This window comes from Xanthomarina gelatinilytica, from assembly GCF_000348685.1.
Taxonomy (GTDB): Bacteria; Bacteroidota; Bacteroidia; order Flavobacteriales; family Flavobacteriaceae; genus Xanthomarina; species Xanthomarina gelatinilytica.
The window spans coordinates 346,028-807,400 of record NZ_ANLA01000004.1 but is presented as its reverse complement, the minus strand read 5'-3'; the positions used below and the strand labels follow the sequence as shown (position 1 = coordinate 807,400).

The 461,373-nt window shown below is 35.2% G+C and carries 411 protein-coding genes, 7 tRNA genes, 2 pseudogenes and 1 riboswitch (2 of these 421 only partly in view); of the genes and pseudogenes, 215 read left to right on the top strand and 205 right to left on the bottom strand.

Annotated features, from left to right (window positions below):
• From D778_RS04270 to D778_RS04260, 3 genes are all read right to left on the bottom strand, one after another.
• Positions 1-108: the 5' end (the start) of a homocysteine S-methyltransferase family protein gene (locus D778_RS04270; RefSeq protein WP_040491459.1), read on the bottom strand. Its footprint begins 882 nt before the window's first position; 108 of the gene's 990 nt are visible here — the first part of the coding sequence; the start codon lies at positions 106-108; its stop codon lies beyond the left edge, outside the window.
• Positions 109-174: 66 nt separating this feature from the next.
• The gene (locus tag D778_RS04265; RefSeq protein ID WP_007648002.1) at positions 175-1,257 is read right to left on the bottom strand and encodes a homoserine dehydrogenase family protein; all 1,083 of its coding nucleotides are present in this window, start codon (positions 1,255-1,257) and stop codon (positions 175-177) included.
• Complete coding sequence (locus D778_RS04260; RefSeq protein WP_007648000.1) at positions 1,244-2,419, bottom strand: trans-sulfuration enzyme family protein; 1,176 nt, start codon at positions 2,417-2,419, stop codon at positions 1,244-1,246. The genes D778_RS04265 and D778_RS04260 overlap by 14 nt, the downstream gene beginning before the upstream one ends.
• A gap of 140 nt (positions 2,420-2,559) precedes the next feature.
• Positions 2,560-2,683, bottom strand: a riboswitch (SAM riboswitch).
• Between the two features lie 255 nt (positions 2,684-2,938).
• Here D778_RS04260 and metK point away from each other — a divergent pair.
• Positions 2,939-4,228, top strand: coding sequence for a methionine adenosyltransferase (gene metK / locus D778_RS04255; RefSeq protein WP_007647998.1), 1,290 nt, complete (start codon positions 2,939-2,941; stop codon positions 4,226-4,228).
• A gap of 601 nt (positions 4,229-4,829) precedes the next feature.
• On the opposite strand, the gene D778_RS04250 is transcribed toward metK, so the two are convergent.
• Positions 4,830-4,911 (bottom strand) — tRNA-Tyr (locus tag D778_RS04250).
• Positions 4,912-5,022: 111 nt separating this feature from the next.
• Complete coding sequence (locus D778_RS04245; protein ID WP_007647997.1) at positions 5,023-6,579, bottom strand: M20/M25/M40 family metallo-hydrolase; 1,557 nt, start codon at positions 6,577-6,579, stop codon at positions 5,023-5,025.
• A gap of 165 nt (positions 6,580-6,744) precedes the next feature.
• Between D778_RS04245 and D778_RS04240 the strand changes: the two genes are divergently transcribed.
• Together D778_RS04240 and D778_RS04235 are read left to right on the top strand one after the other, a co-directional pair.
• Positions 6,745-7,524 carry a hypothetical protein gene (locus tag D778_RS04240; RefSeq protein ID WP_007647995.1) on the top strand — a complete coding sequence of 260 codons (780 nt, stop codon included), beginning with the start codon at positions 6,745-6,747 and terminating at the stop codon, positions 7,522-7,524.
• Positions 7,525-7,526: 2 nt separating this feature from the next.
• Positions 7,527-8,141 (top strand): deoxynucleoside kinase, encoded by a 615-nt coding sequence (locus tag D778_RS04235; protein ID WP_007647993.1) that lies wholly within the window; start codon positions 7,527-7,529, stop codon positions 8,139-8,141.
• 74 nt (positions 8,142-8,215) lie between these two features.
• On the opposite strand, the gene D778_RS04230 is transcribed toward D778_RS04235, so the two are convergent.
• From D778_RS04230 to D778_RS04215, 4 genes are all read right to left on the bottom strand, one after another.
• Positions 8,216-10,675: a sodium-translocating pyrophosphatase gene (locus D778_RS04230; RefSeq protein ID WP_040491363.1), complete on the bottom strand. Its 2,460-nt coding sequence runs from the start codon at positions 10,673-10,675 to the stop codon at positions 8,216-8,218.
• A gap of 117 nt (positions 10,676-10,792) precedes the next feature.
• Positions 10,793-11,320 (bottom strand): inorganic diphosphatase, encoded by a 528-nt coding sequence (locus tag D778_RS04225; protein WP_007647988.1) that lies wholly within the window; start codon positions 11,318-11,320, stop codon positions 10,793-10,795.
• A 381-nt stretch (positions 11,321-11,701) separates the two neighbouring features.
• Positions 11,702-14,203, bottom strand: a complete 2,502-nt coding sequence (locus D778_RS04220; RefSeq protein WP_040491361.1) for a DUF5686 and carboxypeptidase-like regulatory domain-containing protein — start codon at positions 14,201-14,203, stop codon at positions 11,702-11,704.
• A gap of 65 nt (positions 14,204-14,268) precedes the next feature.
• Positions 14,269-15,246 (bottom strand): pyruvate dehydrogenase complex E1 component subunit beta, encoded by a 978-nt coding sequence (locus D778_RS04215; protein WP_007647979.1) that lies wholly within the window; start codon positions 15,244-15,246, stop codon positions 14,269-14,271.
• 273 nt (positions 15,247-15,519) lie between these two features.
• Between D778_RS04215 and D778_RS04210 the strand changes: the two genes are divergently transcribed.
• The 11 genes from D778_RS04210 to lspA all read left to right on the top strand — a co-directional run bounded on the left by D778_RS04210 (position 15,520) and on the right by lspA (position 27,356).
• Positions 15,520-16,266 carry an electron transfer flavoprotein subunit beta/FixA family protein gene (locus tag D778_RS04210; protein WP_007647977.1) on the top strand — a complete coding sequence of 249 codons (747 nt, stop codon included), beginning with the start codon at positions 15,520-15,522 and terminating at the stop codon, positions 16,264-16,266.
• Between the two features lie 76 nt (positions 16,267-16,342).
• Entirely contained in the window at positions 16,343-17,302 is a 960-nt protein-coding gene (locus tag D778_RS04205) for an electron transfer flavoprotein subunit alpha/FixB family protein (RefSeq protein ID WP_007647975.1), read from the top strand.
• A gap of 163 nt (positions 17,303-17,465) precedes the next feature.
• Positions 17,466-18,080 carry a bifunctional nuclease family protein gene (locus D778_RS04200; protein ID WP_007647970.1) on the top strand — a complete coding sequence of 205 codons (615 nt, stop codon included), beginning with the start codon at positions 17,466-17,468 and terminating at the stop codon, positions 18,078-18,080.
• Positions 18,081-18,097: 17 nt separating this feature from the next.
• Positions 18,098-19,810: a NupC/NupG family nucleoside CNT transporter gene (locus D778_RS04195; RefSeq protein ID WP_007647969.1), complete on the top strand. Its 1,713-nt coding sequence runs from the start codon at positions 18,098-18,100 to the stop codon at positions 19,808-19,810.
• Positions 19,811-19,978: 168 nt separating this feature from the next.
• Positions 19,979-20,803: a thymidylate synthase gene (locus D778_RS04190; RefSeq protein WP_007647968.1), complete on the top strand. Its 825-nt coding sequence runs from the start codon at positions 19,979-19,981 to the stop codon at positions 20,801-20,803.
• Positions 20,804-20,818: 15 nt separating this feature from the next.
• Positions 20,819-21,631, top strand: a complete 813-nt coding sequence (locus D778_RS14125; protein ID WP_007647967.1) for an energy transducer TonB — start codon at positions 20,819-20,821, stop codon at positions 21,629-21,631.
• Positions 21,632-21,674: 43 nt separating this feature from the next.
• On the top strand, positions 21,675-22,577 hold the full coding sequence (locus D778_RS04180) for a dihydrofolate reductase (protein ID WP_007647966.1): 903 nt from the start codon (positions 21,675-21,677) through the stop codon (positions 22,575-22,577).
• Positions 22,578-22,602: 25 nt separating this feature from the next.
• Positions 22,603-23,886 (top strand): chloride channel protein, encoded by a 1,284-nt coding sequence (locus tag D778_RS04175; RefSeq protein WP_040491359.1) that lies wholly within the window; start codon positions 22,603-22,605, stop codon positions 23,884-23,886.
• A gap of 114 nt (positions 23,887-24,000) precedes the next feature.
• Positions 24,001-25,557: an NAD(P)/FAD-dependent oxidoreductase gene (locus D778_RS04170; protein WP_007647964.1), complete on the top strand. Its 1,557-nt coding sequence runs from the start codon at positions 24,001-24,003 to the stop codon at positions 25,555-25,557.
• A 408-nt stretch (positions 25,558-25,965) separates the two neighbouring features.
• Entirely contained in the window at positions 25,966-26,859 is an 894-nt protein-coding gene (gene fabD / locus D778_RS04165; protein ID WP_007647962.1) for an ACP S-malonyltransferase, read from the top strand.
• The gene (gene lspA, locus D778_RS04160) at positions 26,859-27,356 is read left to right on the top strand and encodes a signal peptidase II (protein WP_007647961.1); all 498 of its coding nucleotides are present in this window, start codon (positions 26,859-26,861) and stop codon (positions 27,354-27,356) included. The genes fabD and lspA overlap by 1 nt, the downstream gene beginning before the upstream one ends.
• 33 nt (positions 27,357-27,389) lie before the next feature.
• Here the strand turns inward: lspA and D778_RS04155 are convergent, their stop codons facing one another.
• The 3 genes from D778_RS04155 to D778_RS04145 form a co-directional block, all read right to left on the bottom strand.
• Positions 27,390-27,581, bottom strand: a complete 192-nt coding sequence (locus tag D778_RS04155; RefSeq protein ID WP_040491455.1) for a hypothetical protein — start codon at positions 27,579-27,581, stop codon at positions 27,390-27,392.
• Positions 27,582-27,748: 167 nt separating this feature from the next.
• On the bottom strand, positions 27,749-28,774 hold the full coding sequence (gene galE / locus D778_RS04150; protein ID WP_007647959.1) for a UDP-glucose 4-epimerase GalE: 1,026 nt from the start codon (positions 28,772-28,774) through the stop codon (positions 27,749-27,751).
• Complete coding sequence (locus D778_RS04145; protein WP_040491357.1) at positions 28,767-29,900, bottom strand: DegT/DnrJ/EryC1/StrS family aminotransferase; 1,134 nt, start codon at positions 29,898-29,900, stop codon at positions 28,767-28,769. Before D778_RS04145 ends, galE begins: the two co-directional genes overlap by 8 nt.
• A gap of 82 nt (positions 29,901-29,982) precedes the next feature.
• Between D778_RS04145 and D778_RS04140 the strand changes: the two genes are divergently transcribed.
• The 3 genes from D778_RS04140 (at position 29,983) to D778_RS04130 (ending at position 32,750) form a co-directional block, all read left to right on the top strand.
• Positions 29,983-31,221 carry a 3-deoxy-D-manno-octulosonic acid transferase gene (locus D778_RS04140; RefSeq protein WP_007647957.1) on the top strand — a complete coding sequence of 413 codons (1,239 nt, stop codon included), beginning with the start codon at positions 29,983-29,985 and terminating at the stop codon, positions 31,219-31,221.
• A 118-nt stretch (positions 31,222-31,339) separates the two neighbouring features.
• Positions 31,340-31,690 (top strand): hypothetical protein, encoded by a 351-nt coding sequence (locus tag D778_RS04135; RefSeq protein WP_007647956.1) that lies wholly within the window; start codon positions 31,340-31,342, stop codon positions 31,688-31,690.
• A 226-nt stretch (positions 31,691-31,916) separates the two neighbouring features.
• Complete coding sequence (locus D778_RS04130; protein WP_155949868.1) at positions 31,917-32,750, top strand: universal stress protein; 834 nt, start codon at positions 31,917-31,919, stop codon at positions 32,748-32,750.
• Between the two features lie 3 nt (positions 32,751-32,753).
• Here the strand turns inward: D778_RS04130 and D778_RS04125 are convergent, their stop codons facing one another.
• The 11 genes from D778_RS04125 to D778_RS14345 form a co-directional block, all read right to left on the bottom strand.
• A complete protein-coding gene (locus D778_RS04125) occupies positions 32,754-33,095 on the bottom strand; it encodes a hypothetical protein (RefSeq protein ID WP_051052626.1) in 342 nt (113 codons plus the stop codon).
• 265 nt (positions 33,096-33,360) lie between these two features.
• Positions 33,361-33,810 (bottom strand): Hsp20/alpha crystallin family protein, encoded by a 450-nt coding sequence (locus D778_RS04120; protein ID WP_007647952.1) that lies wholly within the window; start codon positions 33,808-33,810, stop codon positions 33,361-33,363.
• A 115-nt stretch (positions 33,811-33,925) separates the two neighbouring features.
• Complete coding sequence (locus tag D778_RS04115) at positions 33,926-34,345, bottom strand: hypothetical protein (RefSeq protein ID WP_007647951.1); 420 nt, start codon at positions 34,343-34,345, stop codon at positions 33,926-33,928.
• Positions 34,346-34,384: 39 nt separating this feature from the next.
• Positions 34,385-35,758 (bottom strand): MBL fold metallo-hydrolase RNA specificity domain-containing protein, encoded by a 1,374-nt coding sequence (locus D778_RS04110; protein ID WP_007647950.1) that lies wholly within the window; start codon positions 35,756-35,758, stop codon positions 34,385-34,387.
• Positions 35,759-35,761: 3 nt separating this feature from the next.
• Complete coding sequence (locus D778_RS04105) at positions 35,762-36,598, bottom strand: ATP cone domain-containing protein (RefSeq protein WP_007647949.1); 837 nt, start codon at positions 36,596-36,598, stop codon at positions 35,762-35,764.
• 49 nt (positions 36,599-36,647) lie between these two features.
• Positions 36,648-37,499 (bottom strand): universal stress protein, encoded by an 852-nt coding sequence (locus tag D778_RS04100; RefSeq protein WP_007647941.1) that lies wholly within the window; start codon positions 37,497-37,499, stop codon positions 36,648-36,650.
• Positions 37,500-37,522: 23 nt separating this feature from the next.
• Entirely contained in the window at positions 37,523-38,371 is an 849-nt protein-coding gene (locus D778_RS04095; protein WP_007647940.1) for a universal stress protein, read from the bottom strand.
• A gap of 578 nt (positions 38,372-38,949) precedes the next feature.
• Positions 38,950-39,330 (bottom strand): hypothetical protein, encoded by a 381-nt coding sequence (locus D778_RS04090; protein WP_238307559.1) that lies wholly within the window; start codon positions 39,328-39,330, stop codon positions 38,950-38,952.
• Between the two features lie 17 nt (positions 39,331-39,347).
• Positions 39,348-40,190 (bottom strand): universal stress protein, encoded by an 843-nt coding sequence (locus D778_RS04085; RefSeq protein WP_007647938.1) that lies wholly within the window; start codon positions 40,188-40,190, stop codon positions 39,348-39,350.
• An 84-nt stretch (positions 40,191-40,274) separates the two neighbouring features.
• Positions 40,275-41,330 (bottom strand): response regulator, encoded by a 1,056-nt coding sequence (locus D778_RS04080; protein WP_007647937.1) that lies wholly within the window; start codon positions 41,328-41,330, stop codon positions 40,275-40,277.
• A 79-nt stretch (positions 41,331-41,409) separates the two neighbouring features.
• Positions 41,410-43,839, bottom strand: coding sequence for a PAS domain S-box protein (locus D778_RS14345; RefSeq protein ID WP_007647936.1), 2,430 nt, complete (start codon positions 43,837-43,839; stop codon positions 41,410-41,412).
• A 171-nt stretch (positions 43,840-44,010) separates the two neighbouring features.
• Between D778_RS14345 and D778_RS04065 the strand changes: the two genes are divergently transcribed.
• The 10 genes from D778_RS04065 to D778_RS04015 all read left to right on the top strand — a co-directional run bounded on the left by D778_RS04065 (position 44,011) and on the right by D778_RS04015 (position 51,813).
• The gene (locus D778_RS04065; RefSeq protein ID WP_007647935.1) at positions 44,011-44,427 is read left to right on the top strand and encodes a hypothetical protein; all 417 of its coding nucleotides are present in this window, start codon (positions 44,011-44,013) and stop codon (positions 44,425-44,427) included.
• Complete coding sequence (locus tag D778_RS04060) at positions 44,427-45,326, top strand: mechanosensitive ion channel family protein (RefSeq protein ID WP_007647934.1); 900 nt, start codon at positions 44,427-44,429, stop codon at positions 45,324-45,326. The genes D778_RS04065 and D778_RS04060 overlap by 1 nt, the downstream gene beginning before the upstream one ends.
• 21 nt (positions 45,327-45,347) lie before the next feature.
• The gene (locus tag D778_RS04055; RefSeq protein WP_040491354.1) at positions 45,348-46,565 is read left to right on the top strand and encodes a metallophosphoesterase; all 1,218 of its coding nucleotides are present in this window, start codon (positions 45,348-45,350) and stop codon (positions 46,563-46,565) included.
• Between the two features lie 77 nt (positions 46,566-46,642).
• A complete protein-coding gene (locus tag D778_RS04045) occupies positions 46,643-47,161 on the top strand; it encodes a hypothetical protein (protein WP_007647932.1) in 519 nt (172 codons plus the stop codon).
• A 63-nt stretch (positions 47,162-47,224) separates the two neighbouring features.
• A complete protein-coding gene (locus D778_RS04040) occupies positions 47,225-48,520 on the top strand; it encodes an MgtC/SapB family protein (protein ID WP_007647930.1) in 1,296 nt (431 codons plus the stop codon).
• A gap of 146 nt (positions 48,521-48,666) precedes the next feature.
• A complete protein-coding gene (locus tag D778_RS04035) occupies positions 48,667-49,122 on the top strand; it encodes a pyridoxamine 5'-phosphate oxidase family protein (RefSeq protein ID WP_007647929.1) in 456 nt (151 codons plus the stop codon).
• Between the two features lie 12 nt (positions 49,123-49,134).
• Positions 49,135-49,500: an arsenate reductase family protein gene (locus D778_RS04030; RefSeq protein WP_007647928.1), complete on the top strand. Its 366-nt coding sequence runs from the start codon at positions 49,135-49,137 to the stop codon at positions 49,498-49,500.
• 13 nt (positions 49,501-49,513) lie between these two features.
• A complete protein-coding gene (locus tag D778_RS04025) occupies positions 49,514-50,398 on the top strand; it encodes a DnaJ C-terminal domain-containing protein (RefSeq protein WP_007647927.1) in 885 nt (294 codons plus the stop codon).
• A 2-nt stretch (positions 50,399-50,400) separates the two neighbouring features.
• Positions 50,401-50,697: a chaperone modulator CbpM gene (locus D778_RS04020; RefSeq protein ID WP_051052632.1), complete on the top strand. Its 297-nt coding sequence runs from the start codon at positions 50,401-50,403 to the stop codon at positions 50,695-50,697.
• A gap of 12 nt (positions 50,698-50,709) precedes the next feature.
• A complete protein-coding gene (locus tag D778_RS04015; RefSeq protein WP_007647925.1) occupies positions 50,710-51,813 on the top strand; it encodes a DUF6920 family protein in 1,104 nt (367 codons plus the stop codon).
• 48 nt (positions 51,814-51,861) lie between these two features.
• Here D778_RS04015 and D778_RS04010 read toward each other — a convergent pair whose 3' ends face one another.
• The 3 genes from D778_RS04010 to D778_RS04000 form a co-directional block, all read right to left on the bottom strand.
• A complete protein-coding gene (locus D778_RS04010; protein WP_007647924.1) occupies positions 51,862-52,842 on the bottom strand; it encodes an MlaD family protein in 981 nt (326 codons plus the stop codon).
• A 65-nt stretch (positions 52,843-52,907) separates the two neighbouring features.
• Positions 52,908-53,684, bottom strand: a complete 777-nt coding sequence (locus tag D778_RS04005) for an ABC transporter ATP-binding protein (RefSeq protein WP_202898519.1) — start codon at positions 53,682-53,684, stop codon at positions 52,908-52,910.
• A gap of 3 nt (positions 53,685-53,687) precedes the next feature.
• Positions 53,688-54,461, bottom strand: coding sequence for an MlaE family ABC transporter permease (locus D778_RS04000; RefSeq protein ID WP_007647921.1), 774 nt, complete (start codon positions 54,459-54,461; stop codon positions 53,688-53,690).
• Between the two features lie 115 nt (positions 54,462-54,576).
• Here D778_RS04000 and D778_RS03995 point away from each other — a divergent pair, with 115 nt between their 5' ends.
• The 3 genes from D778_RS03995 to D778_RS03985 all read left to right on the top strand — a co-directional run bounded on the left by D778_RS03995 (position 54,577) and on the right by D778_RS03985 (position 57,117).
• On the top strand, positions 54,577-55,350 hold the full coding sequence (locus D778_RS03995; RefSeq protein ID WP_007647919.1) for a patatin-like phospholipase family protein: 774 nt from the start codon (positions 54,577-54,579) through the stop codon (positions 55,348-55,350).
• A gap of 117 nt (positions 55,351-55,467) precedes the next feature.
• The gene (locus tag D778_RS03990; protein ID WP_007647917.1) at positions 55,468-56,226 is read left to right on the top strand and encodes an NYN domain-containing protein; all 759 of its coding nucleotides are present in this window, start codon (positions 55,468-55,470) and stop codon (positions 56,224-56,226) included.
• 6 nt (positions 56,227-56,232) lie between these two features.
• Entirely contained in the window at positions 56,233-57,117 is an 885-nt protein-coding gene (locus tag D778_RS03985) for a ChaN family lipoprotein (protein ID WP_040491347.1), read from the top strand.
• A 45-nt stretch (positions 57,118-57,162) separates the two neighbouring features.
• Here D778_RS03985 and D778_RS03980 read toward each other — a convergent pair.
• The 3 genes from D778_RS03980 to mutS all read right to left on the bottom strand — a co-directional run bounded on the left by D778_RS03980 (position 57,163) and on the right by mutS (position 60,072).
• Positions 57,163-57,246 (bottom strand) — tRNA-Leu (locus D778_RS03980).
• Positions 57,247-57,270: 24 nt separating this feature from the next.
• A tRNA-Gly gene (locus D778_RS03975) sits at positions 57,271-57,342 on the bottom strand.
• Positions 57,343-57,459: 117 nt separating this feature from the next.
• Positions 57,460-60,072 (bottom strand): DNA mismatch repair protein MutS, encoded by a 2,613-nt coding sequence (gene mutS / locus D778_RS03970; protein WP_007647914.1) that lies wholly within the window; start codon positions 60,070-60,072, stop codon positions 57,460-57,462.
• Positions 60,073-60,232: 160 nt separating this feature from the next.
• On the opposite strand from mutS, the gene D778_RS03965 reads away from it, so the two are divergent.
• Entirely contained in the window at positions 60,233-60,766 is a 534-nt protein-coding gene (locus tag D778_RS03965; RefSeq protein WP_007647912.1) for an RNA methyltransferase, read from the top strand.
• 47 nt (positions 60,767-60,813) lie between these two features.
• A complete protein-coding gene (locus D778_RS03960) occupies positions 60,814-61,431 on the top strand; it encodes a class I SAM-dependent methyltransferase (RefSeq protein ID WP_155949883.1) in 618 nt (205 codons plus the stop codon).
• 5 nt (positions 61,432-61,436) lie between these two features.
• On the opposite strand, the gene D778_RS03955 is transcribed toward D778_RS03960, so the two are convergent.
• A complete protein-coding gene (locus D778_RS03955; protein WP_007647908.1) occupies positions 61,437-61,916 on the bottom strand; it encodes a GyrI-like domain-containing protein in 480 nt (159 codons plus the stop codon).
• A complete protein-coding gene (gene folK, locus D778_RS03950; protein WP_007647906.1) occupies positions 61,906-63,048 on the bottom strand; it encodes a 2-amino-4-hydroxy-6-hydroxymethyldihydropteridine diphosphokinase in 1,143 nt (380 codons plus the stop codon). Before folK ends, D778_RS03955 begins: the two co-directional genes overlap by 11 nt.
• Before the next feature lie 304 nt (positions 63,049-63,352).
• Here folK and D778_RS03945 point away from each other — a divergent pair, with 304 nt between their 5' ends.
• The 4 genes from D778_RS03945 to D778_RS03930 all read left to right on the top strand — a co-directional run bounded on the left by D778_RS03945 (position 63,353) and on the right by D778_RS03930 (position 67,913).
• A complete protein-coding gene (locus tag D778_RS03945) occupies positions 63,353-66,052 on the top strand; it encodes an AsmA-like C-terminal region-containing protein (protein WP_007647905.1) in 2,700 nt (899 codons plus the stop codon).
• 134 nt (positions 66,053-66,186) lie between these two features.
• On the top strand, positions 66,187-67,050 hold the full coding sequence (locus D778_RS03940) for a sigma-70 family RNA polymerase sigma factor (protein ID WP_007647903.1): 864 nt from the start codon (positions 66,187-66,189) through the stop codon (positions 67,048-67,050).
• A 211-nt stretch (positions 67,051-67,261) separates the two neighbouring features.
• Positions 67,262-67,456: a 30S ribosomal protein S21 gene (gene rpsU, locus D778_RS03935; protein WP_007647901.1), complete on the top strand. Its 195-nt coding sequence runs from the start codon at positions 67,262-67,264 to the stop codon at positions 67,454-67,456.
• 10 nt (positions 67,457-67,466) lie between these two features.
• The gene (locus D778_RS03930; protein WP_007647899.1) at positions 67,467-67,913 is read left to right on the top strand and encodes a GNAT family N-acetyltransferase; all 447 of its coding nucleotides are present in this window, start codon (positions 67,467-67,469) and stop codon (positions 67,911-67,913) included.
• 2 nt (positions 67,914-67,915) lie between these two features.
• Here D778_RS03930 and D778_RS03925 read toward each other — a convergent pair whose 3' ends face one another.
• On the bottom strand, positions 67,916-68,710 hold the full coding sequence (locus tag D778_RS03925; RefSeq protein WP_007647897.1) for a DUF2797 domain-containing protein: 795 nt from the start codon (positions 68,708-68,710) through the stop codon (positions 67,916-67,918).
• Positions 68,711-68,873: 163 nt separating this feature from the next.
• On the opposite strand from D778_RS03925, the gene D778_RS03920 reads away from it, so the two are divergent.
• Positions 68,874-70,388: a GH3 auxin-responsive promoter family protein gene (locus tag D778_RS03920; RefSeq protein WP_007647895.1), complete on the top strand. Its 1,515-nt coding sequence runs from the start codon at positions 68,874-68,876 to the stop codon at positions 70,386-70,388.
• A 327-nt stretch (positions 70,389-70,715) separates the two neighbouring features.
• On the opposite strand, the gene D778_RS03915 is transcribed toward D778_RS03920, so the two are convergent.
• The gene (locus D778_RS03915) at positions 70,716-71,588 is read right to left on the bottom strand and encodes a MerR family transcriptional regulator (protein WP_007647893.1); all 873 of its coding nucleotides are present in this window, start codon (positions 71,586-71,588) and stop codon (positions 70,716-70,718) included.
• A 151-nt stretch (positions 71,589-71,739) separates the two neighbouring features.
• Between D778_RS03915 and D778_RS03910 the strand changes: the two genes are divergently transcribed.
• From D778_RS03910 to D778_RS03890, 5 genes are all read left to right on the top strand, one after another.
• The gene (locus tag D778_RS03910; RefSeq protein ID WP_040491344.1) at positions 71,740-73,164 is read left to right on the top strand and encodes a fasciclin domain-containing protein; all 1,425 of its coding nucleotides are present in this window, start codon (positions 71,740-71,742) and stop codon (positions 73,162-73,164) included.
• A gap of 112 nt (positions 73,165-73,276) precedes the next feature.
• Complete coding sequence (locus tag D778_RS03905; protein WP_007647889.1) at positions 73,277-74,740, top strand: phytoene desaturase family protein; 1,464 nt, start codon at positions 73,277-73,279, stop codon at positions 74,738-74,740.
• 91 nt (positions 74,741-74,831) lie between these two features.
• A complete protein-coding gene (locus D778_RS03900; protein ID WP_007647887.1) occupies positions 74,832-75,668 on the top strand; it encodes a phytoene/squalene synthase family protein in 837 nt (278 codons plus the stop codon).
• Between the two features lie 23 nt (positions 75,669-75,691).
• On the top strand, positions 75,692-76,147 hold the full coding sequence (locus tag D778_RS03895) for a sterol desaturase family protein (RefSeq protein ID WP_007647885.1): 456 nt from the start codon (positions 75,692-75,694) through the stop codon (positions 76,145-76,147).
• A gap of 3 nt (positions 76,148-76,150) precedes the next feature.
• Entirely contained in the window at positions 76,151-76,843 is a 693-nt protein-coding gene (locus D778_RS03890; RefSeq protein WP_007647882.1) for a lycopene cyclase domain-containing protein, read from the top strand.
• Between the two features lie 32 nt (positions 76,844-76,875).
• Here D778_RS03890 and D778_RS03885 read toward each other — a convergent pair whose 3' ends face one another.
• The 9 genes from D778_RS03885 to D778_RS03845 form a co-directional block, all read right to left on the bottom strand.
• The gene (locus tag D778_RS03885) at positions 76,876-77,445 is read right to left on the bottom strand and encodes a hypothetical protein (RefSeq protein ID WP_007647881.1); all 570 of its coding nucleotides are present in this window, start codon (positions 77,443-77,445) and stop codon (positions 76,876-76,878) included.
• Positions 77,446-77,456: 11 nt separating this feature from the next.
• Positions 77,457-77,891 (bottom strand): hypothetical protein, encoded by a 435-nt coding sequence (locus D778_RS03880; RefSeq protein WP_007647870.1) that lies wholly within the window; start codon positions 77,889-77,891, stop codon positions 77,457-77,459.
• Positions 77,892-77,901: 10 nt separating this feature from the next.
• Positions 77,902-79,638, bottom strand: a complete 1,737-nt coding sequence (locus D778_RS03875; protein WP_007647868.1) for a hypothetical protein — start codon at positions 79,636-79,638, stop codon at positions 77,902-77,904.
• A gap of 104 nt (positions 79,639-79,742) precedes the next feature.
• The gene (clpX, locus tag D778_RS03870) at positions 79,743-80,975 is read right to left on the bottom strand and encodes an ATP-dependent Clp protease ATP-binding subunit ClpX (RefSeq protein WP_007647866.1); all 1,233 of its coding nucleotides are present in this window, start codon (positions 80,973-80,975) and stop codon (positions 79,743-79,745) included.
• Between the two features lie 180 nt (positions 80,976-81,155).
• Positions 81,156-81,830 carry an ATP-dependent Clp endopeptidase proteolytic subunit ClpP gene (clpP, locus tag D778_RS03865; protein WP_007647864.1) on the bottom strand — a complete coding sequence of 225 codons (675 nt, stop codon included), beginning with the start codon at positions 81,828-81,830 and terminating at the stop codon, positions 81,156-81,158.
• A gap of 141 nt (positions 81,831-81,971) precedes the next feature.
• On the bottom strand, positions 81,972-83,300 hold the full coding sequence (gene tig, locus D778_RS03860; protein ID WP_007647862.1) for a trigger factor: 1,329 nt from the start codon (positions 83,298-83,300) through the stop codon (positions 81,972-81,974).
• A gap of 81 nt (positions 83,301-83,381) precedes the next feature.
• A complete protein-coding gene (locus D778_RS03855; RefSeq protein WP_007647860.1) occupies positions 83,382-83,729 on the bottom strand; it encodes a phage holin family protein in 348 nt (115 codons plus the stop codon).
• Positions 83,730-83,770: 41 nt separating this feature from the next.
• Complete coding sequence (locus D778_RS03850; protein WP_007647858.1) at positions 83,771-84,550, bottom strand: alpha/beta fold hydrolase; 780 nt, start codon at positions 84,548-84,550, stop codon at positions 83,771-83,773.
• Between the two features lie 40 nt (positions 84,551-84,590).
• Positions 84,591-85,304: a pyridoxine 5'-phosphate synthase gene (locus D778_RS03845; RefSeq protein WP_007647856.1), complete on the bottom strand. Its 714-nt coding sequence runs from the start codon at positions 85,302-85,304 to the stop codon at positions 84,591-84,593.
• Positions 85,305-85,393: 89 nt separating this feature from the next.
• Between D778_RS03845 and D778_RS03840 the strand changes: the two genes are divergently transcribed.
• From D778_RS03840 to murI, 8 genes are all read left to right on the top strand, one after another.
• Entirely contained in the window at positions 85,394-86,053 is a 660-nt protein-coding gene (locus D778_RS03840) for a CBS domain-containing protein (protein WP_007647854.1), read from the top strand.
• A gap of 88 nt (positions 86,054-86,141) precedes the next feature.
• Positions 86,142-87,026, top strand: a complete 885-nt coding sequence (locus D778_RS03835; protein WP_007647851.1) for an NAD kinase — start codon at positions 86,142-86,144, stop codon at positions 87,024-87,026.
• A gap of 100 nt (positions 87,027-87,126) precedes the next feature.
• Positions 87,127-87,816: a type IX secretion system protein PorG gene (porG, locus tag D778_RS03830; RefSeq protein WP_007647850.1), complete on the top strand. Its 690-nt coding sequence runs from the start codon at positions 87,127-87,129 to the stop codon at positions 87,814-87,816.
• Positions 87,817-88,557: an isoprenyl transferase gene (locus D778_RS03825; protein WP_040491336.1), complete on the top strand. Its 741-nt coding sequence runs from the start codon at positions 87,817-87,819 to the stop codon at positions 88,555-88,557.
• A complete protein-coding gene (locus D778_RS03820; protein ID WP_081602612.1) occupies positions 88,490-91,171 on the top strand; it encodes a BamA/OMP85 family outer membrane protein in 2,682 nt (893 codons plus the stop codon). Before D778_RS03825 ends, D778_RS03820 begins: the two co-directional genes overlap by 68 nt.
• 172 nt (positions 91,172-91,343) lie before the next feature.
• Positions 91,344-92,360 (top strand): OmpH/Skp family outer membrane protein, encoded by a 1,017-nt coding sequence (locus D778_RS03815; protein ID WP_007647845.1) that lies wholly within the window; start codon positions 91,344-91,346, stop codon positions 92,358-92,360.
• Positions 92,361-92,389: 29 nt separating this feature from the next.
• Positions 92,390-92,899 (top strand): OmpH/Skp family outer membrane protein, encoded by a 510-nt coding sequence (locus D778_RS03810; RefSeq protein WP_007647844.1) that lies wholly within the window; start codon positions 92,390-92,392, stop codon positions 92,897-92,899.
• A 63-nt stretch (positions 92,900-92,962) separates the two neighbouring features.
• Positions 92,963-93,742 (top strand): glutamate racemase, encoded by a 780-nt coding sequence (gene murI / locus D778_RS03805; protein WP_040491446.1) that lies wholly within the window; start codon positions 92,963-92,965, stop codon positions 93,740-93,742.
• Here murI and D778_RS03800 read toward each other — a convergent pair.
• Both D778_RS03800 and D778_RS03795 read right to left on the bottom strand, forming a co-directional pair.
• Positions 93,739-94,257, bottom strand: a complete 519-nt coding sequence (locus D778_RS03800; RefSeq protein ID WP_007647842.1) for a gamma carbonic anhydrase family protein — start codon at positions 94,255-94,257, stop codon at positions 93,739-93,741. The genes murI and D778_RS03800 overlap by 4 nt on opposite strands.
• A 111-nt stretch (positions 94,258-94,368) precedes the next feature.
• Positions 94,369-95,379 carry a PorP/SprF family type IX secretion system membrane protein gene (locus D778_RS03795; protein ID WP_051052625.1) on the bottom strand — a complete coding sequence of 337 codons (1,011 nt, stop codon included), beginning with the start codon at positions 95,377-95,379 and terminating at the stop codon, positions 94,369-94,371.
• 249 nt (positions 95,380-95,628) lie between these two features.
• Here D778_RS03795 and D778_RS03790 point away from each other — a divergent pair, with 249 nt between their 5' ends.
• The 5 genes from D778_RS03790 (at position 95,629) to D778_RS03770 (ending at position 100,224) form a co-directional block, all read left to right on the top strand.
• Positions 95,629-96,531 carry a NifU family protein gene (locus D778_RS03790; protein ID WP_007647840.1) on the top strand — a complete coding sequence of 301 codons (903 nt, stop codon included), beginning with the start codon at positions 95,629-95,631 and terminating at the stop codon, positions 96,529-96,531.
• Between the two features lie 51 nt (positions 96,532-96,582).
• A complete protein-coding gene (locus tag D778_RS03785; RefSeq protein ID WP_007647839.1) occupies positions 96,583-96,783 on the top strand; it encodes a dodecin family protein in 201 nt (66 codons plus the stop codon).
• Positions 96,784-96,927: 144 nt separating this feature from the next.
• On the top strand, positions 96,928-98,967 hold the full coding sequence (locus D778_RS03780; protein WP_007647837.1) for a thioredoxin domain-containing protein: 2,040 nt from the start codon (positions 96,928-96,930) through the stop codon (positions 98,965-98,967).
• Position 98,968: 1 nt separating this feature from the next.
• Complete coding sequence (locus tag D778_RS03775) at positions 98,969-99,322, top strand: DUF1304 domain-containing protein (RefSeq protein ID WP_007647836.1); 354 nt, start codon at positions 98,969-98,971, stop codon at positions 99,320-99,322.
• 89 nt (positions 99,323-99,411) lie between these two features.
• The gene (locus tag D778_RS03770) at positions 99,412-100,224 is read left to right on the top strand and encodes a mechanosensitive ion channel family protein (protein ID WP_007647835.1); all 813 of its coding nucleotides are present in this window, start codon (positions 99,412-99,414) and stop codon (positions 100,222-100,224) included.
• 34 nt (positions 100,225-100,258) lie between these two features.
• Here the strand turns inward: D778_RS03770 and tsaB are convergent, their stop codons facing one another.
• The 32 genes from tsaB to D778_RS03610 all read right to left on the bottom strand — a co-directional run bounded on the left by tsaB (position 100,259) and on the right by D778_RS03610 (position 140,650).
• Entirely contained in the window at positions 100,259-100,933 is a 675-nt protein-coding gene (tsaB, locus tag D778_RS03765) for a tRNA (adenosine(37)-N6)-threonylcarbamoyltransferase complex dimerization subunit type 1 TsaB (RefSeq protein WP_007647834.1), read from the bottom strand.
• 5 nt (positions 100,934-100,938) lie between these two features.
• Positions 100,939-102,315: a TolC family protein gene (locus tag D778_RS03760; protein ID WP_007647833.1), complete on the bottom strand. Its 1,377-nt coding sequence runs from the start codon at positions 102,313-102,315 to the stop codon at positions 100,939-100,941.
• Positions 102,308-103,423, bottom strand: a complete 1,116-nt coding sequence (locus D778_RS03755; protein ID WP_007647831.1) for an efflux RND transporter periplasmic adaptor subunit — start codon at positions 103,421-103,423, stop codon at positions 102,308-102,310. Before D778_RS03755 ends, D778_RS03760 begins: the two co-directional genes overlap by 8 nt.
• A gap of 48 nt (positions 103,424-103,471) precedes the next feature.
• A complete protein-coding gene (locus tag D778_RS03750) occupies positions 103,472-104,716 on the bottom strand; it encodes an ABC transporter permease (protein WP_202898518.1) in 1,245 nt (414 codons plus the stop codon).
• Position 104,717: 1 nt separating this feature from the next.
• Positions 104,718-105,947 (bottom strand): ABC transporter permease, encoded by a 1,230-nt coding sequence (locus tag D778_RS03745; protein WP_040491332.1) that lies wholly within the window; start codon positions 105,945-105,947, stop codon positions 104,718-104,720.
• Positions 105,940-106,641 (bottom strand): ABC transporter ATP-binding protein, encoded by a 702-nt coding sequence (locus D778_RS03740; protein WP_007647827.1) that lies wholly within the window; start codon positions 106,639-106,641, stop codon positions 105,940-105,942. Before D778_RS03740 ends, D778_RS03745 begins: the two co-directional genes overlap by 8 nt.
• Positions 106,642-106,722: 81 nt before the next feature.
• Positions 106,723-106,950 (bottom strand): hypothetical protein, encoded by a 228-nt coding sequence (locus D778_RS03735; RefSeq protein WP_007647825.1) that lies wholly within the window; start codon positions 106,948-106,950, stop codon positions 106,723-106,725.
• Positions 106,951-106,956: 6 nt separating this feature from the next.
• Positions 106,957-107,502 (bottom strand): DUF420 domain-containing protein, encoded by a 546-nt coding sequence (locus D778_RS03730; protein ID WP_007647823.1) that lies wholly within the window; start codon positions 107,500-107,502, stop codon positions 106,957-106,959.
• Positions 107,495-108,238, bottom strand: a complete 744-nt coding sequence (locus tag D778_RS03725; protein WP_007647822.1) for an SCO family protein — start codon at positions 108,236-108,238, stop codon at positions 107,495-107,497. The genes D778_RS03730 and D778_RS03725 overlap by 8 nt, the downstream gene beginning before the upstream one ends.
• Positions 108,228-108,950, bottom strand: a complete 723-nt coding sequence (locus D778_RS03720; protein ID WP_007647820.1) for a hypothetical protein — start codon at positions 108,948-108,950, stop codon at positions 108,228-108,230. The genes D778_RS03725 and D778_RS03720 overlap by 11 nt, the downstream gene beginning before the upstream one ends.
• A gap of 145 nt (positions 108,951-109,095) precedes the next feature.
• Positions 109,096-109,476 (bottom strand): cytochrome C oxidase subunit IV family protein, encoded by a 381-nt coding sequence (locus D778_RS03715; protein ID WP_040491330.1) that lies wholly within the window; start codon positions 109,474-109,476, stop codon positions 109,096-109,098.
• Positions 109,477-109,500: 24 nt separating this feature from the next.
• Positions 109,501-110,481 carry a cytochrome c oxidase subunit 3 gene (locus D778_RS03710; protein ID WP_007647810.1) on the bottom strand — a complete coding sequence of 327 codons (981 nt, stop codon included), beginning with the start codon at positions 110,479-110,481 and terminating at the stop codon, positions 109,501-109,503.
• A gap of 145 nt (positions 110,482-110,626) precedes the next feature.
• The gene (locus D778_RS03705; protein WP_007647807.1) at positions 110,627-111,205 is read right to left on the bottom strand and encodes a cytochrome c oxidase subunit 3; all 579 of its coding nucleotides are present in this window, start codon (positions 111,203-111,205) and stop codon (positions 110,627-110,629) included.
• A gap of 3 nt (positions 111,206-111,208) precedes the next feature.
• On the bottom strand, positions 111,209-112,102 hold the full coding sequence (gene cyoE / locus D778_RS03700) for a heme o synthase (protein WP_007647805.1): 894 nt from the start codon (positions 112,100-112,102) through the stop codon (positions 111,209-111,211).
• A 63-nt stretch (positions 112,103-112,165) separates the two neighbouring features.
• Positions 112,166-114,280 (bottom strand): hypothetical protein, encoded by a 2,115-nt coding sequence (locus D778_RS03695; protein ID WP_040491442.1) that lies wholly within the window; start codon positions 114,278-114,280, stop codon positions 112,166-112,168.
• A gap of 114 nt (positions 114,281-114,394) precedes the next feature.
• Positions 114,395-115,177, bottom strand: a complete 783-nt coding sequence (locus D778_RS03690; RefSeq protein ID WP_051052624.1) for an energy transducer TonB — start codon at positions 115,175-115,177, stop codon at positions 114,395-114,397.
• 114 nt (positions 115,178-115,291) lie between these two features.
• Positions 115,292-116,011, bottom strand: a complete 720-nt coding sequence (locus tag D778_RS03685) for an energy transducer TonB (RefSeq protein WP_007647797.1) — start codon at positions 116,009-116,011, stop codon at positions 115,292-115,294.
• A gap of 57 nt (positions 116,012-116,068) precedes the next feature.
• Positions 116,069-116,389, bottom strand: coding sequence for a VanZ family protein (locus D778_RS03680; protein WP_007647796.1), 321 nt, complete (start codon positions 116,387-116,389; stop codon positions 116,069-116,071).
• A 55-nt stretch (positions 116,390-116,444) separates the two neighbouring features.
• Positions 116,445-116,825 carry a glycine cleavage system protein GcvH gene (gcvH, locus tag D778_RS03675; RefSeq protein ID WP_007647795.1) on the bottom strand — a complete coding sequence of 127 codons (381 nt, stop codon included), beginning with the start codon at positions 116,823-116,825 and terminating at the stop codon, positions 116,445-116,447.
• 62 nt (positions 116,826-116,887) lie between these two features.
• Positions 116,888-124,090 carry a T9SS outer membrane translocon Sov/SprA gene (sov, locus tag D778_RS03670; protein WP_007647794.1) on the bottom strand — a complete coding sequence of 2,401 codons (7,203 nt, stop codon included), beginning with the start codon at positions 124,088-124,090 and terminating at the stop codon, positions 116,888-116,890.
• 5 nt (positions 124,091-124,095) lie between these two features.
• Positions 124,096-124,677, bottom strand: a complete 582-nt coding sequence (gene ruvA, locus D778_RS03665; protein WP_007647793.1) for a Holliday junction branch migration protein RuvA — start codon at positions 124,675-124,677, stop codon at positions 124,096-124,098.
• A 57-nt stretch (positions 124,678-124,734) separates the two neighbouring features.
• Complete coding sequence (locus tag D778_RS03660) at positions 124,735-127,038, bottom strand: NADP-dependent malic enzyme (RefSeq protein WP_007647792.1); 2,304 nt, start codon at positions 127,036-127,038, stop codon at positions 124,735-124,737.
• A 72-nt stretch (positions 127,039-127,110) separates the two neighbouring features.
• A complete protein-coding gene (queG, locus tag D778_RS03655) occupies positions 127,111-128,034 on the bottom strand; it encodes a tRNA epoxyqueuosine(34) reductase QueG (RefSeq protein ID WP_007647791.1) in 924 nt (307 codons plus the stop codon).
• A 37-nt stretch (positions 128,035-128,071) separates the two neighbouring features.
• Complete coding sequence (ruvB, locus tag D778_RS03650) at positions 128,072-129,094, bottom strand: Holliday junction branch migration DNA helicase RuvB (RefSeq protein WP_007647789.1); 1,023 nt, start codon at positions 129,092-129,094, stop codon at positions 128,072-128,074.
• A gap of 72 nt (positions 129,095-129,166) precedes the next feature.
• Positions 129,167-130,960 (bottom strand): cytochrome c oxidase subunit I, encoded by a 1,794-nt coding sequence (locus D778_RS03645; RefSeq protein ID WP_040491328.1) that lies wholly within the window; start codon positions 130,958-130,960, stop codon positions 129,167-129,169.
• 35 nt (positions 130,961-130,995) lie between these two features.
• On the bottom strand, positions 130,996-132,063 hold the full coding sequence (locus D778_RS03640) for a cytochrome c oxidase subunit II (protein WP_007647786.1): 1,068 nt from the start codon (positions 132,061-132,063) through the stop codon (positions 130,996-130,998).
• A 26-nt stretch (positions 132,064-132,089) separates the two neighbouring features.
• Complete coding sequence (locus D778_RS03635; protein ID WP_007647785.1) at positions 132,090-133,469, bottom strand: hypothetical protein; 1,380 nt, start codon at positions 133,467-133,469, stop codon at positions 132,090-132,092.
• Between the two features lie 24 nt (positions 133,470-133,493).
• Complete coding sequence (locus D778_RS03630; protein ID WP_040491326.1) at positions 133,494-134,051, bottom strand: c-type cytochrome; 558 nt, start codon at positions 134,049-134,051, stop codon at positions 133,494-133,496.
• A gap of 9 nt (positions 134,052-134,060) precedes the next feature.
• Complete coding sequence (locus tag D778_RS03625) at positions 134,061-134,594, bottom strand: DUF3341 domain-containing protein (RefSeq protein ID WP_007647780.1); 534 nt, start codon at positions 134,592-134,594, stop codon at positions 134,061-134,063.
• 3 nt (positions 134,595-134,597) lie between these two features.
• Positions 134,598-136,055 (bottom strand): NrfD/PsrC family molybdoenzyme membrane anchor subunit, encoded by a 1,458-nt coding sequence (gene nrfD, locus D778_RS03620; RefSeq protein ID WP_007647778.1) that lies wholly within the window; start codon positions 136,053-136,055, stop codon positions 134,598-134,600.
• Between the two features lie 35 nt (positions 136,056-136,090).
• Complete coding sequence (locus D778_RS03615) at positions 136,091-139,285, bottom strand: TAT-variant-translocated molybdopterin oxidoreductase (protein ID WP_007647776.1); 3,195 nt, start codon at positions 139,283-139,285, stop codon at positions 136,091-136,093.
• Positions 139,286-139,357: 72 nt separating this feature from the next.
• Positions 139,358-140,650 carry a cytochrome c3 family protein gene (locus D778_RS03610; RefSeq protein ID WP_007647774.1) on the bottom strand — a complete coding sequence of 431 codons (1,293 nt, stop codon included), beginning with the start codon at positions 140,648-140,650 and terminating at the stop codon, positions 139,358-139,360.
• Between the two features lie 213 nt (positions 140,651-140,863).
• Between D778_RS03610 and D778_RS03605 the strand changes: the two genes are divergently transcribed.
• Positions 140,864-141,262: an SPOR domain-containing protein gene (locus tag D778_RS03605; protein ID WP_040491325.1), complete on the top strand. Its 399-nt coding sequence runs from the start codon at positions 140,864-140,866 to the stop codon at positions 141,260-141,262.
• Positions 141,263-141,513: 251 nt separating this feature from the next.
• On the opposite strand, the gene infB is transcribed toward D778_RS03605, so the two are convergent.
• Genes infB through rimP form a run of 3 tightly spaced genes read right to left on the bottom strand, consistent with a single transcriptional unit; the run spans position 141,514 to position 146,028 of the window.
• Entirely contained in the window at positions 141,514-144,291 is a 2,778-nt protein-coding gene (gene infB / locus D778_RS03600; RefSeq protein ID WP_007647771.1) for a translation initiation factor IF-2, read from the bottom strand.
• A 30-nt stretch (positions 144,292-144,321) separates the two neighbouring features.
• Positions 144,322-145,554, bottom strand: coding sequence for a transcription termination factor NusA (gene nusA, locus D778_RS03595; protein WP_007647769.1), 1,233 nt, complete (start codon positions 145,552-145,554; stop codon positions 144,322-144,324).
• A 12-nt stretch (positions 145,555-145,566) separates the two neighbouring features.
• Positions 145,567-146,028 carry a ribosome assembly cofactor RimP gene (gene rimP / locus D778_RS03590; RefSeq protein ID WP_007647767.1) on the bottom strand — a complete coding sequence of 154 codons (462 nt, stop codon included), beginning with the start codon at positions 146,026-146,028 and terminating at the stop codon, positions 145,567-145,569.
• Positions 146,029-146,188: 160 nt separating this feature from the next.
• Between rimP and D778_RS03585 the strand changes: the two genes are divergently transcribed.
• A complete protein-coding gene (locus tag D778_RS03585; RefSeq protein ID WP_007647765.1) occupies positions 146,189-147,013 on the top strand; it encodes a universal stress protein in 825 nt (274 codons plus the stop codon).
• Between the two features lie 311 nt (positions 147,014-147,324).
• Here the strand turns inward: D778_RS03585 and D778_RS03580 are convergent.
• Positions 147,325-147,397, bottom strand: a tRNA-Gln gene (locus D778_RS03580).
• A gap of 151 nt (positions 147,398-147,548) precedes the next feature.
• Here D778_RS03580 and D778_RS03575 point away from each other — a divergent pair.
• Complete coding sequence (locus D778_RS03575; RefSeq protein ID WP_007647763.1) at positions 147,549-150,863, top strand: glycosyltransferase family 117 protein; 3,315 nt, start codon at positions 147,549-147,551, stop codon at positions 150,861-150,863.
• Positions 150,864-150,866: 3 nt separating this feature from the next.
• Complete coding sequence (locus tag D778_RS03570; protein ID WP_007647755.1) at positions 150,867-151,610, top strand: polysaccharide deacetylase family protein; 744 nt, start codon at positions 150,867-150,869, stop codon at positions 151,608-151,610.
• Between the two features lie 2 nt (positions 151,611-151,612).
• On the opposite strand, the gene D778_RS03565 is transcribed toward D778_RS03570, so the two are convergent.
• From D778_RS03565 to D778_RS03555, 3 genes are all read right to left on the bottom strand, one after another.
• Positions 151,613-151,909: a thioredoxin family protein gene (locus D778_RS03565; RefSeq protein WP_007647753.1), complete on the bottom strand. Its 297-nt coding sequence runs from the start codon at positions 151,907-151,909 to the stop codon at positions 151,613-151,615.
• Between the two features lie 124 nt (positions 151,910-152,033).
• Positions 152,034-153,260: a metallophosphoesterase gene (locus D778_RS03560; RefSeq protein WP_007647751.1), complete on the bottom strand. Its 1,227-nt coding sequence runs from the start codon at positions 153,258-153,260 to the stop codon at positions 152,034-152,036.
• A 194-nt stretch (positions 153,261-153,454) separates the two neighbouring features.
• On the bottom strand, positions 153,455-154,864 hold the full coding sequence (locus tag D778_RS03555; protein ID WP_007647749.1) for an aldehyde dehydrogenase family protein: 1,410 nt from the start codon (positions 154,862-154,864) through the stop codon (positions 153,455-153,457).
• Between the two features lie 306 nt (positions 154,865-155,170).
• On the opposite strand from D778_RS03555, the gene polA reads away from it, so the two are divergent.
• Positions 155,171-158,026: a DNA polymerase I gene (gene polA, locus D778_RS03550; protein WP_007647743.1), complete on the top strand. Its 2,856-nt coding sequence runs from the start codon at positions 155,171-155,173 to the stop codon at positions 158,024-158,026.
• A 492-nt stretch (positions 158,027-158,518) separates the two neighbouring features.
• On the opposite strand, the gene D778_RS03545 is transcribed toward polA, so the two are convergent.
• Entirely contained in the window at positions 158,519-159,079 is a 561-nt protein-coding gene (locus D778_RS03545; RefSeq protein WP_007647741.1) for a type 1 glutamine amidotransferase domain-containing protein, read from the bottom strand.
• A 381-nt stretch (positions 159,080-159,460) separates the two neighbouring features.
• On the opposite strand from D778_RS03545, the gene rplM reads away from it, so the two are divergent.
• From rplM to asnS, 8 genes are all read left to right on the top strand, one after another.
• Complete coding sequence (gene rplM, locus D778_RS03540) at positions 159,461-159,916, top strand: 50S ribosomal protein L13 (RefSeq protein ID WP_007647739.1); 456 nt, start codon at positions 159,461-159,463, stop codon at positions 159,914-159,916.
• Positions 159,916-160,302: a 30S ribosomal protein S9 gene (gene rpsI / locus D778_RS03535; RefSeq protein WP_007647737.1), complete on the top strand. Its 387-nt coding sequence runs from the start codon at positions 159,916-159,918 to the stop codon at positions 160,300-160,302. The genes rplM and rpsI overlap by 1 nt, the downstream gene beginning before the upstream one ends.
• Positions 160,303-160,490: 188 nt before the next feature.
• Positions 160,491-161,267: a 30S ribosomal protein S2 gene (gene rpsB / locus D778_RS03530; RefSeq protein ID WP_007647735.1), complete on the top strand. Its 777-nt coding sequence runs from the start codon at positions 160,491-160,493 to the stop codon at positions 161,265-161,267.
• Between the two features lie 94 nt (positions 161,268-161,361).
• Positions 161,362-162,330, top strand: a complete 969-nt coding sequence (gene tsf / locus D778_RS03525; RefSeq protein ID WP_155949866.1) for a translation elongation factor Ts — start codon at positions 161,362-161,364, stop codon at positions 162,328-162,330.
• A 176-nt stretch (positions 162,331-162,506) separates the two neighbouring features.
• On the top strand, positions 162,507-163,214 hold the full coding sequence (gene pyrH, locus D778_RS03520) for a UMP kinase (protein ID WP_007647731.1): 708 nt from the start codon (positions 162,507-162,509) through the stop codon (positions 163,212-163,214).
• Between the two features lie 59 nt (positions 163,215-163,273).
• Positions 163,274-163,828, top strand: a complete 555-nt coding sequence (gene frr / locus D778_RS03515; protein WP_007647729.1) for a ribosome recycling factor — start codon at positions 163,274-163,276, stop codon at positions 163,826-163,828.
• A gap of 244 nt (positions 163,829-164,072) precedes the next feature.
• Positions 164,073-166,499 carry an efflux RND transporter permease subunit gene (locus D778_RS03510; protein WP_007647727.1) on the top strand — a complete coding sequence of 809 codons (2,427 nt, stop codon included), beginning with the start codon at positions 164,073-164,075 and terminating at the stop codon, positions 166,497-166,499.
• A gap of 45 nt (positions 166,500-166,544) precedes the next feature.
• On the top strand, positions 166,545-167,978 hold the full coding sequence (gene asnS / locus D778_RS03505) for an asparagine--tRNA ligase (protein ID WP_007647725.1): 1,434 nt from the start codon (positions 166,545-166,547) through the stop codon (positions 167,976-167,978).
• 224 nt (positions 167,979-168,202) lie between these two features.
• Here asnS and D778_RS03500 read toward each other — a convergent pair.
• The 3 genes and pseudogenes from D778_RS03500 to D778_RS03490 form a co-directional block, all read right to left on the bottom strand.
• Positions 168,203-168,955, bottom strand: a pseudogene (locus D778_RS03500) (cysteine peptidase family C39 domain-containing protein); the annotation flags it as partial.
• Positions 168,956-168,984: 29 nt separating this feature from the next.
• The gene (locus D778_RS03495) at positions 168,985-171,369 is read right to left on the bottom strand and encodes a hypothetical protein (protein ID WP_040491323.1); all 2,385 of its coding nucleotides are present in this window, start codon (positions 171,367-171,369) and stop codon (positions 168,985-168,987) included.
• A gap of 513 nt (positions 171,370-171,882) precedes the next feature.
• Positions 171,883-172,776 carry a hypothetical protein gene (locus D778_RS03490; RefSeq protein WP_007647719.1) on the bottom strand — a complete coding sequence of 298 codons (894 nt, stop codon included), beginning with the start codon at positions 172,774-172,776 and terminating at the stop codon, positions 171,883-171,885.
• Between the two features lie 154 nt (positions 172,777-172,930).
• On the opposite strand from D778_RS03490, the gene rpoN reads away from it, so the two are divergent.
• Positions 172,931-174,388: an RNA polymerase factor sigma-54 gene (rpoN, locus tag D778_RS03485; RefSeq protein ID WP_007647717.1), complete on the top strand. Its 1,458-nt coding sequence runs from the start codon at positions 172,931-172,933 to the stop codon at positions 174,386-174,388.
• Positions 174,389-174,415: 27 nt separating this feature from the next.
• Entirely contained in the window at positions 174,416-175,021 is a 606-nt protein-coding gene (locus tag D778_RS03480) for a hypothetical protein (RefSeq protein WP_040491322.1), read from the top strand.
• 100 nt (positions 175,022-175,121) lie between these two features.
• Here D778_RS03480 and D778_RS03475 read toward each other — a convergent pair whose 3' ends face one another.
• The 10 genes from D778_RS03475 to D778_RS03430 form a co-directional block, all read right to left on the bottom strand.
• Positions 175,122-175,826: a porin family protein gene (locus D778_RS03475; protein WP_007647714.1), complete on the bottom strand. Its 705-nt coding sequence runs from the start codon at positions 175,824-175,826 to the stop codon at positions 175,122-175,124.
• Between the two features lie 92 nt (positions 175,827-175,918).
• Positions 175,919-176,404: an ExbD/TolR family protein gene (locus D778_RS03470; RefSeq protein ID WP_007647712.1), complete on the bottom strand. Its 486-nt coding sequence runs from the start codon at positions 176,402-176,404 to the stop codon at positions 175,919-175,921.
• A 13-nt stretch (positions 176,405-176,417) separates the two neighbouring features.
• On the bottom strand, positions 176,418-177,056 hold the full coding sequence (locus D778_RS03465; protein ID WP_007647710.1) for an ExbD/TolR family protein: 639 nt from the start codon (positions 177,054-177,056) through the stop codon (positions 176,418-176,420).
• Between the two features lie 2 nt (positions 177,057-177,058).
• Positions 177,059-177,478: a hypothetical protein gene (locus tag D778_RS03460; RefSeq protein WP_007647708.1), complete on the bottom strand. Its 420-nt coding sequence runs from the start codon at positions 177,476-177,478 to the stop codon at positions 177,059-177,061.
• Positions 177,479-177,503: 25 nt separating this feature from the next.
• The gene (locus D778_RS03455; RefSeq protein WP_040491321.1) at positions 177,504-178,289 is read right to left on the bottom strand and encodes a MotA/TolQ/ExbB proton channel family protein; all 786 of its coding nucleotides are present in this window, start codon (positions 178,287-178,289) and stop codon (positions 177,504-177,506) included.
• 75 nt (positions 178,290-178,364) lie between these two features.
• Positions 178,365-178,452: transfer RNA gene (locus D778_RS03450), tRNA-Ser, on the bottom strand.
• A gap of 74 nt (positions 178,453-178,526) precedes the next feature.
• The gene (locus tag D778_RS03445; protein WP_007647705.1) at positions 178,527-179,558 is read right to left on the bottom strand and encodes an asparaginase; all 1,032 of its coding nucleotides are present in this window, start codon (positions 179,556-179,558) and stop codon (positions 178,527-178,529) included.
• 1 nt (position 179,559) lies between these two features.
• On the bottom strand, positions 179,560-180,327 hold the full coding sequence (locus D778_RS03440) for a TatD family hydrolase (RefSeq protein WP_007647704.1): 768 nt from the start codon (positions 180,325-180,327) through the stop codon (positions 179,560-179,562).
• Positions 180,328-180,556: 229 nt separating this feature from the next.
• Positions 180,557-181,288: a tetratricopeptide repeat protein gene (locus D778_RS03435; RefSeq protein WP_007647703.1), complete on the bottom strand. Its 732-nt coding sequence runs from the start codon at positions 181,286-181,288 to the stop codon at positions 180,557-180,559.
• 2 nt (positions 181,289-181,290) lie between these two features.
• Positions 181,291-181,872 carry an RNA polymerase sigma factor gene (locus D778_RS03430; protein WP_007647702.1) on the bottom strand — a complete coding sequence of 194 codons (582 nt, stop codon included), beginning with the start codon at positions 181,870-181,872 and terminating at the stop codon, positions 181,291-181,293.
• Positions 181,873-182,011: 139 nt separating this feature from the next.
• On the opposite strand from D778_RS03430, the gene D778_RS03425 reads away from it, so the two are divergent.
• From D778_RS03425 to D778_RS03395, 7 genes are all read left to right on the top strand, one after another.
• Positions 182,012-182,488 (top strand): hypothetical protein, encoded by a 477-nt coding sequence (locus tag D778_RS03425; protein ID WP_155949865.1) that lies wholly within the window; start codon positions 182,012-182,014, stop codon positions 182,486-182,488.
• A gap of 203 nt (positions 182,489-182,691) precedes the next feature.
• Positions 182,692-183,282 (top strand): hypothetical protein, encoded by a 591-nt coding sequence (locus D778_RS03420; protein ID WP_007647700.1) that lies wholly within the window; start codon positions 182,692-182,694, stop codon positions 183,280-183,282.
• 184 nt (positions 183,283-183,466) lie between these two features.
• Positions 183,467-184,501, top strand: coding sequence for a hypothetical protein (locus tag D778_RS03415; RefSeq protein WP_007647699.1), 1,035 nt, complete (start codon positions 183,467-183,469; stop codon positions 184,499-184,501).
• Positions 184,502-184,576: 75 nt separating this feature from the next.
• Positions 184,577-186,532, top strand: a complete 1,956-nt coding sequence (locus tag D778_RS03410; protein WP_040491320.1) for a PKD domain-containing protein — start codon at positions 184,577-184,579, stop codon at positions 186,530-186,532.
• 24 nt (positions 186,533-186,556) lie between these two features.
• Positions 186,557-189,127: a CHAT domain-containing protein gene (locus tag D778_RS03405; protein ID WP_007647695.1), complete on the top strand. Its 2,571-nt coding sequence runs from the start codon at positions 186,557-186,559 to the stop codon at positions 189,125-189,127.
• A 2-nt stretch (positions 189,128-189,129) separates the two neighbouring features.
• Complete coding sequence (locus tag D778_RS03400; protein ID WP_007647694.1) at positions 189,130-189,585, top strand: retropepsin-like aspartic protease; 456 nt, start codon at positions 189,130-189,132, stop codon at positions 189,583-189,585.
• A 64-nt stretch (positions 189,586-189,649) separates the two neighbouring features.
• A complete protein-coding gene (locus tag D778_RS03395; protein WP_007647693.1) occupies positions 189,650-190,276 on the top strand; it encodes a response regulator in 627 nt (208 codons plus the stop codon).
• A 537-nt stretch (positions 190,277-190,813) separates the two neighbouring features.
• Here D778_RS03395 and odhB read toward each other — a convergent pair.
• The 3 genes from odhB to D778_RS03380 all read right to left on the bottom strand — a co-directional run bounded on the left by odhB (position 190,814) and on the right by D778_RS03380 (position 195,922).
• Positions 190,814-192,061: a 2-oxoglutarate dehydrogenase complex dihydrolipoyllysine-residue succinyltransferase gene (gene odhB / locus D778_RS03390; RefSeq protein ID WP_007647692.1), complete on the bottom strand. Its 1,248-nt coding sequence runs from the start codon at positions 192,059-192,061 to the stop codon at positions 190,814-190,816.
• A 138-nt stretch (positions 192,062-192,199) separates the two neighbouring features.
• A complete protein-coding gene (locus D778_RS03385) occupies positions 192,200-193,162 on the bottom strand; it encodes a M23 family metallopeptidase (RefSeq protein ID WP_007647691.1) in 963 nt (320 codons plus the stop codon).
• The gene (locus D778_RS03380) at positions 193,163-195,922 is read right to left on the bottom strand and encodes a 2-oxoglutarate dehydrogenase E1 component (RefSeq protein ID WP_007647690.1); all 2,760 of its coding nucleotides are present in this window, start codon (positions 195,920-195,922) and stop codon (positions 193,163-193,165) included.
• Between the two features lie 114 nt (positions 195,923-196,036).
• Here D778_RS03380 and D778_RS03375 point away from each other — a divergent pair, with 114 nt between their 5' ends.
• The gene (locus D778_RS03375) at positions 196,037-196,579 is read left to right on the top strand and encodes a hypothetical protein (protein ID WP_007647689.1); all 543 of its coding nucleotides are present in this window, start codon (positions 196,037-196,039) and stop codon (positions 196,577-196,579) included.
• Here the strand turns inward: D778_RS03375 and D778_RS03370 are convergent.
• The gene (locus D778_RS03370; RefSeq protein ID WP_007647681.1) at positions 196,576-196,932 is read right to left on the bottom strand and encodes a hypothetical protein; all 357 of its coding nucleotides are present in this window, start codon (positions 196,930-196,932) and stop codon (positions 196,576-196,578) included. The two genes, D778_RS03375 and D778_RS03370, sit on opposite strands and share 4 nt — an antisense overlap.
• Before the next feature lie 21 nt (positions 196,933-196,953).
• Positions 196,954-197,928: a polyprenyl synthetase family protein gene (locus D778_RS03365; protein ID WP_007647675.1), complete on the bottom strand. Its 975-nt coding sequence runs from the start codon at positions 197,926-197,928 to the stop codon at positions 196,954-196,956.
• Between the two features lie 122 nt (positions 197,929-198,050).
• Between D778_RS03365 and D778_RS03360 the strand changes: the two genes are divergently transcribed.
• From D778_RS03360 to D778_RS03330, 7 genes are all read left to right on the top strand, one after another.
• Entirely contained in the window at positions 198,051-198,659 is a 609-nt protein-coding gene (locus D778_RS03360) for a TetR/AcrR family transcriptional regulator (RefSeq protein WP_040491315.1), read from the top strand.
• 19 nt (positions 198,660-198,678) lie between these two features.
• Entirely contained in the window at positions 198,679-200,022 is a 1,344-nt protein-coding gene (locus tag D778_RS03355; RefSeq protein ID WP_040491313.1) for a TolC family protein, read from the top strand.
• Between the two features lie 21 nt (positions 200,023-200,043).
• Positions 200,044-201,249, top strand: a complete 1,206-nt coding sequence (locus D778_RS03350) for an efflux RND transporter periplasmic adaptor subunit (protein WP_007647671.1) — start codon at positions 200,044-200,046, stop codon at positions 201,247-201,249.
• Between the two features lie 13 nt (positions 201,250-201,262).
• Positions 201,263-204,742, top strand: coding sequence for an efflux RND transporter permease subunit (locus tag D778_RS03345; protein WP_007647670.1), 3,480 nt, complete (start codon positions 201,263-201,265; stop codon positions 204,740-204,742).
• A gap of 157 nt (positions 204,743-204,899) precedes the next feature.
• Complete coding sequence (aspS, locus tag D778_RS03340) at positions 204,900-206,654, top strand: aspartate--tRNA ligase (protein WP_007647669.1); 1,755 nt, start codon at positions 204,900-204,902, stop codon at positions 206,652-206,654.
• 176 nt (positions 206,655-206,830) lie between these two features.
• Positions 206,831-208,633: a chloride channel protein gene (locus D778_RS03335; RefSeq protein WP_007647668.1), complete on the top strand. Its 1,803-nt coding sequence runs from the start codon at positions 206,831-206,833 to the stop codon at positions 208,631-208,633.
• Between the two features lie 6 nt (positions 208,634-208,639).
• The gene (locus D778_RS03330; RefSeq protein WP_007647667.1) at positions 208,640-208,876 is read left to right on the top strand and encodes a hypothetical protein; all 237 of its coding nucleotides are present in this window, start codon (positions 208,640-208,642) and stop codon (positions 208,874-208,876) included.
• On the opposite strand, the gene D778_RS03325 is transcribed toward D778_RS03330, so the two are convergent.
• Entirely contained in the window at positions 208,873-209,322 is a 450-nt protein-coding gene (locus tag D778_RS03325) for a nucleoside deaminase (RefSeq protein WP_007647666.1), read from the bottom strand. The genes D778_RS03330 and D778_RS03325 overlap by 4 nt on opposite strands.
• Positions 209,323-209,390: 68 nt before the next feature.
• Positions 209,391-212,048 (bottom strand): T9SS-dependent M36 family metallopeptidase, encoded by a 2,658-nt coding sequence (locus D778_RS03320; RefSeq protein WP_007647665.1) that lies wholly within the window; start codon positions 212,046-212,048, stop codon positions 209,391-209,393.
• Between the two features lie 135 nt (positions 212,049-212,183).
• Between D778_RS03320 and dxs the strand changes: the two genes are divergently transcribed.
• Positions 212,184-213,953: a 1-deoxy-D-xylulose-5-phosphate synthase gene (gene dxs, locus D778_RS03315; protein WP_007647663.1), complete on the top strand. Its 1,770-nt coding sequence runs from the start codon at positions 212,184-212,186 to the stop codon at positions 213,951-213,953.
• 69 nt (positions 213,954-214,022) lie between these two features.
• On the opposite strand, the gene D778_RS14115 is transcribed toward dxs, so the two are convergent.
• The 3 genes from D778_RS14115 to dgt form a co-directional block, all read right to left on the bottom strand.
• Entirely contained in the window at positions 214,023-217,232 is a 3,210-nt protein-coding gene (locus tag D778_RS14115; protein WP_007647660.1) for a T9SS type A sorting domain-containing protein, read from the bottom strand.
• A gap of 152 nt (positions 217,233-217,384) precedes the next feature.
• Complete coding sequence (locus D778_RS14840) at positions 217,385-217,516, bottom strand: hypothetical protein (RefSeq protein WP_007647658.1); 132 nt, start codon at positions 217,514-217,516, stop codon at positions 217,385-217,387.
• Between the two features lie 97 nt (positions 217,517-217,613).
• Positions 217,614-218,957 (bottom strand): dGTP triphosphohydrolase, encoded by a 1,344-nt coding sequence (gene dgt, locus D778_RS03305; RefSeq protein WP_007647657.1) that lies wholly within the window; start codon positions 218,955-218,957, stop codon positions 217,614-217,616.
• A gap of 233 nt (positions 218,958-219,190) precedes the next feature.
• Between dgt and D778_RS03300 the strand changes: the two genes are divergently transcribed.
• Entirely contained in the window at positions 219,191-222,004 is a 2,814-nt protein-coding gene (locus tag D778_RS03300; protein ID WP_040491311.1) for a TonB-dependent receptor, read from the top strand.
• Positions 222,005-222,054: 50 nt separating this feature from the next.
• On the top strand, positions 222,055-223,239 hold the full coding sequence (locus D778_RS03295) for a hypothetical protein (protein WP_007647654.1): 1,185 nt from the start codon (positions 222,055-222,057) through the stop codon (positions 223,237-223,239).
• Positions 223,240-223,310: 71 nt separating this feature from the next.
• Here the strand turns inward: D778_RS03295 and D778_RS03290 are convergent, their stop codons facing one another.
• Positions 223,311-223,667, bottom strand: a complete 357-nt coding sequence (locus tag D778_RS03290; RefSeq protein ID WP_007647653.1) for a toxin-antitoxin system YwqK family antitoxin — start codon at positions 223,665-223,667, stop codon at positions 223,311-223,313.
• A 384-nt stretch (positions 223,668-224,051) separates the two neighbouring features.
• Here D778_RS03290 and D778_RS03285 point away from each other — a divergent pair, with 384 nt between their 5' ends.
• Both D778_RS03285 and D778_RS03280 read left to right on the top strand, forming a co-directional pair.
• Positions 224,052-225,254 (top strand): porin, encoded by a 1,203-nt coding sequence (locus D778_RS03285; protein ID WP_007647652.1) that lies wholly within the window; start codon positions 224,052-224,054, stop codon positions 225,252-225,254.
• 72 nt (positions 225,255-225,326) lie between these two features.
• The gene (locus tag D778_RS03280; RefSeq protein WP_007647651.1) at positions 225,327-227,630 is read left to right on the top strand and encodes an inorganic phosphate transporter; all 2,304 of its coding nucleotides are present in this window, start codon (positions 225,327-225,329) and stop codon (positions 227,628-227,630) included.
• An 81-nt stretch (positions 227,631-227,711) separates the two neighbouring features.
• Here the strand turns inward: D778_RS03280 and D778_RS03275 are convergent, their stop codons facing one another.
• Positions 227,712-230,177: a ribonucleoside-diphosphate reductase subunit alpha gene (locus D778_RS03275; protein WP_007647650.1), complete on the bottom strand. Its 2,466-nt coding sequence runs from the start codon at positions 230,175-230,177 to the stop codon at positions 227,712-227,714.
• 186 nt (positions 230,178-230,363) lie between these two features.
• The gene (locus D778_RS03270) at positions 230,364-231,344 is read right to left on the bottom strand and encodes a ribonucleotide-diphosphate reductase subunit beta (RefSeq protein WP_007647649.1); all 981 of its coding nucleotides are present in this window, start codon (positions 231,342-231,344) and stop codon (positions 230,364-230,366) included.
• 577 nt (positions 231,345-231,921) lie between these two features.
• On the opposite strand from D778_RS03270, the gene D778_RS03265 reads away from it, so the two are divergent.
• Both D778_RS03265 and D778_RS03260 read left to right on the top strand, forming a co-directional pair.
• Complete coding sequence (locus D778_RS03265; protein ID WP_007647648.1) at positions 231,922-232,656, top strand: LytR/AlgR family response regulator transcription factor; 735 nt, start codon at positions 231,922-231,924, stop codon at positions 232,654-232,656.
• A gap of 3 nt (positions 232,657-232,659) precedes the next feature.
• Positions 232,660-234,648 (top strand): tetratricopeptide repeat-containing sensor histidine kinase, encoded by a 1,989-nt coding sequence (locus tag D778_RS03260; protein ID WP_007647647.1) that lies wholly within the window; start codon positions 232,660-232,662, stop codon positions 234,646-234,648.
• A 5-nt stretch (positions 234,649-234,653) separates the two neighbouring features.
• Here D778_RS03260 and D778_RS03255 read toward each other — a convergent pair whose 3' ends face one another.
• The gene (locus tag D778_RS03255) at positions 234,654-235,223 is read right to left on the bottom strand and encodes a DUF3109 family protein (protein ID WP_007647646.1); all 570 of its coding nucleotides are present in this window, start codon (positions 235,221-235,223) and stop codon (positions 234,654-234,656) included.
• A gap of 119 nt (positions 235,224-235,342) precedes the next feature.
• Between D778_RS03255 and D778_RS03250 the strand changes: the two genes are divergently transcribed.
• The gene (locus tag D778_RS03250; RefSeq protein WP_040491308.1) at positions 235,343-235,546 is read left to right on the top strand and encodes a hypothetical protein; all 204 of its coding nucleotides are present in this window, start codon (positions 235,343-235,345) and stop codon (positions 235,544-235,546) included.
• On the top strand, positions 235,546-236,154 hold the full coding sequence (locus D778_RS03245; protein WP_007647643.1) for an FAD-dependent oxidoreductase: 609 nt from the start codon (positions 235,546-235,548) through the stop codon (positions 236,152-236,154). Before D778_RS03250 ends, D778_RS03245 begins: the two co-directional genes overlap by 1 nt.
• Here the strand turns inward: D778_RS03245 and D778_RS03240 are convergent.
• From D778_RS03240 to D778_RS03225, 4 genes are all read right to left on the bottom strand, one after another.
• Positions 236,151-237,743, bottom strand: a complete 1,593-nt coding sequence (locus D778_RS03240) for a S41 family peptidase (protein ID WP_007647641.1) — start codon at positions 237,741-237,743, stop codon at positions 236,151-236,153. The genes D778_RS03245 and D778_RS03240 overlap by 4 nt on opposite strands.
• A 74-nt stretch (positions 237,744-237,817) precedes the next feature.
• Complete coding sequence (locus D778_RS03235; protein WP_007647639.1) at positions 237,818-238,249, bottom strand: deoxycytidylate deaminase; 432 nt, start codon at positions 238,247-238,249, stop codon at positions 237,818-237,820.
• 120 nt (positions 238,250-238,369) lie between these two features.
• Complete coding sequence (locus tag D778_RS03230) at positions 238,370-238,960, bottom strand: HupE/UreJ family protein (RefSeq protein WP_040491433.1); 591 nt, start codon at positions 238,958-238,960, stop codon at positions 238,370-238,372.
• A 486-nt stretch (positions 238,961-239,446) separates the two neighbouring features.
• Positions 239,447-239,528, bottom strand: a tRNA-Leu gene (locus D778_RS03225).
• A gap of 145 nt (positions 239,529-239,673) precedes the next feature.
• On the opposite strand from D778_RS03225, the gene D778_RS03220 reads away from it, so the two are divergent.
• The 3 genes from D778_RS03220 (at position 239,674) to pth (ending at position 242,050) form a co-directional block, all read left to right on the top strand.
• A complete protein-coding gene (locus D778_RS03220) occupies positions 239,674-240,615 on the top strand; it encodes a ribose-phosphate pyrophosphokinase (RefSeq protein ID WP_007647637.1) in 942 nt (313 codons plus the stop codon).
• 75 nt (positions 240,616-240,690) lie between these two features.
• On the top strand, positions 240,691-241,338 hold the full coding sequence (locus tag D778_RS03215) for a 50S ribosomal protein L25/general stress protein Ctc (RefSeq protein ID WP_007647636.1): 648 nt from the start codon (positions 240,691-240,693) through the stop codon (positions 241,336-241,338).
• Between the two features lie 76 nt (positions 241,339-241,414).
• The gene (pth, locus tag D778_RS03210; RefSeq protein WP_040491306.1) at positions 241,415-242,050 is read left to right on the top strand and encodes an aminoacyl-tRNA hydrolase; all 636 of its coding nucleotides are present in this window, start codon (positions 241,415-241,417) and stop codon (positions 242,048-242,050) included.
• Positions 242,051-242,098: 48 nt separating this feature from the next.
• On the opposite strand, the gene D778_RS14110 is transcribed toward pth, so the two are convergent.
• The gene (locus tag D778_RS14110; protein ID WP_007647634.1) at positions 242,099-244,861 is read right to left on the bottom strand and encodes a T9SS type A sorting domain-containing protein; all 2,763 of its coding nucleotides are present in this window, start codon (positions 244,859-244,861) and stop codon (positions 242,099-242,101) included.
• 251 nt (positions 244,862-245,112) lie between these two features.
• On the opposite strand from D778_RS14110, the gene D778_RS14105 reads away from it, so the two are divergent.
• The 13 genes from D778_RS14105 (at position 245,113) to D778_RS03140 (ending at position 258,961) form a co-directional block, all read left to right on the top strand.
• Entirely contained in the window at positions 245,113-247,263 is a 2,151-nt protein-coding gene (locus D778_RS14105; RefSeq protein ID WP_007647633.1) for a GEVED domain-containing protein, read from the top strand.
• A gap of 81 nt (positions 247,264-247,344) precedes the next feature.
• Positions 247,345-248,283 (top strand): bifunctional riboflavin kinase/FAD synthetase, encoded by a 939-nt coding sequence (locus D778_RS03195; RefSeq protein ID WP_007647632.1) that lies wholly within the window; start codon positions 247,345-247,347, stop codon positions 248,281-248,283.
• Positions 248,273-249,592, top strand: coding sequence for an HTTM domain-containing protein (locus D778_RS03190; RefSeq protein WP_007647631.1), 1,320 nt, complete (start codon positions 248,273-248,275; stop codon positions 249,590-249,592). Before D778_RS03195 ends, D778_RS03190 begins: the two co-directional genes overlap by 11 nt.
• A gap of 203 nt (positions 249,593-249,795) precedes the next feature.
• The gene (gene serS / locus D778_RS03185) at positions 249,796-251,067 is read left to right on the top strand and encodes a serine--tRNA ligase (protein ID WP_007647630.1); all 1,272 of its coding nucleotides are present in this window, start codon (positions 249,796-249,798) and stop codon (positions 251,065-251,067) included.
• Positions 251,068-251,554: 487 nt separating this feature from the next.
• Positions 251,555-253,330, top strand: a complete 1,776-nt coding sequence (locus D778_RS03180) for a tetratricopeptide repeat protein (RefSeq protein ID WP_007647629.1) — start codon at positions 251,555-251,557, stop codon at positions 253,328-253,330.
• A gap of 58 nt (positions 253,331-253,388) precedes the next feature.
• Positions 253,389-253,901, top strand: coding sequence for a GNAT family N-acetyltransferase (locus D778_RS03175; protein WP_007647628.1), 513 nt, complete (start codon positions 253,389-253,391; stop codon positions 253,899-253,901).
• Positions 253,902-254,003: 102 nt separating this feature from the next.
• A complete protein-coding gene (locus D778_RS03170; protein WP_007647626.1) occupies positions 254,004-254,330 on the top strand; it encodes a DUF4286 family protein in 327 nt (108 codons plus the stop codon).
• A gap of 13 nt (positions 254,331-254,343) precedes the next feature.
• Positions 254,344-255,135, top strand: coding sequence for a 16S rRNA (adenine(1518)-N(6)/adenine(1519)-N(6))-dimethyltransferase RsmA (gene rsmA / locus D778_RS03165; protein WP_007647616.1), 792 nt, complete (start codon positions 254,344-254,346; stop codon positions 255,133-255,135).
• 41 nt (positions 255,136-255,176) lie between these two features.
• The gene (mgtE, locus tag D778_RS03160) at positions 255,177-256,550 is read left to right on the top strand and encodes a magnesium transporter (RefSeq protein ID WP_007647614.1); all 1,374 of its coding nucleotides are present in this window, start codon (positions 255,177-255,179) and stop codon (positions 256,548-256,550) included.
• A gap of 2 nt (positions 256,551-256,552) precedes the next feature.
• Positions 256,553-257,509: a 2-hydroxyacid dehydrogenase gene (locus D778_RS03155; protein ID WP_040491300.1), complete on the top strand. Its 957-nt coding sequence runs from the start codon at positions 256,553-256,555 to the stop codon at positions 257,507-257,509.
• Positions 257,510-257,536: 27 nt separating this feature from the next.
• The gene (locus tag D778_RS03150) at positions 257,537-257,992 is read left to right on the top strand and encodes a DUF1801 domain-containing protein (RefSeq protein ID WP_007647610.1); all 456 of its coding nucleotides are present in this window, start codon (positions 257,537-257,539) and stop codon (positions 257,990-257,992) included.
• Positions 257,993-258,109: 117 nt separating this feature from the next.
• On the top strand, positions 258,110-258,496 hold the full coding sequence (locus D778_RS03145; RefSeq protein ID WP_007647609.1) for a VOC family protein: 387 nt from the start codon (positions 258,110-258,112) through the stop codon (positions 258,494-258,496).
• Positions 258,497-258,598: 102 nt separating this feature from the next.
• Complete coding sequence (locus D778_RS03140; RefSeq protein WP_007647607.1) at positions 258,599-258,961, top strand: immunoglobulin domain-containing family protein; 363 nt, start codon at positions 258,599-258,601, stop codon at positions 258,959-258,961.
• Positions 258,962-258,965: 4 nt separating this feature from the next.
• Here the strand turns inward: D778_RS03140 and D778_RS03135 are convergent, their stop codons facing one another.
• From D778_RS03135 to D778_RS03120, 4 genes are read right to left on the bottom strand one after another with little or no spacing between them, the layout of a single operon-like run.
• Positions 258,966-259,997, bottom strand: coding sequence for a carboxypeptidase-like regulatory domain-containing protein (locus D778_RS03135; protein ID WP_007647605.1), 1,032 nt, complete (start codon positions 259,995-259,997; stop codon positions 258,966-258,968).
• A 27-nt stretch (positions 259,998-260,024) separates the two neighbouring features.
• Positions 260,025-261,854 (bottom strand): GNAT family N-acyltransferase, encoded by a 1,830-nt coding sequence (locus D778_RS03130; protein ID WP_007647603.1) that lies wholly within the window; start codon positions 261,852-261,854, stop codon positions 260,025-260,027.
• 23 nt (positions 261,855-261,877) lie between these two features.
• The gene (locus D778_RS03125; RefSeq protein ID WP_007647601.1) at positions 261,878-263,128 is read right to left on the bottom strand and encodes an aspartate kinase; all 1,251 of its coding nucleotides are present in this window, start codon (positions 263,126-263,128) and stop codon (positions 261,878-261,880) included.
• Entirely contained in the window at positions 263,128-263,607 is a 480-nt protein-coding gene (locus tag D778_RS03120; RefSeq protein ID WP_007647595.1) for a GNAT family N-acetyltransferase, read from the bottom strand. Before D778_RS03120 ends, D778_RS03125 begins: the two co-directional genes overlap by 1 nt.
• A gap of 122 nt (positions 263,608-263,729) precedes the next feature.
• Here D778_RS03120 and fbp point away from each other — a divergent pair, with 122 nt between their 5' ends.
• The gene (gene fbp, locus D778_RS03115) at positions 263,730-264,737 is read left to right on the top strand and encodes a class 1 fructose-bisphosphatase (protein ID WP_007647586.1); all 1,008 of its coding nucleotides are present in this window, start codon (positions 263,730-263,732) and stop codon (positions 264,735-264,737) included.
• 78 nt (positions 264,738-264,815) lie between these two features.
• Here the strand turns inward: fbp and D778_RS03110 are convergent, their stop codons facing one another.
• Positions 264,816-265,247 carry a tellurite resistance TerB family protein gene (locus D778_RS03110; RefSeq protein ID WP_007647585.1) on the bottom strand — a complete coding sequence of 144 codons (432 nt, stop codon included), beginning with the start codon at positions 265,245-265,247 and terminating at the stop codon, positions 264,816-264,818.
• 181 nt (positions 265,248-265,428) lie between these two features.
• On the opposite strand from D778_RS03110, the gene mfd reads away from it, so the two are divergent.
• Positions 265,429-268,809 (top strand): transcription-repair coupling factor, encoded by a 3,381-nt coding sequence (gene mfd, locus D778_RS03105; RefSeq protein WP_007647583.1) that lies wholly within the window; start codon positions 265,429-265,431, stop codon positions 268,807-268,809.
• 66 nt (positions 268,810-268,875) lie between these two features.
• On the opposite strand, the gene D778_RS03100 is transcribed toward mfd, so the two are convergent.
• Entirely contained in the window at positions 268,876-269,241 is a 366-nt protein-coding gene (locus tag D778_RS03100) for a YraN family protein (RefSeq protein WP_007647582.1), read from the bottom strand.
• 171 nt (positions 269,242-269,412) lie between these two features.
• Between D778_RS03100 and D778_RS03095 the strand changes: the two genes are divergently transcribed.
• Positions 269,413-269,709 carry a TFIIB-type zinc ribbon-containing protein gene (locus D778_RS03095; protein WP_007647581.1) on the top strand — a complete coding sequence of 99 codons (297 nt, stop codon included), beginning with the start codon at positions 269,413-269,415 and terminating at the stop codon, positions 269,707-269,709.
• Positions 269,710-270,101: 392 nt separating this feature from the next.
• Here D778_RS03095 and D778_RS03085 read toward each other — a convergent pair whose 3' ends face one another.
• Positions 270,102-271,118: a S66 peptidase family protein gene (locus tag D778_RS03085; protein ID WP_007647575.1), complete on the bottom strand. Its 1,017-nt coding sequence runs from the start codon at positions 271,116-271,118 to the stop codon at positions 270,102-270,104.
• A gap of 117 nt (positions 271,119-271,235) precedes the next feature.
• Between D778_RS03085 and metG the strand changes: the two genes are divergently transcribed.
• The 8 genes from metG to D778_RS03045 all read left to right on the top strand — a co-directional run bounded on the left by metG (position 271,236) and on the right by D778_RS03045 (position 280,786).
• Positions 271,236-273,392, top strand: a complete 2,157-nt coding sequence (gene metG / locus D778_RS03080) for a methionine--tRNA ligase (protein ID WP_007647573.1) — start codon at positions 271,236-271,238, stop codon at positions 273,390-273,392.
• Between the two features lie 44 nt (positions 273,393-273,436).
• On the top strand, positions 273,437-274,801 hold the full coding sequence (locus D778_RS03075) for a hypothetical protein (RefSeq protein ID WP_007647572.1): 1,365 nt from the start codon (positions 273,437-273,439) through the stop codon (positions 274,799-274,801).
• An 18-nt stretch (positions 274,802-274,819) separates the two neighbouring features.
• On the top strand, positions 274,820-275,452 hold the full coding sequence (locus tag D778_RS03070; protein WP_007647570.1) for a class I SAM-dependent methyltransferase: 633 nt from the start codon (positions 274,820-274,822) through the stop codon (positions 275,450-275,452).
• A 158-nt stretch (positions 275,453-275,610) separates the two neighbouring features.
• Complete coding sequence (locus D778_RS03065; RefSeq protein WP_007647568.1) at positions 275,611-276,081, top strand: lipocalin family protein; 471 nt, start codon at positions 275,611-275,613, stop codon at positions 276,079-276,081.
• Between the two features lie 4 nt (positions 276,082-276,085).
• Positions 276,086-276,790, top strand: a complete 705-nt coding sequence (locus D778_RS03060; protein ID WP_007647566.1) for a YiaD family glycine zipper/OmpA-like lipoprotein — start codon at positions 276,086-276,088, stop codon at positions 276,788-276,790.
• 11 nt (positions 276,791-276,801) lie between these two features.
• Positions 276,802-277,602, top strand: a complete 801-nt coding sequence (locus D778_RS03055; protein ID WP_007647564.1) for a copper resistance protein NlpE N-terminal domain-containing protein — start codon at positions 276,802-276,804, stop codon at positions 277,600-277,602.
• 86 nt (positions 277,603-277,688) lie between these two features.
• Positions 277,689-279,806 carry a Tex family protein gene (locus D778_RS03050; RefSeq protein WP_007647562.1) on the top strand — a complete coding sequence of 706 codons (2,118 nt, stop codon included), beginning with the start codon at positions 277,689-277,691 and terminating at the stop codon, positions 279,804-279,806.
• A gap of 104 nt (positions 279,807-279,910) precedes the next feature.
• A complete protein-coding gene (locus tag D778_RS03045) occupies positions 279,911-280,786 on the top strand; it encodes a DMT family transporter (protein ID WP_007647556.1) in 876 nt (291 codons plus the stop codon).
• A gap of 36 nt (positions 280,787-280,822) precedes the next feature.
• Here the strand turns inward: D778_RS03045 and D778_RS03040 are convergent, their stop codons facing one another.
• On the bottom strand, positions 280,823-281,155 hold the full coding sequence (locus D778_RS03040; protein WP_040491294.1) for a single-stranded DNA-binding protein: 333 nt from the start codon (positions 281,153-281,155) through the stop codon (positions 280,823-280,825).
• A 197-nt stretch (positions 281,156-281,352) separates the two neighbouring features.
• Between D778_RS03040 and D778_RS03035 the strand changes: the two genes are divergently transcribed.
• From D778_RS03035 to D778_RS02975, 13 genes are all read left to right on the top strand, one after another.
• Positions 281,353-281,997 carry a spermidine synthase gene (locus D778_RS03035; protein ID WP_007647552.1) on the top strand — a complete coding sequence of 215 codons (645 nt, stop codon included), beginning with the start codon at positions 281,353-281,355 and terminating at the stop codon, positions 281,995-281,997.
• Positions 281,998-282,049: 52 nt separating this feature from the next.
• Entirely contained in the window at positions 282,050-282,442 is a 393-nt protein-coding gene (locus D778_RS03030; RefSeq protein ID WP_007647550.1) for a DUF302 domain-containing protein, read from the top strand.
• A 135-nt stretch (positions 282,443-282,577) separates the two neighbouring features.
• Positions 282,578-283,309, top strand: a complete 732-nt coding sequence (locus tag D778_RS14100; protein WP_007647549.1) for a hypothetical protein — start codon at positions 282,578-282,580, stop codon at positions 283,307-283,309.
• A gap of 7 nt (positions 283,310-283,316) precedes the next feature.
• A complete protein-coding gene (locus tag D778_RS03020) occupies positions 283,317-283,664 on the top strand; it encodes a hypothetical protein (protein ID WP_007647548.1) in 348 nt (115 codons plus the stop codon).
• Positions 283,665-283,805: 141 nt separating this feature from the next.
• Positions 283,806-284,249: a c-type cytochrome gene (locus D778_RS03015; protein ID WP_007647547.1), complete on the top strand. Its 444-nt coding sequence runs from the start codon at positions 283,806-283,808 to the stop codon at positions 284,247-284,249.
• A 14-nt stretch (positions 284,250-284,263) separates the two neighbouring features.
• Complete coding sequence (locus D778_RS03010) at positions 284,264-285,607, top strand: cbb3-type cytochrome c oxidase subunit I (protein ID WP_007647543.1); 1,344 nt, start codon at positions 284,264-284,266, stop codon at positions 285,605-285,607.
• A gap of 123 nt (positions 285,608-285,730) precedes the next feature.
• Positions 285,731-286,573, top strand: a complete 843-nt coding sequence (locus D778_RS03005) for a CbbQ/NirQ/NorQ/GpvN family protein (RefSeq protein ID WP_007647536.1) — start codon at positions 285,731-285,733, stop codon at positions 286,571-286,573.
• Between the two features lie 10 nt (positions 286,574-286,583).
• A complete protein-coding gene (locus D778_RS03000) occupies positions 286,584-288,353 on the top strand; it encodes a nitric oxide reductase activation protein NorD (RefSeq protein WP_007647534.1) in 1,770 nt (589 codons plus the stop codon).
• 2 nt (positions 288,354-288,355) lie between these two features.
• Positions 288,356-289,330, top strand: a complete 975-nt coding sequence (locus D778_RS02995) for a DUF438 domain-containing protein (RefSeq protein ID WP_040491292.1) — start codon at positions 288,356-288,358, stop codon at positions 289,328-289,330.
• Between the two features lie 10 nt (positions 289,331-289,340).
• Positions 289,341-289,919 carry a cytochrome c oxidase subunit 3 gene (locus D778_RS02990; RefSeq protein WP_007647530.1) on the top strand — a complete coding sequence of 193 codons (579 nt, stop codon included), beginning with the start codon at positions 289,341-289,343 and terminating at the stop codon, positions 289,917-289,919.
• Position 289,920: 1 nt separating this feature from the next.
• The gene (locus D778_RS02985) at positions 289,921-290,157 is read left to right on the top strand and encodes a cytochrome C oxidase subunit IV family protein (protein WP_040491290.1); all 237 of its coding nucleotides are present in this window, start codon (positions 289,921-289,923) and stop codon (positions 290,155-290,157) included.
• A gap of 1 nt (position 290,158) precedes the next feature.
• On the top strand, positions 290,159-290,590 hold the full coding sequence (locus tag D778_RS02980; RefSeq protein WP_007647521.1) for a c-type cytochrome: 432 nt from the start codon (positions 290,159-290,161) through the stop codon (positions 290,588-290,590).
• Positions 290,580-291,905 carry a cbb3-type cytochrome c oxidase subunit I gene (locus tag D778_RS02975; protein WP_007647519.1) on the top strand — a complete coding sequence of 442 codons (1,326 nt, stop codon included), beginning with the start codon at positions 290,580-290,582 and terminating at the stop codon, positions 291,903-291,905. Before D778_RS02980 ends, D778_RS02975 begins: the two co-directional genes overlap by 11 nt.
• Here the strand turns inward: D778_RS02975 and D778_RS02970 are convergent.
• A complete protein-coding gene (locus D778_RS02970; protein WP_238307553.1) occupies positions 291,882-292,376 on the bottom strand; it encodes an RrF2 family transcriptional regulator in 495 nt (164 codons plus the stop codon). The two genes, D778_RS02975 and D778_RS02970, sit on opposite strands and share 24 nt — an antisense overlap.
• Before the next feature lie 127 nt (positions 292,377-292,503).
• Here D778_RS02970 and nadA point away from each other — a divergent pair, with 127 nt between their 5' ends.
• Positions 292,504-293,430 (top strand): quinolinate synthase NadA, encoded by a 927-nt coding sequence (nadA, locus tag D778_RS02965; protein WP_155949862.1) that lies wholly within the window; start codon positions 292,504-292,506, stop codon positions 293,428-293,430.
• 4 nt (positions 293,431-293,434) lie between these two features.
• Positions 293,435-294,982, top strand: coding sequence for an L-aspartate oxidase (gene nadB, locus D778_RS02960; RefSeq protein WP_007647516.1), 1,548 nt, complete (start codon positions 293,435-293,437; stop codon positions 294,980-294,982).
• On the opposite strand, the gene D778_RS02955 is transcribed toward nadB, so the two are convergent.
• Positions 294,983-295,450 carry a CBS domain-containing protein gene (locus tag D778_RS02955; protein ID WP_007647515.1) on the bottom strand — a complete coding sequence of 156 codons (468 nt, stop codon included), beginning with the start codon at positions 295,448-295,450 and terminating at the stop codon, positions 294,983-294,985. It abuts the gene before it with no gap.
• 113 nt (positions 295,451-295,563) lie between these two features.
• Here D778_RS02955 and D778_RS02950 point away from each other — a divergent pair, with 113 nt between their 5' ends.
• Positions 295,564-297,861, top strand: coding sequence for a M28 family peptidase (locus D778_RS02950; protein ID WP_007647514.1), 2,298 nt, complete (start codon positions 295,564-295,566; stop codon positions 297,859-297,861).
• An 82-nt stretch (positions 297,862-297,943) separates the two neighbouring features.
• The gene (locus D778_RS02945) at positions 297,944-298,642 is read left to right on the top strand and encodes a tetratricopeptide repeat protein (RefSeq protein WP_007647512.1); all 699 of its coding nucleotides are present in this window, start codon (positions 297,944-297,946) and stop codon (positions 298,640-298,642) included.
• A gap of 64 nt (positions 298,643-298,706) precedes the next feature.
• On the opposite strand, the gene D778_RS02940 is transcribed toward D778_RS02945, so the two are convergent.
• Positions 298,707-300,803, bottom strand: coding sequence for a M13 family metallopeptidase (locus tag D778_RS02940; protein ID WP_007647506.1), 2,097 nt, complete (start codon positions 300,801-300,803; stop codon positions 298,707-298,709).
• Between the two features lie 109 nt (positions 300,804-300,912).
• Positions 300,913-301,422, bottom strand: coding sequence for a hypothetical protein (locus D778_RS02935; protein ID WP_007647503.1), 510 nt, complete (start codon positions 301,420-301,422; stop codon positions 300,913-300,915).
• A 155-nt stretch (positions 301,423-301,577) separates the two neighbouring features.
• On the opposite strand from D778_RS02935, the gene D778_RS02930 reads away from it, so the two are divergent.
• Both D778_RS02930 and D778_RS02925 read left to right on the top strand, forming a co-directional pair.
• A complete protein-coding gene (locus D778_RS02930; RefSeq protein ID WP_007647502.1) occupies positions 301,578-302,537 on the top strand; it encodes an NAD-dependent epimerase/dehydratase family protein in 960 nt (319 codons plus the stop codon).
• Positions 302,538-302,633: 96 nt separating this feature from the next.
• Positions 302,634-303,236, top strand: a complete 603-nt coding sequence (locus D778_RS02925; RefSeq protein WP_007647501.1) for a hypothetical protein — start codon at positions 302,634-302,636, stop codon at positions 303,234-303,236.
• 33 nt (positions 303,237-303,269) lie between these two features.
• Here D778_RS02925 and D778_RS02920 read toward each other — a convergent pair whose 3' ends face one another.
• Positions 303,270-304,520, bottom strand: a complete 1,251-nt coding sequence (locus D778_RS02920; protein WP_007647500.1) for an NAD(P)/FAD-dependent oxidoreductase — start codon at positions 304,518-304,520, stop codon at positions 303,270-303,272.
• 108 nt (positions 304,521-304,628) lie between these two features.
• Between D778_RS02920 and flxA the strand changes: the two genes are divergently transcribed.
• From flxA to flxY, 33 genes are all read left to right on the top strand, one after another.
• Positions 304,629-306,155 (top strand): flexirubin biosynthesis tyrosine ammonia-lyase FlxA, encoded by a 1,527-nt coding sequence (gene flxA, locus D778_RS02915; protein WP_007647499.1) that lies wholly within the window; start codon positions 304,629-304,631, stop codon positions 306,153-306,155.
• Between the two features lie 18 nt (positions 306,156-306,173).
• Positions 306,174-307,301 (top strand): WG repeat-containing protein, encoded by a 1,128-nt coding sequence (locus D778_RS02910; RefSeq protein WP_040491286.1) that lies wholly within the window; start codon positions 306,174-306,176, stop codon positions 307,299-307,301.
• Positions 307,302-307,345: 44 nt separating this feature from the next.
• Positions 307,346-308,077, top strand: a complete 732-nt coding sequence (gene flxB / locus D778_RS02905) for a flexirubin biosynthesis SDR family reductase FlxB (RefSeq protein WP_007647497.1) — start codon at positions 307,346-307,348, stop codon at positions 308,075-308,077.
• A 13-nt stretch (positions 308,078-308,090) separates the two neighbouring features.
• Entirely contained in the window at positions 308,091-309,305 is a 1,215-nt protein-coding gene (locus D778_RS02900; protein ID WP_040491284.1) for a beta-ketoacyl-[acyl-carrier-protein] synthase family protein, read from the top strand.
• Positions 309,306-309,315: 10 nt separating this feature from the next.
• On the top strand, positions 309,316-309,558 hold the full coding sequence (locus D778_RS02895) for an acyl carrier protein (RefSeq protein WP_007647495.1): 243 nt from the start codon (positions 309,316-309,318) through the stop codon (positions 309,556-309,558).
• A gap of 22 nt (positions 309,559-309,580) precedes the next feature.
• On the top strand, positions 309,581-310,462 hold the full coding sequence (locus D778_RS02890) for an LpxL/LpxP family acyltransferase (protein ID WP_007647494.1): 882 nt from the start codon (positions 309,581-309,583) through the stop codon (positions 310,460-310,462).
• A 13-nt stretch (positions 310,463-310,475) separates the two neighbouring features.
• On the top strand, positions 310,476-311,396 hold the full coding sequence (locus D778_RS02885) for a hypothetical protein (RefSeq protein WP_007647493.1): 921 nt from the start codon (positions 310,476-310,478) through the stop codon (positions 311,394-311,396).
• 12 nt (positions 311,397-311,408) lie between these two features.
• Positions 311,409-312,542 carry a dialkylresorcinol biosynthesis protein DarB gene (darB, locus tag D778_RS02880; protein WP_040491282.1) on the top strand — a complete coding sequence of 378 codons (1,134 nt, stop codon included), beginning with the start codon at positions 311,409-311,411 and terminating at the stop codon, positions 312,540-312,542.
• 1 nt (position 312,543) lies between these two features.
• On the top strand, positions 312,544-312,978 hold the full coding sequence (locus D778_RS02875; RefSeq protein WP_007647491.1) for a hotdog family protein: 435 nt from the start codon (positions 312,544-312,546) through the stop codon (positions 312,976-312,978).
• Positions 312,975-313,439 carry a hotdog family protein gene (locus D778_RS02870; protein ID WP_007647490.1) on the top strand — a complete coding sequence of 155 codons (465 nt, stop codon included), beginning with the start codon at positions 312,975-312,977 and terminating at the stop codon, positions 313,437-313,439. Before D778_RS02875 ends, D778_RS02870 begins: the two co-directional genes overlap by 4 nt.
• Complete coding sequence (DarG, locus tag D778_RS02865; protein ID WP_007647489.1) at positions 313,439-313,849, top strand: flexirubin biosynthesis protein DarG; 411 nt, start codon at positions 313,439-313,441, stop codon at positions 313,847-313,849. Before D778_RS02870 ends, DarG begins: the two co-directional genes overlap by 1 nt.
• Positions 313,839-314,837 carry a BtrH-related acyltransferase DarH gene (darH, locus tag D778_RS02860; protein WP_007647488.1) on the top strand — a complete coding sequence of 333 codons (999 nt, stop codon included), beginning with the start codon at positions 313,839-313,841 and terminating at the stop codon, positions 314,835-314,837. Before DarG ends, darH begins: the two co-directional genes overlap by 11 nt.
• 1 nt (position 314,838) lies before the next feature.
• Positions 314,839-315,582 (top strand): ABC transporter ATP-binding protein, encoded by a 744-nt coding sequence (locus tag D778_RS02855; RefSeq protein WP_007647487.1) that lies wholly within the window; start codon positions 314,839-314,841, stop codon positions 315,580-315,582.
• A complete protein-coding gene (locus D778_RS02850) occupies positions 315,575-316,843 on the top strand; it encodes an ABC transporter permease (RefSeq protein ID WP_007647486.1) in 1,269 nt (422 codons plus the stop codon). Before D778_RS02855 ends, D778_RS02850 begins: the two co-directional genes overlap by 8 nt.
• A complete protein-coding gene (locus D778_RS02845) occupies positions 316,821-317,273 on the top strand; it encodes an acyl-CoA thioesterase (protein WP_007647485.1) in 453 nt (150 codons plus the stop codon). Before D778_RS02850 ends, D778_RS02845 begins: the two co-directional genes overlap by 23 nt.
• Positions 317,266-318,429, top strand: coding sequence for a beta-ketoacyl synthase N-terminal-like domain-containing protein (locus tag D778_RS02840; RefSeq protein ID WP_007647484.1), 1,164 nt, complete (start codon positions 317,266-317,268; stop codon positions 318,427-318,429). The genes D778_RS02845 and D778_RS02840 overlap by 8 nt, the downstream gene beginning before the upstream one ends.
• The gene (locus tag D778_RS02835; protein ID WP_007647483.1) at positions 318,422-319,483 is read left to right on the top strand and encodes a methyltransferase; all 1,062 of its coding nucleotides are present in this window, start codon (positions 318,422-318,424) and stop codon (positions 319,481-319,483) included. Before D778_RS02840 ends, D778_RS02835 begins: the two co-directional genes overlap by 8 nt.
• 6 nt (positions 319,484-319,489) lie before the next feature.
• The gene (locus tag D778_RS02830; protein ID WP_007647482.1) at positions 319,490-320,107 is read left to right on the top strand and encodes a hypothetical protein; all 618 of its coding nucleotides are present in this window, start codon (positions 319,490-319,492) and stop codon (positions 320,105-320,107) included.
• A gap of 1 nt (position 320,108) precedes the next feature.
• Positions 320,109-320,366 (top strand): phosphopantetheine-binding protein, encoded by a 258-nt coding sequence (locus D778_RS02825; protein ID WP_007647481.1) that lies wholly within the window; start codon positions 320,109-320,111, stop codon positions 320,364-320,366.
• Between the two features lie 136 nt (positions 320,367-320,502).
• The gene (locus D778_RS02820; RefSeq protein WP_040491281.1) at positions 320,503-321,705 is read left to right on the top strand and encodes a beta-ketoacyl-[acyl-carrier-protein] synthase family protein; all 1,203 of its coding nucleotides are present in this window, start codon (positions 320,503-320,505) and stop codon (positions 321,703-321,705) included.
• A 12-nt stretch (positions 321,706-321,717) separates the two neighbouring features.
• Entirely contained in the window at positions 321,718-322,782 is a 1,065-nt protein-coding gene (locus D778_RS02815; RefSeq protein ID WP_007647479.1) for a beta-ketoacyl synthase N-terminal-like domain-containing protein, read from the top strand.
• Positions 322,776-323,552 carry a polysaccharide deacetylase family protein gene (locus D778_RS02810; RefSeq protein ID WP_040491280.1) on the top strand — a complete coding sequence of 259 codons (777 nt, stop codon included), beginning with the start codon at positions 322,776-322,778 and terminating at the stop codon, positions 323,550-323,552. The genes D778_RS02815 and D778_RS02810 overlap by 7 nt, the downstream gene beginning before the upstream one ends.
• The gene (gene lolA2 / locus D778_RS02805) at positions 323,545-324,162 is read left to right on the top strand and encodes a flexirubin biosynthesis/transport protein LolA2 (protein ID WP_007647468.1); all 618 of its coding nucleotides are present in this window, start codon (positions 323,545-323,547) and stop codon (positions 324,160-324,162) included. The genes D778_RS02810 and lolA2 overlap by 8 nt, the downstream gene beginning before the upstream one ends.
• The gene (gene lolB2, locus D778_RS02800; protein WP_007647467.1) at positions 324,143-324,754 is read left to right on the top strand and encodes a flexirubin biosynthesis protein LolB2; all 612 of its coding nucleotides are present in this window, start codon (positions 324,143-324,145) and stop codon (positions 324,752-324,754) included. Before lolA2 ends, lolB2 begins: the two co-directional genes overlap by 20 nt.
• 86 nt (positions 324,755-324,840) lie before the next feature.
• On the top strand, positions 324,841-325,464 hold the full coding sequence (locus D778_RS14095) for a porin family protein (protein WP_007647466.1): 624 nt from the start codon (positions 324,841-324,843) through the stop codon (positions 325,462-325,464).
• Entirely contained in the window at positions 325,464-325,829 is a 366-nt protein-coding gene (locus tag D778_RS02790) for an ApeI family dehydratase (RefSeq protein ID WP_007647465.1), read from the top strand. The genes D778_RS14095 and D778_RS02790 overlap by 1 nt, the downstream gene beginning before the upstream one ends.
• Before the next feature lie 12 nt (positions 325,830-325,841).
• The gene (locus D778_RS02785) at positions 325,842-326,345 is read left to right on the top strand and encodes a hypothetical protein (RefSeq protein ID WP_007647464.1); all 504 of its coding nucleotides are present in this window, start codon (positions 325,842-325,844) and stop codon (positions 326,343-326,345) included.
• 11 nt (positions 326,346-326,356) lie between these two features.
• Complete coding sequence (locus D778_RS02780) at positions 326,357-327,013, top strand: hypothetical protein (protein WP_155949861.1); 657 nt, start codon at positions 326,357-326,359, stop codon at positions 327,011-327,013.
• An 80-nt stretch (positions 327,014-327,093) separates the two neighbouring features.
• Entirely contained in the window at positions 327,094-328,290 is a 1,197-nt protein-coding gene (locus D778_RS02775) for a DUF2062 domain-containing protein (protein WP_007647462.1), read from the top strand.
• Positions 328,283-331,975, top strand: a complete 3,693-nt coding sequence (locus D778_RS02770) for an MMPL family transporter (RefSeq protein WP_040491279.1) — start codon at positions 328,283-328,285, stop codon at positions 331,973-331,975. The genes D778_RS02775 and D778_RS02770 overlap by 8 nt, the downstream gene beginning before the upstream one ends.
• Complete coding sequence (locus D778_RS02765; protein WP_007647460.1) at positions 331,972-333,516, top strand: phytoene desaturase family protein; 1,545 nt, start codon at positions 331,972-331,974, stop codon at positions 333,514-333,516. Before D778_RS02770 ends, D778_RS02765 begins: the two co-directional genes overlap by 4 nt.
• Positions 333,513-335,183 carry a C45 family autoproteolytic acyltransferase/hydolase gene (locus tag D778_RS02760; RefSeq protein WP_007647459.1) on the top strand — a complete coding sequence of 557 codons (1,671 nt, stop codon included), beginning with the start codon at positions 333,513-333,515 and terminating at the stop codon, positions 335,181-335,183. Before D778_RS02765 ends, D778_RS02760 begins: the two co-directional genes overlap by 4 nt.
• Entirely contained in the window at positions 335,180-336,478 is a 1,299-nt protein-coding gene (flxY, locus tag D778_RS02755) for a flexirubin biosynthesis putative acyl-CoA ligase FlxY (protein ID WP_007647458.1), read from the top strand. Before D778_RS02760 ends, flxY begins: the two co-directional genes overlap by 4 nt.
• A 16-nt stretch (positions 336,479-336,494) precedes the next feature.
• Here the strand turns inward: flxY and D778_RS02750 are convergent, their stop codons facing one another.
• Positions 336,495-338,303 carry a hypothetical protein gene (locus D778_RS02750; protein ID WP_040491276.1) on the bottom strand — a complete coding sequence of 603 codons (1,809 nt, stop codon included), beginning with the start codon at positions 338,301-338,303 and terminating at the stop codon, positions 336,495-336,497.
• Between the two features lie 236 nt (positions 338,304-338,539).
• On the opposite strand from D778_RS02750, the gene D778_RS02745 reads away from it, so the two are divergent.
• The 3 genes from D778_RS02745 to D778_RS02735 all read left to right on the top strand — a co-directional run bounded on the left by D778_RS02745 (position 338,540) and on the right by D778_RS02735 (position 343,517).
• The gene (locus D778_RS02745; protein WP_202898517.1) at positions 338,540-339,571 is read left to right on the top strand and encodes an NADH:flavin oxidoreductase; all 1,032 of its coding nucleotides are present in this window, start codon (positions 338,540-338,542) and stop codon (positions 339,569-339,571) included.
• Positions 339,572-339,920: 349 nt separating this feature from the next.
• On the top strand, positions 339,921-342,344 hold the full coding sequence (locus tag D778_RS02740; protein ID WP_007647454.1) for a TonB-dependent receptor: 2,424 nt from the start codon (positions 339,921-339,923) through the stop codon (positions 342,342-342,344).
• Positions 342,345-342,401: 57 nt separating this feature from the next.
• A complete protein-coding gene (locus tag D778_RS02735) occupies positions 342,402-343,517 on the top strand; it encodes a PepSY-associated TM helix domain-containing protein (protein ID WP_007647452.1) in 1,116 nt (371 codons plus the stop codon).
• A 159-nt stretch (positions 343,518-343,676) separates the two neighbouring features.
• Here D778_RS02735 and D778_RS02730 read toward each other — a convergent pair whose 3' ends face one another.
• The 4 genes from D778_RS02730 to D778_RS02715 form a co-directional block, all read right to left on the bottom strand.
• Positions 343,677-343,949: a GIY-YIG nuclease family protein gene (locus D778_RS02730; protein ID WP_081602615.1), complete on the bottom strand. Its 273-nt coding sequence runs from the start codon at positions 343,947-343,949 to the stop codon at positions 343,677-343,679.
• A 72-nt stretch (positions 343,950-344,021) separates the two neighbouring features.
• Positions 344,022-344,095 (bottom strand) — tRNA-Asn (locus D778_RS02725).
• Positions 344,096-344,165: 70 nt separating this feature from the next.
• Positions 344,166-345,512 (bottom strand): RIP metalloprotease RseP, encoded by a 1,347-nt coding sequence (gene rseP, locus D778_RS02720; RefSeq protein ID WP_007647448.1) that lies wholly within the window; start codon positions 345,510-345,512, stop codon positions 344,166-344,168.
• A gap of 79 nt (positions 345,513-345,591) precedes the next feature.
• Positions 345,592-347,529: a M1 family metallopeptidase gene (locus D778_RS02715; protein WP_007647446.1), complete on the bottom strand. Its 1,938-nt coding sequence runs from the start codon at positions 347,527-347,529 to the stop codon at positions 345,592-345,594.
• 95 nt (positions 347,530-347,624) lie between these two features.
• On the opposite strand from D778_RS02715, the gene D778_RS02710 reads away from it, so the two are divergent.
• From D778_RS02710 to feoB, 3 genes are all read left to right on the top strand, one after another.
• A complete protein-coding gene (locus D778_RS02710) occupies positions 347,625-348,296 on the top strand; it encodes an SCO family protein (protein ID WP_007647445.1) in 672 nt (223 codons plus the stop codon).
• A gap of 72 nt (positions 348,297-348,368) precedes the next feature.
• Positions 348,369-348,602 carry a FeoA family protein gene (locus tag D778_RS02705; protein ID WP_040491273.1) on the top strand — a complete coding sequence of 78 codons (234 nt, stop codon included), beginning with the start codon at positions 348,369-348,371 and terminating at the stop codon, positions 348,600-348,602.
• Entirely contained in the window at positions 348,595-350,694 is a 2,100-nt protein-coding gene (feoB, locus tag D778_RS02700; protein WP_007647442.1) for a ferrous iron transport protein B, read from the top strand. Before D778_RS02705 ends, feoB begins: the two co-directional genes overlap by 8 nt.
• Before the next feature lie 164 nt (positions 350,695-350,858).
• On the opposite strand, the gene D778_RS02695 is transcribed toward feoB, so the two are convergent.
• A complete protein-coding gene (locus D778_RS02695; RefSeq protein WP_007647438.1) occupies positions 350,859-351,278 on the bottom strand; it encodes a hypothetical protein in 420 nt (139 codons plus the stop codon).
• Between the two features lie 114 nt (positions 351,279-351,392).
• On the opposite strand from D778_RS02695, the gene D778_RS02690 reads away from it, so the two are divergent.
• The 5 genes from D778_RS02690 to D778_RS02670 all read left to right on the top strand — a co-directional run bounded on the left by D778_RS02690 (position 351,393) and on the right by D778_RS02670 (position 356,255).
• Complete coding sequence (locus D778_RS02690; RefSeq protein ID WP_007647436.1) at positions 351,393-352,049, top strand: metal-dependent transcriptional regulator; 657 nt, start codon at positions 351,393-351,395, stop codon at positions 352,047-352,049.
• Between the two features lie 13 nt (positions 352,050-352,062).
• Positions 352,063-352,959 (top strand): metal ABC transporter solute-binding protein, Zn/Mn family, encoded by an 897-nt coding sequence (locus D778_RS02685; RefSeq protein ID WP_007647434.1) that lies wholly within the window; start codon positions 352,063-352,065, stop codon positions 352,957-352,959.
• A 107-nt stretch (positions 352,960-353,066) separates the two neighbouring features.
• A complete protein-coding gene (locus D778_RS02680) occupies positions 353,067-353,840 on the top strand; it encodes a metal ABC transporter ATP-binding protein (protein WP_007647432.1) in 774 nt (257 codons plus the stop codon).
• Between the two features lie 134 nt (positions 353,841-353,974).
• Positions 353,975-355,102, top strand: a complete 1,128-nt coding sequence (locus D778_RS02675) for a metal ABC transporter permease (RefSeq protein WP_040491270.1) — start codon at positions 353,975-353,977, stop codon at positions 355,100-355,102.
• Positions 355,095-356,255 (top strand): metal ABC transporter permease, encoded by a 1,161-nt coding sequence (locus tag D778_RS02670; RefSeq protein WP_007647430.1) that lies wholly within the window; start codon positions 355,095-355,097, stop codon positions 356,253-356,255. The genes D778_RS02675 and D778_RS02670 overlap by 8 nt, the downstream gene beginning before the upstream one ends.
• A 49-nt stretch (positions 356,256-356,304) precedes the next feature.
• Here D778_RS02670 and D778_RS02665 read toward each other — a convergent pair whose 3' ends face one another.
• Complete coding sequence (locus D778_RS02665) at positions 356,305-356,727, bottom strand: hypothetical protein (protein WP_007647429.1); 423 nt, start codon at positions 356,725-356,727, stop codon at positions 356,305-356,307.
• A gap of 80 nt (positions 356,728-356,807) precedes the next feature.
• Positions 356,808-357,545, bottom strand: coding sequence for a TerB family tellurite resistance protein (locus tag D778_RS02660; RefSeq protein ID WP_007647428.1), 738 nt, complete (start codon positions 357,543-357,545; stop codon positions 356,808-356,810).
• Positions 357,546-357,755: 210 nt separating this feature from the next.
• Between D778_RS02660 and D778_RS02655 the strand changes: the two genes are divergently transcribed.
• From D778_RS02655 to D778_RS02640, 4 genes are all read left to right on the top strand, one after another.
• Positions 357,756-358,166, top strand: coding sequence for a BrxA/BrxB family bacilliredoxin (locus tag D778_RS02655; RefSeq protein ID WP_007647427.1), 411 nt, complete (start codon positions 357,756-357,758; stop codon positions 358,164-358,166).
• Positions 358,167-358,250: 84 nt separating this feature from the next.
• Positions 358,251-358,988 carry a lysophospholipid acyltransferase family protein gene (locus D778_RS02650; RefSeq protein ID WP_007647426.1) on the top strand — a complete coding sequence of 246 codons (738 nt, stop codon included), beginning with the start codon at positions 358,251-358,253 and terminating at the stop codon, positions 358,986-358,988.
• An 11-nt stretch (positions 358,989-358,999) separates the two neighbouring features.
• Entirely contained in the window at positions 359,000-359,983 is a 984-nt protein-coding gene (locus D778_RS02645; protein ID WP_007647425.1) for an acyl-ACP desaturase, read from the top strand.
• Between the two features lie 81 nt (positions 359,984-360,064).
• Positions 360,065-360,721, top strand: coding sequence for an HD domain-containing protein (locus tag D778_RS02640; protein ID WP_007647424.1), 657 nt, complete (start codon positions 360,065-360,067; stop codon positions 360,719-360,721).
• 9 nt (positions 360,722-360,730) lie between these two features.
• On the opposite strand, the gene D778_RS02635 is transcribed toward D778_RS02640, so the two are convergent.
• The 6 genes from D778_RS02635 to D778_RS02610 all read right to left on the bottom strand — a co-directional run bounded on the left by D778_RS02635 (position 360,731) and on the right by D778_RS02610 (position 367,032).
• Positions 360,731-361,513: an enoyl-CoA hydratase/isomerase family protein gene (locus D778_RS02635; RefSeq protein ID WP_040491268.1), complete on the bottom strand. Its 783-nt coding sequence runs from the start codon at positions 361,511-361,513 to the stop codon at positions 360,731-360,733.
• A gap of 58 nt (positions 361,514-361,571) precedes the next feature.
• Positions 361,572-363,023: a sensor histidine kinase gene (locus D778_RS02630; RefSeq protein ID WP_007647422.1), complete on the bottom strand. Its 1,452-nt coding sequence runs from the start codon at positions 363,021-363,023 to the stop codon at positions 361,572-361,574.
• A gap of 94 nt (positions 363,024-363,117) precedes the next feature.
• Positions 363,118-363,666: a CopD family protein gene (locus D778_RS02625; RefSeq protein WP_007647421.1), complete on the bottom strand. Its 549-nt coding sequence runs from the start codon at positions 363,664-363,666 to the stop codon at positions 363,118-363,120.
• Positions 363,667-363,679: 13 nt separating this feature from the next.
• On the bottom strand, positions 363,680-365,041 hold the full coding sequence (locus tag D778_RS02620; protein WP_007647420.1) for an MATE family efflux transporter: 1,362 nt from the start codon (positions 365,039-365,041) through the stop codon (positions 363,680-363,682).
• Positions 365,041-366,078, bottom strand: a complete 1,038-nt coding sequence (gene hemH, locus D778_RS02615; RefSeq protein ID WP_007647419.1) for a ferrochelatase — start codon at positions 366,076-366,078, stop codon at positions 365,041-365,043. The genes D778_RS02620 and hemH overlap by 1 nt, the downstream gene beginning before the upstream one ends.
• A gap of 45 nt (positions 366,079-366,123) precedes the next feature.
• The gene (locus tag D778_RS02610) at positions 366,124-367,032 is read right to left on the bottom strand and encodes a helix-turn-helix transcriptional regulator (protein WP_007647418.1); all 909 of its coding nucleotides are present in this window, start codon (positions 367,030-367,032) and stop codon (positions 366,124-366,126) included.
• Between the two features lie 188 nt (positions 367,033-367,220).
• Here D778_RS02610 and hemA point away from each other — a divergent pair, with 188 nt between their 5' ends.
• The 11 genes from hemA (at position 367,221) to D778_RS02555 (ending at position 378,937) form a co-directional block, all read left to right on the top strand.
• Complete coding sequence (gene hemA, locus D778_RS02605; protein WP_007647417.1) at positions 367,221-368,483, top strand: glutamyl-tRNA reductase; 1,263 nt, start codon at positions 367,221-367,223, stop codon at positions 368,481-368,483.
• Positions 368,476-370,053: a hydroxymethylbilane synthase gene (gene hemC, locus D778_RS02600; protein WP_007647416.1), complete on the top strand. Its 1,578-nt coding sequence runs from the start codon at positions 368,476-368,478 to the stop codon at positions 370,051-370,053. The genes hemA and hemC overlap by 8 nt, the downstream gene beginning before the upstream one ends.
• Before the next feature lie 104 nt (positions 370,054-370,157).
• Entirely contained in the window at positions 370,158-371,183 is a 1,026-nt protein-coding gene (hemE, locus tag D778_RS02595; protein ID WP_007647415.1) for a uroporphyrinogen decarboxylase, read from the top strand.
• A 5-nt stretch (positions 371,184-371,188) separates the two neighbouring features.
• Positions 371,189-371,728, top strand: coding sequence for a GNAT family N-acetyltransferase (locus D778_RS02590; RefSeq protein WP_007647414.1), 540 nt, complete (start codon positions 371,189-371,191; stop codon positions 371,726-371,728).
• Positions 371,718-372,620, top strand: coding sequence for an oxygen-dependent coproporphyrinogen oxidase (gene hemF, locus D778_RS02585; RefSeq protein ID WP_007647413.1), 903 nt, complete (start codon positions 371,718-371,720; stop codon positions 372,618-372,620). The genes D778_RS02590 and hemF overlap by 11 nt, the downstream gene beginning before the upstream one ends.
• A gap of 72 nt (positions 372,621-372,692) precedes the next feature.
• Positions 372,693-373,685: a porphobilinogen synthase gene (gene hemB, locus D778_RS02580; protein ID WP_007647412.1), complete on the top strand. Its 993-nt coding sequence runs from the start codon at positions 372,693-372,695 to the stop codon at positions 373,683-373,685.
• Positions 373,686-373,788: 103 nt separating this feature from the next.
• A complete protein-coding gene (locus tag D778_RS02575) occupies positions 373,789-374,874 on the top strand; it encodes a CNNM domain-containing protein (protein WP_007647411.1) in 1,086 nt (361 codons plus the stop codon).
• Positions 374,874-375,368, top strand: coding sequence for a methylated-DNA--[protein]-cysteine S-methyltransferase (locus D778_RS02570; RefSeq protein ID WP_007647409.1), 495 nt, complete (start codon positions 374,874-374,876; stop codon positions 375,366-375,368). Before D778_RS02575 ends, D778_RS02570 begins: the two co-directional genes overlap by 1 nt.
• A gap of 72 nt (positions 375,369-375,440) precedes the next feature.
• Positions 375,441-377,852, top strand: coding sequence for a penicillin acylase family protein (locus D778_RS02565; RefSeq protein WP_007647407.1), 2,412 nt, complete (start codon positions 375,441-375,443; stop codon positions 377,850-377,852).
• A gap of 2 nt (positions 377,853-377,854) precedes the next feature.
• Positions 377,855-378,211: a hypothetical protein gene (locus D778_RS02560; protein WP_007647406.1), complete on the top strand. Its 357-nt coding sequence runs from the start codon at positions 377,855-377,857 to the stop codon at positions 378,209-378,211.
• A 12-nt stretch (positions 378,212-378,223) separates the two neighbouring features.
• Positions 378,224-378,937: a 3'-5' exonuclease gene (locus D778_RS02555; RefSeq protein ID WP_007647404.1), complete on the top strand. Its 714-nt coding sequence runs from the start codon at positions 378,224-378,226 to the stop codon at positions 378,935-378,937.
• A gap of 90 nt (positions 378,938-379,027) precedes the next feature.
• On the opposite strand, the gene D778_RS02550 is transcribed toward D778_RS02555, so the two are convergent.
• Positions 379,028-381,334: a M43 family zinc metalloprotease gene (locus tag D778_RS02550; protein WP_007647402.1), complete on the bottom strand. Its 2,307-nt coding sequence runs from the start codon at positions 381,332-381,334 to the stop codon at positions 379,028-379,030.
• Positions 381,335-381,501: 167 nt separating this feature from the next.
• Between D778_RS02550 and D778_RS14865 the strand changes: the two genes are divergently transcribed.
• The gene (locus tag D778_RS14865; protein ID WP_007647401.1) at positions 381,502-383,193 is read left to right on the top strand and encodes an ABC transporter ATP-binding protein; all 1,692 of its coding nucleotides are present in this window, start codon (positions 381,502-381,504) and stop codon (positions 383,191-383,193) included.
• 695 nt (positions 383,194-383,888) lie between these two features.
• On the opposite strand, the gene D778_RS02540 is transcribed toward D778_RS14865, so the two are convergent.
• The 6 genes from D778_RS02540 to D778_RS02515 all read right to left on the bottom strand — a co-directional run bounded on the left by D778_RS02540 (position 383,889) and on the right by D778_RS02515 (position 389,755).
• Positions 383,889-384,542 carry a 3-oxoacid CoA-transferase subunit B gene (locus tag D778_RS02540; RefSeq protein WP_007647399.1) on the bottom strand — a complete coding sequence of 218 codons (654 nt, stop codon included), beginning with the start codon at positions 384,540-384,542 and terminating at the stop codon, positions 383,889-383,891.
• 19 nt (positions 384,543-384,561) lie between these two features.
• On the bottom strand, positions 384,562-384,930 hold the full coding sequence (locus tag D778_RS02535; RefSeq protein WP_007647398.1) for a four helix bundle protein: 369 nt from the start codon (positions 384,928-384,930) through the stop codon (positions 384,562-384,564).
• A 27-nt stretch (positions 384,931-384,957) separates the two neighbouring features.
• On the bottom strand, positions 384,958-385,659 hold the full coding sequence (locus tag D778_RS02530; protein WP_040491410.1) for a CoA transferase subunit A: 702 nt from the start codon (positions 385,657-385,659) through the stop codon (positions 384,958-384,960).
• 95 nt (positions 385,660-385,754) lie between these two features.
• Positions 385,755-388,097 carry a penicillin-binding protein 1A gene (locus tag D778_RS02525; RefSeq protein ID WP_007647396.1) on the bottom strand — a complete coding sequence of 781 codons (2,343 nt, stop codon included), beginning with the start codon at positions 388,095-388,097 and terminating at the stop codon, positions 385,755-385,757.
• A gap of 4 nt (positions 388,098-388,101) precedes the next feature.
• A complete protein-coding gene (locus tag D778_RS02520; protein ID WP_007647395.1) occupies positions 388,102-388,587 on the bottom strand; it encodes a gliding motility lipoprotein GldH in 486 nt (161 codons plus the stop codon).
• A complete protein-coding gene (locus D778_RS02515; RefSeq protein WP_007647394.1) occupies positions 388,577-389,755 on the bottom strand; it encodes a PSP1 domain-containing protein in 1,179 nt (392 codons plus the stop codon). Before D778_RS02515 ends, D778_RS02520 begins: the two co-directional genes overlap by 11 nt.
• A 274-nt stretch (positions 389,756-390,029) precedes the next feature.
• On the opposite strand from D778_RS02515, the gene D778_RS14090 reads away from it, so the two are divergent.
• Positions 390,030-391,445, top strand: a complete 1,416-nt coding sequence (locus D778_RS14090) for a peptidoglycan DD-metalloendopeptidase family protein (RefSeq protein WP_007647393.1) — start codon at positions 390,030-390,032, stop codon at positions 391,443-391,445.
• A gap of 1 nt (position 391,446) precedes the next feature.
• On the opposite strand, the gene D778_RS02505 is transcribed toward D778_RS14090, so the two are convergent.
• Genes D778_RS02505 through trhO form a run of 4 tightly spaced genes read right to left on the bottom strand, consistent with a single transcriptional unit; the run spans position 391,447 to position 395,029 of the window.
• Positions 391,447-392,451: a radical SAM protein gene (locus D778_RS02505; RefSeq protein WP_007647392.1), complete on the bottom strand. Its 1,005-nt coding sequence runs from the start codon at positions 392,449-392,451 to the stop codon at positions 391,447-391,449.
• A 20-nt stretch (positions 392,452-392,471) separates the two neighbouring features.
• Positions 392,472-392,702, bottom strand: a complete 231-nt coding sequence (locus tag D778_RS02500) for a ferredoxin (RefSeq protein WP_007647391.1) — start codon at positions 392,700-392,702, stop codon at positions 392,472-392,474.
• Complete coding sequence (locus tag D778_RS02495; RefSeq protein WP_007647390.1) at positions 392,696-393,946, bottom strand: peptidase U32 family protein; 1,251 nt, start codon at positions 393,944-393,946, stop codon at positions 392,696-392,698. Before D778_RS02495 ends, D778_RS02500 begins: the two co-directional genes overlap by 7 nt.
• 3 nt (positions 393,947-393,949) lie before the next feature.
• Positions 393,950-395,029, bottom strand: a complete 1,080-nt coding sequence (gene trhO / locus D778_RS02490) for an oxygen-dependent tRNA uridine(34) hydroxylase TrhO (protein WP_007647389.1) — start codon at positions 395,027-395,029, stop codon at positions 393,950-393,952.
• A gap of 483 nt (positions 395,030-395,512) precedes the next feature.
• Here trhO and recA point away from each other — a divergent pair, with 483 nt between their 5' ends.
• From recA to D778_RS14085, 4 genes are all read left to right on the top strand, one after another.
• Positions 395,513-396,520 (top strand): recombinase RecA, encoded by a 1,008-nt coding sequence (recA, locus tag D778_RS02485; protein WP_007647388.1) that lies wholly within the window; start codon positions 395,513-395,515, stop codon positions 396,518-396,520.
• Positions 396,521-396,617: 97 nt separating this feature from the next.
• Entirely contained in the window at positions 396,618-397,016 is a 399-nt protein-coding gene (locus D778_RS02480) for a hypothetical protein (RefSeq protein WP_040491261.1), read from the top strand.
• A 28-nt stretch (positions 397,017-397,044) separates the two neighbouring features.
• Positions 397,045-397,587: an RNA polymerase sigma factor gene (locus D778_RS02475; RefSeq protein ID WP_007647386.1), complete on the top strand. Its 543-nt coding sequence runs from the start codon at positions 397,045-397,047 to the stop codon at positions 397,585-397,587.
• Positions 397,587-399,221: an outer membrane beta-barrel protein gene (locus D778_RS14085; protein ID WP_007647385.1), complete on the top strand. Its 1,635-nt coding sequence runs from the start codon at positions 397,587-397,589 to the stop codon at positions 399,219-399,221. Before D778_RS02475 ends, D778_RS14085 begins: the two co-directional genes overlap by 1 nt.
• Positions 399,222-399,310: 89 nt before the next feature.
• Here the strand turns inward: D778_RS14085 and D778_RS02465 are convergent, their stop codons facing one another.
• A complete protein-coding gene (locus D778_RS02465; protein WP_007647382.1) occupies positions 399,311-400,048 on the bottom strand; it encodes a lysophospholipid acyltransferase family protein in 738 nt (245 codons plus the stop codon).
• 114 nt (positions 400,049-400,162) lie between these two features.
• Between D778_RS02465 and trpS the strand changes: the two genes are divergently transcribed.
• The gene (gene trpS, locus D778_RS02460) at positions 400,163-401,131 is read left to right on the top strand and encodes a tryptophan--tRNA ligase (protein WP_007647380.1); all 969 of its coding nucleotides are present in this window, start codon (positions 400,163-400,165) and stop codon (positions 401,129-401,131) included.
• A 142-nt stretch (positions 401,132-401,273) separates the two neighbouring features.
• Positions 401,274-402,836, top strand: coding sequence for a hypothetical protein (locus D778_RS14080; protein ID WP_007647378.1), 1,563 nt, complete (start codon positions 401,274-401,276; stop codon positions 402,834-402,836).
• Between the two features lie 32 nt (positions 402,837-402,868).
• Here the strand turns inward: D778_RS14080 and dprA are convergent, their stop codons facing one another.
• Positions 402,869-403,972 carry a DNA-processing protein DprA gene (dprA, locus tag D778_RS02450; RefSeq protein ID WP_007647376.1) on the bottom strand — a complete coding sequence of 368 codons (1,104 nt, stop codon included), beginning with the start codon at positions 403,970-403,972 and terminating at the stop codon, positions 402,869-402,871.
• Between the two features lie 104 nt (positions 403,973-404,076).
• Between dprA and D778_RS02445 the strand changes: the two genes are divergently transcribed.
• On the top strand, positions 404,077-405,015 hold the full coding sequence (locus D778_RS02445; protein WP_007647374.1) for an HU domain-containing protein: 939 nt from the start codon (positions 404,077-404,079) through the stop codon (positions 405,013-405,015).
• 250 nt (positions 405,016-405,265) lie between these two features.
• On the opposite strand, the gene D778_RS14890 is transcribed toward D778_RS02445, so the two are convergent.
• A complete protein-coding gene (locus D778_RS14890) occupies positions 405,266-405,361 on the bottom strand; it encodes a GIY-YIG nuclease family protein (protein WP_339610767.1) in 96 nt (31 codons plus the stop codon).
• A gap of 125 nt (positions 405,362-405,486) precedes the next feature.
• On the opposite strand from D778_RS14890, the gene D778_RS02440 reads away from it, so the two are divergent.
• Entirely contained in the window at positions 405,487-405,996 is a 510-nt protein-coding gene (locus D778_RS02440; RefSeq protein WP_007647372.1) for an acyl-CoA thioesterase, read from the top strand.
• Between the two features lie 92 nt (positions 405,997-406,088).
• On the opposite strand, the gene D778_RS02435 is transcribed toward D778_RS02440, so the two are convergent.
• The 22 genes from D778_RS02435 to D778_RS02330 form a co-directional block, all read right to left on the bottom strand.
• The gene (locus D778_RS02435; RefSeq protein ID WP_155949859.1) at positions 406,089-406,589 is read right to left on the bottom strand and encodes a hypothetical protein; all 501 of its coding nucleotides are present in this window, start codon (positions 406,587-406,589) and stop codon (positions 406,089-406,091) included.
• An 18-nt stretch (positions 406,590-406,607) separates the two neighbouring features.
• Positions 406,608-407,930 carry a C10 family peptidase gene (locus D778_RS02430; protein ID WP_007647368.1) on the bottom strand — a complete coding sequence of 441 codons (1,323 nt, stop codon included), beginning with the start codon at positions 407,928-407,930 and terminating at the stop codon, positions 406,608-406,610.
• Positions 407,931-408,533: 603 nt separating this feature from the next.
• Positions 408,534-409,763, bottom strand: a complete 1,230-nt coding sequence (locus tag D778_RS02425; RefSeq protein ID WP_007647366.1) for a murein hydrolase activator EnvC family protein — start codon at positions 409,761-409,763, stop codon at positions 408,534-408,536.
• Positions 409,763-410,542, bottom strand: coding sequence for a lipoprotein insertase outer membrane protein LolB1 (lolB1, locus tag D778_RS02420; RefSeq protein ID WP_007647364.1), 780 nt, complete (start codon positions 410,540-410,542; stop codon positions 409,763-409,765). The genes D778_RS02425 and lolB1 overlap by 1 nt, the downstream gene beginning before the upstream one ends.
• Positions 410,542-411,903 (bottom strand): tetratricopeptide repeat protein, encoded by a 1,362-nt coding sequence (locus D778_RS02415; protein WP_007647362.1) that lies wholly within the window; start codon positions 411,901-411,903, stop codon positions 410,542-410,544. The genes lolB1 and D778_RS02415 overlap by 1 nt, the downstream gene beginning before the upstream one ends.
• Before the next feature lie 65 nt (positions 411,904-411,968).
• Positions 411,969-412,988 (bottom strand): sugar phosphate nucleotidyltransferase, encoded by a 1,020-nt coding sequence (locus D778_RS02410; RefSeq protein ID WP_040491258.1) that lies wholly within the window; start codon positions 412,986-412,988, stop codon positions 411,969-411,971.
• A 108-nt stretch (positions 412,989-413,096) separates the two neighbouring features.
• Positions 413,097-413,531, bottom strand: coding sequence for a dUTP diphosphatase (dut, locus tag D778_RS02405; RefSeq protein ID WP_007647358.1), 435 nt, complete (start codon positions 413,529-413,531; stop codon positions 413,097-413,099).
• Positions 413,532-413,614: 83 nt separating this feature from the next.
• Positions 413,615-415,078 carry an oligosaccharide flippase family protein gene (locus D778_RS02400; protein ID WP_007647356.1) on the bottom strand — a complete coding sequence of 488 codons (1,464 nt, stop codon included), beginning with the start codon at positions 415,076-415,078 and terminating at the stop codon, positions 413,615-413,617.
• Between the two features lie 59 nt (positions 415,079-415,137).
• Complete coding sequence (locus D778_RS02395; RefSeq protein ID WP_007647355.1) at positions 415,138-415,644, bottom strand: hypothetical protein; 507 nt, start codon at positions 415,642-415,644, stop codon at positions 415,138-415,140.
• Between the two features lie 147 nt (positions 415,645-415,791).
• Positions 415,792-416,652, bottom strand: coding sequence for an ATP synthase F1 subunit gamma (gene atpG, locus D778_RS02390; protein WP_007647353.1), 861 nt, complete (start codon positions 416,650-416,652; stop codon positions 415,792-415,794).
• A gap of 29 nt (positions 416,653-416,681) precedes the next feature.
• On the bottom strand, positions 416,682-417,026 hold the full coding sequence (locus D778_RS02385) for a four helix bundle protein (protein WP_007647352.1): 345 nt from the start codon (positions 417,024-417,026) through the stop codon (positions 416,682-416,684).
• Between the two features lie 30 nt (positions 417,027-417,056).
• Complete coding sequence (gene atpA / locus D778_RS02380; protein WP_007647351.1) at positions 417,057-418,637, bottom strand: F0F1 ATP synthase subunit alpha; 1,581 nt, start codon at positions 418,635-418,637, stop codon at positions 417,057-417,059.
• 57 nt (positions 418,638-418,694) lie between these two features.
• Positions 418,695-419,231 carry an ATP synthase F1 subunit delta gene (atpH, locus tag D778_RS02375; RefSeq protein WP_007647350.1) on the bottom strand — a complete coding sequence of 179 codons (537 nt, stop codon included), beginning with the start codon at positions 419,229-419,231 and terminating at the stop codon, positions 418,695-418,697.
• Between the two features lie 6 nt (positions 419,232-419,237).
• Complete coding sequence (locus tag D778_RS02370) at positions 419,238-419,732, bottom strand: F0F1 ATP synthase subunit B (protein ID WP_007647349.1); 495 nt, start codon at positions 419,730-419,732, stop codon at positions 419,238-419,240.
• A 174-nt stretch (positions 419,733-419,906) separates the two neighbouring features.
• Entirely contained in the window at positions 419,907-420,113 is a 207-nt protein-coding gene (atpE, locus tag D778_RS02365) for an ATP synthase F0 subunit C (protein ID WP_007647348.1), read from the bottom strand.
• A gap of 20 nt (positions 420,114-420,133) precedes the next feature.
• Positions 420,134-421,219, bottom strand: a complete 1,086-nt coding sequence (gene atpB, locus D778_RS02360; RefSeq protein WP_007647347.1) for a F0F1 ATP synthase subunit A — start codon at positions 421,217-421,219, stop codon at positions 420,134-420,136.
• A gap of 112 nt (positions 421,220-421,331) precedes the next feature.
• Positions 421,332-421,733, bottom strand: a complete 402-nt coding sequence (locus tag D778_RS02355; RefSeq protein ID WP_007647345.1) for a hypothetical protein — start codon at positions 421,731-421,733, stop codon at positions 421,332-421,334.
• Complete coding sequence (locus tag D778_RS14275; RefSeq protein WP_040491254.1) at positions 421,734-421,976, bottom strand: AtpZ/AtpI family protein; 243 nt, start codon at positions 421,974-421,976, stop codon at positions 421,734-421,736. It abuts the gene before it with no gap.
• The gene (locus D778_RS02345) at positions 421,933-422,358 is read right to left on the bottom strand and encodes a bactofilin family protein (protein ID WP_007647336.1); all 426 of its coding nucleotides are present in this window, start codon (positions 422,356-422,358) and stop codon (positions 421,933-421,935) included. The genes D778_RS14275 and D778_RS02345 overlap by 44 nt, the downstream gene beginning before the upstream one ends.
• Positions 422,359-422,376: 18 nt before the next feature.
• Complete coding sequence (gene porW, locus D778_RS02340) at positions 422,377-424,956, bottom strand: type IX secretion system periplasmic lipoprotein PorW/SprE (RefSeq protein ID WP_040491252.1); 2,580 nt, start codon at positions 424,954-424,956, stop codon at positions 422,377-422,379.
• A gap of 156 nt (positions 424,957-425,112) precedes the next feature.
• Entirely contained in the window at positions 425,113-425,835 is a 723-nt protein-coding gene (locus D778_RS02335; protein WP_007647332.1) for an ABC transporter ATP-binding protein, read from the bottom strand.
• Between the two features lie 12 nt (positions 425,836-425,847).
• Entirely contained in the window at positions 425,848-427,368 is a 1,521-nt protein-coding gene (locus tag D778_RS02330) for a DUF5687 family protein (protein ID WP_007647330.1), read from the bottom strand.
• Between the two features lie 64 nt (positions 427,369-427,432).
• Between D778_RS02330 and D778_RS02325 the strand changes: the two genes are divergently transcribed.
• Positions 427,433-428,488 carry a ferredoxin--NADP reductase gene (locus tag D778_RS02325; protein WP_007647328.1) on the top strand — a complete coding sequence of 352 codons (1,056 nt, stop codon included), beginning with the start codon at positions 427,433-427,435 and terminating at the stop codon, positions 428,486-428,488.
• A 348-nt stretch (positions 428,489-428,836) separates the two neighbouring features.
• On the opposite strand, the gene D778_RS02315 is transcribed toward D778_RS02325, so the two are convergent.
• Together D778_RS02315 and D778_RS02310 are read right to left on the bottom strand one after the other, a co-directional pair.
• Positions 428,837-429,853, bottom strand: a complete 1,017-nt coding sequence (locus D778_RS02315; protein ID WP_155949876.1) for a glycosyltransferase family 9 protein — start codon at positions 429,851-429,853, stop codon at positions 428,837-428,839.
• A 94-nt stretch (positions 429,854-429,947) separates the two neighbouring features.
• Positions 429,948-430,556 carry a DUF4254 domain-containing protein gene (locus tag D778_RS02310; RefSeq protein WP_007647324.1) on the bottom strand — a complete coding sequence of 203 codons (609 nt, stop codon included), beginning with the start codon at positions 430,554-430,556 and terminating at the stop codon, positions 429,948-429,950.
• 161 nt (positions 430,557-430,717) lie between these two features.
• On the opposite strand from D778_RS02310, the gene upp reads away from it, so the two are divergent.
• Entirely contained in the window at positions 430,718-431,377 is a 660-nt protein-coding gene (gene upp / locus D778_RS02305) for a uracil phosphoribosyltransferase (RefSeq protein WP_007647323.1), read from the top strand.
• On the opposite strand, the gene D778_RS02300 is transcribed toward upp, so the two are convergent.
• Complete coding sequence (locus tag D778_RS02300; protein WP_007647322.1) at positions 431,366-432,292, bottom strand: DUF6427 family protein; 927 nt, start codon at positions 432,290-432,292, stop codon at positions 431,366-431,368. The genes upp and D778_RS02300 overlap by 12 nt on opposite strands.
• A 165-nt stretch (positions 432,293-432,457) precedes the next feature.
• Between D778_RS02300 and D778_RS02295 the strand changes: the two genes are divergently transcribed.
• Positions 432,458-432,685, top strand: a complete 228-nt coding sequence (locus D778_RS02295) for a DUF6341 family protein (protein WP_007647321.1) — start codon at positions 432,458-432,460, stop codon at positions 432,683-432,685.
• Here D778_RS02295 and purD read toward each other — a convergent pair.
• The gene (gene purD / locus D778_RS02290; RefSeq protein ID WP_007647320.1) at positions 432,680-433,951 is read right to left on the bottom strand and encodes a phosphoribosylamine--glycine ligase; all 1,272 of its coding nucleotides are present in this window, start codon (positions 433,949-433,951) and stop codon (positions 432,680-432,682) included. The genes D778_RS02295 and purD overlap by 6 nt on opposite strands.
• A gap of 90 nt (positions 433,952-434,041) precedes the next feature.
• On the opposite strand from purD, the gene D778_RS02285 reads away from it, so the two are divergent.
• From D778_RS02285 to D778_RS02275, 3 genes are read left to right on the top strand one after another with little or no spacing between them, the layout of a single operon-like run.
• Positions 434,042-435,361, top strand: a complete 1,320-nt coding sequence (locus tag D778_RS02285) for a phenylacetate--CoA ligase family protein (RefSeq protein WP_007647319.1) — start codon at positions 434,042-434,044, stop codon at positions 435,359-435,361.
• Complete coding sequence (gene wecB, locus D778_RS02280) at positions 435,358-436,455, top strand: non-hydrolyzing UDP-N-acetylglucosamine 2-epimerase (RefSeq protein WP_007647318.1); 1,098 nt, start codon at positions 435,358-435,360, stop codon at positions 436,453-436,455. The genes D778_RS02285 and wecB overlap by 4 nt, the downstream gene beginning before the upstream one ends.
• Positions 436,452-437,627: a glycosyltransferase family 4 protein gene (locus D778_RS02275; protein ID WP_007647316.1), complete on the top strand. Its 1,176-nt coding sequence runs from the start codon at positions 436,452-436,454 to the stop codon at positions 437,625-437,627. The genes wecB and D778_RS02275 overlap by 4 nt, the downstream gene beginning before the upstream one ends.
• On the opposite strand, the gene D778_RS02270 is transcribed toward D778_RS02275, so the two are convergent.
• The 22 genes and pseudogenes from D778_RS02270 to rfbD all read right to left on the bottom strand — a co-directional run.
• Positions 437,602-438,960 (bottom strand): undecaprenyl-phosphate glucose phosphotransferase, encoded by a 1,359-nt coding sequence (locus D778_RS02270; RefSeq protein WP_007647314.1) that lies wholly within the window; start codon positions 438,958-438,960, stop codon positions 437,602-437,604. The two genes, D778_RS02275 and D778_RS02270, sit on opposite strands and share 26 nt — an antisense overlap.
• Entirely contained in the window at positions 438,960-439,946 is a 987-nt protein-coding gene (locus D778_RS02265) for a UDP-glucuronic acid decarboxylase family protein (protein ID WP_007647313.1), read from the bottom strand. Before D778_RS02265 ends, D778_RS02270 begins: the two co-directional genes overlap by 1 nt.
• A gap of 12 nt (positions 439,947-439,958) precedes the next feature.
• Positions 439,959-441,356, bottom strand: coding sequence for a UDP-glucose 6-dehydrogenase (locus tag D778_RS02260; protein ID WP_007647312.1), 1,398 nt, complete (start codon positions 441,354-441,356; stop codon positions 439,959-439,961).
• 381 nt (positions 441,357-441,737) lie between these two features.
• Positions 441,738-442,724 (bottom strand): O-antigen ligase family protein, encoded by a 987-nt coding sequence (locus tag D778_RS02255; RefSeq protein ID WP_162138287.1) that lies wholly within the window; start codon positions 442,722-442,724, stop codon positions 441,738-441,740.
• Positions 442,725-443,068: 344 nt separating this feature from the next.
• Complete coding sequence (asnB, locus tag D778_RS02250) at positions 443,069-444,913, bottom strand: asparagine synthase (glutamine-hydrolyzing) (RefSeq protein ID WP_007647310.1); 1,845 nt, start codon at positions 444,911-444,913, stop codon at positions 443,069-443,071.
• 9 nt (positions 444,914-444,922) lie between these two features.
• Positions 444,923-445,078, bottom strand: a pseudogene (locus D778_RS14885) (DapH/DapD/GlmU-related protein); the annotation flags it as partial.
• 343 nt (positions 445,079-445,421) lie between these two features.
• Positions 445,422-446,465: a glycosyltransferase family 4 protein gene (locus D778_RS02240; protein ID WP_007647306.1), complete on the bottom strand. Its 1,044-nt coding sequence runs from the start codon at positions 446,463-446,465 to the stop codon at positions 445,422-445,424.
• Positions 446,462-447,724, bottom strand: a complete 1,263-nt coding sequence (locus D778_RS02235) for an O-antigen ligase family protein (protein ID WP_007647304.1) — start codon at positions 447,722-447,724, stop codon at positions 446,462-446,464. The genes D778_RS02240 and D778_RS02235 overlap by 4 nt, the downstream gene beginning before the upstream one ends.
• Positions 447,712-448,623, bottom strand: a complete 912-nt coding sequence (locus tag D778_RS02230; protein WP_040491235.1) for a sulfotransferase family protein — start codon at positions 448,621-448,623, stop codon at positions 447,712-447,714. The genes D778_RS02235 and D778_RS02230 overlap by 13 nt, the downstream gene beginning before the upstream one ends.
• Positions 448,620-449,921, bottom strand: coding sequence for a flippase (locus tag D778_RS02225; protein ID WP_007647296.1), 1,302 nt, complete (start codon positions 449,919-449,921; stop codon positions 448,620-448,622). The genes D778_RS02230 and D778_RS02225 overlap by 4 nt, the downstream gene beginning before the upstream one ends.
• A gap of 22 nt (positions 449,922-449,943) precedes the next feature.
• Positions 449,944-450,471: a hypothetical protein gene (locus D778_RS02220; RefSeq protein WP_007647295.1), complete on the bottom strand. Its 528-nt coding sequence runs from the start codon at positions 450,469-450,471 to the stop codon at positions 449,944-449,946.
• Between the two features lie 25 nt (positions 450,472-450,496).
• The gene (locus D778_RS02215) at positions 450,497-451,750 is read right to left on the bottom strand and encodes a sulfate adenylyltransferase subunit 1 (RefSeq protein ID WP_007647294.1); all 1,254 of its coding nucleotides are present in this window, start codon (positions 451,748-451,750) and stop codon (positions 450,497-450,499) included.
• 89 nt (positions 451,751-451,839) lie between these two features.
• A complete protein-coding gene (locus D778_RS02210) occupies positions 451,840-452,193 on the bottom strand; it encodes a four helix bundle protein (RefSeq protein WP_007647293.1) in 354 nt (117 codons plus the stop codon).
• A 319-nt stretch (positions 452,194-452,512) separates the two neighbouring features.
• Positions 452,513-453,418 carry a sulfate adenylyltransferase subunit CysD gene (cysD, locus tag D778_RS02205; RefSeq protein ID WP_007647291.1) on the bottom strand — a complete coding sequence of 302 codons (906 nt, stop codon included), beginning with the start codon at positions 453,416-453,418 and terminating at the stop codon, positions 452,513-452,515.
• Positions 453,411-454,013 carry an adenylyl-sulfate kinase gene (gene cysC / locus D778_RS02200; RefSeq protein ID WP_007647289.1) on the bottom strand — a complete coding sequence of 201 codons (603 nt, stop codon included), beginning with the start codon at positions 454,011-454,013 and terminating at the stop codon, positions 453,411-453,413. The genes cysD and cysC overlap by 8 nt, the downstream gene beginning before the upstream one ends.
• Positions 454,014-454,018: 5 nt before the next feature.
• Positions 454,019-454,444: a DUF2061 domain-containing protein gene (locus tag D778_RS02195; RefSeq protein ID WP_007647287.1), complete on the bottom strand. Its 426-nt coding sequence runs from the start codon at positions 454,442-454,444 to the stop codon at positions 454,019-454,021.
• A complete protein-coding gene (cysQ, locus tag D778_RS02190; protein WP_007647285.1) occupies positions 454,438-455,247 on the bottom strand; it encodes a 3'(2'),5'-bisphosphate nucleotidase CysQ in 810 nt (269 codons plus the stop codon). Before cysQ ends, D778_RS02195 begins: the two co-directional genes overlap by 7 nt.
• 1 nt (position 455,248) lies before the next feature.
• A complete protein-coding gene (locus tag D778_RS02185) occupies positions 455,249-456,436 on the bottom strand; it encodes a glycosyltransferase family 4 protein (RefSeq protein ID WP_007647284.1) in 1,188 nt (395 codons plus the stop codon).
• On the bottom strand, positions 456,420-457,730 hold the full coding sequence (locus tag D778_RS02180; protein WP_007647283.1) for a nucleotide sugar dehydrogenase: 1,311 nt from the start codon (positions 457,728-457,730) through the stop codon (positions 456,420-456,422). Before D778_RS02180 ends, D778_RS02185 begins: the two co-directional genes overlap by 17 nt.
• Positions 457,730-458,587 (bottom strand): sulfotransferase, encoded by an 858-nt coding sequence (locus D778_RS02175; RefSeq protein ID WP_007647282.1) that lies wholly within the window; start codon positions 458,585-458,587, stop codon positions 457,730-457,732. The genes D778_RS02180 and D778_RS02175 overlap by 1 nt, the downstream gene beginning before the upstream one ends.
• Positions 458,588-459,547: 960 nt before the next feature.
• Complete coding sequence (locus D778_RS02170; protein WP_007647280.1) at positions 459,548-460,231, bottom strand: hypothetical protein; 684 nt, start codon at positions 460,229-460,231, stop codon at positions 459,548-459,550.
• Between the two features lie 360 nt (positions 460,232-460,591).
• Positions 460,592-461,373: the 3' portion of a dTDP-4-dehydrorhamnose reductase gene (gene rfbD / locus D778_RS02165; RefSeq protein WP_007647278.1), read on the bottom strand. 67 nt of this gene lie beyond the right edge of the window; only the last 782 of its 849 coding nucleotides appear in the window; the start codon falls outside the window, past its right edge; the stop codon is at positions 460,592-460,594.

Genomic DNA, 461,373 nt, shown 5'->3' with positions numbered 1-461,373 from the left:
CTCGCCTCTAAAATCTTCTTCTGTAAATTTATAACGTTGCAGCATGGTTCCCATGGCTCCATCCAAAACCAAAATACGTTTTTGAATTTCTTGTTTTATATCACTCATAATGCTCATGTTGTTATTGAAACAATTTTATGTTTAATCATAAAATCGATCGAATTCACCTATTTGTTAATTTAAACTTGAGGATAATTTTACAATGTCTGAAAACAGGCCTCTAGCTGTCACATGTTTTCCTGCTCCTGCTCCTTGTATCACTAAGGGAAAATCTTGATAAGATTCTGAATATATTTCAAATACCGAATCGGCTCCTTTTAATTGTCCGATAGCTGAATGCTTTTCTTCTGAAACCAACTTGACTTCCAGTGATTTTTTAGTAACATCCAATTCCCCAACATAACGCAACACCTGATTTTCCATGAGGTTTTGCTTTCGCTCCTGAAAAGGGACATCCAATTCTTTTTGTCTGCTATAAAACTGATGTAGCGTAGTTTTCCCATTCAGATTTTTGGGCACCAAAGATTCTATTTGAACATCGTGCAACTCGGTTTTAATATGGAGTTCCCTAGCTAAAATCAATAGTTTTCTGGCCACATCGGTTCCTGACAAATCTTCCCTTGCATCCGGTTCTGTTAAGCCTAATTGTTTAGCCTGTATTAGGATATCAGAAAAAAGGACGTTTTCAGAAGAAAACCGATTGAATATAAAACTTAAAGATCCAGAAAAAACACCTCTAATTTTTTTAATCTGTTCACCAGAATCGTACAAGCGTTTTATGGTTTCAATCACAGGCAATCCTGCACCTACATTGGTTTCGTACAAAAAAGACTTGTTGTGCTTTTTTAAAGTAAGTCTTAATTGTTCATAAAATTCAAAACTTAAGGTATTGGCTACCTTATTTGCTGAAATGATATGAAATCCGTTTTCAATTAAAGACACATAATTCTGAACAAAATCTTTACTGGCTGTGGCATCTATAGCTATTAAATTTTGAAAATGGTGTGATTTGACAAAGTCAACGATATCTTTAATCTTATAAGGAATTGAAGCCTTTTCAAAATTGGAATGCCAAGCATTTTCAATACCAAATTCATTATAGAATGCCAAAGTAGAGTTTGTTACAATAGGAATCTGGATATTTAATTGCTGTTGTGATAACAATTGGGCTTTGGCTGCTTGTATTTGGTTGATTAAGGTGCTGCCAACATTACCTATACCGAAAATAACCACATTTAGGGTTTTAGTGTTTGACATAACCTGTTTTTTTTGTTTTGTTAACAGTCGTAAAAGCTTGACTCAAATCATTTATTAAATCTTCTGAATCCTCAATTCCACAAGACAAACGGATCAATGAGTCTTTAATTCCAGACTGTAACCGCTTTTCACGTGGTATGGATGCGTGGGTCATTTGTGGAGGATGACAAAGCAAACTTTTAACACCTCCAAGGCTTTCTGCCAATTTAAAATATGTAGTATTTGTTACAAATTTGTTGGCTGCCTCTTGGGTGTCTTCTTTTAAAGTAAAGGATACAATACCTCCAAACAAACCATTTTGTTGACGCTTAGCCACATCATGGTTTTTATGTGATACCAAACCAGGGAAATAAACGTTTTCTACAGCTTCATGATTTGCCAAAAATACTGCCACAGCAAAGGCATTGTCGCATTGTTTTCTATAACGAAGCTCCAAGGTTTCTATTCCACGAATGGTTAAAAAACAATCCCAAGGCCCTAAAATACCCCCAGAAGCATTTTGAATAAATTTTAATTTTTCTGATAATTCCTTTGTCTTTGTTACAACTAAACCTGCAACCAAATCGGAATGACCACCAATATATTTCGTGGCACTATGGATAATAATATCTGCCCCTAAGACAATAGGTTTTTGGGCAATAGGACTGGCAAAAGTGTTATCAACAACCAAAAGCGCATTGACACTTTTTGCGATTTTGGTTATTTCCTGAATATCCGACACTTTAAGGGTTGGATTGGTTGGAGATTCAATCCAAACCAATTTGGTCTTACTGCTGATAACATTGGCAACATTTTCGGCATCTGTAGTATCTACATAATGCACTTTAATACCTAATTTTTCGTACACATGGGTAAATAAACGGTATGCGCCACCGTAAATATTATCTACTGCAATAATCTCATCGCCAGCAGACAACAATTTTAAAACAGCATCTATGGCTGCCAAACCCGTTGCAAAAGCAAAGGCAGAATGACCTCCTTCCAATTGCGCCACAACGTCTTCCAAAACTTTACGGGTTGGGTTGTTGCTTCGGGCGTAATCGAAACCTTTGTTTAGTCCGGGAGCTTCCTGAACAAATGTGGATGTTTGGTACACTGGTACTGAAATAGCGCCTGTTAACGGATCGCTAGGAATGGAATGGATAATGTTTGTTGCACTCATTTTTCTAATTTTTTTGAGTTAATAATAAATGATTAAACCAATCCCGATAACCATCGGGACAAATAAGCTTCTTAAGAAGCGTACCTAATAGAAAAATGTTAAAAAGAAATTGACGAGATTTCAGATGTGAAATTTCGTTTTAGTTATCTATCCAATGTGTCGATACATGAATCGTACATTAAGTAGAATGTAGCACCTTCTTTGCAAAACAAAGGGTTGCTAAGGCTTCATAGGGTCTAATCCCTCCACCTTTCTTGATAACATTTCAGTAAGTATTTGAACTTTGTGAGTACAAATATTGCATTAGAAAAATTGAAATTCCAAATTATTTGTTATAAAAATTTGAAAATAATTTGCTATCCATTTAATTTTTCTACATTTGCATTTCATATATCAAGAGGAAAAATTTGTCTGATTGCAACCTCATTAAAAAAATGCTAAAGCAGTAACATTCTACTCCTCTAGCAACTATTGCAATCACATTTTTTCGTAATTATAAATTATAAAAAACCTATTTATATGTCTTATTTATTTACTTCTGAAAGTGTTTCTGAAGGACATCCAGATAAAGTAGCAGACCAAATTAGCGATGCTTTAATCGATAACTTTTTAGCTTTCGACAAAGACTCGAAGGTTGCTTGCGAAACCCTTGTTACTACAGGTCAGGTAGTGCTAGCTGGAGAAGTAAAATCCAACACCTATTTGGATGTGCAAAAAATTGCCAGGGATACCATAAACAAAATTGGTTATACCAAAAGTGCTTACATGTTTGATGGCAATTCCTGTGGTGTGTTTTCTGCCATACACGAGCAATCCGAAGACATTAATCGTGGTGTAGATAGAGCCAGCAAAGAAGAGCAAGGTGCAGGAGACCAAGGTATGATGTTTGGCTATGCCACAAGTGAAACCGAAAATTACATGCCTCTAGCATTGGATTTAGCACACAGAATCCTTATTGAACTGGCTGATTTACGAAGGGAAAACAAAGACATTACCTACTTACGTCCAGATTCTAAAAGTCAGGTAACTATTGAGTACAGCGACGATAATGTGCCTCAACGAATTGATGCCATAGTAATTTCAACACAGCACGACGATTTTGTTAAACCAAAATCCAATTCTAAAAAAGACAATCTTGCTGCCGATGAAGCCATGCTGGCAAAAATTAGAAAAGACATAGTAGACATTCTTATACCTCGGGTGGTTGCCAAGTTACCTGAAAACATACAGGCTCTATTTACAGATAATATAAAATACCATATTAATCCAACAGGGAAATTCGTTATTGGTGGACCTCATGGTGATACAGGCTTAACAGGACGCAAGATTATTGTAGACACCTATGGAGGCAAAGGGGCTCATGGTGGAGGAGCTTTCTCAGGAAAAGATCCAAGTAAAGTAGATAGAAGTGCTGCTTACGCTACCAGACATATTGCTAAAAACTTAGTAGCAGCAGGTGTTTGCGAAGAAGTATTGGTACAGGTAAGTTACGCCATTGGTGTTGCTGAACCTACTTCTATTTATATAAACACTTTTGGAACTTGTGAGTTTAATTTAACAGATAGCGAGATTGCAGAAAAAGTAACTGAAATTTTTGACATGCGCCCAGCGGCCATTGAAGAGCGTTTAAAATTACGTCAGCCAATGTATAGCGAAACGGCAGCATATGGCCATATGGGAAGAAAAAATGAAACTATTACTAAAACTTTTGAGCAGATAAACGGAAGAAAGAAAAAAGTAGAAGTAGAATTATTTACTTGGGAAAAACTGGATTATGTAGATCAGGTAAAAGCTGCTTTTGGGTTATAAAACCTTTTCCAGATTCTAAAACATTAAAAGCTCCATAACATGATTATGGAGCTTTTTTTGATTTGATATTTTATAAAAAAAATGAACCTCTTTAATCTTACTTAACACCCTTTATATCCTTTATAAAATGTATGCAATAACCTGTATAGTTGTTTTAGTACAGGTCAAGGACAATTAATTATGCTTTTCCAATAGCTTCCCAATAGCTTTCCCATACCTTTCCTATACCTTTCCTATGGAAGTCAGCGTTTTTTCCTACAAAAACTCAGTGTCTTTATTAAACTTTTATAATTGAGTGTAACATTCATGGTAAATCAGTTGGGCATTTTAGGTTCTGTCATTATATATGCTTCAAGTATGGATACTCCATAGATACTCCATGGATAGTGTATGGAAGGCAGCGTTTTTTCTACAAATTAGAAAACTTAAAAAAACATACATATTGAGAAATCCTGTTTTACTTAATGCCATTTTATAAATATGCTTGTGAGTAAAAGAAGGATTAACTCCGTTGATCCTGCAAAGCGACGCTTTGAAAATACAAAAAAACACAAAACAAAAAAGCAAGCTTTATGTTTTGCTTGCTTTTAGTATTTATTCGTGGGGAGAGCAGGATTCGAACCTGCGAAGACATAGTCAGCAGATTTACAGTCTGCCCTCGTTGGCCGCTTGAGTATCTCCCCAAAACCGTCGGCAAATATATTATAATTTTTATAATTATAATAAAAAAATAAAATACAATAACACAAGTAGTGACAAGTCGCGACTTGTCACAAAAAACAATCCGTTAATTATTAATCCAAACCTCCTCTACGTTCTGGCGAACGTGGTTCTGGCCAAGTACGTTGCTCTCCTGTTCTAGAATCTACTGGTAAAACAATTTTTTCTGTTGAAGTTCTGTTTGGATCTTCGCAAGCCATATACACCAAAATGGCAGTTAAAATGGCATTGCTCCTTACATCGTCGAAAACAATTTTATCATACGTATCCCTATTGGTATGCCAGGTATAATTCCAATAAGACCAACTTAAAGAACTTAAATTAAAAGCTGGTGCTCCTGCTGCTAAAAACGAAGCATTATCAGAGCCTCCTCCACTTGGAGAACCCGGGAAATGAGTTTCAATATGTTTTGTAATATCTTTTGGCACTGCTTCTAACCATCTGGACAAATATTCATAGGAATGTAAAAACCCAGCCCCAGAAAGGTTCACAACACGACCAGTTCCATTATCCTGATTAAACATGGCTTGTGTGTTCTTTACTATCTCTGGATGGTCTTCCACAAAAGCCCTGGAACCATTTAAACCTTGTTCTTCGCTTCCCCAATGTCCAACCAAAATAGTTCGTTTTGGATTTGGATATACTTTTTTAAGGATACGCATGGCCTCCATCATGACTAAAGTGCCTGTTCCATTATCTGTGGCTCCAGTGCCTCCATCCCAAGAATCAAAATGTGCAGAAAGTACCACATACTCATCTGGTTTCTCAGTCCCTTTAATTTCTGCAAGCGTATTATAAGTTGGAGCAACACCCAAGTCTTTAGATTCTGCCACTATTTTAACAATAGGTTTATTACCATATTCTGCAAGTCTATAAAGCATGGTATAATCTTCCAACTCTATGTCAATCGTTGGAATTGTTTTGGTTCTGGCACTAAATATCTTATTGGATCCAAATCCTTTGGACCAATAAGAAGTAATGATGCCTGCTGCTCCTGCTTCTTCCAGTGCCTGATGAATTTCCCTTCTGCCATAGCCAGTACGTTCCATATTGGCTCTCCAAGCATTTTCTAAAGAATCCCTTTCTTGCTTCATCTTTTCAAAAGACGCTTGGGTAGCAAACTCTTCCCAATTGTAATCTGGCCTACCTGTAATTTGATACATGGATGCCAATACAAATTTTCCTTTAATGGTTTTCATCCATCGCTGAAAATCCAATGAATCTTTTACAGTGGGAATGGTAACCACCTCAGCTGTAACACCTTTTGGTCCCGTACTTGGGTTCCAAGCCAATTGCATACCATCTAGGGTCTGTACCCTTGGCTGCAACATATCTATATGTGTGATGCCTCTTTCCCATGCTTTCCATTCTCCCCATTGTTCATTTCTAGCAGAAATACCCCATCTGGAATAGGTATCCACAGCCCAATCATGAGCTTGCTGCATTTGTGGTGTCCCTACCAATCTTGGACCAATGACATCCAGTAACTCGTGCGCTAAAATTTCTAATTGCGAATTGTTTGTAGCTTCATCAAGAATGTTTTTTACAACAGGATCTTGTTCTTGTGCTTGAAGATTAATACCAATTGCAAAAAATGCAATTGCAAAAAATAGTTTTATAGTCTTTATCATATCTATTAAGGTTGATTGTTTTGACAATACAAATTACAATTTTTTCCACACTTTGTCTTTTCATTCCAAAAAGAATTTATAAAATGAGGATCATGTTGTTCAAATAACACCCTGAATAAATTTTTAGCATTAAACTAAATGGAATTTTGTACATTTCAGTTCGCAATGAAAACAGTCTTTTATATTTTACTTTTTATTTCTTTTCCCATTTTCGGACAAGAGTCAATTGAAACCACGTTCGTTTCCAAGATCCCTTTTGAAGCAGATACATTAATTGGTATTGATAACTTTGGAACGATTTATTTTACAAAAAAGAACACACTTTACAAAATAGAAGACAAGAACCATTACTCCTACAGCAATGTACAGTTTGGCAAAATTACTTCAGCAAATAGTTTCAATCCATTAAAAATTCCTGTTTTTTACGAAGATTTTAATGCTGCTTATATATTGGACAATAGGTTTGCCGAAATTTTAAAAATAGATTTCAACACAATGGAGTATTACAAGAACGTTTCACTACTTTCTACTGCAAACGATAATGCGCTTTGGGTTTTTAATGAAGACATCCAACAATTGGAATTATTTGATTACAAAACAAACAAAACCAGGGCCACGACCTTACCCATAGAGTCTAAAGCTTTAGACCTAAAAAGCAATTACAATTATGCTTGGCTTTTAACCGAGAAATATCTTTACAAATACAATTATTTTGGGAGCTTGGTTTATAAGGTAAAAAATGATGGTTTTACGGCTTTGGTTGAAAGTAATGATGCCATTTTTTTAGTGAAAGAACTGCAGCTTTATTATTTCAATGAAAAAGAAACAAGTTTCCAATTAATCAAAACACCGGAATTGTTAACAAAACAGTTTTTAGTAACCAACGAAACGGTGTATATTTACGACTCTAAAAATTTACACAAATTCCAACTAAACAATAAATAATTATGCATGTTGCAATAGCCGGAAACATTGGTGCTGGTAAAACCACACTTACTAAATTACTTGCTAAACATTACAAATGGGAATCTCAACTAGAAGATGTGGTAGACAATCCCTATCTGGATGATTTTTACAACCAGATGGAACGTTGGAGTTTTAACCTACAAGTCTATTTCTTGAACAGCAGGTTTCGTCAAGTGGCACAGATTCGTGAAAGTGGCAAGGATATTATACAGGATAGGACCATTTATGAAGATGCCCATATTTTTGCCCCAAACTTACACGCTATGGGTTTGATGACCAATCGTGATTTTGAAAATTACCGTTCCTTGTTTGATTTAATGGAGTCTTTTGTCCAAGGTCCAGATTTATTGATTTACTTACGTAGTTCAATTTCGAATTTAGTCTCACAAATACATAAAAGAGGTCGTGATTACGAAAATTCCATAAGCATTGATTATTTAAGCAGGCTTAACGAACGCTACGAAGCTTGGATACATGGCTATGACAAAGGGAATTTACTGATTATAGATGTGGACAACCTGGATTTTGTTGCCAATCCTGAAGATTTAGGAAGCATTATCAATAAAATTGATGCAGAAATAAATGGCTTGTTTTAATCTGAAGCTTTATTTACTACTATAAAAAAACCACGCAAGATGCGTGGTTTTTTTATTATCTAATAAGTAAATTTTTATTTTCTAACCTCTACAGAAAACTCTTCCTCAAGTTCTGCCCTATTAGATTTTACTTTTATGGAGGATGCTCCCTTTTTCAATCTTTCAACTTTAGCGTTAACTTCATTAAAAGTACCAGATATAACATATTCTTCAACTTTGTTCTCTCCATTTTGGAATTCTGTTACACTTACCACAGCTGTTGCAAGATCGTCACTTTCAACTTCAAATTCCACATATACTTTTTTAGTATCTTCTTTCATAATACTACTTTCTATCTCAGTCATAGACACCTCTTCAGTAATGGCGTGACCTCCTAAAATAGGCGCAATTACCAATCCTATTAAACACGTTAATTTAATTAGAATGTTCATAGATGGTCCAGAAGTATCTTTAAAAGGATCTCCAACCGTATCTCCAGTTACTGCAGCTTTATGAGCTTCAGAGCCCTTATAGGTCATTTCACCATTGATCATGACACCGGCTTCAAACGATTTTTTAGCGTTGTCCCAGGCACCACCAGCATTGTTTTGGAAAATAGCCCAAAGCACTCCAGAAACAGTTACACCAGCCATATAACCACCTAGCATTTCGGCAATAGCCATATTGTTCATTCCAAAAATCATTGGTACAAAAGCTATAATTATAGGAAATCCAATGGTCAATAATCCAGGTAACATCATTTCTTTTAATGATGCTTGAGTAGATATTTCCACACATTTATCGTATTGTGGCTTTCCTGTACCTTCCATAATACCTGGTATATCTCTAAACTGACGTCTTACCTCATGTACCATTTGCATGGCTGCTTTTCCAACGGCATTCATAGCCAAAGCTGAAAAAACCACAGGAACCATACCTCCAACAAACAACATGGCTAAAACAGGTGCTTTAAAGATGTTAATACCATCAATACCTGTAAAGGTTACATAAGCAGCAAATAAAGCTAAGGAGGTTAAAGCTGCTGAAGCAATAGCAAACCCTTTTCCTGTAGCTGCAGTTGTATTACCAACAGAGTCTAAAATATCTGTACGTTCTCTTACAATTGGGTCTTGCTCACTCATTTCGGCAATTCCACCTGCATTATCGGAAATAGGTCCGAAAGCATCAATGGCCAATTGCATGGCAGTTGTTGCCATCATGGCAGAAGCAGCCAAAGCCACACCATAAAATCCAGCAAAAGCATAAGAGGCCCAAATTGCAAGAGCAAACAATAATACAGAAGAAAATGTAGAAATCATACCTGTTGCCAAACCTGCAATAATATTGGTTCCTGCTCCAGTACTGGATTGTTGTACAATTTTTAAGATAGGTTTTTTACCCAAACCTGTATAATATTCAGTAATGGAAGAAATTAAAGCCCCTACAACCAATCCAACTAAAGTGGCGTAAAACACTCTCATGGATGAAATTTCTTGAAGTCCTTCTCCAAAGAAATTCATTTTCATAGTTTCTGGCAACATCCAAGTAACTAAAGCAAAACATGAAATAGCGACCAATCCTATAGATGTCCAGTTACCAACATTCAAGGCTCCCATAACTTGAGCTTCTTTGGCGTCGTTAGATTTAATTTTTACCAACATAGTACCAATTACAGAAATAATAATTCCTGCTCCTGCTATTGCCATAGGCAATAAAATAGGACCAATACCACCAAAGGCATCGTCTATCATTCCTCCCATATCCTTTATCACATAGTTTCCAAGAACCATGGCAGCTAGCACTGTTGCAACGTAAGATCCAAATAAATCGGCTCCCATTCCGGCAACATCCCCAACATTATCTCCAACGTTATCTGCAATGGTTGCAGGATTTCTAGGGTCGTCTTCAGGAATTCCAGCTTCAACTTTCCCTACCAAATCGGCACCAACATCGGCAGCTTTGGTATATATACCACCACCAACTCGAGCAAATAAAGCAATGGATTCAGCTCCTAAAGAGAAACCTGCCAATGTTTCAAGAACAATGGTCATATCCATGGTATTTGTCCAAGCACTATCCATAAACACCCAGAAAAAGATGATAAAGAATAAGGTTAATCCTAGAACTGCCAAGCCAGCAACCCCTAGTCCCATAACCGTTCCACCACCAAACGATATTTTTAGTGCGTTTGGCAAACTGGTTCTGGCAGCTTGGGTCGTTCTTACGTTGGTTTTAGTTGCTATTTTCATACCAATGTTCCCTGCAAAAGCCGAGAAGAAAGCTCCGAAAATAAAAGCGATTACTATAAGCCAGTGCGTTGTTGGCACAATAAAAGAAACAGCTGCCAAAGCCACACTTACTATAACTACAAAAATCGCCAGAAGTCTATATTCGGCATTTAAGAATGCCAAAGCACCTTCATATATATGATCTGAAATTTCTTTCATTTTGCCGTCTCCAGCATCTTGTTTCATCACCCAAGATTTCTTTACAATCATATAGATTAATCCTAAAAGTGCCATTGCAATTGGCATATAAATCATCATTGATCCCATATTATTTTATTATTTGATTAGTTTTTAGCAGCAGCAAATGTAACAAAATACCCTAACATTAAAAAACCCTTATACAGCTAAAGTGATAAGGGTTTGCATTTTTAAAAATTGTTGTTATTAAATGGTAAAATCGCCATTGGTTTTATGCTCGCTCGTTTCGTAGCGTTTCACGCATTTGTTCAGGATATCGTAAGCTTCTTCGGCATTTCCCCATCCACCAACGTCCACTTTCTTTTTTTCAAGGTCTTTATATACTTGGAAGAAATGTTCAATTTCTTTTATTTGATGTGGGTTCATATCAGACAAATCGTTTAAGTTGTTCCAAATTGGATCGGAAACTGGCACACAAATCACCTTTTCATCCGGTCCTTTTTCATCTGCCATGTGAAATACACCTATGGGTTTTACCTCAACCACACACATTGGAAAAGTTGGCTCACCTCCTAACACCAAAACATCCAAAGGGTCTCCGTCTAAAGCCAATGTTTCCGGAACAAACCCGTAATCGGCTGGATACATCATGGATGAAAACAACATTCTGTCGAAACGGATTTTCTTTAAATCGAAATCATATTCATATTTGTTTCTACTTCCTTTTGGTATTTCAATTAAAACATCAAACGTTAATTTTCCTTTGCTTGTCATAAAAACTTGTTTTAGTTCCCTGGTACTGGGATTTTTTATATTCTTTTATTCTTTAATTAAAGATTGTTTTTTATAAATCGTCACCTCAAATTTAGAGGGCTGCAAAGATAGGTAAGTCTTTGGTTTTGGGCAACTAAAATAGATTTGACTTTTTTGTGTGTTCAATTTATCGTTTTTGTTTGGAAATGACACTCATGTAGAGGCCTGTTTTATGAGTGTAACTGGTAGAAACAAAATAGTCGTTTTTCATAAATTGAATCTAATGGTTGTTTTAACAAGCACTTTTTACCATGGTGGCATGGAATCGCATAAACAAACCACCAAATTGTTAAACGAACATATAGTTCCTGTAATTATAAAATTGAAAAAACAAACCTTGTATTAAAACTGAAACCCGAAGCTTCCGGTAATTCCAAAATCTCTAGCTCCAGGGTTGTTGAAATAATTGCCCCTAAAGTTAAAATCTATTCTAAAAATCCTAAAGATATTACCAATACCAACACTGTATTCGTAATAAATTTCGTCTGTAGGAGCAATTAAAGGAATATTTGATGGCGCACTTATATCTATATTTTTCTGGTCTAAATCTCCCCAAACGGCACGAAACCCAATAATCTCTCGCCAATTTAGCTTTCTCAACAACGGAATCCTGGAAAACAATCGTCCATTGAAGTTGTGTTCTAAATGCATGGCTGCATAAGTATCTGTAACAAACTCGTAGTAGTTTAATTGAGAAAACGATTTGTAAATGGAAAAGTACGATTGGTTTCCGGGCACCACACTTAATAAGCCCAAAGGAACGGTTCCAAAGGTTTTACCTGCTTCCAAAGTAGACCTTAACCTTCCAATGCCTCCCAATTGCCAAGGTTGAATATAAGACAACTGTATTTTGGTATAGTTAAAATCGCTTTTGAAAATATGCTTATCCCCTAAGCTAAATTGCGCAAAAATAGAAGCATAGGTGTCGTTTGCGTTTAAACGTTCAACACCATGACCTGTCATTTTTCTCCCAGGAAAATAAGACACAGCAAACGTGCTTTCAAATTGTTTCAAATCGGATGAAATACCTGTTGGTGACTCTGGGTCCACATAATCCAGACTAAAGGCATCTGAGGCCGAAGACAGGATTCTATAGTCTCCACCCAATCTAAATAGCACATTTTTTATGGGCTCCATTTCAATGGCCAAAGCCGTTAATTTAATGTTGGAAAGTTTATCGTTTGGAGCTGTTGTAAACAAGGCATTTGATGCCAAACTCCTACCCAATACATCTGTTGAGGTGGTTAAGCTAGCTCCTATTTGTTCAATGTCACGTCTATGTCCTGCAGAAATTATGAGTCGGTTTTTTTGATTGAGCAACCATTTTGCCGAGAAACCATATTTAAATTTATCATCTTTAAGTCCATAAGCCACAAAACCCTGTAAACGCCATAAATCGTTTGGCCCAAAATAGGTTCTTCCTCCAGCCCTTAAACGCAAGCCTTCCACATCATTATAACCAAAACTGGAAAAAATAGGGCCATAATCCATATTCCACCTATCTATTTCTATATAACCCGAAGCCAAAATACTACCCAAATTATAGAGTCGTTTAAATTTTCCAACGGTTTTCAAGGTATCCAACATCTTGTAGACCCCTTTTTCATCCTTGCTTAAAGGTTCCATTCGGTTTTGGTCCCAAAAAGCATCTTCTCGATTATAGGCGTCTTTATTATAGTCAAAAACCTCATCTTTATAGAATTTTTCGTCTTTTACTTCATTAAACACATAATTATCGTAAAGTGTTGTGCGTTTTCCGTAAATACCCCTTGACTTTTCTTTTTTATTAAATGTAAAATCGGACATAAAGTAATCGCGTTTCACCAAAAACACCGAATCGTTTAAAACTTCAAACTCCTGCTCGATATAAATTTCCTTTACCCAGTTTATGTTAGCACTTTTTGAGGCTTGCATGTTAATGTTTTTAATGGCAAAAGTTGTATCTGCCACCCAAAAATCGCCTTTAAAAGTCAACTCGTTTTTACGTCTTGGATAATAAATTATATTATAACACCACTTGTTATCTATATAAGCACTATCTGCCAACACATAATTGTAAGTGTTGATTCCTGTAGTAGAAATTGGACTTACAAAGCTTTTATCGAAAAACTTTAGGTAATTATCATACACATCATATTCTGAATACAGGTCTTTAATAAAGTCTATAATGGATTGGTTGTTGCTAAAACCGGAATTTTTATTCCCTTTTAGTTCTACCTTTTCTTTTTTAAGAATATTATCTCCATAGACTTTAGCCACTTCTTCATTAACAAAAATGGGCAAATAGGTTTTTCCTGTAACGTTTGAAGTGTCCACATGTTTAAATATAAATTCCATTCCTTTAAACAGGTTGCTTTGTATTAAGGCACTGTCAATGGTATTGAGGTCAAACTCTACTTTTTCGTATCTATCGTAAGCGTATTGGTTAAATTGTCTGAGACCATTCTTTCGTTTATGTTCCCAAATTTTTTGCATAATGGCAATAGCTGGATTTTCTTCTGCTTTTTTAGACTGTTTTCCTGCTACAATAACCACTTCGTTTAAAGCTGAAGCTGCTTCCAAAATGACAAATTTTAAATTGTAATTTACTTTTTTATCAAGAGGATACTCTATGGTTTCGTAACCTACAAAAGACACAATTAAAGTGTTCCAGGTTTCTGAAGATTCCAAATAAAAAGTACCGTTTTCGTCTGTAATGGTGCCTTCGGAAGAGTTTTTAAAAATAATATTGGCATAAGCTACTGGCTCATTGTTTTCGTCAAAAACATGACCACTCACTTTTGTTTGGGCAAACAAAAAGTTGATGCTAGAGAATAAAAATATAGCGAGTAACTTAAATTTCATATTAACAAAAAAACTTCATCAACAATATTGCCAATGAAGTCAATCTAAACTAAAATAGTAAAATTTTATTTATATAGTACTTTTTTAACAGCTTTTACCACATCGTTGCTATTAGGCAACCATTCTTCCAATAACACTGGAGAATAAGGTGCAGGTGTGTCTGCCGTATTTATTTTAATGATTGGTGCATCCAGATAATCGAAGGCTTCCGATTGAATGATATAGGTAATCTCGGTAGACACGTTTCCAAATGGCCAAGCTTCTTCCAAAACCACCAAACGGTTTGTTTTTTTAACTGATGCAATTATTACTTCTTTGTCCAATGGACGAACCGTTCTTAAATCGATTATCTCACAGGAAATGCCTTCTTTTTCCAATTCATCTGCTGCTTTATAGGCTTCCTTGATAATTTTTCCAAAGGAGACAATGGTAACATCTGTACCTTCGCGTTTTACATCGGCAACTCCCAATGGAATGGTATACTCACCTTCAGGTACTTCGCCTTTATCTCCATACATTTGTTCACTTTCCATAAAAATAACAGGATCGTCATCGCGTATGGCCGATTTTAAAAGCCCTTTGGCATCATATGGATTGGATGGCACGACCACTTTTAAACCTGGCGTATTAGCAAACCAACTTTCAAAAGCTTGAGAATGCGTTGCAGCTAATTGTCCAGCAGAAGCTGTTGGTCCACGAAACACGATAGGACATTTAAATTGCCCACCAGACATTTGTCTAATTTTTGCTGCATTGTTTATAATTTGATCAATCCCAACCAACGAGAAGTTAAAAGTCATATATTCTACAATGGGTCTGCAACCTGTCATGGTAGAACCAATGGCTATACCAGCAAAACCAAGCTCAGCAATTGGCGTATCTATAACACGTTTTGGACCAAATTCATCAAGCATGCCTTTACTAGCTTTGTAGGCTCCATTATATTCCGCTACTTCCTCACCCATTAAGTAAATGCTTTCATCTCTACGCATTTCTTCGCTCATGGCTTCGGCAATGGCTTCCCTAAATTGAATTGTTTTCATTTCTATTACTTTATTACGAAAGGCAAAAGTAAGAATTATTGATAAGAAAATAATATATTTTTAAAAGGTATAATTTATGAAATTATAAATCTTTAAGAAATTACACGAAAGTTTAACTTAATAAAAAGAACACTAAACTTTTGGCTCAAGAATAAATTGCTCTATTAATCTGAAATTTTCAATAAATTTACTATGCATGCATAGTAAATATTCTGAATAAAATAATTAACTTCGTAACCTCAAAAGAATTACACATATTTAAATAAAAACAATATGAAAATATTAGTATGTATTAGTCATGTACCTGATACGACTTCAAAAATTAATTTTACAGAAGGAGACACAAAATTTGATACCACAGGCGTACAGTTTGTAATCAATCCCAATGATGAATTTGGTTTAACTCGTGCCATGTGGTTCAAGGAAAAACAAGGAGCCAGTGTAGATGTTGTGAATGTTGGTGGTCCAGAAACAGAACCAACCTTACGTAAAGCTTTGGCCATAGGAGCAGATGCAGCCATTAGAGTGAATACTGCTGCAACTGATGGTTTTGCCGTGGCACAACAACTAGCTAAGGTGGTTCAAGATGGTGGTTACGATTTAGTGATTGCAGGACGTGAATCCATTGATTATAATGGAGGTATGGTTCCAGGCATGCTGGCTGGTTTAATAAAAGCAAATTTTGTAACAAACTGCATTAGTCTGGAGGTAGAAGGAACAAATGTCAAAGCTGTTAGGGAAATTGATGGTGGAAAAGAAACTGTCTCTACCTCTTTACCTTTAGTTATAGGTGGCCAAAAAGGCTTGGTAGAAGAAAGCGACTTGCGTATTCCAAATATGAGAGGGATCATGATGGCCAGACAAAAACCTTTAAAAGTGGTTGAACCTGTTGATGCCAATACAGAAACGGCATCTGTAAAATTTGAAAAGCCTGCTCCAAAAGGCGCTATCAAATTAATAGACCCAGATAATGTGGAAGAATTAGTGAACTTACTTCATAACGAAGCTAAGGTAATATAAATCTCAATTTTCAAAATCCCAATTCCAACAAGTCTTTTTGGAGTATAGTTTTTGGAATTCAAAATTTAAAAAAATTATGTCAGTTTTAGTATATACAGAATCCGATAAAGGAACCTTTAAAAAAACAGCTTTAGAAGTTGCTTCTTATGCAAAAACCGTTGCAGACCAAATGGGAACAACCGTTACCGCCATTACTTTTAATGCCGAAGACACTTCTGTTTTAGGAAACTATGGAGTAGACAAGGTTTTAAAAGTTAACAATTCGCAATTAGAGACTTTCAATGCCAAGGCTTATGCCAGTGCCATTGCTCAAGCAGCAAAAAAAGAAGGCACCAAGGTCATTATAGTAAGTTCCAGTGCAGATAGTAAGTATTTAGCACCTCTTTTAGCCATTGATTTAGATGCTGGTTACGCTTCCAACGTGGTTGAGGCGCCTTCAAGTACGTCGCCATTCACAGTAAAACGCACAGCATTTACCAACAAAGCATTTAATATGACAGCTATAAACACAGATGTAAAAATAGTTGGCGTATCCAAGAATGCCTTTGGGGTAAAAGAAAATTCAGGAAGTGCCTCTGCAGAAGATTTTTCACCATCCGTTCCAGATTTAGGAATTAAAGTAGAATCTGTTGATAAAGTTACAGGACAAGTAACCATAGCAGATGCAGAAATTGTTGTGTCTGGTGGTCGTGGTCTTAAAGGACCTGAAAACTGGGGAATGGTTGAAGAACTAGCAGACGTATTAGGAGCCGCAACTGCTTGCTCAAAACCCGTAAGTGATTTAGGCTGGAGACCTCATAGCGAACACGTTGGGCAAACCGGGAAACCTGTAGCTGCCAACTTGTATATTGCCATTGGTATTTCTGGAGCCATTCAACATCTTGCCGGTATTAATGCCAGTAAAGTAAAAGTGGTTATCAATACAGATCCTGAAGCACCTTTCTTTAAAGCTGCAGATTACGGAATTGTTGGTGATGCTTTTGAAGTGGTGCCAAAATTAATCGAAAAATTAAAAGCTTTTAAAGCACAGCAATAAATATTTTTTTTAACTTGTATTGTTAAAAAGAACTGTTTAAATAATGTATTTACTATCCATAACAGCTCAGATTTTGGGAATGTAGTTTAACAAAATCATCAAATATGCTTTTAAGCAGTTGGTAAAGTCCTAATTTAAACAGTTCTTTGTGTTTTAAAAATATATGAGTTTAGTACGTCTTAATATCAAAGGAATATCTTACAGTCAAACCCAAAATGGCGCTTATGCGCTCATTCTAAACGAAGTAGATGGCGACCGTAAATTACCTATAGTTATTGGAGCCTTCGAAGCGCAATCCATTGCTATTGCTCTAGAAAAAGAAATAAGACCTCCTAGACCCTTAACGCACGACCTATTTAAAAATTTTGCAGACCGTTTTGATATTGTCGTCAAGCAGGTTATTATCCATAAATTGGTAGATGGTGTATTTTATTCCAGTCTTATTTGCGAAAGGGATAAAATAGAAGAAATTATAGATGCCAGAACCAGTGATGCCATTGCCTTGGCTCTTCGTTTTAATGCACCTATTTTTACCTACAAAAACATTTTGGACAAAGCTGGGATTTATTTAAAGGTGAACCCAAAAAACGACGATGAATCTCAAGACGACAGTGTTTTGGTTGACGATTTTATTGCTGAAGAGCTGGAGTCCAGTTCTGCTAAAGATGTTTACAAAAACAAAACCCTGGACGAACTGCACACCCTTTTAGATGAAGCTGTAGCAAACGAAGACTACGAAAAAGCTGCTAAAATTCGTGATGAAATTTCAAAGCGATAACTAATTCTTCCCAACAAATGAAACAAATATTACTAGCAATTACAGCTATTTTTTTCGGAATTACATCAACCTTATTCGCTCAGGAAATTGAAAAAAAATGGCAACTTGAAAACATTCAAGATCAAGCTGGTAATCAATTGGAAGTTAAAAAAAACACTGATGGCTTAGAACTGCAACAAGGTTTCTTTAGATTCTCGGTAAGTGCAGACTCCCTTAAAGCTTCTGGAGATTATATCTACCAAAACAACCTATTGGTTTTTTATTACAACAAACCCTTCGATTCCGTAAAAAGGTACAGGATTAACGAACTTACAGACTCCACTTTGGTGTTTAAGGAAAACCATAAGACCTTTTATTTCTCCAGTGCCAAAACATCCTTTAACGAAGCTGTTGCAGTAAACACAGAAGACAGCATTAAACCAAGTGAAGGTTTTTCCTTTAACAGTCTCTGGAGAGGCCTTTTAGGAATGATTTCTTTGATATTCATTGCCTTTTTGTTCAGTTCCAACCGAAAAGCCATTAACTGGAAAACAGTAGGTATTGGTTTGGCTTTTCAACTTTTAATTGCCATTGGTGTACTAAAAGTTCCGTTTATACAAAGTGCGTTTGAGTCCATTGATGGGGTTTTTATCAGCATTTTGGATTTTACAAGGGCTGGCAGTAAATTCCTGTTTGAAGGTTTGGTAGTGGATATGGACACCTTTGGATTTATATTTGCATTCCAAGTGTTGCCAACCATTATTTTCTTTTCGGCACTGACCTCGGTTTTATTCTATCTAGGCATTATTCAAAAAGTAGTGAAGTTAATGGCCATGTTGTTAACCAAGCTCTTAAAAATTTCTGGAGCTGAAAGTTTAAGTGTGGCTGGAAACATCTTTTTAGGCCAAACAGAAGCACCACTTTTAATAAAAGCCTATTTGGAAAAAATGACCAAAAGTGAAATGCTCTTGGTGATGATTGGAGGCATGGCAACCGTTGCGGGAGCTGTACTTGCTGCATACATTGGGTTTCTAGGTGGAGACGATCCTGCTTTAAGATTGGTATATGCAAAACATTTGTTAGCGGCATCTGTGATGGCTGCTCCTGGAGCTATCGTGATTTCTAAAATTCTATATCCTCAAACCGAAGAAATTAATACCGAAGTTGAAGTATCTTCAGAAAAAATAGGCTCAAACATCTTAGATGCCATAGCAAATGGAACTACAGAAGGCTTAAGGTTGGCTGTAAATGTTGGAGCCATGTTATTGGTGTTTGTAGCATTTATTGCCATGATAAATGGTATTTTAGGGTGGATAGGGGATTTTTCTACCATCAACACCTGGATGGCAGCAAACACACCTTATCCAGCTCTTTCGTTAGAGGCTATTTTAGGAACCATATTTGCTCCTTTAATGTGGTTGATTGGAGTGGCAAGCGAAGATATTATGATGATGGGACAATTATTGGGCATTAAATTGGCTGCCAGTGAATTTGTTGGTTATATCCAATTGGCCGATTTAAAAAATGTTGCCAATGCAGTGCATTTAAACTATAACAAATCCATTATTATGGCAACTTACATGTTGTGTGGTTTTGCCAATTTTGCCTCTATAGGCATCCAAATTGGTGGCATAGGCTCCTTGGCACCTGGACAACGAAAAGTCTTGTCAGAGTTTGGTATGAAAGCACTTATAGGTGGAACCATAGCCTCATTAATTTCTGCAACAATAGCTGGAATGATCATTGGTTAGTATCAAATGGCCGCAGATAAATCAATCCTATTGCACGTAAAACATTAGTTAATAACTTTTAATATATAATCGAGCTTCAATTCTTTTGATTAGAGGCTTTTTTCTATTTTTATTTTTTGAAAATTTCAGTATAATTAAAAAAGATTCCTGCTTTCAAAGGAAGTGAACATGAAACAATATTTAGACCTAGTAAAACACGTTTTGGAAAACGGAAATGAAAAGGGAGACCGAACAGGAACTGGAACAAAAAGTGTGTTTGGTTACCAAATGCGCTTCGATTTAAGCGAAGGCTTCCCAATGGTTACCACCAAAAAACTTCATTTAAAATCCATTGTTCATGAATTGCTTTGGTTTTTAAAAGGAGACACAAACATTCAATATCTTACAGAAAATGGCGTGCGTATTTGGAACGAATGGGCAGACGAGCATGGCGATTTAGGCCCTGTTTATGGCCATCAATGGAGAAACTGGAACAACGATGAGATCGATCAAATTAAGGACATAGTAAATACTTTAAAAACAAATCCAAATAGCAGACGCATGCTGGTTTCTGCTTGGAACCCATCGGTTTTACCAGACACCTCCAAAACCTTTAGTGAAAATGTTGCCAATGGAAAAGCAGCGCTTCCTCCTTGCCATGCGTTTTTTCAGTATTATGTAGCAGATGGCAAATTATCTTGCCAACTATATCAACGCAGTGCAGACATTTTTTTGGGAGTGCCATTCAACATTGCATCTTACGCCTTATTAACCATGATGATGGCTCAGGTTTGTGGTTACCAAGCTGGCGAGTTTATTCACACCTTTGGAGATGCCCATATTTACAACAATCATTTGGAGCAATTGGAATTGCAATTATCGAGGGACCCTAAACCTCTGCCTAAAATGAAAATCAACCCAGAGGTAAAAGATATTTTCGATTTTAAATTTGAAGATTTCACTTTGGAAAATTATCAACATCATCCACATATTAAAGGAGTTGTTGCTATTTAATTTAAAACCCATTTAATGAAATTCAACCTGTCTTTATTGCTCTTTGCAATCAGCCTAATTACGTTTTCCCAAGAAACAAAACCATCGGAAGACATCATTAATTCAGAAGAAGTATCCTTTGCTTTGGTAGAACGGGTTCCCATTTACAAAGGCTGTAATGAAGATATGGACAACAAAGGGTTAAAAGAATGTTTTAATGATAAGATTAACTCTCATATTGCAGAAAACTTCAATATAAAAGTGGCAGAGAAGTTAAATTTACCAGATGAAACCATGGTGAAAATTTCTGTTTTTTTTAAAATATCAACCACAGGAAAAATAGTAGACATTAAAGCTAGAGCTCCATACCCTGAACTTGAGGCTGAAGCGATTCGCACCATAAATTTAGTACCTGAATTAAAACCTGGATTTATAGACGGAAAACCTGTTAAGGTACCATATTATCTGCCAATTACATTTAAAGTAGACAACCCCAAACCATCTAAAAACGATAAATTTCCTGTGTTTAGAAGCTGTGATGAAACACTAAGCTACGAGGCTTTAAAAGAATGTACCACAAATAAAATTAAAGATTACATAAAGGTAAGTATCAATTATGAGTTGGCAGACAAGCTTTTTCCTTTAGATAAATCAACACAATTTTTAGTGAGTTTTACCATAAACAAAAAAGGAAAAGCTGAACAAATTACTGCAAAAGCACATAAAAAAGAAATGGCAGCCGAAGCCATAAATGTTTTAAAACGCATGCCAAAATTTAAATCCCCAGGTTATAAAAACGGAAAACCAGTTGACACCAAAATGCAAATTTTAATGACCATCTTCTTCTAAAAATCATTAGAAAAGCACTAACTTTACTTTAAACTTAAGCAAGATGTTCGGAAAGAAAAAAGAAACGCCACAAATAGACAAAGAGCAATTGGAATTAATTGAAACAGCTCAAAAACGCATCAAGCAAAAAAAACGTTTGTATGCACACTTTGTTGTGTTTTTAATTGGTGCTGTGTTTTTAATTGTTGCCAATCTGGTTCTCAACATTGGCAAAGATGTTACTTTCTTAGGAATAGATTGGTTTGTTTTTGCCATTTTAGCGTGGTTGTTTTTATTTGTTTATCATCTTTTCAATGTGTTTGTAACCTCTAAAATGCTAAGTAAAAAATGGGAAGAAAAGCAACTTAACAAGCTGGTTGAAAAACAAAAAGAGCGTATCGCACAATTACAACAACAGGTCGAGAAAGACTATCCACTTTCCACTGAAAAAAAAAAGACGATAACCAGCTCCAAGAACTCTGAAATTACACTTATTGTTGCTGCTGGTGAAAATGATGCCATTGGGAAAGACAATCAGCTTATTTGGCATTTAAGCGACGACTTAAAACGCTTTAAGGAACTTACAAACGGACATCATATTATCATGGGAAGAAAGACTTTTGAAAGTTTCCCAAAGCCCTTACCCAACAGAACCCACATTGTTATTTCAAGACAGGACAATTATCAAGTCCCTTCTGGTGTGATACTTGTTAACAATCTGGAGGATGCCTTTGATGCTGCCAAAGCAGACAAACAACCTTTTGTTATTGGTGGAGGCGAAATCTATAAGCAAGCCATGCCCTATGCAGATAAAATTGAGCTTACCAGAGTTCATGAAGATTTTGAAGCAGATACATTTTTTCCTAAAATTGATACCACTATTTGGAAAGAATCCCAAAACAGGTATCATGCCAAGGATGAAAAACACCAACATGCTTTTTCGTTTATAACCTATATTAGACAATAATTTTTATTTTTTTAATACTTAAAAAGTGAAACTAAAACGTAAAAGGAAATTAGTCACTTTTCTAAATATCTTAGACCAACCCATACAATTTAATCCTTTTGTTTTTAGCAGAAAGTTTATACTATGGGCTTTACTTGGTTTATTTGGTGGAGTGATAGCCAGCATCTATTGGATTGTTTTAGAGTTTTTAACCCATAAATTAGCTTTTTTCCAGGGTTGGCAAGTTATTCCAACCATGGCAGTATGTGGTTTGTTGGCCGGTTTAATTATCCATTTTATTGGAGATCCTGGAGAAATTCAATTAATTGTTAATAACATTCGTTTTAACAAAGGCAAATTAGACCCCAAAAACAACCCTTCCATGGTGCTGTCTTCTTTACTTTGTATCGCTTCTGGTGGAAGTTTGGGTCCAGAAGCCCCTTTGGTTCAGGTAACAGGTTCTACTGGGACTTGGCTTGGAAAACTCTTTAGGTTTAAAGGCGAAGATTTACGCTCCATGAGTATTGCTGGAATGGCCTCTGGTTTTACAGCCTTATTTGGCGCTCCATTAGGTGGAAGCTTGTTTTCTTTGGAAATACTTCATCATGAGCATGCCGTAGAATACTATAAGGCCATTATTCCTGCCTTTGTTGCCAGTTGTTTTAGCTATGTGGTTTTTGCTTTTATCATTCATATAGGCATTGGACCCATTTGGGATTTACCATCTTATGAAATGCTAACCAAATTCGATTTTTTATATGCTGTACTCTTTGCTATTGCAGCTACCATTGTAGGTTGGGGTTTTATATATTGCACAAAAACCTTTAAAGTTCTATTTAAAAAACTACAAACACCTATTTACATTAAAACTTGCCTTGGAGGCATTGCTTTGGGCTTTATAGTTTTTTATTTTCCAATAACACGCTATTTTGGCCATCATGAAATTAGTCAGCTTCTTATAAGCGACTTTTCGCTTTCATTTTTAATAACCATTTTAATCTTTAAAATTCTGGCCATAGCCATTACTGTAACCTCAGGCTGGAGAGGTGGATTTATTATTCCTTTGTTTTTCTGTGGAGCTACCTTAGGGCTCATCATTCACCATTTTATTCCATCCATAAGCCTATCTTTAACTGTTGTAAGTTGTATGGCAGCTATAAATGCTTGTGTGACCCGAACACCTATGAGCACCACTATTTTATTGGCAACCTTAACTGGATTTTCGTATTTTATACCTATTTTATTTGCCAGTTTAACAGGGTATTTTTTTGCTCCTAAAATTCCCTTTATTACATCACAAATGAAAATTGAAAAAAAAGAATTGAAGTAAATTTTAGACTTCTGTTTCATTTATTAATAATCTATTGATGGTTTCAGCTTAACAACTTTGAAACTTAACAAAAACAACTTACACACATCTTTTATTTTTACCTAATTTTACCACATGATAAAAGAGCTTCAGCTACGCGTTAATTTAAAAGAAGAAGAAACACCAAACATTCTTTTAATAAAATCTGCCGAAAACTTAGGGATGTCCAGAGACAAAATCTCAGGTATTAAAGTGCTTCGTAAATCTATTGATGCCAGAAAACCTAAAATTATTTTAAACTATAAAGTAGCTGTTTATATTGACGAACCCGTTCCAAAAACTTCAGAATACACTTTCGATTATAAAGATGTTTCCAAAGCCAAACCCATCCACATTGTTGGTTTTGGTCCTGCTGGAATGTATGCTGCTTTACGTTGTATAGAACTAGGATTTAAACCTATTGTCTTGGAACGTGGTAAAAACGTACAAGATAGACGAAGGGATTTAAGAGCCATAAACCAAGACCATTTTGTAAACGAAGACTCCAATTATTGCTTTGGCGAAGGTGGTGCTGGCACTTATAGCGATGGCAAGTTATACACACGCAGTCTAAAACGTGGCGATGTGAGACGCATTTTTGAAAACTTGGTATTTCATGGAGCCACAGACCAAATTTTGGTAGATGCGCATCCACATATTGGCACCAATAAACTTCCAAAAGTGGTACAAAATATTAGGGAAACCATCATAAAATATGGAGGTGAAGTGCATTTTGAAACCCGTGTTATCGATTTCAAAATCAAAAACAACAAAATACATGCCATTCAATTATGGAATAATGCTGAATTACCAGCAACAAGAGTTATTCTAGCAACAGGACATTCGGCAAGAGATATTTTTTATCTGTTGCATAATAAAAAAATAGCCATAGAAGCAAAATCCTTTGCCATGGGAGTTCGTGTGGAACATCCACAACACATTATCGATTCCATTCAATATCATTGCTCAGGAAAAAGAAATGAATTACTTCCAGCAGCATCATACAGCCTGGTGCAACAAGTAAATAACAGAGGTGTATATTCGTTTTGTATGTGCCCTGGAGGGTTTATTGTACCTGCTGCAACTGCCAATGGTGAAGTGGTTGTAAACGGGATGTCTCCTTCAAGACGCAACAACCAATTCGCAAATTCTGGTATCGTGGTGGAATTAAATGCAGCAAAGGATTTTCCTAAATATGAACATTTTGGAGTCTTGAAAGCTTTGCAATACCAAAAAGACCTTGAGCGATTGGCTTTTACAGCTGGAGGCAGAACACAAACTGCTCCAGCTCAAAGATTAACAGATTTTGTAGAGGGTAGGTTATCTGTAGATTTAAATCCTACATCTTATCAACCTGGTTTAAAATCGGCTCCTTTACATGCTCTTTTACCAAAACTTATTGGTGGCAACTTGCGTCAAGGTTTTAAAGCCTTTGGCGAAAAAATGAAAGGATATTACACAGCTGAAGCAAATGTAGTTGGTGTTGAAAGTAGGACTTCATCCCCTGTGAGTATTCCAAGAAACGAGAACCTAGAACACCCACAGATAAAAGGCTTGTTTCCTTGTGGTGAAGGTGGAGGCTATGCTGGAGGCATTGTGTCTGCTGCCATGGATGGGGAACGTTGTGCAGAAGCAGCTGCTGTAGGATTGTAAAAATTAGAACATAGGTCGCTTCGCTTTTGGAATTAAAAATGAAGACTTTTTTAGCTGGTTTAACTTTGAGACTTTTCAACTAATAAATTTCACTTCAAATATCTGATCTAGATTGATACTTCCTATAATTAGGAGAAATAAAACACGAATCTTATAGTTGATTTTTTTATTACATAAAGTTTCGGTGAGGATACATCTGATTTCAAATAAAAACAGTTCCTATTTTCCGAAGTTGTGAAACAATTAAATAAGGATATCATAAGTTGTCAACACTAGCCAGAGATTGACTTTTGCTAAAACGGAAAGATCCCAACAAACATCCATATCCATTTAAAGTATGCATTAAATGCTATCAACCGAAAACTAATTTAAAATTTCCTATTTTTGCAACATTAAAAATAAAAATACATGAACGCATACATATTTCCTGGTCAAGGAGCACAATTTTCTGGAATGGGCTTGGACCTATACGAAGGCTCTTCTTTAGCACAAGACTTATTTGAACAAGCCAACCATATTTTGGGCTTTTCAATCACAGATATTATGTTTCAAGGATCTGCCGAAGATTTAAAAGAAACCAAGGTTACGCAACCTGCCATTTTTTTACATTCTGTTATTTTGGCTAAAATTCTAGGTGAGGATTTTAAACCGGATATGGTAGCAGGACACTCACTTGGGGAATTTTCGGCGTTGGTTGCCAATGGAACCCTAACCTTTGAAGACGGTTTGAAATTAGTTTCCAAACGTGCCATGGCCATGCAAAAAGCTTGCGAATTAAAACCTAGTACCATGGCAGCTGTATTAGGTCTAGATGATGATATTGTTGAAAAAGTTTGTGCCACAACCGAAGGTATTGTAGTGGCTGCAAATTATAATTGTCCAGGGCAATTGGTAATTTCAGGGGAAGTTATGGCCATTAACAAAGCTTGTGAAAGTTTAAAGGCAGAAGGAGCCAGACGTGCTTTGGTGCTTCCTGTTGGAGGTGCATTCCATTCACCTTTAATGGAACCTGCTCGGGAAGAGTTGGCAGATGCCATAGAAAACACGTTTTTCAACAAACCGCTTTGTCCAATTTACCAAAATGTAACTGCTTCGGCTGTATTGGACGCTGCAGCCATAAAAAGCAATTTAATTTCCCAATTGACAGCTCCTGTAAAATGGACACAGTCTGTACAGCAAATGATTGCAGATGGTGCCACCTTGTTTACTGAAGTTGGCCCTGGAAATGTATTGCAAGGTTTGGTAAAGAAAATAAATAGAGATGCACAAACAGCTTCGGCTACCTTTACAAAAGAAGCTTAATGAAACTATCCCGAAACACCTTTATCATACTTCTTATTGTTATCAACATTGCTTTAGACCAAATAACTAAAATTTTGGTAAGACTGTATGTAACACCTGGAAGTGAAACACCAATTATTGGCAATCTCTTTACCTTACACAATGTAGAAAACACAGGTGCTTTTTTAGGTATGGGAAGTGATTTAAACCCAACATTAAGACTTATTTTTCTCTTAATATTGCCTATTCTTGTTTTAGGTTATGTAACCATTCATATTATTAAAAACAAAACTTTGGACCGATTGTCCCTAATAGGGTTTTGCTGTATTGTTGGTGGAGGTATTGCCAATGTTTACGACAGAATTGTCTATGGGTCTGTTACCGATTTTTTCCACATCGATTTAGGAGGTGTTTTTAGAACCGGTATTTTTAATTTGGCAGACATGTCTGTTATGTTGGGGCTTGGGCTCTTGCTATATGCTGGTTTCAAAAATAAGAAAGAAACAGAAAATGCATAAAAAAAAGCCTCTTAATAGAGGCTTTTTTGTTTGTTATCTTGCCAGATTACATGCTTCGCAATCTTTAACTTCACCATAATAGGTTTCGCGATATTTGTGAATGGTTTTAATTGGGATGCTTAAAAAAGCTTTTTTAACATACGTTACTTTTGTTAGCAGTTCTCCCATTTTAGGTGTGTACCTTTTTTCTTCTTTTGTTTGTCTTTTAATTGTAATCAGTTTCATGTTTTCCTTTATCATTTAAGTTACAAAGGAACGAATTTGATTACAGAATTCCAAAAAACAAATACTAAATCATTGTTAATCAATATATTATTTTGAATCCTTTAACAGATAGCGCATATCGTTGACATATTGACAAGATATCATGTCTATAGGTGAAGATTCTTGAATTAGGATGGTTTAGAGATTTTTTGTTCCCATTTCCATGCCGAACGCATGGCATCGTCCAAGGTTAACTTGGCTTTCCAGCCTAATTCCAGATTGGCTTTTTTAGTATCTGCAAAAACCGAAACCACGTCTCCTGCCCTTCTTTCAGCAATTCTATAATTTAATTTTTTACCAGAAACACGTTCAAAGGAATGGATGACTTCCAATACGGAACTTCCTGTTCCAGTACCTAAATTAAACACCTCAAAATTGTTTTTATGGTTTTTATCCAATAATCTGGATAATGCAATTACATGAGCTTGGGCCAAATCAACCACATGAATGTAATCGCGAATACAGGTGCCATCTGGAGTTGGATAATCGTCTCCAAAGACTGCCAATTGGTTTCTTTTTCCTATAGCCGTTTGGGTAATAAATGGCACTAAATTTTGTGGCACACCTAAAGGGAGTTCGCCAATTAGTGCAGATTCATGAGCTCCAATAGGATTGAAATATCTTAAAGAAATGGCATTGAAATTAGTTGATACTTTACAAACATCTTGAATAATCTCCTCACCAATTTGTTTGGTGTTTCCGTAAGGGGAAATTGCGGGCTTTATTAATGCGTCTTCGTTAATGGGCAATTGATCCGGTTCTCCATAAACCGTGCAGGAAGAACTAAAAATAAAATTTTGCGACTCTAAAGGTGCATATCCTTGAAGTAAATAAATAAGCGAATTAATGTTATTTTCATAATACATTAAAGGTTCTTGCACACTTTCTCCTACAGCTTTACTAGCTGCAAAGTGTATTATACCCTGAATGTTTTTATGTTTGTTAAAGAAGCTTTGTACCAGGCTTTTGTCTTTTAAATCAATATTCTCAAAATCAGGCTTGATACCTGTAATGGCTTTAATACCGTCCAATACAGCTAATGATGAGTTTGATAAATTATCAATAATCACCACCTCGAACCCTTTTTTTTGAAGTTCAACAACTGTATGGGAGCCTATAAAACCTAGACCTCCTGTAACTAAAATTTTAGCCATTTATAAATTCAATAATTTTTTCTGAAATGTATGTTATTTGCTCATCATCCAATTCTGTGTGCATAGGTAATGAAATAACGTCTTTTACCAATTGGTTGGTAACCTCAAAATCGGCTTCATTATAACGGTCATCTTTGTATGCTTTTTGTTTGTGAAGTGGAATGGGATAATAAACTCCACAAGGAATATTGTTTTCATTTAAAAAAGCAACAAGTCCATCCCTATCAACATCTTTCAATTTAAGTGTATATTGATGAAACACATGATTGTCTGATGAACCATATTCATATGGTGTTGTTATTTTATCTATATGTTTAAAGGCTTCATTGTATTTTTTAGCTGCTTCCCTTCTAGCGTTATTGTAGCTATCCAACTTTCTCAATTTAATATCCAAAACAGCAGCTTGTATAGAATCCAATCTGGAGTTTACGCCAACCACATCATGATGGTAACGTTCGTACATACCATGGTTAACAATGCCACGAATGGTGTGTGCCAAGTCATCATTATTAGTAAAAATGGCTCCTCCATCTCCATAACATCCTAAGTTTTTAGAAGGGAAAAAAGAAGTGGAAGCAACATGGCCTATAGTTCCTGCTTTAGCTTTTTTACCGTTGCTAAATGTATAAGTGGCTCCAATGGCTTGTGCATTGTCTTCAATAACGTATAAATTGTGCTCTTTAGCAATATCCATAATGGCCTCCATATTGGCACATTGCCCAAATAAATGTACAGGAACAATAGCCTTTGTTTTTGGGGTTATGGCTTTTTTAATGGCATCCACATCAATATTGAAATCGTCTGGGTTGACATCTACCAAAACTGGTGTTAATTGGAGCAAAGCTATAACTTCTACGGTTGCTGCAAAGGTGAAATCGGCTGTTATAACCTCATCACCAGGTTTCAATCCCAAGCCCATCATGGCAATCTGCAAGGCATCTGTGCCATTGGCACAAGGAATAACATGCTTGACCCCTAAATAATTTTCAAGATTTTTTTGAAACTCATGAACCTTAGGTCCATTAATAAAAGATGTGTTTTCCAGAATTTCCTGAATGGCAGGATTAACAGCATCTTTGATACCTATATACTGACCTTTAAGGTCAACCATTTGAATTTTTTTCATACTGTACGAAATTACAAAATTAGTAAACGTTAACCAATGAAATTTTGTCAAAGAAGTGTATTTTAGCATTAAAGATTTAAAATTGCAGCTTATTTATAATTTTGGTATTTATGTTACGCAACTGGTGTTGAAAGGTATTTCAATTTTTAACCACAAAATAAAACTTGGAATAACAGGTAGAACACACACATTCAAGATCTTAGAAAACAAGATTTCCCAAACAGACAAGACCCTTTGGTTTCATTGTGCCTCTTTAGGCGAATACGAACAAGGACTTCCTGTCTTTAGGGAATTACGCAAAGACTATCCCAAACATAAAATAGTTTTAAGTTTCTTTTCCCCTTCTGGTTACGAAATAAGAAAAAACACCAACATTGCCGATGTGGTGATCTATCTTCCTTTTGACACCAAATCCAATGCAAAAAGATTTCTGGATTTGGTACATCCAGAGTTGACCATTTTTGTGAAATATGATATATGGCCAAACCTGTTAAACGAATTAAATTACAGAGGCTTAAAAGCCATTTTGATTTCTGCTTTGTTTCGGGACAATCAAATATATTTTAAGTTTTATGGTGGCTTTATGAAAAAGGCTTTATTTGCTTTTCAGCATATCTTTACACAAGATGAGACTTCAAAAAAACTCTTGCAACGCATAGGCTACAACGATGTTTCTGTTTCTGGAGACACCAGGTTTGATAGGGTTTACAACCAGCTTGAACAGCATAATTCCTTGGATTTTATTGCGCATTTTAAAGGGGATAACCTTTGTGTTGTTGCTGGAAGCACGTGGCCTGAGGACGAGGTTTTTTTAATAGATTACATCAATTCATTGGAAAATAGCGCTAAAGTGAAATTTATTATCGCTCCACACAATATTAAAAAAACTCAGATCCTTAAATTAAAGCAAGCTTTTAACAAAAAAACGGTTCTCTACTCTGAAAAAAACAACCACACAATTGCTACCTATCAAGTTCTTATTTTAGACACCATTGGATTACTTTCCAAGGTTTACAGCTATGCCAATATAGCTTATGTTGGTGGTGCAGCAGGAAAAACCGGCTTGCACAACACCCTGGAACCAGCTGTTTTTGGTATTCCTATTATTATTGGAGAGCACTACAACCATTTTCCAGAGGCCATAGAGATGCTAAAAAATCAAGGGATGTTCTCCGTAAAAAACGCCAAAGAGCTACATCAAATATTGGACAACCTTATAAACAACAGCACATTACGAAAAACTTCTGGAGAAAAAAACCTAAGCTACATAAAAAATAATCGAGGAGCTGTCATCCAAATCATGTCTTTTTTACGTACATAAAGAGATTAATTTACGGACTTGTAACTATTATGTTAAAAAATGTTAACAAAACTTGCAAAAGTTACACAATTAGTTATTAAATTCGTGGTATTAATTTTTAACACTAAAACTTTAACTAATGAAAAAATTATTATTAAGTACTGTATTGTTATTATGCCTAAGTTTAACTTTCACTTCTTGTAGAGATACAAAAAATGAAAATGCTCAAGACGCTGTAGAAAATGCTGCTGAAGACGCAATGGATGCTGCTGAAGAAGTTGCTGACGATGCTGAAGAAGCTGCAGAAGATGCAATGGATGCAACTGAAGAAGCAATGGACGAAGCTGGTGAAGCTATCGACAATGCTGCTGATGCTGCTGGCGAAGCAATTGACGACGCTGCTGCTGCTACAGAAAAAGCTGCCAATGATGCTGCCGATGCAACTAAAAAAGCTGCAAACGACGCTGCTAATGCAGTTAAAGGAAACTAATAACAGTTTACTTCAAGAAAATTATAAGACCCTCAAATACTTGAGGGTCTTTTTTTTTGCCTAAATTGACCAAAATCATAGCTGTTGCACTATTTTTTTGATAATTTTAGGTTTCCTTTTTATTGAAGTTGTAGTTGGAACTTAAAATCAATTAAGTTTTTAATGATACCTTTTCTAATAAAGATTGGAATTTCAGAAAGCTAAAAACAAGTTATACCAAAAACACATGAAACACATTTTATTACTAACAGATTTTTCTGAAAGTGCAAAAAATGCCACTAACTATGCCTTGCAATTGTTTCAAGACCAAGCAAGTTGTTTTTACATGTTACATATTCCTCAAAAATCGGTTTATACCACAAGCGATTTAATGGCAGCTGGCACCAGTAGCATTTACAATTCTTTGGTAAAAAAAGCCAAAACCAAACTAGACAAATATGTTAAAACCCTTGAATCCAACTCAAGCAATAAAAAGATAAGCTTTGAAACCATTGTGGATTATGATGTGTTAACAGATTCTGTAAACCAAATAATAAGCTCTAAAAAAATAGATTTAATTGTTATGGGAACCAATGGTGTCACTGGAGCCAAAGAAGTGGTTTTTGGCAGCAATACCATTAATGTAATTAGAAAAGTAGATTGTGCAACTTTAGTGATCCCAAAAGGATTTCAATATAAAAAACCCCATACATTGTTTCTTCCATTAGATCAAACAGATTCTTTAAACAGCAAGGCTTTTTTAAAGCTTTTGTCCTATGTTAAAACATTTAAAACCTCATTGGATGTGGTACGAGTGATTCCGCAAGATGAAGGAACTCCTGAAGCACAAGACCAGGAACATCTTAAAACCAACCTGAAGGATACAACATTTGAATACCAATTGGTTAAAAACAAAAACATTCATGAAGTTGTGGCTCAATATTTAAACAAAAACAAAGCAGACCTTATGGCATTGCTTGTACAAAAGGAAACTGCATTTGAACGTTTTTTAACAGCTTCGGATACCAAAAAAATAAGCGATGACTTAAAAGTGCCTTTATTTATTTTTCACAGTCATTGAAAACTAATCCAATAAACGCTGTTGCTTTTCTTCTTTCATGATGGTCTTGATATGCTCAAAAAAACTTGTTTTAAACGTATGGTAAGTCTGTTTAAATTCTGATAGTTTAAGGGCTAGTTCTTTGTGTTCTTTTTTGTATGCTGTTTCTTCTTCTAACTGGTTAATGCCATCTATTAATATTTGCAATGAATTTCTGTGTGCTTTAACAACCTCTATCAACTGGTTTGTGTCTTCTTGAAACTTATTTAACCTTTCAACCAATTGCTTGCTGTCCTCAAAATAATTGGGATTTATCAATTGTAATGTGTAAGATTTGATAAGGTCGTCAAAAAAAAAGTTGTTCATCTTTTACAAAATTCAACTCGGAATACCAATTCAAAGTAGCTTGGTGCATTTCTGAAGCACTTAGCCATTCTAGATATTTTGTTTCAAATGTAAACATGCTGTTTGTATTTAAAAAAGCTGCCTGATTGGTTAATATAACTTTTAAGGCTTGATCAATATATTCAATTACTAACTAACCAACCATATGGAATTTGACCAAAGCCTGTCTAAACCAGACAAATTATACTTATTGTTTCAGGCAGCCTACTATTAACTTAGGGGAATGCTATTTAACTTCTATTCGTTTTCTATTGGATGGCTTTTCTGCTTCTTTTTTAGATAACTGAAGTTTTAATATGCCATCTTTATAAGTTGCTTGAGCCTCTTTTTCTGTATTGATACTGGCAGGCAATTTCAAAGAACGTTTAAAGGTGTTGTAACTAAATTCTTTTCGGGAATAGTTGTCATCTTCCTGTTCTTTTTCCTTGCTTTTCTCTCCACTTACATGAAGGATGTCGTTGTCAATTGAAACTTCAAAATCTTCTTTGGAAAAACCAGGTGCAGCAAATTCTATTTGAAAATCCGTTGGGTTCTCTTTTACGTTCATAGCTGGCATTAGGCTATCTTCAGAAAAAAAGTCGTCGTTAAAAAAATCATCAGATCCTAAAAAGGATTTTAAGTCTGTATTACTCCAAGGGAATAACCTGTTTCGATTGTTAAATTTAATAAGTGACATGATATTAAGTTTTAAGTTAAACTTTTTATTTGTTACTAATTTAACCAGCAAAAACCTTTTTTAAAATGATAATTATCAGTTGGTTATGTTAAAAATTCTTAAAATTGCAAACCTGTTATGCTGTTTTAATCACGCTTTTAAAATACTGAAACAGATCCTGCTTAAATTTTGAAGTTTGATTGCTAAACTGATGGATATACTGCTCCAATTCATTATGGGCATTTATAAAATAATTGTCGCATGCAAGCTCATCGCATTCTATTTTATTTGCAATTTGATTGGCGTGAAAATTGGCATCAATTATTAACTTCCCAGATTTGTGAATGCGTTTGTCCAATTCTTTTTTAAAGTGTTCCAACCTTTCAAAAAGATCCATGGTATTTGGGTTAAAAATTTGAGCCTGAGTTAAAAATTGCAAAAACTGAAGTTCTTCTTTTACAATTTGAAGACTTTCTATGTGATTGAGCATGGTATATTGTAGCTCTTCAATAGATTTTTCCCTATTAAAACCCTTATAATCTTGCAGTGTATTCATGGTTTAAAATATTACAAAGTATTGTTTAAATATAAACATTTAAAGCACCAAAGTGTCTACACTTTTTAATTTTGGTATGGTAGCATTCCAGTTGTAAGTGTCTTTAATCTTAACCCTAAACGCATCCAATGCTGTTGGTTCCCCATGAATTAAATATACTTTTTCTGGAATGTTTTTTATTTCGCTCATCCAATTTAATAAATCTTTTTGATCTGCATGAGCCGACAAACTCTCAATGTGCTTTACCGAAGCTTTAACTGGATAATATTTCCCAAAGAACTTAATTTCTTGCGCGCCTTCCAAAAGTTGTCTTCCCCTTGTTCCTTCTGCTTGGTATCCTACCAGTAAAACAGTAGTGGAGCTTACATCTATTAATTGTTGCAGGTAGGTTAAAACCCTTCCTCCGGTTACCATACCACTTCCTGCAATAACTATTTTGGAGCGTTTATCGTCTACGGTTTCCCAAGTTTCTTTATAAGATTCCACAATGTTTACATGATGACACATGGCTCTATATTCTTCGTCTGAAAGTTTGTGCCAGTTTGGAAATTGTTTAAAAACCTCCAACACGTTATTTCCCATGGGACTATCTATAAATATTGGAATGTTGGGAATTCGGTTTTTTTGATACAGTTTCCATAAAATATACATTAGGGTTTGCAACCTTTCCACTGCAAAACTAGGGATAATTAAATTTCCTTTTGCGTGTATGGTGTTTATTATCAGCCCTGTAAGCAAACCTTCCACATCTTCTTCTGGATGACATTTATTCCCGTAGGTGCTTTCAATAAATAAATAATCTGCCCACTCTGGTCTTTTAGGATTGTCCAATAAGTAGTCGTTGGTTCTGCCAATATCTCCAGAAAACACAAACCGCTTCTCAAACATGTCCAACTCTATAAAGGTAGCACCAATAATATGGCCATTGTATTGAAATCTGTAAGATATGTTTTCAGTAAGTTTTATCCATTTATTTTCTTTCTCAGCTTGAAACTTTCGTATGGTTTTTTCTGCTTCGTCAGTAGTGTAAAAAGGCAATGCTGGCTCATGTTTGGTATACTGTTCCTTGTTGGCTTTTTCAGCTTCTTCCTCATGAATTTTGGCACTATCCCTTAAAATTATTTCAGCAATGGCAAGGGTTGGCGCTGTTCCCACAATCTTGCCCTGAAAACCTTGTTTTACAAGTCTTGGCAAATAGCCAACATGGTCCAAATGGCCATGGGTTAACAAAACCACATCTATTTCCTCTACATCCACAGAGAGGTCGTCCCAATTTAATTCCCTTAATTCTTTAAGACCTTGAAACATGCCACAATCCACTAACATATTTTTTTGGGTGGTTTCTATTAAAAACTTAGATCCAGTTACCACGCCAGAAGCTCCCAAAAAATGTATTTTTACTTTTTGTTCCATAATTTAACTGTTACAAAGTTGTTTAATCTCATTTAGTATTCTTTCTTTTCTGGTTTCTGAAACTCCCAAATGATCCAAATAAAAAGCGTCTCCTATTAAATCCCTACACAAGACCACGTCTCTGCTTAACAAAAATTGTTTTTCCCTATTGGTCAATAAAGTTGAAACCGTTATTGGATATAGGCCCAATCTATCAATTTTATCTTTTAGGCCATCTTCTTTTGGGTGGTCCCAACTCAATAATTTTAAACCCACACAATTTCCATAATGTAAGGCATCTTGGGTAAAACGTGTATTGGTAACCACATAACCTGCAACTAATTGGGTTTTATGTGGTTTGGAATCCCAATGCTGTTTTACATCTTTAAATCTGGCAGCAATGTATAGTGGTACTTTTACGTTACAGTTTCGTCCTTCTTCACTATGGAATTTACATTCCACTATGGTTGTTTCCCCATTTTTATTTGCCACTACATCTATTTCATGTGAAACACATGTTCCTTGCAAGATTTTACCAACATCGGTTTTATAACCGGAATAAGTAAATATGGCAGCTATGAAATTCTCGAAAGGGAAGCCTGTTGGACCAAGTTCGTATATGGCTTTTTTCAATTTGTATTTGGATGCAAAGTAGCTTTTTTTCTTCTTAAGCAAGGCAAAAGCCCTATTGTAAATTTCTTTGGTTGAAATACCTTGGTACAGCTCGTCCCTAACCTTATCCAATATTTGGTTAATAAGGTCTGCATCTGCTCCAGATCGTTTTAAGGAAGCCCTGAGTTTTTCTAGGGAAAATTTCACTTTTTCACCTGAGGATTTCGTGATTTCTATGTTAGGGTTCATGGCTGCATCTTTAATTTATGGTATTATTAAAACGAATGGGTTAATCCATTCAATTATTGGCCATCTTGGATGGGATTACAAGAAATGGAATGTTTAAATGAAAGCCTATTTGGTTGATGGTGGATTTAAAAAACAAGTTTTCAAAAAACGAATGTTTGTTGTTAATCATAACCAAAAGATCAATTCTGGTTTTGTTTTGAAAATCGGAAATTGCTTTGGTTATTTCTTGGTTTTTAACACTGTGAAATCTAGACGTAATATTTTTAAACAAGCTTCCCAATTTGGCCATGTTTCTCTTTTGCTCTTCGGTTAAATCTTTACCATAGGACACATTCAGCACATGTACTGTGGATTGATAGCTTTTGGACAACTCGACTATAGGCTGAATTTGTTTGTTTTGATAATCAATTTCGTAATCAGTAGGAAATAAAATGTCTAGGGATGGCTCAAATTTAAAACCATCAGGCACTGCCAATACAGGACATTTTACCTGCTTGAACACATGAACCGTATTGGAGCCAAATAAAATTTCCTTTGCGCCTGTGGCACCTTTGGTTCCCATAACTACATAGTCTATTTTGTTTTCTTTAACCTGTTCTGAAATTTCAAGCGTTAAGGTGTTAAAAACTGCTTTAGACTCGAAGTGATGCTTTGGGTTGTTAAAGGTTTCCTGGATCCTGGTTTCAAAATCCCTTAAGCTTTTTAAGGCCTGCTCCCTTATAACATCTGCCAAATCAAACTGAGACGTACTTACCATAACATACTCTACATGATACACAATTGGTGTGTAAGTATGTAATAGATGAAATGTACATATTTCGTCTTTAAATAAGTGCAGTGCATAGGAAATGGCATTCCATGAATTTTCTGAAAAATCTGTTGGTAACAATATGTTTTTCATGATACGGAGTTTTAATAAATGAATTAAATACGTTTGATGTTTTGCATTGCCAAAAACGGAATTTCCAGTTCTAAGGTAAGCCTGGAAACCCTATTTTGAAATAAGATATCCTCTAAAAAAGATTGCCTGGTGTTTACCATGACAAGCATATCTATGTTATTGGTTTCAATGTATTTTAATATGGATTTTGTGATGTCTTTTTGCTTAATGGTAATAAAGTTGATTGGGTTTTTACACAGTTCGTTTTTAACAAACTCCCTATTGTCTTCTTGTCTCATGGACAGTTTATCAGACATTGAAATATAAACCATATCTATGGTAGCCCTAAAAGGTGATGCCATATCACAAAACAATTTAAGTTCCCTTCTTTTATAAGGAATCATGTAATTGGTTGGGAACATGATGTGTTTTGGCTGTGTATATTTATAATTTTCTGGAATGGCCAGAACAGGACAGGCCACATATTTTAAAACCTGCAAGGTGTTAGAACCAAAAGTCATGCGTCTATCGTTTGTTTCGCCTCTGGTTCCCATAACAATAATGTCTATGTTTTCTTTATCCACAATTCTATCTGCCTCATCCACCAAAACACTATTTGCTGGCAAAGCAAAATACTCATGCCTAGGGTTTGGCGAAATTTCTTTAATCTGTTTCAAGACATTATCCAACTTTTTGGTTGACGCGTTATGCACTTGTTTGGTAACTGTTGCCAGTTTATTCCTATTAAGCACAGTTTCGTCTGCATAAATTTCATCTTGATAGGCATGCATGATATAAAATTTGCTTTTGTGGTACTTAAAAAGTTCCAAAGCATATTTTATGGCATTCATTGCATTGTCTGAAAAATCTGTAGGTATCAATATTTTTCTCATGAAAGTGGTATTAATATTAACTTTAAATTTAGTCAATACTAGAAAGAAAAACTATGATAAATATCAGAAGGTGGCAAACCATGTAAAAAACAAAAGCGAGAAAGTTTTTACCTTTCTCGCTTTGTTAAGAGTTCTATAGTATTCATTAACTTTTTTAAAATATTAACCCATCTTAAAAATCTAATAAAGACTTATTAAACAAAGTTAAACAACTACTCAAGAATCTTAATTTTGGTTATGTACTTTAACACAATAACCTTTAACCATATAAACACTATATTTATAGGATAAAAGTAAACTATGTTTAAGATAAAAAATATGACATTTATCAGTTTTCAAAAATAAAATCAAAAAAGCCAGAAATTAAATTTCTGGCTTTCTCAGATTAATAGCTTAAATCTAATAATGATTCCTCTGTCATTGTTAGAATTTTTTTTTAAAAACCCATCTAAAGAAATGGTTTTCAAATAAACTAGTACATCACGAAGTAATCTATGTTTTATTTATGTAATAAATATAGCGACTATTTAAAAAAAATAAAATGACATCTGTCATGTTTTGACATTTTTTTTAAAAAATCAATAAGGCACAATATTATAGGCAATATTTAAAAGTAACACTCCCAACAGAAAAAGCAACATATAAATTACCTGTACAAATTTTACGTTTATATAGTTTAGTCTTTTTACAGTTTGCCGGGGAAATGTAAATAAGGCCAAGCCCTTAAACAAGGCTATCCAACCTATTAAGGTTATAATAAGCTTCCAATTGGCTTCCCAGACATTGTGCAATAGAATGTTTATCAACCCAATAATAATGGCCACAAACGAAGCAATAATTAAAAATTTCTCGTCTCTTAAGTCATTGAAAATTTGTTTTATGCGTTTGGGATTGAAACTTAAAATCACAAAAAACACGATGAGGTACCAACCCCAGAATTTGGCTAGTAAAATAGACATGTCCATAATTTTTGTTTTTAATTATGTAACACCAAAAACGGAATATTTATATGGTAACTTATTTCTTCCACTTTTGAATGAAACAAAATTTGTTGAAAATAATTAAGGTTTTTAGCAACCATAGTTATCATATCTATATCTCTGCTTTCAACAAAACATTGAACTGCTGCTTCAACTTTTTTGTTGGTTAGAAAATGAAAACTATGTGTGTTTGCATGAAAATAATCTTCAAGCAACTCTTTGTTTTTTATTTGGTCCCTGTTTAATTCGGTTTGCTTTTTGCTAATATGAACAACCCTTAATGCTGCTTGGTTTTTCTGAACTATTTTTAAAATAGGCTCCAAGGTATTTATGTTGTAATGTAAAGAGAAATCTGTAGGGAAAGCCACTTCCTTGATGCTTTTGTAGGTTGCATTTTCAGGTACCACTAAAGTAGTGCAAGGCACCTTGGTAATAATGTCTCCTGTATTGCTGCCAATAATAACTTTTTTAAGTCCAGAAGCCCCTTTGGTACCCATAACTATTAAGTCTATGTTATTTTCTTCAACATGCTCACGTATGGATTCCACAAAAAAATTATAATCTGAAATGGTATAGAACTTATGCTTTTTATTTTGGGACTTATATGCAGTGACACGTTTTAACATAGCTCGTAACTGAGCCTTGGCAGGTTTGGTGTAAACATCTTCAATAACATCCTGTGTAGGCAAATATGGCGCATCGTTTAAAACCACATGGCTCAATCTGTTAACATGTAACAGAAAAAAATTACAGTCTATTCCCTCATGAAAATCTATAGCGTATTTTATGGCATTCCATGAGTTTTCTGAAAAATCTGTGGGCAATAGGACATTTTTCATTACTTAATAACTTAAAGCTCAAAAATAAGCCCACCAAGTAACTTATAAAATGATATTCATCATATTGCACTTACCTTAGGGCAATTAATAGATTTCTTTAAGTTTTTCCAGGTCCAAAATTTTTATATTTCTACCTTCCACTTCAATAAGACCTTGTTTTTTAAAATAGGTCATGGTCCTTATTAAGGTTTCTGTTGCAATTCCTGCCACACTTGCTAAGTCGTTTCTGGAAATCCTAATAGGTTCGTTTGGTTTTCGGTTTAACTTTTCAGAGAATTGAATGATTGTTTGCGCTGTTTTTTGATTTACAGATCCGTAAGCCATTTGCAACAACTGCTCTTTAACATGAAATAAATTGTCTGTAAGTAACTGTATTAATTCCAAGGTTACCAAATGGTTTTTTTCCAACACTTCCTTTAAGACATTTTTAGAGACACTAACCAAGGTTGTGTCTTTAATGGCTGTTGCAGATTCATGATAAGGTATGTTTTGCATAAAGGATGTGTAGCCAAACAAATCATCTTCTTTATAGAGTGCCGTTATAAGCTCTTTGCCTTTCTCATCAAGAATATGACATTTCACAATTCCCTTACTGATAAGGTATATGGTATTGGAATGGTCTCCTTGTTTGTAAATAATGTCTCCTTCGGAATAGTGTATGGTTTCACCATTATCGTCTAAAAAGTTTTTAAGGTCGTTTAAGGTTTTTAGCTCATCGTCCTGGTTTTGCAGCGCATGCTCAGCTGTCTGAACATTGGATTCTTTAAGAATGGCTGCTTTTGCCAATCGGCTTTCTATGGCACTTATTAAATCTACTTCGTTAAAAGGCTTGGTGATATAATCGTCTGCACCTAAATTCATGCCTTTTCTCACATCTTGTTGTTCGGTTTTGGCCGATAGAAAGATAAAAGGGATGTGCTTGGTCTCTTGGTTTTTAGACAATTCACTTAATACGCCATAACCATCAAGTTCTGGCATCATGATATCGCAAACAATAATATCTGGAAGACTGCTTTTAGCCATAACAACTCCCATTTTTCCATTGGAAGCTGTTAAAACCTTATAATTTGAAAGCTCCAACAGTTCGGCAGTGTTCTCCCTTAAAACAACATCGTCTTCAATTAATAAAATGGTTTTCATTTGTTTTTTTAGTGTTTAATATGGTCTTTTTCAATATACTTACTCTACAATATTTTTCAATTTTTTAAAAAAAATAACATTACAGCAGGTCTTTAGCTGGCTTATTGGGTATGGTAATGGTAAAGGTTGTACCTACTTGCTCCTGACTAGCAAATGTAATGGAGCCTCCCAAGTTTTCAATATGGTTTTTTACAATGTTTAGCCCAATACCTGTACCTTGGGTTGTTAATACGTTTTCGGCCCTAAAATAACGGTTGAATATATTTTTTTGATCTTTTTCTGGAATACCTACACCTTGATCTTTTATTTTAAAAACGGTTTGGTGTTTATTTTGGGCAATTGCTACATCTATATTGCTATTCTCTGGGGAATATTTAATGGCATTATGTATTACATTGGACAAAGTAAGCTCTAATATTTTCTCATCTTGTTGCAACGATATCTCATCAATGTTTTCTGGATATTTAATTTTCTGTCCATCTTTTAAAAGCATGTTGGAGTTGTAAATAACTTCATTAAGGACCTTACTTAATTTAAACTCCTTAAAATGGTAATTAACCTTACCAGATTCCATTTTTTCTACAGATAAAAAATCGTTTAAAATATTGTTTAAATTGTTTACAATATTCGTTATGGTATTTATATGTTTATCGCGTTTTTCCTGTTGGTCTACCATGGTGTATTTTTTTAGCAACATGGTGGATGTTAAAATACCACTTAAAGGGGTTTTAAATTCGTGAGACACTAAAGACAGGAACTTTGTTTTTAACTCATTAAGCTCTATTTCTTTTTTAAGGGCTGCTTTTAATTCTTTGGTTTGCTCGTCTACTTGTTCCTGTAAGTTTTTGGCATACCTTTCCAATTGGTTTTGGGTTTTTACAATATACTTATTGGTTAAATGTTTTTCTATAGCTATGCCTGCCAATTTATTACCCACCTGAACCACCTGTTTATTTAGGTTTGCAAAGGCCATGTTTTCTTTTCTATAAATGGCAAAAACACCCAGAGGAACGTTTTTGGAAGAAACAATAGGAGTTGTCCAGCAAGCTTGCAGACCATGAGGTGAAACCAAATGCTTGAAGTTTTGCCATAATGGATGTGTCTCAATGTTCGACACAACCAGTTCTTGCTCTAAAAACGCTGTAGTGCCAGTACTATCTACATGTTCACCTATTAACATGCTATTTATGTTCTTTGAGTAGGCTTCTGGCAAGCTAGGAGCCACGAGACCATGTAAGTTTTGAGACTCTTGATCCAGCAATAGTATGGATACATAAACATCTTCAAATTGCTCTTCAATTAAATACGCAACATCTTTTAAGGTTGTTTCTATGGGTGTATCCAAAACTATTAATTCCAGGATACGGTTTTGCTTGATTTTAAAAAACTCCTGTTTTTTTCTATCGGAAATATCCAGAATAATGGCCACAAAAACTTCTTTATCTTCAAAATTGGATAATTGCAAGTGGACCTCCACAGGGTATTTGCTGCCATTTTTTCTTTCGTGAATGGTTTCAAATCCTAAGGTTTTTACTTGTTTTTTCAATAACGGATCTACCTGATTTTTAAATTTCTCTAAGGTGTATTCTGGTTTAATATCAGCAGGAGTCATGTTTTTTAACTCTTCAAGGCTATAACCCAAATTTTTTATGGCTCCATAATTAACATTTAAAAACTTGAAACTCTTGGAATCGAACACATAAATCTCATTTAAAGATTCATCTAAAATAGCTGCAAGGTGTGCTTGGTTTTCTTCGGCCATTTTACGCTGTGACACATCGTTTTGGATCCCTATAAAATGAGTGACCACACCAGCATTGTCTTTAATGGGTGTAATGTGCAACTCGTTCCAAAACATGGAACCATCTTTTCTGTAATTTCGCAACACCACATGACAACTTTTTCCTTTGGCTACGGCATTTCTAATTTTTTTAATGCTTTTTTGCTCTGTGTCATTGGCTTGTAAAAACCTGCAATTTTTATTTAGTATGTCTTCTTGTGTATATCCAGTAATTTTTTCAAAAGCAGTATTGGCATAGATAATTGGATGGTCTTTCTGTAAAGCATCGGTTATTATAATTCCATTACTTGCGTGTTGCAAGGCTTTACTTTTAATGTGCAGCGTTTTTTCAATTTCAACACGTTTGGTAATGTCTACAACCAAAGCCATTACAAAGGACTTGTTTTCCACTACTATGGGGTTTAAACCCACCTCTATGGGAAAAACAGTGCCGTCCTTTTTAGCTCCATGAAGCACTTTATCCATTCCCATGGCCCTAGCTTCTTTATTTTTAATGAAACCTTTAAAATGATGTGTGTGTGCTTTGTGGTATTGAACGGGAATTAAAGTATCCAAAGTCTTGTTAATAAGCTCTCCTTTTGCATAACCAAACATGAGTTCTGTTGCCGAATTTATTGCTACTATATGCTGTTTTTCGTCTACAATAACAATACCTTCTGATATCGCTTCAGTTAGAATTTGAAAAACATCCTGATTGCTTGTAATCATGCTAAATTTTAAAAAATTAAGATTCCTTAAAGTTAAGTGTTTTTTATAAAATTGATAAAAATTATCCCCTTAAATAAATGTTAGATTTTAGTTAAACCAACTACTGATGAATATCATTTCATTTCTATTTATCTATCTTTAAATTGTTTAAATTATCAATACATATTTATTATGGATAACAAAAAACATTTAAACGTTCGTTTTTACGAAATCCTTGGCAAACTTTTCTATGCCATTGCAGCAACAGATGGTGTGGTGGAACCTGTAGAATTTAACAAATTAAAAGAATTGGTTAAAAGCAAATGGCTGGAGGTGGATGACTCTGAAGATAATTTTCATACAGATGCAGCTTTCCAAATAGAAATTGTTTTCGATTGGTTACATGAACAGAACAATTTGGACAGCAACAAGTTGTTTAACGACTTTGTGGCTTATAAAAAAGAACAAAGCCATTTTTTCACCCCTAAGATCAACAAGCTAATTATAAAGACTGGTCATGAAATTGCAAACAGTTTTTCTGGCAAAAACAAATCGGAACTCATTCTTTTGGCCAAACTGGATATGGAATTAAAGAAACATAATTCATAATGAACCACATAAACAACTGGATTTTAGAAAACCCTACCCTTTATAGCATTATTAAATATGCTATGATTGTGGTTTTTGTGTTGCTTATAATTCAGTTATTAAGACGTTTTTTAAAAAAGAACATCTCAAATTCTTCAGCTCGTTATAAGTCACAAAAGGGAATTGAATTTATTGGGTACGTTTTATTGGTTATTCTTTCCTTTTCCTATTTCACCGGAAACATTAAAGACTTTACTTTAGCTATAGGGTTGTTCTCGGCAGGTATTGCATTTACACTTCAAGAATTAATTTTAAGTATAGCTGGCTCTATCTATATTTTTGTTGTTAAAGTTTACAAGCCTGGAGACAGAATAGAAATAAACGGCATTAAAGGAGATGTTATAGATGTAGATAGCATTTATACCACCATGATGGAAATTGGACAATGGGTATCGAGCGACAATTATAGTGGCAGGATAGTAAAACTAAGCAATGCCTTTGTTTTTAAAGGACCTATTTACAATTACTCACAAGACTTCCCTTTTATTTGGGATGAATTTAATTTGCCCATAAAATATGGTTCGGATATTGAATTGGCGAAATCTATAGTAATAGAGATTGCTTCAAAATCTTTATCGGATTTTACTGCCAATTCCAAAGCACAGTGGAAAGAAATTGTAAATAAATACTATGTTGAAGATGCACAAGTTGAACCAACGTTGGCCATTACCCTAACAGACAATTGGGTTCAATTTAACTTAAGGTATATTGTAAATTACAAAAAACGTAGAATTACAAAACACGAATTAAACGATAGTATAAGAAAAGCTATAGAAAGTACAAACGGTAAAGTAACCTTAGCCTCTACCACTATTGAACTTGTTAAAATCCCTGAAATTAAAGTTGATGTTACTAAATAAAAAAAGAAAGTATTTAATGACATGAAAAGTTATTCCCTATTTACTATTATACTATTGTGCTTAGCCATTTTTGTTGTGGATTTTTTGGCGTTTTATTGGCTACAATCCATTACTGCCCTTATAGCATCCACATTTTTAAAAAACACCATCAACATCCTGTTTTGGTTTTTTACCCTAGGACTTATAGCAGCCATAATCACTTTAAAACTAAGGCTGGACGACATACAACCTAGAAGAAAACAACTGCTTATTTCCTCTTTATATGGTTTGACCATTTCTTCTTTTATTCCCAAAATAATATTTGTGATCGTAATGGCTGTTTTCTACTTCACCAATTATGTGTTTTCAGAAAATGAGTCGCATATTGTTATTCCTCTTATTGGTTTGTTTGTTGGTTTCTTGCCATTTTTTGTAATAGTGTATGGCATTTTTAAAGCCAGGTATCATTTTAAGGTTCATCATGTTAGTTTAAAGTTTAAACATTTACCACCTGCTTTTCATGGCTTAAAAGTGGTACAGATTTCCGATTTACATTTAGGCAGTTACAACCACAAGTTTCATATTTTGGAAAGAGCCATAAGAAAAATCAATCAACTGGAACCAGACTTATTGTTTTTTACTGGAGATTTGGTAAACAATTATGCTTGGGAGTTGCGTGGCTGGCGAAAAGCTTTTAGGCATTTCTCTCCAAAAATTGACAAATATGCTGTTTTAGGAAACCACGATTATGGCGATTATAGCAAATGGGATTCCGAAGAAGCCAAAAAAGAAAATTTCAATGCCATTAAAACGTTTTACAAAGAAAATGATTTTAAATTATTATTAAATGAAACCGAAATCATTGAAAAAGAAAACCAAAATATAGCCATAGTTGGTGTGGAAAATTGGGGAAATCCACCTTTTAAACAATATGGCAATTTGCAAAAAGCCTTAGAAGGCACAGAGCAGATTCCTTTTAAAATCCTCCTCTCCCACGATCCGTCCCATTGGCCAGAAGAAGTGATAGAGCACACCAACATAGCTTTAACCCTTTCTGGACATACACATGGCATGCAAGCAGCTTTTAAGTTAAAAAATAAAGAATGGAGCCCTATAAAATACAAGTACAAACATTGGGCAGGTTTGTATGAACAAAACAACCAATTTTTATATGTAAATAGAGGCTTGGGCTGGCTTGGTTTTCCTGGCAGATTGGGTATGAGACCAGAAATAACACTCATGGAACTAAAAAAAGCATAACATGGCTAAACTGATTTATGTCATAGTCTAAAAAACTTAAATATACTAAGTTAGCACTTGATATAACACAGAAAATCATGTCTAGAAAAAAAACAATTGTCATTTTAATTTTAAGCATTCTTGGAGTATGTGCCATCTTCTTTGCTTGGTATAAGTACAATTTCTCTATGGACAAAGCCAAATCCTTTAGTATAAATGATTCTAATTATCCAACAAAACTCTTAATTGCCACACAAGGCAGTGAATTTAAAAATACACTTACAAATCAAGTGATAGACTATTTCAAAGAAGATTCTATATTCATTCAAGTGATAGATATTTCCCAATTATCTAAAATAAAATCTTCCACATACAATGCGACCTTATTAATACATACGTGGGAAGGTTGGGGCCCTCCAGTTGAAATAACAGATTTTATACAACATCAGACAACCAACTTAAATAAAACCGTGGTATTTACAACTTCAGGTAACGGAACCAATAAAATGGACAATGTAGATGCTATTACTGGAGAATCTAAAATTGATGATATACGCTTATTTTCAAATAAAATTATAGTTAGACTCAAACCACTGTTACAGTCTCATGTTAATTAAATTGGTTCTATTTTGTGTATCTGAAACTTAAAAGACATCTTTAAATTTTACACTAAAAAATTCATGGAAGATTTACTTCTCATTCAAACCGATCATTTTGAATTATCACAATTGGATTTCATAAAAAGGGTTTTAGTTGCTTTAGGTATTGGGTTGGTTTTAGGTTTGGAAAGAGAATTTTCCAACGCTGATAAAGATGAAATTTTTGCAGGCTTAAGAACGCTTTCCATTGTTTCACTTTTAGGTTTTTCCAGTGCTTTGTTAAACTACTTAATTAATCCATGGTTCTTTAGCATTGGTTTTTTAAGTGTTATTGTAATTGTGGCAATCTCATATTGGGTAAGCTCCAACAAAGGAGATATAGGCAGTACCACAGAGTTTACAACTGTTTTTACCTATTTGCTTGGTGGCTTAACTTTTCTTGGGCACATTGAATTAAGCTTGGCTTTAACGGTAGTTATAGTGGTTTTACTTTCATTAAAAATAAAATTCAAGTCCATTGTTGGCCAAATTACACAAACAGAATTATATGCGTTTATTCGTTTTGTAATAATTGCCTTGCTCATTTTACCCTTTCTGCCAAACACTAATTTTGGCCCCTATAATGTAATTAACCCAAGTGAAATAGGCTGGATTATTGTTTTAACTTCAGGCATTGGTTTTATAGGCTATATTTTAATGAAATTCCTGGACTCCAAAAGAGGCTTGCTCTTAACAGGAATTTTTGGTGGTATGGTTTCCAGTACTGTGGTATCATGGATTTTTTCAAAAAGAAGCAAGGAACAGCCTAAATTGTCCAGCAGTTTTGCCATTGCCATTTTTGCTGCTGCAACAATAATGATTGGAAGGGTTTTAATCTGGGTGTTTATTTTCAATCCCACAATGATCAATGGCTTATTAACACCAATCTTTATCATGATTTTAACAGCTATTGGTGTCACTTTTTACTTTTATAAAAAACACAATGTTAATCAACTTGAGTCTGAAGAAATCCCTTTGGGAGAGCCTTTAAATATAAGAGATGCTGTGTTTTTTGGATTGATTTATACAGCTATTTTAATATTGGTAAGTTATGCCAGCAATAACTATGGCGACAAAGGAATATATATTTCCAGTGCCATTAGCGCACTAACGGATATTGATGCCATAACCATCTCCATGTCTAAATTGGGAGGAAATACCGTAGAGTTTCTTACAGCGCAAAACGCTATTCTATTGGCAACCCTTACAAACACCATTGTAAAAATTGGCCTTACTTTATGGTTTGGAAGCAAACAACTAAAAAAATATATTTTGATAGGTTATGGCTTGATCTTCATTGCAGGAATAGTTGGTTTTATCATTTTAAACAGTTTTTAACTGCTTGTTACTCTTATAAACACAGCATTAAACCAAACAAACCTTTCAGTTAAAAATTTCAAACTGATTTATGTCATAGCCATTTACAACAAAAATCTGTAAGTTAGTTGTATGTTTTAGCTAAAAACCACAATAACTACGTAAATATGATAACAACCCTAGAAACCAAAGAATGTCATTTCATTCTTGAAAACAATTACATAGGCCACTTAGGTTATATATTCCAGAACAAACCTTTTGTGGTTCCTATAACCTATTATTTTGATGCCAAGGAAAACCAGATTATTTGCTATTCTGGAGAAGGCCATAAAATCCAATCCATGAGAAAGAACAATCAGGTTTCGCTACAAGTTGCAGAAATAGCTTCAGTGAACAACTGGAAATCTGTTTTGGCACATGGCACCTTCCAGTTGTTTTTTGGCAACGAAGCCAAAGCCTACCTACACGAATTTTCTTTAGGTGTCAAGCATGTGATTACGGAAAAAGAGCATCAAACAGTCAATTTTATCAGCGATTTTTCCAGTAAAATCTATAAAGATGAAACACCATTTGTATTTATAATAAAAATTGAAGACATTACAGGAAAGAAACGAATTCATTAAACATTAATTTCAATGGGAGAAATAGCCACTTCAAACAGACAAATAACCTTGTATTACAGCTCCAAGTCCTCCAGGGCCAAACAAACCTTGGCCTATGCCAAAGCTGAAGGCTTGCCTATATTAGAAATAGACATCTTAAAAAACAAGCTTACAGGAACACAATTATTGGAATTGGCAGCCAAACTCAACATGGAAATAAAGGACCTTGTAAACCAAGAGCATCCTTCATATTCACAAAAGTTTGAGCCTCATGAGTTATCTGAAACCGATTGGATAAAAATGATCCAGCAAAACCCAGACATCATGAAACAACCCATTGCTTTGCGTGGCAACCTGTCCATTTTAGTGGAAACACCAACAGATATTATTAAAATTTAAAAATTCAATTAGAATGTCGTATATAGATTATTACAAAATATTAGGCGTTCCAAAAAATGCTTCAGAAAAAGACATCAAAAAAGCCTATAGAAAATTAGCCAGACTATATCATCCGGATTTAAACCCAAATGATAAGGAAGCTGAAAGAAAGTTTAAGGAAGTTAATGAAGCTCATGAAGTTTTAAGCCATCCAGAAAACCGAAAAAAATACGACGAATACGGAAAAGACTGGAAACATGCCGAAGAATTTGAAAAAGCCAAACAACAACAGCAACAATACCAAGGCAGTAGGCAACAACAATACCATGGCAATTTTGAAGAAAGTGATTTTTCAGATTTTTTCGAATCCATGTTTGGTGGTGGTTCCAGACAACATAGTAGAACCATGTTCCGAGGTCAAGATTTCAATGCCGAATTGCAACTGGATTTAAAAGATGTTTTTACTACGCATAAACGCACTCTCACAGTAAACAATAAAAACATCAGGATTACTATTCCTGCTGGAGTTGAAAATGGGCAAGTAATAAAAATAAAAGGTCATGGTGGCAAAGGTGTCAACAATGGTCCCAATGGCGATTTGTACATTAAATTCAATATTGTAAACAACACCAACTTTAAACGCGATAAGGAAAACCTGTACACAACCGTTTCTTTGGATCTCTACAAAGCCCTTTTAGGAGGAGACGTGATGGTTGATACTTTTGATGGGAAAGTAAAACTAAAGGTAAAACCAGAAACCCAAAACGGTACACAGGTAAAGCTTAAAGGTAAAGGTTTTCCTGTTTACAAAAAAGAAGGACAGTTTGGCGACTTATACATTACCTACAACATAAAAACCCCTACCAACCTCACCGAAAAAGAGAAAGAATTATTTATCGAATTATCAAAATTAAGATGATTATGGACAGAGACAATTTAATACCAATACAAGAGTTTTGTGCGCATTATCAAGTTCCTGAAACCTTTATCAGTTCGTTATATGATTATGAGTTGATTGAAATTATCACTACAGAAAACACTCAGTGCATTAGTGTTACACAAATAAGAAATATTGAAAAACTAATTAGGTTTCATTTTGAAATGGATATTAATCTGGAAGGCATTCACGCTATTTCAAATTTATTGGGTAAAGTAGAATCCTTACAAAACGAAATTAAAAGGCTTCACAACAAGATTGATTTTTATGAGGACCAATAACATGTTTTTAAGATGAAGTATCTATTTAGCTTCATCCTACTTGTTCATGCAGCCTTACATCTTTTAGGCTTTGCAAAAGCCTTTCATTTAGCAGAAATAAACACACTATCACAAAACATTTCAAAACCTATTGGAACATTGTGGTTCCTTACATTCCTATTGTTTTCTATAACTACAGCCACTTATATAAAGAACTATAGGTTTTGGTTTGTGTTTGCTTTTATAGCGTTAATATTATCTCAGATACTTATTTTAATGTTTTGGAAAGATGCCAAATTTGGCACTCTAGCCAATATTCTTATTCTAATCGTTAGCTTGTCTGCTTATGGCCAATTTCAATTTGACAAGATGGTTGAAAGAGAAACCAAAGAAATCTTGAAAGATGCTCAAACTAAAAATCCTTCATTTATTTCTGAAAAAGACATCTTACATTTACCAGAAGCAGTTAAAAAATGGCTGATAAACTCAAGGGTTATTGGGCAAGAAAAAAGACAAACCATTCAACTTAAACAAATAGGGGAAATGCGAACAAAACCCAATAGCAAATGGATGCCATTTACAGCTACACAAACATTTAATGTACAAATACCTGGTTTTGTTTGGGAGACCAAAGTGGAAGCCATGCCTTTTATTTGGATGCGTGGTAGAGATAAACTGTACCAAGGACAAGGTAACATGCTTATTAAATTGGCCAACTTAATTCCAGTTGTAAATGAAAGCAACAACAAGCAAATAAATTCTGGAGCCATGATACGTTTTTTGGCTGAAATATGCTGGTTTCCTTCAGCAGCTATAAACAACTATATTGTTTGGGAAAGCATAAGTGAAAATTCAGCAAAAGCAACATTAACAATTAAGGATATAAGTGTATCAGGTATTTTTAAATTCTCCACAGAAGGCGATATTACCTCTTTTGAAGCAAAACGTTACTATGGAGGCAAAACCAACTCCAAATTGGAAACTTGGCGTATAAACATGACTTCCCATAAAACCTTTGATGGTGTTAAAATCCCAAACAAAAGCAATGTAAGCTGGAAATTAGAAGAAGGTGATTTTAATTGGTTAAATCTGGAGATAATAGATGTAAATGGTGTTGTCAACAAAAAAACTGAATAATTCTTTTGCATTTGAGAACTGGTTTTTTAATAGACCATAACCCTGATTCTATTTTTTTTCAGCCCTTTTCTCTTCCTTCTCTAACTTTTTAAAATACCCACGAAACAAGAAATTATGCTTTAAAGCCTCCATGTTTTCATCAAACTTTTTGGTGCCTTCATTAATGTTTTTTAGCGACTCTTCTATTTGTTTTGCAAATTCAGGATCGTTGGACAAATAATTTATGGCACCTTCCCCTTCTTTAATATTGGTGATGGTTTCATTTAAATTGGTAATAACCTTTTTAATTTCCAAACTTGATGTCTCCAAATTGGAAATAATATGCCTTACCTTATTGGCTTCGGTTGTGTCGTTCAGTAAAACACCAGCTACACTATTATCCATATCAATTTTATGTATTAACGCATTTAAACCCAACATGGTGTTGTTGGCTTCCAAACTGGCGTGTTTTAAATTTTCCAAGGTTAATTTAACATCTCCAGCTACAAGGGTATCTTTAATCAACATGCCCAAAGTTCCCTTACCTTTGTTGATGCTGTTAACAATATCCAATAATTTAGAGGTTAATAAAGCAGCATTTTCATTGGTGGTATTTAAGGTGTTCAGCATTTCTCCAGTACCTATTTTAGTATAGGATTCAATAATATCGCCTTGTGAAATGGGTTGAGCCGAACCTTCTCCTGGAATTATGTTCACAATCATGTTTCCCACCAAACCATCAGAACCAATAGTGGCTATGGCATCTTTTTTTATGTGCTTGACCATCTTTTCATTAATAACCAGCTCCACATTAATGGTAGAATCGTTTATCATATTAATATTTTTAACCGTTCCTACATTAATTCCAGAATAACGCACGTTGTTTCCTTGCATTAAACCATTCACATTGTTAAAATTGGCGCTAATGGTAAACGTTTTATCGAACATGTTTTTTTGTTCCCCAATAAAATAAATGGCAGCAATAAAAATAGCCATGCCTATAATGACAAAAAGGCCTAGGTTAAATGTTTCTTTACTTGTTTTTTTCATGTCTATATTTTTATTCACTCCCTAAAACCTACCTATTTGCAGACAGGGAAAGAGCTCTTTTTAAATCATTTAAAAAACGCTTTTACTTGTTCGTCTTTAGACGAAGCCAATTCGGCAAAAGTGCCTTCGGCATAATTTGTGCCATCTACCAGTAAAATCATGCGTTCGCTAACAACCCTGGCACAATCCACATCGTGCGTGATTATTAAAGAAGAGGTTTTATATTGCTTTTGCACACGCCTCATAAGCTCAATAATTTCTTTAGACGTTATTGGATCCAAACCACTGGTTGGTTCGTCGTACAAAATGATTCTGGGTTTTAAAATGAGAGCTCTTGCCAAGGCGATCCGTTTTTGCATCCCTCCAGAAAGCTCAGAAGGCATTAAATCCATGGTATGTGCCAATCCCACACTCTCCAAGGCTTCTGTAACCAATGGTGTGGTGTCTTTTATGTCCCCAAATTTTTGCTTGTGCCTTCTTAATGGGAATTCCAGGTTCTCTCTAACAGTCATAGAATCGTAAAGGGCATTTCCTTGGAACAGAAAACCGATTTCTGTACGAATATCGTCCAATTCCACTCTGTTTAGTTTGGTTATATCCTTACCCATAACCCTAATACTTCCCGAATCGGGTTGCATTAAGCCTACAAGACATTTTATCATAACCGATTTCCCTGAACCAGATTTCCCCATAATCACAAGATTCTCACCTTCAAAAAGTTCCAGATTAAATCCGTTCAATACATGATTGTTTCCAAAAGACTTTCTCAAATCCTTAATTTCAAGCATTCGAGTTTTAGTGCTTAATCCTTCAACTTCATGTATATGTTGCTTTTGGTTCATCTTTTAAATCTCAAAAAATATATCGGTTACAAAAACTGCAATAAAATCCAGCACAAACAGCAACATGGAAGAAAACACCACAGCCGAATTTGCTGCCAAACCTACTCCAACAGTACCTTTTTCACAATTATAGCCCTTAAAACAACCTACAAGTCCTATGGCAAAACCAAAGAAAAACGTTTTAATGGTAGCAGGAATGATATCGCTAAATTCCAAGGCATTGAACACCTTGTTAAAGTACAAAACAAAAGAAACGTCCCCTTTTAAGTTCTCTATAATATAAGATCCGTAAAGTGCAATGGCATCGCCAAAAACAACCAAAATTGGCAACATTAAAGTGGTTGCAAGGATTCTGGTTACCACTAAAAATTTAAACGGATTGGTTCCAGAAACCTCCATGGCATCTATTTGTTCAGTCACTTTCATGGAGCCCAATTCTGCCCCAATTCCAGAGGCAATCCTTCCTGCAAAAGTCAAAGCAATAATTACAGGCCCAATCTCTCTAATAATAGAGATGCTAACCATGGAAGGCATCCAAGAAACAGCGCCAAATTCCTCTAAAGTTGGCCTGGTTTGAAGCGTTAAAACCAACCCAATGATAAAGCCGGTAACTCCAACCAATAAAATAGACCTATTGCCAACACTGTAACATTGCCTTAAAAGTTCTTTAAACTCAAATGGCCTGGAAAATACTTCCCTAAAAAACCGACCAGCAAAATACGAGAGCTCGCCAACTTCAATAAAAAAAGATTTAAAAAGGTGCGTTGTTTTTTGCATAGATTGTTTTATAAGCCTTTCAAAGATAGCTTAAGTTCCTTTAAATTAAAATGATTGCTGTCATTTTAAGAGTTTCGGAATAAATGTATTTTTGAATCAAATTAAATTATGAAACATGAAAATAGGATTGGTTTTATCTGGTGGAGGCATGAGAGGTGCTGCACATATTGGAGCTATTAAAGCCCTTGAAGAACATGGCATTTACCCAACCCATATCGCTGGAACCAGTGCAGGAGCCATAGTAGGCGCTTTGTATGCTTCTGGATATAATTGGGACGATATTTTAAGGTTTTTTAAGTCTATTTCCATTTTGGACATTACAAAATATGCCATTCGTAAACCTGGGATTTTAGATGCTGATAAATTTTACAACAATTTCAAAACCTATTTTTCTGAAGATGATTTTAGCATTTTAAAAAAAGACCTTCAAATAACTGCTACTAATATTTTAAATGGCGATTTGATGGTTTTTAAAGAAGGGGAACTTATTAAACCCATATTAGCTTCTGCTGCATTTCCAGGTGTGTTTTCACCCGTTAAAATCAATGATTCCTATTATGTGGATGGAGGCACCTTAAATAATTTTCCCGTAGAGCTCTTAAAAAAACAGTGTGACATCATCATTGGTATTTACGTGAATGGTTTTGAAACCATAGATATCAAAGAACTGAAACATTCCCATCATGTTGCAGAGAGAGCATTCAAATTAAAATCTGTTAGGGAAGATTACATGAAATTCAAGACATGCGATTTAGTTGTTTGCCCTAAAGGTTTAGACAAGTTTGGGACCTTCGACAAAAAGAATTTAAAACACATTTTCGATATTGGTTATAACGCTACCATAGAAGCCTTAAAAACATTTGAAATAACCAAAAACACAAATACTTAATTGGTTTAACAGGTGTTAACAAGACATGTCTTCCATCATTTTTATATTCAAAAAAAAACCTTTTCTTCTGGATAATTCAATATCTTGTAAAACTTTGAAAACAACAAAACATACATCATGAATTTAAATTTAGCTGTCCTTATAGATGGAGACAATATTCCTTCGGATCATGTAAAAGAAATGATGGAAGAGATTGCAAAATACGGCAATCCAACCATTAAACGAATTTATGGTGATTGGACCAAACCTCATCTTTCTAAATGGAAAGATCTTTTATTACAAAATGCCATTACACCCATACAGCAATACGCGTATACTTCAGGCAAAAATGCCACAGATTCTGCCATGATCATTGACGCTATGGACATACTTTACTCCAATAAAGTAAATGGTTTTTGTTTGGTTTCCAGCGATAGCGATTTTACAAGATTGGCCACCAGATTAAGGGAAGCAGGCATGCAGGTGATTGGCATTGGTGAAAAAAAGACCCCAACCCCTTTTATTGTGGCTTGCGACAAATTTATTTATGTTGAAATATTAAGAAAACAATCTGAAAAGAAAGACGATACCACTACCAAAGAAAAAGACAAGGACAGCATCGACAAAATTACACCACAAGTCATAAAATTGATCTCTACAACCATAGATGATTTGTCTGATGAGGAAGGCTGGGCATTTCTTGGAGATGTTGGTAGTTTACTACAGAAAAAACAGCCAAATTTCGATTCCAGAAACTATGGCTTTGAAAAATTAACTCCCTTGATCAACTCCACTGATAATTTTGAAATTGAAAGAAGGGAAACCCCAAAAAGCAAACACAAATTGATTTTTGTGAAAAATATTGAAAAACCTAAAAAAAGATCCAAAAGAAAATAACCCTACATGAAACAACCTGTATTAACAATATTCACATGCTTAATTTTTATAACTTTAATGTCTGCCCAAAGCAAACCGGCTTATTTATTGTTTAAAAACAATGGCAAACCAGCAGATTATGATAAAATGATTAAAGACCTGGCAGAGAGTGACATGGTTTTTTTTGGAGAATACCATAACAACCCTATTTCACATTGGATGCAATTGGAGATGAGCAAAAGTTTCTTTGAAATAAAAGGAGACAAACTCTATTTTGGTGCCGAAATGTTTGAGAATGGAAACCAATTGGTATTAAACGAATATTTAAATGGATTTTATGCCGAAGACAAAATGCTTCCTGAAATCACGCAATTATGGAGCAATTACAAAACAGATTACAAACCTTTACTTGAATTTGCCAAAGACAAAAAACTTAGGTTTATTGCAACAAACATCCCAAGACGCTATGCTTCCATGTTAAGTAAAAAAGGCATGGACGCTTTACAAGAATTAAGCCCTGAAGCACTTGCCATGATAAGTCCAGATTTAGAAACCTATTTTGACCCAAACGTAAAAGCCTATGCAGAAATGGCTGATAATATGGGTGGACACGTGCCTCCCAATATGCTGAATATCCAAATAGCCCAAGCCTCTAAAGATGCTACCATGGCGCATTTTTCCCTTAAAAATTTTAAACCTGGAGATTTTTTGTTTCATTTTGAAGGCTCTTATCACTCCAATTACAATCAAGGCATTATATGGTGGATCAACAAAATACAACCTGGCTTAAATATAAAATCTGTTACAACTGTTATGCAATCTGAATGGGAAGAACTAACAAAGCAAGAAAAAGCAGAGATAGCAAATTATATTATTGTAGTGGCAGATAATATGACACAAACAAAAGGATAAACTTAAAAACAGAAAAGCCGAAACTTGCGTTTCGGCTTTCATCTGTACTGAAGGCGGGACTTGAACCCGCACGAACTAATGTTCATTGGATTTTAAGTCCAACGTGTCTACCAATTCCACCACTTCAGCATTATATTTTCTAACAGTGTCTAGAGCGAAAGACGGGATTTGAACCCGCGACCCTCACCTTGGCAAGGTGATGCTCTACCCCTGAGCTACTTTCGCAGTTTTTTATGAACTTGCCTGTTTTTTGGCAGGCCTACAATCTCTCGATTGCGGATGCAAATTTAAAATATTTCTAGGAACTGCAAAGCCTTTTTTAAAAAATAATGCAATTTATTTTTAAGCCATCTTTTTCTTAACCAACATGCGTTTTATTTCGTTCAATTTCATAAGTGCTCCCACTGGCGTTAGGGTATCAATATCAATATGCAAAATCTCTTCTTTTATGTTCTCCAGCAAAGGATCGTCCAGGTTGAAAAAGCTTAACTGCATTTCGTTATCCAATGTTTTAACTTTTTCTGTTAGCTCTTCGCTGGAATGGGATTGTTCCAATTTCTTTAATATTTTATTGGCTCGATGCAACACCTGTTGTGGCATGCCAGCCATCTTGGCTACATGTATCCCAAAACTATGTGCAGAGCCACCAGCCACCAACTTTCTTAAAAAAAGAACGTTATCTTTCAACTCTTTTACTGAAACATTATAGTTTTTTATGCGTTCAAACGTTTCGGTCATTTCATTAAGTTCGTGATAATGGGTTGCAAACAAGGTTTTGGCTTTTGCAGGATGCTCATGTAAATACTCGCTAATGGCCCAAGCGATAGAAATTCCATCGTAGGTACTGGTTCCCCTACCTATTTCGTCAAGCAAAACAAGACTTCGTTCCGATAGGTTATTTAAAATAGAGGCTGTTTCATTCATTTCAACCATAAAAGTCGATTCTCCCATGGAAATATTATCACTGGCTCCTACTCTGGTAAAAATTTTATCAACCACACCAATTCTGGCTTCTTTGGCTGGAACAAAACTTCCCGTTTGAGCCAATAGCACTATTAATGCTGTTTGACGTAAAATAGCCGATTTACCAGACATATTTGGACCTGTAATCATGATAATTTGCTGCGTGTCCCTATTTAAAAACACATCGTTTGCTATATACGCTTCACTAGGTGGTAGTTGTTTTTCAATTACTGGATGTCTACCGTCTTTAATATCTAAATCTGTTGAGTTATCCATGGTAGGATATACATACTTGTTGTCTATTGCCAATTGGGCAAAACCACACAAACAATCCATTTGCCCAATAAGGTTTGCATTTTGCTGAACGGCCTTTATATATTGCATCATCCAAACAGTAAGTTCTGAAAACAACTGCTGCTCTATAGCAAGAATACGTTCTTCGGCTCCAAGAATCTTAGCTTCGTATTCTTTGAGTTCTTCTGTAATGTAACGTTCGGCATTTACTAGGGTTTGCTTTCTAATCCACTCGGCTGGAACTTTATCTTTATGGGTGTTTCTTACTTCAATATAATAACCAAAGACATTGTTTGATGCGATTTTTAAAGAGGTAATTCCAGTGCGTTCCGTTTCACGTTGCAACATGGTATCCAAATAGGTTTTTCCAGAATGCGACAACCCTCGTAATTCATCCAGTTCTTTAGAAAATCCTTCAGCAATGGTAAAGCCTTTCAATACATTTACAGGCGCATCTTCGTTTAATGTTTCTTTTATTTTTTCACGTAAAACATCACAACTTTGCAAGGTGTCTCCTATCGCTTTTAAGGAAGTATTGTCACAATTGGAAGCTATGGCCTTTATTGGTACAATAGCCTCTAAGGAGTTTTTAAGTTGAATGACCTCTCTGGGATTTACTTTACCAGTCGCTACTTTAGAAATTAAGCGTTCCAAATCGCCAATATGCTTGATGTGGTTTTGGATTTTTTGAAGTATTTGTTTGTTTTTACTTAAATAATCAACCACTTCATGTCGCTGTTTTATTTTCTTCACATCCTTTAAAGGCAAGGCCAGCCAACGTTTTAGCAAACGTCCTCCCATGGGAGAAATGGTTCTATCTATAACATGCAATAAGGTTACAGCATTGTTGTTGGTGGAATAATAAAGTTCCAGGTTTCTTATGGTAAACTTGTCCATCCACACATAATCGTCTTCGGCAATTCTGCCAATTGATGTGATATGCTGTAGTTTGTTATGCTGTGTTTCTGCCAAATAATGCAAGATAGACCCAGAAGCAATGATGCCTTCATACAAATCTTCAATTCCAAAGCCTTTTAAGGTTTTTGTATTGAAATGCTTGACAAGGGTTTCGTTTGCATAATCTATTTGATATACCCAATCTTCTAAATAAAACGTATGAAAATCATCACCAAAGACCGATTTAAACTCACTTCGTTTTTGTTTGGGCACAAGCACTTCACTGGGTTTAAAGTTTTGAAGGAGCTTATCGATGTATTCTTCGTTCCCTTGAGAGGTTAAAAACTCTCCAGTGGTGATATCCAAAAATGAAATTCCAATATGGGTTTTTCCGAAGTAAACAGAACATAAAAAATTATTGGATTTCGATGTTAAAACCTCATCATTAAAAGCCACTCCTGGAGTCACCAATTCGGTTACACCTCGTTTTACAATGGTTTTGGTTTGTTTTGGGTCTTCCAACTGATCACAAATAGCAACACGCTCTCCGGCTTTTACAAGTTTGGGTAAATAGGTGTTTAAAGAATGATGGGGAAAGCCAGCCAATTCGGTTTCGCTCTCGCTTCCGGCACCTCTTTTGGTTAAAATAATATCTAAAATTTTAGCCGTTTTTATGGCATCCTCACCAAAAGTTTCGTAAAAATCTCCAACACGAAACAACAACAAGGCATCTGGATACTTTACCTTAATGGCATTGTATTGTTTCATTAAAGGGGTTATTTTTTTAGTCTTTTTTGTCATCTTGTTTTTTCATTTCCATAAAGCCGGAAATCCACCAATGGATAAATGATTTATATGTGTTACTTTTGCTTTTTATGTAAGGTTGCTAATGTAACCATAATTTCATGTTTTGTAAAGGCCAAACCATAGAAGTTATTTACAATTATTCACAATTTTTAAAATGCGAAAACTAAAAAACAGCGAGTTAGACAGATTGAGTGTGGAAGATTTTAAGGAGGTAAAAAAAACACCATTAATCATTATACTGGATAATATAAGAAGCTTGAATAATATTGGTTCTGTTTTTAGAACTAGTGATGCTTTTTTAATAGAAAAAATTTACCTCTGTGGCATTACTGCAACACCTCCACATAAAGACATCCACAAAACAGCTTTGGGAAGCACCGAAACCGTTGCATGGGAATATGTAGAAGACACATTAACACTTATCCATAAACTAAAAGCTGAAAACATAAATGTAATAGCTGTGGAACAAGCCGAAAACGCCATGATGCTTGATCAATTTACCCCTAAAAAAAACACACGTTACGCCTTGGTTTTTGGGAATGAAGTAAAAGGCGTGGCCCAAGATGTGGTCTCTGCCAGCGATGTGGTTTTAGAAATCCCGCAATTTGGAACCAAACATTCATTAAATATTTCTGTGAGCTGTGGCGTGGTAGTATGGGATTTATTTTCTAAACTTCAGGCAATCTAAAACAAGTGACAAAAAAATTAAAAAAACCTTGGCCTACAAAAGCTGTCATGACTCAAATCTACGACATGAAACTTTGGGGAGGAAGCACATTTGATTTTTACTCTGGAACAGGGTCGCACGACCCAAAAATTACAAACCCTTATTTACAAGCTGTCAGGTCTTTTTTAACATCACACAACCACAATTTAGTTGTTTGTGATTTAGGCTGTGGCGATTTTAACATAGGAAACCAGTTGGTTTCACTAACCAAAAAATACATTGCCATAGATATTGTGGATGCGCTTATTGAACGAAACAAAAAAAGGTACAAACATAACAATCTGGAGTTTCAATGTTTGGACATCTCTAAAGACGCTTTGCCACAAGCCGATTGCCTTATTTTAAGACAAGTGCTTCAACATGTTTCCAATGCTGAAATTAAAGAAATAGTTAAACAACTAAACCGTTATAAATACATTATCTTAACCGAACACCTCCCTTTGGGCACATTTACACCAAACAAAGATATTATTTCCGGTCAAGGTATCAGGCTTAAAAAAAACAGTGGTGTTGTTTTAACAGCACCTCCTTTTCATTTAAAAATTAAAGATGAAAAAATAATGGATGAACATGTATTGGAAGCTAATAAAGGACGAATTGTAACAACCTTGTTCTGTTTACATTAACTTTATTATTTTATTGGAATCCAAAAATCTTCTTCAGTTGCATGCAAATCCTTACTATAATTTTCGGGTAATATTTCAAAATGGGCTCTTGCATCCAATTGGTAATTTGAATTTGGCAACCAGTCCTTAAAAATAGACTGTTTAAACTTTGAAACATCCTGCATAGCTCCTTTATAAGTAAACACAGCGTAGGTTCCTGCCTTTAAAACAAGAGTTTCCATTCCTTCAGGAACATGATCGAAATTTGAAACTTCCACACCAACCCATTTTTCAAATTCAGTTAGTGCTGTGATGTTTTTCAATAAAAAATCGCCAAAATCCTGTATGGAAAACACATGTGTACCAATTCGGGACGAAATTTCATTGCGTCTGGGCATAAACTGTCTGGCCAAGTTCCCTGTTTCCTGTTGCATGGTTTTAAAACTCATGTTGGCCTTCATTCCAACAACCAATCTGTCGTTGACAGTCTTTATGCTATCTGGCATCATCGGTTTTGCATATTTCATTCAAAATCCAAAGATAATCTTTTCGGTTATCAACAAAATCCCTTTCGGAAATATCAATGATTTTCACGTGTAATTCCGATTGGTTCTTTAAAAATTCCAAATAGCCAGAGTTAATCTTATCTAAATATTCGTTTTCAATATTCAGTTCGTATTCCCTACCACGCTTTTTAATGTTTTCTTGCAAACGAGCCGTATTTTGATATAGATACACATACAGTTCTGGTTTGGCAATATCCTTGTACATTAAGTAGAAGAGTTTTCTGTAAAGTTTAAATTCATCTTCCGGCAAGGTGATTTTAGAGAAAATCAAGGATTTAAAAATATCGTAATCGCTAATGATAAAATCCTTAAACAAATCCAATTGCGATAAATCGTCACTGATTTGTTGATATCTGTCTGCTAAAAAAGACATTTCCAGAGTAAAGGCATAGCGTTTGGCATCTTCGTAGAATTTTGGCAAAAACGGATTTTCAGCAAAACGTTCCAATATTAATTTGGCATTAAAATCCTTGGAGATCATGGTTGCCAAACTGGTTTTTCCTGCGCCAATATTTCCTTCAATAGCTATGTAATTATAGTTTGAAAACTGAAATTGCTTGCTTGGGTTTTTTAACCAAATATTAATGGGTTCCAAAACACTTGTATCTTCGCATGTCTCCAGTAAATCGGCCACATTTTTGTGCAAGGTTGGATGCGTTAGTTTGGGAGCAATTTCCAATAAGGGTTTTAAAACAAATTTACGCTTGTGCAATTCTGGGTGTGGCACTTTCAGGAGTTTGGTTTCCAGTACGTCTTCGTCCACAAACAAGATGTCCAAATCTATGGTTCTGGACTCGTATCCTGCATTTGCCTCCCTTACCCTTCCCATGGACGTTTCTATCTCTAGCAAGGCCAGCATGATCTCATCTGGAGCTATGTCTGTTTCCAAAATCACACAGCAATTCAAAAAATCGCTTCCTTCAAAACCAAAAGCGGGCGAATTATAAACCTTGGAAATGATGTTTATTTTTCCAATTCTTTCAAAAATAAGATTAATGGCATCTTGCAGGTTTTTTAACCTGTCGCCTTTGTTACTGCCTAAAGAAATGTAAATTTTACGTCGTGTATCCATTGAAAAAACAAATTAACTAAAAGAAATTTTAATAGTTTATATTTACCAAACCTATTTATTCACAATTTAAAAGGAACCTGAAAAAATTACATATTAAAAATTCCAGTCGTTTTCAACTGTCTCAATACCATGCTGGTTACATCTTTTCTTTTTCGAGACAATCTCTATTTTAAAACCGTCAACTTAAAAGCAAACCAATTATTAGATTTGTTACACTATTAAAGTTTTATTAAACTTTTGTTTTTAAGCAACTTTCGTACTACTTTATACGTATATACTTACAATAACCATAAAATCACTATACATGAAAAAAGTATTCAAAATCATTGGAATTACTTTATTGACTATATTGCTCTTATTAATTGCCGTCCCATTTGTTTTTCAATCCAAAATTAAAGAGATAGTAAAACGAACCATCAACGAAAACTTAAATGCGCATGTAGAATTTAGCGATGTGAACCTTAGCTTTATAAGAAGTTTTCCTCAAGCCCAGGTGAGTGTTTCCGATTTGTTGATAACCAATTTCGAACCTTTTAAAGACGAGACTTTGGCATCTGCAAAATCCATTTCCTTAGACATGTCCATTAAAGAACTGTTTAAAAAAGCCAATGAAGGCCCAATTGTTGTTAACGAAATTTATTTGGATGAGGCTCTTATTACGCTAAAAACAAACAAAAGAGGCGAAACCAATTTCGATATTTTCAAGGATACTGAAGACCAACCGGAAACTGCTCAGGATTCCTCTAAAGGATTTACCTTGGACGTAAAAGATTATGCCATAGACAATAGTGCACTAACCTATTTGGATGAAAGTTCCAATATGGCATTTTATATTACAGAATTGAACCATTCCGGAAAAGGAACGTTTTCTGGAGAGGTATCCCAATTAGACACAAAAACCAGTGCTAGAGTGGGTTTAAAAATAGACAGCACTGAATATTTAAGCAATAACGACATAAAGTTGGATGCCTTAATTGGCTTGGATTTACCCAATAATAAATATACCTTTAAAGAAAACAAAGCCTATATCAATCAACTGCCATTGGAATTTCAAGGGTATGTGCAGTTGCTGGAAGAAGGCCAGGAAATAGACATTAGTTTTGAAAATCCTGGTTCGGACTTTAAGGATTTCTTAGCAGTTATCCCAAAAACCTATTCCAAAAACCTGGATCAAGTGGAAACCAGAGGGAACTTTAAAATTAAAGGAATTATAAAAGGGACGATGACAGAAGAAACCATTCCAAGCCTGGACATTAACATGGTTTCAAATAACGCAGGTTTTAAATATCCCGATTTACCAAAACGCGTGGAAGACATTTCAATAAACGCTTCGGTAATAAACACTACAGGAAATGCAGACGATACATATGTGGATTTACAAACCTTGAATTTTAAAATTGATCAAGATGTCTTTAAATCTTCGGCAGTCATTAAAAACCTTACCACCAATATGACTGTTGATGCCAATGTGGATGGTGTTTTAAACTTAGCAAACCTGAGCAAAGCCTATCCTATAGATTTAGATACAGATTTAACCGGAATACTAACTGCCAAGCTAGCTGCAAGTTTTGATATGGATGCCATAGAAAACAATGCATACCAGCGTATAAAAAGTAATGGAAACCTAAATATCAGAGGTTTCAAATATGCTTCGGAAGACTTGGTTAACCCAATTGTAATTTCAGAAGCTGCCATTGTTTTCAACCCTGGAACCATTAAACTGAATAAGTTTGATGCTTCTACTGGAAAAAGCGACATAACTGCCAATGGAACCATTAATAATTTACTGGGTTTTGTATTTAGTGACAAAAAACTGGGAGGTGAGTTTCAAGTAAATTCCAACGCGTTTTACTTAAGCGATTTTATGAAAGAAACAGCTTCAAACACTAAAAACAACGAAGAACAAACATCAAAAACTACCGAAACCTTTAAAATTCCAGCCTTTTTGGATTGCAAAATAAATGCAGACGCCAAAACAGTGTATTATGACAATTTAACTTTGTCCAACGTAAAAGGTAATCTGTACGTAAAAGACGAAAAAGCTGTATTACGAAACATGAGTTCAGATATTTTTAAAGGAAAGCTCCTGCTGGATGGTTATGTGGACACAGCAACTACTACACCAACCTTTATGATGAACCTGGACATGAACCAATTTGATATTTCCCAATCTTTCAACGATTTGGAACTGCTTCAAAGTTTGGCGCCAATTGCAAGTGCACTTCAAGGAAAGTTAAACAGTACCATTGCACTTTCCGGAAATTTAGGCAGTGATTTCACTCCGGATTTAAATAGCATAAATGGAAATGCTTTTGCTGAAGTACAGACTACTGAAATCAAACCTAAAAACGAAGCCCTTGTAAGTGCACTAAACAATGCCTTGAGTTTTGTGGATTTCAGTAAACTGGATTTAAAAGACCTAAAAACCAACTTGACTTTTGAAAATGGCATGGTAAACATCAAGCCCTTTAACATTAAATATCAGGATATAAATATTACCATTAATGGATCGCATAGCTTTACAAACACCATGGATTATAAAGCTGTTTTTCAAGTACCAGCCAAATATTTAGGGAGTGACATTAACAGGCTTATTGGAAAAATTGACGATGAAGCAGTTAACAACTTATCCATTCCTGTAACAGCAAATATTACTGGAACCTTCAACAGCCCAAATGTAAAAACCGATTTAACGAGTGGTGTTGCCAATCTTACCAAACAACTTATTGAAATTGAAAAACAAAAGCTAATAAACAAAGGGAAAGATCAAATACTGGAATTGTTAGGTGGTGTTAACAACCCATCAACAAACACTAACACGCCAAAAGACTCCACCAACAATACCAAGCCAACCTCCAACCCCATTAAGAACGTGTTGGACGATATTATTAAAGGAAACAGTAGCAAACCAAAAGACTCCACCAACAACACCAAACCTAAATCTGTAAAAGATTTGTTCAATGAGTCTATAAACAAGTCCAAAAAGACTGATTCCATAAAATAGCAAATCTTAATTATTTGTTAAGTTTTATTGATTTTCAGTTGTTTACAAACCAATTTTTGAAAAGAAAAGGTCATTTATTTGGATTTGTCAACAAAAAGGTTACATTGATAGATTGACACCATAAAATAATCTGAATGAGGCAATTAAAAATCACCAAGCAAGTAACAAATAGAGAGTCCAAATCGTTGGACAAATATTTGCAAGACATTAGTAAACTTCCATTAATCACAGCCGACGAAGAAGTTGAGTTGGCACAACGCATACGGGAAGGAGACCAACTTGCTTTAGATAAGTTAACCACTTCAAATTTGAGATTTGTGGTATCTGTTGCAAAACAATATCAAAATCAAGGACTCACCTTACCCGATTTAATAAATGAAGGAAATGCAGGTTTGGTAAAAGCTGCCAAACGTTTTGATGAAACCAGAGGATTTAAATTTATTTCCTATGCTGTTTGGTGGATTAGACAAGCCATATTACAGGCCTTGGCCGAACAGTCCAGGATTGTACGTTTACCACTTAACAAAATTGGATCTATAAATAAAATAAACAAAGCCTACTCCCATTTAGAGCAAGCACATCAGCGACCACCAAGTCCGGAAGAAATTGCCAAGGAGCTGGAAATGACCGTAAGCGATGTAAAACAGTCCCTTAAAAATTCTGGTCGCCATATATCTATGGATGCACCTTTAAAAGAAGGCGAAGATTCCAGCTTGTACGATGTGGTTAAATCTGGGGAGTCACCAAACCCGGATAAAACGCTTATGAACGATTCGTTGAACTTGGAAGTAAATAGAGCCTTAAATACCTTATCGCAAAGAGAAGCAGATGTGGTTAGACTGTATTATGGCATAAACAACGAACAGCCTATGAGCCTGGAAGAAATTGGCGAAACCTTTGGACTTACCAGAGAACGTGTAAGGCAAATAAAAGAAAAAGGGATTAGAAGGTTAAGGCACACATCAAAAAATAAGATATTGAGAACCTATTTGGGCTAGTGTATGATATCAATAATCCCTATGGATTTAAAATTGATGGTTTCCAAGGGAACTATGCGTGTATAAATTGAAGGGTGTTATGACGTTTTTAACAGTAACTCCAAAACAACTCAATAATCAACGGCTAAAAAACTGCAAAACCATATTTAAGAGAGTCGAAAAAATAAAAATTACATAACTTTACTATTTAACTAGAAAATAAATATAACACATGATAAAAATTGAAATAAAAGAAGGAGAAAAAATTGACAGAGCTCTAAAGCGCTATAAAAAGAAACACAGAAATGTGAAGATTATGCAGAATATTAGAGAGAACCAGTTTTTTACCAAACCTTCTGTAAAAAGAAGAAGACAAGTGCAAAAAGCTGCCTATATTCAAAGCTTAAGAGATCAAGAAGAGATCTAAAAACAGATATATGCTTTCTTTTAAAGTATATGATTGCAATACAAAACCTTCAGAAGAAGAAAAACAAAACATTGTCAATTTTTTACACACGCATTTACAGGAATTTAGTGATACCAAAGAAGATATTTCCAAATGCCTTGATTATGCTGTGAAAAACATTGAAACTTCTTTTGGAGGTTTTGTTTTGCTTATTAAAGAACATAAGGTGGTTATGGGCATAACCATTGTTAACAAAACTGGCATGAACGGTTATATCCCTGAGAACATCTTGGTATACATTGCCGTACACAAAAAGTCCAGAGGCAAAGGCATAGGCAAAAAGCTCCTACAAGAAGCCATAGCTTTGTTAGAAGGTGATGTTGCCTTGCATGTAGAGCCCAACAATCCAGCTATAAAACTGTATGAAAGTCTTGGCTTTACCAACAAATACTTGGAAATGCGATTAAAAAAAGACTGATTTTACACTAAGGATATTGCCACTACATACCCTTCACTGCCACGAATATTAAAAACAGTATTGTCTTCAAAAATAAGATATTGCCCTTTAACACCTACCAATTTCCCTTCAAAATTAGGGGTTTTATCCAAATTTAAACTTTTAGGTTTTGTTGGATACTGTAACACGGGAAACTGAATATTTGTTTCAGAATTTGAAGCAATAAAATAATCTTTGGCTTCGTCAGGGATATACTGTTTTAGTTTTTCTCTCCAACTTACCAAGTCTTCATCTGCAATATCATTTTTTAACATGGTTCGCCAATTGGTTTTATCTGCCACATGATCTTTTAGAGCCACTTCAGTAATGCCAGCCAGATATCTGTTTGGCACTTCAACAATTTCTATGGCTTCATGAGCACCTTGATCAATCCACCTGGTAGGGATCTGGCTTTTTCTGGTAACTCCCACTTTTACATTACTGGAATTTGCCAAATACACCACATGTGGCTGTAACTGTACTTGTTTTTCATATGCAAGGTCCCTATCCTCTTTGCCTAAATGAGCCGTACTTAATTCTGGCCTCATAATCCAATCGGCTGCTTGGGGAATATCAAAAAAACAACTTTTGCAAAATCCTTGTCGGAAGATGGGCTTATCCAAACCACAATTTAAACATTGATGTTTCACAAATTGAATACGTATAGTTTTTTCCAACAACTGATTTATGTGAATAAAGTCTGTCTCAAACACTAAATAATACTGAATAGGCTGAGAAAATTCCGTTTTCATTTTTGTTAAAACACCTTGGTAAGTCATTCGTTTAAATTTTTTTATTTCTAAAAATAGGATAAAAATTTCACGACATTAAGAAATTTGTATCAAATTTTTAAACATTCACTATGAAAGCTCTAAATGTGACTTTTTGATACCCATTTCATAAAAAAAGTATTATTTTTATTTTTTAAAACATCATGCAAATATGCCAATACCCATAGTAAATTCTATTGCTTCCTGGTTTTTAAAAAAGCGGTTCCATCAAATAGAGCTGTTTTTAAAATACCCCAATGAGGTACAACAAGAATTGCTTTTACAACTTATTAACAAGGCTAAAGACACTGAAATTGGCAAACAATATGGTTTTGAATCCATTACCGATTACAAAACCTTTGCTGAACGAGTTCCAATCTCCACGTACGAGGAGTATCAACAAAACATTGAACGTTCACGTTTGGGCGAAAACAATATTTTTTGGCCACAACCCATTAAGTGGTTTGCAAAATCCAGTGGCACCACCAACGCCAAAAGCAAATTTATTCCTGTTAGCGAAGACTCATTGGAAGACTGCCATTACGCAGCTAGCAAGGATTTATTATGCATGTATTTAAACAACAACGAAAACTCCCAATTATTTACAGGTAAGAGCTTGCGACTGGGAGGCAGCAAAGAACTTTACAAAGAAAACGGAACCACGTTTGGCGATCTATCGGCTATCTTGATAGATAACATGCCTTTTTGGGCAGAATTTAGTAGCACACCAAGCAACAAGGTTTCACTCATGAGCAATTGGGAAGAAAAAATGCAAGCCATTGTGGACGAAACCATACAGGAAAATGTTACCAGCTTGGCTGGTGTACCATCCTGGATGCTCGTGCTGCTTAACAATGTTTTAGAGACTACCGGAAAAAACAATTTATTTGATATTTGGCCCAATCTGGAAGTTTACTTTCATGGAGGTGTTAGTTTCCTTCCCTATAAAGAGCAATACAAAAATATTTTACCAAAAAAAGATTTTAGGTATTATGAAATTTATAATGCTTCGGAAGGTTTTTTTGCCATACAGGACCAAAACAATTCCAGTGAGTTACTGCTTATGCTGGATTATGGTATTTTTTACGAATTTATCCCTATGGATACCTATAGTACCACAAACGAAAAAATTATTCCACTAAGTGAGGTTGAAACCGATAAAAATTATGCCGTTGTTATTACTACCAATGCTGGACTTTGGCGTTATAAAATTGGCGATACGGTTAGGTTTACCTCAACAAACCCTTATAGGATTAAAGTATCTGGCAGAACCAAACACCACATTAATGCTTTTGGGGAAGAACTAATTATAGAAAATGCCGAAGACGCTTTAAAGAAGGTATGCAAAAAAACCAAAGCCGAAATTGTGGATTATACTGCTGCTCCTATTTTTATGAAAGGCAAGGAAAAAGGAGCTCACGAATGGTTGATTGAATTTAAAAAACCACCTACTGACATCAACTATTTTAACGAATTGTTTGACAATGCGTTAAAAGCCTTAAACTCCGATTACGAAGCCAAACGATACAACAACATGACCTTGAACAAACCTACCATCCATATTGCCAGGGAACAGCTGTTTTACGATTGGCTAAAACAAAACAACAAACTAGGCGGACAACATAAAGTCCCAAGACTTTCAAACAATAGGGATTACATGGATGCTTTATTGGATTTAAATAAATAGGAGGTTTTTAATCGGAAAAAAAAGTAAAAAAAATATTTATATCGAGTATTTTTTGTGCTTTATCTAAAAATGGACTTAGTCATTTTTTTCTTACATATAAAATACTAGTTTTACCATGCTATTAATTACTAACAATATCATATCTCTGGTATTTATATTAAAAAAATAAATACCAGTTGGATGTTGTTTTCAAGCGCAAAATTCCATTTAGCATTTAGGCATATTTCAAAAAAATATAGTGTCAAATTATTAATTAACATCCATACACCCTAAATAAAAAACCACTCAATTTGAGTGGTTTTTTATTATGCGTAAATATAACGAACTTTAATCAATTTGTTTCAATTTTAATATTAAATCATCTGGTTTGGATATAAATCCGATACGATCATCTTCCATAACATCTTCTATTACAGCTGGATTACCAGAAACCCAATACGGCACATTGGTCTGTTCCAAAATAGCATCCAGTTTTGTTTTAACCGATTCCTGGGTTGGAGTTATAAACATAGACAACATGGCATTGGGTTTAACTATGTCAATGACTTGTTGAATATTCTCCGTAGGCACATTTTGACCTAAATAATATACTTTCCATCCTAAATCCCTAGCCATATAATAAGCCAGTAAAAGACCTATTTCATGATGTTCATTTTCAGTTAAAAACATCAAGATAACTGGAGCATCCTCTTTAGGGTATGGCAAGGCATCAATGGCAGCAAACATTTTTTTCTTGATTAAATTAGAAACAAAATGCTCTTGAGCAGGCATGACTTTGTTAATTCCCCATAGAACTCCAATTTGATTTAAGAAAGGATAGATTATTTGGGTTGTGGTTTGCAAAAGGCCTCTTTTAACAATTTGTTCCTTAAGGATACTATCAAAAGTCACTTCATCCATCTCAAGCGCACTAATGATTAAAGCACTAATATCATCTTCCTCGGAACTTTCAATTAAGGTTGTAGCTATATGTTTGTGAATTTCTTCATCAGACATCTTATCTATTTTGGAAATTCGATAACCATTTCGGGTAAGAATTCCAATATTCATTAATTTTTTCAGTTGTTTGTCTGAATAATACCTGATGTTGGTATCTGTTCTCTCTGGTTCCAAAAAATTATATCTGGTTTCCCACTTTCGCAACGTATGTGCCTTAACACCTGTTAAAGCCACTATTTGCGCCATAGTATATACACTCATGTCTAATGTTTTACAAAGCAAAGTTAAACAAAAAATTCATCTAAAGAATATAAATAAAATTTATTTTGTCTAACTTTTTTTTTATTTTATTTGACAAAGTTAATAATTTTTATATATTTGTCCAAGTTTTAATTATTAAAAATAGACAAAAATGAAAACAAGACTCTCTTTACTCGTATTATTATGTGTCTCATTATTTATTACTTCATGTAGTAATGATGACGACAACAATCCAACACCAACACCTCCAATGGAAAAAAACATTGTTGAGTTGGCATTAGACACTCCAGAACTTTCCACTTTGGTTGCTGCTCTTTCCAGAGCTGATGGCGATTTGGTAAATGTTTTAAGTGGCAATGGCCCTTTTACGGTTCTTGCTCCTACAAACGCAGCGTTTACAGCTTTTCTAGCTGACAATGGATTTAGTTCCTTAGATCAAGTACCAACAGATGTACTTTCGCAAATTATATTAAACCACGTTATCATGTCTGATGTGACATCAAGCGATTTAATAGCAGCTGGTTCAGGCTATGCTAAAGGAAGCGCTACTGGAGCAGGAGATCAAAACATCAGTATCTTTTTTGACACCACAAATGGTGTAAGATTTAACAATGCTGCATCTGTATCTACAGCAGATATTAATGCGTCCAACGGAACCATACACATTATTAATGCTGTATTGGGTTTACCAGACATAGTGGATCATGCTATAGCAAACCCATCATTTACAAGTTTGGTGACAGCCTTGGGAGCTGCCGATGGCGATTTGGTTAGCGTATTAAAAGGAGCTGGTCCTTTTACAGTATTGGCACCAGATAACGATGCTTTTGCAACCTTTTTGGATGGAACAGCTCTAGGTGATGTAAACACTGCCGTTTTATCTCAAATTTTATTAAACCATGTTATTATAGGTTCAACCGTAACATCCAGTTTCTTGGTTGATGCAGGTTCAGGGTATACCAACACCGCTGCAACTGGAGCTGGTGGAAACCCAATGAGTTTATACTTTAATACTTCAAGTGGTGTGACTTTTAATGGCATTTCTACTGTTTTTGAAGCTGATATTGTTGGAACCAATGGTATTATCCATGCCGTAGAAACTGTAATTGGCATTCCTACTGTAGTTACGTTTGCTGCTGCAGACCCAAATTTCTCTACCTTAGTGACAGCATTGACAGATTTAACACCAGGAACAGATTTTGCAGCCATCTTATCTAGAACAGAAGGAAGCAATGCCGACGGAATCAATCCTAACTTTACCGTTTTTGCACCAACAAACGATGCCTTTGATGCTTTGGAATCTGTGCCAGGCGAAGCCGTATTGACACAAGTATTATTACACCATGTAATAGGCGAAGCCAATGTAACATCCAGTATGCTAAACAATCCTGGAGATACCACAGCTGCAACGCTTCAAGGAGACAACATGACCATTACACTTCCAGGAGCTGGTGATAACATTGCCAATATTACAGATGGCTCTGGAGCTTCAGATATTGGAATTATTGCAGTAGATGTTCAAGCAGGAAATGGTGTTATACACGTAATTAACAAAGTAATGATTCCTAATCTATAAGGAATCTCAATTCAAAAAATATATTTCAAATTCATATTGAAATAGGTTTTAGTTAGCTAGATGTGAGCCGGCAGCCTTTCTGGCTGTCGGTTTACTCAATTAAAAATTATAAATGAAAACAAAAAAAATTGTCATAATCGGTTCTGGTTTTTCCTCCCTTTCAGCTTCTTGTTATTTAGCAAAACAAGGCTTTGATGTTACTGTATTGGAAAAAAACAAAACTACTGGTGGAAGAGCAAGACAACTAAAAAAAGACGGTTTTGTTTTCGATATTGGGCCTACTTTTTATTGGATGCCAGATGTTTTTGAACGCTTTTTTAAAGATTTCAACACTCATTCATCCAATTTTTACAGCTTAAACAAATTACATCCTGCCTATCAAATATACTTTGGAAAAAAAGATTCCATATGCATTGCAGATAATTTTGAGGATATAAAACAAACTTTTGAGAATATTGAAAAAGGCAGTGGAGCCAAACTTCAAAAATTCATCAATAAAGCCCATAGAAATTATAACATTGCCATAAAGGACTTGGTTTATAAGCCTGGAGAACATGTTTTTGAAATTATAAACCACAAAACCTTTTTAAAGCTGTATGAGTTTGTGCTAACTATTAAACATCAGGTTTCTGGTTATGTTAAAAACAAACAGCTTCAAAAAATACTAGAATTTCCAGTATTGTTCTTAGGTGCTAAACCCAGCAACACGCCTTCATTTTACAATTTTATGAATTACGCCGATTTCAAATTGGGAACTTGGCATCCCAAAGGTGGCATGTACGAAGTGGTGAAAGCCATGACAACACTTGCACAAAGTTTGGGTGTGAAAATAATAACAGACAGTGAAGTAGAAAACATAGAAATAAAAAACAAATCGGTTACAGGTGTAACCACCAACTCAAGTTATTTCCCTTGTGATATTTTATTGAGTGGAGCCGATTACCACCACACAGAAACCCTATTGCCCAAGGCTTTAAGACAGTACTCCGAATCTTATTGGGACAAAAAAACATTTGCCCCTTCTGCGTTATTGTTTTACGTAGGGTTTAATAAAAAACTCCAGAACGTTTCGCATCATACCTTGTTTTTTGACACAGATTTTGAAGCTCATGCCAAAACCATTTACGATACCAAGGAATGGGCAGAAAAACCTTTGTTTTATGCTAGTTTTCCAAGCATTACAGATGCTGCCACTGCTCCAGAAGAAAAAGAAGCTGGTATTTTTTTAATCCCAATTGCTCCAGACGTTGAAGACACACCAGAAATACGGGAACATTATTTCAATCAACTTATGGATAGAATAGAAACCATTACAGGAGAGTCTGTAAAAAAACATATCCTTTTTAAAGAATCGTACTGTGTCAATAACTTTAAAGAAGATTACCATTCTTACAAAGGGAACGCATACGGATTGGCAAACACACTTACACAAACACATGTGTTAAGGCCCAAACTTAAAAGCAAGAAAGTGAACAACCTATACTTCTGTGGACAACTTACCGTTCCAGGACCTGGAGTGCCTCCTTCTTTAATTTCCGGGAAGATTGTAAGTGACTTAATTTTAAAATATCATTAACATGAAACATCCATTACTAAAATTTAATCACACAAAGGAATGATCGCATGGATGTTACATATGATCGATAAAAAACAATAAATATAAACAGATGAAACAGTTATTCGACTCCTCAAGCTTAAAATGCAGCAAAATTGTTACCAATGCCTATAGCACGTCGTTTTCTTTGGGCATCAAGTTATTTGCTCCATCCATACGTCCACATATTTATGCTATATATGGGTTTGTTCGATATGCAGATGAAATTGTAGATTCCTTTGAAGGTTATAACCAAAAAGAATTATTCCATGATTTTGTTGAGGACTATAAAAAATCCTTAGACAGAAAAATAAGTTTGAATCCAATTATTAATGCTTTTCAAGAAGTTGTGCATAATTATAATTTACATACCTATGCTGACGATTTTTTAAAGCGTATGGAAGCCGATCTATATGTAACGGATTACACAACCAAGGAGGCTTATGAAAATTATATATATGGCTCTGCAGATGTGGTTGGCCTAATGTGTTTACGTGTTTTTGTAAATAATGATGAAGCCAAATTCAACGCCTTAAAAGATTCGGCCAGGCATTTGGGATCTGCTTTTCAGAAAATTAATTTTTTAAGGGACATTAAAGACGACATGGAACAATTGGGACGCTCGTATTTTCCTAATCTGTCCAACAATATTTTGAACAACGCTACAAAGGAAGAAATTATTGATGACATAAACATAGACTTAAAAGAAGCCTATAAAGGGATTGTACAACTGCCTTTAGAAAGCCGATTTGGAGTTTATATAGCTTATAGATATTATTTAAAATTGCTTAAAAAACTTAAAAAAGCCGATTCTGAAAAAATCTTGAGTGGACGCATTCGAATCTCAAACGGTTTAAAGGTGTTTATTCTTACAAAATCATACATCAGATATAAATTGAACTTTTTTTAAACTAAAAATCAGTAACTTTCAATATGATTATTCTATTATACACAGTTATTACACTTGGCACTTTTTCCCTTATGGAATTGGTTACTTGGCTTACACATAAATATGTGATGCATGGGTTTTTATGGTATTTACACGCCGATCATCACCAACCAAAGTATCCACATGTGTTTGAAAAAAACGATGCTTTTTTTGTGATTTTCGCTATTCCAAGCATTTTGCTTTTTTATTTTGGGGCTGTTCCAGAGCTCAATTTTATGTTTTTTATAGGTTTGGGTATTTTTTTATACGGCCTAACATATTTTTTAATACACGATGTGTTGATACATCAACGTTTTAAATGGTTTAAAAACACCAAAAACAAATTTCTTTTAGGCTTGCGCAAAGCACATAAGGTACATCACAAACATCTTGGCAAAGAAAAAGGCGAGTGTTTTGGAATGCTGTTTGTTCCCAAAAAATACCACAACCAATACAAATAACCTATGGAAGCTTACACCTATTTATTGGTTAATTTAGCTTGTATATCAATCCCTTTCATTGCCAGTTTTTATCCAAAACATGCATTTTACAAAGATTGGAAACCTTTTTTTATGGCAAATATTATTGTGACTTTATTGTTTGTGGTTTGGGATGCCATTTTTACAAATCTTGGTATTTGGGGATTTAACAAAACATATTTGGTTGGCATCCATATAGGGAATTTACCTTTGGAAGAAGTCTTGTTTTTTATCTGTATTCCCTATGCGTGCGTGTTTAGTTATTTTGCGTTTCAATACTTTTTTAAATCCAATTTTTTACAAAAATCCCAAACCATCATTTCTTACTTCTTAATTACCATGTTATTGGTTGTGGGCATTTTCAATTACGGCAAATTGTACACAGCTGTCACCTTTTTTGTTACCAGTTTTTATTTAATATATTTAGTCTACAAAAAAACAGACTTGTCTTTACATTACTTAAGTTATCTGTTTGTAATGCCCTTTTTCTTTTTAAGCAATGGCGTATTAACAGGCAGTTTTTTGGTTGAACCTATTGTTTGGTATAACGATGCTGAAAATCTTGGTATTAGAATAAGCAATATTCCAATTGAAGACTCTGTTTATGGCTTGTTGTTGATATTTATGAATATTGAGTTTTATAATTATTTTAAACAAAAAAAAATAAAAACCACTTAGTTGGAGTGGTTTTTATTTTTTTTGTTTTTTCTTCAATGAACATTTTTAATAACCATTGGCTTTTCTCCTTCAATTATAATTAATTCAGTATGTCTAAACCTCACATATTGCTCTCTAAAATCTTTAATAAAATCTCTTTCTTTTTTGTTTTTAGGTAAATCTTTTGGTGTAATTTTAGGACCTAAAAAAGGTTCTGTTAATTTTCTTAATTTCTTCTTACTCTTACAAGAAAAAGTATACTGAAACAATTCTCTATTTAATTCATTATAAATTAAGACTAATTTTTCATCTATATAAGTGTAATAATCTGGATAACTTTTATCTTGATCATTTTTCTCTAAAGGATATGAGGAATCAGTAATATAATAAATTCTAAATATTTCTTTTTCTTTATTATAATTATTCAATCCTCTTATATCCACTTTTACATATCCTACATGATTAAAAAGAGAATCGAAAGTTTTTGTTTCTTTAATATATTCCGAAATAGTGCTTATTAAAACTGTATCTGTTAGTTCAATTTCATGAATTTCAAAATCTTGAGAAGGAACACTTAATATGTTAAAAACAAAAAAGATTAAAATTAAAAATGCATTTTTCATATTAGTCAATATTATTGAACTCCTGAAAATTCGAAAGTTTCCACTTCTCTTTTGTTAAAAACACCATGCTCTAATTTAATAGTAAATTTAAATTGTTCTTCTTCTTTAATCTCTAAAATAGAAGGATTATATAATCCTTCTATTTTATACAACTTACTATTTGTATAATAGTCTCCATCAGGAGCAGTTGATATGATTAAGCTTATTAAAACTTCATCTGTTCCTTCAAAATAATTTTCAGGAGTTGCTTTAGAATCTGAAATTTTAAATACTTTAACATATTGTCCACCATTCCAGAGCTCTCTGAATATAATATCTTTTGTGTCAATTCTTGCGAAAAAATAATTTGTGTCTAAATTATTTGAAATATCATTTACAATTACATTTTGAGATTTACAACCCAAACAAAATAGTAATAGCATTAAGATTATTATTGCTTTTTTCATATATTGAAATTTATCTTCTAACTGAAAAATGAATATGATCATTATGTCCACTTACATTATAATTATAGTTCCAAGTATTTGTTTCAATTGAATACTTATGTTTGAAATAGGGTCCAAAATTTTCTCGAACATAAGAAAAATTATCCATTGAAGTTTGTAATTGTATTATTTGATCATTTACACCAGTAATTATCATTTTTTGATCATTTATTCTACTAATATCTACAGCAGTTGCTTTCAAATGATTGCTGCTACCTGTTGAGCCATGTCCATTTGTTGTCGCCATAATATGTATACTAGTTATTTGATCTGTACTTGACAAATTACTATTAGCTTCTTCAATAGCAAATTTGATACCATCAATTAAATCTATTGACACAGGTTGATTTGCGTTTATTAAGTCTTTAGTCGTACCAAAGGTAACAGTTATTTCGTCGCCATTTGATAACACAAGTGGATTTGGTATTAATTCTTTACTCCCTAAATAAACATAATCATCATCTGGGACATTAACACTTATGTAAAGCTCATCAAATTCAACAACTCCACCATTCATCATCGCTTCTAAAGCTAATAAATCAAATTCCTTTGCCTCACCACAAGTAAGCTCTGTAACAACGTCAGATTGACAATGCTCTAAAATAAAACCTAGTAACTGAGCAACTTCTTCTTCATTGCTTTCTTTATTAACCCAAACAGCCTGTTGTAATGTTAATGTTATGCCATCAAAACTATTAAATACTTCTGATGGTTTTGGTGGTATTGCAACCACTGTTCCATTTCCTCCTGGCACAAATTCTCCCGTATTAGTACCTCCTGGTGTACTGCCTCCAGGCACGTGCGAGCCTGTCCCACCTTCTTCGTTTGGAAGATTCCCATCTCCCGTATTACCTCCATCACCACCACCTCCAGAGCTACATGTAATCTCAATAACTTCATAGCAATCATCAGGTGTGCAAGAACAATCGTCTGTATCTACACAAACTGTATATTGAAGTACATCACAACCATTGTCCATGGTTCGGTTATTGTCATCTTGTTCATCAACATCTATACCGTCTATAAATTCTTTTGAATCCAATAGATTATAATCTAAATCGAATCGATTCATAACACCACTAAAGGTTTCTATATTAAATATATAACTATTATCAATATACCAATCTGGATCTGGTTGCCATTGAATAATATACGCTAAGTAGCCATCGTCTTCTGGAAGTTTTATTAAGTGAAGGTTTTCAAAATCTGTTTGAGATTGAGAATTATTTGAATTTAAAATCCTAAAGGAATAAGACTCTTTACCATCTACATTTACAAACTGAAGGATGTCTGACAAATCTAAATCTCCAAATGTAGTGGTCATAAGCCTTCCTGTAGTATTAGAACCAATTTTGTTTAAGGCATGTTCAATATCTGGCAGGTCTTCAATAGTAAAATGATTAATGGTTTCTTTTTGATTTTGTATTGAATTAAAATCAACGTCTTGGATGTCGTCTTGTTTGCAGTTAAAGATTGTAAGAACAAATAAAATCAAGCAAATTGATATTAAGCTTAATCTAGACGATGTTTCGATGTTTCGATGTTTCGATGTTTCGATGTTTCGATGTTTCGATGTTTCGATGTTTAAAGATATTTTTTTCCATAAATTGATATTGTTTATTGTTATTAATTCAATAAACCTACATAAAAAAACAAAGAATTTTATACGTGTTACTACGTATTTTTCCTGCTTTTCGATGAAATACATGGTTGCTGTTACGGTTTTTCCGTACTTTTTGAAGAAAACTGCTTAAAAACAAAAAAGACCGTCTTTTTCAGACAGTCTTTTGTAAATAGAAAATTTTTATATATTTAAGAAACAGCCTTCAGCTTCTTAATAGTGGTTTTAGATAATTTCTCTTCGGCATAGGCCTTTGTTACCTTTATTTCTTTTTCGTCTGTACTAGGCAACTCGAACATGGCATCGGTTAAAATCTCTTCGCATAAAGAGCGTAAACCTCTAGCACCTAACTTGTATTCTATGGCTTTTTCAACTATAAAGTCTAATGCGCCATCTGTAATGCTAAAATCTATTTCGTCCATGGCAAACAATTTTTTGTATTGTTTGATAATGGCATTTTTAGGTTCTGTTAAAATGGCTCTTAGAGTTTTAGCGTCTAAAGGATCCATATAAGTTAACACTGGCAAACGACCAATAATTTCTGGAATTAAGCCAAAATCCTTTAAATCTTTTGGAATAATGTATTGCAGTAAATTACTTTGATCCACACGTTCATCAGACATGGAAGCGCTATAACCAACAGCTTGCATGTTCAAGCGTTTGGATATCACTTTTTCAATACCATCGAAAGCACCACCTGCAATAAATAATATATTCTCCGTGTTAACTTCTATAAACTTTTGGTCTGGATGTTTGCGTCCTCCTTTTGGTGGTACGTTAACAACGGTTCCTTCCAATAATTTCAATAAGGCTTGTTGAACACCTTCTCCAGACACATCCCTTGTTATTGATGGATTATCGCTTTTACGGGCAATTTTATCTATCTCGTCAATAAACACAATCCCTTTTTCGGCTTTGTCCAAATTGTATTCTGCTGCTTGCAATAAACGGGTTAAAATGCTCTCTACATCTTCACCTACATAACCAGCTTCGGTCAAAACCGTAGCATCTACAATGGCCAGAGGCACATTAAGCATTTTGGCTATGGTTTTTGCCATCAAGGTTTTTCCTGTTCCTGTTTGCCCAACCATGATGATATTTGATTTTTGAATCTCAATATCGTCATCGCTTGGAGGCTGCAAAAGTCTCTTGTAGTGGTTGTAAACAGCCACAGACATCACTTTTTTGGTGGTTTCCTGGCCAATAATATACTCGTCTAAAAACTCCTTGATTTGCTGTGGTTTGCGCAACATGAGTTCGGCAGAGAGTTCACTCTTATCGCTTTGTTTAGATTCTTCCAAAACAATGCCATGAGCTTGCTCGATACATCGGTCGCATATATGTGCGTCCAATCCTGCTATCAATAAATTTGTTTCTGGCTTTTTCCTACCACAAAACGAACATTCTAAATCTTCCTTTGCCATTCTTTAAGTTTAAGGTTCAAAGTTAAAAGTAAAAGAGAGTTAATAGTTTTAAAAAATCAACATCCACTTATAACCTTTACTTTGTTCAATATTTGCATTATTATATTATTCAGAACACAGCGAAGAATCCATTCTAAAAAAAATGTCTTGACTGCACTTTAAACAACATTTAAATTTAATTTAGCTACGTACTAAAATTTCATCAATCATTCCGTATTCTTTGGCTTTATCGGCTTTCATCCAATAATCCCTGTCACTATCTTTATATACTTTGTCGTAATCCTGTCCAGAATGTTTACTTATTATCTTGTAAAGTTCTTCTTTTAGAATAAGTATTTCCCTAGCAGTAATTTCTATATCACTCGCTTGACCTTGAGCACCACCTAAGGGTTGGTGAATCATGACACGAGAATGCGTTAAGCCACTTCGTTTTCCTTTTTCTCCAGCACATAACAAAACGGCTCCCATGGAGGCAGCCATTCCTGTACAAATAGTAGCAACATCTGGTTTAATGAACTGCATGGTATCATAAATGCCAAGTCCTGCATACACAGATCCTCCTGGAGAATTAATATATATTTGAATGTCTTTAGAAGAGTCGGTACTTTCCAAAAACAAGAGTTGTGCTTGAATTATGTTAGCTACTTGATCGTTAATTCCTGTTCCCAGGAAAATAATACGATCCATCATTAAACGGGAAAACACATCGAAGATGGCGATATTCATTTGGCGTTCTTCAATAATGTTAGGGGTTAGGTTTGTTGGGTACATACTACTTATAATCTTATTGTAATACGTACTGCTGATCCCTTGGTCTTTTATAGCGAATTTTTCAAATTCTTTTGCGTAATCCATAAATGTCTTGATATAATTAAATTGAATTAAAAAGGCGTTAAAATTACAAATTTCAACGCCTAAATATAAGGATTTATTCTTTAAAACTTTGTTAACACTTACACAAGGTCTGTGCTATTTTCAAGAATGTGAATGGACTGCTTATTTGTCGCCATAAACTTCTTTCACAAATGCCTCGTAAGTAAGTTCTTTGGTTTTAAGATTTGCTTTTTCTTTATAAAGCTCCAATAATTTCTGACTGATAATTTGTTCTGAAATTCTACGTGCCTCGTCTTGGTTGGATAAGACACGAGCCGCAATATCTTCCAATTCTTTATCTGAAGGATTCATTTGACCAAATTGAGCCATTTGCGCTTTAATCATTTCCTTGGCATGGTTTTTTATATCATCCATGGTTACCTGAATATTGTTCTCGGTAATTAGTTTTCCTTCAATCAATTGATAACGTAAGCTTTTTTCAGACTTTTCGTATTCTTCTTTGGCTTCGTCTTCCGTTAGTTGATTTTCTCCTGCTGTTTGCATCCATTTGGTTAGGAATTCAGCTGGCAAATCAAATTTCGTGTTTTCAACAAGATATTCAGTAACATCGTTCAACAGTTTCTGGTCTGCTTGCTGCTTGAACTGCTTTTCAGCATCTTCTTTTATTTTTTCCTTTAATTCTGTAACAGATTTTACAACATCTTTACCAAATAATTTATCGAACAGCTCTTGATCCAAATCTGCCAATTCACGCTCATTGATTTCAGTTATGGTAAATGTTACCTCAATATCCAAATCGTGAACCTCATCATGTCCTAATTTAAGAGCATGCATTAATTCGTGATCGTCGTTATAAAGTCCTTTTGTTTTTAAGGTAATAACATCTCCTACTTTGGCTCCAACAAATTTCTTTTCGGTAGCTTTACCTTTAAATTTGTCCAAGGTTAAGGTTACTGTGTTTTCAATGCCTTTTTCATCGTTTTTAAAAGTACCAGTAACTTCGCTGTCTTTGGTAACTTCTGTTTGCGATTTTAATTTTCCGTATTGCTTTTGGATGTTTTTAATTTGATCTTCAATCATTTCATCTCCAGCAACAATGGTATAGCTTGTAATGGCTTTTTTGCTTTTTAATTCTACATTAAATTCTGGGGCCAAACCAAGTTCAAATTCAAAAGACAATTTTTCAGAATCCCAATCCAGATTATCTTGTGGTTTTGGAATTGGATGCCCTAAAACATCTAATTTTTCTTCTGTTAAATATTTATTTAATGCTTCCTGTAATAACTTGTTTACTTCGTCAACCAACACAGCTTTTCCGTATTGTTTTTTTACCATTCCCATTGGTACGTGACCTTTTCTAAAACCAGGAATGTTTGCTGTTTTTCTGTAATCCGATAAGATTTTCTCAACTTTATCGCTATAATCGTCTTTAGCGATATCTACTTTTACTACAGCATTTAATGCATCAATGTTCTCTCTTGTAATATTCATTATATTATGACATAAAAATTGGGTTGCAAAAATACATATTTTTTACAACCCAACAAAGTTTTTAACGTATTGTATTTCAGCCTATCTTACATCTTCTTTTAACACTGAAAATAAGATGGATTGGAGAAAGGAAAGCAACAAACTAAATAGCAAGGCCACCCAAAAACCAGTAACGGTAAAACCATCAATAAAATTATCGGCCAAAAGGATGATGCCTGCGTTTATTACAAGTAAAAACAGCCCTAAAGTAACAACTGTTATAGGCAAGGTTAAAATTACTAAAATAGGCTTAACAAATACATTGAGCACCCCTATAACTATGGCCACAACTATAGCAGAAGTAAAGCCCTCAACAGCTACTCCAGGTAACAATTTAGCCAATAAAACCACTGCAATGGCAGTTAACAATACACGTACAATTAAGTTCATAAATTTAATTTTTTGTTGGATTAAAGGTAAAAAACCAAGTGTTACGAAACTAAAAATTTCATGACTTCGTTAAAAAAAACTTTCGGGTTTTCGGCATGTAGCCAGTGTCCCGATTTAGGAATGGTTACAATTTTGGCATTTGGAAAATGATTTTTAATAATGGCCTCGTCCTGCGCACCTATGTATTCCGACCTGTCTCCACGTAGAAAAAGCGCTTCTCCTTGATATTGTGCATGTATGGGCAATGCCTCTCCAATTTCTTCTATGTTTTCTTTAAGTACTTTTAAGTTGATTCTTAATTCAAGTTCTTTGGCATCGTTCCAATACAGGTTTTTCAATAAAAATTGACGGATTCCAAAATTTGAAATATACTGGGCCAATTGCTCATCTGCATCTCCTCTACTCTCAATTTTATTGAAATCGAGACTGCTCAATCCTTTTAATATCAATTCGTGATGCACTGGGTAATATCTTGGTGAAATGTCTGCAATCAATAATTTTGAAACCATTTCCGGATAGGTTGCTGCAAAAAGCATGGCGACTTTTCCACCCATGGAATGCCCCAATAAAACTATGTGTTTTAATTGATGAGCATCACAATAAGTTTTTAAGTCCTGTACCAAGACTTCATAATTAAAAACATCGCTATGAAAGCTTCTTCCATGGTTTCGCTGGTCCAACAAATGAACCTCAAAATTGTTTTCACTAAACTGTGTGCCAAGGGTTTTCCAATTATCGCTCATCCCTAAAAACCCATGAAGAATCACAAAAGGGGTTCCTTCACCCAAAATATTTGAATATAACGTTTCTTTTTTTTTCATGAATACATGCGTTTTTTATTAATATGTTTGCTCCCGGACACTACCCAAGTTTCTGTAAGTACATTTGTATAACATTTTCAACACCCAAATACAAGCTTTCAGATATAAGCGCGTGACCTATGGAAACTTCCAGTAATCCCGGAATATGCTCTTTAAAGAACTTTATATTATCCAACGACAAATCGTGACCAGCATTCACTCCCAGACCCATACTGTTTGCCAACTCTGCACATGCTGCATAAGGTTTTACAGCCAATTTGTTCCCTAAAGCAAATTCGTGAGCAAAAGCTTCTGTATAAAGTTCTATCCTATCGGTTCCCGTAGCTTTTGCACCTTCTATTTGTTTCAATTCTGGATCGACAAAAATGGAGGTTCTAATGCCATGGTTTTTAAATTCTTTTATAACATCTATTAAAAAATCCTTGTTTTTAACAGTATCCCAACCAGCATTACTGGTAATGGCATCAACAGCATCGGGAACCAGAGTCACTTGGGTTGGTTTTAGCTCTAATACCATATTTACAAATTTATCTATTGGGTTTCCTTCAATATTATACTCAGTATAAACTTCACTTTTTAAATCGTAAGCATCTTGATACCTTATATGTCTTTCATCCGGTCTTGGATGGATGGTGACTCCTTGGGCCCCAAAAGCTTGCACATCTTTAGCAAACTGTACCACATTAGGAAAATTGCCTCCTCTAGAGTTTCTTAAGGTAGCTATCTTGTTTATATTTACGCTTAATTTTGTCATAACCTTTTATTTAATCCTACAAAAATACAAAGTCAATCAAGGTTATTGTAGTAAAATTTAATTAATTTGCAGGAACTTTAATGGAAACAATGAATCTTTCAGAATATATTATAAACGATATAAAACCTCTTGACAGGGACGATAAAATTGGGGACATTCAGCTTTTGTTCAACCAATTAACATATTCGCATATTCCCATTAAGAACAAAGAAGGTGTTTATTTGGGTTGTATGTCTGAAACAGATGCACATTGTTTTAACAGTACAAAACCTTTATCAGAATACAGTCATGCCATAGAAGGCTTTTATGTAAGGCACAACACGGTATGGCTGGATGTATTGGAAGCTTTTGCCCAAAATTCCACGAATATCATGCCTGTGTTAAACGAAAAAAACATCTATTTAGGATATTATGAGCTAAATGACATTATAGGCTTGTTTAACGAAACCCCTTTCTTTGCCGAAGCTGGAAGCATTTTAATTGTTGAAAAAGGCACAACCGATTACTCCTTTAGCGAACTGAGCCAAATTGTTGAATCCAACAACGGAAAATTATTAGGTGCTTTTATTTCTAAAATGGAAAACGACCTCGTACAAATAACCCTGAAAATTGGGAACACTGGATTAAACGATATTATGCAGACTTTTAGACGCTATAGTTATAATGTGATTTCTGGCCACGAAGAAGACAGTTACATGGAAAGTTTAAAAGACCGATCGGATTATTTAAATAAATATTTAAACATATAAGGATGAAACAGCCTAGCCCTAAAGCTGCATGCTTAAGAGCATGATTCATTGGCTGTAACATGTGCCCTTAAAACAACCAATCAAACACATGAAAATTGCAATTTTCGGTCAATTCTATCATAAAAACGCTGAAGAAGCTGTAGAAATCCTTTTAGATTATTTGTATGAAAAAAACACAAACGTGTATGTTGAAGAGCAATTTTTCGATATTGTAAACCACCAGTTAACCAATCATAAAAACTACGATAAATTCAAAACCTTCCGTACTTTGGATAAAAGCTTCGATTTATTGATCAGCATTGGTGGCGATGGAACTATTTTAAGGACTACAACATTGGTCAAAGATTTAGACATTCCCATAGTTGGCATAAACACAGGTAGGTTGGGGTTTTTGGCAACCATACAAAACGAAGACATTACCGAAGCCATAGACGATATTTTATCTGGAAATTACAAAATATCAGAACGAAGCTTACTTTCCATTCAAACCTCACCGGAACATAAAGAATTCAACGATTTGAATTTTGCACTCAATGAAATTGCAGTAAGCAGAAAAAACACCACTTCCATGATTACTGTGGAAACCAGATTAAACGGAGAGTATTTAACCTCCTATTGGAGCGATGGCTTAATCGTTTCCACACCAACTGGTTCAACCGGGTACTCCTTAAGTTGTGGAGGCCCAGTAATCACTCCAGACACCAATAGCTTTGTGCTAACACCAATTGCGCCACATAATTTAAGCGCAAGACCTTTAATTATTACAGATTCTACCGAAATCCAACTTAAAGTTAGTGGTAGGGAAGACAACTTTTTAATTTCTTTAGATTCCCGAATTGCAACCTTAAGCAACAATACCATAGTAACCATAAAAAAAGCGCCATTTAAAATAAAAATGATTGAACTTTTAAAAGAAAGTTTTTTGGATACGCTTCGTAAAAAACTACTTTGGGGCGAAGACAAGCGCAATTAAACAATAATTTGCCAGAAAAACTGTTTTATTCCTAATACAATTTGATTCAAATTGTTATAGGCTAATCTTATTTATTATATTTGCAAACTTTTGAACATTTATGAGGTATTTAACCACAATATTTTTATTCATAATATCTATACAATTAAGCCACTCCCAAACCCATGAACTTGGGGTTTTTCTTGGTGGCAGTAATTTTATTGGCGATGTTGGTGCCACAGATTACATTGCGCCAAACCAACTTGCCTTTGGTGGTATATACAAATGGAACAGAAGTCCAAGACATTCGTTTAGGTTTTCATTAATTTATTCTGAACTGAAAATGGACGATTTAAAATCAGACGACCCAAGACGTCAAGAAAGAGGATATCAAATAAACAACCACATAGTTGAAGCCTCCTTAGGATTGGAATTCACATTCTTGGATTTCGACCTTCATCAAGGCACCAACAAGGCAACCCCTTATTTATATACTGGCGTAACAGCTGCTTATCATGATAATTTTTATTTTACTCGTCGTGGGCAACTAACTTCAGAAAACACCAGCAGTATTGCTTATGGCATTCCTATGGTTTTGGGTTTTAAATATCGTTTTGTGGAAAATTTTGTTATTGCAGCAGAAATTGGAGCAAGATATACCTTTAGTGATGAAATTGATGGAAGCGTTCCAGATTACGATAATGATGCTCCTTCGGCTTTTGGAAACAAAAACAACAACGATTGGTACATGTTTACAGGAGTTACCTTGACCTATACTTTTGGGAGAAAACCATGCTATTGCGTTTTTTAAATGGATTTAAAATCAGAAATAAATACAAGCAAATTACCTAAACACCTAGCCATTATAATGGATGGCAACGGACGTTGGGCCAAACAAAAAGGCATGATGAGGGCTTTTGGCCATGAAAATGGCACAAAGGCTGTGCGCCAAGTAGTGGAAGGCTGTGCCGAATTGGGCATAGAAAACTTAACCCTTTACGCTTTCTCAACAGAAAACTGGAACAGACCCAAACTAGAAGTGCAAACACTTATGAAACTTCTGGTGTCTTCCTTGAAAAAAGAAATTAAAACCCTTCAAGACAACAACATCAAACTCATGGCCATAGGTTGCCTAAACGAACTCCCAGCTAAAGCGCACAAGGAGCTTTTGGAGGTCATGGAGAAAACCAAAAACAACAGCAGAATGGTTTTAACGCTTGCTTTAAGTTATGGATCAAGGGAGGAAATAATAAATACCTTAAAAAAAATAAGCATTAAAGTTAAAAATAATATAATTTCGCCCGAAAATATTGATGAATCGGTTATTAATGAGCATCTTTACACGCAAAATTTACACGACGTAGATTTGCTTATTAGAACAAGTGGCGAACAACGTATAAGCAATTTCCTTTTATGGCAAATTGCCTATGCAGAATTGTATTTTACAAATGTACTTTGGCCAGATTTTACAAAGCAGCATTTATATGAAGCAATTATTGAATATCAAAAAAGAGAACGACGATTTGGGAAAACAAGTGAACAAATTAACTAATAAAGTACTATTGAAAACATACTTACCATTTATTTTAACATTGCTGTTTTTTGTTAATGTTCAAAGTTTAAAAGCTCAAGTATCAAATCCTCAAAATGGTGAAACATACACTATAGGTGGCATAGAAGTAGTTGGAGAAACCAGTTTCAGCGAACAAACCATTATCACTTACTCTGGACTAAGGACTGGAGAAGAAGTTTCTATTCCTGGAGACAAAATAAGCAATGCCATTAAAAAACTCTGGAATTCCAACCTATTCAACAACATCGAGATTTATGTTAATAGAATAGAAGGCAATGAAGTGTTTTTGGAAATTAGATTGGAAGATTTACCAGAACTTAACGAAGTTAAGATCAATGGTATCAAAAAAGGAAAGAAAGAAAAACTCATTACCGAGAACTCTTTAAACAAAGGGGTCAAAGTTACCGAGAACCTTCTTACCACTACCAAAAACTACCTTGTTAATAAATACAAAAAAGAAGGATTTTACAACACCAAAGTTAACATTAACACCATTGAAGTTGAAGACACCATTCAAACATCCAAAAGTGTTATGAATATGGTTGTTAATATAGATAAAGGAAAAAAAGTAAAAGTTAAGGAGATCCAATTTTCTGGAAATACGGTTATTAAAGATAGCAAACTCAAAAAAGCTATGAAAAACACCAAACAGAAAAACATAACCCGTATCCTTAAACGTTCCAAATATATTGAAGCCGATTTTAAAGAAGATTTAAACAGTGTCATAGACAAATACAAAGAAAACGGTTACAGGGATGCTAGGATTCTGTCGGACAGTTTGGTGGTGTTAGATGATAAAAATGTTGCCATTTACATAGAATTGGAAGAAGGCGAGCTATACACCTTTGGTAAAATAGACTTTATTGGGAACACTGTATATTCAGATGATATTTTAAGGAGAATACTACGTATCAATCCTGGAGAGACCTATAATGGCGTACTCCTTGAAAAACGAATCGCAGATACCGAAAACCCAGATGCTGTAGATATTACAAACCTTTACCAAAACAATGGTTATTTGTTCTCAACCATTAATCCTGTTGAAATAAGTGCAGAAGGAAATGTTATCGATTTAGAAATCAGGATTTCAGAAGGTAAACCGGTCCATTTTACAGATGTTTCTGTTGTTGGTAACGACGTGACAAACGATCATGTTATCTATAGAGAGCTACATACTCGTCCAGGACAGTTGTACAACAAATCAAATGTCATTAGAACCATTAGAGAGTTAAGTCAGCTAGGATTTTTCGATGCAGCACAAATTGCAACCAACTTCAATAATCCAAACCCTAACGAAGGTACCATAGATTTGGAATATGTGGTTGTGGAAACGGGTTCCAGCCAAATAGAACTACAAGGTGGTTATGGCGGAGGTGGTTTTATTGGTACGCTTGGGCTATCTTTCAACAACTTTTCATTAAGAAATTTATTTAATTTAGACGCTTACAAACCTGTTCCTCGTGGTGATGGCCAAAAACTGTCTCTACGATTACAAGCAAGTCAATTCTATCAAACCTACAGTTTCTCTTTTACAGAACCATGGTTAGGTGGTAAAAAACCAGTTCAATTTTCAACCTCTGTTTCCCATACCAAACAATTTTTATACGATTCCAGAACTGGAAAAGCTGACAAAGACAAACGCTTTAACATAACTGGTATCTCGGTAGGTATTGCAAAACGTTTAAATGCTCCAGATAACTTTTTCACCTTATCTCAAGCTGTTAGCTACCAACATTATAACCTAAAAAATTATAATACCGGACTGTTCACTTTTGGTGATGGTTACTCAAATAACTTGGCTTACACCATAGGTTTAAGCAGAAACAGCACCTATAACGATCCTGTTTTCCCAGTTGGAGGTTCCAATTTTAGTGTAAGTGCGAAATTAACCTTACCATACTCTTTATTTAACAATGTGGATTACAATGCCTTAAAACACGAAAGGGAAGATTTAGAGAATATCGTTAATAATACATCATTGGATAATGACATACGACAGGAAGCTAGTGAAGGTATAGCCGAAATTGACCAAGAGCGATTTAAATGGTTGGAGTTTTATAAAATTAAGTTTAAAGCAGACTGGTATGCCGAGATTGTTAAAAAACTGGTTCTAAAGCCAAGTGCAGAATTTGGCTTCTTGGGAGCGTACAATCAAGATAGAGGAGACATCCCTTTCGAGCGTTTCTTTTTAGGAGGAGATGGTTTGGGGTCTTACAGCTTGGATGGCAGGGAAACAATTGCATTACGTGGATATCCTAACCAATCCATCCAACCTTTGGATGAAAATGGCAATCCTACCAACGATGGTGGAACCATTTACAATAAATTTTCATTGGAATTAAGATATCCTATTACCTTAAAACAACAAGCAAAAATATTTGTTTTAGGGTTTATGGAAGGTGGTATGTCCTATAACGCATTTAAAGATTACAGCCCTTACGACCTTAAACGATCTGCTGGTGTTGGTCTGCGTGTATTTATGCCTGCCTTTGGTTTACTGGGTATTGATTTTGGTTACGGATTCGATCCTGTTCCTGGACAAACACAACCAAATGGATGGGAAACACACTTTATAATTGGACAACAATTTTAATTTGGCACGATATTTTCTAATAACAATTTGATTATTTAAATTGAGAATTAAAATTTTTAAAGTTAAATTTCGTTAATTTTGAAAATAATAATTCAAAAAATAGACAGACAACTTAAATAATTAGCTGTCGTTTTTAGAATTTATAGACCATAAATTATAAATTATGACACAGATGAAATTAAAAGTTCTTTTTTTACTGATTATAGTTTCTACAATTGGTATATCTGCTCATGCACAACGTGGTGTAAGAATAGGTTACATAGATACAGAGTACATTTTACAAAATGTCCCTGAATATCAAGAAGCATCTGCCCAGTTGGAAAGTAAAGTTCAAAAATGGAAAACTGAAATTGAAACCCAGTTAAACGAGATTGAACAAAAACGAAAAGATTTAAGCAACGAGAAAGCACTTTTAACAAAAGAACTTATTGAAGAACGTGAAGAAGATATAGCTTTTGAAGAAAAGGAAATTCTAGACTATCAACAAAAAAGATTTGGTCCAAATGGTGATTTAATGATTCAAAAAAAACAGTTGATCCAGCCTATTCAAGACCAAATATTTGCTGCAGTTCAAGATATGGCCGAAAAAAGAAAGTACGATTTTGTTTTCGATAAATCGGCAGATGTGGTGATGTTATATTCTGCAGAACGATTCGATTTTAGCGATGAAGTCATTCGAAGCATTTCCAGAACCTCAAAACGTACTCAGGCCCAAACAAGGCAGGAACGCAAAGCTGCTGAAGCCGAAGAAAACCTTCCTGAAATAGACGAAGAACAAGAAGCCAGGGAAAAAGCTGCCGAAGAACGTAGAGAGCAAATTTTAAACGAACGCGAACAAAAGCAATTAGAAGCTCAAAAACGTAGAGACAGTATCATAGCCGAAAGAGCTAGAATTAGAGAAGAAAAACTAAATGCCAGAAACACACAAAACCAAGAAACAACCACTAACGAAGATGGAGAAGTTGTAAATGAGGATGGCGAACCAGTAGAACAAAAATCCAGAGAAGAAATTCTTGAAGAACGCAGACAACAAAAATTAAGAGATAGAGAAGAAAGACAAAAAGAACTGGATGCAAGAAGACAAAAAATTCTTGAAGACAGACAAAAAGCAAAAGAAGAAAGAGAAAGACAACAAGCACAAGAAAACAATAATGATGGCACAGAGCCAGACGAAACAGATAACAATTAAATTATAACACTTATTAATACTATTTAGAAATGAAACATTTTAAAACCTTTTTATTTGCAGCAGCCTTATTTATTGGAGCAACAAGTTTTACGCAAGCCCAAAGCAAAGTAGCGCATATTAATACACAAGACTTAATAAAAGCGATGCCAGAAATGAATACAGCACAAGCAGAAATGGACAAGCTTGGTAAAACTTACGAAGCCGATATTCAAGCTATGGTAACAGAGTATCAAAATAAATTGAAACAATACGAAGCTGAAGCTGCAACAAAAACTGACGAAGAAAACCAAAAACGTTCAATGGAGATACAAACCATGCAACAAAACATACAACAATACCAAGGGCAAGCACAACAAGAAATGCAGAAAAAAGAAATTGATTTATTAAAACCAATTACTGAAAAAGCTAAAGCTGCCATTTTAAAAGTTGCCAGAGCTCAAGGTTTTGATTACGTATTGGACTCTACCCAAGGTGGTGGCGTTATTATGGCTGACGGTAAAAACCTTATAGACGATGTTAAAAAAGAATTAGGAATCTAATTTATTTTAAAAAGTTAAATTGAAAGCCACTTAAATCAAGTGGCTTTTTTTATTTTTGGAAGTATGAACAAGCAACCTATTGGCATTTTCGATTCTGGCGTTGGTGGCACCTCCATTTGGAAGGAGCTAAACCTCTTATTGCCATACGAAAACACCATGTATCTAGCCGATAGCAAAAATGCGCCTTATGGTGAAAAATCTAAAGAAGAAATCATATCCCTAAGTAAAAAAAACAGCGATTTACTTTTAAATAAAGGCTGTAAGCTTATTGTTGTTGCCTGTAATACAGCCACAACCAATGCCATAAAAATTTTAAGGGACACCTATCCCATTCCCATTATAGGTATTGAACCAGCCATAAAACCTGCTGCTTTAAACACCAAAACAAAAACCATAGGTATTCTAGCAACCAAAGGCACACTTTCCAGCGAACTGTTTCATAAAACCACCGATCTTTTTGCCAATGGCATTAAAGTGGTAGAGCAAGTTGGGGAAGGTTTGGTAGGCTTAATCGAAAATGGCAACATCTATTCAGAAGAAATGTCTTCGCTATTAAAATTATACATGAAACCCATGTTGGATGCCAATGTAGATTACTTGGTGTTAGGCTGTACACACTACCCTTATTTGCTGCCACAGCTCTTGGAGATACTTCCAAAACACATTAAAATTATTGATTCTGGAGAGGCAGTTGCCAGGCAAACCCAAGCTGTTTTAAAACAACATCAGCTGTTAAACCAATCCATATCAAAACCTCAAATTGAGTTCTATTCCAATGGTAGGTTGGATGTTTTAAAGTCCCTAATTGGCAATCAGTACAAAATAGAATATTTAGATTTTTAAACATCTTTAAACCAACCGGAATAAGTGACATAATTTTCAGCAATTCTATGGATTTCTCCTGATATCAATTCCTGGCTAATGTCTTTTACTTTTCTTGCAGGCACTCCTGCATAAATACTTCCTGCCTCTACTCTGGTGTTTTGAGTGACCACAGCACCAGCAGCAATTATACTGTTGCTTTCAACAACACAATTATCCATCACAATGCTACCCATACCAATAAGCACATTATCATGTATGGTGCAGCCATGCACAATGGCATTATGTCCTATGGATACGTTGTTCCCAATGTTTGTAGGATGTTTTTGATAAGTAGCATGTATTACTGCGCCATCCTGTACATTTACCTTATGGCCCATTTTAATATAATGAACATCACCTCTAACTACTGCATTAAACCAAATACTACATTGGTTACCCATGGTTACTTCGCCTACAATAGTAGCGTTTTCTGCAACAAAACAGGACTCTGGAATGTGTGGATGTTTTCCGTTTACAGGTTTTATAATTGGCATGGCATGTTGTTTATTTACAAAAAATATACAAAAAAATTAAGTGAATCAAAAGTCTAAAACAGGATTGTTTCAACCAAAAAAAAGCCTTGAAATCTTCAAGGCTATAACTTTTTAATTTACTGCAGGACAGTTACAATGGTAACGCTCCTTTTTACAAGCAAAATTATATCCTAAAGTAATTTGATGAAAACCACCATTATTATATACCACGGAATTGGCTTGATAAGAATATGTATAAGCAAACATAAACTGGCCATAATTTATACCCAGTAACGGAGTGATGTATTGTAATTTTTGACTGGAAACCCCTTGTCCATCTTGAAACTCGGCACCATCCAAACTTCTTCTATATGAAATTCCTCCCCATAGTTTACCAAACTCAAACTCTTTATAAGCCTTTGCATTAACATCTATGGAAGATTCTTTGGTACCATCTTTATACAGAAACATCAAGGAAGGTTCAAAACTCCATTCGCTTCCGTATTTTTGAAACACATTTCCAGCACTCAATATAAATTGTCTCGGATTGTCATAAGCAAAAAGTCCGTTGGCATTGGAATTAACACCATCGTTTTTAAGCATGTTTTTTACGGTTGCATGTGCATAAAAATTGTATAGGAAATAAGAAAAACCAAAGTCTATATTAAAATTAGTGGCACTTTGCTCGATCCCAGCGATTATGGGATCAAAAGGCTCGTTTGTAAAAGCTGTTTCATCCAATTTATATTGTAAAACCCCTGCACTTAAACCAAAAGAAAGCATGTTTAGATCCACTTCGCTTCTAGAAAACATAATATGATGTGCATAGGTTAAATAGGCACCATTTTGGGAGTGATATCCGTTTTTATCAGAATAAAAAATAGCTCCAACACCAGAATTCGATTCGCCTATTCTTCCATTGACGCTCATGGTTAAAAGTCTAGGTGCATCTTCGTCCCCAAACCATTGTTGACGACCTGTAACTCTCACTTTGGCACAATTGGCTGCTCCAGCCATGGAAGGGTGAATTAAGTAGTAATTATCGGTTAAATAATCTGAGTAAATAGGCATACCCTCTTGAGATATAGCTGTTTGCGCTAACAAAAACACAAAAGCTAGCATATAAAACCTTTTCAATATCATAATTTTAGTTTTCAGGGACTCTGTTTAAAAGTTGCTAATTGGCTATTAATTAAACTAATTTTTTACTAAAAAATTATAAACAGAAACCAAATATATAAAAATTACTTTTTATCAGTCTCACAATAAAGTTAAAGGTTTACTATATTTAGAGAAAATACGATAAAAAAATTGTGCTCTTAAAAGCGAAAAAGCCAAATATATGGATATCTAAAGTTATCTTTTAGTATTTTTGTAAAAAATTTTAAACTTATGAATACTTTTCAAGTTTCCATTAAAGAAACTTCCAACAATAGCATTATAAAATTCGAAATAAATCAATTTATAACACAGCATCAAAGTTTCGAATTCAACAATATAGACGAAGCAAAATCTTCCCCATTGGCACAGCAATTATTTTATTTACCTTTTGTGAAAAAAGTTTACATCTCTGGTAATTTTATTGCTGTAGAACGGTTTAATATTATAGCATGGAAAGACGTCCAGGATGAAGTTGCCGATCAGATACAAAGCTACCTGAACAATGGTGGTGTAGTAGTAGAGGAGACAGCTGCCCCTAAAAAAGTACCTGTAACGGTTTATGCTGAAAGCACTCCAAACCCTTCTGCCATGAAATTTGTGGCCAACAAGAAACTGGTAACAACGTCTTATGAATTCACTTCAATAGATGAAGCCAAATTATCGCCTTTAGCAACCCAATTATTTCATTTCCCTTTTGTAAAAGGAGTCTTTTTTGATGAAAATTTTGTTTCTGTTACCAAATATGAAGTTGCCGATTGGAATGAAATCACCATGGAACTTCGTGAATTCATTAGAAGTTATATAGAACAAGGAAAAGAAATTATTGCTCCAGAAGCACCAAAAGCCTTGAAAAAAACTTCGGAACAACTGGATGCCTCCTTTGAAGAGTTGGACGATATCTCCAAACAAATCATCAATATTTTGGAAGAATATGTTAAACCTGCCGTTGCCAGTGATGGTGGCAATATTCAATTTAACTCTTACAATCCGGAAAGCAAAGAAGTAAAAGTGATTTTACAAGGTGCTTGCAGTGGCTGCCCTTCTTCCACGTATACCCTAAAAAGTGGTATAGAAAACATCCTTAAGGAAATGTTACAAGGTAAAGTTAACACTGTTGTTGCCATAAATGGTTAATTTTTTCTTAACTTTAAGATTCACTAAAGTTTCATTTAAAAAATTATAATTATGGCAGTATTAAAAGTTATCGAAGTCTTATCAAATTCTAAAGAAAGTTGGGAAGATGCCACCAGAAAAGCAGTCAAAGAAGCTTCTAAAACCGTAAAGAACATTAAATCCGTTTACATTAAAGAGCAAAGTGCCATTGTAAATGGAGATCAAGTAACAGAATTTAGGGTCAATGTAAAACTGACATTCGAAGTTAACTAGACCATTTTCAAATATTTTAAAACCTAAGCGTTCTACATGGACGCTTTTTTTGTGTCTTTAAATCCGTAACTTTGAGTTATGAAATATGCTCTCATATTATTGCTCAGCATTTTATCGAGTTGTCAAGGACCAAATAAAAACCTTATGAATAAGCCATACACAAACAATTTAATTCACGAAACCAGTCCTTATCTTTTACAACATGCCCACAATCCTGTAGATTGGCATCCTTGGAACGATACTGCTTTAAAAAAAGCAAAAACCGAGAACAAACTGCTTTTAATTAGTGTTGGCTATGCTGCTTGTCACTGGTGTCATGTTATGGAACACGAAAGTTTTGAAGACACAGTTGTAGCCAAACTCATGAACTCTAATTTTATAAACATAAAAGTTGATAGAGAGGAACGTCCAGACATCGATCAAGTATATATGAATGCTGTGCAACTAATGACAGGAAGTGGTGGTTGGCCCATGAATGTGGTAGCGCTTCCAGATGGCAGACCTGTTTGGGGAGGCACTTATTTTAGAAAAGAACAATGGCTTAGTGCGTTGGAGCAAATTTCAGACCTCTATAATAGAAATCCAGAAAAGCTCCATGAATATGCCAATAAGCTGGAACAAGGCATTAAAGCCATGGATATGATTACAGTAAATACCAATGAAGCCGATTTTAACATTGAATTTATTGATGAAACCGTTACAAATTGGTCGCAATATTTCGATCGTGAACTTGGTGGCTTAAAACGTGCTCCAAAGTTTATGATGCCAAACAATTATCATTTTTTATTACGATATGCATACACAAAACATCATAAAGAGCTGCAGGAATTTGTAAACCTCACGCTTACAAAAATGGCGTATGGAGGACTTTACGACCAGGTTGGAGGTGGTTTTTCAAGATATGCAACAGATGTGAATTGGCACATTCCTCACTTCGAGAAAATGCTATACGACAATGCCCAATTGGTAAGCTTATATACTGATGCTTACCTAATTACCAAAAACAAACTTTACAAGGACGTTGTGTACGAAACCTTAGCTTTTGTAGAACGGGAATTAACTGCAGAAAATGGAGCGTTTTATTCTTCATTGGATGCAGATAGCCACACCACGCAAGGCCATCTGGAAGAAGGCGCCTTTTATGTTTGGACCACAGAAGAGCTTCAACAAATATTAGGTGCTGATTTTGAATTGTTTGCAGCATATTATAACATTAATAACTATGGTTTTTGGGAAAAGAACCATTATGTTTTAATTAGAAAAGATTCAGATAATGCATTTGTGAAAACCCACAACATAAGTATTGAAAAATTAAACGAGAAGAAAAACCAATGGAAGGAACAGTTGTTAAACAATCGTGAGAAAAGATCCAGACCAAGTTTGGACGACAAGACCTTAACCTCCTGGAATGCTTTAATGTTAAAAGCTTATGTAGATGCTTATAGGGTTTTTGGTGAAGCTGCTTTTTTAAAATCGGCAGAAAAAAATGCCCATTTTATTACCTACAACCAATGGCGTGAAGATGGTGGCTTAAACCATAACTACAAAAACAACAAAAGTACCATAAATGGCTATCTGGAAGATTACGCACTAACCATAGAGGCATTGATTGCGCTTTACGAAAACACCTTAAACGAAACATGGTTATTTACTGCCAGGGATTTAACCAACTATGTGTTCGATCATTTTTACGAAACAAACAATGGCATGTTTTATTTCACTTCCAATGAAGATGCCATGTTGGTTAGCAGAAGCTTGGAATATAGAGACAATGTCATTCCTTCAAGCAATTCCGTTATGGCCAAAAACTTATTTAAATTATCACGTTTTTTTGATAACACATATTATTTAAAAACAGCCACAATGATGTTAAACAACGTTAAGCTAGAGATACAGGAATACGGATCCAATTATTCCAATTGGTTGGATCTTATGCTAAACTACACACAGCCTTTTTATGAAGTTGCAGCTACTGGAGCAAATGCCAACAAAAAAATAAAAGAAATAAACCAAGAATATCTTCCAAATAAAATTGTAGCTGGAAGCACTAAAAAAAGCAAGCTTCCTTTATTGCTTAATAGATATATAGAAAATGAAACCTTAATTTATGTTTGTGTAAACCATACCTGTAAATTACCAGTTAAAAACAGTCAAGAAGCCATAAACCAATTAAAAAACAAATAACATGAGTATTGTATCCATTTTTTTAGTTTGTTTGGTTGCCTTAGAGCATCTCTATTTTTTATTTTTGGAAATGTTTTTATGGACCAAACCTAAAGGCATTAAAACTTTTGGTTTAAAATCCAAAGCCTTTGCCGAAGAGACAAAAGTATTAGCAGCCAACCAAGGTTTGTACAATGGGTTTTTAGCAGCTGGTTTAATTTTTTCACTAGTTAACAATGATACCAAAACCATTCTTTTCTTTTTGGGCTGCATTACAGTTGCTGGTATTTTTGGAGCAATAACCACCAAAAAAATATCGCTTTTTTATATCCAGTCAATCCCTTCGGTTTTAGCCATTAGCTCCATACTAATTTAATATTTGTTTAAATAACCATCCGTTTCTATTTGAAAACCAGATTTCAAACTATTTTTTTTAACTTTACGGTCTAATCAAAAAAAACATATATGGATATTGAAAATTGGACTACTAAAGGTATTGAACTTGCAACTGAATATGGCTTGAAAATTATTGGAGCCATTGTTATATGGGTTATTGGTTCCTGGATCATAAAAAAACTGGTTCGTGGCGCTCGAACTGTGATGACCAAAAGAGGCTTTGATGAAAGTCTTCAAAAGTTCCTTTTAAATTTAATTAGTTGGTTATTAAAAATCCTTTTAATTCTTGCTATCTTATCTCAGCTTGGGGTAGAAACTACTTCTTTTGCCGCAATTTTAGCTGCAGCCGGCTTGGCTATTGGTATGGCACTTCAAGGTTCTTTAGGAAATTTTGCAGGAGGTGTTTTAATTATGATTTTTAAACCTTTTAAAATTGGCGATTTTATTGAAGCGCAGGGAGAAACCGGAACGGTTAAGGAAATTGAAATATTTACAACCAAGTTAACAACTCCAGACAATAAAGAAATTATTATACCAAATGGCAGTCTTTCCAATGGCAACATCACAAACTACAGCACAGAAGACACAAGACGTGTAGATGTTACTTTTGGAGTAGGATACGAGTCTGACATTAAAAAAACCAAAGAGGTTATTTTAAGTGTTGTAGAGGCCAATCCTTCCATCCTAAAAGATCCAGCTCCAGCAATCAATGTGTCTGAGTTGGGAGATAGTTCCATTAACTTTTTTACAAGGGTTTGGGTGAAAAAAGAAGATTATTGGGATGTGAAATTCAGTATGATAGAAAATACCAAAGAAGCTCTTGATGCTGCCGGAATTGATATTCCTTATCCACATCAAGTTGAAATACAGAAAAAAGCCTAAAACTTTAAGCCTCCCAATTTCTTGGGAGGCTTTTTTATTTTTTATTTGATTTTATAACTACAAAATCCTTTAAGTAGTAAGGTTCAAAATAAGCGACGTCCTCAAAGTCGCTTTTTTGGAATTTACGATAAGCTATCTGGCTCATTTGGTTTGCAGAAGGCAACTTATTGTCTATAAAATGAGCATGTGGATGCTGAATGATGGATTTAAACTTTTCAACACCATTTCCTAAAAAAAAGACCTGTCCAGTCTCTAAATATTCAGCAAAGGCATTAGCATCCAGGATTTGTGCTTCAACCTCTCTTATGATTTGGTAATTTGCATCAAAAACAGCAGAATAAACTTCCATACGTCTGGCATCGAGCATGGGAATTATCAATCCCTTTTCAACAATTACTTGATGTGCCAAAGCTTCCAGAGTAGAAACAGATATTAAAGGCTTATTTAAGGCAAAACAAAGACCTTTAGCAGCCGAAACACCTATTCTTAATCCTGTATAGGAACCAGGACCTTTACTTACTGCAATGGCATCCAATTGGTTTGGCTGTAAATTGTTTTCTGCCAAGAGTCTTTCCATATATACATGCAGTCGTTCAGCATGGGAATAATCTTTACTGTTATCTTCCAAAAGTGCAAAAGTCTCTCCTTGTTTAGAAAGAGAGACTGAACAATTGGTTGTTGAAGTTTCTACACTTAATATAATAGCCACTTTATTTAATCTGTTAATGGTTTTCCTAAATAGAAATCTAATACTTTGGTTGTAAATACAAAGTTATATTTTGCATTAATTAAATTGGCTTCAGCATTAACCAATCTGTTTCTAACCTGTTCAAATTCAAAAGAGTTCATAACACCGGAATTGTAGCTTTCTTGAGCATTTTTAAATGCTTCTTTTTGTGCATTTAAAGACACTTGAGAAGCTTCAAACTGTTTAAAAGCAGCCTTGGCATCTGTATAAGCTTGTTCTATGGTTGAGCGCAAGTCTTGCTTGGCTTGGTCTAAAGAATAAGCAATACGCTCCTTATTTATTTTGGCTTTATCTACACTCACTTTGGTTTGCATTCTATTAAAAATTGGAATGTCTAATCTAAATCCTAGATTATACCCTAAATTATCTTCAAGCTGTTGCCAAAATCCATTTTCTACTAAAGAAATGTTTGTTGGATCATTAGGATCTATTACCACTCTCAAATCCTCTTGACCTTGAAAATGTTGGTAAGAAGTTCCAAGGCCAGCACCAAAACTTAAGGTAGGATAATAAGCACTTTTAGCAATGTCTATAGCTAATATGGAATTTTCAATATCCAGTTCTGCTTTTTTAATTTCTGGTCTGTTTTGTAAGGCATAATCGTAAATTTCATTGGAACTTTTGTGCTCTACCAAAACTTCTGGAAGAGATAATTCAATCTCTTCTACATCAAACCCTTCATTCGAAATTTGCAATAGTTGAGTGAGTGCAAGTTTAGCAAGCTCCAAACTGTTCTCAACATTGGTGAGTCTTTCTCTATCGCTGGCTAATTGGGCTTCCACTTCAAACAAATCTGCTCGGGGTCTTACACCAGAATCGACCAATTCTGACACTTGGATTACTTGTTTTTCAGTAATGGCCACTTGTTCCTCTGCCACTTTTAAATTTTCCTTGTTCAATAAAATATTTAAATACTGATTAACTACATTTACTGAAATGTTATCCTTCAAAATACTCAATTGTAATTCACTGGATTCAATTCCCAACTGAGCTTGTTTATAGATGCTGGTATTTCTAAATCCGTTGAATAGAGTAACACCTGTGTTCAAGCCAAAACTATTTCCCCTAGAGTCAATAGACACACGATTTCCATCTTGTCCAATAAAAGACCCAAAATTCCAATCTTGTGATGCAGAGGCATTAACATTTGGCAAGAAATTACCTTTAGCGCTTATTAAATCCTGATCAGCCAAGTCTGTGTCTAAAGCTGTTTGTTTTATGGAAATGTTGTTTTCCAAAGCATAATTTACACATTCTTCCAGGCTCCATTTTTTGTCTTGGGCAAAACCCGAAATACTTATAAAAATGGTTAGTAAAACAGTTGTTACTATGTTTCTATTCATCTTCATCATTATTTTCTTTTGATGCTTTGTTCCACACTTTAATTTTATCCCCTTCTTTAACACCTTCCACAATTTCTACGTTAATACCATCGGAAATACCTAGTTCTACATATTTTTCTTCATAGGTATTATCGTCTTTTAATATTTCAACATATGGTTTTTCGGTAATTCTATTAAATTGAAGTAAGGCTTCTTTTATTACCAGAACACTGTCTTTACTCTCCATATCAATTTCGGCGTTGGCACTGTAACCTGCTCTAATTTTGATTGATGGTGTTACTTCAACATCGGCTTTTATGGTAAATTGAACAGCACCACTTTCTTCTTGTCCCTTTGGTGCCACAAAAGTTAATTTAGCAGGAAATTCTTGCTCATTCAAAGCGCCAAGAACCACTCTAATTTCTTTACCTTCTTCTATTTTGCCAACTTCTGCTTCGTCCACTTTTCCTTCAAAAATCATTTTGCTCATATCGGCAATGGTTGCAACCGTTGTTCCGGCATTAAAACTATTGGATTCAATAACTTGGTCTCCTTCCCTTACAGGGATTTCCAAAACCGTTCCAGATATTTGTGCCACAATGTTTGTGTTGGCCGAACCTCCTCCTGAGAGCGATCCTTGTCTTATGATTTGAAAATCGTTTTGGGCCTGAATTAAAGTTTCTTTAGCTTGGTTATAAGATAGCTCGCTATTTTCAAAATCCTGTTTAGAAATCACTCCTTTTTCAAATAGGCCTTTGTTTCTGTCGTAAAGAATTTGAGCATTGTCCAAAGCCAGTCTGGCAGTACGGATTCTACTATTGGCACTTGCCAAGTTTTGTTCGTTAGGTACCACTCTAATTTTAGCAATCAAATCGCCTTTTTTTACGACATCGCCTTCTTCAACTAAGATTTTATCGATAATTCCACCTATTTGAGGTTTCAATTCAATTTCTTCCTCCGGATTGAGCTTTCCTGTTGCCACAACTTTTGTGTTAATAGATGTGTAGAAAGGCTCTTCTACCTTAAAATCTTCAATAGCTTTCGCATTTGATTCTTTAAAATATTTAATTACCCATACAAAAAGTATCAGCAATACAATTCCAATGATGATTTTTAATGTTTTATTCATGTGATCTAAATTATTATTCGTTTGGTTGATTATGATGTTACTAGTTATTTATTCTTCCCTTAAAGCGTCTATAGGTTTGATGCTGGTGGCTTTAAAGGCTGGTATGAGCCCGATTAGGGTTCCCAATACTATCAATATAATAAGTGCTATAAATACCACTGCAATGGATACAGATGCGTTTACAAGAACGGCTTCGTCTCCTTGTCCAAAAGCAGAATCGATTCCTATTAAAATCCATCCTCCTGTTATGATTCCAAAAAAACCAGCCAATAAGGTAATGAACACGGCTTCTACCACGATCTGTCTTTTAATTTCAAAAGGAGTGGCTCCTAAAGCACGACGCACTCCTATCTCTTTGGTACGCTCTTTTACGGTTATCAATAAAATGTTTCCAATAGCAAATACACCTGCAATCAAGGTAGCAATCCCAACAAACCATGTTAAAAATTGCATACCGACTAAAAATCCTGTTACTTTTTTAAATTCTTTACCAAGGTTAAAACTTCCAAAAGCCCGTGTATCTTCAGGATGGATGTTGTTTAAGTTCCTTAATATCAATTTGGCATCTGCTTCTATTTGTGTAATATCGTATTCTGGTTTTCCAGTAAGCATCATCCAACCTATTTGGTTGCCTTGGTTGTATATTTGTTGAAAGGTGGTAAATGGGATATGGATGTCGCTGGTTGGCCCCATATTGACATTACCATTTTCAAACATCCCAATAACCGTGAAATTCATGCCATTAATTTTTATGTATTGGCCAATCATTTCTTCATCTTTTTCAAACAGTTGCTTATAGATGTCTTCTGAAATGACAGCTACTTTTTTCTTTTCGTCAATATCGTTTTGATTGATAAAACGCCCATACATCATCTTCTTTTTCTGAACCTTATCCAGTAATGGAAAATCGCCATTAATACTATAAGTTCCAGATAAAAAATCTCTTACCACTAAGGATTGATTTTGGTTTCTTGGTACCACAAATTCAATTCCTTCCACATTTTCTTCAACCAATTTAGCATCAGAGAGTGTTAATCTTACTTGTTTTCCTTCTTGAAACCCCTTAAATGGCTTGCTGGTACTTTGTCCCCAAACAAACACACTGTTGGTGGCAAAGCTTCCAAACAGTCTATTAAAAGAATTTTCCAACCCTTTAGCAGAACCCAGGAGTCCGATAAGCAATAAAATTCCCCACCAAACGCCAACCATAGTAAGCATGGATCTTAACTTGTTTTTAGTAAGACTATCCCATACTTCCTGCCATGTATCTCTTTCGAATAAAAATTTTATCATATTAATCGTCTCTTAAGGCTACTATAGGTTTGATCTGTGATGCTTTTTTAGCTGGTAAATATCCTGCAATACCACCTGCGATTATTAGCGTAATGGTTGCTCCAATAACCAAGGTGGTACTCACACTTGGATCTTTTATAAAATAGGTCTCTAAACTTGGCCCTATAAACTCCAACACTCCCATTCCAATCAGTAAACCTACATAACCTGCAATGGCAGTAATTAAAATAGATTCCATTAAAATGATGGATATAATGGATTTTGGTGAGGCTCCTAAGGCTTTACGAATCCCAATCTCTTTGGTACGTTCTTTCACTATAAATATCATGATATTACTAACACCAACCACTCCTGCGATTAAAGTTCCAAAACCAATTACAATAATAATAACACCCAAACCAAAGGTCATTTGGTTAACGGTTTTGGACTCATTGGCCAAATTTCTAACCCTTATGGCTCTTTGGTCGCTACTGGCCACATCAAAACGGTCTTTTAAATCTTTGGTGAGTGAGTTGCTAAAAGCAATGGCTTTATCGTAATTCATTTCAGGATTATAGGTAAGATTGATTTGATCTATATAATCGTTATTACCATATACTCGTTGCGCTGTACTAATAGGCATGTAAATTAAGCGTTCTTCATTGTCGCCGCCATCGTCTGTAAAAATGCCAACAATTTTATATTGCAAACCATTTAAACTTAAGTACTTTCCCAAGGCTGTAGTTTTAAGAAACAGGTCTTCTTCAACCAATCTTCCTATTACCACAACTTTGGATCTATTATCCAAATCCAACTGATTGATATACCTGCCTTCCTTCATTTTGGTATTTTCAAGATATTGGTGATCTGGATGAACAGCTCTTACATTATATGTGTTTTTTTCGTTTCTAAAAGAAGCATTAACGTTTAAATACAATCTAGAGGTAATGTATTGTACTTTATCCCCATACTCCTCTTTTATATAATCGTAATCTTTATTCTTAAATTGGATCTGTCTTCCTGCTTGATAGCCTTTATGGGCTTTTGTAGTGGTACCAGATTGAATGAAAATGGAATTGTTTGCATCGTCTGCAAAAGCTTCTGCAAAGGTGTTGTTGAGTCCGTTTGCAATTCCAAACAGAATGGTAAATAGTAGGATAGCAAAAGCAACAGTAAAACCAGAGAGGACACTTCTAGTCCTGTTCATGTTTATACTTTGAAATATTTCTCTCCAGAGGTCTCTATCAAACATATTGTGAGGCTCTTACTTGTTCTACTTTTTCGTCTTCCATGATAACACCATCTTTTAAACGTACAATGCGCTTACACATATGTGCAATGTCTTCCTCATGTGTAACAATAAGAATGGTTTTTCCTTCATCGTTTAAATGCTGGATAAAATCCATAATCTCGTACGATGTTTTGGTATCCAAAGCTCCAGTAGGCTCATCGGCCAACAGTAATTTGGGATTTGCAGCCAGAGCCCTAGCAATGGCAACACGTTGTTTTTGACCACCAGACAACTCGTTTGGTAAATGGTGTGCCCAAGCCTTTAGTCCTACTTTCTCAAGATGGAACAAAGCTTTTTCTTGCCTTTCTTGGCGTTTTATCCCTTGGTAATATAAGGGCAATGCCACATTATCGAGAGCGTTTTTGTAATTGATTAGGTTAAAAGATTGAAAAATAAAACCCAGAAACTTATTTCTATAAATAGCTGCTTTTTTTTCTGTAAGGTTTTTAATAGGGACACCATCTAGAATATATTCTCCTTCGTCTGCCTCATCAAGCATGCCAATAATATTAAGCAAGGTTGATTTTCCTGAACCAGATGAGCCCATTATGGCAACCATCTCTCCATTTTCAACAGACAAATCTATTCCTTTCAATACATGTAAACTCGAATCTCCTATGGGATAGGATTTGTGAAGTTTCTTTATGTTTAACATAGTTATTTTTGTTGCTAGTTAGTGCTTTATAAAAGTTAGACTATTTAAAACCTAAATTGTTACAACAAAAGTAAATATATTTTAAAGCGACGATTTTTTAGGCTTGTTAAACTTTTTATAAATTAAGAACCCTATTCCTGCCACCAAAATGTAAGGAATGGCCATGAGGTACACAATTCCATCATTTATACCTTTAGCGATTTCCTGTCCTTCCTCGTTCTCTAAAACAGCACGACACATGGCACACTGCGCATTGGTTTGAAAAAAGACGAAAAAAGACAACAGGACAAAAAGAATTTTACGTTTCATAATTTATCAATTTACATAGTATGGTGAGATCATTAAATAAACTATAACCCCAGAAACAGCAACATACAACCATAGCGGAAATGTTATTCTGGCAATTTTTTTATGCAATAAAAAGTTTCCTGTTATGGCTCTAGCAAAAGTGATCAAGACAAACGGGATAATAACAATGGACAATAAAATATGTGTTATTAATATAAAGTAATAAATATATTTTATGGTGCCTTCTCCTCCAAATTTTGTAGAATCACTTGTCATGTGATAAGCCACATATAACACTAAGAATACTGCAGAACAACCTACAGCTGTTGTCATTAAGTTTTCGTGCAGTACGATATTTTTGTTTTTAATGGCAAAAAAGGCAATGATTAGGATCACGGCTGTCAGTCCATTAATGGTCGCATAAATTGGAGGCAACATGGTTAGTGGTTGCACATTAAAACCTAAATCGCGTAAATTAATACCAAATAATGCTGCAACAATCAATGGAATTACAATTGATAAAAAAACAATCCATTTATTGTATTTTTTTAATTCTTGCTCTTTATTATTCATTTAACAATTTCTTTATGTCTTCTTTAAGCATCGTGATTTGTTGTTCTTGACCATCTTCATCCATACCTTCAGCTTCAGAAATAATTCCATTATAATATATTATTGGGTTTCCGTTTATCATTCTGGAACGTATAAACCCATTTTTATCTATTAATGCAAAATTTCCAGAATGTTCAAAACCACCTTCCACCTCGTCTACTTGAGCTGTGTAAAGGTTGAAGCCTTCGTTGGCGAGTTTATAGATTGCCTCCTGTTCTCCTGTTAATAAATGCCAATTTGGGTTTGTAATTCCATATTGTTGGGCATAATCTTTTAGAACCTGAATGGTATCGTGTTCTGGATTTATGGAGAACGAAGCAATTCCAAAATCTTTGTTTCCTTTAAAGGCATTTTGCACATTAACAAGGTTTTTGTTCATTTTAGGACAAATGGTTGGACAAGTTGTAAAGAAAAATTCTATTACATATACTTTTCCCTCATAGTCTTTGTTGGTAATGGTGTCTCCGTTTTGGTCTGTAAAACTAAACGCAGGCACTTTTTTTGCTTCGCCATTAATTTCTAAAAACCCCAAAGGACTGGCATCTTGAAAATTATTGTCTTGCCCTTGGCTCATTCTATCATTCCTGGAAATGTCTCCGTTTTTAACTCTATCTACAATTCTTGGGATAAAAATAATTCCAAACACCAAGATAATAAAGGCCATGCCTATATACGAATAATTGGTTTTATTGCTCATTTGTTTGTTTTAAATCGTTAGCTCTTCTGGTAGAAGAATCAAAATTCCCTTTTCTTTTTTCTCTGTATTCCTGAAACAGCACGCGCAAATCGTCTGCACTCATTTTATTTTTTATTTCAGCTACTTCTATGCAGTTATAAGCATATAATGGATATGCTGGTTTTTTCTTTTCTTTTTCGCCATCTGTTCTATCGTCCAGTCTGCCTCTTTGTTTTAAGTCCTTATCAACAATGTACACATCGTGTGTTGATAGGTCGTCTTGTAATGGGCTTCTGGATTTTAAACTGTTAAAAACAGCTTTAATGTCTGATTCAGTTCCATAAACAAAGTGCCAATATTTTAAATCTTCATAAGATTTAATTTCTTTTTTCAACAAATTCACCTCGTCTTGGGTGCCGTTTGGCAGTAACAAAACAATTTGAAATTTTTTGAACCCTTTAAATTTATCGTAAACAAGTTCCTTCAAATTTGAAGCTGCAATGGCATTATTCATAGGGTTTGTCCCTAAAAAACCTAGAACAGTTATATGATCTTTTAATTTAACATCCTTATTGTCTTCTGATGTGAAATTGTTTAAGTCCAATATGTTTTCATGAACCACATCCAAAGGGTTGTAGTGATGTTTTGCAGGAAAAAGCATCAATAAAAATAAGACAGGAAGGAAAAATAAAATTCCTAGCGTGGTATAGCGTTTTATAAGCTTTTTGTTCATTATCAAGCTAAGTGAGAAAATCGATAATCATTTAATATACCGATTGTTTAAAAATATAAAACTTGCTTTAAGTTTTGCTTTGCAAAAATAAAAAAAGACGGTTTAAAAACCGTCTTTTAGCATCTATTTAACTTTATAAAGTTAGTTAAAAATCGTGTTTTAAATAACTGTTAGTAAAAACGTTTCCTACATATCCTCCTTCTTGCAATAGGATAAATATCAAATAACAAATTAAAAATACAGATGTCCAAACCACCATGCGTCTTAAGCTGGCAGTTTCGTCTCTCATATGCATAAAGTCCCAAGTAATATAATATGCCTTAACTATGGTTAATAAAATAAAGATCCAGTTTAGCATCTTCATTCCAATAAAATGCCCATTCAATACTTCAGGTTTATAAATACCCAAAACAACTTCAATTGCGGTTACAATTGACAAAAAGATCAATACGCCCCAAATTTTTTGGGTGTTAGATTTAAACTTGATCAATCCTCGAAATATTTCTAATTTATGTGTGTCTGCCATGATTTAAATAATATTACCTAAAAATTATACTAAATAGAAGAATGTGAATACAAACACCCATACTAAATCTACAAAGTGCCAGTACAATCCAACTTTTTCAACCATCTCGTAACTGTTTCTTTTCTCGTAAGTCCCTAATATAACATTAAAGAAAATAATGATGTTCAATAAAACACCTATTGATACGTGAAAACCGTGAAAACCTGTTATAAAGAAAAAGTAGTTTGCGAATAATGGTGGACCATATTCATTGTGGACTAGGTTAGCTCCTTCTACAACGTTTTTCCCTTTTGTTTCCAACTCTGTTAACGATTCTGCTCTTGATAAAACCGTTTTATGTCCTGTTGCATTATCAGTATAAGTGGTTTTTACCAATATGTCATCATTGGCTTTAAAACCAGCAAGCACTTCGTTAAATGTAAAGCTTGTTAATTTTTTCTCATCACTATACCAAATGCCATTTTTTCTTTCATGTTGTGCTCTATCTGTAGGCTGTGCAATCGCGAAATCTTTTAAAGCCACACGGTTTCCATCAGTATCCACAAAGTGGATAATGTTTCCTCCATGAGTTTCAACAGCGCCATATTCCCCTTTGATAAATGTTGTCCACTCATAAGCTTGAGAACTCAAGAATATAAGTCCACCTATGATGGTTAAGAACATATAGATGGTGGTTTTAGACTTATCCATTTTATGTCCTGCATCTACAGCCAATACCATAGTTACGGAAGACATAATTAATATAAAGGTCATAAAAGCCACGAAAATCATTGGGTAATCTCCGTGAATAAAAGGCACGTGCGTAAACACATCGTCAGCAATAGGCCAAATTTCAGAAAATTTAAATCTAGAAAATCCGTAGGAAGCTAAAAACCCAGAAAATGTTAAAGCATCCGAAAGAATGAAAAACCACATCATCATTTTTCCATAACTGGCCTTTAAAGGCTTGTTACCTCCTCCCCAAGTTTTTCCTTCTGTTCCAGTGTTTACAACTGTCGTATCCATATGTTTGGTTTAGTATTTATTTAAAATTTGAACAAAAATAATCATTTTATCTTTCTAACGAAATTTACTTCTCTAAAATTTAAGCACTCTAAGCAAGGTTCTGCTAGGTTATTACAGTCAATCCCTTAAAATGTAATTGTATTTATTAAACAAAATATAAAAACAAAAATAGATATAACCATAGTAAATCTACAAAGTGCCAAAAAGTTGCAGACAGTTCAAAACCTAGCATTTTTGTAGGTTGGTACTTTTGTTTAAAATGATTATAAATTACCACCAACAAAGAAATCAAGCCAACCACCACATGTAAAATATGGACTACTGCTATTAAATAAATGTAAGACATGGTCACATTACTGGTTGGCCCAGTAAAATTATATCCTAAATCTATGATTTGTTGAAACCCTTTAAATTGACATACAATAAAAACAATTCCAAGAATCAAGGTCACAAACAACAAAACGGTTGTTTGCTGCCTTTGGTTCTTTTTTAACGCTCTCTTGGCCAATATAAAGGTGATGCTACTTAGCACAATAACTATAGTGCTGGTTATAAAAGCATTTGGCAATTGAAAATCGTGTAGCCAGTCTGGCCTGCTACTGCTAACAACAAATGCGCTTGTCCATCCTGCAAAAGACATGACCAATGATATGATTCCAAACCAAAGCATCATTTTTTTGGCTCTACTATGTTTTTCTTCTAAGGTACCTTGGGTTAAATCCATGATTTATCTAATAAACTTATCGATTACGTAAACTATTTGCAACAAGGTAATGTAAGACACACTGGCCAACATAAGTTGTTTTGCTGCTAAAACAGTCATTTTTTTATATAATTGAATGGCATAATACAGCATCCCTAAACCTAGCAGGAATACAATTACAGCCGAAATTGGCGTTAAATACAAGCGACCCGTAAAACCAAATGCAGGAACTATAGACACCAAAATGGTCCAAATTGTATACATGATGGTTTGTACTGCAGTACCTTTATCCTGTTTTCCGGTAGGCAACATAAAAAAGCCTCCTTTTTTATAATCTTCAAACAAAAACCAACCTATGGCCCAAAAGTGTGGGAATTGCCAAAAAAACTGAATGGCAAATAAGGTACCTGGTTCTATACCAAAGTCGTTTGTGGCTGCAACCCAACCCAACATAAAAGGGATGGCTCCAGGAATAGCCCCAACAAAAACTGCCAATGGTGTTTTGGTTTTTAAAGGTGTATAGGCGCAAGTGTAAAGGAAAATGGAAATAGCTCCAAACATAGCTGTTTGTGGGTTGATGCTATATAAAATAGCGATACCCGAAACCGTAAAAACAGATGCAATAATAAAAGCTGTTGAAACAGACATGCGTCCAGCCGGAATTGGTCTGTTTTTGGTTCGATCCATCAAAGCATCCAAATCCTTTTCTATAATTTGATTGAACGCGTTTGAAGCTCCAACCATAAAATAACCACCAAACGCCAAAAGCAGAAGTGTGGTATAATTTACTGTTTCTACACCTAAAAGATATCCAGCCAGTGAAGAAAACACCACACTAACCGACAAACGGATTTTAGTGATTTCCTTAAAATCTGAAATAATAGAATGTTTAACGGTTGAAGTGACTGTTTGACTCAAAGTAATAAATGCTTTGCCTAAGGCTTTATATTGCGTTTGCAAAGATACTTTGAAAAGTTAATTCTACAAATCAAAATACCAATTAAATAGGTCTGTTCTTATTCCTATATTAAACCAAACCGTATTGCTTTTTAGGGCTGTTGCCGTTTGGGCTTCCGGATTAAAGTCCCTAAAGGTCACATCTGTGAAAATCTTTAAATTTGTTGCTGGATTAATGACATAACCCACTTGCAGGTTTGTATAGAAAGTGGTGGTTTTGTTTCCCTGTCCAACTTCTACGCCTGTATCAAAAGGTCTTTCGTTGTAATTTCTATAAATATCCCCTCCATAACTATAATCATCCACACCATTATTAAAATCCAATCCTCTAGTTCCAATGACCATTATAGCATTTCCAAACCAACGCTTATAATGATATCGGCCAATAAGCACAAACTCACTGAAATTGGAGCCCCAAAGATGTGCCATGGATTGATTGCTGTGACCATAGTTTAAAACCACTGTATTGTGCGAGTAGGTATAAGGCCTTACCCTGTTATACTCTGTTTGAAGCATCAGGTTTTTAACTTTAAATGCATGGTAATATTTAAAACCCAATTGGTATCCAAATTTATTTTTCCAGCTTTTCTCACCTCCAGACATATCGCTCAATGAAAATTCATCTAAAATAAATTGCCCATACAGGTTCATGTTATCATTCAATTTATATTTACCAGACAATCCTAAAAGTGCATTTCCGGCATCTTGGCCTGTTTCAAATTCTATAGCTCTAAAAAAGATAATTGGGTTTAAATAATTAATATCAAAACCTCTGTTGTTTGCATTGTTCCAAATTACAGACTCAAAAAAACCTACATTCAATCTTTTTGACACATTCCAACTTAAAAAGTGTGTTGCCATGTATTTTGGCATATATGCTCCATCCACTTCAACCTCTGGTCTTACGTCCCTTAACCACATCCAGGTGCTTGTATATTTTATTTTCCAGAATGTTGTGTTTAATTTCAAGAATGGATGTGGTGTTGCCACATCACTGATAAACAAGGATCGATAACCATCTCCAATAAAATTTTTGCCATGGCCAAACTGCACATTTAAAAACTTAAACGGAGTATAAGACAAATAGGCTTCTGCTACTGGATAATCGTAACCTCCATCTTTAAAAGCTTTGGCTATGCCTCTGCCTGGTACAATGGCTGCTTCGTCTGCTGCTTTTATGGATTCGGCATACTGGTTATAATATTTTGCAAACCTACCTTGACTTTCAAAAAAGGACGTATAAAAACTAAATTTATTCCCCAAACCTCCTTGTATGGTTATCCCTCTGGTATTGTTATAGGTACTTGAAAAATCTGCATCTGTATCTTTTCCAACTTCAAAATCGAAAATAGGGTCTATTGTAAACCAATAATCTTTTCCTTCAACCCTTACCAGTCTTTCATTCCATAGTTTTCTGCCTGCAAAGGTATTGATGTCTTTTGCCAAGGTGTCCACTGCTGCCTGAAAATTGTAATAGGCAGATACATCTTCATACATGTATGGTTTGGAAGCTGTGTGGCTGTTGGTTCCTACCAAGTTGATGCTTCTATCAAATTTAGCATAGTTACTATGTGTAAAGGGAATGTTTAACTGACTTGTATATTCTTTGTTGGAAAATGGCACCAACTTCATGTTCACGCTATCATATTCTGTTTTGGCTGCTTTTTCCAATTCAGTAAGTTCATCATTAATGCTTGAATCCTCTTCTTTTGATAAATCTTTTGTGGCCACTGCTTGGTTTACCAATGGTATTTTAACAGCTATGGAATATTGCTTATAGGTAGGTTTTCCATTATAAGTTCCAGGTTTTATTTTAGGAAACTCCCCAAACACGCGTTTGGCTTCATCTTTTAATTCTTGATAGGTGGCATCTACATAAATAACCCTAAACTGACCTTCTTTATCAACTTCAAAAAGTACAACCACATCTCCATTGTAATTGGCATCCATAACTTCTTGAGGCACTTTAAAGTTATTAAAGACATGAGCAAAAACCTGATTGTCAAAACATTTTTGCAGAAGTTCGACTTCTACGGAATCACATTCAGAAAATACGGGTGGTTTTTCGTAAAGGAAATTGTTTTGAGCGTAAGATTGTACTTGAAAAAATAAAAAAACAATTACGAAGAATTTCTTCATATCCATGTGTAAGATTAATTTGCGTTGAAAGATACTATTTTTTTAATAATGACAGTATGAAAAAAGCCGTAAACAAAAGTGTTAACGGCTTTTTTAGTAAAAATATTTTGCTGCTTAATTGATAACATTGAATTTTATTGGCAAACTATAGAGCACATCCACATGACTGTCTTTTTGTTTTCCTGGTGTCATTTGGGGCAATTTCCCAATCACTCGTTCTGCTTCTTTATTTAACAGACTGTACTTGGAGCTGGTTTTAATGTCTGTTACATGACCTTGTTTATCAATCTTAAACATCACATAAATCCTTTGCTCTCCCTTTAACCCAAGGTCTCCAGCAATATTGGTATTGAATTTTCTTTGAATATGAGCAGCAATTTTATCAGACATGCATTGTCTTCTTTCCTCGTTGGATGATACATTTTCACAACCAGGAAATATTGGCACCTGCTCTACAGCCATTACGTTAAAAGGTGGTAAATCGTCCGGTTTATCTATTACTTGTATTTTTTTGGGATCCATAGGTTCCTGAGATGTTGATGGTTTTGGAACTAAAGTTTCAATAATTGGGTCGTCATCGTCTTTTACAATAGGATTGTTGAAAACTATGGGTTGAGATTTCTTTTTTTCAACTGTTCTGGTCTCTTCAAGAATCTTGATAGGCTCATTGTAAACATACATGATGTCTTCTTCCGGTTGTGGGACATCTGGAGTGATGGTTTCATAGGTTTTAAAAGAAGCTTCAAAAAGTGCATAGGTAATAAGCAAGCACATTATTAAACCAACTTGAAAAAAAATGGTAGAGTTTTTTCGTAGATTTGCATCATGCTTTTGAGGTTTTATTGCGTTTTTCTCATTTTGCCGAATGAGTTCGCAATTTTTCTTTTGAAAAATCATAATAATTGAATTTAAATGTTAATATTATGATAAAATATCAATAAGCATACCAAAAAGAAATCCCGTTACAGTAATTGTAACGGGATTTTATATAATTTTTAAAAACTAAAACTCTTAGTTCTGCACTTGGAACTTAATTGGTAGGTAATAAGGAACCCTTACTGCTTTTCCACGTTGCTTTCCTGGTTTCATTTTAGGCAACAAGCTTACTACTCTAATAGCTTCTTGTTCTAATCTTGGATGTGGTGCTCTTGCTTTTATATCAACAATTTCACCTGTTTTATCAATTTTAAAGAATACACTGATTTTTTGGATACCACTTAACCCTAAATCTCCAGCCAAATCGGTATTGAATTTTTTCACAATGAATTTTTGCATTTGCTCGTTCATACAAGCTTTTTTATCTTCATTGTTTCCTTTTTCACAACCTGGGAAAACTGGAACGTTTTCAATAACAGCAAAAGGAACCTCAACGTCTTCTTCTACTTCTTCAACTTCCACTTCTTCTACCTCAACAATTTCTTCTTCTTGACTGGTTTCGGTAGATTCAATAACCGTTTCCTCAACTTCCTCTTCATCTTCCACAACTTCAATCACTTCAGGAGCAGCTGGTGGTGGTGGTGGAGGTGGTGGTGTCTGTAATTGCTCTGTAATTGGAATTTCTTCCTCCAATTCTTCGTCAAGGTTTAACTGACCAATGTCTATCGCAGATTTATCGTACGTTTTATAGTTAATTGCCGTATATGTTACAAACAACATTAATGCTAAACCAACAGCAAAGAAAAGAGAGCTGTTTCGACCTACATTTGCTTTAGGATTTTTCTTTTGTTCCATGATTTTTAATTTTCCTGATTGCTAAAATAACCATTTATTTGGCAATAAAGCAAACGATTAATATTTTTTAACGTCTGTATTTATTTTAGTATGTATTAAAATAGCTGCAAATAAAACACCTAAACTATTTGCCAATATATCCAATACATCGAAACTTCTTGAGCTTGTTAATATAAGTTGTAATACTTCAATAATTATACCAAAGGCAACAGATACAAGGATGCTTCTAAAAATACTTTTTATTTTACTAAAATTGAATTTGAAGTAGAATGAGTTAAACCAAAGCCAAGTAAATAATGCATAAGCCAAGAAATGAAATATTTTATCACTAAAGGATGGTACAATTTCTTCAACAGATTCTAAATCGAGTTTCGCCAAACTAACTGTTATAAGTAATACAGTATAGCTTATAGAAACCCATAAAGCATTTTTTTTAAGCACCAATCAATTCTTTGTAAGCATCGGCAGACATAAGGCCATCTACTTGGGACAGGTCTGAACATTTTACTTTAATCATCCAACCTTCTCCATAAGGATCGCTATTTACTTTTTCTGGTTCGTCTTCTAGTGCTTCGTTAAACTCTATAATTTCTCCAGATAGTGGTAAAAACAAATCTGAAACTGTTTTTACAGCTTCTACAGTACCAAAAATCTCATCGGCATCCAACGTTTCGTCTACAGTTTCAACTTCTACGTAAACAATGTCACCCAATTCGCTTTGGGCAAAATCTGTTATACCAACAGTTGCTACGTCACCTTCAATTTTTACCCATTCGTGGTCTTTTGTGTACTTTAAATTTGATGGAATATTCATTGTATATATTATTTATTTTCGCAAATGTATTTATTCAAAAGATAATATCAAACTAGATTTTATTAATTACCAAAATTATATCTCAACGTAATACCTCCACGTATGGTTGTTTGAGGGTATGCTGTGGAAATGGCGTATTCTGAAAACATATAATCGAAGTAGAAAATACCTGTTAGGTTTTTACTAAACGAATAATCTGCAGTAAACTTTCCAGACCATACCGTTTGTCCAGATGTTATTTGGTTGTTGTTCACATCCAGATATCTAATAATGGTTTCGTTTCTTCTATATGAAAGATCGGCTTTCATATTTAAATCGCTTACAATCTTTTTGGTAGGTCCAGCTAATTTGGAATTAATCCTAACATCTTTTATTCTATAACCCAAGCCAATAATGTATTCGTTTCCTTGAACTTCAGTCATTAAATTATTATCAAAACTCAATGAAAGAAGTCTGTCTTTCTTGATTTCAGCAAGAATTTTTACGGAATTTTTCATTTCCATGTCTATTCGTACCAACGGACTAAACATTTCGGTTAAGTTGATGTTACTGTAAAGTGTTTCATTTTTAAAATTGCCACCTTGATCCAAGGCTTCTGGCTCCAAAGGATCGTAGTCCAAATTGGACCTAAATTGATTGATGGTGTAGGATGCACGATATCCATGAATTAATGAGAAACGTTTAAAACGTTTTTTAAACCATTTTAAATTCATTAATCCTGTATATTTTATATCCCAGTTTGGAATTGGAAAATCTTTAATGGCAGATAAAGAGATCCCTCCAGCGTCCTTACCGGAATAGGCAGACAGGAAGGATGGCAACAAGACTGATTGGCTGTTTTTACCAAAACCTACCGGATAGCCTTCTGCATCTACAGGATACGTGGTGCTACCATAGTGTTGCTCTGCCAATCTGTTTGCTATTTTTAACCTATTGGCCCTAAAATCTTCGAAGGCTGCAGATTGGGTCTCATCACTTTTACTGAAAGCTGTTTTAATTAAAATTGTGGAAATACTGTAATTTCCAAAGGTATTTGGAGTAAGGGATTCGTACTCCAAGCCATTTCCATAATCGTTGATCCTATAGTTTTCAGTATAGTTTTCAGAATACAACCTATTGGCAACCAGATCTATTTTTAAATCGTTTAAAGGTTCAATATTTGCAGAATAATCCAATTGTTGGGTTTTGACTGCTGTATATTGCTCATTAAAATCTGGATACAGTGTTAACCAACCGTTTTTGGCCGCTAAGTGTCTTACATCTTTTTGGCTACCAAAGGTAAAACCAACGGTTGGTTTTAAAGTTCCTATAAATCCAGGGGTTCTTAAATAACCTGGTAAATAGGTTCCATTGGTTTCAGAATAGTTAACCTGTACTCTTTTTAAACTGGTAAGAATATCTATTCCAACATTGGCAAGCTTCTGTCCTCCGTTTTTTGCCTTTGCAGGCTTTGATCCGTCTTGAGGCTTTCCATCTGGCGTTGGTCTAGCTGCTGGCGTAGGTGTTTTTCTAATGGTTTTCTTTTTAAGCCCTATATAATTATAGAACTTGTTCATGTTTAAAGTGGTATTGATGTTGTGCCTGTTTGCATTGGAAACCGTATTACCTAAATCGTAGGTTTGACCGTCCACTTCCAGATTTCCAAACAAATCGGATCCTTTTTGCCATTGGAAATCGCCACTGTAGGAGTAAGTGGCATCCACAAAGCTAAAAGTTGGAATTTTATCCAAAGGAATATCATAATTTACTGCCAGTTGTTGGAACTGCCTGTTTGGATCGCCAAAATCGAAAAAGCCATCCCAAACGGTTAAAGAAGGGTCTTGTTCGCCGTTGATGATATTGTCTTTAAAATAATTGCGCACAATATTATGGTTGGATGCCGTTAAATTTAATTGTAAGGATTTGGTTAAATTGTAATTGATGCTATATTCGTAATCGAAAGTATAATTTCTTCTGTAAAATTCATCCAAGCCTATATTGTCTCCGGTTAGATCTACTTCCCTGAATTTTTGCTGATTAAATTGACGGTTTATGTTGGTATTGACCGTAAACATGGAAGGTAACGGATTAAAATTGAAATCTTTTAATAGTTTTAAATAGTCACTGGTAAACAAGGAATCGTTTTTCTTAAAAGGTTCAATGGAATAAGGCTCAAAATTATATGCGTAATTAACGCCAGCCCTAACCGTTTGGTCTATGGAATTTTCAATTTCAAAATCCCGATGCTTTATTTTATTGTAGGAATAATTAAAGGTAAGATTTTCCACATCGTAAAAACGAGGCTTGGAGTCGTTGGTCTTTATTTTTCTAACACCAATAAAGTTTATGCTTTTTCGTTTGGTGTAACTTTCGGACTGTTCCCTGATCTTATCTTTTTCATCATTGGAATCGGCTGCTTCCAATCTGGACTCCAAGGTTAAATCTTTATAATACTGATCATATTTTGGTGTAATCAATTCTTCTCCCTGTCCATAGTTAAATGGAATTTGAATTCCCCATTTTGGTGGAAGCAATTGCCCAATATTTACATTGGTAACCACATCGTATTGTTCTACATCTTCTCTACTTCTTTGGTTAGGCCCTTGTTCAATGGATCCAAATCCTGTGGTGCTTTTTCTTCCAGTGGCACTTACGTTTGCAAAATCGGCAAAATTGGTATCAACAGTCAATACAGCTGCCCAACCACCTTCGTTGTCCATATCGGACAAACGTAATTCGTTAAACCATAATTGACCACATTTGTCTACTCCAGACGCATTTTTAACACCAACCATTAAGGTTCTAATGTCTCCAAAATTTGGATTTCCTATAATCCCTATTCGTTGTTGCCCTAAGGTATAAGGAGCATATTCTGGAACGGGGTTTTCGCTTAATGCATCATCAATCACATCATAAAAAACAGGTGTTGTCCCACTTAATGTTCCATTGCTAATACCTTCCGATTTAATATCTTGAAGCAATTCCAGAGCCAGGTTCATCTCATTTTCTTCAGGCCATAAAAGTTCCCTGGTTGTTCCGTCGCTTACTTTTAAGGGTACTTCTATTTGGTAGTAGTTTTGGGTTAAATCGTTACCCATTCTTATAAAACCAACTAAATCTTCGTCTTGCAGTCCTGGGATATCTCCTTCTTGAGCATGTATAAACATTCTTAATCGTTTATACTGACGCATGTCTATATTAATGTTTTTATAAACAGCCCTTGCATCATGTGATTCCAAATCGCACACATCCAAGACCAAGGATTGTTCGTTTTGTCTAATTACGGTATTGTTGTTATAAAATTCTTCAGGTTCTACTCCTGGAGGTGAAATATAAATTCCATCGTTTTCTATGGTACCTATAATTCCAACGCTAAATTCGGTATTGTCCAATGCTGGATCTCCACCATCTTCATCCAATGTTAAATTATATCTTCTCCAATCGCTTCTTACCAAATCCAAAGTACCAAAACGGAACACGGTTTTTTCTGTAAATTCTTTTAAATACATTCGTGTAAAACGAATGGATCTTAAATCTGAAATACCACCAATGGCATTGGAGTATTCTGTAACCGGAATTCTAAATTGAACCCATCTTGGAATGACTGTTTGACCGTTAGGAAGTGTTCTTACCTGGTCTTCTTTAATATCTACAATGTATGGGTTGTTAATGTTTAAAGTAGCAGGTGTTAAATTCAACTCGTACTCATAATAACTGTCTATGGTATTCATAGTGTTATCACGATTGATGTCTTCCACATCTGGTTGTGTTGTGGAACCACGATTGGTGTCTGAAAACACATCTGGTGAATTTCCTTGAAGTCCGTTATAACGCTTATAACGTTCAAAAATATCACCATCTGTATTTAAAAAATAGGTATAGTTATCGTTTGCTGGATCTGGCAAGGAGGCGTAAGCTGAAAATATTTGAGCTTCCTCGGCATCATCATAACCATCAAGACCTGTATCTTGATTGGTACGCTGTTCGCCAGTAGTATCAAAAGCATAAATTAAAGATTGGTTTTGAGGGTAAACCGTTTCCCAAGAAGGAGAGGTTGGCAACACACCAATTACATTTCCATCTGCTGGCAAACCATTTTCATAAATTTTTCTTCCGTCTTTTATAACATCTTCTGAAATATTACCTAAGTTGAATACGAGTTTCCCTCCAGGGTTGGATGGGTTTTCCTGAAATGGATCCTGTAACCAGAATTCAATATATTCCACATTGGATTGTTCAAAGTCTGTAGAAGTTAAGGCTCTGGTAATACCTGCCCAACTTCTCTGTGGATCTGTTAGGGTGTTGTTATTAATATCAACGTTTGTGGTTTGGAAATTATAAGGTCCTCTTTCTGTTGGATAATATGCCAAATCCAAAGTGTTTACAACCGTTGATTGCCCTTGGGCAATGTCTTGGTTTGGAAACAGTTCTTCAATAAACACACGACTGGTATATAAATCTGATATATCATCATCTGAAATACCACTTGGACTTTGGTTTCCGTAGAAAATTGGATCAATATTATACCAATTCAGCAAAGCTCTATCATACCCTTGCTCAATACCATTCACATTATCGTCGTTACCGTTGATACCATGAGGACGACTGGAAATAAACCATGATTGTGGCGATTTTAGGTCGATAGAGTTTTGCGAGCCTTCAAAATCATCTACATAAGACGTAGCTTCTCCATTAAATTGGGTGCCTTTTGGAGCTCCAGGAGCTAAATAGGCAAACTCTCCCCTTACAGCCAAATTGGAAGGTGCATCTGTATCTATATTTGGTAGTTTGTTGACCAATCTGGTAAAAAACGGAACTTCGGTTGAATAATTTCCGTTAATTCCAAATATGTGGTTGTTTATGGGTTCTTGTGCATAATTTGCCTTTTGGGTTATAGGTCTTTCGTTTAAGTGCAACCAAGTTGCTCCAAGCACAAAATTTTCATTGAACTTATGTTCAACATTAATACCTGTAAATCGTTTTGTTTGTTGTCCAAATACAGCATTGTTTTCTGTGGTAACCTGAATAGGTGTGTTTGAGGCTTTTAAAGCTTCATCAAGTATCTGGACGGTTCCTTGTTGGTAATTAACCGTATAGTCTATACCTTCAACCAAAACCCTACCTCCAGCAGTTACTTGAACAGATCCTCTAGGAACGTTAAAGGCTCCAATAGGAATGCCATCTCCTCCAGAAGATTTGTAACGCCCTTTCATTTTAAACTTATTCTTGTCTGCTGCTTCTAGAGCTGCTGTTTTGGTTTGTTTATAAAGAATGTCATAAACATATTTTTTCTGGTTATCGTTGTAGGTTACATTATTGTTATAATCTTCGCCTCCAGAAACAGATAGTTTTTCGAATAGATATTTTCCAAAAGGCTCGGCCTTGGTAAAGATTATTTTTCCGTTTTGAGGGATCACTGTAATACCTGGAACAAAATCAAAAAAGCCATCTCCATTTGTTTGAGGGTCGCCATTGAAATTCAATCTGTCTAGGTTAAACAATCGTAATAAGGTTGTATTTTGAATTAAATCTTCTGGAGGTGTATTGGTTGTTATAGGGTTTCCATTTATATCTACCCCAAAAGAATTGCCATCTACTGGAGAGATAAAATTCAATGGTGAGGCTTCGTTATAAAAAATATTTAATTTGAAATCGTCTTGACTTAATTGGTATGCTCCTGTATCATAGATATTCTTCATCATTAAATCCCAAATAGGTTGATTAACGTTTGTAATGGGGCTTTTTAATAATTTTAAAATTAAATTGTTATTTGTAACCGTTGTGATACCTCCAGGAATGGTAGTTGTTCCCGTTGCGTCCAAACCATCGTTTGCAAATTCCCCTACTTGATATACTTGGCCACCAACCGTATACTGAAAAGCCACAGCCAGGACTTCATCGTTGTTTAATCTTTGGTTTAAAGAGATATAGCCTAGTTGGGAGTTTAAGGTATATTCTTGACCTTGTTGCAGTTTTCTGGCATTTTCCAGTTTGGCGTAGTCCGAACCTTCACTTACAGAACCGCTAAGGGTTCCAAACCCTTGTTGCACAGTTGCAATATCCCTTATTTGTGAGGTTAAAACTGAACCAGAACCAATTCTTGTTGGGTCGTAATCGTTGTTTCCGTTATTTGGGAACGCATTGGGACCTACATTTATAAATCCAGGAGGAACAGGTTGCAATAGGATGTTATTGGCATTTGGATCTGCATTGGATTCCCCTAAATCCTGAAGTGCCACAATATTTCTAACGTTTTCGGTATTGTTATTTCTATTGGTTACCCAAACCTCTATTCTGGTAATTTGTACATTGGAATTTATAAATGGATAATTTTCCAAGGTTTTATCAAAATTATCCCTAAAGTAATGTGCTAAGAAGTAATGTCTGTTTTCATCATAATCCCTAGCAAAAAAATCAAACTCCTCGATGGTACCTCCTCCTTGGGCCACAACGGTTCTGGTATCCGATTTTTGTTCAGAAAAAACACCTGTAACGGTTGTTTTTCCAAACTGCAATTGTGCTTTAACACCAAATAAACTTTGTGCTCCTGTTATTAAAGAACTATTAAGAGGCATGCTTACGTTACCTACTTCAATTTTTTGGATGATATCATCTTCTGTAGGTGTGTATTCCAGTTTTATTAAGTTTTGGAAATCGAAGGTCGATTCGGTATCATAGTTTGCTGTAACTTGTAATCTGGTTCCAACTTTTCCCAACAAGCTCAAACTAATTCTTTGGTCAAAATCGAATGTAAAATTACTTCTGTTTTGGGGTGAAAATGTTGGATTGTCTTGCTTTGTAAACAAAACACCCAAATCCATTTCCACAGAACCTTGTGGCACCACATTAATGGTATTGCCTCCAAAGATGGTTTCAAACAATCCAGATCTTACATAAAATTCTGGAAGCAGGTTTTTTTGTTCTTCTTCGGAACCTTCTTTCTTTCCGTCATAAGCATCAATTTTCTGCTTGTAATATTGTTTTAAATTTTCCTGTAATACAAGTTCCCTAAACTCTTCAGGTGTTAAAATTATGGGGTAATTTATATTGAAGCTTCCAACCGTTTCGGTGTAAATATATCTGTCTGTTAATGGATCGTAGGTATATTTGGATTCAATACTGGAAGGATTGGGCATGTTTATGTTTCCTAATGAAAAACCTGTACTTGTTGAATCTTGTGGTGTTGGTGTTATTTGTGAGAAAGAATATATACTAAAAAGCAAGAACATGCTTAATAGGACATTTTGTTTGTTTGCTTTTAAATAATTATGGTTGGTAGTACTCAAATCTTTTATAAATTTTTTAAAGCCTGTTTTATAATTACTTCGACAGTTGCATCTGGTTGATTGGATATAATTTTATCTACCACACGCTCGGATTGTTTTTTGTTAAATCCAAGAACATCTAAAGCAGATAACGCTTCATCTTTATTAGTATTGTTTTTTGGAGTTGAAAGTTCGTCAATATCGTAGACTTTCAAAATTTTATCTTTTAAATCCAAAATTACTCGTTGAGCTGTTTTGGCACCAATACCTTTTATGGATTGAATTAAGGCTACATCTCCAACAGCAATTCCTTCCCTTACCTGTTTTGGTGTTAAGGAAGACAGCATGGTTCTTGCTGTACTGGCTCCAACACCACTCACGGAAATTAACAACCTGAAAATCTCTCTTTCGGCCAATGATGAAAATCCAAACAAGGTATGCGAATCTTCTTTTACTTGAAGGTGTGTATATAATTTTAAATGTTCTTGATCTGGAATTTGTGAAAACGTATGTAAAGAAATGTTTAACATATAGCCTACACCATTACAATCTATAACAACATCGGTTGGATTTTTCTCAATAAGTTTCCCTTGAATATGTGTAATCATTAACAAAACTTTAATAAACTCTCAAATGTAATAAAATTATTCACATTATTAAGCCGTTTATTTTTCTATTGCTGCTTTATTTTCAAGTTCCTTTTTTTCTTTTTGTTGTGCATCTATAACTGCAATAGCTGTCATGTTAACAATCTCATCCACACTTGCATCCAATTGTAGGATGTGCACAGGTTTTCTTAAGCCCATCATGATAGGTCCTATTGAATCTGAATTGTTGAGTTCTTTCATTAACTTATAGGTAATATTGGCCGATTCCAGATTAGGGAAAATCAAAGTATTTACTTTCTTTCCGGCCAATTTAGAGAACGGAAAGGTGTCTTGTAGCATTTCCCTGTTCAAGGCAAAGTCTGCTTGAAGTTCTCCATCTACCAATAAATTAGGGTGTCTTTTATGTAAATAATTTACGGCTTCACGAACTTTTATGGCTGTTTGATTTTTAGAAGATCCAAAGTTAGAGTACGAAATCATGGCCATAACAGGCTCCATTCCAAACATTTTTACCACTCCAGCTGTCATCTGCGCAATTTTGGTTAAATCTTCGGCAGAAGGGTTGATGTTTATAGCTGTATCACTTAAAAACATAGGGCCTCTTTTGGTCATCATAACATTTGTGGTAGCAACCCTTGTAGAGTCTGGTGCTAAACCAATAAGTTCTAAAACCGGCTTAACAACTGATGGGTAAGATCTGGAAAATCCTGAAATCATGGCGTCTGCATCTCCTTCATTGACCATCATGGCAGCAAAATAATTGCGTTCCCTCATAATTTTTTGAGCAGAATACAACGTTACACCTCTTCTGTTACGTTGATTCCAATACACCTTGGCATAGGTATTCTTGCGTACCTCCTCTTCATCGGATTTTGGATCTATAATTTCAACATCGGCATCAAATTCTATTTCTTCTTTAAGCTTTTCAATTGCATCCCTTCGTCCAAGTAATATAGGAATGGCTATTCCTTCGTCATGCACAATTTGAGCGGCTTTTAACACGTCCAAATGGTCTGCCTCTGCAAAAACCACACGTTTTGGGTTAATTTTGGCTCTATTGAGCAAAAGCCTTACAATTTTATTGTCGGAGCCCAAACGCTCTAAAAGTTCATCTTTATATTTGGTCCAATTTTCTATGGGTTCTTTGGCAACACCACTTTCCATGGCGGCCTTTGCTACTGCTGGAGGTACTTCGGCAATCAGTCTAGGATCAAAAGGTTTTGGGATAATGTAGTCCCTTCCAAAGGTTAACCTGGTTTCTCCATAAGCTATATTCACTTGTTCCGGAACAGGTTCTTTGGCCAATTTAGCAAGCGCTTTTACTGCTGCCATTTTCATGGCTTCATTGATTTTTGTAGCTCTAACGTCTAAAGCGCCTCTAAAAATAAATGGGAATCCAAGAACATTATTTACTTGGTTAGGGTTGTCTGATCGACCTGTAGCCATAATAATATCTTCTCTTGTGTCTATAGCCAATTGGTAATCGATTTCCGGATCTGGGTTTGCCATGGCAAACACAATTGGGTTTTTAGCCATAGACAGCAGCATTTCTGGAGTTACGATATTTGCTTGAGAAAGACCGATAAACACATCGGCATGTTTCATGGCTTCCTCTAAGGTGTCTATGTTTCTATTTGTAGCGAATTCGGCTTTTTCAGAAGTTAAATTGTCTCTATTTTGTTTAATAACCCCTTTACTGTCCAGCATGACAATGTGTTCGCGTTTGGCACCAAAAGCTTGATACAATCTGGTACAGGAAATAGCAGCAGCTCCTGCGCCACTTATTACAATTTGCACCTGATCTATTTTCTTATTTGCCAGTTCCAAGGCATTCAACAAAGCGGCTGCTGAAATGATGGCTGTTCCATGCTGATCGTCGTGCATAACAGGAATGTCCAGTTCTTCTTTTAAACGTCTTTCAATTTCAAATGCTTCAGGAGCTTTTATGTCTTCCAAATTGATGCCTCCAAAAGTGGGAGAAATCTTTTTTACAGTTTGAATGAATTCTTCAATGTTTTCGGTATTAACTTCTATATCGAACACGTCAATATCTGCAAAAATTTTAAAAAGCAAACCTTTTCCTTCCATAACGGGTTTTGAAGCTTCAGGGCCTATGTTCCCCAAACCTAAAACGGCTGTTCCGTTAGAGATTACTGCAACCAAATTTCCTTTGGCAGTATATTTATAAACATTGTTTACGTCTTTTGCTATTTCCAGACATGGCTCGGCAACTCCTGGAGAGTAAGCCAAAGACAAATCCCTTTGCGAAGCATATTTTTTTGTTGGTACCACCTGAATCTTTCCAGGGGTTGGTTTGGCGTGATATACTAAGGCTTCCCTGCGTTTACTTTGTTTGCTCATAAGTGCTATTAATTAAAGCTATATTCAAAAAAATTCTGAACTAACAAATGTAACAATACTCAACCTTAAAGCCTAATCTTTTAAGAAATTGATATTACGTTTTAGGCCTGAAAATTTGGTACGTTTTACTGCAGACTTTTTAAACACTTTTTTAAATGTTTCTTCAGTAATTTCTTCCCAATCCTTTTTGGTCATATCCAATAAGTCTGGATGTGGATTAAAAAGGGGTTCGTTATGGGATTTTGAAAAACGGTTCCAAGGACATACGTCTTGACAGATATCGCAACCAAACATCCAATCTTCAAACTGGCCTTTAAATTCCGTTGGAATGTTTTCTTTTAATTCTATGGTAAAATAGGAAATGCATTTACTGCCATCTACCACATAGGGCTCTGCTATGGCTTTGGTTGGGCAGGCATCGATACATTTGGTACATGTTCCACAATGGTCTGTGGTTATACCATCATACTCCAGCTCTAAGTCTATTATCAATTCGGCTATAAAATAAAAAGAGCCTACTTGTTGAGTGAGCAAATTGCTGTGTTTTCCAATCCATCCCAACCCAGATTTGGCTGCCCAAGCTTTATCCAACACTGGAGCTGAATCCACAAATGCGCGACCTTCCACCTCTCCTATTTCGCCCTGAATGGCATGCAATAAAGATTTAAGTTTATCTTTTATCACAAAATGATAGTCGGTTCCATAAGCATATTTTGACAGCTTGTAGGTCTCATGATCTTGAGTTTTTTCTGGAAAATAATTTAGGAGTAATGAAATAACAGATTTAGAACCTTCTACCAATTTAGTGGGATCCAAACGTTTATCAAAATGGTTTTCCATATAATGCATCTGACCATGCATCTGTTTATTGAGCCAGTTTTCCAGTCGTGGTGCTTCTTCTTCCAAAAACTGGGCTTTACTAACACCACATGACAAAAAACCGAGGCGTTTGGCTTCGGTTTTTATAAAATCTGTATGTTGTTGCTTTAAATTCATTTTATAGATGAGCCAATTTGCTAGAATAAGATGTTAATTAAAACAATCCTCCTTGAGTAGGCCCTTTAACCCTTCCTAAGTGTTTATAAGCCAGTTCAGTAACTTCGCGACCTCTTGGGGTTCGCATGATGAATCCTTGTTGAATTAGAAAAGGTTCGTAAACTTCCTCTATGGTTTCGGCACTTTCGCTTACGGCTGTTGCTAAAGTTGTGATGCCTACTGGGCCACCTTTGAATTTATCGATTATGGTAGTTAAAATTTTATTGTCCATCTCGTCCAATCCATGAGCATCTACATGAAGTGCCTCTAAAGCAAACTTGGCAATTTTTATATCGATACTTCCATTGCCTTTAATTTGGGCAAAATCGCGCACACGACGTAACAGAGCATTGGCTATTCTTGGTGTGCCACGACTTCTACCTGCAATTTCAACGGCAGCTTCCATAGAGATGGGAACCTGTAAAATATCTGCACTACGTTGCACGATGGTTGTAAGTAATTCGGTATTATAATACTGTAACCTGCTTTGGATACCAAAACGTGCGCGCATTGGAGCCGTAAGCAATCCTGAACGTGTGGTAGCGCCAACCAAAGTAAACGGATTGAGATTAATTTGAACCGTTCTTGCATTAGGTCCAGATTCTATCATGATGTCTATTTTATAATCCTCCATGGCAGAATATAAATACTCTTCCACAATTGGGCTTAACCTATGGATTTCATCAATAAACAATACATCCCTCTCTTCTAAATTGGTAAGCAATCCAGCTAAATCGCCTGGTTTATCCAAAACGGGACCAGAAGTTACTTTAATTCCAACACTTAACTCACTAGCCAAAATGTGAGCTAAAGTGGTTTTCCCTAATCCTGGAGGTCCATGAAACAAGGTGTGATCCAAAGCCTCATCCCGTAAATTAGCTGCTTGAACAAAAATTTGAAGATTTTCCAATACTTGATCCTGACCTGTAAAATCATTGAATGACAGAGGTCTCAATTTTTTTTCCACATCCAGTTCTTCTGGTGTAAAACTATGTCCTGTTGGATCTAGGTTTTCATTCATATACCACAAATATAAACAAAAAGCCTTTCTAAAATTGAAAGGCTCCTGTTGTATTATATAAAGACTAATTATTTAGTGTTGAAGTTCCTCTTCCCCTTCTTTTAAAGGAATGTTTTGAGGCACAAAATCAACATCATGGCCTGGTTTGCTATAATCGTATGCCCAACGGTATACATGAGGAATCTCTCCTGGCCAGTTTCCATGAATGTGTTTAACTGGTGCAGTCCACTCTAAGGTAGTAGATCTCCATGGGTTTTGAGGGGCTTTCTTTCCAAAGAAGATACTTACAAAGAAATTGTAAAGGAATACCAATTGGAAAGCACCACCAATGATGGCAAATACGGTAATTACCACATTAACATTTGCTAAATCATCAAACAATGGGAACGCTGAATTTGTGTAATATCTTCTTGGTAAGCCTGCCATTCCAATAAAATGCATTGGGAAGAATACACCATAAGCACAAATAGCTGTTACCCAAAAGTGAATATATCCTAGGTTTTTGTTCATCATTCTACCAAACATTCTTGGATACCAATGATAAACACCTGCGAACATTCCGTAAAGTGCAGAGATACCCATTACCAAATGGAAGTGAGCAATTACAAAGTAGGTATCGTGAACGTTAATATCCAAAGCAGAATCACCCAAAATTATACCTGTTAAACCTCCAGTAATAAATGTGGAAACAAAACCTATGGAGAATAACATGGCTGTATTCATTTGTAAGTTACCTTTCCAGATGGTTGTGATCCAGTTAAATGCTTTTACAGCTGAAGGAATGGCAATCAATAAGGTTGTGAAAGTAAATACAGACCCTAAAAACGGATTCATTCCTGAGATAAACATATGGTGACCCCAAACTATGGTTGATAGAAATGCGATAGCTAAAATAGAAGCAATCATGGCACGATACCCAAAAATAGGTTTACGAGAATTTGATGCCATAATTTCTGAAACCATACCCATGGCAGGTAAGATAACTATATACACCTCTGGATGTCCTAAGAACCAGAATAAATGTTCAAATAAAACAGGGGATCCACCTTGATAATGCAAAACTTCACCTTGAATAAAAATATCTGATAAGAAGAAAGAGGTTCCAAAGCTTCTATCCATGATCAACAATAAAGCTGCTGACAATAATACTGGGAAAGACACCACGCCAATAATAGCAGTAACAAAAAATGCCCAAACGGTAAGTGGAAGTCTTGTCATGGACATTCCTTTAGTTCTTAAGTTGATTACTGTTACGATATAATTCAATGATCCTAATAGTGAAGACGCAATAAAGATAGCCATAGACACCAACCACAAGGTCATACCCATTCCGGAACCACCTTGAGCCATAGGCAATGCCGATAGTGGCGGATAGATTGTCCAACCTGCAGCAGCTGGTCCTGCTTCAACAAACAGAGAGATAATCATGATAACGCTGGATAAGAAAAACAACCAATATGAAATCATGTTCAGGAATCCCGAAGCCATATCGCGAGCTCCAATTTGCAACGGAATCAATAGGTTACTAAAGGTACCACTTAATCCAGCAGTTAACACAAAGAAAACCATGATGGTTCCGTGAATGGTTACCAATGCCAAATAAATATCTGCATCCATAACCCCTCCTGGAGCCCATTTTCCTAATAAAGCCTCAAACAATATATTTGGTTCTTCTGGCCATGCAATTTGCATACGAAACATGATGGACATTAAAACACCTATAACACCCATAATAGTACCTGTAATAAGGTATTGTTTAGATATCATTTTATGATCCTGACTAAATATGTATTTAGTCACGAATGTTTCTTTATGATGATGTCCGTGATCGTCTTCGTGTGCGTGAGTATCTGCGTGTGTTGACATAATCTATTATATACTTTTTAAAACCGTTTCTTAATTTACTTAATTAAAGAATCTTTAAATTCTTTTTGTTCTTTTATCCAAGCGTCGTACTCTTCCTGAGTTTCAACAATGATATTCATTTGCATGTTATAATGTGATTTCCCACAGATTTTATTACATAACAATAAATAATCAAATTCATATGGATCTAGAGCTGGTTCGCCTTTAGCCGCCAATTCCTTGCTTTTTTCAACCCTAATTCTGTTGATATTGGCAACCTTTTCCATGATCTCTGGTGTTTGCCTCATTTCTGCTGTGGTTACTGTAGGAGTAAATCCAAATTGGGTTACCATGCCAGGAACACAGTTCATTTGTGCTCTAAAGTGTGGCATATATGCAGAGTGTAATACGTCTTGAGAACGCATTTTAAACAAAACCGGTTTTCCTACTGGTAAATGTACTTCTGTTGTAATAATATCGTCTTGTGCATTTGGATCAGATTCATCCAATCCTAAAATGTTAGCATTGTCTAAATTAATTAATCTCACGTTCGCTTTTCCTAAGGTATTGTCGTTTCCACCATATCTGGCTTTCCAGCTAAATTGTTGGGCATAAAGTTCTATCACCAAAGGGTCGTCGTCCTCATTCACGTTCATTATGCTTGTCCAAGTAAACAATCCGTAAATAATCAATCCAGCTAGAACAATAACAGGAATAATGGTCCAGATAGCTTCCAAGGTGTTGTTATCTGCATAAAACAAAGCTTTTTTACCTTTTTCACCTCTATATTTGTAAGCAAAATAGTGTAATAGGAATTGGGTAACGGTCTGTACTATAAAAATAATGACCATAGAGATAATCATTAAATTATCTATTTGAGAACCGTGTTCTGATGCCGCATTTGACATTAAAGGCAAATCTCCCCATTTAACAAAACAAACAATGGTAATGATGTAAATGAAAGCTAAGAAAGCCAACATTAGGTATGCGTTTATTTTGTTATCGTTATCTGTTGCTATCTGGCTATTTGATACACCTACTTGGGCCAAATCAAATATTTTAACCATTTGCCATATGGCAACAGCTACAAAAAGTACTATTATAATTGTTAAAAAAGCTGTCATTGTCTTTTCTCTTCTTTAATTAATTTTTAATAATGAAAATGTTCACTTTCCTTCAGGAACGGGTTTCTTTTTACTACTAATGGTGCTTTAGTTAAAGCAGTAAACACGATGAACAAGAACAGTCCTGCAAATAACATTACTGAACTTATTTCTGGAATACCAAAGCTCCATCTATCTCCAACCGTAGCAGGCATAATCATAACATAAACATCAATATAATGTCCAATTAATATGATAATTCCAGCCATTACAACAAACCAAGGGATGCGTTTGTAATCGCTATTCATCAATACTAAGAACGGGAATACGAAGTTTAAAACCAACATACCAAAGAACAGTCCATTATAATCTTCTATACGAGTAATGAAATAAGTGACTTCTTCTGGAATATTTGCATACCAAATCAACATGAATTGAGAGAACCATAAATAAGCCCAAAAAATGCTAAATCCGAACATGAATTTTGCCAGGTCATGAATATGACTATCGTTAACAATTTCCAAATGACCTCTTGATTTTAGATATAGGGATATAAATGCAATTACAGTAATACCACTTACTGCCATTCCAGCAAACACATACCAAGCAAATAAGGTACTAAACCAGTGTGGATCGACACTCATGATCCAATCCCACGACATGATAGATTCTGTGTAAATAAAGAACACCAAAAAGGCTGCAGAAATACGGAAAGCTTTCTTAAAGTTACTATTGTCTGTTGCTGTATCGTTAGCAATACTAAATTTACGCGAAAAATGTCTGTACAAACTCCAACCTGCAATAAATATTAATCCTCTAACGGCAAACCATCCCAAACTTAACCAACCAGATTTTCCTTGCAACAGTTTATCATGAGCTACCACGTCAGGGTCCATCCATATAAAAATATTGTAATGCCCTATGGTTCCAGAAGCAACGGCTATGGCCAAAACAATAAGACCTCCAGGTAAAACATAAGCTGTAATACCTTCCATAACCCTAAATAGTACTGGAGACCAACCTGCTTGAGATGCATACTGGATGGCATAAAAAGCCAAAACTCCAAGTGCAATCATAAAGAAGAAAAAGGCAGCTACATACAAGGCAGACCAAGGTCTGTTTGCGATTTGGTGTTGCACATGTTCAACGTGTTTGGCATGATCGTCTACATGATGCTCTACATCTGTAGTAGCATCGTGCGCATTAGCTTGGTGACTATTATCTGAATGATCCGAATCATCGGCTACCACATGAGCTTCAGTTGCCACAGCATGACCTCCACCATGATGAGCTGTTTCTTCTGCAAGCATGGTTTCAACTTCTTCAAAAGATTTATGAGATGTCATAAAACCATATCCTACACCCAATAGTCCTAAAATTATTAAGGCTATAGAAAATGTCTTTAATTTATTTGAGATTGTGTACATATCTATATTTAATCTTTATCTTTCTTACTTTTCTAAATTAGCTTTTAAATCCAATACGTATGCTACTACTTGCCAACGCTCTTCTTCATTTAGCTGGTTTGCATAAGAACCCATGGTGTTTTTACCGTAGTAAATGGTATGGTAAATACTACCTTCTGTGATGGCTCTACCTATATCGTCATATCTTGGAATCCCTAGTATTTTTTCTCTTTTAACCAAGTTTCCTTGACCATCACCTTTAGTTCCGTGACAGATGGCACAATAAATATCGTATAACACCTTTGCTTCAATTAGGTCTACTTGGGTTGAATCCAAAGGACTCTTCAAGTTTGCTTTCGCCAACATAAAGTCTTCTATGGTATTTTTGTAATCAAAAGGTGTATGACCTCTAGGTACGGTTCCTTCAACAGGTAATTGTGCTTCAACACCAGTTCTAAAAGCTTGGGATTCTGAATATGTTTCATATCCTACAGGCTCATACATATTTGGCATAAACTGGTAGTTAGGTCTTGACTTGTTTTGGCAAGACACAAACGATGCGAATATTAATGCTATAACCGTTATTTTTACTAAGCTCTTCATATTATAATATTAATGTGCTTCTTTTTCTATTAATTTAATTTCAACTGCACCTGTTTCCCTAAGCAAGCTTTCCAACTCAGTTTCATTGCCATGAACAGCAATTTCCATTAAAAAATGGTCGTCTGTGGTTCTTGGATCTGGATTTTCAGCTTCTTTAAATGGCCACATTCTACTTCTTAGATAGAAGGTAATTACCATTAAGTGGGCTGCAAAAAACACGGTAAGCTCAAACATAATTGGCACAAAAGCTGGCATGTTTTCCATATAGCTAAAACTTGGTTTTCCACCTATGTTTTGAGGCCAATCTTCAATCATGATATAGTTCATCATTACAATGGCCACGATTAATCCAACACAACCATACAAAAATGAAGTGATTGCAATTCTTGTTGGTGCCAATCCCATAGCTTTATCTAGTCCGTGAACAGGAAAAGGTGTATATATTTCTTCTATGTGATGTCTCTCTGCCTTTACTTTTTTTACGGCAGACATTAATACATCATCATCTGTATAAATAGCGTGAATTACTTTTGAAGTTTCCATATGCTACTCGTCGTTTTTTGTTTTGTTAACTTGACTTCCAGAAGTTCTTACGTCTGCTCCTGTACCTACTAAACTGTCTCCTCTTTCTCTAATGTTTTTATAGCTTTCGCCAGAAGATTTTAAAATGGTTTTTACCTCTGCTTGGGCGATTACAGGGAATGTTCTTGAGTATAATAAGAATAGCACAAAGAAGAATCCAATAGTTCCTATAAAAATACCTATATCTACAAATGTTGGAGAGAACATGGTCCATGAAGATGGTAAGTAATCTCTATGTAAAGAGGTAACAATAATTACAAATCGTTCAAACCACATTCCAATATTTACAACAATAGAGATAAAGAATGAGAACATGATGCTAGTTCTAAGTTTCTTAAACCACATGAACTGTGGTGAGAACACGTTACAGGTCATCATGGCCCAATATGCCCACCAGTAAGGTCCAGTGGCTCTGTTTAAAAAGGCATATTGTTCGTATTCAACACCTGAATACCATGCAATAAACAACTCTGTAATATAAGCCACACCAACTATAGAACCGGTAATCATAATTACTATGTTCATTAATTCGATGTGTTGCACTGTAATATAATCTTCAAGGTTACACACTTTTCTCATAATAATAAGAAGTGTGTTTACCATAGCAAATCCTGAGAATACGGCTCCAGCAACAAAGTAAGGAGGGAAAATGGTGGTATGCCATCCTGGAATAACCGAAGTTGCGAAGTCAAAAGATACAATGGTATGTACCGAAAGTACCAATGGAGTTGCCAAACCAGCAAGTACCAAAGATACTTCTTCAAAACGTTGCCAATCTTTAGCTCTTCCAGACCAACCAAAGCTCAATAAGGAATAGATTTTCTTTTGGAAAGGCTTAATTGCTCTATCTCTTAACATGGCAAAGTCAGGTAGTAAACCAGTCCACCAGAATACTAAAGACACTGATAAATACGTTGAGATAGCAAATACGTCCCAAAGTAATGGAGAGTTAAAGTTTACCCATAGAGATCCAAATTGGTTTGGGATAGGTAATACCCAGTAACCCAACCATGGTCGACCCATGTGAATGATTGGGAACAAACCTGCTTGTACCACTGAGAAAATTGTCATTGCTTCGGCAGAACGGTTAATTGCCATTCTCCATTTTTGACGGAAAAGTAATAGTACTGCAGAAATTAATGTTCCTGCGTGACCAATACCAACCCACCAAACGAAATTGGTAATATCCCAAGCCCAACCTACGGTTTTATTTAAACCCCAAGTTCCGATACCTGTTGATATTGTGTAAATGATACATCCTATTCCCCAGAGAAAAGCTACTAGTGCTATAGAAAAAACTATCCACCAAGATTTGTTTGCTTTACCTTCAACAGGTCTTGCTACATCCACAGATACATCGTGGTATGATTTTTCGCCTGTAACTAAAGGTCTTCTAATAGGTGCTTCGTAATGAGACGCCATAATCCTTTTATAATTATTTTCTTAATTCGTTTTTATTATGCTTCGGTTGTATTTCTCACTTTAGTATGATACTGCACATTTGGTTTTGTGCCTACATGTTCCAATAAGTGATACATACGTTTATCTTCTAAAAGTTTTGCAACTTTACTTTCTTTATCATTGATGTCACCAAACACCATAGCTCCATTGCTACAAGCTGCTGAACAAGCTGTTTGGAATTCGCCATCTTTAATTTCACGTCCATCACGCTTCGCATCCAAAATGGTTTTTTGTGTTTTTTGAATACACATAGAACATTTTTCCATAACACCACGAGAACGTACTACAACGTCTGGATTTAATACCATACGTCCTAAATCGTCATTCATATGATAATCGAACTCATCGTTTTGAGAGTATAAGAACCAGTTAAAACGACGTACTTTATACGGACAGTTGTTTGCACAGTATCTTGTACCAACACAACGGTTGTATGCCATATGGTTTTGACCTTGACGACCATGGGATGTTGCTGCAACAGGGCAAACTGTTTCACATGGTGCATGGTTACAGTGCTGGCACATAACTGGTTGGAAAGCAACTTGTGGGTTTTCTGAAGCATGCTCCATTTCACCAAATTCACTTAATGAACTTCCCAATCCTGAAATATTTTCTTTCTTTTCGTTATCGCCTTCAAAAGATTCTTCTGAAGAATAATATCTATCAATACGCAACCAGTGCATATCTCTACTTTTACGTACTTCTTCTTTACCTACAACCGGAACGTTGTTTTCAGCATGACATGCAATTACACAAGCACCACATCCTGTACAGGCGTTTAAGTCTATAGATAAGTTAAAGTGATGTCCTATAGAACGATCAAATTCATCCCACAGGTCAACTTCTGGTGAAGATACTGGAGTTTCAACGTGATTCAATGAAACTACAGGAACTGCATTCCAAACAGATTTATCTTTAGTGTTGAATATCTCTAAAGTGGTTTCCTTTATAATATCTCCACGACCCATTAACGTATTGTGCAACTGTACAGAGGCAAACTCGTGCATTCCTGAAGCAGCTGTAACGCTTACATTTTGTACATTATTGAAATCTTGGTATAACACATATGCATTAACACCAGTTTTCATTTCGCTTTTTAAACCAATTCTTCTACCATAACCAAAGGCAAGACCTACAGATCCTTTTGCTTGTCCTGGCTGAATCATCACTGGCACATTTTCCAAAGTGGTTCCATTTACAGTTACATTAGCATAACTACCGTTTAAAGCACCATCTGCCACATGCTCATTCTTTAAGCCTAAGGCTTCTGCATCAGCTCTGGAAATTGTTAAATAGTTATCCCAAGATGTTCTTGTAATTGGATCTGGAAACTCCTGTAACCATGGGTTATTGGCTTGTTGGCCATCTCCCATTCCTACTTTTGGGTACAATGTTAACTCGAAACCTTCAGAAGACACAGAAGATGCTAAAGCTCTTGCTGCTTGTCCTCCAGAAACAGCTGGAGCACTTATTGTTTGTTCGGTTTGTGCATCATCGTCATTCTTCAATCCCAAACCTTGAGCCACATCTTCTATAATACCTCCAACAAAAGTCTTGTCGTCATTGGAAGCTGCACTTGTTTCACTTGAGGTTGTAACGTTTCCGTTGGAAACAAAAATACCATCGTGTAAGGCTTGACTAAATGATGAGCCACCTAAAATGTTTTCGTTCCAAGTTTGCTTGATATAATCGTGATAGGACATGGTATTTCCTGTCCAGTTTAATAAAGCATCTTGAAATTGTTTTGTATCGAATAAAGGACGTATGGTTGGTTGCATTAAAGCAAAATGTCCTTTTTTCAACTCTACGTCTCCCCAAGACTCCAAGTAATGTGGAGCTGCAGCAATGTATTGTGTTTGTGTTGAGGTTTCATCAGCTTTCATTGAGAAAGTAACTGAAAGCTCTGTTTGCGCCAAACCTTCAGCAAAATCTGCTGCATTTGGCAATGTATATAATGGATTTACTCCACTCATAATGATAGCGCCTACTTTACCTGCTTTCATATCAGCAATTAAGGTATTTACGGCTTTATCATTTCCTTGCCTTGTTTTAATAGGGGTAGCAGGATCAAAAGCTTTAGAATTTAAGTATTCATTAATTTCTAAAACTACTGTTTGTGCATTCACGTCTTGAATTCCTGTAACAACAACAGCATTACTTCCTGCTTTTTTAAGCTGTGAAGCTGCATTGCTTATTGCGATTGAGATATGTTCAGGTAAATCTACAGAGACAGATCCACCAACAACCTCACTATATAATTTGGCCAAAGCCAATTTTTGTTGGCTTGGCGTTAAAGGTACACGCTTGTCTGCATTGGCTCCAGTTAAAGACATGTTAGACTCAAACTGAATGTGACGAGACATTTTCCCGTTGGTTGGCACACGTCCAGCAGCATAACCGGAGTCGAAACCTCCTCCTTGCCAATCGCTAAGAAAATCTGCACCAATGGATACTATGGTATCAGCTTTGGAGAAATCGTAATTTGCCAATCCTCTTTCATTATATTTAGCTTGATATGCATCTAGAGCAGCAGATTCTGAAATAGCGTCATAAACTACGTGGTTTACGTTTCCGTATTTTTGTTTGAACTCAGCAATCAATTTTGTGGTTGATGGACTTGCAAAAGTTTGAGTTAACAAAACAATTTGTTTACCAGAACCAGTTAAAGCTGTTAATTTGTTTGTAACTTCAGCATTTAAATCTTCCCAAGAAACATAAGTATCTCCTTTTACAGGACCTTGCATCCTCATACTGTCGTATAAATCCAAAACCGATGCATTTACCCTGGCATTTGCTCCACCATTGGTAGTTGCCATAGTATTGTTTTCGATTTTAATAGGACGACCTTCACGGGTTTTCACTAATACGCTAGCAAAATCAAATCCATTTGCTATGGTTGTGGCATAATAATTAGCAACACCAGGAACAATTTCTTCCGGCTGAACCACATAAGGAATGGATTTAATAACTGGTCCTTCACAGGCTGCCAAAGATGCAGCTGCTGTACTAAAACCAACATATTTTAAGAAATCACGACGTGTTGTTTTAGAACTCTCCAAAGAATTTTTATCACCTAAAAACTCATCGGTAGGAATTTCTTTAACAAACTCGTTTTGTTGTAGCGTCTCAACAATAGAGCTATTCTCGTTTAGCTCTTCAACACTTTTCCAGTATTTCTTGTTTGATGACATATTATATAATTGAATTACTTCTTATTTAATTTATTGTTTTTTGACAATCCTTTCAGACCAATCAATATTTTTTTAGTAGTGACACTTACCACATTCCAGCCCACCCATTTGAGCAGCTGTAAGCTTTTCTACACCATACTTTTTCGATAATTCTTCATGAATTTTGGTGTAGTAAGCATTGTCTTCAATTTTTACATTGGTTGTTCTGTGACATTCAACACACCATCCCATGGTTAATGGAGAATATTGATACATAATTTCCATGGTTTCAACAGGACCATGACATGTTTGACACTCTAATCCAGCAACAGTAACGTGTTGTGAGTGGTTGAAATAGGCAAAGTCTGGCAAATTATGGATTCGTATCCATTTAACTGGTTGAGATTCGCCTGTATAGCTTTGGTCTTCATCACTCCATCCTACAGCATCATATAACTTTTTGATCTCTCCATCGTAAAATTCCTTGCTGTACTCTTCAGTTGCTGTAGATTCAGCTACTTCATAAATAGATTTATGACAGTTCATACAAACATTTAATGATGGTATACCTGAAGTTTTACTAACTCTTGCAGAAGAGTGACAGAATTTACAATCGATTCCATTATCACCTGCGTGAATTTTGTGTGAGAAATGAATTGGTTGAACCGGTTGATATCCTTGGTCTACACCAATTTGCATCATGTAACCATATAAATAATAACCACTTGCCAACAAGAGGATAATAGCCGTAACCAATACCAAAAACTGATTTTGAACGAAGGCTTTCCAGATTGGTGTACGCTTGGTTTGTTCCAAATTCACCCCTTTGGCTTCAGCAAAACGATTTAAAGTACGTCTTACCAACACCAAAGCCATAGCCAATAAGGCAAACAATAAAGCCAAGGCTCCTAAAATTATTTTATTGGAAACTCCAGACTCTGAACCTGCTGCAGCACCTGTTGCTTCTGTTCCTGCCACTTGTGCAGGCACCTCTGGTTCTTGTGCCGTGTAAGCAAGAATGTGGCTAATATCTTCATCGGATAACTGAGGGAAAGCTGTCATGGCTGCGCCACCATACTCATCATAAATTTTGTTGGCATAGGTATCTCCTGCCTTGATAAGCGCTGAACTGTTACGAATCCAAGCTGCTAGCCATTCTCTATCCAATCCTTGCTCATCAGCCAACTTTTGCTCAATATTACGCAAAGCAGGACCTGTCATTTTTTTATCTAACTTATGACAAGCAGCACAATTGGAATTAAACAAAGACTTTCCTTTTTCCGGGTCGCCATCTTGAGCGAAAATTGAGGTTGAAAGTGTTAGAATAAAAATTAAACTTAGTGTAAGAATATTTCTGCCTAACTTACGGTTACTCACCTGTTTCATATTAATGGTTGAATTAACTTCTAAACTTTGGTATGATTTTTTCACATATGTGAAGAAAAAATACAATTATAAAATCACTCGCAAAAGTAATATTAAAAGTCGATTTTAGAAATGTTACAGAAGTGTTAATTGGTAATTTAGAGGAATTCTAAATAATAAATCCCTATAAAAATTAGTTTATAAGGCATACATTTGCATTAAATATTGTTGAAAATGAAAATATTGAACCCTAAAAACAGCCTTCTTGCCATAGTTTTTATGGCTAGTTTTACCAGTGAAAGTTTTGCCCAACAAGGCAATGTTATTATCAATCAAGATGAAGAAATAACCCAATTATTGAAGTTAAAAACCGAAATTAACACTTCGGAAAACACCTCGGATAGATATCGTATCCAAATTTATTCCGGAAACAGGTCTGAGGCTGAAAAATCGCAAAGCACCTTTAAAAGCATGGATTTGGAAATGGCATCTAAATTGGTTTACGAAACACCAAACTACAAAATTTGGGTTGGAAACTTTAGAACCCGCCTGGAGGCAGACAGAGCTTTGGTTAAGGTGAAGTCCAAATTCCCTACTGCTTTTATTTTTAAACCTAAAAAAGATAAAGAATAGGATTCTTTACTTTATATTCATAATTAAAGAGCATTTGATGATATATTATAATTTTTAGCACAGCATTTTTACTAATTATACCACTTTACTCCTTGTTAAAAACCATTCAAGATTTAAATACTCTCTGTTTTTGAAAGCCCAAATTGATGCAATATTCCAAACGGAAATTTAAAAATTAAAACTATTTATTACTTTTTAAAATAAACAGCGACCCAAGGGTCGCTGTTTATTTTAAAATTGAGATTTAGAGATTATTTCAATTTCTTTTTAACTTCTACTTCGTGATAGGCTTCTATAATATCACCTTCTTTAATATCGTTATAGTTTTTAATTTGCATTCCACAATCGTATCCTTTGGAAACTTCTTTAACATCGTCTTTAAAACGTTTTAAGGAAGCCAACTCGCCAGTGTATACAACAACTCCATCGCGAATTAAACGCACTCCGGAGTTTCTGTATATTTTACCGGAAGTTACCATACACCCTGCAATGCTACCAATTTTAGAAACTTTAAAGATTTCCCTTATCTCGGCTGTTCCAGTAATCTCTTCTTTAAGTTCTGGAGACAACATACCTTCCATAGCATCTTTAAGGTCGTTGATGGCATCGTAAATAATCGAGTACATTCTGATATCGATTTCTTCCTTATCAGCTATCTGACGCGCATTACCCATTGGTCTTACGTTGAATCCAATAATGATGGCATCTGAAGCTGTAGCCAACAACACATCACTTTCTGTAATGGCACCTACACCTTTATGAATGATGTTGACCTGAATTTCTTCTGTAGATAATTTTTGGAACGAATCGGTTAAAGCTTCCACAGAACCATCCACATCTCCTTTTAAAATGATGTTTAGTTCCTGGAAGTCTCCAAGAGCAATACGCCTTCCTATTTCATCCAAAGTAATATGTCTTTGGGTTCTAACAGATTGCTCACGTTGTAATTGGGTACGTTTGGTTGCAATTTGTTTTGCTTCACGTTCGTCCTCAAAAACACTGAACTTATCTCCTGCTTGAGGTGCTCCATCCAATCCTAAGATCGATACTGGAGTTGAAGGACCAGCTTCTTTAACTTCGTTGCCACGCTCATCGTGCATGGCTTTCACTTTTCCACTGTTTTTACCAGCTAACACATAGTCTCCAACCCTAAGGGTTCCTGCTTGCACCAAGATGGTAGACACATAGCCACGTCCTTTATCCAAGAAAGCTTCTACAACGGTTCCAACTGCAGGTTTGTTTGGATTTGCTTTCAGCTCCAATAATTCGGCTTCCAACAAGACTTTTTCCAACAATTCCTTGACACCTGTTCCCATTTTTGCAGAAATATCATGGGATTGAATTTTTCCTCCCCAATCTTCAACCAATAAATTCATACTGGCAAGGCCTTCTTTAATTTTATCTGGATTTGCCGTAGGTCTATCAATTTTATTAATGGCAAACACTATTGGAACTCCAGCAGCTTGCGCATGGGCAATGGCTTCTTTGGTTTGTGGCATGATATCATCGTCTGCAGCAACTACAATAATGGCAATATCTGTTACTTGGGCACCACGAGCACGCATGGCGGTAAAGGCTTCGTGACCAGGTGTATCCAAAAAGGCGATTTTTTGACCATTTTCCAATTGAACCCCATAGGCTCCAATATGTTGTGTAATACCACCAGATTCTCCAGCAATAACATTTTCTTTACGTATGTAGTCCAATAAAGATGTTTTACCATGATCTACGTGACCCATAACAGTTACAATAGGTGCACGTTCTATTAAATCTTCTGGTTTGTCTTCTACTTTTTCTAAAGACTCTTCAATATCTGCAGTAACAAATTCCACTTGGTAACCAAATTCATCAGCTACAATACTTAAGGTTTCTGCATCCAAACGCTGGTTCATGGTAACCATCATTCCTAAAGACATACAGGCAGAAATAATTTGTGTTACTGGTACATCCATCATGGTGGCAACTTCGCTGGCAGTAACAAATTCGGTTACTTTTAAAATTTTACTATCTGCTGCTTCAGCCTGTAATTCCTTGGCCGTTTGCTCCCTGTGTTGGTCTCTTTTGTCCCTACGGTATTTGGCTCCTTTTCCTTTGCTGGATTTTCCTTGAAGTTTCTCCAGGGTTTCGCGAACTTGTTTTTGTACTTCTTCTTCGCTAGGCTCCTCTTTTACAATATTTCTTCTACCTTTTCCAGAACCAGCTTTTCCTTTAAACCTATCGTTTCCAACTCTAGTTGAAGTGGTATTCCCGTTTCCTGAGCCTGGTGCTCCGGCTTTGCTTATTCTTCGACGTTTTTTCTTATTGGCAGTGGACTTATCGTCTTTTTTCTTATCGTCGGTTTTTTTCTTTGGCTTGTTAAATTGCGATAAATCTATTTTATCTCCAGCAATTTTTGGCCCTGAAAGTTTTTGGTACTGTGTTTTTAATTTTTCATCAGCAACAGGAGCTTCTTCTTTAGCCAACTCTTTTTTTGGAGCTTCTGCTACAGGTTTTTCAGCCGTTTTTTCAACAACCTTTTCCTGAGGTTTCTCTGCTACTTTTTCTTTTGGCTTATCCTCTGCTACTTTTTCTTCTTTTGGCTTTTCAAACTTTTCTTGAGGTTTTTCGGCTTTAACAGCTTCTTCCTCTTTTTTGGCAGGCGTTTCGGCAACTTTTTTATGAGGCTCCAAGTCTATTTTACCAACTTGTTTTGGACCAGACAACGTAGATTTAGCTTTAACAACTTCGGCTTCTTTAGCAGCAGCCTCTCTTTTTGCTCTAGCTTTTTCTTTTTCTTCAATCTCGCGTTCACGCTGTTCTTTCAGGGCTTCTTTTTCTTTCTGTTTTGCTTCGCTCACTTCTTGAGATGCCATTTTTTTATTGGCATCTGTTTGAAATTCGTCTGAAAGGACTTGGTAAACCTCGTCTGAAATTTTTGTAGTTGGACGTTTCTCTATTTCAATGCCTTTGGAGTCCAAATACTCCACAGCACGATCTAAAGATATGTTTAACTCGCGTAATACTTTATTTAATCTAATTGTTTCAGCCATAAATTGCCTTTAATATAACCTAAAAATATGTTATTCTTCAAATTCTTCCCTAAGAATTCTAATAACGTCAATAATTGTTTCTTCTTCTAAATCTGTTCTTTTCACTAAATCTGCAACTTCTTGCTCCAAGACACTTTTTGCTGTGTCCAGACCAGCTTTGCTAAATTCAGCAATGATCCAGCTTTCTATTTCATCTGAGAACTCAGATAATTCCACATCTTCTTCTGCACCTTCTCTAAATACGTCTATTTCATAACCTGTAAGTTGGCCAGCCAAACGTATGTTGTGTCCACCACGACCAATGGCCTTGCTAACTTCTTCTGGTTTTAAAATAGCTTCAGCGCGCTTGTTTTCTTCATCAATTTTGATGGATGTTACGCGTGCAGGACTTAAAGCTCTTGTAATGTAAAGCTGTAAGTTGTTTGTATAGTTGATAACATCTATATTTTCGTTTCCTAATTCACGAACGATACCATGGATTCTAGACCCTTTCATTCCCACACAAGCTCCAACAGGGTCAATTCTATCATCATAAGAGTCTACTGCCACTTTGGCTTTTTCTCCTGGGATTCTCACCACATTTTTAATGGTAATTAACCCATCAAAAACCTCAGGGATTTCCTGTTCGAACAATTTCTCTAAAAATATTGGCGAGGTACGTGACATGATAATGGCTGGCTTATTCCCTTTAAGCTCTACACTTTCAATGATTCCACGAACGTTATCTCCTTTTCTAAAGAAATCTGAAGGGATTTGTTTTTCTTTTGGCAAAATAATCTCGTTTCCTTCATCATCCAATAAAATGACAGCTCTGTGACGAATATGATGCACTTCTGCCGTATAGATTTCACCTACTAAATCCTTGAATTGTTTGTAGATATTAGTGTTATCGTGTTCATGTATTTTAGAAATCAAGTTTTGTCTTAACGCTAAAATAGAACGACGTCCAAGGTCTATAAGCTTTACTTCTTCAGACACATCTTCCCCTACTTCAAAATCTGGTTCAATTTTACGAGCTTCAGTTAAAGATATTTCTTGATTTGGATCTACAACTTCTCCATCAGCAACAACTACTCTATTTCTCCAAATTTCCAAATCTCCCTTATCAGGGTTTATAATAATATCAAAATTATCGTCGTCTCCAAATTTCTTTTTTAAGGCATTTCTAAACACATCCTCAAGAATTGCCATTAACGTGACACGATCTATTAATTTGTCGTCTTTGAATTCTGAAAACGATTCAATTAACGCAAGATTTTCCATATCTCTTTTGAATTAAAATTTTATCATAACTTTTGCTTCTACTATATCTTTGTAGGCTATTTCTGCCTCATTTTGTACAGTCACTTTGCCTTTTCCAACAGGTTTAGGCTCTCTGGATTTCCACTGTACTTTAATGTTATTGTCTGTTGCTTCTATAAGATCCGCTTCTATAACTTTATCGTTTGTTTTAAGCTCTAAAGTCCGTCCAATGTTTTTCTTGTACTGTCTCACATTTACTAAAGGTGCCGTAGCACCAGCCGAAGCAACCTCTAAAGAAAAATCCTGTTCTTCCCTGTCCAGGTTATGTTCAATAGCACGACTTATAAACATGCAATCTTCCACAGTAACACCATGGTCTCCATCGATAACCACCTTAATGGTATTGTCTTCTGTAATGGTTAGGTCTATTAAAAACAAATTTTGTTTTTGTTCCAGGCCTTCTTTCAGTAATTTTTCAACAGTTGTTCTAAACATTTTTTGGTATAAAAAGAGGGGACTTTCCGTCCCCTCATATCTCTTAATTCTTACAACGCTGCAAATATACAATATTTATATTGAAATACATAATGATTGAAATGTCAATTTTTATTCTTAATTTTAAAGACATCAATTTAACGACAATTAACTACCAACTATGAAAAAACTTCTTGTACCAACAGATTTTTCCGAAGAAGCCGAAAACGCCTTAAAAGTAGCTGCACAACTAGCAAAAAAATACGGAAGCGAAATATTCTTAACCCATTTATTGGAACTTCCATTAAGTCAAGTGGATGCACTTAGCCACCATAGCGAACTGCCGGAAGCTGTATTTTTCATGAAATTGGCTCACAAAAAATTTGAAGAAGTTTTGGCCAAGGACTACCTGGATGGCATTACAGTCCATGAAACGGTAGATTTTAACCAATCTTTTTCTGGAATTGCCGATACTGCCAAACAAAACCATGTGGATTTAATTGTTATGGGTTCCCATGGAGCTTCTGGGTTTAAGGAGATGTTTATTGGGTCCAATACCGAAAAAGTGGTTAGAACATCTGAAGTTCCTGTTTTGGTGATTAAAAACGAACATAAAAACTTTGACATAAACAATATTGTTTTTGCTTCCGATTTTAAAAACGACAACAAAGAAACCTATAGGCAAGCCTCTGAATTGGCCAAGGCTTTTAATGCAAAACTGCATTTATTAATGGTTAACACGGCCAGCAACTTTACAACAACCGCAAAGGCAAATGCCAGGATCTTGGATTTTATAAATGGCTACGATTTTAAAAATTACACCATTAACATTTATAATGATGAAAATGTTGAAAAAGGCATTTTAAACTTTTCCCACATTATCGATGCCGATTTAATTGGTATCAGCACGCATGGCAGACAAGGTATTGCTCATTTTTTAAATGGCAGTATAAGCGAAGATTTAGTAAATCATGCCAAAAGACCTGTAATAACCTTTAAAATATAAAGCTTTGGCAAAATAAAAAAAGCCTTTCTATAATATTGAAAGGCTTTTTTTATTGATAAATTGAGACTTGGCGCTACAGGGTTTGCCTTACATGTTAAGTGTAAAACTGTTTGCCGAAAGTTAGGTTTCTCGCCCAAGATACTTTCTTGCTTAAATTAAAAAACCCCTACTAATTAAAGTAAGGGCTTCAAATTTACGTTGGCCTACTAGGGCTCACTTCGACTGCGCTCAGCATAAACTTCTCGCCCAAGATACTTTCTTGCTTAAATTAAAAAACCCCTACTAATTAAAGTAAGGGCTTCAAATTTACGTTGGCCTACTAGGGCTCGAACCTAGACTCTTCTGGACCAAAACCAGACGTGTTGCCAGTTACACCATAGGCCATTGTGTAATTGAGGTTGCAAATTTAAAACAAAGTTTTGTTTGCGCAAGTATTTTTCAAAGAAAATATTTTCAAAATGCTTAACGTTTCCTTAAAAACATTTCTGATAACATAATTATTGTTAAATTCGCCTCTTTAACAAACATAGAATCTATGACACACTTCAGCTTTAAAAAATGGAATACACTTTTGGGATGGTTCTCCTTTTTAATTGCATTAACAACCTATAGCTTAACTGTAGAGCCAACTGTAAGTTTTTGGGATGCTGGGGAATACATACTAACCTCCTCTAAATTACAAGTTGGACATCCTCCTGGTGCTCCATTATTCCAAATGTTTGGCGCGTTCTTTTCTATGTTTGCCTTGGAACCTAGCCAAATAGGATTAGTTATGAATTTAATGAGTGCTGTTGCCAGTGCTTTTACTATTTTGTTTATGTTTTGGAGCATCTCCTTGCTTCTTAAAAAAATAATAACATTAAATGGTGAGTTTACCACATCAAAACAAGTTGCTGTACTTGGAAGCGCCTTAGTTGGAAGTTTGGCTTTTACGTTTACAGATTCATTTTGGTTCAATGCCGTTGAAACCGAAGTATATGCCATGGCAACCCTAATCATGTCTGTATTGTTTTATTTGGGACTGCGTTGGGAACAAGATATGGACAAGCCGCGTGGAAACAAATGGCTGATTCTTATTGCCTTTATCATAGGACTTTCGTTTGGTGTGCATTTTATGGGACTTTTAACCATTCCTGCTATTGGATTGATTTACTATTTTAAAAACTACAAAACAGTTACAGTTAAAAACTTCATTGTTGCAAATGTGGTTTCAGTTGCCATTTTACTTTTTATATTTAAATTGTTATTACCAAATGCCTTAAAGATTTTCAGTGCCTTTGAAATTTTCTTTGTCAACTCAATAGGAATGCCTTTTAACTCTGGAACCATTATAGCTGGTCTTGTTTTGATTGCTGCTTTTTATTTTGGCATAAAATATACCAGGGACAAGAATTACACTCATTTAAACACAGCTATTTTATGTTTGATGTTTATTTTTATCGGGTTTTCTTCCTGGTTAATGCTGCCTATTCGTGCGAATGCTAATGTAGTAATTAACGAAAATGACCCATCTGATGCCAGAGAATTATTAGCATATTATAACCTAGAACAGTATCCGGAAACACATTTGTTTTACGGCCCTTTGTTTACCGATCAATATTCTGGATTGGATGAAAACGAACCTTATGTGGACGATAAGCCCAATTACGAAAAAGACTATGAGACTGGGAAATATGTCATTATAAACGATTGGAAAAATGCCAAACAAAACTATAATCACGAACATGCCTCTATCTTACCTCGTATGTGGAGCCAAGAAAACGCTACGAATTACATGTTGTTTTCTGGATATTTGGATTTCAAAATAAAACCTGAATACCAAATGCAAAACGAACTGAGAGCTGCTGTAGCCGAGTTTAAAAACAATGTGGCTCAAGGATTGGTTGATTATGAGGATTACCATGATTTTTTAAAACAATTTGGACAATATATCAATGTTGAAAAACCATCTTTGGGAAGCAATATTGCTTACATGCTGGAATATCAGTTAGGGTATATGTATTGGAGGTATTTTTTATGGAATTTTGTTGGAAGACAAGACGACATACAAGGGAGATACGATAACCATGGAAATTGGTTAAGTGGCATAAAGTTTATAGACGAGTGGCATTTGGGCTTATCTCAGGACAATTTACCAAGCGATGTTAAAAACAACAAAGCCAGAAACACGTATTATTTTTTACCTCTTATCTTAGGGCTTATTGGCTTATTCTTTTTGTACCAAAAAGACAAAAAACTATTTTGGACCATGTTGGTGTTTTTCCTATTTACAGGTTTGGCCATCCAATTTTATACCAATGTAAGACCTTTTGAGCCAAGGGAAAGGGATTACTCTGTTGTAGGTTCTTTTTATGTGTTTGCCATGTGGATAGGTTTTGGTGTATATGCTTTATATGACATACTAAACAAATATGCCTCTTCCAAATTTCTAGCTCCTGCCATTACCCTAGCCTGTTTGGCTTTGGTACCTGGAATTTTGGCGGCAAACAATTGGGACGACCATGACAGGTCCGGAAAATATACAGCCAGAGCCATGGCAAAAATGTATTTGGACTCATGTGCCGAAAACGGCATCTTATTTACCATTGGAGATAACGACACCTTTGCGCTTTGGTATGCCCAGGAAATAGAAGGCTACAGAACCGATGTTCGTGTGGTTAACACTAGTTTGTTCCAAACAGATTGGTACATAGACCAAATGAAACGCAAAGCTTATGAAAGCGACCCAATCCCTACTAAGTTAAGACATGATCAATATAGATATGGCACCAGGGATTATATCATGAAAAGAGAGATTTCTAAAGACACCATGTTGATTCAGGATTTTATGGATTTTATTACTAGCGATAATCCTAGGACCAAATTCAAGTATATTTTAGAACAACAAGGCGAAGACACAAGCTTTTACCCATCGCAATTGGTAAACTCCAACTATTTTCCTGTAGAGAACATTAGAGTTCCTGTTAACAAGGAAAATGCGTTAGCATCTGGCATTGTAAAAGAGAAGGATGCCGATGAGATGGTGGATTTTTTGGATGTTAAAATTACTGACAATGCTATTTATAAAAACAGGCTTCTAATGTTGGATATTGTGGCCAATAACGATTGGAAACGTCCTATTTACTTTACAGGTGGTGCGTTTAGCAATGAAGATTATATCTGGATGAAAGATTATTTGCAGCTAGATGGCATGTGCTACAAATTGGTGCCTATTAAAACACCAGTAGATAGAGCTAACCCATTTGACATGGGACGTGTGGATGCCGATTTAATGTACGAAAAAGTAGTGAATTGGGATTGGGGGAATAGTGGCAGCCCAGACATCTATCATGATACAGAAACCCGTAAAAACTCCATAACCTATAGAGGGAATTTAGCACGTTTAGCAGAGCAACTAATCAATGATGAAAAATTAACAAAAGCTGAGGAAATTGCAGATATTGCCATGGAAAACATGCCAGTGGAACTCTTTGGATATTACACCCTATTGGAGCCTTATATTGGTATTTATTACGAAGTTGGATCTGAAGAGAAAGCACAACAGCTGTTTAAAGATGTTTCTATAAAATATCAGGAAAACCTTAGCTATTTCAGTAAATTGGACGTAGAAAGCCAATACAAACTAATAGAGGACATCCTAACGGATATAGAGCGTTACAAAGGCATTTTAAATGTATTGCAAGAATACGATACAGATTTTTATAAAGAGGAAGCCAAAGTGTTTACCAACTATTTAAATCTATTCAGTCACTTTTACCAAGGAGACGACTACGAACAGGAACCTCAACCAAACCTAGATTTCCAACAAGAAAAAGAATTGGATAGCATGTTATTGGATTTAAATAACTAAGTCATGGAATTCATTCCGGCAAAACTTCCTCTGTTTGTAAAAAAACTGTTTCCAAAATACACTTGGAATTTACCCACAGAGGAAAAGGTTCTATACCTCACGTTTGATGATGGGCCTACGCCATTAATTACCAATTGGACCTTGGATATGTTGGATGAGTATCAAGCTAAGGCCACGTTTTTCTGTATAGGAAACAATATTGAAAAGCATCCAGATATTTTTCAGGAAATACTTAAAAGAGGTCATGTGGTGGGAAATCATTCTTACAATCATCCTACAGGCTGGAAAACCACAACTGAGGCTTATGTGGAAAATGTAAAACGAACTCAAGATATTATTGATTTTCAGCTTCAAAAACTCGACCGTACCGAGAAGGCATGTTCGGGCGGGTCAAAAAACAACAACCAGCCCGAACCGAGAAGGCAGGTTCGGGCGGGTCATCAATCAACGACCAACAATCTCTTCCGTCCGCCTTATGGAAGAATAACCAAAGCACAAGGCCGAAGATTAATGGCGTTGGATTACAAAATCATTATGTGGAGTATTTTAGCTTTGGATTGGAGCTTGAAAACCACAAAAGAAAAATGTGTGAAAAATGTCATTAAAAATGTTAAAAGAGGAAGTATTGTAGTGTTTCACGACAGTGAAAAAGCTTCAGAAAACATGCAATATGCCTTGCCAAAAGTGCTTGAACATTTCAGCAAACAAGGCTATACATTCAAGTCGTTGAATCCAGATGTTTTTTGATGTTACACGTACTCTTGGATAATCCCAATTAACGTGTTGGCATCTTGTTCACCACTATGACGCCATTTCATTTCGCCATTTTTATAAATAATCAATGTTGGCAAGCCTTTTACCCTTAAGGCTTCGGCAAGTTCTTTGTTTTTATCCACATCAATTTTTATAACTTTTGCTTTGTCTCCCAAGGCAGCAGCGACATCTCTTAAAACAGGATGCATGGCAGTAGATTGTTCATTCCATTCAGTAAAAAAATCAAGTAAAACAGGAATATCTACATCTATTAGTTCCCCAAATTTTGACATACTTTTAAAGTTTTAAGTCAAATGATTATATACAAACCTACGTATTTTTTTCATATTTTGTATACATGCCTTATAAATAGTGAGTTCCAACGGTTGGGTAATTTCAAAACCCGTCTTTTTTTTATTAAGTTAAAGCTTTTCCTTTTTTAAGTTCAATAACGGTAATTTCTGGCCAAATGCCTACTCTTCCTGGATAACCCAGATACCCAAACCCTCTGTTAACGTTTATGTATTGACCCATTTCCTTATAAATGCCAGCCCAATATTTATAACGCCACTTAATAGGGCTCCACTTTACCCAACCTGGAATTTCTATGCCAAATTGCATGCCATGTGTATGACCACTCAATGTTAAATGGTACTTATAATCGTCTGAAATGACCACATCTTCCCAATGAGAAGGGTCGTGGCTCAATAAAATTTTAAAATCTTCTTTTTCAATATGTTGAGCTGCTTTTTTTAAATCGCCAGCTTTTTTAAAAGGCCCTCTTCCCCAATTTTCAACCCCTAATAAAGCAATACGTTCCCCATTCTTTTCAATGAAACGACTTTCGTTTAAAAGCAAATCGAAACCCATATCTTTTTGAATATCTTTTAATTGCTCTAAATTTCTACGCTTGGTTTCTTCATTTCCCCAATCCACATAATCGCCATAATCATGATTCCCCAAAACTGAAAATTTTCCGTCTGCAGCTTTTAGCTTGCTAAATACATCTTTCCAAGGTAACATTTCGGATGCTTTATTGTTTACCATGTCTCCAGTAAAAAATATGGCATTGGATTTTTGCTCATTGACCAAATTTACAGCATATTCGATTTTTTCCCTATCATCAAAACTTCCGGAATGGATATCGCTTATTTGGGTGATTTTATAGCCATCGAAGGCTTGGGGCAGATCATCAAAATACAATTTGTACGTTAAGACCCTAAAATCGTATTTTCCTTTAAACATGCCATAAAGCAAAGAAGAAAAAGGGATGGCAGCAATGCCCAAAGCTATTTGGCTTATAAATTTCCTTCTGGAAGGCACATGAAAATTTTTTTTTGATGGACTGAATTTATGGTATACTCCTGCAAAAAACCTAACGAGATCTTCACTGAACAAAATAGGTGCAATCACTAGACTAAAAGACATGAAAGCCAACAAAAACCCAAATGCTTCGCTTTTAGGTTGTGTTAAAACTTTCTCGTTAGTGGCAATGGCAAATTCAAAAACAAAATTACCCACAACCAAAAGTGCAAGTCCAATAAATGCTATGTGAATCCATTTGTTTTTGGTAAGTGTTTTAATGGCCTGAAAACCATAAACCACCAAAAAAATGTAAACAATAGTAAAAAGTACCCAACGCATAACATGCAAATTTTGTTCAAAGATAATTGAATTCACCCATTAACATCTGCTTAAAAAAAAATTTAACCATCTGTTAAGATTTTCTTTTTCAGGCCTGTGAATAAACATTTGGGTTTTAAAAAAAACCTAAATTCAACTGAAAGGGTTCTAGCAAGAAGACCTTTAAACGTGATAGCTAGAGAATAAGAAACATGTTAAAACCACTTAATGGTTAGATCCACCAATTTTTGTTTCCAATTGGTATAAGGCGGTTTTAGCAAATCGACTGCTCCAAGAGTATGTTGTTTTAACAACGAGCGTTGATTGGTAAACTCCAAAAACCCAAAATAGCCATGCGATTTACCAATACCACTGTTATTGGAACCCCCAAACGGTAAATGGTGGTTCAAATACTGCAATAAATTATGATTCAGGCAGGTACCACCAGCTCTTGTGTTGTTAATAATATAATCTGTATTCTTTTTGCTTTTGCTAAAAATATAAAGGGCCAAGGGTTTTTCTTTTGAATTGATGTAGTTTACAGCTTCCTCCAGCGTTTTAAATGTTTTTAATGGTAAAATTGGCCCAAAAATCTCTTCCTGCATTAAGCTAGTATCTTCAGTTAGTTCACTTACCAAAGTTGGTTCTATATAACAATGGGAGGGATTTAAAGCACCTCCAGCGTCAATGGAAGCACCTTTATCTTTAGCATCATCCAAGCTGTTTTTAAGTCTTTCAAAATGCTTGTTGTTTACAATGCGGCTGTAGGATGTTGATTCTTCCGGGTTTTGCGAATAAAAGGCTTTTACTTCTTTTCGAAAATGCTGAACAAACTCATCCTTTAACGACTCTTGAAGCAACACATAATCTGGAGCAATACATGTTTGTCCTGCATTGGTGCACTTGCCATAAACAATTTTTCTAACAGCTTTTTCAAGATGTGCAGTTTCATCTACAATGGTTGGGGATTTACCTCCCAATTCCAAAGTAACAGAAGTTAAATGCTTGGACGCAGCTTTCATTACAATTTTTCCAACTGCTGGTGAGCCTGTAAAGAAAATATGGTTAAATGGCAACTCCAACAAAGCTTGAGCTGTTTCCACTTCCCCTTCCACCAAGGCTATCTCATTGTCATCGAAAAGTGCCGATACCATTTTAGCCATTAATTTTGACGTGTTTGGCGTCATTTCAGAAGGTTTTAAAATCACTGTGTTTCCTCCAGCAATTGCAGACACCAAAGGCCCAAAAGTTAAGTTAATGGGGTAATTCCATGGTGAGATAATCAAACAAACACCTTTGGGTTCGTTAATTATATAAGAACTGCTACCCAACATGGCCAAAGGCGTACCTACTTGCTTCCTTTTCAACCAAGTCTTTAATTCTTGTTTCACGAAATTTATCTCGTCTACAACTGGGTAAATTTCAGTTAAATCGGTTTCCAATTGAGGTTTTTTGAAATCTGCAAAAAGGGCATCCCTAATCTCTTGTTTGTAGGTGTGCTCCAAAGCGTGTTTTAATCGTTTCAATTTTTTTATACGTTCTTTATAGGACGTATTCCCAACCTGAAACTGATTGGCTTTTTGTTTTTGAAACAATTGAGAATATGGGTTGTTATTGTCGTTCATGTTTTTCTACTCTGCACACATTAATTCCCCACTGGATTCTTGTTCTTTAAATTTTGGGGTTTTGCCAAATAGATTGGTTATGGTAAATATACTGAAATGTTTGAGACATTTAATATCCAACAACTTTTAAAAGCAGGGTTCCATTTGTTCGAGCTCAAGCGGTTAGATACAAATGTTGTTTTACAGCTATTCCCAAAATTTCAAAACGCACTCACTGTTTAAAAAAATTAAGATGTTTCCAGATTTAAAAACCCATATGGTCTAATAACTTTTTTGTAGCTTTGATGTTCTTACAAAAACAATCCGATGTCTGAACAAAAACGCCTTTTTTTAGTAGATGCCTACGCGTTAATTTTTCGTGGCTATTACGCTTTTATAAAAAACCCAAGAATCAATTCGAAAGGACTGGACACGTCTGCCATTATGGGTTTCATGAACTCCCTTTTAGATGTCATTAAGCGTGAAAGACCAGATCATCTTGCTGTTTGTTTTGATAAGGGTGGAAGCACAGATAGAGTGGAAATGTTCTCTGAATATAAAGCCAATAGAGATGAAACACCAGAAGCCATTAAGATTGCTGTACCATACATTTGTGAGATTTTAAAGGCCATGCACATTCCCATCATGGTCAAAGAGGGTTATGAAGCCGACGATGTGATAGGAACCTTGGCAAAAAAAGCCGAGAAAGTAGGCTATCAAACCTTTATGGTAACTCCAGATAAAGATTTTGCCCAATTGGTTTCAGAAAACATCTTTATGTATCGTCCAAAATCTTTTGGTGGTGGTTATGAAGTTTGGGGCATTCCGGAAGTACAGCAAAAATTTGAAGTGGAACGTCCAGAGCAAGTGATTGATTTTCTTGGAATGATGGGAGATTCCAGCGACAACATTCCGGGTTTGCCTGGGGTTGGGGAAAAAACGGCCAAAAAATTCATTCAAGCCTATGGAAGCATGGAGAACTTATTGGCAAATACGCATGAGCTAAAAGGGAAAATGAAGGAGAAAGTTGAAGCTTCCAAAGAATTAGGCATGCTCTCTAAAGAATTGGCGCGTATTATGTTGGATGTTCCTGTGGAATTTGATGAAAAGGATTTTGAAATGTCTGAACCCGATGTGGAAGCTGTGACCCAAATTTTTCAGGAATTGGAATTTAGACGATTGATTGATAATTTTCTGAAAACCTTTGGTACGGAAACCGAAACAACTTCAAAGACAACGGGAGCTTCCAATGCAGACAATCCAAAAAAAACAAGTCCAAAAGAACAGGCGTCTGCAGGAGCTGGACAATTTTCATTGTTTGGTGGCGACCCTTCAGTTTCAAAAACCGAGACCACTTCAGAATATACCAGAAACACAGTCGAAACGACCTCTCATTTTTATCAAAGTGTGGCACCAGGAATGGCTACCCAACTCTTTATTAACAATTTAATGAGTCAAAAAAGCGTTTGTTTTGATACTGAAACAACCAGTTTAAACCCGTTGGAAGCAGAGTTGGTTGGGATTGCTTTTTCTTGGGATATAGGCAAAGGGTTTTACATACCATTTCCTGAAAAAAAGGATGAAGCCCAAGAACTCATAGAGCAATTGCGCCCGTTTTTTGAAGATGAGAATATTGAAAAAATTGGCCAGAATTTGAAATACGATATTAAGGTTCTTAAAAAATATCAAGTAACCATTAAGGGCAAATTGTTCGACACCATGTTGGCACATTATTTAATCAATCCAGACATGAGGCACAGTATGGATGTTTTGGCTGAAACTTACTTAAATTACACACCTATTTCCATTACGGAATTAATAGGGAAGAAAGGTAAAAATCAACTTTCCATGAGAGATGTGCCTTTGGAAAAACAAACGGAATATGCTGTGGAAGATGCCGATATTACCCTACAACTTAAAGAACATTTTGAAAAGGAATTAGGTGAGGCCAATACCCAAAAACTCTTTGACGAGATTGAAATCCCTTTACTACGTGTGCTAGCAGATATGGAACTGGAAGGGATTAACTTGGATATTGCTTATTTAAATACACTTTCAAAACAATTGGATAGCGATATCAAAACCTTGGAAGCCAATATTTACAAGGAAGCTGGCGAAGCCTTTAATATTGCTTCCCCAAAGCAATTGGGAGACATCCTGTTTGACAAATTAAAACTGGTTGACAAACCCAAAAAAACAAAAACCGGTCAATACGCTACGTCCGAGGATATTTTGTCCTACTTAGCAAAAGATCATGACATTATAAAACACATCTTGGAGTATCGTGGTTTGGCCAAACTAAAAAGCACATATGTGGATGCTCTTCCATTACAAGTGGCACCTTCAACAGGTCGTGTCCATACAGATTATATGCAAACGGTAGCTGCAACAGGAAGGTTGAGCAGTAACAATCCCAATTTACAGAACATCCCTATTAGAACAGAACGTGGCCGACAAGTTAGGAAAGCGTTTATTCCAAAGAATGAGGATTACACTTTATTGGCAGCCGATTACTCTCAAATTGAATTGCGAATCATTGCTGCCTTAAGTGATGAAGAAACCATGATTGAAGCCTTTAAAAACGGCGAAGACATTCACGCATCTACGGCATCCAAAGTGTTTAATGTGCCTTTAAATGAGGTGACACGCGAACAACGTAGCAATGCAAAAACGGTTAATTTTGGAATTATTTATGGTGTTTCGGCCTTTGGGTTGAGCAACCAGACCAATTTATCCAGGAGTGAAGCGAAAGAGCTGATTGACACCTATTATGAAACCTATCCAAAACTTAAAAGCTATATTGGGAAACAGGTGGATTTTGCCAGAGACCATGGTTATGTACAAACAGTTTTGGGCAGAAGACGTTATTTAAAGGATATCAATTCCAGGAATGCCGTAGTTCGAGGAGCTGCCGAACGGAATGCCGTTAATGCCCCTATACAAGGAAGTGCTGCAGATATTATTAAAGTAGCCATGATTAATATCCATAAAAAACTGGAAGCTGGACATTACAAAACCAAAATGTTGCTACAAGTACATGATGAATTGGTTTTTGATGTTTACAAACCTGAATTGGAGCACATAAAACCCTTAATTAAAACCGAAATGGAATCTGCTTTTAAGTTAAAAGTGCCTTTGGACGTTGATTTAGATGTTGGTGACAATTGGTTGGAAGCACATTAAGCGACTGTTTTTTTTCTACTATTTTTATCCCATGAAACAATAACACGGTTTTGTAGGAAAAAACGCTGGCGTTCATACACTATCCATGGAGTATCTATATGGTTAAACCCGTCCTAAAACAACTATACAGGTTATTAATTACATCCTGATTTATGATACTATAATGCTATTTAATCCCGAATGGATTGTATAGGTTTCATATACTCTCCATACACTCTGCATACACTATCTATACTTAAGCTATACTTAAGCCATATACTAGCCGTTGATATAACCTATCTTAAAATAGCTATACAGATCAATAAATAAATCCTGATATTATTTTACAATAATACTTTTTAACCCTAAAATGACTGTATTTCTTATGGTGTTATACCTAACAATTGCATCTGCTTATTTCCTTATATGTTATATGTTAACATAGGCAAGCCAAAAAAACAGGGCGTGAATTCACGCCCTGTTTTTTTGGTTTATTAGATGGATGTCTACACCTTATGCTGTTTGCATCTCATGTTTGCCTTCATAAACTTCCTCTACCAATTTGGAATTAAATGCCGGCAAGTCTTTAGGCGAGCGACTGGTAACCAATCCTTCATCAACGACTACTTCTTCATCTACCCAATTGGCACCTGCATTTTTAATATCGGTTTTAATAGAGTTGTAGGAGGTCACTTTTCGTCCTTTTAAAACATCTGCTTCTGCCAAGAGCCAAGGTCCATGACAAATAGCTCCTACAGGTTTTTTATTTTCAAAAAACGATTTTACAAAAGCAACTGCCTGATCGTTTCTTCTCAACAAATCTGGATTAATAACACCTCCAGGCAACATTAAAGCATGGTAATCCTTTTGGGAAACTTCATCAATTGTTTTGTCTACTTTATAGGTATTGCTCCAGTTTCCATCTGCCCAAGCTTTAATTTCTCCAGCTTCCAAAGAAACGATATGCACATCTGCCCCAGCTTCTTCCAAAGCTTTTTTTGGTTCTCTTAATTCGCTTTCTTCAAATCCATTGGTTGCTAATATTGCAACGGTCTTTCTATTTAAGTTTTCCATTTTTGTGTGTGTTTTTAATTAATTATTATTTACTTCAAGATACCTTTAATATGGGCAGAAGTCAAGAAATTAAGAGGGTTTAACCCAAGATTAACGATTCATGTTAATGAGTCTTAAAAAAAATTGAACTGAATTAACTTAAGTTCGTTTTTATTAAACTTAAAATGTACTGAAAGACTGAAAAAAATAATTTAATCATCAATAGGGGTTTAATAATTTTCAATATATATTATGTTAGAAAAAAGACATAAACAAAGTTATCAAAAATATCTCATCACACTATTTGGTAATCAAATATATAATCGTAAATTTGCAAACTCTTTTAAAGAGAGGAATGTTTAATCTGCCTGTCGGCAGACAGGTTAATAAAAATTAATAAGTGTGGACACATTAAGCTACAAAACAATTTCAGCCAACAAAGCTACTGTTACAAAAGAGTGGGTTTTAGTTGATGCTGAAGGTCAAAGCCTAGGCCGTTTAGCTTCTAAAGTTGCAAAACTTTTAAGAGGTAAACACAAGCCTAACTTCACACCACACGTTGATTGTGGAGATAACGTTATTGTTATCAATGCAGAAAAAATCAACTTAACGGGAAACAAGTGGAACGATAAGACTTACATTCGTCACACAGGTTATCCGGGTGGTCAAAGAAGTTTATCTGCTACAGAATTGTATGGAAAAGATCCAGCAAGATTGGTAGAGAAATCAGTAAAAGGAATGTTACCTAAAAACAAATTAGGTGCCAATTTATTCCGTAATCTTAACGTTGTGGTTGGTGCAACTCATACACATGAGGCTCAAAAACCAAAAACAATTAACTTAAACGAATTCAATTAATGGAAGTAATTCACAAAATTGGCCGTAGAAAGACGGCTGTTGCTCGTGTGTATGTTGCCCCAGGAAAAGGGAACATGACCGTGAACAAAAAAGACATGGCTGTTTATTTTCCTACTGCTACCTTGCAGTACAAAGTAAACCAACCTTTAGCTATGACTAACAATGATGGCAACTTTGATATTACAATAAACGTATATGGAGGTGGCATAACAGGTCAAGCTGAAGCAATCCGTTTAGGTTTATCTCGTGCTATGTGCGAGTTAGATCCTGAAAACAGATCTATTCTTAAACCAGAAGGTTTATTAACTAGAGACCCAAGAATGGTAGAGCGTAAAAAATTCGGTCAGAAGAAAGCGCGTAAGAAGTTCCAGTTCTCTAAACGTTAATACATCTTCAACAAGATGGAACCTTTTATTTCCATCTTGTTGAAACAAAACAAAAAAATAACCCAGTTATTGTTGTCCATGACCCAGAGGTCGGGATTTAGTTTAGCATCTAAATGATTTTGGCGACACACCATGGGGTGTGAACCACTTAATCATTGCTAATTCAACAGAACGTAAACTATTACAAAATGGCAGTAGAAGTAAAAGACTTACTAGAAGCAGGTGTACACTTTGGTCACCTTACACGTAAATGGGATCCAAACATGGCTCCTTACGTATATATGGAGCGCAACGGCATCCATATTATCAACTTATACAAAACAGCAGCTAAAATTGAGGAAGCTGGAGCAGCACTTGCTAAAATTGCAGCTTCTGGACGTAAAATTTTATTTGTTGCAACAAAAAAACAAGCTAAAGATATTGTTGCTGAAAAAGCAGGTAACATCAACATGCCCTACATTACAGAAAGATGGCCAGGTGGTATGTTAACTAACTTTGTGACTATTAGAAAAGCTGTTAAAAAAATGGCTACTATTGATAGAATGAAGAAAGATGGTACCTTCGATTCTTTATCTAAAAAAGAACGTTTACAAGTAGACCGTCAACGTGCTAAATTAGAAAAAAACTTAGGTTCTATTAGCGACATGACGCGTTTACCAGCTGCATTATTTGTAGTAGACATTAAACGTGAACATATTGCGATTGCAGAAGCTCAAAAATTAAACATTCCAATCTTTGCTATGGTAGATACCAACTCAGACCCACGTCAAGTGGATTATGTGATTCCAGCAAACGATGATGCTTCTAAGTCAATCAACAAAATTTTAACTTACGTAACAGACGCTATTGCTGGTGGTTTGGCAGAAAGAAAAGCTGAGAAAGACGCAACTAAAGAAGATGCTCCTAAGGCTGATAAAAAATCTGCATCCAAAAAGAAAGCAGTAGCTACAGAAGAGGAAGAATAAAAATTAAGTAAAACACATTAAAAAGTCGTTTATTCTTTTCTTTCTGAAAATAGATTAAACGACTTTTTTAAATATTAAACATATAATGGAAGCTATGGTAAAAATTACAGCTCAAGAGGTTAATAAATTAAGACAAGCTACAGGTGCAGGAATGATGGACTGCAAAAAAGCATTAGTTGAAGCAGAAGGCGATTTCGACAAAGCTATTGACGTATTACGTAAAAAAGGTCAAAAAGTGGCAGAAAAAAGAGCCGACAGAGAATCTTCTGAAGGTGCTGCTATCGCTAAAATAAACGACGACAACACAGTTGGTGTTGCTATTGTTTTAGGATGTGAAACAGACTTTGTTGGTAAAAACGAAAACTTCGTGGCCCTTGCTAACGAATTGGCGGAAAAGGCCATCAACTTCAACTCTAAAGAAGACTTTTTAGCGTCTGATTTTGGAGGCATGACCGTTGCCGATAAATTAGTTGAGCAAACAGGTGTTATTGGAGAAAAACTGGACATTACCGCTTTTGAAAAACTAGAAGCTCCTTACGTTGGACAATATGTGCATATTAACAAAATTGCAGCTTTAGTAGGTTTATCCAAAGAAGTGGACAATGCTGAAACCTTGGTAAAAGACGTTGCTATGCAAGTAGCATCCATGGGAGCAACTACCTTATCTTACAAAGATTTTGATCCTGAGTTTATAGCTGCTGAAACAGAAGCAAGAATTGCTGTTATTGAAAAAGACAATATTGAATTGGGACGTTTAGGTAAAACTTTAAAAAATGTGCCTCAATATATTTCTATGGCACAATTAACACCTGAAGTATTGGCCCAAGCAGAAGAAGCTGCCAAAGCAGAACTAAAAGCTGAAGGAAAACCAGAACAAATTTGGGATAGAATCCTTCCTGGAAAAATGGAACGTTTTATTTCAGACAACACCACGTTAGATCAAGAAAAATGCTTATTGGACCAGAACTTTATTAAAGATGAGAAAATGAGCGTTGCCAAATATGTAGCCTCTTATGGAGATGTTTCCATTACAGGTTTTAAACGTGTATCAGTAGGAGAATAAATTCTCGCAATAGCAAGAATTACTTAGTATATCAAACCACTACCTTTTTTAAGAGGTAGTGGTTTTTTTATTGGTAAAATCTCATTTTATAAAAATTCAATAAATAAAAAATTTATGTAGCTTTGCAAAACGCTTTATTCCTCTTGTAACAGGAATGATATTCATCTAAAAAACACATGAAATACAAAAGAATTCTTTTAAAACTATCTGGAGAGGCTTTAATGGGTAGCAGACAATACGGTATAGACCCAGAACGTTTGGCAGAGTACGCGAAAGACATTAAAGAAATTACAGACAAAGGTGTTGAAGTAGCCATAGTTATAGGTGGTGGCAATATTTTTAGAGGTGTTGCTGGAGCCAGTAACGGTATGGACAGAGTGCAAGGGGATCACATGGGCATGCTTGCTACCGTTATAAATGGTCTGGCGCTGCAAAGTGCTCTGGAGGATGCTGGTGTACCAACCAGGTTGCAAACAGCCATCCATATTGAAGAGGTGGCAGAACCTTTTATTAGAAGACGGGCTTTAAGACATTTGGAAAAAGGACGAGTGGTCATTTTTGGAGGTGGCACAGGAAACCCTTATTTCACCACAGACTCTGCAGCTGTGTTACGTGCCATAGAAATTGAAGCCGATGTGATTTTAAAAGGGACCCGAGTGGATGGTATATACAATGCAGACCCAGAATTGGATTCCAAGGCCATAAAATTTGATCATATCTCTTTTGACGATGTGCTACGAAAAGGATTAAAGGTTATGGATACCACTGCTTTTACCTTAAGTCAAGAAAACGAATTGCCCATTATTGTGTTTGATATGAATAAAAAAGGCAATCTGTTAAAAGTGGTTTCTGGTGAAAATATAGGAACTAAAGTTAATTTATAATACGTACTTTTACTTTTGGCTTGTTTTTTGAAAAAGCCATTAAAAATAAATTTTAAAAGATGAACGAAGACATTCAATTTATATTAGACTCAGCAAAGGAATCTATGGATGCCGCCATTAAGCATCTAGAAAAACAATTTGTTAATATTAGAGCTGGCAAAGCAAGTCCTGCCATGTTGGGAAGTGTGATGGTAGATTATTATGGCTCCCAAACCCCTTTAAGTCAGGTTGCCAACGTAAACACGCCAGATGGTAGAACCATAACGGTTCAACCTTGGGAAAAAAACATGCTTCAGGAAATTGAAAGAGGGATCATGTTTGCCAATTTAGGCTTTAACCCAATGAACAATGGTGACACCATTATTATTAACGTACCACCTTTAACCGAGGAGCGCAGACGTGACTTGGCAAAACAAGCAAAAGCAGAAGCCGAGGATGCAAAAATAAGTGTGCGTACCGCCAGAAAAGATGCCAATAACGACATAAAAAAAGCAGATGTTTCTGAAGATCTTCAAAAAAATGCTGAAGCAGATGTTCAAAAATTAACGGATACCTATGTTCAAAAAATTGACTCCTTACTGGAAGTCAAAGAAAAAGAAATTATGACCGTGTAATTGTAAAAAAGCGACTTGAAGTCGCTTTTTTTAATGATTTCATTTTTAAAAAGAAACCCTGTATTTACATAAGGGAACACCAATTCCAATTCTGTTATATTCCGTTTTTAAATAAATTTTCGCAGCAATCCCTATTTAGAGGATCGCTTTTTACACCAAACATTGAATTTAACATAGATTATGATTAAAATCCGTGAGCAAATACATTGCTTTTCGCTAACTTTGCGCCTGTTTTTATTTTAGTATGTTAAAATTATTTACAAAAGGGTTTTGGGACGTGGTTGCTCGTATTATTCTAAGGAATAAAATTGCAATCCTGCTTTCCATTGTAGCCATAACCGTTCTATTTATTACGCAATGGAACCATATGCGCTTTACCTATACCGAAGCCAATTTACTCCCGGACGATCACGAAGTAAACATAGTCTATACCGATTTTTTAAACATATTTGGTGAGGAAGGCAATCTGGTAGTGTTGGGTGTTAAAGATTCGTCATTGTTTACGGTTGAACATTTAAACGCTTGGAACAAGCTTTCTGAAGCCTTCAAGTCTTTGGATGAAGTTGAAGCCGTGGTTTCCATAAAAGACCTAAAAAAATTAGTAAAAAACACAGAAGAGGAACGTTTTGAGCTAGAACCTTTTATTACAGATTCCATTCATACCAACAGGCAGTTGGATTCCCTTCAAGAAGATCTGTTTCAAAAATATCCATTTTACGATAATTTCCTGTTCAACAAGAACACCAAAACCATACGTACAGCCATTTATTTAAGAAAAGACATTGTAAATACAGCTGCACGTAAAGATTTTGTGTTTGATGCTTTGTTACCAAAAGTGGAGGCCTTTGAAAAAGCTACAAATTTAGACGTAAGAATTTCTGGAATGCCTTATGTAAGAACTTTAAATGCCCAAAATATTGTTGACGAAATTGGGAAGTTCATTGCTTTGGCCTTAGGTGTTACTTCACTTATTTTCTTCCTGTTCTTTAGGTCGTTTAGAGCCACCTTTATTTCGCTATTAGTAGTTTGTATTGGAGTTATGTGGACCTTTGGGATTATTGGGTTTTTACAATACGAACTAACCGTTCTTACAGCTTTAATACCACCACTTATTATTGTAATTGGTATTCCCAACTGTATCTTTTTAATTAACAAATACCAGCACGAAGTCAAACTGCATGGTAATAAAGTAAGATCACTGCAACGGGTTATCACCAAAGTTGGAAATGCCACTTTAATGACCAACGTGACCACAGCCTCTGGGTTTGCTACTTTTATGTTAACCGAAAGTACCCTGTTAAAGGAATTTGGTGTGGTAGCCTCTTTAAGCATTCTTTCCATATTTATTTTATGCTTACTGATTATTCCAATAATTTACACGTTTTTACCGTTTCCTAAAGACAGACATTTAGAACACTTAAACAAACGTTGGATTGGAGGTTTTGTCAATTGGATGGAACGTATGGTAAAAGAAAGACGCATTACCATATACATTACATCCATTGTGCTTTTAATTGCAAGTATGATTGGTATTTACCAAATAAAGATATCGGGGAGTTTAATAGAGGACATGTCTAAAGAAGCCGAATTTTTCCAGGACATTCGGTTTTTTGAAGAAGAATTCAATGGCATCATGCCTGTTGAAATTTTAGTGGACACCAAACGCAAAAAAGGCGTCATGAAATTGGCTACCCTAAAGCGCATGAACGAACTAGAGGAACTTATCTTGGAAATACCGGAACTCTCCAGACCTATTTCGGTAGTGAGTTTGGTAAAATACTCCAAACAAGCGTATTACAATGGCAACCCTAAATACTATCAATTGCCAACCTCACAAGAAAACAGCTTTATTTTAAGTTATGCCAAAAATTCTTCTTCCAATTTAAACCTGTTAAGCAATTTTGTGGATAGTACCGGGCAATATGCACGTATCACCACATTCATGAAAGACATTGGTACAGATAAGATGGAAGACATAGAAGAAGATCTTCAAACCAAGATCAACAAACTGTTTCCTGAAGAGAAATACCATGTTACCATTACAGGAAAGGCTCTTGTGTTTCAAAAAGGCACCAAATATCTGGTTAAGAATTTAGCCATTTCCTTGTCCTTGGCCATTTTGCTTATTTCCTTATTTATGGCATACATGTTCCGTTCTTTTAGAATGATTGTGGTTTCATTGGTCCCTAACCTGTTACCTTTGGTCATTACAGCTGGTTTAATGGGATATTTGGGTGTTCCTATTAAACCATCAACCATTTTGGTATTTAGTATTGCGTTTGGGATTTCGGTGGACGATACCATTCACTTTTTGGCCAAGTACCGACAAGAGCTTCAGGCCAACCACTGGAAAATTAGAAAATCGGTTTATGGAGCCCTTCGCGAAACTGGCGTAAGTATGTTTTACACCTCTATTGTATTGTTCTTTGGCTTCCTGGTGTTTACCTTTTCCAGTTTTGGAGGAACCGTTGCCTTAGGAGCCTTGGTCTCTGCTACCTTGCTTTTTGCCATGTTATCTAATTTGTTGCTATTGCCTTCGTTATTGCTATCGTTGGAAAGAAACATTGCCAATAAGGAAGTTTTAAAAGAACCATCCATAAATATCATTCCGGATGAAGATGAAGATGAAGATGATGATGAAAACCAAACTGAAACAAACAAGAACCCTTAAAAAAACAGCACAAAGACTTATCTTTGCATTCAAAATAATAAAACCATGATATCAAGTACCATTGCAAACTTACTTTCCAAGGAAAACACCTTACAGGATGTTGAAGTAAAAGGTTGGGTTAGAACCTTTAGAGCCAACCGATTTATTGCCTTAAACGATGGTTCTACCATACATAACATTCAATGTGTTGTAGATTTTGAAAACACCGACGAAGCTCTGTTAAAAAGAATCACAACCGGAGCTGCTGTTCATATTAAAGGAGCGTTGACAGAAAGTCAAGGTAAAGGACAGCGTGTTGAAATACAAGTAAGTTCCATTGACATATTAGGGGATTCAGATCCTGAAAGTTTTCCTATTCAACCTAAAAAACACTCTTTTGAGTTTTTAAGGGAAAACGCCCATTTACGCACCAGAACCAGTACCTTTAGTGCTGTGATGCGTTTGCGTTCTGCCCTGTCTTTTGCCATTCATAAATATTTTAACGAGAATGGGTTTTATTATATGCACACACCAATTATAACTGGTAGTGATGCTGAAGGTGCTGGGGAAATGTTCCGTGTGACCAATTTGGATGCCAAAAACCCACCATTGGACGAGGCTGGAAACGTCAATTTTAAAGAAGATTTTTTTGGCAAAGAAACCAATTTAACCGTTTCCGGACAATTAGAGGCTGAAACCTATGCCATGTCCTTAGGGAAAGTGTACACCTTTGGACCTACTTTTAGAGCCGAAAACTCGAATACCTCTAGACATTTAGCAGAATTCTGGATGATAGAACCAGAAGTGGCTTTTATGGACTTGGCTGGAAATATGGATCTAGCCGAAGATTTCATGAAATCGGTTTTAAGCTATATTTTAAAACACAATCGTGAAGATTTGGAATTTCTTGAAAACCGTTTGTTGGAAGAAGAAAAAACCAAACCCCAAGCCGAGCGTAGCGAGATGAGCTTGATTGAAAAAATTAAGTTCGTGGTGGACAACAATTTTAAACGTGTAAGCTATACCGAAGCCATAGACATCCTTAAAAACAGCAAACCAAACAAGAAGAAAAAATTCAAATATCTTATTGAGGAATGGGGAGCCGATTTACAAAGTGAGCACGAACGTTATTTGGTGGAAAAACACTTTAACTGTCCGGTTATTTTGTTTGATTATCCTGCCAACATCAAAGCCTTTTACATGCGTTTAAACGAAGATGGCAAAACGGTTCGCGCCATGGATATTTTATTTCCAGGCATTGGCGAAATGGTTGGAGGCTCGCAACGTGAAGAACGTTTGGACGTGCTTAAAGAAAAAATGAAAGCTCTGGACATAGACGAAGAAGAATTATGGTGGTATCTGGATTTACGTAAATACGGAACGGCTGTACATTCTGGGTTTGGTTTAGGTTTCGAACGCTTGGTGATGTTCGCCACAGGCATGGGTAATATTCGCGACGTGATTCCGTTTCCTAGAACACCTCAAAATGCTGAGTTTTAACTTCGACTAGGCTCAGTTACCATAATATAGAGTGTTACATTGAGTGCAGTCGAGATGTAAGCGAAGAACGCATCCCCATTGGGGTTTTTCTTATTTAAACTATAGTTTTGATATAACAAATAGCGATGTTAAAGATATCATTTACTTTTCCTTTTTAGATCCAGATTTCTTAACAAACAATCTAGGAAATGATCTTGAAATTGTTTCTTCCCAAACAGTTATGTAATAAAGAAATCTGAAACTAGAGAAATATTAATCCTCGTGCTTAAATGCAATAAGATCCAACTTCTTATAACTTCAATGGCTGTTCTACCAACAAACAGGGCTAATTGTGCAAATAGAATCAAGTAAATAAAATGAATGTCTTGGTTTTTGATACCAACATCTACCACACTTTGGGTTAAGAACGGAAAAATAAGCTGTAATAAACTGGCAGCAATAAGACCGATCACTAATTGCCATAAAAACTGTTTATATTTAAATATATATTTTGACAAGAATTTAAAGCCAAATTCTTGTTTTTCTGTATCAAAATCTGAATTATAAAATTTTGGCGTAGGCTCTAATAATAAGGCAATACCTTCTTCGGTTTGGTCTGTAGCATTATTCCCTATCCAGTGTTTTAAAAAATCTTCTTTGCTATATTTTAATAAACCATGCCCAGGGTCTGAAATATAAAACACTTCTTTTTTTATTTTATAAAGAACCACATAATGATTTTTATTCCAATGTAGAATACAGGGTAAAGGAGCATCCTGTAACTTATCTAAATCAACTTTTATCCCCAAACTTCTAAATCCTAGTTTTTCTGAGGCTTCACTTAAACCTAATAAACTACTTCCAACTCTAGTGGTCTCACTTAGCTCACGTAGCTGTTGTGTATTTATATTTTTTTTATAATGCTTAGAAACTATTCTTAAACAGGTAGGTCCACAGTCTTTATGATCTCGTTGTTTGTAAAACGGGAAACTCTTCATTAGTTGTTTTTGGAGGAAAACCTGTTAATTTATAATCCCTTTTTAATAGGTAAATCAACAACTTTACAAAATAACTGACCATCATTATTCATCCCATTGATGAACAATTTGATGTTTTCATGTTCGCCTTTATAAATTTTTAAAGTATTTGATTTATTTGGTAATATATTAAAATTAGGAATCCAATCAAGAGTTTCATAAAATTGACTTGTTGCTGATGAATTAAAAATAAGTTGTGAGGCTACAAAAGTTGGTCTAGACGTTATAAAACCAAAATCTGTAGAGCTGGTATAATAATTTAAATTTGGTGTTGTTTTATAATTTTCACCACCTTTCTTAAGATCTATAAAAATCACTCCATTGCTCCCTCGCGTTCCATAACCTGCGCCACTTGCGTTTATTTTTATTGATTCAACTTCACTTAATGGTAAATATGCTACAGATTCTGCATCAGTAGGAACTCCATTTAAAAGGATTAAAGCTTCAGTACTATCATAAAATGAATCAAATGTTGTCCTTGTTATTATAATACTGGCACCCATTGGTCTTTCGACAGCAACAACTCCAGATTGATTATTCAAATATTGTATGACTGTATTATTCATTTCATCTACCTCATCAAACTGAAGTTTTTGTGTAAAGCCGTTACCTAATTCATTTAGTGTGTTTGGATAAAGTTCATCCATTTGTATTTCTTTTCGCTTTTTACCCATTAGCAATACCTCATCAAGTATTTCAGAATCTTTAGTATCGATATAATCGATAAACATTTCTTCTTTTACTATTTCTTTAGTTGTTAGAAACTGATTTTTATTATAAACGAGCAAACTGTCTGACTTATAATTTTCGATTTGTTTATATACATAAATTCCAGCTTTTACTATAACTCCTTTTTCATCTAATACTGCTAGTTTATAATTTGAACTATCCCTCATTATTAAATTTGGAAATACAAAGGATTTATCGGGATTGATATCAGTAACCTCTATGATTTCATTTTCTGTTGAGGTTAGTAGTACTTTATAATTTTTCTTAAATTCCGTATTAATTCGTCCTTTGATGCTTAAACCTCTTGTTTGTAGGTAAATGGGTGGTTGCTTATTAAAAGTATGTTTTACTGTCTGTTTTGTTTGTGTTTGCAACAGCATGTCTAAATCGACATCGGCTAAATGGTTGGCAGAATGGATATTGGTTTTTAGATAAGGTTTTAGTAAAAAAGCATCTATGATGTTACTTGAATTTTCATTAAGCTTTGTATCTTTTGGCAAGACCGAAATACTCAAATTGGTACTTGTATAACTATTTTTTAATTGAAAATCAATGGTTATAGAATCTTTTGTTGTATCATTTTTAATAGTCTCTATCTCTATATTTTGCTTGGTTTCTACATAAAAAGGACGTTCTGAAATAGGGTGGTTTTTTTCATTAAATAAGGTTATGATATTAAATCCATTAAAAAGGTTTTCGGTCTCTATAGGTATCACATATTTCTTGTGTTTTTTATTCACTTTAAAGGGTAAAATATAAAGTAACTTTTGATTTCTATGTACAGTTGCAAAAATGGTGCTTTCGTTATATTGAGCTAACATCTCTTTACTAAATTCAATAGTAAAATCTTGACTTGTTTTAGTATTCAAATTCTCTTTTTTATGAATAAGGACACCAGAGTTTAATGTTTTCGGTAATTGCTTTGTGTATGTGCTATCTTCATATTTTACCGTTGCCGTATAATTATTACTTGCTTGATAAAGCAAGTTAAATTTTGCGTGACCAAGTTTATTGGTCTTAATATTGGCTATAGCTTTATTAGTGGTGTTGTCTGTTATTGCTACTGCCTGTTCAGCTAAAAAGACATCATTATTTTGTAAGGTTAAATAAATTGTGTTTGTCGTATTATTAAGTAAGCTTCCACTTTCTGGATAGAAAGCGATATCTATTGCATCCACTATATTTACTTTAAGGTCTTCATCTAAAGGATTACTTGTTTTAGAATTAATGATGTAAATGGGAACCGTGTATTTGTTCTTAAAGTTTTTATTCCATTGTGTGGCCAGATTTATATAATATTCTCCAGTGTCTAAAGTACTAGGTAACTCTATTTCGCCATAAGCTTTTCCGTTCTCACAATAAAATAATTGCTGTGATATTAATTTTTTGTTTGCATCGTAAAAATTAACATATAAATTGGTAGTATTGGTTATGGGTTTATCGCTAAAATCGCTTACTACATAGGCTTTCCACCAAATGGTTTCGCCTGTAAAATAGGTGGTTTTGTTGGTGTGTAAAAAGAATTTTTCTTGTTGAAATTCGTGGAAATAGTCTTTGTTTTCAAATACCGTTTCACTATATTGATTTTCGCTTTGTGAAAAAACATAATTTGACAATAACAACAATAAAATAAGTAACTTGTTCATTTTAAATTGTTTATAAAATTTAAAAATACAGAGAGAAATAGATTTTCTCTCTGTATAAATAACGCTATTCACATACTTCGCATAAAGCCGGTTGACCATTGATCCAACAAAATTCAACGAGACAAACTAATTCTGGATTGCCACCCAATATTGACTTTTGCGCCTCTTTGGTTAAGGGCACTCCTAAATTTAATATGTTTTTCATAATTATAAGTTTAATGAAATTAATTGCTGCAAACACTTAAAGACACTTACAGTTTATGTCTACTCCTTGCAAGAGAATTTTATTTAATACATTTACTGTTTAAAACTTATATATTTTGTTTTTCAGGTATTTGCACTTTATTAATCTTATTTTTTAAAACTGTTTCAGAAAGTTTTTATATAAAATACAACAAATCACTTCTATTATACTCTTTAGGATACTCTCTCTTAGTAATTAATAACACTTGTGTAAAATTTATTGCATATAAATTAATATAAATGAAAAGTGAAAATTCATACTAATAAAAATTAATATTGTACTTCAATTCCGAAATTGAAAACAAATTTTGGTAAAGGAAGAATTTTATCAATCCAATCTTTATAAATTGTATCCTTTGTCTTAGTTAATCTATCCCATGAATAAATCCTACTATATGTTACATATTTATTTTTATTCTTGATTGCTTTAAATGAGGGTAATTGACCACTTAATGTTTTCATTTCTTCAAGTTCTAATAAATTTAAACTTTCAACAGCAACGAAAATGCCTTCTTTGGGAAATTCAATATCAAAATCTCTAATATCAACATAAATAAAATTGTTTTTTCTATTTTTATTTTGAGATGTTAATATGCTTTCATCTAATATTTTTTTATCGGGTAGCCCTGTATTATTATTAACAGTGTATAGATTTACTCTAAAAGGGATATTATATAGCTTTGATGAGTTCATATTATCACCAACCTCTATAATAATTTTATTAATGAAACATGTATTTTCTATTTCATTAGGTATAAAGGTTGTATAAACAGAATTCTGGTTTACCATATAACTATCCCTTTTAAAAAATTTATAATCATTGCTTGGAAGAAGTGTTTTTATCTTTTTTTTATTAGTTATTATAACTTCATTTAAGACCTTCTCATCTGCTTCGAGATATGTTATTTTATTTATAACCATTGTTTTATATTTAACAATTTTGGCCTTAAACGCAAGATGACTAATTTGAATATTTTGATAATCTCCTGAAAGCTTGAAAAATCCTTTCTTGTCTGTAATTGTTTTCAGCCAATTATCAGCTGTGATATATGCATTTTCAATTGGCATAGAATCTACAACACTTAAAATTCTATACTCCTTTATTTCTTGAGCATAAATATTTAAAAAAGCAAAGAATAATATGATTTGTAATACTTTTTTCATAAGATTATTTTAGGGACTATTAACTATAACCTTAAAGAGTAGTTTATAAATTTACAAAAAACATCTAATAGTTAGAGAATGTTTGAAGTAAAAACTATCTTCGTTAATTAAAAAATATAGATTGTTTTTTTTATTTTTATAGTAAACCCAAACAATGCTTAAACAATATTTACAATTTAAATTATCACAAAAGTTATCACCTCAGCAAATCCAATTGATGAAGTTGATACAATTGCCCACGCAAGCCTTTGAGCAACGCTTGAAACAAGAGTTGGAGGAGAATCCAGCTTTGGAAAGTGGTAAAGAACCATTGGATGAATACGATGACGATTTTGATAATAGCAACGATTATGACGATGACAATGACTCTATAAATGCAGACGACATTAACGTGGACGACTATTTAAGCGACGACGATGTCCCTGATTATAGAACCCAAGCCAATAACTACAGTAGTGATGATGAAGAAAAAACCATGCCTTATGCTGCTGGAACCTCTTTTACGCAACATTTAATCAACCAATTAAATACCTTTAGGCTTACCGATGATGAGTTTGATATTGCCGAATTCCTTGTAGGCAGTATTGATGAAAGTGGTTATATCCGTCGTTCCTTACCTGATATTATGGACGATTTGGCTTTTACCCAAAACATTTATACCACTGAAGATGAAATAGAAAAAGTCTTGAAAATAGTCCATCAATTGGATCCTGCTGGTGTTGGAGCCAGAAACCTTCAGGAGTGTTTAAGCATTCAATTGCATAGAAAGGAGAAACGTCCAGATGTGGAGTTGGCCATTGATATTATAGACAATGCGTTTGAGATGTTTACCAAAAAGCACTACAAGAAACTGCTTCAAAAGTTTGACGTTACCGAACAGCAACTTAAAGATGCCATAGACGAGATAGAACATTTAAACCCCAAACCTGGCGGCTCCTATTCCGGAAACAACCGCATAGTGGAACATGTTGTGCCAGATTTTGCCATTAAAATTGTAGATGGTGAGCTTGAACTAACCCTTAACGGTAGAAATGCGCCAGAACTTCATGTATCCAGGGAATACAACAACATGCTGAAGGGTTACAAAGAGTCTAAGGACAAATCGAAATCGCAGAAAGATGCTGTCATGTTTATCAAGCAAAAACTGGATGCTGCCAAGTGGTTTATAGATGCCATAAAGCAACGTCAGCAGACGTTATTTGTTACCATGAGTGCCATTATGCACTATCAAAAAGAATATTTTTTAACAGGCGATGAGCGCAAGTTAAGACCTATGATCCTAAAAGACATTGCAGACGAAATAGACATGGATGTGTCCACCGTTTCCAGAGTGGCCAATAGTAAATATGTAGACACACCTTATGGCACCAAACTGATAAAGGAGTTCTTTTCGGAATCAATGACCAACGATCAAGGCGAAGAGGTTTCCACCAGGGAGATTAAAAAAATCCTGGAAACGGTTATCGAGGAGGAAAACAAGAAAAAGCCTTTAACGGACGATGCCTTAGCTAAAATTTTAAAGGAAAAGGGCTATCCTATAGCCAGAAGAACGGTTGCCAAATACAGAGAGCAATTGGATATTCCAGTAGCCAGGTTGCGTAAGAAGATTTAATGGTTTGTGGAATTAAATGATAAGAATTTGAATCAGCTTTTAAAAAGTATCTCGTTTATTTTTCATCCTGTCCTTATGCCGTTATTAGGTGTGGTTTTTTACTTTTCAAAATCGCCCAGGTTTATTCCCATGGAAATAATTAGGGCCAAGATTATTTCGTTGAGCATCTTGACCATCTTTTTACCTATTTTGCTGTATTATTTGTTAAAAAACATAGGACAGGTTCAATCTTTTTATTTAAATAGCACCAAAGAAAGAATCCTCCCCTTGTTCATTAATGGGTGTATTAGCGTTTTAATTATAAATCGCGTGCTTCCTCCTACCGAGATTATTGAATTGTACTATTTTTTTGTTGGTATTTTAATTTCCACCCTAGCCTGTTTTATATTGGCTCTTTTAAACTTTAAAGCCAGTATTCATATGATAGCCGTTTGTGGTGTTACCATGTTCTATATAGCGCTTAGCATTCATTTTAGCATTAATATCAATGGGACCTTGGCACTTATGTTTATTTTAATTGGTGCCATTGCCACTTCCAGACTTCATTTAAAAGCACATACACCTATAGAGTTGTTGATAGGTGCCTTTATTGGTTTGCTACCTCAACTTATATTAGTGAATTACTGGTTATAAATAGAATTAAGACCGCTTCGCTTCAAGAATCAAGAACATAGACTGAAGGGAATTAAGGATTGTATTTTTAAATAAGATAGCTTCTTAAAGATTTGGATTTTTATAAAATATAGAAAATCAACCCAAATTTAATGGCAGACATGTCTATGGTTTCTCCATCCAATTTGGCATCCTTATTTAAAATTGGGTTTAAAGAATAATAAATATGGAAATTCCAGGTGTTGTAACCAGCACTAAAGCTTAGGCCGTATTGAAGATTATTAAAATCACTTATATTACTGTTTTTTACTTTCCCTCCACTTCCTTTAAACTTCGTGGAGCTTGCCACCAAATATCCCATTTTAAAGCCTGTATAAATTCTCCAGAATTTATATTCGGTAGCCGTAGAGGTTCGCCACCTCACTTCCAAAGGCACTTCAAAAAGGTAAGTGGCAAACTTGTTTTTGGAATAGCTGAGATCCAGATCGTTTAAATTGGCATAGCTTATGTTGCCCTTATCATCTTCAAACACATAAATATTATGGTTGTAAGAGTTAATGGAAGCTCCCAAGCCCAAGCCCAAGCCAAAATTTCTTCGTTTGTTTAAAGGAAAGTCCCTAATGTACCCGAAATGAAACCCACTGGAAAAGCCTGTTTGTGAAACGTTTTGAGGTTTATTTGCCAAGAGGTTATAAGTTATGGCTAGATAGAACTGATCTTCCCTGTATTTGGTGTCTACAACCTTGGAAGAGTCTATGGCAACTTCTTGGGAAAAAAGTGTGGTTACGCACAAAAAAAGTAATGTAAAAGCAATTTGAAGCTTCATATTGATAGATACCATTTATATAACTAAAAATAAAACAAAAGGCGTTAAGATTGCTCAAAACGCCTTTAAATAATATAAAATTAAGAATTCAATTATTTTTTCAACCCTTGTAAGGCATCACCTTTTTTGGTTGTATAATTAATTTTAAGTGCATTTACTTTACGTAATTCCTGTTTAATATCTGTAACCAATCCCATGTTGGCATCACTGTCCACTTTTAGGGCAGTAGTTAAAAACGGGATCAATTCTTCTCTTTTGGAAGCGCGTTCTGCAGCAATAAATGCTGGAATTTCAGAAACCTCTGCAAACTTATCGTTTAGCTGAATTCTGGCTTCGGTACCATAGGTAGATTTATAATTACTACTAGGTTTTCCTGCATAGATATACATTACCAAATCTTTTTTATCCAGCTTCTCAACTTGATCTGCAAATGGCAAGTTATTCTCAATCATAAGGGTGTTCTGTCTCATAACAGTTGCCACCATGAAAAAGAATAAGAGCATGAATACAATATCAGGTAAAGATGCTGTAGAGATAGCTGGCAAATCGCCTCCTTTTTTCTTTTTAAATTTAGACATATGTTTTGTTTATCTAATTAGACTTTTTAGGTTCTGCTTCAGAGAATTTTTGAGGAATTAAAATTTTAATTTCTTCCAATTTATCTTTTAATTTCGCTTTTTCTGTTGAAGGAGTTCTAGGATCCGAATAGCGTTTTTCTGCTTCCACAAAGCTCATTCCCAAGTTAGGAAAACTTCTTTCAAACTCTCTGTTTCTTAAGGTATTGTAAGCTGCAATTATTTCGTTTTGAACGGCTATATACGTATCGTATTTGGTAGCTCTATCACTTTGCAACGAAATAATGGCCTTATCGAAGTTATCCGAAGATCTCGGGTTTTTCTTTCCTTGACAACGCTTACAGGCATCAGGACCTGTTCCACCACCATTATCTAGGAAGGCAACAGCAGCTTTACGTAGGTCTTTTATTTGAATTACTTTTTCCTCTCCTCCTGTTTTTAAGAACAATTGGTTGTTTTTATTCACATTCAGTTGAAAAATGTTTTTCTCTTTAATAATAACATCTTCTTGTTCTGTATCATCAATTGGAGGCAGTTTTCTGTTTAGTCCAGAATCTGTCTCTATGGTTGTGGTAACCAAGAAAAATATAAGGAGTAAGAAAGCAATGTCAGCCATCGAGCCTGCATTCACTTCTGGTGCTGATCTTTTTGCCATAATTATTTATTAAATATTTTTTTAATTCCAGATAACGCCATCGCGCCAATTGCTATAATAGCCAAAGCATAGAATGCATACAATCCTGCTCCAACATATTTAGAGGTTGCTTCTGTAATATCAACGCCTTTACTGGTAAAAGGTTCTAAATCCAAATCTGTACCTGAAGACATGGCATAAGAAATTACAAGAATCACCAAGAATGCCCCTACAGAAAGTAGGGTCTTTTTTATGTCACCTGCAAATAATCCTTTAATCACATAAACTAGAACTAAAGCTAGTATAAGCGCAAGGACTACATAAGTAACATACATCATATTGTCTATCATACCTTCGTTTCCGGACATAATCATTAAAGCGAATATGACACCTACTACTGAAAGTATTCCAACAATAATTTTTAATATTTTATGTAAACTCATTGTTTCATGTGTTTTTAGGTTATTATTACTTCTTGTTTCTAATCAATAAATCCATTAAAGTAATTGATGCATCTTCCATATCGTTTACAATGCTATCAATTTTTGCAATAATGTAATTGTAGAATACTTGAAGTATAATAGCAACAATTAGACCAAATACAGTTGTTAAAAGTGCTACTTTAATACCACCTGCAACTAAAGAAGGTTGCATGTCTCCTGCTGCTTCAATTTTATCAAAGGCTTGAATCATCCCGATTACTGTTCCCATGAACCCTAACATTGGGGCCAAAGCGATAAACAAGGATATCCAAGATACGTTTTTCTCCAATTGCCCCATTTGTACACCACCATAAGCAATAACGGCTTTTTCGGCAGCTTCGATACCTTCGTCTGTTCTATCCAAACCTTGATAGAAAATGGAGGCAACAGGACCTTTTGTGTTTCTACATACTTCTTTTGCAGCTTCAACACCACCAGATTGTAATGCTTCTTCTACGTCTTGAGTTAATTTTTTAGTATTTGTAGTGGACAGGTTTAAAAAGATAATTCTTTCAATAGCAATTGCTAAACCAAGAATTAAACACAATAGAACGATCCCCATAAAACCTGGTCCACCTTCTATAAAACGTTTTTTAAGTTCTTGGTGAAATCCAAGATTTTCAGTTGCTGCCTCATCTGTAGCAGCTTCATCTTGTGATACACTAGCAACGGTTGCTGCTATTGATGCTGTTATGTTTGCAGTTGTATTTGCATTAACAGTTCCGAAAGCCATCATCCCGGTAATGGCTAGAATAGAAAATAATCTTTTCATTGTTCTTGTTCTTAATTTTATTAGTTAAAGTGTTAAAGATATAAAAAAAATACGATTAAAAAATAAAAATAACAGCAGAGAGGAAGGGATTCGAACCCTCGATACCCTTTTGGGGTATACACACTTTCCAGGCGTGCGCCTTCGACCACTCGGCCACCTCTCTAGTTATATTATTCAATAATACGATAGGCAAATAACAAAAAAACTTTTGAAAGCTAAAAATTTTGGAAGTTAATTTTAAGACAATTCTCCTCTTAATGATGTTTCAAATATGGTTTTGAAGGTGTTAGCCGAAATTTTTTCTCCCAATAAATACATTAATTTTACTATGGCTGCCTCTGTTGTGATGTCTTTTCCGGAAATTACCCCTATTTTTTTTAACTCTGAACTGGTTTCATACTGTCCCATATTGACACTCCCTCCAGAACATTGTGTGACATTTACTACTTGAAGCCCTCTTTTTATGGCCCGATCTATTAAAGTAATGAACCAAGGTTCTGTAGTGGCATTTCCTGCTCCATAGGTTTCCAAAATTATACCTTTTAAACTGGGATTATTGATTATTGCCTCCAAAATGGTTTTTGATATGCCTGGAAATAGTTTTATAAGTGCAATATTGGTATCCAATGTTTTGTGGACTACCAACTTTTTTTTGGTATTGGGTACAAACAAGGCCTCCTTGTTTATTTTAATATGAACCCCAGACTCTGCTAAATGTGGGTAATTTAATGACTCGAACGCTTCAAAATGCTCGGCATTTATTTTAGTGGTTCGGTTGCCCCTATATAATTTGTATTCAAAATACAAGCCTACTTCCCTAATAACTGGTTTGTTGTTTTTTCTTAAAGATGCCATTTGAATGGTGGTAATCAGGTTTTCCTTGGCATCTGTACGTAAATCCCCAATGGGCAATTGGGATCCTGTTAAAATTACCGGTTTGGCTAAATTTTCCAGCATAAAACTTAAGGCAGAGGCTGTATAGCTCATGGTATCACTTCCGTGAAGCACCACAAAACCATCAAAGGCATTGTAGTTTTCTTCTATAATTTCTGCCATTTGCAACCAGTATTCTGGGTTCATGTTGGAAGAATCTATAGGTTCTTCAAAAGAAACGGTAGAAATTTTGCAACTCAACAACTTTAATTCCGGAATACGTTTTAACAAATTATTAAAATCGAAGGACTTCAATTCCCCTGTGTTTGGGTTTTTTATCATCCCAATGGTACCTCCTGTGTAGATTAAAAGAATGTTAGGGTGGTTCGCTTCCATACTATATTTTAAAGATGTCTTTAGAATTTTGAGTGGTAATTTCGGCAATTTTTTCTTGAGGCAAGGCATAAAGTTCCGATAGTTTTTCCAATACCTTAATTATGTAACTGCTTTCATTGCGTTTGCCTCGATAAGGTTTTGGCGCCAAATAAGGCGAATCGGTTTCCAAAACAATATGTTTTAAATCTATGAGATCGAGAAATTGGTCTATTTTTCCGTTTTTAAAAGTAACCACACCTCCTATGCCCAATTTCATATTAAAGGAAATGGCACGTTTGGCTTGTTCCAAAGTTCCTGTGAAACAATGGAAAATACCAAATAAATCATCGCTTTTCTCTTCTTCCAGAACTTCAAAAATGTCATCGAAGGCATCGCGACAATGTATTACAATGGGTAGTTTGTATTTCTTGGCCAATTGGATTTGATGCTTAAAGGCTTTCTTTTGAATCTCCAATGTGGATGTGTCCCAGTACAAATCGATCCCAATTTCGCCTATGGCATAAAAGTCACGTTTGGCCAACTGAGCTTCTACTAGAGCCAATTCCTCCTGATAATTTTCTTTTACTGATGTAGGATGCAGCCCCATCATTAAAAATACATGTAGTGGAAAGTCTTTTTCCAATTGCAACATGGCTTCTGTATATGTAGAATCTATGGCTGGAATAAAAAAACGCGATACGCCAGCATCTATGGCTCTTTGTATCATCTCATTTCTGTCATCAGCAAACGCTTCGCTATATAAATGGGTATGTGTATCGGTTATTATCATGTTGCAAAAGTATGGGTTCTTTCACAAATAACCTTAAGGACTTTTCGTGTTTTATACTGAAATATTGAAAACTTTAAACCTATTAGGTTTTATCCCGAAATTTCCAGATTGACAGGTCTGTTTGGATATTGCTTATAAAAAACCCATTGCAACTGCGTGCTATGGGTTGCATTCCTCTAAAGCGACCCAACTCTTCGGATTAACTTTTTAAACAACTTTGTGCCTCATTTTAATCCAGTTTATCAATGAGTTCTTGCGCCTGTTGGTAATCTTCTGCTTCTTCGGGAAGGGTTTTCAACACATTCACACAAGCCTCTTCGTCTCCTTGCTTTAATTTACTCAATGCCAAATACCAAATGGCTTTGTTTTTATAAACCGAAGGGGTTTGTATGATGTTGTTGTAGAGTTTATCTGCTTCGTCGTACTTATTCAGTTCAACTAAGGACACGGCTCTGTAAAGCTGTAATTCTATATTGTCTTTGTCTGTTTCCAACATGTCTAAAAAATATCTTTCAGCATCTTTGTAATTATGGTTGTTAAAGGCTGTTTCTGCTTTGGTTGTTAAATTGTTTTGTGTCCCTCTAACCGTTAAACTGATGGTTCCGTAATTGGCAAAATCATCGTAAACAGGACTTGAAAATTGTTGTGCTATAAAAAACCCAATGGCCAAAATAGCTGCAGCTGCCATAGAGTAATACCAAGGGTTCATCCGTTTGGTTTTTGAAGGTACTTGTTTGTTAAAATAAGCAGATGAAACACGTTCTAAATTGGCTTTGAAAGCTTCGGTCCCTGCTGTGTTTTTAATATGATGTTCCAAAAAACCAGAAGTTTCCTTATAGGCTTCAAAAGCTTTGTTAAAAGGGGCATCATTTTCCAATCTTGTTTCAAAAGCCTGTTTCTCTTCTAAAGACAAATATCCCGAAAGGTAGTCTTCAAATAATATAAAATCTTGGTCTTGCATGGTTACGGTTTTAGGTTTTTATAACGTGGTGACTCTTGAACCATTTTGGTGAGTTTCCCTATACATAAGGACTTCTTTTTTCTGGCATAGGCATAGGTTACGCCTAGGCTTTCGGCAACTTTTTCCATGGATTTTATTTTAAAAGTGGCTGTCAGCAAGTCTTTACAGGCTTGACCCAATTTTTGAAACATGTCCTTAAACAAACTGTGTTGCTGTTCAAATAAGCTGGTTTCAAAAGCCAGTTCTTGAGCGTCGTCATCCTTAGATAGCACCTCTTCGTTAATTGTTACCTCTTTTTTGCCTCTTTTTTTTAACTGGTTCAGCCATTTGCGTTTACATAACAAGAAAAAATACGCGTCGAACGGACAAGTTAGTTGCAGACCTTTTTCGGTTGCTTGATGGTAAATGGTAATAATGGTTTCCTGGATAACATCTTTGGCATTGGCAACATCGCCACTGTTCTGTTTGATGTAGTTTATAACCTTTGGGGCAAACTTATCGTAAATGGTTTGAATAACAAACGCATTGTTTTGAACCAATCCATCGATATATTTTTGGTCTTCGTGATTTTTTTTATGGCTCATGAACCCTTGTATTTTCTACTAAAGTAAAAAAAGTTTCAGATTTATGGGTAACAATTTCAAAAAGGTTTTGATATCAGGTTGTAAGGGCAGAAAAAGCCATACAAACAAAAAATTAATTAATCCATTAAATTTTTAAGTCATGAAAAAATCAATATTAAGTATCGCAATGGTAGCCTTTTCCATATTATGTATCAACGCTACTGAAAACAACAAGATCCTCAACACTTTTAATGAAGTGGTAACAATTTCTAAAGAAAACATGGTTCAGGTATTCGACTGGAATGTAACAACCAACAAAAGTACGTATTCAGGAACCTCATTAAATTTAGAGCACGCCAATAAAATGATTGCATTAGTTAGTGCAGGCGAGGTGGTTCTTGAGAAAAAAATTGAAAGCTTTTATATGCTTAATTATGAAGCCGAAGACAACAGTAACAGATTGTATTTTTGGGAAGTAGAAAGCACCTATGGCTATGCTAAAGGATTTTCTTCTTCTGAAGACGATGCCAACAGAATGATCCAACTTATTGCCAAAGGCGAGATTGTTACTTCAAAAGTGATTATTAGTGGTGTTGTTAAAGGAACTCCAAGAAAAAAAGCCCGAGTAAAGAAATAAAGATTGCTATTAATCGGGAACTGAATGGTAAAAACCAATTCAGTGAAAAGGGACTCTTCATGTATTTGAAGGGTCTTTTTTTTAATATAAATCAACCAGTAACTAAAGGTGCTTTAATAAAAAAACAAAAAAATAGGGTAACAAAATAATTATGGTATTGATATAAAGGTGTAAAAACAAATTAACCCTTAAAACAATACATTATGAAACAATTAAAAAATATTGCATGTCTAGCACTTATAAGTTTATTTACTTTTTCATCTTGCGATAGCGACGATGACGCTACAAACAATGTTTGCGAAAACACTTATGTAAGCTCTATCATTACCAATGTTTTTTCTTCTTCAAACGGTTATGATGATTTACCGGAATATATGGACCTAGAAACGCATGAATACCGTATAAGAATTAATGCCATTGGAGAAATTTGCAGTATTGGATACCAAAATCCAAGTACTTGGACAGGAGATTACATCATGGAGGTAATAAATGAAACCTCAAACACTTCGTATTCTGGATTACACACCTTTTCTCAAGCACAACTGGATTATCAAAACATAACTCCAATTCCTGTAAATACTGGAGATATTATAAAAGTTGTACGCACCATAAACAACTATTCTGCATTAAACGAAACCATAGGGCGTGTGTTGCGAAAAGCAGATTATTCCAACGTTCCATATCCTATTGGTCAGGGAAGTGTTGAGTTTTTAAGTTCAAATTTCTATGGCTCTGGTGGCCCAGTCCAAGATTTTGCCCAGCCTTATATTCCTTTAGGCTTTAAAGTTTATTAAAAACTCCGTCTTCAGGTTTGTGGTTTTTTAAAGTGTCTTTTTGAAACCAAAGTCAACTTAAAAATAATTTGACAGCAAATACTCTTCAAATTTATGAAAGGTCTAAAAAAAATCAAAAAATAGGGTAACAAAACAGTTGCCCTATTTATATAAACATGAATAACAATTTAAATCCTATTTAATTATGAAAACAACAAAGCAAAGTCACAATTTTAAACTTATTAAAAATGTGAACAAAAACACCAAAAAGCTTCTTGGAACCCTTCTAATGGCAAGCTTATTATTTTCAAGTTGTGATACCAACGACGATGTTGATTATGTTCCAGCTCCAGATAGACCGTCAGCTCAAGAGTTTGCCAATATTAGAGAGCAAGCCTTGGAAAACGTAACGCAACATTTTCAATTTAATGCAGAGGATGGCCTTATTTCCTTAACCTCGGACAATGGGGTAACGATTTCAATAAACGGAAACTGTTTAACAAAAAACGGCAATGCTGTTTCTGGAACGGTAGATTTAGAATATGTTGAAGTATTTGAAAAAGGTAATATGTTAACCACAAACAAACCAACCATGGGTTTGATGCCTAATGGAGACAAAGCGCTTTTAATTACTGGAGGCGAATTCTTTCTGGAAGCCACACAAGATGGAGTTCCTTTGGAAACCAACTGTCCTTTACAGCTAAATGTCCCTGCTGGACTTACAGGAGCTCCAGACAACAGCATGATTCTTTGGACAGGCGTTATAGATGAAAACGGAGATCTTACTTGGGATGAAATGGAAGACGATCCAGCTGGTCAAGGCGAAAACGGGGTGTTTGTTGAAGGTACGGAATATTATGCCTTTTTTAATGACTTTGGCTGGACAAACATAGACAGGTTCTATAACGATCCTAGACCAAAAACCACTATTAATGTGGAAGTTCCAGAAGGATACAACAACACCAATAGTGCTGTGTACCTGTCCTACGATGGTGAAGATTCCGGACTGGCACATTTAGACACCTACGATCCTGAATCTGGATTGTTTAGTGAACACTATGGCCAAATACCAATTGGACTGGAATGCCATTTAATATTTGTAACCGAAGAAAATGGCAACTGGAGATATGCTGTAAAGTCCGTTACCATTGCAGAAAACGATATTATTGGTTTTTCATTCAACGAAACAGATACAGCTACAGAAGCAGAACTGACAGTTATTATCAATAATCTACCCTAATTTAACCTAAAGAAAAGCGATGGTTGTAAAAACCATCGCTTTTTGTATTTTAGCAAGAACCTAATTGAATTTATCATGAGATCATTTTTTACTTTTATTCTTTTATGCTGTTGTTTTCAATGGCTTTCTGCACAAAAAGTACGCTCTCAAGATAGTATTCCACGTGTGGCAAGGATAATTCATCAAGTAGAAGGGGATGCCATTCAATTTTCACCGGAAACCCCAACCCTAGAACAAATTGCTGGTGCTCCAAAAGCGTTTTATACCTATTATTGGGAATTTGACGATGGCACTTACAGCAAGGAAAAAAACCCGAAACACAGCTATAAAAGTCCTGGCGATTACGAAGTGAAGCTTTGGGCCACCAATCATTACGACACTGGAAAACCACCTAGTTCCAGACCAAAAAAAATAACGGTTACCCAAGCTGATGCTTCAGCAAACGACAGTGCTTCCATGACCGAAGATTTCATGCTTCAACGCAACAGGGAACCGATGCCAGAAGAAGACATTGTTGTGATTATGAGCTATAAAAACTACTTGAATGATACCACAAACGGTAAACTGTTCCTCTTTTACAACGAACATAAATACAAAGCAGACAATTTTATAATGGAAGACATAAGAGCTTACCACAACGAAAAACGCACTCCAAAAGCCAATTTTGTTTACACAAATGCCATAGATGATTTTGAATATTCCTTATTGGCTTCAGCTGAAAAAGATGTTTTAAACCTAAAAGCCAAACCACAGGATTCCACCATAAAAACCAATTTGCCATTAACCTTGGAAGAATCGAAATCTTATTACAGGAACTACGAGCAATTTGAATTCAACAATTTAAAACCCAATGAAGAGCGCCATTTGTTTTTTACCCTAAAAACACCTCCAGAAATGCTCAAGGACACAAGTGCCATTATTTCCATACGTGGTGTGTATGTGCCAGATGTTAATTTTGACAACCACAAGGTAAAGGACATGGAGATGGAAATTGTAACCTCTCACGATCCCAACAGGATGGCCAGCAATGGTACGTTTATGAGTTATAGAACGGTACGTTTTAAAACCTTAAAGTATAAAATCAAATTTCAAAATAATGGTGAAGGACCAGCAAGAACCATTCGTTTGGAAACCGATATTCCAGACATGTTGGACAAATCGACTATTGAGGTTACAGACATGTATCCCAAATGTGACATCTGCCCAAAAGAAGAAGTAAATTACAGTTGTTTGGATACCACCTTTACAGATACCCAAGCCATTTTCACCTTTAAAAACATATACTTACCAGGTAGTGAACAAAAAAATGTGAAGGAATACGATTCCACCAAAGGCTTTGTTACATACCATATTAAGTTTGCCAAAGATTTTCATAAACAAAAAACCAAAAGCAGGACAGCCATTATCTTTGATAAAAACGAACCCATCATCACCAATTATTCCACAACCAGGTTTGCTCCTGGCATTTCCATAGGAGCCAAAGTGGGCTATAATGCTTTCCCAGATCTAAAAAACTCCGAAAGTTACTTTCTTGGGGCCACCATCTCGCCCTATAAATCCTATAGATGGTATTGGCAAGCGGAGCTATTGAACAGTTTTCACAAATACAGTGATGACACTGAAACAACCGATGAATTGGTTGACAGCGCGCAAGGTTTACTGTTTTTACAACGCACCACAACCAATAACAGCTATCACAATGTGGACTGGGAAATCCCTGTTCTTGTGCGTTACAACATAAATAATTACATAGGCGTTGGAGCAGGATTGCAAGGCATGTTTAGCATAAGCGAGAAGCAAACCCAAAACGTTTTGGTAGAACAGTTTGAAGGTGTCACTGACAATTTTTTAATGAACAGCGCTACCTATTCCAACGAGAACAAAAACGGCTTTACCAATTTTAGAACAGGCTTGTTAGTAGATGTTACTGCTGGATTTGCTAGAATTGGCCCAAGTATTGGCGCACGATATGTCCTGAATTTTAAACAGGATTTTAGTTATTGGCAATTCTACGCCATTTGGAAATTTTAAAAAACCTATGTGAAACAGCTTCCTATGAAAAAAACATGGTACGGATTATTGATGTTCATGATTTGCCATCTTTCCTTTTCACAACATTTGGAAGAATCCATTTACACGGCTACCGAAACCTTTATAGCCAATAAAAACATACAGTCCCTTGAAACATTAAGTAAACAGGAAGCAAACTTTAAGTCGCAAGTTTCAACAAAAGACGAACACTTGGCATTTGTATTTTTACTTTGCAACAAGGCCTATTATCTAAAAGATATAAACAGGTTCCATCTGGCAATTTCCACCTACGAAACTGCATGGAAGCGTTATAACGATAACCGGCTTTCAAGTATTTCCGATTACGATATAATCGAGTATTGCCTAAAACCTTTGGGGAATTTATACACCAAAACCAACAATTATACAGATGCCGAAAACACCATAAAACAATACCTTTCTTTAGCCAAAGAAAACAAAAACAATACCCAGTACATTGCGGGAATCATAAATCTTTCTGTGCTTTATCAAACGCGTGGCATGCACCAATCGGTTTTGGATTTGATAGATAAAACCAAGCACATTTCAAATATAGAAACCAAACAAAAAGACAAATTAAACGCGCTTAAAGCCTCTAGTTTAATTGCGTTAAACACCTCTATCAACAATAATTTAGATAATGATGTCATTTTTCCTAATTCTAAAGGTATGTTCAACAAACAGCAACTGGAATACGAATTGGCATTGAAAAAAGGGAATTATGAATTGGCTTTAAAACATTTGAATCTTTCAGAAATATTTCAAAAAAAGGATTCGTTAACCAACAGGGACATTGCTAAGCATTTTGTTAAAAAAGCCCAATTACATTATCTATTGAGTGATTTTGAGGAAGCCAATCAAAATTTACAATCGGCATTACACACCTTACTGCCCAATTTAAAACGAAAAACCATTCCTGAAAAAACACATCTATATGCAGAAAACACCTTTATAGATATTTTTGATTTGCTGGCGAGATTACAAAATAGCTCCGAGAAGGCTTTGGCCTATTACGATTTGAGCTTTTATGTATCCGGATTGTTAGTAGAAAACCTAACATCCCAAGAATCTATAATCACCAATCAAGTTAGTAACAGAAAACGTAGCGAACATTGTATAGACTTACTTTTTGAAAGCTATCAAACCCATTCAAACATAGAACTTTTTACGCGAGCCTTACAATATGCCGAAACCCATAAAGCTTATGTTTTAAAGGATGTATCCCGAAAAAAAACGCTTCTGGAGAAACATCCAACAGATACTTTATTGTTAAAAGAACAGCAACTTCTTGTAACACAAGAACAATTAACCAGTGTGTTGATAAAAACGCAATTAGGTTACCAAGCAACGGCAAACGATAGTTTAAACAAGCAACTTTTGGATATAAGCATGGCTTTAAAAACCCTACAACAGCACATTGACGCCACATATCCTGAGGAGGAACAGGCTGTAGATGTCCCTAAAATCCAAAAACAACTTGCATTGGATCAGGCAAACATCGTTATTTATTTTTATGGTGAACGTGCTATCTATCAGTTCATCATATCAGAAAAAAACACGGCTTTCTTAAAAATGACATTAGAGGAAGGTTCTAAAAAATCCCTTACAGATTTCATTCATTTATTCGATACGGCTTCAGCCATCAACAACAACATCCAGGATTTCACCAACCAAGCTTTTAACATGTATCGATTTTTACATTTAAATAAAACCATTACGGCGAAAAACCTCATTATTATTCCAGATGGCTTGTTAAACTTCATGCCATTTGAAGCCTTACTGACAGAAGAGACAACCAGCTTCAATTTTTCGAAAATGCCTTTTTTGGTGACCAAACAACAGGTAGTTTACAATTCTAGTTTGACATTTTATTTAGAAACACCTGAAGTGCCAAAAAACTCTAAGGTTTTAGGTATTTTCCCTGTATTCAAAAACAGCAATCAGCCACTTAGCTACTCTTTGGATGAAGCCAAAGCCATAGAAAAAGAAATGGATGCTACCATGTTTTTTAATTCTGAAGCCACCAAAAACAATTTTTTAAAATCTGCATCAAACCATAACATCTTGCATATCTCTACACATGCAAGTAGTGGCGATTTCATAAACCCAGCTTCTATGGCGTTTTACGACGAGCCCATGCTTTTAAACGAATTGTACAGTTTGAATATCCATCCCGAATTGGTGGTTTTGAGTGCCTGCGAAACAGGAATTGGCAAGTTGCAAAAAGGCGAAGGAGCCATGAGCATTGCCAGGGGATTTCAATATGCTGGTGCCAAAAACATTTTGTTTTCCCTATGGCAAATCAACGATGCCTCTACGGCAAATATGATGTCTTTGTTTTACAAAAACTATAAAAAAACTGCTTCTGCTTCAGTGGCCAACAGACAATCCAAACTATCCTATTTAAAAGACTCATCTATTAGCAACGTAAAAAAATCACCATATTATTGGAGCGCCTTTGTGTACTATGGCAATCCTGTTGATTTTAAAAAAGAAACCCCTTATGTGCTTTATTATTTTTTTGCTGCACTAACTGTTATTATTGTTGTATTTTTATACGTCAAAAAACAAAAATGATTATGAGTGACCTGTCGCATTTAAACCTTAAAGACTTTCTTTTGGCAAAAGGCTATACAAAAATTAAGCTCAAGCTAACAAAAACCAATCATTTTGAAATAAAAGCCACCATTAATGGCGTAAAGGGATTGTTTATTTTAGATACAGGAGCATCCAGTTCTTGTGTGGGCTTTGAGGCTGTTGAAACCTTTAAGCTTAAAGCCAAGGATTCTGAAATTAAAGCAGCTGGGGCTGGAGCCACAGACATGCTTACCCAAATATCACAAAAAAACAATTTGAAAATTGGGAGTTGGAAAAAAGATAAAGTGGCACTTGTTTTATTTAATCTAACCCATGTCAATACAGCCTTAACAACACATAATTCGCAACCTGTGGATGGCATTATAGGAGCAGATATCTTAAAAAAAGGAAAAGGCATTATTGATTATGAAAAAAAGTATTTATACCTAAAACTATAAATCCGTTCTGTCTTTTTAACAAAAAAACTTATATTTAATAACTATTTCTACTATTTAAAAACCTATGCAGTCTTCCATTATAATAGCAGACGACCATCCATTAATCCTTAAAGGATTGAATGATTTTCTCTTGGAAAAAAAATACAATGTATTGGCCAGTGCAGTAAACGGCAAAGATGCATTGGAACTTATTGAAACCCATAAACCAGAGATTGCGATTTTAGATATCCAGATGCCATATTATACAGGTTTGGAAATTGCCGAAAAATGCAAAGCCTTAAACTATCAAACCAAGATTGTCCTTATTACTTTTGAAAAAGATGAGGCCATTTACAAGCAAGCAAAGTCCCTAGGTGTTTATGGGTATGTTTTAAAAGAATTTGCACTTACAGAAATAGAGCAATGTATTGATACTGTATCCAAAGACATCCCATATTTTAGTCCAGAATTATTGTCTTATTTAGAAGTTGAAAGCACACCCAAAGAATTAGAAACCTTAACTCCAACAGAGAAAGAGGTACTAAAACATATTGCTCAAAATAAAACAGCCAAAGAGATTGGAGACTTGATGTTTATATCTAATCGAACTGTAGAAAAACACAAAAGCCATATTATTAAAAAGCTTAATCTTGCTCCTATTCAAAACAGTCTTTTAATCTGGGCTAAAGAAAATCAAACTCTTTTAGAATAAAATATACGTAACGTTACGTATTGTTTGATGTGCTTTTAATCCCGATATTTGCTTTGCTATTAATTAGTTCTTAGGGAGAATTATGAAAGCTCTAGATAAATGTATTTGTCTGGAGCTTTCTTCGTTTATATACTTTAACTAATAAAAATACGTAACGTTACGTATTGTTTGGCATTCAGATTATTAGGATATTTACACTGCTATTAATCAATTACCTTTAAGGGAAAATTTATAAAACTCTGTGTGTTAAAAAGCACAGGGTTTTATTTCCTCTTAAAGATTAAAAGAAGTCCCTTAATCAAAATTTTTAAGTCATGGATGATGAGTATAATTCTATCAACAAATTTTTTATAATTGGATTGGTTATTGTTGTTGTAACGGTTATTTCCATTAATATTCTTGTTAATTTTTTTTAGTTAGTTATTTTCAAGATAAAAGCGCAATCTAATTTTTAGATTGCGCTTCTTTGTTTTTAACCTTCTGAGACTTATTTTTTAAAGTTTCAGCTATTTCCTATAAACAGACAAATATCTCTGGTTATAATTCCAGTGCTTTTTTAATATCGTTGTTCATTAACAACTCTGTTGGGTTTTCCAGAGCTTCTTTAACGGCAACCAAAAACCCTACAGATTCTTTACCGTCTATAATTCTATGGTCGTAAGATAAAGCTACGAACATGATTGGTCTTATTTCCACTTTACCATCTATGGCCACTGGACGTTCCACAATATTGTGCATACCTAATATACCACTTTGTGGCGGGTTGATGATTGGAGTGGATAACATACTTCCAAAAACACCTCCATTGGAAATGGTAAAGGTTCCACCTGTCATTTCATCTACAGTTATTTGTCCGTCGCGTGCGCGAATAGCCAAACGTTTCACTTCAGACTCTACGCCTCTAAAAGTTAGGTTTTCGGCATTTCTTATTACAGGAACCATTAAGCCCTTAGGTCCGGAAACGGCTATGGAAACATCCACAAAATCGTAAGAAATCATTTCATTTCCATCTATCATTGAGTTTACGGCAGGATACATTTTCAAGGCTCTCACCACAGCCAAGGTGAAGAAAGACATAAAGCCCAATCCAACTCCGTGTTTGTTTTTAAACATGTCTTTATACTCGTTTCTCAAAGCAAAAATTGGAGACATGTCTACCTCATTAAAAGTGGTCAACATGGCTGTTGTATTTTTGGCTTCAACCAAGCGTTCTGCAACTTTACGACGTAACATAGACATTCTACTTCTTGAAGTTCCTCTGGATCCACCCGTTGGTGTTCCCATAGATGGTACTGCTTTTACAGCATCTTCTCTTGTAACACGACCATCTTTTCCTGTACCAGAAATACTTGAGGCGTCCATGCCTTTTTCGGCTAAAATCTTTTTTGCAGCTGGACTTGCAGTTCCAGTAGCATAGGTTTTGGTTTCTGAAGAGGTCTCTGCTGTGCTAGAGGTGACAGCAGCTTCCTTTTTTGGGGCCTCCTCCTTTTTAGGAGCTTCCTCTTTTGTGTCTTCCTTTTTAGGAGCAGAACTTCCGTCTGGTTTCGAAGCACTTGTATCTATTAAACATACAACTGCTCCAACAGCAACAGCATCACCTTCTTCTGCCTTAAGTGTGATGGTACCACTGGCTTCAGCTGGCAATTCCAGTGTTGCTTTATCGCTATCTACCTCGGCAATGGCTTGGTCTTTTTCTACATAATCTCCATCTTGCACCAACCAAGTTGCTATTTCTACTTCTGTAATTGATTCTCCTGGTGAAGGAACTTTCATTTCTAAAATCATAATGATAATTTTATTTGTAACCTATTTGCTTACGTTGTTTTTGTTCTATTTCTTTTTGTCCTTTTGTAATAAATAGTTTAAAGCTTCAGACACATCTTTAAACTGTTTGTTGTATTTGTGTTTATAGTTCTTAAAATACTATCTTCCTATATTTTTAACAACATCTCCCTTAACAGGCAGATAATCTCTCTGTAATTCGCCATTGACCAAAATCTTTTCAAAATACAATTTTCCTCCTGTGGCAATATTCATATCCAAGGTGTTTTGCAAACTTAAATGCAAATGAGGCTCTGATGTATTACCAGAATTACCACATTGCGCCAAAAGTGCTCCTTGTCTTATAAATTGGCCTTCCCTTACAACTATGGATTGATGCTTTAAATGTGCAAACAAAATATATTCTTTGTTGCTGGTCTCTAAAACAATGGTGTTTCCAGTAAGTTGTTCAGGGTTTAATTCTCCAGGTATGTTGTCCTCTACTCCTGTGATCACTTTTACTACTTTAGCATCGCAAGGTGCTATAATCTCTTTTCCAAAAGCAAAGTAACTCTCATTGTTTTTAGGGTCTCCCGTAAAGGATACGCCATCTTTCATTATCAAGATATCGTAAGCATATTTTTGGTTTTCATGGGCTACATGATAGTTTTGATCTTCTGTGGTCCCTCCCCAAAACACAAACCATTCTTCATGAAATGGCAATATCATTTTAGTTGTATTTCGCTCAATAAGCTGAAGGTTTTCTGGTTTGTGATAAGTTATTTGCAAGCCACCTATTTTGTTGTTTTTATCTAAATAAACCAACATATCCCTCACTTCTGAGACAAAAGTTACTTTATAGACATGGGCCAATTCTTTTAAATTTTTAAATTCAATCTTGGAGATTTTGCCCAAGCTACTATTCAAATCTGCAAAAAAGGTTTTTGTTTTAGTTAAAGGCAAAGCCTTTTTCATATCGTAATTATACATATTATATATGGCATCATAATTTTGCTCATTAAAAAATGACACCAATTCTGACACTTCTTTTTTATAGTTTTCCTGTTCTTGCGAAAAAGAACCTAGAGTAATAAATAATAATAATATAAATACGCTTTTTTTCATTTAACGTTGATTGTTTTTTGTTTTATCGAACACGTAATCAATGACTTCTTTATGACGTTTTTTAGAACGCACAGTACTTCCTGCTGCAGGAGCTCCGTAAGCTCTTCTGGTTGCTGCCCTAAACGTTTTGGCTTCGTCCAGGTGCATTAACATATGACTGTAAGCTCCCATGTTTCTAGGTTCTTCTTGAGCCCAAACCACATCTTCGGCATTTTTGTATTTCTTTAAAATGGCTCTAATATCATCTACTGGAAGTGGAAACAATTGTTCAATTCTCACCAAGGCCATATCTTCCCTTCCTAATTTTTCTTGTTCTTCAAGTAAATCGTAATAGAATTTTCCAGTAACAAATACCAAGGTTTTAATGCTCTCGGCTTTTGCTCTTTCATCATCAATTAACATTTTAAACCCACCATTTGCAAATTCATCTACTGTGGAAACAACCAAAGGATGGCGTAACAAGCTTTTAGGTGTGAACACGATCAATGGTTTTCTAAATTTAGCTTTTACCTGTCTTCTTAATAAATGGAACATGTTTGCAGGTGTAGTACAATCTGCCACATACATGTTATCTTTAGCACAAAGCTGAAGATAACGCTCCATTCTACCAGAAGAATGTTCTGCTCCTTGGCCTTCATAACCATGAGGCAACAACATGACCAGACCATTTTGAAGTTTCCATTTATCTTCGGCTGCAGATATGTATTGATCTATCATAATTTGTGCGCCATTGCTGAAGTCCCCAAATTGGGCTTCCCAAATGGTAAGTGTTTTTGGACTTGCCATAGCGTAACCATAATCAAAACCTAAAACACCATATTCTGACAGCAAGGAATTGTAAATAAAGAATTTCCCTTGTTTGTCACTGATATTATTGTGCAATATAATTTCTTCTTCACTGTCCTCCACTTTTACCACAGCGTGTCTGTGGGAAAAGGTTCCTCTTTCCACATCTTGTCCAGAGATTCTAACATCAAATCCTTCTTCTAGAATAGAACCATAAGCTAAATGTTCTGCCATGGCCCAATCCAGTTTATCTTCGTTAAACATATCTTGTCTGGACTCTACCAAACGGGATATTTTACGTATAAATTTTTTGTCTTTTGGTAATGATGAGAGCACCTTGGCGATTTTAGCCAAACCATCTTTAGGGAAGGTGGTATCTACAGGTTTCATCATTTTATCTTCTTCAACCGTAATATAATTTTCCCATTCGTTTTGCATGAATGGCGTAATAACGGTTTTGTCTTCTTTTCTTGAGTCTTCTAATTTTTCCTCTAAGGTCGCTTTGTATTCCTCTTCCAACTTATTTACATAAGCTTCATCAACAATCCCTTGAGAAATTAGCTTTTCGGCATAAATCTCCCTTGGATTTTTATGTTTTGCAATGGCTTTGTACAATTTAGGTTGTGTAAAACGTGGTTCATCCCCTTCGTTATGGCCATATTTTCTATAACCCAATAAATCTATAAACACATCGCGTTTAAACTGCATTCTAAAATCCAAGGCAAACAACATGGCGTGAACCACAGCTTCTGCATCATCTGCATTAACGTGCAAAACAGGCGAAAGTGTTACTTTGCCAACATCTGTACAATAGGTACTGGAACGAGCATCTAGATAGTTGGTTGTAAATCCTACTTGGTTGTTTACCACAATATGAATGGTTCCATTGGTTTTATACCCATCCAATTGGGCCATTTGAATGATCTCGTACACCAAGCCTTGACCTGCTATTGCTGCATCTCCATGAACGATAATTGGTAAAACCTGTGATGGGTTTTCAGCATATTTATCGTCTTGTTTGGCTCTAACAATCCCTTCCACTACGGCACCAACGGTTTCCAAGTGCGATGGGTTTGGAGCGATGTTCAAGTTAATTTTCTTTCCAGAATTTGTTATTCTATCGCTAGTCCAACCCAAATGGTATTTTACGTCACCATCAAACACTTCCTGTTCGTAATCTTTGCCTTCAAACTCGCTAAAAATATCCTTGGCCGATTTTCCAAAAATATTGGTCAAGGTACTTAAACGACCACGATGTGCCATTCCCATCACAAATTCCTTAACATCATATTCTGAAGCTTTTTCAATTAAGGCATCCAATGCTGGAATTAAAGACTCGCCTCCTTCCAATGAAAAGCGTTTTTGTCCAACATACTTGGTGTGCAAGAAACTTTCAAAAGAAACAGCTTCGTTTAGCTTTTTAAGGATGTATTTTTTTTGTTCTGCTGAAAAGTTAGGCTGATTGTCGTTAATGTTTAATTTGTCTTGAATCCATTTTATTTCTTCAGGTTTTCTAATGTACATATATTCAACACCTATGGAGCTGCAGTAAATTTTCTCTAAGTGGTTGATGATTTCCTGAAGGGTTTGAGACCCAATCCCAATAACTTCACCTGCACTAAAAACCGTGTTTAAATCGGATTTAGACAAGCCGAAATTCTCAATTTCCAAAGTAGGAGCATATTTTCTACGCTCTCTAACCGGATTTGTTTTTGTAAACAAATGCCCTCTTGTCCTATAGCCATCTATAAGCTTGATTACCTGAAATTCCTTGGTAAGGCTTTCCGAAACATGTTCGCAGGAGGCAGCTTCTACAGGCTGATCTACCATACCATAACTTTCGCTGCCAAAATCGAAGCCTTGAAAGAAGGCTCTCCAACTTGGTTCTACAGAATCTGGGTTTTGTAAATATTGGTCGTATAATTCAGCAAAGTAAGCTGTATGTGCTGCATTTAAGAAGGAATATTTGTCCATATAAAATGAAAAACTAAAACGTTTAAATAAAATTAATACAAAAGTACAACTTTTAGTAAAATTAGATATGCTTTTATTATTTTTATCCAACCTATTTTAACCAAAAACCCTATTATGAAAAAAAAATCCCTTATTATACACGAATCCAGGATGCTTATGCTGTTAATCTGTTTGTTTTCAGCACCTCTTTTTGCACAAGAAAACAATTACAGTCAAAAAAGTGATTTTTGGAATCATGTTCGGTTTGGAGGTGGTATTGGTTTGAGTTTTGGCAACAATTTCTTTAGTGGCACCTTGGCTCCCAGTGCCATTTATCAATTTAACCGACAGTTTGCTTTAGGGGTTGGGTTGAGTGGCACATACAACTCTCAAAAAAATTATTACAAATCCACCATAATTGGAGGAAGTATCATTGGACTTTTTAATCCAATTAATGAGATTCAAATCTCTGCTGAATTTGAAGAAAACAATGTCAGTATTGATTGGGACAGCAGAACAGGCTTTGCTAACGAAAATTATTGGTACCCTTCCTTATTTCTTGGAGCTGGCTATCATGCCAGGAACGTCACCATAGGCATACGTTTTGATGTGCTTTACGACAATTCCAAAAGTACTTATGCAGATCCTTGGATGCCATTTGTACGTGTGTATTTTTAAGAATATTGTTGTTTAAACCACACCTTTTGCCATTCTCTTTGTAGCAGCAAAAAGGTAACCTGTTCTGAAAGTGCCAACACATCGCTACCATCCAGTTGTTTTACTTTGTATTCTGGAACATCTATAATATAAAGCAGGTTTAGGTAATCCATGAATTTTTCCTGAATTAAATTGTAAATGGTTTCGTGCAAGATGAGTTTTAGGCTAGATGGCAAGACATCTTCGTTAAAACTCAAATCGATGTTGGCATATAAAAAATCCTTGTTTAGTTGTTGGACCAATTTATTGTATAAATCCTGTTGCAAGGACGCATCCAAAATCTCTTGAGTTGTTTTTAACTGTTTCATCATCATAAAACCATAGCTTTAAAGCCATTACACATTTCTACCCATTAATTGCTTTCCAAAAGCTATAAGGCCTAATTTATTTTTTTCACACACATTTAAGTGGTCTAAAACCGTAAAAGCTTTATTGGTATAGGCCTCTATGGCTTTTTTGGTAGCCTCTGCAGAACCACTGGACACAAAAATTTGTTTGGCTGTTTTTATTTTTTCGGAATGGTCTGTGGTGTTCAAGCTGTATAAATGTTGCAGTTCGGTTTTTTTATCTGCTTCAGAAAATTCCACTGCCTTTAAATACAAATAGGTTTTTTTGTTCTCAATAATATCGCCTCCAACTTGTTTTCCAAAGGTTTTTGGATCACCAAACACATCTAGGTAATCGTCTTGTAATTGAAAGGCAATACCTAAGTTTTTACCAAATTCATATATAATATCTTGGTCTTCTTTTGTGGCCTGAGCCACTATGGCTCCCATTTTCATGGCTGCACCAACCAAAACAGCTGTTTTGTATTCTATCATTTTTAGGTACTCGGGAATGGTAACATTGTCCCTGGTTTCAAAATCAACATCAAACTGTTGACCTTCGCAGACTTCCAAAGCTGTTTTACTGAACAATCTGGCCAAAGCCTGAAAAACGTCTGGACTATAATTCTCAAACAATTGGTAAGCCATAATTAACATGGCATCGCCAGAAAGGATACCAGTGTTCAAGTCCCATTTTTCGTGTACGGTTTCCTCACCTCTTCTTAAAGGCGCATCGTCCATAATATCGTCATGCACCAAAGAAAAGTTGTGAAACACTTCAATGCTCAAAGCTGCATCCAGCGCTTTTTTGTAGTCGCAATTAAATATTTCGGCCGTCATTAAAGTTAAAACTGGACGCAAACGCTTGCCTCCTAGTTTTAAAATATAATTTATGGGATTGTATAGAGATTCCGGTTCCCTTGGCTTGATGAAATTGTTTAAATAAGAAACAAAGGCTTCTTGATAAATTGATACTTGTTGCATCAAACAAAAATAGTGCAATTAAAGATACTTTTGCAATAAGTTTTTTGAATATTAACAAATTGTTAAAACTTTGGAAACTTTTTAGGTTTTTATAGTTTCCTGTTGTACATTTGCCTCCTATTATGAGAGACAAGATACTTATTAATGCAGCAGACATGTTTTTAAACTATGGGTTTAAAAGCGTAACAATGGATGATATTGCCAATAAAATTGGGATATCTAAAAAAACCATTTACCAACATTTTGACACCAAAACCAAATTGGTGGAAGCTACTACGCTATACATGTTTGAATTTATTTCGCATGGCATAGATTGCATTTGTGCTTTAAACAAAAGCCCTATTGATGAAATTTACGAGATAAAAAAATTCACCATGGAGCACTTAAAGGATGAAAAATCGTCGCCACAGCACCAACTTCAAAAATACTATCCAAAGATTTTCGAAAAGTTAAAAACCAATCAATTTTGTATCATGCAAGACTGTGTCACAAACAACCTTGCACGTGGTGTGGCAGAAGGGTATTACCGAAAATCCATTGATATTGAGTTTATTTCCAGGCTATATTTTAACACCATGATGTGCTTAAAGGACCCAGACTTATTTCCATTGAACGATTTTTCCATGAGAACCTTAATGGATAATTTTTTAGAGTATCACATTCGTGGAATCAGCACAGAGAAAGGAATAGATAAACTAAACAGTATTATAAACACCAAACAAAACCACTAAAACTTACGTACTAACAAACATGAAACACAAATCACTAGTAATAATTATGTTATGCTTTACTTCTTGGTTGTTTGCCCAAGAAGTTCCAAGTAGTTTCACGCTACAAGAAGCCATAGATTTTGCTTTGGAAAATAACAGACAGGCAAAAAACGCCCTTAGGGACATTGAAGCTGCAGAAAAACAAAAATGGGAAACCACAGCCACAGGATTACCACAAATAAATGGCGCTGTAGATTACCAAAATTGGCTTAAGCAACAAGTGTCTTTACTGCCAGCAGAAATTGCTGGTGGGGAACCTGGCACCTTTGTACCTGTAACCTTTAGCCCAAAACAAAGTGTTAATGCCATGGCAACCCTAAATCAATTATTGTTTGACGGCTCTTATATTGTAGGCTTACAATCGGCAAAAGTGTATTTGGAAATCTCAAAAAATGCCAAGACCAAAACCGATTTGGAAGTCCGTCAAGCTGTAATAAATGCCTATGGCAATGTGTTATTGGCTGAAGAAAACTTACAAATAGTCAATAAAAACATAGAAGTACTTGAAAAAAACCTTGACGAAACCACCAAGATCTATGAAAATGGTCTTGCTGAAGAAGAGAGCGTCGAACAACTGCAAATTACCTTAACCAGTTTGGAAAACTATCAAAACAATGTAGAACGTATAAAGGATTTATCATATAAAATGTTCAACATTACCTTGGGAATAGATTTATATGAAAACACTGTTTTAACAGATTCCCTTGAAAGTTTGACCCTTCAAAATATTTCTTTGGAATTATTGGAAGCCAATGAAAGTATTGAGAACAATATAGATTATCAAATTGCCAAAAACCAGGAAGTATCCAAAGAACTGCTTTTAAAATTAGAGAAAAGCACATTTTTACCTAGTTTAAGTGCCTTTGTTAATGCTGGCTACAGTGGATATGGCGAAAAATTTGAATTCACCACCAATAACCAGGAATGGTATGGGTCTTCGCTTTTGGGTGTTAGCATGTCCATTCCCATTTTTAGTTCTGGCATGCGCAGTGCTGCCACACAACGTGCCAAAATAGATTTGGAAATTGCCAAAGAAGAACTAACGCAAACAGAACAACAGCTTAAATTTGATATAGCAAATGCAAAGAGCAATTATCGGTTTGCCATAGAAGAATTCGAAAACAAACGTCAAAACTTAAATCTGGCCGAACGTATTGAGCAAAAAAACCAAACCAAATTTTTTGAAGGGATCGCGTCCAGTTTCGATTTAAGACAAGCACAAACCCAACTTTATACTGCACAACAGGAATATTTGCAATCCATGTTCGATGTGATTGCCAAAAAAGCCGAGTTAGAAACCATACTAAACACTGTAAATTACTAAGCCATTAATCATATAACACTCATGAAAAACATACATCTCCTCTTTATTCTTGCCGTTCTTATTAGCTCTTGTGGTGATAAGGAAGCAAAATCATTTGAAAAAGTCCTAGCTTCTGATAATTTATCGGAACTAAAAGAAAAACGCAACGAAATAGATGCCAAACAACAACAACTGAACGAACAAATAAGCTTGCTTAATGAAAAAATAGCGCAATTGGACACGGTTAGGAAAGTTCCTTTAATTACCACCATTAAAGCCAAGCAGGAAGTATTTAACCATCAGTTGGAAATACAAGGGAACGTTACAACCAAAAACCTGTTGGTTATCACTCCGGAATTTAATGGCATTTTAACCAATGTGTATGTTAAAGAAGGTGAAAAGGTGCGTCAAGGACAGCTATTAGCTAAAATTGACGATGGAGGTCTAAGTCAGCAATTGGCACAATTGGAAATCCAAGCCAATTTAGCCAAAACCACTTTTGAACGTCAAAAACGTTTGTGGGACCAAAATATTGGGAGTGAAATTCAATACTTACAAGCCAAATCCACCTACGAGTCTCAAGCCGAAGCTGTAAACCAGTTAAAGCAACAAATAGCCAAAACCAATGTAACGGCTCCTTTTTCGGGAACCATAGACGATGTGATTACAGAGCAAGGAAGTGTGGTGGCTGCTGGACAAACACCTCTTATTCGTCTTGTAAATTTGGAAGACATGTACATTGAAACCGATGTGCCGGAAAGCTATATAACCAATGTTACCAAAGGCAAAAATGTTATAGTGGAATTTCCTGTATTGGGAAAAACCATCGAGACCAAAGTACGCCAAGCAGGAGATGTTATCAATCCTGCAAACAGAACCTTTAAAGTGGAAGTTGGTATACCAAACGAAGACAAAACCATTAAACCAAACCTCACAGCACGTTTAAAAATTAACGACTACACCAATCCAGAAGCGATTCTTATACCACAAAGCATTATTTCAGAAAACGCAGAAGGTGAGCAATATGTGTATGTTGTTACCAATAAAAACTCCAATGGTGAAGCAGATGCCAAACGCATTATCATTAAAACCGGAAGAACCCAAGGAGATGTCATAGAAGTGCTTGAGGGCATTGACGATGGCGCAGAAATCATCAAGGAAGGTGCACGAAGCGTTAAGGATGGACAAATTGTGAAAGTAATCAATTTACCAAACCAAGACGAGCCAACCGATAATTCTAACGACTAAAAAGTAACATTCAATGACTAAAAAGAAAAAACAAGTCGATAAGGAATTTGGTTTATCATCCTGGGCAATCAACAATAAAACCACCATGTATGTCCTTATTCTGGTGATTTTTTATTTAGGCGTTGCTGCCTTTTTCGACATGCCACGTGAAAATTTCCCTGAAGTAAACGAAACCAAAATCTATGTAAGCTCTGTATACCCAGGAAACACGGCAGAAGATGTTGAAAAACTCATAACAGACCCACTGGAAGATGAGTTAAAAACAGTGAGCAATGTGGTAGAAATTACCTCAACATCCCAAGAGGATTTTTCCATGATTATCGTGGAATTTGATGAACACCTTACAGTAGAACAGGCCAAACAAAAAGTAAAAGACGAAATAGACACCAAGACAGCAGGAGAAGATTGGCCCATGTCCAATGGTGCCAAAGTAAAACCAGACGTGTTTGAGCTGAGCCTTTCGGAAGAAATGCCCATTTTAAACATTAATATTTCTGGTGATTATCCCGTTGAAAAACTCAAGGAATATGGCGAATATCTTCAAGATGAAATTGAAGACTTAATGGAAATCAAACAGGTGGATATTCGTGGTGCCCAAGAAAAAGAAGTTGAAGTTGCAGTGGATATCTATAAAATGATGGCTGCCGAAGTTACCTTTTCGGACATTATAGGAGCCATAAACAATGGTAACGTGACCATGTCTGCCGGAAACCTAAAAACCAGTGGGCAACGAAGAACCATTAGGATTCTTGGGGAAATTGAAACGCCAGACCAGCTTAAAAATTTCGTTGTAAAATCTGAAAAAGGTCATGCCATTTATTTAAAAGATGTGGCAACTGTATCATTTCAAGAAGAAGATAAAACCACATTTGCCCGAGAATTTGGAGAACCTGTGGTCATGCTGGACGTAAAAAAACGTGCTGGTAAAAACATGGTCGCTGCTGCCGAACAGATACAGGTTATTGTTCAAGATGCCATAGACAATGTATTTCCTCAGGATTTAAAAGTCACCATTGCCAACGACCAATCTTCAGTAACCATAGGACAGGTAGACGATTTGGTGAATAACATTATTTTTGGTGTTATCTTGGTGGTAACCGTTTTAATGTTCTTTTTAGGGTTTAAAAATGCCATATTTGTAGGTTTTGCCATCCCAATGTCCATGTTTATGTCGCTCATGATTTTAAGCATGTTAGGACAAAGTTTAAATACCATGGTCCTTTTTGGGTTGATCATGGGATTAGGAATGCTTGTGGACAATGGTATTGTAGTGGTGGAAAATGTCTATCGTCTCATGGACGAAGAAGGTATGAGCCGAATTGAAGCAGCCAAAAAAGGAATTGGGGAAATAGCTTTTCCTATTATAATTTCTACAGCAACAACCGTAGCAGCTTTTATACCTTTAGGCTTATGGCCTGGTATTATGGGTGAATTTATGATGATACTACCAATCACGCTTTCTGTGGTTTTGGGATCTTCATTATTTGTTGCCATTTTCTTTAACTCCGTTTTGGTGTCTCAGTTTATGAATACCGAAGATAAAGACATGCCACTTAAAAAAATTATCAGAACCACAGTTATTATGGCTGTTTTAGGGATTTTGGTATTTATTGTTGGTGGTGAGTATCGAGCTCTTGGAACCCTAATGGTATTTACTGCCATTATGCTTTGGATCTATCGTTTGTTTTTACGAAAATGGGCCAATAGCTTTCAAACAAAAGCGCTTGTAAAATTAGAACGTTGGTATGAAGGCCAATTGCGTTGGGCACTATCTGCTAAGAAACCATATATTTTGACTATTGGTACTTTTGCACTATTGATCTTGGCTTTTGTGGCTTTTGGGATTTCTTTATCAACCCAACGCACCAAAGTGGAATTCTTTCCAGACAACAAACCAAATCAAATTATTGTATATATAGAATATCCACAAGGAACTGCCATTGAAAAAACCAATGCCATTACCAAAGAAATAGAAAAAATTGTTTATAAGGTTATAAACGATGACCAATATACAGATGGCAACTACAACTTTATGGTTGAAAGTGCAGTCTCGCAGGTAGGTGAAGGTGCCGGAAACCCTCAAACGGATAGTGGTTCTTCTGCCGAAATGCCTCATAAAGCAAAAATAACGGCATCCATGAGAGAGTATAAATATCGTCGTGGAGAAGATAGTGAATTGTTACGACAGAAAGTACAAAAAGCCTTAGTTGGTATTTTCCCAGGCGTACTTATTTCTGTTGAAAAAGATGCCAATGGACCACCTGCTGGATCTCCTATCAATATTGAAATTGAAGGTGACGATTATGACGAGTTGATTAACACGGCCGAAAACATGCGTGAGTTTATCAACAACAAGAACATTCAAGGTATTGATGAACTTAAAATAGATGTCAATAAAGACAAGCCATCCATGAGAGTGGTTATAGATAGGGAAAAAGCTGGAGAATTAGGCATTAGTGCTGCCCAAGTGGGACAACAGTTACGTAACTCCATTTTTGGCTCTAAAGCTGGTATCTACAAAGAAGGTGGTGACGACTTTGATATTTACGTGCGTTTTAATGAAGACAACCGTTACAACACCAGTGCACTGTTTAATCAAAACATCACATTTAGGGACAATACGGGACAAATAAAAAGCATCCCTGTTTCGGCCATAACCAAACATGAAAACAATTCTGGTTTTAGTGCCATTAAACACAAAGACACAAGACGTGTGGTAACCGTTTACTCGGCTTTATCTCCAGGATTTACAGATGCAGGCGCCATTGTTGCCCAAATTCAAAACGAGATGAAAAGCTTTAAAAACCTTCCTAAGAACATCAAAATAGATTATACAGGTCAGATTGAGGAGCAAAACAAACAAATGACCTTTCTAATGGGTGCTTTTTTTACTGGGTTGGGACTTATTTTTTTCATCTTAATCTTTCAGTTTAATTCCATTTCAAAACCAGCTATTATTATGTTAGCCATCTTTTTGAGTTTTATAGGTGTTTTTGGAGGTTTGGTGATTACAGGTAGTGCTTTCGTAATCATGATGACCATGGTTGGTATTATTTCCTTAGCAGGAATTGTGGTGAATAATGGTGTGGTACTGCTGGATTATGCACAATTGTTAATTGATAGGAAAAAACAACAACTTGGATTGGATGACCAGGAATATTTAAGTAAGGAAGATTTATTTGAAAGCATTGTAAAAGCTGGTAAAGCCCGTTTGCGTCCGGTACTTTTAACAGCCATTACTACCATTTTAGGCTTAATACCTTTAGCCATTGGGTTAAACATCAATTTCTTTACCTTATTTAAAGAGTTTGATGCCAATATTTACATGGGTGGAGACAACGTGGTTTTTTGGGGCCCTTTGGCCTGGACCGTGATTTATGGTTTATTGATAGCCACGTTTTTAACACTTATTGTGGTACCTGTATTGTTCTATTTATCCATGCAATTAAAAATGTGGATTCGTAACAAAAGAGCAACAACAGATCTTATTTAATTACCTTCCTTTTATTCTCAATTAGAAGGATTGATTAATAGCGGAAAAAGCCTCGACAAATGTTGGGGCTTTTTTATTTGATAATCGGTTAACTTCCTTAAATTTGCAACCTATTTAAATAGCTTGAAATAAAAATTCAAGTTTAATATTCCGATATATGTATAGAAGTCATACCTGTGGTGAGTTAAGGGCATCACACATCAATAAAGAAGTTACACTAGCTGGTTGGGTACAAAAATCCCGTGACAAAGGGTTTATTGTTTGGGTGGATTTACGCGATCGCTACGGCATCACCCAATTGGTTTTTGATGAAGAACGTACGCCTAAAGCCATGATGGAAAAAGCCCAAAACTTAGGTCGTGAATTTGTGATTCAAGTGACCGGAACGGTTATTGAGCGAGCTTCCAAAAATCCAAACATCCCAACAGGAGACATAGAAATTTTGGTTTCTGAACTGACTGTTTTAAACGAAGCCTTGTTACCACCTTTTACCATTGAAGACAAAACCGATGGTGGCGAGGATATTAGAATGAAATATCGCTATTTGGATATTAGACGCAATCCTGTGAAAAACAGCTTGATTTTTCGTCATAAAGTCACTCAGGAAGTTAGAAATTATTTGTCCAAAGAAGGTTTTATTGAAGTAGAAACACCTTACTTAATAAAATCCACTCCAGAAGGTGCCAGAGATTTTGTGGTACCAAGTCGCATGAACCAAGGACAGTTTTATGCCCTTCCACAAAGTCCGCAAACATTTAAGCAGTTGTTGATGGTTGGTGGCATGGACAAGTATTTTCAGATTGTAAAATGTTTTAGGGACGAAGATTTACGTGCCGATAGACAACCTGAATTCACGCAAATAGACTGTGAAATGGCTTTTGTGGAGCAAGAAGATATTTTAAATGCGTTTGAAGGTTTAACCAGACACCTTTTAAAGGAAGTGAATGGTGTTGAAATAGACCAATTCCCACGCATGTTGTATGACGATGCCATGCGCTTATATGGGAACGACAAACCAGACATCCGCTTTGGGATGGAGTTTGGGGAACTGAACGAGGTAGCACAACATAAAGATTTTGGTGTTTTCAACTCTGCCGAATTGGTTGTTGGTATTGCTGTTCCCGGAGGAAATGCTTACACCAGAAAAGAAATAGACCAATTAATTGATTGGGTAAAACGTCCACAAGTTGGCGCATTGGGTATGGTATATTGCAGATGCAATGACGATGGAACCTATAAATCTTCAGTTGATAAATTTTACGACCAGGACGATTTGTCCAAATGGGCTGAAGCTACTGGAGCAAAAGCTGGCGATTTAATTTGCGTACTTTCAGGAGATAAAAATAAAGTAAGAGCCCAATTAAGTGCCTTGCGTATGGAGCTGGCAGAACGTTTGGGATTGCGAAATCCAAACGAATTTGCACCTCTTTGGGTGATGGATTTCCCACTTTTGGAATGGGATGAAGAAACCGAACGTTATCATGCCATGCACCATCCATTTACTTCGCCAAAACCTGGACAGCTGGAATTATTGGCTACAAATCCGGGAGAAGTAAAAGCCAATGCCTACGATTTGGTGTTGAACGGAAACGAAATTGGTGGAGGTTCCATAAGAATTCACGACAAAAAAACCCAGGCCTTGATGTTCGATTATTTAGGTTTTACTGAGGAAGAAGCCAAAGCCCAATTTGGATTCCTGATGAATGCGTTTGAGTATGGAGCTCCTCCACATGGTGGTTTGGCTTTTGGTTTGGATAGATTGGTTGCCATTCTTGGTGGACAAGAAACCATTCGGGATTTTATAGCCTTTCCTAAAAACAATGCGGGTCGCGATGTGATGATAGATGCACCTGCTCCCATAGACAATAAACAGCTGGAAGAGCTAAGTTTAAAACTCAACTTAAAATCATAAGACAAAAAATCCTGCAATTGCAGGATTTTTTAGTAGTTTTAATTCATGAGAAAGAAGCTTGTAAAAATCGTTTTATATACAGCATTAATCTTTACCATAATTCTGTTTGGGTTATATACCTATGCTTATTTTATGATGAATTCATAACCTATTCAGTAAATAAATAGCACCATAGAATGCACATAAAAACTTTAATAAAACAATTTTTAATTTGGAGATACAAACATATCTCACAGAAAAACTTTGTTTTGTTTTTAAGCACCTTTGTTGGATTATTGGCTGGTTTGGCTGCTGTAACCTTAAAAAACATTACTTATTTCATTCAAAACACACTGGAAAAAGGGATTGTTTTTTCAGAAAACCATCTGTATTTTATATTGCCTATTATAGGATTACTGATAGTATATCTTATAAAAAAATACATGTTCAGCAAAAAATTGACGCCTTCGGTACCTCCTTTTATAAAACGAGCCGTTCCGTCACTTTTATATTCTTTGCTAAGACAAAAAGGGCTTCTATCCTATAAATTAATCTACCATCCCTTGATACTAGCTCCACTAACAGTTGGTTTTGGTGGTTCCGTTGGGTTGTTGGGACCTGCCATTACTTCTGGCTCTGCCATTAGTTCCAATTTAAGTAGGCTCATGCACATTGATAAAAAAACACGTACGCTACTTATTGCTTGTGCAACGGCTGGAGCTGTAGCTTCCATGTTTAAATCTCCCATTGCGGCCATAGTTTTTGCTGTAGAAGTGTTTAGCCTGGATTTAACCTTTGCGTCTTTACTACCCTTATTGATTGCTTCTATCTCTTCTGTGTTAACATCTTATTTTTTCCTTGGAGATGAAGTTTTATTCAATTTTACGCTTACTGATAAATTTACCTTGCATGATACTGCTTTTTATATAATTCTTGGTATTGGAACAGGTGTGGCGTCTATTTATTTCACTAAAATATATTTTGCGGTTTACGCTTTCTTTGACAGATTTAAAACCAGATTTTCCAAATTACTGGTTGGAGGTTTGGCCATAGGGATCATGCTTTATTTTATTCCTCCATTATATGGTGAAGGTTTAAGTTTTACAAAAGATTTGTTTGATGGAAACTACTTACACGCTTTAGGCTCCAACTTATTTGATGAATATTTGGATAATATTTGGGTAGTTATCGTGCTACTTATTGGGTTTACGGTTTTTAAAGCCATAGCCATGACCACAACCTTTGCTGCTGGTGGTGTTGGCGGTGTTATAGTACCTACAATGGTTATGGGAAGCGCCTTAGGGAATGTAGTTGCCAAAATAGTTAATAATATTGGGCTTGGACACCAAGTTTCCGAATCCAACTTTACACTGGTTGGAATGGCTGGTCTTATAGCAGGTGTTATTCATGCGCCTTTAACTGCCATTTTTTTAATTGCTGAAATTACTGGAGGCTATGAGCTGTTTTTACCTTTAATGATAACTGTTGCTATTTCATATATGATTACTAAAAATTATATGGAACACACCATTTATACGAAAGAATTGGCTGAAAGAGGTGATTTACTGACGCATGACAAAGACCAAAATGTTCTAACTTCCATGAGCCTTGACAGTGTTATTGAACAAAATTTTATTACCTTAAACCCAACAATGTCTTTAGGCGACATGTTACATAAAGGTGTCTCAAAATCCAATAGAAACTTGTTTCCTGTTATTAATGAGGACCATGTTTTGGTTGGAATTATTCTTTTAGATGATATTAGAAGTATTATGTTTGACCAATCTTTGTACCATTCTACATCTGTAGAGACTTTTATGCAGTTACCTCCTGGACACATTGACTATGAAAAAGACAACATGAGAATGGTTATGCAAAAATTTCAAGATACCAATGCATGGAATTTACCTGTTATTAAACAAGGCAAATATTACGGTTTTGTTTCAAAATCCAAATTATTAACGGCATACAGACGCGAATTGTTAAACTTTACCCATTAAACACACATGAAATACCTAATTGCATTCTTTTTTATTGCTTCCATAAGTAGCATTGCTTGTGGTTATTTCCTAGATGTAGCTTATTCACAAAAACTCATAGGCTTTGGAGTTGTTGGGCTTTTTCTGGTGGTTTTTCCTTTGTTTTCCTATTACAGATGGAAAGATAGAAATGTAAAAGATTATATGATAACCAAGGAGAGTTTAGAAAAAATGAGAGAATACAATAATAAAAAAGAGTCTTAATTTAAGTTTCGTTTTTCTATAAAAAAGCGTTTTAACAGCTGTGATGCCTCATCAGCTAATATGCCTCCAACCATGATGGTTTTTGGATGTAATTTTGTTTTTAATTGGATGCATCCTCTTTCTTCATCCCTCGCTCCATAAACAATTTTGCTAATTTGGCTCCAATACAATGCTCCTGCACACATTTGGCAAGGCTCCAATGTTACATAAAGTGTACAGTTTTGAAGATATTTACCCCCTAAAAAATTGGAAGCTGCTGTTATGGCTTGCATTTCAGCATGAGCAGTAACATCGTTTAACAGTTCGGTTAAATTATGAGCTCTTGCAATTATTCGGTTATCAATTACTATAACTGCTCCAACGGGAATTTCACCTTTCTCAAAAGCCATTTCGGCTTCTTGAAGGGCTTTCTTCATAAAATAGGTGTCACTAAATACGTTTTCCATAGGTGTAAAAATAAAAAAAGACAGCTAGTAATTACTAGCTGTCTTAATTTTTTCATTGAAAAAACCAATTAGTTTTTAATAACCTTATGATTGGCACTAAATGATTCCCCGTTTATATTCAAGATATAAATACCGGATTGCAATTGATTGAGATCCAACTCTACTTGGTTAAACAATTCTACTTTTTTAGAAAGTACTTGTCTTCCGTTAATATCAGTTAAAGAAAGAGTTACCTGACCGTAGTTTTTGTTTGTTTTAATAAACAAACGATTATTGGTAGGGTTTGGAAACACTTTGTAACTGTTGGAGTTAAATTCATTTACACTTAAACTGGTACAATTAGCCAGAGTAGGATCATCAGATGGAGGCATTGCAAAATCTTCCACTTGGTCTGTTCTGCTAAAACCATATCCTTGAGAGGCATCTAAGCCTACACCTCTATTGGCAAATACTTCCCAGATTAAACATTGGTCTTCGCCTCCAGTAAGTGCCATATCTGCTGTTAATATTGCATTTCTACCAGTAACAAATCCTGGATTGCAACCTTGTATTTTTAAGCCATCAATAACTACTTGCATGACTTTATTGTTTCCTCCAGTACCATTGTATAAATCTGGATCGAAACCATACTTATCTACATAGGCCCATGTTAAGTCCCATAAAATAGTACTCCATATAAATCCAATACCATGTGGTGCAGCTACGTTTGCTGCATCATTAGTATCATTATATGTATAGTCATTAACAGCAAAATCTGTGCTATAAGGTGCTAATCTAATACCAATCCCATTGGTTGGTTGGCCTGTAGCGTAGGTTCCAATTCCTCTTGGGTCTTCTGGCTGATCTCCAGGTTGCATCGTCAACATTAACCCAAACCAGTCAGACCATCCCTCTCCCATTTGTTCAGGGTTGGACAAGCAGTTTGTGGCTGGACCTCCTGTTAACCTGGTTGAGATACCATGACCATATTCGTGAGCTACAATGCCATTATCGAAACTTCCATCTCGCATATAGTTACCTGTTCCTTGAAGGGTAACATTAACGGTTTCTGTTTGCATTTGAGAAATTAACAATTCACCATTTGTGTAGTTCATAAATACAGAAGGAATGGTAAACGGTGGAGTGACTTCTCCAGCCATATTTACGTATTCTGCGTAATTAGGGTCGTTAGTTGGGTTATTATGATTTACAACTATAACAGCAATGGCTCCTGCATCTTGAGCATGTTGAATTTTATCCACAAAGGCACAATTACCTCTTCTAACCACAGCAATTTTACCAGCAACACTAGAAATTGGGTTACAGCCTTCTGAAGGAGCAGCAGAACTATCATTAACAAGCTCCAAGTCTCCTGTAACAGGTGTTTCACCAATTCCGGTAATATTGTTTGGTGGTGTAGCTGCTGGGTTAACAGCTGGATAAGGACCAGCAATAGGAGTGTTATTTACTGTAACTAGATTTTGTATTCCACCTGGAGCAGACCATAAATACATTTGCATTCTTGGTGCATTTCCATCAACTGGTGTTGCAAAATTAGCGTTGTTAGTGCCTCCTCCATCTTGTCCTTGAGCTTGAACAGCATCGTTTCCTACACCTCCATTGCCATAATTGTTTTGTTGAAAGTTTCCAGACACTTCATCAAAACCATAACGGTACCATACATCGTGCATCACATTACTAACATAAAACATGTTTGTAACCGATACATCTTGATAACCCAATGGTTCTTGACTTAGGTTTAGTGAAAAATCAAAATTTAAAGTTGCAGTCCCATCTGGTGAATACCCAGGCGTATCAGAGTCTGCTGTATCTTCATAAGCATAAACATTGTTTCCTCTTGTTATGGTATATTCAGCTCCTGCTACTCCATTGGTATCGTGCCATCCATATGGGGAAGCCGTATCATCTGCTGGGGAACTTAACAGTGTTCTTCCTCCAAAACTAGGCGCTTCAACGGGAAAGGCGAACACATGGTATTGAGAACCGTCAGCAACCATAGCATTGGGCTTAAATAAAGTGAAATCTGTATTGGTATTTGTGTGAAAGTCGTGATTAGAGTGATCTCCATCACCAAAATTACAAGACACAACCCAATCAGATTTATCAATAATTTGGCCACTTATTGCATCTACTCGTACGCTCCACCAATGTTTGGAGTCAAGTGTGTTTAGGTTTAAGTCCCAAGCCAATTTTAAAGCATCTTCAGCTTCGGAGTAAGAATACACCAATTTTACAGGTATGTTTGTTTGAGAAACACCTGCTCCGTTAAAAACGAATTCATTATGCTTGGTAGAAATCAATTCCAATCCTTGAACGTTTCCAAGATTCAATTGTGAGGCTGCGTTTTCCAATGCGTCCTGTGCATTAATTTGAGCAGTTATGGTGTTTAATTTTTGGCTAACTTGACCAATAAAATTATTGGCATAGTAAAAAACTGCATTGTCTTTAATGGCCACACTAGAGGTTGCATTAAAAATCTCAATCCCTTGATAACGTTGATTTACAAATACATGGTTAATTTTAGTACTCTTAGAGAAGTACTCGTTACTAACATATAAATCCTGAATATCCGGTTCTGTAAGTTGATATTTAGCTAAATTTTTGGTTAAATAAGTCTCGATAAGACTGCCATACTCTGAATCTGAAAGGTTGTGCTGGGCAAACCCAATAAATCCAAATAATAACATGCCAATTATCACAAATTTTTGGGCGTAATTATTTTTCATTTTTTAGTTATTGATTTTATTTAATGTAACAAATATAGGTCTCAACATTTTATAATAACAATAAATAAGTAAAATACTTATCAAAATCACCAAAATAACTTCTATTTTAATAATTTTACCAAATCAAATAAAGCAATGATTACAGATATATTAAAATCCATTCATAGTCCTGAGGAGCTAAGGAAGTTACCCATTAAGCAACTTCCGGAACTTGCTAAAGAGCTTAGACAGTTTATTATTCAAATTGTTGCTGCCAAAGAAGGACATTTAGGAGCCAGTTTAGGAGTTGTGGAATTAACCATTGCTTTGCACTATGTTTTTAATACACCCAAAGATTTGCTTGTTTGGGACGTTGGTCATCAGGCTTACGGACATAAAATATTAACTGGAAGAAGGGATGTTTTTCACACAAACAGACAAATTAAAGGTCTTAGTGGCTTTCCAAAAAGAGAAGAAAGTGAGTTTGACACTTTTGGTGTAGGCCATTCTTCAACCTCTATTTCGGCTGCTTTGGGAATGGCAATTGCCAACCTATTAAAAGGTGAAAACAGACATCACATTGCTGTTATTGGTGATGCCTCCATTGCAAGTGGAATGGCTTTTGAAGGCTTAAACCATGCTGGTGTTACCAAAGCCAATTTATTGGTTATCCTAAACGACAATACCATTGGGATAGACCCTTCTGTAGGTGCTTTAAAACAATATCTTACCAATGTTAAAAAAGGAACCCAAAAACAAGACAATATTTTTGAAGCTTTAAATTTCGATTACTCAGGTCCTATTGATGGTCATGATATTTTTAAGATCATTTCAGAACTAGAGCGTTTAAAAACAGTAAAAGGACCTAAATTTTTACATGTAATTACCAAAAAAGGGAAAGGTCTTAAACAAGCAGAGGACAACCAAGTCACCTATCATGCACCAGGAAAATTTGATGCCATTACAGGTGAGTTAAGTAAAAAACTAGATTTTAAACAACCTCCCAAATATCAAGATGTATTTGGTTTAACCTTAGTGGAATTAGCCAAAAAAAACCAAAAAATAATTGGAATAACTCCTGCCATGCCAACTGGAAGTTCTTTAAAATATATGATGGAACAAATTCCTGATCGGGCTTTCGATGTAGGCATTGCAGAACAACATGCTGTAACACTTGCTGCAGGTATGGCCACACAAGGATCCGTTCCGTTTTGCAACATTTATTCCACATTTTTACAAAGAGCCTATGATCAAGTAATCCATGATGTGGCATTGCAGAACTTACCTGTTGTTTTTTGTTTGGATCGTGCTGGATTGGTTGGACAAGATGGAGCAACGCATCATGGAGTTTTTGATTTGGCTTATTTACGTTGTATACCAAACCTCATTATTTTTGCACCAAGAAACGAAATAGAGCTCAGAAACATTATGTACACGGCTCAATTGGGAAAATTATCCCAACCCATTGCCATTAGGTATCCTAGAGGAAGAGGTGTTACCATGGATTGGCAATTAGATTTTAAAGAGATTGAAATTGGGACAGCAATACCCTTGAAAAAAGGCAGTAAAATTGCCATTTTGAGCATTGGCACCATCTCAAAAAATTGTACCGAAGCCATAGGTTTGTTAGAAAATTCAGACACTGTCTCCCACTACGACATGCGTTTTGTGAAACCTCTAGACGAAAAACTTCTACACGATATTTGCGCCATTTATGATACCATCATCACTGTTGAGGACGGTTGTGTAAATGGTGGTTTTGGTAACGCCATATTGGAATTTGCTTCAAAACATCAATATAAAAACACTTTTGAATTGTTAGGTATTCCCGATACCTTTATTGAACATGGGACAATAGAGGAGCTACAGATAGAATGTCACATCGATCCTATCTCTATTTCCAAATGTATCAATAAATACGTCTAAGCTTTCATTGTTAGAAAACAAAAAAGGTGGTTTTAAAAAACCACCTTTTTCATATTATCTAAATAATGTTTATTTTATAATAAACTTTTTAGTCTCACTAAAACTTCCTTTTGAAAATTTAGCCAAGTACAATCCTGAACTTAAATCTAACGATAATTGTTTTCTACTATTTGAGTTCATATCCAAGGCCGTATTGTAGACCAACTGACCACTAAGGTTATAAATGGATAAATCCATTTTCCCTAAGTTGGATTTAGCAGTTATGGTAATCTCTCCATTAGAGACTGTTGGAAATAAAGTTAAATCTGAGGCTAAAGTATTTTCTTCAACACTTAAGAAATCGGCAGTAAACATACCGGAGAAGACACCTCTACCATAAGTAGCAGCAAACACCATGTTATCGTCTCTTAGGTCTAAATCCAAAACTTTAACATTGCTCATTCCATTATAGGCTTGATTCCAAGTTGGACTTGCATCTGAGAAGTTTTCAGTGAACCAAACACCTAATTCGGTTCCAATGATCACTTGCTCAAGATTTAATGGGTTTTGTAAAATAGTTTTTACTGGCAAATCTGGTAAGTTACCATCTTTAGGCTCCCAAGTGACTCCTCCATTGCTGGTGTACCAAACATTGTTTACACCATAATTGTGCATGGTTACAAAAATATCATCTTCAGTCTGACCAAATTCAACATCTGAAACACTACCTACCAACAAGTTACCATCAATAGTTGTCCAAGTTGGGTTTGCTGTATTAGCATTTTCAATTAAAATAATGTTTCCTAAACGGTCGCCTACAAGTAATTTTGAAGAATTGGTTGTATAGGGAGATACCGTTAAAGCAGTTACTATAGTTACTAATTCAGGATGAGTTAAAGTTGTAGCAGATAAAGTTCCTGATGATTTAATTCCAGAATATCTTCTAATACCTGGGGTTGCTCCAGAGTTATAATTAGAATACAAAATATCCAGGTTGGAATCCAATGCTTGTGGATTAATGAAAGATCCATTGCTAGCGTTTTCATTATTTATAACAACTTCAGAACCTAATGATCCATTCGCGTTTAAAAAACGTAAAACAACTCCAGCATTATACACATAGTTTCTAATAAAATAACGGTCGGTTCCATCTTGATCAAAGAAGGTATAAGCACCATCACCTCCATAAGGCTCAATAGCATCATCTACACCATTTGGATTTGCATTTTGCAATAATTGGGTACCATTGTCTTGTAAACCTCCAGCAAAATAATCTCCGGAAAGTGCAGTGGTTGGTGCTACTCCTACAGTATAGAACTGGGATGTATTGAATCCTGTATTTCTAGGTTGGGTTGTTGCCCCTCCATTGCTGGAATAATACACGCCTCCATCGTTACCAATAACAACTTTGCTTGGATCGTTATTTCCAAAAGCTAAAATATGTTGATCGGCATGCACTTCTTGGTATCCGAATCCTCCGTACCAATGAGAAAATTGATTCCAAGTTGTGGCTCCATTGGTAGATTTAAACAAATCAATTCCACCAGCATAAACAATCTCGTCGTTACTTGGGTCCACTTCCAACATCAAATCGTAAAATGCTTGTCCTCTAGTGAAGTCTCCAGCAGAAATATTAGGATCTGCATCATTTGGTAACGCTTTTGTTTGTACTAAAAAAGCAGGCACGAATGCAGTTGTTGTTTTTTTGATAATAACACCAGATGCCGTTTCTGCCAACACATAAACTTTATCAGGTATTGTTGCTGATACTGCTATTTGAGTTCTATCTGCGCCATTTACTACGTATGCTTGTGTAAAATTAACGCCGTCAGTAGAAGAGAAAATAACTCCTCCTCCATCGCCATACAAGTGACTATTGGTTGTTGACAACCAAATTTTCCCGTTTGGTCCAATTTCTATGTCGTTAGGATTATGTTTGTGTCCATTTGCTGTTAACGGAAGGTTGATTTCAGTCCAATTGGCTCCTCCATCCACAGATTTGTATAAACCGTAAGACAGACCTCCCATGGTTGTAGCAGCATTGGAAGACCCATAGATGGCATCTCCTGCAGCTACGTATATTTCTGACACTCCATTATTGTTTCTAACTTTTACATCATTGATATGTTGCACTCCAGGTACAACCAGAGCTGTAAAATCCCCTGAAGTAGGATTTAAAGATCCATTAACGGTTCCTGAGGCCATTGCAGCTTCTATCAAATCGCCATCAGCCATACTAATCATTACCGAGGGAATAGTAATAGCAGCATTTGTACCACCCATTGGAACAGGTTCACCTGGAACATTGTTCATAACTATGGCACCAATAGCTCCTGCATTTTGTGCATTTAAAACTTTGTCAACAAACGCACAATCACCTCTTCTAATAACAGCAATTTTTCCAGCTGCACTTGGTCCAAAAGAGTTACATGCTAATGTTGGAACCCCAGAAGGGTCATTTGCCAAAACAAAATCTGCTGTTATGGTTGATGTGATTTCAGACCCAAAATTAGTGGTTGGGTAAGATTGATAATTTCCTGCAATGCCACTTGGTGAGTTTACTGTAATATTGGAAGCTGAAACAAAGAAGCTAGTCCCTGTAATCCCTCCAAAAACATTGGTCCATGTATTTCCTGCATCTGTAGATTTCCATAAGCCATTTCCATTAACATCTCCACCAACATAAGACTCTCCTGTTCCTACATAAAAAGTGCTAGGGTTGTTTGGATCGTAAGTAATGCTTGAAACAGCTAAATTTTCTGGTATATCCACTCTGGTCCATACACTACTTGCACTGGATATATTGGTATTTTTCCATAAACCACCACTTACACCTCCAGCAAAAACGGTATTGTTTGATGCATCTGTGGGATCAAACATCAATCCTCTGGTTCTACCCCCAACATTGTTTGGACCTCTTTCCAGCCAACCATTGTCCAAAGCATCTCCTGGAACCCTTCCGTTTATTAGGTCATCTCTTCTTTGGTTGAGCAATTCCTGCTGTAATTCAAGAACTTTATTTGGTGTTGGTCTTCCCAATTCAGGATTCATGGTTAAAATCCATTGTTCTTCAAAATACTTGTTTGGAGGCAAACCGTTTGCTTTTCTTTCTTTTTTAGACAATAACAAATCCTCTTTAAAAGGATGATTCTCTAAATATTCTTTGTGCTTTTCTTTCAATTCTGCCACTGAAGTCAAAGCTTCTTCATTTTTTGTAGCACCATCTTCATTTTCAATAAACATAAAAACGGCTAATGCAACCAGCAAAACGCTAAAAATTAATAGGGAATTTTTTTTCATGTGTGTTTTTTTTAATTGTGGCTAAAATAACTGAATTATTATATATTTCAAAAAACACAAGCATTATTTAACAGTTAAAAAGCTATTTTTCATGCTATTATAACAAATTGAATAGATTTTAACTTTAAAGTAGGTTAAATAAGGAGTGAAGTCTACTCCATATCTGCATAATATTGTTGGGTATCAACTTCTGAAGTTGCTGGGCTACTCAGCTCTTTCATAACTAGAAAACAAGCAAAAGCAACGAAAATGATGACTAAAGCTCCCAATAGATTTTTTTTCATTTTTAGTTAGAATTAGTTTTCGGTTTGGTAAACATACATAAATTATCGATTAAAAGCAATATTTATGCGTTAAAATGCATTGTGCTGCTGAATTTTTTTACAATGATATCCCTTGTATCTTTTTAAATTTTAAGATAGCTTGACTATCGGACAGTAACGAAACATAATGACAAACACCTAACAATTTTTGATACGTTGAATTGCTTTCGGAAAAATTCAATTCTGGTATACTCTTTAAAAGCAGCGCATCATAATTTGAAGCTTGGTTTAAGGATTTGTTTATAACTGCTGCTGAATAAACATCTAAAAGCGTACTGATGACTTTGTATCCTACGATCTCTTTATCAATCACTTCTTGGGACTTATAAACGTTTTTTATGCTTATGTTAATTATATCGTTTATTTGGGCTTCATATTTGCTTTTATCCAATAAACCTGTGGAAAAATTATTGTTAAGGATGTCTTCTTCATGGTCTAAAAATATTTCCACTGCTTCCTGAATCAAGGTGTTGATGGCCAAAGCCCTTAAATAGCTTACTCTATCTTGCGTGGTAGACAGTTTATGGTATTTTTTGGAATTGATAGAGTGTTTTACCAGATTAATTAAATATTCCAACGCAAATTCTTCTTGAATAAGCCCTAAGTTAATGCCATCTTCAAAATCTATAATTGTGTAACAAATATCATCTGCAGCTTCAACCAAATAAGTTAAGGGATGCCTTGCAAAACTACAATCTGTTTTAGAACCTGTTTTTAAAAGGCCCAATTCGGTTGCCACATCTAGAAACAGGTTTTTTTCACTTTGAAAAAAACCATATTTTTTGTCTGCTATATGGCTTGTTGGTTTTTTTGGTAACGATTCTTTAGGATATTTTGTAAAAGCTCCAAGTGTGGCATAACTTAAACGCAAGCCTCCTTCTTTACCAGATCGGCTTTCTGTAACTATTTTAAACCCATTGGCATTTCCTTCAAAATCGCATAAATCTTGATATTCTTTGGCTGTTAATTGGCTTTTGTATTGCAGACCTTGTCCTGTTTTAAAAAATTCTCCAATGGCTTTTTCCCCAGAATGTCCAAAAGGTGGGTTTCCTATATCATGTGCCAGAGCTGCTGCTGCAACAATGGCACCAAAATCGTTTGCCTGATATCCGTGAATGGTTTGTAGATGTGGATATTTCTCAATAAGTTTTGCTCCTACTTTTCTACCAAGTGTTCTACCTACGACACTAACTTCCAAACTATGGGTTAGTCTGGTATGTACAAAATCTGTTTGGGATAAGGGAATGACTTGGGTTTTGTCCTGTAAGCTTCTAAATTCAGAAGAAAAAATAATTCTATCGTAATCCACTTCAAAACCCAACCTGGTTTCGTCTTGTTCTTTTCTTAAGCGTTTATTAATATCTCCATATCGTTTTAAGGAGAGTAATTGTTCCCAGTTCATAATTCCTATTTAACTGCTGCAAGATACATTTTTCAACATTTTAAAATTCTCTTTTTAAAAGCAGATATAAACAATTTTATTACGTTTTATGTTAAGAAATTATTTCCTGAAAAAAGTATTTCAACATTTTCATAACATTTAACTAACAGTTATATGATTTAGGTTTAACCTGTAAATAACCTTGACTTTACATGAATAAGGTTTCTTTGCCACATCAAATTTTACTAAAACTAATGAGACACATATTTATATTATTATTTGTATTTACAGCTGCAATTGCACAAGCCCAAAACCCAGGAACTTTGGTTGGTAAACTTACAGATAAAGATTTCAATAATGACCCTTTACCTTTTGCAAATGTTTTAATAAAAGGAACTATTAAAGGAACTACATCAGATTTTGACGGTTTATACAGCATTGAAAATATTGAACCCGGAACCTATACCATTGTATTTAGCTTTGTTGGTTATGAAACCCAGGAGATTGAAGCCACTATTGAGGCTGGAAAGATTACGGAAATCAATGTGCCTTTGTCTGCTAGCGCTGCCTCATTGGATGAAGTAGTCATTACCACTACAACCAAAAGAGAAAGTGAAGTGGCGCTTTTACTTGAACAGAAAAAAGCTGTTGAAATTAAACAAAGTATTGGTGCTGAAGAGTTATCCAGAAAAGGGGTCGGTGATGCTGCAGGTGCTGTTTCAAAAATCTCTGGTGTATCAAAACAAGAGGGCTCAAGCAACGTATATGTTCGTGGTTTGGGAGACCGCTACTTAAATACAACCATGAATGAACTTTCGTTACCGTCAAACGATGTTAACAAAAAAAATATTGATTTAAACTTGTTCTCTTCAGACATTATTGAGAATGTATCTATAAGCAAGGCTTATTCAACTGGTTTTTATGGCGACTTTTCTGCCGGTAATGTTAACATAACTTCAAAGAACTATTCTGGAGATTTTTATGTTGATGCTTTTGTGGGATCTGGATTTAACACCAATGCCGTTGACAAAGATTTTGTAAGGAGTGAAGGCACTGGATATTTCGGTTATTATGGAAGATATGAGCATAATCCTTTTCCTGTTATCTTATCTCATGGTTTTGACCCTGAAACGGCTGGCAATCCAATTAATGTTGGTTATGGAGCATCAATTGGTAAGAGTTATGACTTTAAAAATGATTCTCGCTTAAGTGTCTTTTTAACTGGATCTTACGAAAATGAGTTTCAATATAGAAAAGGTACAAATACGGATTATACTTTAGTTGAGAAAAAGGCGTATATAGACAGTGCTGAAGAATATGAATTCGGTACCACATCAACCGTTATGGGTAATTTAAAGTATAGAATTGATGAAAATAATACCTTAAAATTCAATTCATTATTCATAAACAGTTCATCAGATGTTGTTGGCTACTTTGGTATGGATGGTAACGGTAGAAACCGAGATGCCATATTAAATACAGACAAAGGATTTTACCAAATGAACGTTCAGTTTGATCAAACCAGAATATTTGTAAACCAACTTTTGGGCAACCATAAGTCTGATAAGTTTGAAGTAGATTGGGGCTTTGGTGTCAACACTGTTTTCTCCGACCAACCAGACAGAAAAAGGATAAGTATTGAAAACTATCATTTTGCATTGGATAATGACTCAAATACCAATCCAACCTTTTATAGTAACGTAGATTTTGACAACCAACGCTACTTCCAAAATATTGAAGATGAAGAATATAATGGTAGAGCAAATATTGCCTATTCAGCTACTGAAAACCTAAAATTCAATTTAGGTTACAATGGTAGAAGCAAAGAGCGTAATTTTGAAAATATTCGCTATGGTTATGACATAGTAGACTCTGACTATGCCATAGCAGATGTAAATAACCTAAACAGCGTATTTAACCTTAATAATCTTAACATAAACCAAGGCAGTAACGGTATTTATGAAATTAAGGTAATCAATACCATTCCAGGACAATCCAACACCAACAGACCTGGCTTGCCAGAAAACACTTATTCTGGGAATCTAGACATTTATGCTGGTTATTTGAATGCCGAAATCAAAGTTGGTGAAAAGTGGTTGTTTGTGCCAGGAGTAAGATTAGAATCTGTAAGTCAAAAAATTGGATTTGATGTCATTAACTTAGGTACTCAAGGCGAAGGCGAAATCGGTTCACACGAAAACTTTTTGTTGCCTAGCTTAAATGTAAAATATGCTTTAAATGAAGACCAAAACTTACGTTTTTCAGCCAGTCAAACCGTTTCTATTCCTGAATTTAAGGAAGTAGCCCCTTTTGTTTATGAAAACATTTCAACTAAAATTGGTGGTAACCCAGACTTATTGGATAAAGGTTTTTCTAAAATTTTCAATTTAGACCTTAAATACGAATGGTTCTACAGCAAAAGCGAAATTTTCTCCTTGGGTGTGTTTGCCAAAGAAATCAATGACCCAGTAAACTTAGTCGTTGGTGCAGATGCCACAGGAACACAGCGCTTTTTTAGAACTGGTGACAAGGCAACGGTTTATGGTGTTGAGTTAGAAGTTAGAAAAGACATTCTTAAAAATGCTGACGATAATACGGTTCTATCAGCAGGTTTGAATGCCACATACATGCACACAGAACAAGATCTTTATTCACAAATAGATGGTGATTTTTACGATGTGAGCTTTGAAAAAACCAAAGATGAGCTTCAAGGTGCATCACCACTGCTTATCAATGCTGATCTAAGCTTCTCACCTAAGTTTGAAAAATATGAACCAACTGCCAATTTAGTGTTTTCCTATTTCTCTGATAGAATAGATGCTTTAGGCTCCGGACAGCTAGGTAACATAGTTGAAAAAAGCGTCCCTACTCTAGACTTTATTTGGAAAAACAACATTAAAAAGAATTTTGAGGTGAACTTAAGTATCAAAAACCTATTGAATCCAACCATAAAATATGTTAGAGAAACTACTTTGGGCGATATCGTGGTTAACTCAGCAAACGGTAATGGTATATCCAATTATAAACGTGGAATGGACATTGGGCTTCAACTAAAGTATAATTTTTAACAACCATAAATAGTATAAACTTTTAAAGACAATAATTAAACTCAAAAACAATGAAAAATAATTTAATTTTAGGTTTAGCAATCATTTCAATGCTATTCTCTTGTACTACTGATGACACTGCTGATATTGTAATAAATGACAATAGCGTTATAAACAATAATGGTGGCGGCAACACTCCAACAGATGGTTGCGAAGCCATACCTGCGGCCGTATTTAACTCAAATTTGGTTTTAGAAGCTAACAAATGTTACACCATTAGCGGCCCTGTAATCATGGCCTCTGGAACAAACCTTATCATTAATGAAGGTGTAACTATTGAAGCCGAAGCTTCTGGAGCCGATGTTTACATTGCTATCTCTCAAGGTGCCAAAATCATTGCTAACGGAACAGCATCTAACCCTATTGTTATGACGTCTGGTGCTGCTAACCCAGCTGCTGGAGATTGGGGTGGATTGATTATTTTAGGAAGAGCCCCTATCAATTCTGTAACAGGTTCTGCTACTTCTACTTCAGAAATTGCTAGTTTACCATTTGGTGGTACAAATGCTGCTGATGATTCTGGGACCATTCGTTATGTACGTGTTGAATACTCTGGTGGTGCTGCTGATGGCCAATCTGAAAACAACGGCTTTTCCTTTTACGGTGTAGGAAACAGTACAATTGTTGAGTACATTCAAGCTTTTGAAGGAAAAGATGATGGTGTTGAGTTCTTTGGTGGTACAGTTAATGCAAGCTATGTATCTGTAGTTAACGCTCAAGATGACTCTATTGACTGGACTGAAGGCTATACAGGAACTATTACAAATGCTTATGTTAAGCATGGTGCTGATCACGATAAAGGTATAGAGGCTGACGGATACAATACCGATTTTAGTAATGCCGCTGGTTATTTCTCTAAACCTACAGTAAACAATTTAACCATAATTGGCAACGGCTCTACAACTGGTAATGAAGCTATCAGATTAAGAGCTGGAACACAAGGTATCTTTAACAATATCTACATTGAAGGTTTTGAAGAAGCCTTTGATTTAGATGGTGATGCTGGTGACAACCCAACAGGTGCTGGTGTATTGAGCGGTGACCTTTATGTTGTAGACGCTACTTTTGTTGATGTTATTGAAAAAATGCAAAACGATACAGGTGAAACCTTTACTGAAGCAGATTTTATCTCTGGCGATGGTAATGGAACAGGAACCGATTACGCAACTTGGGGAGCAAGTTGGACTGTTGAATAACAATTTGAATTAGTCACAAAACAAAAAAGCATCCTAAACAGGATGCTTTTTTGTTTTTTAATATACATTGTTTAATCACGTAGTGCTATGGTAGATTTATTGGTCCACTCACTAACACTCGAAATAGCATTGTTACTATAATCTACTTCTTTTAAAATTTTACCTGACCAGTAAAACCATTTGCCGACTTTCTTCCCATTATCATAATTCGCCGAAACTAATTTATTGCCTTCTGCATCAAAACTTAACCATTTACCTTGAAGTTTACCGTCTAAAGTATAAGTACCTGTTTGACTTATAGCTCCATTGTCATGATAGTAAGTAACCTCAATTAAATTAGTATCCTTGTTAAGCTTTAGTTCGCGCTCTTGTTGCGCAAAAGAAACAGCTGTAATTAAAAAGGCAATAAAGAAAATACATTTCTTCATAATTATTTGGGTTTTTATATTATATCTCAAATATAAACAATAATTAACAATTTAGCAACATCTAAATAACATTAAATTAACATTAAAGCTATAAGAATTTGTTATTCAGTATTTTATAATTTTTAAAATATTAAGACTCATTTAATAATTAATTAATATTTACATTACATTCAAACCATAATTAATTAGCAAATTTGCTATGTCTTGAGACATAATTAGTAATTTCATATAATCTATTAGTTTTTGTCGACTAAATTATCATGAATTCTATGGCTGCTTCTGGCCAAAGCAGCCTTTTGTTCTATTTTTAAATTTAATATTTAGGAAACATTAATTTAACATTAAAGTCAGTTCTTTGCAGCGACAAAAACTAGAATCCTAAATATGAAATTTAAAGTAACGGTAATTTTATTATTACTATCTACTTCCTTTATGGTAAATGCTCAAGAAATCCCTTCTACTAAGTTTGGTAAAGGCATCTTTAACATAGTGGGGAAAGACAGTTCTTGGACCATGAAAGTTGGTGCCAGAATGCAATTTTTAACACTTGCCAGTTGGGAAAACGATCATGGAGAGTTAACAAATGGTGAAGCTGCTTTTTTAGTAAGACGCGCCAGGTTAAAATTTGATGGCTATGCTTTAACTCCAAAACTAGAATACAAAATAGAGCTAGGCTTATCCAATAGAGATATGTCAGGCTCTTCCATATACACCAGCAACACCCCAAGATTTATCTTGGATGCCGTTATGAAATGGAATTTTTACAAAAATTTTGAACTTTGGTTTGGTCAAGCAAAACTTCCTGGAAATAGGGAACGCATTGTTTCTTCAGGAAACCTTCAGTTTGTGGATAGATCTATTTTAAATGCTGGTTTTAATATAGATAGGGATTTAGGGATTCAATTCAGACATCATTTCAATTTAACAGATACCTTTATTGTTCGGGAAGCCCTTGCCATATCCCAAGGCGAAGGCAGAAACGTCACCACGGGAAATATAGGTGGATTTCAATACACTGGCCGTTTGGAGTTTTTACCTTTGGGCTTATTCCCAAACAAAGGGGACTACATAGGTGGTTCTTTAAGCAGACCTGAAACCCCTAAACTGGCCATTGGTATCACTTACGATTTTAACAATAACGCTGTTAAAACCAGAAGCAATCAAGGCTCCTACATGCTAACTGAAAACGGATTTTACGAAACGAATATCACTACCTTGTTTGTTGATGCCATGTTTAAGCACAAAGGCTTTTCTTTTATGGGAGAATATGCCAATAGAGATGCTGAAGACCCAATAGCAAAGGAAACAGATGGTACGCCAACAGGGCAAGTAGTACAAGTTGGAAATGCTGTCAATTTGCAAGCTGGTTACTTATTTAAATCAAACTGGGAAGTGGCTGGTCGATTTTCCAATGTAGATTTAAGCAAAAGTATTACTGGTGAGAGTTTGGTAAATGAATACACGCTGGGTTTATCAAAATATATAGTAGGACACAAATTAAAAGTACAAACAGATTTTACTTATGTGGATACTGAAAACATAAACAGCCGTTTAGCTTACAGGCTTCAATTTGACATACACTTTTAAATAATAACATTTAGATAACATTTCTAATACAAACACTATAGATATTTGCACTATCTAATTAAAAACTAACTAATGGAAAATATATACTTATTAATGATTGTTGCTCTGGCTGTTTTGGCCATTGCAGACTTGGTTGTAGGTGTAAGTAATGATGCCGTAAACTTTTTAAATTCGGCTATTGGCTCTAAAGCCATCTCTTTTAAAACCATCATGATTGTTGCCAGTGTGGGCGTTGCTGTGGGAGCCATTTTCTCCAGTGGCATGATGGAGGTTGCCAGAAAAGGCATCTTTAATCCTCATGAGTTTATGTTCAATGAAATCATGATCATTTTTATGGCTGTCATGATTACAGATATTTTGTTGTTGGACTTTTTCAATACAGTTGGCATGCCAACCTCAACCACTGTATCCATTGTTTTTGAACTTCTAGGTGCTTCGGTAGCCATGGCTTTAATTAAAGTTGGGAATGATGGTGGTGGTTTTGCTGAAGTAATTGGATATATAAACACATCCAAAGCCACCGAAATTATTTTTGGCATTCTCTTGTCTGTCATTGTCGCATTCACAGTAGGTGCTATCGTGCAATGGATAGCCAGGTTATGGCTTTCTTATAATTTTGAAAAGAAATCCAATTGGGTTGGAGCCATATTTGGAGGCTTGGCTTTAACTTCCATCACTTACTTTATTTTTATGAAAGGTTTAAAAGGAATGTCTTTTGCAAAAGAACCTTTCGGAATTTTAAATGGCGAAACCGTTAATAGCTATTTGGAGAACCACGTATTACTGATTGTTAGCGTAAGCATGCTGTTCTGGTCTATGTTATCTTATTTATTAATTAGCTTGGCAAAAGTGAACATCTATAAGTTAATTATCTTGGTTGGAACATTTGCTTTGGCATTGGCTTTTGCTGGAAACGATTTAGTAAACTTTATAGGTGTTCCTATTGCTGGATGGCTATCTTACTCCACATGGGTTAACTCTGGAGTTGCTGCCGATGCTTTTAGCATGGGGTTTTTGGCAGACAAAGTACCAACACCTACCTATTTGTTGGTTGCAGCAGGTTTAATTATGGTTGTCACCTTATGGTTTTCAAGCAAAGCGAAGGCTGTTGTTAAAACCTCTTTGGATTTATCCAGTCAAGAAGAGACCAAAGAACGCTTTCAACCTAACTTCCTTTCGCGAGGTTTTGTGAGGTTTGCTATTTTAGGCTCCCAAATGTCTTCATATATTTTACCGGAATCTTGGCAGGCGAAAATTGAAAAACAGTTTGAAAAACCTGTCATTTCTTTAAAAAAGGATAAAACCTATGAGTTGCCAGCCTTCGATTTGGTTCGTGCTGCCATTAACTTAATGGTTGCAGCTGTCTTGATTTCTATTGCAACATCTATGAAACTACCACTGTCCACAACCTATGTTACTTTTATGGTTGCCATGGGTACCTCTTTGGCAGATAGAGCCTGGGGAGCAGAAAGTGCTGTTTACAGGGTTGCTGGAGTTTTAAACGTAATTGGTGGTTGGTTCTTTACAGCTTTTATTGCCTTTATATCTGCAGCCATCATTGCGTATTTCTTAAACTGGAACGTACAAGTCATGGTCCCAATATTCTTATTGCTGGCTACCATTTTACTTGTAAGAAGCTATATTTCACATAAAAAGAAATCTGACACCAATAAAGCCGAAGATAGTTTAACACGTGCCGAAAGCAGCTCTATTCAAGGAGTGATACATGAAAGTGCAGACAATATTGCCCATGTTATTAAACGTGGAAATAAAATTTACACCAATGCCATTAACGGTCTTGCCAAACAAGATTTGTCTTTACTTAAAAAGAATAAAAAACAAGTCATCAAACTATCTGATGAAATAGATGAATTGAGAGACCATATTTTTTATTTTATTAAGAACCTGGATGAATCCAGCGTAGCTGCCAGCAGTTTTTATATAAACGTTTTGGGATATCTACAAGATATTACCCAATCTTTGGAATACATTACCAAAGTGAGCCACAAACACGTTAACAACAACCATAAAAAACTTAAATTTAGCCAAATTAAAGAGTTGAAGGAAGTTGATGAACGTTTTGAAAGACTGTTCAACAATACCAGAAAAGCTTTTGAGTCCCGTTCTTTTGAAGAAATAGGTGTTGTTTTAAATAGAAAGAAAGAAATTGTCACTCTAGTTACCGATAAAATTCAAAAACAGGTAGAACGTACCAGGAACGAAGAATCAAGTCCTAAAAACACAACTTTGTATTTTAGTATTCTTCTGGAGACCAAAGATTTACTGGCTGCCATTATGAATCTCCTGGAAGAGTATCATGGTGCTTTTGACAGTTCCATAAAGCCTGCTAAAATTTCAGAAGAGAACACAGATTAAATGTCATTACAATAAACACTAAAACAAAAAAAAAGCATCTCAAATTGAGATGCTTTTTTTATAACACTTAATTGAATTAATTTAAGAACCACACATCAAACAATCATCGCCTTCTGCTTCTTTTGCCTGAGCAATTAAAGCTTTCATTTCTTCGGCAGACATAGGCTCCACGTCTTTAGCTTGCTGGCTAAATGTTTCGGCCGTTTTAGCAGCTTTTTGTTGTTGTGCCTTTAATGTCTCATCTACTTCAACACTGTTGGCTACTGGTTCTTCTTTCTTTTTGGTATCCAAGGTAAACTTAATGGCATCTACTGCGCTCTTGGTTCTTAAATAATACATGCCTGTCTTTAACCCACTCTTCCAAGCATAAAAATGCATGGAGGTTAGCTTAGCCATGGTTGCACCTTCCATGAACAGATTTAAGGACTGGGACTGATCTATAAAATAGCCTCTTTGTCGAGACATGTCAATAATGTCTTTCATGCTTAATTCCCATACCGTTTTGTAAAGGTCTTTAATGTGTTGAGGTATCACATCTATATTTTGTACAGAGCCATTGGCTCTCATGATGTCTTGCTTTAAACCATCGTTCCACAATCCTAGTTCCACCAAATCTTCCAACAAATGTTTGTTAACCACAATAAATTCACCAGACAATACACGACGTGTGTATATATTAGAAGTATATGGCTCAAAACACTCATTATTGCCCAATATTTGCGAGGTACTTGCCGTTGGCATAGGAGCTACCAACAACGAGTTTCTTACCCCATGTTTTTTAACTTCTTTGCGCAGTTTTGCCCAATCCCAACGGCCACTCAACTCTTCGTCCTTTATTCCCCACAGGTTGTGTTGAAATTCCCCATTGCTAATTGGTGAGCCTTGGTAGGTTTGGTAAGGTCCATCTTTTTGCGCTTCTTCCATACTTGCCGTAACAGCAGCAAAATAAAGTGTTTCAAATATGTCCTGATTGAGTTTTTTTGCTTCGTCACTGGTAAAAGGCATGCGAAGCTTGATAAAAGTATCTGCCAAACCTTGAACCCCCAGACCTATTGGTCTGTGACGGAAATTGGAATTTTCGGCTTCTTTAACTGGATAATAGTTTCTATCTATAACCTTGTTCAAGTTTTTAGTAACGCGTTTGGTAATTTTAAATAACTCCTTATGATCAAACTCGTTGTTTTTTATAAACATTGGCAAGGCTATAGATGCCAAATTACATACTGCAACCTCATCTGGAGAGGTGTATTCCATGATTTCTGTACATAAATTCGAAGAACGTATGGTTCCTAAATTTTTTTGATTGGATTTACGGTTGGCAGCATCTTTGTACAGCATGTAAGGTGTACCTGTTTCTATTTGAGATTCTAAAATTTTCTCCCAAAGCTCCCTGGCTTTTATAGTTTTTCTGCCTTTGCCTTCTGCTTCATATTTTAAGTAAAGGGCTTCAAATTCTTCGCTATGGGTTTCTGGCAAACCAGGACACTCGTTTGGGCACATTAGTGTCCATGGTCCATCTTCCTGGACACGTTTCATAAATAAATCGGAAATCCACATGGCATAAAACAAATCCCTTGCGCGCATTTCTTCTTTTCCATGATTTTTCTTCAAATCCAAAAAGTCGAAGATATCTGCATGCCAGGTTTCTAAATAAATGGCGAAACTTCCTTTACGCTTTCCTCCGCCTTGATCTACATAACGTGCCGTATCATTAAACACTCGTAACATAGGCACTATGCCATTACTGGTTCCGTTGGTTCCTGCTATATAACTTCCGGTAGCGCGAATGTTGTGCATTGCCAAACCTATTCCACCTGCGGATTGAGAGATTTTAGCCGTTTGCTTTAAAGTATCATAAATTCCGTCTATACTATCTTCTTTCATAGTTAAAAGAAAACAAGAAGACATTTGTGGTTTTGGCGTTCCTGAATTAAAAAGGGTTGGTGTGGCGTGTGTAAAATATTTTTTGGACATGAGTTCGTAAGTCTCAATAACTGCATCTAAATCGTTTAGATGAATTCCTACCGAAACTCTCATGAGCATGTGTTGTGGACGTTCGGCAATTTTTCCATTTAATTTTAGTAAATAAGAACGTTCCAAGGTTTTAAAACCGAAATAATCGTAACCAAAATCGCGATTATATATTATGGTAGAGTCCAATTTCTCTTTATTATCCATAATAACCTGGTACACCTCATCAGACAGCAATGGTGCTTTTTTTCCTGTTCTTGGGTTAACATACACGTATAAATCGTGCATGACTTCACTAAATGATTTTTTTGTGTTTTTGTGTAAATTAGACACAGAAATCCTTGCAGCCAAGCGTGCGTAATCTGGGTGAGCCGTTGTCATGGTTGCAGCTACTTCGGCTGCCAGATTATCAAGTTCACTGGTGGTTACCCCATCGTAAAGTCCTTCAATCACTCTCATGGCAACTTTTACTGGATCTACCAGTTCGTTTAAGCCATAACACAACTTTCTTACTCTAGCTGTAATCTTATCGAACATCATTGGTTCTTTTCTGCCGTCTCTTTTTACTACATACATATTTTACAGGTTTTTAATTTTCTGACACGCTTTTCAGAAAATAGATTAATTAATTGGCTCAAGCACATTTAAAGAGATAAACGTGCTTGAAGTTTAAATTTTATTGGAATAAGTTACAAGGATCCTCAGGTGCGGTTACATGAAGCTTGCTATTAACTTATTTTATATTCTTAGGGTTTTTTTTATTTAAAAATCGGCATCGAAACTAAATTTGTCGCCTGCTTCTTCTTTGTTGGCCACACCAGCTTTTTGGTATTCAGCGACACGCTTTTCAAAGAAATTTGTTTTCCCTTGAAGCGAAATCATATCCATAAAGTCAAATGGGTTTGGCGTGTTGTACTCTTTCTCACAATCCAATTCGCTTAACAGTCTATCGGTTACAAACTCTAAATATTGCGCCATTAATTTGGCATTCATACCAATTAAACTGGCTGGTAGAGATTCTGTTATAAACTCTCTTTCAATATCCAAAGCATCCACAAGAATTTCTCTAATACGTGCTTTAGGCACTTTATTCACCAAGTGATTGTTGTGCAAGTGCACAGCAAAGTCGCAATGCACACCTTCGTCTCTGGAAATCAATTCGTTTGAAAAGGTCAAGCCAGGCATTAAGCCACGCTTTTTCAACCAGAAAATGGAGCAAAAAGCACCAGAGAAGAAAATCCCTTCTACAGCAGCAAAAGCAATCAAACGTTCGGCAAAACTTGGCGACTCTATCCATTTTAAAGCCCAATCTGCCTTTTTCTTGATGGCAGGAAAGTTTTCAATGGCATTGAACAACTGGTCTTTTTCAGTTTCGTCTTTTACATAGGTGTCAATTAACAAGGAATAAGTTTCACTATGAATGTTTTCCATCATGATTTGGAACCCATAAAAGAACTTGGCTTCACTGTATTGCACTTCGTTTACAAAGTTTTCGGCCAGGTTTTCGTTAACTATCCCATCACTTGCAGCAAAAAAAGCTAAAATGTGTTTAATAAAATAACGTTCGTCATCATTCAATTTCGTGGTCCAATCTGTAAGGTCCTGATGTAAATCTATTTCTTCGGCTGTCCAGAAACTAGCTTCCGATTTTTTGTACCACTCCCAAATATCATGATGCTGAATTGGAAAAATAACAAATCGATCTTTGTTTTCTTGTAGTATGGGTTCTGTAAACTGAGACATTTTTTTAGTGTTTATTTTAAAATTTAGACGAAAATTTTGCTGTAATTTGGGACTAACAAAGATTGAAAAATGAGATTGAAAATGAAAGGTTAAGTTATAAACATTGTCAACAAGTTTTTAACAAAATTTAAGAGTTTTAAGAAGGCCCCTGTTTTTTAATTTTGTTTCAAATTGCTGATTTACAGGTTTTTAAAAAAAACGAAATGAGTTTAAAAAGTATGCACCAAATATAGCCTTAAGCAAGATGTTTACTGCTTTGTGAGTCTTTGTTTGAAATAGGTTTCCGTTAAAAATAAGGCATAAAAAAAACCAGCTCTCACTGGTTTTTTTAAATCGATTAATAGCAACCATCTATAAAATGAAATGCATATCCCTTAATTAATAGCAAAACAAATATCTAAAAAAAAACCACTGCAAAATAAGTTTTTGTATGGTTGGTACAAAAAACTGTATAGTTGGTAACTTAAAAATTAAGCTTTCATAAAAAACATCCATATGACGACCTATTATACATAAATTTACACCAAGCATACATCTATTTTTTTAAGGAACACATTATATCACTATATTTGAGTATATGATTAAAGCAGTAATAGTAGACGACGAACCGAAGGCCATACAAAGTTTAACTTGGGAATTGGAAAATTTCAGCAACGACATTGAAGTGGTTGAAACATTTACTAATCCGGAGACAGCCATAACCTATTTAAAAACACATACACCAGATTGCCTGTTTTTGGATATAAACATGCCAACCATGGACGGGTTTCAGTTTTTGGATTGTATCAACCATAAGGATTACGCAGTCATAATCACAACTGCATACAATGAGTATGCTTTGAAAGCACTTAAGAACGAAGCCATAGACTATCTCTTAAAGCCTATAGATTCTGATGATTTAAAAGAAACCATAGTAAAAATAAAGAAGTTTTACACCAACAACATTTCCATTGCAAAAGTTGAAGAGGTTTTATTGAATTTCAATGCCAACCTAAAACATCAAAAAGTCATTTTAAACACAGATGGCAAACTGGTGTTTTTAAATATAGATGATATTCTATACATAGAATCCGATGGCAATTACAGTACATTTTTCATGACAAAAAATCAAAAAATGGTTGTCACTAAAAAGATCAAGGAAATTGATGCTATCTTACCCGAAAATTATTTCTTTAGAATTCACAATTCTTACATCATAAACTTGAACAAGATTAAAGAGTTTGTGAAAAACGAAGCCTACGTAGTCATGGAATCCAATGAAAAAATCCCTGTTGCCAGACAGCGTAAATCAGACTTCCTAAACAAATTGTAACCCATGAAACGGCTCCTAAACAGTTTTGTTTTAACCATAAAAACCCATTGCAAAAGCATTTTGCTATGTTTTGTATTTGCTTGTTTTTCCTCTGTGACTTTGGCTCAAAACAGTCAAAGCTCAGATTTTGAAAAGATTGTAAACACAACCCTTATTAAAAAGCAAACAAGTTATAGATATTTGGATTCTGTTTTTAAAGTGTTTTCCAAAGACACTCTAAAAATGAACTTGCTTTTAAAGAAATCTGAAGAAAAACAGTTTTTGGAAGGTGAAAGTTACGCTTTAAACATGCTTGGGGAAACGTATAGAAACCTTTCTGTTTATGACAAAGCCATAAGTTTTCATGAAAACGCCTTAAAAAAAGCCAAACAAGCCAAAAACATAGATCTGCAGGTTATTAGCTTAAACATGCTGGGTGTTGTTTACAGAAGACAAGATGTTATAAGAACAGCCTTGGACTACCATAAAGAAGCACTGGACTTGGCCGAAACGGTAAAACCAACCACAGACATCCTTAAACACAGCATAGCTATTTCGCAAAACAGCATGGGAAATATCTACCTGGCACTTAAACAATACGACATGGCTCTGGGTCTGTTTGAAAAGTCATTGAAAATTGAAAAAGAGTTAAACAACAAATTAGGCCTTGCCATAAACCACCATAATATAGGATATGCCCAAGAAGCCATTGGCATGCTGGATGAAGCCTTGGTTAATTACCAAACATCTTTAAAATACAACAACGAAATAAATTCAGACATTGGTCGCGTTATTTGCTATAACAGCATAGGGAAACTGGATATTTTAAAAGGCGATTATGAAACGGCCTTGCCCATTTTGGAAAAGGCTTTGGAAAAAGCAAAAATAGTTAACGACAAATATTACATTTCCACCTCTTACTCCAATTTAGGGTTGCTAAACTTGAAATTGGAAGATTTTAAAGCCTCTGAAACCCATTTAAAAGAAGCCCTAAGAATAGCCAAAAAATACAATTTAAAATCTCAAGAATCTGAAACCTATAACCATTTAGCCCTATTGGAAGAAGAGTTGGGAGATTTTAAATCCTCTTTACATTATTACAAGCAATATGTGGCCCTGGACCAATCCATTACCAACGAAAAAAACTTTCAATATGTAAACGATTTAATTTTAAAATATGAAAGTGAAAAGAAAAACAGCCAAATTAAAGCCCTTGCCAGCGAAAACGAGATTGTAAAGCTAAAACTGGTTCAAAATAGAAAAATTTTATTGCTAAGTCTTTTGGGAGCTTTTTTGATTATTGGTTTTTTTATCATTTTACAAAGACAAAGACAGCTGAAAAACGAAAAAAAGATTGTGACTTTAGAGCAAGCGATGTTAAGAAACCAAATGAACCCTCATTTCATTTTTAATTCCCTGAACTCCATTAAGCTCTTTATTATAAACAACGAAAAAGAAAACGCAGTCTATTACCTTAACAAGTTTTCAAAGCTTATAAGAAAAATCCTAGTGGCTTCAACCGAAAAGGAGATTTCCCTACAGGACGAACTGGATACCATGGCCCTTTATATGAACATTGAAAACATGCGTTTTTCAAACGAAATAAACTATCAGGTACATATAGACGAAACTGTCAACCCATCTGTAATTAAAGTTCCTTCCTTAATTCTTCAACCCTTTTTGGAAAATGCCCTTTGGCATGGTTTATCCTCCAAAACCGGCACCAAAAACATCCTTTTGGAAGTTTACCAAAACACTCCAGACTATGTGTCCATAAACATTACAGATAATGGGGTAGGAAGAGCTGTTTCAGAAAAAATAAAGGAAAAGAAAAAGTTAAGACGTAAATCTGTTGGGATAGAGATTACCAAAGCCCGTTTGGCCAATTTTTCCAAAGGGTTTATAAACGGTTTTAAAATAGACATTGAAGATTTATTTGAAAACGGAAAAGCTTCTGGCACGAAAGTCATGGTGCACATTCCCATTAAAAATGTGGTTTTAAAAACAGCTTAAGCTTCTTATTTGCCAAAACCTTGGGCTATTTTTTCCAGTTCGGCATACCAATCTTCACCAAACTTTCTTATTAGGGCTTCTTTTACAAATTTATAAATAGGCACTTGAAGTTCTTTTCCTAAGGTGCAGGCATCGTCACAGATGTCCCATTTATCGTAATTTACTGCAGAAAACTCACTATAATCTTTTACCCTTATAGGATACAAATGACAAGAAACAGGTTTTTTCCAATCTATTACTCCTTGGTTATAGGCTTCCTCAATGGCACAAAGTGCTGTACCTTTGCTATCAAAAATCACGTAAGCACAATCAGCATCGTTAATTAACGGCGTTTCAAATTCACCAAATTCCGTGGTAATAAATGTCCCTTGCTTTTCAATGGCATCAATCCCTTCCTGTCTTAAAAAGCGTTTTATTTTTGGGTAAATGGTTTTTAAAATGTCTGTTTCTTTCTCATCCAAAGGTGCTCCAGCATCTCCATCTATACAACAAGCGCCTTTGCAAGCAGACAGGTTACAGACAAAATCCTTTTCAATAATATCTTCTGAAACAATGGTTTTTCCTAATTGAAACATATGAGTTGATGCTAAAAAATACGTGCAAAGATACATTATAAAAGAAAAATTAAACCAGTAAAAGAGGGATTATTAGTTTCAAATTATCGAAATTTGCAGCAGCTTTAAATTCTTGAAAGATGAAGATTTTTAAAATGTTATTATCGTTAATCGCAATTGGATTGATTATTTACAACTTTACAAAAGTAGATTTTAATGCGCCTTTTGAAGACGATAGTGTTGTTGCCTTTATTACTATTTTCGCTTCTATGTGTGCTTTAATTTTGTTGCAAATTTTAAGGATTTCACAAAAAATTGACAAACAGTATAAAACCAGAAAATAATGTTTGATGTCTTGATAATTGGTGGTGGAGCTTCTGGCATGTCTTGTGCTTTGGTTTTAGGTTCGGCCAAAGATCATGAGTGCGCTAGGGCTAAAAAAATTGGCTTGATTGCCCATCAAAAAACATCTCATTTGCAAAACGCATTATTTAACAATGTGCTGGGTTTGACACCTGGAACCACTGGAGCCTCCATTTTAGAAAGTGGGAAGAAACAATTGCACAGCTTATATCCACACGTGCAACAAATAGATACCGAAAAAGTCACAGAAATTCTTAGAACAGAACATGGGTTTTTAGTAAAAACCAATAAAACCGAATATTCTGCAAAGCTAGTGGTTGTGGCAGTTGGTTATACCAATCTATTTACCATTAAAGGTTTGGACAGTTATATTGAACCTCATCCAAGGGCCAAAACCGAAAAGCATAGGATTTGGTTAAAAAATACAGATCATAAAATAGACGAAGGGCTTTATGTGGCTGGAACGCTAGCTGGTTGGCGAAGTCAGTTTGCCATAGCTTGTGGCAGTGGCGCTCAAGTGGCTACAGATATCTTGACGCTATGGAACAATGGTGAACATGTTAAGATACATGATAAAGTGGTGGTTTAATCTTCCCTGTTGCTTAAGATGATGACCTCTTCAATCATAATGTCCGACTGGTTGATGACTTCCTCAAAAGCACCATTTCCAAAAAGTTGGTCGGCAAGCGTTGCTTTAATGTATTGTTTAACTTCTTCGTTATATGCCACAAAAGTGATATTGGCTTTGGTTTTTTCGTTTAAATAATCTTGAAACTGTAAAACCATATCGTCATCAAACTGAAAGTATTTAATGAATTCATCTCTTGAAATGCTATCGTAAGCATGACGGTCTTTTTCAAGCTCTTCAAAAACAAAATTGCTGATAAAGCCTCTTCGGTCCAAAAACGTTAAGGTTTCGTTTTGCATGCTTAAATCCAAGGGCACAAACACATCTGGAATAATGCCTCCTCCTCCATACACTACTTTTCCTTTTGGAGTGGTGAATTTCAAGGAATCGGCCACTTCAATTTTTTCAGGGTCTATAAGTTCCCCGCTTTTTAATCTATCAAAATAATCGTCGTAATAATCTCTGTTTCCATTTTGGTAGGAACGTTGAATGGAACGTCCTGTAGGTGTGTAATATCTGGATACAGTTAATCTTACGGCACTGCCATCGCCAAGTTCCATTTCACGTTGTACCAAACCTTTTCCATACGAGCGACGACCAACTATGGTACCTTTATCATTATCTTGCAAAGCTCCAGCTACAATTTCACTGGCTGAAGCCGAATTTTCGTCAATTAGGACATATACTTTCCCTTTTTCAAAATCGCCTTTCTTGGTTGCATAACTTTTTTCGATGTCTCCACGCTTGTTTTTGGTAAATAAAATAAGCTTATCGTCTTCCAGAAATTCGTCTACTATTTGTTCGGCAACACCTAAAAAACCTCCTGGATTGTTTCTTAAATCCACAACCAGCTCGCTAATGCCTTGCTTTTGTAATTTGGTGAGTTCCTTTTTAAATTCTTTATAAGTGGATTCGGCAAAACGGTTTATTTTAATGTAGCCTAATTTATCTGTTAGTTTATAGGCAGCATCAACACTTTTAATGGGTATGTGGTTTCTTTTAACGGTAAAATCCAACAATTCCGGTTCTCCTTTTCGGTACACTTTTAAATCTACAAGCGTATTTATTGGACCCTTCAATTTCTTTATAATCTCGTTATTGCTCAAATCTTTCCCAAAAATGGAATCGCCATTGGCCATGATAATTCTATCTCCACCAATAATTCCGGCTTTTTCACTGGGACCTCCTTCTATGGTTCTAATTACGGTAATGGTATCTTTATAGGTGTAAAAATTAATACCAATACCCACAAAATCCCCTTTCATATTATCTGCCACACGTTCCATATCTTCTTTTGGGATATATACGGAATGAGGATCGAGATTATTCAGGATCCCGTTTACGGTTACATCTACTATGCTGTCTGTATTTACATCGTCTATATATTCGTAGTCTATATAGTCAATAAGCCTGTTAAGCTTGTCCTTTTTGCTGTTTTTGGTAAATAACCTGTCAGATGTATCAGAAAAATTTAATTTCCCTCCAATAAAAATGCCTGCTGCAATAGCAACACCTATTATAAGTGGTAAATATTTTTTCTTTAGTTTCATGTGTTGTTCATGTATTTGCTGTAACCTGAAAAAGCTTGAAAAGCTTGAAAAGAAACAATGTGTTTACTGTTTCTTTAGGCACTTAAATCGTCTATCAAAACCAACTCAATACCTGCTTTTTCAAGAAACTCCAAGCCTGAATTGTCTTTATATGCTTCTTTGTATACAACCCTAACAATGCCTGCCTGATGTATTAATTTACTGCATTCCTTACAAGGAGACAAGGTAATGTACAAAGTAGCACCTTTACAGGATTGTGTGGAAGAGGCTACTTTTAAAATGGCGTTGGCTTCTGCATGGAGCACATACCATTTGGTGTAACCTTCATCGTCTTCACAATAATTTTCAAAACCTGTAGGGGTGCCATTAAATCCATCGGAAATAATCATCCTATCCTTTACAATAATTGCGCCAACTTGTTTGCGTTCGCAATAAGAAAGTTTTCCCCATTCTTTGGCAATCCTTAAATAAGCTTTATCGTATTTACGTTGCTTGTGTTCTTTCATGTGTTTCACCAGGTGAAAATTTCATTTTTAATTATATACAACGAAGATAGCTTGTAAGTATTTTAATTACAACCAAGGAATTAAAGTTTTATGAAAACTTTAGGTAAAGTCACTGTTTTTTTAAGCTAAAAAATCGCTGCCCAAAATCATTGGGATAACCAATCCTACCACAATAGCAGAAATAACCATAATCCAATCGCGTTTGGAAAACCTGAACACAGTTTGCATGATATAGCCCAAAAAGAGAACCACGAACACGATGATTACTTGCGCTATTTCTATTCCTAGGGCAAACTCGATAAGTGTCACCAATTTGTTGTCCGATTGCCCTACCAACATTCTAAACTCTCTGGCAAAGCCCAGTCCATGAACCAAACCAAAAAACAAGGTCGAGAAAAAAAGTACACCTACCTTTTCCTTTTGGGCTCCTTTTCCAGCTGTAAACACATTAAAAAGCGCAACAATTAAAATAGTGATTGGAATTAAGAACTCCACCAACTGTCCATTAACACTTACAACGTTGTAAGCTGCCAAAACCAAAGATAAGGTATGACCCAAAGTGAACAATGTAACCAAAAGTAAAACGCGTTTCCAATCTTTAAAAAGATAAGGAACAGCCAATACAATTAAAAAAAGAACATGATCGTAGGCATTGATATCCAACACGTGATTGATGCCATATTCAACGTGGAACCAGAAATTATCAAACATTGTTTTTTGTAGTTTATTTGGGTAAAACCCAAAGATACAATTTAAAATGAAACCTAAATATTCCTGCTTAAATTTAAAGGTTTTTTTGTGCAATTTAATTCTAACAACCTATTTATCTCCAAGGAGCAACACCTACAACCTGTTTTAAATACCTAACTATGAGCTTAAGCAATTTTTATCACCTGTAAAAACCTTCAAGTACATCTAGCCTTATCAAACACCCAAGTTTTATTAAAAAATAGGTCTTATATAGGTTTGGTCCACTTAAAAGGATGTTACTTAGTTATGCCGTGCTTATGCCGTGGTTATGTCGTGCTTATGCCGTGGCTTACTTGTTGTTCATTCGTACTAACTATATGGACATCTTAAGGATGAAACACCAAATTGCACCTGAGATGCCAAGTACCTTTGATAGAAGAAAATGTAAAAAAATGGGTAAAAAAAAATCGCAACACATCAACTAGTAACATGTTGCGATTTAGAAAGTACTCGAGGTGGGAATCGAACCCACACTCCCGAAAGAACCGGATTTTGAATCCGGCGCGTCTACCAATTCCGCCACTCGAGCAAAGTAGACTGCAAAATTAGAAAATATTTTTCTACAAACAATTAAAAATAGTCCTATTTATGCTTTTGGAGTTGAAATAAATTCCTAAATTTGCACCTCGTTAAACAAAAAACGAATTAATTCGTTATAATACAATAGATTAACAATGCCAAACGTAAACACTGAAGCTAAAATTTTTACGTGTACACAAAGTAAAGAACTCGCTCTTAACATAGCAGATGCTTTTGGTGTGAGTTTGGGCAATGTCATAACCTCTACTTACAGTGATGGGGAATTTCAACCATCCTATGAAGAATCTATTAGAGGGACCCGTATTTTTATTATTGGTTCTACACATCCTGGTCCAGAAAATTTAATGGAAATGTTGTTAATGATTGATGCAGCCAAGCGTGCGTCGGCCAGACACATTACAGCCGTTTTACCTTATTTTGGTTGGGCAAGACAAGACCGTAAGGACAAACCCAGAGTACCCATAGCTGCCAAATTGGTTGCTAAAATGCTGGAAGCAGCTGGAGCCACACGAATTATTACCATGGATTTACATGCAGATCAAATTCAAGGGTTTTTTGAAAAACCAGTTGATCATTTATTTGCATCAACCATCTTTTTGCCTTATTTACAAAGCTTAAATTTAAACAATTTAACCATTGCTTCTCCAGATATGGGAGGTTCCAAAAGAGCTTATGCCTACTCTAAAGCCCTAGAGAGCGATGTGGTGATTTGCTACAAACAGAGAGCAAAAGCCAATGTTATTTCGCACATGGAATTGATAGGCGATGTTACTGGCAAAAATGTTGTTTTGGTAGACGATATGGTAGACACTGCCGGAACTTTAACAAAAGCTGCTGATGTTATGATGGAACGTGGTGCATTAAGTGTTAGAGCTATCTGTACGCATCCTATTTTATCTGGAAATGCCTACCAAAAAATAGAAAATTCCAAACTGGAAGAATTAATTGTTACAGATTCAATTCCCCTAAAACAAAAAAGCAGCAAAATACGTGTCTTGAGCTGTGCACAACTTTTTGCAGATGTTATGCACAATGTACATTACAACAAGTCCATAAGCTCAAAATTTATCATGTAAGACCCTTGCAATAGTTCCAAGGAGAAATAAAACCATAAAAAAAGAGAATATTAATAATAACTATATATTTAAACAATGAAATCAATTACAATCAACGGATCTCAAAGAGAAAGCGTAGGCAAAAAAGCAACAAAAGCTCTACGTAATGCTGGTCAGGTTCCTTGCGTATTATACGGAGGAGATAAACCAGTGCATTTTACTGCAGATGAATTAGCCTTCTCAAAACTGGTATATACGCCTAATGCGCATACAGTTGTGATTGCTCTAGAAAATGGCGACACCTATAGTGCCATTATGCAGGACATTCAGTTTCACCCGGTAACCGAGAAAATTTTACACATCGATTTCTATCAATTATTTGAAGACAAACCTATTATGATGGAAATCCCTGTACATTTTATAGGAAATTCCAGAGGTGTTAAAGCTGGTGGTGTATTGCGTAAAAACTCTCGTAGATTGAGAGTTAAGGCTTTACCTAAAAACTTGCCAGATTTTATAGAGGTAGATATTACACCTTTAAAAATTGGAAACAAACTTTATGTAACTGCTTTAGAAAACGATGCTTACAAAATCATGCATCCAGATAACACTGTTGTTTGTCAAATTAAACGTGCAAGAGCTGCAATGGCAATTGCTGCTGAAGAGGATGACGAAGAAACTGAAGGTGTTGAAGGAACTGAAGGAGGAGAAACTCCAGAAGTTGCAGCTGAGGCTCAAGAATAAACTTTAACAAGTTAAGTTATTTAAAAGCATCCTGAAATATCAGGATGCTTTTTTTATTTTTGCACAAATTATACACATGTGTCACTTCTTAAAGAAATTATTCTATAAACAGACAGATTCTGTAAATATTGAAGAAACAAACAGCATGAAAAAATTTTTAATTGTAGGACTTGGGAACATAGGTGAAAAATATGCAAACACAAGGCATAACGTTGGGTTTAAAATATTGGACCATTTGGCCCATAAAGAAGGCTTAACGTTTGAAACCCAAAAATTAGGAGATATAACCACCTATAAATTTAAAGGAAGAACCTTTGTACTCCTCAAGCCCAATACTTATATGAACTTAAGTGGAAAAGCTGTGCTGTATTGGCTTACCAAAGAAAAAATAGCCTTGGAAAACCTCTTGGTAATAACCGACGATTTAAACCTGCCCTTTGGGAGCATTCGGTTAAAAACAAAAGGTAGCGATGGTGGGCATAATGGATTAAAGGACATTCAAGCCAAATTAAACACGACCAATTACAACAGGTTCCGATTTGGGATTAGCGACCAATTCAGTAAGGGATCACAGGTGGATTACGTATTAGGTGAATGGAGTGAAGACGAAAACAAAACCCTCCCGGAACGTTTGGATACATCTGTGGAATTAATAAAATCTTTTGGCACAGCTGGCGTAAACAATACCATGAATGCTTTTAATGGAAAATAAAAAAGGGAAGCTAAGTTGCTTCCCTTTTTACCATTAATCTTCAACGTATCATTCAATAATAATTTTTTGAATTGTTTGTCTTTCTCCGTCAAATACTTTTACCAAATACATTCCAGATTGCACATGGTTTAATTGTATGTCTTGTTTGAATTTAGTGGCACTTTCATACGTATTATTAAAAATGGTACGACCTCTGATGTCGTAAATTTCAACGCTAACATTTTTATTGGAATTAGAGTTTAAAACCACCGTAAACGATCCATTATTTGGGTTTGGATAAATAGAGAAATCTTCAAAACCATATTCTGCAACAGACACCGTTGGTTGGGCACAAATTTCAATAGACCAATCATTTAAAACGCCTGTAATGGCATCCCAATTATCAGTAATAGAGATCGTCCAATCTCCTGCACTTTCCATTCCAGAAAACACACTTAATGGAGAAGATGGGCTATAATCACCTGTAGTTGCTGAGCAATTAAACGCAGGCAACCCATCTGCAAAATTAACTACAATATTATCTTCGCCATTACATTCTCTATTAAATACAGAAGTGGCAGTGGTTCCATTTGGATGGATAATTTCAATGATTAAATCGTTGATCCATCCATGAGAGACATCTACACTTACAGTTACATAATCTATGGTTACAGAACCAGGAATATGTATGGTGTTTACAGCTGGAGGACCTGGATTGCCATTCCCTCCGGCTCCATCAGGAATAGCAATGTTTAAGTTTGCTGCAGATGTATAGGTAGTACAGGATGGACAAGCAGAGCCAGAAACCACTGTAATATAATCTGTAAGGGTTAAGGTATCTGTTCCATAAGAATTTGTAACCTGCAAAGTTACATCATAACTGCCATTTGCATTATAAGTGACTGTTGGGTTTTGATCTGTGGAGGTTCCAGGGGTTCCTCCTTCAAAGGTCCAAGACCAAGACGTTCCAGCTGGTACTGTTTCATCCATAAACTGAACGGTATTGTTTGTATCTAAACAAATCGTGTCGTCGTCTGCACTAAAAGCCGCAACTGGAGGTCCAGGCAAAGCTGGCAAGGTATAGCCACAAGCAGTCAATCCAGAATGAATGTCATTGATTTCTGAAGCTGTATAACCTAGGTTTACTGCTGCTTGATAGACTGCTACAGCTGCATCATTTTGATTGGAAGAACCATTGGTCATTCCCAATCCTTCATAAAAAATTTTATCCATACGCTGTTGTCCAATGTCATCCCAAACAGTCATTAAGCAACTGGCCCAGATTTGTCCATCTGTATGAATAGAGCCCGTTAACCCTCCTGGATACATAGCGCTATAATTGGTGATTCTTCCAGACCAACATTCGTTATGTCCATCCCAATTGAAGACATAATTCCAAGCTGGATCGGCAGATGTCCAATATCCATTGGCCAGACTTACGCCTCTATTATAAGATTGAGCCACGTAATCGCCACTACCTTCACTTAATCCATCTACTTGCGACAAGCCTCCAGAGGTCACCCAATCATGCAAACCATGACCAAGTTCATGATGAATTACGTCGGAATCTTCAGCATCGTCCACACAGCCTTCCCCAAAAGCCAAACGTCCAGATCCAGAAGAATAATGAGAGTTGTCACTACCATTTAAGCCATGAGGATCAAACTGAACGCCTCCTGAATATTGATATGGCAGCACATTACACCCTAAATCATCATTTATATAACCCATTAAATAATCAATGTGATAATACGTATTTACTGCCTCGAATGCACCATCAGATCTCGTAAAATTAAAAACGGAGGATGTTTGAGAATACAAGCCATCATAAGGCGCTTCATGATCAACAATTTCTGCTCTTGGACCCACCAAAGAATAAGTGCCTCCAGTTAATGTGATATCCCTTAAAACAACACTAAATCGCGCATTGTTAAGTTCTGTTGTGTTGGCATCTCCACCATCTACATAACCACTGGTTCCGTAAGCAACCGTATTAGACGATAACGGGTCTGGGTTAAACACCATTCCAGTACCAGTGGCTCTCCTAAAAGACCCTGTTTCAGAAACTTCCTTTTCATCGTGACAGTCACTTGTATGGGCTCCCTTTTTATGTCCACAATAATAATGAGCCATATCAACTACTTTAAAAATCTCTTCTGTTTGCGCATCAACAAATACGTGCCATTCGCCTACTGGATTATCAGACAGGATAGTCACTTCATGTGCCAATCGTGTCATTTTAGTGTTTTTATAAACCATCAACCTTGAGTCTTGAAAACTTATAGGCGTTTTAACATCCAAATAATTATGGGCGAGTTGAAAAGCTCTTTCTTGAGTGACTGTAGGTTGCACTTGTGCCATTTGTACATTTAGCTCGTAACTGTTCATAACAAACACTACTTTGTTTTGAGGTGAAATGCTAATGGTTAGCTCTGCTTTGTTCACTGGATAAATTCCAGAATATTGCCGATATCTTACAACGGAACCTGCATTGGTGGTTCTGGTAGCATGATGTCGTAGGTTTGAAATCTCTTGTTTCTTAATCCCAAAAGTTTCAGATTCTTCTTGTATGTAATACATGGCCATAGCTTCAGGTGTTCCTGGTGGAACATCGTAATTTAAACCATAGAGTGCCAATGGAAATCCAGTTTCAAGATTGACTCGCATCTGGTTTTTTATCTCAGAAGTTATTTTCTCATCTGCATCAAGACGTATTTCAAAGTCTCTAACAGGCATTGGTTTTTGAGCCAATAAACCGATACTGCATAAAAAAGCAACTAGTAAAAAAAGGGTTTTACAATTCCCCAGTGGATTGGTAATGTTAGTTTGCATAGTTTGTTATTTAGTTTAAGTACCTAAAATAGAAAAAATATTGGGCTTTATGGCTTCTCAACAAATAAAAAATTAGAGGATGAAATGTTAAAATAATGGATATTTATACTAAATAGGCGCTTTTAAGTCTAACTTATACAGATTTTCTTTTTATTTTTTATAAATTTACAACTTATAACTCTTTACATTAACATTACTAATTAATTATGAAAAAAACTACTTTAAATTTATTGGTTTTAACATTTTTTTGTATGCCATTTTTCTTATTTGCTCAAGAAAAACAAAAGGTTACAGAAAAACATTTTAACCAAGAATTAACAGATGCAAATCTAAGATCATTTGAAGAAACAGGCTTTATAAAATGTGAAACCGTTGAATATGAAGCTTATTTACAAAACAAATTCCCTAAAAGAGCTACAACAGATGAATTTGAAAATTGGATAGCTCCAAAAGCACAATTAATTAAACAACAAATTCAATCTGGTAATTTTAGAGGAGGCATCAATATGATTCCTGTTATTTTTCACGTTATTACTGATGGTGTGGGTGGAGATAATTTATCTGCTGCTGCCATTCAAGCACAATTAGACCAATTAAATATTGACTATGCCAATTTAGCAGGAAGTTCTTATGGCTCTGCTGCTGATACACAAATTCAATTTTGTCTGGCACAAGTTGATGAAAATGGCGTGCAATTAAATGAACCGGGTATCAATAGAGTGACAACCTATGGTGGTGGCCCATTTTCTACTGGTCAAATTCAAAGCAACATTAAAGCCGATACCCAATGGGATCCAGAACAATACATGAATATCTGGACAGCCAATATTTCAGGTGGTATTTTAGGTTATGCACAGTTTCCAGATCCAGCTGGAACTGGAATAGATGGTTTAGATCCAGGTGATGTTGGCCCTGTTGGAGCAGCAAATACTGATGGTGTGGTTATAGCAGCCAATTCTGTTGGTTCCGTTGCAAACCCTAATCCTCTTGGCGCTCCTTACAACAAGGGTAGAACTTTAACTCACGAAGCTGGCCACTGGTTAGGTTTAAGACATATTTGGGGAGATAATTGGGCTGAAGGTCAACCAAATAACGCTAGCTGTGGCGATGATGATTTTTGTGCAGATACACCCAACTCAGGTCGCCCAAACTTTGGCTGCCCTACAGGTATAAATACTTGTCCTACATCTGCTGGTATTGATATGATTGAGAACTATATGGACTATACCGATGATTCATGTATGGATACCTTTACAGCAAATCAAGTTAGCAGAGTATTAGCAGTTATTACAAACTCGCCTAGACGTGCCAACTTATTAACTTCTACGGCTTGTCAACCTGCAATGACATATAATTTAGATGCAAAAATTGATATAGCAAACCTTAATACTAATTGTTCAGATTATTCTATTACTCCAGAACTAACAATCACCAATAAAGGATATAACACTTTAACATCCGCTACGATTACTTACAATTTAGATGGTGGTACAAACACTAACATTAACTGGACAGGCTCCTTAGCTTTAGATGAGTCTGAGTCTATTTTTGTTCCACAAATAAATACAGCAATTGGATCTCATGTATTTAATGTTACTCTGAGCAACCCGAACGGTGGCACAGATGAGCAACCAGCTAATAATACAGATTCTGGTAATTTTGAGGTTACAGGATCTCCTTGTGCTTCTGTTGCTAATACGAATTTCCAAACCAGTACTACAGGAGTTATTTTTAACTCTATAAGCAACTTAAATACAGGAAAACCATCTGGTTACTCTGATTATACAGCTTCGCAATCTACAGATGTTAACAGAGAAGAAACGTATGATTTAACTGTAAATGCGAATAGTGATGGAAATTATCAAATTATTACTTATGCGTGGATAGATTGGAATCAAAACTGTAGTTTTGATGATCCAGGAGAACAGTATGACCTTGGAACTTCTGCAAATATAAACAATCAACCAACAGTTAATTCTCCTTTGGCAATTACTATTCCTGCTAATGCTGTACTTGGTAACACAACGATGCGTATAACTACTAAATATACAGACCCTAATGCTAACCAATTCCCAACATCTTGTGAAAATGGTCATGATGGCGAAGTAGAAGACTATACAATAAACGTATTAGCGCAATTAAGTGTCAACGAATTTACTCTTAATAATATTGGTTTATACCCAAACCCAACTACTAATGTATTAAACATTTCACTTGCCAATGCAAATGAGTTACCAGACAACTACACTATTTATAATATGTTAGGTCAAGTGGTACTTAGCAAAAACATTGCTGCTGAGGCTGATTTATCAATAAATACATCTAGCCTAAGTAACGGTATGTATTTTATTAAGATTGCTAAAGACTCCAGTCAGGTTTCTTTACCATTTATCAAGAAATAAATCTTATAATATAAATAAACTTAAAAGAGGATTGATGTTTATCAATCCTCTTTTTTTATTTTTGAAGAAACAAATCACCTCTTGGAAATTTACAAGTCTCTTAAACTCGATTTAAATTTTAAAACGGTTGTTACCATAGGCACTTTTGATGGTGTTCATATAGGGCACCGAAAAATTATTGAACGCTTGGTTCAAACTGCCAAAAAAAGCCAATTACATTCGGTAGTCCTAACCTTTTTCCCTCATCCAAGAATGGTCTTGCAAAAAGATGCCAACATCAAACTTATCAATACCATAGAGGAGCGCAGTAGGATTCTGGAACAACTTGGGTTGGATGTGTTGGTCATTAAAAAGTTCACCAAAGATTTCTCACGATTAACAGCAGAAGCTTTTGTTTCCGAAATATTGGTGAAACAACTTCAAGTTAAAAAAATCATTATTGGTTACGACCACCATTTTGGAAGAAATAGAGCGGCCAATATAGACGATTTAAAGGCTTTTGGAAACATGTACGATTTTGAAGTAGAAGAAATTTCCGCTCAAGATATCAACGAAGTATCGGTTAGTTCCACAAAAATTAGAAAAGCACTAAACAGTGGCGACTTAAAGACTGCCAATAAATATTTAGGCGCTAATTACATACTCTCCGGAAAGGTTGTAAAAGGAAAAGGCCTTGGAAACACCCTTGGGTTTCCTACTGCAAACATACACATTAAAGAATCCTATAAACTCATTCCAAAACATGGTGTTTATATTGTAAAAGCTACCATTAAAACACAAACTGTTTTTGGTATGATGAATATTGGTACCAACCCAACCATAGATAGCAACAACCAGCAATCCATAGAAGTACATTTTTTTAATTTCAACGAAGCTATTTATAACAAAAACTTGGTGATTGAACTATTGGATAGAATCAGGGACGAAAAAAAATTCGATTCCTTGGATCATTTAAAAAACCAGCTACAAAAGGATAGGCTAACGGCTTTGCAATACATAGAAAAATGCCATGCTCAATAAATTACTCTTTAAACATATAGACAACAGTTCCTTAATAGTTTTTAGGATTATTTTTGGTCTGTTGTGTTTTTTAGAGTCGGTTGGAGCCATTTTTACAGGTTGGATTAAAAGAACCCTTATTGAACCTGAATTCACCTTTTCATTTATAGGTCTGGAATGGTTACAACCCCTTCCAGGCAATTGGATGTACGCGTATTACTCAGTTATGGGCGTTTTTGGTTTGTTAATAATGATAGGTTACAAATATAGGTTAAGCACCATCATGTTTACCATACTTTGGGCTGGAACTTATTTCATGCAAAAGGCATCTTATAACAATCATTATTATTTATTGATTTTATTAAGTGGAATTATGGTTTTTCAACCAGCAAACACCTATTACTCCCTAGATGCCAAAAAAAATCCAGGCATCCAACAAATAGCCATGCCAAATTGGTGTCGTTTGCTATTTATTCTGCAAATGTTTATAGTCTATACCTATGGAGCCATTGCCAAGATATACCCAGATTGGTTGGATACCACGTTTATAGAGATTTTAATGAAAAGCAAACAACATTACATACTTATAGGCGACTTGTTGCAACAAAAATGGGTACATTATTTTTTGGCTTATGGTGGTATTTTATTTGATGGGTTGATTATTCCTTTGTTGCTATATAAACCCACTAGGAAATGGGCATTTTTTGCATCCATATTCTTTCATTTGTTTAACTCCATTGTGTTTCAGGTTGGGATTTTCCCTTATTTATCGTTGGCATTCGCATTGTTCTTTTTCGAGCCAAAAACCATCCATCATATCTTCTTAAAAAAGAAACCGTTTTACAATGAAAATGAGATTATTGTTCCTGCATATAAACGCATCTTGATAACCTTATGCGCTGTGTATTTTATTATCCAGATAGCTCTTCCGTTAAGACATCATTTTATAGAAGACAATGTGCTGTGGACCGAAGAAGGTCACAGGATGTCTTGGCGCATGATGCTGCGTTCCAAACAGGGATTTGCTATTTATAAAGTGGTTAACAATAAAACAAAAAAACCAACCATCATTCAACTTAACGACTATTTGACCAATAAACAAATTCATTTGGTATCCACAAAACCAGATGTGATTTGGCAATTTTCGCAACGATTAAAGGATATCTATGCCAAAAAAGGGGAAGAAGACATTTCTGTATATGTAGATTGTAAAATCAGCATCAATGGATCCCCTTACAAACAACTTATCAATCCAGAGGTGGATTTAACCTCTGTAACATGGGATCCGTTTAAACATTGCGAATGGATTATGCCACAACCAAAACTGTGAGATAAAAAAGTCTTAAGCGCTAAAAAAGCAAAGGAAATATTACAGCCATTAAAAGCCAGCTTTCTATCCCTTTCACACAAAGTGCTTGCCTGTCTTTCTAATCATGTATCATTTTTATTTCTAAAGAGCCAACAATTAAACCTTGCAAGAAGGATTAAATATCTTGGCAATTCCTTAAATTTGTCGCTTAAATTTCATAAAACATGTTACAAGTACCTTTTATTAGAGAAAACAAAGAAGACGTCATTAAAAGATTAGCCGTTAGAAATATAGACGCTAGCCAAATGATAGAAGACGTTATTTCTTTAGATGAAGACAGAAGACACACCCAAACACTCTTAGATAATGCCTTGGCGGAATCCAATACCTTATCCAAAGAAATAGGGAACTTGTATAAATTGGGGAAAGCAGCAGAAGCCAATGTTTTAAAAGAAAAAACCATCGAACTTAAAGAAACCACCAAATCTTTAACCGAAAGCTTAAACGAAACCATTGAAGCTTTAAACCAATTGTTGTACAAAATCCCAAACATACCTCATCTTTCTGTTCCAAAGGGAAGCACAGAAGATGATAACGAAATTGTTTATAGCGAAGGGACCATCCCGTTGTTGCATGAAGAAGCACTGCCACATTGGGAATTGGCTAAAAAATACGATATCATAGATTTTGAGTTGGGCAACAAAATCACTGGAGCTGGTTTTCCAGTTTACAAAGGAAAAGGAGCCAGATTACAACGTGCCTTAATTGCTTATTTTTTAGATAAGAATACAGCTGCTGGATATACCGAATATCAATTACCTCATTTGGTAAACGAAGCTTCAGGTTTTGGCACAGGACAACTGCCAGACAAAGAAGGTCAAATGTACCATGTTACAGAAGACAACTTATACTTGATTCCTACAGCAGAAGTACCTGGAACCAATATTTTTAGGGATGTTATTTTAAACGAATCCGATCTACCTATTGGAATTACAGGTTACACACCTTGTTTTAGAAGAGAAGCTGGAAGCTATGGTGCCCACGTAAGAGGTTTAAACCGTTTGCATCAATTTGATAAGGTGGAAATATTACGTGTGGAACATCCAGAGCGTTCCTATCAAGCTTTGAACGAGATGGTAGAACATGTGAAAACCATTTTAAAGGAATTGAAATTACCATACAGGATTTTAAGGCTTTGTGGTGGCGATATTGGGTTTACTGCCGCTCTAACCTTCGATTTTGAAGTGTTTTCAACAGCTCAAGACAGATGGTTGGAAATCTCATCTGTGTCCAATTTTGAAACCTTTCAAGCCAACAGACTGAAACTTCGTTTTAAAAATTCTGAAGGAAAAAACGAATTGGCACATACCTTAAACGGAAGTTCTTTGGCATTACCAAGAGTGCTTGCAGGCATTTTAGAGAATTGCCAAACCAATGATGGTATTGTAATTCCTGAAGTTTTAGTACCATATACTGGATTCAAAATAATTAATTAAATTTATAGGATTATTCCTATTTTATCGATAAAACGCTAAAAATAAACGTTGTTTAACGAATTTTTAGCGTTTTATTTTGTTTTTTAAATTATTTTTTTCAAGTTAGTACTCCCAAACAAAAAACCTACTTATAATGAAAAATGTGATTCGTATTTTTCTCCTTCTTGCCTTAGTAGTATTAGCAAGTAAAGTTTTGTTTTCAGATTTTCATGTATCAAGTTCCGAAAACAAGACAGTAATTGTTGCTGCCACTAAATAATGATTTGGTAATTATTATTGCCCCAATCGAGTAATTGAATCATGTTAAGTAAACAAGATTAATAGCACATTTATTTTGGTTGGTAAAATGCCTGAAGTTTCTTCGGGCATTTTTTTTATCCCGTAAAAGAATGGCCTTTTTCATTTAAGCATCTTAAATCATTCTTAAAAATAAGGTTTCATACAGGTTCTAAAAACCACTTTTGTTATATTTACACAAAGCAATGCCATGAGGTTTCTATTTGTTATAAGTTTTTTATGTTGTTTCAACATGTTTTCGCAAGAAGATATTGTTGCTGCTGAATATTATAAAAATGGTGATTTTGAAAAAGCCTTACTCTCCTATAAAAAGCTCTACAACAAGTCGCCCAACAACAACACCTATTTGCTGCAGTTAGTGAAATCACTTCAGCAATTGGAGAAATACCAAGAAGCAGAAACCTTGCTTTTAGAGCAGATTTCCAGAGTTAATTACCCACCTTTATTAATTGAATTAGGCTATAATTATCAGCTACAAAACAACATCATCCAAGCTGAAACATACTACGAGAATGCTTTAAAAACCATAGACCAAAATCCAAATTTTGTATTTGTAGTTGGAAAGGCTTTCGAAGACAGGTCTTTGCTGGACCAAGCCATTACTGCCTATGAAAAAGCCATGGTATTAAAGCCGGATTTAAATTTTAATGTGCAATTGGCTCGTATTTATGGCGATCAAGGAAATGTGGAAAAAATGTTTGAAAGCTATTTGAATTTTGTGGAGCTGAATGACTCTTATATAAACACCATAAAAAGGGCTTTTAGTGAATTTATAAGTGAAAACAGCGACAACAAAAACAATGTGTTGCTAAAACGCATCTTATTGAAAAAAATTCAAACAGACCAAAATTTATTATGGAACGAAATGCTAAGCTGGCTTTTTGTACAACAAAAAGATTACAACAAAGCATTTACACAAGAAAAAGCCATGTTTTTTAGACAACCGGAAAGCTTAGACAGGATTGAGGAACTGGCACATATAGCTTTGGCAGATAAGGCCTATCAAGTGGCTCTGGACATCTTTACCTACCTAACCGAAACAGCCCAAGACCTGGACACCAAGCTTAAAGCATATTACAATCTTATTGAAATTAAAACCCAACTGGCAACCAAAGAAGAATATAACAGTATTTTAAGTGAATACAAAGCTATTTTTGACACTTATGGCACACATACTAAAACACTGTTCATACAAATTTCTTACGCGCATTTTTTAGCATTTTACAAACATGAACCCAATCAGGCTGTTTCTGTTTTAAAACAAAGCTTGGAACTGCCATTAAACTCCTTTCAAGAAGCTGGTGTTAAATTGGAACTTGGTGATGTTTTGGTGTTACAGGAAAAGTTTAACGAAGCCCTTATTTATTACACCCAAGTACAACGCAATTTAAAAAACAGTACCTTGTCCCAAGAAGCTCGATATAAAGTGGCAAAAACCAGTTATTACAAAGGCGATTTTAAATGGGCAGAATCTCAGCTTAAAATTTTAAAGTCCTCCACTTCACAATTAATTGCCAACGATGCCTTGGACCTCATGTTGCTTATTACAGACAATAAATACGAAGATTCCACACAAACTGCTTTAAAACTTTATGCCAAAGCAGATTTAATGGCTTTCCAGAACCAAACAGATAATGCCATTGAACTTTTAGATGAGATTTTAACCAATCACAAAGGAAAAACCATTGAAGACCAAGCCCTATTTAAGCAGGCTCAATTGTTCGAAAAGAATCAGGAATACCATAGAGCCGAAGCAAATTACCAAGCCATTATTACCAATTTTAGTGATGATATCTTAGCAGACGACGCCTATTTTTTTCTAGCAGAATTATATAGAAAAAAACTGAATCAACCTGAAAAAGCCCAAGAACTATACGAAAAAATAGTTTTTAACTATCAAGACAGCATTTATTTTGTGGATGCCAGAAACAACTTTAGGTCACTGCGAGGTGATGCCATTAATTAATTCTTTTTACAATAAAATAATACACCTTTTGTAAAAACTCATCCAACATGTAAAGTTAATGATAGCTGAAACCAACAGACTTATAATTTCAAAACTAACTCTAGAAGATGCCTCTTTTATTCTAGAGCTTACAAACACACCTCATTTTATAAAATATGTTGGCAACAAAAACCTGAAAACTCTTGAAGACGCAAAAAACTATTTAAAAGAAGGCACTCTTAAAAGTTACAAGAACTTTGGGTTTGGGTTTTATAAATTGCAGCTTAAACAGGAACAAAACAAAACCATTGGCACTTGTGGCTTGGTAAAAAGAGAACAATTGGATCATGTGGACATTGGTTTTGCCATGTTGCCAGGTTATGAAGGGAAAGGATTTGGCTTGGAGGCTTCCAAAGAGATTTTAAAACTGGCCAAAAACACCTTTAAGCTCACTAGAATCTTGGCCATTACATTGCCAACAAATTCAAATTCCATCAAGTTATTGGAAAAATTAGGCTTAACTTATGAAAAAAGGGTAAAACCTTTTGAAGATGATGAAGAACTTCTGTTATTTGCAAAGGATTTACATTAAAATTCCAAGTTCCAATGCCTTATTAAAACCATTTAAAATTTATAATTTTAGCATTGTGATTCAAATAGGCACCTTTAACTTTAGACACTTATACTTTTAAAAATGATTATTTACAACGTTACCATAAACATAGAAGAAAACATACACGATGAGTGGCTAAATTGGATTAAGGAACACATTCCTCAAGTTTTGGCTACAGGTAAATTTACAGATGCCAAATTAACCCGTGTACTGGTGGAGCAAGATATTGAAGGGTTTACCTACTCCATTCAATATAGAGCAAAATCCAGGGAAGATTTAGAAGCATATTACCAGCATCATGCAGATAGATTAAGACAAGATGGCTTAAAACGCTTTGCAGACAAAATGCTGGCTTTTAGAACCGAATTGGAAATTATAGACGAATATTCTGTGACTTTTAACCCTTAAAACAAAAAACACTGTGTCCAAAGACCATCAAGTAAAAGCAAAAAAACATTTAGGACAGCATTTTTTAAACGATGAATCTGTGGCAGAAAAAATAGCTAACACCTTATCGTTTCAAGGCTATAAGCACGTATTGGAAATTGGGCCAGGAATGGGCGTTTTAACAAAATACCTACTTCAAAAAGACACTATTACACATGTTATAGAAATAGATACAGAATCTGTAGAATATCTTAAAAACAACTATTTAAATTTAGCAAATAGGGTTATAGAGCAGGACTTTTTAAAATTCGATTTAAACCTGGTGTTCAATAACGAACCCTTTGCCATTATTGGTAATTATCCATATAACATTTCAACCCAAATTGTGTTTAAAACCCTAGAAATGCGAGACCAAATCCCTGAATTTTCCGGGATGTTTCAAAAAGAAGTTGCACAACGTATTTGCTCAAAAGAAGGCAGTAAAGTCTATGGCATTTTATCTGTGTTAACCCAAGCCTTTTACCATGCCGAATACTTATTTACAGTACCTCCACATGTATTCAATCCGCCACCAAAGGTAGATTCTGGCGTCTTGCTATTAAAACGTAAAGAAAACTTCACGCTTCCCTGTGACGAAACCTTACTTTTTAAAGTGGTTAAAACAGGGTTTCAACAACGAAGAAAAACACTTCGCAACAGTTTAAAAACTTTTAATTTATCCGATAATTTAAAAGCAAATAGTATCTTTGACAAACGTCCAGAACAATTATCAGTACAAGAGTTTATAGAACTTACGCTATTAATTGAAAACGATATTAATCCATAAAGCTTTTGTTTTTTCAACAAAGTGAAACGACAAGAAACCTCATGTCTGAAGAAAAAGAAAACATACAATTTGAATTAACCGATGAGCTTATTGAGCAAGTTGAACAACTTATCGAAACAAAAAACGATAAGGAACTTCAACAATTACTCAAAGGCTTTCATTATGCTGATATTGCCGAAATTTTAGATGAAGTCAATCTAGAGGAGGCTATGTATGTGATTAAACTTCTGGATTCCGAGACCACCTCTGATGTGTTGATGGAACTGGATGAGGACAACAGGGAAAAGGTCCTTAAAAACCTCTCAGCCAAAGAGATTGCTGAAGAAATTGAGGAATTGGACACAGATGATGCTGCCGATATTATAGCTGAACTTCCAGAAGAAAGACAACAAGAGGTTATCTCTCAAATCCTGGACGAAGAGCACAAAGCAGAAATCACCGAATTATTGGCCTACGACGAAGATACAGCTGGTGGTTTGATGGCCAAAGAGCTGGTAAAAGTTTTCGAAACCTGGACAGTTGCAGGCTGTTTACGTAGAATTAGAGGTCAAGCCAAAGATGTAAGAAGGGTTCACTCCATTTATGTGGTAAACAAACAAAACAAATTAATTGGCAGGTTGTCTTTAAAAGATTTAATAGTTGCCAAAAGCGATCAAAAAATTGCAGATATCTACATTAAAAGTGTGGATTATGTTAAAGTGGATGAAGATGTGGAAGAAGTGGCAAGGGTCATGCAAAAATACGATTTGGAAGCCATTCCAGTTGTTGATGAAGACATGGTGCTTCTTGGTCGAATTACCATTGATGACATTGTGGATGTAATAAGGGATGAAGCAGATAAAGATTATCAAATGGCTGCAGGTATTTCCAGGGATGTAGAAGCAGATGATAGTATCTGGAAATTAACCATAGCGCGCTTGCCTTGGTTGCTTATTGGTATGTTTGGTGGCTTGGGAGCTGCAAGCATTATCGAGCATTTTAACCAAAGCATGGGAAGTTTTATCGTGCTTTTAAGTTTTGTACCACTTATTCAAGCAACTGCTGGAAATGTTGGTGTACAGTCTTCTGCCATTGTGGTTCAAGGGCTTGCTAACGATAGTGTGGATGGCAACATTTTAAAGCGCCTATTTAAAGAATTTATTTTGGGTTTGGTTAATGGATTTGCCATTGCGTTAATAGGTTTGGGCATTACACACTTTGTGTTTGGAACACCATATATTGTTTCCATTACCATAGCCATTGCTTTGGTTGCTGTTATTATTATGGCAGCACTTATAGGTACCTTTATTCCTATATTTTTAGACAAAAGAGGGATTGATCCAGCTGTGGCCACAGGACCTTTTATTACCACAAGCAACGATGTTTTTGGAATTCTTACCTACTTTTTAATTGCCAAACTAATTTTAGGGTTTTAATGATGAAAATCCTCCATCTAGATACCAATCATCCCTTGCTTATAAAGCAGCTCAACGAGTTGGGATTTCAAAACCACCAAGAGTACACTGCTTCAAAAAAAGATATTGAAACTATCATTTCAAATTACGATGGAATAATTATCAGAAGTCGCTTTACCATAGATAAAACGTTTTTGGATGCAGCAAAAAACTTAAAGTTTATTGGAAGGGTTGGTGCTGGTTTAGAAAATATAGATTGCGATTATGCCGAAAAAAAAGGGGTTATTTTAATTTCCGCTCCAGAAGGCAATAGCAATGCCGTAGGCGAACATACCTTAGCTTTGCTCCTATCCTTATTCAACAAGCTCAACAAAGCCGATAGTGAAATTCGTGAAGGTAAATGGTTACGTGAGGACAATAGAGGCTTGGAACTCGATGGGAAAACCGTTGGAATTATAGGATATGGCAACATGGGAAAAGCTTTTGCAAAAAAACTGAGAGGCTTTGATGTTGATGTGCTATGTTACGACATTAAAGCCAACGTAGGAGATAAAAATGCCAAACAAGTGTCTTTAGCAACATTTCAAGAACAAGCAGATGTTGTAAGCTTGCATACGCCACAAACAGAACTGACCAAAAAAATGGTAAATTCTAAATTTATCCATGCATTTAATAAGCCCTTTTGGTTATTAAATACAGCTCGTGGTAAAAGTGTTGTAACAAACGATTTGGTTTCGGCTTTAAAAACAGGAAAAATTTTAGGAGCTGGATTGGATGTTTTGGAATACGAAAAAGCCTCATTTGAGAATTTATTTAAAAATAACGATGAAAACATGCCAGAGGCATTTCGATATTTAATTCAAGCACAAAATGTAATCTTAACACCTCATGTAGCTGGATGGACTGTTGAAAGCAAGGAAAAATTGGCCCAAACCATTGTAGATAAAATAAAAGCTATCCCAAAACTTCGAAATTGTTAACTTTACAACCTAAAGGAAACAAAACACATGCAATACCAAGCAAATTCACCAGAAGATTATATAAGTCAAGCACCTGAAGCGAGACAAGAGGCCTTAAAAAAACTAAGGGAAACCATTAAAACCAACCTTCCAAAAGGGTTTGAAGAAGGCATACAATATGGGATGATTGGTTATTATGTTCCACATAGCATGTATCCAGATGGCTATCATTGCTCACCAAAGGAACCTTTGCCTTTTATGAGTTTTGCATCGCAAAAAAACTCCATCAACCTGTATCATAGTGGTATTTATGCTGTTCCGGAAATACACGATTGGTTTGTTAGCGAATATCCAAAACACTGTAAACGAAAATTGGATATGGGAAAAAGCTGTATTCGTTTTAAAAAACCCGAAGAGATTCCCTTCGAGCTTATTGCAGAATTATCCCAAAAGATGACTGTGGAAGATTGGGTTCAGGTTTATGAACAAACCATTAAAAAATAACATGTTGCAAGGTTTTTTTACCTTTTAGGTATTCAAAAAAAAATATTTACTAATATGAGGTTTCCTCCTTCCTGTCTATTGACAGGTTGTTCTGGAGATTAAAAAATAATGTTCAAAATGAAAAAACGCGTTACAGGAATAGGTGGTTTATTTTTTAAAACCAAAGACCCCAAAGCCACCAAAGAATGGTACCAGAAGCATCTTGGGTTTAATACAGACGATTACGGCTGTACCTTTTGGTGGAAAGACCAAGATGGCAAGGATTGTTCCACACAATGGAGTCCTTTTCCCGAGGAAAGCAACTATTATGAACCTTCAAAAAAAGATTTCATGTTTAATTATCGTGTAGAAAATTTACACGAATTAATGACTGCCTTAAAAGCAGAAGGTGTCACTATTGTTGGAAACATAGAAGAATATGAATATGGTAAATTTGGTTGGATCCTGGATAACGATGGCAATAAAATAGAATTATGGGAACCTATTGATAAAGCCTTTCAATAACATATAAAAAGCTGTCGCTTGTTATTAGTTTTAACTTAAAATAAAAGCATAACTCCTTAATTTTCATTATCTTTAGTAGGCAAAATTCTAAATTTTAAAATCATGTCTGAAGAAAATAAAAATTTTGAAGATGGCACCTATCAAAATGGTCCAAAATATTCGAATGAGGTTTTAAAAGATGGCAAAACCATAGCCATTATTGCACACATGACCATCATTGGATGGATCATTGCGTTTGTAATGAACCATAATGCCAAAAATGCCTATGCTTCATTTTATATTAGGCAATCTCTTGGCATCATGTTAGGCATCTTAATCTTTAGCTTTGTGCCTGTTATAGGATGGATTGTAAATGTTGGTTTTTTTATTATATGGATTATTAGCTTAATTGGTTCTTTAAGTGGCGAATTGAGACATATTCCTTTTTTGGGAAACCAATTTCAGGAATGGTTTCATTCCTTTTAGGCATTTAATTTTCCAATGTAGGTTGGTAATCCAATGGAAGTGCATCTCCTACGCGTTGTTCTCCCATATAGCCTGAAAAAGAAATGGCATTAACTGGAGAATAGTTTCCTAAACTATTCACGTAAAAATAAGTGTCTAAAGGTGTAATTGTAGATTGGCAACCAAACGGATCAACAACGTCTAAGGCTTTATACAAGCGTACTTTAATTAAATTATCATGTTGCGTTTTGTATAAACTTAAATAGTTTTCTATAGGAATTTGTTCTTTATTATAATAAAAAGTAAAGCGATCCTTAATTAAAGTATCTTTAAAAAGTGCTCTCATAAAATACAAAACCGATCCTTTATAAGCTTCTTCTCTTCTTTTATCTATTCTATTTTTAGGCTCATCTAATAACGATTTATAATATGAAGTCCCTTCATAATAAACACGTTCTACATATGGATGTCCATTGTGATTATTTGTAGAATTAATTTTATAAGTTACTTCAAAATCTTGTAAATCATATGCAATTTCATATTTTAAATTATCATTTTTTATAATGATAGGAGTTTTTGAAGTTGCTGTTAATTGCATTGATTTTTCATCAAACTTTAAAAATATTTCATCTTCATTTAATATGGAACAAGAACGAGCGTTTTTACTATACCCTAGAAAGTGTCTTTTAAACTGAATAAGTTTATGTTCTCTAGTCCAAGAATCTTGAGTACTTATAACTACTTCATTTAAAACACTAATTTCTTCTTCTAGATAAAAGGTATAAACCTTGTCTTCAGAATAATTTTCTTGTACTATTTTCTTAAAGCCTAAAAATGAGACTACCAATGAGGTACGTATTTCTTGTATATCAAGCTTAAAAATACCCTTACTGTTGGTGATAGTACCTATGGTAGTGTTATTGAAATAAACAGTAACCCCTTCCATAGGTTCCTGAGTTTTTTTGTTGTAAACAACACCCGAAACTTGTTGTGCTTGTAAACTAAAAATACTTAAAAAAAACAGGAAGCTGGCTAATTTAAAGTTGATTTGGAACATAATATTTGGGCTTTAAATAATAGTTATTTAAGCATCATTCTGTTCAGAGAGTTTTTGTTCCAATTCAGCTTGAAACTCTTCCATAACAGGTTTTACAGTACTTTCCGGTAAGTCGGCAATTTTTATGTACATCAAGCCATCCACCGAATTGTTAAACAAAGGATCCACATTAAAGGCTACCAATTTGGCATTTTGTTTGATGTATTTTTTAAGCAATACTGGCAATCGCAAAGCACCTGGTTCTACCTCATCTATAATTTTGTCAAATTTGTTTAAATCGGCTTCGGTTTCATCAAAAACAAAATCTTTATCTGCATCTTTCAGTTTTACTTTAAACTCTTTTTTTGGATGCACATATTGTGCAATGTATGGATCGTAATAATGAGATTTCATAAACTCAATCATTAACGATTTTGAGAAATTTGAAAACTGGTTGCTAATACTTACTCCACCTATTAAAAATTTGTGTTCAGGATAACGCAACGTAGTGTGTACTATGCCTTTCCATAGCAAAAATAATGGCATGGGTTTTTGTTGATATTCTTTTATTATAAAGGCGCGACCCATTTCTATGGATTCGCTCATCATTTTAAACAATTCCGGCTCAAACCTAAATAAATCCTGAAGGTAAAATCCGTCTATCCCATATTTGGCATAAATCTCAGAGCCTAATCCCATTCTGTAAGCGCCAGCTACAAGCTGTTGTTCGCTGTCCCAAAGAAACATATGGTGGTAATAGGTATCAAAAGTATCTAGGTCTATGGCTTCATTTGTTCCTTCGCCAACTTCCCTAAAAGTAATTTCACGCAATCTGCCTATTTCCCTTAAAATGTTCGGTATTTCGGTAGATGTGGCCAAAAATACCTCGTAATTCTTGCTTTGCAACAACCTACAATCCCCTTTTCTTAATGCTTCCACCTCTTGGTTCATGATGTCTTTTGAAATTGGCGTTACAATTCGTTTTGGTGGTTTTGGCACTTTTAAGGTGGATGAGATATTGCTTAATAAATTTCCTTTTTCATCAAACGAATTGGAAAGCATATAGGTTTTTTTTCTAATGAATTCTGAAAATTCATCAAGGCTTTGATGTTCCTTTTGGTCTGCAACCGAAATTGGCCTTCCTATTCTTACTTTTATGGTTCTACGTTTTTGAGTTAGCAATTCCGATGGCAGCTTTGCCGTTCTAAACGTATCGCTAATCTTGGATAACTTATAAAAAAGTGTGCTGTTTTTGGCATGGAAATATATTGGTACCACAGGTACTTCGGCTTTTTGAATAAGCTTCATGGCTGCTTCTTCCCAAGGTTTGTCTACCAATAATTTCCCGTCTCTATAAGTAGAAACTTCACCAGCTGGAAACACACCAAGTGGATGCCCTTCTTGCAAGTGTTTTATCGCATTTTTAAAACCTGCAATACTAGATTTAACATCCTTCCTGTCTTCAAAAGGATTTACTGGCATAATGTAAGGTTTTAATGGCTCTATTCTATGAAGAAGGAAATTGGCTATAATTTTAAAATCTTCTCGTTGTTCCAGCATTAATTTTAAAAGCAAAATGCCATCAATCCCTCCAAGTGGATGATTGGAAACCGTAATGTAAGCGCCATCTTTTGGCAATCGTTTTAAATCTTCTTCCGGGATTTCGAATTTAATTTGGAATTCGTGCAAAATACCATTTAAAAAATCTACCTTTTCAAGGTGTTTGTTTCTGTTGTAAATATCGTTTAGGGTAGATATTTTAAGCACTTTCATAAGTATCCATCCAATAAACGTCCCTACAAATCCGTAAGAATCCAATTGTATGGCTTTAGCCACTTCTTTGGCCGACACCAATCCTGTATCTGGTTGCTTTGTCATGAATACAAATGTAATGAAAATGTTTATTTAGTAACTATTTGCATGGTTTCGTGCGTTAATTGTTTCAGTAACACTTCCTTATCTTTTTCCAACTGTTTTATAGCTAGTTCATTATAATGCCTTATGGTGTATAAGGATACGTTTTCCGTACAGGTTACTTTAAACTTTGCTTTTAAGTGTTGTAATAACTTTTCCAGGTTTTTATACATATTGTCCACACATACCGAAAAACTGATGGCAGAATTTTGAATCACGTCCACCTTCATTTTATATAAGTGCAACAATTTGAAAATCTCGCTGATATTATCCTCCACTATGTATGAGAAATCCAAAGAAGACAAGGAAATCAGCACCTGGTTTTTCTTTACGATAAAACATGGAATCTGTGGATCCAGTCCTGCTTCCTTACTAACCATGGTGCCTTTGTTTTCTGGTTGTAAAAACGATTTTACAAACAAAGGAATTTCTTTTCGTTGCAAAGGCTGCAAGGTTTTGGGATGAATTACGGAAGCCCCATAAAAAGCCAACTCTATGGCTTCTCTATACGATATTTTGTTTAACAACTGGGCATTTTCAAAATACCTTGGATCGGCATTTAAAACACCTGGAACATCTTTCCAAATAGTCACGCTTTGGGCATTTAAGCAGTAGGCAAAAATAGCAGCTGTATAGTCACTACCTTCTCGTCCTAAAGTAGTTGTAAAATTGTTGGCATCACTACCTAAAAACCCTTGAGTGATGTTTAACTGGGTTCTGTTAAATTGCGTTGCAATACGCTCTTGAGATGCTTCCCAATCTACATGGGCACTTCTATAATAATTGTCTGTTTTTATAAAGTCCCTAACATCCAACCACTGGTTTTTCAAGCCCACGTCGTTTAAATACTCACTAACAATGGTTGTGGAAACCAATTCTCCAAAACCAATGACCTGATCGTAAACAAAATTATAATCTGGCGATTTATTTCTGTCCATAAAAGCTGTTAGCTCATTAAATAAAGCTGTTATTTTTTTATATACAGCGTGTTGCTCATTGTCAAACAGGTCCAATAAAATACCATTGTGAAATTTTATAACCTCTTGAAGTGAACTTTGAAGTTCGCCTTTGTTATCAAAGTAATTGGCAATAACCTTTTCCAAGGCATTGGTGGTTTTTCCCATGGCAGAAACTACCACCAAGGTATTTTTATATCCAGTTTTATTTAAAACATTTACTAAGTTTTTTACGCCTTTGGCATCTTTAACCGATGCTCCTCCAAATTTAAATACTTGCATTACAATTTTGATAAATATGCTTTAATTCCTTTTTCGTTTAAGTGCACCACATCCCAATCCCGCATCACGTTGGCTCCTTTCTTTTCATAAAATGCAATGGCTGGTTCATTCCAGTCCAATACCTCCCAACTTATACGTTTTACCCCTAACTGGTTGCCATATCTTACGACTTCATTTAACAACAAGGTTCCAATATTATGACCTCTCATGTTCTGGCTCACAATTAAATCTTCCAAATGCAACACAGGGCCTTTCCAGGTGGAATAACGTTTGTAAACCAAAGCGATTCCTTGAATTTTTTCAGCTACTTCTGCAACAAAACATTCAAATTCTGGTTGTTCCTTAAAACCATCACGCTGTAAATCTGCAACAGAAATTTCCACAGCATCTGGTTCCTTCTCAAACACTGCCAATTCCTTAATTAATTTAAGAACAGCAGCCATATCTTCTTTTTTCGCTTTACGAATAGAGATTTTCATAAAAAAAATTTGGGATAAAGATAGTTTAAAGTTGCTTATTATCTCATATTTATCTTTTTTGAAAACGTTATAGTTTGTTAAAAAATACGATATTTGCAATACAATCAACATACTAAAACTTCATGTCTAGAAAAAATCAAACTTTAGGAGAATTTATTATTGAAAATCAAGCCTCTTTTAAATATACTTCTGGAGAATTGTCTCGACTTATCAACTCCATTCGTTTAGCAGCCAAGGTAGTTAACCACGAAGTGAACAAAGCTGGACTGGTAGATATTATTGGTGCTGCTGGAGACACAAACATACAAGGGGAAGACCAACAAAAACTAGACGTGTATGCCAATGAGAAGTTTATTCAAACTTTAAAAAACAGAAATATTGTTTGTGGTATAGCCAGTGAAGAAGAAGATGATTTTATTACCATTAATAGTCAAGACGAAAACAACCAAAACAAATATATTGTTTTAATAGATCCTTTGGATGGCTCTTCAAACATTGATGTCAATGTCTCTGTTGGAACTATCTTTTCCGTATACAGACGTGTAACTCCAGTTGGAACTCCAGTAACCATCGAGGATTTTCTTCAGGAAGGCAACAAACAGGTTGCTGCTGGATATGTGGTTTATGGCACTTCAACCATGTTGGTTTATACCACTGGAGATGGTGTGAATGGTTTTACGCTCAATCCTGCCATTGGCACCTTCTATTTATCGCATCCAAGAATGACCTTTCCTGAAAATGGCAGAATTTATTCAGTAAACGAAGGAAATTATATTCATTTCCCTCAAGGTGTTAAAGATTACATTAAGTATTGCCAAATGGAAGAAGGCGACAGACCTTATACCAGCAGATACATTGGGTCCTTGGTATCAGATTTTCATAGAAACATGATTAAAGGTGGTATTTATCTGTACCCAAAAAGCTCCAAAAATTCCAATGGAAAACTACGCTTGCTTTACGAATGTAACCCAATGGCTTTTTTGGCCGAACAAGCCAAAGGCAAAGCCAGCGATGGTTTTAATAGAATTATGGATATAAAACCAACCGAATTGCACCAACGTGTTCCTTTTTTCTGTGGCAGTAAAAACATGGTGGAAAAAGCCGAAGAGTTTATGAGAAACGCCAAATAAACCTTTTACATATTGCATAAAAAAAGCGAATGGCACTACAGGTTCCATTCGCTTTTTTTTATCTTAAAATAGATGTTGTTATCTATTCATGTTTCTTATTTCTTCAGAAAAAGTATCTAAATCCACACCATTGCTTACCAAAGTCAATGCTTTGTCCACAACATACTTTACGTTGTCTGGACTAAAGCCCAAACCAACTGCTATTTTTTTAAGAACAATCTCTTCGCTGTCCCCTTTAATGTGATCTACATAAACCATTCTTGCCAAATCGTATAAACGCTCCAAACGTCTTTCGTAAGATGTAGGAGGGTTAATTGGGTGAGACTGGTAGTCTTTTAAGATGGTTTTATACTCGTCTTCACTAATATCCAAATTACGAGCCAAACGGTCTAAAAACGCTTTCTCATCATCTGTAATAATTCCATCGTCCATAGCCACTCTAACTATAGCTGCAAAGTGGTCTGCGTTACGTTGTTTAAATCCGCTATCAAATAAATCTAAAAATGACATATAATCTTGTTTTTTAAAGTGCTGCAAATATAATCAAAGATACTACCTTTTAAAATATAAACATTGCTTTTTTTAACTCTACAAACCAACATGGCATTCAAGAAATAAATTCCGGTCATATTAAATAGGAAACTTTATATTTGCACTGCTAAGAATCTTGGATTCATTAAAATAAATTGTCTTGAGTAAAACTGTTCTCTCGCAAACATATGCACAGGCTTTGCAAACGCAAAATCTGCAATCTGCTATTGCCCAAAATCAAAGTAAAACACATTTAAAAGGCCTTGTAGGTTCATCGTTGTCCTTTGTTTTAACTGAAACATTCAAGCAAGCAAACAAACCTTTTCTGCTTGTTTTTAACGATAAAGAAGAAGCTGCTTTTTACCTCAACGATTTGGAGGTATTACTGAACGATAAAGACGTGCTTTTTTATCCTGGAAGTTACAGAAGACCTTACCAAATAGAAGAAACAGACAATGCCAATGTACTTTTAAGGGCTGAAGTTTTGAACCGAATAAATTCCCGAAAAAAACCAGCTATTATTGTTACATATCCAGATGCACTTTTTGAAAAAGTTGTGACAAGGAAAGAGTTGGAACGAAATACGCTAAAAATTTCGATCAACGATAAGTTGTCCATAGACTTTGTAAACGAAGTCCTGTTTGAATACAAATTCAAACGTGTGGATTTTGTAACCGAACCAGGAGAATTTTCGGTTCGTGGTGGTATCGTGGATGTCTTTTCTTTTAGTCACGACGAGCCTTATAGAATTGAGTTTTTTGGAGACGATGTGGATAGTATTCGAACTTTTGATGTGGAAACACAGCTATCTACAGAACAAATCAAGAAAATTAACATCATTCCAAATGTTGCCAACAAACTTTTGGAAGAAAGCAGACAAGGTTTTTTAAATTATATCGCTTCCAAAACGGTCATTTTTACCAAAAACAGCGATATCTTGTTTTCTAGAATAGACGATTTTTTTGAAAAAGCCGTAGAAGCCTTTAAAAATCTATCATCGGAATTAAAACATGCAGAGCCTGACGAATTGTTTTGCAATTCAACATTATTAAAAAAGCAGTTATTGGATTTTACCTTAGTGGAATTTGGGTCACAAGCTGTGTTTGGTCATTCAGGGCCTTTCGACTTCGCTCAAGACAAGCCACACGAAGAGTCGCAAACCGTTCAATTTAACACCTCTCCACAACCATCCTTTAACAAACAGTTCAACTTATTAATTGAAAACCTCAACACCAATCACGAGAATGGTTATACCAACTACATAGCTTGTGTTAGCGAGCAGCAGGCCAAACGTTTTCATGATATTTTTGAAGATTTGGAGGAACAGGTACATTACAAAACCATTGTACTTTCCCTTTACCAAGGTTTTATAGACAAGGATTATAAAATAGCTTGTTATACAGACCACCAAATTTTTGAGCGTTATCATAAATTTCACCTAAAAAATGGCTATGCCAAAAAGCAAGCCATTACCCTAAAAGAACTTACAAACCTGGAGATTGGCGATTATGTCACACATATAGACCATGGAATTGGCAGGTTTGGTGGTTTGCAAAAAATAGATGTTGAAGGAAAAAAACAAGAAGCGATAAAATTGGTTTATGGCGAACGGGACATCTTGTATTTAAGTATTCATTCGCTACATAAAATCACAAAATTCAATGGTAAGGATGGCAAACCTCCAAAAATTTACAAATTAGGGTCTGCTGCCTGGAAAAACCTCAAGCAAAAAACCAAATCCAGAGTCAAGGAAATTGCTTTTAACCTAATTCAGGTTTATGCCAAAAGAAAATTGGAAAAAGGATACCAATACCATCCAGACAGTCACATGCAACTGGAATTGGAATCTTCGTTTATCTACGAAGACACGCCAGACCAAATTACTGCCACTGCAGACATAAAGGCTGATATGGAAAGTGAAAGACCCATGGACCGATTGGTTTGTGGCGATGTTGGTTTTGGCAAAACAGAAGTCGCCATTCGTGCTGCTTTTAAAGCCGTTGACAACGGGAAGCAAGTTGCTGTTTTGGTACCTACAACCATTTTGGCCTATCAACATTCCAGAACCTTTAAAGAACGTTTAAAGGATTTTCCTGTAACAGTGGATTATTTAAACCGTTTTAGAACTGCCAAAGAAAAACGGGAAACCTTGGAACAGTTGGAAAATGGTCAAGTGGACATTATTATTGGAACCCATCAGTTAGTAAATAAAAATGTAAAGTTTAAGGATCTGGGCTTATTGATAGTTGATGAGGAACAAAAATTTGGAGTGGCTGTAAAAGACAAATTAAAAACCCTTAAAGAACAGGTGGATGTGCTTACCTTAACAGCAACGCCAATCCCTAGAACCCTTCAGTTTAGTTTAATGGCAGCTAGGGATTTATCGGTTATCACAACACCTCCACCAAACCGTTATCCTATAGAGAGTCATGTAATACGTTTTAACGAAGAAACCATAAGGGACGCCATTACTTACGAAATACAACGTGGTGGACAAATTTTCTTTATCCACAATCGCATAGAGAACATCAAGGAAGTGGCAGGAATGGTTCAACGTTTGGTACCAGATGCCAAAATTGGGATTGGCCATGGACAAATGGAAGGTAAAAAATTGGAACAATTGATGCTCGCTTTTATAAATGGCGAATTTGATGTTTTAATTAGTACCACTATTGTGGAAAGCGGTTTGGATGTGCCAAATGCCAACACCATTTTTATTAACAATGCCAATAATTTTGGTTTAAGCGATTTACACCAAATGCGTGGACGTGTGGGACGAAGCAATAAAAAAGCTTTTTGCTACTTTATTACACCAGAATATGCAGCCATGACCGAAGATGCCAGAAAACGAATGACAGCATTGGAACAATTTTCAGAACTTGGCAGTGGTTTTAATATTGCCATGAAGGATTTGGAAATTCGTGGTGCAGGAGATTTATTGGGTGGCGAACAAAGTGGGTTTATTAATGATATTGGTTTTGACACGTATCAAAAAATATTGAATGAAGCCATTGAGGAATTGAAGGAAAATGAGTTTAAAGACTTATATAAAGACGATGGCAAAGAAAAAGAATATGTAAAAGATGTAACCATCGACTCTGATATTGAGATGCTTTTTCCAGACGATTATGTGAACAATATTTCTGAACGTTTAAACCTTTACACACAACTTAACAACCTAAAAACCGAAGAGGAACTTCAAAAATTCGAGACTGAAATCATAGATCGTTTTGGTGAATTACCAACCCAAGTAGTGGATTTGTTCAACAGTGTTCGGGTAAAATGGCTTGCCACTAAAATGGGTCTTGAAAAAGTAGTGATGAAACAAGGCAAACTCATTGGTTATTTTATAACCGATCAAAAAAGTGGTTTTTATCAAAGCAATGGTTTCACAAAAATTTTACAATACATCCAATCGCATCCTGGAGCTTGTAAAATGAAAGAAAAACAAACCAGAAACGGTTTGCGTTTGTTGCTTACTTTCGAAAACATTAAGACCGTAAAACAGGCTCTGGCAGTTTTAAGGCCTATTGTCAACTAATTTATGAGGTTCGTATTTATTTGATAAAGTTTTCACATTCTTCTTTGCCAATAAAAAGTGTGAGAGTTAAAAGTGGTAAAATGCATTTTCATAATGTGTAAGCTCTTCTGTGGATTTGTTTTTTATAATGGCAATTATATCAAAACGTGTTTCAAGAGGAATATCATTTTCAACAAGATAGGCGTCCATTGCTTTAACAAGAAGCTTAATTTTTCCTTTGCTTACAAAGCTATGAGGATCGCCAAACACATCAGAGTTTCTGGTTTTCACCTCTACACATGCAATACAATCGCCTGTTGGTGTTTTGGCAATTATATCTACTTCGGCTTTGTCGTAAAAGTAATTACGCTCCAGAATTTCATAGCCTTTTTTTAACAGGTATTCTGTTGCCAATTGTTCTCCCCATTCGCCAAGTTCGTTGTGATATGCCATTCCAGTTCCCTTGAATCAGAAATTGCTTTCCGTTAATTAAACCATTTTATCAGTCTCTTGCTAAAGATAACCATCTCTCACTCATTTAACAATAAGTAAATGTAAATTTCAAATTAAAAAGTAAATCGTACAATAAGTAGTACTTTTGTGTTTTCATCAAAAGCGCTGAACATGGCTACCATTAAATGTCCAAATTGTGGGATTTACAATACCAACAGAGATTATTGTGAGCATTGTGGGACTGTTTTATCCTATAAAATAAGACGGGAACTCGTTTTAAAAAAGGAAAAAGAGGAGCGCTTGAAACAAGAAGCTTTAAAAGAGAAGAAACCAGCTTTTTTTGAAAAATATATAAATCATCGTTTTCTAATAGTTAGAATTGGAGCTAAAATTATCCGTTCTATTTGGCTAGTTTTTATGGCAATTGGGATGTTTATAGCTTGGCTAGTTTCAGCCATTGCAGCATGAAAATCTTAAAAAATCATATCTTTTTAATTCTTTGCTTTTTTGCTTTTTTAATTTATTTGGCAAGCAAGTTCTCATTACCTCTTCCTAATTGGGTGTATTTTTATGTAAATGATTTATTATGCATGCCTATTGTGCTAGGTTTAAGTTTGGCAATACTACGTTTTATAAAAAAAACGGAAAGCATTTATGTACCTTTGGGTATTATCTTATTAATGACAGCATATTATGCCTTTTATTTTGAATGGCTTATGCCACAACTCCATACGCGATATACAGGAGATTTAATTGATGTGTTTCTTTATTTTTTTGGCGCTATTTTATTTTTTTTCTTTCAGAAAAAATTGTTTTAATAACAACTTACAGGCTTCATCCTTCAGGATGGGACGATAATATTATGGCTCAAAAACAACCGTTGTATTATCCTTCTCAACGGTCATTTCAATGGTTCTCCCTAAAATCATGGCACGATTATCAGTTTCGTGTCCAGCTGGCATGTTAAAGGCAATCGGAAAATTATATTCTGCAAGGGCATCTAAGATAAGCTGTTCAATGGACGTTCCCCAAAGGGTTGTATTTTTTCTCAATTTGCTCATATCGCCAACCAAAACACCTGCACAATTATCAAAATAACCTGCTCGTTTTAAACTTTGTAACATCCTGTCTATATGATATTTATACTCTCCTATTTCTTCAATAAACAAAATTTTTCCACTAGTATCGATACTCGTTTTAGAACCTAACATAGTATGCAACATGGTTAAATTTCCACCAACCAAAGGAGCTGTAACCGTTCCAGTTCTATTATAATCGGAACCCTTAAGCGTATAACTTATTGGTTCTCCAAAAATGGCTTTCTTAAAAGTTGAAATAGAATCTTTCATATCTTTTAAATTCTTGGTCAAACTGGTACACATTAAGGCATGGATGCTTTCAAACCCTTCGTTGTGAAATTGATTGTGCAAGGCAGTAATATCGCTGTAACCTATAAGCCATTTAGGGTTTTCCCTAAATTTTGAAAAGTTTAATTTATCTAAAATCCTAACGGTTCCATAACCTCCTCGAGCACACCAAATGGCACTTATGGTTGGGTCGTCCATCGCTTGCTGAAAATCTTCGTACCTTTCAGCATCCGTTCCTGCAAAATGATTGTTTTGATTAAAAACATGCTTCCCAACCACTACGTTCAAGCCCCAACTTTTTAGTAAATCTGTTGCTTGTTGGACTTCACCCAATCTGTTCTTTAAAATTCCTGAAGGAGCAACAATAGCAACTGTATCGCCAGCTTTTAAATATGGAGGTTGTATCAAAACTTGAGTTTTATAAGTTAGTGCTTCTTGAGCTGAAAGTGTTGTTTTTCCAAAGAAAAAAACCAAACAGAACAAACATAATAGGCATGTGTTTTTTATCATATGGTAAATGTACATTTTTTTTATAAATCGCTTTTAAAATGTGTACTTTTGTAATCTTAAAAAAACAATTTTTTGTCATTTTAGAGACTGTGTTTAACATGACATAATTCAAAATATATGAATCAACCAAAAAAACCTGCCTCGTCGGCAAGCAGGTATACCATAACAGCTGCTTTACCTTACACAAATGGCCCAATTCATATTGGTCATCTGGCAGGTGTTTATGTGCCTGCAGATATTTACGCACGCTATTTAAGATTAACAGGAAACGATGTGGCTTTTATTTGTGGAAGCGACGAACATGGCGTTCCCATTACCATTAAAGCAAAGAAAGAAGGGGTTTCCCCTCAGGATATTGTAGATAAATATCATGCCATTATAAAAAAATCGTTCGAGGATTTTGGGATTTCTTTGGACAATTATTCCAGAACATCGGCAAAAATTCATCACGAGACAGCTTCAGGATTTTTTACAACACTTTACAACAAAGGCGAGTTTATTGAAGAGGTTACAGAACAATTGTACGATGAGGAAGCCAACCAGTTTTTAGCCGATAGATTTGTAATTGGAACCTGCCCAAAATGTGGCAACGAAGAAAGTTATGGCGATCAATGTGAAAAATGTGGAACCAGTCATAATGCCACGGATTTAATCAACCCGAAGTCTGCCATTACTGGCAATGTACCAACTTTAAAACAAACCAAACACTGGTTTTTACCTCTAGATAAACACGAAGCCTTTTTAAGGGAATGGATTTTAAAAGGACACAAAAAAGACTGGAAACCCAATGTTTACGGACAAGTAAAATCTTGGATTGACGATGGTTTGCGTCCAAGAGCTGTAACTAGGGATTTAGACTGGGGAATTCCCGTGCCTCTTCCAGATGCCGAAGGCAAAGTGCTTTATGTTTGGTTTGATGCGCCTATTGGTTATATTTCCGCAACCAAAGAGTGGGCAGCACGCGAAGGAAAAGACTGGGAGCCTTACTGGAAAGATAAAGACACCAAATTGGTTCATTTTATAGGCAAGGACAATATTGTGTTTCACTGTATTATATTTCCTGCCATGCTAAAAGCTGAAGGAAGTTATATTTTACCAGATAATGTACCTGCAAACGAATTTTTGAATTTAGAAGGCAACAAATTGTCAACCTCTAAAAATTGGGCTGTTTGGTTGCCAGAATATTTAGAAGATTTTCCAAATCAGCAGGACGTATTGCGATATGCTTTAACAGCCAATGCTCCAGAAACAAAGGATAACGATTTTACCTGGAAAGATTTTCAGGCAAGAAACAACAACGAGTTGGTAGCCATTTTTGGAAACTTTATCAACCGTGTGGTGGTGTTGACCAACAAGTATTACAACGGCCTTGTTCCCGAACCAAGTGAATTTTCGCAAATAGACGAAGAAACCCTTGCGACAGTAAAAGCCTATCCTGCTGTTATTGCAAGCTCCATTGAGCGTTACAGGTTTCGTGAAGCCGGTCAGGAGCTAATGAATTTAGCCAGACTTGGAAATAAATATTTAGCAGACGAAGAACCTTGGAAAGTAATTAAAGAAAATGAAGCCAGAACACGAACCATTATGTTTGTCGCCTTACAAATAGCTTCGGCTTTAGCTACATTAAGCGAGCCTTTTTTACCATTTACTTCAAACAAATTAAAAGATATTTTAAGATTATGTCATAACGAGGAGCAAAGCGATGTGGTTATCTCATCAAACAAAGAGATTGCCACGGCTCAAAAAAATAAGTCTCGCAAAGACACTTTAAGTTGGAATGACATATCATTAAAAGACACTCTACTACCTGTTGGACATCAAATAGGAAAAGCCGAATTGTTGTTCTCAAAAATTGAAGACGAAACCGTTCAGGCACAAATAGACAAATTATTGGCGACCAAAAAAGCCAATGAAGCTGCGAACAAAGCCGTAGAACCTCAAAAAGAAACCATTTCATTTGAAGATTTCACCAAGCTGGACCTAAGGGTTGGAACCATCTTGGAAGCTGAAAAAATGCCCAAAGCCAAAAAACTTTTGGTTTTAAAAGTAGATACAGGCATTGATGTAAGGACCATTGTGTCCGGAATTGCCGAAAGTTTCACTCCAGAAGAAGTAGTTGGAAAAAAAGTTACGGTTTTGGTTAATTTGGCACCAAGAGCCTTACGTGGTGTGGAAAGTCAAGGCATGATTTTAATGACAGAGACTGCTGATGGCAAATTGGTGTTCGTAAATCCTGATGATGCCAAAGTGAATAACGGATTGCATATAAGTTAATATGAGAGCCTTTTTTTTTTTGCTTGTATGCTTTTGTTTCATGTTTGGCTACTGCCCAAGAAGATTGGTTATATTCAACCAACAGACTTTTTGAAAACGAAACCATAAAAGAAGCAACACCTATTGTCAATTCCAAAACTGGTGAATTTGCTATATTTTATAAAATAAAAAAAGGTTTCATTGCTGAGCTTTATAATAATGAAAAACAATTATTGCATACTTTTTCTTTTAACAATTTGCCCTCTGAAGATTTAGTAGGTTATGTGTTTGAAGGATTTCAATATACCTTGTTTTTTGCAAATGCATCCATGAAAAAAATAAGTTGTGTTAAAGTTGATTTCAATTTAGGAACCAGTCAACTTATTGATGATGTGGCAATAGATTTAAAAGGCGAAAACCCCATTCAATTTGTAAAAAATGAGCTAGGACTTCATTTGCTAACAATTAAAAAGAAATCGTCCACTCTTAAACTGTACACTTTTAATTTGAATGGAACATTTAAAGAAAGTTCCTATGATTTTTCAGACAAAACCTTTGAAAGAGACAATGGAATAACCTACAATCTATATTCCTTTTTATTTATTGTACACAAAACCAATGCTTTTGAATTTATTGACAATAATTTACCCTGTTCTTTAGACCAAGCCGTGGCCAGCACGAAAATTTTTTCAACACAAGACACTATCATTTTAACAATAAACCTCACTGATAAGCACACCTATGTTATTAGCCTAGACCTAAAAAATGAAGTATCTGGTTTTAATAAAATTGAAAATGTACATTTTTCCAAAAACAATTCTGCAAATACACATAGCAGTTTTTTAATAGATGAAGTACTTATTGACTCGTATATTTCAAATGAAAAATTGGTCATAAACTTTATAGACCTAACAAATAATACCATAATAAAGGAATATGTAATTTCTGAGGATGATTCTATTCATTTTAAAAATTCTCCCATTATTCTGGAAGGTGGTGATTTTGATGGTTATAGGGAATTGGAGAAAACATCTCAATTCATTAGAAAGGTTATTCATTCTAAAATGGCAATTTCAGCATATAAAAACAATAACAATTATGTGGTTACCTTGGGAAGTTACGAGCCCAGACCAAGCAATTTGAGCATGATAACTGGAGGCGTTCTAGGTGGTATTACTGGAGCTATTATTATGTCCATGTTTGACTCTTATACCAATAGTAAATCTATAAGGGTTTTGAGTTTATTGGACGAAAATTTTAATCATGTTCAAGGAGAAATACCTAAAAATGGATTTGATAAAATACATGCTTTTAAAGCAAACAAAAAATTAAATACGTTAGAAGCCCAAACTATTTTTAAATATAAAAACCATTTTATTTGGGGTGGTTTCGACAGAACTTCACAGGCTTACAATTTTTTTAAATTTTAATAGTTTTATTAAACAGAGATGAACAACCCTAAAGATTTACAATCGCATTGGAATACAGCTTATAACAAGGAAGACCAGAAGCTTGGTTGGTTTGAAGAAAACCCAGCACAAACCATGCAGCTTATTGAGTCCTGCAAGCTTGAAACCGATGCCAAAATTTTAAATGTAGGTGTTGGAACCACTACCTTAATAGAGGCACTTTTAGATAAAGGCTATACAAATCTTATTGCAAACGATTTAAGCCCTGTTGCCCTTAAAAAACTAAAAGACAGAATCCTAAAATCCCATGGTTATACCCTAAACTGCATAGCCGACGATTTAACCAATCCCACTTTATTACAAAATCTAGAACCTATAGATGTATGGGTTGATCGAGCTGTGCTTCATTTTTTTCTAAAAGAAGAAGAACAAAGGGCTTATTTCAACCTTATTAAAAACATAGTTTCTAAAAATGGCTATGTGCTTATTGCCGTTTTTTCCTTGGTTGGTGCCCCAAAATGCTGTGGTTTGGATTTAAAACGCTACAATGTGGAGATGCTTCAAAATAGTCTTGGAGCAGACTTTCAACTTATAGATTCATTCAATCATACCTTTATAAACCCCTTTGGTGGCGAACGACCATACATTTATACCTTATTTAAAAGATGTTAAGGTTTTCTGAAAATCAATAACAAAAACATCTCATAGGAAAATTCTTCCGTAAATAAGATAGTCACGCACGTAAATGAATTATAATTTTAATTTTTTGCATCAATCTTGAAAGGGTTTATTGCCTACATTTGATACACATATAAAAACAATCATTAAAGATGAAACATGCACTCATTTTTTTATTTGCTTTATGCTTAATCTCTTGTGGAACCTCAAAAACCGTTAGGGATTCCAAAAAAGTCATTAAAGGAAACTGGACATTAACCTCCATAACATACAGTGAATCGGGAACCTATAACGTAACCCTTTTGGACGATGCTTCCAAGTCCTGTTTTGAAGGTAGTACTTGGCAGTTTATTCCAAATAACAACACAGGTGTTTACAGTATAAACGATTCTTCCTGTGAACTGGGAGAACGCTATTTTGTGTTTACCATTCAAGAAATTGATGAAACCACAGGTTTGTACGACTTCCTTCTAAAGCCAACAAACAAAAAAGGCAAATCGGAAACCAATCAAGGGTTTAGGTTAAGACTCAATGCCTTATCCGAAACCAACATGCAATGGCAACAAACCGTTTCTGTAAACAATAAGCCATTTACCATATTTATGAACTTTACAAAACTTTAAAATCATGAACTTACTTATAAATAAATTAAAAATAGCCACTCTAATAGGCTTAACACTAATTAGCTTTACAAATTGCAAAGCTGTAGACAACGCAAACAACAAGCAAAAAGGTGCTGTAATTGGTGCAACTGGTGGAGCCATATTGGGTGCCATAATTGGCAACAATGTTGGTAAAGGTGGTAATGGCGAATTAGGTGCTGTTATTGGTGGCGTTGTAGGTGGTGGAGCTGGTGTGCTTATTGGTAATAAAATGGACAAGCAAGCCCAAAAAATTGAGGAAGAAATCCCTGGAGCACAAGTAGAACGTGTAGATGATGGTATTGTGGTTACCTTTGACGAAAATAGTGGTGTGTATTTTGCAACAGACAAATACAACATTAATAGTGCCTCTCAAGAAACCTTAAATAAATTGGCAAACGTGTTCAAAGAATATCCAGATACCAATATTTTGGTTGTTGGCCATACAGACAGTGTTGGTGCAGAATCTTATAATATGACACTCTCTAAAAATAGGGCCTATGCCGTTACCAATTACCTAATTGGCACAGGATTGAACAGTGGTAGGTTTACAACCAATTGGTTTGGGGAAACACAACCTATGCACGACAATTCCACTGCAGAAGGCAGAGCCAAAAACAGACGTGTAAATGTGGCCATTTTACCTAGTGAAAAAATGATAGAAGAAGCTAAAAACCAAGCAAACAATTAATAAATATACAAATGAAATTTAGATTATTAGAATTAACAGCCTTAGCGCTTATTCTTTTTACCAGTTGCAATAACAACGAAAAAAAGAATCCTGAAACATCCTCAGAAAACCTTCTTGAAGAAGAAATGGTAATCGATTCACATACAAGCGAAAGTTCCTTGGATTGGGAAGGCACATACAAAGGGACCTTACCATGTGCCGATTGTGAAGGGATTGAAAGAACCATTACCATTAAAAAAGACCAAACCTTTGTTGCCAAAGACAATTACCTAGGCAAAAAAGATGGTGTTTTTGATAGTCGTGGCTATATTAAATGGTTGGACGATGGTCAAAAAATACAATTATCAGACGATAATGGTACCATGTATTTTGTAGGTGAAAACACCTTGACACAACTGGATAGATCTGGAAATAAAGTAACTGGCGAATTAGCCGATTTTTACGTTTTGAAAAAACAAAATAATTCCAATGATAACGAGATTGCCTTTACAGACACCAAATGGAAATTGATGAAACTTATGGGAAAAGACATTACCAACAGTGAGGCTTTTATTTCTTTTGCGACTGAAGAAAATAGAGTGTTTGGTCATGCTGGATGCAACACCTTTAATGGCACCTATACCATTGAGAACAACACACAATTGAAACTTTCCAAAATAGCAACAACCATGAAGGCTTGTCCAGACATGACAGTTGAAGATCAATTTAAAGAGGTCCTGAACAAAGCAGACAACTTTTCGCTTAACGGAAATACCATGACATTGAACAAGGCTAAAATGGCGCCTTTGGCAGTTTTTGAAGCTGTGGAATAAGTCCATTACGTCACTATATACGAAAAACCTCGTAGACTATGTACTACGAGGTTTTTTTATTACTTTTCAACTTTCAAAATTGACCTATGATTTCCTATATAATATCCCAAACCCAACTTCCAGAAGTTTCGGTAAAAAATACCATTGCATTATTAAATGAAGGTGGCACCATTCCTTTTATTTCACGCTATAGAAAAGAACGCACAGGTAATTTGGATGAAATTCAAATTGGTGACATTCTAAAATATAAAGAACAATTTGAAGCCCTTGAAAAACGTAAGGAAGCCATCTTGAAATCTTTAGAGGATCAAGCTGTTTTAACAGAAGAGCTTAAACAAAAAATAAAAGAAGCCCAGGATTTAATTACGCTGGAAGACCTTTACCTGCCCTTCAAAAAAAGCAGAAAAACAAAAGCTGAAACCGCTAGAAAAATTGGCTTGGAGCCTTTGGCTAAAATTATTATGAGCCAAAATGCTTCCGATATTGACTCCATTGCTTTTAAATATGTAAAAGGGGAAGTTGCTTCTGCCGAGGAGGCTCTGGAAGGTGCCAGACATATTATTGCCGAGTGGATTAACGAACGTACTGATGTTAGAAACAACATACGTTATCAATTGGAACGCTTTGCAACCATTGCCACAAAAGCCGTAAAAAAGAAAGCTGAAGAAGATGAGGCTCAAAAATTCAGGGATTATTTTGATTGGGAAGAAGCGTTAAGCCGAATTCCTTCACACAGATTACTAGCTATATTAAGAGCTGAAAAAGAAGGCTTCATTAAAGTAAAAATAAACATAGATGATGAAAGAGCTTTGGCTAAAATTGAAGCACGCATCATTCGGTCTAGGAATGCCTGTTCAGAACAAATACAGATTGCTATTCAAGATGCCTATAAGCGCCTGTTGTTCCCATCTTTATCTAATGAAGCACTTCAAAAAGCCAAAGAAAAAGCAGACGAAGCTGCCATTGATGTATTTGCAAAAAACCTAAAACAGTTGTTATTAGGTTCGCCCTTGGGAGAAAAACGTGTGTTGGCCATCGATCCTGGTTTTAGAACAGGTTGCAAAATTGTGTGTTTGGATGCCCAAGGGAATTTAAAACACAACGAAACCATTTATCCACATCCACCAAAAAACGATGCCATTGGAGCCATGAAAAAAATAAGTTCCCTTTCTGAAGCCTATCAAATTGAAGCCATTGCCATTGGCAATGGAACAGCTTCCAGGGAAACCGAAGCCCTTATTAGGAAAATTCGGTTTAAAAATGATATTCAGGTTTTTGTGGTTAGTGAGGCTGGAGCCAGTATTTATTCGGCCTCCAAAATTGCTCGGGACGAATTCCCAAATTACGATGTAACCGTTCGTGGTTCGGTTTCCATAGGAAGGCGTTTGCAAGACCCTCTTGCCGAACTGGTAAAAATTGATGCCAAATCCATTGGAGTTGGACAATACCAGCATGATGTAGACCAAACGAAACTTCAAAAAGAATTAGATAATGTCGTTGAAAATTGTGTGAATGCTGTTGGTGTAAACATCAATACGGCAAGTACCAGTTTATTGAGCTATGTTTCTGGAATTGGACCAAAACTTGCAGAAAACATTTTTAATTATCGAGCAGAACATGGTGTTTTTAAATCCAGAAAAGAGATTAAAAAAGTACCACGTTTAGGTGATAAAGCCTTTGAACAAGGGGCTGCTTTTTTAAGGATTAAAGAGGCCAAAAATCCCTTGGACGATTCTGCAGTACATCCAGAAAGTTATGCCATTGTTGAAAAAATGGCTACGGATTTAAACAAAAAAGTTTCAGACTTGATTGGAAATAAAGACCTGCTTGAAAAAATAGATTTAAAAAAATATGTTACGGATACCGTAGGCTTGCCCACACTTCAGGACATTCTTAAAGAACTGGAAAAACCAGGTCTGGATATTAGGGAACAAGCCAAGGTGTTCACGTTTAATCAAAACATTAAATCCATAACCGATTTACAAAAAGGACAACTGCTTCCTGGCATTGTAAACAACATTACCAATTTTGGAGCTTTTGTGGATATTGGCATTAAAGAAAGTGGCTTGATTCACGTGTCTAATTTATCAGATGGTTTTGTGAGCGATGTAAACGAACATGTTGGTTTACATCAACAAGTTATAGTAAAAGTTCTGGAAGTGGATGTGCCCAGAAAACGCATTCAATTACAATTGCAATCATAAAAACTGGATAATATTTAACCATATCTTGCTAATTTAGTCTTAGTTAAAACCGTAAAGGTTGTGTACTTTTGCCGCTTCATTTTAAGAAGCTAAATAGTTGTTTTATGAAAAAGGCAAGAATCGCATTGGTTGTTGGAATATTTTGTATTTCCATATTCCCTATTTTGGTAAAATTAAACCTAACTCCAGGTGTGATTTCGGCATTCTACAGAATGTTGTTTTCCCTACTGTTGATATTGCCTTATGTGTTAATAAGCAAACAGCTACAAATACCCAATTTAAAAGCTGGACTTCTAGCCGTTATTTGTGGTGTGATCTTTGGAAGTGATGTGGCTGTTTGGAACATTGCCATTCAGGAATCTACTGCAACACAAGCTTCCCTGTTAACAAATTTATCTCCTGTTTGGGTAGGTGTATTTTCGTTGTTCTTTTTAAAAGATAAGCCTAAAACCAATTTTTGGATTGGTACTGTTATAGCTGTTTTTGGAATGATTATGTTGGTTGGTTTTGCAGTGTTTAAAAATCTGGATTTTGATTTAGCCTTTATTTTTGGGGTTCTTTCTGGAGTTTTATATGCCATATATATGTTGGTAAGCAAAGAGGTTTTAAAGAGCATGACAGTAATCTCGTTTATGACCATAAGCTTGTTGTCTTCCTCAATTTATTTAGGTGTGGTAAGTTATGCCATAAACGAACCATTTACTGGTTTTTCAAATGCTGGTTGGTTGGTTTTGGTAATTCAGGCAGTGGTTTGTCAACTTTTAGCCTGGTTGCTTATTAGCTATGCAACACAGCATATGAGAGCAACTCGAGTTTCTGTAAGTTTGTTGGGGCAAGGCATTTTGGCTTCTATTTTAGCGTGGTTGTTTATAGATGAAGCCATTTCATTGCAAATGGTTCTTGGTGGCTTTATTTTACTCTTTGGTATTCGTGTAACCTTTTTTGAAAAACAACTAATAAAAACAAAAAAAGCGACCTGAATGATACAGGTCGCTCGTAAAAAGATGCGCTACATACTATTTACTCAACATTAACAACTCATTGCATAAGATTTCGGTTGTGTAATGTTTTTTACCGTCTTTATCTTCCCAAGAACGGTTTGTTAATTTGCCTTCTACGGCAATTTCTTTTCCTTTGGTTATATAGTTTTCAACAACTTTCACCAATCCACCTTTTACGATAATGTTGTGCCAGTAAGTGCGTTCTACTTTTTCTCCTTTTTTGTCTTTGTAGCTATCGTCTGTAGCTAATGAGAATTTGGCCATTTTGTTACCATCTTCAAAATTGATAATTTCAGGGTCTTGTCCTAATCTTCCAATCAACTGTACTTTGTTTCTAAGCGTGTTCATAATTTTAAATTTTAATGCCTGCCCGAAGACAAGCGGGTTAAACAGTTAATACTATCGAGTTCTGATGTTTCGACAAGGCAAAGATGCAACCACTTGCAAATGTTAGTCGGTTTTTAACTGTTTAAATTCGTTTGTAAATGTTTGTAGTCGTTTGTACTTGGTTAAGCGTACCATAAAAATCCTTACCTTTATAAGTAATGGCAAGAATTTTAAGTTATTTATATCCAATCACTAAAAAAATTGAATCGGATATCAATGGCACACTAGAACTAACCTGGCACAACGGGAAAAAGCATTTAAACTCAAAAAATGCCAACTATTCCTATGGCTCTTTACAACAGATTTTAAAATTTGGTTTAGACAAGGTAGATCTTACAAAAGTAAATTCTGTTTTGTTACTGGGACTTGGTGGTGGCAGTGTGATTGAAACCCTTAGAAAAGATTTTAACCATCAAAAGCCCATAACAGCTGTAGATATTGATCCTGTAATTATCGAAATTGCAAAAGAAGAATTTCAACTTAGCACAATAGAAAACCTGCATATTGTTTGTCAAGATGCGCTAGAGTTTACCAAATCAACCCACAAAACATTCGATTTAATTATTATCGATCTGTTTATCGACACACAAGTTCCAGACCAATTTCTGGAAATACCCTTTTGGAAACAGGTTGTAGCCCTTAAAACTTCAAGTGGTGTCATTTTATTTAATGCATCTTTGGAACCCAATATGGGGTCCAAATTAACAACAGTGATTCACTTTTTAAAATCGCATGTTTTTAAAGTTGCCGTTTATGAAAAAGTAAACCATACCAATACCATAATTTTAACAAGCTCTTTATAAACTTTCGGCCGTTATTTTGTAAATTTAGAATATTAACTAAAAATTCAAGATTATGTCCTATTATTATTCCGCAATTATAAACAACATCTCTTTTGAAGATGCCATAGAAAAAACAAAATTAGCTTTAAAGGATGAAGGTTTTGGAGTTTTAACCGAGATAAACATTAAAGATACCCTTAAAAAGAAATTGGATGTTAATTTGGATCCCTATATTATATTGGGAGCTTGTAGTCCAAAGCATGCATACCAAGCCATACAGAGCGAACCACATATTGGTGTTTTCTTACCATGCAATGTGATAGTGAAACAATTAAAAAACAACCAAATTGAGGTAGCAGCAGTAAACCCAATTGCCTCTATGGGAGCTGTAGAAAACAAAAATCTTGGCAAGGTTGCCAAAGAAGTAGAAGACCATCTTAAAAAAGCCATAGATGCTTTAAAATAATTAATCCAAAGTATTTCAGGAACTTCAGTTTAAAATTTGATCTTTAATAAATTATGCTATTGTTACTTAGCTTTAACTTTTTGTAATAAAAAAATCTGTATATTTATTTTTAAATCAACCAACAATTAAACCAACATGGGATTATTTAAAAAGCTTGCTTTATATATTTCGGTTATCATTATCTACATAGCCTTGGTAAATACCAGTCCTGAAACACAATTTAATTTAACAAGGGAAGACGGCTTGTTTGAAAACACAAGCGCTATTGCTTTTTTCTTTGCATTTATAATTTTTACCTACTTATTTTTTAAATCCAAAAACCTAGACAATTTATTTTTTGGTATTAAAACCAAAAGAAATGTGTTTTATGGCTTGTTAGCTTTGTTGTTTTTAATCTCCTGTGGCGAAGAAATTAGTTGGGGACAACGCATCTTTGGTTGGAGCACTCCAGAATCCTTAATGGAAATGAATGCTCAAAACGAAACCAATTTTCATAATTTATGGTTATTTCAGGCCAGCAACAAAGATGGTTCTTCAAAATCTTTTATGGAACTGTTTTTAAATATGGGAAGACTGTACACCATTTTCTGGATGATATACTGTGTGCTTATTCCTGTAGCATGCTTTGTTTCGGTACAGTTTAAAAAGTTTATCACTCACATAGGAATCCCTATTGTTCCACTGTGGATTGGAGCCTTTTTTGTAGTTAATTACTTAGCGCTATACGGAACCATTTATGGTTTCCATTCGCAACTTGACGAAGCCAATAGAATCATTGAGGTTAGAGAATCCCTTCAAGCCGTTGGTTTCCTGTTATTTGCCCTATACAGTCTTTGGTATTATAAGAAAATCATACAAAATCAATAGGTATCACATGAAAACTTGTCCTGAATGTGGCGATAAAATTGTAGGCAGAATAGACAAAAAATTCTGTAGTGATGCCTGTAGAAATTCTTATAACAACAGAATAAATAAGGACAGTAAAAACTTAATTAGAAATACCAATAACCGTTTAAGAAAAAATTACAGAATCCTTGAGGAATTAAATCCAGACCAAAAAACCAAAACATCCAGAGCCAAACTTATAGAAAAAGGATTCGACTTCAATTACTTTACCAGTATCTACACTACCAAGGCCGGAACAGTATATTATTTTGTATACGACCAAGGCTACTTGCCATTGGAAGGAGATTATTTTGCACTGGTAAAACGAGAAAACTAATAAAGAAACCTCCTTACTTTTCACTCTTCGATCAAAAAAAATTTCTTAAACATGATTAAAGTCATGTTTTAAACCTAAGCGTCATTATATTTTTGTATAAAAGATAAAAAGGTCTTTTTAACTAACTTAACTAGAAATCTCATGTTATCAAAAAAACAAGCACGCGCTTTTTTCCTTGGAGGCACTGTGGTGACATTCTTAATCTTTATAGGATTAACCATATTCTCTTTTAGCAAAGGGCAGGATCAAACAAACCATGAAGGTATTACAGAACAAGTTGTTCGTGGAAAAGTTTTATGGGAAGAAAACAATTGTATGGGTTGCCATACCATTTTAGGTGAAGGAGCTTATTACGCACCAGAATTAACCAAAGTCATTGAACGTCGAGGCGAAGGCTACATCAAAGCCGTTTTAATGTCTCCTATTCCTTGGAATCCTAATGGCAGACAAATGGTTGCCTACGGATTTTCAAAAGAAGAAGCTGAAGATTTGATAGCTTTCTTTGAATGGATAGAAGGCATAGACCTAAATGGTTTCGATACTGTTGTATCTCCTTTGGCAAAAGACAGAATGGATAAAAACTAATAAACTAACTAACTATGAAATATAAATCTCAAAAAGTAGCCTATTGGTTTTTTGCCTTTTCCATGCTACTACTCGTTTTACAAATTACCTACGGATTCATCATGGGCTTTGCTCGTATTGGGTTTGATGGTTTACACGAATTTATTCCTTTTAACACAGCAAGAGCTGTGCATACAAACCTGTTGGTTGTATGGCTCTTGTCTGGTTTTATGGGTGCTGCTTACTATATTATTCCTGAAGAGGCTCAACGTGAACTTGTAAGTGTAAAGCTTGCTTATGTACAACTTATTTCCTTGGCTGTTGTTGGTGTAGCTGCAATAATTGGTTACCATTTCAATTGGTGGGAAGGAAGAAAGTTTTTAGAAATCCCAAGACAATTGGATTATTTGGTAGTAGTGAATGTCCTTTTATTTTTAGGTCTCATTTTAGCAACCCTCTTTAAAGGAAAACGAAAAACCACAACGGCTTTGGTTCTTACTATGGGATTACTGTTTGCTGCATTACTTTATATTCCTGGTATGCTTCCTTTTGACAGTCAGGTAACAGACTCCTTTTTCAGATGGTGGGTTGTACACTTATGGGTTGAAGGCGTATGGGAATTGATTATGGGAGGTATTTTATCTTTCTTATTGATAAAATTAACTGGTGTTGATAGAGAAGTGATTGAAAAGTGGCTATATGTAATTGTTGGTTTAACGTTCTTATCAGGTATTCTTGGAACTGGTCACCACTACTATTACATTGGTGTTAACAAAATTTGGTTAATTGTGGGTGGTATTTTCTCTGCATTGGAACCTTTGGCTTTCTTAGCAATGGCTTTGTTTGCAGTAAACATGTATAGAAAAGGGGAAAAGAAACACCCTAATAAAATAGCTTTGTTCTGGACCCTTGGTTCAGCCATCGTATCCTTTGTAGGTGCAGGTTTATTAGGGTTTGCACATACCTTGCCACAAACAAATTTATACACACATGGTACCTTGGTAACAGCCATGCATGGTCACCTAGCCTTTTGGGGAGCTTACGCCATGATTGTGTTGGCCATTATTAGCTATGCCTTACCAAACATGACAGGTAGAAAACTATACGATAGCAGTGTTGGTAGAGCAGCATTTTGGCTCTCCAATATTGGCATGCTAGGAATGACAGTGGCCTTTGGCGTTGCTGGTGTGGCACAAGTATATTTAGAACGTAAATTTAAAATGGACTTTATGGAAGTTCAAGCTGAAATTAGCATCCACTTTGTGGTACTAATTTTATGTGCTACCATGTTTGCAACTGGAATAGTAATGTATATCTGGGATTTTTATAAACATGGAAAACCAACAGATGAAGCTTTAGACTTAGAATCCGATTTATAACAATTAATAGCAAGAAAAGGTCCTTTTGGTTGCTTACAGATCCTGAAGTAAAATTTGCTCATACCTGACAATCACCCACTTCATAAATCTTAAACTTAAGGGCCTTTTTAAATATTAAGCAACATGGAAAAAACACTAATAAAACCTAGTTTAAAACCCACTATTTTGAAAACAGAAACCCAACATACAAACACTGAAACACCTTTCTATAAACCTATAGCTAAAGAAATTGAAGTGTTTGAACAGGCTTTTACAAACAAAATTCCCATGTTATTAAAAGGGCCAACTGGTACCGGAAAAACACGTTTTGTGGATTTTATGACCCATAAATTGAACAAAGAATTAATTACCATTTCCTGTCATGAAGAAACGTCTTCCACAGATTTAATTGGTCGTTATATCATAAAAGGAGCCGAAACCGTATGGATAGATGGCCCTCTTACCAAAGCTGTAAAAGAAGGAGCCGTAATCTATCTAGATGAGATTGCAGAAGCCAGACCAGATGTTATTGTGGCCATTCATTCCCTCACAGATCACAGAAAAGAACTCTATATCGATAAATTGGGTAAAACCATAAAAGCACATCCAGACTTTATGTTGGTGGCATCTTTTAATCCAGGTTACCAAAAAGGTTTTAAGGAATTAAAACCTTCAACCAGGCAGCGTTTTATAGCTTTAGCCTTTAACTATCCCAATGAAAAGGACGAAGCCGAAATTTTAATCAACGAAACACAAATTGACGCTTCAACAGCAAAAAAACTAGTGGCTATTGCCAATAAAATTAGAAACCTTACAGAATTAGGCTTGACCGAAACTGTATCCACACGTTTATTGGTGGATGCTGCCAAACTTATTCACACTGGCTTGGGCAAACGTTTGGCCGTTCGTGTAGCAGTGGTTGAACCTTTAACAGACGACATCGAAATTACCGAAGCTTTATCGGATTTGTGCGATTTAATGATTTAAATAAAAAATCATGTTTGAACCAGATGAATTCATCTATTCCAAAGTAGTTAATTTCTTAAAGCGACGTAAAAAGCAAGCTCAGGAAACACTGGAACATGCTGTAAAATTAAACGATATCAAACAGCGACTTACCATTTTTTCCAGAGCCATAACCGGTGAAGCCATTGAAATTTTTGAAGCCGAACGTGAAGGTGGCTATAAAAACAACAGTTTTTTTCTGCCCTCTCGATATGCCGAGTTTCAAACCTTGGAACAAAATACCAAGTTCTATATTTTTAGGATAGTATACCTATCTGTTCAAAAAAACTTGGACTTAAACTTTACTGCTGAAGAAGAGTTTACCTTAGAACATGCTCGGGAAAAAGCCCAAGAAACATCCACGTTGGTCTTAAATGACATGTTTAACCAATTCCCCATTACCAAACATATCCATCAGGAACTTATTTCCCATTATTTTAAAATGGCAACAGACAAAAAGCCTGAAGACTTAAGCTTTATTTATGGTAAATGGATGAAAAACGATCCTAAAATCTTAAAAAAAGCCGTTTTAAACAACATCTCAGAACAAGTAAAACAAGCCATAGACCAGGAAATAAATACCATTTTAAAAGCCAATGCCGTAGAGGAAATCACCTCTTTGGAAATTGATAAAAAACAACAGGAAGATTATGTGATGACACATAATTTTGAAAAAATTGAAACTGCCGAAGAATGGGAAGGTGGCTGGAGGGATTTTGATGGCGACGACGATCTGGATGATCATGCCAATGCCTTGGAAGACCTTAACATGAAACATACCGTTAGGGTAGACGACCCAACACATTCCATTTATCAAGCAGAATTTATTGAAAACACTACCATTTCCGAAAGTACCGAACTAAATACCGAAGCTCCACATATTGCTTACGACGAATGGGATTTTTCCAAAAGGGAGTACAAACCAAAATTTTGCAAGGTCTATCCCAAAATACAACAGGAAACAGATACTGCATATTATAAAAAAACACTTCAAAAAAATGCTTCAACCTTAACAGGATTGCGTAAAATGTTAACGTCGGTTAACAACAAATACCAACAACAACGCAGGCAAACCCAAGGTGAGGATTTTGATCTGGATGCCATCACAGATTTGTATGTAGATGTCCATTCCAGACACACACCTTCAGAAAAAATATACCTGTCCAAACGTAAAAAAGACAAAGACCTTTCCATTTTAATACTATTGGATGTCAGTCTGTCCAGTGATGGTTATGCTGGAGGCAATAAAGTTATTGATGTTGAAAAACAAGTATCCATTATTTTTGGTGAAATCCTTAATGAATTCAATGTTGATTTCTCCATTCAAAGCTTTTATTCCAAAACCAGAAATTACGCCACCTATCTCTCCCTAAAAGGGTTTGACGACACTTGGGATAAGGCCAAACACAAAATTGGCGCTGTGGAACCTAGTGGCTACACCAGGATTGGTGCTGCTTTACGTCATTCGGGCGCTTTGTTGGACTCAAGGGACACAAAAAACAAATGGGTTATTTTAATCTCAGACGGAAAACCCAACGATTACGATAAATACGAGGGCAAATACGGCATCAACGATGTGAAGCAGGCGCTTCGTGAATTAAATCAGCGAAACATCAATTCTTATGCTTTGGCTATTGAAGCACAAGCAAAATATTATTTGCCACAAATGTTTGGGCAAAACCATTATCAAATATTAACAACACCTGTAGAGTTGTTACAATCGTTAGTGAAACTCTACGAAAAAATAAAGCATCAAAGTTAAACATGAATTCATACTTACCCGAAGTAGAAAAGTTGGAACAAGGACATCCTTTGCAGGTATATTATCAAGAAAGCGCGTTGATTCAGGACTTGATTTTAGAATTATACGATGTGAAAGTATCAGAAGATTTTCAAAAATACTTTAATATTTTCAATCAACTCACCACAATTGAAAAGCGCTTCAAACGAAAAGAAAATCAGCTTTTTCCGTATTTAGAAAAACATCATTGGAATGGGCCAAGTCAAGGTATGTGGTCTTTTCATGATGTATTAAGAGAGCAAATTAAACTGCTGCACAAACACAACGAAACAAAAGATGTGGAAAAAATCACTGAAAACCTTCCTTATTTATTGGAAGGTATAAAACGATTAATGCTTATTGAGGATCAAAAATTGTTTCCCAACGCCATGCGTTTGCTAACCAAAGAAGATTGGGAGGAATTTTATGAAGGAGACGAGGAAATTGGTTGGATGCTTAAAGAAAAGCCTGCGCCTTTTCCAAATAAAGATTCAAAATATATACATCCAAGTGAAGACCTAACAGATCGCACACAAAGATTTTCTATAGAAAACACTTTTCATTACGACGAAGGTTACATGACTCCCGAACAGGTAAATTTATTATTGAGGTTTTTACCTGTAGACATTACTTATGTAGATGAAAACGACAAAGTAATTTTTTACAATCGTGGAGAAGACCGAGTGTTTGCAAGAAGCAAAGGGATTATTGGAAGAGAAGTACGTTTTTGCCATCCACCAAAAAGTGTGGACATGGTTTTAAGGATTTTAGAGGAATTTAAAGCAGGAAATAAGGACTCTGCCGAGTTTTGGTTCAACTTTAAAGGGCGAATCATCCATATTAGATATTTTGCCATAAGGGACAAAAACAAAACCTATAAAGGGGTTATAGAAATGTCTCAAGACATTACAGAAATCCAAAAACTAGAAGGACAAAAAAGATTGTTAGATTGGGATTAGCATTGAGATTATGAGTCAAGTTACTACAAAAGCATCACTTTATTATCCACCAGGTGGTATTTTAATGTGGATTATAGTGTATTTGGAATTGTTCACCTTTGGAGCCGTTTTGGTGGCCATGGCATTATACAGCAAAGACGAAGCCAGCATTTTCCATGAGTCCAGGTTGCAGTTAAACACTACCTTTGGTGCCATAAATACTTTGTTTTTATTGGTTAGTGGCTTTTTTATGGCTCTTACAGTTACTGCTTTAAAAACAAACAACCTATCAAAATCAAAAACATACTTAAAACTGACCATGCTTGGAGGGTTGTTGTTTTTAGGCTTGAAGACCGTAGAATACTTTGATAAAATTGAAGCTGGACTAACCATGGGCTACAACACCTTCTTTTCCTTTTATTGGATGTTAACGCTATTTCACGTGATTCATGTTTTGGTTGGACTGGTGATTTTAGCTTCTGTTTTTAGGACCATGAATAAAAACCCCGAAAAACTCATTATGGAAGATGTGGAAGCCAGTGCCACTTTTTGGCATATGTGTGACCTTATTTGGCTGTTGTTGTTCCCTGTAATTTATTTAGTGTTTTAAGATGAAACAGAACCCTTTTTTTTATGTTTTGATATTGTTAATTGCATTAACCGTTTTATCGGCTGTTGTTGCAAATTCACATTTGGAAAATGCTGCCACAATCATTATGGTTTTAGCTGCTTTTAAATTTTTGGCAGTTGCTTTTTATTTTATGGAATTACGTCATGCCAATACGTTCTGGAAAGCCTTGTTAATTGCATTCTTAACCATTTTTATTGGTTTGGTTTTAATAATTTAATATGACCGAAAAGACCAAATACAATATTGCCATTATAAGCATCTTGCTCATTCTTTTTGTTGTTTACAATGGATTTGTTTACACCTCTAAAGAAAACGCAAATCCAGTAATATTAACGGAACAAGCACTTCACGGGCAGCGTTTATGGCAGGAAAACAATTGTTGGTCTTGCCATCAAACCTATGGTTTGGGAGGCTATTTGGGTCCAGATTTAACCAATGTGTACAGTGCAAAAAATAAAGGCCCTCAATACATTAAAGCCTTTTTAAACAGCGGTGTAAAAACAATGCCAAAATTCAACTTTTCTGAAAGCGAAAAAGAAGCTTTGGTTAGTTATTTAAAATTTGTGGATAGCACTGGATATTATCCAAACTACCATGCTATATTTAAACCGAGTGGTTGGATTGAATTAGAGTATAAAAATGAAAAATAAAACCAGTACCCTTTTTTTAATTACAGCTCTTTTAGCTTTGTTAATGGGTGTTGCTTTTGGGCTTTTGGCTGCCTTACAGTATCTCATTCCTGAGTTCTTAAAGGACCTTTTACCGTTTCATAAAATGAGACCGTTTCATGTAACAACAGTGATTACCTGGATAGTGCTTTGTGCTACTGGAAGTATTTATTTTTACTTGAGCCAAGTTGAAAAGTTCAAATTATTTTCAGATAAATTAATGAAAACTCATTTCATTGTATTTCTTATTACAGGAATTGGCATCTACCTGTCTTATTTCTTCGGGAAAATGGAAGGCAGGGAATACTTGGCTTTTACCCCAATTTTAACCATTCCCATTTTGTTTGGTTGGCTTCTTTTTGGGATTAACTATTTTAAAACCATGCTGAAACAGGTTAAAAACTGGCCTGTTTATTATTGGATGTGGGGAACTGGAATTGTTTTTATGATGATTCATTTAACCGAAGCTCATTTGTGGTTAATGCCATATTTTAGGGAGCATGTTATAAAAGATTTAACGGTTCAGTGGAAATCTTATGGTTCTTTTGTTGGCTCTTGGAATATGTTGGTTTATGGAATTTCTATTTACGTGATGGCCAAAATAAAAGGAGACCATGCCATTGGAAGGGGTAAACTGGCTTTCTTCTTCTATTTTCTGGGCTTAACAAATCTCATGTTTGGTTGGGCACATCATACCTATATTGTTCCTACATTACCATGGATTCGTTATGTGGCTTATGGCGTAAGCATGACCGAATGGATTGTTTTGGGATATATGATTTACGAATGGAGACGCAGCCTAACCAAGACAGAAAAAGACAGTTACCCTTTGGCTTATAGATTTTTAGTGACAACAGACTTCTGGATATTCGTCAATTTAATCATTGCATTGCTTTTCTCCATTCCAGCCATAAATTTCTTTACCCATGGCACACATATTACAGTAGCGCACTCCATGGGAACAACCATTGGTATTAACACAAGCATTTTATTTGCTTCGCTTTTATTTATAGTTTCTAGGATATCTGCTTTTACCAAGAAAGAAGAAACTTCTATAAAAAGAAGTCTTTTGGGATTTAATATCTCACTCTTTTTGTTCTTTATGGCTTTATTGGTAGCTGGTGCCAGAAGAAGTCATTGGATGTACGCAGGAAACGACACCTCTTTTTCAAACATGCAAGAGAGTTTGTTCTGGGTCTATATGGCTTTTTTCGTGTTTGGAATAACACTCACCACAAGTATGGTGTTTATTGGTTTACCTATATTAAGAAAGCTAATCAATGGTCTTAGGCTTTGAATCTGTTTTTAAGACATCAAAAGATTTTAACGAAATATACCTCCCTTTAACCTTTATTTCTTCCACAAACTCTGCAATGCTTTTGTCCTTAAAATCCTTGAACAATTTGTCCTTGAATGCCGAAACCGTAAAATGCACAGGACAGGGATTGCTGTCGCCACATTTAGAAAGTCCCAAAAAGCACTGACTGAACCTTTCATTACCATCAATTACAAGAACAATATCCCAAACGGTTTTGGTTTTGTTTTCTTCGCTTAAATAAAACCCACCATAAGGTCCTTTTGTAGAAGTAACCAAACCATTTTTATTTAATTGTTGCAGTAATTTAGCCAAAAAAGGTTGAGGTGCTTCTAATTCTCCTGAAATAATCTTCACTCCTATTTTATGCTTTTCATCGGAACACATTCCTAAATAAAGAATGGATCTTATAGCATATTGACACGCATTTGATAACACAGTATTTTTTTTCAAAGATATAAAAAAGATGTTTTTATCCTATTTCAATTAACATTATCTTTGTTTATGATTTATATCATAATTTAAAAGGCAGGTTACCAATAAATTTGTGGCTTGTAAAAACCGTAATTATCTAAAAGTTTTGGACTTAAAAAAAGAAATCCTTCGTTTAAAAAAAGAAAAGAACGCCGTTATTTTAGCACATTATTACCAAGTGCCGGAAATACAGGATGTTGCTGATTATGTTGGAGATAGCTTGGGCTTGTCGCAAAAAGCTGCAGAAACAGATGCTGATATCATTGTTTTTGCAGGTGTGCATTTTATGGCTGAAACGGCTAAAATTTTAAACCCTGACAAAACAGTTGTTTTACCCGATTTAAATGCTGGGTGCTCTTTGGCTGACTCCTGTCCTCCAGAAGCTTTTAAAGCTTTTAAGGAACAGCATCCAGACCATTTGGTGATTACTTATATCAATTGTTCGGCAGAAATTAAAGCCATGAGCGATATTGTTTGTACATCATCCAACGCTTTAAAGATTGTGGAATCTGTACCAAAGGAAATCCCCATCATCTTTGCTCCAGATAAAAACTTAGGTCATTATATCAGCAAAGTGTCTGGTCGGGATTTAGTGCTATGGGATGGCTCTTGTATTGTGCATGAAGCGTTTTCAATAGATAAACTTTTAAAATTATACAAAGAACATCCTGGCTCTAAAATTATTGCACATCCAGAATCTGAAGCACATATTCTCGATGCAGCAAATTATATTGGTTCTACAGCTGGTATGATAAATTATGTAAAAACACATCCACAGGAAAAATTTATTGTTGCCACAGAAGCTGGCATCTTGCATAAAATGCAACAAGAAGTGCCAAACACCCTTTTAATTCCTGCTCCAGCCGAAGAGGACAACACCTGTGCTTGTAGTGAATGTGCGTTTATGAAGGTAAATACCCTTCAAAAATTATACGATTGTTTATTAAATGAAAGCCCTCAGATAGATGTACCTGAACCTATAAGAAAAAAAGCATTGCTCCCTATTGAACGCATGCTTGAACTTTCTAAATAAACAAATGAAAACCCAATTACTCATTATTGGTTCTGGCGTTGCAGGTTTGACCTTGGCTGTAAAACATGCTGAAGCTTTTCCTGAAAAACAGATTACCATAGTAACCAAAGGTAATGAAGACGAATCCAACACCAAATATGCACAAGGTGGCGTGGCTGTTGTTCTTGATGAAAAAACAGATTCCTTTCAAAAACACATTCAAGACACCTTGATTGCTGGAGATGGTTTATGTGACATAGACGTTGTAAACATGGTTATTACTGAAGGTCCCAAACGGTTAAAGGAACTTATGGCTTGGGGAGCTCAGTTTGATTTGGACCAAACCGGAAATCTCGATTTGGGAAAAGAAGGAGGACATAGCCAATTTCGGGTGGTGCACCATAAAGATATCACTGGTTACGAAATAGAACGCGCGTTATTGGCCAGAGTGCACCAACTTAAAAATATTAGCTTGTTGCCACATCATTTTGCTATTGATTTAATTACAGAACATCAATTAAAACAAGTTTCGGAAAACATTAGTTGTTATGGTGCTTATGTATTAAATCAGAAAACCGGAAAGGTCCTTACGTTACAATCAAATTGCACGGTTTTGGCTGCAGGTGGCATTGGCAAGGTTTATGGTCACACAACCAATCCAGCCATTGCCACAGGAGATGGTATAGCCATGGCATATAGAGCTAAAGCTAGAATTAAGGATATGGAATTTGTTCAGTTTCATCCCACGGCTTTATACACCAATCAAGAAGGTTCTGCTTTTTTAATTTCGGAAGCAGTGAGAGGTTTTGGCGCTTATTTGCGCACCAAAGATGGCACTAGGTTTATGCCCAATTACGATAAACGTGCTGAATTGGCCTCAAGGGATATTGTCTCGCAAAGTATTGATACCGAACTAAAAAAATCTGGTGACCCTTGTGTGTTTTTAGATTGTACCCACTTGGATTTAAAATCCTTTAGGGACCATTTTCCCAATATTTATAAAACCTGTTTGGAACATCATATAGATATTTCGAAAGATTGGATTCCTGTGGTTCCGGCATCACATTATCTCTGTGGAGGCATTGTGGTTGATTCACACGGGAAAACTTCCATAAATAACCTATTTGCTTGTGGTGAATGTACCAGAACAGGACTTCATGGCGCCAATAGATTGGCTTCCAATTCCCTTTTGGAAGCCTTGGTGTATGCGCATAACATTTACAAATATCTTTGCAAACATGAGGTGTTGGATATACAAAAGTTTCTTCCTGATTGGAACGACGAAGGTACAAGCATGCCCAAAGAACATGTATTGATAAAACACAACTTAAAAGAACTTCAGGCTTTAATGCGTGATTATGTGGGAATTGTTAGAAGCAACGACCGTTTAAACAAAGCCATCACGCACTTGGACATGATATATAACGAAGTGGAAGAGCTTTACAAAACTTCTAAAATATCCACCACACTTTGCGAATTGCGAAACATGGTGAATGTAGCCCATTTAATCATTGGGCAATCTTTAAACAGAAAAGAAAACAAAGGTGGTTATTTTAATGTAGACAATACGTAGTTACTTCCAGGTATGCCCTTTTAGTTCCATAGCCACTTTTAGGATGTCTTTCTGACTAATCTGCCCTATTAATTTCCCGTCTTCAACTATTGGAAAGCGTCTTCTTCTGGATTCCAGAAATTTGTTGGCAGCATCCAATACATTCATATTACCATCAATGGTTTCCACGTCTTTTATCATGCGTTTTTCCACATTGTCATTTTCCATGGGCATGTTGTAATATCTACTTTCGCTTATTTGTTTTAAACAGTCTCCTTCAGAAATAATCCCTACCAATTCATTTTTATCATTTACAACTGGTCCTCCCGAAATTTTATTTCTAATTAGCGTATCTATAACTTCTTCCACAGATTGTTCTGGTTTAAAAGTGATAAGATCTTTGCACATCACATCGCGAACCTTGAAAGGAATCTCTTCTGATGTATTTTGTTGTTGCTTTCTAGCGCCTTGAAAACTCTTGATTGCCATGATTGTTGTTTTTAATTGAAACTTAAATATACTCAATAATAACGAGTTATCCTAACCAAGCTTTTGTGGGATAATTTTTCTATTTTTATAAAACAAACCAATCCCATAAAGTCATGTTTAAAAAAGGTGTTTCCATTATCTTAATTATAGTTGCTGTTTATTGGAGTTTTTTTGCTTTGTTGCCAAGTAACATATCCACTATCGATGCACCAGACAATGCATTTTCTACACAGCGAGCCTTACTTCACCTAAAAGAAATTTCCAAAAACCCACATTATGTTGGAAGTCCAGACCATGAAAGGGTGAAAGATTATCTTGTAAACGCTTTAGGGAATTTAGGTTTGGAAACCCAAATTCAAGAAGGCTATGTTTTAACAGATTGGGGAACGATTACCAAACCAAAAAACATACTTGCCAGAATAAAAGGCACTGATAATTCCAAAGCCCTTTTACTACTTTCGCATTACGACAGCAAGTCTCATGCCTCATTGGGAGCCAGTGATGCTGGCTCTGGAGTGGTGACTATTTTGGAAGGTTTAAGAGCTTTTTTAAGTGAGGGTAAAAGTCATAAAAACGATATCATTGTCATGTTTTCCGATGCTGAAGAGTTGGGTTTAAATGGCGCATCGCTGTTTGTAAAAAACCATCCTTGGGCAAAGGATGTTGGTTTAGTGTTAAATTTTGAGGCTCGAGGAAGTGGTGGCCCTAGCTACATGCTTATGGAAACCAATGGAGGCAACAAAAATTTAATTTCCAGTTTTAAAGAAGCACATCCTGAATATCCTGTTGCAAACTCCCTGGCCTATAGCGTATATAAAAAACTGCCCAACGATACCGATTTAACCAGATTTAGGGAAGAAGGAAATATTGATGGTTTTAATTTTGCTTTTATTGACGACCATTTCGATTACCACACAGCGTTGGATACTTACGAAAGGTTGGACAGAAACACCTTGGAACACCAAGGCAGTTATTTGATGCCTTTATTACATTATTTTGCTGATGCCAATTTAAATAATTTAAAAAGCGAAACCGATGATGTTTATTTTAACGTACCTCTTTTTAAGACAGTTAGTTATCCTTTTACATGGATTGTGCCCTTGTTAATTCTAGCCTTATTAATTTTTATAATGCTTGTTTTTTATGGCATAAGCAAAAGAACCCTTAATGCCAAACAAATAGGCAAAGGGACTCTTATGTTTCTTGCTGTTTTGATAATCAATGGTCTTCTTGGTTTTTTTGGATGGAAATTTTTAGTGTCTGTATATCCACAATACACCGAAATGCTTCACGGATTTACTTACAATGGACATACCTATATTTGGGCATTTTCCTTGTTGGCAATCGCTATTTGTTTTTGGGGATACCATAAAGTTTACAACCCTGAAAATACAGCCAGTTTACTGATTGGCCCCATATTTTTATGGCTCATTATTTGCGCTTTTGTTGCTTGGCAACTTCAAGGTGCCAGTTTTTTTATCATTCCTGTGTTTTTTGCTTTAGTTAGTCTTTTTGTATTGGTTAGGCAAAAACAACCAAACCTGATATTAATGACATTCTTGGCGTTTCCGGTATTAACCATCATGTCGCCTTTTGTACAAATGTTTCCAGTAGGTTTGGGCTTAAAGCTTTTAATGGCTTCTACGGTTTTGGTGACCTTGATTTTTGGTTTGCTTATACCTGTTTTTGGTTTCTTTAGACATAAAAACAGATGGTCTTATGCCCTGTTTTTAATAACCATCTGCGTGTTTATTTCAGCACATTTAAATTCCAGTTTTAACAATGAACATCCCAAACCCAACAGCCTTGTTTACTATTTAGATTTAGATAACAATGAAGCTGTTTGGGCAACCTATGACAACATATTGGGTCCCTGGACCGAAACCTACCTAACCAATACTCCAGACAGCAAACATGCCATAACAAAAACAACTTTTGGCAGTAAATACAACACGCCATTTAGCTATAGTAAAAAGGCCAATATAAAACCCATAAAACAACCGTATGTTGATGTAAAAAAAGATACCATAATTGGTGAATACAGACATCTCAAATTGTTTATTTCACCTCAACGACTGGTTAACAGAATGGACATCTATGCCGATTCCACAAATGTGTTTGGGTCTTTTAACATCAATGGTCTTGAAATTGAAAAAGACAAAAATGGTTTAGTGTTTGCAAATAGGGATTTTAATAGGCTTTTTGAATATTATGTGGTGGACGACACCTTTTTGGAATTGGAGTTTTCAGTGCCCAAAAACCAACAAACCACCCTTAGGTATTACGAATCTTCGTTTAACATGCTTCACAACCCATTGTTTGATGTTCCTGAACGCCCAAAAGACTTGACCCCTAAACCTTTTATCTTAAACGATGCTGTGATGCTAAAGAAAACCATACGTTTTGATTAAGTCCGTTGGAAATAATTAGCATGTTTTTAAGACATTACCTCATAAATTTTTATAGTTTTGGCACATTAAATTATTACATGTTATGAAAAATCTTATTCTATTGGTTGGTATTGCTTTTAGTTTCCATGTGCAAGCCCAAAACAATCAGGAATTGTTAAAGCATTATGAAGCTTACTACAAACAAATGAAAGCTCAAGGAGACATGCAAGGGATTATTAATGGCTTGACACATTTAAACATTCTTTCACCTTCAGCTGCCAGACAAGATACTTTGGCTTATTTATATATGAATGAAGGTAAATTTGTTCAAGCGTTGAATACCATAGGAGTTGATTTAATGGCTGACGATTCGGACATGGCTGTTGAAATAAAAGCCGTTTCATTAAAATCCTTAAATCAACCAAAATTAGCAGTTAAGCAATTTGAAGAGCTGTTTAGAAGAACACAGAATGTCACTTTAGCCTACGAATTGGCAGAATTATACCTGCAAAACCAAAATTTAGAAGAGGCTTCCAAACAAGTGGAATATGGGTTGTTGCATGTACAGGATAACATGAAAAAAACCTACTACGAGTCTCAGCAACCATATCAAGTACCATTAAAAGCTGGGTTTTTGTATTTAAAAGGGCTCATTGTTTTCAATCAGGACAAAGAAACCAATATAGATACAGCTGTTACCTATTTAGAACAGGCGCTCACCATGGCTCCTAATTTTAATTTGGCCTATGTAAGTAGAAATGCGTTGTTGGGTCAAAAACCTCAGCCTTCAAAAAAAGATTGACATTTACTATACTAAATAAAAAAGCCAGCTTAATTGCTGGCTTTTTTTAATCAACACTTTTAAATTACCATATTTTAACTCGCTTTTCTGGAGCTAAATACATGTTATCTGTCTCTTGAATATTGAATGCTTCATAAAAAGCATCTATGTTTTGTAGAGGCATTACTGCACGATACATTCCTGGAGAATGTGTATCTGTTTTTATTTGATTTCTTAAGGCATCCTCAGTGTATTTGGTTCTCCAAACCGTAGCCCAGCTCATAAAGAAACGCTGTTCTGGAGTAAAACCATCAATATTTTCCGGCCTGCCGTTTTCAGCTAAATACAACTGCAAGCCATCATAAGCTGCATTAACCCCTCCTAAATCACCAATGTTTTCACCTAAGGTAAAATCGCCATTTAATTTTACATCTGGAAGCGCGTTTACATTGCTATATTGTGCAGAAAGTTCTTCTCCAAGAGCTGTAAACTGCTCTAAATCCTCTTCTGTCCACCAGTTGTTTAAATTTCCATCAGCATCATATCGAGAACCGGAATCATCGAAACAATGAGATATTTCATGACCAATGACAGCTCCAATACCACCATAGTTTACAGCTTCATCTGCATGATAGTTATAGAATGGAGGTTGTAAAATAGCAGCTGGAAACACAATTTCGTTATAAGGAGGCATAAAGTAAGCATTCACAATTTGTGGTGCCATTAACCATTCGCTTTTATCTACTGGTTTCCCTAATTTATTTAAATCCTCTTTAAAGTTCCATTCAGAAACATGATTTAAATTTTCAAAATATGATCCACCTTCTTCAACACTTTTAACTTCCAGTTCAGAATAATCTTTCCATTTGTCTGGGTAAGCTATTTTAACAGTCATTTTGTTAAGTTTCTCTATAGCTTTTTCTTTGGTTTCTGGGGTCATCCAGTCCAAGTTCTGGATTCTGTTTTCAAAAGCCACCATGATATTTTGTATCATTTTTTCTGCTTTCTCCTTGGCTTCTGGAGGGAACATTTTATCCACATACAGTTTACCCAAGGCTTCACCAATGGTAGCGTTTAAAGTGCCTAAAGCTCTTTCTTCTCTGGGTCTTTGTTCTTTGGAACCTCTTAAATCCCTACTGTAAAATTCCCAATTTGCAGTTTCCATATCTGTTGTAAGCTGGTTGGCTGCACTTCTAACAAGCGTCCAGTTTAAATAATCTTTCCAAACCTGAACATTGTTTTCTTTAAAAATAGCATCCAACGCTTTAAAATACCCTGGATCTGTTACAATTACAGTGTCTATGGTTGTGGCTCCTATGCCATTAAAATAAGCTTTCCAATCGATAGAAGAAGTCATGTTATTCAGCTCTTCAATGGATTTTGGGTTAAAACGTTTTCTTGGGTCTCTACGTTCTTCTTTTGTCATTCTAGGTTCTGCCATTTTGGTTTCAAAATCCAAAATTTCATCAGCTTTTGTTTTGGCAGTGGCTTCATCTTCCCCAATGTATTGTAACATTCTTGCTATATGAGCTCGGTACAATTCCCTTTTCTCTTTGGTGTCTTCGTCTTGGTCCACATAATAATCCCTACTTAAACCTAAGGAACCTCCTCCTAGGTATGCTGTATTTAAATTACTGTTTTTTGGGTGGGAGCCAACACCAAACCCAAAAAATCCGGCACCTCCTTGAGGTTCCATTTCTATTAAATAGGCTTGAAGGTCTTCTATGTTTTTTATGTTTTCAATCTTGGCCAGATATGGCTTTAAAGGGTCTATACCTTGATTATCTCTGGAAACCGTATCCATAATGGTTTGAAAAAACTCTACTGCTTTTTCTTGGTCAGATCCAGGCAATACGGTTATTTTTTCCATGTCTTTGTTTTCAGACATGGCAGATTTTAAAATGTTCAAGGCATCTGCATCTGTTTTTTTGCGAAGTTCGTCAAAGCTTCCCCATCTGGTTCTATCGGCTGGAATTTCATTGGTTTTTAACCAAGTTCCATTTACATAATTGAAGAAATCCTGATTTGGTGCTACTGAGGTATCCATGTAATCTAAATTAATTCCAGGAACCTGTTCTGTTTCTACTTGTGCCACATCCTTATTTGCATCGTTTTTACAAGCTACAAAGCCTGTAAAAGCTACTGCACTGTATAGGGATAGCTTTAAAAATTTTCTATTCATAGGGTTAAGGTTGAATTTTAAGGGTGAAATTTAACAATAAATAACAGTAATATAAATACGCGGAATAAACATTAACATAACCTTAAGAATTAAGGATATACAAGCATTTTTAAGGTTTTATGATTTTTTGGGAGTCTCTTTCAATCTTTTTGTTCATTTGCAGGTTTAAATTTGAAAAAGAAACCAAAACTTCCTGAATGCCCGGCATGATGCTCTCTGGTGTGGCATTAGATAGATTTACAAGACTCTCCAGTTTATATAATTTGGTTTCCAAAGCAATCAATCTGGACATAATAGCTGGAGAGTTCAAGGTTTCTGGAAGACTTTGCTTTAAATCGGTAATCAAGGCTTCCAAAATTTCATGATTTTCTTTGAAATAAGTTAAATCAGCTTGTTTTAAATTCATTACAACACCTTCCAATTCATTATATTTAACCCAATTGTTTGTAATTTTCTTAACCTTGGGGTCCAATAAATATTCCGTGTAATTAAATTTCTGGATGGTCTGTTTAGAAAGGGATGACAAGGTGTTTTCCTGTTCAACTTTAGGAGTCTCATCAACACTTTTGCCACAAGAGACCAAGCAGATCAACAAACAAAAACTTATAATAAATTTCATACTAAACATTTATAGAATAGCAAATATATAGATTTCGGTTTTTTATATGCTATGGTTTAGCACATGTTTAATAATTATGATGGTTTTTTAAGTTAATTTTATAATAGTACATTAAAAATCTTGTTATTTTTGAAGACCTTAAAAACTTACAAGAAATGACTCCTAAAATATTAATTATTGGTGCATGTGGACAAATAGGATCAGAACTAACGCATACCTTAAGAAGCATTCATGGAAAAGATAATGTTATTGCCAGCGACATAAGCTACAATAATTTAGATATAGTGAACTCTGGAATTTTTGAGATTTTAGATGCTCAAGATTATACCTCTGTAAAGGTTTGTATAGACAAACACAAAATCAACACGGTGTATTTAATGGCTGCCATGTTAAGTGCCACTGGCGAAAAATACCCAATGAAAGCATGGGATTTAAACATGGATTCCCTATTTCATGTTTTAAATTTAGCAAAAGAAGGCTTTATTAAAAAATTGTTTTGGCCTTCCAGTATTGCAGTGTTTGGTCCCACAACCCCTAAAGAAAACACTCCACAATATACTATTATGGAGCCATCTACGGTTTATGGCATGACCAAGCAAGTTGGCGAACGTTGGTGCGAGTATTACCACAACCAATATGGGGTAGATGTAAGAAGCATTCGTTATCCAGGCATTATAAGCTGGAAAACCTTACCTGGTGGAGGCACTACAGATTATGCTGTTGAAATCTACCATAAAGCGATAGCCGATAACACTTACGAATGTTTTTTATCTGAAAACACCCAACTGCCAATGATGTTTATGGACGACGCCATTAAAGCCACCATAGATATTATGGACGCCAAACCGGAAGACATTAAAATAAGATCATCCTATAACCTATCTGCCGTAAGTTTTACACCAAAAGAAATTACAGAGTCCATACAAAAACACCTGCCAGAATTTACTGTAACTTACAAACCAGACTTCAGACAAAAAATAGCAGACTCATGGCCAAAAAGTATAGACGACTCTCGTGCCAGGGAAGACTGGAGCTGGAAACATCGTTTTTCATTGAACGATATAACCTCAGAAATGCTCACCAATTTAAAGAAAAAGGAAAAACAATCGGTTTAGGACAATTTTTTACTGAAAATACGTAACTCTTCGTATGTAATTTTATATGAAGTTACTTTATATTAGCCCAGTAAATCATTTAAAAACCAACTTATCATGAAAAAGTTATTATTTTTAGCATTATTGTTTTCCACCTCACTATTGTTTTCGCAAAAGTCTAAAGTTCAAGAAGGGGATTGGAAAAATTTAAAGGGTATCACTGAATACAACCTAGTATTTGATTACGCCAACCTGGAAATTCCAAAATACGATTCTGAAGAAGATTTCTTAAAAGACAAAATGGCCAAACGTGACGAAAAAGAGCCAGGAACCGGTGAGAAATTTAAAGAATCTTGGTTTGCAGATAGGGAAAACCGTTATGAACCTAAATTCATTGAGTCTTTTAACAAGCGTTTTGATGATGGTGAAATAAAAGTGGATAAAGATTTAGGTGACGCAGAATACACCATGAAAGTACATACCACATTAATCTTTGCAGGATACAACGTAGGTGTAAGTAGAAGACCTTCAAAAATTGATGCCGTAATCTCTGTTTACAAAAACGACAATCCAGATACTGTTATCTTTTCGGTAAAATATACCAATGCCGAAGGTAGTGGAGCTATGGGTTACGATTTCGATTCTGGCTACAGAATATCGGAATCCTATGCCAAATTAGCTAAAACCTTTGCGAAGGACCTAAGCAAAAAAACAAAGTAAACAAACGTTTTTATAGTTTTTAAAAAAGCGAGGTTAATTAGCCTCGCTTTGTTCTTTTTCCATATCTATTAAATGTGCCAATGTTTTAACAATTCGATCGTGTTTGGTTACAAATGGATTGGTTTTATCCCAAACATAACCAGCTAAAACAGCACAAATCTGTCTTTTTACATCTGGATTTTCCGGTCTGTGGAAAAATAGAGTCTGTAAGTTACCTGTGTACCATTCTTTAACATAGGTTGAGAAAACGGCCACACCATATTTAATGTAATTGGAGTACTCTTCTTCCCAGTCCACCAATTCCCCTCTTAATTCTTTTGAGATTAGTTTTGCAGACATCAAAGCAGATTCGGTAGCAAAGGTCACACCAGAGGAAAATACTGGATCCAAAAATTCAGAGCTATTTCCTGTGAGCGCATAGCCTTTACCATATAGTTGCTTTACGGATTTTGAGTAATTTTTAATGTTTATGGGTTCAAAAAGGAAATCCACATCCTTAAACCTGTCATAATAATAATCAGAGAGTTTTAGCATCTCTTTCATTCGTTCGGTATTACTACCCTTAAAGGAATCTATATATTCGGTTTTGCTAACAAAGCCCAAACTGGTATTCCCATTGGAAAAAGGAATGACCCAAAACCAGGTATCTTTATCCAAAACATCGAAAGTAATAAGGGTTCCTTCGGTTCCCTCCTCTCTGTTTACATCCTTTACATGCGTAAAAATAGACGAATGGTCTGGCAAAGCCGAAGGTTTGTCCAAATCCAATAATCTTGGCAGTACACGACCATATCCACTGGAATCTATAATAAATTTTGCATGTATGGTATAAGTGTCCCCTTCTTTGGTTTTTATGGTGGTTTTAGACGAACCATCATCTGCAATTTCCACAGCTGTTACTTCGTGGTCAAAAGACACATCCACTCCTTTTTTAATGATTTCCTTTACCAATATATGGTCAAAATCTGCTCTGGGCACCTGCCATGTCCAATCCCAACCTTCCGAGTGTTTATCGCTAAAATCAAAATTACAAACCACGTCTCCTCTTAAAAACCTTGCTCCAGGTTTCAACTCAAAATTAGCTGCTTTTAAACAGTCCAATAAGCCTACCTCCTCAAAATGATCCATACATCTAGGCAACAAACTTTCACCTATAACAAACCTAGGGAAAACACTCTTTTCAACTACCTTAATATCATACCCTTGGTTATTTAAGTAAGCTGCTGCAACACAACCAGATGGTCCTGCTCCAATAATTAAAACATCAACATGTATATCGTTCATGGTCTTTGTAGTATTAATTCATTAATTATTATAAATTTGCAATCCAAAATAACTACTTTAGTTTAAGTTATTAAAATTTTATTATAAAAATACAGAATAAATTAATAGATGCTAACATTTAACGGGACATTAGAATTAAAAGATTTTTACAAAGTTATTTTTGAAAATAGCAAAATACATATAGATGAAAAGGTTTACACAACCGTTGATGATAGCTTCAATTTCTTAAAAAAATTCTCAGAAGACAAGGTTATATATGGCGTTAACACGGGTTTTGGACCTATGGCACAATATAAGATTAAAGATTCTGAACGCATTCAACTGCAATATAATTTAATTAGAAGTCATGCCTCTGGAACAGGGCAGCCTATTGCTCCAATGTATGTAAAAGCTGCTATGTTGGCTAGGTTAAATACTTTGTCCCTAGGGAATTCTGGTGTCCATAAGTCTGTTATTGAATTAATGACAGAACTTATCAATCAAGACATCACTCCTTTAATATACGAACATGGAGGTGTTGGCGCCAGTGGCGATTTGGTACAGTTGGCGCATTTAGCATTGGTTTTAATAGGTGAAGGCGAAGTGTTTTATAAAGGCGAAAGAAAAGCCACAGAAGACGTGTTCAAGACCTTAGGTTTAAAGCCTATTTCGGTAGAATTGCGCGAAGGTCTGGCTTTAATGAATGGCACGTCTGTCATGACAGGAATTGGTATTGTAAATGCCATTTACACCAAACGCTTGTTGAACTGGATGACCTCCTGTTCTGCTGCCATAAATGAAATTGTTAAGGCTTACGATGACCATTTGTCTTTCGAGTTAAACCAATCCAAAAGACATGTTGGGCAACGAAAAATTGCCGAAGCCATGCGTGAGCATTTAAAAGATAGTCAATTAACCAGAAAAAGAGAACATCACTTGTATTCAAAAAACGACGATGTTTCCGTTTTTGAAGACAAAGTTCAAGAATATTATTCCCTAAGGTGTGTCCCTCAAATTTTAGGACCAGTACTGGACACCTTAAACAATGTGGAAAAGATATTGATTGAAGAAGTTAATTCTGCCAACGACAACCCTATTGTGAACGTAGAAAAGAAACACGTATATCATGGCGGTAATTTTCATGGAGATTATGTGTCTTTAGAAATGGATAAGTTAAAAACCGTTGTCACCAAATTAAGCATGCTCTCTGAAAGACAATTAAACTACTTACTGAATGCCAGGTTAAACAACATGCTTCCTCCATTTGTGAACCTTGGCAAACTAGGATTGAATTTTGGAATGCAAGGGGTCCAATTTACGGCAACATCTACCACTGCCGAAAACCAAATGCTTTCCAACCCAATGTATGTACACAGTATTCCAAATAACAATGACAATCAGGATATTGTTAGTATGGGAACCAATGCAGCTCTAACCACCAAGAAAGTCATAGAAAACGCCTTTGAAGTTTTGGCCATCGAGCTTATTACCATAGTTCAAGCCATTGAATATCTTCAAGTTCAGGATAAAATCTCTTCAAAAACCAAAAAGATGTACGATGAAATTAGAAATTTAGTTCCTATCTTTACAAAAGACGTTATTATGTATCCTTATGTTAACCTTGTTAAAGATTTTATCATTAACAATAAAACATAACAAATCAAATTATTTATTATGAAAACTAAAGTGCTATTAATCGTAATGCTTTTTGTAAGCATGCATTTTCATGCCCAAGAGTTAGCTTTGGCTAACCAAAATGGTAAATATGGATATATTACCAAAACTGGAGATTGGCAAATTGAACCCAATTTTAAAGTGGCTAAAAATTTCTCAGAAGATTTAGCTGAAGCATCCAATGATGGTAAAACTTGGGGATTTATTAACCGTAAAGGCGAATGGGTTATTGAACCTGTCTTTGATAAAACAAAGGAATTTAATTCTGGTATTGCTGTGGTATTAAAAGACAAAGAGTGGATTTACATCAACACCAAAGGAGAACCTATATTAACCAATGTTTCAACAGACAAAATTTACGACTTTAAAGAAGGTTATGCCATTATTAGAAATGGAGACTCCGTAGGATTTATTAATACCAAAGGTGAAACCGTTGTTCCAGTAAAATTTACCAAGGCTTTCGATTTTGAAAATGGCTATGCCAAAGTTCTAGAAAACGGAAAATGGGGTTTAATTGATCCTTCTGGAAACTATTTTGTTAAAACCGAATATGATGGAGTTAGCAATTACTACGATGGAAACGTGGTAGCCAATCTTGGTGATACCCATGGCCTTATCATCAATAACGAATTTAAAGTTGTTGAAGGTGCAGAAAAAATCTGGGATTTCTCTAACAACTCCAATATTACCTATGCTAAAAAAGGAGATAAAATTGGTTTTATCAACAATAAAGGGGAATGGATTATAGAACCTGCTTACGATAAAGCTCGCGCCTTTGTTAAGGGTTTGGCCCCTGTAATGAAAGACAAGGAATGGGGTTACATAAATACCAAAGGAGACGTTGTGATCCCCTTTCAATATAAAGATGCCGAAATTTTTAGTGAAGATGGTTTAGCACCTGTTAAATCCTCAAAACTTTGGGGATTCATCAACACTGAAGGAAAATTGGTAATTGAAGAAAAATATGATATTACAGCTGGAGGATTTTCCATTTTCCAAAAAAACAACCTAAAAGGCTTTAAGGATGGTGTTGCAAGAGTTAAGGAAAAAAAATCTTGGTCTTACATAAATACCAATGGTGAAGTTATCAAAGGTTTACAATTTGATAATTTGGAACTTTTCAATTAGCAGCTGCTCAAATCCTAAATACTTACAAAAAAAAATACAAATACATGAAATGTGCCCTAATTACTGGTGGATCTAGAGGGATTGGAAAAGCCATTTGCAAACAATTAGCAATTGATACAGACTACCACATACTAATAAATTACAACAACAACAAAGAAGCTGCCTTAGACACTTTAAAAGAAGTTGAAGCTGAAGGCAACACAGGAGACATCATTCAATTTAACGTAACAGATGCCGAACAGGTGAAAACAGCACTAGATACTTGGCAAGAAAACAACAAAGAAGCTACCATTGAGGTGATAGTGAACAATGCTGGAATTACAAAAGATGGACTCTTTATGTGGATGCCACAAACCGATTGGCAAGATGTGATTAACACCTCTTTAAACGGGTTTTTTAACGTGACCAACCATCTTATCCAAAAAATGTTACGTAACAGATATGGTCGCATAATAAATATAGCTTCCGTTTCTGGTGTTAAAGGAACTGCAGGACAGACCAATTATTCGGCTGCAAAAGGTGCCTTGGTTGCAGCAACCAAAGCTTTGGCACAAGAAGTGGCCAAACGTAAAATAACCGTTAACGCTGTGGCTCCCGGTTTTATTAAATCGGATATGACTTCCGAATTGAATGAAGCCGAATTAAAAAATTTAATTCCAATAAACAGGTTTGGGGAACCAGAAGAGGTCGCTCATGCTGTATCGTTTTTAGCTTCAAAAAAAGCTTCGTATATTACTGGTGAAGTTATAAATATAAATGGAGGTATTTACTCGTAAATTAAATTAAGGAATGAGGAGAGTTGTGATATCAGGAATGGGAATATATTCTTGTATAGGAGAAAATTTAGAAGAAGTAAAAGAATCTTTATATAAAGGAACGTCTGGAATTGTCATAGATAACGAACGTATTGAATTTGGATACCGTTCACCTTTAACAGGTATGGTTAAAGCGCCTAACCTCAAAAACCTATTGTCCCGAAGACAGCGTATCAGTTTAGGGGAAGAAGGTGAATATGCTTATGTAGCCACCTTGGAAGCCCTAAAAAACGCTCAAATATCCGAGGAATTTTTAGACACTCATGAAATTGGTATTCTGTACGGAAATGACAGCACTGCAAAATCCATAATAGAATCCAACGATACCATAAGGGAGAAAAAAGATACAACCCTTGTAGGTTCTGGGGCCATTTTTAGAGGAATGAATTCTTCGGTCACCATGAACCTGTCTACCATCTTTAAATTAAAAGGGGTCAATTTTACCATTAGTGCTGCATGTGCCAGTGGTTCTCACTCCATTGGTATGGCATATCAATTAATAAAAAGTGGTTTGCAAGATTATATTATTTGTGGTGGTGCCCAAGAAATAAACAAACTTGCTATGGGAAGTTTTGATGGCTTAGGTGTGTTTTCAAAAAATATAGACCAACCTGAAAAGGCCTGTAGACCTTTCGATTTAAATAGGGACGGTTTGGTACCTAGTGGAGGTGCAGCAACCCTTATTTTGGAAACCTATGAGTCTGCCGTAAAAAGAGGCGCTCCTATATATGGAGAAATTATAGGCTATGGTTTTTCTTCAAATGGAGACCACATATCAACACCAAATGTGGATGGTCCTGCCAGAGCCATGAAAATGGCTATAGACCAAGCCCAAATAGACCCAAAAGACATTCAATATGTTAATGCACACGCCACTTCAACTCCAGTTGGGGATGCTAATGAAGCCAAAGCCATTTTTGAAGTTTTTGGCGACAAAGGACCTTATGTAAGTTCAACAAAATCCATGACAGGACACGAATGTTGGATGGCAGGAGCCAGCGAAGTATTGTATTCGGTTCTTATGATGCAAAACAATTTTATTGCTCCAAACATTAATTTGGAACAACCAGATGAAGCAGCATCCAAATTAAATCTTGTTAACAAAACGTTAGATAAAAAATTTGATGTATTTTTGTCCAATTCGTTTGGATTTGGGGGAACAAATTCAGCATTAATAATTAAAAAATAATTGTGTGGCAATGACTAAAGAGGTTATTATTGAAAAGATAAACGACTTTCTTATTGACGAATTTGAAGTTGAAAGTGAAGATATTTCACCAGATGCCAATTTAAAAGAAACGCTCGAGCTGGACAGTTTGGATTTTGTTGACCTTGTGGTTGCCGTAGAATCTAATTTTGGCGTAAAATTGGTTGGTGAAGATTTTATTAACGTAAAGTCGCTTAGCGATTTCTATGCGCTTATTGAACGTAAATTAAGCTAAACAATTCTACTTATAACATAATATGGCTGCTGAATGGCAAGGTAAATCCAGAGGAACTGTTCTAGGATACAAAATCTTCGTGTTTTTCATGAAGAAAGTTGGAATAGGAGCAGCTTACTTTATTCTGTATTTTGTGGCAGCATATTTTTGCTTCTTTTCTAAAGACAGTACCAAATCCATTTATTATTATTTAAGGCATCGTTTAAAATATTCAAAACTTAAAAGTGTTTTTGGCATTTTTAAAAGTTACTATGTTTTTGGACAAACCATTTTGGATAAAATAGCCATATCCTCAGGTTTGAGTGATAGATTTACTTACGAATCTGATGGAGTTCATTTTATAAACGAAACCTTAAAAGCAAAAAAAGGTGGCGTCTTAATTAGTGCTCATGTTGGAAATTTTGAAATTTCCGAACACTTTTTTGGTATTTTGGAAGAAAATGCCTCTATAAGTTTACTAACCACAGATGTGGAACACACGGCCATAAAAGAATATTTGGACAGTGTTAGGAAAAAATCGAACATTAAATTAATTTTAATAAAAGAGGACCTTTCCCATATTTTTGAAGTGAATGCAGCCTTAGCAAGAAATGAAATTGTCTGCATTACAGGAGATCGCTATGTTAAAGGTTCTAAATTTTTAACAGAAGAACTTTTGGGCAAAGAAGCAAAGTTCCCTGCTGGTCCATTTATGTTGGCCTCCAGGCTTAACGTACCAGTATTGTTTGTGTATGTCATGAAGGAAACCAACAAGCATTACCATTTGTACGCCAGAAAATCTCAGGCAAAACACAGGGATGCTCAAGCTTTACTAAAAGAATATACCCAAAGTGTAACATGGATGCTTAAAAAACATCCTTTGCAATGGTTTAACTATTTCGATTTTTGGAATGCCCTAAAATAATTATCAGATACAAATGAAAGAAGTTTTAGTTATACATTATTCGCAGTCTGGACAGTTAACAGAAATTGTAAATAATATTGTTTCAGATTTAAAAACCCCTGAAACAAACCTAACATTTCTTAACATTGAAATGGAAAAACCGTTTCCGTTTCCATGGAACAAAAAAGAGTTTTACGGTGTGTTTCCCGAAACTTTTTTACAAATACCCGAAAAAACCAAACCGGTTCCAGAATCCATCCTTAACAAAACATACGATTTAATTGTTCTTGGATATTCCATTTGGTACCTAACACCTTCGCTACCAACCACCTCTTTCTTAAACACTCCAGATGCCAAAAAGTTGTTTGCCAACACACCTGTAATAACTGTTATTGGCTGTAGGAACATGTGGATTATGGCTCAGGAAAAAATGAAGAAAAAACTTTTGGAACTTCAAGCCCAACTAGTAGGCAATATTGTTTTGGCAGACAGGCACATAAACCATATAAGTGTCATTACCATTGCACAATGGATGTTTTCTGGAAAAAAAGAACGTTTCTTGGGTGTTTTTCCTAAACCAGGTGTTTCCCAAAAAGACATCGATCATTCCGTGAAATTCAGTCCCATCATTAAAAATCATCTCATCGATAACAATTACGCAACCTTACAAGACAAATTATTGGAAAAGGAAGCCGTAAACATCAAACCTTTTTTAATAACTGTTGATAAACGAGCCAACGTAATTTTTTCAAAATGGGCAAGTTTCATTATTTCCAAAGGCAAAAAAAATGACACAAAACGACAATTATATGTAAAAATGTTTAATTATTATCTTTTATTTGCCATTTGGGTTATTGCACCTATAGTATTTATCTTATTTTTGTTGACTTATTTACCTTTATATGGTAAATTAAAAAAAGAAAAAGAATATTACTCATCTGTTGCATTAAAATAGAAGGTTTTAAAAATGAAGGAAGTATATATTACTAAAATATCAAAGTTTTTGCCTAATCGTCCTATTGGTAACGACGAAATGGAAGATAAATTAGGAGTCATTGATGGAAAGTCCTCTAAAGGAAGACGTATTGTGTTAAGAAACAATCAAATAAAAACCAGATACTATGCCATAGATGATGAAGGGAACATTACACATAACAATGCACAGTTAACCAAAGAAGCTATAGAAAAGCTTTACGATGATGGCTTAAAACCCAACGACATAGAACTGTTATCCTGTGGCACCTCTAGTCCAGACCAAATCTTGCCTTCACATGCAGCCATGGTTCATGGTTTCCTTAAAAATGGAAATACCGAAATAAATTCGCCTTCTGGAGCTTGTTGCTCTGGTATGAATGCTTTAAAATATGGCTTTTTGGCTGTAAAATCAGGGCAAACCAAAAATGCTGTGTGTACAGGTTCCGAACGCACATCCTCTTGGATGATGTCAGACACTTTTGAAGAAGAACTAAAACACCTAAACACTCTGGAAGAGAATCCCATCTTAGCCTTTAACAAAGATTTTTTACGCTGGATGCTTTCAGATGGTGCAGGCGCTTTCTTGTTGGAAAACCAACCAAATGGAGATCTTCCACTTAAAATAGAGTGGATGGAAGGCTACTCTTATGCACACGAACTAGATGCCTGTATGTATGCAGGAGCAGATAAACTGGAAACAGGGTTTTTAAAACCTTGGAGCGAATATCCTTCAGATCAATGGAGTAAAAAATCACTTTTTGCCATGAAACAGGACGTCAAGCTTTTGGGCGAAAACATACTTGTAAAAGGTGTGGACAGCTTAAAAATGGCAATGGAAAAACATGGTGTAAAACCAGAAGACATAGACTATTACTTACCACATATCTCTTCTTACTACTTTAAAGAGAAATTATACGAGGAAATGGTAAAACAAGGTGTGGAAATCCCTTGGGAAAACTGGTTTATGAATTTAAGTAAAGTTGGGAATGTAGGTGCCGCTTCCATATACATTATGTTGGAAGAACTTGCCTCATCAGGAAAACTGAAAAAAGGAGACAACATATTACTTTCTGTTCCAGAAAGTGCGCGTTTTGCTTATGCTTATGCGCTTTTAACTGTGTGTTAAAATGATACAGCAGCAACTACCAATAACAAATATTTCGCATTTAATCCCTCAAAAAACACCATTTGTTATGGTGGATACCTTATTGGATTTTTCCCCATCCCATGTCGTATCTACTTTCAAGATACTGAAAACCAATCTGTTTTTAAAAAACAACACCTTATTGGAGTCTGGACTTATTGAAAATATGGCGCAAACAGTAGCCTTACATACTGGTTACGATTTTTTTCTAAAAGATGAAGTTGCACCTACTGGATATATTGGCTCCATTAAAAAAGTGGATATTTTAAAACTACCAGCCTTAAACGATATCATTACAACCAAAGTAGATATTTTACACGAATTTAATGGCGTGACCTTGGTTGCCGTAAAAGTATATAATGCCAATGAGGAAGAAATTGCCTCTGGAGAAATGAAAACCGTTATTGCAAACCAATGAATTTTCACTTTTTAGACATAAAGAAATTTTTACCTCATCGAGAGCCTTTTCTTATGGTAGATCAAGTATTAACCATTGACGATGAGCATGTTTCAACCTGTTTCCACATAAAACCTGAATGTATATTTAATGAAGAAGGGGTTTTTAACGAGGCTGGCATGATAGAAAACGCAGCACAAACCTGTTCCTCCATAGTTGGAAAAAGTTATTTTGATGAAGACGACCTGGAAGGGTGTTCAGCTAAACTTATAGGTTTTATTAGTGCCATAAAAAAAATTAACATCAAAGCCTGTGCAAAAGTAGGCGCAACCATAACTACCAAAGCCTATATAAAATCCCGATTGAACACAGACCAATTTACCATGTGTTCCATTGATTGCTTTATAACAGAAGACGGTAAAGAATTGTTATCTTGTGAAATAAATTTAGTGATCCAAGAACTGAAAGAACACTCAAAATAATGAAAAAAGATGAAGTGCCACAAGATAAAAGCAATTTAGAATCGGCCAACTTTAAGGAGCTATGTTATGCTGTCGACGAAAATGGGGAATACACAACCGTTAACAGTTCTGGTTGGGATCCAAAAACCATTGCGTTAAACAAAGCCATTGAAGAAATTAAACTTCGTGTTGAAGATGCCAAACAACGTGTTTTAAACCATCAAACAAGTCCTATTGAGTATTACATGGAGTATCATAAAATGGATTTGCCTATTTTAGCAAGTTATGTTGGGATGTGGAAATGGCGTGTAAAGAGGCATTTCAAACCACAAGTGTTTCAAAAACTCTCAGATAAAACATTACAAAAATATGCCGATGTTTTCGAGATAAGCATTCAGCAATTAAAAAATATTCAACTTCATGAAAATTAATTTCACGCACCATCAATCGGCACATTGCGAAAATGGTGTGATTTCTAATTTAATGAAACATCATGGCTATCAAGTAAGCGAACCTTTGGCTTTTGGCATAGGTTCGGGCTTGCTGTTTTGCCACATTCCTTTTTTAATGGTAAACCATGCGCCAGCATTTACCTACAGAGCCTTACCTGGTATTATTTTTAAGCGCTTTGCCAAACGTGTTGGAATAAAAATTAAACGCGAAAAATTTAATAATCCACAAAAAGCGAAAGCTGTTTTAGACGAAAATTTAAAAAACAACACTCCTGTCGGACTTCAAGTTGGCGTCTATCATTTGGTGTATTTTCCAGATGAATATCGGTTTCATTTCAATGCACATAACCTAGTGGTCTATGGCAAGGAAAACAACACATATTTAATTAGCGATCCAGTAATGGAAAATGTAACTACTTTAACTGACAAGCAGTTAGAAAAAGTACGTTTTGCCAAAGGAGCTTTTGCCCCAAAAGGTCATATTTACTATCCTGTAGATTTCCCTAAGGAATTGGATATAGAAAAAGCCATTGTTAAAGGCATTAAACATACCTGTAAAGACATGTTGGCGCCAATTCCAGTTCTTGGAGTTAAAGGCATTCGCTATACTGCCAAGCTTATTAGAAAATGGCCTAAGAAAAAAGGCACAAAAAAAGCCAATCATTATTTAGGTCAAATAGTGAGAATGCAAGAGGAAATTGGAACTGGAGGTGGAGGCTTTAGATATATATTTGCTGCTTTTTTACAGGAGTCCAGCAAAATCTTAAACAAACCTGAATTATCTGATTTATCTAAAGAAATGACCACTATTGGCGATTTATGGAGAGATTTTGCCGTAGATGCCTCAAGAATTTACAAAAACCGTAGTGCTAAAGAAGATGCCTATAACCAGGTTGCTTTGCAATTGGAAGCCATAGCAGATAAAGAAGAAGTGTTCTTTAAAAAACTAAAGAAAGCCATTAAATAAAATGATCCATATTGAACATGTTTCCAAAAAATATAAAAAAGCAGATAACTATTCCTTATCTGACTTAAGCCTGTTCATAGATGAAAAAGAGATTTTTGGGCTTTTGGGACCTAATGGTGCTGGAAAAACCACATTGATTTCCATTTTATGCTCCCTTATAAAACCTACTTCAGGATCTTTTAGCATTAAAGGCTTGACTTATAAAGAACATAAAAACCAACTCAAGCAACTTATAGGCATTGTGCCTCAGGAATACGCGCTATACCCTTCTTTGACAGCCTTCGAAAATTTAAAATATTTTGGAAGCATGTATGGTTTAAAAGGAAAATCGCTTGACGAAAAAATTCATAATTCTTTAGACCATTTAGGATTAGTAAAATTTGCACATAAAAAAATTGACACTTTTTCTGGAGGTATGAAACGTCGTGTCAATTTAATTGCCAGTATTTTGCACAACCCTAAAGTATTGTTTTTGGACGAGCCTACTGTAGGTGTGGATGTTCAGTCTAAAAATGTGATTATAGAATTCCTTCAGGAATTAAATAAAAATGGAACAACCATTATTTATACGTCACATCACCTAAACGAAGCCGAAACCTTTTGCACTCGTGTAGCCATTATAGACCATGGGAAACTGATTGTTAAAGGAAAACCCAAAGAGTTAATAAACAACAATCCAGGTGCACATAATCTGGAAGATGTTTTTATAAGTTTAACTGGAAAAGCCTTAAGAGATCATGCATAAATTAATGGCTTCAGCACATAAAGAATTCTTACTGCTTATCCGAGATATTGGTGGTATTGCCATTCTCTTTATTATGCCTTTGGTGCTTATAGTAACCATTACCTTAATTCAGGACAGCACCTTTAAAACCGTAGCAGACACAAAAATTCCCATTTTGGTTGTAAATAACGACCAAGGTACTGTCTCTGAAACCATTTTAGAAGGTCTAAAAGATTCCAATGCTTTTGAAGTTATTCTGGAAAACACAGAAGAAGCTGCCAAAAACTTGGTTTTTAAGGGAGCTTACCAATTGGCCATTGTTATTCCAGAAAACTTAAGTTCTGGGTTGGAACAAAAGGTCGCCCAAAATGTCGATGGCATCATCTCCAAATTTGGTCTGGAAGAAGAAACAGACAGCTTGACAAAAATACCTGTTGAAAGTAAAGAGGTTAAACTTTATTTCGATCCTGCCACCCAAGTATCGTTTAAAAGTTCCGTTAAAAACGGCATCGATAAAATGGTTTCAAAAATTGAAACCCAATCTATTTACAAAGCTTTTCAAGAACAAATAACAGACGATCCAACCGAAGTTATATTTGAAACTGAAAACTTTATCACTTTTAAAGAGATTTTGCCTAAAACCGATAATAAAGATATCATCCCAAACTCGGTTCAGCACAATGTACCAGCTTGGACCTTGTTTGCCATCTTTTTTATAATCGTGCCACTTTCCATCAATATTGTTAAAGAAAAAAGTCAAGGCACGTTTGTAAGATTGCGAACCAATCCCGTATCCTATGCAACGGTTCTGGGAGGAAAGACACTCATTTATTTAACCGTTTGTCTAATTCAATTTGTTTTAATGTTATTGGTTGGCCTTTATGTATTTCCAGCCATAGGATTGCCAACCTTGGATGTTTCTGGAAGATTGCCATTGCTATTTGTGGTTGCCATATTTGCTGGTTTGGCTGCCATTGGCTTGGGCTTATTGTTGGGAACCATTGCAAAAACCCAAGAACAATCGGCTCCATTTGGGGCAACCTTTGTTGTTATTTTAGCTGCTCTTGGTGGTGTTTGGGTGCCTGTGTTTATCATGCCAAAATTCATGCAAACACTCTCCAATATTTCACCTATGAATTGGGGCTTAAATGCTTTTTACGATGTATTTTTGCGTCATGGGTCTTTATTGGATATTTTACCTGAAATAAGTTTGTTATTTTTATTTTTTATAGCAACAACCATAATTGCCATAGTTTACAATGAAAAGAAAAACACCGTTTAAACCAAAAGAAATTTCGCATACCAGTCAAGTACGGGTACGCTTTGTGGAAACAGATCCCCTGGGAATTGTTTGGCATGGCAACTACATCCAGTATTTTGAAGACGGTAGGGAAGCCTTTGGCAGACATCATGGTATTTCTTACTTAGATCAAAAAAAATACGGTTTTGCCACTCCAATAGTAAAATCCAGTACAGACCATAAATTACCTTTGCGTTATGGCGATATTGCTACCATTAAAACCATTTATGTAGATAGTCAAGCTGCGAAAATGGTGTTTCGTTACGAAATTTACAACCAAAACAACCAATTGGTTTGTACAGGTGAAACCATTCAGGTGTTTGTTGATAAAATTGGGGAAGGCGATTTATGGCTAACCATTCCAGCTTTTTTTAAAGATTGGAAACAAAACGTAGGTTTATTGGATGATTAAGGCTTACCTGTCATATAATAACATTATCTCTTCACTTGGTTTCAATAGTGAAAGCGTTGTGAAAAATATTCACAACGAAGTATCTGGATTGCAATTGATAAAAGATAACAAGGCACTTCCGGAACCCTTTTATTCAGCTTTGATCGATTCTGAAGCACTGGAAAAAGCGTTTTTGAAACTTCAACCAAAGACAGATTATACACGTTTGGAAAAAATGATGATAACGTCTTTAAATGAAGTCCTTCAAAGTTCAAAAATAAAATTGAACGATCGTGTTGGTTTAATAGTTTCCACCACCAAAGGCAATATTGATGCTTTGGACAAAAACAATCCATTTCCTAAAGAACGTGCTTACTTAAGTGAATTGGGGAAAAATATCCAAGAATTTTTCAAATTTGAAAATGAAGCCATTGTGGTTTCAAATGCTTGTGTTTCCGGAATTCTCTCAGTTGCCATTGCCAAAAGGTACATTCAACAAAACACATACGACCACGTGTTTATTGTTAGTGGAGATGTGGTTACCGAATTTATCCTCTCTGGTTTCAATTCATTTCAGGCACTAAGCCAGGAACCTTGCAAACCTTATGACAAAAACCGGACAGGCATTAATATTGGGGAAGTAGCTGCCAGTATTTTAGTTACAAAAAGCAGTGAAAACCTTGCCAAAGAAGCTGTGGAAATTCTTGGTGAAAGCTCTTGTAACGATGCCAACCATATTTCAGGTCCTTCCAGGACAGGTGAAGGTTTATATAGGAGCATAAAATTGGCTCTAGACCAAGCTAACTTAACAGCACAGGAAATCGATTATATTTCGGCTCATGGCACAGCTACCATGTTTAACGACGAAATGGAAGCCATTGCCTTTAACAGAATGCAATTGCAAAAAGTGCCTTTAAACAGCTTAAAGGGTTATTTTGGACATACTTTAGGTGCTTCCGGATTACTGGAAACCATTGTAGGTATGCACTCGTTGTACAACAATACACTTTACGTTTCCAAAGGATTTGACACTATAGGCGTTACAAAGCCTATCAACGTAATTACAAAAACCACTTCAAGAGAATTAAAAACCTTTTTAAAAACTGCTTCAGGTTTTGGAGGTTGCAATACAGCCATCATATTAAAAAAATCAAACCAAACAAAAAATCATGTCTAAAACCCGTATTAAAGCTATAGATGCCGTTCAAGAAGCCGAAAAGATAGCCTTTGCTCCTTTTGTTTTTCAAGCAGTTGTTTCCTTAAGAAAATTGGGGATTTTTAATCTAATTTTTCAAAATAGAAAAAAAGGTGGCATTGGTTTAGAAGATATTTCAAAAAAATTAAACATCAGTACCTATGGCGTTGGTGTTTTATTGGAAATTGCCGAAAGCTATAATATAGTTGATAAAGACGACGCAGGAAATTTTGAGTTAACAACCATTGGGTATTTCTTGGCCTTTGATAGGACTGTGGATGTGAACATTAATTTTACCCAAGAAGTATGTTATAAGGGACTTTTTCATTTAACAGAAGCTATTGAAACCGGAAAACCTGCAGGATTGAAGGAGTTGGGAAACTGGAAAACCATCTACGAGGGTCTATCGGTTCTTCAACCAGATGTTCAAAAAGCTTGGTTTGAATTTGATCATCATTATTCAGATGAAGTGTTTCAAGAAGCCATGGAATTTGTTTTTAGAAACAACCCAAAAACCATTTACGATGTTGGTGCCAATACAGGAAAATTTGCCATAAGTGGCAGTAAATACAGTGATTCTGTCTCTATAAAAATGATAGATCTGCCAGGTCAATTAAAAATTGCACGAGGCAATGTGGCTGCTGCTGGTTTTGCAGATCGTGTGAGTCATTATGAGATAGATTGGTTGTCCAAAAACCCTCAATTACCTAAAGGTGCTGATGCCATTTGGATGAGTCAATTCCTAGATTGTTTTTCTGAAGATGAGATTCTAACCATTTTAAAAGCTTGTGCAGCAGCTGTAAATGACCATGGCGAAGTTTTAATTATGGAAACCTTTACAGATAGACAACGATTTGACAATGCCAAGTTTATCTTGGAAGCAACCTCGCTGTATTTTACGGTTATGGCAAATGGAAATAGTAAAATGTACCCAAGCACTGTGTTAAAAAAACTCATAGATCAAGCAGGATTGGAACTTAAGGAAGATATAGCCGTTGGGGAATATCACACCATCTTTGCATGTAAAAAAAAGTAAACAACAATGAGCTCTAATTATAACATCACCTCTTTTTGTCATATAAAAAACCATCAGGTTTCTTTAAATGGCACTGTTGTTTTTAGTGAACAACATGTTGGGTTTTCAGAGTTCATAAAAGCTGCTTATAAGCATCAAAAAACAAATTATCCAAAGTTTTTTAAAATGGATCATTTAAGTAAACTAGCCTTCCTGGCTGCTGATATTTTGCTTAAAAACCTAAAACTGGATTCAGAAAAAGAAAACAATATTGCTTTGGTTTTTTCCAATAAAGCTGCCAGTTTGGATACAGACATATCGCATCAAAAAGCCATACAGCATAAAGACAATTATTTTCCTAGTCCAGCCGTTTTTGTATATACCTTACCAAATATTTGCCTTGGTGAGATAAGTATTAAATATAAGCTTTATACTGAGAATAGTTTTTTTATCTTTGAACGCTTTAATGCCGAACATTTATTTAGCTATACCAATAGTTTATTGGAAACCAATAAAGCAAAATCAGTGCTTTGTGGCTGGGTGGAATTGGAAGGCGATAATTATGAGGCTTTTTTGTATTTAGTCTCTAAAGAAGGCCATTTACAGCACAACACACAACAAATAACAACATTATATAACACATAATATGGAAGCTTTAAAACAAGAATTAAAAGAGAACATTATCGAGCAATTGAACTTAGAAGACATGACTGCTGAAGACATTGCAGATGACGACATGCTTTTTGGTGATGGTTTAGCATTGGATTCTATTGATGCTTTGGAACTTATCGTGATGCTGGATAAAAATTACGGGATTAAGTTAACAGACCCAAAAGAAGGTCGTGCCATTTTTGAATCTATCAATACCATGGCTGCTTATATTTCTGAGCATAGATCTAAATAATGATATTTCCGTAATAACAGGAATACCAACGTTGAAAATATAAATTGGCCTCAAATGCATGTTTTAGAATATCTGCTAATTTGTGGCTGAACAGAAATAATAAATAATTAGATTTCTGCTTACGCAGGAAATAAATATGAGTCAAGGAGTCGCTATAACTGGAATGGGAATTATTTCTGCCATTGGAAACAATGTGGCAGAGAATTTTCGGTCGCTAGTGGAAGGTAAAAAAGGGATAACAACCATTTCTAAAATCAATACCATTCACAAAGACGTTATTAAGGTAGGCGAAATTGGTTATACCAATTCACAATTGGAGCATATTTTAGGTTTAACTCCAGATAACAACTATTCCCGAACTGGCTTAATTGGTGCCATAGCAGCCAAAGAAGCCTTTGCCAATGCTGGTATTAAAGACATAAATGCCTTTAAAACAGGCTTGATATCTGCCACTAGTGTTGGAGGTATGGACATGACGGAAAAATATTATTACGATTATTTGGAGCATGAAACCCACAGAAGATATATTGCCAGCCATCATGCTGGAGATTCAACCCAAAAAATTGCAGAACAATTAGGCATTGATAAAAGTTTGGTAACAACCATAAGCACTGCTTGCTCTTCAGCTGCCAATGCCATCATGCTTGGCGCCAGACTTATAAAATCTGGTCAATTGGATCGTGTGATTGTAGGAGGTTCCGATTGTATGTCTAAATTTACCATCAACGGATTTAAAACCTTAATGATTCTTTCTGACACCTATAACACACCTTTCGATGAAAACAGAAAAGGTTTAAATTTAGGGGAAGCTGCTGCTTTTTTAGTCTTGGAATCTGATGCTGTGGTAAAAGCAGAGAACAAACCGGTTTTAGGCTATGTTAAAGGCTATGGGAATGCCAACGATGCGTTTCACCAAACAGCTTCTTCCGATCATGGAGATGGAGCCACTTTGGCCATGGAAAAAGCACTTAAAGTTGCTGGATACACTCCAAAAGACATAGACTATATCAATGCACATGGAACGGCAACAGGCAATAACGATTTATCCGAAGGCCGAGCCATCATTCGTGTGTTTGGTGAAGAAGTGCCAGATTTCAGTTCCACAAAGGCCTATACTGGGCATACTTTGGCTGCAGCTGGAGCCATTGAAGCTGTGTACTCCATTTTAGCAATGCAAAACAATGTGATATTTCCCAATCTGAATTTTAAAACCCAGATGAAAGAATTCAACATCACACCTCAACTGGAACTTAAAGAAAAAGAACTGCAAACCGTTATGTCCAATTCCTTTGGTTTTGGAGGTAATTGTTCAACTGTTATTTTTTCTAAGAACCAATAATTGATAACCGACATGAAAAAAGTCTACATCAATAGCATAGCAAGTATTTCCCCTCAAAAAACCTTTGATAGCTCAGAGTTTTTAAACGAGATAATTATACATGAGGACCAAGTTGTTTTTGCCGTGGAACCTGTTTACAAAGATTACATTCCACCAGCTGCTGCCAGACGTATGGCAAAAGGCATTAAAATGGGAGTGGTTGCCTCTAAAATGGCATTACGCGAAGCTGGTTTGGAACAAGTGGATGCCATTATCACTGGAACCGGAATGGGTTGTTTGCGCGATTCCGAAAAGTTTTTAAGTGGCATTATTGATAATAACGAACAGTTTTTAACTCCTACTTCCTTCATTCAATCCACTCACAATACAGTTGGTGGACAAATAGCCTTGGAGCTACAGTGCAAAGGCTATAATTTTACCTATGTACATGGTAGCAATTCGTTTGAATCGGCTTTGATGGATGCCAAGTTGCAGTTGGAATTGGAAGAAGCAGAAAACATACTTATTGGTGGTGTGGACGAATTAGCAGACTATACAACCAAATTAAATAAAATCATCCATCATATTAAAGACAAAAAAACAAGTTCACACAACCTTTTAGACTCTAAAACTAAAGGGGCTGTTTTTGGAGAAGGTGCCAATTTCTTCGTACTTTCCAATAAAAAACAAGCTACTGCTTATGCTGAAGTGGTTTCGGTGAAAATATTCAACACCTTGTCTGAAAGTGACGTTGCAGAAACTGCCTTGAGCTTCTTAAAGGAAAATAATTTAACAGTTGAAGCTATTGATGCCATTGTTTTAGGTAGGAATGGTGATGTGGAATTTGATGGGTTTTATACCAAATTGTCTTTAAGCCTATTTAGCAACACACCACAAATTTGCTATAAACATCTTATTGGGGAATTTAATACAGCATCTCCTTTCGGAATTTGGTTGGCTTCCAAAATACTAAAAACACAGAACGTTCCAAATGTTTTAAAATGGAACGAAAAAAATACATCCTCTTATAATACCATTTTACTTTACAACCAGTATCGTGGAGAAAACCATAGTTTCATTATACTAAAATCATGCTAAACTTTAAAACAGTAAATAGCTTGGCTTTTATTCTTTTGGTTGGTTTAATTGTGGCTTATTTTCTGTTGGATATATCCTTTTGGTGGTTTTTGTTGTTAGGTATAATTTGGTTCAGCTTTACTGCTTTAGGTTCCGGATTGATAGGTTGGAACTATCATATTGAAGCTTTTAATTGCCATCCCAATGTTTCAAAAAACCATGTGGCCATTACTTTTGACGATGGTCCAAATCCTGCTTTTACTCCACAGGTTTTAAAGCTCTTGGAAAAATACAACGCCAAAGCCACATTTTTCTGCATAGGATTACATATTGAAAACCATCCAGGCCTTTTTAAAAACATTATAAAGCAAGGACACACAGTTGGCAACCATACCTATTCCCATCATAATATGTTTGGCTTTTTTAACAGCAAGCAAGTAATGGAAGAATTGGAATTGACAAACAAACTTGTTCAAAACATAACAGGCTTAAAGCTCAAACTCTTCAGGCCTGCTTTTGGTGTTACAAACCCAAGAATAAAAAAAGCGTTAAACGCTCTGAAATTGCAAGCCATTGGCTGGAATAAGCGTTCCTTGGATACCACAGGTTTAAGTAAGGAAACCATTTTAAAACGCGCTTCAAAAAACATAAAAAAAGGCGATGTCATCCTATTACACGATTCCAGCGAAAAAACCATATGGGTTTTGGAACAGTTATTGTTAATTTTACAAAAGCAAAATTTACATGCAGTTACTGTAGATAGCTTATTTAATATAGAACCTTATGCGTAATCTTGTTTTTCTTTTTTTACTGCTTTCCGTTACCATGCAGGCTCAAACAAAAATGTCTGCAACAGAGGCCCAAAGCTTAAAAACACTTGTAAAAAGACAAGCTTTAACCACCAAAACCATTGTTAGCGATTTCACACAATATAAACATCTGGATTTTTTATCCAACGATATTATAACCAAAGGCAAACTCGCCTTTAAAACTCCAGACCTTGTAAAATGGGAATATACAGAACCGTACAAATATGCTGTACTCTTTAAAAATGAGACCCTTTTTATAAACGACGAGGGTAAAAAAAACCAAGTGGACATGGGTTCCAACAAGCTTTTTAAAGAATTGAACCACTTGATAATAAACAGTATTAAAGGGGATATGTTTGACGAGGATGCTTTTGTTATTACCTACTTTAAAACAGGCAAAAACAGTGAGGTGCATTTTGTGCCAAAAGACAAAAACTCATCAAAATACATAGAAACGTTTCAAATTACTTTTAATCCTTCAGGAGATGTCACTGAGGTAAAAATGATGGAACCTTCAGGAGACTACACAAAAATTGTATTCTCAAATAAAGAATTAAACAAACCACTTCCCGATGCGATTTTTACTCATTAGTATTTGTTTGTTGCTTGTATCTTGTGCCAGCTATCCCAAAAAACAACACTTTCAATTAGATAATTCGGTTTCAAAAAGTATCGAAAACCCCTATTTTTCAGATGAAACAAAAGATTATGTTTACAAAGCATCCATTGATGTGTACGACAAGCATTTTGGTGGCCTTTTAATTATCAAAAAAATAAATGAGCAGGAACATCGAGTTGTTTTTACAACCGAAATGGGAAACAAACTTTTCGATTTCTCTTTTTTTGAAGACGACTTTAAAGTCAATTTTATTCTCGATGAGCTTAATAAAAAAATACTAATCAATATTTTAAAGAAAGATTTCAAAGTCTTAATTACAGAAAAAATTAACGTAACGAACAGATTCTCAGAAGCTGATAATCATATTTTTGAAATAATTATTTATAATAAAAAACATTATTATTATTTTAATGAGAATCAACTTTCCCATGTTATTCGAACAAAAAACGGAAAAGAAAAGGTTCAGTTTTTATTTTCAGAAATAAATAATCATCTTGCAGACCAAATTGATATAAAACATCATAACATAAAATTAGATATCACATTACAATCAATTACCCAATGAAACAACCATTATTAAACTTTAATCACACAGCGAAATGTTAATTTGGGTGTTCCATGTGACCATTAGAAAACAATAAATATCAACACATGAAAAAACTTTTTTTAACTTTAATAATCGTTGCACTAAATTTACCAGCATTTTCACAAGTAAAAGTGCGTCCTGGTATTCGTTTGGGAATGAATGCTTCAAACATTACAAATCATTATAATTCTGAAAGGGTTATTGGTATAAATGGTGCCATGTTTGTAAACATCCATCTTGCCAATTTTTACGAACTACAACCAGAGTTAACCTATTCCAATCAAGGCTATAATGGTGTATATCATCACAGTCCAGAACCTTATGATCCTATTATCTCTACTAGAGATGAAGTTGTTAACACACATTATTTAGGCTTAGGCATTGCCAATAAGTTTTATTTTGTACCAGATTTGGGCTTGCACTTTATTTTAGGTCCAAGTTTGGAATTTAACATTTCTAATGATGCGTATTATGATGTAACTCCTGTTGATTTCTCTTTATTTGGAGGTCTTGGTTACGAGTTTCCAATTGGTTTGGGAATAGAAGCAAGATACAAACAAGGGATTATAGATGTTAGGGACGGTTATTACGATTATTATTATGACGATTATAACGACAATTACTACAACGGCAACACCAAATTGAACTCTGTGTTTCAATTAAGTGTTTATTATAAATTTGGAATGTAATGCTACTAAAAGATTTTTATACCATAACCCAATTGACCGTAAAGGACCATTTGGCAACAGCGCACATAACCATTAACAAAAACCATGAGGCTTTTAAAGGGCATTTTCCTGGAAACCCAGTAACTCCTGGTGTTTGTATGATGCAAATAATCAAGGAACTTACAGAACAGATTGTAGACAAAAAACTGTTTATGGAGTCGGCCAGCAATGTTAAGTTTATGGCCATTATCAATCCAGAAAAAACACCTGATTTGGTTTTGGAATTGGATATTGCCCAAACAGACACAGGATACAAAGTGAAAAACACCACCATGTTTGAAGACACTATGGCACTAAAATTGACAAACAATTACTTAGTAATATAAAATTTTTTTTAAATGAAGTTTGTAACTCTGTTCATGACCATTGTTGGTTTTTTTGTGTTAACTCAAAACTTAAGCGATATTCGAGTGGCTTACAAAGAAGCAGCCAACGATAAAGACAAAGGCAAAGTAGAGGCTTTTTACAATCTGCTTAAAGACATTAACAAACAAAATAATGTCGCCTTGGTTGCCTACAAAGGAGCTTCCATTGCATTAAAGGCCAAATATGCCGAAACGTTAAAAGACAAAAAAGAAGGTTTTATTGAAGGTGTCTCCTATATAGAATTTGCCATAGAGAAAGAACCTAATGCCATAGAACCTCGGTTTATTAGACTAGGCATTCAAGAAAACACTCCTAAAGTTTTAAAGTATAAAGACCACATAGACGAGGATAAGCTGTTTCTGCTTAAACAGTATAAAAACATCCCTTCCAAAAACTTAAAATCTCATATTAAAGATTATATTTTACAATCTAAAGTGTTTTCAGACCAAGAAAAACAGAGTATTATCAACCAATAACCAACAAACCCATGAAAAAAATTACTTTCCTACTCCTTGTGTGTATTACCCTTTCCTTGTCTGCTCAAGACTCCATATGGACATTAAATAATGAAGAAATCCTGGCCAAAGTAGAAGAAATCCATGTAGAAACAGTTAGCTATAAAAAATTTGACAACCTTTCTGGACCTACCTATCACATAAAGAAATCTGAAGTTTCAAAAATTATTTTTGAAAATGGCAACGAAGAAATCTTTGATGTGTCGCCAAAAAAAGAGGATAAAAAAGACATCTCCATGGAAGAAACTCAGGCCTTTTTAATTGAGTACATTGGCAAATACTGTTATGATGACAATGCCTATTTAAAAAACGGGTACCAAGCCAAATTTGAAGGGGATTATTTAAGGTTAACCCTTTTTAATAAAGACAAATCCAAAGAACTTAGCAGTAATCTTTACGATTTTAAAAGTGTGTATTCCTTTAGGAGTCCAGATAGAAGGAATAAAGATTTGGCCTTTTTAAATTTACACGTACCAGTTTTGGTAAACGAAAAAAAAGATAAATGGGAAAAACAAAAATTGGTAATAAGCGTTGAAGGCCACGAACATGCAGAATCTATTGTAAATGCTTTAAAACACTATAACTACTTACTTAAAAATAAAAACAAAAAACCAGGTCAGAAATTTTAATCTTAATAATTGGAACAAGGACTCATAATAAAAAGAAAAATCAGTAATTTCGACATTATAACAAAAGCATGCTTTTTTAAGTGAATTTAGAGCTAACCAGACAAAAAATTACAGATTTAGGTGTATGTGTCATCATTCCAACATACAATAACCAGCACACATTAAAACGGGTCATTAATGGTGTTTTGGAGTTAACCAACAACCTAATTGTTGTAAATGATGGTTCTACAGACACAACTTCCAGCATTTTAAAAGCATACCCTAACATTCAGCAAGTCCATTTTCCAGAAAACAAAGGAAAAGGGGTTGCCTTAAGGGAAGGTTTTAAACACGCCATATCTTTGGGCTATAAGTTTGCCATTACCATCGATTCCGATGGACAGCATTTCCCTAACGATATTCCACATTTTATCAACGAGCTGGAACAAAACCAAGCCAAAGATATCTTGATTATTGGAGCTCGAAACATGAGTCACGAAAGTGTTCCGGGAAAAAGCAGTTTTGGAAACAAGTTTTCTAATTTTTGGTTTTGGGTAGAAACTGGGATCAAGCTTCAAGATACACAATCTGGGTTTAGGTTATATCCATTAAACGTTCTTAAAAAACTCAACTTTTACACCACTAAATTTGAGTTTGAGATTGAAGTTATTGTAAAAACAGCTTGGAAAGATGTGGAAGTTAAAAACATTCCCATACAAGTATTATATGATGAGTCTGAACGCGTGTCGCACTTTAGACCCTTTAAGGATTTTACCCGAATTAGCATCTTAAATACCTGGTTGGTTTTCTTGACAGCCATTTACTACTTCCCAAAAAGGCTGTTAAAAATTATTAAAAAAAAAGGCCTTAAACGATTTTTAATAGAAGATTTGCTTGGCAGTAACGATTCGCCAAAAAAGAAAGCACTATCCATTGCCTTAGGAACTTTTATAGGCTTTTCGCCTCTTTGGGGATTTCATACGTTTTTGGTGATAACCTTGGCCGTTTTCTTAAAGTTAAATAAAGCCATTGCTTTTGCTTTTTCAAACGTAAGCTTACCTCCTTTTATTCCTTTTATTATTTTTGCTAGTTTAGAACTGGGACAATGGGTTTTAGGCGAAAAAATTTCCTATTCCATTGAAGAAATGACGACTGATTTTGAAGCTTTGAAACATCTAAAAACGTATCTTGTAGGAAGTTTTACCCTAGCAACCATTGGAGCCCTTGTTTTTGGTTTCACAGGATTTGTTTTCTTCAGCTTTTTTAATAAGAAGAATATGGCTTTAAAAAATGACTAACTTTTTTTACAACATACACACCTACTTGGCCACAAGAAAAATAATAGGCTTTGTGGCATTATTGCTAGTGGTGTTAAGCTTAGGGTTTTTGGCATCAAAAATTGAGTTTGAAGAGGATATCACTAAACTTATCCCAATTAACGAAACAAATAGTGATGCCCAAAAAGTTTTAAAATCTGTCAATTTTGCCGATAAAATTATTGTTAACATCAAGAGGGAATCAGCAGGTTCCATTACAGATTTAACCCAATACGCATCACAATTTATTGATAGCATCCATAACACGTCCAGCAACTATTTCACAAAAATTCAAGGCAAGGTTGAAGATGAAGAAATCTTGAACACCTTGGATTTTGTTTACAACAATTTGCCTCATTTCCTGGAATCTTCAGATTACAACACCATAAAAAACAAACTCCAAAAGGATAGTATAGAAGCCATTACCAAAGCCAATTACAAAACCTTGATTTCCCCTTCTGGAATGGTGGCTAAGGAAACCATTTTAAGAGATCCTTTAGGTGTGTCGTTTTTAGCTTTAAAAAAATTACAACAACTAAGTTTTGGCAATGAGTTTACCATGCACAATGGCTTTTTGTTAAGTAAGGACAAGAAACATATTTTATTGTTTATTTCTCCCACACATCCATCTAGTGAAACATCCAAAAATGCCCTTTTTGCAGAACAACTTTACAACCTAAACACCAAATTAAACCATGAATTTAAAGGAAAGGTCAGCAGCGAATACTTTGGTGGCGCTTTAGTAGCTGTAGCCAATGCCAAACAGATAAAACAGGACATTCAATTAACGGTTGGCATAGCCATAACCATCTTACTGCTTATATTGATTGTTTTTTACAGAAAGCTCAGCGTGCCTCTTATTTTATTTGCACCAACAGCGTTTGGAGCGCTTTTGGCTGTAGCTTTACTCTTTTTAATACGAACAAACATTTCGGCCATTTCTTTGGGAATAGGCTCTGTATTGCTTGGTATTACCTTAGATTATGCTTTGCATATTTTAACTCATATTAGAAGCAACAACAACGTAAAAGCGCTCTATAAAGAAATTACTAAGCCTATTTTAATGAGCAGCTTAACAACAGCATTGGCTTTTTTATGTTTGCTGTTTTTGGACTCTCAAGCGCTTCAGGACTTAGGACTTTTTGCTGCCATAAGTGTGCTTGGTGCTTCAAGTTTTGCGCTTGTTTTTATTCCTTTGGTTTATAAGGACCAAAGCAAAAAAACACAAAAAGCCACAGTTATTGACAACGTGGCTGCTTATCCACTTCATAAAAACAAATGGGTTTTAATAGGATTGGTTCTACTGTTTGTTATGAGTTATTTTACCTACAATAAGGTGACGTTTAATAACGATTTGGCCAATTTAAACTTTGAGCCGAAAAACCTTCGGGAAGCGCAAGACAGATTGGATGCCTTAACAAACATCAATTCCAAATCGGTATATATTGCCAGTTATGGAACAAACAAACAAGACGTTTTAAAAACAAACGACAGCGTTTTTTCAACCTTGAAACACCTTAAGGAAAAAGACAGCATCATAGGCTTTAGCTCTATAAGTGCTTTGATAAAATCTACTGAAATCCAACATGAACATTTATCCAATTGGAAAAACTTTTGGACAGAGGAAGTAAAACAAGCAGTCCAAGAAAACCTTATTGAAAGTGGCTTGGATTTAGGATTTAAACCCAATAGCTTTCAAGAATTCTATGCTCATTTAAATTCGGATTTTGATACCTTGAGCATAGCCGACTTTAAAGCTTTTAAAACCATCTCTACTGATGATTACATAGCAACCAAAGACGGTTTTACCACCATTACAACCTTGGTAAAATTAAAAGACGAACAAACCGAAAACCTTTTTAGCAAATTTGAAAAAACGCCACATACTTTGGTGATAGACAGAAAGCAAATGAACGAAACCTTTTTGGGCAACCTAAAAACCGATTTCAATAGTTTGGTTGGATACTCGTTTATAGTTGTTTTATTACTGCTCCTGGTTTTTTATCGCAGTTTTTCTTTAACCTTGGTAACCATAGTTCCCATTGCCTTAACTTGGTTGCTAACCATTGGGATTATGGGAGTTTTGGACGTTCAATTCAATATTTTCAACATCATCATTTCAACCTTTATTTTTGGTTTGGGCATCGATTACAGTATTTTTATAACCAACGGCTTGTTACACGAATTACGAACAGGGGAACGTTCCTTGCCAACGCATAAAACATCCATTTTACTTTCTGTAATTACCACTATTTTAGGTGTTGGCGTTTTAATTTTTGCCAAACATCCTGCATTACACAGTATTTCTTTGGTGTCCCTAATCGGTATATTGTCTGCCATGTTTATTTCGTTTGCACTGCAACCTATATTGTTTGGTTTTTTTATAGGAAGCAAGCACAACAGACCTTCGCCTGTACTCATGTTTGTTCATTCGTCCATTTCCTTTGCGTATTATGGTTTGGGAGGCTTGTTTTTATCCTTATTTGGAATTGCAGTCATGAAAGTGGTTCCAATAAGCATGAAAATTAAAATGAATTGGTTTCACAGAGTCATGTCTAAATTCATGAAATCCGTTTTGGATTCTTATCCGTTTTTCAAAACAAAAGTTATCAACCATTCAAACGAAACCTTTGAGAAACAAGCAATCATTATTGCCAATCATACTTCCTTTTTAGACATTTTGGCTATTGGTATGCTGCACCCAAAAATTATCTTTCTGGTAAACGATTGGGTCTATAATTCACCATTTTTTGGTAAAGCCGTAAAATTGGCTGGTTTTTATCCGGTTTCCAGTGGTATAGAAAATGGGATTTCGCATTTACAGAAAAAAGTGGATCAAGGTTATAGTTTAATGGCTTTCCCTGAAGGCACACGCTCTTATACCAACAAAATGAAACGTTTTCATAAAGGGGCTTTCTTTTTGGCCGAACAGTTTAAACTGGATCTTGTTCCTGTATTGATTCATGGAAATTCTGAAATCCTTCCAAAGGGAAATTTTGTTATAAAAAGTGGCACCTTAACCGTAAACATTCTAGATAGAATACCTTTTGAAGACAATAGATTAAAAGGAAGCACCAGAGACAAAACCAAGAAAATCAGTTCATATTTCAAACAGGAATTTCAAGCTTTTAGAAACAAGGTTGAAGACGAAACCTATTTTCACAAAGTGGTCCTGGAAGATTTTAGGTATAAAGGTGATGCTGTCTATCAACAAGTTAAAACAGACTTGAAGGCCAACAAAACAGCTTATAAAACCATTATGGATGTTGTTGGCGACAAAGCAAGCATCCTTCATTTTTCAAAAGCATGTGGCCAACTGGATTTTTTATTGGCATTGGATAAACCAGACAGAAAAATCCTTACCTACTATAATGATAAACCTTATAGCAACCTTATAAGAAACAGCTACATAAGCAATAATCACTATCGTATTTCAGTTTTAGATAGCTTAGATAACAGCTTAAATGTTAAAACAGAGGTGCTTATTCTAGATCATTTTCAGTTAGACAACAAACAGATGGAAACTCTAATTTTAAATGGAGTGACACACATTGTTTTGCTTCATGCAAATCAAGAAGTATATTTAAATGTTTTAAAAAACCATGGGTTTAAAGTGGTTCAAGAAACAGAAAACTTGTTCATATTTACCAAAACAGAAACTATTTGAAACCAAAATCCAAATACGATGTTGTTATAGTTGGCAGTGGCTTAGGAGGTCTAGTATCTGCCGTTATTCTTGCCAAGGAAGGTTACAGTGTTTGTGTTTTGGAAAAAAACCAGCAATATGGTGGCAACCTTCAAACCTTTGTAAGGGATAAATCCATATTCGATACAGGAGTTCATTACATTGGCAGTTTGAACAAAGGGCAAAACCTCTATCAATATTTCAACTATTTAGGGATTATGGAGGAATTGGCCTTGAAAAAAATGGATGAAGAAGCTTTTGATGTGATTACTTTTGATGACGATGAAAACGAATACAACTATGCTCAAGGCTACGAGAGATTCAGCAAAAGTTTAATTAAGGATTTTCCTGAAGAAGCTGGAGCTATCAAAGCCTATTGCGAAAAAATAAAGGAAACTTGTGATAAGTTTCCCCTCTATCGCTTAAAATTAGGCAGACCTTATGCAGATGGTGTATTTAGGCTTCAAATAAGGGAGTTTTTAGAATCCATAACAAACAACAAACGTTTGCAAGCTGTTTTGGCTGGAACCAATTTCCTTTATGCAGGAGATGGTTACAAAACCCCATTTTATGTGCATTCGCTATCTGTAAACTCCTATATTCAAAGTGCGTACAGATGCTTAAATGGAGGCAGTCAAATTACCAAATTCTTAATACGGAGACTATTGGAAGCAGGAGGCGAAGTGTACAAATATCATGAAGCCGTAAAATTTACATTCAAAGAAGATAAAATACGTTCCGTTGTGTGTGAAAATTGTAATGAAATTGAAGGCGACCTGTTTATATCGAACATAGACCCAAAACTCACTTTAAAACTTGTTGGAGAAGGCAAATTGCGAAAATCCTATACCAATAGAATTGAAAACATAGAAAGTACCATTGCAGCTTTTAGCTTATATATTGTATTAAAACCGGGTTGTTTTAAGTATTTAAACAAAAATTATTATCATTTCAAATCAATTGATGCTGTTTGGAAAGCACAACATTATACCCAAGATACTTGGCCAGAAAACTATATGCTTTCCATGGGAATTAAAAAAAACAACGATGAATATGCCGACAACATGACCATTATGACCTACATGCGTTATGAAGAGGTAGAACCTTGGGCAAACACCTTTAACACTGTTGCAAATAAAAATGAAAGAGGGCAAACTTACGAAGAATTTAAAAAGGAAAAAGCCGAAAAAATCATTAAAGAACTAGAAAAAAAGTTCCCAAACATCAGGGAATGTATTTTGGAAACCTATACCTCCTCACCTTTATCCTATAGGGATTATATAGCCACCAATAAAGGTTCCATGTATGGTTATGCCAAAGATGTGAATAAATCCATGCAATCGTTCATTTCACCAAAAACCAAAATAGAAAACCTCCTGTTTACAGGACAATGCTTAAATATGCATGGCATTTTAGGAGTTACCATTGGAGCTGTGGTAACCTGTTCGGAAATACTAGGCCAGGAATATTTGTTAAATAAAATTATAGAAGCCAACAAACCTACAAAACCTCAACAGGCATGAAAGTAAGAATTAACATATTACTTGTATTTTTACTGCTTAGCTTGATGTCTTGTGGTGTATCAAAATCCTTGAAAGATGTTCCAGACGTTAGCAGCTACAATCAACAAATTCCTAAGCGGGAAAAAATTTCCGACAGTTCATTCATCACTGAAAAAGGCTATCTCACCAAAAACAAATTTGGCCAATGGGAAATGTATGTGTCTGGAGATCCATACCAAATAGGACTTAATACAGGAAGTTTAACCCAAGAGCTTTTTGAAGAACAAGAACATGCGTTTTTAAGTAAGGTGGACGAATTGGTACCTTCTAAATTCAAGCAATACCTACTTCGAAAAATGCTGGCTTGGTACAACCGAAAAATGTATTTACACGTTCCAGAAGAATACAAATCCGAAATATTGGGTGTCTCTAAATACGCAGGAGATACCTACGATTACGTTGCAGACGATTACTTACGGATTCTATATTTTCATAGTGCACACGACATAGGACATGCGCTTCAGGATTTGATGCTTGTTGGTTGTTCGTCTTTTGCAGCATGGGGAAACAAAACCGAAGATGGCAACCTGATTATTGGAAGAAATTTCGATTTTTATGCAGGAGACCCTTTTGCAAAAAACAAAATAATTGCCTTTGTAAAACCCAGCAATGGCTATCCTTTCATGTCTGTTACTTGGGCTGGCATGATGGGCGTGGTGTCTGGTATGAACAATCAAGGCCTAACCGTTACCATCAATGCTGGAAAATCGGATATTCCTTGGGTAGCAAAAACACCTATTTCCATTCTTACCCGAGAGATTTTGCAATATGCTTCCAATATTGAAGAAGCGATTGCCATTGCCAAAAAACGTCAGGTTTTTGTATCGGAGTCCATTTTTATAGGAAGCGCCAAAGACAATCGTGCCATTACCATAGAAGTCTCTCCAAATAATTTTGGGGTATATGACCTTGAAAACTCCAATCAGTTAATTTGCTCTAATCACTTTCAAAGTGAGGCTTATGCCAATGATGAAAAAAACACCAAACACAAAGCCGAAAGTCATTCGCAATATCGTTACCAACGCATGGAAGAATTGTTAAACGAAACACCAAAACTCACTCCAGAAATTGCAGTCCATATGTTGCGAAACAAAGAAGGGTTGGATGATACATCCATAGGCTATGGTAATGAAAAAGCTTTAAATCAGCTTTTGGCACATCATGGCATTGTGTTTAAACCAGCAGAGCGTTTGGTTTGGGTGTCATCAAACCCTTACCAATTAGGTGAATTTGTTGCTTACAACTTGAATACCATTTTTAACGAAGCACCAAAAAACAAACAGGCAGAACCATTGAACAATTTAGCATTAACCATAGAAGAAGATCAGTTTCAATATACTCAAGCCTATATGGACTATGAAGCTTATCGCATTCTTAGCAGACAAGTTGAAAAAGCCATAAGCAACAATGAGCAGCTAGTTCCTATCATGTTGGAAGAATTACAAAAGCTTAATCCAGAATATTGGCAAGCCTATTATTTAGTTGGTAAATACAATTATGAAAAAAAATATTACAGAGCTGCCCTTAATGCTTTTGAAAAAGCAAAAACCAAAGAAATTACAACCGTTCCAGACCAAGAACAGATAGATTTGTATATTAAGAAGATAAAAAGGAAATTAAACGAATGATTCCCAAAATAGAACAAGCAACATCCCAAGACATAAAACGCTTTCAAGAAGAGAAACTGAAAGACCTATTACAGTATTTAAACAAGAATTCACCTTACTATCAAGGTATTTTTAAAAAACACCATATTGATGTCAATACCATAAATTCATTAGAAGACTTGGCCAAAATTCCTACCACCACAAAAGATCAGTTGCAACAATACAACAACGATTTTTTATGTGTGGAAAAAAATAAAATTATTGATTATGTCACAACTTCTGGCACCTTGGGAGATCCTGTAACCTTTGCTTTAACCGATAACGATTTAAACCGGTTGGCCTATAACGAAGCCATTTCCTTTGCTTGTTCTGGTGTTACGGAAAACGATGTCATGCAACTTATGACCACCATAGACAGGCGTTTTATGGCAGGATTGGCCTATTTTCTTGGAGCAAGAAAACTTGGTGCAGGTATAATAAGGGTTGGAGCAGGCATCCCAGAATTGCAATGGGATTCCATCTTAAAATTTAAACCTACCTATTTAATTGCTGTTCCATCTTTTTTATTGAAATTGATAGAATATGCCAAACAACATGATATCGACTTAAAAACTTCAGGTGTTAAAGGTGCCATTTGTATTGGAGAACCTTTGCGCAATCAAGATTTTTCCTTGAACACCTTGGCCGAAAAAATAACCTCTCAATGGAATATAAAGTTGTTTTCAACCTATGCCTCCACCGAAATGAACACAGCATTTAACGAATGTGAAAAACAGCAAGGTGGACACCATCACCCAGAATTGATTATTGCAGAAATTTTGGACGAAAACGATCAAGCTGTTCCAGCAAACCATGTTGGCGAATTAACCATTACCACGTTAGGCGTTGAAGGCATGCCATTGTTGCGTTTTAAAACAGGAGATATGGTACAAGCTCATACAGAAGCTTGTGGCTGTGGTAGGAACACCATGCGTCTTGGACCTGTTGTAGGCAGAAAAAAACAAATGATAAAATATAAAGGCACGACCTTATATCCACCAGCCATGGATAATATTTTAAACGATTTTAACGAAGTGGAGTGTTACATTATAGAAATTTCAAACAATAATATTTGCACAGACGAAATTTGTATCAAAATAGCCACCAAAACACCTTCCGATAAATTGCTGTCTCGAATAAAAGATCATTTTAGGGCCAAATTGCGTGTGTCCCCAAAAATTGAAATCCACGATAAAAAAGTTATTCAAAAACTGCAATTCCCTATTATGAGTAGAAAACCTGTGATGGTAATTGATAATAGAAAAACAGATTCTTAATTATTTTTTAGTGAAATTAAACCGGTTCCATTTCCGGAATCATCAAGGCTGTTAGTTCTTGCTTATAAATACCAAGTTCTTCTTGAATTTGCTTGTTTTCATTTGAAATGCTTGAAACAAACAACTCCTGATAATAGGTAATCCCTTCCAACAGATTGTTTTTAAAGGCTTCCCATTTTTTTATTTGTTTGCTTGTAATGTCTTCTGAAACTGTAGTTATTTCATTTTGTAAATACGCCATGTACATTTTCAATTCCTTTACAAACATATTGGGTCTATTCACATTTGCAAGTACAGATGCCTTTCCATAAATATGTTGCATCATGTTAAAAAGGGATACTTCTTTATCAAAATACGCCATATTGGGTCCTGGACAAATAACCACACCTTGCTCCTGACCTTTAATGGGAATATTGTTTTCTAAATAAGACGCATTTGCCAAACCAACACAAAGACAGGCCTTTTCGGTGATTTTTGCTTTAGCGTTTTCGTACATATTTTGTGAAACCTCAAACTTTTTGCTTTCCAGTTCCTGTAATTTCACATCCTGATATTTTTTGGATGCTGTACAAATACCTTCTGGACCAAATTCCTTGCTTAAAGCCAAAAATTTCTTCGGACAAGAACTGCCAGCCTTGTTATCATTGATACGTTTTTGTTTGAAGAATTCGTTGGTGGTTCCTTTAATAGTATTAAAAGGGACGCCTAAAGGCGAAATACCACTTAAGTATAAGTCTTTCTCTTGCGCTTTGGCCAACAAATCCCTTGTTTGCTTATCTACGGAAGTGGCTTCTGGCACCAACAAAAAAGGGGTTCCCCAACCTACGGAGTCCACTTGATAATTTTCAAGAAGAAATTCGTGTTCACTGGCAGTTCCCACACCTCCTTGAACCGTAATTTTTAAATCCAAAGGTTGATGTGGAACATCTATTCCTTTTTGATCCAATGCTTTAACCAAGACCTCGTGTGTGTCTTGTATCAAAGCTTCTTTTTTATTTTTAAATTCCTCTAAAATAGGACCCAATAAAAAGCCTTCCGTGGCAAAGGCATGACCACCACAATTTAAACCGGATTCTATTCTGTATTCTGAAACCCAAAGCCCTTTTTTAGCTAAAAACCTACCTTGTATGGTAGCGGAACGGTAATCGCTAACCTTTAAAATAATTTTCTTTGTCAATTGCCCTTGTGAGTTTGGAAAAAAGTCTTTAAAATTCTCAAAATAACTGTACAATCTCGGATTCATACCAGCAGAGAGCACAACAGAGGAGTTTAAGTCACTCTCGGCAAAACCTCGAAGTGACGCATGCGCATCGTTAAATTCCACAGGCAATGGGTCGCCTTTCACAAAATTATCCTTATCTACTTTGGTCATGATATTTACATCAATGTCTCCAGGTTTTAAATGTGTTTCCAGATAATTTTTAATGTTGTCTTTTAACAACGTACCTTCATTTAAAAACCCAGAAAGACCTTCTTTAAAAGACGATGTATTAGGTAAGGTTGCCAAAAAATTTTCTAAAGTTTCTTTACTCTCAGACAGTTCTGCCTTAAATTTTGCAAACTTGTCCTTAACAATGCTGTCCACCAAATTTAAATAAGAGGTAATGCGCTTGGCACGATAATCCTCGGCTTTTTTTGAAATCTCCCTATAGGGTAAATTAAATTTTTTACTGTAAAACGCATTCATTTTCTCCATGAGCTCATCGTCTATAATAGAAATTACAGAAGAAATACCGTATTGAGCCACACGAATGGGACTATCTATGGTATAAGCCAAACCCATAACTGGAATATGAAATGTATGAAGGGATCTTGATAAAGTCATCTTTTTAATTTTTTTTAAAATTAAATAAGCGACAAATATGAGAAATCCTTCTGAGCCAAAAGATGATAAATATCATACCTTTTGGTCTTTTTTAGAATTAGTTTAAAAAAATTATTAATTCTTTATAAGTTATAGCTTTTAAAGGTATTAATTTAAGTTTCTACTTAAATTTACATTCAAAATATTTTATTATGATAAATGCCAATTCAACCTTAAATTTTCCTTGTGGTAAATCCATGAAAAATAGATTTATGTTAGCTCCATTAACCAACCAACAAAGCCATGAAAATGGCAAACTCTCTGAAGATGAATTAAAATGGTTAACAATGAGAGCAGAAGGAGGATTTGGGTTGGTAATGACATGCGCATCACATGTGCAAGAAATTGGAAAAGGGTTTCCTGGTCAATTAGGTATTTTTAGTGATGATCTAAACGAAGGACACATAAAATTAGCATCTCAAATTAAAGAACATGGAAGTTTAGCTGTAATTCAGTTACATCATGCTGGAATGCGAACTCCAGCTGAATTAATAAATGAAAAACCTGTTTGCCCTTCTGATAATGAAGAAACAAATTCAAGAGGCCTTACTTTAGAAGAAGTTAAACAACTAAGAGACCATTTTATTTCAGCAGCTATTCGGGCTAAAAAATGTGGTTATGATGGTGTGGAAGTTCATGGTGCTCATGGATATGTTTTAACCCAATTTTTAAGTTCAGAAATAAATAAAAGAACGGATGAATATGGTGGATCATTAGTAAATAGGTCTCGACTTCTATTTGAAATAGTTAATGCCATTAGAGAAACATGTGGTGAAAATTTTTTACTTGGTGTTAGATTGTCTCCAGAAAGATTTGGAATGGACATTGATGAAATAAAATGGGTTTGTCAGAAATTAATCAATGATGGAGCTATTGATTTTCTTGATTTATCCTTATGGGATTGTTTTAAAATGCCCTATGAAGAAAAATATCAAAACATCAGTTTATTAGAACATTTTAAATCCTTAAATTTTAAACATGTAAAATGGACTGTTGCTGGAAAAATTAGTAATGCTGCCGATGTGCAAAAAATATTAGATTCTGGAGTGGATTTTGTAACTATAGGGAAATCGGCTATACTACATCATAACTTTCCAAAATTGGTTATAGAAAATCCTAATTTTAATCCAATAGCTATTCCTGTTTCAAAAGAACACCTTACAAAGGAAGGATTAGGCAAAAAGTTTATTGAATATTTAAATAGATGGCCTGATTTTGTGAAAAAATAAAAGTTAATGTATGTGTTTCTATAAGATAGTTTTATGGAAACAGAACCCAGTCTATATAACATGGTTTAAATGCCCTTACTTTTGTATATGATGTTACATTTATTCTTCAATAAAAAAAGATATTTTTACTAACGTTTTAAACCTTCTTCTCAGGTCACATTAAGAAATTAGTATAGTCAATTACATCTTTTTACTGTACATATAATTATTTAAACTCATAAAGCATTAGCACAAAATCAAGCAGTTAAAAATCTTTATTTAGATTTATTATAAATAATTTGGGTATATCGAAAATCATAAATAGTTTTGCCGAAAATTAACTATTTATATTAAGTCTAAATAAATACAAATGAAATACCCATTACAAATCCTAGCATTTATACTATTTACACACCTTTCTTTTGCACAACAAGCTACTATTACTGGAACCGTTACAGACAGTAACCAAATGCCAATAATAGGTGCCAACGTGTCCTTAAAAAATACCTCTAAAGGAGCTCAAACAAACGAAAAAGGTAGCTTTGATATTTCCAATCTTGAAAGTGGCGATTATGTGTTAACCCTCTCCTATTTGGGTTTTAAGACTAAAGATATTGCCCTATCCATTTCCAACAATCAAAATCTGGACTTGGGAAACATAACCCTGTATGAAGGAAATGAAATTTTAACTGAAGTAGTAATCAATGGAGAACGTAGAAATATGTTTTCCAGAAAGAAAACAGCTTATGTATCTAAGCTTCCTTTAAAAGACATAGAAAACACACAGGTTTATAGTACGATAACCAATGAAATTTTAAAATCACAAACCGTTACAAATTTCGATGATGCCTTGAAAAACGCCACTGGAGTCGAGCAATTATGGACCTCAACTGGACGTGGTGGAGATGGAGCTGGTTACTACTCGCTTCGTGGATTTTCTGTGCAACCCCAATTGGTAAATGGCTTACCTGGCTTAACCAACGGAACCATAAATCCTGCAAATATTGAACGTATTGAAGTTCTTAAAGGACCTTCTGCCACATTGTTTGGTAATGCTGTTAGTTCTTATGGTGGACTTATTAATGTGGTAACCAAAAAACCTTATGTGGGCACAGGTGGGGAATTATCATTTACTTCGGGTTCTTACGGATTAAATCAAATTGTAGGTGATTTCAATACTGCCTTAAGTAAAAAAGAGAATATTTATTTCCGTTTAAACACAGCTTACACAACAGAACAAAGTTTCCAGGATGCAGGATTTAGAAAATCGTTTTTTATAGCACCTTCTCTATCGTATAAAGTAACCAATAGACTGTCCTTTTCTTTTTATGGTGAAATCACACAGGCCGAACAAACCAATCCTACCTTTTTGTTCTTAAACAGAAGTGCGCCTTCGGCAGCATCAAACCTGGACGAATTAGGCTACAACAACAAGTTGTCTTTTACCAGTAACGATTTAACCTTGGAAAACCCAACACAGAACTATCGTGTGGAAATGGACTATAAATTATCAGATACTTGGCAATCACAAACCTTATTATCTACCAGTAACACATCAACCAAAGGATATTATTCCTATTTATTTGATTATGGAATATTGGAAGGAAACACCTTTACAAGGTTTGTTAACAAGCAAAATGCAAACACACAAACCACAGATATCCAACAAAATTTTATAGGTGATTTTAAAATAGCATCTTTAAGAAACAGAGTGGTTATTGGTTTGGATTATTTTAATGAAACCCAAACAAACAATAGCACAGGATATGCCTTTTATGGAAATGTCACTCCAGATGGTGGAACCAATGGCGACAACCCGTTCACACCAGTAATTGAAACAGATTCTTATCCGTTATCTACTGCAGGGGTTGATGCAGCTTTAGCATCCCAAGGCGTGAGCAATGTAAAATCTAAAAATCATATCTATAGCTTATATGTTTCGGATGTGGTAGATATTACCGAAAAACTATCGGCTATGGTTGGTCTTCGCTTGGATCATTTTGATAATGAAGGCGACCTAACAAATCCTGATGATGATTATAACCAAACCACACTTTCTCCAAAATTTGGAATCGTATACCAACCTATTAAAGACCAACTTGCAGTTTTTGCCAATTATCAAAACGGCTTTACAAATGTAGCGCCTCAATTGGTTGGAAATCCAGATGATGGTCCACAAACCTTAAAAACATTCGATCCAGAACAAGCCAACCAATTAGAGTTTGGTGTGAAAACTAACCTATTTAGCAACCGATTGAATGTTACAATGAGTTACTACGATATTAAAGTTAAAGATAGGGTAATTACAGATCCATCTTCGCCTTTTAACAAAATACAAGGTGGAGAGGTCGTTAGCAAAGGATTTGAAATTGAACTGAATGCCAACCCTGTAAATGGTTTGAACATTAGAGCTGGCTTCAGTAATAATGATAGTGAAACCACTAAGTCCGACAATACCGAAATCCTAAATAAAAGACCTCTTGAAGCAGGACCTGAAACCTTGTATAATTTCTGGGCTAACTATGAGTTTCAAGAAGGGGCTTTGGATGGGTTTGGACTTGGTTTTGGTTTTAATGGAGCAAGTGAGCGTTATGCCATTAATTACGAATCTACTGGCGATTTTATATTGCCAAGTTACACCATTGCCAACGCATCAGTGTTTTATCAAGCCAACAAATACAGAATTGGTTTGAAACTAAACAATGCGTTCAACAAAGAATACTATAAAGGTTGGACAACCATTAATCCACAAACACCTAGAACCTTTTTGGCAAACTTTTCATATCAATTTTAATAAGTATGTATGTAAAGAGCAACTTATTTAAAAGTTGCTCTTTTAAAAATAATATTAATGACATTTAAAAAATTTATATTCCAGTTACACAAAATTTTAGGCCTTACAACAGGCCTTGTGGTTTTTATTGTAGCTATTACAGGTTGTTGCTGGGCTTTTAAAGAGGAAATAGAAAGCCTGTACGACGACTATAAAAAAGTGGTTCCACAAAACCAAGCCATTTTAACTCCAACCCAAGCTAAGCAACTTGCTAAAGACGTGTTTCCTAACAATACAGTACATGGTACCTTATTTAAAAAAGCAGATGATGCCATTGAAGTCATTTTCTACGATGCAGAACCTGAATTTTATCAAAGTGTGTTTTTAAACCCTTACTCTGGTAAAGTCATTCAAGTTGATGACCATTTATCTGGTTTTTTTGCATTTATATTGAAAGGCCACATGCGAATGTGGTTACCCAAGGACATAGGCGAACAGGTGGTTGGAGCTTCTATATTAATCTTCATAATGATTATTATATCTGGATTCATACTGTGGATTCCGAAGAAAAAAAAGAATTTAAAACAACGTTTAAAATTCGATTGGAAAAAAACTACACGTTGGAAACGTAAAAATTTCGATTTGCACACCATTATTGGATTTTATGTTTGTTCATTGGCATTGATTTTAGCTTTTACAGGCTCTGTGATTTCATACAACTGGTTGAAATATGTGGTTTATAAATCTACAGGAGGTGACAAAGTTCCAGCTTTTATAATTCCTGAAAATAAAAGTAAAGTTGCCATGGATGAAGGCATAATACCAATGGACACCTTGATAGTTAAACTTTTAAAGGAATCGCCAGATGCAGAGTCTTTTGAGCTGCATTATCCCAAAACTGATGAGGAAAGTATTTATGTGGAAGTATCCAATAGCAAAGGGCTATATTACGATTCGGATTATAGGTTCTTTGATCAAAACACCTTAGAGGAATTGGAAACACCTGCCATTTACGGGAAATATCAAGATGCCAAGTTTGCCGATAAAATTCTACGTATGAATTATGATATACATATTGGAGCCATTGGAGGGATTGCTGGAAAAATTCTGGCCTTTTTAATAAGTTTGCTCACAGCTACTTTGCCTGTTACTGGAGTATTAATGTGGTATGGAAGGCGTTATAAAAAAAAGTAACTGATGTTTAACGAAGAACAAAGAACATCCTTGTAATATTTTAAGCCAAAAAGCCCCTACATCTCTGTAAGGGCTTTCTTTTGTTAAGCTCCCCCTTCCCGATAGGAATCGGGACAAGCAATGGGCTCGAACCAATCCCGAAAGCTTTCGGGACTCTGATTAACAGTCACGATACTTCTCTAGAAGTTTTGTAGTGATCTCTGGATGTTTTATTAGGTTGACTATATAGACTTTGCTCTTCATTCGCTTGATATGTGCCTCAATGGCCAATGCTTGCGATTTTGTGGTACAGTCTATCTTGTAATATAAAATCCAGTCTTGTGCGTTGCTTGTAAATTTTCTTGTGTCTGGATGTTTATGGAATTCCAATCTTAATCCTATATTGGAACTGTAACCAATGTAGAACCGATTCAATTGTTTGGATTGTAATATGTAAACACAAGGTATTATAATTATAAAACCAAAAAAGCCCCTACATCTCTGTAAGGGCTTTCTTTTGTTAAGCTCCCCCTCTTGGGCTCGAACCAAGGACCCTTTGATTAACAGTCAAATGCTCTAACCAACTGAGCTAAGGAGGAGTGTTTTTTCGCTTTTGCGAGCGCAAATATAATTTAATTATTAATTACTACAAACTATATTTAAAAAAATTTAATTAAAAATAGCTTTAAAAATATCGTTGCCATTTGCAAACAAAACCAAAGCTATTAAAATGATAAAACCAACCATTTGGGCATACTCTAAAAATTTATCTCCAGGCTTTCTTCCTGAAACCATTTCGTAAAGCAAAAACATAACATGACCTCCATCCAATGCTGGAATTGGCAATAAATTTAAAAAGCCTAACATAATGGATAAAAAGGCTGTAATGTTCCAAAACACCTGCCAACTCCAATAGTTTGGAAAGATATCGTAAATAGCTTTAAACCCTCCAACCCCTTTATAGGCTCCAGTGCTAGGTGTAAAAATGGCTTTTACTTGTGTGATGTATGAAGACAGTTTTTCCTTGGTCTTTACAAATCCAACTGGTATGGATTCAAAAAATCCATATTTTTTGGTTTCAAATTTATAGTAACCCAAGGCTTCCAAAGTTTCTGGAGTTGCTCCAGAGGCATACACCAAACTCAATTTGCCTTCTTCACTTATGGTCAATGGTATTTGTAGCTCTTTATTATCCCTTAATACAGTAGCTTGAACCTGTTGTCCCTTAAAAGTTTCCAATGCTGGGATTACCTCATCTATATACTTAGTTTTTTTATCATTAAACCCTGTAATAATATCTCCTTTTTGTATTCCACTTCCTTTGTTGAAAGAAGAATCTGGTACTTCAGCAATAACAAAAGGCATCCTTAGGTCTATAAATTTCTTTTCGTTGGAATCTATTAGCTGTGCTAAAAAATCCTCTGGCAATGTAACCGTGGACTGTTGTCCATCCCTTTCTATGGTGATGTTTTTACCAAACAACACTTTTTCTGAAATTTGAGAAAAGTCTTCAATAGGTTCCCCATCAACCGATATAATTTTATCTCCTGTTAAAAGACCTGCTTTGTTAGCGACAGTGCTTTCAACCAAAACCCCATCTTTAATATTCTCGTTAGGCAAAATTCTGTCTCCATAAAAATAGCTCATTCCTATATATATCAAAATGGCCAATAAAAAATTTACGGTTACACCACCAAGCATGATAATTAAACGTTGCCAAGCAGGTTTGGAGCGAAACTCCCAAGGTTGTGGTGGTTGCGCCATTTGTTCTTTGTCCATGCTTTCGTCTATCATACCAGATATCTTAACATAACCTCCTAAAGGCAACCAGCCAATTCCATAAACGGTATCGCCTATTTTTTTCTTGAACAAAGAAAATTTAACATCGAAAAACAGATAAAATTTTTCTACTCGGGTTTTAAAAAGTTTGGCAGGAATAAAATGTCCTAATTCGTGCAAAACAATCAATAATGAAAGGCTCAATAAAAATTGAGATATTTTTATAACAAATTCCATGTAAATTCTTCTCTAATGTAAATTAATTTGCAAAAGTAGTGTTTTAGCATCATTTAGAAAACTATTCCCAATGCAATCCCTAGTTTTTTAACACGGATTTATTAATTACACCTTGATTTGTTTCTAATTGCACAAAAAACAATCCATTAGATAAAGTTGACAAATCTACTGTATTAGACCATGGCGTTGTAATTAATAGCTGACCTAAGGTGTTGTAAACATTGATTTTATGGACAGTTAAACTCTCTGGCTTTGTTATGGTTATTTCCTGAGAAGTTGGATTGGGGTAAATAGTAAACTGATTGTCTAATTCAAAAGCATTCACACTTAAAGAAACCGTATTGTTTCTGGAGATTAAATCTGATTCTGGATCAAAAAGAATGGTATCCACTGGAAAAGTAACTGCCCTTAAAAACATTTCGTTATTGGTAGTATTGTTTAAAACAAGATCCAAGACTTCTCCTGAGGTCCCTAATACCCTTATGGGAACAGGTGCTTCAAAATAAGAAACAGAAGGATGGCTTTGAGTTTGGGAAATGGATATCCTAATTTGACTTGCATTTGGCTGGTTCCACTCTATGTTATAACTTGGATAACCTTGATTATAAATCCAATCGTTAAAAAACTCTGTTAAATCTTGTCCACTGGTTGTTTCCATAACAGTTTTATAATCTTCTGTTTTGGCATAATCATAAGATAAATTGGTGTCGCTTAAATAATTTTGCATGCCTTGAAAAAAAGTAGCATCTCCCAGTTTTTTTCGAAGCATATGTGTTACCATGGCTCCTTTATTATAACTTAATCTGCCACTAAAAATTCTACTCACACTTAAAGTATCAGTATCCGAAAGGTAAACCGCTCCTCCACTTTGAGAGGTTATGGAATTGTTTAACGATTGTTTCCAATTAATAAAAGAGTTGTTCCCATCTATATTTTCAACAACCAATCCAGATAAATAGGTGGCGAAGCCTTCGTTCAACCAAATGTCTTTCCAGCTTCCACAGGTAACTTTGTTGCCAAACCATTGGTGCGCCAATTCGTGAGCAATCAGGTTTCTCCCAAAACTCCCCATAAAAGAGACTGTGGTATGCTCCATACCACCTCCCCAACCAAATTGGGCATGCCCATATTTTTCGTTGGCAAATGGGTATTCTTCAAACAAATTGGTGAAAAGATTCATAATATCCACGGTTATAGGCGTACTGGCTTGAGCCGAAACCAAATTTTCCGGATAGACATAGTTTACAATTTCAAACGGATTTCCATTATTTGGCACAGTATGGGTATACACCGAATAATTGGTAACAGCAATAGCCACCAAATAAGCTGGAATAGGATATTGATGCCTAAAATGTGTGGTTTTATTGCTCCCATTGATGGTTTGACTTTGTTCCAACCCATTGGCCACAGCTATGTATTCCTCGTTTGAAGGATTGTTTATCGGAGTGGTAATATAAACATCTATACTGTCTATTTTATCAATTAAATCCTGTTTACAAGGCCACCATCCTTTAGCACCATATGGCTCAGAAAGTGTCCAGATTATTGGATCTCCATTATGGGTACTTTGCTCAAAAGAACCAAACCCGGAACTTATGGGATTTCCAGAATAACTAATGGTTAAGGAATCCAAAACTCCAGTGTTTTGAACCTGGTCCAAGGTAATAACCAATTCATCATCTGTATTTTGAACAAAGGAAAGTGGGTTTCCACGCTGTAACACTTGCGAAACAACCATGTTTTGTGTCAATTCAAAAGTAACATCTGTCAAATTTTCTTTTGCCTCAAAATATGTGGTCACATCGCCAGATATAAATGCTTGTGATGGGTTTACATTAAATTCCAATCGATGATATTTTACATCATAATTGCCTGTATTTAAGTTTACCCTTTGAAGCATCCTGTTTAAGGCTGCTTTTGTTTCGGCTTCCCGAATCAACTCCATGGATTCCTTAAAATCCTGCCCAAACGTAATAAAAGGTAAAAAGATAAAACTGTAGATAAATATTTTTTTCACAATAACATATTTAGATGTTAAAAATACCTAATTAAACACTTATCTGTCGTATTTTTGCAAATAAATCTTACATAAAAGTTTCAAAATTAGAGTGCATGCTTTCATTTTTCAAAGATTATAAGTACTTCGCTATTGTTTTTGCAGTTCTTTCCATCATAATCATTTCAATTATCTATAACATTTTTGATGTTTACAAGCCATTGCCTATTTATCAACCCGCTATGGTAAATACCGAAATGGTAGATAGCACCATTCAATATAAAAAGAAGTATCATAAAATTGCCGATTTCAGTTTAACCAATCAAAATGGTGAAACCATCACACAAAACACTTATAAGGATAAAATTTACGTAGCCGATTTCTTCTTTACAACCTGCCAGACCATTTGCCCAATCATGACAGACCATATGGTACAAATTCAAAAAGAAATCATTAACGATCCAGATGTGATGTTGCTTTCACATACAGTAACCCCAGAAATTGACTCTGTAGCTCAACTTAAAAAATATGCTCTTAAAAAAGGGGTAAATGATGCCAAATGGAACTTAGTGACTGGAGATAAAAAACAAATTTACCAACTGGCACGCAAAAGCTATTTGGCCGTTAAAACAGATGGCAATGGTGACGCATACGACATGATCCATACCGAAAACTTTATGCTTATAGATAAAAAGCGTCAAATACGTGGTTATTACGATGGTACAAACCCTGAAGATATTAAGCGCTTGATAGCAGATATTGAAACCTTAAAAGAAGAATATAAATAGTTTTTTGTCCACAATTTTTTTAGACTGAATTTTTACCTTATTTTTGCTTCTTTAAAATCAATCTAAATAAGCTTGCAAGTAACACTAGCACATCTTAAACGAGGAGAAAGAGCCATCATTACTGATGTTTCTTCAATATACATTCCCTTAAAACTCTTGGAAATGGGCTGTTTGCCTGGAAACGAAGTTGAACTTGTTCAAATGGCACCTTTTGCAGATCCTATGTACTTAAACATTAACGGAACCCACTTAGCCATTAGAAAAGAAACTGCTATTCATATTTTAATAGAAATTACCCATGAGTAAGCAGATAAATGTTGCCTTAATAGGAAATCCAAACACAGGGAAAACTTCGGTCTTTAACTCCTTAACCGGATTGAACCAAAAAGTTGGAAACTACCCAGGAATTACTGTAGAAAAAAAAGAAGGTATTTGCAAACTTCCTCGTGGTGTTAAAGCCCATATTATAGATTTGCCTGGAACTTATAGTTTAAACGCCTCTTCACTGGATGAAAATGTGGTGATAGAATTGCTTTTAAATAAAAACGACAAAGACTTTCCAGATGTGGCAGTTGTGGTTAGTGATGTTGAAAACTTAAAACGCAACCTGCTTTTATTTACACAAATAAAAGATTTGGAAATACCTACCATTCTTGTCATTAATATGTCTGATAGAATGAAATACAAAGGTATTTCTTTAGACATTCCATATTTAGAGGAGCAACTTAAAACCAAAATCGCCCTTGTAAGCACAAGAAAAAACCAAGGGATTGACAATTTAAAAGAACTTATCTTTAATTATAAGGACCTTTCAACAACACCTTGCTTAAATGCTTCGGAAATAGATAAGGACTATTTTGATAACCTTCAAAAAGCCTTTCCCAACCAATTACTCTACAAACTTTGGTTGGTTATTACCCAAGATGTAAATTTTGGGAAAACAGATAGAAATGAAATTGATGCTGTTGCCGATTTTAAAACGAAAACCAAAGCCGATTTAAAACGTTTACAGCAAAAAGAAACCATAAAACGCTATCAGTTTATAAACAATACGCTTAAAAAAGGTCAAACCATAGACCTAAGCACTGCCAAGGATTTGCGCATTAGACTGGACAGGATTTTAACCCATAAAGTTTGGGGTTATGCCATTTTTCTGGTCATTCTTTTTACCATTTTTCAGGCCATTTACGATTGGTCTGCTGTGCCAATGGATTTTATAGATTCCACCTTTGCCTCTTTAAGCGAATGGACCAAAGACAGCTTACCGGCTGGTACCTTTACCAATTTGTTGTCTGAAGGAATTATTCCTGGTCTTGGTGGCATTGTTATTTTTATCCCACAAATTGCCTTTTTATTTTTGTTTATTTCCATACTGGAAGAAAGCGGCTACATGAGTCGTGTGGTCTTTTTAATGGATCGTGGCATGAGACGTTTTGGACTTAGTGGAAAAAGTGTAGTGCCTTTAATTTCGGGAACAGCATGTGCCATTCCTGCCATTATGGCTACCAGAAACATTGAAAGCTGGAAAGAACGTTTAATTACTATTTTGGTAACACCATTTACCACCTGCTCGGCAAGGCTACCTGTATATTTGATTATTATTTCGCTAGTTATTCCTGAAGGAAGGTTTCTTGGTTTAGGCTATCAAGCTTTAACCCTAATGTTATTGTACCTAATTGGTTTTGGTGCTGCTTTGGTTTCTGCCATGATTTTAAATAAAATTTTAAAAATTAAAAGCAAATCGTTTTTTGTTGTTGAAATGCCAAATTACAAATTGCCTTTAATGAAAAATGTGGCATTGACAGTTGTAGAAAAAACCAAATCGTTTGTATTTGGAGCAGGAAAAATCATCTTGGCCATTTCCATTGTCTTATGGTTTTTAGCATCTTATGGGCCTGGCGAACAGTTTAACAATGCTGAAGAAATTGTAACCGAAAAATTTGCGTCCCAAAATTTAACCCAAGAAGAATTGGACAACGAAATTGCATCTCAAAAATTGGAATATTCGTTTATAGGCCTAACAGGAAGAGCCATAGAACCAGCTATAAGGCCTTTGGGTTACGACTGGAAAATTGGTATAGCCATTGTAAGCTCCTTTGCTGCCAGAGAAGTCTTTGTTGGAACCTTGGCAACTATTTATAGCGTTGGTAGCGACGAAGAAGAAACCATAAAAAACAGGATGGCTGGAGAAGTAAATCCTATTTTAGGAGGACCTCTCTTTAATTTTGCTTCTGGGATATCTTTGTTGCTTTTTTATGCTTTTGCCATGCAGTGTATGAGTACACTTGCCATAGTAAAACGGGAAACCAACAGTTGGAAATGGCCCATTTTACAGTTGGTGCTAATGAGTGGTTTTGCTTATGTGGTAGCTTTAATTACCTACCAAATATTAATTTAAGGTTTCAACCCAAAAAGCGACAAACAGTATATGAATGACTTGTTTCAAAATATCTTGGCTTTTGCTGCGCTCTTTTTAGCCTTACTTTTTTTGGTAAAGAAATTCTTTTGGAAAAAATCGAAATCGAAAAAAGACTTTGGGAATCACGATTGCGACAACTGCCACTAATAACTTATTTCCAGCTGCAAATAATAAGCCTCTTTTTTAATCTTTTCCTGTGATTGTTCTGGATAGGGCAACAAGTTATTGGCCAAAACCCTTAGACCTTTATAAGCACATAAGGTCTTAAGGTTTAAATTGGTGTTTTTTCCAGGTTCAAAAACAACTTCTTTTCTTTCAATCAAAACCTGGTCCTTGTATACTTCAACCAAAGCCACAGCTTGACCAGCCCAAACACAAGTCACATCTTTTGGGCAGCGCGAATCTGACAATACATCCACAAAAACAAGCTCAACTTGGTCTAAGGTATAGGTTTTTCCCAAAGGCAACTTTGCTACAATTTTTGGGACCTCAACAGTAGTTGAATCTTGTGCAACCAGGTGTCCTGATAAAAAAACAAATAAGGCTATTAAATAAAGTTTCATTTAAACTTGAAAATTTTACGTTGTGAATTTACAAATTCTTTTGCCAAAACTATTAATTTAGTTACCTTTGATTAATATTTAAGCTTACTTAAATTTAATTTAAAGCACAAATAAATGTCTGTAGCCATAGAAAATTTTGTAAAAGCCATTTACAAAAATGACAATAACGACTCGAACGACACCAAACCAGGAAACATTGCAAAAAAACTTGGCATTTCCAATGCTGCTGCAACTGATATGGCCAAAAAATTAGCTTCAAAAAACCTGTTGCAATACGAAAAATACCAAGCGCTTCAATTAACAGATGAAGGTACAAAAATGGCTTTAAATGTAATTAGGAAACATCGTCTCTGGGAAGCCTTGTTATTTAAATTGTTCGACATGTCACTGCATGAAATACACAGGGAATCAGAACTCTTGGAGCATGCAACCTCCAACTTTTTGGCCGATAGGATCAGTGAGTATTTAGGCAATCCTAAATTCGATCCACATGGCGACCCCATACCTAATGCCAATGGGGAGATTACAACTATAGACACATCCATGGCACTTTCAAATACTCAAGAAGGAAAAACATATGTTATTTCAAGACTTATGAGCGACGATAAGGAATTTTTTGATTTTTGTGCCTTAAATGGCTTAAAATACGGAAACCCTATTTTGGTAAGCAAACAATTCAGTAAAAATAAAATGACTCAAATCACCATTAACAATAACAACATTGTACTAAATGAAGATTTTACAAATATTATATATGTCAATGAAATTTAACCCTAAGTACTTAATGGCCTTATTAGGTGCAGTTATTATATTTAACTGCAAAAACAACCAACCAACCAACGGCAAGCCAAACATAGTAACTACCACAACCATGATTACCGATTTAGTTAAAAACATTGGTGGCGACAAAATAAATGTTCAAGGTTTAATGGGTTCTGGTGTCGACCCTCATTTATTTAAGGCTAGCGAAGGTGATGTCTCAAAATTGGCCAATGCCGATATTATATTTTATGGAGGCCTTCATCTTGAAGGAAAATTGGTTGAAGTTTTCGAGAAAATGAGTCGTCAGAATATTAAAACCATAGCGGTTTCTGATGCTTTGGATAAAACAACCCTAATTGCATCAGAGTTATTTCCTGGCAATTACGATCCACACATTTGGTTCAATATAGATTATTGGATTCAAATCACGCAATATGTTGCAGACCAATTATCAAAAACAGACCCAGAAAACAAGTTGTTCTACGAAACAAATGCTAAAAATTACATTGAAAAATTAGAAGTTCTAAAAAAAGAGATAACAGCTACCATCCAAACACTTTCTAAAGAAAAACGTATCTTGGTAACTGCTCACGATGCTTTTAGCTACTTTGGAAAAGCATACGATTTTGAAGTTGTTGGATTGCAAGGTTTATCAACGGCAACCGAAGCTGGTGTTCAAGACGTTCAAAAATTAGCAACTTTTATTATTGATAAAAAAGTAAAAGCCATATTTGTGGAAAGTTCTGTACCAAAAAGAACCATTGAGGCTTTACAAGCTGCTGTAACATCAAAAGGCCATGACGTAAGTATAGGAGGTACTCTCTATTCTGATGCTTTAGGAAATGCTGGAAGCATGGAAGGCACCTATATTGGGATGTTTCAATACAATGTGAATACAATTGTAAATGCTTTAAAATAAGTCAAAAAGCTTTCAGTTCTCACCAGAATATTGAGGCTTTTATTATAAGACCCATTTGAAAAATATATCATTTAGAGCTAAGCAAAGAATCTATAAAAAATGGATAAGTGGAAAATAAGATAGTAGAAAAAAGCAGTCCTCTTTCCTCAGGAAATATAGCAGTACAAGTAGACGATTTAACAGTTGCCTACAATTATAAGCCTGTGCTTTGGGATATAGACTTAGAAATTCCTGAAGGCGTCCTTATGGCTATAGTGGGTCCAAATGGCGCAGGAAAATCCACCTTAATCAAAGCCATATTGGGCATCTTAAAACCTATAGCTGGAAGTGTAAGCATTTATGGAAAACCATATGACGAACAACGCAAATTAGTTGCCTATGTGCCTCAAAAAGGAAGTGTGGATTGGGATTTTCCCACCACAGCCCTTGATGTTGTAATGATGGGAACCTATGGCAGTTTGGGATGGATTAAACGTCCAGGACAAAAAGAAAAAAAAGCAGCTCTGGAGGCTTTGGAAAAAGTGGGCATGTTACCCTTTAAAGGCAGACAGATCAGTCAGCTTTCCGGTGGCCAACAACAACGTATCTTTTTAGCTCGTGCCTTGGTACAAGACGCATCCATTTATTTTATGGACGAACCATTTCAAGGCGTCGATGCCACTACTGAGGTTGCCATTATTAACATTTTAAAGGATTTACGAAAAGCTGGAAAAACTGTGATTGTGGTCCATCACGATTTACAAACCGTTCCAGAATATTTTGATTGGGTGACTTTTTTAAATGTAAAAAAAATAGCAACTGGACCTGTTAAAGACATTTTCAATGATGATAATTTAACCAAAACTTACGGTATCAATTATAAAGTAAGTATTCAAGAGTGATTGGTTGTTGGTTTACAATCGTAGTTTACAAGCATGCTCAAATGAAAATGTCTTGATTGATATTATAATAAAAAACACAAACACATAAAAAATGTTTGCGAAGAAAGGGCAAGATTCCTGCATTCACAGAAACAATGGACTTGAAAGAATACATAGAACTGGTTTTTAATGATTACACTTTACGAACCATCACGTTGGGAACAGCTATTCTTGGTGCTGTTACTGGTATGCTTGGTAGTTTTGCCGTATTGAGAAAACAAAGTTTACTAGGAGATGCCATTTCTCATGCTGCACTTCCCGGAATAGCCATCGCGTTTTTAATTACTGGATCCAAGGATAGCAACACCTTGCTTGTTGGCGCATTGATAAGTGGTCTCATTGGAACTTTTTGGATACGTGGCATTATTGCCAAAACACATTTAAAATCTGATACAGCCTTAGGTTTAATACTTTCCTTATTTTTTGGATTTGGAATGCTATTGCTAACATTCATCCAAAAACAACCAAACGCCAACCAAGCTGGACTGGATAAATATTTGTTTGGTCAAGCAGCAACTTTGGTTGAAAGCGATGTGTGGTTAATGGCAATTATTACAGGTCTTTGCCTCTTTGTTTTGTTGTTCTTTTGGAAAGAGTTCAAACTCTTTTTGTTTGATACAGATTATGCAAAAACCCTAGGCTTTAACACCAATTTTATTGATATCCTTATCACATCGTTTATTGTTTTGGCTATTGTTCTGGGATTGCAAACAGTAGGTGTTGTATTAATGAGTGCCATGTTGTTGGCTCCTGCTGCTGCTGCTAGGCAATGGACAAACAGTTTGTCTAAAATGGTGGTTTTGGCTGCCGTTTTTGGCGCTTTTTCTGGTGTTTTGGGAACTGCCATTAGTGCCAGTCAAAACAATTTGTCCACAGGACCTGTAATTGTTATAATTGCTTCTGTTTTTGTGATATTTTCCTTTATTTTTTCACCTAGTCGAGGCTTGCTTTTCCGTCAAATTAGATTTATTGCAAACAGACGTGACCTAGAACTGCAAAAAACCCTGGCATTCATGTACCACATTGCAGAGACCCACGAGGATATCTCGCATCCACATACCATAAAAATATTAAATAATTTTCAAGGCTATACACGCAAAACCCTTCAAAAATTAGTAGATAAAAATTATGTGACCTTAGATGGAACCATGTGGAGCTTAACAGAAAAAGGCTTTGAAACTGCTGCCAATTTATACAATCAACAAGCTATAAAAGATGAATAGTGCACAAATAGAAATACAATTAATTGCAAGCTTGGTAGCTATTGCTTGTGCTATTCCAGGTACTTTTTTAGTACTCAGAAAAATGGCCATGATTAGTGATGCCATAAGTCATTCCATTCTTCCAGGACTTGTTATTGGCTTTTTTATTACACAAGACCTCAATTCCCCTTTACTCATTTTATTGGCTGCCTTAACAGGAATTATAACAGTTGTTTTGGTGGAACGGATTCAAAAAACAGGATTGGTAAAAGAAGATACAGCTATAGGCTTGGTGTTTCCTGCACTGTTTAGCATAGGTGTGATTTTAATCGCTAAAAATGCCAACGACATTCATTTAGATGTGGATGCAGTATTATTGGGCGAATTAGCTTTTGCTCCTTTTGACAGGCTTATTATTGCAGGAGCTGATATAGGCCCAAAATCTTTATGGGTTATTGGAACCATCTTGGCCATAACCATAGGCTTATTAATCGCTTTTTTTAAAGAACTTAAAATAAGCACGTTCGATGCTGGTCTGGCAGCTTCTTTAGGGTTTTCGCCTGCTTTAATACATTATGGATTAATGACGATGGCATCTATAACAACCGTTGGTGCTTTCGATGCAGTTGGAGCCATTCTGGTCGTGGCTTTAATGATTGCTCCTGCAGCAAGTGCCTATTTACTTACCACAGATTTAAAAAAAATGCTTGGACTTGCAATAGCTTTTGGTGTTTTTAGTGCTATTTCAGGTTATTGGTTAGCTCATTGGTTGGATGCTTCCATTGCTGGTTCCATCACGACCATGTTGGGCATATTGTTTTTAATTATCTATTTGTTTGCACCAAACAAAGGTTTAATTGCCGTCATGTATCGGGAAAAGCAACAACGTACTGAAGTTTCGTTGTTAACTTTTTTACTTCATTTAAAAAATCATTCTGAAGAACGTGAACGACACGTTAATCATCTTCAAGAACATATCAATTGGCAAAAAGTAAGGGCTAAAACCGTTCTAGATCTTGCGCTTAAAAACAACATGATTCTAATTAACAACAAGATTGTGTCTCTAACTCAAAAAGGAGATGAATTCACGTCTAAAGCTATCGATTACATCATTACAAATGAAGACGCTCAAATAGAAGACATGAAAGACGATTTCTTTTTATTTAGGGGTTAAAAAGTTTTAGTTGATATCAAAACATATTTCAAGCTTTGTATTGCGCGACCTATTGCTTTATTAACTTCCTTCCCACTAACCAAGATATATCGGATTTGATTATTTGTATCGTTGTCGCCATCTCACGATTAGTAGTATCTCGATGGGATTTTGTATGAAATCGTGCTTGGGTATGATTCAAGTTTAAAGTGAATTTTGCATCAAAATCGGCATCAGTGGCAGTAAAATAAACAATCTTTTTATCCAATTTCCAAGTGCCTCTTCCGTAAGCATTGATTTCCGGTGGATTTGAACCATCCAACTTTTTTACACTATGGATATTGAAGCTTCCATTTGGATGTAAAATGATTGTTTCACCAAAAGTTCCATTGGAACCTTCAAAGCTAAATTGATAAGTTCCAGACACCATTTCTATTTGTGAAAAGGCAATAGATTGAAACATGATTAAACCGAAAAAAAGTAGCTGTTTCATAATAAATTGAATTAGAAAACACTAATAACACAAATAAGTAACTGCATGTTAACTATAATTGTAAATATAACACTTTTATCCTAAAACCCTCGCTCCTTCTGCAACTGTTCATAAGCGGCTTGGACCTGTCTGAATTTTTCTTCTGCACCTTTTTGGTGCTCTTTTCCCAAGTGGACCACTTTATCTGGATGGTATTTTTTGGCCATTTTCCTATAAGCTGCCTTAATTTCTGTAACCGTTGCCTGTTTTGATATTTCAAGAATCTTATAGGCATTGTCGCTACTGTTATAAAACATGGCTTTGATACTTTCAAAATCTGCATGGCTTATCCCTAAATAATTGGCTATGGCTTGAATGGAGCTTACTTCACTTTCCAAAACAATGCCGTCGGCTTTGGCAATTCCGAATAAAAAATGAAGCAACTGTAAACGTGATGGATGATCCATCATTTGCCGAATTTGCAAACAAACCTGTCTTGTTGGAATATCTTGTTTGTTTATTCCTTTAAACAATTTAAAAGCATGATTGGCTCGTTCCTTTCCATACATGCCAACAAATTGTTGACGCACAAAATCCAGTTCCCTTTGGTCCTGTTTGCCATCGGCTTTAATAACTATAGAGGAAAGAATAAGCAGGCTCACTTCAAAATCGCCAGACTTGGTTTGCCTTCTTCTAGCATAGGGGTTTTGTGTGTCTACTTTTATGCTTCCGTTTGAAAAACCATCTACAACACTTCCTAAAGCCATGCCTAAAATAGCTCCTATAGGACCACCTAAAGACCAGCCTATGGCAGCACCAATCCACTTTGAAAAACTCATTCTATCTTTAAACTTTTATGTATTGCACAAACCTGTATTGATTACCTGACACCCAAAAAACGTGTAGGGTGTTTGCTTGGTTCGCAACATCCGAATTATTACAATATTAAATTTTGGGTAAATATACTATTTGTTAGTAGTTTGTTTATATACTTTGTTACACAATTGGTATCTTTGTATTTTAAAACAATAATCTAAAATTTATAAGATATGTATCCAGCAGAATTAGTAAAACCCATGCGCGAAGATTTAACCAAAGTTGGTTTTGAAGAATTACATACTGCAGAAGCTGTAGAATCTGCCTTGGCAAAAGAAGGAACTACTTTGGTTGTGGTAAACTCTGTTTGTGGTTGTGCTGCAGCAAATGCGCGTCCAGGAGCAAGAATGAGCATTCAAAACGCCAAACGCCCTACACATTTAGTAACCGTTTTTGCAGGTGTTGATAAAGAAGCTGTTGAAAAAGCTAGAGAACACATGATCCCATTCCCTCCAAGCTCGCCTTGCATGGCGCTTTTTAAAAATGGTGAATTGGTTCACATGTTAGAGCGTCATCATATTGAAGGTCGTCCAGCAGAAGTTATCGCTGAAAATTTAATGGATGCTTACAACGAATATTGCTAAAATAATATTCTGTACAAAAATATTAAACCACGATTTTTGTCGTGGTTTTTTTGTCTTTACTTTTCAAACATCTAATTTTGTAAGATGCAAAAATTTGTCGCCTATATCTTAACATCCATTTACGCAGTGTTTTTTTTACTGACATTGGTTGTGTTTCATCCCATACAGTGGTTTTGTTTTAATGTGTTAGGATATCAAGCACATAAAAAAAGTGTGGATTGGCTTCAGTTTTTTATTCTGCGCTGCACCAATATTTTAGGGACGCGCTACACTTTTACCAATCCTTATAAAATTGCAAAGGACCAACCTCTAATTATAGTTTCCAACCATCAAAGCATGTACGATATTCCTTGTATTATCTGGTATATGCGCAAACATCATCCTAAATTTATTAGCAAGCAGGAATTGGGCAAAGGCATTCCAAGTGTGTCTTATAATTTGCGTCATGGAGGCTCTGTTTTAATCGATAGGAAAAACCCCAGACAATCCTTGCCTGCCATTATGAAATTTGGGGAATACATAGAAAAAACCAAGCGGGCAGCAGTTATTTTTCCAGAAGGCACACGCAGTAAAAATGGACAGCCCAAGCCTTTTCAAACCAAAGGACTTGAAATGCTATTTAAAAAAATCCCATCGGCAACCATTGTTCCCATTACCATTAACAATTCCTGGAAAATGTTAAGATATGGTAAATTTCCTATGGGAATTGGAAATCATATTCAATTAACGGTTCACGAACCTTTAAAATTGAGTAACTTTGAAAATAAGCAGGAGTTAATCAAGCAAATTGAAAAAGCAATTGGCTCCAGCATAAACCCTTAAAACCTAAAATTATGTCGTTGAAAAATGTGAGATTGGAAGTGATGAAGTATTTGGAAAAAGACGTCGATTCCTTAATAGAAAAATACCTGATACCCATAGATAATATCTGGCAACCAACCGATTTTTTGCCCAATTCTGAAGGTGAGAACTTTATGGAGGAAGTGAAAGAAATTAGAGAGCTTTCCAAAGAACTTCCTTACGATTTTTGGGTAGTTTTGGTTGGAGATATGATTACCGAAGAAGCTTTGCCAACTTACGAATCCTGGCTTATGGACGTGGAAGGTGTGGACCAAGTGGGAAGGAATTCTTGGGGAAAATGGGTTAGGCATTGGACAGCCGAAGAAAACAGACATGGAGACGTGTTAAACAAATACCTATACCTTTCTGGGAGAGTGAATATGAAAGAAATTGAAAAAACCACACAACATCTTATTGCTGATGGTTTTGATATAGGCACAGACCAAGATCCATATAAAAACTTTCTGTATACCAGTTTTCAAGAATTAGCAACTTATATTTCTCACAATCGCGTGGCTAAATTAGCTAAAGACAAAGGAAATAAGCAATTAAGCAAAATGTGTAAGATCATTTCTGGGGACGAAATGAGGCATCATCACGCCTACTGCGAATTTGTGGAACGTATTTTTAAAGTGGATCCCAATCAAATGATGATGGCTTTTCAGCATATGATGAAATTAAAAATTACCATGCCTGCACATTTTTTAAGAGAATCTGGAGGAAAAATAGGAACAGCTTTCGAAGAGTTTTCCAACACAGCTCAACGCATTGGTGTATATACCTCAACCGATTATGTGGAGATTCTGGAAAAACTTTTAAAACGCTGGGAAATAGATAAAATTACCAACCTTTCTGATGAAGCCGAAAAAGCACGCGATTATTTAATGAAACTACCATCGCGTTTAATAAGACTCTCGGAACGTATGAAAATCCCGGAAAATTCTTATCAATTTAAATGGGTGGAACCTGCTGTTTAATCAATAATTGTCCGTCTAAGTCTAATTCAACCATAAAGTGGTATTTAGACTGCGCTCAATCTGAAAGAAAGAATCTGTTTCGTGAATCAAAAAGAACAAATTGAAAAAACCATTGTGTTTGTAAAAGAGACCCTGAAACATGCCGAAGGTGGTCATGACTGGTTTCACACTCAAAGAGTGTATAAAAATGCCTTGCTCATTTCTGAAAAGGAAATAGTAAATGTCTTTATTGTTCAACTAGGTGCTTTATTACATGATATTGCTGATAGCAAATTCCATGATGGAGACGAAACGCTTGGTCCTAAATTAGCTCGAGATTTTTTAAACAGCATTCAAGTTGAAAAAAAGGTTATAGATCATGTCATCAACATTATTGACAACATATCCTATGGTTCTTCTTTAAATCCTTCAAAAACATTTAAATCCCCAGAACTGGATGTGGTTCAAGATGCCGATAGATTAGATGCCCTTGGAGCCATTGGCATTGCCAGAACTTTTAATTATGGAGGGTTTAAAAACAGAGCGCTATACAATCCAGATATTTTACCAGACCTTAACATGAGCCAAGAAACCTATAAAAAATCCACGGCTCCAACCATCAATCATTTTTACGAAAAACTATTGTTGCTTAAAGACCTCATGAACACTAAAACAGGCAAACAAATAGCCCAAAAACGCCATGAATATATGGAAGGGTTTTTAGAGCAATTTTATGCCGAATGGGAAGGGGAAAAGTAATTATGTTTTTTACTTCCCAGGAAAATCAGCCTTACGTTTTTCCAGAAAGGCAGTGGTTCCTTCTTTAAAGTCTTCGGTTCCAAAACAGTTTCCAAACTCCTCAATCTCTATTTTAAATCCATTAACACCATCTTTATAGTTTGCGTTAACAGCTTTTATGGCACCTTTAATTGCTACTGAAGAGTTTCGCATAATTTTACCAGCAATTTTTTCGGCAAGTGGTAAAAGTTCTTCTTGGGTGGTTACATGGTTTACCAATCCGAAATCAAGTGCTGTATTGGCATCTATCATGCCAGCAGTCATAACCATTTCCATAGCACGACCTTTGCCAACTAGTTGTGGTAACCGCTGTGTGCCACCATAACCTGGAATAACGCCTAAAGAAGTTTCTGGTAATCCCATTTTGGCATTATCGCTAGCCACTCTAAAATGACAAGCCATAGCCAATTCCAAACCTCCACCAAGTGCAAAACCGTTCACTGCTGCAATTACAGGCGTGGATAGGTTTTCAACAAAATCGAATAATAACTCCTGACCTTTAGCAGCCAATTTACCTCCATTTTCCACATCAAAATGTGCAAACTCGCTAATATCTGCTCCAGCAACAAAAGCTTTGTCGCCACTTCCAGTAATAATTATTACTTTGGTGTTGGTATCTGTATTGGCAGCATCCAGAGCATCGTGCAATTCTTGAATGGTGTTTTTGTTTAAGGCATTCAATTTGTTGGGTCTGTTAATGGTAATGGTGGTCATTCCGTTTTGGAAGTTTGCTAAGATATTTTCGTAAGTCATTTTTTAAATTTTATAAAGACTCTTCGACAGGCTCAGAGTAACAATAATTTATATTTTATTATTTAGGGAAGGTTACTTTAAAGACAGTTCCTTCATTTTTTTGAGATGTAAAGGTAATACTTCCGTGATAAGTTTCCACAATGTTTTTTACCATTCCCAACCCAAGTCCCATGCCACTGGATTTGGTGGTGAATTTAGGCTCAAATATTTTTTGGCTATTTTCTTCGGAAATACCAATGCCATTATCTGAAACTTCAATAACAACATGATTGTTTTCCTCTGAAACACGAACAACAATACGTTTATCTTCCTGTTCGTCTGGAATGGCCTGAATACCATTTTTCACCAAATTGGTAATGACACGAATAAGCTGGGTTCTATCAAATTTTGCTTTAATGTCTTTTCTGTCAGATTTAAAGACAATATAGTCTTCACTAAAAATATCTAGAGCCAGACGTGTAATCTCAACCACATTCAACATTTCGTTTTGCTGTGCAGGCATTTTTGCAAAGTTTGAAAATGCCGAAGCAATGGAGCTCATGGTGTCTATTTGCTGAATAAGGGTTTTGGAATATTCTTCTACTTTTTGATGAATGTGCTCGTCGTTGGGATCAAATTTTCTTTGAAAACTCTGCACAGTCAAACGCATGGGAGTCAAGGGGTTTTTAATTTCATGTGCAACCTGTTTTGCCATCTCTCTCCAAGCTTGTTCACGTTCACTGGTTGCTAATTTTACAGCACTTTCCTCAAGCTGATCTATCATGCTGTTATAAGATTTTACAAGTGCTGCTATCTCTTCGCTGGATGACTCTATGTCTATTTTTTTATTTTGTTTTTCCAGCCTGATTTCATTCATTTTATCACTTATGGTTTTAAGTGATTTGGTAATGTATTTAGACAGGAAATAAGCCAAACTAATGGCTATGATAAGCATCACCAAATAGGCATAAGCCAGCCTCTCTAAAAACTCGTCCAACTCTTTGTTTAAAAAATCATCATTTTCCAGATAAGGCAAGTTTAAAATGGCTAAAGGTTTAAATTTTTTATCGGTTATATAGGTGTATGAAGACAGAAATACTTCGTCGTTTTCTACCGTTTTGCTAACAAACCTATGTTCTACAGTATTGGATAAAGCATTTAAAACTTCAGCACTTAAACATTTTGTTAAGGAATCGGTTTCAAAGGTGGCTCTGGAAGATTTAATAAGCCCACCATCCAAATCGTAAAGGTTTATTTGCAGTTTGTGAATGGCTGCAATTTCATAAATTTCTTCTTTAAAAATTAAAGGCATGGTTTCGGTAGTAACCGGATAGGTGGTTTTTTTTATAGCATAATTAATGCTTTCCCTAATGTTTTCTTCTTTACGCTCCAACCTTTCGTTGTGGTAATCCCTAGCTTCTTCGTTGTATTGATAAATAGTTACAGCAGCAATTAGAATGGAAGCCAAGAGCACCAGCAAAATCATAGCCAAAAACAAGCGAAGTCGTAAAGAAAGTTTTCCTAAGTACATAGTAAGAATTGTGCTGCAATAAATATAACAATAATCAAACCAAATGCACTTTAGACTTTGTAAATTTTAATTTGAAGTCTTTAAGGTTTACCGATTAAACATCCGGGTTTTTTTCTCTCATGCGCTTGTATATTTTAAAGCCAAGCATCAACAAGATCCCTAAGACAAATATTCCAACCACACCAAAAACCCAATTTATGGCACTTTTTAAGATCACCAAAAACACTACGGCAAATAAAATAAATGTGGCACCTTCGTTCCAAAGTCTCATAAAATTCGAGGATGTTTTAACCACATCCTGTTGCAGTTGTCTGTAGTACAAATGTGTTTTAAAATGGTACAGGTACAACAGCAAAACAAAAGCCAATTTAACGTGCATCCATGGTTGTTGTAGCCATAGTGGCTGTAAGACCAACAACCAAATAGCAAAAACAGTAGCTAAAATTGCCGATGGCCAAGTAATGATGGTCCACAAACGTTTAGACATGAGTTTTAACTGTTTACCAAGGATTTCTTTTTCTGGAGACGGTTTATGAAAAGCTTCAATTTGATAAACAAACAGTCTTGGAATGTAAAACAAACCTGCAAACCAAGTAATAACAAATATAAGATGAAGCGATTTTATGTAGTTGTAATATTCCACAGTTTAAATGTAATTATTCTTTTTCAACTGGTTTTATGGTTAAGGTGGATTTTATTTCCTTATTTAGGTAATAGGCAGTAACAATAGTAGCCAAAACATCTGAAATAGGAAAAGACATCCACACGCCTAGTTCGGCGTAAAATATAGGCAAAATAAGTATTAAGGGAATAAAAAAGAATCCTTGTCTTGTTAGGGTCAATAAAAGTGCTGGAATGGCTTTTCCTATAGCTTGAAAATAAGCTGCCCCAATAAGTTGAATGGCAATAATAGGTGTTGCTGCAAAAACCCAACGCATGGCACTGGGAGTTTCCTTTATAACTTCGGCATCATGTGTAAACAACCTGGTAATGGCTTCTGGAAACACCATAAGCAGCACAAATATCATGCTTGCCAAAATCACAGCGTATTTTATGGCTGTATTGATAACCAATCGTACTCTCAAAAATTTAGCAGCTCCATAATTAAACCCAGCTATAGGCAAAAACCCTTGTGTGATACCAAATACAGGAAACAAAGCAAACATGAGCATCCTTCCCACAATGGCGTAAGAGGTTACCGAAGTTTCCCCTCCCAAATCGTAAAGAATGTTGTTCATAAAAAGATAGGTAATGCTTACAACAGCTTGTCTTGCAAGTGTTACAAAACCTAAAGACCCTATTTCTTTTACAATATTTTTTTGAAGTCCGAAATGCGAAAACTTAATTTTTAATTCTGAATTTTTAGAGGCAAAAAACCACAAAATAAAGACAAAACACAACAAGTAGGATGCTGTTGTGGCCCAAGCTGCACCTTCCATTCCATAGCCCATCAAATTGATAAATACGTAATCCAACACGAGATTTCCAACCGATGGAATCATCATGGCATACATAGCAAATTTGGGTTTCCCTTCAGCTCTTATAACAGTATTTCCCATCATGCACAAGGCTAGAAAAGGTACACCATAAAGCACGATTTTATAGTAAATTTTTGCTGGCTCAAAAATTGTTCCTTTCCCTCCAAAGGCAGGAATAATGGCATCTACATAATATAAACCAAACACAACCAATGTTACCGTAAACAATAGTGTTAAGGTAATTTGGTTCCCAAAAGTTTTTAATGCTTTTTCTGTTTTATCTCCTCCCAAAGCACGAGAGATTATGGAAGAACCTCCTATCCCAATGGACATTCCCAGGGCTGCAATAAAAAAGGAAACCGGTAAGACCACATTTATGGCTGCAATGGCTGTGGCGCCAATCCAATTTCCAACAAAAATGGTATCTACAAGAATGTTAAGCGACATCACCAAAATACCAATAGAGGCAGGAACTGCTTGTTTAATAAGAAGTTTTCCTATAGGTTGTGTGCCCAGATCCTGTGAAGATACTTTTGCCATTAAACGCGTTCTGCTATACTAGGTTCTGCCCAATTCATGATCCATTTTGAAAGCAATTCTACCCAAGGGTCGTCATCATTCAAGCAAGGAATGGTAGTAAATTCCTTCCCACCAATTTCATGGAAAATTTCTTGTCCTTCCATAGCTATTTCCTCTAAAGTTTCCAGACAATCGCTTACAAAAGCAGGAGTAACAATAGCCATGTTTTTAATGCCTTGTTTCCCCAAACGCTCTATGGTTCTATCTGTATAAGGTTGTAACCAGGGGTCAAATCCTAATCTGGACTGAAAACTGGTGGAGTAGGTTCCTGTTTTTAATTGCAATTTTTTTGCAACCAATCTGGTAACCTCCAAGCATTGATGCCTGTAACAAAATTCATGCGCACTGGAAGGAGTGGCACAGCAACTGCCATCTATTTTACAGTGGGATTTTGTAACATCGCTTTTAAAAATATGTCTCTCCGGAACGCCATGATAAGAGAATAACAAATGTTCGTAAGTTTTACCTTCCAAATGTTTTGAGATACTGTTTGACAACACTTCTATATAATCTGGGTTATTATAAAAGGCTGGGAAATCTGTAATTTTAATGTTTGGAAAATGTGTCTTTCTAATTTGCTCGGCCAACACCAAAATGGTTTCGGTAGTTGCCATGGCAAATTGTGGATATAACGGAATTAGCAATACCTCATCCACACCTTTATCCACCAATTCCTGAAGCCCTTTTTTTATGGTCATGCTTCCATAGCGCATAGCCAAAGCTACAGGATAGTTTTCTACCTTATGCTGTATTTTTTTTTGCAATCTTTTTGAAATAACTATCAGTGGAGACCCTTCTTCCCACCAAATTTTTTGATAGGCAGCTGCAGATGCTTTGGGCCTGGTGTTTAAAATAATGCCTTTTACCAATAAGGTCCTTGCCCAAAGTGGTACATCTATAACACGTTCGTCCATTAAAAATTCACCTAAATATTCTTTTACATCTTTAGGGTTTGGGCTATCTGGCGAGCCAAGATTGACTAATAATATGCCTTTCATATATTTTTGAAAAAGTAAAAATTGTTATCTAAAAATTTTACATATTTAAGACTGCGAAGATACCGACATTAAATATTTTTTTGGAGTTGTTCCGTATTTCTTTTTAAAAGCAGAAATAAAATGACTGGATGTGCTATAGCCAACTTTCAGCCCTACCTCGTTTACGTTGTGACTACCAGTTTCCAGTAATTTTCTGGCAAATTCCATTTTATAATCGAATAAAAAACTAAAAACCGAATCCCCATAAATCTCTTTAAAACCTTCTTTTAGTTTTTTTAAGCTCAGCTGTATTTCATCAGCTAATTCCTGTAATGTTGGAGGTTCAGCCATTCTGGAAATAATGATGTCTTTGGCTTTTCTAATTTTAATCACATTGGTTTCATCCACCAAAAAAGGGCATTGTTCTATATTGGCATCTTCACTTCTGTTAAAATACAGGCTCAACAATTCGTATGCTTTGCCTTTAAAGTATAGGTTTTTTATAGATGAATTTAAATTATAATTTATCAACTGATTTAAAACTATGGCCATGGATGGCGAGATGTTTCCGTCCTTATAATACTTCTTATCCTTATTGTCGTCGCTTAAAAAGGTTATGTAATCGGCTTCCTGTGAAAACAAACCGTGAAATTTTTTAATAGAAATTAATACCGAAACCAACCAGGAATGTGGGTTTACAATTAAATGTATGGGTAAATCACGTTGTGGATTGTATAGTAAAAGTGAGTTTTCGTCTTGTATATCCAAAGCATAACGTCCTTCGTTAAAAATAAATTTACTGGAACCCTTTACACAATAGTGAAACTGAATAAAACTACTATCTATCTCACGTTCAAGTGTTTCAAAAACACCACTTTCATTTTGATAGGTTAAAACAAAAAAATCTTTATCAATTTCAACTTCTTCAAAAGCACCTTTAGCGATATTTTTTTCTACAATAAAACTCGAATTCATGATTATTTATTTAGATTGATTCTAAACTAAATCGTTTAAAAGCATTGATATGAGTGCAAAAATATGACATTTATCATATTATATTAAAAAATAAAGTTAAAAAACGACTAGCGACATTTAAAGTTCTTTGAGCGTTACTTTTTATCTAAACATAAATATACATTTGTTCAAGAATTCCCAAGTCAGGTATGGAATATATGAATACATCAAAAACAACATACTTCTACGCCATTGGTTTAAGTTATAAAAAAGCCGATGCTGAAATTAGAGGACATTTTAGTTTGGACGATCAAGCCAAATCCAACTTGCTACAACAGGCAAAAGAAGTTGGCATAGAAAGTTTGATTGTAACATCTACTTGCAACAGAACCGAGATTTATGGTTTTGCAGAGCATCCTTATCAGTTAATAAAACTCCTGTGTGAAAACACCAAAGGAACTGTTGAAGAGTTTCAAAACGTAGCATACATTTACAAAGGTAAAGAGGCTGTGTCGCACATGTTTAAAGTGGGCTCAGGATTGGACAGTCAAATTCTTGGCGATTTTGAGATTATAAGCCAGCTAAAAAACAGTGCGAGAAACTCCAAAAAAGAAGGCTTATTGAATGCCTTTGTGGAACGCTTGATCAATGCCGTAATCCAAGCCAGTAAACGCATTAAGACAGAAACCAACATTTCTTCTGGGGCTACCTCTGTTTCTTTTGCTTCGGTTCAATACATCATGAGCAACGTTCCCGATGTAACCAATAAAAACATTTTGCTTTTTGGTACCGGAAAAATTGGTAGAAACACGTGCGAAAACCTGGTAAAACATACCAAAAACAAACATATTACCTTAATTAACAGAACTAAGAATAAAGCCGAAGAAGTCGCTGGAAAATTCAATTTATTGGTTAAGGATTACGCCAATTTGCAAGAAGAAATCAATCAAACAGATGTATTGATAGTTGCAACAGGAGCTCAAAATCCAACAGTTGACAAGCACTTGATTCAATCTAAAAAACCATTATTGATTTTAGATCTATCCATTCCTAGAAACGTACATTTAAATGTTTTAGAACTAGAGCATGTAAGTTTAATTCATCTGGACGATTTATCTCAAATCACAGACGAAACGTTAGAGAAACGCAAGGCTCAAATCCCAATTGCCAAACAAATCCTCAATGAAGTTGAAGCCGAGTTCAATTCATGGCTGGAAACCAGAAAGTTTGCCCCAACCATTAAAGCCTTAAAATTAAAGTTAAACGATTTTAAAATTGCTGAATTAGATACTCAACGCAAAAAATTGGTTGGTTTTAATGAAGAACAAGCCGAAATTATCAGCAATAACATCATTCAAAAAATAACCAATCATTTTGCCCATCATTTAAAAGATGATACCATTCCTACAGATGAAAGCCTGGAACTTATAAAAAAGGTATTTCAATTAGAAGCCACTACAAACCATGTCTAAAACAATTAGAATTGGTACTCGCGATAGTGATTTAGCACTATGGCAAGCCAGAACAGTACAAAAACTATTAGAAAACTTAGGGCATAAAACAGAACTTGTTCCAGTTAAATCCACTGGCGATTTGGTTCTGGACAAGCCCTTATACGAACTTGGGATAACAGGTGTTTTTACCAAAACATTGGATATTGCCATGTTAAATAACGACATAGACATTGCTGTACATTCCTCAAAAGATGTACCAACAGTTCTACCTACTGGCATTGTGCAAGCTGCAGTAATAAAACGAGGCAATATTAAAGACAGCTTGGTATTTAAAAACAACGAAGAGTTTTTATCGCACAAAGATGCCATTATTGCTACTGGAAGTCTGCGCAGAAAAGCACAATGGCTAAACAGATATCCAACCCATACCGTAGTAGGATTACGAGGGAACGTTAATTTAAGGTTGCAAAAACTTCAGGAAAATAGCGATTGGAATGGAGCTATTTTTGCAGCAGCTGGTTTGGGAAGATTGAACATAAAACCAGAAAACATTATCAATCTGGATTGGATGGTTCCTGCGCCTGCACAAGGTGCCATCATGATTACAGCTTTAGACGAAGATGAAGACATTAAAGCCATTTGTGCCCAAATCAACCATGAAGAAACCGAAATTTGCACAACCATAGAACGTAAGTTTTTAAACCTTTTGGAAGGTGGCTGTACTGCCCCAATAGGTGCTTTGGCCTACATTAAAAACGAAGAAGTGATTTTTAAAGGGGTTTTACTAAGTCCAGATGGCTCTAAAAAAATTGAGGTTTCCAGAATCGAAAAATTAGGGGAACATCACAACATAGCTGCTTACTGCTCCAACTACATTATTGAACGTGGTGGTAAAATCTTGATGGATGGCATAAAAAACCAAAACAAGAAAACCAATGTTTACTCCACAAAAACATTAACCGAAGGACAAGTACAATTGCTTAGCAACGATATTTTTGTTAAAAGTAACGATGCCATTAAAATTAGCTTGAACAGAATTCCACTTGCTGTTTTAAAAGCTCCTATAAAAAACGTTGTGATAACCAGCAAAAATGCCGTAGAAGCTATTTTAACCAATTGTCCGGCAGAAGACTTGCAGTTTGAAAACATTTATTGTGTTGGCCGAAGAACCAAGCGCATGGTTGAAAAACGAATTGGGAAAGTAACCCATTCCGAAAACAACGCTAAAGACCTGGCAAACCATCTGGTGGAATTTCTTGAAGGTACAGAAGTCACTTACTTTTGTAGCGATTTAAGATTGGATTATTTACCAATGATCCTAAGTGAAAACAAAATAAAAGTCAACGAAATTGAAGCTTATCAAACCAAATACGATGCTATTGAAGTAGACAAAAACATTGAAGGTGTTATGTTTTATAGCCCTTCCACAGTACAGAGCTACATAAAGAAAAACCACGCAAATGGTATTGCTTTTTGTATTGGTGAATCTACGGCCTTAGAAGCAAAAAAACACTTTAAGGATGTTAGGGTTGCAAAAGTGCCAACAGTGGAAAGCGTTATTGAATTGGTAAACGAACATTATATATAAACCCTTGTCGTGCTGAATTTTTTTAAGCATGTCAATTTTTAAAAAAAGTTAGATTAATAATATCCCATCTCTGTAACATAGAGAATTGAAGTATATCAGAAAAGATGATTAAAAACGATTTATTTTTAAGAGCATTAAAAGGTGAAACTGTAAACAGGCCACCTGTTTGGATGATGCGCCAAGCAGGACGCTATTTACCGGAATTTATGGCCATAAAGGAAAAATACGATTTCTTTACGCGTTGCCAGACACCAGAATTGGCAAGCGAAATTACAGTTCAGCCCATAAGACGATACGGCATGGATGCCGCTATTTTGTTTAGTGATATTTTGGTAATCCCTCAGGCCATGAATATTGAGGTGCAAATGAAACCCAATTTTGGACCATATTTACCAAATCCAATCCGTTCTCAAAAAGACGTGGACAATGTGGTTGTTCCTGATGTAACAGTAGAATTGGATTATGTTTACCAAGCCATTAAAGCCACAAAAGAAAAACTTAATAACGAAATCCCGTTAATAGGTTTTGCTGGATCACCATGGACCATTCTCTGTTATTGTGTTCAAGGTCAAGGCTCCAAAAATTTTGATAAAGCCAAGGAATTTTGTTTTACAAACCCAGTTGCTGCACATAACTTGCTTCAAAAAATCACAGATACTACCATTGCTTATTTAAAAGAAAAAGTAAAAGCTGGTTGTAATGCAGTTCAAGTATTCGATTCTTGGGGAGGCATGCTGTCTCCAGTGGATTACCAAGAGTTTTCTTGGCAATATATCCAACAAATTATCGATGCCTTAAAAGGCGATGCGCCTGTAATTGCTTTTGGAAAAGGCTGCTGGTTTGCGCTTGGAGACATGGCAAAATCCGGAGCGTCTGCCTTAGGGGTTGATTGGACCTGCTCTGCACAAAATGCACGTTATTTAACTGGTGGCAACATCACATTACAAGGAAATTTTGATCCTACCAGATTGTTTTCACCACCTGCTGAGATTAAAAAAATGGTGCATCAAATGATTACAGATTTCGGAAAAGATAAATATATCGTAAATTTAGGTCATGGCATTTTACCTAACATTCCTTTAGATCATGCCAAAGCGTTTATAGATGCTGTAAAAGAATACAACCCTTAAAAACAATGACTTTTTCAACAGAAACATTTAAACTTGAAGCCCTGAAACCTGAAGATGCTTCAAGTTTAAGTGCTTTAATGATTACCAATGGCAAGAGTTTCCAACAATATTTACCTAAAATTTTAGCGCAAAATCTGTCGGAAGCAGATTCCAAGATTTATATCCTAAATCAAAACAAAGCTTTAAAAAAGCAAACAGAATTCACCTTTGCCATTAAAGATATTGAAACTCACGAAGTGGCTGGAATACTGGTTTTAAAAAATTTGGATTATACGTTAAAACAAGGTGAATTTGCCTATTGCATTGGTAAAAAGTTTTCTGGAAAAGGCTGGATTTCACAAAGTTTAAAAGCATTTTCAGAATTTGCTATTAATAACTTGGGTTTAAAAAGATTACAAATAATCATACATAAAACAAATACAAACAGTATCAATGTTGCAGAGCGTTGTGGTTTTAAGTGGCAAAAAACATTAAAAAATGAATTTTCCACATCTGGAAAAACCCCTTTAGACATGGAACTTTATGAATTGCATTATGAAGGATAAATTCTATCAATACATTCAAGCCTTACAAAACACCATCACTTACAAATTGGAAGAAATTGATGGCAAAGCCAAATTTCAAGAAGATCTTTGGGAACGTCCGGAAGGAGGTGGAGGCCGAACAAGGGTTATTGAAAACGGACAAGTATTTGAAAAAGGTGGCGTTAATATTTCTGCTGTACATGGGGAACTTCCAGAAACCATGCGCAATCATTTTGGCGTTAAGGATGCCAACTTTTTTGCTTGTGGCTTGAGTTTGGTTCTACACCCTAAAAACCCTATGGTTCCTACAGTTCATGCCAATTGGCGTTATTTTGAAATGTACAATCAAGAAGGAGAAATAGTGGACCAATGGTTTGGTGGTGGTCAAGATTTAACACCTTATTATTTGTTTGAAGCAGATGCCGTCCATTTTCATAGAACCTGCAAAACGGCTTGCGACAAGTACAATCCTAATTTCTATCCTACTTATAAAAAACGCTGCGACGAATATTTCTTTAATTCTCACAGACATGAAGCGCGTGGGATAGGTGGTTTGTTTTTCGATTATTGCAAAGCTTCAAAAGATATGTCTATGGAAAATTGGTATGATTTTGTAACAGAAGTAGGCAACAGTTTCTTGGACGCTTATGTTCCCATTGTAGAAAAACGTAAAGAGTTACCATACACTAAAGCCCAACGCAGTTGGCAGGAAATACGTCGTGGACGCTATGTGGAGTTCAATTTGGTTCATGATAAAGGAACTCTTTTTGGATTAAAAACCAACGGAAGAATAGAAAGTATCTTAATGAGTTTACCTCCACATGTGCAATGGGTTTATAATCACCAACCGGAGAAAGGAAGTGAAGAAGATAAATTAATGGAGGTTTTAAAAAAACCAATAGAGTGGATTTAATATAACTTAATAACCTGCAAGTTATCAATACAAAAACGTCGGGACTTGTAGGCATTTAAACTAAAAAGAAATATGTACCCAATAAGAAGAAATAGAAGATTGAGAACCAACGAAGCCATACGTTCTCTAGTGAGAGAAACCATTATCTCTCCCAACGATTTTTTAGTGCCACTTTTTGTGGTAGAAGGAAAAGGCGTTAAAGAAGAAATTGCTTCCATGCCTAATTACTATAGATATAGTTTGGATCTACTTGAAAAAGAAGTAAAATTACTTTGGGATTTGGGATTAAAATCGGTATTGCTTTTTGTAAAAGTGCCAGATAACCTAAAGGACAATACAGGAAAAGAAGCCTTAAATAAAAAAGGTCTTATGCAACGTGCTATTAAAACCGTAAAAAATGCCTGTCCAGACATGTTGGTCATGACAGATGTGGCTTTGGATCCATATTCTATTTATGGACACGATGGCATTATAGAAAACGGCATGATATTAAACGATGAAACAGCAGATGTTTTAGCCGAAATGAGCATCTCCCACGCCAAGGCTGGAGCCGATTTTGTTGCACCAAGCGATATGATGGATGGCAGAATTTTAACCATTCGTGAAGCTTTGGAAGACGAAGGGTTTTTAAATACAGGAATAATGAGTTACTCTGCTAAATATGCTTCGGCATTTTATGGACCATTTCGCGATGCACTAGATTCAGCTCCTGTGGATTTGAAGAACATCCCTAAAGACAAAAAAACCTATCAAATGGATTATGCCAACCGTTTTGAAGCCATTCGTGAAACCGAAATGGATATTGACGAAGGAGCTGATATTGTGATGGTAAAACCTGGTTTATGCTATTTGGATATTGTTCGCGACATTAAAAATGAAGTCGATGTTCCTGTTGCTGTGTATCAGGTTTCTGGGGAGTATGCCATGTTGAAAGCTGCTGCCGATAAAGGATGGCTGGATCATGATGCTGTCATGATGGAGCAAATTACTGCCATAAAGCGTGCTGGAGCAGATATTATAGCAAGCTATTTTGCAAAGGATGTTGTGAGATTATTAAACTCTTAAAACAAAAACGGAAGACCATAAAGCTTTTAAAAATTTCAAACCTTTTTGTTTATTTGGTTGTGAAATGGATTTCGTAAATTAGCATAAAACTAAAAATACCTTAATGAGCACACTTCTTTTTTGGGCAACCATTTCTATTTTCTTTTCATTTTTATGTTCTGTTCTAGAAGCTGTCCTGCTTAGCGTGACACCTACGTTTATTAATGTAAAAAAACAAGATGGCAAAGACTACGCCTTTAAACTGGAAGCACTTAAAAACGATGTCGATCAACCTTTAATTGCCATTCTTACATTAAATACCATAGCACACACCTTAGGAGCCATGATGGTTGGTATTGAAGCTGAAAAACTACCTTACAAAGTAGAAGTATTTGGTATCAATACCGTTGGAATAGTTTCTGCTATCATGACTTTATTGATATTGATTGTTTCTGAAATTATACCAAAAACCATTGGTGCTTCCTACTGGAAATCCCTAGCCGGTTTTACAGCAACAGCTCTTAATATCCTGATTTTTCCTTTAAAATATACTGGTATTTTATGGCTACTAAGACTTACAACCAAACTTATTGGTGGCAATGCACATGGTAGCGTTTTAAGTCGTGAAGATTTTCACGCCATGACAGACCTGGCCGAAGAAGAAGGTGTTTTTCATGAGTCTGAAAGCAAAGTGATAAAAAACATGCTGACCTTTAAAGAAGTTTTGGCCAAGGACGTCATGACACCCCGAACAATTATGACCATTGAAGATGAAAACCAAACCATTGAATCCTTCTTTAAAAACAATGCCAATGTAAAATTTTCAAGAATACCCGTTTTTACAGATAACCCAGACAACATAACTGGTTTGGTTTTAAAAGACGAAGTGTTTAAGGAAATGGCTTTTGGCAATGGTAAAAAAATGCTTTCAGAAATAAAAAGAAACATCATTATCATAAATCGAAGTATGCCAATTCCACGATTATTCGAACAATTGGTTGAAAGTAAAAACCATATGGCCTTAGTGGTGGATGAATATGGTTCTGTTGGTGGTCTGGTTACCATGGAAGACGTTATTGAAACACTTTTGGGACTAGAGATTATGGATGAGAGCGACGATGTACCAGATTTGCAGCTTTTGGCTAGACGAAGTTGGGAAGCCAGAGCCAAACGACTTGGCTTAATTGATGACGAAGATCCTGATAGCTAATGGATAGTTGCACTATTCAAACCCCTTTAGGTCTCACTAAAATAACTGGTGATGATAATGGCTTAGCTTCCATAATTGTTTTAAATGCAAACCTGTCCGAAAAAGAAACAGAGGAACAAGTTACAGATATCATTCCTGAAACGCTGCAAGAGGCTGTTTATCAAATCAACGAGTATTTTGAAGGAACTAGAACCCAGTTCGACCTTTTATTGAATCCTGAAGGAACCTCTTTTCAAAAGCAAGTATGGAATGAATTAAAAACCATTCCTTACGGAAAAACCATTTCTTATTTGGAGCTGTCCAAACAACTAGGCGATGTTAAAGCCATTCGAGCTGTTGCCAATGCCAATGGCAAAAATCCCTTATGGATTGTAATCCCTTGTCATCGGGTTATTGGTAGTGATGGTAGTTTAACAGGTTATGCAGGAGGATTACATAGAAAAAAATGGTTGTTGGAGCACGAAAGTCCTTATAAACAACAATCCTTGTTTTAATTTAAAGTTCTAAACTTCTTTAAAAGTTAAAATTCAAAAAAAAATCTATCTTTAGTCTATAAATTTTAATAAATGAAATATCTCAAATTTATTGTTTCACTAGTGCTTCTTATTGGCATCTTTTTTATTTTAAACACCAAGTTTGGCTCTGTTCCTGCCATAGGCGAATTTTTAAATCCAGCCCAAGGGATTTGGCAGAACGAACAAGACGAATCCATAACTGGAACCATTAAAATTGAAGGGCTTAAAGACAAAGTCACTGTTCATTACGACGAACATTTGGTACCTCATATTTTCGCACAAAACAATACAGATCTGTACAAGGCACAAGGCTATATTACTGCCAAACACAGGTTATGGCAAATGGAATTTCAAACACATGCTTCTGCTGGTAGGTTGTCTGAAATTTTAGGTGAAAAAGCCTTGGACTATGATAGGATGCAACGAAGAAAAGGTATGGGTTTTGGTGCTGAAAATGCCCTAAAAAAAATGCAAAAGGAAGATCCTGAAATCATTGATTTTATTGAAGCTTACAGTGAAGGGGTGAATAGTTACATAGCTTCTTTAAACCCTAAGGATTATCCTGTGGAATACAAATTATTGGGCTACAAACCAGAACCTTGGTCTATAGATAAAACTTCTTATTTATTAATGTATATGATAGATATGCTTTGTGGAAGGGAATCTGATTTAGAATATACCAATGCCTTAAGATTGTTAGGAAAAGACCGATTTGATTTATTATATCCAGATTTTTTTGATGTTAACGATCCCATTATCCCTAAAAAAACCGATTGGAGTTATATTGATACAGCCATCACAGAGATACCACTAAGCGAATTGCCACAGGACTCCATTGCAGAAACCATGGATAAACCTCATCCAAACAATGGGAGTAACAATTGGGCTGTTTCTGGCAACAAATCGTATTCTGGCAACCCAATTCTTGCAAACGATCCACATTTAGGCCTCAACCTGCCATCCATTTGGTTTGTTATGCAATTGGCAACTCCAGAACACAATGCTTATGGAGCAACACTTCCAGGAGCTTTAGGTGTCGTTTCTGGTTTTAACACAGATATTGCTTGGGGAGAAACCAATGCCACAAGAGATGTTAGGGATTGGTACAAAATTGAATTTAAAGACAACAGAAGGACACAATACAAATATGATAACACATGGAAAAACACAACTGTAAGAGTTGAAGAGATTAAAATAAAAGGAAAAGAAACCTATTTGGATTCGGTTATTTACACACATCATGGCCCTGTAAGTTACGACCGTACCTTTAAAGGAAATGGCCAAAAAGAAGGCTATGCCATGAAATGGATTGGGCATATTGGTGGTAATAATCAGCGTACTTTAATAGATTTAAATGCCGCTAAAAATTATGACGATTATTTAAAAGCCTTACAACATTGGGTGGCTCCAGCACAGAACTTTGTGTTTGCTTCAACAAGTGGAGACATCGCTCTTTGGATTCAAGGTGCCTTTGCAAACAAATGGAAAGGACAGGGAAAGTTCTTAATGGATGGAAGCAATCCGGAACACGACTGGCAAAGTTTTATTCCTAGCAATAACAATGCCTTTACCAAAAACCCGGAACGTGGGTTTGTGAGTTCTGCCAATCAGCATCCTGTTGATGCTTCGTATCCTTTTTATGTATTTAACGATGGTTATGAAACTTATAGAAATAGAGTGATTAATGATTTTTTCAATTCTAAGGAAACATTCACAATTCAAGATTTTAAAGACCTTCAAAATAACAACTACAATCTAAAAGCTTCGGAATTGTTGCCTTATATGTTCAAAACCATGGATACATCCAGCTTAACTCAAGAAGAACTGGAAATTTTAAACACTATTAAGGCTTGGGATTTTAATAGTGATATAGATAAAACAGGTCCTAGTATTTGGGATTTATGGTGGAAAAAACTCTATCCATTAACATGGGATGAATTTGATTTGGATAACACGGCATTCATTGATCCTTATACATACCAAACCATTTATATGCTAAAAAATCATCCAGAAGATGACTTTATGGATATTGTTGAAACACCTGAAAAAGAAACTGCCAAAGATTTGTTTTTAATAACATTTAAAGAAACAGCTAAAGAACTTACCGAATGGAAAAAAGAACATGGCGATTACAACTGGCAAGCTTACAAAGCTACTTTTGTTGGACATTTGTTACAAGGCTTACCTGCATTTTCAAGGTTTAATCTGCCTATTGGTGGAGACCGAAATACCGTAAATGCAGCCGATAAAAACCATGGTCCTTCCTGGCGAATGATTGTGGAAATGACATCTCCTCCAACAGCTTTAGGTATTTATCCTGGTGGGCAATCGGGAAATCCAGGAAGTAAATATTATGACAATTTTATAGACCGTTGGGCAATTGGCGAATATTTTCAAGCACTTTTCATACAGGATCAAAATAACTCCGAAGACATTATTGCTACCCAAACTTTAACTCCGTAATCATGACTAAAAACATCTTTAACTTTATAGCAACAATCATCATAGCTGGTATACTTTCTCAATTTTTACCTTGGTGGTCCATTATGGTAGCTGCCTTTGCTAGCAGTTTATTTATTAGCTTAAAAAAAACTTCCGTATTTGTTGTACCTTTTTTGGCCATCATGGTTTTTTGGATGGGTTATGCCTTTTGGTTAAGTAATGCCAACGATTTTATACTTGCTAAAAAAATTGCTGTTTTATTGCCTTTAAATGGCAATGCCTTTCTTTTAATTTTAGTCACAGGAATCATTGGAGGACTTGCAGCAGGAATTTCTGGAATTTTTGGAAAACAATGCGTAACTTTATTATCTAAACGTTAAGCAATTAACAAAATGATTGATAAAATAAATCTCGAAAACATTCTTTTCCTGGATATAGAAACCGTTCCGGAAACACAGTACTTTTCAGATTTGGACGAAACCAAACAAACACTATGGGATCTTAAAACCCAATACCAACGAAAAGACGAATTTACTGCCGAAGCTTTTTATGACAGAGCAGGAATTTGGGCGGAATTTGGAAAAATAGTCTGTATTTCTGTTGGGTATTTTAAACTTCAAGGAGACATAAGAACCTTTAGGGTTACCTCCTTTCATGGTGAAGAAATTAAAATTTTAAAGGATTTTAAAAACCTGTTGATTTCACATTTTAGTCAGAATAAACATTTGTTGTGCGCTCATAATGGCAAGGAATTCGATTTTCCCTATATAGCGAGACGTATGATTATTCACAACATAGAGTTGCCTTACAAACTTAACCTTTTTGGAAAAAAACCATGGGAAGTGCCACATTTGGATACCTTGGAACTCTGGAAATTTGGGGATTATAAACATTATACCTCTTTAAAATTACTGACAAACATTTTAGGCATTCCCTCGCCAAAAGATGATATAGATGGCAGTGAAGTGTATCGTGTGTATTACGAAGAAAAGCAAATTGACAGAATTATTTCCTATTGTGAAAAAGACACCATAGCAGTGGCTCAAATTTTTCTAAGACTTCGTGGTGACGAACTGCTTCATGACAATGAAATTGTTCATATTTAAACAGTCACAACCACCAAACTTTATAAAACATTGAAAAAAAAAAGTCCAGAGTTTTCACTCTGGACTTTTGTTTTATAGGATGAGTTTACACTATTGTTTGATAAACTTTTTGGTCATTATCTCATCTCCATCATTTACTTCAATAAAATACATGCCAGATTTTAAGTTTCCAACTTGTATTTCTTTAATGGAATCTCCTTTTAGGACTTCTTGACCCATCATATTGATAATTCTAAACGTTCCTGAAATATTTCCAGGTAATCTCACATGAAGTACAGATCCTTTCACTGGATTTGGATATAAAATAAAATCCTCTTCAGAAGCAAAAGCATCGTTGGTGTCTAAAGTTCTAATGGCATTTAAAGTGTTTCCTGCTCCTCTAGAACCAGAACCGATTCCTCTAATGGTAACTTGATCTATATAAACATAATCACTATTGGAACTAGCATCACACTGGAACCTAAATTGTGCATTACTTGCAAAGTTGTATTGTGAAGCATCTAGAGTAACCGTTGCTGTATAGAACGTATTGTTGTTAAAATTGGTTCCACTCGCATAACTTGCTACTGTGGTCCAACTGGAACCGTTATAATAACGCAACCAGAAATCTTCGTTATTCTCCATACTATAAGCATAGAAATAAAACTCAACTTCAACTTGTCCATAAGGGGTTAAATTGAATGAAGGTGAAGTCATAGCAGAAGCCGTTCCAGAATTATCCCTTAATCGAATGGAATAATTTCCTTCGTAAGAACGAGATCCAGAGTAACGAGCACAATCGCTTCCTCCATCAGACCATCCATCCCATCCAGACTCAAAGAACCCTTCATGTAAAATAACCGTACCTCCTGTAGAACAAGGTGCGCAAGAAGAACCACCACAATCTACACCTGTTTCATCTCCATTTTGTATACCATCTGTACATGTTGGAGGTGTTACACAAGGAGCACAAGAAGAGCCTCCACAATCTATACCAGTTTCATCTCCATTTTGAATACCATCTGTACATGTTGGTGCTGGACCACTTCCTAAACAGAAATTAGTAGCTTCTGAGCTACCAAAGGATCCTCCTGAAGCCAACACACCTGTAGGTCCAGAAACAGAATAGTTTCCACTGCCATAAGAACAGCAAATACCATCTCCATAGGCATCTGTAATTGTAAAAGTATAACATCCATCTGGTAAACATAAAGTTTCCGTTAAGGTAGAACCATCTGGTTGGGAACCATAAGTTCCTCCAGAAGCTACTGTGGTTCCACTATCGTTTTTAAGGGTCCATGCTGTTTCTTCTGGGTAATTGTCAAATTTAATGGATACAATTACTTCATTATCTGTACAAGCTGTTTGGCAAGGTGCACAATCTGGTCCACCACAATCTACACCTGTTTCATTTCCATTTTGAACACCATCTGAACAGGTAGGCGTATTTCCTCCGCCATCACATTTTGTTGATGCTCCCAAACTAGCTCTGGCTCCTCCTGGAAGCAAAATAGCACGCATTCTATTTTTTTGACCTTGAGTGTATAAATTCATACATGCATCATCGCTATAATCCATGTAGTTTTGAACCATATCTGTGGTACCACAGGACACATGTCCAGTTGCGCAACCATAATTGGCTGCATCTGATGTTGGCGTGTCACTAACAAAATCGTCCACAGAACAACCACCATCTCCCCAAATATGACGCAAGTTTAAAAAGTGACCTACTTCGTGAGTTGTGGTTCTTCCCAAATCGAATGGAGCTGATAAATAAAAACCAGAACCTCCATTTTTACTTCCAAAATAATTAGGCCCAATCACAACTCCATCTGTAGAAGCACTTCCACCAGGAAATTGAGCGTAGCCTAAAATTCCTCCTCCAATGTTACAAACCCACATGTTGAGATATTGTGAGGTATCCCAGGGGTTTACACCTCCTTGGGATGCTTTTTTCATAGCGTCGTTTGTTCCCCAAGATGTTTTAGTAGAGGACTTTCTTGTAATCCCATTTGTAGGATTTCCATTAGGATCTACGGTTGCCATACAAAATTGAATTTCAGTATCTGCAGCCTGAGACCAAGTATTGTTGGCATCTGAATTCATTCTCCTAAAATCATCGTTCAATACCTGTATTTGCGATAAAATTTGAGCATCGCTAATGTTCTCATTGGAATTGCTGTAAATTACATGTACAACCACTGGAATAGTAATAATAGAACCATCAACTCTATGTTGTTCCATACTTTGAACCTTATTTTGTGTATAAGTTTCAATTTGTGCCATTCTTTGAGCAAGACCTGGATCCTGCTGCATTCTGTATTCAAGGTTGTCCATGGAAGCACAATTTCGCTCCTGGGCGAAAGTTGTTCCCAAAAACAACAAACAGACAGTTAATAAAGTAAGTGTTTTTTTCATGTGAATAATTTAATTTTTTAGGTTAATTTTTGTTAAAATTCAAATGAAAGTATTAAAATTTTGTTAATATGAAAATTAAATATTTCCTTTTTCGATTAAAAACATTCCAAACTTTAATAATTACGGAAAAGCCGTAATTTAAAAAGAGAAAATACTTACATTTACGTATGCCGAACCACAGATTACTTTCAGTTGAGGAGCTTTCCATTTCATTTATTTCCAACAATATTGGAAAGGAAATTATCCATCGTATTTCATTTCATTTAAATACCAATGAAATTCTGGGTATTGTAGGAGAATCTGGTTCAGGAAAATCAGTATCATCCCTTGCCATACTTGGCTTGTTGCCTAAAAAAGTTTCTAAAATCACAAATGGAAGTATTTGGTTCAACAACATGGATTTAATCCATTTGGAATCAAAAAAATTTCAACAAATTAGAGGCAAGGATATAGCCATGATTTTCCAGGAACCCATGAGTTCTTTAAATCCATCCATGACCTGTGGCAAACAGGTTCAAGAAATTTTATTGCAGCACACAAAACTGTCCAAAAGAGAAGCTCAAGCTGAAACCCTAAACCTATTTGAGAAAGTTAAGCTACCAAACCCAAAAAGGGTCTTTAAGGCTTATCCACACGAAATTTCCGGTGGACAAAAGCAACGTGTTATGATAGCCATGGCCATTGCCTGTAAACCTAAAATACTTATTGCTGATGAACCTACAACAGCTCTTGACGTCACTGTTCAAAAAGAAATTATCCTGCTATTGAAACAGTTACAGGCCGAAGAAAACATGAGTATCATTTTTATTTCGCACGACCTGGCTTTGGTTTCTGAAATTTCTGATAGGATTTTAGTGATGTATCAAGGAAACATTGTGGAGCAAGGTTTGGTAGAGCAAATTTTTAAAAACCCAAAACACCAATACACCAAAGCGTTGATAAACTCTAAACCTGCTTTGGATGTTAGGTTAAAAAGACTCCCAACCATCAAGGATTTTATAAATAATACAATCAACAAAAACATTGTTTCAGCCGAGGACAGAAACGCTTTCCATCATCGAATTTATTCAAAAACACCTTTGTTGGAAGTTATAAATTTAGAAAAAACCTATTTTTCTAAATCTGGTTGGTTTTCTAAACCAGATGTGTTTAAAGCTGTTAATAATGTAAGTTTTAAATTATATGAAGGGGAAACCCTAGGTTTGGTTGGAGAATCTGGTTGCGGCAAATCCACATTGGCAAATGCCATTTTACAATTGGACAAAGCCACTTCTGGCTCCATATTATATAAAGGAACAGATATTACCTTGTTATCCAAAAAAGATATTAGAACACTACGAAAGGATATTCAAGTAATCTTTCAAGATCCTTATGCCTCTTTAAACCCAAGGATTCCAGTAGGTAAAGCCATTATGGAGCCTATGAAGGTCCATGGCATTGGTAATTCGGATAAAGATAGAAAGGAAATGGTTTTGGACTTACTTGAAAAAGTAGGTTTGGATGAGACGTTTTTTAATAGATATCCTCACGAATTTTCTGGAGGTCAAAGACAACGTATAGGTATTGCCAGAGCTATTTCGTTAGAACCTAAATTGATTATTTGCGATGAATCTGTTTCTGCTTTGGACATTTCAGTTCAAGCACAAGTGCTCAACTTATTGAACGAATTGAAAGAAAATTTTGGATTTACATATATTTTTATTTCACACGATTTAGCTGTAGTTAAGTATATGTCAGACCAATTAATCGTAATGAATCAAGGGCAAATTGAAGAGATGGATGATGCAGATGTTATTTACAGGCATCCGAAGAGGGACTACACCAAAAAATTAATTCATGCCATCCCAAAGGGATTATAGCATGAATATTTTTTTAGTTAAATACAACATACTTTTTATAAAGCGTCCTGTATTTTGCAAACTTGTATAAAGTTTGCTCTCGTAATTTGTAGGTTGTTTTGGTAGATTTGAGGCAAAATTCATAATAAGTAGGGTTTATGTTAGATTTGGGTTTTTGTTCATTAAAATTTCAATTTATAATAGATTTGGGGCAAATTATAAATTCAAGATTTTAAAGAACCAGGTTACGTTGGTTATGTTTCGATTTGGTTTTGCTAATATGAAACTTTTTTTGAGTAGTTCAGTTAAAATACACAATAAATCGTTGAAATACATTAAATTTTAACATTTAAGAAAAATTATTGTGTTTTTTCCTACAAAAAAAAGATTTTTTCTTTTTGTAGAATATTCACAAAACTGCTTATTGCAAATAGGCCTAAGAATGTTTACATGCAATTTTGGTACAAGTTATACGTGTTTGAAATCAGTAATTATTATTGAAGGTTTGATACAAAACAACTGCGTGGAATAAAATTTCTTCAGGAATGCCAATCAAGTTTAATTACAATTAGGTTATTTTTTTGTTGGCAGTTATAATAGAAAACTCTTTGGAATTCTATTAATGTTTGGAATTGGGCAAATATGCACCACGAATGCACAATAATGTTTAAAAATACATTCGTGTATTCGTGGCAAAAAATTATCTCATAAATTTCTTAAAGACTCATTTCAGGAATATCACCTTCAACAATTAAAGTGCCTTCTGTGGCTTTTTTTATGTCTTCCACAGAAATTCCAGGTGCTCGTTCCAATAATTTAAATCCTTTATCCGTTACCTCAAGAACAGCGAGATTGGTAACAACTTTTTTTACACAACCTACTCCTGTTAAAGGCAAGCTACAACGTTTAAGTAATTTAGATTCTCCAGCCTTATTGGTATGCATCATGGCCACAATAATGTTTTCGGCACTGGCAACCAAATCCATAGCGCCTCCCATACCTTTAACCATTTTGCCTGGAATTTTCCAATTGGCTATATCGCCATTTTCTGCAACTTCCATGGCACCAAGAATGGTTAAATGCACATGTTGTCCTCGAATCATGGAAAAACTCATGGCCGAGTCGAAAAAACTGGCTCCAGGTAAAGTGGTTATGGTTTGTTTTCCTGCGTTTATGATATCGGCATCTTCTTCGCCTTCAAATGGAAAAGGACCCATACCAAGTACACCATTTTCACTTTGGAACTCGACTTGAATATCGTCCCTTACATAATTTGCTACCAAGGTTGGAATACCAATTCCTAGATTGACATAATAGCCATCTTTTACTTCTTTTGCAATACGTTTTGCTATTCCTGTTTTATCTAACATAATTTGATAATGTGTTAATTTAATGATTTGAAAATTTGCTTTGTTTACTAGATGATATAATTTTTGAAATAACTAGAATTACAGATTTCAAATCTTTTAATAATTTTTCGTTTGGATTAGGATAAAACTCAGAGGACTCACAAAGTTTTAACCAATATTCTAATTCATCAGCTTCTTTTGCCGAAATTTTAAATTTATGTATAAAATCTTTTTTACTTTCAGCATTTTGTGCCTCCCTAATGTTCGCTCCAATAGAAGTACCACTTCTAAAAATTTGGGATGCCATTTCAAATTTATTTTTAGCTCTAATTTCTTCAGAAAATGAAATAACATCTAAAGCTAATTCGAATGTTAATTTTACGATTAAATTATCTTTGTCATTCCTCATTTTCAAATTATTTAATCATCAAATTAATTAATCCCTTTGTCTCACCGTTCGTTGTTCAATTCTTTTCTCGTATGTTTCGCCTTGAAAAATACGTTGTACAAAAATTCCTGGAATATGAATTTGATTTGGATCGAGAGTTCCAACAGGCACCAATTCTTCCACCTCGGCAACGGTAATTTTAGCTGCGCCACACATGGCTGGGTTGAAATTTCTGGCTGTACCTTTAAAAATTAAATTTCCAGCTGCATCTCCTTTCCACGCTTTTACAAAAGCAAAATCGGCTTTAAAGGCATGTTCCAGGACATACATTTTTCCATCAAACTCCCTGGTTTCTTTGCCTTCTGCCACTTCGGTTCCATAACCTGCCGGTGTATAGATTGCAGGAAAACCGGACTGGGCAGCACGACAACGTTCGGCCAAGGTACCTTGAGGAATCAATTCCACATCCAATTCTCCAGAAAGCATCTGACGTTCAAACTCATCGTTTTCGCCTACGTAAGAGGATATCATTTTCTTGATTTGTTTTTTATGAAGCAGTAATCCCAAACCAAAATCGTCCACACCAGCATTGTTAGAGATGCAAGTCAATCCTTTTAGGTTTAATTTTACAAGCTCATTGATGCTGTTTTCGGGAATGCCACAAAGTCCAAAACCTCCAAGCATAAAGGTCATATTGTCCTGAACACCTATTAGAGCTTCGCTAACGTTTGCCACTTTTTTATTAATCATGTTTCTGTCATTTTTTTGTAGTGGAAAAATACGAAATAAAAAAGCCATTCTAAAAAGAATGGCTAAATTTAATATGTTTCAATTATGGACTAAATTTAAAAATCCAATTCATCCGGCACTTCCACGTCAGGCATATTGGAATCTGAATTTTCATCTGGATCATAATTTTCGCAATTAACTTCAATGGAAAGTTCTGTAGGTCTTTCAAAATCTGAAGTTGCAATATCCAAGTCTTTATCCTCTATACAGCTTTTCATATACACACCCCAAATTGGCAAAGCCATGGCAGCTCCTTGACCATAGGTAATGGTTCTAAAGTGTGCAGCTCTATCCTCGGCTCCTACCCAAACACCTGTTACCAAATTGGGCACCATCCCCATGAACCAGCCATCGCTTTGGTTTTGGGTGGTTCCTGTTTTTCCGGCAATAGGGTTTTTAAACTCATATGGATATCCTGTAATAATTTCCCTATAGTCTGCACGATAAGCATCTGCACCTTTGGTTCTTAATCTGGTACCTGATCCTCCTTCTGTTACACCTTCCATAAGCTTAACGGTTACGTAGGCTGCTTCTTCACTTAACACATCTCTGGTTTCTGGAGTGAATTGATATAAAATGGTGCCGTTTTTATCTTCTATGTGTGTAACCATAACAGGCTTGGTATAAACGCCTTTGTTGGCAAAGGTAGCATAGGCAGCAACCATTTCGTACACACTTAAATCGGCTGTACCCAAAGCTATGGATGGCACAACGGGAATCTCTGCTTCCACGCCTAATTTTTTAACCAAATCCACAACAGGTTGTGGGCCAACTTTATCCATTAGTCTGGCAGTAATGGTGTTTATGGAGTTTGCCAATGCACTTTTTAAGGTACGGGAACCACCATATTGCCCATCGGAATTTTTAGGGGTCCAAGGTTCTGGGTTTCCAAATTTACCGGCTTCTATGGTAATTTGGGTGTTGGGCAATTCATCGCAAGGCGATAAATGCAATTGATCTATGGCAGTGGCATACACAAATGGCTTGAAAGTAGAACCTACTTGTCTGCGTCCTTGTTTTACATGATCGTATTGAAAGTGTTTGTAGTTCATACCGCCAACCCACGCTTTTACATGACCGGTTTGGGGATCCATAGACATCATGCCTGGATGCAGAAAGGATTTATAATAACGCATGGAATCCATAGGTTTCATAATGGTGTCTATTTCACCTTCCCATGAAAATATGGTCATTTGTGTAGGCTTGTGGAAGGAAGCGATAATGTCTTCTTCATCCATCTTTAAATCGTATTTCATGTGTCTCCAACGTTCACTTTGTCTCATGGAACGTTTCATAAGGGCATCTATTTCAGATTGATTCAATTCCAAAAATGGCGCTGTTGGATTCCTGTCTGGTGTGTTTTGATGGTCAAATTCTGCTTGAAGTCTTGGCATGTGCTGCTGTACGGCATCTTCGGCATATTTTTGCATTCTGGAATCTATGGTTGTGTACACTTTTAAACCATCGCCATACAAATTGTATTTTTCGCCATCTGGTTTTGGATTGTTCTTGATCCAATCTTTCATAAAACCATCTAAATAAGCTCTAAAATAGGTGGCAATGCCATCGCGATGGGATTGAGGGGAATAACGTAAGCCCAATTCTGTTTTTTGAAGCGAATCTTTTACAGTTTCAGAAATATAACCATACTTTTCCATTTGCGCCAATACCACATTTCGTCTGTTTCTGGTGCCTACAGGATTTCTATGCTCCCTAGGGTTATAGAGCGATGAATTTTTAAACATGCCAACCAACATGGCAGATTCTTTAAGATCCAATTCATTTGGTTCTTTATCGAAATAGATGCTGGATGCCGAACGAATACCATCTGCATTATTACCAAAATCGTAAATATTGAAATACATGGCAATGATTTCTTCTTTGGTATACTGTCGTTCCAATTTAATGGCTATAATCCATTCTTTTAGTTTTTGGGTAATTCTGCCTATGGTATTGGTAGAGCCTTCGCCATGAAACAATTGCTTTGCCAGTTGTTGTGAAATGGTACTGGCTCCTCCTCCACTTCCCAGTTTAATAATGGCTCTTAAGGTACCACGTGCATCTATTCCTGAATGTTCATAATATCTAGCGTCTTCGGTAGCAATTAAAGCTTCTACCAAGTGTTGTGGTAAATCGTCGTAACCAACAGGTGTCCTGTTGTCGTTAAAATAAAATTTTCCTAGGGTTTTTCCATCAGAAGAGATGATTTCGGTAGCCAGATTGGTTTTAGGGTTTTCTAAGATGGTATGATCGGGAAGTTGTCCGAAAACGCCCCAAGATGCCAATAAAAACATCAGGACAACAAATAAAATGCCTGCAATGAATAATTTCCAGAACCATCTTACATAGCTGGAAAAATCTTGATTTTTTTGTGTTTGTTTCTTTTTTGCTTTAGCCATAAATTTATTTTGCAGCTGGTTTTTCAATTCTAAATCCTACATCTGTAATACCTTCTAAATTCACTATGCCATTTACTTTTCCGTTTTCTCTCATGGCATGCTGTATGTTTACGGTATAATCTCCAGATTCATTAAAAACAACCTGTTCTTTATACCACAACTTGTTTTCTTTGATGTCTGCAAATCCTGTGCCTAAAAATTCGCCATTGGGTTTTGCCATTTTGTACTCTAAGGTATCTTTAAGGGTTTTACCATGAGGAAATTTCATCTCGACAATTAAAAATAGGTTGTTGTATTTGTAATTGTTGTTGTTTCTGAGATTCACATACAGGTTATACGGATTTAAAGTATCTGGTGGATGTATTTTGAAACTGATTATGGAATCTTTATGCCATTTATTTGGTACAGATTGGTATTTGTCGAACACACTTTTAGAATCGCAAGACATAAGTATAAATGCCAAAAAAACTAACAACACACTATTTCGCATTATTTTTATTGTTTTGGGGTTTTCTTTTTTTCTTATTCTTATTCCTATTGTTCCGTTTGTTCTTTTTTCTTGGACCTTTGGAATCGAAACGTGTTAAACTATCTTGTCCTACAACGTTTTCAAATTCGCTTTTAGTATTTGCAGCAACATCTGAAGCATATTCTTCTAAACTGGCAACCTTTTCTTTTTTCTTGTTTAACTCTATTATTTCTTTAGCTTGTGCGGTAGTTATAACATGCCAATTGCTCCATTCGCCTTCATAAGCATACCATAAAAGTCCTTTAAAAATATCTGTTTTCTGACAAACGGCCACGCCTTTTTCGGTATATAGCTTCGTGTCTGTTTTAGGAAAATCCTTAAGGGCATCCAAATAGGTGTCCAGTTCATAATTAAGGCAACATTTAAGCTTGCCACACTGTCCTGCCAATTTTTGAGGGTTAAGGGAGAGTTGTTGATAACGTGCAGCCGAAGTGCTTACCGAACGGAAATCTGTTAACCAAGTGGAACAGCATAATTCCCTCCCACAAGAGCCAATGCCTCCAAGTCTGGAAGCTTCCTGACGAAAACCAACTTGTTTCATTTCTATTCGTGTTTTAAACTCCCTAGCATACATTTTTATTAATTCCCTAAAATCCACACGATCTTCGGCCGTATAATAAAAAGTGGCTTTACTGCCATCTCCTTGAAACTCTATATCTGAAATTTTCATTTGAAGATTGATATCAATAGCAAATTGACGTGCTTTCACCTTCATAGGTTCTTCTTTGTCTCTATATTCAGACCAGATATCAATATCCTTTTGTGTAGCTTTCCTGTATATTTTAAGGGTTTCATCGTTGGATTCAAACACTTTTTTGCGCTTCATTTGAATTCTAACAAGCTCTCCTGTAAGGGTAACCATCCCAACATCGTGACCAAATTGTGCTTGGGTAGCAACAATGTCACCAATACTTAAAGTTAATTTTTCGGTATTTTTATAGTAATGCTTTCTTCCGTTTTTAAAACGGACTTCTACCCAATCAAAAGGTTCTTCGCCATTAGGTAGCGACATATTTGCAAGCCAATCGAAGACAGTTAGTTTGTTACAACTATCTGTACCACAAGTGCCATTGTTTTTACAACCTTTTGGTTGACCGTCTTTACCAGTTGAACAACTGTTACAAGCCATAAATTTATTGATATATATTGATTCTGAAAAAACAACAAGTTTCAGAAGAAGATTAATAATCTATTTAAAGATGTAAAGATAAGATTATTTATTAAGTTAAATAAAATATGAAAGCGCTACCTTTTAAAATTCCACTGATAGTGTAACCTGTTAACAAACAGGTATTTATTTAAAAAACATTATCTTTAATCTTGACAAAACTTCATTTTTCACGGTTTCATGCTCACAATTTCATTTTTTTTCGATGATAAAGTAAATCATTAAAAACTACATTATGAGACACACTTTTACTTTAAGCCTATTTATATTTTTTTTATTGGCCAGTTTCCAATTTTCCATGGCTCAAGATTTCAATTCGGTAATGACAAGTGCCGAATATGTATTTAACCAAGACAAAATACCTTGTGTAACACCTGCGCAAAGAGAAGCGATAAAAACGGAGACCCAAAACAATATTAAGCAGCTTAAACAAGAAAACAAGCTGGCTTTTAAAGAAAGCAATAGACTTGGTGGTCATCCTTTGTTTATTTGGCCATTACAGCAAGCAGCTGGTTTTAACTATAACAATACTTGGGCCATTTCGGGTTATGTGGACCATAATGCCAACTATCCAAATCAGTTAACAGACTACAACTGTGGCACCAGAACCTACGACAGTGCTTCCGGTTACAACCATCAAGGGGTTGATATGTATTTATGGCCTTTTATTTGGAAACAAATGGACGATAGCCAAACCGAGATTATTGCAGCTGCTCCTGGACAAATTATAGCAAAACACGATGGTGAATTTGATAGAAGCTGTAATTTTAACAATAACATCTGGAACGCTGTTTACATACAACACAACGATGGAAGCATCGCTTGGTATGGACACATGAAAAATGGTTCTGTTACCACAAAAAATGTAGGTGATATGGTATCATTGGGAGAAGTTATTGGAACTGTTGGGAGTTCAGGCAATTCTACAGGACCACATTTACATTTTGAAATTTACACCAACAGTTCTTATAGCCAATTAATAGATCCGTTTTCGGGAACTTGCAATGGCATGAATACAGATAGTTGGTGGAACACTCAAATCCCTTATAATTATTCTGGGATCAATGCTGTGTTAACCCATAGTGCAGAACCTGTGGTCTTTCCAGCTTGTCCAACACCTGAAACACCAAACATAAGCAATAGTTTTGAAACAGATGATACCATTTATTTTGCTACTTACCTAAGAGATCAAGTGGCTGGAGACAACATTCATTTGTCCATTATTAAACCAGATAACACTATTTTATACGATTGGAACATAACAGCCTCAACCACTTCTTCATCTTGGTATTACTATTGGTATTATTCAGGTGTGTTCGATCAGGAAGGGGAATGGAAATGGCAGGTAAGCTATGGTGGAGATACAATAACACATACCTTTCAGGTTGGTGCGTTGAGCATTGAAGAAGAAACAATGGAAACCACCAGTCTATATCCAAATCCAGCTACTGAAAGCGTGACTATAAAAACACCACGAAACTTGCAATCTGCAAGCATTTACGATGTAAGCGGAAAATTAATTAAGAACATATTCTTTACAGATAATGTTACTTATACTATAGATCTTTCCAATATGGCCAAAGGCATGTATTTTCTAACCGTTGTTTCCAGCGAAAATGACCAAGAACGTTTTAAACTTATAAAAAAATAGTTTAGTTGAACTCCACTTCATAATTCAGCCTATTGGACATGGATTTTAGTTCTTTTTCAGATTTAAAAATGTTGGACCAAAGCGTTTTGCTCCATCCAATTTTTTTGGAGTAGGCATTGAAACTTTCATGATTCCAATTGAAACCATCTTTCCAAAATTTTTGAGGTGACACATAACAAAAGGTGTAATCAAAAATTAAACTGGAGGCATTAACGCGTTGGTTTTCAGGAATGGTATTAGGAGCCAATAAGGTAATGTGATTTTCCTTGCATTGGCTTCTAATATTTTGAATTAGTTCCGGATAATCGGCTCGGATGGCATCTAAGTCAAAATCGTTGTATTCGGTGTTACCAATTTTTTGTATGGGACGGATTTGAAGGATATCGAAACTTGCGCCATTAAAGTGTTTGAAGAAGTCTGCCAATTCGTAAAAATTATCTTTGTTGAAGGTGTAGTTGATCCTTACCTTGAAATCATAGGTCTTTTTTAATTTTTCGAAGGCCCTAAAAGCATTGTGAAATTTTTCATAACTGGCTTTTTGCATGAAATTTTCATAGCTTTCTTTATGGACACCATGTAACGAGATGGTAAACTCGTTAAGTCCAGCTTTTAAAAGTGCTTCAATTTTAGCTTCATCCAGTAAATTGGCATTGGTTGTTATGGAAATATATGGCACTTTATATAGTTTACCCAATTCCACAACTTTTACCAAGTCTTTGTATAAAGTGGGTTCTGTACCACAGCCAATTTGTAATTTTAAGGCACGATTGAAAATGGTTTTTGCCACTTGGTTCAGTTCTTCTTCTTTAAATTGGCCTTTTAAGGTTTTAACATAATCGGCATCTGTAAAATAACACATCTTACAACGCAAGTTACAAGCCATAACAGGATCCAGGTTCACAGCCAAATAACGTTGGTTAAACCGATGCAACAAATAGAGTCCAAGAAATTTAATTCTATGGTTTTTAATTTTTCTATTGAGTTGTAACAGTTTGTAAATATTCATTTTTTATATGAATTTTTATATCAGCTAATTTTTACACTGATGATGTTTACTGGACACGCTTTTGAAGCATTTTCGCAAGCTTCCAAAATAGTATGGTCCTTAGATTTTAAGGTAAAAAATCCTTTTTTTTCATTGGCATGCAACAAAACTGATTTCCCATCTTTTTTGGACATTTGAAACTGGTTTGGAGCCATTTCCACACAATAATTGCAACCAATGCACTTATTCCGTTGTAAGGTAACAATTACCATGAAGCTTCCACTTTATTTTCTACAATTTTATATAACTTGTCTGATGGTCTTATTCTAAATGCCATAGGAATGGTTACCAAATCTCCTTTACTTCCTTTATCGGATTTGACATCGTTTACCATCATTTCCGTAACTTCCATTTCTTTGGCACCTGTTGTTGGACCCGTAATTAAAATGGTGTCACCTATGGCTATATCAAAAGCTTCAATTTTAAACTCTCCAATGTTGGCTTTAGGGTAATAATGGGTTCCTTTTCCTAGATACACCTTTTTTTGTGTGGCATGAGATCCAGAACCATTGCTCCATTCGCCCAATTTTTGCCCTAGATAATAACCACTCCAAAAACCACGATTATACACTTTTTCCAATTCCTGCATCCAAGAAATCACTTTTTCTTTATTGTAGGTGCCATTTGCCACACTATCAATGGCGGCTCGATAACAGCTTATCACTTTTGCCACGTATTCTGGAGCACGACCACGACCTTCAATTTTAAGGACTTTAATGCCTGCATCTACAATCTCGTCAAGAAAATCGATGGTACATAAATCTTTTGGAGACATGATGTATTCATTGTCCAATTCCATTTCAAAACCTGTTTCTTGGTCTATAACCGTATACTTTTTCCTGCAATTTTGTTTGCAAGCCCCTCTATTTGCTGAAGAATTATGAGAGTGCAAACTCATATAGCATTTTCCGGAAACTGCCATACAAAGTGCACCATGACCAAAAATTTCAATTTCCACCAATCTGCCTGATGGGCCTTTAATTTGCTCTTTTTCTATTTGTTGGGTTATTTTTTTTACCTGACGTAAACTTAACTCACGACTCAACACCATGGTATCTGCAAACATGGCATAAAACTTAACAGTTTCAATATTGGTTATGTTTAATTGGGTAGAGATATGTACCTCCATTCCAATTTCTCTTGCTGATGCAATAACAGCTTGATCCATAGCAATAACAGCTGTAATATGTGCTTCTTTAGCTTGTTTTAAAAGGGTTTTTACTATGGATAAATCGTGATCGTAAATAATGGTATTTAATGTTAGATAAGTCCTAACATTTTTTTCTTCACAGCGTCTTGCAATTTCTGGTAAATCTGCAAGAGTGAAATTTACAGTAGCACGAGCCCTCATATTTAGTTGCTCTACCCCAAAATAAACTGAATTGGCGCCATTGTCCAGAGCAGCTTGTAAGGACTCAAAATTTCCTGCAGGTGCCATTAATTCTATATGTTGCATAATTTAGGCTTTAGAATTCGTGGTTTTAAAATTTTCGAAAATGTTACGTAAATCTTTTTTGTAGGGCAAATGGTCTGCGCGACCTTTTTTAAAGATATCGTTACTATTGCCTTGTCCTTTACGTAATGCTTTTTGCTCTTGGTAAGGTAAATGGATGATTTCCTGACAATGTGTTGAACAACAATTTTCCATTTTTTCTTTACAAGCATCGCATTGAATAAACAATAAATGACAAGCTTCGTTAGCACAATTGGTATGTAAATCGGCTGGTTCTCCACATTGATGGCAATGCGCAATCACATCGTCTGAAATACGTTCAGAACGTCGTTCATCGAATACAAAATTCTTACCTATAAATTTATTCTCCAATCCTTTTGCTTGTACTTGCCTTACATAGTTTATAATACCTCCTTCCAATTGGTAAACATTTTTAAACCCTTTGTGCTTGTAGTAGGCACTCGCTTTTTCACAACGGATGCCTCCTGTACAATACATGACCAGCTTTTTGTCTTCTTTATGGTCTTTTAAATCGGCTTCAATAATATCCAACGATTCGCGAAAGGTATCCACATCTGGAGTAATGGCATTTTTAAAATGTCCTATTTCACTTTCATAGTGGTTACGCATATCAACCAAGACCACATTAGGATCGTCTATAAGTTCATTAAATTGCTCGGCTTCAACATGAATCCCTTTGTTGGTAACATCAAAGGTATCGTCGTTCAATCCATCGGCCACAATTTTATCGCGTACTTTCACTTTTAATTTTAAAAATGAAAAATTATCGTGTTCTATGGCGATGTTCAATCGCACATTTTCCAAAAACGAAATGCTGTCTAAATGGTTTTTAAACAAATTAAAATTATCTGCTGGCACAGAAAGTTGCGCATTTATGCCTTCGTGAGCGACATAAATTCTGCCTAAAACATCTAATGTATCCCAAGTAAGGAATAGATGATCTCTAAAAATTTCTGGATTTTCAATTTTAGCGTATTTATAGAAAGAGATGGTCAAGCGTTCCTTGCCAGCTTGTGCTATAAGCTCTGCTCTTTCTTTAGCGCTTAAGGTATTGTACAGTTGCATGCTATACTAATTTTTTAAGGTTAAAGATTGTTTACAACGTCGCTAATGCGTATATGTATTTTGGTGCAAATGTAGTGTTTTTTATGAGTTTATGACTCAACCACAAACAAAAAGCACTTTATAAAAATTTATAAAGTGCTTTAAGTAGACTAACTCGTTAATAATATTTTTTAATTTAATTTCTAAATCGAAAAACATGTTACGAGTTAACCTCCATCGGCTTTACAGTTGCTATTTATAAAGATAGCCACTGAAACGCCTAATGCATTAATACATTTTTTAAAAAATTTCATAGTCCTTACACGTTTAGGTTTAAACTAATCATTTGATTAAAAGCGAGTGATTTTTTTCTTTTTCATAGTTAAAATTTTTCCCACTTTATATAGTAGATGCAAAAAGGTTGAAAAGGTTGCGTGATAAAATTGTAAAGTGATAAAAGAAGTAGTATTTTAGCATCACTTTCATAAGATAAAATATAGAGAAATGAGCAACGAAAAAGAAGCAAAATTAAAAGCACTTAAACTTACCTTAGATAAATTGGATAAAGCTTACGGCAAAGGAACCGTAATGAAAATGAGCGATCAAGCTGTTGTTGATGTAGATGCTATTTCATCTGGATCTTTGGGCTTGGACATTGCATTGGGAGTAAATGGCTATCCTAGGGGTCGTGTTATAGAAATTTACGGTCCAGAATCTTCTGGAAAAACAACTTTAACCTTACATGCCATAGCAGAAGCTCAAAAAGCAGGAGGTATTGCGGCATTTATTGATGCAGAACATGCTTTCGATAGGTTTTATGCCGAAAAGTTAGGTGTGGATATTGACAACTTAATTATTTCACAACCAGACAACGGAGAGCAAGCCCTTGAAATTGCCGATAATTTAATCCGTTCTGGAGCTATAGATATTGTTGTTATAGATTCTGTGGCAGCTTTAACACCAAAAAGTGAAATTGAAGGCGAAATGGGCGACTCTAAAATGGGACTTCATGCACGTTTAATGTCTCAAGCATTAAGAAAACTAACAGCTTCCATAAGCAAAACCCATTGTACTGTGATATTTATCAACCAATTACGTGAAAAAATTGGTGTGATGTTTGGAAACCCAGAAACCACAACTGGAGGAAATGCATTAAAATTCTACGCTTCTGTGCGTTTGGATATAAGACGCTCCACACAAATTAAGGAAACAGACGGAAACGTATCTGGTAACAAAACCAGGGTAAAAGTAGTAAAAAACAAAGTGGCTCCACCATTTAAAACTGCCGAATTTGACATTATGTATGGCGAAGGTATTTCTAAAGTTGGTGAGATTTTAGACATTGCCGTGGAATTTGAGATCATAAAAAAAGCTGGTTCTTGGTTTAGCTATGGAGATACCAAACTAGGCCAAGGTAGAGATGCTGTTAAAGCCTTGATAAAAGACAATCCGGAATTGCAAGACGAACTGGAACAAAAAATAAAAGAACAGCTTAAAGCCAATAAAGAATAAATTAAATAAAAATCCCGAAATGTTTCGGGATTTTTATTTCTATCCTACGCAACCTTTTCAACCTTTTTGCATCTACAAGATAAATATGTATTTTTTAATGAAGAAATTTGTAGCCTACTGCTTAATGGTTGTGTTCATTTTTTCTTGTAGTATCAGTGATGATGGTTCACAAGATATATATTATGAACTTTTACCTGTAGAAACCGCTACTTTGCCAGATGAATTCCATTTAGGTGACACGTATGAAATTACTTTAACCTATATTAGACCTTCTACTTGTTATGCGTTTAATAACATTTATTATTTAAAAGAAGGGAACCAACGTACTGTGGCAATTGTGGCGTATTTGGTTTCAGGAAACAATAATTGCGAAACACTGAATGAAGAAATGGAAACCTCGTTCAACTTTAAAGCAACAAACAGTGGGTCTTATATTTTTAAATTTTGGCTAGGCGATAGCAATTATCAAACTGTAGTAGTTCCCGTTGTAGATTAAAACTTTGTTAAACTAATACATATGTTATTTGGGTTTAAAACAACTCATACAAAAATGTAGCAAAAATGATACAAAAGCACAAGCAGAACTGTACCAGCTCTTTTCGGGCAAACTGTTTTCTGTTTGCTTGAAGTATTGTAAAAATTATGCTGAAGCAGAAGATAATCTGCAAGATGCTTTTGTGACCATTTTTAACAAAATATCACAATACAAACACAAAGGTTCTTTTGAAGGCTGGCTTAAACGAATAACCATTAACACGGCTTTACAACGCTATAGAAATCAAGGTGTTTTTGAGATTATAGATGATACAAATATTGAAGATGTAGAAGTAACCGTTGAGGATGACGATGTAACCCTGGAATTCTTGTTACAGATCATTCAAGAATTACCAGACCGTTACAGATTGGTTTTTAACCTGTATGTATTAGATGGCTATTCACATAAAAACATAGCAGATATGTTAGATATAACAATTGGGACCTCAAAATCCAACCTAGCCAGGGCTAGAAAGATTTTAAAAGATAAAATTGAAGATTACAAAACAAGTTTAAACACGCATACCTTGTAATGAGTGATAAAAAACATATAGATAGAATTTTTCAGGAAAAATTCAAAGACTTTGAAGTATCACCAGACCCACATGTCTGGAAAGGAATTCAAAACAAACTAAACCAACCGGAAAAAAACAAAAAGAAAGTGATTCCGTTTTGGTTTCGTATAGCTGGAGTTGCTGCTCTATTACTGTTACTGCTAACCGTGGGTGGTTTGTTATGGAACAATATTACGCCCAACAATACAACCAATACAAAGGTTGTGGACACCGAAAACACTTCTAATGAAACTTTAAACCCTTCAACAGAAACAGACATCAATGCTACTGTTTCCAATGGCTTCAATCAAGAAAAAAACCCTGAAAACAATAACGGTTTCAATGCAGAGTCTCAAAAAGCCAAAGATATTTTAAATACTGAAGGGCTTAAAAACAATTCACAAATAGCTTCAGAAAGCAAACCACAATCAAAAACCAACAACCTAACCAATACTAAGGCTTCCAAGAAAAACCAAATTAAAAACAACATCACGAACCCTTCCCTTTTAAACAGCTATAAAGAAACACCTACAGTAGCAAACAGCGCGTCTAAAAACCAATTAAAGCCTACTGAAAACCCAAAGGCAAACTACAGCAATAATTCTAGGCAAGCAAACAACAAACAGCCTACGGAAACCAAAAACAATATTGCTGCAAACAATGTCAATCCTAAAAAAGAAACAGATGTCCATACCGAAATGGATAAAAACAACACAGCAACCCAATTACAACAATTAAACAAGGATGCCAGCAAAAATGGCATTGCTGTTGAAGAAACTATAGAAGCTGAAGTAGAAGAAACCATGGAAGAAGAGTTAAACAAAACAACCTTAACCATAGAAGAAGCTATTGCAGCCAATGAAGAGCTTATTGAAGAAGAGAAAGATGACATAATAAACAGGTGGCAAGTGTATGCAAATATTGCGCCTGTTTATTATAATTCGATGGGAAAAGGGTCTCACATTGATGCACAATTTGAAAACAATTCCAAAACGGGAGAAGTAAACACCAGTTATGGAGTAAATGTTAGCTACAACTTAAACAAAAAACTATCCATACGAACCGGATTGAGTTCGCTTAACTTAAGCTATGATACCAACGATGTTATCTTATACGAAAGCATTGCGAGCGCAAACTCCACTCCCAGTCCGTTAAGGAATATTAACTTATCCAAAGGCAACGAAGGCCTTACAGCCTTAAGTGCCGATAATTTGAGCGTTGGTCAAATTGACAATTCTTTAAGCCCCAAATCAAATGCAGCCATTAGTCAACGTATCAGTTATTTTGAAATACCAGTGGAACTGAACTACAGAATAGGAAGTAAAAAACTAGGCTTAAATTTAATTGCTGGTTTTAGCTCGTTTATATTGGATGGCAACGAAGTATATTCAGAATTAAACGATGAAAAAACCTATATAGGTGAAGCAAACAACATAAAAAGTATGAGTTTCAGCACCAATTTTGGTGTTGGATTGGATTATAAATTTTCAGAAAAAGTTAAGTTTAACTTAGAACCTACTTTTAAATACCAAATCAATGCGTTTGAAAATACTTCAGGTAATTTCAACCCTTATATTATTGGTATCTATACAGGTTTTAGTTATAAATTTTAGTTTTTGGTTGGTTAGATTGATTTGTTCATTCCTTTTAAGGAACACAATGACTATCTTAAAAAAAGCTGCTCTGTGCCAAGAGCAGCTTTTTAATTATTATCCATTTTCAAGGTTTTTAAAATAAGTTTCCTTGTTTTTTCATTTATCAACTTAGTATCCTGTATGGTTAAGCCTTTAGTCTCAATAAACGGATGGATTTTTACGCGCATCTTTCCTGGTCCTCCACTAAAAAAAGTATAGGAAAACCTTTTTTTGTTATCTAAAAACGTCATGGGTACAATAGGTATTTGATGATTGATAGCCAATCTAAAGGCGCCATCTTTAAAAGTATCCAGAACAATATGCTCTTCTGGAACACCTCCTTCTGGAAAAATACAAATACTCAATCCTTGTTTTAACCTTCTTTGTGCCCTTAAAAAAACAGCTTTTCGGCTTTTTTCAGAATTTCTATCCACCAAAATGCAGGTGCGTTTATAGAAAAACCCAAACAAAGGGATTTTTGCCAATTCTTTCTTACCTACAAAAACAAAAGGGTTTTTTACAGAAACCAACATGAGCATGATATCTGCCATAGATGTGTGGTTGGCAACAAACATATAGCTCTTATCGGTTTCTGGTATTTCTTCTCGTTCAATTTTCCAAACAAACCCCATTCCGGTTAAAATAAACTTAGCCCAAAAACGAGCCAGTTTAAAAAAATAAGGATACCACGACTCCTTTAAAATTGACACTAAAAGTATTGGAAACAAAACAATAATTGGCAAGGCTACAAGTATATAGAACCAGATACGATATAAAATCCAAAACAAATACTTAAATATTCTCATAGAACTCAAAACTAATTAAATTTATTGAGCTATTACTTCAAAAAAATTACCTTTGTGTTTTCCAATAGAGATTAAGTTTAATTTAATGAAATTCTCACACTCGTGGGATAAATTATGGCAAGAATTTTAACAGGCATTCAAAGTACAGGAACACCACATTTAGGAAATATTTTAGGCGCATTGATGCCAGCCATTAAAATGGCAAACGATCCTAAAAACGACTCTTTTTTGTTTATTGCAAACTTGCATACCTTGACACAGATTAAAGATGCAGATTTACTGAAAAGCAATACCTATTCAACTGCTGCCACTTGGTTGGCTTTTGGACTGGACGTAGAAAAAACGGTGTTTTACAGACAAAGCGATATTCCTCAAGTAACGGAATTGTCTTGGTATTTAAGCTGTTTTTTTCCTTATCAACGTTTAACCCTTGCACATAGCTTTAAGGATAAAGCAGACAGGCTGGAAGATGTAAATTCTGGTTTGTTTTACTATCCCATGCTTATGGCTGCAGACATTTTATTGTATGATGCAGAGATAGTTCCTGTAGGAAAAGACCAACTACAACATTTAGAAATGACTCGCGATGTCGCTTCTAGATTTCACGCCAGAATGGGTGAAACCTTTGTGTTGCCAGAAGGAAAAGTTCAAGAAAACACCATGCTTATTCCTGGAACAAATGGTGGTAAAATGAGTAAAAGCCAAGGAAATATTATCAATATATTTTTGGACGACAAAAAACTGCGTAAGCAAATTATGTCCATAGAAACAGATAGCACAGCTCTGGAAGACCCAAAAGATTGGAGCACCTGCAACTGTTTTGCCATTTATAAATTATTAGCTTCAGACGCTCAAATAAAAACCATGAAAGCCAACTACGAACAAGGAGGTTATGGTTATGGACATGCCAAACAAGCGCTTTTCGAATTAATAATTGAAAAATTTGCTACAGAACGCGAGCGTTACCACTATTATATGAATAACCTGGACGAGTTGGACAGACTCTTGGCCATTGGAGCAGAAAAAGCAAAAATTGTAGCCAATGAGGTTTTAAATCGGGTTCGCAAGAAAGTAGGTTACTAAGCAGGTTCCAGGCTTGAGGTTCTAAATTTTATAGAAACAGATTCCAAATTCCAAGAAACAAATATTTTCTGGAATTCCTTGTATTACAGTACATATCTGCTTAAATTCGTTCAGATGAGGTAATAATACCTCATTTTGAACCATGAAGCGTATATTTTTTAGTTTATTTCTTATCGCAACTTGTATTGGTTTTGCCCAAGAAGGAAAATCATTCTCTTCCAATAAAAATTTCTATTTAAAAGGGAATTCCACCATCATTGGTAATAGTATAGTAAGTACAGATGCTGTTGAGCCATTTAATGACGATTCGGAAATCAATGATGTGCTTAAAATGGAATATATAGATGTAGATGATAATCCCTCCACATTTAGCTCCAGCCAAGCTAATTTGGAGCTTGCAGATAATGCTTCTTCTGTAAAATATGCTGCTTTGTATTGGAGTGCCGTTTATAAATACGACAAAGGTGTAAAACGGGTTATTAACTTTGAAGAAATGGTGTACCAAGGCAAAGACGAACGCTCCACCAACGTGAATTCCATTTTATTTCAACAACCTGGTAGAGATTACAAACCCATTGATGGTCGTGTTATTTTTGATAGTTACCATACCGATTTGTTTGAAGACACCAAACCTTACGTTTGCTATGCAGATGTTACCCATTTGCTACAAAATGCACCTGTAATAAATGGCACCTATTCGGTTGCAAACATTAAAGCTACTCAAGGCTATGTCTCTGGAGGAGTTGCTGGTGGTTGGTTATTGTATGTTATTTATGAAAACAAAGCAGAAACAGCCAAATATTTTACCAGCTACAATGGCTTTGTAGGTGTAGACAAAACAGCCACAGATATTCAATTTAAAAATTTTAAAACCAATGAAGTTGGCCATATTAAAACCTCGCTTTTAATTGGAGCACTGGAAGGTGACCAGAAATACAAAACAGATAATTGCTCCATTTTAGATGCCGAAAAAAAATCGTTTGTACTGCTATCCAACAAACAACGTCCAGGAAACAACTTTTTTAACAGCAAAATTACCCTAGAAGACGAGCCTTTCCTTGACCGAAATCCCAATAGCTCTAACACCTTGGGTTTTGATGTGTTAAAAATGGAAATCCCCAATAAGAACAATAGCATTCTTTCCAATAACTCTTCTGAAGCTACCATCAGGTTCAAAACCAAAGCCGATGGTTTTTATTTATTTTTTGTTGCTTTTGAAACCGAAATCAGTCCCATTTATTTGGAAGGGAAAAGCAACACAGAGACTTTAGTTGTTTTTGAAAATGAAGAACCAACTGAAGTGGTTGAGGATGAAATTGACAAAGAAAAAGCAACAAACAAAGAACCAAAACCGGAACAAGACCTTACAAAAGGTGTTGAAACAAAACAAATATCCACACCTAAACCAAGGAAAAAAAGTGGCTTGGAACGCATTGAAAGTTTAAAATCCATTCATATTCCTAATTTAGAAAAAGGTTATTATTTGGTAACCAATGTGTTTTCGGTTAAGGAGAATGCTGAAAATTGGATGAAAACGCTGGAAGCAAAAGGTCATACGCCAAAATCTTACATCAATCCCAAAAACAACTGGAACTATATTTATTTAGATACAGACGAAGATGCAAGTGCTATTTATCAAAAACAAAAAGAGCTTTCAAAACTGGATTATTTTCAGGATATCTGGATTCTTAAAATAAATTTTTAACCTGCATGGCTTCAAAAAAACTCTCAGGATATTTAGATAACTTCAAACAACTTTCCAGGCAAGGGCCTCACCACACCTTTTAATTCCAAATTCAATAAGATACTGGCAATTTTAAAAATGGGCATTTGGCATTCCAGTGCTATAACATCCAAGAGTTGTTTTTCGTTTTCCTTTAAATAGTTGTAAACCACCTTTTCTTCATCGTTTAGTTCCACAAAAAGTTGTTTTTGTACAGGTGCTTTTTTTTCCTCTTCCAACTCCCAATTCAACATATATGGAATGTCCAACGGATGGGACAGAACATGTGCTTTTTGGAATTTTATGAGATTGTTGCATCCCAAACTTTGGCTGTCTGTTACTCTACCAGGAACAGCAAACACATCTCTGTTATAGGAATTTGCAATATCGGCAGTGACCAAGCTACCACCTCTTTCAGCAGATTCTATCACAATGGTAGCTTCGCTTAAACCAGCAATCACCCGATTTCGTTTTAAAAAATTGTTTCTATCAAACGGATCACTGCTCCAAAAATCAGTAAAAAAACCACCATGTTTTTCAATCTCAGCCACATATTTTTTATGTGTTTTGGGGTAAATCTGGTTCAAGCCATGAGCCAAACAGCCTATGGTTTGCAGATGGTTGTTAACGGCTGCTTTTTGAGCTGTAATATCTGTACCATAAGCAAATCCAGATACAATAACCGGATTAAAAACAGCTAATTCCTCAATTAATTTATTGCAAAAAGCTATGCCGTAGGTTGTTATTTTTCTGGTGCCAACCACACTGATGATGCGTTGTTTCTTTAAATTGATGTTCCCAGCCTGAAAAAGTAAAATTGGGCTATCAATGCAGTGCTTTAGTTTTTCAGGATAATCTGCATCAGCAAAATATAAGGTCTTGATATTATTCTCCTGAATGTATTTTAACTCTTCTTCGGCTGCCAGAAAATGTTGATTGTTAAACAAATCCTTAATCACCAAACTCCCAATGCCATCAATTTTAAGTAAGTTTTGTTTTTTTTCATTAAAAACAGCTTCCACAGAACCACAATGCGATATCAGCTTTTTAGCAGTAATATCGCCAATATTTGGAATGTGCTGCAAGGCTAAAATATGTAGCAACCTGTTTTGGTCCATCTTAGTTTTTTGATTATGAGACTACAAGTAAAGAATTTTTATCATGTTAATAAATAGTTAGGTCGAATTTTTGTTCGCTTTTAAATTTTGCTAACTTTGTTTTTATGCAATTAGAATCTTACATAAGCGACTTACTATATAGATATGAATGTGTTACGGTTCCTGAGTTTGGAGCATTTTTAACACAACGGGTTTCGGCTACCATTCACGAATCGACCAATGCCTTTTATCCTCCAAAAAAGAAACTTTCGTTCAATGAGCAAATTCAGGCAAACGATGGTATTTTAACCCATTATATTGCTGATGTGGAAAAGATTCCTTTTGAAGAAGCTTCGAAAAAAATTGAAAAGCGTGTCAAGTCCTTAAAATCTTATTTAACGCAAGGGGAAACCATTTCTTTTGAAAATATTGGCGACCTGACGCTTAACAATGAAGGGAAAATTATTTTTGAACCTTCATACCATTTAAACTATTTAACCGATGCGTTTGGTTTATCGCAATTTGTATCACCTTCTGTAAACAGGGAAGTTTACAAAGAAGCCGTTCAAGAGATTGAAAAAGTGGTTCCTATTGCAGTAACACCTGAAAAACGCAAGTCCAGAAGTTATTTAAAATATGCTGCTGTAGCAGTTGTAGCACTTACTTTAGGTGGTTTTGTAGCTTCCAATTACTATGTGAACAATATTAACACGCAAAACCAAATAGCTCAGGAAGAAGCCAACCAACAATTGGAGAGCAAAATCCAAGAAGCCACGTTTGTGATTGAAAACCCACTTCCTGCCGTAACCTTAAACGTAAAAAAACAAACTGGAAATTACCATATTATTGCTGGAGCCTTTAGAGTGGAAGAAAACAGCGACAAAAAATTGGAAGAACTAAAAGCTTTAGGCTATGATGCCAGAAAAATTGGCCAGAACAAATATGGTTTACACGAGGTGGTGTATGCCAGCTACGAAGACCGTTTGGAAGCTTTAAAGGCTTTGAGAGAGGTGAAGCGCAACCATAATCCTGCTGCTTGGTTGTTAGTTAAGGAATTGGATTAAGTTTCCTTTGTCATTCTGAGGGAGGAACGACCGAAGAATCTAAACTTTATCATTCAAAAACTCCCCATTCAGGATTAAATCCTGAAATTAAATTGTCTTTTTTTAATCTACGCTATCCTTTTATTTGCTTTTCTCTTTTTATTGCAACTTCAACATTAAAAAAATGATCATAATATATTAAATGATAGCATTTATATTTTGTTGTAAAAGCCTTTGAAAAAGGTAATGGATTAATATGGAAATATAATCCCTACTTCAAATTATTTGTAATACCAGTATATAAAACGGTCTTATTTAAATTTGTTACTATGTAAACATAGTAATTATGTGGTCCTAATGTCCTCATTTAATAAAAATAATAAATTTTATCAGATTCTTCATTTCGCTCTGAATAACAAAAATTTCACATTTCATAAGTCTAAAATTTAAAATGGACTTACCTTTGCATTTCTATTCAAAAAATGTCAAACCATGTCTATAAAAACGCCAGAGCAATCCAGAACCATCATGACAGACTTAGTGCTGCCAAGTGAAACCAACCCTTTAAATAATTTATTTGGTGGCGAATTACTTGCCAGAATGGATCGTGCAGCCAGTATTGCTGCCAGAAGACATAGCAGACGTATTGTGGTAACAGCTTCTGTAAACCATGTGGAATTTAATCGTGCTGTTCCTGTAGGCTCTGTTGTTACGGTTGAAGCTAAAGTATCGCGTGCTTTTAGAAGTTCCATGGAAATATATTTGGATGTGTGGATAGAAGACAGGGAATCTGGACAGAAAACCAAAGCCAACGAAGCTATTTATACTTTTGTTGCTGTGGATGAAACAGGACGACCTGTGGAAGTGCCAGAACTGACTCCTGAAACCGACTTGGAAAAAGAACGTTATAATGGTGCTTTAAGACGCAAGCAATTAAGTTTGGTACTTGCCGGGAAAATGAAACCTGCTGAGGCGACTGAGTTGAAGGCGTTGTTTGTTTAATAAAATACGGATTTAAAAACAATAAGGATATAGCAGAAAAGACCCAAACACTTGGCTTGGCACTTAACTGCTATTTTTTTACATATTTAGCTTTAGTTTTTTATGATTTCAGGCAATGTTTCAGGAATAATGTCTTCATCAAAAATTAGAACGTCATTATACCAAGCTTTGGTTAAGATTGTAAAATTATCGCCTGACTGAAAATTAGCCCTAATAGTATCTGTATCTGTTTCGCTCCACTCTATATAAGTAATGGCATTTTCAAGCTGAGAGCTATTTAGGCCAATAGCTATGCCGTAAAAATCTTCTCCAGTGTCTTCAGGCGAAATGATAGAAAAATTGCGAGGTGCATCCATATTTGGATTATATATTTCTTCAATTTCACCATTTCTTAAATAATAAATTTTAATATTCTCTGCTAAATAAGCGTTAGCGTTATTGGGGTTCAATAAATCAACTCCAGCAGGTGATGACACTTTGAATTCGACACTAGTTTCTAGATTATAATAACTTGGAGTATTATTGTTTTCATCATCTGAATTACATGATATAATTATTATTCCTAACAGAAATAAGACTATTGGATTTTTCATAATATTGTGTATTTAAGGTTATTTTTTTATACTGTAGATACATTTTCTATTGTATTGAAAATTTGGGTTTACTTCATTTTCATCAACTGTAATTGTTGTTCCATTATTATTTATTAAATTTTGATAAAACCATCCGTTACCTCCATAATTTGGACCCCAACCCCAATTCATATGCAACCATTCATAACGATTTTCTTGAGAGGTATATTCATACTGAGTCCCTTCGTTGTGGATATATACATCATACTGTTGTTTGTAACCATCACTAACCCAAGCATGGCCAATTGTATAAGTTATATCTGTATCTTCCCAGAACCACCAACCAGTTGTTTCGGTATCATAAGCATGATAGCCATCCATATAAACAGGACGATTGTACATTTTTATTTCTTGTTTTACAGTACTAAAATTATAAGCAGAATAATTCGCTGATGAAGAATAACCATAGTTATTAACTAAAGCATCTCTTGCATCAGTTGAATAAGCTTCAGATTCAAATTCTGAATATTGCATATTTACTTTAACCCCAATATCAGACATTAATGAAGCTACTTCTAAAGCTCCAGTACTCGTACTACTATAATAAGAATAATTAGGCATTATTGGCCAATTAAAAGTATTTGGCCATTCGTGATATCTCATTATTTGAGCCATGGCAACAGCAACACAACCCGTTGGCGCATTATTTGGTGTATAATAACTATATGGATACCCTTGCCTCCAAGTTGTTTGCATCAATGGGCCAATCTGTTGATTTTCTGTATGACTATATCTTACAGTATAGTTTGGACTGCCTCCGTTTCCTTCTAAATCACCAGGATATGGAAATCTGCCTTCTGATAGGTAATACCATTGATAATCTATTTCCTCAACAGACTTATCGAGACCTTCCAAAAGATCATTAAAAATAATGTTCTCGGCAATCCAGCTTTTTAGTCCATCGGGAGAAGTTTCATTAAATTCAAAAGTTCCTTTGTTTGAATGTGCTACGATGGGTACGTTCCTTAAGTTGGATGACACAAGTACAAATCCAGAGGGGTTAATATTGAATGAATAAATTGCAATTTTACCATCAAAATCCTTTATGGTTTTTTCGGAATCTATGGAAATACTCTCAATGTCAACATCATAACTCCTGCTAAAAAAGGTAAGGGCAACGGTCTTGGCAACATCTTTATCAATTTCAATTGTGGTAGTACCTTTTTGACTTAAAGAAGCATTGCTCACATTAGAATCTGAAAAGGATTGGTCGCTTAAATCATTTTCATTACAGGATAAAAGCATTAAAGACGCGCTAATAAATAGGGCTAACAGACCGCTAAATAATTTGTTTTTTTTCATGATTTTGGTTTCAAATTAAAGATAATTTTTAAAATATCTCATAATTTCTAAAATTTTAAACCTGTATACAGTTTTTTACATGATAGGTTGGTTAAACTTAATGATTGGCTTTTAATTAAAGCCTTGAAGTTTTAAATGCCAACATATTTAAAAAAACTGACGCCAGTTTGTATCTAGATGGTGTTGCAAACAATTTTATAAAGACTTCCAACTTGATGCCGTTGTTTTTAACTGGGCTAACCTAAAAAAAAAAAAAAAATGATTCCCACAAGATTTTGTGAGAAATTTATGCAGTTTATCGAAAAGTTGTTAAATGGTTACGGTTTTTCCGTAATTGTTGGGGTTTTATGGAATTTATTGTTAATAAATAATGAGAGTCTTCACTTCGTTAGGAAATCGAAGATTCGACGAAGTCAATAACATGACCTTTTCCTTATAAGATCCTGACACACCTGTCTCCAGACAGGCAGGAGTTTGGGTTGACATAGAGATTCTTCGCTTCATATTATGCCGCTCAGAATGACAAATTACATATTATAGATCCATGATAAAATTTTCAAGATTACATCTTGTAAATCCCAACAAAAAGATTTCAAAATGTTATCACATCTTGTAAATCCAATCTGCTGGATTTTGAGTAGCGCTTTCCTTAAAAATGCTAAAGCTTAAAATGGTTTCTTTGTTGGAAGGGTTGGTAAAAACCTGTCCAATTTCTTGTTTGGTAGTAACGTTATCGCCTTTTTTAACATACACTTTCGATAGGTTTTTATAAACTGTTACATAGTTACCATGTTGTATTAAAACAGATAGGTTTCCGTGTTTTATAGCTTGAACTGCCAGTACTTTTCCATTAAAAACAGCTCGAATTGGCGCGTGTTCCTCGGTAGCAATACGCACACCATTACTTTGAATCATGACAGTTTTTACAACAGGATGTGGTTGTTTTCCATAACGTAATTTTACCACACCTTTTTCCACTGGCCAAGGCAATTTTCCTTTACTGGACACAAAATTATCAGCAAGGATCTTGTCTTCAGGTGTTAAGGCAAAACCACTGGAAGCTGTCGTGGCTTTTCCAGCACTTTTATTGGAACTGGCAATGGCCTCGCGAATAATTTTTTCAATCTCTCTGTCAATTTTATCGGCTTCACGTTGTTTTTCCCTAATTTGAGAGGTGTAATTATTTAAGTTTTTATTAATGGAAGCCATTAAGGTTTGCTGCTGCTTCAATTCGGCTTCCAGTTCCCTTTGTGCCACTCTGTTTTCATCAATAAGCTTTTGCTTGTCTTCTTTTTGTCTTAACAGGTCTTTGTTGGTATCTTGTAATTGGGCCGTTTTAATTTTAATGGCTTCTCCTTGTTCTTTTTGATATTCGGCATATTGGTTAATATACTGAACCCGTTTATAGGCTTGCTGGAAATTACTGGAAGATAGCAAAAACATAATCCTGCTTTGCTCACTCTTGCTCTTGTAGGAGGTGACAATCATTTTGGCATAGTTGTCCTTTAAGATTTTCAACTCGTCCCGCAACTCGGTAATTTTCTTCTGATTGGCGTTTATTTCCCTGGTCAACAAATTGGCTTGTTGGTTGGTGATTTTAATTAAGTTTTGACGCACACTTACCTTATAACTTAAATCTTCTATAAGGGAGGTTTGCGACTTTTTCTGGGATTGGTTTTTAAAAAGCAAATCGTTTATTTGCTTGATTTCCCTTCTAAGTTCCTGGCGACGTTCTTCTAGCTCTTGTTGCTTTTTACTTTGAGAAAAACTTGCTATGCTACTTAAGGTAAAAACCAGTAGAAATACGTATTTATAAATGTGTTTGTACCTCATTACTTTAAGACTATTTCTTTGAATCCTGAAGGTATGCTAAAAGGATATCTTAAATCTTGGTTCAAAGATACAGATTTGAACGCCATTTCTATAACAGTTTCTTGGTCTCTTTCCAAGGCAATAATCTTCATGTTTTCCGGCAAGGTTTCCTTATCAACTTCCTGAAAATTCAAATAATCTATTTGCAGGAATCGCGATTCTAGCGTTTGCGCCAATTGTTGTGAGTCTATTTTAAAATGCGATGGATTAACTATGTAAAACAACTCGAAGAGTGCCACTGGTTCTTTAGGTTGAAACAGGTATTTGTTATTGTTAACAGACATGTTATAATCTGTTTTGTTTAAAGGATACAAAGGGATTCCCAACAATAAATTCTGCACTTTTTGAAAGTCCAGTTCTGTACCAAGAAGCTCACTTAAAAATTTAAAATCGCCATCAAAATACGTGTTGTCCAACTTGTTGTAATAACTTACTTTTTCTGGAGTTATTTTTACCCGAATGATATTGAACGACGAACTGATCCAAATAATTTGGTCTTTCAGCATTCTAAAAGAAACGGTATGTGTTTGCGAATCGTTTCCTTGCGAATAGGCAATTCTAACTTTGGCCTGAAGTGTTTTAAAATCTGGGACTGTTTTAGAGTTTTCCTTGATGACTTCTTTTGAAGATAATTTTAAATTTACAGATCCATCTGAAACCTTTTTAGTGGATTTACATCCAAAAAAAACAAGTAACAAACATCCAATAAGAATAAATTTTTTTAACAAGGCTTTGGTCATTAATTTGTGGATTCTAATTGTTTTGCTTTATCACTAAACGTTTTTGCTTTTACTGTATTGTTTAATGAGGTGTGTGACAAACTAAGCTGTTTGTAAAAATCGGCTTCCATTTTGGGGTCGTCTATAATGTAATCCAACCCTGTTTCAAGAGATTCAATAGCTTCTTCTGCACGATTTAATTTGTTTAAAGCCACGCCATTTACCAAATACAATAAAGGTTGCGAAGGGAATTTCAATAAGGCTGTTTTACTTTTACTGGCAGCCTCTTGGTAATGCCCTAAATCAATATCCAAAAGCAGTACATTCTTTAAAACGGTAAAATTGTCGGCATCCATTTTTAAGGCTTCGTTAAAATGCGTTAAGGCCTTGGCTTTGTCTCCTTTGGTTAAATAGTATTGTGCCAATTCTATTTGACTTTTTTCGTTGGTATCGTCCAAGGCAAAGCTGGTGGCTTCAACCAGGTCCTGCTCGTACTCGGGATTTTGACCAACAAATTTTACAAAATCCGATAAAACCATGATTTTAGCATCTGGATTTATTTGTGTGCTTTGAAGCACAATTTTCATGGATGCAATGGCTTTTTCTGGGTCGTTGCCCTCTAAATAAAATTTGTAAAGTGCTAAATGTACCAATTGGGAGTTTGGTTTTATTTCCAAGAGTTTTTTTGCTGTTTCAAATGCTTTTTCCTTGTCGTTGTTTTCACTATATCTATAAATCAGCGCCAAATAGTTGGACTCTTCATCTGGATGGTTTTCCACACGTTCTTCCAAATTTTCTATTTGGTCTTTTTTACGTCCTGTAGCAGCATAAATTTGATTCCGCATTAAATCCCTTGAAGGTGTGATACCTTGTTCTTTGTCCAATTCGTCCAAAATTTTCAAAGCATCGTTGTAATCTTTGTTTTTAAAATACAACATGGCCAAATCTTCCTTGTAATCTGGATGGTATTTTACCAGTTGTTTTACGGTTTTAATGGCCTTATCATAATCGTTTTGTTGCGCATAAACATCGTAAAGCTCATCCAGGTACCATTCGTTGTCCGGTTGTTCTTTAATGGCTTTTTTTAAAGCATCTTCGGCTTCGCCAAAGTTTTTCAATAGGTTGTAGTTTTTGCCTAGTTCGTAATAAAAAACCGATTGTGATTTATCTATTTCTATACATTGTAGCAGTGCAGTAACAGCCCGATCGTAATTTTCAATGGCTTTTTGTTTTAAGGCTTCAAAAAACAATTCTTGGGTTTTGTCTTCTACATTTCCTAAATCGTCGTCTGGAGTTTTGTTAAAATCCACTTGCGCATGGTTTATCTGTGGCATGAAAATCATTCCGAAGAAAAAGATGAGGATGTAGATTTTATATTTCATATTATAAGAGATGCTTTACTTCAACTTTGCTCAGAGCAAGCTAGCTCAGCATGACAATTTAATAGTTATTCCAAAACTGAATAATCGCCAATACTGATTTTTGTAAAATGACCATCGTAACTTACATGGTTTCCTATCATGGCGTCGTCTAAATTAGCGTTTTTAATAGTAGTATGGGTTTGTATTAAGCTATTTTTAACGGTTGAAGCCTCTATCTTACAATTATTGCCAATGGAAACATAAGGTCCAATGGTGGCATTGTTTAAAACAACATGTTCGCCAATAAAACAAGGCTCTATAATAGTTGAATTGTTATTGGTAACAGTTGCTGCTATAAGATTCTCGTTACCGTCTGCATGTAAAAATCCCAACATTCTGGCATTTGTTTCAATGGTAACTGGTTTATTGCCACAATCCATCCATTCATCAACCGTTCCTGTTTTAAAAACGTTTCCGTTTGCCATCATGCCTTTAATACCATCGTTTATCTGATATTCGCCTCCATTTTTAATATTATTGTCCAAGACCTTTTGTAATTCATTTTTAAGCACAGCCACATCTTTAAAGTAATAAATACCAATTACTGCCAAATCGCTCACAAAGGTTTTAGGTTTTTCAACCAATTCTATAATTTCATTCTTATCGTTTAATTTAACCACGCCAAAAGCTTCTGGTTTATCAACTTGTTTGGTCCAAATAACGGCATCTGCTTCTGTATCCAAATCAAAATTGGCCCTAATCAAGGTATCAGCATAGGCAATAACAGCTGGTCCAGACAGTGAGGGCTTAGCACACATAATGGCGTGCCCTGTCCCCAAGGGTTGGTCTTGACGATAAATACTGGCTTTGGCATTTAAGCTTTTTGCTAAATCCTGTAGGCTGGAAACCACATCGTCTCCAAACCAAGCTGGATCGCCTAGAACGAAGGCAATTTCTTCTATAGGTTGGTTTAACACCTTTACAATATCTTTTACCAATCTGTGAACAATGGGTTGTCCTGCCACTGGAATCAATGGTTTTGGAACTGTTAAACTATGTGGACGAAGACGAGAACCTCGCCCTGCCATGGGTACTATTATTTTCATTAAAAAAGTAATTTTTTCATTTCCTTGGAGACGGAAATCTGTTTTTTATTATTTGTTATATCCCTTCAAGGTTTTTTAGTCTTAAAGGACATTTATTTGACAAGCATTTTATTTGGTTCCTGTACTTCCAAAACCACCTTCACCTCTTGAGGTTTCAGAAAGGGTTTCTACTTCCATCCATTCAGCGCGTTCGTGTTTTGCAATTACCAATTGTGCTATACGTTCGCCATTTTCAATGGTAAAATCTTCGTTTGAAAGGTTCACAAGAATCACACCAATCTCTCCTCTATAATCTGCATCCACTGTTCCAGGAGCATTTAAAACGGTAACCCCCTTTTTTGCAGCCAAGCCACTTCTAGGACGCACTTGGGCTTCTATACCAACTGGTAGTTCTATAAACAATCCCGTTTTAACAACAGTCCTTTCTAAAGGTTTTAGGGTTATAGGTTCTGTTATGTTTGCTCTTAAATCCATACCTGCAGACGCTATGGTTTCATAATGTGGTAAGGCATGATTGGATTTGTTGATGATTTTTATGTTCATAAAAATGTATTTTTTTTAATCCTTTGGTACTGTAGGTTTATCATTAAAATCATAAAAAGACCTTATTTTAAAAGGTACTTACATTATGATTGTTTTAAAAGTTTTCTTAAATCGTTTTTTTCAAGCTGAAAAACAAGACCTAAAAATACAATTAATGCTGAAATTCCAACAACATAATTCCCTCTAAATCCGTAAAAAGTTATGGCAGAAAGACCTATGGACAACAATAAATACACTGAAATCTTTTTTAGGTTATAAGGAATGGGATAGTATTTTTTTCCGAAATAATAAGATATCATCATCATGGAAGCATATGCTGCCAATGTTGCCAAGGCAGAGCCTACATAACTTATTTTTGGGATTAACCAAATATTCAACAGCAGTGTTAAAAATGCCCCAAACACTGAAATATAAGCGCCAAATTTGGTTCTGTCTGTTATTTTGTACCAAACAGATAAATTATGATAAATCCCCAAACACAGGTTGGCCAATAAAATTATTGGTACAATAAGCATGGCTTGCCAATAGGCTTCGTCTCCAATAAGAATCACTTTTAAAACATCGGCAAAAACCACCACACCCAACAAAATAACCGAACCAAAAATAACAAAGTATTCCAGGATCCTAGCATAGTTTTTTTTAGGGTTTTCAGTATTTGCATGGCTAAAAAAGAAAGGTTCCACACCCAGCTTATACGCAGTAACAAAAAGTGTCATGAACATGCCCAATTTATAACATGCAGAATACATACCTATTTCGGTTTTTGCTATGTTTTCCGGCAAGAGTTTGTCTAGTAGGATTCTATCGAACGTTTCGTTTATGGAAAAGGCCACACCAGCAATTAGCACTGGAAAGGCATAACGTATCATCTGTTTCCAAAGGTTTGTATTGAAGGTATAGGTGATTTTAAAATAAAATGGCAGCATAATCAACAACGTTACAGCACTTGCCACCAAATTGGCTATAAATATATAGTTGATTTCAAAATTAGGTCTGTAAATACTTGCCAATAATGAAGATTCTGTGGCCAAATCCTTTAACCACAACAGTAAAAAAAGGTTTAACCCTAGATTGATGGCTACATTTAAAATTTTAATAAAGGCGTATTTTATTGGTTTTCCATTGGCTCTTAACCAGGCAAAAGGAATAATTACCAAGGCATCCAATAATAAAATCCAAATCACCAGATTAATATATTCGGCTTTTATATCAATGACATTCGCTATTTGATTTTGAAAAGCTAAAGCAAGTACAAAGAATAGAACTGAAGAAACAATTAAAGAAATGGAAGAGGTTCCAACAACTTTAGCTTTGTTGTCTTCTTTATGAAAAAACCTAAAAAAGGCTGTTTCCATACCATAAGCCAAAATCACATTAAACAGTACAAAATAAGAATAGATCAAAGAGACATCTCCATAATCTGCAACCGACTTTAAAACACTTTCATCGGTATGTAAACGCACCAATAAAAAACTTAACATTCTTGGCAGCACAGTTGCTAAGCCATAAATAAAAGTTTGTTTGAATAGGGATTTTAAAGTACTCAAGAGGTCGTTTTTATGCTGCTAAATATACAGTTTTATTGAACGCTATACAACGAATTAAATTAAGGCTGTTTTGGAGGTGCAGAAGGATACTCTTCTTTAGGTTTTTCTACAAGGTTTTCTACTTTATAGTATTTGGTTGTATGGTTTTCAATGTAACTTATAACACATTCATCAAGTTCCAATTTAAAAGGGAAATCGGGATCTTTTAAGGGTGTTTTGTTTCCAAATTCATCTTGACCATCATGGCTCATGATCAGGTCTTCCCTTAGATTGATTTCCGTTTTAATTTGTGCTGTATAAGCTATTTTGCCTATCTCGATTTTAGCTTTATAACCTCTAAAATATATAGAATCGAAAGTCACGTTGTTTTTATTGGAAGTGACGTGAATCAACATATGATAACCCGAGCCTCCTCCTTGAACACCAGCAATCCATTTTTGAAAACTTACCTCTCCCAGGTTAAATGAAGGTTTTTTCTGAAGTTTTTGGGCACTGGAACAGTATGAAAAACTGATCAAGATGAACACAATTGAAATTAGTCCCATAAACTGCTTTGATGCTGTCATTGCTTTTGTTTCTTTTTATAAAGATACTAAATCAAATTCTGTTCCATAAAAAAACCTCACTTATAAGGTGAGGTTTTTTTTTGTTATAATCCTTTTATTGCTTACCTGTTCTGATTACAGGTGCTCAGGACAATATTTTAAAATATACTAGTTGTTCAATGCTTCGGCACCACCAACAATCTCAAGGATTTCGTTGGTTATGGCTGCTTGACGAGCTTTGTTATAAGTTAACTTTAACTGATCCCTTAACTCGGTTGCATTGTCTGTTGCTTTGTGCATGGCTGTCATACGAGCACCATGTTCTGAAGCAAAAGAATCTCTTACGCCTTTATATAACTGAGTTTTTAAGGATTTAGGGATTAACTGTTCTACGATTTCAATTTTTGATGGTTCAAAAATATAATCCAAGTTTACATTTGCATCTTTTTCCACTGGAACAATTGGTAAAAATTGTTCTGTCATCACTTCTTGGGTTGCGGCATTTTTAAACTTATTGTAAACAATTACAATTTTATCAAAATCGCCAGCAACAAACTTATCCATAAGCATTTGCGCAATATCAGCTACATTGTCAAATGTCAAATCATCAAAAATAGCACTTTTATTGGCAATTACTTTATTGGTTTTTTTAAACGCATCGTTTGCTTTTTTTCCAATTGCTAGATAAGACACCTCTTTATTGGCATAAGTAACTTTAGATAGTTTATTGACTTCTTTAATGATGTTGGAGTTAAAAGCACCACACAAACCTCGATTGGAAGTTATAGCAACAATAAGGACATTTTTAACTTCTCTTTGGTCTGAAAATTTACTTCCAGAATCTGCATCTAAAGTAGCGCTTAAGCTTTGTAAAAGTTCCGTTAACTTATCTGCATAAGGACGCATTGCTGTAATAGCATCTTGAGCTTTCTTTAACTTTGCAGCCGATACCATTTTCATGGCACTGGTAATCTGCATGGTTGAAGATACCGATGATATTCTGTTACGTATTTCTTTTAAATTTGCCATTTTTCAAATTATGAATTATGAATTATGAATTATGAATTCTTAATAATTGATACCAAAAGTCTAATAAGCACTTCACAATCTTCTCTTAACTTTTGTGGAACTTCATAAATTTTAGTTTCTTCAATTACATCCAACCAAAACGAAGTTTCATCAGCTTCTTTAAGAGCAATTCCTAATTTATTTTTAAAATCTTTTGTACTAACGCCTCTTTGAGATTCTCTCACATTGGCACCAACACTAGTGCCAGATTTTAGTAATTGATTTGCTATTTCAAAAAAGCGCTTTTGTTTAAGTTCTTCAGCATAAATAACAATATCACAAGCAAAATAAAAACTTTTATCTACTATGGCATTGCCACTTTCCTTAAAACTCATAATTCTGAATTCTTAATCCTAAATTCGGAATTAGCTTTTATATTTTCCTGATAAGTCTTTTGCTACAGCCATTAATGTATCTGTAACTTCATCAGTTAATTTACCAGCTTTTAAAGTGGCTAAAACATCTGCATGTTTTGCTTTTAAGAATTCTAGATAATCTCTTTCAAATTCTTTTACTTTTTCAACTGGCACATCTTTTAATAAGTTTTTAGAACCTGCATAAATGATTGCTACTTGGTCTTCTACTTTAAAAGGATCGTTTTGTGCTTGTTTTAAGATTTCAACGTTACGTTTTCCTTTATTAATTACATTTAAAGTAACTGCATCTAAATCTGATCCAAATTTCGCGAATGCTTCTAATTCACGGAACTGTGCTTGATCCAGTTTTAAGGTACCAGATACTTTTTTCATGGATTTAATTTGTGCATTTCCACCAACACGGGATACAGAGATACCTACGTTAATTGCTGGACGTACACCAGAGTTGAATAAATCTCCATCCAAGAAAATCTGTCCATCTGTAATGGAAATTACGTTGGTTGGGATATATGCCGAAACGTCTCCTGCTTGTGTTTCAATAATTGGTAAAGCTGTTAAAGAACCACCCCCTTTAACCATTGGTTTTAAGGTTTCTGGTAAATCGTTCATTTCTTTAGCAATTTCATCGTTGTTGATGATTTTTGCAGAGCGCTCCAATAACCTAGAGTGTAAGTAGAAAACGTCTCCAGGATAAGCCTCACGTCCTGGTGGACGACGTAATAATAAAGATACTTCACGGTAAGCAACAGCTTGTTTTGATAAATCATCAAACACAATTAAAGCTGGTCTTCCAGTATCTCTAAAATATTCTCCAATTGATGCTCCAGTCATAGGTGCGTAAACTTGCATAGCAGCAGGATCTGAAGCATTTGCAGCAACTATAGTTGTGTAAGCTAAAGCGCCTTTTTCTTCTAAGGTTTTAGCAATATTTGCTACTGTGGAAGCTTTTTGCCCAACAGCAACATATATACAATATACAGGATTTCCTGCATCGTAAAATTCTTTTTGATTTAAAATGGCATCAATACATACAGTTGTTTTACCTGTTTGTCTATCACCAATTACCAACTCACGTTGTCCTCTACCAACTGGAATCATGGCATCAATAGCTTTAATTCCTGTTTGTAATGGCTCTGTTACTGGCTCTCTAAAGATAACACCAGGCGCTTTACGCTCTAAAGGCATTTCAAAAGTGTCTCCAGAAATTGGACCTTTCCCATCAATTGGGTTACCCAAAGTATCAACCACACGTCCAACAATGCCTTCCCCTACTTTTACAGAGGCGATACGTGAAGTACGTTTTACAGTAGATCCTTCTTTAACTCCAATTGAAGTTCCTAATAGTACAATACCTACGTTGTCTTCTTCTAGGTTAAGTACAATACCTTCTGCACCACCTTCAAATTCTACTAACTCACCATATTGTGCATTAGCTAATCCGTAAGCACGTACAATACCATCTCCTACAGTTAATACAGTTCCAACCTCATCTAAAGTTGCACCTGCTTCAAAACCTGAAAGTTGTTGTTTTAAGATTGCTGATATTTCAGCTGGTTTTACTTCTGCCATTTTTATTTAGATATTAGACGTTAGATACTAGACGTTAGACGCCTATTTCCACGTTTTTTAATTTAATGTAAATTCTCTTTTTAACTTATTTAATTTGTTTGCAATACTTGCGTTGTATTGTATGTCTCCAACACGAAGAATAAAACCTCCTAAAATGCTTTCGTCTATCGTGCTTTTAATTTCAACATCTTTACCTGTAAGCTCTTTTACTTTTGCCAATACCTTTGTTCTTAAAGCGTCTGTTAAAGGAACGGCTGTAGTAACTTGAGCTGTTTGAGTTCCTGTTAATTCATCAAACAAAAGGTTATATTTTAATGCTACTTGTTCTAAAAGTGGCAATCTTTTATTTGTTATTAGTGTATCAATTAAATTTCTTGTTGTTTCATTAGCGTTTTTAAAAACATCTAATAATACTGCTTTTTTAACCGAAGAACTCACTACAGGACTTTGAAGCATGCTGTTTAAGTCTGAACTTTCTGCAATAGTTTTAGCTATTAGCTTCATATCGTTATTTACAATCTCTGTTGTATTTTTATCTGATGCTAAACTTAAAACTGCCTTTGCGTAACGTATTGCTGCTCTTGCTCCTGCCATTTTATCTTAGTTTAATTTTGCTTCACCTAACATAGACTCTACCAATTCTAATTGTTTGTCTTTGTTAGATAGTTCTGCACGTACCACTTTTTCAGCTATATCAATTGATAAGTCTGCAACGTGTTTTTTAAGTTCTGCCATGGCAGCTTTCTTTTCGCTCTCTATGGCAGCTTGTGCTTGTTCTATTATTTTATCGGCTTGGGCTTGGGCTTCACCCTTAGCATCATCAATCATTTTAATTTTAATATCGCGCGCTTCTTTAAGTAACGCTTCGCGTTCTGCTCTAGCCTCTTTTAAGATACGCTCATTATCTGCATGTAGGTTTTCCATCTCTTTACGAGCATTTTCTGCAGATGCCAATGCTTTTTTAATACCTTCTTCTCTATCGCTTACAGCTCCAAGAATAGGTTTCCAAGCAAACTTTTTTAAGATAATAAGCAAAAACAAAAATGTAATTACTGTCCAAAATACAAGTCCTAAACCTGGTGTAATTAAATCCATTTCTTAATTTATTTAGTTTTATAATCCCACAAGTGGGCCAATTGTATGAGGCTTGCCTCAAATTTAAAATTATTTCCTATGTTGAAACCTTAGGTTTTACATCGAAAGGTTTTCTTGAATTTTAATTAAAATACAGAGGCAACCAACCGTTACCTCTGTACTTTGTAATCATAATTAAACGATTAATGCAGCAACAACACCAAATAGTGCTACTGCTTCTACGAAAGCGGCTAAAATAAGCGCTGAAGTTTGGATTTTTCCTTGGATTTCCGGTTGACGTGCCATGGCATCCATAGCAGAACCACCGATTCTTCCAATTCCCATTCCAGCTCCAATTGCTGCTAAACCAGCTCCGATTGCTGCGATTCCTGTAATAGTCATAGTTATAAAATTTAAATTAATTAATGATGTGCTTCTTCGGTTGCCATTCCAATATATAAGGCTGACAACACTGTAAATATATATGCTTGAATTGCAGTTACTACAATTTCTATTAATCCAATAAATAATGAGAACGCTACTGAAACTGGTGCTACAGCTATGGTCTCAAAAATAAATATTAAGGACATTAAAGCTAAAATAATAATATGTCCTGCTGTGATGTTTGCAAACAAACGAATCATTAACGAGATTGGTTTTACAAACATCCCTACAATTTCTATAGGCATTAAGAAAATTTTCATAGGCACAGGAACACCAGGCATCCAGAAAATATGTTTCCAATAATTTTTGTTCCCACTAAAAGTGGTTACCAAGAAGGTAAATACTGCCAAGGTTAAAGTAAAGGCAATGTTACCACTTACGTTTGCTCCATTAATAATTGGAATCAATCCAAAAATATTATTGATCCATATAAAGAAAAATATGGTCAATAAATACGGCATGTATTTTTTGTATTTGTGGTCTCCTATCATTGGTTTTGCTATCTCATCACGAACAAAAACAATTAAAGGCTCCATGAAACCAGCAATTCCCGTTGGGATCTTATGGTCTGATTTTTTGTAAACTCTAGCTGTGGAAATAAAAACAAGCAACAGAACAATTACCGAAACCCACATCATAAAGACATTTCTTGTAATGGACAAATCTGTTGGCAAACTAGCGTTTGTAGGATGATGCTCGTCATCAAAAGCCAATTCTTGGACATTAGGCTCCAATTGGTAAATTTTTTCATGATACTTTACAAATCTCATCCCATCTTTTTCTACGATATGGGAACCTGAATCGTCATGGTGAAATTCACTGGACATAAAAGTAACCAAGCCTTGGTCTGTCCATAAAATAATTGGTAAAGCAATAGAAATAGGCTTTCCATTCCAATCAACAATATGAAACTCATGGGCATCCTTTACGTGATGCATGATCATCTCTTTGGCATTGAACTCTTTATCGTTCTCGTTCTCTGGGCTTTCTGATGCATATCCAACAAATGAAATTGCTATAAACAATGCAGAAAATAATACGTTTTTAAAGGTGTTTAATGTCATTCTATATTGATTAAAAATACCTTGCTTTAAATTCCGTGCAAATGTACGTACATTATATTAATTGTCAAACACTTTTTTAATGATTATTTAAAGCTCTGTTTTTGAGAGAGTTTTAAGGCTTTTTTTGAAGGAAACTTGTTAAGGAATACACTTCAAAAAACAAGTAAAGAAAGTAAGGTATAAAAAAGTTGAAGACTTCTGGTTGCTTGTTATCAGAATCCGACAGTAAAACTGGCAACAAAAAAACAATGGACAAAATCATTTTTAAAAAGGTGAAGCCCATAAACAGATTGAAAATCTCGGTTTTTCCTCTGGAGTATTGATAATTAATAACCGAATACAATAAGGTGGTTACTGCAAAATGAAAAACATAAATTTGCCAAATTGGGATAATAAAATTGGTGTTTTCAGCAAAATGGGATAACAAATAACTGTGGATTCCCAACAGGATTAAGGTTACTGCTACATTTTGAAGTAAAAACGAAAGCTGTCTGGATTTAAAATCTGGATTCATTTAATTGTTTTCTTTTGAGATTGCAATAATACGTCTTATTACAAAAACAATAGCAAAAATTACAAACACTAAAGACAAAATAATGGTGTACATGTTGTGTTTGTTTGGAAACGCATCGTCTAGTTTCACACCAATAAAAGCTCCTATGCCAATTATGGCAAACATTTGAAACGCGATGCTGGAATAGCGCGCATAGGTGTTAAGCTGTTTCTTGTCCGGACTTTGATGGTTCTTTGCGCTCATTTTTTGAGTGAATCTCTTTTACGGCACCTTTCATGGTGCAGGTTACATTAAATGTGGCGCCTGGCTCTACTTCCAGTTTCCCTAAAACCACTTCTCCTTCTACATGTGCCGAAGATTTTAGAGTAAGTGTTCCAGATAAATTTAATTTACCAGAAAATTTACCTTCAAAATGAGCATCTGTACCATTTAGGGTTCCTTTAATCATTCCAGACTTTCCTACAACCACTTTTCCAGGTGTTTTTAAATTTCCTTCTATGGTGCCATCAATTCTTAAATCGCCTTCACTTATTAAATCACCAACTATTTTAGTGCCATTGGAAATAATATTCTGACTTGAAATGAGCTCTGCGTTTTGTCTGTCTTTTTTGCTGTCGGAAAACATAATAGGTGTTGTTTGGGGTTATTGTAAATTTAAATATTCATCGAAATTTTTATGAATTTGTATGATTCTATAATTGGCTGAAGATACGGAAAAGAAATCTTGTGTAATTTTATCCTTTTTCTTTTCTTGTAACGATAGCGCATAGCCTGTGGCTCCTTCTTTACTCTTTAATCCATGGACAATAACAAATGTTGTTGTAGGATTATATACATCTACGGAAAGGGATAGGTCGTACACATTAACCTTGTCTATTTCTGTTTGTAGTTTCTTTTTAAACGCTTCAATGTCTTTATTTGAAGCATTTGTGAAATAGTAAACTATTTTAAAGTTTTTATCTGTTTCGCTATCAACAAAATCTTTACTGGCCAATTTTGGCAAAACAGTGTCTATAATCTCTTGAGCCCTAACGCCTTCTGGAGTGTTGGCATAATTTAAAGCCACATAGTTTAAGGCATTACTATAAGATTCAAATCCTTGCAGTCTCCCAATGGCAGTGGCTTTCAGCAATTCAAATTTGGGTACCATTGGGTCGCCTTCAAAAGAAGCTGCATAACTTTCGGCTTCTTTTATAACTTGGCTGTATTCTTGGTCTTCCAATTTGCTGTACAGGCTTTGGTATATGCTTTCTGGACTGTTTTCATCTTTAGCTGCCAAAGATTCTGGATTTTTTAAGATGGCTGCATATCTAGAATCTGGATAATTTGAAATAATATCGTTTTTGGTTATTTGGGCTTCATCATTTTCACCTAAAAGGGTGTAAATTTTATACAAATTGTATTTGGATGGCAGTACCAACTTTTGTTCTGGCTCCATGCTTAACAGGTCTAGAAACCTCTCTTTGGAAAGCTCATATTCCTTAAATTTTTCTTTGTAGATTACTGCTAATTGGTAATATGCAAAGTTTCTTTCTTTTACAATACTATCTATGGCTTTTTGATCTGTTGGAATTTGACTTATATAGTATTCTGGTTTAAAAAGCTCATTCTCGGCAAGTACTGCACTTTTAGCATCTTTGGCAGATACATTGATGTTGGTTTTACTTTTAGTAGACCATCTCCAGTTGTCTTCCAACGGTCTATCTCCCCATTTTTTTAGGAAATCGTTTTTACCATAAGCTACAGTTGTAGGATTGTAGAAATAAAAACTGGAACCTGGTGGTGTGTTGGGACCTCTTGACAGGCTTTTACTTGAATCTCTGGAAGCAAACCCGTTTTTATTGTTATCCATTGAAGTAAAATCCCGGTTTCTGTTTGCTGCTTCTTGTTCTAGTTCTTTTCTTTCTAATTCTTCTTGGGCTTTCACTTTTAGTTTTTCGGTGTAATCTTGAAAAAAAGCCAATTGTTCATCTTTAGAGAGCGTTGTAAGGCTTATGATGCTGTCGTTGGCAAATGCAATGTCTTCGTAATAAATAACATCGTCCAGATTATCTCTTTTCCGTTTCATGATACGATAGGGTTTTGTATCTTTTTTCATGTTAAGCATGGTACTATCGTAATAAGCTCCTGCAATTTTATATTCGGTGTAATCGAAGAAGTAATCCCCTAAAATTTCATAATTAATGGCTTTTAACCTTTTATCGTTTGTGATGGCCCTTAATGACCTGTTATAATATTCCACAGCCAAGGAATCTTGACCACTTCTGGCGTGAAAGTTCCCTATTTGATGATATATTTTATCCAAATAAGGTCTGTTTTCCCTGTTTTCTTCAATATCTGTAAGGGTTTCGGCTAGTTGTACCTTGTCTCCCGTTTCATGATCGAAATTATTGGCTTTTTCAAGTTGTGCAGCAATTAAATAGATGCGAGGTGTTTTTCGGTTTAGTTTAATTACCTTATCAAAAGCCATGTTGGCACTGTCTTTATAACCCAATTTGTTATAAAGCTGTCCTTGAATATATCTATAGCGTCCACGTTCATCATTGCTTTTGGTATTTAAACTAGCAACATTCAATTGGGTAGCAGCACTATCCAATGCTTGGATATTGATATATGCTTGAGCCAAGGTAGAAGTAGCATCTGCTAAATCTTGGTCTTTAAGTGTTTCTTGTTTTAAAAGTCGCTTTAAGTTTTCTATAGCCACTTCTTCGTTTTCCAACCGTAGGTTGGTTTTTTCTCGCCATATTTTTGCCTGATTGATTTTATCGCTAGCTGGATACTTGTAAAGAATGTAATTAAAAGCTTCTAGAGCAGGCACAAACCTTTGGTCAAAATACCTAGCTTTTCCCAATAGCAGATAGGCTTCGTCCATTTGAGGGTTTACCTCTTTCCCCTGAATGTTCATACTATGCATTTGAATGGCCTTAACGGCTTTTTCTTCAGCCCTGGAAAAACGCTCATTTTCATTTTGCCCTGGAAGTGTGATCTCTTCTGAGACCTGCATACGTTCTATTGGTAAAATATCCCAGTAATTGTCTTCGTAAGTGGCATTAAGCTCTTGCCTGCCTTCCTCTAAAGCTATGTAACCATTGTACAAGGTATTGTCTTTAGCTGCGAGTGCATGGTAGTTTCGGCTTAAAAAAGTGTCTTTCTTTCTAGAGCAACTTACTATTAAAAGCGTGATACAAAACAGAAATGATATAATTCTAAAAGATGTGCGCAACGTTGATTGTATTTGGTTTTAGATTAAACTAAATTAAGCTACATTTATTATGTATAGCCGTAAAAATAAGGCATCTTTTTGAATTATTTGTAAAGAAATATATCAAATATAACTTCTTCCAAGTTGGCTTGGTTGGAATAGGTACTGTTTTAAACTTTAATTTGCTTCGTTTACAAGCGTTTCGTTGCCAGCAAAATGTGCTTCCAATTCTTTTAAAGTAGCCGCACTTGTTGCCAAGTCCTTGACCACTTCGCCTTTTTCCAAAACCACAATCCGTTCGCACACATCTGTAACGTGCAACAAATCATGACTGGATATCAAAACCGTTACGCCTTGGGTTTCGGCAAGGTTTTTAATAATGCTCTTTAATCGAATTTGAGTGGTTGGATCTAAATTGGCAAATGGTTCATCCAGGATAATAACTTCTGGGTTTCCTATTAATGCTGCTACAATGCCAGCTTTTTTCTGGTTTCCTTTGCTTAAATCGCGCAAGTACTTTTTCTGGTTCAATATTTCTCCATGAAAAAAGTCTTCGAATTGTGCCAATAAATTGTCCACATCTGCTTTGTTTTGACCTCTAAGCTCTCCTATAAAATAGAAATATTCTTCTGGTGTTAAATAACCTATTAAAAAACTTTCGTCTATAAATGCCGACGTAAACGGTTTCCAATCTTCGCTATTATTTACTAAAATATCTTTGCTTGTAATTTGTCCCGAACTTGGTTTTATCAAGTCTAACAGCAAACTGAAAAAGGTGGTTTTTCCTGCGCCATTGTTTCCAACCAAGCCAAAACTTTGACCTTTAGGGATGTTTAGTTGCTCTATATTTAAAACAGTATTGTTTCCGTATTTTTTTGAAAGGTTTGATGCGTTTATCATAATAATTATGTATTAGTTGTCCTGGCCAAAAGCCTGAATCATTTTGTATTTTGAGTCTAAATATTTTGTGGTAATGATAGTCATGAGTTTTTGGTGAAATACAACGCCTACCAAACCAAGTACAGCAAGGACCAAACAGCCTATTTCAAAACTGAATAAGGCATAAACACCACCAAAAATAGCCAATGGCAAAAACATTAACGGGATTCCTAAAAGCCATTGTACTGCTCCTGTTCCTTGATAATTAAATGCTGCTCGTTGATTTAAGTCTATTTTTTTTCTATTGAATGAACCTGCATATAAAATAACATGCGTATTGATTCCAATGTTGTAAATGGCTGCTGCTAAATGTGCCAATAAAATGTTCCATCCAAAATACACATAAGGGATGCTTAAAATAAACATGATAACCACACTTACTGCCATTAAGGTAAATTTAGATTTTAAATATTGTTTATATGGTATGTTTTGGCTCATGAGCATTTTGTAATAGCCACTGTCCCAAGCAGGAATAAACTGTCCGAAATTGATTAAAAAGATGCCTGTTACAAAAATGCCAATAAAAGCAAACATCCAAGATTGGTCTTGATAAACCGGATTTGGATAAAAAAACAATCCATATAACAATCCAATTAGCAAAATAAAAATTGAAGATCGTGGTCTTTTATTTCGCCATATCAGCTTTAAATCCAACTGCATAAATGGTGCAGCATCGCCAAACTTCCTGGTCCATTCCAGATTAGAGGCATTTACCTCCTGAACTTTGGTTTTTAAAGAACTGTCCAAATATAATTTAGCTTTTAATTTACTGTAGTTTAAAACATACAAGACAACCAATAATAGCAACGGAACAACTAAAAGCAAAGGAGTGTCGTAAATAGATGAAATGGCTCCAGACACCAAACTGGTAAACGAAACAATATTAAAGTAGTTAAGTGCAAACAAGCTTCCTCCCAAGGCAATTATAGGCAAAAAAGAGAGTTCGGTTTCCGAAGTAAAATTTTCAATGATGAAATTTAAAAAATTGATGCCAAGCGTGATTATAAAAATACTCACCATCCAAGACACAACCGAAACAGCTGGATAGCCATTGCCTAGCAACATCGTTCCAAATGGAATGATTGCAAAAAGAGGCAAAAAATTAAAAAAAGAAAAACACGATTTTGCCAAGACGTAATTAACAACCTTACTTCTTTTAACAGGCAGGGTCAATAATGGTTTTACACTCATAACTGGCAGTTTTTGAAAGAAAAAGCGCATAATTACATCGGCTAAAAACCAATAAAACAAATAACTGTTTACAATATTTAAAGGGTCTTGATCTGGAAATGTGTCTTTTAAAATAGGGTATAACGCAATACCCAACGCCAAAAATGTAACTACAAAATATAAAGCTACAAAAACAAGTAAAACATTTAAAGCCATGCTTTTTTGCCAATAAGCAGATCTAAAATATTGCTTCCATTCTAAGTTTATAAAGTGTTTTAGTTTCATTTGAATTGAGTTGGTTTTTTCTATTAGTAATATTAACATACATTTTGTTACAATCAAAACTTAATTCCTAACAGTATTTCTTATTTTTGTCAAAAATTTAAATATGTCACATTTTCATAACCTTACCATAAAAGATATCATTAGGGAAACAGACAAATCTGTTGTAATTAGTTTCCAAGTTCCAGCCCATTTAAAATCTACTTATGCCTTTAAAGCTGGACAATATGTTACCTTAAAAACTACTATAAACAACCATGAGGTAAGACGCGATTACTCGCTGTGTTCTTCTCCAAAAAGTGGCGATTTAAAAGTGGCTGTTAAAGAAGTGACAGATGGTACGTTTTCTTCGTATGCCAACAACACACTAAAAGCTGGAGATGTTATAGAAGTGGCGCCACCCAAAGGACGTTTTGTTTTTGAACCTAACGATTCCAAAACCAAAAACATTGCCCTTTTTGCAGCTGGAAGTGGTATCACGCCAATCTTAAGCATTATTAAATGTGCTTTGGAAGAAGAGGTTTATAGCAAAGTCATTCTTGTTTATGGGAATAAAACCACTGAGGACACCATGTTTTTGCAAGAGCTTTTAGACCTTCAGCATAACTACAAAGAGCGTTTCTCCATACAATTTGTGTTTAGTCAAGCCGATGAAGAAGATGCTATTTTTGGACGTATAGAAAAAAGTACCGTAAACTTTGTAATGAAAAACACCCACAAGCACGTGGTTGTAGATGCTTTTTATTTGTGTGGTCCAGAAGCCATGATCCATACGGTTAAAGATGTCTTGACCGAACATAATATTCCTAAGGAACATATATTTTATGAACTTTTTAAAGCGGCTAAACCTGCTGATGTTAATGAAGATGACATTGCTAGTGGGAACACTAAAATTACCGTTGTGGTTGATGATGAAGAAACCACCTTTGAAATGTCTCAAAAACAATCCATTCTTGAAGCTGCTTTAGACGAAGACTTAGATGCACCTTATTCTTGCCAAGGTGGTATTTGCAGTAGCTGTTTGGCTCGAGTGGTTGAAGGTGAAGTAACCATGAGGCAAAACAACATCTTAACAGATAGCGAAGTGGCTGAAGGATTGATTTTAACTTGCCAAGCGCATCCAACAACGCCTACTGTGAAAGTGGATTATGATGATATATAAAGCTCTCTATGTCCTTCGGACATCTCTCCGAATTTATAATTAGTTAGACATTTTAAATTTTTTAAACCTGAAAGTTCTTTTTATTGAAGATGAATTAATTATTTTAAATATAATCCTATACCTAGTATTATACAAAAGATTCCAATAAAAAAATACCCTACAATACTCATTTGCCCTACTAGACTTGAATCTTTATAATTTTTATTATAATCATATAGAGAATATAATAAAAGTAAAATTCCAAATATGAAAAATAGAAATGGATTTTCAAAAAGATTAAAATCAAATTTTAATAATGTCATTTTTATTAATTAACAATTAAAAAAACTGTAACTACTGGTAAAATCGTCAAAGAACTAAATTTATTTTCTCAACAACTCTTTCCGGAGCAATACTTCCAGCTGCATCTTGATAGCCTTCAGGATATTTATTCCCATAAATAGACGTTGGAATTAATGGGAATTGTTCTCTATCTGAAAGTAGTGCAAAATCTTCAGGTTGATTAAAAGGCGCAAAACCAGCATAAGGATGCGTCACTCCCCAAATGGTAATTACTTTTACACCTAACATAGCTGCCATATGTGCATTTCCTGAATCCATAGACAACATCACATCTAAATTGGAAATGACATCTAATTCTTCATCAAGGGTTAATTTTCCAGCTAGATTAATAACATTTTCATATTTGTTTTGGTAAGCATCAAGAATGTCAACTTCCTTTTTGCCTCCACCAAACAATAATATTTTATGAGTCTTTGAAAGTGTTTCAATTACTTGCTCCATCAAATCCAAAGGATACATTTTACTTTCGTGTGCTGCAAAAGGTGCCATGCCAATCCATTTTTTAGTGTCTTCTCCTACTAAATCCTGCAATTTGGAATTTAACGCTACACGATTTGGAAATTTAGGGTTTGCTAAATCTAACAGAAATCCTAATTTTCTAAAAACATCTGCATAACGTTCATGAGTTGTTTTTAGTTGTTGGAATGTTTTTCCTGAAACTAACCCTTTTTTTTCTGCTCTGCCTTTATCTATTTGCACAAACGGTTTTCCTAAGAAAAAGCATTTTAAAATATTTGTACGCAACACATTGTGAAGATCTGCGATGGCATCGATATTCAGTTTTTTTAATTCTTTTGTGAGTTTATAAAGTCCTAAAACACCTTTGTGTGTTCCTTTTAAATCGGCAGGAAAAACAGATACATTTTCTAAATCCCTAAAAAAAGGTGTAAAAAATTCCCTGGTTAAAACGGTTAGTTTTACTTCTGGATATTGTGCAGTAAATGCCTTTAAAACAGGAACTGTCATAGCCACATCTCCCATGGCTGAGAGACGAATGACTAGGATGTGTTTAGTTGAAGGCATCATACAAACGATGTGTCATATTGAGTGCAGCGAAATATCTTGAAAATAAAATTCTTCAACTCCAAGGGTTGTAGGAATGTTCTGAAAAACAGTTTTATTTCTGTGAACGCAATACTGGATTCAGTTCGTCGTCGTTATACATTTTCATTTGCTTATACACTTTCATGTATTTGTCGCCTTTTTCAATGTCGCTTAACAAGGTATCGATAGCTGTAGATAGGTCTTTACGCTGTTCCAGTAAGACATCCAATTTCTTTTTACAGGCAGCTATATGAGCTTCAGAAGCATCTGTACGTGTTGCCTCTTCATGCATATGGTATACTTTCAAGGCTAAAATAGACAATCTATCAATTCCCCAAGCTGGACTTTCGGTATTGATGGTCGCATCAGCTTTTGGGGTTACGTCTTTATATTTTTCAAGAAAATAGCTGTCTATATATTCCACCATGTCTGTTCTGTCTTGGTTGGAAGCATCAATCTGACGTTTCAGTTTTAAAGCAGCAACAGGATCTATTTGTGGATCACGAATAATATCTTCGTAATGCCATTGAACTGTGTCAATCCAACATTTTCTGTAAAGCAGGTGCTCTAACAAATGAGAATCTTTGTTGTAAGGGTTTTTAAACGGCTGATCGACTGTATTGATAACATGATATGTTTCTATAACGTCCTGAAAAATGTTGTTGGCTTTGTCTGTAAACATGATTGTTGTTTTATAGCACAAATCTACATATTTTTTAGCTAAAAGGTTTTAAGAGCCCTAGGAATGTAGATGGATGTTTGCATTATTATTAAATTGAGAATTCCAACGGTAAATATAAGCCTAATTAATTAACTTTACCACACCATAAAATAAGTAACAACATGCATATTCATAACTTTTCAAACCAAAACACCATCCTAAATACGTTTATTGCTGAAATGAGAGATGTAACCATTCAAAAAGATTCCATGCGTTTTCGAAGAAACATTGAGCGTATTGGCGAGATCTTGGGTTACGAATTAAGTAAAACCTTAAGTTATAAACCTACAACCGTTAAAACACCTTTGGGAATATGTGAGATTGAAAAAATAGACAATAAGGTCGTGTTGTGTTCTATTTTAAGGGCTGGAGTTCCTTTGCACGACGGTTTATTAAATTATTTTGACAATGCCGAAAACGCATTTATATCTGCCTACAGACACCATAAGGAAAAGCCCGAAAATTTTGAAATTATAGTTGAATATTTAGCTTGCCCAAGTTTAGAAAACAAAACCTTAATATTAGCAGACCCAATGTTGGCCACAGGGCAATCCATGATAGCCACTTTTGAAGCCTTAAAACCTTTTGGAACACCTAAAAACATTCATTTGGTTAGTGTTATTGCAGCACAAGAGGGCATTGATTTTGTGGAAAATTATTTCGACTCAGAAACACATTTATGGGTTGCCACTGTTGATGAAAAACTCAACGAATTTGGCTATATAGTTCCTGGATTGGGAGATGCTGGAGATTTGGCTTTTGGGGAAAAGTTACAGCATTAAATTGATTAAAGGAACAAGCATAAGCATCCAGATTAATATTTCCTTAAACCATTTTTCAGAAATAATCTCCATATAATTCGCCATGATTATAGACAATGGAGCAAATAAAAACAAAAATTCTGCTCCAGATTTTTGTGGAACAATAACAAGGATGGCTATAGCAATTAAAGCAGCTAAAAGCACCAAAAAATAAGACGGTTTATAGCTTTTGGACTTGGATTTTATATTTAAGACATAAAAAAATACTGCCCAAACAAAATAAGACAGGATAACCGTTGAGGAAAGGACAATTTGAGAAGAATTGAGCATACTAAAATCAAAACTAACTGCTGTGTTTATACTTGAAAAATAAGTAATAACATCTGTATTGGTTAGAACCAGGAAAGATACAGTTATAACACCAACGGTTAAGATTCCAATAAAAGGAATGATCCAGTTTTTCACATCGGCAACCGTGTATAGGAATAATGCTGCAAAGATTAAGATATAATAAAGCGAACACCAAAAACTCAGTAAGGTTGCCAAGCTAATCCAGAAAGCTGCATCAAACACTTTTTTATTGATCTGTTTTTTTGAACGAATGCTTATAATGCGTCTTAAAGCGAACAAAATAAAGAGGTTTGCCACCAACAGCTTGGAATTTAAAAAAGTTTGGGGCATCATGACCATAAACAAGCTAAAAAATAAAATTTTATAGCTGTTGTTTTTGGTAAGATCGTTTTTTCCAGATAAAAAATCGAAAACAAAAATGGAGAATATGCACACTCCAAACAACAGGAATTGCTTGAAAATGAACAATACATCAACCGATTGTTTAATATGAATGGCTTTTGTATATGTAAAAGCAACCAGTAACAACAACGTTACTGCCACAAAATGTATGGGTTTTGCCTTACTGAAAAAACTGGAAATCATGTATTGATCACGTTTAAATAAATTTCTATCAAACCTTGGATAAAAAGTAAATTACCAATATTCTTTTCAAATTATTGAAATTTAAAATGAAAAAAATGTAATTTTGTTGAGTAAATATATTGATAATACCTTATAAGCTCCTATGGAGCATAAAATTTATATAAAATGAAAGACTTTTTTTACGCTATTGAAGATTTATTTGTAAATGTTTTATTTGCACCATTTGATGCTTTAGCTAAGCTAGAACTGGAAAATTGGTTTGCAGCAAATATAGTTTCTTGGTTATTTATACTGATAGGTTTTGTTGCTTTTTTATATTGGATGAAGCAATTAAAGGCCTATAACGATGCCAATGACGATGATAAAAGCATCACATCGCATTCTTATTTATAAATCGAAACCAATATCTGTCCTATAATTCATCTTATCAAAATGTAGTTTTTCTATGTTTTGATAAGATTTTTTTATGGCCTCTTCATAAGTATTTCCATAAGAGGTGATGGCCATGACACGTCCTCCAGAGGTTACAATGTTACCATCCTTGTTTATTGCTCCAGCATGAAAAGGGATGGAGTCTGTAACCTGCTCCAATCCAGTAATTACCTTCCCTTTTTCATACCCTTCTGGATAACCGCCAGACACCAACATCACGGTTGTTGCTGCACGTTCATCAATTTCTAAATTAATTTTATCTAATGTTTGATTGGCTATTGCTTGGAAAATTTCAACCAAATCGGTTTTTAGTCTTGGTAAAACAACTTCAGTTTCTGGGTCTCCCATTCTAACATTGTACTCGATCACCTTTGGGTCTTCCCCAACTTTAATCAACCCAATAAACACAAAGCCTTTATAAGGTAAGTTGTCTTTTTTTAATCCTTCAATAGTAGGTTTTACAATACGTTCTTCAATTTTACTTAAAAAAGCATCTGTAGCAAAAGGTACTGGAGATACAGCTCCCATGCCACCAGTATTTAAACCTGTGTCTCCTTCCCCAATTCGTTTATAATCCTTGGCAGTAGGTAATATTTTGTAATTCTCGCCATCGGTTAAAACAAAACAGCTTAATTCAATACCATCCAAAAACTCTTCAATAACCACTTTGGTACTGGCTGCACCAAACTTTGCATCCACTAGCATGTTTTTTAATTCGGTTTTGGCCTCGTTTAAATCGTTAAGGATCAGCACACCTTTTCCTGCAGCCAAACCATCGGCTTTTAAAACATATGGAGGGCTTAACGTTTCTAAAAAGGCATAACCTGCTTCTACATTCCCTGCATTAAAACTTTTATATGCAGCTGTTGGAATGTTGTGTCTTATTAAAAATTCCTTGGCAAACTCCTTGCTGCCTTCCAGTTGTGCAGCAGCTTTTTGAGGCCCAATGACAGAGACGTGTTTTAAGGCATCATCATTTAAAAAGAAATCATGAATGCCCATTACCAAAGGGTCTTCAGGACCAACCACAACCATAGTGATTTCATGTTGCAAAACAGCCTCTTTAATGGTATGAAAATCGGTGACTTTTATATCCAGGTTTTTTGCAATTTGGGCTGTTCCGGAATTTCCTGGAGCCACAAAAAGGGTTTTACATAAAGGGCTTTGAGCTATTTTCCAAGCAAAAGTATGTTCTCTACCTCCAGAACCAAGAATTAAAATGTTCATGTTGTGTGTTTGTTTCCCGCAAAAATAAAACTAATGCTTCGAATACACGAATTATTTTTGTTTACTTTACAGAAATAATGTTTTACTGTTTTGAATTTATTTGACCTTTCTTTAAAATTCAGTGGCTTTCCAATTGAGAAGGCAGAAACTGCTATACAGAACATTCAACAAATAAAAAATAATGACTATCAAGCCTATGTTAACGAAAAAAAGCAGAACATAGTTGAATTTCATTTAAAACACACTCCTTTTTACAACGCCCTTGCAAAAAATGCAGACCCGAATAATTGGAACACCATACCTGTAATGACCAAAGCTAATTTGCAACAACCTTTAAATGAGCGTCTGGCTGAAGGGTTTAATCATAAAAATGTTTATGTAAACAAAACCTCGGGTTCTTCTGGAACCCCTTTTATATTTGCAAAAGATAAATTTTGCCATGCTTTGACTTGGGCGCTGATTAAAAATAGATTTGGTTGGTATGGCTTGGATTTTAATAAATCCAAACAAGCTAGATTTTATGGTATTCCTTTAGATAAAATAGGCTACTTTAAAGAACGTTTAAAGGACTTTTTAAGCAATCGGTATCGTTTTTCGGTATTTGATTTAAGTGAAGAGGCGTTGGCTGATTGTCTTGAAAAATTTAAAACTGTCCATTTCGATTATATGAATGGTTATACGAGTTCCATGGTCCAGTTTGCAAAATTTCTTCAGAAAAAAAACATGCAATTAAAACTTGTTTGTCCTAGCTTAAAAGTTTGTATTGTCACTTCTGAAATGCTTTTTGAAGATGATAAATCATTCTTGGAATTACAGTTTGGCGTTCCTGTAGTTAACGAATATGGAGCTTCAGAACTCGACATCATTGCCTTTCAAAACCCTAAAAATGCATGGCAAGTAAACAGTGAAACCTTATATGTTGAAATCTTGGATGAAAAGAATAATGTCCTTCCTTATGGCGAAGAAGGACGAATAGTAATAACATCCCTCTACAACAAAGCACATCCTTTTATTAGGTACGATATTGGAGATATTGGAATACTTTCCAAACAAAGTACCCTTAAAAAGCCTATTATGGAAAAACTTATTGGAAGAACCAATGATATAGCCATACTGCCAAGTGGGAAAAGGGCTGCAGGCTTAACATTTTATTATATTACCAAACGTATTATTGAAGATGATGGGAATGTGAAGGAATTTATTATTGAACAACACAAAAAAGATACCTTTATCGTTAAATATATTAGTAAAGAGGTGCTTTCTGACTTAAAAATAAAAATGATTTCGGAAGAAATGGAAAGGTATTTGGAAAAAGGACTTCACATTCAATTTAAAAGATTGGATACCTTACAACGCTCAAAAAGCGGTAAATTGAAACAGTTTACATCACTAATAAAAGAAGTAGAATGAATATTACCATAGTTGCTGGTGCACGACCAAATTTCATGAAAATAGCTCCAATTATTGAAGCCATTAAACAGAAAAAGTCTGAAGGTTTTGATCTCTCATTTAGATTGGTCCATACAGGACAACATTATGATAAAAACTTGAGTGACACATTTTTTGAAGAACTGAACATCCCATTTCCTGATATCAATTTAGATGTTAAAAGTGGATCTCAAGCAGAACAAACAGCTGCTATTATGATAGGGTTTGAGAAAGAGTTGAAACAACACCCAACACATTTGGTATTAGTGGTTGGAGATGTTACCTCAACCATGGCTTGTACCATTGTAGCAAAAAAAGCAGGTGTAAAAGTAGCCCATGTGGAAGCAGGTATCCGTTCTGGAGACATGAATATGCCGGAAGAAATCAATAGAATTGTTACAGATAACTTAACCGATTATTTTTTTACAACCTCTACCCATGCCAACACCAATTTAGAAAAAATGGGCGTTTCTAAAAACAACATCTATTTTGTTGGAAATGTCATGATAGACACACTTTTGAAAAATGAAACCAGATTTAAAAAGCCCCCTGTTTGGGAAGAATTAAATCTACAAGAAAAATCTTATTTTGTTCTAACACTTCACAGACCAAGCAATGTAGATGAAGAAGTACAGCTAAAAAAACTAATTCTTCAAATTGCCGAGCTTGGGGAAAAATATCCCATAATTTTTCCAGTACATCCAAGAACACAGAAATTCTTAAAAGGTTTAAAACTAGATTTTAAAAACTTACATTACATGAGCCCTTTGGGTTACTTGGAGTTTAACTATTTAGTAAAACATGCCAAGGCAGTTTTAACAGACTCAGGAGGTATTACTGAAGAAACAACCGTAATGAATGTGCCTTGCATGACACTTCGTAATTCTACAGAACGTCCTGAAACATGTGACATAGGAACGAATGTTCTGGTTGGAAATGACCCTGAAAAAATATCACAGGCGTTTTATAAGCTTTATTCTGGCCATTGGAAACAAGGAAAGGCACCAGAGTTATGGGATGGAAAAGCCGCTATTAGAATAGTTGATCATATAATGGAAATTTTCAAACTGTTGTGAAAGAGATTTTAATTGTTACAAGTTATTTTCCACCTGAAACTGGAGCTGCTTCCAATAGGATGTTTCATCTGTCAGAAGGCTTACAAAAAGAAGGTTACAAAGTCTCTGTAATAACCCCTTTACCTAATTATCCGACAGGAAAAATATTTCCAAAACATAAAGGGAAGTTTAAAACAACTACTGTTGAAAACCAAATAACCATACACAGATTATGGCTTTATGCAAGTAATTCCAAAAACAAATTTTTACGTTTATTTGCTATGTTATCTTATAGCTTTAGTTTGGTTTGGTTTTTTGTTTGGAATAAGATACCAAAAACTGTTATTGTACAATCGCCTCCTTTATTGGTGGCTTTTACCAATATGTTATTTTTAAAGTCAAAACACAGGAAACTTATTTTAAATGTTAGTGATTTATGGCCTATTGCTGGACTGGAACTAGGTGCTTTTAAAAAGAATTTTAGTTACAAAATACTTGAAAAGATTGAACGTTACAATTATAAAAAAGCAACTATCATACTGGGACAAAGCGAAGAGATTTTAGAGCATATTAAAACCCTTTCACCACATAAAGAAACTTATTTATATAGAAATTATCCTAATTTCAATCCTCCCAAGATTGAAAACAACACAAACTCCCCTGAAAAGATTACTATGGTATATGCTGGATTGTTAGGCATGGCACAGGGAATTTATAAGCTTTGCGAAGCGTTGGATTATTCCAAGTTGGAGTTTCATATTTATGGTGCTGGAGCCGAACAGTCCAAAATAGAAAAATTTATAGCCAAACATCCCAACTTACCCATTTTTTATCATGGTGAAATTTCAAGGAAAGAACTCCATAAGGAGCTTTTAAAATACGATGTAACCATTATCCCTTTGTTAAATAGGATTTATGGCTCTGTACCTTCAAAAATATTTGAATATGCCAGATTGGGACTCCCTATTCTTTACTTTGGTGGTGGTGAAGGCGAAGATATGGTTAGAAGGTTTGAGTTGGGCTGGACAGCCAAAGCTGGAGACTATGCAGCTTTAAATGATCAAATTTCAAAAATTAAAAAAGAAGATTTAAATGTTGCTTTAAAAGAAAAAATAAGAAAAACAGCTCTGCAAGCATTTGATTTCAACATGCAGTTAAAAAAACTAACTAATAGGCTTTTTCTTCACCTTTAACCGCGTTTATAAAAGTTTTAAGGATAATTTTAAGATCCAATAACAAAGACCAACTTTCTATATAGAAAATATCGTATTTAACACGACCAATAATATCCTTGTCTGTTTCAACTTCGCCTCTATACCCACTAATTTGTGCCAAACCTGTAATGCCTGGTTTTACAAAATGCCTTACCATGAATTTATCAATTTTTTTGGCGTACATGTTCGTATGACTCACCATATGAGGTCTTGGTCCCACAACCGACATATCCCCAAAAAGCACATTAAAAAATTGTGGCAGTTCATCTATACTGGTTTTTCTTATAAACTTCCCCACTTTTGTTACACGCTGATCGCCCCTAGTGGCCTGATATAAATGAGCGTCTTTATTGGGCATCATGGAACGAAACTTATAACAATCAAATTCTTTGTAATTAAACCCGTTTCTGGACTGTTTAAAAAACACTGGCCCTTTGGATTCCAACTTTATGAGTATGGCTATTAATGGAGTTAACCATGATAATAAGAAAATGATGACCAAGGAGGAAAATAAAATATCAAATGTCCGCTTCACAAATTTGTTTACAGAATCTTCCAAGGGAATGTTCCTTAAGGAAAGCACTGGAATATAATCATAATACTCATATTTCAGTTTTTTGGAATGAATGTCTTTATTGTCTGGTAAAAACTTCAGGATTTTTAGATTATTATCTGCAAAATCGATTATTTTCAAAACTTGAGAATTAGAAAGTTCTGATATGGAACAGTAAATTTCATCTATGGATTCTTTAATGATGAAATTGAAACAGGCTTCCAAACTAAAGGTCTCTTTGTCTTTAACATTAAAGGTTTTTTTATGAACATAACCATATTCTGGGTTATTGTTGAAAAAATTCTCCAATGCCAAAGTTTGTTTGTTCTTACCAATAATAGCAGTAATTCTGTAGTTTCCACCAAAAGATGATCTATATTTTTGAAGTAGGTAATACAAAGCAAATTTGGATACCCCAATTAAAAATAAAGTTAATAAGGTATATTTTAAAATAGTTATAGGTTGTATTTTCAGCTCAAGATTAAGTCCTGAAAATGCGAACATGAGTAAAGTAAATAAAAACAGCTGTTTTAAAATTAAAGAGGCAATGGTAATTTCCCTGGAATATCTATGTACTTCGTAAAATTTTGAATAAATAGATAAAATCACCCAAGAAACGGATATGATTAAAACAAATTTTATGGGCTCTACCGTTTTAAAAAAATACAGTAAGGCCAACCCATTTATAATACTTAAATCTATAAAGTATGAAATGTGTTTTAAATATCCTGAATATCTACCTTGCTTGAATGTAGTCACTATATTTTAATGTGTTTTGTAAAGTCTTTATGCTCACTTTTATGCAGCTCTTCTTTGGATAAGCTTTTAAAATATTGATAGGTTTTAAACATCCCTTCTTCCCTACTAACTTTTGGCTCCCAATTTAGGAGTTTTTTTGCCAAAGAAATATCTGGTTGTCTTTGCAAAGGATCATCTTTTGGAAGTTCTTTATAAATTACTTTTTGATGGGTTCCTGTTAATTTTATAATTTCATCTGCAAAATCCTTTATGGTAATTTCACTTGGATTTCCAATATTTACAGGATAAACATAATCACTAAATAACAGTTTATAAATACCTTCTACTTGGTCAGAAACATAGCAAAAAGATCGGGTTTGTAATCCATCCCCAAAAATTGTTAGATTTTCCCCTCTTAGTGCCTGACCAATAAAAGCTGGAATGACTCGTCCATCATTCAATCTCATCCTTGGTCCATAGGTATTAAAAATACGTACAATTCGGGTTTCCAAGCCGTGAAAACGATGGTATGCCATGGTTATGGATTCCTGAAACCGTTTGGCTTCATCATAAACACCTCTAGGTCCAATAGTGTTTACATTGCCATAATAGTCTTCACTTTGTGGGTGAACCAATGGATCTCCATAAACCTCAGAAGTGGAGGCAATTAAAATTCTAGCTTTTTTCGCTTTTGCTAAACCTAATAAATTGTGTGTTCCTAAAGAGCCTACTTTTAAGGTTTGTATGGGGATTTTTAAATAATCTATAGGACTGGCTGGAGAAGCGAAATGTAATATATAATGCAGTTCTCCTTCAATTTTCACAAATTCGGTCACATCGTGTTCTATAAGCTGAAAATGAGGGTGATTTAATAGATGATTGATATTCTTTAAGTCTCCAGTGATAAAGTTATCCATTCCAATGACTTGAAATCCTTCATCTATAAATTTGTCACATAAATGCGATCCCAAAAAACCAGCTGCTCCAGTAATTAATACTCTTTTCATCTCTAAATCCAATTAATCCCCAGTTCCTATTTTATAATATACAAAACCAATGGATTCTAAAGATATTTTATCTAAAATCCCTCTGCCATCAAAAATAAAAGCAGGTTTTTGCATCCGATCATAAATGCGATTCCAATCATACGTTTTAAACTCGTCCCACTCCGTTAATACAGCAATAGCATGGGCATTCTCACAGGCTTCATAAGGATTGTTTGAAACTTTTAAAAGCTTTTTGTTTTCCGCTATGGATCTCGTGTTTAAATATTCTAAATCAGCATAGATACGCTCTGCAACAACTTTAGGATCAAAAACAGTTATTTCAGCTTGTTCACTTAATAAATTATCCGCCACTTTAATGGCTGCAGACTCTCGGGTATCATTAGTGTCCTTCTTAAATGCCCAACCTAAAAATGCAATTTTTTTACCAGATACGGTATTATAAAGCGTACTGACAATATTATCTGAAAATCGCTGTTTTTGATGCTCATTCATCAAAATAACCTGCTCCCAATAATCAGCAACGGCATTCAAACCATAACTTTTAGCAATATACACTAAATTTAAAATGTCCTTTTTAAAACAGGAACCTCCAAATCCAACAGAGGCTTTTAAAAATTTTGGCCCAATGCGGCTATCCATCCCTATAGCTTTGGCAACCTCATCAATATCTGCACCTGTTTTTTCACAAAGTTCGGACATGGCATTTATTGAAGAAACCCGCTGTGCTAAAAAGGCATTGGCTGTAAGCTTTGATAATTCTGACGACCACACATTGGTTGTCAATATATTTTCTTTGGGCACCCAATGTGCATAAATAGCAACCAAGGCTTGAATGGCTTTCTCTCCCTCTGGAGACATATCACCTCCTATTAGGACTCTGTCTGGATGTAATAGATCCGCAACAGCTGTTCCTTCAGCCAAAAACTCCGGGTTTGATAATATCTGAAACTGTACATGGTTTCCAGTTTGATCCAAAATACTTTTAATAGCTGAAGCTGTGCGTACTGGAAGTGTCGATTTTTCAACGATAATTTTGTCTTGCTTTGCAACCCTAGCTATTTGACGCGCACATAATTCAATATATTTTAAATCGGCTGCCATCCCTTTCCCCTTGCCATAAGTTTTGGTTGGTGTATTGACCGATATAAATATCATGTCAGCTTCGTCTATGGCCTTGTCAACTTCAGTGGAAAAAAAGAGGTTTCTTCCTCTAGCTTCTTCAACAATCTTGTCTAAACCTGGTTCAAAAACTGGTAATTTGCTTAAATCCGCAGCATTCCAAGCAGCTATTCTTGCCTCATTGATATCTACAACTGTAACTTTTATATGTGGACATTTTTGAGCTATAACTGCCATCGTCGGTCCGCCAACGTATCCTGCACCTATGCAACAGATGTTTTTAATGTTCATTTAAATTGCTTTTTAAAACAAAAATAACAAATAAATAGAGTTTGTTGCTTAAAATAAAATCTTAATTCCTGAAGGGTAGTAAATGGAGGAATAACAAATTACAAATTATTAGTGATTGCCATTTGCTAATTGTTGGAATGGTTGCATCTCTAGGCTTGGCATATCGCTTATAACATATGGCTTACGGCTTATAGCTTAGTACTCAATACTACTATTGAAGTTGAAATAAAGCTTTACGCTATATGCTTTACGCTTTAGGCTTTAGGCTATAGCTTATGGCTTACGGCTTACAGCATATGGCTTATAGCCAATATGAATTACAAAAGTAAAGTTTATAAGGTTAAAATGAAGGGCTTTGCAATCCAATACAAACTTGTTCAACTAAGTTTTATGTATAAGTTGTTTATTTAAAAACAAGGAAACAAATAACGCAAAATATTCAATTCCCTTAATTCTTACCATCATTGATTCTGTTATATTGGCCATGATAAAAGTCATTATTATAAACAAAAACAAGTAATCTTTTTGCTTAAGGGCAATGATAACAAGATAGCCAAAAACCAACACATATATCAAGCCCCCTATAATGCCATTAACACTTAAATATTCCATAAACTGGTTATGGGCATTGTATTTATAATGTGCAGCAACAATATAGCCATGTTCAGTATATTTTTCTACTCGCAGGGAATCAATCTTGTCAAAACCAACTCCAAAAATCGGGTACTCTTTAAAGATCTCATAAGAAATTTGAAGCCTTTCAAACCTATCATCTTTTTCAATGGATTGAACAGAAAAAAGGCGTTCTTTTAAATAGTCACTCCCATATGAAAAAAACAAGCTAATGGTAATCCCTAAAAAAACAATAAAAAGACCTAGTTGTTTTTTTAAATTGGTGGCTTTGGAAACAAAATAGATACCAAAGACTAAAACATATATAAAAAGCGCCAATCGGCTTGTTAGTTGTAATAGGCCTAAAGAAAATAAAATGATGAACGCAATTTTATGCTTTTTACTAATCTCTGGAGCTTTAAATAATAAATAATAGGTTGAGGCACAAATAAACAAGCCTAAGTAAGCTGGATGGGTATCTGCTATTTCGGTAAAATCATGACTTAAATGGCGCCATCTTAAAAAATAGCTCCAAGGTTCATTGTAGGCAATAATTTCAAAAATAGCATTGCCATAACATAAAATTAAGGTTGCAGCACAACCGTAAATTAGTCCTTTAAAGGCATATTTAGTTAATACCCTGGGGGCTTCCTGTTGCAAACTAAATGCTATGGGTATTAACAAAAAAGACCAGTAGCTTTCCAAGTGTTTTAAAAAGAATGTATGTGTATTATTAACAGATGCTATGAGTGCCAATACAAAAAAAAAGAATATTGGAAGGTAGCCTTTTAAAAGCCTCCAATTGGGTCTACTTTTGTTCCTATAGCTGTTATAAAATATACATACTAGATATATCCCCAACACAACATTGTTCAAACCCATAAACATGGGTAGGGTAAATGTTACAAGGAATAGTAATGTTTTAGAAATTTTATCTTGCTGTATCAATATTGTACTATAAAGATTAATCCTTTTTTTCTAAATTCATATATAACAGAATTAGTATCTTAATGAATTTTTCTTTCTCAAGAAAACCTTAAATGGTAACAATCTTAAACTAATCATTACTTATGGTTTTCTATAAAATCAATTTTTTTATTTTAATTAAAATTATCATTCATCCAATAAGACAAAACTACAAGAGAGAATAATTGTTTCTCATAATTTACTTTACCTTCTCTATGAAGCTTAAAATAATTTGATATTTCAGCTTTATTGAATATGTCTCCAAAAATACCTGATGAATCTAAAATATGCTTTTCTAAGGCGGTTCCAACTTCACCCTTAAACCATTGTTTTCTTGGCGTTTTAAACCCTCGCTTCTTTCTATATATAATTTCCTTTGGCAAGTACCTCTCTGCCAGTCTTTTGTGAAGTATTTTGTTTTTAAAGAGGGTTACTTTCATAGTATTAGGTAAGCTTTCTGCAAAAGCCATCAATTCAATATCTAAAAATGGAACGCGTGTCTCTATAGAATGTTGCATAGATATTTTATCTGTATACACTAATAAATCATCCGCCAAATTCATTCGCGCATCTAATACCATCATGGCTGCAGTAGCTGATCTTGAATCTAGATTATACAGGTCATAATTTTGTTTAATTAAGTTATTCGTAAAATCCCTACCCTTAAAATCAAAATTATTATGGTTTAGTAAGCTGCTTAACATAGTGTCATCAAATAGCGAATAAGACTCTGTAAAGCCATCAATCCTATCCTTTGCATTAATAGCCTTTACCGCTCTTCGAAAACTATCTTTTTTTACATTGCTCAGTAACCCTTTAAAAACTGATTTCCTTTTCATTAGGGTTTCTATAAGCTCTTGTGGGTTATATCTATTGTATCCTCCCCATGGTTCATCAACACCTTGACCAGTTAAGGTTACTTTGTAGCCATCTTTGTTAATTTGCTTAGACAAAAAATGGATAGGAAAAATGGATTGTGTCCCCAAAGGTTCCTCAACAGAATCTATTAAATGCGGTAATTCTTTTAAAAATACTTGTTCATCAAGAATTACTTTCGTGTTTTTAACTCCAATATATTTCGCTGAAATTTCCGCATCATCCAGTTCATTAACATCATCATTTGCATCCACATAGCCAGCAGTATAGGTTTGTATGTCCCCACTAGATTCTTCTTTTGCTATTTTTGCTAATAATGCAGAATCAACACCACCACTAAGTAGCAATGAAATAGGAACATCGGACATTAACTGTCTTTTTATCGCTTTTCGTAATAAAAAGTCGTATTGCTCTAAAGCGTCGATTTCTGAAATATTATTATCAATAGCCGAAACCTTACCAAAATGAAACTGCGATAGTATCTTTTTAGATTCAGTATCTACTTCAATAACACTTCCTGGAGCTACTTTTTTAATGTTTTTATATAAGGTTAGTGGTGAGGGAGAATATTTAAGTTTCAAAAAAGAAGATAATAAGGTGTGATCAAGCTCCTTTGGTGCTCCCAATGCAAATAACCCCCTCATTTCTGAAGAAAAAGAATGTAACTCGTTTTCTAACGAATGGTAATATACAGGCTTAACACCAAAAGGATCTCTCACTATAAAGAGCTTATTTTGTAATTTATCTAAAAACCCAAAAGCAAAAATCCCATTAAATTTTTTAACACTATCTATACCCTTTTCCCTTAAGTAATAAAGGATAGTTTCTGTATCTGAATGGCCTTTAAAATTTATTCCTTCTAGTTCTTTTCGCAACTCTTGATGGTTATATATCTCCCCATTAAAAACAATGCTATATCTACCACAATCTGTTTGCATGGGTTGATTACCCGCCTCAGATAAATCTACAATGGAGAGTCTGGTATGTCCCAAACTAACATTTTGCCATTTATAACTGCTTTGATAATCTGGCCCTCTATGGTGTATGACACTTAACACCTCTTTTGTAACTTCCCTGTTTAACGATCCTATAATACCACACATAGTTTATATCCTGTTTTTTATAAATTTGGCCGGAACCCCACCATACACTGAATAAGGAGGAATATTTTTTGTAACTACAGCTCCAGCAGCAATAATACTTCCTTTCTCTATTTTAACACCCGGCATGACAATAACATTCCTACCCAACCAAACATCATCTTCAATAATTACTGGATTCCCAACAGTTTTTCCTTGTTTTGCCATAGGGATATCTATTCTATCATGTTTATGCATGTTTGCCAGAAGGCTTACATTTGGAGCAATCATTACATAATCACCAATTACGGCTCCTTGTATAAATACATTTTCGTTTATTTGAACACCTTCTCCAATTTCTACTTGTCTGGCATTACCTATATATACTTTGCTTTCAATAAATGTCTCTTTAGAAGCCTTGAGTATTTTCAACACTCTGGACAAATACCAAACACGTATTGCATTTCCCAACTTTGATATTCTTGAATTAGGCAAGTACTGAATTACAAAATAATATACTATCAGTTTTAGTTTATGCACTTTGGTTTAACTTTTTATAAATACCATACAACTCTCTACATACATTTTGTAAAGATAATTCTTTGAACGAGTTTAAAGCACCCTCAGAAAGTTTTCGATAATCTTCATCGTTAATTCCATGAACCTTATTAATCATTCTTGAAAGTGCTTCAGAATTTCCTACACCAACTATAAATCCATTTATATCTTCTCTTACCTGTTCTTTAAATTGAGAAATGTCCGATGTAATAACAGGAATACCACAATACATAGATTCTATGGTGGCTGTTGGAAAGCCTTCATCTCTGGACATTAATAAGAAAAATTTAGATTGATTTAACAGGTGCCTTAATTCATTCTGAGTCTGGTTTTCCTTTATCACAATATTAAAATCTTTTCTAAGTAACTCAAGTTCATCCCCATATTCCCCTGAACCACAAAAACAAAATGTTATTGCTCTATTACTTAACTTTTTAATCGCAGCAATTACGGTGTCTATACCTTTTCTTTTAATATAAGATCCAATAAAAATAAAATCATATTTTTTTTCAACATTTTCTTCCACATAAAATATATTGTTATTGACACCTACTGGTAAAATGGAACCTATATCAAGGTGGAGCTTCTCTTGAACAATACTTGCCAAGGTTTTCCCAACTGGAATGGTATAGTCTATTGCTCTAGAAATTTTTTGAAAATGCTTTTTGTTTTTATCATGTATTTTTTGGGTAATATCAATTCCATGGAATGTTACAACAACCTTACAGGATGGATATAGCTTTTTATAAATCCAAACCAAATAAATTAAAGGATAAAAAAAATGAAGGTGTACCACATCATATTTTTTAAACAAGTAAGGAATGAAACCTAAAAAAGCCTTTAAATACTTTATAAGAGACCCTAGCTTTGATGTAAATTGACGCTTCATATAATAGATATCTATAGCATCATCATTATCTATAAGCTTTTGAAGTTCCTCATACTGATTCTTAACAAAGATACCTGCGTAAGCCTTTTCCTTGCTAGGGTACATGTTGGTTACAAGTAATATTTTCATTTAAGATCTTTATTTATTTTATAGCCATGACTAGTAACAAAGAGTACCAAAATTATGGATGTTAATATAGTATATAAATTATTGGTTAGCATGGGGTTAGTAATTAAATAAAATAAAAAAACAACCAATAATGGGACTACCAATGTTTTAGCTGGTTCAAAACTTTTTAAATGGGTTATTAAATAATAAAACATTGCAAAAAAGAAAAAAATCCCAATAAATCCATATTCGCCTACTATGGAAGCAACATTACTATCATAAATGCCTATCTCATTTGCAAAGTAATATCGATCAGCTTGCCCGTATAAAGCATAAACGGCATCATCAGACAGTACAGACCCAAAGGTTGCTGCTCCGGTTCCTATAGGGAAATAATCTATAAATATAAGCCCTGATAGGTAAATCATGTTTCCTCGTATATAATGACTCGCAAGATCTAATGTTTGATGTATGTTTTCTATAATGGAGTTTAAAAGATTTGTGTAAAAAACCAAGTACAGCACACTAATAATCCCAATAAGTATGGCGCTTAAAACAATTTTATAATTGCTTTTAAAAAACTTCCAATAAAAAGCAAACAATAGTATCCCTATGGCCAGCATGGCGGTTCTGGAGTCTGTTAAAATAATGATAATAAGAGACCCTATAATTTTTATCAAATCACGAAAGCTTAAAGTTTGGCTTATTGTATATTTCTTATTTAAAATATACCCTACATAAAGAATCATGAGATACGCCAAATGGTTGGGATGGGTAAAAAACCCAACATACCGTATATTGGGTCTTGCAAAGGTAGATATCCCTACCCAATGATTAAACTTTACTCCAAAAATCACATGAATTAAAACCCCTAAAACAGCAAAACCAATCACAAACAAGAAAAACTTGTTCAAAGTGTTATAATGATCTTTAAATAACTCTATAAAAGCTAATAAAATAATAAAGAACTTAATACTTATCAAGGTTTGAAAGCTAATGGTTAATATGTTCCCACTAACCCCAAAAAGCAAACTGATAACTATGGAATAGATGATGAATGCTGCAATAACAAAATAAATTAATTTTAGTTTTTGTTTGAATAAAAAGGTAGGTGATAAAACCATAATAGCTAGAAAAAAGGCCAGTTCATCCAAATATTCAAAAACACTTGTGCTAAAAATCCAACCAAATACTCCTTTAAAAACACTAAAAAAACATAGAGCCAAAAAAAGAGGTCTAATGACCTTATATATTGTATTATTTAATTTTAATGTTTCCAAGCATTTAAATTTATATTCAATAATTTTTCAAGCTCTTCAATCTCATTAAAAAAATAATCTTTTAGCTCTTGTCTTTCATTAAAAAAAGAATCATCTTTACTGTCATCATTAAGGTCTTCCTTTTTAGTATTCCATTCATTAAAAGCCCATCTTATTTTTGTACGTTTATGTAAAGGTAAAATAGGATCAACCAAATTATCAACTAAGTACTTTCTAAATTTGCTTTTACTAAAAAATAGGTTTTGAAGGAATTGATATTTTACCTTTCCTGTTGCATTTAAAACATGATAATCGGGAGTAAAACCTTCATCTATTTCAAGAAAGTTAAACACCTCCTTCATACATTCTTCTGGATATTGTTTTAAATTATCATACAATAAAATCAAGACCTTATCCCTATTAAATATGCTGAAAATTTCTTTTAATTGTTTCGCATAAAGTCCATGGGCTTTATAAGTAAAATCAAAATAAGCCTGCAATGATTCTTTACTTCTTTCATTTTCTGTTTTTATTGCCTCGCTTAAAGTTAGGGTTTCAATTTTTAATTTACTAAAATACTTATGTGCAGAAATAGCTCTGTCAACTGGATTTCTTAAAACACAAATCAATTTTGCATCTGAATCAAACTCAAATATTCTTTTAATAGCCTTAGTATCAAACATATACTGAACATTCCCTTGCATTATGATCTTTTGATTAATAAAACCACATTCAATATATTCATTTTTAAGTGATTCTATTCCTTTATTAAAAAATTTGTCTCTTAAAAAAAAAGGATAATCCTTTAATGTGCTTGGGGCACATACATCTGGATGCTGGGATATCCAATTATAGAGAGAGGTAGTAGCAGATTTTTGGGCTCCTATTATAAATGAATTTGGCTTAATAATGTTTTTCATTTCAAATTAAAATAACTTATTAAATGTAATTTTCGTTTTAGGTAAACTGCACCATAAATATTCCAAAAGGCCATACTAATGACTGTAGCGAGAGCCGCTCCAACAGCACCGTATCTTGGAGTCAGGATGAAATTTAATATAATATTGATTATCAAAGCTACCAATACAATATTTTGATATACTTTTTGCAAACCTGTCATTTGCATAATAACACCTACGGAGCCTGATAAAGAGTTTATTAATTGTCCTAAACAAAGTATTAAAAGTACCAAGCTACCAGACAAAAATTCTTGACCAAACATTCCCAGTAAAGTTTTATGTAACACTATAATTAAAACAATAATTATTAGGGTAATTAAAAAATTAATATTAGTAGCAAATTTAATAATCTTTCTAAATTCTCTATGTTTCCCCTCTTTATAATATTTAGCAATTTTAGGTGCTAAAATAGAATTTATGGCTTGAAGTGAGAAACTTGTTAAAGTTGCAATTTTTAATGCTACATTGTAAACCCCTATAGTCTCATCTGTTTCATATATGCCCAAAACAAAAGTATCTACCCACCCTAAAAATACAATTATTGCCCCCGATAACATCATTGGATAGGCTTCTTTTAAAAATAACCAAGAATTGGAATTCGATAAAACACTAATTTTTTCAAATTGTTTAAGTGCCAAATAAATACTTATAATTGCAATTATTAGTACTCCATAAAAGTGTGCTTTTATAGCTAGCAATAAGTCGTCTTTGCAACAAATAAAAAGAACAAGCAATACAATTAATGTGGCTAAAAACCTCCCTGGGTTGTTAAAAAATGCAAATAGTGTGTTCTTTTTTAATGCCCTAAACAAACCCGCACAAACCAAAATAATAGTCCATAAAGGTATGGTTAAAGCTGTCCATATCATATAGGCTTCTAGTTGAGGTTTTTTAAATAAGTTTATTGAAATAACCTCTTTTAATAAAAAAATGACTAACGCTAAAAATGATGATAGTAAAATAGCTTTTATTAGCACTTTAAAAAACAATCCAGAATCTTGCCTATTTGTTTCATGAGTGAAATATGGTATCAAATTAACATCAATCCCCAATCTGCCAAAAATACTCAAACACATAATCAAAGTAAAACTAAGGGATATCAAGCCTACAACACTTGGTCCATACTCACGAGCAACTAAATAGGTAAATAAATAGCCTGCCAATAAACCACCTACCCGCAAGGTTAAAAAAGAAAATCCTTTAGTAAGGATTTCTTTATAATCTGTGTCATTATATGTTTCTATACTTTTTTTAATCACTTAATAAGTTTCAAAAGTTTATTTATCCCTTTTTTAAAATGTTGATTAAACTTCTTCTAGCAACAAATGACGGTTGATGTTTTCCAGCTACTTTTATGGTTTTAAATACCCTTTTTATAGAATCGAACTCGACAAATTTATTGATGTTAAAATGCTTCCTAATATTTTCATTAGTTACCAAAACACGTTTCTCCCCATATGATACTTCTATCCCATTTAATTCTATTTCTTTAAGATTTTTATTCCCTAAATTAATAATTAAATTATTGGATATATTATTTCCAAAATTTGCTACTATACTCTCAAAACCAGACGATACAGGAACTGTTTCCCTTATTAAAATATTTTTCTTTTGAAATTCATCTATCTCTATATTGTTTAACATAATTCTAAACTCATCTTTAACACTGGTCTTAAAACCTAGCTTTACAACCAATTCTTTTGGTGTTTCAACAACAGAGTTTTCAATTACCTGATTATCATTTTTTGTGTCATTTTTACATGAAAATAAGAACATAAAAGTTAATAATATTACTCCTGCTTTAATCATATGTTTTTGCTATATCTTTTATTATTTAAACAACCATCCCAGCCGCCACCGTTTCATTCGTGGAATCATCCACCAGAATGATACTTCCTGTGGTTCTATTTTCTCTATAGGAATCTATCATTAGAGGCTTGGTGGTTCTTATTTTCACTTTACAAATATCATTCATTTTCAATTCTGCATCTCCAGTAATACGGTCCAACGTGTTAATATTAAACTTATAAACCACTTCCTTGATCATGGCTTTTTGTTCGTTGGAGGTGTGACGAATAGAATATTTTGCACGAGGTTTCGCAGGACTATTGTTTAACCAGCATAACATGACTTCAATATCCTGAATGGCTTCGGGTTTATTATTAGAACGCACAATCATATCGCCTCTACTAATATCTATATCGTCTTCCAAAGTCATGGAAACAGACATGGGCGCATAGGCTTCTTCCAATTCCTTATTGTATAAATTAATTGATTTTATTTTACTTGTAAAGCCAGATGGCATAACCGTAATCTCATCTCCAACCCTAAAAATACCACTGGCCACACGTCCGGCATAGCCTCTGTAATCTCTATGTGTCTCACTTTGGGGCCTTAACACGGTTTGAACTGGAAAACGGGCATCAACTTTATTGATATCACTACTAATATGCAGGGTTTCCAACGTGTGTAACAATGGCGCGCCTTGATACCAATCCATGTTTTCGGAACGGTTAACCACATTGTCCCCATTTAAGGCACTAATAGGAATAAAACGCACATCTTTTACCAACATTTTTGATGAAAACTCTTCAAATTGATTGATGACCTTGGTATATGCTTCTTCCGAATAACCTACCAAGTCCATTTTATTGATACATACTATCACATGAGGAATCTGTAATAAGGAGGCTATAAACGAATGTCTTTTGGTTTGCTCTATCACACCATGTCTGGCATCCACTAAAATAATGGCGGCATTGGCCGTGGAGGCTCCAGTGACCATATTTCTTGTATATTGAATGTGTCCAGGTGTATCTGCAATTATAAATTTACGTTTGGGAGTTGTAAAATATCTATATGCTACATCGATAGTGATACCTTGTTCGCGCTCATCACGAAGACCATCTGTAAATAAAGCCAAATCTACACCTTCATGACCCTTTTTCTTGCTGGTAGTCTCAATAGCTTGCAATTGGTCTTCAAAAATAGATTTCGAGTCGTAAAGCAAACGCCCTATCAGCGTACTTTTACCATCATCCACACTTCCTGCTGTTGTAAAACGTAATAATTGATTGTTGTCTAACATGTTATTCCTATTTTTTCTTAATGCTGTAGGTTTTAGGCTTTAAGCTGTAGGCTATTTGCTTTAGGCTTACGGCCTATAGCTTTCACACTTTAGCCTTTAAGTTTTATACTTAATTTATATAATTTTCGCTTTATTTCATTTATTCCTTCTGTCAACGTAACATATTTTTCTTCTGAAATATAATTCAAATCTTTAGCGAGTAAAATAAAATATTCTAACTCGTGTGCAGACCCTAAACATATTTGAATAAATCTGTTGAAATCTTTATCTGAATCCCTTCCACAACCTTCACTAAAATTTGAAGGAATAGAATATGCAGCTCTTTGCATTTGAGGTATTAATTGATATTTTTCCTTTGCAGGAACCCGTTCAGTTACATCATAAATCTTTAAAACAAACTTATGGCTTAAATTCCAAACATCATATTTTTTAAAATCTCTCAATCTAAATTAATTCTATTTTTATAGGTTTAGGCTGTAAGCTATAGGTATATCGCATATCGCATATCGCATACGGCATACAGCATACAGATTATTTTTTTATAAGTTAAAGACGTCTCTCCGTCGTAAAACACTTGTAATCTCTCCTGCCCTTCGACTAGCTCAGGGTGACATGGATTGTCTTTTACTTGTTATATTAATATTCATTATATCTCTCTCTATCATACTTCGATATGTCATACTGAGCTTGTCGAAGTATGACATTGTTAAAGCATGTCGCTTATAGCATACTGCGTACAGCATACAGCCTAGAGCCACATCACTAAAAATACCCTTGACGCTTCCTATCTTCCATAGCAGATTCTGAACGTTTATCGTCGCTCCTATTACCTCTTTCGGTTTGACGCATTCCAGACACCTCTTCTGCAATTTTCTCTAAAGTATCTGCATCAGATTCGATACCTCCAGTGATTGTAATATCTCCAAGGGTTCTAAAACGAACTTTCTTGACCACTATTTCTTCATGATCTTCTAAAACCAAAAACTCTGAATTTGGTATCCAAGAATCCTGTCTCCATACCACTTCGCGTTCGTGAGCGTAATACAATGATGGTATGGCTATGTTTTCGCGTTTAATGTAATTCCAGACATCCATTTCTGTCCAGTTACTAATTGGGAAAGCCCTAAAGTGCTCTCCTTGAAAATGTTTACCATTAAAAATATTCCAAAGCTCTGGCCTTTGATTTTTTGGATCCCATTGGCCAAAATCGTCCCTATGTGAAAAGAAACGTTCTTTAGCCCTGGCTTTTTCTTCATCGCGTCTTCCTCCACCTATGGCACAATCCACCTTATTTGCCTCAATAGCATCTAAAAGTGTGGTTATTTGTAGTGCATTTCTAGTGGCATTTTTTCCTTTTTCTTCAGCTACACGTCCATCGTCTATGGATTCTTGAACAGATCCTACAATAAGGTCAACACCTAATTCTTTTATGATATTATCTCTAAACTGAATGGTTTCAGGGAAATTATGACCTGTATCCACATGCATTAAAGGAAACGGAATTTTAGCTGGGTAAAACGCTTTTTTTGCCAAGTGTGTTACTAAAATCGAGTCTTTTCCTCCAGAAAACAGAATCACAGGATTTTCAAATTGAGCCCAAACTTCACGCAAAATAAAAATGGCTTCGCTTTCTAATTCGTCTAAATAATTTAAATAATACTTACTCATTTTTGAGTTTTAATTTTGGTGTTATATATTCTATAATCTGCTTTACGGCTTGTTCTACAGATACTTGTTCTGTGTTTATTTCTACATCTGGATCCTCAGGCGCTTCATAAGGCGCAGAGATTCCTGTCATGTTTTTTATTTCACCTGCCCGAGCTTTTTTATAGAGGCCTTTAACATCCCTTTTTTCACACTCTTCAAGACTGGTGTTTACATATATTTCGACAAAGTTAACATCTTTAACGATACTTTTAATGTTCTCCCTATCTTTTTTGTAAGGGGATACAAATGCCGCAAGTACCACCAAACCAGCATCAACCATTAAATTGGCTGTTTCTGCAATCCTCCTTATATTTTCGGTCCTATCTTCTGGTGAAAAACTCAAATCGTTATTTATTCCTTTTCGTATATTGTCACCATCTAAAATGTACGTTTTAATACCTTTTTTATGTAATTCTTGTTCAACAACATTTGCTATGGTGGATTTTCCCGAACCTGAAAGCCCTGTAAACCACATTAAAAAAGAATTGTGCTTATTGGCTTGTCTCCTGTCTTGAATGGAAATTTGATATGAATGTGGGATGATATTTTCTTTCATAATAGCTACTTTTTGCGTTCTGATAATCCAAAATTAATTTTATACCATATACGCTCGTGAAAATAGTATAACAGCATTTTAGTGACCACTTCGGCAAAGCCTATTTTTAGTCCTGTTAATGGGTTGCCAGAGATAATCCAGGCAATAATCATGGTATCCATGGTACCTACAATTCTCCAGGTAAATGTTTTGGCTATATGACGTTTCCTGCTTTCAAGTATTTTACCGTCTTTAGATAAATTGATCTTAAACCAGGCCCTTTCGTGTAAATAATACAAAAACATCTTGGTAACCACTTCAGCCATACCTATTTGTAAGCCTACAAATGGATCGCCCGAAATAATCCATGATAGAACAATGGTGTCTAGTGTGCCAACAAGTCGCCAGGTAATGGATTTGGCTATATGTCTTTTATGGGATATATCTACCATGAGTTATGAACTAAAAACCAAGGATTTAAAAGGTTTTCTTTATTGTACATTAAAGATTTGTTTGTCTCTTTTGAAATAACTTCAACTCCAACAGCGTTACAAATGGCCTGACCAGCGGCTGTATCCCATTCCATGGTTGGTGCAAAACGTGGATATACATCTGCATGTCCTTCTGCAACCAAACAGAACTTTAGAGAGCTGCCTTTTGATACCACTTCAACATCTTTTCCTGTGGCTTTAAGAGTCTCCATATAATCCAAAGTGTCCTGACTCATATGGGAACGACTTCCAACCACTTGAACAGGATTGGAAACCCCTTGTTTTGGCCTTAAAGGTGTTGCCCTATCTAAAATCACATCCATAGAGGTTTCATGGGAGTCCAAATCAGCTTTAAACCCTTCTTCTTTAGCCACATCAGCAAAATATAACACTTTGGATGCTGGCACGTAAATAACGCCTAAAACAGGGGTCCCGTTTGTAACTAAAGCAATATTAACCGTAAATTCGCCATTGCGCTTTATAAACTCCTTGGTACCATCAACGGGGTCCACAACCCAACAGGTTTCCCAAGTTTTTCTAATGGAATAATCTGTTTGTTTATTTTCTTCTGAAATGATGGGGATTTGAGTTGGCAACAAAAAAGAATTAATAATATCGTTAGCCTGTTTATCTGCTTCTGTTAAAGGCGATGTGTCGTCTTTTAGCGCCACCTCAAAAGGAGTATCATAAACGTCCATAATGACTTTCCCGGCTGCTAAGGATGCTTTAATGGCTATATTTAAAAGGTTACTAATATCTTGCATATTAATTTTGATTAAAAACTTTCTTATAGATACTAATAAGCTTTTTACTTTCAAAATTCCAAGACAACTCTTTGATAACTCGATTATAACCTATATCTCCCATTCTTATTCGTAATTTCTCGTCATTTATTAACTGTAATATTTTCTTTGCAAAATCTATCGGATCAGTATTTTCTGCATACAATGAAGCCTCTTGCGCAGAGAATTTTCCCTCTTTCAAGCTGTACTGTACAATAGGTTTTTTTAAGGCCATATATTCCATGATTTTATTCATAGTAGATAAATCGTTCATGGCAGTTGGTTTGTCTGGGTTAACACATATGTCCGCAGTGTTTAAGACTTCTAACATGGTTTGGTCATCTACACGACCATAAAAGTCAAAATGATCTGATAACCCCATATTAGCACACATCTTTTTGATCTCGTCAAGATGCGTCCCTCCACCAACAATTCCAAAATGCACATCATCTCTTTTTGAGAGAATGTATTTAGCTGATTCTAAAAGCAGATCTAGCCCTTCCTGTTCTCCAATAACGCCTATATAACCAATTAAGTGTTTTTTTCCTTTTTTTAACTCATTTACAGGACTGATAAGCCGCAACCTGTCTAATTTTGGACCACTTCTTACAACTTGAACATTTTCCGATTTCATACCACCTCTTTCAATCGCTATTTTTTTATAAGATTCGTTTGTGGCAATAGAGTAATTGGCGACTTTAAAGGTTAGCTTCTCAAAAAAAACCATCATTTTATAGAAAAATCCTTTTTTATCGAACTTTGATATATATAATTCTGGATTAATATCATGATGATCAAAAACATATTTTACTCCAAAAGGTTTAAAAAATAATGCCGTAATAAATATCAAATCTGGTGGATTACAACCATGTATTACGTGAAATCTATTTTTTAAAAATATATTCCAGCTTAAAATAAATTCCCAAAAAATTGCTTGAGAATATTCTACTAAATAACCTAACGCTCCCTTGCCTTCTTTTAAGGGGTGTCTATAAATTTCAATATCATCAATAACTTCATAAGATTTTTCATACCCTTTCATTTTAGGGCAAATTATAGAAACTTTCGCTCCATGTTCTTTTAAAGTTGTTGCTTCCTGCCAAACACGCCTATCAAAAGGTGCTGGCAAATTTTCAATAACTATTAATATATGTTTACCAGCAAATCCCAATATAATTGTCTTTTGAAGTTTTTTCTTTATCTACTCTTACAAAATCAATAATAATTTTGTTTGATGGAATGGTTGGAAGAATCTCAGAAAATTCTTTGGCATTATTTCCAATAACCAAAACTTCTGAATGTTCTATCACTTCATTGACATCTTCTTTTAAAAGCTTGTAAATATGTGGAATGTGACTATTAACATACTCTTTGTTTTTTCCTAATAAAGAAGATAAGTGCACATTACTGTCATAAACATTTAAATCATAGCCTTTGCCAATTAAAGTCTCTATAACTCCAACTATTGGGCTTTCTCGCAAATCATCGGTTCCCGACTTAAACGCAAAGCCTAAAAAGCCTATTTTTTTACTCCCTGTACTGTATATTAAATCAAGACCTCTGTCTATCTGATAAAAATTACTCTTTAACAAACTTGATAATAAAGGGGTTTTAAGATCCAAATTTTTTGCAGTTTGAATTAAACCTCTCACATCTTTTGGGAGACATGAACCCCCAAAAGCAAAACCTGGCTTTAAGTAATAAGGAGATAAGTTTAATTTTGTGTCTTTAGCTACAATATCCATAACCACATGACCATCTACACCATTTTCTTTACAAATATTACCTATTTCATTTGCAAAAGTAATTTTCATGGCATGAAAATTATTGTTTGCGTATTTAATCATTTCTGCTTCTTCTGGTTTTAAGTAATATATTGGAGCATCTAAAGATGCGTATAAAGATGTTAAAACAGACTTACTCGTTTCACTGTTTGTACCAACAATTGTGTATGGTGGATTTACAAAATCATGCATGGCTGTTCCTTCTCTTAAAAACTCTGGATTTGAAACAACTCCAAAATCTTTACCGTGAACCTTGCCTGAGATGTCCTCAATAATTTCTTGACAAGCCTTTAAAGTTCCTACTTTTACAGTGCTTCTTATTACCACTGTATGAAAGCTTTCTTTGTCTTTAATTACTTCAGCTATCTGTTTAGCTACTTCATAAATATAAGCTAAATTTATTGAACCATTTGATAGACTGGGCGTTCCAACACATATAAAAGATATATCTGTATGATTTATAGCCATTCTGTAATCTTGAGTTGCTTTTAATAAGTTGTTTTTAACTGAAATTGAAATTTGCTCTTCAAGACTTTTTTCTATAATTGTAGATTTCCCATTATTTACTAAATCTACCTTTGTGCTTTCAACATCAACACCAATAACTTGGTGACCATCTCTTGAAAAACATGCGCAACATACCACGCCTACATATCCTAATCCAAATATACTTATGTTCATTATCTATATACTATATAATTAAAAATTCTCGTAAAGGATAACTTTCCTTTTGTTTTCTCCTTTGTATCCGAATCCCGTAAAATTAAGGTTTCTTTTAATCTTATCCTGTTTCCATCAAACACATAACCTGTGTTAAGAGGTTCTTTAATAATCAATTTGCGCATTAATTCACTATAATCTTCATCTATGTCACTTCCTAATTTAAGCAATGTCTCCTTTGGGGTACTTATCAAATCTTCATAACGCAATGTACCTACCCTATGCCCTTTGATTTTTAAAATTCTAATAGTGATCCCGCATAAAATATTAACGATTAAATAATATAAATTAGCCATTAAAAAACCTTTTGAAGGCTGTTCTAAATTTTTCTTTTGAAAAGATTTAACAACTTTTTCTGGGTCTTTTTTTAGATATATATATTTTATTTGAAATTGATCTCTATCTAAATAATTTGATAAGTTTAATGCCCTAACGGGATACTTGGATGATTCTATTAAAACATTTTGACTTGTATTTTGACCTATATAACCATATTGTTCTACAATAGCATTTACATATTCTGAATTACATTTTTTAAATAAACTTTTTACAAATGCTAAATGATATTCGTTTTGCTGTGAAAGCTTTTGTAAATATAGCATATCATTAAATCCACTTCCAATCATTTGGTCTTTTAAATTAATCCAAAAATTGTAAACCTTTGATTCTTTTTCCCTCTTGGGTGGAATACCATTTCTCTTAAAAAATCTATTAATTTCTCCCAAACTTATAGAACCATTAACGTTACCCAACATAATATCCAACACGGTTGTTCCACTCCTTCCTGCACCTATAATATAAATTAATGTTTTTTGCACTAATATTTAATGTTTTGCGTCCTGCAAAAATACCATTAATATTCGCTAAATCAAGCAAATTATTAAAAATCAAAAGACAAAAAAGAGACTTTTCAGTAACTACCAACTAACAATTGATAACTCACACCCCAAAGCACAACCACACCAGGCTCCCCTCTTCAGTTGAAGAGGGGAATGAATTTACCGGAGTGCTAACGGAGGTGAAGAAAGGGGAGTTTGAACTAACAACACATAACTCATAACCCACAACCCAAAACACAAACACACCAGGCTCCCCTCTTCAGTTGAAGAGGGGAATGAATTTACCGGAGTGCTAACGGAGGTAAAGAAAGGGGAGTTTGAGCTAACAGCCCATAACTCATAACTCAAAACTACCAACCCACAACACACAACACACAACACACAACACAACCACACCTGCTCCCCTCTTCAGTTGAAGAGGGGAATGAATTTACCGGAGTGCTAACGGAGGTGAAGAAAGGGGAGTTTGAACTAACAACCCATAACTCACAACTACCAACTCATAACCCACAACACACAACACAACCACGCCAGGCTCCCCTCTTCACCTGAAGAGGGGAATGAATTTACCGGAGTGCTAACGGAGGTGAAGAAAGGGGAGTTTGAACTACCAACCCACAACCCACAACCCACAACCCACAACCCACAACCCACAACCCAAAACACAACCACACCAGGCTCCCCTCTTCAGGTGAAGAGGTAATGAATTTACCGGAGTGCTAACGGAGGTAAAGAAAGGGGGGGGTTGAGCTAACAACCCATAACTCACAACTACCAACTCATAACCCACAACACACAACACAACCACGCCAGGCTCCCCTCTTCACCTGAAGAGGGGAATGAATTTACCGGAGTGCTAACGGAGGTAAAGAAAGGGGAAACAACCAACAACTAAAAACTAACAACTAAAAACCAACAACTAAAAACTAAAACCAACTCTCAACCAAAAACCTCCAAAACCTCAATCCCCAACGAATCTTTCCCCAAAAGAGGATACTCCTCCTCCCCAATAACCTCCATAAAACGTAAGCTCATAACCAAAATATGTTGCTGTTCAGGCCCACGCACAATCGGCTTTGTGGGCTGTAACTTCAAATGCTCTGTCTCAGCGCTCTTTGCACGGCGAATCGGAACACTGGAAACCGTAAGAAACTGCTTGCGATCCCTCTGATAGGTCAGCACCAAATACAAGATCTCCAAATGCGTCGCAGCCTTAGGAAATCGAGCCTGACACGGTGTAAAATCCTCCCAACTTACCGTAAAATCATCCGGATCAATTACAGGATTGCCAAAAAACTGGCGAATCCCCACCTTGGGCGTGAAAGTGAATTCACGTAATAAAAGCTGCCCCTTTTTCGTCCGTAACCCACCAGATACATGCAATGCCCCTGCTGGTGAATCACGATCCAAGGCCTTGATCTTTAAAAATAACTGCATCAGCCCCTGATGCAAACTGCCCACACGAAAATGACCTAAAATGGGACGAAGGGCTATTTTAAATTCCTTGAGAAAAATACTGCACATGCTAAATTCCGAATTACTGTCACGGACCACTTGCATATTGGCGTTATTTTTTATAGCTTTACGGGTAAAACCTCCCTTCTTTTTCTTGGCTGCTGCCATGATTAATGGATTTTTGGTTCTTCATCTAAAATAATGATTTTTTCCAAAATGTAAGGGTTTTTTGATTGATGATTGCCTTTCTCCTGTTGGGTCTATGCCGACTCTATGCCCACTTCATGCTGACTACATGCCGTATGTATGCCGACTCTATGCCGTATCCCTGCCGTCTTTATACCACCCATCATCCATAGATGACCCTTGGTAGATCCCTAAATAACACGTCGTAAAGCAAACTTTAAAATAAAAAAACATCGCATGTACAGGATCAGATAAACCCTAGGACTTGTAAAGCATAGCCCATATCAGTAATACAATAATGCCTGTCTAGGAAAGAATTGGCCGCTAGTCATAACACCAGATTCAATGGCAACGGCTTACAACTTTTGAAAGGCGCTTCTCCCAGCTCTCAATCTCAATCCCAAACACCTCTTGTGTGTTAGTCATGTCTAGTACACTATAGCTAGGTCGTAAGGCTTTTGTGGGAAACTCCGAAGTAGGAACTGCTACAACCTCCGTGTTACTTTTGGATAATGCCCGAATGGCTTTTGCAAATCCGTACCAAGTGGTGGCTCCCAGATTACTGAAATGATACAACCCATAATGGGGGCTCTTAAGTGCTATAATTCTATGAATGAATAACGCCAAATCACCCGCATAAGTTGGGGATCCTATTTGATCGTCCACCACTTTTACCAAGTCTCTCTCTTGAAACAAACGCAACATGGTTTTTACAAAATTTTTGCCATGCTCCGAATACAACCAAGAAGTCCTAATAATAAAATACTTGGATAGAATGGATTGAATGTGCTTTTCCCCTTGCAACTTAGACGCCCCATACACACCTAATGGGTTTGGTGAATCTAACTCGGTGTATGGCGTGCTCTTGGTACCATCAAAAACAAAATCAGTGGATATATGAATCAAAATCGTGTCATGTTTTTTACAAACCAAAGCTAAATTTTTAGCACCCGTTTCATTGATGTTAAAAGCGGCCTTTGGATGACTCTCTGCCTCATCTACAGCGGTATAAGCGGCACAGTTAATGCAGTAAGCAATGGGATGGGCTTTAAAAAATGATTCCAGCGAGCTAAGGCAGGTAATATCCAACGCTAAATAATCGGTGTAAATAAAGTTTAATTCGT

Excerpts from the sequence above, each read along its gene's own strand:
- D778_RS02370 (WP_007647349.1), bottom strand. The coding sequence starts at position 419,732 with ATGGATTTAATTACACCAGGTTTAGGACTTGTATTTTGGACAGTAATT.
- D778_RS03785 (WP_007647839.1), top strand. The coding sequence starts at position 96,583 with ATGGCAGTATTAAAAGTTATCGAAGTCTTATCAAATTCTAAAGAAAGT.
- D778_RS03335 (WP_007647668.1), top strand. The coding sequence starts at position 206,831 with ATGCACATAAAAACTTTAATAAAACAATTTTTAATTTGGAGATACAAA.
- D778_RS02945 (WP_007647512.1), top strand. The coding sequence starts at position 297,944 with ATGAAAAATCTTATTCTATTGGTTGGTATTGCTTTTAGTTTCCATGTG.
- D778_RS04200 (WP_007647970.1), top strand. The coding sequence starts at position 17,466 with ATGAGTTTAGTACGTCTTAATATCAAAGGAATATCTTACAGTCAAACC.
- D778_RS03490 (WP_007647719.1), bottom strand. The coding sequence starts at position 172,776 with ATGAAAAAAGTATTACAAATCATATTATTCTTTGCTTTTTTAAATATT.
- pth (WP_040491306.1), top strand. The coding sequence starts at position 241,415 with ATGTGTCACTTCTTAAAGAAATTATTCTATAAACAGACAGATTCTGTA.
- D778_RS02745 (WP_202898517.1), top strand. The coding sequence starts at position 338,540 with ATGAAAAATAGATTTATGTTAGCTCCATTAACCAACCAACAAAGCCAT.
- trhO (WP_007647389.1), bottom strand. The coding sequence starts at position 395,029 with ATGCAACTGTACAATACCTTAAGCGCTAAAGAAAGAGCAGAGCTTATA.
- D778_RS03320 (WP_007647665.1), bottom strand. The coding sequence starts at position 212,048 with ATGAAAAATAATTACGCCCAAAAATTTGTGATAATTGGCATGTTATTA.
- D778_RS02550 (WP_007647402.1), bottom strand. The coding sequence starts at position 381,334 with ATGAAAAAAACACTTACTTTATTAACTGTCTGTTTGTTGTTTTTGGGA.
- upp (WP_007647323.1), top strand. The coding sequence starts at position 430,718 with ATGCATATTCATAACTTTTCAAACCAAAACACCATCCTAAATACGTTT.
- hemC (WP_007647416.1), top strand. The coding sequence starts at position 368,476 with ATGTCTAAAACAATTAGAATTGGTACTCGCGATAGTGATTTAGCACTA.
- D778_RS04220 (WP_040491361.1), bottom strand. The coding sequence starts at position 14,203 with ATGAAATTTAAGTTACTCGCTATATTTTTATTCTCTAGCATCAACTTT.
- folK (WP_007647906.1), bottom strand. The coding sequence starts at position 63,048 with ATGGATACACGACGTAAAATTTACATTTCTTTAGGCAGTAACAAAGGC.
- D778_RS14110 (WP_007647634.1), bottom strand. The coding sequence starts at position 244,861 with ATGCAAACTAACATTACCAATCCACTGGGGAATTGTAAAACCCTTTTT.
- D778_RS03845 (WP_007647856.1), bottom strand. The coding sequence starts at position 85,304 with ATGACAAAATTAAGCGTAAATATAAACAAGATAGCTACCTTAAGAAAC.
- D778_RS03960 (WP_155949883.1), top strand. The coding sequence starts at position 60,814 with ATGACTCAAATCTACGACATGAAACTTTGGGGAGGAAGCACATTTGAT.
- D778_RS02565 (WP_007647407.1), top strand. The coding sequence starts at position 375,441 with ATGAAATATCTCAAATTTATTGTTTCACTAGTGCTTCTTATTGGCATC.
- D778_RS02810 (WP_040491280.1), top strand. The coding sequence starts at position 322,776 with ATGCTAAACTTTAAAACAGTAAATAGCTTGGCTTTTATTCTTTTGGTT.
- D778_RS02525 (WP_007647396.1), bottom strand. The coding sequence starts at position 388,097 with ATGGCTAAAGCAAAAAAGAAACAAACACAAAAAAATCAAGATTTTTCC.
- asnS (WP_007647725.1), top strand. The coding sequence starts at position 166,545 with ATGATATCAAGTACCATTGCAAACTTACTTTCCAAGGAAAACACCTTA.
- pyrH (WP_007647731.1), top strand. The coding sequence starts at position 162,507 with ATGAAATACAAAAGAATTCTTTTAAAACTATCTGGAGAGGCTTTAATG.
- D778_RS03790 (WP_007647840.1), top strand. The coding sequence starts at position 95,629 with ATGAATACTTTTCAAGTTTCCATTAAAGAAACTTCCAACAATAGCATT.
- D778_RS03895 (WP_007647885.1), top strand. The coding sequence starts at position 75,692 with ATGATTATTCTATTATACACAGTTATTACACTTGGCACTTTTTCCCTT.
- D778_RS03260 (WP_007647647.1), top strand. The coding sequence starts at position 232,660 with ATGAAACGGCTCCTAAACAGTTTTGTTTTAACCATAAAAACCCATTGC.
- D778_RS03465 (WP_007647710.1), bottom strand. The coding sequence starts at position 177,056 with ATGGCAAAAAGATCAGCACCAGAAGTGAATGCAGGCTCGATGGCTGAC.
- nrfD (WP_007647778.1), bottom strand. The coding sequence starts at position 136,055 with ATGGCGTCTCATTACGAAGCACCTATTAGAAGACCTTTAGTTACAGGC.
- D778_RS02685 (WP_007647434.1), top strand. The coding sequence starts at position 352,063 with ATGGCCTTATTAGGTGCAGTTATTATATTTAACTGCAAAAACAACCAA.
- D778_RS03355 (WP_040491313.1), top strand. The coding sequence starts at position 198,679 with ATGAAACACAAATCACTAGTAATAATTATGTTATGCTTTACTTCTTGG.
- D778_RS02870 (WP_007647490.1), top strand. The coding sequence starts at position 312,975 with ATGAATTTTCACTTTTTAGACATAAAGAAATTTTTACCTCATCGAGAG.
- D778_RS14100 (WP_007647549.1), top strand. The coding sequence starts at position 282,578 with ATGGGATTATTTAAAAAGCTTGCTTTATATATTTCGGTTATCATTATC.
- D778_RS02555 (WP_007647404.1), top strand. The coding sequence starts at position 378,224 with ATGATTGATAAAATAAATCTCGAAAACATTCTTTTCCTGGATATAGAA.
- D778_RS03430 (WP_007647702.1), bottom strand. The coding sequence starts at position 181,872 with ATGAGCCATAAAAAAAATCACGAAGACCAAAAATATATCGATGGATTG.
- D778_RS03775 (WP_007647836.1), top strand. The coding sequence starts at position 98,969 with ATGAGTATTGTATCCATTTTTTTAGTTTGTTTGGTTGCCTTAGAGCAT.
- D778_RS02670 (WP_007647430.1), top strand. The coding sequence starts at position 355,095 with ATGAATAGTGCACAAATAGAAATACAATTAATTGCAAGCTTGGTAGCT.
- D778_RS03995 (WP_007647919.1), top strand. The coding sequence starts at position 54,577 with ATGAAAATAGGATTGGTTTTATCTGGTGGAGGCATGAGAGGTGCTGCA.
- D778_RS03255 (WP_007647646.1), bottom strand. The coding sequence starts at position 235,223 with ATGTTTCAATTAGGAAAAACCATTGTTTCAGAAGATATTATTGAAAAG.
- infB (WP_007647771.1), bottom strand. The coding sequence starts at position 144,291 with ATGGCTGAAACAATTAGATTAAATAAAGTATTACGCGAGTTAAACATA.
- D778_RS03510 (WP_007647727.1), top strand. The coding sequence starts at position 164,073 with ATGTTAAAATTATTTACAAAAGGGTTTTGGGACGTGGTTGCTCGTATT.
- D778_RS03400 (WP_007647694.1), top strand. The coding sequence starts at position 189,130 with ATGAGTGACCTGTCGCATTTAAACCTTAAAGACTTTCTTTTGGCAAAA.
- D778_RS02830 (WP_007647482.1), top strand. The coding sequence starts at position 319,490 with ATGAGCTCTAATTATAACATCACCTCTTTTTGTCATATAAAAAACCAT.
- D778_RS03345 (WP_007647670.1), top strand. The coding sequence starts at position 201,263 with ATGACTAAAAAGAAAAAACAAGTCGATAAGGAATTTGGTTTATCATCC.
- D778_RS02170 (WP_007647280.1), bottom strand. The coding sequence starts at position 460,231 with ATGGCAGCAGCCAAGAAAAAGAAGGGAGGTTTTACCCGTAAAGCTATA.
- D778_RS03000 (WP_007647534.1), top strand. The coding sequence starts at position 286,584 with ATGTTTGAACCAGATGAATTCATCTATTCCAAAGTAGTTAATTTCTTA.
- dut (WP_007647358.1), bottom strand. The coding sequence starts at position 413,531 with ATGAACATAAAAATCATCAACAAATCCAATCATGCCTTACCACATTAT.
- D778_RS03130 (WP_007647603.1), bottom strand. The coding sequence starts at position 261,854 with ATGACAAAGCAACCAGATACAGGATTGGTGTCGGCCAAAGAAGTGGCT.
- D778_RS04265 (WP_007648002.1), bottom strand. The coding sequence starts at position 1,257 with ATGTCAAACACTAAAACCCTAAATGTGGTTATTTTCGGTATAGGTAAT.
- D778_RS04130 (WP_155949868.1), top strand. The coding sequence starts at position 31,917 with ATGAAACACATTTTATTACTAACAGATTTTTCTGAAAGTGCAAAAAAT.
- D778_RS03470 (WP_007647712.1), bottom strand. The coding sequence starts at position 176,404 with ATGTCTAAATTTAAAAAGAAAAAAGGAGGCGATTTGCCAGCTATCTCT.
- D778_RS02995 (WP_040491292.1), top strand. The coding sequence starts at position 288,356 with ATGAATTCATACTTACCCGAAGTAGAAAAGTTGGAACAAGGACATCCT.
- D778_RS03325 (WP_007647666.1), bottom strand. The coding sequence starts at position 209,322 with ATGGAAAACGTATTTAGTGACACCTATTTTATGAAGAAAGCCCTTCAA.
- D778_RS03840 (WP_007647854.1), top strand. The coding sequence starts at position 85,394 with ATGAATCTTTCAGAATATATTATAAACGATATAAAACCTCTTGACAGG.
- D778_RS03565 (WP_007647753.1), bottom strand. The coding sequence starts at position 151,909 with ATGTCAAAATTTGGGGAACTAATAGATGTAGATATTCCTGTTTTACTT.
- D778_RS02325 (WP_007647328.1), top strand. The coding sequence starts at position 427,433 with ATGTCACATTTTCATAACCTTACCATAAAAGATATCATTAGGGAAACA.
- D778_RS03035 (WP_007647552.1), top strand. The coding sequence starts at position 281,353 with ATGGCAAGAATTTTAAGTTATTTATATCCAATCACTAAAAAAATTGAA.
- D778_RS03265 (WP_007647648.1), top strand. The coding sequence starts at position 231,922 with ATGATTAAAGCAGTAATAGTAGACGACGAACCGAAGGCCATACAAAGT.
- D778_RS03685 (WP_007647797.1), bottom strand. The coding sequence starts at position 116,011 with ATGGAACAAAAGAAAAATCCTAAAGCAAATGTAGGTCGAAACAGCTCT.
- D778_RS02790 (WP_007647465.1), top strand. The coding sequence starts at position 325,464 with ATGCTACTAAAAGATTTTTATACCATAACCCAATTGACCGTAAAGGAC.
- D778_RS02385 (WP_007647352.1), bottom strand. The coding sequence starts at position 417,026 with ATGAGTTTTAAGGAAAGTGGCAATGCCATAGTAGATAAAAGTTTTTAT.
- D778_RS03235 (WP_007647639.1), bottom strand. The coding sequence starts at position 238,249 with ATGAAAGAACACAAGCAACGTAAATACGATAAAGCTTATTTAAGGATT.
- D778_RS02220 (WP_007647295.1), bottom strand. The coding sequence starts at position 450,471 with ATGATTAAAGCAGGAGTAATATTATTAACTTTTATGTTCTTATTTTCA.
- D778_RS04105 (WP_007647949.1), bottom strand. The coding sequence starts at position 36,598 with ATGAACCCTAACATAGAAATCACGAAATCCTCAGGTGAAAAAGTGAAA.
- D778_RS03145 (WP_007647609.1), top strand. The coding sequence starts at position 258,110 with ATGAAAAAACGCGTTACAGGAATAGGTGGTTTATTTTTTAAAACCAAA.
- D778_RS02925 (WP_007647501.1), top strand. The coding sequence starts at position 302,634 with ATGAAAAAGTTATTATTTTTAGCATTATTGTTTTCCACCTCACTATTG.
- trpS (WP_007647380.1), top strand. The coding sequence starts at position 400,163 with ATGGCAAGAATTTTAACAGGCATTCAAAGTACAGGAACACCACATTTA.
- D778_RS03815 (WP_007647845.1), top strand. The coding sequence starts at position 91,344 with ATGAAATTAAAAGTTCTTTTTTTACTGATTATAGTTTCTACAATTGGT.
- D778_RS03610 (WP_007647774.1), bottom strand. The coding sequence starts at position 140,650 with ATGAAACAGGTGAGTAACCGTAAGTTAGGCAGAAATATTCTTACACTA.
- D778_RS03040 (WP_040491294.1), bottom strand. The coding sequence starts at position 281,155 with ATGAACACGCTTAGAAACAAAGTACAGTTGATTGGAAGATTAGGACAA.
- flxY (WP_007647458.1), top strand. The coding sequence starts at position 335,180 with ATGATTCCCAAAATAGAACAAGCAACATCCCAAGACATAAAACGCTTT.
- D778_RS03435 (WP_007647703.1), bottom strand. The coding sequence starts at position 181,288 with ATGCAAGACCAAGATTTTATATTATTTGAAGACTACCTTTCGGGATAT.
- D778_RS03285 (WP_007647652.1), top strand. The coding sequence starts at position 224,052 with ATGAAATTTAAAGTAACGGTAATTTTATTATTACTATCTACTTCCTTT.
- D778_RS03290 (WP_007647653.1), bottom strand. The coding sequence starts at position 223,667 with ATGAAGAAATGTATTTTCTTTATTGCCTTTTTAATTACAGCTGTTTCT.
- D778_RS02655 (WP_007647427.1), top strand. The coding sequence starts at position 357,756 with ATGTATCCAGCAGAATTAGTAAAACCCATGCGCGAAGATTTAACCAAA.
- D778_RS03795 (WP_051052625.1), bottom strand. The coding sequence starts at position 95,379 with ATGATATTGAAAAGGTTTTATATGCTAGCTTTTGTGTTTTTGTTAGCG.
- D778_RS14095 (WP_007647466.1), top strand. The coding sequence starts at position 324,841 with ATGAAAAAACTTTTTTTAACTTTAATAATCGTTGCACTAAATTTACCA.
- D778_RS04155 (WP_040491455.1), bottom strand. The coding sequence starts at position 27,581 with ATGAAACTGATTACAATTAAAAGACAAACAAAAGAAGAAAAAAGGTAC.
- D778_RS02315 (WP_155949876.1), bottom strand. The coding sequence starts at position 429,853 with ATGCCTTCAACTAAACACATCCTAGTCATTCGTCTCTCAGCCATGGGA.
- D778_RS04145 (WP_040491357.1), bottom strand. The coding sequence starts at position 29,900 with ATGAAAAAAATTCAAATGGTTGACCTTAAAGGTCAGTATATAGGTATC.
- D778_RS02610 (WP_007647418.1), bottom strand. The coding sequence starts at position 367,032 with ATGAATTCGAGTTTTATTGTAGAAAAAAATATCGCTAAAGGTGCTTTT.
- D778_RS03190 (WP_007647631.1), top strand. The coding sequence starts at position 248,273 with ATGCTCAATAAATTACTCTTTAAACATATAGACAACAGTTCCTTAATA.
- D778_RS03455 (WP_040491321.1), bottom strand. The coding sequence starts at position 178,289 with ATGAAAAGATTATTTTCTATTCTAGCCATTACCGGGATGATGGCTTTC.
- D778_RS03570 (WP_007647755.1), top strand. The coding sequence starts at position 150,867 with ATGGAATTCATTCCGGCAAAACTTCCTCTGTTTGTAAAAAAACTGTTT.
- D778_RS02850 (WP_007647486.1), top strand. The coding sequence starts at position 315,575 with ATGCATAAATTAATGGCTTCAGCACATAAAGAATTCTTACTGCTTATC.
- D778_RS03835 (WP_007647851.1), top strand. The coding sequence starts at position 86,142 with ATGAAAATTGCAATTTTCGGTCAATTCTATCATAAAAACGCTGAAGAA.
- D778_RS03730 (WP_007647823.1), bottom strand. The coding sequence starts at position 107,502 with ATGAATAATAAAGAGCAAGAATTAAAAAAATACAATAAATGGATTGTT.
- D778_RS04210 (WP_007647977.1), top strand. The coding sequence starts at position 15,520 with ATGAAAATATTAGTATGTATTAGTCATGTACCTGATACGACTTCAAAA.
- D778_RS02660 (WP_007647428.1), bottom strand. The coding sequence starts at position 357,545 with ATGAGTTTTTCAAAGTGGATTGGTGCTGCCATAGGCTGGTCTTTAGGT.
- D778_RS03055 (WP_007647564.1), top strand. The coding sequence starts at position 276,802 with ATGAAATTTAGATTATTAGAATTAACAGCCTTAGCGCTTATTCTTTTT.
- D778_RS03555 (WP_007647749.1), bottom strand. The coding sequence starts at position 154,864 with ATGAACGACAATAACAACCCATATTCTCAATTGTTTCAAAAACAAAAA.
- D778_RS02990 (WP_007647530.1), top strand. The coding sequence starts at position 289,341 with ATGAGTCAAGTTACTACAAAAGCATCACTTTATTATCCACCAGGTGGT.
- D778_RS04190 (WP_007647968.1), top strand. The coding sequence starts at position 19,979 with ATGAAACAATATTTAGACCTAGTAAAACACGTTTTGGAAAACGGAAAT.
- D778_RS03875 (WP_007647868.1), bottom strand. The coding sequence starts at position 79,638 with ATGTATTTCATCGAAAAGCAGGAAAAATACGTAGTAACACGTATAAAA.
- D778_RS04045 (WP_007647932.1), top strand. The coding sequence starts at position 46,643 with ATGTCTAGAAAAAAAACAATTGTCATTTTAATTTTAAGCATTCTTGGA.
- D778_RS14275 (WP_040491254.1), bottom strand. The coding sequence starts at position 421,976 with ATGAGCGCAAAGAACCATCAAAGTCCGGACAAGAAACAGCTTAACACC.
- D778_RS03585 (WP_007647765.1), top strand. The coding sequence starts at position 146,189 with ATGAAAAAACTTCTTGTACCAACAGATTTTTCCGAAGAAGCCGAAAAC.
- D778_RS04180 (WP_007647966.1), top strand. The coding sequence starts at position 21,675 with ATGTTCGGAAAGAAAAAAGAAACGCCACAAATAGACAAAGAGCAATTG.
- D778_RS14345 (WP_007647936.1), bottom strand. The coding sequence starts at position 43,839 with ATGATTACAAGCAATCAGGATGTTTTTCAAATTCTAACTGAAGCGATA.
- D778_RS02260 (WP_007647312.1), bottom strand. The coding sequence starts at position 441,356 with ATGAACATTAAAAACATCTGTTGCATAGGTGCAGGATACGTTGGCGGA.
- D778_RS03780 (WP_007647837.1), top strand. The coding sequence starts at position 96,928 with ATGAATAAGCCATACACAAACAATTTAATTCACGAAACCAGTCCTTAT.
- D778_RS03460 (WP_007647708.1), bottom strand. The coding sequence starts at position 177,478 with ATGAGTTTACATAAAATATTAAAAATTATTGTTGGAATACTTTCAGTA.
- D778_RS02645 (WP_007647425.1), top strand. The coding sequence starts at position 359,000 with ATGTCGTTGAAAAATGTGAGATTGGAAGTGATGAAGTATTTGGAAAAA.
- D778_RS03445 (WP_007647705.1), bottom strand. The coding sequence starts at position 179,558 with ATGGAAGCGAACCACCCTAACATTCTTTTAATCTACACAGGAGGTACC.
- D778_RS03625 (WP_007647780.1), bottom strand. The coding sequence starts at position 134,594 with ATGGAAACTTCAAAAGTAATTCACGCTATTTATACAGATGATGATGTA.
- D778_RS04020 (WP_051052632.1), top strand. The coding sequence starts at position 50,401 with ATGGACAGAGACAATTTAATACCAATACAAGAGTTTTGTGCGCATTAT.
- D778_RS03735 (WP_007647825.1), bottom strand. The coding sequence starts at position 106,950 with ATGAAACGTAAAATTCTTTTTGTCCTGTTGTCTTTTTTCGTCTTTTTT.
- D778_RS04090 (WP_238307559.1), bottom strand. The coding sequence starts at position 39,330 with ATGTCTATTTTACTAGCCAAATTCTGGGGTTGGTACCTCATCGTGTTT.
- D778_RS02910 (WP_040491286.1), top strand. The coding sequence starts at position 306,174 with ATGAAAACTAAAGTGCTATTAATCGTAATGCTTTTTGTAAGCATGCAT.
- ruvA (WP_007647793.1), bottom strand. The coding sequence starts at position 124,677 with ATGATTACACATATTCAAGGGAAACTTATTGAGAAAAATCCAACCGAT.
- D778_RS04025 (WP_007647927.1), top strand. The coding sequence starts at position 49,514 with ATGTCGTATATAGATTATTACAAAATATTAGGCGTTCCAAAAAATGCT.
- D778_RS03545 (WP_007647741.1), bottom strand. The coding sequence starts at position 159,079 with ATGGAAAACTTAAATAGAAAGACCGTTGCAATATTAGCAACCAATGGA.
- D778_RS03155 (WP_040491300.1), top strand. The coding sequence starts at position 256,553 with ATGAAAATCCTCCATCTAGATACCAATCATCCCTTGCTTATAAAGCAG.
- D778_RS03425 (WP_155949865.1), top strand. The coding sequence starts at position 182,012 with ATGAAAAAATCAATATTAAGTATCGCAATGGTAGCCTTTTCCATATTA.
- ruvB (WP_007647789.1), bottom strand. The coding sequence starts at position 129,094 with ATGAATGAAAACCTAGATCCAACAGGACATAGTTTTACACCAGAAGAA.
- D778_RS02230 (WP_040491235.1), bottom strand. The coding sequence starts at position 448,623 with ATGAAAAACATTATTAAGCCAAATTCATTTATAATAGGAGCCCAAAAA.
- feoB (WP_007647442.1), top strand. The coding sequence starts at position 348,595 with ATGAGTAAGCAGATAAATGTTGCCTTAATAGGAAATCCAAACACAGGG.
- tig (WP_007647862.1), bottom strand. The coding sequence starts at position 83,300 with ATGAATATTACAAGAGAGAACATTGATGCATTAAATGCTGTAGTAAAA.
- D778_RS03720 (WP_007647820.1), bottom strand. The coding sequence starts at position 108,950 with ATGAACAAAAAGCTTATAAAACGCTATACCACGCTAGGAATTTTATTT.
- D778_RS03900 (WP_007647887.1), top strand. The coding sequence starts at position 74,832 with ATGAAACAGTTATTCGACTCCTCAAGCTTAAAATGCAGCAAAATTGTT.
- D778_RS03395 (WP_007647693.1), top strand. The coding sequence starts at position 189,650 with ATGCAGTCTTCCATTATAATAGCAGACGACCATCCATTAATCCTTAAA.
- D778_RS03230 (WP_040491433.1), bottom strand. The coding sequence starts at position 238,960 with ATGTTTGATAATTTCTGGTTCCACGTTGAATATGGCATCAATCACGTG.
- D778_RS02740 (WP_007647454.1), top strand. The coding sequence starts at position 339,921 with ATGAAATACCCATTACAAATCCTAGCATTTATACTATTTACACACCTT.
- D778_RS02955 (WP_007647515.1), bottom strand. The coding sequence starts at position 295,450 with ATGGCAATCAAGAGTTTTCAAGGCGCTAGAAAGCAACAACAAAATACA.
- D778_RS03915 (WP_007647893.1), bottom strand. The coding sequence starts at position 71,588 with ATGAGTGTATATACTATGGCGCAAATAGTGGCTTTAACAGGTGTTAAG.
- D778_RS03605 (WP_040491325.1), top strand. The coding sequence starts at position 140,864 with ATGAAAATATTGAACCCTAAAAACAGCCTTCTTGCCATAGTTTTTATG.
- D778_RS02635 (WP_040491268.1), bottom strand. The coding sequence starts at position 361,513 with ATGACTTACGAAAATATCTTAGCAAACTTCCAAAACGGAATGACCACC.
- mgtE (WP_007647614.1), top strand. The coding sequence starts at position 255,177 with ATGTCTGAAGAAAAAGAAAACATACAATTTGAATTAACCGATGAGCTT.
- D778_RS04080 (WP_007647937.1), bottom strand. The coding sequence starts at position 41,330 with ATGAAAACCATTTTATTAATTGAAGACGATGTTGTTTTAAGGGAGAAC.
- D778_RS02815 (WP_007647479.1), top strand. The coding sequence starts at position 321,718 with ATGAAAAAAGTCTACATCAATAGCATAGCAAGTATTTCCCCTCAAAAA.
- D778_RS03065 (WP_007647568.1), top strand. The coding sequence starts at position 275,611 with ATGAAACATGCACTCATTTTTTTATTTGCTTTATGCTTAATCTCTTGT.
- hemH (WP_007647419.1), bottom strand. The coding sequence starts at position 366,078 with ATGAAAGGCATATTATTAGTCAATCTTGGCTCGCCAGATAGCCCAAAC.
- D778_RS04040 (WP_007647930.1), top strand. The coding sequence starts at position 47,225 with ATGGAAGATTTACTTCTCATTCAAACCGATCATTTTGAATTATCACAA.
- D778_RS03180 (WP_007647629.1), top strand. The coding sequence starts at position 251,555 with ATGAGGTTTCTATTTGTTATAAGTTTTTTATGTTGTTTCAACATGTTT.
- D778_RS03725 (WP_007647822.1), bottom strand. The coding sequence starts at position 108,238 with ATGAGCAATAAAACCAATTATTCGTATATAGGCATGGCCTTTATTATC.
- D778_RS02650 (WP_007647426.1), top strand. The coding sequence starts at position 358,251 with ATGCAAAAATTTGTCGCCTATATCTTAACATCCATTTACGCAGTGTTT.
- D778_RS14080 (WP_007647378.1), top strand. The coding sequence starts at position 401,274 with ATGAAGCGTATATTTTTTAGTTTATTTCTTATCGCAACTTGTATTGGT.
- D778_RS14890 (WP_339610767.1), bottom strand. The coding sequence starts at position 405,361 with ATGAGGACATTAGGACCACATAATTACTATGTTTACATAGTAACAAAT.
- D778_RS04205 (WP_007647975.1), top strand. The coding sequence starts at position 16,343 with ATGTCAGTTTTAGTATATACAGAATCCGATAAAGGAACCTTTAAAAAA.
- D778_RS02695 (WP_007647438.1), bottom strand. The coding sequence starts at position 351,278 with ATGAAACTTTATTTAATAGCCTTATTTGTTTTTTTATCAGGACACCTG.
- D778_RS03810 (WP_007647844.1), top strand. The coding sequence starts at position 92,390 with ATGAAACATTTTAAAACCTTTTTATTTGCAGCAGCCTTATTTATTGGA.
- clpX (WP_007647866.1), bottom strand. The coding sequence starts at position 80,975 with ATGGCAAAGGAAGATTTAGAATGTTCGTTTTGTGGTAGGAAAAAGCCA.
- D778_RS02570 (WP_007647409.1), top strand. The coding sequence starts at position 374,874 with ATGGATAGTTGCACTATTCAAACCCCTTTAGGTCTCACTAAAATAACT.
- atpA (WP_007647351.1), bottom strand. The coding sequence starts at position 418,637 with ATGGCAGAAGTAAAACCAGCTGAAATATCAGCAATCTTAAAACAACAA.
- D778_RS02885 (WP_007647493.1), top strand. The coding sequence starts at position 310,476 with ATGAAAGAAGTTTTAGTTATACATTATTCGCAGTCTGGACAGTTAACA.
- D778_RS04260 (WP_007648000.1), bottom strand. The coding sequence starts at position 2,419 with ATGAGTGCAACAAACATTATCCATTCCATTCCTAGCGATCCGTTAACA.
- D778_RS14865 (WP_007647401.1), top strand. The coding sequence starts at position 381,502 with ATGCCGAACCACAGATTACTTTCAGTTGAGGAGCTTTCCATTTCATTT.
- D778_RS02240 (WP_007647306.1), bottom strand. The coding sequence starts at position 446,465 with ATGAAAATATTACTTGTAACCAACATGTACCCTAGCAAGGAAAAGGCT.
- D778_RS02920 (WP_007647500.1), bottom strand. The coding sequence starts at position 304,520 with ATGAACGATATACATGTTGATGTTTTAATTATTGGAGCAGGACCATCT.
- D778_RS03125 (WP_007647601.1), bottom strand. The coding sequence starts at position 263,128 with ATGCAAGTATTTAAATTTGGAGGAGCATCGGTTAAAGATGCCAAAGGC.
- D778_RS02840 (WP_007647484.1), top strand. The coding sequence starts at position 317,266 with ATGATTAAGGCTTACCTGTCATATAATAACATTATCTCTTCACTTGGT.
- D778_RS03695 (WP_040491442.1), bottom strand. The coding sequence starts at position 114,280 with ATGAAGAAATTCTTCGTAATTGTTTTTTTATTTTTTCAAGTACAATCT.
- D778_RS03475 (WP_007647714.1), bottom strand. The coding sequence starts at position 175,826 with ATGAAGCTTCAAATTGCTTTTACATTACTTTTTTTGTGCGTAACCACA.
- D778_RS02930 (WP_007647502.1), top strand. The coding sequence starts at position 301,578 with ATGACTCCTAAAATATTAATTATTGGTGCATGTGGACAAATAGGATCA.
- rpoN (WP_007647717.1), top strand. The coding sequence starts at position 172,931 with ATGCTTAAACAATATTTACAATTTAAATTATCACAAAAGTTATCACCT.
- D778_RS02415 (WP_007647362.1), bottom strand. The coding sequence starts at position 411,903 with ATGAAATATAAAATCTACATCCTCATCTTTTTCTTCGGAATGATTTTC.
- D778_RS04235 (WP_007647993.1), top strand. The coding sequence starts at position 7,527 with ATGCATGTTGCAATAGCCGGAAACATTGGTGCTGGTAAAACCACACTT.
- D778_RS03350 (WP_007647671.1), top strand. The coding sequence starts at position 200,044 with ATGAAAAACATACATCTCCTCTTTATTCTTGCCGTTCTTATTAGCTCT.
- hemE (WP_007647415.1), top strand. The coding sequence starts at position 370,158 with ATGATTAAAAACGATTTATTTTTAAGAGCATTAAAAGGTGAAACTGTA.
- D778_RS03910 (WP_040491344.1), top strand. The coding sequence starts at position 71,740 with ATGAAAACAAGACTCTCTTTACTCGTATTATTATGTGTCTCATTATTT.
- D778_RS14085 (WP_007647385.1), top strand. The coding sequence starts at position 397,587 with ATGAGTGATAAAAAACATATAGATAGAATTTTTCAGGAAAAATTCAAA.
- clpP (WP_007647864.1), bottom strand. The coding sequence starts at position 81,830 with ATGGATTACGCAAAAGAATTTGAAAAATTCGCTATAAAAGACCAAGGG.
- D778_RS02590 (WP_007647414.1), top strand. The coding sequence starts at position 371,189 with ATGACTTTTTCAACAGAAACATTTAAACTTGAAGCCCTGAAACCTGAA.
- purD (WP_007647320.1), bottom strand. The coding sequence starts at position 433,951 with ATGAACATTTTAATTCTTGGTTCTGGAGGTAGAGAACATACTTTTGCT.
- D778_RS03170 (WP_007647626.1), top strand. The coding sequence starts at position 254,004 with ATGATTATTTACAACGTTACCATAAACATAGAAGAAAACATACACGAT.
- cysC (WP_007647289.1), bottom strand. The coding sequence starts at position 454,013 with ATGAAAGAAAATATCATCCCACATTCATATCAAATTTCCATTCAAGAC.
- D778_RS03905 (WP_007647889.1), top strand. The coding sequence starts at position 73,277 with ATGAAAACAAAAAAAATTGTCATAATCGGTTCTGGTTTTTCCTCCCTT.
- D778_RS02395 (WP_007647355.1), bottom strand. The coding sequence starts at position 415,644 with ATGACAGCATCAAAGCAGTTTATGGGACTAATTTCAATTGTGTTCATC.
- D778_RS02630 (WP_007647422.1), bottom strand. The coding sequence starts at position 363,023 with ATGTACTTAGGAAAACTTTCTTTACGACTTCGCTTGTTTTTGGCTATG.
- D778_RS03740 (WP_007647827.1), bottom strand. The coding sequence starts at position 106,641 with ATGTTAAACATAAAGAAACTTCACAAATCCTATCCCATAGGAGATTCG.
- asnB (WP_007647310.1), bottom strand. The coding sequence starts at position 444,913 with ATGTGTGGTATTATAGGATCGTTAAACAGGGAAGTTACAAAAGAGGTG.
- lolA2 (WP_007647468.1), top strand. The coding sequence starts at position 323,545 with ATGCGTAATCTTGTTTTTCTTTTTTTACTGCTTTCCGTTACCATGCAG.
- D778_RS04120 (WP_007647952.1), bottom strand. The coding sequence starts at position 33,810 with ATGTCACTTATTAAATTTAACAATCGAAACAGGTTATTCCCTTGGAGT.
- D778_RS04240 (WP_007647995.1), top strand. The coding sequence starts at position 6,745 with ATGAAAACAGTCTTTTATATTTTACTTTTTATTTCTTTTCCCATTTTC.
- D778_RS04215 (WP_007647979.1), bottom strand. The coding sequence starts at position 15,246 with ATGAAAACAATTCAATTTAGGGAAGCCATTGCCGAAGCCATGAGCGAA.
- lspA (WP_007647961.1), top strand. The coding sequence starts at position 26,859 with ATGAAACTATCCCGAAACACCTTTATCATACTTCTTATTGTTATCAAC.
- D778_RS03060 (WP_007647566.1), top strand. The coding sequence starts at position 276,086 with ATGAACTTACTTATAAATAAATTAAAAATAGCCACTCTAATAGGCTTA.
- D778_RS04125 (WP_051052626.1), bottom strand. The coding sequence starts at position 33,095 with ATGAACAACTTTTTTTTTGACGACCTTATCAAATCTTACACATTACAA.
- D778_RS03365 (WP_007647675.1), bottom strand. The coding sequence starts at position 197,928 with ATGCAACAAGTATCAATTTATCAAGAAGCCTTTGTTTCTTATTTAAAC.
- darH (WP_007647488.1), top strand. The coding sequence starts at position 313,839 with ATGAAAATTAATTTCACGCACCATCAATCGGCACATTGCGAAAATGGT.
- lolB2 (WP_007647467.1), top strand. The coding sequence starts at position 324,143 with ATGCGATTTTTACTCATTAGTATTTGTTTGTTGCTTGTATCTTGTGCC.
- galE (WP_007647959.1), bottom strand. The coding sequence starts at position 28,774 with ATGGCTAAAATTTTAGTTACAGGAGGTCTAGGTTTTATAGGCTCCCAT.
- D778_RS02575 (WP_007647411.1), top strand. The coding sequence starts at position 373,789 with ATGAGCACACTTCTTTTTTGGGCAACCATTTCTATTTTCTTTTCATTT.
- D778_RS02675 (WP_040491270.1), top strand. The coding sequence starts at position 353,975 with ATGGACTTGAAAGAATACATAGAACTGGTTTTTAATGATTACACTTTA.
- D778_RS03140 (WP_007647607.1), top strand. The coding sequence starts at position 258,599 with ATGTCTGAAGAAAATAAAAATTTTGAAGATGGCACCTATCAAAATGGT.
- D778_RS03800 (WP_007647842.1), bottom strand. The coding sequence starts at position 94,257 with ATGCCAATTATAAAACCTGTAAACGGAAAACATCCACACATTCCAGAG.
- D778_RS03890 (WP_007647882.1), top strand. The coding sequence starts at position 76,151 with ATGGAAGCTTACACCTATTTATTGGTTAATTTAGCTTGTATATCAATC.
- D778_RS03385 (WP_007647691.1), bottom strand. The coding sequence starts at position 193,162 with ATGAAAAAAAGCGTATTTATATTATTATTATTTATTACTCTAGGTTCT.
- lolB1 (WP_007647364.1), bottom strand. The coding sequence starts at position 410,542 with ATGACCAAAGCCTTGTTAAAAAAATTTATTCTTATTGGATGTTTGTTA.
- queG (WP_007647791.1), bottom strand. The coding sequence starts at position 128,034 with ATGAATTTAAAGCAACAACATACAGATTTTATAAAAACCGAAGCCAAA.
- atpH (WP_007647350.1), bottom strand. The coding sequence starts at position 419,231 with ATGGCAGGAGCAAGAGCAGCAATACGTTACGCAAAGGCAGTTTTAAGT.
- D778_RS04100 (WP_007647941.1), bottom strand. The coding sequence starts at position 37,499 with ATGAAAAACATATTGTTACCAACAGATTTTTCAGAAAATTCATGGAAT.
- D778_RS02770 (WP_040491279.1), top strand. The coding sequence starts at position 328,283 with ATGACTAACTTTTTTTACAACATACACACCTACTTGGCCACAAGAAAA.
- D778_RS04060 (WP_007647934.1), top strand. The coding sequence starts at position 44,427 with ATGAACCACATAAACAACTGGATTTTAGAAAACCCTACCCTTTATAGC.
- D778_RS02300 (WP_007647322.1), bottom strand. The coding sequence starts at position 432,292 with ATGATTTCCAGTTTTTTCAGTAAGGCAAAACCCATACATTTTGTGGCA.
- D778_RS03880 (WP_007647870.1), bottom strand. The coding sequence starts at position 77,891 with ATGAAAAAAGCAATAATAATCTTAATGCTATTACTATTTTGTTTGGGT.
- serS (WP_007647630.1), top strand. The coding sequence starts at position 249,796 with ATGTTACAAGTACCTTTTATTAGAGAAAACAAAGAAGACGTCATTAAA.
- D778_RS02330 (WP_007647330.1), bottom strand. The coding sequence starts at position 427,368 with ATGTTAATATTACTAATAGAAAAAACCAACTCAATTCAAATGAAACTA.
- D778_RS04230 (WP_040491363.1), bottom strand. The coding sequence starts at position 10,675 with ATGGGATCAATGATGATTTATATGCCAATTGCAATGGCACTTTTAGGA.
- D778_RS02665 (WP_007647429.1), bottom strand. The coding sequence starts at position 356,727 with ATGAAACAGCTACTTTTTTTCGGTTTAATCATGTTTCAATCTATTGCC.
- D778_RS14840 (WP_007647658.1), bottom strand. The coding sequence starts at position 217,516 with ATGAAAAAAAATCTATTGGGAGCTTTAGTCATCATTTTCGTTGCTTTT.
- D778_RS03300 (WP_040491311.1), top strand. The coding sequence starts at position 219,191 with ATGAGACACATATTTATATTATTATTTGTATTTACAGCTGCAATTGCA.
- D778_RS03020 (WP_007647548.1), top strand. The coding sequence starts at position 283,317 with ATGAAAACTTGTCCTGAATGTGGCGATAAAATTGTAGGCAGAATAGAC.
- D778_RS03945 (WP_007647905.1), top strand. The coding sequence starts at position 63,353 with ATGAAAAAAGTATTCAAAATCATTGGAATTACTTTATTGACTATATTG.
- D778_RS03920 (WP_007647895.1), top strand. The coding sequence starts at position 68,874 with ATGCCAATACCCATAGTAAATTCTATTGCTTCCTGGTTTTTAAAAAAG.
- rpsB (WP_007647735.1), top strand. The coding sequence starts at position 160,491 with ATGGCAGTAGAAGTAAAAGACTTACTAGAAGCAGGTGTACACTTTGGT.
- D778_RS04245 (WP_007647997.1), bottom strand. The coding sequence starts at position 6,579 with ATGATAAAGACTATAAAACTATTTTTTGCAATTGCATTTTTTGCAATT.
- D778_RS02985 (WP_040491290.1), top strand. The coding sequence starts at position 289,921 with ATGAAACAGAACCCTTTTTTTTATGTTTTGATATTGTTAATTGCATTA.
- D778_RS03120 (WP_007647595.1), bottom strand. The coding sequence starts at position 263,607 with ATGAAAATCTCTATTCGTAAAGCGAAAAAAGAAGATATGGCTGCTGTT.
- D778_RS04035 (WP_007647929.1), top strand. The coding sequence starts at position 48,667 with ATGATAACAACCCTAGAAACCAAAGAATGTCATTTCATTCTTGAAAAC.
- hemB (WP_007647412.1), top strand. The coding sequence starts at position 372,693 with ATGTACCCAATAAGAAGAAATAGAAGATTGAGAACCAACGAAGCCATA.
- D778_RS03360 (WP_040491315.1), top strand. The coding sequence starts at position 198,051 with ATGAGAGACAAGATACTTATTAATGCAGCAGACATGTTTTTAAACTAT.
- D778_RS03760 (WP_007647833.1), bottom strand. The coding sequence starts at position 102,315 with ATGAATAGAAACATAGTAACAACTGTTTTACTAACCATTTTTATAAGT.
- D778_RS03630 (WP_040491326.1), bottom strand. The coding sequence starts at position 134,051 with ATGAAGAGCTTAGTAAAAATAACGGTTATAGCATTAATATTCGCATCG.
- D778_RS02975 (WP_007647519.1), top strand. The coding sequence starts at position 290,580 with ATGAAAAATAAAACCAGTACCCTTTTTTTAATTACAGCTCTTTTAGCT.
- rpsI (WP_007647737.1), top strand. The coding sequence starts at position 159,916 with ATGGAAGTAATTCACAAAATTGGCCGTAGAAAGACGGCTGTTGCTCGT.
- D778_RS02355 (WP_007647345.1), bottom strand. The coding sequence starts at position 421,733 with ATGAATCCAGATTTTAAATCCAGACAGCTTTCGTTTTTACTTCAAAAT.
- D778_RS02480 (WP_040491261.1), top strand. The coding sequence starts at position 396,618 with ATGAAGAAATTTGTAGCCTACTGCTTAATGGTTGTGTTCATTTTTTCT.
- D778_RS03175 (WP_007647628.1), top strand. The coding sequence starts at position 253,389 with ATGATAGCTGAAACCAACAGACTTATAATTTCAAAACTAACTCTAGAA.
- dxs (WP_007647663.1), top strand. The coding sequence starts at position 212,184 with ATGATTACAGATATATTAAAATCCATTCATAGTCCTGAGGAGCTAAGG.
- D778_RS04055 (WP_040491354.1), top strand. The coding sequence starts at position 45,348 with ATGAAAAGTTATTCCCTATTTACTATTATACTATTGTGCTTAGCCATT.
- dprA (WP_007647376.1), bottom strand. The coding sequence starts at position 403,972 with ATGGACCAAAACAGGTTGCTACATATTTTAGCCTTGCAGCACATTCCA.
- D778_RS02505 (WP_007647392.1), bottom strand. The coding sequence starts at position 392,451 with ATGAATATTTACAAACTGTTACAACTCAATAGAAAAATTAAAAACCAT.
- D778_RS03280 (WP_007647651.1), top strand. The coding sequence starts at position 225,327 with ATGGAAAATATATACTTATTAATGATTGTTGCTCTGGCTGTTTTGGCC.
- D778_RS02560 (WP_007647406.1), top strand. The coding sequence starts at position 377,855 with ATGACTAAAAACATCTTTAACTTTATAGCAACAATCATCATAGCTGGT.
- D778_RS03250 (WP_040491308.1), top strand. The coding sequence starts at position 235,343 with ATGAAGATTTTTAAAATGTTATTATCGTTAATCGCAATTGGATTGATT.
- frr (WP_007647729.1), top strand. The coding sequence starts at position 163,274 with ATGAACGAAGACATTCAATTTATATTAGACTCAGCAAAGGAATCTATG.
- D778_RS03330 (WP_007647667.1), top strand. The coding sequence starts at position 208,640 with ATGAAATACCTAATTGCATTCTTTTTTATTGCTTCCATAAGTAGCATT.
- atpG (WP_007647353.1), bottom strand. The coding sequence starts at position 416,652 with ATGGCAAATTTAAAAGAAATACGTAACAGAATATCATCGGTATCTTCA.
- D778_RS02845 (WP_007647485.1), top strand. The coding sequence starts at position 316,821 with ATGAAAAGAAAAACACCGTTTAAACCAAAAGAAATTTCGCATACCAGT.
- D778_RS04015 (WP_007647925.1), top strand. The coding sequence starts at position 50,710 with ATGAAGTATCTATTTAGCTTCATCCTACTTGTTCATGCAGCCTTACAT.
- D778_RS03705 (WP_007647807.1), bottom strand. The coding sequence starts at position 111,205 with ATGGATTTAACCCAAGGTACCTTAGAAGAAAAACATAGTAGAGCCAAA.
- D778_RS02710 (WP_007647445.1), top strand. The coding sequence starts at position 347,625 with ATGCTTTCATTTTTCAAAGATTATAAGTACTTCGCTATTGTTTTTGCA.
- D778_RS03030 (WP_007647550.1), top strand. The coding sequence starts at position 282,050 with ATGTCCTATTATTATTCCGCAATTATAAACAACATCTCTTTTGAAGAT.
- nusA (WP_007647769.1), bottom strand. The coding sequence starts at position 145,554 with ATGGAAAATCTTGCGTTAATTGAATCGTTTTCAGAATTCAAAGACGAC.
- D778_RS02935 (WP_007647503.1), bottom strand. The coding sequence starts at position 301,422 with ATGAAATTTATTATAAGTTTTTGTTTGTTGATCTGCTTGGTCTCTTGT.
- D778_RS03110 (WP_007647585.1), bottom strand. The coding sequence starts at position 265,247 with ATGTCATTTTTAGATTTATTTGATAGCGGATTTAAACAACGTAACGCA.
- rseP (WP_007647448.1), bottom strand. The coding sequence starts at position 345,512 with ATGGAATTTGTTATAAAAATATCTCAATTTTTATTGAGCCTTTCATTA.
- D778_RS02535 (WP_007647398.1), bottom strand. The coding sequence starts at position 384,930 with ATGAGGAATGACAAAGATAATTTAATCGTAAAATTAACATTCGAATTA.
- odhB (WP_007647692.1), bottom strand. The coding sequence starts at position 192,061 with ATGATTTTAGAAATGAAAGTTCCTTCACCAGGAGAATCAATTACAGAA.
- aspS (WP_007647669.1), top strand. The coding sequence starts at position 204,900 with ATGTATAGAAGTCATACCTGTGGTGAGTTAAGGGCATCACACATCAAT.
- murI (WP_040491446.1), top strand. The coding sequence starts at position 92,963 with ATGAACAAGCAACCTATTGGCATTTTCGATTCTGGCGTTGGTGGCACC.
- flxA (WP_007647499.1), top strand. The coding sequence starts at position 304,629 with ATGCTAACATTTAACGGGACATTAGAATTAAAAGATTTTTACAAAGTT.
- D778_RS03380 (WP_007647690.1), bottom strand. The coding sequence starts at position 195,922 with ATGGACAAATATTCCTTCTTAAATGCAGCACATACAGCTTACTTTGCT.
- D778_RS03495 (WP_040491323.1), bottom strand. The coding sequence starts at position 171,369 with ATGAACAAGTTACTTATTTTATTGTTGTTATTGTCAAATTATGTTTTT.
- D778_RS03070 (WP_007647570.1), top strand. The coding sequence starts at position 274,820 with ATGAACAACCCTAAAGATTTACAATCGCATTGGAATACAGCTTATAAC.
- D778_RS03885 (WP_007647881.1), bottom strand. The coding sequence starts at position 77,445 with ATGAAAAATGCATTTTTAATTTTAATCTTTTTTGTTTTTAACATATTA.
- nadB (WP_007647516.1), top strand. The coding sequence starts at position 293,435 with ATGAAAACCCAATTACTCATTATTGGTTCTGGCGTTGCAGGTTTGACC.
- D778_RS04170 (WP_007647964.1), top strand. The coding sequence starts at position 24,001 with ATGATAAAAGAGCTTCAGCTACGCGTTAATTTAAAAGAAGAAGAAACA.
- D778_RS03010 (WP_007647543.1), top strand. The coding sequence starts at position 284,264 with ATGAAATATAAATCTCAAAAAGTAGCCTATTGGTTTTTTGCCTTTTCC.
- D778_RS02890 (WP_007647494.1), top strand. The coding sequence starts at position 309,581 with ATGGCTGCTGAATGGCAAGGTAAATCCAGAGGAACTGTTCTAGGATAC.
- polA (WP_007647743.1), top strand. The coding sequence starts at position 155,171 with ATGTCTGAACAAAAACGCCTTTTTTTAGTAGATGCCTACGCGTTAATT.
- gcvH (WP_007647795.1), bottom strand. The coding sequence starts at position 116,825 with ATGAATATTCCATCAAATTTAAAGTACACAAAAGACCACGAATGGGTA.
- D778_RS04005 (WP_202898519.1), bottom strand. The coding sequence starts at position 53,684 with ATGAACCAAAAGCAACATATACATGAAGTTGAAGGATTAAGCACTAAA.
- D778_RS04085 (WP_007647938.1), bottom strand. The coding sequence starts at position 40,190 with ATGAAAAATGTCCTATTGCCCACAGATTTTTCAGAAAACTCATGGAAT.
- D778_RS04010 (WP_007647924.1), bottom strand. The coding sequence starts at position 52,842 with ATGAAAAAAACAAGTAAAGAAACATTTAACCTAGGCCTTTTTGTCATT.
- hemF (WP_007647413.1), top strand. The coding sequence starts at position 371,718 with ATGAAGGATAAATTCTATCAATACATTCAAGCCTTACAAAACACCATC.
- D778_RS03645 (WP_040491328.1), bottom strand. The coding sequence starts at position 130,960 with ATGTCAACACACGCAGATACTCACGCACACGAAGACGATCACGGACAT.
- D778_RS03575 (WP_007647763.1), top strand. The coding sequence starts at position 147,549 with ATGACACACTTCAGCTTTAAAAAATGGAATACACTTTTGGGATGGTTC.
- D778_RS04110 (WP_007647950.1), bottom strand. The coding sequence starts at position 35,758 with ATGGAACAAAAAGTAAAAATACATTTTTTGGGAGCTTCTGGCGTGGTA.
- D778_RS03410 (WP_040491320.1), top strand. The coding sequence starts at position 184,577 with ATGAGATCATTTTTTACTTTTATTCTTTTATGCTGTTGTTTTCAATGG.
- D778_RS02980 (WP_007647521.1), top strand. The coding sequence starts at position 290,159 with ATGACCGAAAAGACCAAATACAATATTGCCATTATAAGCATCTTGCTC.
- D778_RS03770 (WP_007647835.1), top strand. The coding sequence starts at position 99,412 with ATGGATATTGAAAATTGGACTACTAAAGGTATTGAACTTGCAACTGAA.
- D778_RS03615 (WP_007647776.1), bottom strand. The coding sequence starts at position 139,285 with ATGTCATCAAACAAGAAATACTGGAAAAGTGTTGAAGAGCTAAACGAG.
- D778_RS04065 (WP_007647935.1), top strand. The coding sequence starts at position 44,011 with ATGGATAACAAAAAACATTTAAACGTTCGTTTTTACGAAATCCTTGGC.
- D778_RS03755 (WP_007647831.1), bottom strand. The coding sequence starts at position 103,423 with ATGAATAAAACATTAAAAATCATCATTGGAATTGTATTGCTGATACTT.
- D778_RS02735 (WP_007647452.1), top strand. The coding sequence starts at position 342,402 with ATGACATTTAAAAAATTTATATTCCAGTTACACAAAATTTTAGGCCTT.
- D778_RS02520 (WP_007647395.1), bottom strand. The coding sequence starts at position 388,587 with ATGCGAAATAGTGTGTTGTTAGTTTTTTTGGCATTTATACTTATGTCT.
- D778_RS02435 (WP_155949859.1), bottom strand. The coding sequence starts at position 406,589 with ATGAAAAATCCAATAGTCTTATTTCTGTTAGGAATAATAATTATATCA.
- D778_RS03635 (WP_007647785.1), bottom strand. The coding sequence starts at position 133,469 with ATGTACACAATCTCAAATAAATTAAAGACATTTTCTATAGCCTTAATA.
- D778_RS02875 (WP_007647491.1), top strand. The coding sequence starts at position 312,544 with ATGATACAGCAGCAACTACCAATAACAAATATTTCGCATTTAATCCCT.
- D778_RS02440 (WP_007647372.1), top strand. The coding sequence starts at position 405,487 with ATGTCTATAAAAACGCCAGAGCAATCCAGAACCATCATGACAGACTTA.
- D778_RS02950 (WP_007647514.1), top strand. The coding sequence starts at position 295,564 with ATGTTTAAAAAAGGTGTTTCCATTATCTTAATTATAGTTGCTGTTTAT.
- D778_RS02515 (WP_007647394.1), bottom strand. The coding sequence starts at position 389,755 with ATGGCTTGTAACAGTTGTTCAACTGGTAAAGACGGTCAACCAAAAGGT.
- D778_RS02495 (WP_007647390.1), bottom strand. The coding sequence starts at position 393,946 with ATGCAACATATAGAATTAATGGCACCTGCAGGAAATTTTGAGTCCTTA.
- mutS (WP_007647914.1), bottom strand. The coding sequence starts at position 60,072 with ATGACAAAAAAGACTAAAAAAATAACCCCTTTAATGAAACAATACAAT.
- D778_RS02940 (WP_007647506.1), bottom strand. The coding sequence starts at position 300,803 with ATGAATAGAAAATTTTTAAAGCTATCCCTATACAGTGCAGTAGCTTTT.
- D778_RS03930 (WP_007647899.1), top strand. The coding sequence starts at position 67,467 with ATGCTTTCTTTTAAAGTATATGATTGCAATACAAAACCTTCAGAAGAA.
- D778_RS02430 (WP_007647368.1), bottom strand. The coding sequence starts at position 407,930 with ATGAAAAAAAACAAATTATTTAGCGGTCTGTTAGCCCTATTTATTAGC.
- D778_RS03955 (WP_007647908.1), bottom strand. The coding sequence starts at position 61,916 with ATGCCAGATAGCATAAAGACTGTCAACGACAGATTGGTTGTTGGAATG.
- D778_RS02530 (WP_040491410.1), bottom strand. The coding sequence starts at position 385,659 with ATGATTAATAAAAAAGTGGCAAACGTTAGCGAAGCTCTAATAGGTGTT.
- D778_RS14090 (WP_007647393.1), top strand. The coding sequence starts at position 390,030 with ATGAGACACACTTTTACTTTAAGCCTATTTATATTTTTTTTATTGGCC.
- D778_RS03710 (WP_007647810.1), bottom strand. The coding sequence starts at position 110,481 with ATGGATACGACAGTTGTAAACACTGGAACAGAAGGAAAAACTTGGGGA.
- D778_RS04095 (WP_007647940.1), bottom strand. The coding sequence starts at position 38,371 with ATGAGAAAAATATTGATACCTACAGATTTTTCAGACAATGCAATGAAT.
- D778_RS03270 (WP_007647649.1), bottom strand. The coding sequence starts at position 231,344 with ATGTCTCAGTTTACAGAACCCATACTACAAGAAAACAAAGATCGATTT.
- cysD (WP_007647291.1), bottom strand. The coding sequence starts at position 453,418 with ATGAGTAAGTATTATTTAAATTATTTAGACGAATTAGAAAGCGAAGCC.
- D778_RS03295 (WP_007647654.1), top strand. The coding sequence starts at position 222,055 with ATGAAAAATAATTTAATTTTAGGTTTAGCAATCATTTCAATGCTATTC.
- fbp (WP_007647586.1), top strand. The coding sequence starts at position 263,730 with ATGTCTAGAAAAAATCAAACTTTAGGAGAATTTATTATTGAAAATCAA.
- D778_RS03990 (WP_007647917.1), top strand. The coding sequence starts at position 55,468 with ATGAATTTAAATTTAGCTGTCCTTATAGATGGAGACAATATTCCTTCG.
- D778_RS14115 (WP_007647660.1), bottom strand. The coding sequence starts at position 217,232 with ATGAAAAAAAATTCCCTATTAATTTTTAGCGTTTTGCTGGTTGCATTA.
- D778_RS02425 (WP_007647366.1), bottom strand. The coding sequence starts at position 409,763 with ATGAGGTACAAACACATTTATAAATACGTATTTCTACTGGTTTTTACC.
- D778_RS03855 (WP_007647860.1), bottom strand. The coding sequence starts at position 83,729 with ATGAACTTAATTGTACGTGTATTGTTAACTGCCATTGCAGTGGTTTTA.
- D778_RS03750 (WP_202898518.1), bottom strand. The coding sequence starts at position 104,716 with ATGATAAAATTTTTATTCGAAAGAGATACATGGCAGGAAGTATGGGAT.
- D778_RS03825 (WP_040491336.1), top strand. The coding sequence starts at position 87,817 with ATGGATTTAAAATCAGAAATAAATACAAGCAAATTACCTAAACACCTA.
- D778_RS03215 (WP_007647636.1), top strand. The coding sequence starts at position 240,691 with ATGAAATCAATTACAATCAACGGATCTCAAAGAGAAAGCGTAGGCAAA.
- D778_RS03820 (WP_081602612.1), top strand. The coding sequence starts at position 88,490 with ATGAAGCAATTATTGAATATCAAAAAAGAGAACGACGATTTGGGAAAA.
- D778_RS03660 (WP_007647792.1), bottom strand. The coding sequence starts at position 127,038 with ATGAGCAAACAAAGTAAACGCAGGGAAGCCTTAGTATATCACGCCAAA.
- D778_RS02895 (WP_007647495.1), top strand. The coding sequence starts at position 309,316 with ATGACTAAAGAGGTTATTATTGAAAAGATAAACGACTTTCTTATTGAC.
- D778_RS03925 (WP_007647897.1), bottom strand. The coding sequence starts at position 68,710 with ATGACTTACCAAGGTGTTTTAACAAAAATGAAAACGGAATTTTCTCAG.
- D778_RS02780 (WP_155949861.1), top strand. The coding sequence starts at position 326,357 with ATGAAAAAAATTACTTTCCTACTCCTTGTGTGTATTACCCTTTCCTTG.
- metG (WP_007647573.1), top strand. The coding sequence starts at position 271,236 with ATGAATCAACCAAAAAAACCTGCCTCGTCGGCAAGCAGGTATACCATA.
- D778_RS03095 (WP_007647581.1), top strand. The coding sequence starts at position 269,413 with ATGGCTACCATTAAATGTCCAAATTGTGGGATTTACAATACCAACAGA.
- D778_RS02900 (WP_040491284.1), top strand. The coding sequence starts at position 308,091 with ATGAGGAGAGTTGTGATATCAGGAATGGGAATATATTCTTGTATAGGA.
- D778_RS04000 (WP_007647921.1), bottom strand. The coding sequence starts at position 54,461 with ATGCAAAAAACAACGCACCTTTTTAAATCTTTTTTTATTGAAGTTGGC.
- porG (WP_007647850.1), top strand. The coding sequence starts at position 87,127 with ATGAGGTATTTAACCACAATATTTTTATTCATAATATCTATACAATTA.
- atpB (WP_007647347.1), bottom strand. The coding sequence starts at position 421,219 with ATGACATTAAACACCTTTAAAAACGTATTATTTTCTGCATTGTTTATA.
- DarG (WP_007647489.1), top strand. The coding sequence starts at position 313,439 with ATGAAAAAAGATGAAGTGCCACAAGATAAAAGCAATTTAGAATCGGCC.
- D778_RS03050 (WP_007647562.1), top strand. The coding sequence starts at position 277,689 with ATGATTTCCTATATAATATCCCAAACCCAACTTCCAGAAGTTTCGGTA.
- D778_RS04115 (WP_007647951.1), bottom strand. The coding sequence starts at position 34,345 with ATGAATACACTGCAAGATTATAAGGGTTTTAATAGGGAAAAATCTATT.
- D778_RS02820 (WP_040491281.1), top strand. The coding sequence starts at position 320,503 with ATGAGTCAAGGAGTCGCTATAACTGGAATGGGAATTATTTCTGCCATT.
- rimP (WP_007647767.1), bottom strand. The coding sequence starts at position 146,028 with ATGTTTAGAACAACTGTTGAAAAATTACTGAAAGAAGGCCTGGAACAA.
- D778_RS02690 (WP_007647436.1), top strand. The coding sequence starts at position 351,393 with ATGTCTGTAGCCATAGAAAATTTTGTAAAAGCCATTTACAAAAATGAC.
- wecB (WP_007647318.1), top strand. The coding sequence starts at position 435,358 with ATGAATATTACCATAGTTGCTGGTGCACGACCAAATTTCATGAAAATA.
- D778_RS02835 (WP_007647483.1), top strand. The coding sequence starts at position 318,422 with ATGTCTAAAACCCGTATTAAAGCTATAGATGCCGTTCAAGAAGCCGAA.
- D778_RS02500 (WP_007647391.1), bottom strand. The coding sequence starts at position 392,702 with ATGGTAATTGTTACCTTACAACGGAATAAGTGCATTGGTTGCAATTAT.
- D778_RS03440 (WP_007647704.1), bottom strand. The coding sequence starts at position 180,327 with ATGATAATAACCGATACACATACCCATTTATATAGCGAAGCGTTTGCT.
- tsf (WP_155949866.1), top strand. The coding sequence starts at position 161,362 with ATGGTAAAAATTACAGCTCAAGAGGTTAATAAATTAAGACAAGCTACA.
- D778_RS02540 (WP_007647399.1), bottom strand. The coding sequence starts at position 384,542 with ATGTTAGATAAAACAGGAATAGCAAAACGTATTGCAAAAGAAGTAAAA.
- D778_RS02855 (WP_007647487.1), top strand. The coding sequence starts at position 314,839 with ATGATCCATATTGAACATGTTTCCAAAAAATATAAAAAAGCAGATAAC.
- D778_RS02310 (WP_007647324.1), bottom strand. The coding sequence starts at position 430,556 with ATGTTTACAGACAAAGCCAACAACATTTTTCAGGACGTTATAGAAACA.
- D778_RS03135 (WP_007647605.1), bottom strand. The coding sequence starts at position 259,997 with ATGTTCCAAATCAACTTTAAATTAGCCAGCTTCCTGTTTTTTTTAAGT.
- D778_RS03150 (WP_007647610.1), top strand. The coding sequence starts at position 257,537 with ATGCAATACCAAGCAAATTCACCAGAAGATTATATAAGTCAAGCACCT.
- D778_RS03420 (WP_007647700.1), top strand. The coding sequence starts at position 182,692 with ATGAAACAATTAAAAAATATTGCATGTCTAGCACTTATAAGTTTATTT.
- D778_RS02620 (WP_007647420.1), bottom strand. The coding sequence starts at position 365,041 with ATGGCAAAAGTATCTTCACAGGATCTGGGCACACAACCTATAGGAAAA.
- D778_RS02335 (WP_007647332.1), bottom strand. The coding sequence starts at position 425,835 with ATGATAAACGCATCAAACCTTTCAAAAAAATACGGAAACAATACTGTT.
- D778_RS02195 (WP_007647287.1), bottom strand. The coding sequence starts at position 454,444 with ATGGTAGATATATCCCATAAAAGACATATAGCCAAATCCATTACCTGG.
- D778_RS02465 (WP_007647382.1), bottom strand. The coding sequence starts at position 400,048 with ATGAGAATATTTAAGTATTTGTTTTGGATTTTATATCGTATCTGGTTC.
- cysQ (WP_007647285.1), bottom strand. The coding sequence starts at position 455,247 with ATGCAAGATATTAGTAACCTTTTAAATATAGCCATTAAAGCATCCTTA.
- D778_RS03985 (WP_040491347.1), top strand. The coding sequence starts at position 56,233 with ATGAAACAACCTGTATTAACAATATTCACATGCTTAATTTTTATAACT.
- D778_RS03415 (WP_007647699.1), top strand. The coding sequence starts at position 183,467 with ATGAAAACAACAAAGCAAAGTCACAATTTTAAACTTATTAAAAATGTG.
- hemA (WP_007647417.1), top strand. The coding sequence starts at position 367,221 with ATGGAATATATGAATACATCAAAAACAACATACTTCTACGCCATTGGT.
- recA (WP_007647388.1), top strand. The coding sequence starts at position 395,513 with ATGAGCAACGAAAAAGAAGCAAAATTAAAAGCACTTAAACTTACCTTA.
- D778_RS03690 (WP_051052624.1), bottom strand. The coding sequence starts at position 115,177 with ATGATTTTTCAAAAGAAAAATTGCGAACTCATTCGGCAAAATGAGAAA.
- D778_RS03850 (WP_007647858.1), bottom strand. The coding sequence starts at position 84,550 with ATGAAAAAAAAAGAAACGTTATATTCAAATATTTTGGGTGAAGGAACC.
- rpsU (WP_007647901.1), top strand. The coding sequence starts at position 67,262 with ATGATAAAAATTGAAATAAAAGAAGGAGAAAAAATTGACAGAGCTCTA.
- D778_RS02760 (WP_007647459.1), top strand. The coding sequence starts at position 333,513 with ATGAAAGTAAGAATTAACATATTACTTGTATTTTTACTGCTTAGCTTG.
- D778_RS14125 (WP_007647967.1), top strand. The coding sequence starts at position 20,819 with ATGAAATTCAACCTGTCTTTATTGCTCTTTGCAATCAGCCTAATTACG.
- D778_RS02750 (WP_040491276.1), bottom strand. The coding sequence starts at position 338,303 with ATGACTTTATCAAGATCCCTTCATACATTTCATATTCCAGTTATGGGT.
- D778_RS03220 (WP_007647637.1), top strand. The coding sequence starts at position 239,674 with ATGCCAAACGTAAACACTGAAGCTAAAATTTTTACGTGTACACAAAGT.
- D778_RS03375 (WP_007647689.1), top strand. The coding sequence starts at position 196,037 with ATGAAAAAAAAATCCCTTATTATACACGAATCCAGGATGCTTATGCTG.
- D778_RS03965 (WP_007647912.1), top strand. The coding sequence starts at position 60,233 with ATGCGAAAACTAAAAAACAGCGAGTTAGACAGATTGAGTGTGGAAGAT.
- D778_RS04225 (WP_007647988.1), bottom strand. The coding sequence starts at position 11,320 with ATGACAAGCAAAGGAAAATTAACGTTTGATGTTTTAATTGAAATACCA.
- fabD (WP_007647962.1), top strand. The coding sequence starts at position 25,966 with ATGAACGCATACATATTTCCTGGTCAAGGAGCACAATTTTCTGGAATG.
- D778_RS02215 (WP_007647294.1), bottom strand. The coding sequence starts at position 451,750 with ATGTTAGACAACAATCAATTATTACGTTTTACAACAGCAGGAAGTGTG.
- D778_RS03640 (WP_007647786.1), bottom strand. The coding sequence starts at position 132,063 with ATGACAGCTTTTTTAACAATTATAATAGTACTTTTTGTAGCTGTTGCC.
- D778_RS03015 (WP_007647547.1), top strand. The coding sequence starts at position 283,806 with ATGTTATCAAAAAAACAAGCACGCGCTTTTTTCCTTGGAGGCACTGTG.
- D778_RS02825 (WP_007647481.1), top strand. The coding sequence starts at position 320,109 with ATGGAAGCTTTAAAACAAGAATTAAAAGAGAACATTATCGAGCAATTG.
- metK (WP_007647998.1), top strand. The coding sequence starts at position 2,939 with ATGTCTTATTTATTTACTTCTGAAAGTGTTTCTGAAGGACATCCAGAT.
- D778_RS03745 (WP_040491332.1), bottom strand. The coding sequence starts at position 105,947 with ATGTTTGATAGAGACCTCTGGAGAGAAATATTTCAAAGTATAAACATG.
- D778_RS02410 (WP_040491258.1), bottom strand. The coding sequence starts at position 412,988 with ATGAAAATAATAGTACCCATGGCAGGGCGAGGTTCTCGTCTTCGTCCA.
- D778_RS02295 (WP_007647321.1), top strand. The coding sequence starts at position 432,458 with ATGAAAGACTTTTTTTACGCTATTGAAGATTTATTTGTAAATGTTTTA.
- D778_RS04135 (WP_007647956.1), top strand. The coding sequence starts at position 31,340 with ATGAAAAAATTATTATTAAGTACTGTATTGTTATTATGCCTAAGTTTA.
- D778_RS03715 (WP_040491330.1), bottom strand. The coding sequence starts at position 109,476 with ATGGCAGACACACATAAATTAGAAATATTTCGAGGATTGATCAAGTTT.
- D778_RS03100 (WP_007647582.1), bottom strand. The coding sequence starts at position 269,241 with ATGGCATATCACAACGAACTTGGCGAATGGGGAGAACAATTGGCAACA.
- D778_RS03245 (WP_007647643.1), top strand. The coding sequence starts at position 235,546 with ATGTTTGATGTCTTGATAATTGGTGGTGGAGCTTCTGGCATGTCTTGT.
- D778_RS03560 (WP_007647751.1), bottom strand. The coding sequence starts at position 153,260 with ATGCGTTGGGTACTTTTTACTATTGTTTACATTTTTTTGGTGGTTTAT.
- D778_RS03240 (WP_007647641.1), bottom strand. The coding sequence starts at position 237,743 with ATGAAACTAAAGAAAAAATATTTACCACTTATAATAGGTGTTGCTATT.
- D778_RS03405 (WP_007647695.1), top strand. The coding sequence starts at position 186,557 with ATGAAAAAAACATGGTACGGATTATTGATGTTCATGATTTGCCATCTT.
- D778_RS04195 (WP_007647969.1), top strand. The coding sequence starts at position 18,098 with ATGAAACAAATATTACTAGCAATTACAGCTATTTTTTTCGGAATTACA.
- dgt (WP_007647657.1), bottom strand. The coding sequence starts at position 218,957 with ATGAACTGGGAACAATTACTCTCCTTAAAACGATATGGAGATATTAAT.
- D778_RS14105 (WP_007647633.1), top strand. The coding sequence starts at position 245,113 with ATGCCATTTTTCTTATTTGCTCAAGAAAAACAAAAGGTTACAGAAAAA.
- D778_RS03045 (WP_007647556.1), top strand. The coding sequence starts at position 279,911 with ATGAAAAAGGCAAGAATCGCATTGGTTGTTGGAATATTTTGTATTTCC.
- darB (WP_040491282.1), top strand. The coding sequence starts at position 311,409 with ATGAAGGAAGTATATATTACTAAAATATCAAAGTTTTTGCCTAATCGT.
- D778_RS02345 (WP_007647336.1), bottom strand. The coding sequence starts at position 422,358 with ATGTTTTCCGACAGCAAAAAAGACAGACAAAACGCAGAGCTCATTTCA.
- flxB (WP_007647497.1), top strand. The coding sequence starts at position 307,346 with ATGAAATGTGCCCTAATTACTGGTGGATCTAGAGGGATTGGAAAAGCC.
- D778_RS03940 (WP_007647903.1), top strand. The coding sequence starts at position 66,187 with ATGAGGCAATTAAAAATCACCAAGCAAGTAACAAATAGAGAGTCCAAA.
- D778_RS03085 (WP_007647575.1), bottom strand. The coding sequence starts at position 271,118 with ATGATAAAAAACACATGCCTATTATGTTTGTTCTGTTTGGTTTTTTTC.
- D778_RS02445 (WP_007647374.1), top strand. The coding sequence starts at position 404,077 with ATGCAATTAGAATCTTACATAAGCGACTTACTATATAGATATGAATGT.
- D778_RS02265 (WP_007647313.1), bottom strand. The coding sequence starts at position 439,946 with ATGAAAAGAGTATTAATTACTGGAGCAGCTGGTTTTTTGGGATCGCAT.
- D778_RS02785 (WP_007647464.1), top strand. The coding sequence starts at position 325,842 with ATGAAGTTTGTAACTCTGTTCATGACCATTGTTGGTTTTTTTGTGTTA.
- D778_RS03005 (WP_007647536.1), top strand. The coding sequence starts at position 285,731 with ATGGAAAAAACACTAATAAAACCTAGTTTAAAACCCACTATTTTGAAA.
- D778_RS03275 (WP_007647650.1), bottom strand. The coding sequence starts at position 230,177 with ATGTATGTAGTAAAAAGAGACGGCAGAAAAGAACCAATGATGTTCGAT.
- D778_RS02180 (WP_007647283.1), bottom strand. The coding sequence starts at position 457,730 with ATGAACATAAGTATATTTGGATTAGGATATGTAGGCGTGGTATGTTGC.
- D778_RS03370 (WP_007647681.1), bottom strand. The coding sequence starts at position 196,932 with ATGATGATGAAACAGTTAAAAACAACTCAAGAGATTTTGGATGCGTCC.
- atpE (WP_007647348.1), bottom strand. The coding sequence starts at position 420,113 with ATGACTATTACAGGAATCGCAGCAATCGGAGCTGGTTTAGCAGCAATT.
- D778_RS04030 (WP_007647928.1), top strand. The coding sequence starts at position 49,135 with ATGGGAGAAATAGCCACTTCAAACAGACAAATAACCTTGTATTACAGC.